Below are 461,373 nucleotides of genomic sequence, written 5' to 3'. Positions count from 1 at the left end.
AAAAATAGTTGATTCTGTTGCGAAGGAGTTTATCATAATAGCAGACGAATCTAAATTGGTTTCCGGACTAGGCGAATTTTTATTACCTGTTGAAGTAGTCCAGTTTGGATGGGAACTAACAGCACATCATATCTCTCAACTAAATAGTGTACCGCATTTACGAAAGAAAGCTAATAACGAAATATTTATTACGGATAATGGTAATTATATTTTAGATTGCGATTTTGAAAAAATTTCTCATCCATCCAGACTGCATGAAAAGCTAAAGCGGATGGTTGGTGTTGTGGAAACTGGTTTATTCGTGGATATGGCGGATCGTGTTATGTTGGGATATGATAATGGTGTTAAGGCTTATATGAGAGATCGTAAAAACAATAATACAACGTTGCAAAACTAAGGGAGAAGTCAATATTGTCTGGTTTTAATGAACAATTTTTGTATGCCGTCATAATTATAGCATTGGGTTATACTCTAAAACGATTTAATATAATAAAGGAAAAAGATGGGGAAGGTTTAGCAAGAATAATATTCAATCTGACTCTTCCGGCATTAATTATTGTATCTTTTAGTGACATTCAGATTGAATCTTCCTTATTTCTTTTAATAGGTATAGCCTTTTGTTATGGATTACTTTCGGCTTTTGTATCTATTATTGTATTTAGGAAGGAAAGCAGAGAAAATAAAGGTATGCTTGGAATGCTGATACCTGGCTTTAATATTGGCTTGTTTGCATATCCACTCGTTGAAGGAATCTGGGGAAGAGAAGGAATTAAATATTTTGGGATGTTTGATGTTGGTAATGCATTTATCGTGTTTGGTCTGCTGTATCTAGTTGGCAGCTACTATTCATCTGATAAGGCAGGGCTTAGTCCAGGTGTAATCATGAGGAAGTTAACAGGTTCAATCCCTTTAATGACCTATATTATTGTTTGTGGATTGAATATTATAAGTGTTCAGCTTCCGGCAATGGTAATCAATGTTTCTGAAATAGTATCCGTAGCAAATATGCCTTTATCATTTCTATTACTAGGCATCTATTTAAATTTTAAGTTTGATAAAAGCTACTATACACTCATTATAAAAGCTTTGACCATTAGATATGTACTTGGCTTAACTGTAGGTATATCACTCTTTTTTATTTTACCTTATGATGATATGTTTAAATATACTGTCCTTATTGGCCTGATGCTTCCGGTATCTGTATCTGTTTTGCCTTATTCTGTTGAATTTAACTATGACCAAAGATTTATCGGAACTGTATCCAATTTGACGATCCTGATTACCTTCTTCTTATTATGGGTTCTAATGAATATAATTGGTTAATTGCTAGATGCCATAAAACAACAATATTCTTGTTATTTCCCGGGAAATGACATATTGTCTGTTTTTTCGAGTTTTTAACATTTTTGATGTCGATACAAATTCATGTATAATTAAGAAAAGATTGCAACTATTCAAACAGGAGGGGTTTTTATGTCGAAAGTCCGTTGGGGAGTTTTAAGCACTGCAAACATCGCACAGAAAGCACTTATACCTGCTTTCCTGCGTTCAGAAAATGCTGAGGTGACTGCTATAGCTAGTGGAAGTGACATTAACAAGGCTGAAACGATAGCGAAAAAGTTCGACGTCCCGTACACATATGATGACTATGACAAACTATTGGATGATCCGAATATTGACGCTGTTTATATTCCGTTGCCAAACCATCTGCATAAACAGTGGGTAATGGAGGCTGCTAAAAAGGGGAAGCACATTTTATGTGAAAAGCCAGCAGCAATCACTGCGGCTGATGTTCTGCAAATGAAAAAGGCTTGTGAGGAGTACGGTGTTCTTTTCATGGAAGCGTTTATGTATCATTTCCATTCGCAGCACAATCGTGTGAAAGAGATAATTGATTCTGGTGAAATTGGTGAAGTGAAATTAATGCGTGCTGCGTTTTCGTTTTACCTTGCCGGGAAAGAAAATAATATCCGCATGAGTAGTCAAAAGGGAGGCGGCAGTATTTATGATATCGGGTGTTATGGTATTCATTCAATAAGGAATATACTTCGGGCTGAACCAAGTACAGTTCAAGTCCATGGTGAAGTTGACTCTGAGTATGGCGTGGAAACTGAGGCAGTTGGATATATGACATTTCCGAATGGAATACGAGCAATATTTGATTCCAGCTTTAATATGGCACACCGGAGTGAATATGAGGTGATTGGAACAAAAGGGCGGATTACAGTTCCAAGAGCATATCGTCCTGATAATAATGGTGGTGATGGGTTAGTGGTTGTTGAGAAGGCTGGTGTTCAACAAACTGAAACAGTAAACAGCGATCAATACCGGAGCCAAGTGGAGCATATATCACAGGCGATTATAGATGGAAATAACCAGTTGTATCATGATCTTGATAATACGATAAATAATATGCGTGTGATTGACGCTTGCTATGAATCAATCGAAAGCGGACGTCTAATTAAATTAGCATAAATTTATAACCCTAATTTGTCGGAGTTTTAACAAATTAGGGTTACATGTTTACCTTTATGCTTCTAGTGCTTTTTTCTCGAAATTTACATTTAAAAACTTCTCTGCAGTTATAGCAGCAACTCCAAGTGCAGTAGAGTGGATGTTCAATTCCGAAAAGTAAATATTTAAATCACTATGCTGATACCATAACGTATGGGTTTTCATTCTATTTTCCAGGGTTTTCTTAAGCCACTTTTCTGAGGTTGCTATCCGGTTACCGATAATGATCTGGTCTGGGTTAAAGATATTTATAATATTGTTCACACCGATTCCCAAATAATCCCCAATCTTTTCGAATAGCTTGATAGCATCCGGATTATTAATCTCAGCTAGTTCATTAATATCCTCGAGTGTTAGTTCATCATTTCCTTTTGGCTGTATACCCAATTGTTTAGCCTCATTCAATAAAGCTTGTTCAGATGCGTATAATTCCCAGCACCCCTCATTACCACAGCGGCATTTAAGTCCATTCGCTTGAATTGTCATGTGTCCTAATTCACCTGAAAAGCCTTTGCTGCCTTTAAATAGTTTTCCGTTAAGAATTAGGCCTACTCCAATTCCAATACCTGCACTAATATAAATGATGTTATCAGCGTTTTTCCCTACCCCAAATTTCTTTTCTCCGTAAGCACCAGCATTTGCTTCGTTTTCAATCGTTACAGGCACATCATATTTGTCTTCTATAATTGTTTTTAAGTCTACATTTTTCCAGCCTAAATTTGGTGCTAATAATACTTCACCGTTGGTACTTACTGTGCCTGGTACACCTATACCAATTCCAACAATTCCATATGGACTTTCAGGTGAACAAGCGGATAAATAATCAATTACTTCAAAGAGCCGTTTTTCTATTTCCTCATACGACAATTGGCTATAGTAGATTTTCTTTTCATAGCAAATGTTTCCCTGCAGATCGGTTAATGTTCCAAGTAAGTAATTAACACCTAAATCTATACCAATTGAGAAACCGGCAATTTGGTTGAAATGTAGCATGACTGGTCTTCTGCCACCACTTGATTGCCCTGGGCCTGACTCGGTAATCAACTGTTCTTGAAGCAGTTCATTTACCAAAGACGATACGGTTCCCTTATTAAGCCCAGTTGTATGAGCAACGTCTGCACGTGAACTTGGTGATTTAACCTTAATTGTATGCAGCACTAATGATTTGTTTCCTTTTTTAACGACGAATTGATTCCAAGTTTGATTTAACCCCATAATTACCGTGTTCTCCTTTTTCACATGATATTTTATTATATTACGCTTCATTTACTTAGAACGTTTTTTAATAGTATAACACCATTCAAACTAGTTATAAAAAACGTACCCTTTATATTAACTATTATCGACAGCTAATTATTATTATAAACTTTGTTTATTCAGTAGACAAACGATGATTTATTTGCTATTCTATACACATGGAATTTAGAAAGCGTTTACAAATACGAGGGGGTATAAATATGTTGAAGAAGAAATCAGTATTTTTATTTGCTTTACTGGCTTTAGTAATGTTGGTGCTTGCAGCTTGTTCTGGAGATGAAGGTGGAGACGGAGATAGTAGTGATGAAGCTGAAGGCGCTGAAAAGACGATTGAGTTTATGCATTTATGGCCAGAAGGCAGTTCAAAAGACCACTACGAAATTGTAAATAAAATTGTAAGTCAGTACGAAGAGGATAATCCTGGTGTCAAAGTAGAATTGGAGATTTTAGGTAATGAGCAATACAAGGAAAAACTGAAGGTACTTTCGGCTTCCGGAGAACTACCGGATGTAGGGATGACATGGGCGGCAGGGTTTTTAAAGCCTTATGTTGAAGGAGAAATGTTTGCCCCTTTAAATGATGTGTTAGACAGTGGATTACAGGAAAACTTTGTACCTGGAACAACCGAAGCATATGCAATTGAGGGAAACACGTATGGACTTCCATTGGAATTAAATATCGCACCTATTTTCTATAATAAGGCAATATTTGAAGAGAATGGCCTGGAAGTTCCGAAGACATATGAAGAATTCAAAAACGTTGTTGATACATTACGAAAAAATGATGTTGCACCTATTGCTTTAGGAAATAAAGATCGATGGACTGGTTCACTATGGTACATGTACCTCGCTGACCGTATTGGTGGTGCAGAAACTTTAACTAATGCAATTAACCGTTCCGGCTCTTTTGAAGATCCTGCTCTTGTAAAAGCAGCGAAAGAGATACAAAACCTAACAGATATGAATGCATTTAATGAAGGCTATAATGCTCTTGCTGACCAGGAGGCTAAAAGTTTGTTTATGAATGGGCAAGCTGCAATGTATTTAATCGGTTCATGGGATTTGCCTAACTACACAACAAACGAAGATGTACCACAAGAGTTTAGAGATTCAGTTGGTTTCTTTAACTTCCCAACTGTTAATGGGCAAGGAAGCTTAAACAGCTGGGTTGGTGGACCAGGAGTTGGATTATTTGTAGCAGAAAATTCAGAGGTTAAAACGGAATCTAAAGAATTTGCTTCTTACTTTGTTGAACAGTGGGGACAACAGGCTGTGACAAAGGCTGGGGTTATACCAGCAACTAAAGTAGATACGAGTTCTGTTGACCTTCCTGAAATGTATATTAATGTACTGGATGAATTAAGCGCGGCGGAAAATATTACACTATTCGCAGATGTTCAAATGGATCCCGATGTAGCGCAGGTTCACTTAGATGCTATTCAATCGTTGTTTGGCGGGGAAATAACACCAGAGAAGTTTACCGAACTACAAGAAGAAGCGCTTGCTGAAGGTGAATAGAATATAAGTAAAATGTCCACAGGCTGTCGATAGAAACTCGACAGCCTTATTTTTTTGGTGAAGAAATAGGATCATAGTAATCTGCTATAATAGCACTGCTAGCTTACAAGTTTATTGAATTAGAAAAAATTGATATAAAACTTTGTTTATCCACTAGACAAACAGCTCGTATTTTGATATTCTAAAATTGCACTTTAGTAAGGACATACTTATTAAAGTTTTTTAAAAGTTGAAAAAGAAAACGGTTACAATGAAGTTTGGCAAAATATATGAGGCTCATGGTTTTATTTTAGTTTTAGCGCCTTATATACAATCATTTGGGGGTGAAGGTTTTGAATAAAGTTATGTCTAACAAGCTAATGATTGCATTATATATCCTTCCTGCACTTCTGCTGATTGCTGTATTAATCTACATACCATTAATTCTAACAGGCTATTATGGCTTAATGGAGTGGGATGGAATCGGTGAGATGCAATTTATTGGTCTAGAAAACTATATTAATGCATTACAAGATGACAAGTTTTGGGATAGTGCAATGCACTCCTTCTTACTGGCTGCCTTTTCTACACTGAGTTTAGTAATTTACTTAGCAATATCTCTTATTTTGGCCTCGAAGATAAAAGGTGCTGGTCTTCTTAGGAAAATATATTTAATACCAATGCTTTTATCTTCTGTAGCAATTGCTCAACTATGGATAAAGATTTACAACCCAGCGAATGGCATTTTAAACAATATTTTAGGATCAATAGGTATAGATAATCCACCAGTTTGGCTGGGAAATCCTGATGTTGTACTGTATGCAATCTTTATTCCAATCTTATGGCAGTATGCAGGCTTCTATATATTGATTTATTATGCTGCTCTTAAAAATATCCCTGAATCACTAATTGAAGCAGCCAAAATTGATGGCGCTTCTCCTTTGCAGATAGCCTATAAAGTAAAATTGCCTCTTATAATGGGGGTTATAAAGGTAACTATTGTATTAGCTATTGTCGGGTCATTAAAATATTTTGACTTAATCTATGTTATGACTGGCGGAGGTCCAAGTGGAGCAAGTGAAGTTATGGCCTCTTATATGTACAAATTAGCCTTTTCAGTCTCTGACTTTGGCTACGGGAGTGCCATCGGCTTCTTATTACTAATCATTACACTTATTGTTACTGTATTCATCCGTAAGTTAACTGCTACCGATGATGAAGTACAGTACTAGAAGGAGGTTAATTACATGAATCGAATAGGATATTTAATTCTTTATTTTTGCCTAGGGGTAGTAGCGGTCTTTCAAATTTTCCCGTTGGTATGGCTTGTTCTGTTTTCTTTAAAGGATACTAGGGAAATTTTCGGCGGGTCTCCACTCACCCTCCCGCAGGATCCTAAATGGGAAAACTACATTAAGGTTTGGCAAAGTGATATTGGAATTTATTTTCTCAATAGTGTTTGGTATACGGTCGTGGCTATTTTTCTAACTGTTTTATTAGCAAGTATGGCTACTTTCGCTATCACACGGATGCGCTGGAAACTCAGTTCGTTAGTCTTGGGGTTATTTATGGTCGGTTTGATGATACCAATTCATTCAGCGCTGATACCACTTTTTAAAATGTTCCTGACCGTCAATTTAATTGATAACCCATTATCGATTATCATTACCTATACTGCTTATAATCTTCCGATAACGATGATGATATTATTAGGTTTTTATTACACCTTACCACGTGAAATTGAGGAGGCTGCGATCATAGATGGCTGCTCTATTAACCGGCTGTTTTTCCGTATTATCATACCGATGACAATTCCGGTAATGTCAACGACGGTTATCATAAACATGATCTACAATTGGAATGAATTTGTATTTGTTAACACCTTTATTAGTTCAGACAAATATAAGACGTTAACGGTAGGGATTCAAAACTTTGTTGGGCAATATATGACTGACTGGGGCGCGATTGGAGCTACACTCGTGATCAGTATTGTACCGATTTTAATCGCGTTTTTCTTCTTCAGTAACAAAATTGTCGAAGGGATTTCAGCGAGTGCAGTAAAAGGATAAATAATTTTAGAGAGGTAGAGGTGGATTTAAATGGCTATTATTCGAAATCCAATATTAACAGGATTTAATCCTGATCCAAGTATTTGTCGTGCCGGAGAAGATTACTATATTGCTGTTTCTACTTTTGAATGGTTCCCGGGAGTAGGAATTTATCACTCGAAGGATCTGAAGAATTGGCGATTAATTTCAAGACCGCTTAACCGGTTGAGTCAGCTTAATATGATGGGTAATCCTGATTCAGGAGGCATCTGGGCACCGGCGCTTTCCTACAGTGATGGAAAGTTCTGGCTTATTTATACAGATGTCAAAGTAACAGACGGGAATTGGAAAGACAGTCACAATTATCTTGTCACATGTGAGACGATTGATGGTGACTGGTCAGAGCCGGTTCACTTAAATAGTTCAGGGTTTGATCCATCTTTATTTCATGATGACGATGGCAAGAAATACCTAACGAATATGCTTTGGGATCATCGTTCAGGAAACCATAATTTCTATGGTATTGTGCTTCAGGAATATAATGCAACTGAGCAAAAACTTGTTGGAAAGGCAGAAGTTATTTTTAAAGGAACAGACATTAAATTAACAGAAGCGCCTCATTTATATAAAATAAACGATTATTACTACTTGTTAACAGCTGAAGGTGGTACAAAATATGATCATCAAGCTACAATTGCACGATCAAAGAATTTAAGAGGGCCGTATGAAGTTCACCCTGACAATCCATTGATTACGTCTTGGCCATATCCCAGAAATAAATTGCAGAAGTCAGGGCACGCTTCGATGGTTAAAACGCACACAGATGAATGGTTTTTAGTCCATTTAACAGGAAGACCTTTGCCAAGAGAAGAGCAGCCTTTGCTGGATCCGCGTGGATTCTGTCCGCTTGGCAGAGAAACGGCAATTCAACGAATGGAATGGGAAAATGACTGGCCATATGTCGTTGGCGGGAATCAGCCATCCCTTGAAATTGAAGGACCTTCTATAGAAGAAGTTAAATGGGAAAAAGATTATCCTGAAAAAGATGACTTTAATTCCGTTAAATTAAATCCTCATTTTCAGACATTACGTGTTCCATTTGGGGAGGAGACTGTCTCGCTAAAAGATAACCCTGGTCATTTACGTTTATATGGGAAAGAATCATTATCATCAAAATTCACACAAGCATATGTCGCAAGGCGGTGGCAGCACTTTGAATTTACTGCAGAGACAAAAGTTGCATTCGATCCAGATACTTTTCAGCAATCTGCAGGTCTTGTAAATTATTATAATACACAGAACTGGACATCATTGCAGGTTTCCTGGCACGAAGAGAAAGGTAGAATACTAGAACTTATGACCTGTTATAACTTTACATTTGATCATCCGCTTAATGACAACGAAGTAGTTATACCAAAGCATGTGGAATATATGTACCTCAGAGTTGATGTTCAGACAAATATTTACGAGCATTCTTATTCGTTTGACGGTGAAAATTGGACAGTTATCCCAATCCAGTTTCCTTCCTATAAATTGTCAGATGATTATATTCAAGGGGGAGGATTTTTTACAGGCGCATTTGTTGGCATGCAGTGCCAGGATACATCTGGCCGAAGCAAACATGCTGATTTTGATTACTTTATTTACAAGGAAAAATAAATTAAGGTAGAGAAAACTCCAGCTTAACTCTCGTAGGAGAGTCGCTGGATTCTCTTTTACCTACTTGTACGTTTTCCCTTTTTTTCAACCTTTGCAAAAGCATTTAGACAAAGCCACATCGTTATAAATGCATAAATGCTTGCACCAAATATAAAGGCCAATGCCGGCATTGCTTCCATAATGAAATAAGTGGATATGAGACTTATAATGATTAGTAAACTATGAAGCGGAGTAATCAACATTACCAGAAAAGCATTCTTGATTACTTTCGGTAATTTTAAATCGTAATGAACAAATGCCGGGAAAATATAAAAAAAGAATAATAGGAACAGGAACATAAATATATACAAGGGTAAATACGTTAACCTAAGTAAATCGTTTACATTTACCTCTATAAATAAAAAGTCAATTCCTATAAGTGTGACTAACCCGCTGATAAACAGGCCAAGCAAATTACTTTTCAAAAAGTCCTTTTTATAAAAATTCCAGAATGATTTAAATACAGGAATGTCTGCATCGCCATAGAGCCATTTTCTTATCACGGCGAACAAGGATACAGTAGCCGGGAAGATACCTAAAACTATACCACCAGTTAAGGTGAACACTATCCAGAGCAAATTTACGTAGGCAAACCTAGTAAACCATTCTAATACACTATAAATAAAGCCACTTGTACTATTCAATGGGGAATCCTCCTTTTGGGATGTTCCATGTTATCTATTATAAATTAATCATTTCTTCAGGGGAAGAAGGTTATCATATGTTTATTATAAACTTTGTTCATGTGATAGACAAACTAACTTTGGATTGGTATACTTTTATGTAAGCAGTTACATTAACGTAAAACATACATACATACTTACAGAATTCCAAATCGTACTGTTCGATGTATGCGATTTCAAAAATATTCATTTAAAACATTATAAATTATTGGGAGGTTATTAGAATGGCATTTTTTAAAGACATTAGGCAGATTAAATACGAAGGAGCGAATTCTACTAATCCATTCGCTTTTAAGTTTTATAATCCAGAAGAAAAAATAGGAGATAAAACTGTAGAGGAATACCTTCGTTTTGGGGTTGCCTATTGGCATACATTTACAATGGATGGTTCCGATCCATTCGGTGCAGGCACGATGGTTCGGCCATGGGATACCTATAAAGGGATGGATTTGGCAAAAGCTAGATTGGAAGCTGCCTTTGAATTCTTTGAAAAACTGGATGTACCATATTTTTGTTTCCATGATGTAGATATTGCTCCTGAGGGAAGCAATTTAAGGGAAACGAATAAGAATCTGGATACGATTGTTGACCTGATGAAGGATTACATGAAGGACAGTAAAACTAAATTGCTTTGGAATACAGCGAATAACTTTACACACCCACGTTTTATTCATGGAGCAGCTTCCTCTAATAATGCAGATGTCTTTGCCTATTCAGCTGCAAAAGTTAAAAAAGGATTGGAAATTGGTAAAGAACTGGGTGCAGAAAGTTATGTTTTCTGGGGTGGACGTGAAGGCTATGAAACGCTTCTTAACACAGATATGAAACTGGAAATGGATAACTTAGGAAGGTTTTTCCACATGGCTGTTGATTACGCTAAAGAGATAGGTTTTGATGCTCAATTTTTAATCGAGCCTAAGCCGAAAGAACCGACCACACATCAATATGATTTCGATGTAGCCAGTGGATTTGCTTTTTTACAAAATTACGATCTTCAGGACCATTTTAAATTTAATATCGAAGCAAATCATGCAACACTAGCTGGGCATACTTTTGAACACGAACTTAATTATGCACGTATTAATAATATGTTAGGATCAGTTGATGCGAACCAAGGGCATCCATTGTTAGGCTGGGATACAGATGAATTTCCAACAGATCTGCATGCTACAACATTAGCGATGTATGAAGTTATTAAAAATGGAGGTCTAGGCCGTGGCGGATTAAATTTTGATGCAAAAGTTAGAAGAGGTTCATTTGAGCCGGAAGATTTATTCCATGCTCACATCGCCGGGATGGATAGCTTCGCAGTCGGGTTAAAAGTAGCGCAAAAACTAATTGATGATAACGTACTTGACGATATTGTTGAAAACAGATATAGCAGCTACAAGGAAGGTATCGGTTTGGATGTTGTTCAAGGGAAAACTGATTTTCATAAACTCGAGGATCATGCTTTAGGATTATCCGAAATCAATAATCAATCCGGACGCCTGGAACAAATTAAAGCAACGTTAAATCAATACTTATTAAAAGCTTATGCTGGGGAGTAATGCTATGAAATATGTAATTGGTATCGACTTAGGAACCAGTGCGGTGAAAATTTTACTGGTTAACAAAAAAAGTGAAGTCGTATATGAGGTCTCAAAGGAATACCCTTTAATTCAGGAAAAAACAGGGTACAGTGAACAGGATCCTCAAGTATGGGTGGATCAGACGGTTGCAGGGCTATCCGAATTGTTGACGGATAGCAATATCAACCCTCAAGAAATTGAAGGTATTAGTTTTGCGGGACAAATGCACGGTTTAGTTTTGCTTGATGAAAATAATGAAGTATTACGCAACGCTATTCTCTGGAATGATACGCGTACGACTGAACAATGTCAGCAGATTTATAATACTGTTGGGGAAGATCGGTTGCTAGATATAGCGAAAAACCCTGCACTGGAAGGATTCACATTACCAAAGCTGTTATGGGTGAAAGAACATGAACCAGCATTGTTTAAGAAGGCGAAGAAATTTGTTTTACCAAAAGATTATCTGCGCTATAAATTGACAGGTCAACTGCATATGGAACTTTCTGATGCAGCAGGCACATTGTTATTGGATATAGGTAAGAAAGAATGGAGTACAGAAATTTGTAACTTAGTGGACATTGATCCAAAGCTGTGCGCTCCATTAGTTGAGTCACATGCTGAAACAGGTAAGCTAAGTGCTGAAGTTGCTGGGATTACTGGTCTATCGAAATCGACAAGCGTATTTGCCGGTGGCGCAGACAATGCCTGTGGTGCCATTGGATCAGGAATTCTGGAGGATGGAAAAACCCTTTGCAGTATTGGTACTTCTGGTGTTGTTCTTTCCTATGAAGATAGTGGTAACAAAGATTTTCAAGGTAAAGTTCATTACTTTAATCATGGAGCTCCTAATGCTTTTTATACAATGGGTGTTACCCTTTCAGCAGGGTATAGTCTCAGTTGGTTTAAAGATGTCTTTGCCAAGGATGAGTCGTTTGAGGATTTAGTAGCTGAAGTGGATTCTGTTCCTATTGGATCTAATGGCTTGTTGTTCACACCTTATTTGGCAGGAGAAAGAACTCCTCATGCAGATGCTGCGATTCGGGCAAGTTTTATCGGCATGGATGGCTCGCATCAGCGAAGGGATTTTGTTCGAGCTGTTCTCGAGGGAATCACTTTTTCCTTAAATGAATCGATCAACTTTTTCCGAAATAATGGAAAGATGATAGATTCTATTGTTTCAATTGGTGGTGGGGCGAAAAATGATGTCTGGTTACAAATGCAGGCTGATATTTTCGATGCCAGAATCATTAAGCTTTCAAGTGAGCAAGGCCCTGGAATGGGAGCGGCAATGTTAGCGGCATACGGATGTGGCTGGTTTGATTTATTAAGCGATTGTGCGGCTAATTTTTTACAAGTAGATAAAGAGTTTATTCCGGATGGGGATAAAGTTGAAATCTATAAGAAGTTATTCGGTATATATCAGGAAATATATGGACAGACGAAAAAAATAAATGAAGAACTTTTAGAATTTCGCAAATAAAATATACTCACTAAAAAAAGACTATCTTAGAAGTGTTCAACGCTATTTGAGGTGGTCTTTTTAATATGTAAAGGCTGTTTTCTGAAAGGTTGTTGTTTCTGAAAATGCGAATTAACTTAAAAAAATAGCTGAGTGCTATGCTATCGCTACGGAAATACATTACGCTTTCCGCGGGAGTTTATCCTGGGGATTAAGCAATGCTTATTGTGACGCTGCTTCTTTGTCATAGTGAACACTTTAGTCTCGAATCAAGAAATCTATACCATTGAAGGCAGAATACGTAGACTCCTATGGGAACACTTTGCAGCTAAGAAAATTAAATCCTTTCGTACTGATAAGTGCAACTAAGGCATTTGCCATTAAGGACTGCAAATATCAAGTTTTGAGGAGGCTGAGATTGCGCCCATGGAAAGCATAGTATTCTGCTGGAACAAATCTAAGCGCTCGCTCTACCATCTTTAGAACTAGAGAAAAGGTTAAATATTTTTCACTATGTAGCATTTTATATTGGCTTCGAGGGTTAAAGAGCATCAAACTTTAGCAAACAGATTCTAATAGCATCAATTTACTGAAGGGGGGATTCTATTACAGATAAGTGAAGATAAGTCGGGGATTGTCGAAAAAAATTACTGGAAAGGGGAATGTTTGATGTTAAAAGTTCTAGGAATAACAGTTGCTACAGGGTTAGCTTTGTCATTATTATTTCCTGCAGGGACAAGCGTAGTTAATGCAGAGGAGGAGTATGAATCAAAAAGTGCTTTAGAGGTAATGCCACTTGAAAAAAGGTATGAAGATTCCTTTCCTATTGGAGCTGCTGTTGAACCGTATCAGCTGGAAGGAATTCATGGAGATGTATTGAAGCACCATTATAACAGCATTGTTGCCGAGAATGTGATGAAGCCTATCAATATTCAGCCTGAAGAAGGAAATTTTAACTTTGAAGAAGCAGATAAGATTGTTCAGTTTGCCAAAGAAAATGACATGGATTTGCGCTTCCATACGCTTGTTTGGCATAGTCAGGTACCTGAATGGTTTTTCCTGGATGAGGAAGGAAATCCAATGGTAGATGAAACAGATCCTGAACAACGAGAACGAAATAAGAAGATTTTACTAGAACGTCTGGAAACGCATATCAAGACCATTGTAAAACGCTATAAGGATGAAGTGGATGCCTGGGATGTTGTCAATGAAACAATTGATCCTTATGCATCTAATGACAGAGGCTTACGTGAATCAAAATGGTATCAGATTACTGGAACAGACTATATTAAGAAAGCTTTTGAGACTACGAGAAAATATGCCGCAGAAGATGCCAAGTTATTTATTAATGATTATAATACCGAAGTAGAACCAAAAAGAGACTATCTGTATGATTTGATAAAAGGTTTACTGGACCAAGGGGTTCCGATTGATGGAGTAGGACATCAGGCACATATCCAAATCGGGTGGCCTTCAATTGAAGATACAAGAGAATCTATCAACATGTTTGCTAGTTTAGGGTTGGACAATCAAATTACAGAGTTAGATGTCAGCCTCTATGGATGGCCGCCAACACCTGCTTTTGCAGATTATAATGAGATTCTAGCGAGTGGACGTCTGCTTGATCAAGCAGAGCGGTATAATCAGTTATTTGAGCTTTATGAGGAATTAGATGATAAAATCAGCAACGTTACATTCTGGGGTATTGCTGATGACCATACATGGCTTGATGATCGTGCTGAAGATTACAATAATGGGGTTGGGAAAGACGCACCATTTGTATTTGAGCCAGATTTCAATGTAAAACCTTCCTATTGGGCAATGATGGATTATAGTTTAAATGAGATGCGGAATCTTATTGGTGATTTTGAACAAGAAGAAGAGTTTGAAAATTACGGTGCTGCTAGATCATTACAAGTACAATTAGATTCAGTGATTCATTTCGATGATCGGGATAATACTGAAAAAGCCATTTTCCATATGGAGAAATTCATGCAAAAGCTTGCAGATGAGAGGGAGAAAGGGTTAATATCTGAGACTGTATTCAGTATCCTCAACCAAAATAGTGCTTATTTAGTAAGAAAGTGGCAATAGACAACTTGGGTAATATAAAGAAAGGGAGTTCAGCTAACTATGGCTGAAATCCTTTTCTTTATCCTTATTATATAATATTCTTCGCCCAAAAATGAGAGATGACAGGCACCACTCCTACCCGAATTTAAATCTGGTTTTTGAATGATATCTTTCTTCAGGATGTAAAAGTATTGATGGAAAATCGCCATATATGAGGGATGCTGGGTGCCTTTGTGTCTCTAAGCAAAGTCCCAAATACCTTTCTGAAATTCCTTCGTTAAGCTCAAGGCCAGTGTCCAGGTTATTGGATGTATACATAACCATTCCTGGTTCATCTGTATAGACAATTAAGGTGCGTCCACTTTCTTCCTCTGTTACAGCGATATCTGATTTGGGATCTCCAAAAAGAAAGTAATGATCATATCCATTTCCGACTAAATTATTTTGCAAATGATTAGAGTGAATTCCGTGTTTAATTTTTCGGCCTGACGTAAAGTCAAATGGGGTGTTCTTAACATTAAGTTTTTTGCCTGTTGGGATGAGATATTCATCTAATTCTGCAAATTGGCTGCTTCCTATCGTTACATTGTGATTTTCTATTGTACCCTTCAAATCTCCACTTAAATTAAAATATGTATGGTTTGTGAGTGCCAGTGGTGTCGTTCTATCTGTTGTTGCATCATATGTGATCGTAAACTCATTCTGATTGTTTAATTCATAGATAACTTCAACATGGATATTCCCAGGATAACCATCATCCCCGTCTGGGCTTTTATGTGAAAGCTTCACACCAATCGTTGTTTCTGTTTCAAAAGGGGTAGCCTCCCAAACAGATTGATGAAATGCTGTTGCTCCACCATGCAAATGATTTTCACCATCATTAGCAGTTAACGAAAATGATTGGTTATCTACGTTAAATGTGGCATCTTTTATTCTTCCCGCGACACGACCGATAATGGCTCCAAAAAAGGTAGGATTAGCTATGTAATTCCGGTAATCCTTATAACCCAGAACTACATTCTCAACTTTCCCATTCCGGTCTGGAGTTCGTATTTCTGTTATTGCTCCTCCATAATTAAGAAAGCTTACTTCCATTTGATTATCGTTGGAAAGCGTGTAGAGCTGCCATGTTATATTTTCTTCAGGATTAATGTTTTTTGATGTAATATTCATTAAGTGCTCATTTCCTTTTATTTAAAGTTTGAATAAAGCGTTTTATAATCATTTGTGCTATAAATTACTATCCATTCAATGCCGAAATAAACCGTTTAAAGGCATCCTTTCCTGCTTCCGTTTGTTTAAAGACACCGGCATCTTCTAATACTCTTGTAAACTTCTTCCCAAGTTCCTTTTCTACCAAATCATCTACCTTATCGGAGTCAGTCATGGTACCATACTTATCCTGCAGCGAAGCGGCCCATTCCTGATGATGTGCTGCTACGTTAGTCGGTTCACCAAGTAGAAACTTCTTTAAATCACTAAGTTCTTCCTTTAATCTGGCAGGTAGTACAGCAAGACCCATCACTTCAATTAGTCCTATGTTTTCTTTCTTGATGTGGTGTACATCTTCATGTGGGTGGAATATCCCCATTGGATGTTCTTCTGTTGTACGATTGTTTCGTAATACCAGATCAATCTCAAATGAGCCATCACGCACTCTAGCTATTGGAGTGATCGTGTTATGTGGTGTTTCTCCTGTAAAATCAAGAATCTTTGCATCCTTGTCTGAGTAAGTTTTCCATATCTGTAAAATATAATCGGCTGCTTCTGTCAGTTTTTCTTGATCATTACTTTTTAGACGAATAACAGATAATGGCCATTTTAAAATAGATGCAGATACGTCAGTGAAACTTTTCAATTTAAAGTTATGGACATGTTCTGCATTGGTCATGGCAAATTGATACCGTCCTGCTTGATAATGATCATGACTTAAAATTGACCCGCCAACGATTGGTAAATCTGCATTTGAGCCAATAAAATAGTGTGGGAATTTTTCTATGAATGATAACAGTCGTGCAAAGGTATGCTTATCAATTTTCATATTACGGTGCTCTTCTGCAAGTAAAATACTGTGCTCATTATAATAGACATATGGCGAATATTGCAGATACCAATTCTCACCTAAAATAGGTACTTGAATCACCCGATGATTTGCTCGGGCTGGATGTCCCGTCCTTCCAGTATAGCCTTCGTTTTCCACACAAAGAAGGCATTTAGGGTAATGTACAGTTTGCTTCATTTTTCGTTCACGTTTAATTTGCTCAGGGTCCTTTTCCGGTTTGGATAAGTTGACTGTAATATCGAATACGCCATAATCGTTGTCTATTTTAAAATGGATGTTCTTCCGGATTCGATTCACCTGAATGTAATTACTGTATTTGCTTAGGTGATAGAAATAATCGGTCGCTGCAATTGGTGATTGCTCATATTTTGTATAAAAGTTGTGATTGATAACTGATGGTCTTGCTACAAAGCAATTCATTATATTCGCTGTTAAGATTTCCTTGTCATCAAAAACATCTTCAATTACATCTTGCTCTATCGCCCAGGAAATAATATCTTCAAGTAAGTCGGGAATGGAGTTATTAGTAGAGGCGTGCTTGTCTTCTGGAAAAGAAGGCAATCCCAGCTGGTGCATAACCTGATTACGGACATATATACGATCTACCTGTTCGATAAGTTCTGCTTCAATAGCCTTCTCAATCAGACTGGAAATTTGCTCATAGATCATTATGCTTTCACATCCGATTTATAGCCATCCGGATGAGTGGAATGCCATCTCCATGCATCCTCCATAATTTGCTGGATGAAGGTGCGTTTTGGTATCCAGCCAAGAATCTGTCTTGCCTTTTCCGAGCTTGCGATTAAGGTGCTTGGATCACCAGTACGACGCGGCCCAGTTAAAGCAGGAATCTTTTTGCCGGTTACTTTTCTTGCGGCATCGATCATTTCTTTGACAGAAAATCCCTGACTGCTTCCAATGTTGAAAATATCGCTCTTGCCACCATTTTCCAGATAGTCCAATGCGAGCAGGTGGGCGTTAATCAAATCATCAACATGAACATAGTCGCGAATGCATGTGCCATCAGGGGTGTCATAATCTTCTCCGAAAATAGTAATATGTTCACGCTGACCAAGGGCCGCTTGTAAAATAATTGGAACAAGATGTGTTTCCGGGCGATGATCTTCGCCGATTACTGCTGATTGTTTGGCACCTGCAACATTGAAGTAACGGAGGGAAGCATAGCTGATTCGGTGTGACTGTGACGTCCATTTCATCAGTTTTTCCATCGTTAGTTTCGTTTCACCATAAGCATTCGTTGGAATTGTTGGCATTGATTCAGTGATAGGCACAGTTTCCGGTTCGCCATAGGTTGCGGCGGTGGAAGAAAACACGATATGCTTCACATCGTGCTCCACCATAACCTTTAATAAAATCTGTGTACCATAAACATTATTATCAAAGTACTTCAATGGCTTATCCATAGATTCGCCAACAAGTGAATTTGCGGCAAAATGGATTACTGCATCTATGGATTCTTTTTTAAAAACTTCTCGTAAAAAGGTGATCTCGCGAATATCACCCTGATAGAAGGTAGCCTCTGGATGAATAGCCTCCTGATGACCGGTTTCAAGACTATCAACCACTACAACATCTCGACCCTTTTCCATCAGCTGATATACTGCATGGGACCCAATATAACCGGCTCCGCCCAATACTAAAACACTCATTCTATCACTCCTTTTTCCAATTGTTTAGCACCATCGGATATTGATGCTGTGTAAAATGTTGCATCATATCCGACGGCGTTTCGATATATATTATTTACATTTCCCTTAAAATCTCCTATTCTATCTTTTTCCACAATGGCAATGGCACACCCACCAAATCCAGCGCCGGTCATGCGGGCACCGAGAACGCCATCCTGCTCCCATATAGCATCAACAAGGGTATCAAGTTCACGTCCTGTTACTTCATAATCCTGCTGTAAAGAAAGATGGGATGCATTCATCAATTTACCGAACCGTTCCAGGTTTCCTTGCTGTAGCTGATCAAGTGCTTCTTTGGTTCGACTATTTTCAAATACTGCATGTTTGGCGCGCTTGAGGTTAATGTTATCGGTAATTAGATGCTGGTACCTTTGAAACTGTTCATTGGATAGTTCACCAAGACTGTTAATTGAAAGTTCTGTCTGCATATCGGCAAGTGCCTCTTCACATTGTCTGCGTCGTTCATTGTAGCTTGAGCCAGCTAATGTTCGCTGCTTATTGGTATTGATAATGATAATAGCATGATTATCAAGATGAATTGGGGCATAACGGTATTCCAATGTCTGACAGTTTAATAGAATGGCATGGTCTTTTTTCCCCATACCAATTGCAAACTGATCCATTATCCCACTGTTCACACCAATATAGTCATTTTCCACCTTTTGCCCAAGCTGAGCCATAGTAACACGATTAATATCAAGGTGGTAGTACTCCTCTAAAAGCGCTCCTGTCACCATTTCGATGGAAGCAGAGGAGGAGAGGCCAGCCCCATTAGGGATGTTTCCGTAAAATAAGATATCCATCCCAGTCATAATGGCATGCCCATGTTCCCGCAATATCTTAATCATGCCTTTCGGGTAGTTTGCCCAACTATGTATCTCTTGGTAGGAGAGATCTGTAAGTTCACATTCTATTATATTTATCTCAGGAAAATTCAGCGAATAAAACCGCAATTTTTGATCATCTCGTATTCTGGCAAGTGCATATGTGCCAAAGGAAATGGCTGCTGGAAAAACATGGCCACCGTTATAATCAGTATGCTCACCGATTAGGTTGATTCTGCCAGGGGCGAAGAAGATAAGCGGTATTTCAGTTGTATGGAAGATGGATTGGAATTGGTTGGTTAGTTCATTTGTGTTCATAAGTAACCTCCAAGTATTTTATGGATACTGAAACGGTATATGTTTATTGTTAGCAGATAAGAAACCAGCATGGCTGCCGAATGGGCAATCACCATCTATCATGAAAATTATTTTTCATATAGCAAATTTGAGTTTTCGCGGACATCAGAGACCTTATTTGGCAGAAATTCACGAAAATGGTGGTGTTTGCGGACACCAGGGACCTTATTTCACACAAATACAGTCAAATAACCATGATATATGTGAAATAAGGGCTTCTGTGTCCGGATAACATCGAAAAGATTACTTTTATATAGAAATAGCGTCTCCTGTGTCCGCTAAAATCAAGTTAGAGAGGTATTTTCATGAAAAAGTATATATCCTTTCTTACTGTATAAGTGCAACTAAGGATTGGAGATACGTCATGTTTTCTAAAAATGTTTACAAGTAAAAACCCAGCTGCTAACTTAATTAATTAATTTAACTAAGTTAATTATAAAAGATTTAGCTGGAATATTCAATAAAAACTAATTAAAGTAAATAATCTTTGATATTGGAGAGGGGGTGATTCTTATCTTTACATAAGTCAGTGTAGTTATTAATATAGATTTTTACGTTTAAGCTATTTAGATTACCAAAGGCTGATACATGATATAATAAGAAAAAATAACTATTGTACGGGGGATTTACGATGCAGCGAGGCTCATTTAGGTTGATGAAATCAGTGAATAAGTCAATTATATTAAATAAGATAAGAACGCACGAGCCGATTTCTCGTGCGCAAATCGCAAAAGACACTAAACTCACACCACCAACAGTAAGTAGTATTGTTAAAGAGTTAATTGGTCAAGGTATTGTAATTGAGACTGAAAGTGGACGATCTATGGGTGGCAGAAAGCCAACGATGCTTCACATTAATAGTAAAGCTTTCTACATTGTTGGAGTTGACGCCGGTCCTAAGAGAATTGAATGTATTCTTACGGATTTTGCAGGAAATATTGTGAATCGGTCTTCAGCCAAACTGTCCCTTCCAATATCGAATGATCAGTTTATTTCGATTTTAAAAAAGTCTATACGTGATGTTATTAATGAAATTACCATCGAAGACCCCGAAATTATGGGAATTGGGATAGCTATGCATGGAGTTGTAAATGTATCAAAAGGAACATCTCTCATAGCGCCGAATTTAAAGCTTACCAACATTCCTATTAAAGATGAATTAGAAACGGAATTTAATGTAATGATTAAAGTAGAAAACGATGCCCGGGCTATGGCGCAAGGAGAAGCATGGTTTGGAGGACATGGTGAGTTGGACAGTATGGTTGCAGTGAACTTGGGGCGTGGAGTTGGTGCCGGTATGGTTGTTAATGGAAAACTATTTCATGGCGCACAAGATATAGCTGGTGAAATTGGCCATATGACAATTGATATTAATGGGGAAGTGTGTGATTGCGGCAATCGCGGTTGCCTTCAAACCTTTGCGACTGGTTCGGCCATTGCTGAACGTGCACGCAAAAAGATAGAAGATATGGCCAACCCGATCACGCCAACAGCGGAAGTTGTATTTGAATTAGCCAAATCCGGTAACACAGCATATGTGGGTATATTACAGGAAACAGGAATGATTATCGGTATAGGTCTAACGAATCTTATTCATTTAGTTAATCCAAGGAAAATTGTGTTGGGCGGTGGAGTTATGAAAAGCCAAGCATATATTCTACCTGCCATTCATCAAACGATTGAAGAGCGAATACTTACTCCGGAGGCAAAGAAGACTGAGGTAGTGGTAACCAATTTAGGAGAAGATGCAACGCTGTTAGGAGCTGTATCGCTGCTTTTGGAGGAATTCTTCTATCCTGTTTCATGATAGTAACATGTTAAATAGTAATAATAAATTTCTTAACTATTGCTGGGAATCACATAAGAACTGCTTATTCAGGGGAATCAGAAAATTGAAATTGAATGAGAACTCGAAAACCTAACCAGAGAGTTAAAGGATTAGATTAATCCAGACGAAACAATTTCCATGGGTATTTAGTAATACTCCTAATTTTCCCAGTACAAAAGTACGAACTTTCAGAAATTTACTTGAAGGAACTGGATTAAAAATCTATAATAATGAGAAGTTACTTAATTAAATTAACTAATAAAGGAGGGAATAATGTAAGCGTTTAAATTTTGTGGGATTATTTAAGTTACCTTATTGAGAGGAGAAATTGGATGTTAAAAAAAATGCTAGGTATTGTGTCGTTAGTTGGTTTTTTCTCTTTAGGTTTTCTAATGATCACCCCTTCTGCAACAGCAGATGAAGGCTATCCAGAATGGAATAACAACCCAGAAATCTTTGAGGTGAACCGAGAGCCTGCACATGCTTCTATTATGCACTATAAAAATATCAAATCTGCAATAAAAGACAATGAAACCAAGTCTAAGTTTTATAAAACGCTGAATGGTAAATGGCGTTTTCACTTGTCTGATAACCCTGAAGAAAGACCAAAAGATTTCTATAAAGAAGATTATGATGTGACTGATTGGGACAAAATTAAGGTTCCATCCAGCTGGCAGCTTGAGGGATATGACTACCCAATCTATACAAATATCACATATCCGTGGACAGGCTATGAAAGCCCGGAACCGCCAAAAGCACCAACCATTTATAATCCTGTTGGCTCCTATAAAAAGAATTTTACAGTACCCGGGAACTGGAATGGGGATCCGGTTTATGTTTCATTTCAAGGAGTGGAGTCAGCCTTTTACGTATGGGTGAATGGTCAAAAAGTTGGCTACAGTGAAGACAGCTTTACACCTGCCGAATTCGATATTTCGGAATACATTAACCGAGAAGGGACAAATACTATTTCCGTTGAGGTATATCGCTGGTCAGATGGAAGCTGGATGGAAGACCAGGATATGGTTCGTTTAAGCGGAATATTTAGAGACGTTCACCTCTATTCTACCCCTAACGTTCACATGCGTGATCTTGCGGTACAAACCAATCTCGATAAGAATTATGAAGATGCTGAGTTAAATGTCGATGTTGAATTAACAAAACATGAAGAAAAAGAATCCAGTGATCAAACTGTAGAAATGTATTTGTACGATGAGGATAACAAAAAGGTATTAGAAGAGTCTTTAAAAACTGCAATTGATTTTAACGGAAAAACAAAAATATCTGTTAAAAAAGAGCAGTTAATTGAGAACCCAAAAAAATGGTCGGCTGAACGACCGAACCTTTATACACTTGTTTTAGCACTAAAAGATAAAAATGGCAACATCACAGAAACAACAAGTACAAGAGTGGGATTCCGGGAATTTAAGGTTAAAGATGGTCAAATGAAACTAAACGGTAAACCGATCACATTTAAAGGTGTTAACCGTCATGAAATGGATCCGGTAGATGGACGAACGGTTTCGAGAGAACGCATGATCCAAGACATTAAATTGATGAAGAAGCACAATATTAACGCAGTTCGTACGTCACACTATCCGAATCAAACAGAGTGGTATGATTTAGCTGATGAATACGGGCTCTATATTATAGACGAAGCAAACCTGGAGTCCCATGGAATCAGATGGCAACTACCTAAAAGTGATCCACAATGGCTTCCAGCATCACTTGATCGTATGGAAAGCATGGTTGAACGTGACAAGAACCACCCATCGGTATTGATCTGGTCATTAGGAAATGAAGCAGGAACTGGTACGACCTTCAAACATATGGCTGAGTTAGCACGTGAATTAGATCCAACCAGGATCATTCACTATGAAGGAGACGACCGCTGGGCCGACATGGAAAGTGTCATGTATCCCTCTGTTTCAAGTGTCGAAGCTTATGGGAAATCTGGAAATGAAAAACCTTTTATTTTGTGTGAATATGCTCATGGGATGGGGAACAGTGTCGGTAATCTCTATCAATATTGGGATGTCATCGATAAATATGATAATTTACAAGGTGGATTTATTTGGGACTGGGTTAATCAAACTCTACTTGAACCTATACCTGGCAAAAATAAGGGATTTTACCACGCATATGGAGGGGATTGGGGGGATAACCCAAATGACGATAACTTCATGGCAAATGGTCTGGTTTCCGCAGATCGGACAGTTCAACCGGAACTAAAAGAAGTTAAAAAAGTATATCAAGAAATCGAAGTTCATGCTGTAGATGTAAAGAATGGTGTCATCGAGTTGAAAAATGAATTCCTGTTTACAAACTTGAATGCATTTGATGCTCATTGGGAATTAAAACGAGACGGTAAAGTGATTCAGAAAGGAAAAATAGATGAATTAAATGTTAATCCATTATCAACAGAAGAAATAACAGTTCCAATGGAGGAGCCAACGTTGAAAGCAGGTGCAGAGTACTTTTTAGATATTAGTTTTACGTTGAAAGAAGACACAAAATGGGCCTCTAAAGGTCATGAGATTGCATACGAACAATTTGAAGTGCAGTACGATGTTCCACATGTACAACCAGAAGAGATATCAGGGTTGCCTGAAATTAATGTAGAGGATGGAGACTCTGTTATTTCCGTTGACGGAACAGACTTTAAGCTGAACTTTAATAAAGCTAAAGGTACCATCACATCCTTCACATACAAGAAAACAAAATTAATTAAGAGTGGACCGGTACCTGATTACTGGAGAGCTCCAATTGATAATGATAACGGATACGGCATGCCTCGAATTTCGGGTACATGGAGGGATGCTGGTGAAAACAGAACTGTGACAGATGTTGAGGTAACGAAATACGGAGAAAATGCTGTTCGAATAAATGTAACCGGCACCTTACCGACGACAAATGAATCTGAGTTCCAAATAGCATATATTGTATATGGAACAGGTGAAATAGTTGTGAAAAGTACATTAGAAGCTGGAGAAAGTTTACCAGAAATCCCGGCTATAGGAATGGAATTAACCATTCCAGAAGAGTTTGAACAAATGGATTGGTATGGGCGCGGGCCCGAAAGCAACTACTGGGACCGTAAAACCGGCTATCCTGTTGGTGTATACAGCAGTACAGTGGGCGACCAATTTTTCCCATATGTCGAACCACAGGAAACTGGAAACAAAACGGATGTACGCTGGGTAACCTTTACCAATAAGAAAGGAATTGGTATAATGGCTACCGGCTTACCGTTGATGGAAGTTAATGCACTTCATTATACGGAAGAGGATATAGAGTCATCCGCACATCCATACGAATTGGAAAAACAGGAAGACATATTTGTCAGCTTAAATTATCATCAAATGGGACTTGGTGGCGATAACAGCTGGGGGGCAAGACCACATCCGGAATTTACGTTAGATGCGGATAAGACATATGCCTACAGCTATCGTTTGCAGCCAATTTCAAAGAATGATTCTCCAATGGAATTGAGCAAACGTGTAGTAACGGATGACTTAGTTAAGAATATCAAAATTAATGGTGAATCCTTAGCAAACTTTAATACAGAAATAAACAAGTATTCTATTAGTTACCTGAAGGGTACGATTGACGAAGTACCACAGGTAGACGTGATTCCAACGGGCGATAACGTTACAGTTGATATAACACCAGCAGAAGGACTTCCAGGCAAAACGGTTGTGGAAGTCACTTCAAACAATGGGTTATTATCTGCAAAATATGAAATTAATTTTGAGATTGTAGATGAACTATATTTAAGTGATACGGAATGGAAGAGTGCGACGGTTGGCTGGAGATCGATTCAGATGGATAAATCGATTGAAGGAAATCCATTACGATTATGGGATGGTTCATCAGAAGTTACCTATGATAAAGGACTTGGAACACATGCTCACTCAGAAATCGTCTACGACTTGGAAGGAAAAGGCTATGCACGCTTTCAGTCCTTCGTAGGAGTTGACCAGGAGATAGGCGGTGGTTCAATTGCCTTTGAAGCATGGTTAGATGGAGAACTCGTATATGAGAGTGGCATTATGTATAATAACAGCCCAGCAAAGAAAGTTGACCTAGATATAACAGGGGAAAAGAAGCTGAAATTAGTAGTTACAGACGCAGGTGATGGTAACGCAGAAGACCATGGAAACTGGGCTGAAGCGAAATTCACAGTCGAATAACGAGCACTCAAAAAACTCCGATCCCTCGCAAGGATCGGAGTTTTTTTCGGCTTTTTAGCAATTAAGATAAAATCAATCTAATTTGCGTTACCCGTGTACATTTCTTTTATCTCTTCTGAACTTAGTGCTTCTTTGTAGATTCGAACTTCATCGACTAAACCTTTTGTTTGAAGTCCATCAGGTCCCCATGGTGCTCCACCAAGAATTAACGGGTTATCATTAGGTGCTATTGGATTCATTCCTGCTGCCACACTTGCTACTTCTTCTCCATTGATATAGCCAGTTACCTGCCCATTTTGTTTCCAGGTTAGCGCAAGATGAGTCCATTCATTAGGAGCAATCGAGCCATTATTAAAGCTAAACCTGCTTCCACTATCATCCCATATTTCAGGATAAAGGCCACCGTCTACACCTAAAACATAACCATTTCCAATAGTGGTTTTACCTATAATTTTCTGATCTTGGCCTGGGTCTTCAAGGTTAACCCATAGCCCAATTGTAAATTCATCATCACCATTCAACAACTTACTGGAAGGGATATCAACCCATCCACCATTTAGTTTAATGGCATTTCCAACCTTTCCTTCTACAAACGATACATCGCCATGTATCGCTCCATCATGTCCATAAGGTGATGCATCTTGCACAGTATCTTCAAAATCAAGTGACAGCACTGGTCCATCATGTAGAGCTTTTAATGCTCCGGTTAATTCATTAATTTTAAATTGGTGTATTCCTAATGCCACGTCACTTACGATAAACGTTACAGTCTTACTTTCGCCAGGCTCAAGGGTAATAGTTTTTGTTTCAACAGGATCTCCATCAAAAGAAAAGTCAATTTGTTTGTCACCAGCTAATAATCCGATATTTGTAACATTAACTGAAATCGTAGCATCTCCTCCTGGTTTAACAGTAGGAGCAGCAAGATTGGAAACTTCAAAGACCGGCACTTGTTCTACCTCATCTTTATATTTCCATTGTCCTTCACCTGGATTACCACCTGAATTTAATCGTGAAACAGAAGTGATTAGTGCATTTATATCTGCACTTAAAGCTTTTTTGGCTTCCTTAGTAATGTTTTTAGAATTCTCATTTACGAAGTTCAATAGATCATCCAGTTTCTTAGCTGCCTGTTTAAAATGCTCTTTTTCAAACTGATCTTCAGCCTGACTAAACTTGGCATCGAATTGCTTGCTCAGTGCCCCTTTAATATCCCCAGAATCACGATATCCTTCATAGCTTTCTCTCACTTGTTCAAATTTCTCACTCATGTTTCCGTAACCGAGAAATTCAATTTCTGCAAATGAGGTAGAGCCATTTTTTCCATTTTCAGTTACCTGTAATCGATAATAGGTATATTCACCGGGGTTTTGAATAATAAATGGTTTTGTAAATTCCCGCCATTTAAAATTAACGTCTGTTCTTTCATCAACTATAGTCCATTCTTTTGAATCTTTAGATCCTAACAACGTCCAGTTTTTCGGATCTGATTGGTCGTTGTTGCCTGAAGTAATGGTGTACATTAACGGTCTTTTTGCTTCATCCTCAAACTGAAATTGAACCCATGGATTGTCATTTTCCAATGTCACTTTTGTTTCAGAGTTGTTATCGAAAAGGCGATCCGCAACGCCCTTATCACTATGAACGGCGCTACCATTAGTATCATTTGTCAAATCTTTTAAAGGATCTGGAAGCAGGGAAGAACCGTTAGTTGCATTATCTGTAATAGATGCAGGTAATGCATCTTCACCTGTTCCCCAATCAGACGGCTCCGGCCCCATATCAAATTCAAGTGTTGCCCCTTCAGCCAACAAGTCATGGGATAGTGTCGTCTTATTATAGGATTTACCATTCACCTTCAAGCTTTGTACATATTTATTCTTTTTACTTACATTTGGAGCTTTAATTACAAGATCTTTGCCACTTTCCAAATGGATAGTCATTTTCTCAAAGAATGGAGCCCCAATTGCATAATCTGGTTTCCCCATCTGTAATGGATAGAATCCTGCTGCACTGAAAATATACCATGCAGACATTTCACCATTATCTTCATCTCCCGGGTATCCCTGGCCAATCTCACTTCCTAAATAAAGTCGTGATAATACCTCACTAACCTTTTCCTGTGTTTTCCAAGGTTGCCCTGCGAAATTATACATGTATGGGATATGATGGGAAGGCTGATTGCTATGTCCGTACATTCCCATTCGTACATCTCTGGCCTCACGCATTTCATGAATAATACCACCATAGTGACCTGGATGTAAGGCAGTTTCCGGGGTAGAGAAAAATTCATCCAGCTTATTTGCAAGCCCGTCCCTGCCACCATAAAGGTTGGCTAATCCCTGACCATCCTGTGGTACGTGAAAAGCCATATTCCATCCATTTGTTTCTGTGTAGTCTCCGCCCCATTCTCTTGGGTCATAGTTTTCCGGCGTAGATTTCCATTTACCTGAAGCTTTTTTGCCCATAAAGAAATCTGTTTCCGGGTTAAACATATTCACGTAGTTTTGAGCACGAGACAAGTAGTAGTTATAATCTGCTTGATACTGCTCGTATTTGGTATCGCTTTCATCTGTTTTTTCGAGTAGTTCTTTTGCCATGTTTGCAATTGCAAAGTCATTGATATAACCATCCATTGCCCAAGACATGCCTTCACCGGTTGAGTTGCTCGTATAACCGTCAAAGATGGATGTGGATAATCCTTTTCGACCAACACTTTGATCTTCACTTGCAACAGAGGCATTTTTTATCGCAGATTCATAATAGGCTTCAACATCAAAGTTTGTTACACCTTTTTGGTATGCATCTCCAAATGCCACATCTGAGCTGGTACCAACCATCAAATTCGCATATCCAGGAGAAGACCACCTTGAGATCCAACCTCCATCCTTATATTGTTGGACAAATCCGTCGATCATTTCACCTGCTTGTGTCGGCGTCAATAATGTATAAGCAGGCCAAGTTGTTCGGTACGTATCCCAAAAGCCATTGTTAACATAAGGCTCACCTTCTACAATATTAGCTCCCGTTTTCGTTGCAGTATTCTCGCCAACTTCTTCCGAAAATGGACTTGCGTATTTATAAACAGGATCAGCGTCTGTACCAGTATTTTCATATGCTTTGTTTGGGTATGTGAACAGACGGTACATGTTTGAGTAAAATGTTACAAGTTCATCATGTGATGCCCCTTCTATTTCAATAATACCCAGCTTCTCATTCCAAAGTTCTTTTGCCTTTTGTTTTAAGTCTTCAAAACTAGCATCAGACTTTATATCTTGTTCTAAATTCTTTTTCGCTTGTTCAACACTAATTAGAGATGTTGCCATTTTCATGCTGACCGTTTTATCAGCACCAGATGTATCAAATTGCAAATAACCTGTGACATTATCCCTTCCTTCACCGGTTAACTTACCACTATCTTTTACGGGCTTATCAACTTTAGCGTAAATAAACATTCTTGTTGCACCAGTTGATAGACCACTTTTAACATCTGAATACCCTTTAATTGTCTGTTTATCTGGACTTAAGGTTAAACCGCCTTTATCATTCACATTGTCAAAAATGAGATTTGACGTATCTCCAGTAAATGTAAAGGTAAACATTGCTGCTCGATTCGTGGGGGTCATTTCTGTTTGAATACCATTTTCAAATTCAACGCTGTAATAATGGGGTTTTGCTATTTCATTTTCATGTTTGAACGGAAGTGCTCGTTCTTTACGGTCAGCACTCGGATTATCTCCTTTAGCCGGCATAACCTGGAATGTCTGACGATCCCCCATCCAAGGGCTAGTTTCATGGCTAAGAGAGAATGCCTCTAGTTCTGGAAGATTGTTCTCGTTATTCGATTGCTGATAACTATAAAGCCAGCTTGTAGAACCAGCATCCGTTACGGGAGTCCAGAAATTAAAACCGTGTGGGACTGCTACTGCAGGAAAGTTATTCCCACGTGAAAATGAACCATTCGAATTTGTTCCTCTTAATATATTTACGTAATCAACAGGACTTGTGTAGTCTGCTTGTTCGGGGTTGCCTTCGATTTTAATATCGTCAATACTTCCCTTAAAGACACCAGGTCCTTTTGAATTCTTGTAAGTAACAAGTATTCTATCAATGGTTTTTCCTTCAGCAACCGAGCCAATGTCAGCTTGTTTATGGTTCCATTGATTTGGATAAAGTGTTTCCGATTCTCCTTGTTTTTGCGGGTTTAACACCACACCATGCTGGTCTTTTGCTCCAAGTTCACTCAAATAGGAACCATCGGTAAATGCTAGATCAATAGATACATAGGTACTAGAATAATCCAACTGTTCCTGATCCACGAACTGTGGATGGATATAATAAGATAGTTTTGCTTCTGGTGTAACTTCAATGTTCACATCAAATAGCTTATTATAGGCATAAGCTTCCCCGTCAACTTCATGTCTGCCTTCGTAAGTTAACGCTTTTGTACCCGTCCAGCCAACTCTAGTCTTAGCGGTATAACTACTTGTTGGACCATCACTGACGTACGTTTTCATGTCTGATGGTGGTGGCGGTGGGACATCAATTCCGTTAGATAATGCAACTTCTGCCAATTGAGTAAGTCGATCACCAGCGTTTTCCGTAATTTTTAGACGGTAATAAGTGTATTCCTCATTATTTTCAAATTCAAATACTTTCCTTTTATACCTGTCTTTGAAAGCCTGATCCGTTCTTGTATCTAACTTCACCCAGTTTTCCCTATCGTTAGAGCCAACTAATGTCCAATTTTTTGGATCCCTTCCTGGTGCGTCATTAGCTGATGTGAGTGCGTACTTAACCAGATTCTGTGGCTCAGCAAATGAAAATTCAATCCATGCACTAGATTCAAATGCTAACCATTTTGACTGTGCACTTCGATCTATTAAATTAGTTGCTACTTCATTTGGGGGATTGCTGTTACTTGCTGAGACTTCTTCTACTTTATTTGTTATATCCCCCTGGATTGAATTATAAGGAATTTCCCCAATCACACCTGAGGTCATTTTATTGCCTTCACTATCTATTTCTGAAGTGTTTTCCCACGTTAATTGTTGATCGCTGGCTTCAAATGATGAGGTGAAATCTTTTGTTGCAGCTTTAGACAGAGTTGATTTTACTGGTGAGATTGGTAGTGCCGAGACTACCATTAGAAAACAAAGCATAAATGATAATTTTGGTATAAATCTTTTTCTCACTTCTCATCCTCCAATTTCTAGTAGATTTTTTTGTAGTTAACTTGTTTGACAAAAAAAGGGTCATTTGTCAGTCCTGCAACAGCATTATTTCTGAAATCACTTCCTTTCCATTTTCAACCCTATTACTATTAGTAGAATTATACTTGAGTTATTGTAATCGCTTACAATAATTTGATGGATTTTCTTAATAATTTCTAGATTATTATAAGAAAAGAGCATCAACAAAAAATAGAACTTAACACCTATTCTGTTAGAGTTATAGAACTTTTTACCTAGTCGGGATCAGGGTTATCTATCAGTCACATAGGACAATTTTATTCAAAAAATAAGTATTGCATTATTTATTTAAATTAAGTTTGCAATAATCTGTAAATTAATTTTTCAATTTTTAGCAGCATCATGATAGAATGGATTCATAATGTTAATGGGATGAGATGCAATGAGCAATTCTAGATTACTAGTTTATACATTGAGTGGTGTTATCTTCTGCATATGTTTTATCGGTATGCTTATTTATGGTTATAAAACATTTATTATTCAAACGGAAAAAGTGGAGTCAGCAGATTACAATTATCATTTTGCATTAATAGCTGAAGAAACGGACAATGAATATTGGAGGCAAATTGAAAAAGGAGCTAAAAAGGCTGCAGCTGAACATGATATTTATTTGGAGTATCTTGCTCCATCCAGAGCAAACAATGATAAACTTTTAAAGTTATTGGACCGGATGATTTCTGCTAAGGTGGATGGGATTATTGTTCAAGGGGTACCAGGCGAACGCTTTGTTGATTTAGTACATAAAGGGGTTGAACGGGGAATTCCTATAATCACAGTGGATACAGATGTTCCAAGCAGTGAGCGTAAAGCCTATATCGGAACAGATAATTTCTACGCAGGAAAATTAGCCGGCAAGGCGGTAATTGAAAATACCACAGGTGAACAATACGTGGGGATTGTTACAGGAAGATATAACGCAATTAATCAACAAAGAAGACTGGAAGGTTTCAATCATGTAATAAAGCAGACTCCCCGTATACATATTGTTGACATAGAAGAGTCCAATATTACTGCAATTGGTGCTGCTCAGGCAACCTACTCGCTATTAAAACAACATCCATCTATTACTATGTTTGTTGGAACCAGTGCATTGGATGGGATCGGTATTGTTGATGGTATTCGGGAAATTGGTACATATAAAGAATTTCCCATTATTGCATTTGATTTGCTGCCTGAAACACAGGAATTAATTCGAGAAGGAAAAATTGATGCAACGATTGCACAATATCCTAAGAAAATGGGAATTAAATCGGTAAATGTAATGATTGAGTTGCAGAACAGTGATTTATTAAATAAAGAGATTTATACCGATACTAAGGTAATAGAAAAAAAGGATTTAAGTTCACTTAAGTATGGTGGGCTAAAATGAAGACAATTCGAGGTAAGCTAATCATTTATTTCTTTGTTTTTGTTATTCTATTTCAGGTAACAGCGGTTTCCATCTTTGTCAGTTCAAATGAATTAACTAAAACATATAATGACAGTTTCCAGCGCTTTCTTTTGCTTAATACTATATCACAACAGACATCAGAGCTATATTCAACAACAAAATCATATGTCAATGAACCGAATTCTGGAAGTGCTGAAGATTATTATAGGATAAAAACAGAACTGGAAGGAAACGTGGACCAGTTAACGGCCACGTTTTACTATATAGACAGAATTGAAATGAAGAATTATATAAATCTGATTGAGACATACATTCGTGAAACAGAGCTAACAGTTGGTTTTGTTTTAAGAGATGACAGTGAAAAGTATATGAATCACCTTGAGGAAGCAGGAAATGCATCGGATTACATAGCAGAATCCACACTGGAAATAATTAAGCTCGAACTAACAGCCTATCAATCATTTTACGATGATTTGCAGTTGCGTAATAAAAATTTTCTGCTGTTTATCGCTTTTTTATTTCTGACAACTATTATGCTGGCGGTATTTTTTGCTTTATGGTTTTCAAAAGGGATTACCCGTCCTTTAGGAAAACTGTCTGTTGCTGCTGAGGAAGTATCCAGAGGTGACTTGAAGGGGGATCCGATTAACGTACGTACTAATGACGAACTAAGATTGCTCGGTGATACGTTTAACCAAATGCGTTCAAACATTTATGAACTTTTTGAGGAAGTACAGGATCAGTCAGAGCTTGACCGATTAGTTAAGGAAATGGAACTGAAGCACTTGCAAAATCAGGTAAACCCGCATTTTTTGTTCAATACGTTAAACACGATTTCCAAAATGGCATATTTGGAAGATGCTAAATCAACTTCCGGCTTAATAGACTCTGCGGCGACACTGCTTAGGCACAGTCTTGGAGAAATTGAACATCGTGTTTCACTAAAAGATGAAGTAAAGGTTGTTGAAGACTATTTTCATATTCAAAAAGTCAGGTTTTCTGAACGGATAACATTTCACCTAGATATTGATGAGACCTGTCTTGGGCTCGAAGTTCCCCGATTAACACTACAGCCCTTAATTGAGAATGCTTTTATCCACGGAATTGAAGGGAAAGAAGAAGGGGGTGCGATTTCTCTTGTCATTTATCAGGATTTAAAGAATGTAATTGTGGAAATTAGCGATGATGGTGTAGGCATGGAACAAGAAAAAGTCAATCAAATACTTTCACTGACAAAACAGCAGGAAGAGCATGTAGGCCATTCGACCGGGATTGGTCTAACGAATGTAATCAGGCGATTACAGCTGTTCTTCCGTTTGACCCATATTGTTGAAATGAAATCGAAGCCCGGGCAGGGAACTGTAATAAAACTTATACTGCCACGAGATAAGGAGGAGCTGAAATGAGGATCCTTATTGCTGAAGATGAATTACTGGAGCGTAAAGCAATGCGTAAATTTCTTGAAAATAATTTTTCAGAGATAGAGATAATTGACGAAGCTGCGAACGGAAGAGAAGCAATTGAACTTGCACAGCTAAATGCTCCTGATATTATTTTTATGGATATTAAAATGCCGGGGATTAATGGACTTGAAGCAATTGAGGAAATACAGAGCTTAAGTGCTTCAAGCAAATTCATTTTGGTATCTGCATACGATTCTTTTGATTTTGCGAAGCGAGCAATGAATCACGGCGTAAAAGAATACATTTTAAAACCTGGCAAAAAAGAAGAAATAGTCAGATCGATTTTGCGTGTGAAAAAGGAAATTGAGTATGAGGTGCAACAGCAGACTGAAAAAAGAAACTTAATCGAAGAAAGTTTTATTACAAAATTAATGCATCAGCCTTTAGACAAAGAAGCTTATTCAATACTGAAAGAGTATTTCCCTTCGTTTAAAAGCGGTTATTTTCTGGTTATTCAACTTACGCAGCCTATTGAAAAAGAAATGATTCGGCAAATGCTTAAAAAACATCTGGAGCACCCATTTATAGTGGATAGTACAGATGGACGGATCGCCTGTTGTATATTAGCAAATTCAGAATTAAATAAGTCTGACATTTTAATGCAAGCCCGAAAGATGCAATTGGAATTCGGTGACGACTGTTATATTGGCATCGGTCATCCGTATTCAGCCCTGGATTATTTCCCAAAGTCATATCACGAAGCCCTCACAGCAGCTTATCAACTGACAAAGAATAATAGCAGAAAATACGGATTCCTAGAGGAAAGTGAAGACAAGGGTAATATTCCAGATGTCATTGTTCAGTTACTCGCTGAAGTCGAGAAAGGTAATGAACATGAGTCACTCCAGCTTTATAAAGATAAACGTGACTTCTTTTCTATAGATGATCATGAGGATATTTATTTTAATGTGAAGCGGATGATGGAAGAGCAAAATATTGCTTTCCCTGAGAACACCATTTCTGAACTGGATTCCGATGTAGAGTGGCAGCAATTTATAATCCTTTGCTGTTTGACATTCCAGGAACATTATCGTTCGAAGAAGCTCATGGAGAAAGTGAAGGAATATATTGATGAACATTACAGGCAGGGAATCACTCTGGAGGAGATGGCTGCACACGTCGGATTAAGTCCGAATTATTTTTCTAATGTATTTAAAAAGGAGTTCGGAAATACATTTGTAGAATTTATAACTGGACAAAGAATGAATGAAGCAAAGCTTTTGATAATGGAAAATCAGTATTCTCTAAAGGAGATCAGTTATATGGTCGGTTACAACGATCCCAATTATTTCAGTCGGGTGTTTAAAAGGTCTTATCAAATGTCACCGAAGAATTTTCAGCAGCAAATCTTTAAAAAGTGAAGGTAATCATAAAATAATACAGTAATCAAAAACCCAACTACTATTCTGAATATTTATAATGGTACTTGAAAGCGTTAACATAATGGAGGGGGAAAAATATGAAGAAATTATCTGGTATTATTTTATTGTTTGCATTAGCTCTTGTGCTTTCTGCATGTAGTGGTTCAGATGATGCAGAAGGTAGTTCAGACTCTGGGGGAGAAGAGAGTGCAAACAAAGTTGAAATTTTTAGTTGGTGGACTGGTGCTGGTGAAGAAGATGGCTTACTTGCAATAATTGACTTATTTGAGAAAGAGCATCCGGAAATCAAGGTCGAAAATGCAGCAGTTGCCGGTGGAGCTGGAACGAACGCAAAAGCAGTACTTGCTACACGTATGCAAGGTGACGATCCACCATCAACATTCCAGGTACACGGTGGTGACGAACTGAATGAAGGCTGGGTGGCAGCAGGAAAAATGGAGCCACTTAACGAACTTTATGAGAAAAATGGATGGAAGGAAAAATTTCCTGAGGAACTGATTGATTTGGTCAGTAAGGATGGAGATATTTACTCCGTACCAGTAAATATTCATAGAGGAAATGTAATGTTCTATAATAAAAAGGTATTTGAAGAAAACGGCATTGAAGAACCAGAGACATTCGATGAGTTCTTCGCAGCATCTGCGAAATTAAAAGAAGCAGGTGTTACACCGGTAGCACTAGGAGATAAAAATTCCTGGCCGGCAACACAAATCTTCGAAAACGTTTTGTTAGGTGTGCTTGGTCCGGACGATTACAAAAAATTATTCGCAGGCGAGATCCCGTTTGATGATGAACGGGTAGTCGAAGCAGCCGAAAAATTCAGTAAGGTTCTTGATAACATTAATGAAGACCACGCTGCACGAAATTGGCAGGATTCTGCACAGCTTGTTGCTAATGGAGAAGTGGCTATGATTAATATGGGTGACTGGGCAAAAGGTTACTTTGTAAATGATTTAGATATGGAAACAAATAAAGACTTCGGATTCTTTGAATTCCCTGGAACAAAAGGTGAATTTCAAGTTATCACTGATACATTTGGATTGCCTAAAGGGATTGAAAACCCGAAAGATGTTAAGGAATTCTTAACATTCCTTGGATCTACTGAGGCACAGGATGTATTTAATCCGTTAAAAGGATCTATCCCTGCACGTACTGACGCTGATGAGTCAAAATATGATGCATATGGAAAAGAAGCGATGCAGGATTTTAAAGACTCGAGGTTAGTTCCAAGTCTTGCGCACGGATCTGCAGCTGCCGCAGGTTTTCTGACAAAAGCTAATCAGGCTGTGAATATCTTTGTAACACAACGTGATGTTGATAACTTTATTCAAGCATTGAAATCTGCATCATCTGAACTTTAATAAGTAGAATCTTGAGGCTGCCTGAAAGCGGGGGCAGTCTCTTATTAATTTTTGGTAATCCAGAAAAAATAAACACATTGCTTACTGCTAAGTGCAACTAAAGCTTGCACTCCAAAGTATAAAGGGATCTATGAAAGCAAAATATGCTTTCATAAGGTTCCCATAACAATAATTCGAGTTTTCAAATAGTGAAAAGCCTCTAAGTAAGGAGGAAACAATTTGGAGGATACAGCAATTAAGAAAAAGCATAAGAGCAAATTTACCAAAGACCATTGGACAGCAGTGGCATTTCTCATTCCATCTATTATCCTGATTCTAGTTTTCGTTTACGGATTTATTGGATGGACAGGATTTGTATCAGTAAGTAATTGGAACACACTTACACCTGATTTTTCCTTTGCTGGACTTGAAAACTATATTTATTTATTCCAGGATTACCGTTTTCAGGCTGATTTACGGAATACAGTATTTTTTACCATCTTTTTCATAGGATCGGTCATTGTATCCGGGTTGGGGTTAGGTATTCTGATTGACCAAAAATTAAAAGGTGAATCCATTTTCCGTAATATCTTTTTATTCCCAATGGCGTTGTCATTTATTGTAACGGGTGTAGTATGGCAATGGTTGTTGAATCCATCAACAGGGTTTAATCAGTTTCTTAAGGTGTTTGGGATAACGCCGAAATGGTATACCGATACAAATATTATTGCTGGTTTTGAGTGGGGCAAGATAGAGTTCGGGTTGCCGGTGGCGATTATAGCAGTAGTTATTGCAGCGGTTTGGCAGATGACCGGATTTTCGTTAGCGATGTATTTGGCAGGTCTGCGTGGAATCCCTGATGAACTGCGTGAAGCAGCCAGAATGGACGGAGCAAGTGAATTCCAGATATATCGGAAGGTTGTTATTCCGATGTTAATGCCGATAACGGTAAGTGTTATTATCATTATGGCCCATATATCATTGAAAATATTTGATCTAATTTATGCCATGACAGGGTCAGGAGCAAACTATGTTACCGATGTTCCTGCGGTCTATATGTTCGAAACAACGTTTAAAGGACATTACTATGCAAATGGTGCTGCTATTGCAATTATCATGTTACTTTTGGTAGCGATATTCATTGTTCCGTATCTATGGAACAGTAGAAAGGGTGATAATTAATGGCGGCATTTCCGATTGGAAAAACAATAAAATATTTGATATTAGTCTTTTTAGCTATATTATTTTTAATGCCGATTTATGTAATCATTGTAACGAGTTTAAAACCATTGGATGAAGTTTCATTGGAACAAATGTGGGCGTTGCCAACTTCAATTGACTTCAGTTCCTATGCACAGGCGATCAAGGAACTTGCTCCAAACTTTATGAACAGTGTTTACTTAGTGATACCTGCAACTCTCTTATCTGCTCTGTTAGGGGCAATGAATGGATATGTTTTATCAAAATGGAAATTTAAAGGTTCGGAAACATTATTCATGATTATTTTATTTGGAATGTTTATCCCGTATCAAAGCATCCTGATACCACTGATACAATTCATACGCAGTATTGGATTGTACGACACTATTGCAGGGCTGGTTCTGGTACATGTTGTATATGGCTTGCCGATTACAACCTTAATGTTCCGCAACTTCTATGCAAGTATTCCAGATGAAATGATTGAAGCAGCTAAAATCGATGGGGCAAGTTTTCTTGGTGTTTTCAGACATGTTATGGTGCCGTTATCAATCACAGGATTTGTAGTAGTAGCAATCTGGCAGTTTACGAATATTTGGAATGAGTTTTTATTTGCAGTGACGATTACAACAAATGAAAACCAGCCAATTATGGTTGCATTGCAGAATCTTTCTGGGAGTCAGATTGTCGAGTGGAATGTTCAAATGGCCGGAGCACTAATTGCAGCATTACCGACGCTGCTTGTTTATATCATATTGGGAAAATACTTTGTTCGTGGACTTCTGGCCGGATCTGTGAAGGGATAGTGGATTTTGGTATCATGCATTGGTTACAAGTGGACTATGCTCACCAAGTTAGAGGAAAACATTCACTGGTAGCGAGATTCGGAGGACCGGAGAGAATACTCTGGTCCTTAAGTTTAGGCATTTGGCCTGCAGACTGATGCTTTCGATTCTAATATATTATGAAAAGTAGAGGAGAGATATCATGAACTACCGTCAACTTGGAAAGACAGATTTGAGGATTAGTGAATTAAGCTTTGGCACATGGGCTATTGGCGGTGCATGGGGTAAGTTAAATGATAAAGAGGCATTACGTGCTTTAGACCGCGCTATGGATGAAGGTGTCAATTTCTTTGATACCGCTGACGTTTATGGTGGTGGTCATAGTGAGGAACTATTGGCCAAGGCAACAAAAGGAAAACAAGAATCTATTCATATCGCGACTAAATTTTGCCGTGGCGGTGATATCCATGATCCTGAAACGTACTCGATAGAACGCGTAACGGAGTATTGTGAGGATAGCCTAAGACGCTTGAATCGTAACCAGCTTGACTTATATCAAATCCATTGTCCACCAATGGAAATACTGCAAGACGGCAGAGTCTTTGAGGCATTGGAAAAGTTAAAGGAACAAGGAAAAATACGGTACTATGGCGTAAGTGTCGAGACAGTTGAAGAAGGCTTATATTGCCTGGAACATACAAATGCAAGCTCGTTACAGGTTATTTTTAATATTTTCCGTCAGAAGCCTTTGGAGAAGCTGTTCCCCGAGGCATATAATAAAGGCGTAGGTATCCTTGCCCGTGTACCATTGGCAAGTGGACTACTTACTGGAAAGTTTAGCGAAAATGCTAAATTTGAAGCAGATGATCATCGTAACTTTAATCGGGATGGAGAAGCTTTTAATGTAGGTGAAACGTTTGCTGGACTTGAGTTTAACAAAGGGGTTGAGCTGAGTCGTAATCTGGATTGGATAGCTGATGACAGAGGGAGTATGACTCGCGCTGCGCTTAAGTGGATTCTGGAACACAAGGAAATCTCCAGTGTTATTCCTGGATTCAAAAATATGAAGCAGGTAGAAGATAATCTGCAGTCCTTAGATGTAAAAGGGTATTCATCCGAAGAATTAGATAGGCTGGCAACGTTTTATCGTAATGAGGTATATGAGTATATACGGGGAGCTTATTAAATTAAACTGGACGTATAGGAGTTTAGCCAGCACGGAAGGTTAAACTCCCATTTTTAATTTAATAAGGAAGAGACGGCATCTTGGCCCAAATATGATAATATGTAAAAGAGGGTGAATACATTATGAAGTACGCGATTGGTGTTGATATTGGTGGAACAAAGGTTGCGATAGCGATAGTTGATGAAACCGGAAAAATTAAAATGCATTCAGTTATTTCAACTGATATAACGATTTCTGCAATTAAAATGGTTCACAAGATTAATAGAGAAATAGAACGTGTTTTAAAAGAATCCGGGATCTCAATGAATCAGCTAATAGGAATAGGTGTCGGTGCACCTGGTCCGTTAGATAGTAAAAAAGGCGTTGTCACATCGCCACCGAATTTAAAAGGGTGGATTGATGTACCAGTATCAAGATTAGTTGAGCAACATTTTTCGATGCCGGTTTTATTGGAAAATGATGCAAACGCTGCAGCGCTAGCCGAAAAATTGACAGGTGCAGCACAAGAGAATGATGATTTTGTCTATATAACAGTGAGCACAGGCATTGGTGCTGGGATTGTGACGGAAGGAAAGCTACTACGAGGATTGAAAGGGAATGCCGGTGATATTGGACATACAGTGGTTGATCCATCGTTTGGAAGGTGTACGTGCGGACAATACGGCTGTTTGGAATGGATCGCATCAGGGACGGCAATTGCCAGGCAGGGTTCGGTAATTATGGACAAAGACATTACAAGTAAAGATGTATTCAATCTTTACTTAAGTGGAAATGTGGAAATTGTGCATTTAATAGAAAGGGTTTTCCGTGTGCTTGGTGTTGCGTGCGTCTCAGTTATTAATACTTTTGATACTGAAAAGATAGTGATTGGTGGAGGGGTTTCAAAAGTTGGTGCACCGCTTTTTCAATCGATTCAGACGTATGTAAATAATTTTGCGTTAAACGAAACCGGAAGAAAAACAGAAATAGTTCCGGCAAAATTAGAGCAAAAATCTGGAGTTATAGGAGCAGCAGCTTTGTGTTTTAATCGATAGGTATGGAGGAATAAAAATGTATAACGAACCAATTTTTCTAAAACCTGTATTTCAGGAGCGTATATGGGGCGGCGACAAATTACAAACACTTTTTGGATACGACATCCCCAACAACAAAACAGGTGAGGCATGGGTTATATCAGCCCATCCGAATGGCCCGTCTGAAATAGTAAATGGTCCGTTACAGGGAAAGGACTTAGTTGAAGCGTGGAAGGAACATCCGGAAATATTTGGGAAGACATCTACTGAAGAAGATTTTCCACTACTAGTTAAAATTTTGGATGCTAACAATGATTTATCTGTTCAGGTTCATCCTGATGATACATATGCGAGACAAGTTGAGGGTGAAAGTTACGGAAAAACAGAGTGCTGGTATGTGCTGGACTGCGAAGAAGGTGCGAAAATTGTTTTCGGACACCATGCACAATCAGCTGAAGAGTTTAGGCGAGTGGTTGATTCCGGGGACTGGGATAAGTTACTTAGACGTGTAAAGGTTCAAAAAGGTGATTTTATATACGTTCCAAGCGGTACAATACATGCAATTGGTAAAGGAATAGTCATCTTGGAAACGCAGCAAAGTTCGGATATTACCTATCGGGTTTACGATTATGACCGAACTGATGCAAAAGGGAATAAGCGTGAATTGCATATTGATTCCGCTATTGAGGTGACCAATTATCCGCATAAGGAAGTGGACTCTCAGCGTGTTGAAAAAGTGATTGACGATTTGGTTAGTACACAATTAATCGAGGAGAAGTATTTCAGTGTTTATCTTTGGAAGCTTAATGGTAAAGTTACACGTAAATTGCAGTCTTTCCTTTTAGTAAGTGTGATTAACGGAAATGGTAATGTTACGGTTGATGGGCGGGCCTTTCCTATTCAAGCTGGTGATCATTTTATTCTGCCATCTACTATAGAAGATTATAAGGTTGAGGGAGAAATGGAGCTTGTTGTTTCGATTCCTGGAATGTATTAAGGGTTAGCATTCAGGAAGAGGCATACCACTTCCTGAATTATGGCTATATTATCTATAATTGCTATTCCTTCAATTCCCAATAGCCTTTATCAAAAATACTCATCAACACGGCATCATGATACTCACCGTTTACGAAATAGTGTTCTTTTAACTCTCCTTCAACATGAAAACCGACTTTTTCATAAATATGCATTGCCTTTTCGTTTGCTTTGTCTACAACTAAATAAAGCTTGTGAAGGTTAAGCGTGGCAAAAGCATAATTCATCGCCAATTGAGTTGCTGTACTGGCATAACCATTACCCTGATGTGCGGTATCGATCATAATCGCAAATTCCGCGTATCGGTGTCTCTGATCAATACCATACAAGCCTACAAATCCCAGTTTTTCCTCTTTATAAGTTAATATAAATTGTCTCTCCCGTGTGCTGTCCTGGTTTTTTTCAAATTCATCCTTCAGCTTTTCCATAGACATATAGGGTTCTTCAAACCAATAATCCATCACATTTGGATCATTGTTCAGTTTGTGCAAAAACTCCAAATCCTCTTTTTCCAATGTGCGAAGTCGTACATCCTTTGACATGCTGTGTAATCCTCCAATCGTTTTTCCATTATCTATTTATACTATCATAAATGGAGGGGAACGGGGCAAGGTTCCTGTCCCTTATTGTCTTCGTTCACCCCAAAAGGTGTGGATTGTGTCGTGGTAAAAAATATTTAGCTTATATATAAACCGGAAATCTTCTGAAAAGTATCAAAAACCTTTTTGTTTTATTCAACCATTGAATATTTTCCCAAATTAAAAAAACAGCTATTGCGTAAAATAACAGCAAACGGAATGGAGGTTTTTTTATGAAGGAAAATAATCAACGTAATGGCAAATATACAGTTGCAGGAACAGATATTGATGCGGTCAAAGAGCAGAGTCGGCGTTCAGGTCTTTCTTATAATGAAGCAAAAGAATGGATTGCTAAGACAACCGGTGGTCGTGGTACCAATATTTATAGTGATACCAATGCTGAAGAGGTTAAACAGAAGAACCAGCATTCTAATGGTAACCAGCAGTAAGCGAATAGCTGTTTAATAAAGGCTGGGACAAAAGTGTTCTAGTCAAAGTGAAATCCGAACTATGATTCAAAATTCTTAAGATAGAATTCGAATTAGTTCGGATTTATTTTGCAGTTAGAAAAGATTTATTCTTTCTTAGCTGCTAAGCAAAGGGCGCTTATTCCGGGGTCTTTGGAACGTGCTGTTCCCATAGGAGTCTGCGTATTCTGCCTTCACTGATTGAGATTTCCTGATTAGACGCTTGAATGTTCCCTATAACTAAGAAGCAATGTCACAATAAGTATTAATTTAACGGTTAAATTGAACAAAAACCAGTGGAGGAAATACATGGAGACTCCTGCGAGAACCGGCTAAAACCGGTCACGTCCTGTGACCAACGCCGGCACTAGAGCGTCCTGCTCGTCGCCGCAACAGCTGAAGATCCCGCAGAAAGCGATTTTTGCTTCCGAGGAAGCTTAAGTGTTGCCCTAAGGTGCGTGGAATGTATTTCCGAAGCGGTGTCAAAGCACTCAGCTATTTTTTCATATTTTTAATCAACTAAGTATTAGACCCAACCATTGAAAATAAACGTTTGTTAGACATCCTATCAAGTTGTTTCACGTCTTTAAAGGAAAGTTTTTATATACCAGCCTCTAATTTTTTTTGCAAGAATTCCAGCTAGTTGACATATTTAGAAAATTCATTATACACTGTATTCAACAAAGGTGAATATAAGGAAACAATGATAAATATAATTTTGTAAGCGCATTCTTTTGCCTTAACAAAATCTTAGGAGGCTTCATAATGACATCATATATTTCGGGATTTTATAAGTTGTCGCCGGAACAAAGACTGGATAAAGTAACGGAGCATCTTGAACTTTCAGATGATGAAAAAAAGATTTTAAAAGGAGAACATGGTTTTACGACTGAAGATGCTGATCGAATGATCGAAAATGTGATTGGTTATTTACCTATTCCATTAGGAGTTGCGGCTAACTTTAAAGTGGATGGGGAGGATGTTTTTGTGCCAATGGCTACCGAAGAGCCATCTGTTGTGGCGGCCGCTAGCCATGCTGCGAAATTAGCATACAACACTGGAGGCTTTACGACTTCTTATTCCGGTTCAATTATGCGAGGACAGGTACAAATAACAAACTTGAAAGATCCTTATGGTGCATTAGCACGAATCTATGAAAATAAAGATGCGATTTTACGACTTTGTAATGAACAGGATCAAACGCTTGTGTTGTTTGGTGGTGGTGCTAAGGATTTGGATGTACACGTTATTCAAGGTGAAGATGAAAAAATGGTTGTTGTTCATTTACTGGTTGATACAAAAGATGCCATGGGTGCTAATGCTGTTAATACAATGGCTGAAGCTGTTTCCCCGTTAATCGAGAATATTACTGGTGGTCAGGTGGTCTTACGCATCTTGTCCAATCTGGCTGATCAGCGGATTGTGCGGGCGCGTGCTGTATTTGAGGATCCATTTGCGGGAGATCAGGAGGCAATCAATAAATTTATGAAGGCACATCAGTTAGCTATTGCTGACCCATATCGTGCTGCGACACATAATAAAGGAATCATGAATGGCATTTCTGCTGTTGTTCTTGCAACAGGTAATGATACAAGAGCGGTTGAGGCGGGGGCTCATGCATATGCTTCGATTACAGGAAGATATCGTTCGCTAACACAATGGGAGCTTGGTGAAGACAATTCGATCATCGGCACGATTGAACTGCCGCTAGCTGCTGGATTAATAGGTGGCGCAACGCAATCGCATCCTGTAGCTAGGCTTGCAACAAAAATTTTGCAGGTAAAAAAAGCTGAAAAGCTGGCAGGAATTATTGCAGCAACAGGATTGGCACAGAATTTTGCCGGACTAAAAGCCTTGGCGGGCGAAGGTATTCAAAAGGGCCATATGAAGCTGCATGCCAGAAACATGGCGTCAATGGCCGGGGCAAGAGATGATCAAATAGATCAAGTTGTTAGACTTGCAGCAGAACAGGAAAAGTTCAGTTTTGATGCTATTAAACAGATTGTGCAGAAATTAGAGAAGTAGTTTTTTTCAGCAGTTAAGAAAGTATAAATCCTTTCTTACTGCATAAGTGCAACTAAGGCTTTCGCCATTAAAGCTTGGCGATAAGCCAAGTTTTCTAAAGAGAAAGAGGAGGGGTAAACATGCAATGGCCAAAATATGTTCAATTGAAAGAAGTCGGACCTCGTGATGGTTTGCAGAACGAAAAGACTTGGCTTCCGACCGCAGATAAGGTGGCTTGGATCAATAAACTTACTGATTCAGGGATAAAAGAGATCGAGTATTCATCATTTGTTCACCCAAAATGGATTCCGGCCTTGTCAGATGCTCGTGAAGTCGGAAGGCAAATTAAGCGAAATCCAAATGTCTTTTATTCGGCACTTGTTCCAAATCTGAAGGGACTGCAGCATGCACTGGAGACTGGAATTGATGGTGCGTCAATATTCATGTCGGCAAGTGAAACACATAATCGAAAAAATATTAATAAATCTATTGCTGATACATTTCCGGTACTGGGAGAAGTAGTTCACGAGGCAAAACAAGCAAATAAGCGTGTTACAGGCTATATTTCAACTGTGTTTGACTGTCCTTTTGAAGGAAAAGTTACACCTGAACAGGTTGTCCGTGTTTGCGATAGATTATTTGAATATGGAGCAGACGAAATTTCTTTGGGTGACACGATTGGTTCAGCAGTCCCATCCCAAGTGGAACAGCTGCTCGAAGCCGTTTTTTCCCATTTTCCGGAAGATAAGATTATCATGCATTTTCATAATACGAGGGGGATGGCTATTGCCAACATTATGAGATCACTTCAATATGGCGTTTCCCGTTTTGATAGTTCTGTTGGAGGATTAGGAGGTTGTCCATATGCACCGGGGGCAGCAGGTAATGTGGCAACAAATGATGTGCTATATTTATTACATGGGCTAGGAATAGATACTGGAATTCAGGAAAACAAGATACAGGAAGCAGCACTTTTTATCCAGGACAAACTGCAAAAGGAACTGCCGAGTAAGTCACTTGCCTATGCTGTTAGTGGAAATGGATGTTAATGTAATTTGAAACAATTTCGTGTACCAGGGGGTGAGATTTTGAACGAAGAAGGGAAGAATTATGTGGATGTGTGGGGAGATAATGTGAAAATTAAAGATCTTGGTATCTCTATGGCGCTTTGTATTGCTTTTGCTCTTGGTGGATATATAATCGCTCCAGGTGAGGCGCCTCAACCGTTAATTACCGGTCTTGTTGGCGGTGTTATTGGCTTTATCGTAAGCAGTATTATTATTAAACCAAAACGGACGATTTCCAAAATGAGAGAGGATGATTAAACGTTGGACATGATGATTATTTTACAAATGGTACTTGCTAGTATAGGGGGTGCTGCTTTATATACGCTCATTGGTATTGCACCAGGAACAGACGAGACTGCTGTGCTAGCTCCGGTGACGATTGCACTTGTGCTTGTAGGGGTTTCACCTTATGTAATTCTATCATTTTTCATTGCCGCCATCGTGGCTAAAAAATTAACAGATTCAATTCCTGTTGCAATAGCAGGCATACCTGGTGGTGTCATGTCGGCACCAATGGTCGAGCATGCCATGGTATTGAAAAGGCATGGGCTGCCAGATCAAAGTATTAAAAAAATGTCTTCAGGGTCTGTGATAGGAACGCTGGTTTCCATACCCACAAGTTTCTTAATTGCAAATTTAATTATTCCCTACGCAGATAAAATCAGTGAGTATGCAGGTTTAATCTTTTTCTTAGGTGCTATATTTCTCGCATTAATGACCAAAAACAAAATTTTATCTTTAGCAATTATAATTCCTTTTGCCCTGCTTATACAGGGGCTGCGACATTTATACTGGGGACTTGAAATTGTACCCTCAGATGTTACTGTCTTTGTTTCTTTCTTTTTAGGAATTACGATTGGTCCCATTGTATTTAAACTATTTGAGCTATTAAATAATGATTATCGTAAAAATTTGCCTGGACTAGGGAATAAAGAAATTAGTCTTAAAAGCGCCAAGAAAGTAAAAGGATTTCCAAACCCTTTTAAAATCCTAACCAAAAAGGAAACAGCATCTTCTGCATTTGGTAGTTTTATAGGGGCTATTACATTTTTTCTTTCACCGGTTGGTATGACAGTATTTTTAGGAGAGTTTTTAACCAGACATATTAAAGATCCTGTTCAGCGGGCTTCAAGGGCAATATCTACAATGGATGGTTTAACAAACGCCGCTTATATTTCAGGAACATTGGTCCCGTTAATTGCGATTGGAATACCTTTGTCACCAATGGCTATCGGCCCTGCAGCTGGATTATTCAATGCACCCCCAGTTTTCACACCTGAGCACAATATTCATCATTTGCTTTCCATGGGTGAAATCATGACAGCAACAATCATTGGCGCTATAATTGCTATACTTATTACTTTTTATATAACGATCAAATATGCGAGCCAGATTTGCGCTTTTGTATTCAAGTATATTCCACATGAGGCACTAATTGGGCTTTTTGCAGGTCTGGTTGTAATGTTAGCGTTTATGGATGCTGGCTGGATCAACATCTTTGGTACTATGCTAATAGCACTTGTATCAGGCTTGCTGCACAAGAATGGCGTGAACTATGGTGTGCTTTTTATGATTCTATATGCTGCACCATGGCTTTTAGGTATATTGAGTTAATTCGATTACAGAACAAAAGGAGAGGTTTCTCATAAATCTTGATAGTTTAGGGCAAAAAATAAATCAAATTCGTTTGCGAAAAAAGAAAACACAACAACAAATAGCTGATGAATGCGGTATTTCAAAAAGCTTATTGTCAAAAATTGAAAACGGCCAAACCTCTTCTGCGATTGCTACGTTATCGAAAATTAGCGAAGCATTGGAGGTCCCTTTAGCTTGGGTGCTGGACGATCAGGCAGAACAGAATCTTGTATTGCTTCCAAAGACAAATAGGGAGTCTAATGTGACAGACGAGAATATGGGCTATTCATATGAATTACTTGCAAACAGATCCTCGTATTCTGGTATTGAACCAACGATTGTCAACGTTACACCAAAGGATTCAAATTTACGTCAAGATTCTTACACGCACTCACAAGATGAATTTATTTATATTTTAAAGGGTTCCATTTACCTTTATTATGACGGTAATAAACACTATATGGAAGCAGAGGATAGTGCATATTTTAATGGAGACAAACCGCACTTATTTATCCCGGTAGATAACGAAGGGGCCAAGGTACTGTCGGTATTTATCGATAATCAATTATAAAATCGTTAAGCCAGGGTTTCTAAATAAAGGTGGGATGAAATGGGAACAGATCAAAGCTCAGTACTATCCGCACAATCCATTCTAAACATGGGTGCTTTCTCTATTGCGAGGGCCATTAAAGATGGAGAAATAACCAGTTATGAAGCGGTAAACACCTATATCGAACATCTGGAGAAAGTGAATCCTGCCATTAATGCTGTTGTGGAGGAACGCTATGCAGAGGCTTTAAGAGAGGCTCAAGAAAAAGATAATCAGGATTCAAGCGTCACTAAAGGATCACTATTTGGGGTTCCGATATAGGTGGCTCCATTCGTTTTCCGAGTCACTTTAATGGGGTAGTTGGTTTTAAACCGGGGAAATTTCAAGTATCATCCAACGGCCATTTTCCCGCTGACACTATTCCTTTGCAAAAAAGGATGTCAGGAATGGGACCGATGGGAAAATCAGTGCGTGATATGGAATTAATTTACGATATTATTACAAATACTACTACTACGGAGCAATCACTAGATGATTTCGAGATTGATATTTTATCAGATGGCTTAAACATCCCATTATCACAAAAAACAAAGGATATGGTGGGTGGAATTGAAAGCTATTTACAAAAATCAGTTTCTGTAAATAGGTCCACCCCGCCTTACTTTGAAAATAGTGCTCAGCTATGGCAGGAAATTATGTCACTTGATGGTGGAAAAAGTATGGAAAAACTAGCCTTCAATACGGACCGTTCAAATGTACTGGCCGCATACGCTAAAGAAAAACTGACCAGGAAGACTAAGGTTCATCCGTATTTGTCATGGGCATTAATTGGAGCCAAACTATTCAAACCAACGGCAGGCAGAATAAAGGAAATTGAAGATATTATTGAGCAGGGGGATAAGGAGGTAGCCGATTATTTAATGAATCGATTATTAATTTTACCGGTTTATCATACTGGTGCACCTTTACATGGAAAGGTGTTTCAGGAAATCTTCTCCATTCGCAAAACATTTATGCAATATATGCCTTATATTGCATATGCTAATGTTTGGGGACTGCCGTCATTAACCATTCCAGCTGGCACTGATGAGAATAACATGCCAATCGCTATTCAGGTTGTAAGCATGAATGGTAATGAGGACGCGATATTCCGGTTAGGAAAGAAAGTAGAGTGGAAGTTTGGTGGATATAATCGTTGTAGTAGTTTGGATTAGTTTTGGTCTCACAGAATCTTCTTCTAGATTATTGAAGTGAGCATATAATAATAAATACGCAATTATTTTCAGTCAAAGGGGGAGTATAATGCCATATGGGAAGCACCAGGTGGATCTTGAGATTCCGATTGATTACATCTGGGATTTTGTCAGTGATATGAATAAGTGGGCACCATTAGTACCTGGGTATGTGACGCATGTAATACTTAACACCAACCAATCAACCTGGACATTTAAAGGTGATGTCGGTATTATACAAAAAACTGTCTGTCTGCAGGTGGACATTACGGAATGGAAAGAACCAACTATGGTTTCTTTTCAATTAACTGGAGTGAATGAGAACTTTGATGGAAATGGTTTTTTTGAAGCAAAGGAAATAAACGAATATGTGACAAGAATGACTGGCTCCCTTAATATAACCGCAAAAGGATTTACCGGACCGATGATAAATTCAGTGCTAAAGTCATTTGTACCAAAAACTACAAAAGAGCTAACTAAAGCAGTCGCGAATGAATTAGTGCCTGTCACTTCCCGGTCTTTGTAATAGTATAAGATACTGCTTATCTAGGACACTGTTCTCTAAATGGAGAGCGGTGTTTTGTTATTTTATAAGATCTATAGAATAAGCTCAAACAGCTATCGTGATAATCTCAGAGCGGTTTTAATTGTTGCATGCACAATAAGTCATAACCTGCGAAGTACTTTTTAAAAGTATGAGTGCTATTATGCCGCTCCGGAAATACACTTCGCTTTCCGTGGGCGGCTAATGAGCCTCCTTGCTCCTGCGTCGCTGCGAAGTCTCATCTAGGCCTCAGCTCCCACAGGAGTCTACGTGTATTTCCTCCGCTGTTGACTGGAGTTAAAATCGCCATAATAATAAATGTGTGACAGCACTACACTAGTCCGGGTGAGCGGAGGGCGGTGACTCCAGCGGGAATAGCACGTTCCGAAGACCCCGCAGAGTGGTCTTCTCGAGGAGGCTGAGGTCGTGCCCGCGGAAAGCATCCGCCCGTAGCGACCCCGGACGGCGGGCGAGAGTTTATAGAGATTATTCGCAGTTTATTTCAATTACGTACCGTTGATCAAAGTCAACTTAAGTAGTGAATGTTCAGCCTTTCTTATTCCCTCAAGGATTATGCGTTCATTTTACCCTGCGAAAGTTGAATTATAAAGTTCAGGAAAAAGGTGTGGAAAAACGGGAAGCAGTCTTATTGATTATTCGAAATTATCTAAAAAGTGACTTGACATTTAAAAAATGAATCAATAGAATATAATTAACAAGTAACATTTACATAGAGGAAGTGACTGTCTTTTGTCTTTACGTGAGGAGAAAACAGCAAAGAAAAAAGAAGAGATTTTGCAATCTGCTGTGAGTATTTTATCCGAAAAGGGTTATCATGGGACAACCATGGAGGAGATTGCAGCAAAGCTATTAATGACAAAAGGATCTGTTTATTATTATTTTAAGGATAAACAGAATTTGTTATTTGAAAGTCAAATCATGATTTTAAATCGAAGTATCCAAAACATGGAGTCTATTAACAACCAAAATGTAAGCGTTATCAAAAAAATAAGGAAGGCCATGATGGCCCATATTGAGTATGCAATCAGGGAAAGGTCCGGATTTGTGATGATGTTTAATCCGGAGCAAATTTTTTCACCTTCACAGTTGGAAGAGATTTTTCAATTAAGGGATGCGTACGGAAAAGGCTTTGATCGGTTGATAGAAGAAGGAATTGAAGCTGATGTTTTTAGGGCGATGGATGTAAAGATAGTCCGGAACATTATTTTAGGAGCAATAAACTGGGTTACACAGTGGTATTCTGACCAAGGGAAAAAAGATGAGACCGAAATGGCCGAATTGATTGCTGATTATGTGATGCAAATTTTAATTAAAGATAAAGGATGATCTTAAAGGAGGAACTCATAATGGAAGTTAATCATAGTGTTGCAGTTGTCACCGGTGGAGCTTCAGGATTAGGGGAAGCCACCGTTCGGAATATAGTTTCACAAGGCGGAAAAGCTGTAATCCTGGATTTACAGACAGAGAAAGGCAATGACCTTGCAGCAGAATTAGGAGAAAAGGCGATGTTCGCTAAAACTGATGTCACGGATGAATCCAGTGTGGTATCGGCATTAAACAATGCTGTTGAAACATTTGGACATGTTAATATTCTCGTTAATTGCGCTGGGATTGGTGAAGCGAAAAGAACGTTAAGTAAGAATAACGAAGCCCATGATTTAGATTCTTTTTCAAAAGTGATTGGCATCAATTTAATTGGTACATTTAATATGATTCGGTTAGCTTCTGAAAAGATGGCAGCCAATGGACCTGATCATACTGGAGAAAGAGGCGTAATTATTAATACGGCGTCTGTTGCTGCTTATGAAGGACAAATGGGGCAGGCAGCATATAGTGCATCAAAAGGCGGAATCGTGGGGATGACGCTGCCAATTGCAAGGGACCTTTCCAAGCTTGGAATCAGAGTAATGTCTATTGCCCCAGGCCTATTTGAAACACCATTATTTGCCGGACTACCTGATAAGGCACGTGAAGCTTTGGAAAAAATGACACCGTTTCCATCAAGGTTGGGCCGACCTGATGAGTATGCGCAATTAGTTCAAAGTATTATTACGAACCCGATGTTAAATGGTGAAACGATTCGCTTGGATGGCGCGATCAGGATGCAGCCACGGTAATTATTTTATATAGAAAAAGAGGTGCAATTCATGAGCAGAAGTTATTTAAAAGAAGAGCATGAAATTTTTCGTAGCTCTTTACGAAAATTTCTGGAGAAGGAAGCAGTACCGTTTATTGAACAATGGGAAAAAGAGAAACAAATACCTAGGTCATTCTGGAAAAAGGCGGGAGAACAGGGCTATCTTTGTCCCCAAGTTGATGAAGCATATGGGGGGTTAGGTGCTGACTTTGGTTATGCCGTTGTTATTTCTGAAGAGTTTGATCGGGTTATTGTTGGTATGGTTGGGTTCGGGCTTCACAATGATATCGTGATTCCATATATCGAATCATTTGGTACAGAAAAGCAGAAACAGCGCTGGCTGCCCGGTGCAATTAGAGGTGATTTAGTTTCTGCTATCGCCATGACAGAACCAGGAGCAGGGTCAGATCTTGCAGCTATTCAGACGACAGCCATAAAAGATGGTGATGACTACATTATCAATGGTGAAAAAACGTTTATCTCAAATGGACATTCTGCTGATATAGCAGTGGTGGTTTGTAAAACAGATCCAAAAGCAAATCCGCCGCATAAGGGGGTTAGCCTGTTTGTAGTAGAGAATGGTACACCAGGATTTTCGAAGGGTAAAAAACTTCAAAAAATTGGACAGCATGCAAATGATACAAGTGAATTAATTTTTGAGAATGTTCGTGTTCCAGGTGATAATCTGCTTGGGGAGGAAGGTAAAGGATTTTATTATTTAATGGAAAAGCTTCAACAGGAACGATTAATGGTTTCCATTCAGAGTATGGCTTCTGCAGAAACGATGCTCAATCAAACAATTAGCTATGTCAAACAGCGGAAAGCATTCGGGAAGAGTATCAGCCAGTTTCAAAACACGCAATTTAAACTTGCTGAAATTCAGACAGAGATTGAAATAGGCAGAACGTTTGTAGATAGATTGATAGATGACCATATGGAAGGAAAGGATATTGTAACAGAAGTATCGATGGCAAAATGGTGGACAACGGATTTATCAAAAAAAGTTGCAGCAGAATGCCTTCAACTACATGGTGGTTACGGATATATGGAAGAGTATGAGATTGCCAGAAGATATCGGGATGTTGCTGTATCGTCTATTTATGCTGGAACCAATGAGATTATGAAAATGATTATTGCGAAAAAAATGGAGTTATGAATACCCTTCTGATTAAAGAGGTGAAGTATATTGAAATTTGGGGACATATCGATTGGTGATGTTTATTCAACCAATCCTGTAACAGTTACGAAAGAAAGCATTCTGGAATTCGGACAGAAATATGATCCGCAATATTTTCATACAGATGAAGCAGCGGCTAAAGAAAGTCTATATGGGTCACTGATTGCATCAGGTTTCCAAACGTTAGCGGTAGTCTGGGCTGAATGGATAGAAATGGACATCCTGGGGCGTGACTGTGTAGGCGGTGCTGGTGCGGACATGCAGTTTAAGGCACCGGTAATCCCAAATGATCAACTCAAGGGCCAATTTAAGGTTGGGAATAAACGAATGCTTTCTGATGAAAAAAGAGGGATATTAACGATTGAAGTCATAATTTATAACCAAGAAGAAGAGGAAGTATTGTCTGCTCAAACAAATGTATTTGTATTAGTTTAGGATAAATGTAAGGGTTTTGATTATGTTTGAAGCAGCGAGGAGGAGTTCATATTGCCGTTGAAGTCTACAAGTGTACTTGATTTGACCCGGTTACTGCCTGGTCCGTACTGTACAATGTTATTAGCAGATTTTGGTGCGGAAGTTATAAAAGTAGAGGATCCGGATAGTGGTGATTATGCAAGAGCATTTTATCCGAAGATTGCTGGAAACAGTGCGATGTTCCATTCACTCAATCGGAATAAGAAGAGTGTCTGTCTAAATTTAAAATTACTAGAAGATAAACAGGTGTTTCTGGAAATGGTTAAAAATGCAGACGTTGTTGTTGAATCATTTCGTCCGGGGGTGATGGAACGCCTTGGTTTGAGCTATGAACAATTAAAAGCAGTCAATCCCGGACTTGTATATTGTGCCATTACAGGATATGGCCAGACAGGTCCATACGCAAACCGTCCTGGTCACGATCTGAATTATCTCAGCTATGCCGGTTTACTGGATTTGATGGGCGAAAAAGATGGAAATCCAATTATTCCTGCAACAACAATTGCCGATATTGGCGGTGGTGCCTACCCAGCTGTTACAGGTATTTTAATGGCTCTTTTGAATAAAGAAAAAACAGGAAAGGGACAATTTATTGATATTTCGATGCTGGATAACGTGATTTCATGGATGCAAACGTTGCTACCTGATTATTTGGCTACAAACAATAATCCAAAGAGAGGGGAGCAAATGCTGGATGGCGGGAAAGCTTGCTATGCAGTTTATGAAACAATCGATGGACGTTATATATCAGTAGGAGCACTGGAACCGAAATTTTGGACTGCGTTTTGCAAAGCAATTGGCAAGAGCGAATTTATTCCCCTGCAAGATGACCCATTAGATAAGCAGCTTCAGTTAAAACAAGAAATACAACGCATTATTCTAACAAAAACACTATCAGAATGGATGGAAGTTTTTTCAGAAATTGACGCATGTGTATCACCAGTTCTAACTTTTCAGGAGATGATTAAAGATCCGCAAATTATTTCACGTGGGATGATTCAACAGATAAATGATTCCGCATTGGGTCATGTGAGGCAGATTGGTGTTCCGATTAAATTATCTGAAACACCTGGTGCTATTCGTTCCTCTGCGCCAAAAATTGGGGAACATACGGATGAAGTTATGAAGGGAATGGGGGTGCTGCGATAAGGTGAAAGATAGTTTCAGCTGAAACGGTTGGCCTATTGTTAAAAACTAAATTCAGGAGGTTTTTGAATGGATATAGGTACTACATTAGTTAGAAATGCTAGAAGTACACCACATAAAACGGCGATACATTATGGGGAGAAGATTTATTCATATGTTGAATTTAATCGTGAAGTAAACAAACTTGCAAATGGGTTAATTTCCAGAGGTGTTAAAACAGGCGATAAAATAGCACTGATGATGAAAAACTCCGACACGTACATGGTAACGTTCTATGCAATTATGAAGGCTGGTGCAGTCGCTGTTCCTGTCAATTTTCGTTTGACAGCCAAAGAAGTAGGCTACATTTTAAATGATTCGGATTCTTCTATCGTCTTTTTCGATGGTGAATATGCTGAATTAGTTAATGAAGCTTCAACTGAAAAGGTAGCATTACAGGTCTCTGCAGGCCCTACAACAAACGGTCAAATCAGATTGGAAGAGGTAACGACAATTAACGAATCTGAACCGGAAATAACTGTGGAAGAATGGGATGATGCAGAAATCCTGTACACGTCAGGTACTACCGGAAATCCAAAAGGGGCTTTATTTGACCATCATCGCATCCTCCATGTCGCTTTCTCCACATCAATTATGATGAAAATTGGCACAGAAGACAATCTTTTCCATGTTGCACCACTTTTCCACTCTGCTCAGTTAAATCTATTTATGATTACTGCTACGTATCTTGGGAGCACCCAGGTAATCCATCAGAATTTTGATCCTGTTCAAGCATTAAAAGCAATTGACGAACATCAAATTAGTCTATTTTTTGGAATCCCTACCATGTATAACTTTTTTCTACAGGTTCCGGATAAAGAAAAATATAATTTGTCATCTGTAAAAAGATGTGGCTATGGTGCAGCACCTATGCCTGTCCCACTTTTAGAAAAATCTATGGAAATGTTCGGTCATGATCAATTTTTCAATATGTGTGGTTTAACAGAAGGCGGACCAGGTGGCGTTCTGCTTTGGCCTGAAGATCATAAAACGAAACTTGGCGCCGGCGGCCGGGCGATGCTGAACACGGAAGCAAGAGTCGTAACAGACTCAGGTGAAGATGTTCATCCAGGGCAAGTCGGTGAATTTATTATCCGTAGTGAAATGGTCATGAAAAGCTATTACAACAACCCTGAAGAAACACAAAAAGTCCTGCACGACGGGTGGCTTTATACAGGAGACTTGGCCACTATCGATGAAGAAGGCTATGTAACACTGGTAGATCGGAAAAAGGACATGATTATTTCCGGCGGCGAAAATGTGTATTCAACTGAGGTTGAACAAGTGCTGTATAAACACCCAAAAATACTGGAAGTAGCTGTTGTTGGATTACCTGATGAGACATGGGGTGAGCGGGTTGTTGCAATTGTCGTGGCGAAGCAGGGGGAAACGATTGATTATGTAGAATTAAAGGATTTCTGCAGGGAGCATCTTGCAGGTTATAAAATGCCTACTGACTTCTTTGAAGAGAATGAATTGCTGCGGAATGCCTCAGGAAAAGTGATGAAATATAAACTGCGTGAATCGTTAAAAACAGGATCCAGTAACCACTAAAGGGGGAGATTTAGAATGATGAATACGCCTTTAACACTCGTTTCGTTAATAGAGCGTGCTGAAAAGTATTTTCCGAAGAAAGAAATAATCTCGCGTACCCAAGGTGGGATTCACCGGCTCAACTATCAAGAAATCAGCAAACGTACCAGGGCTCTCTCAAGTGCCTTGGGAAAATTGGGTGTTCAAAAAGGTGATAGAGTCGGAACATTTGCATGGAATCACCACCGCCATTTGGAGGCTTATTTTGGCAGATAGGAAAGTATAAAACTTTCCTACTGCATAAGTGCAACTAAGGCATTCGCAATTAAAGGCTTGGCGAATGCCAAGTTTTCTAACGATACCATCCATGGGTGCAGTTTTACACACCATTAATATCCGATTGGCAGAGGAGCATCTTGTATACATTATTAATCATGCAGAGGATAAAGTACTTTTAATTGATGTAGACTTACTACCGTTAATTGAGAAAATAAAAGATAAATTACCAACTGTTGAAGCCTTTATTGTTATGTCGGATGAAGAAAAACCGCCAGAGAGTAAGATAGAACCGCTTTATTCATATGAAGCGCTGGTTTCAGAAGGTGATGAAGCATACCAATTTTCAATGGATATTGAGGAAGAAGATCCTGCAGGGATGTGTTATACGTCAGCTACAACCGGAAAGCCAAAGGGTGTCGTGTATTCACATCGGGGTATTGTTTTACACAGTATGGTGCTAAGTATGGCTGATACTGCAGCAATTTCAGAATCAGATGTCCTGATGCCGGTGGTCCCAATGTTCCATGCAAATGCCTGGGGAATGCCTTTTGTGGCAACTTGGCTTGGTTCGACACAAGTTCTTCCTGGGCCGATGATGACACCGAAGATACTTGCCGAGCTTATTGAGTCATATAAGGTAACGCTAACGGCAGGGGTTCCAACAATTTGGCTAGGTTTGCTTAACGAATTGGAAAAAGGAAACTATAATATGGAAAGTTTACGCGCTGTTCTATGCGGTGGGGCAGCTGCTCCTAAAGGGATGATTCGAGCGTTTGAATCAGAACATGGCATTCCGTTTATCCATGCATACGGTATGACAGAAACCACGCCGCTTGTAACCCTTGCCCGACTAAAAAGTTATCAGACAGAACTACCTGAAGAAGACAGACTGGAAATTCGATCAAAACAGGGAATGGTTGTTCCAGGGTTGGATGTGAAGGCGATCAATGAAAATGGAGAAATAAATTCAGATGGAAAAGAAATGGGTGAACTGCTTATTCGCGGGTCCTGGATTGCAGATGAATACTATAATGATGACCGAAGCAAGGATGTTTTTCGAGACGGCTGGCTATATACGGGTGATGTTGTTACGATTGATGAAGAAGGATCTATTAAAATAGTTGATCGAACCAAAGATCTTATTAAGAGTGGTGGTGAATGGATTTCTTCGGTTGATTTAGAAAATGCGATAATGGCCCATGAATCTGTTTTTGAAGCTGCGGTTGTATCGATTCCTCACCCAAAATGGCAGGAACGCCCATTAGCATGTGTTGTACTAAAAGAAGATGAACAGTTATCAAAACAGGATATAATTGAATTTTTAGAACCCCAATTTGCGAAATGGTGGTTACCGGATGATGTTATGTTCATTAAGGAAATTCCCAAAACTTCTGTCGGCAAATTCCTGAAAAGAGCATTACGTGAACAGGTGAACGAACAGTTGAATGTGTAAGTATTGTAAGGTGTGGAGCGTTCTAGTAGCGTTCCATTTCTTTTTTTATGGGAAAGCCTGCTATGCTTGAAAAAGCTCACTTGTAATTATCCTTGGTTTTACGTCATACTATACTTGAGATGTTCATTTATTATAGGGGAGGCACTTTTATGCAACGTTTAATGTGTAAAGGAAAGATACATAGAGCTACAGTCACAGAGGCTGAGCTTGATTATGTTGGAAGTATAACGATTGATTGCAAGTTAATGAAGGAAGCAAATATTAAGCCTTATGAAATGGTGCAGATTGCAAACATACGAAATGCGGCAAGATGGAAGACCTATGCCATTCCAGCTCCAGAGGGTTCAAACCGCATTTGCCTCAACGGTCCGCCTGCAAACTTGTTTTCTCCAGATGACCTGGTTATTATTTTGAGCCAAGGACTCATGACCGATGAGGAAATAGAAGATTTAAAGCCTAAAGTGGTATTTGTAGATGAAAATAACGAGATCACCAGTGTTGAGGAACATGATTTACATTTGCCTGAGGGTGTGGAATTATAAGTTAAGTTTACAATGAAGAGCCTGGAGGGTTTTCCGGGCTTTTTTTATATTGTGGGGGCATAGCGGAATTGAATAAAAAGAATAGTTCTCTACAATCTACTGATACAGTAAAACCTACTATTAGGCTGATATACAATCCACTGATTCCAAGTATAGCCCTTATTTCATTTTACACCCTTGAAAACAGTCAAAAAAATGCTATAATAAAGACTGTCCAACTGGGGCATTAGCTCAGCTGGGAGAGCGCTTCGCTGGCAGCGAAGAGGTCATCGGTTCGAGCCCGATATGCTCCATCGTAAACACAATCTACTACTGAGGTGGATTGTGTTTTTATTATGCAGTAAGAAAGTATAAATACTTTCTTACTGCATAAGTACAACTAAGGCTTATCTATATTAAAGCTTGGCGATAACGGAATAAGGATCCGATAAATTCCATGTAAGTAATTATGGCGGATCCTCGTTCCGCTAAATGCTAGAAAAACTGCTCAAAAGTGATTGAAGTGAATCCTCGTTCCGCTAATAGTCTTAAAAGAAAGGGAAATGATGGTGAAAAGGGCAAATAGCGGAATGAGGATCCGAAACCGGTGCCAAAAGTCGTTATTTGAGGCAAATAACGGAATGAGGATTCACTTAGCAACACCGACTAAGCCCTTAGTCAAATAATCCTCACATGCAGACCCACATTTTCAAAATATTTTTTCTTTCCTCTACGTATTCAACTTTCCGGATTTTTGAACGATATAGTTAGTATGAAACTTCTAATAAGATTACATTAAAAATTAAATAACCTACGAGAATGGCAAACTTATTGAAAGGTAAGGACGCAGAGCCACGGGTCTAAGGTCTTATGACTATGATTGCCGGGTTACCGAAAAAAGGATGAAAAGATTAGTAGTTAAACTAATTAAGTCTATCACTTTTGGTAGGCTATTTTTTATTATAGGAAAAGTAGGGAACATCAAGTTTCTCCCCTATCTTCAAGGAGGTACATATCGATGGATAAGACATCAATTATTGGTATTATTATCGGGTTTTTAGCTTTAGGGGTGGGCATGACACTAAAAGGTGTTAGTCCAGCAGCGTTAATTAATCCCGCCGCGTTTATTATTATATTTTTTGGAACAATTGCGTCTGTTTGTATTGCTTTTCCAATGGAAACGATTAAAAGAGTACCGAGCCTTTTTGTCATCCTTTTTAGGGAAGATAAACAGAATGATATAAAACAAACGGTTGATACATTTACTGAATGGGCAGAGCTTACCAGAAAAGAAGGAATACTGACACTTGAAGCTAAAATAGATCAACTGGATGATAGCTTTTTATCATCAGGCATCCAGTTGGCTGTTGATGGGCAATCAACTGAGTTTATTAGAGAGCTTATGTTAGAAAAAGTTGATGCTATGGAAGACAGACATCAAAAAGGAGTTTCAGTCTTTTCGCAAGCTGGGACATATGCTCCGACTCTTGGTGTGTTAGGAGCTGTTGTTGGTCTAATTGCTGCTTTAGGTGACCTGAATGACATGGAGGCTTTAGGACATGCTATTTCTTCAGCTTTTATAGCAACACTGTTTGGTATATTTTCTGGTTATGTATTGTGGCACCCTTTCGCAAACAAACTTAAAGAGAAATCAAAAAAAGAGGTACTAATGAAACAAATCATGATTGAAGGTGTATTATCCATCACAAATGGTGAATCTCCACAGCTGATTCGAGATAAACTAAGTTCCTATTTATCGCCAAGAGAATTGTCGAAATTAGCTCAGGAGGGATCAAATGCGCAGAAAGAAGAAGAATGATGAACTTCATATGAGTGAATCCTGGCTACTTCCTTATGCGGATTTATTAACTCTGCTTTTAGCCTTATTCATAGTGCTGTTTTCGATGAGTGAGTTAGATGCAAAAAAATATGAAGAGCTCTCGCGCGTGTTTAATAGTGAGTTTTCAGGTGGGGAAGGGATACTTGAAGAAAGTAATAGTACAATAGAGATGCCTCAAGATGTGGAAGAAGATGAAGAGGAGACTGAAAAACCTGAGGAAGAGGAAAAATTAAGTAATAGTGAACAAGAGTTAAAAAAATTGGAAATGCTCCAGCAAAGAATAAATAAATATATAAACGAAAATAATCTATCCGAAAAGTTAGGGACCAATCTAAATGGTGAAGGGTTATTAATAACGATCATCAATGATGTAACATTTGATTCAGGAAGCGCTGTGGTGAGAGGAGAAGGCAGGGAAATTGCAAGTGCTATATCAACCTTTCTATACACGGACCCACCACACCAAATAATAGTCAGTGGTCATACAGATGACAGGCCAATTCGCACTAGTGAGTTTTCATCGAATTGGGATTTAAGTGTCATGCGAGCAGTTAACTTTATGCGCCTGATTTTAGAGAATGAAAAGCTTGACCCCAAAACATTCAGTGCAAAAGGATTTGGTGAACATAAACCTATGTTACCTAATACTAATGATCAAAACCGGGCAAAAAATAGACGAGTAGAAGTACTGATATTGCCTAATTATGATATTGCCGGGGAATTGTAGTGTGGTGCTTGCCACTTCGGTTATTGATCAATAAACTAAAAGCCGAAATCCCACCTAAATGGATTTCGGCTTTTAAAAATTTATTTCTTCTTAAACTTACTCCCCTTGTTTTTGGCACGTAACTTAGCCATTAAATCAGATGATTTTTCAGCTTCCTTTTGCGTGGTTGCTTCATCAATCGAAACAATTTGGTACTCATCATTTATTTTTTCCATGTTGAAATACGTATTTTCACTGCTTCCTTCTGGTAATAGTTCAGCAGGAATGACTACTTCTTCCTTTGTTTCCTCCATGAGTATGACAGCTTTGTTAGTATCTTCAAATCGATCAAGTATCCCTTTCATATTTATCCTCCTGTACAGGCCAAGCCTTGGCTTTTGATATCGTTGATCCGCGATGGGCCGATTCCACTAACATCTGTTAAATCACTGACAGATTGAAATGGTCTCAAATTAATTAAGTCCTCTGAACGTGCTGGCCCGATATGGATAATTTCCTGTAATTCTTCAGACGATGCTTTGTTGATGTTGATACAATCACCAGTTGCTGGCGATTTTTCTGTGTTAGTTGATTGATCACTTGTATCATTATTGGATGAGTTATCTGAGGAACCACTGCTGCTTGGGCTGATTGTGCCGTCATCTTTTGTCTGAACGGTATAGTCGCTTCCGTCCGTTGTTACAACAATTGTCCCATGAACATCCGTGCCATATAACTTGATCTCATCATTTTGGATAAGTGAAACCACCTCAGCATGCGGGTGTCCGTATTGATTATCTGCGCCTGCGCTATAGATGGCTACTTCCGGACTTACCGCATCAATAAAGGCTGGGTCACTGGATGTATTAGATCCGTGATGTCCTAATTGTAAAAAGTCAGCATTCACACTATTTCCGCTGTCCATCATTTTCATCTCGCCATCACGATCAGCATCGCCAGTGAACAGGAAGCTCATGTCGCCATATGTGAATTTTGCGGAAATGGATTCTTCGTTTGTGTTACCGGAAATACTGCCTGGATGGAGAACGGTTATGTCCATCGAACCAATTTCAAATGTGTCTCCGGTTCTTGGCTCATCGTAATCCGCGTCACTTGCCAGAACAGCCTTCATACCTTGTTGAAATGTTTGTGATGAGCTTTCATTTCCAGACATCCAAACTTCACCAACATCAAATGTGTTCATGACTTCTGCCAATTGCCCGGAATGATCAGCATCAGCATGACTGACAATGAGTATATCGATAGAAGAGACACCTTGTGCTGACAGGTAATTAGGCACTTCATTTCCTTGCCAATCTCCTGTATCAAACAATATAGTGTATTGCTCACCATCACTTTTATATTGAAAAAGGGTAGCATCCGCTTGTCCTACATCTATGTAGTGAACTTTCAAATCGGATAAAGAATTGCTCTTTTTATTAGGTTCTTCATTTGACTTTGAGTCGGAAGTCCCATCGGTTTCGCTTTGATTTGAATCTTGCTCTTTCGGTTTCTCCTTATCTTGTAATGATTCTTTTACTGTTTCCGAATGGTTTGTGACCGTTTGTTGCTCAGTTGAACCTTGATCAGGATTTTGTCCGCAGGCTACCAGTATAGCGAAAATCATTATAAATAAATATTTTTTGGCCACTTCAGTTTTCCCCTCCATTTGCCTAATGTTACTTTTTCTTAAGCGTATCAGAGCTATTCGGGAAAATCTATATACAAAATGACCATAATTGAATTTTGAGATTAATTTTGTCCGGGAAATTTTGATTTTTATCTAGGGGAAAACTAAATTTTTGTATGAGTTGCGGCTTCGGTTTTTAAATTTTCGTTATGTGCAAAAAGTAATGTTTCTTGTCATAATAGAAAAAAGTGAAACAAGGAGTCACCTCATGAATATTGTCTGGAAGCATTATCTGGTGATGCTATTTTTACTGTCATTGTTTAACTCTGACCTTAATTCTAACGTCAATTTAGAACTGATTACAACCGGAGTATTGGATCGAATTGAAGATGACAATCAGGCCGTTATTTTACTGGAAGAACTGCAGCAAGAACTTGTTGTATCGATGTATACATTACCACCAGGGAGTACACCGAATACATGGCTCCGAATTAAAATGCGTGGCACCTGTAATTTTCCAGATTTACACGTATCTTGCCTGATCGGGATAACTAAATTAAACAAGTAATTCTATTAACAATACAATCGATTCTAAAACAAAAAAAGTGTCATCTTTCAGGTGAAAAATTTATTTTAATTTATGCGACTTCCTTGGCGTGAGGTTCGATTCTTATAGTAAGAAGCAGCACCTAAGGCACTGCCTCCTGCTAATTTATTACAATGCTTCTTCTGTTGTACCTAATTCTATTTTCTCGTCCTTATCTGGCATTAATAAACTAAACACAATACCGAAGATTAAAGCTATGAAAAAGGTGGAAAACTTGGATGTGATCATACCTTCGAGTGGTGTGCTGATCCAGATTAACGTAGAGATTAAGCCTGCCAGGATGGTGGCTATTACACCAGCACCTGAGTATCGTTTCCAGAAAAATGTCATTAAGATAGCTGGGGAAAGTGTACATCCTACCCCTGCCCAGGCCCAACTGACAACAAGATACAGCAACGATTCCGACACGAGCGCAATTGTCATTCCAACTAATCCGAAAAATACAACAGAAGCACGTGATATCCAGATTAATTGTTTTTCTGTCAGATCGATACCCATTGCTTTGTGAATAATATCCTCACTGACCGAACTTGTAACAACCATTAGCTGTGAATCGGCAGTAGTGATGATTGCAGCCAGAATTCCCGCAAGCAGGATACCAGCAATCCAAGGGGGCATTAAGTCCAGAATCATAGTCGGCAGAATGATTTCGACATCAGCAAAAGATCCCTGACTGTACATCGCAATTGCACAGATACCGATTAGGAATGCACCGCTATAAGCGAGAACTGTCCATATGATAGCAACTACACTGCCTTGATTAGCTTCTTTATCATTTTTGAGTGCCATGAAACGGGCGCTAAGCTGTGGCTGGCCGCCTAGAAATCCAAAGAACCATGAGAAGTTGTTGAAGAATAATACACCAACGGCAAAACCGGTTAGTCCGCCAAACCAATGGTTGTAGGAATTGCCTGCATCAGCAAGTGATTGACTAATTGATAAGTCGTTTGTGTTAATGTAAATAAGTGCGACAATAGGTAAAACGACTAATGTAATTAACATCATGATACTTTGAATCATGTCTGTCCAAACAACTGATATAAAACCGCCAGCAAATGCAATAATAATTATGATTATAGTAGCTAAAATAACGCCAGCTGTGGGAGGCATACCAAATGTCGTGAAAAGCATTTTACCAGCACCAGCCATTTGTGCACCTACATAAAACATTAGAAATCCGGCAATCAGGATACTTGTCAGCCAGCGAATAATATTGGCTTTATCGCCGAACCGAACAGCAAGGTAATCGGGAAGTGTTAAGACATTATACTTATTGGTCTCCCTCATAAATTTTTTGGCTAGGAATAACCAGGCAAATAAAATACCAATTGCGATACCGGCAGCTACCCAAACTCCTGACAATCCCGTCATAAATACGAAACCGGTATACCCTAATAGTAACCATGCTGATTCACCAGTTGCGCGTTCAGAAAAGGCGAGTGCCCATCCAGGTAACTTTTTTCCACCTAGTAAAAAATCAGAATGTGTCTTACTTTTCTTACTGAAATAGTAACCAATAGCCAATATGACTAAACAATACAAAATAAACTCGATTAAAATTATACTCATTCGTTAACCCTCCATTTATTGTAATCGCTTACATAAATCTTGTAGATTAGCTTAACTTCGAACCCTTAAATCATCCTCCTTCTTTAGTGATTATTGATTAGACTATTGCACCTTCAATAAGTAATTCATTTTCTGCAAAACGCTCAAATCTGAGTGGTGATAAATTAAGTGTGTGATAGTTTCCGGTACGGATTAATTCGGATAAACCTTTACCTACAGCTGGTGCCTGCTGCATACCATGCCCGCTGAACCCACATGCTAAATAGTAACCATTTACTTCTGGATGTTCACCGATAATCGCATTTTGGTCCTTTGTATTATGGCTGTACATTCCTGCCCAGCCACTGATGACCTTTGCGTATAGAAAATTATCAATCCGATGTCCGAGAATTGGCCATAACTGCTCTAGGAAAAGTTCGCGGGACCATCTAAAATCGATTCCTGGCTTAACTTTTTCTGAGAACCCAACAATTAAACTTTGACCTTCATGACGAAAGTAAACCCCGGTAGGATCAACCGTTAAAGGTATTTTGTTTGTTAAAGGTTCTGCGATGTCAAACTGGATAATCTGCCTTTTTAATGGAATAACAGGTACAGGACAATTTATTGTTTCACTTAATGCTGGTGCCCAAGGACCGGCACAATTTATAACGATTGGCGCGTGATAGGTATCGCCATTTTCTAATTGTACACCGGTAATGCCCTGATCATTTTTTAGAATCGTTTCCACTGGTTCATATACATAGGACGCCCCAAGCTGTTTTGCCTTTTTGGCATAGCCTTGCATAACCGAATAGGGATCAAGATATCCATCTTCTGCACAATACAACCCTCCTTGTAAATCATCTGTGTTTAATTCAGGGATAATGGTTACTAATTCTCCACGTGTTAAGAACTCAGATGGAACACCATATTCATGCTGTAAGTTCGCTTGCTTTTGCAATTGATCTATATTTTCATTTTTAGCTAAGAACAAATAGCCTCGTTGCTGAAAATCTATTTCAGCTTTCTCACCGTTTATTGCCATGTCTTCAGGAAATGTTTTGTATTGTTGTAAACTGTAGCGACTAATTTGAATGTTGATTGCTGTGGTGAATAACTGTCGGATGCCTCCAGCACTTCTAGGGGTTGAGGAAAATTCATATATAGGGTCTTTTTCAAAAATTGTAATATTGCCTGTGTAACCATCATTCAGCAGGTTATAAGCAACACTCGAACCGATTACACTCCCACCAATTATAATGATGTCAGATGTCTTTTTCATTAAATCACCTCAAATTAATAGTTAGATAATTCTTAACAATCTATTTGTAACGTATAATTCTCAGTAAAGTCTATGGGCACTTTACACAAAATACAGATGAAGAATAGGGTGTATTATTATTTTAAATATTGTGATAATATTAGTTTGTACAGGTTAAAAGTGGGAGGAAACTGAGATGGAAGGCTTTGTACAATTCGCACAAAATACAGTGGAAACGGTCTCAAAAATTTTACCATTTCCAATTAGTGTAAGTGACGAACAAGGTTATATCATCGGAGATACGAATCCTTCAAGAATCGGAAGCATACATACACCCTCAATTGAAGTTATCGAAGCTAATAAAGTTATTTTATTTACCGAAGAAAAAACAACCTACATGGAAAATGTGCTACCAGGAGTTGCTGTTCCCCTTAATTTTGAAAATAAGCCTGTTGGTGTTCTTGGTATTATTGGAAATCCAAAAGAGGTTGAATCCTATGCGTATTTGGTAAAAAAATATGTAGAGATGATGTGGCAGGAAACACTCCATGTTCAAGTTGAAAATTTGGAAGCTATGACATTGGAATCGTTTGTCCAGTATATTCTGTTAAATGAATCTATTAATCATGAACAGATTAGTCATTATTGTGAGTTGCTTCATATTGAACCAAATCAGAAGCGAACATGTATTGTAATAGATATCGGTGACTATCTATTGAAGAATATGCAAGATAAACAGAGGCATATCCCACCAGAGCGAATGAAAAAGACAATACTGGACTGTATTGTTCGTGCATTTAACGGGGGGAAGCATGATATATGTGCATTCTTGAACACGGAGAGAATTGTTTTTTTAAAGTGTACTACCAGTGAAGAAGACTTAGAAAAGTTTATGAATGAATTTAGGGATTATAGCATTTATTTATTGGAAATGTTTCGGGTATATAAACTTACTGACGTAATCATTGCATCGGGAAATATTTGCTCATCCTTGGATCGTGTAGCTCAATCTTATTGGGAAGCAGATTCGCTTATAAAATTCTCGTATGAATCCCTAATTACACCAAAAATCTATTCTTATTTTGATTGGGATATATTAATAGAGATGCTTCCACATCAGCTAGGTTTAAATATGCAAAGGATACTTGTTCAACGCTTGAAACCGCTTATAAACGATGATGCATTTTCGGAGCTGAAACACGATTTCATCACCTACTGCAATAAGAATATGAATATAAGTAAAGCAGCTGAGGAATTATTTATCCACCGAAACACATTAATCTATCGTCTGAAAAAAATAAATAATATAACAGGCCTTGACACAAGCCGTTTCGAACATTGTACACTACTGTTCTTTGTTCTGAAGTAGGCTGGGTGTTTATAATTATGTTAAGGTAATATACATAATATTGTGAAAAACGGAGGAGGATGCATGCTATGTTATCAAGTAAAGAAATTAATAAAGCAATATCGATGAGAGATGTAATAGACTCGATCGAAAACTATTATTTGCAGGATAAGTTTAGTAATGAGATAACCCCTGATCGGATGCATATTGATGATGAAGATAACACTGCGTTATTGATGCCGGCATTTTATGGGGATTACTATGCAACAAAATTAGTAGGTGTTGCACCCAATAATTCGAAATTAGAGAAGCCGACGATACATGGGTTAATGGTGCTCTATGATCGTAAAACCCTTGAACCGCTTATGACCTTTGATGCAATGCCAATTACTGCATTACGTACTGGGGCACTTGGTGGATTGGGGATGAAATACCTATCAGATCAGCACGCCACCTCTATTGGAATTATTGGCACGGGTACTCAAGGGTGGAGCCATTTGCAGTCAGCATGTGCTGTACGATCAATTGAAACAGTATATGTTTATAATCGCAGCAGTAAAAAGTTAAATGATTTTATTTCAAAAGCAGAAATAGAATTTCCTGATTTAACGGTACGGGAGGCAAAATTACCCGAACTAATCATAAATTCAGATATTGTTATCACAACAACAACATCACAAACACCGGTGTTACCTGATTTGGATTCAGCCGATTGGAAAGGAAAAATAGTTGTGGCAGTAGGATCCTTCAAGCCTACTATGCAGGAACTTCCTGATTCTTTCCTATCTGCGGTAGATGAATTCTATGTGGATGCATATAGTGCATTCCGCGAATCAGGGGATATGATTCGGGCGAAGCACTTTGGGGCTAATGAAAACAATACTTTGTCACTGGAAAATATGATTAAAGAACAGCACCAGCCGGACAATATTTCGGACAAAACGTTATTGTTTAAGTCAGTTGGAATAGGAATTTTTGATTTGATTACGGTGAAGGAAATCTATGAAAAATTAAAATAAGGCTCAATCACTTCTGAGTAGGAATCTACTCTATTCGTAAATTACATTCTAAAAAAATGTCTTTTCATTTTCAGCTGTTAGTGGTAGAATTTTATATTAAATTATTAGAATAGTTTTACAACAGAAAGGTAGGGCTGGTTATGGGGAAAGACTTACGGATAAAGAGTAATGTTTTCAGTGATAGCTTTTTGAGAGCACCGAACCGTGCGATGCTTCGTGCAGTTGGTGTTACAGATGATGATTTTAAAAAGCCAATGATTGGTGTTGCAAGTACATGGAGTGAAGTGACGCCCTGTAACATTCACCTGAATGATTTGGCGGTTAGTTCCAAAAAAGGAGCTAAAGAAGCTGGTGGCGTTCCACTTATGTTTAATACGATAACGGTTTCTGATGGTATTTCCATGGGCACGAGTGGTATGCGTTATTCACTCCCAAGCCGGGACCTTATTGCTGATTCAATCGAGACGGTTACTGGTGCGGAAAATTTGGATGGGCTTGTTGCAATCGGTGCCTGTGATAAAAATATTCCTGGTTGTTTGATTGGGATTGCTAATAGTGAGGTACCGTCTGTTTTTGTATATGGAGGAACAATTTCCCCTGGTTCCCATGGTGGAAAAGATATTGACATTGTGTCGGTATTTGAAGGAGTGGGTAAACATAACAACGGGGATATTGATGATCAGGAGTTAAAAGCGATTGAATGTAATGCATGTCCTGGTGCAGGTGCTTGTGGCGGAATGTATACTGCTAACACGATGGCATCAGCGGTGGAAGCAATGGGTATGAGCTTGCCTGGAAGTTCCTCGAATCCTGCTGAATCAAAGGAAAAAGCAGATGATTGCGCTGCTGCAGGTGAAGCTGTCTATCAATTACTGGAAAAAGGTATTTATCCAAAAGATATTATGACAAAAGAAGCATTTGAGAATGCAATAACAGTTGTTATGGCATTGGGCGGATCAACGAATGCTGTTCTTCATTTGCTGGCGATGGCCCATGCGATTGATGTTGATTTGAACATTGATGACTTTAACAGAATGCAGGAAAAAGTTCCGCATCTTGCTGATATGAAGCCGAGCGGCAGATATGTAATGCAAGACTTGCATAATGCTGGTGGTGTGCAGGCTGTTATGAAGCTTCTTCATGAGCAAGGCTATTTGCATGGGGATTGTCTGACAGTAACTGGAAAGACAGTTGCTGAAAATTTAGCTGAGGCACCTTCATTGCAGGATGATCAGAAAGTGATTATGCCATTTGATAACCCTAAGCGTGTGGATGGTCCATTGATTGTTCTAAAAGGTAATTTAGCCCCACGCGGTGCAGTTGCGAAAGTATCTGGTGTAAAAATCAGTCGTCATACCGGCCCGGCACGTGTGTTTAATACGGAAAACGAGGCTTCGGCAGCAATTAGTGATAATAAGATTGCTGAAGGTGATGTTGTAGTCATCCGCTATGTCGGTCCTAAAGGAGGACCTGGAATGCCTGAGATGCTGTCAATTTCAAGTTTGCTTGTTGGGAAGGGACTTGGTGAAAAAGTGGCATTGTTAACCGATGGCAGATTTTCCGGTGGTACACATGGTCTCGTGGTAGGTCATATTGCACCAGAAGCACAGGATGGTGGTCCAGTAGCACTTTTACAGGAAAATGACTTGGTTACGATAGATTCGGAGCAAAAGGAGATTTCATTTGAGATTTCTGAGGATGAGTTACAGCGTCGCAAGGATGAATGGACGGCTCCACCTATGTACAAAAAAGGTGTATTAGGTAAATATGCTCACACGGTTTCCTGTTCCTCAAAAGGAGCAGTAACTGATTTTAAATAGTTGTAAGATGCCCCGGGTAATACCGGGGTTATTTTTTTGGAGGTTAAGAGTCTATAGAATTTCGATTGGATACGTTTATCAACCGGAAACTGGATATATCAACCAGATGTGTGGTTTATCAACCGAAATGTGAGGATATCGACTTGAAATCTGGCTTATCAACCGGAAACTGGGTATATCAACCAGATGTGTGGCTTATCAACCTGAATGGAGGGATATCGACATGAAATTTGGTTTATCAACCAGAAACTGGATATATCAACCAGATGTGTGGTTTATCAACCTGAATGGAGGGATATCGACTTGGAATTTGGTTTATCAACCGGAAACTGAATATATCAACCAGATGTGTGGTTTATCAACCTAAATGGAGGGATATCGACCTGGAATTTGGTTTATCAACCGGAAATTGGATATATCAACCAGATGTGTGGTTTATCAACTGAAATGGGAGGATATCAACTTGAAAAAAAGGCTTATCAACCGGAAACTGAATATATCGACCTAAATGTGAACTTCAACCGAATACGGAGAACTTCAACTAGAAATCGAGAACTTCAACCAGATATCAGGAACTTCAACCAAATTTCGAGAACTTCAACCCAATATCAAAATTTTCACCCCCCATAGCAGACAACTCTCCCTTACGCTGTAATACAAATGTAATATATTCACCATTTTCTTGTCGCAATCATAATGTAAACGCATTCAAGTTATTTGACTTATCAAAAGTATCAAAAAAATTTAAAAAAGTGGTTGACCTTTACTGTGAAACGGTATAAGATTATCGACAATATCAAATTTTCAGATACGAATAATATCATCAACTCGATGATGGGAATAAAGGAACATGGTCCATGTTTTTACAGAGAGCCGGGGTTGCTGTAAGCCCGGAATTACATGTTGTTCTGACATCGTCCCTGAGTGCAGGATTGAAAGGGTGCCAATGGTGCTCCCCATTAGATTCTGTCAGGTATACGCGGGTATACCTGTTATCAAAACAGGCTGGTTGACAGCTTAGTGAGGCAGGATTCGTGAGGATGCTGTAAACTTGGGTGGTACCGTGAAAAGAGACTCTTTTCTCCCCATTCATTCTGCTTAAAGGCGGGTGTGTGGGGAAAGAAGGGTCTTTTTTTAGTTGTTAAGCAAGTGTTATTAAGGCTTTCGTCAAATAGGCTGGCGATAAGCTCAATAAAAAATAATTTAAGGAGGCATGCAATAGTGAAAGTGGAGGCGAAACCTGAAATGGTCAGTGCAACAGAAAAGATGACCGGGGCTGATGTGTTGATGAATGCTCTTGTAGAGGCTGGTGCTGATACAATTTTCGGCTATCCGGGTGGGGCGGTACTCCCTATTTATGATGCGTTGTACCGAAGTCAAGCACCTTTTCAGCATGTGCTGTCACGGCATGAACAGGGATCGGTTCATGCCGCTGAAGGGTATGCAAGAGTTACGGGTAAACCAGGCGTTGTAATGGCAACTTCAGGACCGGGAGCAACGAACCTGATAACAGGTATTACGGACGCGATGATGGATTCGTTGCCATTAGTCGTAATCACTGGACAGGTGGCAAGCAGTGTGATTGGAACGGATGCTTTTCAGGAGTCGGATGTACTGGGAATTACGACTCCCATTACCAAATACAATTATCAGGTAAAACATGTATCTGAGGTACCCAGGGTCGTAAAAGAAGCTTTTTATATTGCTGCTTCAGGAAGACCAGGACCTGTTGTAATTGATATTCCAAAAGATGTATCAGCGGCTGTAACGACGGAGACATTTTCCAGTGAGTTTCATTTACCTGGATATCAGCCAACCAAAAGACCTAATCCACTACAAATTGTTAAATTAGCTGACGCAGTAAGTCGTGCGGAAAAACCGGTTATCCTCGCTGGGGCGGGTGTTCAATTTGCAAATGCATCGGAGAACTTAAAACAGTTTGCAGAAAAACATCAACTTCCGGTAGTAACAACATTACTTGGTCTAGGGACTTACCCGGGATCAGAGAGGCTATCGCTGGGAATGGGTGGAATGCACGGAACGTACGCTGCGAATATGGCAATTTACGAAAGTGATTTATTAATTAACATTGGTGCAAGGTTTGATGACCGCTTAACTGGAAATTTGAAACATTTTGCACCGAATGCCAAGGTTGCTCATATTGATATTGACCCTGCTGAAATCGGCAAGAATATTAACACGGAAATTCCTGTCGTAGCTGATGCGAATGAAGCGTTGAAAATGTTACTGGAAAAGGCGGATTCATCCATGCATCACCATGAACCTTGGTTGGAAAAACTGCAGGAAAATAAATCGAATTATCCTTTGTGGTATGAACAGTCGGATCAAGAAATATCGCCACAATGGCTGATAGAACAGGTATATAAACAATCCTCAGGAAAAGCAATTGTTACAACTGACGTCGGACAGCATCAAATGTGGGCGGCACAGTTTTATACGATGGAAAAACCAAATCGTTGGGTGACATCAGGAGGTCTTGGAACAATGGGATTCGGATTTCCGGCTGCAATTGGTGCACAGCTCGGCGCACCGGAGGATCTCGTTGTTGCGTTAGTAGGTGACGGCGGCTTTCAGATGACTTTCCAGGAACTGTCAGTGATAAAAGAACAGGACCTGCCAGTTAAAGTGATCATTGTAAATAATGAGGCACTTGGAATGGTGAGGCAGTGGCAGGAAAGCTTTTATGAGGAACGCTACTCTGAATCAGTTTTTTCATCAAATCCTGATTTTGTAAAACTAGCTGAAAGTTACGGGATTCGCGGGATGAAGGTTGATAAGGAAGCTGATGTAACAGAAATATTGCAGGAAGTTTTTGCATATGAAGGTCCGGTTGTTGTTGATTGCCGGGTTGTTCAATTATCGAATGTGTATCCGATGATTGCCCCAGGTAAAGGGATTCATGAAATGGTAGGGGTGACAAAATGAGACGAATCATAAGTGCAACGGTTCAGAATCGTGGTGGCGTACTAAACCGGGTAACCGGGATGATGCATAAGCGGCAATTTAACATCGAAAGTATATCCGTTGGTGCATCCGAAACAGAAGGTATATCGAAAATGACCTTTGTTGTTGAGGTAGGCGATCATCAGAAACTGGAGCAACTGACCAAACAGCTCAACAAACAAATTGATGTTTTGAAAGTATCGGATATTACAGAAAAGGCGATTGTTGCAAGGGAACTAGCATTGATAAAGGTGAAAGGAAGCGGCCAATTGCGTGCAGAAATTCAAGGAGTAATTACACCGTTTCGGGCATCCATCATCGATGTTTCCCGGGAAAGCCTGACGATACAGGTGACCGGCAAGCCTGATAAGGTCGAAGCGTTAATTTCATTATTACGGCCATACGGGATTAAAGAGCTTTCTAAAACTGGTGTAACTGCATTCCTGAGAGGACAGCAGCCACAGCAGGTAACCGAAATTAATTCGTTTCCAGTTTAAAAATGGATAAATTAAAAAACTTTGAGGAGGATGTTTCAGATGGCAAAAGTATATTATGAAAAAGAAATCGATAAGCAGGTATTACAGGAAAAGAAAATCGCGGTGGTAGGTTACGGATCACAAGGGCATGCACATGCATTAAACCTTAGAGAGAGCGGGTATGATGTTGTGGTTGGACTTAGACCAGGGAAATCACAGCAAAAAGCAGAGGCTGACGGGTTTAAAGTTTATTCAGTCGCTGATGCGGTTAAGGCTGCAGACGTTGTAATGGTGCTGCTGCCGGATGAGCATCAGACAGAGGTCTACGAAGCAAGCATTAAACCGAACTTGCAGGCAGGAAATGCAATGGCATTCGCGCACGGATTTAATATTCATTTTAATCAAATTGTCCCACCGTCAGATGTTGATGTTTTCCTTGTTGCTCCAAAAGGCCCAGGACATCTGGTTCGCCGGACGTACGAGGGAGGCGCTGGAGTACCAGCATTGTATGGTGTTTTCCAGGATGTTACAGGCAATGCCAAGGGGCTTTCACTTGCCTATTCTCAAGGAATTGGTGCAGCAAGAGCAGGGGTTCTTGAAACGTCATTTCAGGAAGAGACAGAGACGGATTTGTTTGGGGAGCAGGCAGTACTTTGCGGCGGCCTTACAAATTTAATCAAAGCAGGATTTGAAACGTTGACGGAAGCAGGGTATCAGCCTGAAGTTGCCTATTTTGAATGTATGCATGAAGTGAAACTGATTGTGGATCTGCTGTATGAAGGTGGACTTGAAAACATGCGTTACTCAGTATCTGATACCGCGCAATGGGGTGATTTTGTTTCAGGGCCAAAAGTCATCAACGATGAAACAAAAGCCCGCATGAAAGAAGTGCTTTCCGAAGTTCAATCAGGTGAATTCGCTAAAGGATGGATTTTGGAAAATAAGGCAAACCGTCCTCAATTCTATGCAATCAATGCTTTGGAAAACCAGCATCCGATTGAAAAAGTTGGAAAGGAGCTCCGTGATTTAATGCCTTTTGTAAAACAGCCATTACAAGCAACAAAAGAAAAACAAAAGGATGTGAATGTGCATGTCACAAATTAAAATTTTTGATACGACATTGAGAGACGGCGAACAATCACCGGGAGTAAATTTGAATAAACTTGAAAAGCTGGAAATCGCCAGACAGCTTGAAAAATTGGGTGTTGACCGGATGGAGGCAGGTTTTCCTGCTTCTTCCCAGGGTGACTTTGAAGCTGTAAAAGCAATTGCTGAAACTATCAAAGGAACATCGGTTACGGGACTTGCAAGAGCAGTAAAGTCAGATGTCGACACAGCATGGGAAGCACTGAAATATGCAGAGGAACCGTGTCTTCATATCTTTTTGGCAACATCACCAATTCACATGACTTATAAGCTGAAACAAACACCTGAGCAAGTGATTGAAACTGCGGTGGATATCGTGAAATATGCAAGAGAGAAGTTTCCGCAAGTGGAGTGGTCAGCTGAAGATGCTTCGCGGTCAGACTGGAATTTTCTTGCACAGATTATTGAGCAAGTGATTGATGCTGGCGCTACAGTAATTAATTTACCGGATACTGTCGGGTACACGACACCAAAAGAATATGGGGAGCTCTTCCAATTTATTAAAGAAACAGTTCCAAATATCGATCAGGTTGATTTATCCTGTCACTGTCATAATGATTTGGGGATGGCGGTTGCCAATTCAATCGCTGCTGTGGAAAACGGTGCTACCCAGGTTGAAGGAACGATAAACGGTATTGGCGAACGCGCCGGAAATGCATCATTAGAGGAATTGGCTGTAGCATTCGAAATACGCTCAGATCATTATCCATATACAACTGGACTGAAACTGAACGAGATAAAGCGTACGAGTGATCTTATCGCGAAGTTATCAGGGATGTTCGTTCAGGCAAACAAAGCGGTTGTCGGCCGCAACGCATTTTCACATGAAGCAGGTATCCACCAGGACGGCGTTTTAAAAAATAAAGAAACATACGAAATTATTACACCGGAAATGGTCGGAGTGCAGTCAAATACACTATTCCTTGGAAAACATTCCGGACGTCACGCGTTCCAGGATAAAGTTAAGACACTAGGATTTGAGCTTGCTGAGGAGAACCTGAAAAAGGCATTCTACCAGTTTAAACAACTGACTGATCGCAAAAAAGAAGTTACCGACGATGATATTTTTACCATACTAATGGAAATACAAACAGATCAATCCGGTGCTGCTAAGTATCAAATGGAAATGTTCCAGGTGCAATATGGTACAGCGAATATTCCTACAGCAACAGTATCATTGACGACACCTGAAGGGAATAAGGTTCAGGAAGCTCGTACAGGTCAGGGAAGTGTTGAAGCACTGTATAACACATTGGATAGCTTAATTGAACAGGAATTACAATTAGTTGACTTTCAACTGAACTCAGTCGGACGCGGAAAAGACGCGCTTGCTGAATCACATGTGCAGCTTTTGGTAAATGGAGAATCAATGAATGGACGTGGAACTGCACAGGATGTTGTTGAGGCATCGGCAAATGCATTTTTAAATGCGGTGAACCGCTACATGATTCAATATCATATATCAAAGCCAAAAGAAGAGGCTGTAAAAGGAGGATATTAAATGAATAAACAGGTTGTTTTGCTGCCAGGAGATGGTATTGGCAAAGAAGTGATGGAGTCAGCGAAGTTAGTACTGAATACGGTTGCTACCGAATACGGCCACCGTTTTGCTTTTCATGAACATGCTATAGGTGGAGATGCGATTGACCGCTATGGCAACCCGCTGCCGGATGATACGATCAAGGCTTGCCAGCAGGCTGAAGCTGTATTGCTAGGGTCTGTTGGGGGAAAGAAGTGGGATGATCTCCCGGCAAATAAGCGGCCTGAAAAAGGATTACTTGGCATCAGGAAGCAATTGGGTTTGTTTGCAAATTTGCGGCCAATCAAAAGTTTTCCGGCATTAGAGCATGTTTCTCCACTGAAACAGGAAGTTATCAGTGGCAGTGACATTTTAATCATTCGTGAATTAACAGGTGGTCTGTATTTTGGGCAGCCAAGTGAACGGCGAGAAAATGGGCAGGCGGCTGTTGATACACTTTATTACCAGCGTTATGAAATTGAACGGATTGTTGATAAAGCATTCCAAAGTGCACAAAAGCGACGTAAGCATTTAACTTCTGTGGATAAAGCAAATGTACTGGAATCAAGCCGTCTTTGGCGGGAAGTTGTTGAGGAAAAGCGGCAGCAGTACCCGGATGTAACAGTGGATCATTTGCTTGTAGACGCAGCAGCAATGAAGCTTGTTACAAGTCCTGACCAGTTTGACGTCATGGTTACAGAGAATTTATTTGGCGATATTTTAAGTGATGAGGCATCTGTTTTAACTGGATCGCTTGGGATGCTGCCGTCCGCAAGTGTACGTTCAGATGGTGTCGGTCTATACGAGCCAGTTCATGGTTCTGCACCTGATATTGCAGGTCGCGGGATGGCCAATCCAATAGGAATGATTCTGTCAGCAGCTATGATGCTTCGCCATTCTTTTAACATGGAAGAGGAGGCTGCCGAGATTGAGTCAGCTGTAAATGATACGTTAAACGAAGGCTATCATACAGCTGATTTGAATAGAGAAGGCGGGAAGCTTATTGGTACCTCCGAGATGACTGAGGCAATTATTGAAAATATTACCACTAAAAGTGTTTCAGACAGTATTTGCAGTTCATATTTTTAAAGCGAGAGGAGGTATTCTGAATGGGAATGCCTGAAACGATTGTAGAAAAAATTTGGAATAAACATGTTGTGCATGATGAAGAAGGTAAACCAAGTCTTATGTATATTGATCTGCATCTTGTTCATGAAGTTACTTCGCCGCAAGCGTTTGAAGGATTACGGCTGGCAGATCGCAAAGTACGTCGTCCGGATCTGACTTATGCAACGATGGATCATAACGTACCAACGAAAAATCGTGATGTAATGAAGGATGAAATTTCAGTAAAACAGATGGAAACGTTAAAAAAGAACTGCATGGACTTTGGTATTACCCTTGCAGATATGTACCATCCTGATCAAGGGATTGTCCATGTGATTGGTCCGGAACTTGGGTTGACACAGCCGGGTAAAACGATTGTTTGTGGGGATAGCCATACCTCTACACATGGTGCTTTTGGTTCATTAGCCTTTGGGATTGGAACTAGTGAAGTCGAGCATGTTTTGGCAACACAAACAATATGGCAGGAAAAACCAAAGACGCTAAATGTCCATGTGGATGGTGATCTAGGTCCAGGTGTGACAGCGAAGGATTTAATTTTGGCGATTATCGGGAAATATGGTGTTCGGTTCGGCACAGGATACGTAATCGAGTATACCGGAGAGGCAATTCAAAACTTGTCTATGGAAGGTCGGATGACTGTTTGCAATATGTCGATTGAGGCAGGAGCAAGAGCTGGGTTGATCAGTCCGGATGAAAAAACTGTTGAATTCCTGCGCGGCAGGGCTCATGTACCTGAAGGAGAGGAATTTGAACAGCTTGCTGGTGAGTGGTTAGAGCTCGCTACTGATGAAGGCGCAGCCTATGATCAGGCCGTAACAATTAAGGCAGCTGAAGTTGAGCCGCAAGTAACCTGGGGAACAAATCCTGGTATGTGTGTGCCAGTAAATGGTTCCACTCCGTCAGCAGATGATGTAGATCATAAAGAGGACTTGGAGCGGGCATTGCAGTATATGGGATTGCAGGAAAATCAGCCAATCACTTCAATTGAAATTGATCATGTGTTTATCGGTTCCTGTACCAATTCACGATTGGGTGATTTGAAAAAAGCTGCATCCGTTATTCAAGGTAGAAAAGTGAATCCAAAAGTTAGAGCAATTGTTGTTCCAGGATCATTTAAAGTGAAATGGCAAGCAGAAGAAGAGGGACTTGATCTTATTTTCAAGGAAGCTGGATTTGAATGGCGAGAAGCTGGCTGCAGTATGTGTCTAGCTATGAATGATGATATTGTTCCTCCTGGTGGAAGGTGTGCATCAACGTCAAACCGCAACTTCGAGGGACGACAAGGAAATGGTGCCAGGACTCATCTAGTCAGTCCGGAAATGGCGACTGTTGCTGCGATTGAAGGACATTTCGTGGATGTACGTCAATATGCAGGGGCACTGAAATAGGAGGTGAGTGATTATGGAAGCAATTCAAAAGCATGCTGGAAAAGTATTTCCATTAAATCGTACAAATGTTGATACAGATCAGATTATCCCAAAACAGTTTTTGAAACGTGTCGAACGAACCGGATTTGGTCAATTTCTTTTTTATCATTGGCGATTCGATGATGATGGCAATCAACGATCGGATTTTATTTTGAATAAGAATGAATATGCGGATGCCTCTATCTTGCTGGGCGGTGAAAATTTCGGGTGCGGATCTTCACGTGAACATGCACCATGGGCGTTGTTGGATTATGGATTTCGGGTAATTATCGCCCCAAGTTTTGCCGATATTTTCTACAATAATGCCTTAAAGAATGGGATTATTCCAGTGCAAATGGATGAGGAACAGGTGAGTGAATGGATGAAACAGGCGGAAGAATCAGCACTTTACTTGCAAGTGGATTTGGAAAACCAGCAGATTGTAGATGATAAACGAACTGTTCCATTTTCGATTGATAATTACCACAAAGAAAAGCTGTTAAATGGCTGGGACGACATCGCCCTTACGTTGCATCATGAAGCTAAAATTACTGCATTTGAGGGCAGATGAGTGTAATCATATCCTAGGTTGTTTTCTGAAAGAATGTTGCTATTTAACAAAAATCTGTAGATTGTGACATAATATACTGCTTCGGAAATACACTTCGCGCACCTTAGGGCAACGCTTCAGATTCCTCGGAAGCAAAAACCGCTTACTGCGGGATCTTCAGCTGTTGCTTCGACGAACAGGACGTTCTAGTATCGGCGTTGGTCACAGGACGTGACCGGTTTTAGCCGGTGACACGCAGGAGTCTCCGTGTATTTCCTACGCTGGATTTTGCTTACTTTAGCCTTAAAATTAATATTTTAGAAACGTGCAGTTCTTTAAAATTCCAGCTGTGGCAAAATATTCGCTTTCACAATGACTGCATAGCCATAGGGGAAACTTCAGCTTCTAGTTATGACATCTTTATCAGTGGAGGCAGAATACGCAGACTCCTATGGGAACAGCACGTTCCGAATACCCCGGAAGAAGCAATTAAATGAAGGCCGACTAAGACCGTCCTTTGCGGACAACGTCGGCATACCCCTTGCCGGGGCAAGGAGGCTGAGGTCGTGCCCATGGAAAGCGAAGTATTCTGCCGGAACGAAGCTAAGCACTCAACCAGTATTTAGAAACTTGAGAAAGCAGCATAAGGGGAAAGCGAGTATATTTCCCTCGTGGCATTAAACAAAAAAACAGTTTTATAAAAAAAGGAGTGTAAACCTTGGGAATTTCTTAACTGGCGAAACGGTTTACAATGCATGGAAGCGGCTCGAGCCATTTGTCCATCGCACACCGTTACTAACCTCGTCTACCACCAATCAAATGGTCGGGAAAAACGTATATTTTAAAATGGAAAATCAGCAGAAAACAGGTGCGTTCAAATTTAGAGGAGCAACCTTTAAACTAATGCAGCTCCCAAAGGAACAGTTGCAAAATGGCGTGGTTACTGCATCGGCAGGAAATCATGCACAAGGTGTAGCCTATGCAGGAGCTAAATTGGGAGTGCATACGACAATATTTATGGCAGAAGGAACGCCACTTGCAAAAATCAATGCCACAAAGGCATATGGAGCAGAGGTTGTTCTTGTAGGAGAATCTTTCCAAGAGGCATTCGAAGCTTCATTAGAAAGAAAAGCAGAAACTGGAGCGGCGTATATACATCCATTTGATGATTATGACGTTATGGCAGGGCAAGGAACTATTGCGATGGAAATGCTGCGTCAGGAAGACAGAATTGACACGATTTTGGTGCCAATTGGCGGTGGCGGATTAATTAGCGGTATCGCGACAGCAGCAAAACATATTAATCGCAATATTAGAGTGATCGGTGTGCAGGCAAGTGGAGCAGCTGCCATGCATAAAAGTTTTCATCGTAATGAAACTGAAAAACTTACATCTGTTCAAACTATAGCAGAGGGTATTGCAGTGAAACAACCGGGGACACATACATTACCGGTTATTCGAAAATATGTCGATGACATTGTGACAGTGTGTGATGAAGAAATCGCCTCAGCAATTGTTTATATGCTGGAACGTAATAAAACCTTGATGGAAGGGGCAGGAGCTGCGTCACTGGCAGCACTGTTTAAATATCATGACAAAATTCGTTCTAGAAATTTAGGTGTAGTCGTCAGTGGTGGTAATTTGGATATTGGAATGCTTCCGATGATTCAAAAATTAGCGGGAGAACAAAGGATATTCGCATCATAAATTTATTGTGGGCTCCCTTTACAATCCCGGGAAACATCGTTACGATAAAACTTAAACTGGGATTGGGGGAGTGGTTCGTGTGAGGGAATTTGAACAATCAGATATGCTGAAGCGGTTGCCTGAGCAGTTTTTTGCGAAGCTGGTGAAAAAGACGCAATCCATCAAGGAACAGGGTCATGATGTTATTGTCATGGGACAGGGAAACCCGGACTTGCCAACGCCTGAACATATAGTGGCAGCATTGCAGGAGGCTGCAGAAAAACCGAGAAATCATAAATATACACCTTTTCAGGGATTCCAGTATTTAAAAGACTCTGTAGCAGAATTTTACCAGAGGGAGTATGGAGTAACGGTAGATCCTAAAACAGAAGTAGCTATTTTGTTTGGGGCAAAAGCAGGGCTTGTGGAATTGAGTCAGTGCCTGCTGAATCCGGGTGATTTGGCATTGCTGCCTGACCCGGGATATCCGGATTACATGTCTGGAACGGCAATGGCTGATGCTGATACAGCGTTCATGCCACTGCTTAGGGAAAATGGTTTTTTGCCTGATTACAGCGAGATTAGTCAGGTTGACCTTGAACGGGCGAAGCTGATGTTTCTAAACTATCCGAACAATCCAACTGCAGCAACCGCAACTAAAGAATTTTTTGATGAAACGATTGATCTTGCGAATGCGCATGATTTTTGTGTTGTGCATGATTTTGCCTATGCGACAATTGGATTTGAGGAGCAGAAGCCAGTTAGTTTTCTGCAATCAGCTGGTGCAAAAGATGTTGGGGTAGAGATCTATACGTTATCAAAAGCCTATAGTATGGCTGGATGGCGCATTGCTTTTGCTGTAGGGAATCCGTCTGTTATTGAGAGCATCAATCTTGTGCAGGATCACATGTATGTCAGTTTATTTGGAGCTGTACAGGAAGCTGCAGCAGAAGCTTTGAATGGTGATCAGACCGCAGCGCAATACTTGGTTGATACATATGCAAATCGTCAAGAGCGCTTCATTGCTGCATTGGATAGGATTGGCTGGGAAGCTGATGCGCCAAAAGGTACTTTCTTTGCCTGGCTGCCTGTCCCGGCTGGTTACTCCTCAGAGGAATTCGCTGATTTATTGCTGGAAAAAGCGCATGTAGTTGTTGCTCCCGGAAATGGTTTTGGGTCAAAGGGGGAAGGCTACGTACGTGTTGGCCTGCTGGATTCAGAGGCACGACTGGAGGAAGCGGTAGAGCGTATTGGTAGATTAGGGATATTTAATAAGTAATATAGAAAGCAGCCGCGATTATATGACGGCTGCTTTGTTTTAGTAGATATTTGTGTATTCGACAAAGTTTGACAAAAACCGGGAAGTGACAGGCGCCTCCTCGCCACCTATTCCCACGTTTCGCTCAGTACCCGGACCCAGTTTCCATTGGTGATTTTTTGTAATTCATTGTCGTTAAATCCATGCGCTTTTAGTCGTTCAACAAGTTTTGGTAAACCAGTAACATCTTTGAGTTCATCTGGTACGGTTGTGCCATCAAAGTCAGATCCGAGTGCTACATGGTCTATACCGAACTTTTCAGCTATATAGCTGACATGGCGAACAATCAAATCCAGCGAAATATCTGTGTCAGTTCCACCGTCTTCGCGAAGCATGTTCACCGCATAATTGATACCAACTACACCATTTGATTTTGCAACAGCTTCTAACTGCTTGTCTGTCAAATTACGTGATATTGGACAAAGTGCATGTACATTAGAATGTGTTGCTACGATAGGTGCGTCTGAAATTTGTGCAACATCCCAGAATCCCTTTTCATTCAAGTGTGTGGTGTCGACCATGATGCCAAGTTTATTACATTCACGAACAAGCTGCTTGCCGGCCTCAGTAAGTCCATCCCCGATGTCAGGGGAGGATGGGTAGCGAAAAGGAACACCTTCACCATAGTCATTTGGTCTGCTCCAAACGATTCCTAGTGAGCGCAGTCCAGCTTTATATAACACGTGCAGTGTATCAAAATTTGTGTCAATGGCTGCAGCGCCTTCTATATGAAGCACAGCCGCCATGATGTCGTTATTAAGGCAATGTGAAAGTTCAGTTGCGTTACGAACAACCTTAAACTTTCCGTCCGATTCGTTCTCGAGTCGAAACAAGCCAGCAGCAAACGTATTTGTGTTGGACAATGCTTTTTTATGTTTAATTGGTGGTGGAAGTGGTATATCATATCCATCTGATGTTACATGGTCTTCAGGATTAACTTCATAGCCGTCATTAGGCGTCCATACTGCAAAAAAACCACCACCGAAATTGCCCTTTTTAGCTCGGGGAAAATCGATATGTCCAATAGTGCTCTCTTTGAAGAATGATCGTTCTTTCGTTTCTTCAGGTAAATGAAGACTCAGAAGTGTATCGTTATGCCCATCGAAAATTGGGAAGTTGCTCATTATGTGGGAACCTCCTAGTGTGTATTTTTCTAAATTAGTATACCATCATCATTACATTAAAATATACCGAACCAGAAATAATGTGACTGAATAAATATAGTTGCCTGTCACTTCCCGGATTTTGTCAATATTTATCATTGGGTTTCTGTGCTGTCGACATTAGCAATGTAACAAGAATGTAATATTATACAGTTTTCCTTATACGACACAGGATGCAAGCGCATACCAATAGATTTTGCAGAAAAAGATATTAAAAATTTAGAAAAAGCTGTTGACCAACTGCGTAAAACGTTATATGATTATCGGCAATATCAAATATTCAATAAATGAAATGCACATCCTATAAAAGAATAAAATTAACTCATTGACGAGAACGAAGGAACATGTAAGTTGCATTAACAGAGATCCGGGGATTGCTGGAAACCCGGAAGTGCAATTTGTTCCGATACCATCTCCGAGTGCTAAGTTGAACGGGTTCACCTATTAGACTTGGTCAGGTGTATTCACATGCACCTGTTATCAAAGCGGGCTGTTAGGCAGCTTCACAAGGTAGTAGTCGCGAGATTGCTATAAACCTGGGTGGAACCGTGAAAAGTAGACTCTTTTCTCCCCATTAATTCTGAATTTATGCAGGATTATGGGAAGAGAAGGGTCTTTTTTAATTTTGTCCTGGGAGGCTCCAGTTCAATTGCGGAAAAGACAATTTTAAAAAAAGTACAGTAATTTAGGGAGGGTCGAGATGACAGTTTTAGTTCAGAAATTTGGAGGAACCTCATTACAGTCACAAGAGAGCATTTCTAAAGTGATTTCGCATATTAAAAATGCAGTTGAAAGACAGTATAAACTGGTGGTGGTTGTGTCAGCATTGGGGCGCAGTCCAGACCCTTATGCTACGGACACATTGCTTAGTCTTGTAGGTGGATCTGTACCTTCTCAAAACAAGCGTGAAATGGATTTGCTGATGTCGTGCGGGGAAACAATTGCTAGTATTGTTTTATCAAGTGAACTGCAAAAAAATCATATAAATTCTACTGCACTTACTGGCGGGCAGGCTGGCATCACGACAACAGCAGATTTTACACAAGCGGAGATTGAGAGTGTGGATACGACCCGCCTAGAAAAAGATCTAAATAACTTCGATGTTGTAGTCGTTGCAGGTTTTCAAGGGCAAACAACTGATGGAGAGATTACGACGATTGGCAGGGGTGGAAGTGACACGACTGCAGCAGCATTAGGGGTGGCTCTAAATGCAGAAGGTGTTGAAATTTTCACAGATGTTAATGGGATCATGACGGCAGATCCAAGAGTAGCTGATTCCGCAAGACCGTTAAAAAATGTAACGTATTCAGATTGCTGCAATTTAGCAAATCAAGGAGCAAAAGTAATTCATCCAAGAGCTGTAGAAATTGCTGAAGAGGCAAGTGTTCCATTACATGTACGTTCAACTTATGCAATAGAGAATGGAACGTTTATTACCAACTCAGGATCTGATCAATCAATTACCGGGATTGCGCATAAGGCAGGGTTAACCCATATTAAAATAGCGGTTGAAAGGGAAGAGCATCAAACTAAAGTTTTTAAGAAATTGTCAGAAGCAGGAATTTCTGTTGACTTTTCAGACACATCCCAAACTGAAATACTGTTTACCATTTTAAATGTGAATAAACAGGCGGTAATAGTTATCCTAAAGAATTTGGATTACGAGCCGCAAATAGTTGAAAATTGCGCGAAGGTAGCTGTGGTTGGAAATGGCCTTCCAAAAACGCCTGCTACTTCTGAAATAGCAAGAAAACTTGCTGAAATGGGTGTTCAAATCATCCAATCAGCAGCTAGTCATACAACGATTGGCATATTAATTCACGAAATGGATCTTACTAAAACAGTAAATTTGCTGCATGATACGTTTCAATTAAGTCAGCCGTTAGAATCCGTTGTAACAAAATAAAAATGAGGTGAGTGTATGGAAAATAATATAGCAGTAGGACTATTAGGATTAGGAACAGTTGGATCTGGTGTGGTCCAAATTATTGACGGGCATCAGGAAGAACTTGTTCACCAGCTGGGGCGCGGGGTTACTGTCAAAAGTATTTTGGTTTGTGACTTGGAAAAAGATCGTGATGTCCAGGTGAACCCCGGCAACCTAACGACAAATCCAGAAGCAGTGCTGGCTGACCCTGAGATTGACATCATCATTGAAGTGATGGGTGGTATTGATGAAGCACGTGAACATATTTTAAGAGCGTTTGAAGCTAAAAAGCACGTGGTAACTGCTAATAAAGATTTAATGGCATTACACGGTCCAGAGCTGCAACATGCGGCAAAACAAAATGGATGTGATTTGTTCTATGAAGCCAGTGTAGCAGGAGGAATCCCGATTATCGGTGGTATAGTCGATGGACTCGCATCAGACCGAATTGAAAAAGTGATGGGGATTGTTAACGGGACTACAAATTATATTTTAACGAAAATGGACGACGAGGGAGTAGCCTATGAAGATGCATTAAAAGAAGCCCAGGAGCTAGGCTTTGCTGAGGCTGATCCTACAGGGGATGTAGGTGGACTTGACGCCGCTAGAAAAATGGCTATCCTTGCCCGACTTGCCTTTTCAACATCAGTAGATCTTGCGGATGTAGAGGTTGATGGAATTGAGGGTCTGGCCCTAGAGGACCTCCAGTTTGGGAGGCAGCTTGGCCTTAAAATGAAGCTGATAGGCTTTGCGGATTTTCAGGATAAACAGGTTGAAGTAAGTGTACAGCCAACATTTTTGCCTGAAAGTCATCCGCTGGCAGCAGTGAAAAATGAGTACAATGCCGTTTATGTTAACGGAAAGGCTGTTGGCGAGACAATGTTTTACGGTCCAGGAGCAGGAAGTTTACCGACCGCTACAGCTGTAATGTCTGATGTAACTGCGGTCATTAAAAATATGCTGCTCGGTGTAACTGGACAACAGGTTGTGACACCTCGCTATGACAAGGTGCTTAAATCACCTGAACAGCGCTTTGGACAGTATTATTTTAGGATACATGTGCAGGATCGGAGCGGAACATTTACAGAAATCTCATCCTTGTTTAATGAATTGGATATAAGTTTCGAACGGATTTTGCAGGATCCAATCAAGAATGATAAGGAAAATGGTCTTGCTGAGGTTATCGTAGTTACACATCAAACAACGTTGAAAAAAATCAATCAAGCGCTGGAAAACTTAGCAAAGGTCGATGTTGTGGAGGAAGTGAAAAGCTATTTCCGTATTGAAGGGGGCTATGACCAATGAGCTGGCAAGGAATAATTGATCATTACCAAAGCTATTTACCTGTTACTAAAAATACACCTGCCTTGACACTTCATGAAGGCAATACACCATTAATTCATTTTCCACACTTGTCAGAATTATTGGGTGTGGAACTGTATGGCAAAGTGGAAGGAGCAAATCCTACTGGCTCTTTTAAAGATCGCGGCATGGTGATGGCTGTTGCAAAGGCAGTTGAAGAAGGAAGTAAATCCGTCATCTGTGCTTCAACCGGGAATACATCAGCCTCAGCAGCTGCTTATGCTGCAAGAGCAGGTATACGCGCAATTATTGTCATTCCTAAGGGAAAAGTAGCACTTGGAAAACTTGCACAGGCAAAAATGTATGGTGCTGAGATTGTAGAAATTGACGGCAACTTTGATGATGCGTTGAAAATGGTGCGTAAACTAAGTGAAAATGCCCCTGTTACACTTGTGAATTCGGTGAATCCTTATCGTCTTGAAGGACAAAAGACAGCTGCATTTGAGGTTTGTGAACAGCTTGGAGAGTCACCTGATATCCTTGCTATTCCTGTTGGGAACGCTGGGAATATTAGTGCTTACTGGAAAGGCTTTAAAGAATATAATGAAGAAAAGCAAACAGGCCTTCCGAGAATGTTTGGGTTTGAAGCTGAGGGAGCCGCAGCTATTGTAAAGAATAAAATCATTCCAAATCCAGAGACAGTTGCAACAGCAATTCGCATCGGCAATCCGGCAAGCTGGGACATGGCTATAGCTGCAAGAGATGAATCTGATGGAAAAATTGGCATGGTAACAGACGATGAAATAAAAAAAGCATTTCAACTTCTGGCAAAAAAGGAAGGTATTTTTGCGGAGCCTGGATCCTGTGCATCGATTGCGGGAGTGATTCAGCAGTGTAAGGAAGGGACTATTAAACAAGGCAGCAAGGTTGCGGCAGTGCTAACTGGAAACGGTCTGAAGGATCCACAGACAGCGATTGAACAGGTAACGGTTGATCCTGTGTCACTTCCAAATGATGAAGAAAAAGTTACGGCTTATATCACAGATATGGTGACAGACCTTGAAACAGTTTAAGGTCTCTATCCCAGCAAGCTCAGCAAATATAGGGCCAGGATTTGATTCAGCAGGCCTTGCATTAAACCGCTTTTTGACATTGGATGTAACAGTACAGGAGGAATGGGAGTTTGAGCACAAATCCCATTTTCTCCCTTCTTTCACAAACTATACGGATCATTTCATCTATCAAATTGCCAAGCAAACAGCAGACAGCCATCAAAAAGTATTGCCAGGATGTAACGTAACTGTAGCTAGTGAAATTCCGTTAGCACGGGGACTCGGCAGCAGTGCATCCGCGGTACTGGCTGGGATTGAATTAGCAAATCAGCTATGTGATCTGTCATTAACAGTTGAACAAAAGCTGCAATATGGGACCGATATCGAAGGACATCCGGACAATATTGCAGCTTCCTTATTTGGCGGGGTAGTCGTTACTGCTACAACAACGAATGATCAAGTTGAATATATCAGGTTACCTGCACTTGTTTTAGATGTTGTTGTCTGTATACCTGATAGTGAACTGAAGACTGAAACCGCGCGGAGTGTTCTTCCAACTAATTTTTCCAGGAAAAGTGCCACTACTGCAAGTGCCGTTAGCAACGTAATGATTGCCGCCCTATTATCTGGGGATTATCATGTTGCAGGTAGGATGATGGAAAATGATCTATTTCATGAGCCATATCGTGCAGAACTTATACCGAACTACGAAAATATAAGGCAGGAAGCAAAAGCCATGGGTGCGTACGGAACAGTGATAAGCGGAGCGGGACCAACTATGATTTCCTTTGTTCCTAAAGGAAAGGGAGCATACATTCGGGAACAAATGGAAGCAGGACTAGCAGGTTACACGATTGCCGCATTACAAATTGATCAAACAGGCTTACAGGTTAATTGAGTTTGACGGATATTGTTAAAGCCCTTAGAAACTAAGGGCTGAAGTATGTTCTGTGATTTCTTGATTTCCCCACCCTTTATAAGATGAGTAGCATGGCACCGCTTCGGAAATAGATTCCGCTTTCCGCGGGCAACGCTTCAGCTGTTGCTTTTCCCGCAGGAGTCTCCATGTATTTCCTACGCTGTGTTTTGCTCACTTTATCCTGTAAATTATTCAATGCTTGTTATGACATTACTTCATAGCCATAAGGTACACTTCATTCTCTATTCAGTAAATCTCTATCAGTGGAGGCAGAATACGTAGACTCCTATGTATTCATTTCTTTATTTCTTTTAAAAATTCATCGGCAAAACGCTGGCAATGCTCGATGTCGTCAGGATCGGGTTCAAGTTCAATTTTTAATTTTTCCTCAAAGACCGTTGCATTTTGTTTCTCTGCTTTCAAAGCCATAGTATCAAGTGCGGGACCATATATATCGTAATAGGAGTCACATGATCCAAATACACCAACAAGTTTTCCTGTTAAATCAACTTCATCCATATCATCATGAAATCCTTCTACTTCAAATGGAATATCGTCATCCCATGAATAAGAGCCAATCAATATTCCGTCAAAATTCTCCATTTCTTTTGCATCAATTGGATCAAAGTCAAACGTTTTGACGACAACATCATGATCATCTTTGATATGTTCCACAATTCCTTCTGCCATTATTTCTGTACTGCCAGTCAGGCTTGCATATATAACTAAAATTCTAGCCATTAGAGACCATCTCCTTTTTATCTAGTACTAACTGTATTATACGTCCTAATGAGAATTACTTTCAATTAATTCATCTGGTTTACCATTTAATTCCAGTGATTTATAATAATCAGTTATAAAACTATGTTTGATTTCTCCATTTTTCACCTCAAAAACTTCCTTACTTATCATTACTTTGTTCTCAAATGAAACGATAAAGTCTACTTCACCATTTTCATACAGATAGATCATACTTGCTGTCATAGGTAAATAGGATGGTTTATTTCCTCTAACTTTACTATATTTTAATTTCTCAATGTAATCGATAAATTCATCTATCTTGTCGTCATCAGTTGTATTGTTGTAGCTACTTTTGGATGGCGGGGATAATGAAATTTTGGTGACAGCGTCGGGATTGACATTTAACGCTTCCGACAGACGTTGTGTATTGCCGTCAAATTGCATAGCTAAAGCAGCCAATACAGTCATTGCAATTATGGTAATAAATGCAGTTACCTTCATACTGTCCACTTCCCACTTTTTATTTACTTTAATTAATTATATGGCAGTTTATACACCTATTAATTGTCACAGGTCAAATTTTATTAGAAAACTTGGCATTCGCTAAGCCTTTGGGCGAATTGCCTTAGATGCACTTATGCAGTAAGAAAGTAGTTATACTTATCTGCTAAAAAAATATAGCCGGGTTAGTATGCCCGGCTATATCCGATTTTGTTTTAAATTATTATTCACCTAGTGTAACCACGCGGCCCCATAAGTCTTTTGTTCCCCATGTACCACGGCGTAATGTTTCAAGCTGTACAATCTGGCTGTGATCAACGAAGACGTTAATTTCCGGGCCGTAGTTTTTAATATACCATTCAAATACATCCGGATCAGCTGCCTCAAACATTACTTTCTCAGTACCGAGTTCACGTGCGAACTGAGTTGCGACTTCGGTACGCCATGTGCGAACACTTTCTGTAATACCTTCTGATTCAATCATCAACATATAAGCTCCGGCGTCTAGGCATCTTTTGCCGACTTCGATTGCCTGTGCTGGATCTGTTATACCTTCAGCTTCATTTTGTTCAACTGTATTTGTACCGCCTGCACCAAATTGTACGCCGATTTCCGGTTTGGCGAGTAAGCCGGCATTTTGTACCTTTTCAACCAAACGGACAATATCATCCTTTGGCATGGTAATGAAGCCTGTGGAAATTTCGATAATGTCAAAGCCGACACGTTTACATTCACTTATATAGTGATCGATTGCTTCAGGACCTTGTGTTACAACTGTTTCCATAAATCCACCAGTCGATACTTTCACACCATAATCGTGTGCCAAATCGAGTAGTTCACGAAGTTTGTCCTCAGGGTATAATGTGAAAGCCCCGCCTGCAAACTTTAATGAATCAACATAACCTCCCATTGTTTCTAAAATATCCTGGAGATAATTTTTGCCCATAACGGAATAGTATGGTCCACGAATTTCAGTTATTCCACGTGTACGTGGCTTTTCCTGGCGACTGTTCATGCGAATTCCTTGAAATGCTCTTTGATTACTCATAATGATATATCCTCCTTGATTTTTATTTGACCAAGTAATGCAGTTAGTTCACTGATTTTTACGTTTTCAAGATTTCTTATTGTGTTGGCGATTTCAGCAGCCAAATTGCTGTTAATCTTTTGAGTCAATCCATCATATTTTTCCATTAGTACTTCCCAGCTGGCGGGCTGCGTCTTGAATCCTTGATAGTCACGTTTATCGATGTCAAAAATACGACCATCATTTGTTTCGATTTCAATCCTGCACGCCATTTCGTCTGGGAAACGTTCACTAAATTCTTCGCTTGGCTTAACATGCACTTTTTGAAGAAGTTGCTGGATATCATCCTGATTTATGCGATCCGCTTCATACTGTTCAGGCATGACGTTACCATCCAAATATGCTGCAGATAGCATATAAGGCAGCGAGTGATCAGCTTCTTCTTTATAACGGATTATTTTTTTGCCACCTTCTTCTCCGCCACCGATAATGTTGTAGGCAACATCAAAGGTGGTGAGACGAATTTCTTTTATATCACGGGCTTCGATTTTTTCACGGTCACGCAGTTCGAGAATTCCTTCAATGGATGACTGTGAATGTATTTCTGCATTGTAGCGCTTTATGATTGTTTCAGTGACGCGTTCAAGATCTTCCTTCGCCCAATCTATTTTAAATTGACCCGCAATTGAATCCATCAATCCTTTATTGCCTTCGAAAACTTCGCGTGGTCCTGTAATCCCATAGTTTGCAAGCAATGTTGCGTGAACTGCACCCATCGCAGTGTTTGGGTAGGCGAGACCTTTCCAGTTCGAAAGTTCGCCGGTTCTTGTTACGCGCAGTGAATTGTAGCCGGTACCTGCAATCGCAATGGCGTTTGCAATCTGTTTGCTGCTAAGCCCCATAGCTCGCGCGGCTCCGGCAGCTGCTCCGTACTCACCCTGAACGGTATGATCAAACCCGTGATTTCTTACTGGTGCGACATCTGACAGACGGCATTGAACCTGGTAGGCAATGGCAAGTGCTGTTAGAAAGTCACGTCCGTCGGCATCAGCATATTCTGCAGCTGCCAGGACTGGTGCTATATTATCTGATGGATGACCGGTTTCATCCTTAGCTAAATAAGAGTCGTTGAAATCCAGATAGCGAATTGTAGCCCCGTTATGGAATGTTGCATAATCAGGGGTCGTTTTTCCGCCACCGATTAATGTGACCAGTGGTTCTCCACCCAAATCTTCTGTCATTTTGCAAATCGCTTTAACAGGTTCACCCTCAAGCGATCCTATTGCACAGCCAATCGAGTCAAGCATGCGCCCTTTAAGAGTTGCAATTGCTTCTTCAGAAAGGTCGTTCCATTTAATGTCATGGGTCCAATCTGCAAGCTGTTCAACCATTGTACTTTCTTGCTTTGACATGTGAGTCACCTCCAAATATTTTGATGGAAATGAATACCCCTGTGGCCACAAAGGGGGTATCGTGAAGTCAGAGATGATTTTCCCTTCCTTCAATTACTATACTATGCTTATTGTTGATAATAATAAATTATTTAAACTTAGAAAAGTGATATAAAATACTTATACATATTGATAAGTTAAAGTTGTAGGGGAGAGTGCCTGTAGTTCGGGCTTTTATAAAGGACATTGCTGAATAGTAATGTGATTTTAGACAGCATCTCCGGATTTGCCACAGAGAAGATGATAAAATATAGGATGTACTTATATGGGGAAATAAAAAAAGGTCAGCATCTATCATAGAATGCTGACCTTTTTTATACTTATTTGGCTGATTCCACATTATTCACTGTAATTCGGGTAGCAACAGGCAACATCACTACCTGCCTTTATATCCTTTTCGGAATATTTCCTGGACGCCGTGTACGGTTACATATGCTTCTGGATCGATAGCCATAATTATTTTTCGGAAGGGGACGATTTCATATCTGTTAATGACAAGATACAATACTTCGCGATGTGATTTTGTATAGCCGCCTCTTCCTTCAAGTATCGTGATACCTCGATCCATCTTGTTAGTCACCGCATCCAGTACTTGATCCGGGTGGCTGGATATAATCATTACGGCCGTCCGTTCATTGGCACCTTCCACAACAACATCAATTACTTTTGCGCCGACATAAACAGAAATCAGTGTGTACATGGCTTTTTCCTGACCAATGATAAAGGAGGATACAACAATAACGGCAATATCGATTACAAGCATTCCCTTACCAATTGTCCAGCCTAATAGCTGATTTCCAAGCCTGGCGAGGATAGCTGATCCACCAGACGTACCACCCGATCGGAAAATAAGTCCAAGTCCGAGGCCAACCGATAAACCAGCGAATAAAGCGGCAAGCAATGTATCACCATTTATTTCGTCACCCCAGCCAACTGTGAAGTGTAAAAATAATGAAGAAAAAATAATTGCAATTATTGTATAAACGATTACACGTTTATCAAAGAATTTATAACCGACCGCCACGAGTGATGTGTTAAGGATGAAGTTAACAATCCCAGGGGACCAGTCGAAAAGATAAAACGTAACAATTGTAATACCGATTACGCCACCTTCTGATAGACGGTTTGGGATGGCGAAATAATTAACTCCGATTGCAAAAATGAATGAGCCAACGATTATCATGAGTATTTCTTTTACCGTTTTATTCATCTGATTCTCACCTCCACAGTTATTATACTATTTAAATTTGTCATGATAAAACATTCATGTCAAAAATCTTAGCTATCCTCATACATATTGGGTGTTTTACGTTATAGCAAAAGACAGTATGTTGATTTTATACAAAAAATATAAACTGCAAATAGACTAAGGGTAAAAATTAAGACTATCAAAAAAGAAGTTGACCACTAACTAAATATTTGGTAAATTAATAATAATCAAATATTATTAACTGCCAAATCTAATTGACTCTGCTGGATAAGTGGAGCAAGTACCTAGATCAGAACCAGTTATATAGATGGGAGTATATACCTTATTTTCTCCTGTCCATATTTCTGGTTTTTTATTTATAAGTAAAGATCAGAACAACATAGGGAGGGACCAGTGTGGAAAATTTAACTGAAATAGATAAGAGGCATTTTATCCATCCAACTTCGTCAATCCAGCAACAACAGCGGGATGGAGCGAAAGTCATTATGGAAAAGGGGGAGGGAATTTACTTAACGGACACAAATGGAAACGTATACATTGATGCCATGTCGTCTCTTTGGAATGTAAATATTGGACATGGAAGGGAAGAACTAGCCGAAGTGGCTGCACAGCAATTGAAGAAGTTAGGATATAGTTCTGCTTTTTCAACTTTTAGCCATGAACCTGCGATAAAACTAGCTGAGAAGATTGCATCTATTTCTCCCACAGGTTTGAATGCTGTATTTTTTACATCCGGCGGTTCGGAGTCAAATGATTCTGCTATTAAGCTCGTTCGCCATTACTGGAAAGTACAAGGGAAGCCGGACCGGAGAAAAATTATAGCTCTAAAGCGAGGCTATCATGGAGTGGCTGCTGCATCTACTAGTGTGACAGGAATACCGGAATTTTGGGGTATGGCCGGACATATGATGACTGATTTTACCCATGCGGAAACACCATATGGAGGCAATACGGAAAAGGCAATAGCTTCTCTTCGTCAAGTGATTGAAGAGGAAGGGGCAGAGAATATAGCGGCATTTTTGGCAGAACCTGTTCAAGGTGCTGGAGGTGTGCTGATTCCTCCATCAGATTATTTTAAAGAAGTTCGCAAATTATGTGATGAATACGAAATTTTGTTTATTGCTGATGAAATAATAACCGGGTTTGGCCGAACTGGAAAAATGTTTGGAATGGAAAAGTGGGGAGTTACACCTGATCTGATGACATTCGCAAAAGGAGTTACTAGTGGTTATATTCCGCTGGGTGGTGTTGTAGTTTCGGATCATATCCACAACGTGCTAAAGGAAAAGTCAAAAGGTACCTTATTCCATGGGTTTACATATAGTGGACACCCGACAGCGGCAGCAGTCGCATTGAAAAATATCGAGATTATTGAACAGGAAAGTCTGGTTGAAAATTCCCGGAAAATGGGAGAGGAACTACTGAAAGGATTCAAAAAAATGAAGGGAAACCTTGATATTGTGGGTGATGTACGAACTATTGGACTTCTTGGTGCAGTTGGACTTGTTCAGGATCCAGCAACAAATAAGCGATTCACATCAGATTTGAATGTTGCTCCAAGAGTAATTGAAGCTTTACATGATAGAGGAGTTATATGCCGTCCTGTCACTTTTGAAGGTACAGATATTATCTGCTTTGCACCACCAATTGTTATAGATAACAAGCAGATTAATACATTGGTGGAAAAACTACACGATTCTGTATTGTCCGTTCAAAAACAGCTTGGTGTCACATCCTGATAATGAAATATTTATTCCAGGAAAAACATATGAATGATACATGGACTTGCTAAAAAAGTACCAAAATCGATCGGAGGGAGCAAAATGGAAGAGAGAAAATTATTAAGAATCTTAGGTAATAAAGATGTTCTTGCACTGGCTTTTGGTGCGATGATTGGCTGGGGCTGGGTGGTAACAACAGGTTTATGGATAACCGAGGCTGGATCATTGGGGGCTATTCTTGCATTTGCAATTGGTGGATTACTTGTTGTGGTTGTTGGTCTGACATATGCGGAATTATCTTCAGCACTTCCTCTTGCTGGCGGTGAACATGTATATACTTACAAAGCCATGGGAAGAACAGCATCGTTTATAGCAACATGGGCAATAATTCTTGGCTATGTATCGGTTGTAGCGTTTGAGGCAGTTGCTCTTCCTACTGTTTTTGAATATTTAATTCCAGATTATAGCCAAGGTTATTTATACACGATAGCTGGTTGGGATGTCACGGCAACATGGGCAGGTGTTGGTATACTAGGATCCGTTCTTGTTGCGTGGATAAATTACCGTGGAATAAAACTTACCACTGCGATAACGTTTATTCTCACGTTGCTGATTCTGATAGCAGGACTAATGCTGATCACTGGTAGTACCGCTGGAGGAAATGCTCAGAATATGCAGCCATTCTTTGAAAAGGGAATTGCTGGCTTGCTTACGGTAATTATCATGACTCCTTTTATGTTTGTCGGATTTGATGTTATCCCACAGGCTGCTGAAGAGATAAATCTTCCACAAAAGAAAATCGGACAGTTATTAATTGGCTCGGTTATTCTTGCAGTTGTATGGTATGTTGCTGTAATTTTTGGTGTATCGCGTGTGCTGAGTCCGGCTGAAATAAGTGAGTCAAATCTGGTAACGGCTGATGCGATGGCAAAAGCATTTGGTGATAGCCAGATGATGGGTAATCTACTAGTCCTCGGGGGTATTGGGGGCATTTTGACAAGTTGGATTGGCTTCTACGTTGGTGGAAGTCGTGCAATCTATGCGCTTGCAAGAGCAGGTATGCTTCCAAAGTCTCTAGGTGAGCTGCATCCTAAATATAATACGCCACATCGGGCTATATTGCTGATTGGTGTTTTCTCTACTATTGCACCATTGTTAGGCCGTCCATCCCTTGTATGGTTAGTTGATGCTGGTGGACTCGGTTTGGTTGTAGCATGGTTAATGGTAGCTATATCGTTTATTATCTTGCGTAAAAAATCTCCAGAAATGAAGCGTCCATTTAGATTGCGTGGGGGCACAACAATTGGTTGGATTGCAGTAGTCATGTCAGGGGGGATAACAATACTTTATATGCCGGGAATGCCTTCTGCACTTATTTGGCCATATGAATGGGTGATTGTAGGGGCATGGGTAATTCTGGGTATTATACTGTATAAGTTTTCAATTGTTAAGTACGGAAAAGCGTATTCAGATGAACATATGAAAAAAGAGATTGACCGAGTTGCATAGGAAGAGATTTTTCTTACTGCATAAGTGGAACTAAGGCTATCGCCTTTAAGGCATGGCGATAAGCTAAGTTTTCTAAAAACGAGACTGGAACAAAAGTGTATAAGTAACATAAAATCCGGACTACCTTCATTCATAAGATAGTTTGGATTTTTATGTTGTATGTACTCGTATAAGGTATAAACTGTGAACTACTTTTTAAAAAGTATGAGTGCTATTACGCCGCTCTCACAGGAGTCTACGTGTATTTCCTCCGCTGTTGACTGGAGTGGTAATCGCTATAGAATAAATGTGTGACAGCGACGCTTTGACGGCGAATCGAGAGTTTATAGAGAGTCTTCCAGCAGTTAATTCGCTATCAACTTTAAACTAAAATCCAATTATAACATTATAAGCTTCCCCTGCTAATTGGTTTATCTCTGGAAAGCAAAGTTTTAGTTTTGACCCAATCTCATTTTTTAGGATGACTGGATAATGTTTCGCTAAAAATTGGGAAGTGACAGGCGCTGGTATCAACAGGAGCTAAAATGGGCGATAAAAATTTATTGACTTTTGGATTTGTACTGAATTATAATAGTATTAAGAAAATGTCGACAATCGACAAAATATAGACTTTGTCCGCAACCAAAATACTTTCTTACTGAATAAGTGCAATTAATGCAATCGCCATAAAGGCTAGGTCGTTTTCGAGTTTTCTAACATTTTCATACATTTATGCATTTAATGTATAAAGAATCTTATCAATAATACATACACTACTATACTTAGCTATACTTCTCAGCAATCTTTCCAGTAATGCTAAACATAAATACCACATTTAATCAGTAAAAAGTATGCGCTTACATCTATGGAGTAAATTTGAGCACGAGGGGAAGGGATGATTTGTGTTAACATTTCCTATATCTGAGTTTAAAGAAAGATTAACTAGTACGAAGAAAAGGATGGCTGATGCCGGGGTTGACATCCTGCTAGTAACGGATCCAGCCAATATGAATTATTTGACAGGGTATGACGCCTGGTCCTTTTACGTTCACCAATTACTTGTCGTAATGATTGATGAGGAACAGCCGATTTGGGTTGGACGGGGACAGGATGCTAGTGCTGCATTGCATACTACATGGCTTGATAAAGATCATATAACGCCGTATGCAGATCATTATGTACAATCCACTATTTTACATCCAATGGACTTTGTATGTGACGTATTAAAAGAAAAGAATAGGGCGAGGCAAACAATCGCAGTGGAACTTGATGCGTACTATTTTACAGCTAAGTGCTATATGCGATTAACACAAGGGATGCCAAATGCAACATTTAAAGATGGTACAAATATGGTCAATTGGGTACGTATCATAAAATCAGATCGAGAGATTTCCTATATGAAGCAAGCTGCCAGAATCTCCGAAAAGGCAATGCAAGTTGCTTTTGATACGATAAATGAAGGGGTTCGCGAATGTGATGTTGTAGCAGAAATATCTCACGCGCAGATAACCGGCACCGAAGATTTTGGTGGTGATTATCCTTCAATTGTTCCGTTATTACCGACCGGAGATAAGACATCAGCATGTCATTTGACTTGGACTGACGATAGATTTAAACATGGCGATCCGGTTATTATTGAGTTGGCTGGCTGTTATAAACGTTATCATGCACCGTTGGCAAGAACTGCAGTAATCGGGATGCCATCAGAAGATATGCAATACGTATCAGATGTTGTTCTCGAAGGAATTAATGAGGCACTAAATGCTGTTAAACCAGGTATAACTTGTGAAGAGCTTGAGATGGTTTGGCGCAGGGTAATAGAAAAAAGCGGGATCAAAAAAGAGTCGCGAATGGGGTATTCCATGGGACTAAACTACCCTCCGGATTGGGGTGAGCATACTGCAAGCCTTAGACCTGGGGACCGTACTGAATTAAAACCGAACATGACGTTTCATTTAATTCCAGGTATTTGGACCGACAATATGGGGGTCGAAATTAGTGAATCGTTCCGGGTGACAGAAACAGGATGCGAAATTTTGGCTAACTTCCCACGTGAATTGATGGTTAAACCAAATATACGGCTTGCTTGATTTAATGTTAAAATTTGAAAACTAAAAAATTTCAATAGTTTAGGGTACAAAATCGTATTGATTCTTGTACTCTATTTTTTGGTGTTAAGAAAGCATTATTGCGAAATCAACTAAGGCTTGCACACCGAAGTAAAAGGGATTCTGTGAAAACTACGAACGTTTTCTAAGAATCCCTTTCAGGATAACCAGGTTTTCTACAGTTATTATGATTCCTTCCAAACGCTTGCATCAATCAAATTAGGTGGCTTTTCACCTTTTAACCCTGCTTCGAGATTGCTGGCAGCAACTTCTGACATCCTCAGTTCAGTTTCATGTGTGGATGATCCGATATGAGGAGTTGTTACGACATTTTTCATTTGCAGTAACGGATTGCTCAGCTTAATTGGTTCTTTTTCAAAAACATCTAACCCAGCTGCAGCAATATTGCCATTTTGAAGTGCCTTAATTAAATCCTTCTCCACGACAGTTTTACCCCGAGACCCATTTATGAAAATAGCTGATTGTTTCATTAAATTTAATTCCCGACTTCCGATGAGACCTTCTGTTTCTGGTGTTAGTGGGGTAATGAGACAGACGAAATCAGAACTCTCTAGTAAACTATCAAGGTTACAGTATGAGGCATTAAAGTTCTCTTCAACATCTGGTTTCTTTGTACGGCTATGGTATAAAACTTCCATATCAAAACCATGGTGTGCTCGTTTCGCAATTGCCTGACCGATTCTGCCCATTCCGATAATCCCTAACGTTTTATGATGAACATTAACGCCAAAATATTCCGGTCCAATTGCCTCTGTTATCCATTCACCATTTTTCACAAATTGATCTAATTCTGGAATACGTCGGGCTGTGGCTAATAGGATGCCGAATACCGTATCAGCAACAGTATCTGTCAGCACATCCGGTGTATTGGTCGCCAAAATGTTTCGCTTGTTCAGTTCGCTGATATCCAGGTTACTGTACCCAACTGAGACATTGCTGACTATTTTCAGGTTGGGAGCCTGGTCCAGCAATTCACGATCAACAGGCATTTCCAAACCGATAATACCTTCTGTTTGACGAAGGAACTCTAAGAAATCAGGGTTAGTGATAGTATCAACATTGTTAAAAAAACGGACATCGTACTTATTCTGTAAATCTTCAAGCACTGGATTCTCCACCCGATTGTAGGCGATAATTTTTTTCTTCATTTTAATCCCTCACTTTCATTTATGTCGACAATGTATCTAACCTAAAAATATCCATTATATAGTGTAAAGTCAATGAAAAAATAAAAGATTTAAAATAATTAAGCGAGTCATAATTATCCACACCTGTGATGGGGATCCTCATTCCGCTATACGGACAAAAAACTGCTCTAACAGGGATGAAGTGGATCCTCGTTCCGTTAAATACCCAAAATCAATAGAATAGGAGGTGTGAAAAGACAAATAACGGAAGGAGGATCCTAAAACAAGCTCCAAATGAGGACTTTGCAGGGAATAGCGGAACGAGGATTCACCCGGAATTCAAATCAGGGCACGAGTTGAAGAATACTCTAAAAAACTCCTATGAAAAATAATTAAAATAGAGTTTGACAATTCAAAAAGTCTGAATTATGATGAAGATAAGTTATTGTCGACAATCGACATAAAACAATTTTTAGATAAAAGGCAGGAAGGATGTTCTGCATATGGAAGATGATAATTACGTCGTACAGAAACCATTAAGTCAGCTAATTGCGGATCAACTCAAGAGGAAAATCTGGAATGAAGAAATTCAGTTTGGTGAACGTTTACTTGAAACGGAGCTCGCGGAAAGCTTTGATGTGAGCCGAAGTACAATTCGCGAAGCACTGAAGATACTTGAAATTGAAGAGCTGGTGATAAGTCAGGCAAGGAAGGGGACTTATGTAGCTGATTTTACCGAACAGGATTTGGATGAAATTATTGAGTTACGCACATTGATTGAATCTCAAGCCTTCACACAGGCAATCAAAGGTCTTGAAAAAGAGCATATTGAAATCCTAGAGCAGATTATCGATCAAATGAAGGTAAAGGCCGACGAAAAGGATTGGAATGGATTATTCGATCTAGACATGCAATTTCATAGTTATGTGGTTAATTTATGTGGTAACTCGCGAATAATAAAAATCTACGACTCGCTGCAAGTCCAAATCAGAACGTTTCTTATGCATCTTGATCAATATTATTCCAGTTTCCAATCATTCTATGATGAGCATAAAGAACTGCTAAGAGCATTAGTATCAAGAGATGTGCATACAGTGAATGAGAGTGTTAAGAATCATATTGCATACGTGGAAGCACATCTACTTGGGGTGAAATAAAAATTTTAAGTTGGGGAGGCTTTACAAGATGAACACAAAGTTTGCGAACGTTAAAACTGAACTGCCAGGACCAAAGGCAAAGAAGCTGCTTGATCGAAGACATGATGTTGTACCTCAAGGGGTTGGCTATGGAGTTCCAACATTTGTCGAGAAAGCAAAAGGTGCATTACTGCAGGATGTTGACGGAAACCATTTTATTGATTTAGCTGGAGCAATTGGCTGCATTAATGTCGGGCATAGTCATGACACAGTTGTAAGCGCTTTACACGATCAGGTCGATCGCTACATTCATACCGGATTTAACGTGATGATGTATGATCCATATATCGAATTTGCTGAGAAAATAGCTGCTCTTGCACCAGGTTACTCCAAAAAGAAAGTAATGTTCCTGAATAGTGGGGCAGAAGCTGTGGAAAACGCCGTGAAAATTGCTCGCAAGTACACGAAGCGTCAGGCGGTTGTCTCATTTTCAGGCGGGTTTCATGGCCGTACGTTAATGACAATGTCACTAACCGGAAAAGTTAGACCATTCAAATATGAATATGGTCCGTTTGCGCCAGAAGTATATCATGCGCCATATCCTTATAACTATCGCCGGCCTGAATCAATGAATGAAGAAGAATACACTGATTATTTGTTGGAACAGGTGGAGAGCTTTTTCATTAGTGAGGTTGACCCAAGCCAAGTAGCAGCATTTATTATGGAGCCTGTTCAAGGGGAAAGCGGTTTTATTATTCCTAGTAAAAAATTCGTTCAGGGTATATATGAAATTTGTAAACAGCACGGCATACTGTTTATCGCAGACGAAATCCAAACAGGTTTTGGCCGCACCGGAAAGTACTTTGGAATGGAACATTTTGAAGTTGAACCTGATCTGATAGCTATCTCTAAATCAATGGCTGCTGGGTTACCGATTAGTGGTGTGATTGGCCGTGATGAGGTAATGGATAGTGCAAAACCTGGTGAACTGGGAGGTACGTATTGTGGTAGTCCGCTTGGCTGTCGGGCAGGTCTTGCCGTACTGGAAGTAATGGAGAAGGAAAATATAAACGAACGTGCTGATATGATTGGTGAAAAAGTAATGGAAAGATTTAAGAATATGTACGATCGTTTCGATATTATCGGCGAATATAGAGGTCTTGGGGCTATGTGCGCGCTTGAGCTTGTCAAAGGTCGTGATAGTAAAGAACCTGCTAAAGAACTGACAGGCCAGGTCTTAAAAGAAGCCCATAAGCGTGGCGTCATTGTATTAAAAGCCGGTGTACATGACAATGTTGTTCGCCTGCTTATGCCACTAGTCATTACCGATGAACAGCTTAATGAGGCTCTAAATATCCTGGAAGAATCGATTGAAGCTGTGCTTGTTGGGGTAAATGGATAATAGAATACTAGATTTCATGATTGGAGTGAAGCAAAAATGAATGAAGTAAAGACAAATAATTATTTAATGAACATTAACGGTGAATGGGTTGGTGATACTCTGGACACGTTAAACGTTGTGAACCCAGCAAACAGTGAAACTATCGGAACGGTGCCTAATGGTGGTGAGAAAGAAGCTTCACAAGCAATCAGTGCAGCACATGAAGCTTTTCAATCATGGTCAGGGCTTACTGCTTACGAACGGGCCGGTTATTTGAAGAAATTAAATCAGCTTATGTTGGATAATCTGGAAGAAGTAGCACAAGTAATGACACTTGAAATGGGTAAGCCAATTAACGAGTCAAGGGGAGAAGTGAAATATGCAGCTTCCTTTATTGAATGGTTTGCTGAGGAAGGTAAGCGTATTTACGGTGAAACAATTCCGTCACATGCAACGAATAAGCGCCTGCAAGTTTGGAAGAAACCAGTTGGTGTTGTTGCAGCAATAACACCTTGGAATTTTCCGGCTGCAATGTTAACCCGAAAGATGGGCCCGGCATTAGCTGCTGGCTGTACGGTGATTATGAAGCCATCTAGTGAAAGTCCGTTAACGGCTGTTAAATTAATGGAATTATGTGAGCAGGCAGGATTTCCAAAAGGTGTTATAAATCTAGTAACAGGTTCATCATCCAAAATAGCTAAAGAGATTATGGATAATGAGATGGTTCGAAAAATTACCTTTACTGGTTCCACAGAGGTTGGAAAAATATTGATTCGTCAAAGTGCTGATCAGGTGAAACGGTTGTCACTGGAACTCGGCGGTCATGCACCATTGATCATTTTAGATGATGCTAATGTTGATTTGGCAGTTAAAGGTGTGATGGCATCTAAATTCAGGAATGCTGGCCAAACATGTATTTGTGCTAATCGAATTTATGTGCAGGCGGGAATTTACGATGAATTTGTTGAGAAGTTTTCGAAAGAAGTTGAGAAGTTAAAGGTTGGAAACGGTGCTGATGATTCCGTTGATATTGGACCATTAATTAATCAGGCTGGTTTGGATAAGGTGAATTATCACATGGAAGATGCAGTTAAAAAAGGAGCTCATGTTGTGACTGGCGGTAAACCAATCACAGATGACGGTGGCGTGTTTTTCACACCTACAGTCGTTAAAGATGTAGACCAATCAATGATTTTAATGCAGGAGGAAACGTTTGGTCCTGTAGCTCCTATTCAAAAAATCGCGTCAGAGGAGGATGCTGTGAAATTAGCGAATGATACGCCATATGGATTAGCTGCTTATGTCTTTACGGACAATGTTGCAAAAGGTCACCGTGTTATTGAACAGCTTAATTTTGGGATCGTCGGCTGGAATGACGGCGCACCTTCAGCAGCACAGGTTCCCTTTGGTGGAATGAAAGAGAGCGGTATCGGCAGAGAAGGCGGTCATGAAGGAATCGACGCATTTGTCGAATCACAGTATGTTTCGATTGGAATGGAATAATGTGATGGAACAGTTACGTGAACAGGATGTGATTTCTTGAAACAGATGATACAGACGCTCAATGCGCCACAACCGAGTGGACCATATTCACAAGGTGTTCAATCTGGTGGTTTTATCTTCATTTCAGGGCAAGATGGTGTTCATCCAAATGGAGATTCTGCAGGAGATACAATTGCAGCTCAAGCTGCTGCAAGTTTGGAAAATATTAAAGGTATTCTAGCTGAAAAGAATGCTGATTTAGCTAACATAGTCCATATGACATGTCATTTAGCTGATTTGAATGAAGAGAATGTTCGCGAATTCAACAGCGTATATGCATCCTATTTTGAAGATGTAGAAATAAAGCCAGCAAGAATTACGATTGGCAGTCAATTGTTAGGGGTTAAAGTTGAAATCACAGCTATAGCATCCGTTAATTGATCCAAGTGGGGGGAGTTGCCTTAAGTTGACTCCCTTTTTTTACAAGGCTGTTTTCTAAAATATTGTTGTTGTTTGAGTAGAAACCTAAGCACTCACCAAACTTTTGTGGGGAATGTCATATAGATTATATCAAGTATGTTTATTTCCGCTTCGGGCAGTCGCGCACCTTAGGGCAACGCTTCAGCTTCCTCGGAAGCAAAAACCGCTTCCTGTGGGATCTTCAGCTGTTGCTGTTCCCGCAGGAGTCGACTGCCCTAAAACGCCATACTGGCAAAGGAAATACACGAAGACTCCTGCGGGAAAGCGAAGATGATGAGCCCCCACAGTGAGCGTTCTTTGCGAGCGAGGCAGACTAAGTACGCCACGTCCTATGCATCGGAGGCTCAGCGCAAGCCCTAAGGTGCGCGTAGTGTATTTCCAGAGCGGTATGTTATGACATAGTTTGTCTAGCCGCGAAGTTTAAAAGTCACAAGGCTTACAACAAGTGCCTTTTACAAGGGGGGATGTGAAGGTGTTAAAAAGAGCACAATACATGGCTGATCAGTTATCCAAGTGGCGTCGCAAGCTTCACTCTATTCCAGAATTAAGCTTTCAGGAAGTGGAAACGTCAAAATTTATCGCTTCGATATTGGAAAAAATACCAGGTATGCAGGTAGAAGTTGGAGTCGGGTATCCAACAGCAGTAGTTGGAACGCTTTCGTCAGGATCTGGCCCAACAATAGCGGTTCGAGCAGATATGGATGCATTGCCAATTCAGGAAGAAACGAATCATGATTTCAAGTCCCGTAATGAAGGTGTGATGCATGCTTGCGGACATGATGCACATATGGCAATTGGCTTAGGGGTTGCTAGTTTACTTGGAGAAAGTTTTCAAAAAGGTGAGGCAGAAGGGACTGTAAAGTTTTTATTTCAGCCTGCTGAAGAAATGGCAGATGTCCATGGCTCAACTGGTGCGCCATATATGATTAAAGCAGGAGCGCTTGATAATGTCGATCATGTTATATCACTTCACATGAGTCCTGAAAACCAGCTTGGAGAGGTTAAGGTACACGATGGTTATAGCATGGCTAACGTAGATGTGTTCGATGCTGTTGTTTTTGGCACTGGTGGACATGGTGCATATCCACATTTAGGGACTGATCCTGTCTGGATGCTTGGTCCTGTTCTGCAGGCTATGCATGGAATTGTGTCGCGCCGGATTTCTCCTCTTGATTCAGCAGTAATCAGTGTCGGCAGTATTCAAAGCGGAGCGGCCGGAAATGTTATCCCATCTGAAGTTCACATCAAAGGAACGATTCGGAGCTATGATCCTGATGTCAGAGAGTTATTACATGCTGAATTGGAAAAGTCCCTTTCTTTAGTAAGGGTTTTTGATGGTGATTATAAATTGACGATAACACCTGAAGATCCTTCACTAAAAAATCATCCAGCAGTTAATCAGCTCTTCCGTGAGGTTATCAGGGATATTTACCCGGAGTTCAAGGTGTTTGATACACCATTCGGCTTAGGAGGAGAAGACTTTGCACATATGACGCAGGTTGTACCGGGTGCGATGTTCTTTCTGGGATGTGCAGTTGGTGATGGAAAAACCCGAGAATTGCATACACCGAGTTTTGATATAAATGAAAGGGTTCTTCCTGCTGGCGTATCTATTATGGGGGAAACAGTGAAACGTTTTTTGGATAAGGAAATGTAGGATCTTGCTTGAAATCGGGGGCACTCGAAACCGGGAGCAAGTCGCTCGAAATCAAGAGATAGACGCGCGAAACCAGGGGACAGTCGCTCGAAACCGGGTGAACTCGCGCGAGACCGGGAAGAAGTCGCGCGAGACCGGGATGAAGTCGCTCGAAAACCAGGGATAGTCTCTCGAAATCGGGAAGAACTCGCGCGAAACCAGGGAACAGTTGCTCGAAATCTGTTAGTTTATGTGTACAATAGCCCGAAAAGGGGGGATAGAATGGCTGGAAGACCTATTGTGCTGCGTGATGTTTGGGAAGCTAAAAAGCGCATTTCTTCTATTGTAAATAAATCACCGCTGATTTATTCCCCTGCATTATCGGAATTTGCAGGGACATCTGTTCATTTAAAATTGGAGAATCTAAATGTAAGCGATTCATTTAAAATCAGGGGCGCAACAAATAAAATTTTGAGTCTAACGCCTGAGGAACTAGAACGTGGTGTCACAACGTTCTCGACAGGAAACTTTGGAATGAGTGTAGCATATGTTGCAAAAAAGTTGGGTATCAATGCTACGATTTGTATCTCGAAGCGAGTTCCAAAAGGGAAGGTTGATACACTAAAGCGTTCTGGGGCAGCGATAGAAATATATGGGGAGTCACAGGATGATGCAGAAAAGCGCAGTTACCAGCTGGAACGTGAACAAGGTCTCACTGTCATCCATCCATTTGATGACCCTTATATTATTGCTGGCCAAGGTACGATTGGTTTGGAATTATTAGAGGATTTACCTGAGGTAGATACAGTAATTGGAGGGCTATCTGGTGGTGGTCTGCACTCTGGATTGGGAGTGGCTTTGAAATCAACTGATACGGCTATTCAGTTGGTAGGAGCATCAACTGAGCGTGGTGCGACAATGTATGAGAGTATTCAAGCTGGAAAGCCTGTAATCGTGGAAGAAAAAGACACATTAGCAGATAGTTTATTAGGTGGAATTGGTCTTAATAATAGTTATACCTTTAATATGGTTCAGCAGTATGTCGATGATATTATTTTGCTGAAAGAAGATGAAATCGCTGAGGGAATGGGATTTATGCTGGATAAACACCGAATGATTATCGAGGGTGCAGCAGCTTCCGGGATTGGAGCAATTTTGAATAACAGAGTACAGCTTGGAAGCCATGTTGTGGTAGTTATTAGTGGCTGTAGTGTTGATACGTCCGTAATTGTGGATATAGCAAACAAATATAAATCGACAATTCCGGATTGAAAGTTAAAGGAGGTTTTTGTGTTGAATAAAATGCTATTTAATGACCGGATTATGGATAGGGAAAATGTAGTCGATATAGAGGATCGCGGCTATCAATTCGGCGATGGAATCTATGAAGTTATCGGTGTCTATGACGGTAAACCACTGATGCTAGATGAACATATGGAACGGCTGGAAAGAAGTGCTAAAGAAATTAAGTTAAACATGGGTTTAATTGATGACTTGAAAACAAAGCTCGAGGAATTAGTATCAGCGAATAATTTGGAGGAAGGCATAATTTATATGCAGGTCTCAAGAGGGGCTGCTGCCAGATGGCATGAATTTCCAAAGGCTGACACGCCAACAGTAACGGTGGCATACACCAGGGCTGAAAATCGAACAAATAATGTGGAAGACCAGGGTGCAACAGCAGTACTGACGGAAGACATTCGCTGGTTAAGGTGTGATATTAAGACACTTAATCTGCTTCCGAATGTGATGGCTAAACAAGAGGCTGTTGAACATGGTGCAATTGAAGCTATTCTTCATCGTGGTGAGATTGTTACGGAGGCGAGTGCTTCGAATGTGTTTATCGTAAAGGATGGAACATTGTATACACATCCAGCTGATAACTATATTTTAAATGGGATTACCAGGAGAAAAATAATTCAATTGTGTGAGGCGTTAAATTTAAAAGTAAATGAACAGACGTACACAGTCGATGAATTACTGGATGCGGATGAAGTATTTATTTCGGCTACCAAGTTGGATGTTGTGCCGATCCTGAAGGTTGATGATCACACAATAGGTAATGGTGAACCTGGGGAAATTACAAAACAAATAGTGCAGGAATTTCGTTCGCTTTACTAGAATATTTTAAGGGAGGGACTGAACTGTGTCGTATTCATTAACAATGACGTCTGGAAGTCCGACGATAGCGGAAGTGAATTTGGGAGCTTTCAACGAAAATGTAAGGACATTAAAAAAAGCAGTTGGAAACAGCATGCTTATGGCCGTGATAAAAACAAATGGATACGGGCATGGTTCTGTTCCAATCGGACGTGAGGCTGTTAAAGCAGGGGCAGACCGGCTTGGGGTCACAACTGTTGAAGAAGGTGCATTGCTCCGGGAAAGTGGCATATCTGTACCTATTCATCTGCTGGGTTCGATTATGCCAGAACAAGCCGCCGATGCTGTTTTTTATGGGTTAACAGCATCTGTTACTTCAATGAAACTGGCGCAGGCAATTAGTGATGAGGCAACAAGAGAAGGAAAGACAATACCAGTACATTTAAAAATAGATACTGGACTTCACAGGTTTGGAATTTCCCCTTGTGAAGCTAGCAATTTCTGCACGTCGTGTTATAACCTCCCAGGATTGCAGTGGGAAGGTGTATACACCCATTTCTCCAGTGCCGATGAAGGGGATTGGAAAACAACTGAGCAGCAGTTTGATTTATTTATCGACACGGTAGTGAATCTGCGTAACCAGGGCTTTGAATTTCCAATTCGGCATGTCGGTGCTTCAACAGTTGCCATCGAAAGAAAGGATATGCATCTGGATATGGTGAGGTCCGGGATTGCCTTATTCGGATATCCGCCTGAACTGCACCAACGTGATTTAATTTCACTAAAACCAGTCATGCAGTTGAAGTCCAAGATTTTGCATGTGAGGGAGTTGCCGCCGAATACTCCGATTGGCTATGGTGGCTGCTATGTCACTACCACTGCTGAAAAGATTGCTATCGTACCTGTTGGGCATGGCGATGGCTACCAGCGAGCATTATCTAATAATGGGGTAATGCTTGTGAGGGGACAGCGAGCTGGAATTGTTGGAACGATTTCATTGGATCAAACGGTCATAGACGTCACGAACATACCGAATGTAAGCGAAGGGGATGAGGTTGTTATGATGGGAAACCAGGGAGGTGAGGAAATTCTAGCGCGTGAAATAGCCGGATGGATGGATAGCATTGTCGATGAAGTACTGTCAAGTTTGATGGAAAGAATCCGGCGTGTGTATGTTAATGCTTAATTTCCTTATATAAGAATAGAGAGGGGAAAAATTTATGGACTTTTTATCTGTTGTCCCACCGATTGTAGCGGTGGTATTAGCAATTTTGACAAAGCGCGTGTTGTTTTCATTGTTTATTAGTATTTTGGTAGGTGGTTTAATTGCATCTGGAGGTAATCCGTTTGGTGCAGTAGGGGAAACCTTTACATGGATGAAGGATGTTATGATTGACCCTTGGAACGCACGATTTCTTGTTATGACGGCGTTACTTGGGACAGGCGCTGCCTTTATGTTTAAAACAGGTGGGTCTGATGGTCTGATACGTTTATTGGAAAAGAAACTAACTACTAGAAAAAGAGTTCAATTCTTACCTTACCTTTTAGGAATGCTCATCTTTTTTAACGATTACGTGAACTCTGTAATTGTCGGGAATGCCTCAAAAGATATTACTGCTAAACATAAGGTATCGAGGGAAAAGTTATCATACATACTAGACTCGACAGCTGCTCCGATAGCGACAATAGGTCCTGTTTCCGACTGGATTGGTTTTCAGGTGTCCTTGATTGCCGCAGCCTTTGCAAGCCTTAGCATTGTAGGTGCAGAACCTTACTTCGCATTTTTACAATCTATTCCGTGGAATTTTTATGCAATACTATGTCTGTTAGCCGTTCCGATGATCATTGCCGGTAAAGATTTTGGTCCAATGGCAAAAGCGGAACACCGCGCACAGACAACTGGAAAATTAATACCTGATGGATCAACACCGTTATCTTCTGTTGATCAGGATTTAGGTGAACCACATAAGAAAGAAGGCAGTGTCTGGAATTTCATTCTTCCACTTGTAACACTTATTTCAGTAAGTATTTGGGGATTATGGTATTCAGGTGGTGGTGCTACAGGGATATCGATTATGGATGCTCTAGCTGCTACTGATGTTTCCGTTGCCTTAACATGGGGCGCATTTGCCATGACGACGGTCGGTATTATTTTAGCTCTTATTCAAGGGATGGGTCTGAAAAAGTGCGAGGAAACATTGCTTGGCGGTATTCGAACAATGCTTCCTGCACTTGTTATTATTATATTGGCCTGGTCTATTGGAACAGTTACGTCAGTTCTTGGCACAGCAGAGTTCGTCGTTAGTGCAACAGAAGGGTGGATGACAGCAGCCCTAGTGCCATTTCTTGTATTTGCAATTGGTATGTTTATCTCATTTGCAACCGGTACATCATGGGGCACAATGTCAATACTGACGCCAATCGCAATTCCAATGGCGTATACCTTTGGTGGCATGGATTTAGTTCATATTGTAATTGGAGCAGTTTTTGCCGGAGCAATTTTTGGAGATCACGTTTCACCAATTTCAGATACCACTGTTATGGCATCAATATTTGCAGAATCAGATCACATTGCCCACGTTAACACGCAGATTCCATATGCTATGGTACCAGCGGGAATTGCGGGTGTGCTATATTTATCGTACACCTTGATCGGAAGCAGTATTGTGCTGTTGATTGTGGGTATCATTGCTCAATTTTTCCTGCTTCGTTATTTAGGTAATCGGAACGAGAGGAAGTTTATAGAAGAGGAGAAGAGAATTGGAGCGTAACTTTGGTTATAGAAAGGAGCAACTATGAAAAATTTCAATATTGCACTAATCCCAGGTGATGGTATTGGACCGGAAGTTGTGGCAGAAGGTGGAAAAGTTCTAAAAGCAATTGAGGGGATGGATTCTAACCTCTCCTTTTCCTTCACCGAGTTTCCGTGGGGCTGTGAACACTATCTGGAAACCGGAAAGATGATGGATGACGATGGCGCTGAGAAATTAAAACATTTTGATGCAATCTATTTAGGTGCTGTTGGGTACCCTGGAGTACCTGATCATATTTCATTATGGGATCTTCTTTTACGGATCCGAAAAGAATTTGATCAGTATGTTAATTTGCGACCAGTTACACTCTTAAATCAATCGTTGACACCGTTAAAAACTAAAACGGAAGCGGATATTGATTTTCTTGTTATCCGCGAAAATAGTGAGGGCGAGTATGCTGGCGCAGGGGACTGGCTGTTTAAAGGACAACCTGAAGAGGTAGTATTGCAAACTGGCGTGTTTTCCCGTAAAGGAACAGAGAGAATCATCCGTTATGCGTATGAGGAAGCTCGTACTTCAAACAGAACACTGACAAGCATAAGTAAAGGCAATGCACTCAATTATTCCATGGTATTCTGGGATGAAGTATTTGAAGAAGTGGGCAAAGAATATCCTGATGTTGAGACGTATTCTTATCTTGTTGATGCTGCCAGCCTGTATTTAGTATCAGAACCTGAACGATTTGAGGTTGTTGTAACATCCAATCTCTTCGGTGATATCATAACAGATCTAGGTGCTGGAATAACGGGAGGACTTGGTCTTGCAACAGGTGCCAATGTTAATCCTGAAAAGGAATATCCTTCTATGTTCGAGCCTGTACATGGCTCCGCTCCGGATATTGCTGGACAAGGAATAGCTAACCCAATTGCAGCTATTTGGTCTGTTAGTCAGATGTTGGATTTTTTTGGAGAAGAACGATGGGGTAAAGCTGTAATGACTACAATACAGGATATGGTTAAGGAAACAGCGATGTTGACTCCGGATTTAGGTGGAAATGCTTCTACAGGAGATGTAGGCGATTTATTCATTGAAAAATTGAAAATAGCTGCTGACACTACTAAAATTAAATAATTTTAATAGGGTTGCTAGCTTACTATTTTACTGGCGGATTATAGTTTTGGGAGAGAAAAATGCTAATAACATTGGAAATCACATAATAGTTAGTATACATTTCTCCACTGTCATTGAAGAACCTATTTTTAACGGAATGAGGATCCGGTTTACTGATTTGGCGGATCCTCATTCCGTTATTTGCTTCAAAACCCTCGTTTGAATCTTGGGTTCGGATCCTCATTCCGCTATTTGTCATTTCTTCCTCAAAATTGGCTGATTTTCAGCTATTAGCGGAACGAGGATCCGTCTCACCCTTCCGAGAGCACCTTTTCTGCCATTTAGCGGAATGAGAATTCACTTCGATTGGTTGGCCGGCCGAGTGGCAATATTTTATCCCCTTTTGTATAGTCCTGCTAATTTAAGTACATACCATAAGTTGAATTAGTCGTAATTCACTTTTTTTGTCTCAACAACAAAAAATAGAAAGTTCTAAAGGATAACCAAAAGATTTCGGCAAAATTCAACACTTATTACGGTATTCCGACACACAGAATACATATCTCCTACATTCCATAGAATAATAGCAAATACTCGTACACCCTCTACAATCTGCTATTATACAAGGTTTTTGTACTAATATATAATGAATATTAGTACAATTTTGGAGGTTAAACATGAGTTGGTATTTATTTTACTTTATTATTTATTTTGGATTTTTATTTGGAATGGGTTTTTGGTACTTTTTCCGTGTCAAAGGCTCGGATGATTACTTAATAGCAGGCTGGAATATGGGCTTTTGGTCAATCGTAGGAACTATTATTAGTACGTTTTGTGGTGCAGCGGTATTTATCGGCTGGGTAGGTATGGGATTCACGGTTGGTATGTCAGGATTTTTTAAATTTGCTTTGCCAGCGTACATATTTACACTACTATTAATTGTATTGTTTGCCAAGCCGCTTCGACGCCAGCGATTATATACTTTAGCAGATTTATTTAGTGAACGATTTGGCAGCAAGACTGGGATTTTTCCATCGATTTTATCTGCATTTATTTATTCAGTACCGACATTAGCACTGCAAATAGTTGGGATGTCAACGGTCTTTACGTTGGCATTTGATATGTCATTTAATGCAGGTGTTATCGTGTCATTTGCATTAATTTTAGGATTTACAATTTTGGGTGGCTTGCCAGCGACGATAATTACCGATGCGATTCAATCAGTTATTTTAGTGGTGGGTATTATCATGTTATTTATTGCAAGTGTCATGTATGGGGGAGGCTTGAAAGAGATTCTTGCCACAACTCCTGCAGATTATTTAACACCGTTTGGAAAAGAAGGACTTACTGCTGTTCTGATTTATGCGCTATCAGTTGGCCCATTCTATTTAATTTGGCAATCCACCTGGCAGCGAATTTTCGCTTCGAAATCAGAAGAGGTAGCGCGCAAAGCTGGGATAACAGCTGTTATCATAGGTGCACTGATTTCTATTCTGCCATATGGAATTGGAGTTATTGCCCGTGGATTTGTCCCTTCAGATATTAATCCTGATTTAATTTTCTCTTATGTAACGGTTGAATTGCTGCCGCCAGCTCTTGGTGGGATTATCCTGGTTGGTCTACTTTCAGCTTTAATGACAGGAGCGGATTCATTTATCCTGCAAGGAAGCTCGAATTTGACGAAGGATTTATACGCCAGATTGATTAAACCGGATGCAGATGAACGTCAAATGATGCGGGTATCACGCTGGAGTGTAGTAATTATTTCAGTGTTGGGCTTAATCGTCGCATATAACATTACAGATATTATTACGATTTATCAGTGGGCACTGCGCCTATCTGCCGTAACACTAGTTTTTCCATTTCTTGCAGTTATGTTCTGGAAACGGGTGACAGCTCTTGGTGGTTTATCATCCATGATTATGTCAGCAACAATCACAATCCTTTGGCCATTTTTAAATATGCCAATAGATGTAACGATTGTAGGGTTTACAGTTTCCTTACTAACATTAATAGTTGTTAGTCTTCTAACACATCATTCAAAAAGGGAAAAAGTTCACGCGGTTTATTTTGAGGATTTTATAAAATCAGATGAAGATGTTCACGAAAGGAGCTAAACTTGATTGAGTTACGATAAAGTCATATTCAATGGAAATATTCTTACATTAGAGGATGATCGGACTGCAAATGCACTGGGTGTTAACGATGGCAAAATCGATAAAATATGGTTTGGTCATCAAAAACCAGAAGTAGAAGCGAACCAGTGGATTGATTTAGACGGGCGCACGCTTATTCCAGGTTTCGTCGATACCCATAATCACTTATTTATGTATTCGCAGCAAAAGCAGCAATTGAATTGTTCGACTCCTCCGAGCAAAACAGTGAATGATATTTTGTCTCTTGTAAAAACCGATATCAAGGGGAAACAGGAAGGGAAATGGATTGTAGGGGCTGGGTATGATAACACGAAACTTGCAGAGAACCGTCATATAACCCGTACAGAATTAGACGAAGTTGCTCCAGATCATCCCGTATTTATTCGGCACATTTCCGGACATCTTGCTGTCGTAAATTCAAAGGCACTTGAGTACTGTGAAGTATCTGAAGCTATTGAGAATCCACCCGGAGGACATTTCGGACGTGATGCGGATGGTAAACTTGACGGTGTACTATACGAGTTGCCAGTGTTGGAACGTATCATGCATCGAATGCCTCAGGTAACTACAGATGAGTTGGTCAATCAATTGGAAGCAGCAGCTCATGATTATTTGAAGGTAGGGATAACTACTAGTACAGATGCAGCTGTAGGTCTTGATTTAGGATATGAAGAATACAAGGCACATATGGAAGCAGTACGTACTATGAAGAATCCATTGTATATGCGCTATATGATTATGCATCACTTATTTGATGATGGTGAGTTTTCGGGACTGGATGCAGAGGAAATGGCACAGCAAATTGAAAACGATACGAACGGTCGTGGCAAATTGGACAGTGTAAAGCTTTTTCAGGATGGGTCAATTCAGGGACAAACGGCTGCTTTGCGTGATGGCTATTATGGAGACGAGTATTTTAATGGTGAGCTAATACATTCTCAGGAAACGTTGAATGCATTATACCAGCGATTTCACAATGAAGGATTTCGGATTACAACGCATGGGAATGGTGACCTGGCTATTGCTTCCATTATTGAAGGATATTCGAAAGCATTGGACCTGCGACCTAAAGAAAATCACCTTCATCGAATTGAACATTTACAAACCGCAAGAGAACAGGATTTAGAAAGAATGGCCAAGTATGATATTGCAACATCTGTTTTCATTAATCATGTCTATTATTGGGGTGATGATCACCGCGATATTTTCCTTGGACCAGATAGGGGAGCAAAAATAGATCCACTTGCAAGTGTTTCCAATCATGGAATACTTTACACACTTCATTCTGATTGCCCGATTACACCGATTTCTCCGCTATTTTCTATTTGGGCCGCAGCAAACCGCCTTACACAGGATGGATATGTGCTCGGTGAGGATGAAAAGATCTCCGTGCTGGAAGGCTTGAAGTCAATGTCCATTTATGGTGCAAATCTCAATGGTACAGAAGATGTTAATGGTTCTATTAAAGAAGGGAAGCGTGCTGATTTTGCAATACTGGATCGAAACCCGCTTGAAGTAGACCCGATGGAAATCAAGGATGTTGTCATTGAGTCAACAATGATTGACGGAGAAGTAGTATTTCAACGTGAGCAGGAAAAAGAGTAATATAAAATAAAGCAACCCCCTAGCTAAGATAGCTAGGGGGTTAAATGTATCATTATTTAACCTTACTTACTGCTTTCACTTTCTCAACCCAACCAAATGGGTCTTCCTGTTTTCCATATTGAATACCTGTTAACGTATCATAGAGTTTTTTAGAAACTGAGCCTGTTTCTGCGTTGTTAATTACGATATGATCACCATTCCATGTTAACTGGCCAATCGGTGAAATAACTGCAGCTGTACCAGCCCCAAATGCTTCCTCAAGTGAACCATTCTCATGTGCCTCATATAATTCCTGCATGGAAATTCTTCGTTCAACAACAGGAATATTCCAGTGTTTCAATAATTCAATCACAGAGTCTCTCGTTACACCTTTTAAAATACTTCCGTTTAATGCTGGGGTTACGATTTCTCCATTTATTTTAAAGAACACATTCATACTGCCGACTTCTTCAATGTATTCTCTCTCAACTCCATCAAGCCATAATACCTGTGCATATCCGCTGTTTGCGACTAATTCCTGTGCTTTTAAACTGGCAGCATAGTTACCACCGGTTTTTGCCTCACCGGTTCCACCTGCTACTGTGCGTACATATTTGTTCTCTACAGCAATTTTGACAGGATTGATTCCCTCTTTATAATACGCACCAACTGGCGATAGGATAACAATAAATTTATAATGTTGAGATGGTGCAACACCAAGGTAAGCCTCAGTGGAAATAATAAAAGGTCGAATATAAAGAGATGTTCCATCGGCTTTTGGAATCCAATCCTTTTCAATACCGACTAGCTGTTTAATTGCTTGCAGCGCAAAATCCTCATCAATCGGAGGAATGCAAAGCCGGTCGTTCGATCGGTTTATCCGTTCAAGGTTTTTCTCCGGTCGGAACAGTTGAGCTTCTCCTTCTGGATTAATATATGCCTTCAACCCTTCAAAAACGGATTGACCGTAATGGAATACCATTGCAGAGGGGTCAATCGAAAGTGGCTGATACGGTATAATACGTGCATCATGCCACCCCAAAGAATCTGAATAATCCATGATAAGCATATGGTCGGTGAAAATTCTTCCAAATTCCAATTCATCCGACTTAGGTTTTACTTTTCCTGTTGAACAATAATCTACTTTAATTGAATGATTATTCATGTCGCTAGCCCCCTATGGTGTAAAAATTTGATATTAATGTTACGGCATATTTTATGTTTATGCAATACTAAATTGTGATAATTATTTAACTTTTTAGACGGGTGCGTACTTTTCCAGTTATTTATACAATTATAATACGTCAAGACTAATGGAACCAATGCTATCAAAGGATACCTGATATTTCCCTTTTTGCAGAGGTTTAGGCAAAATGAATGTACCAGAAGAGATGGTCATACCTTGTTGAATGGTGCGTCCGCTTTTAGCTAGCTCTTCGATAAGCCATTGAATGGCATGGACAGGATTATCAAGCACTTCTGTCGATGGACCTTGCGCAATAATTTCGCCGTTTAATGTAAGATCTGCATTTATATCTGCTAATTGATCATAAGATATTCCCTCGACTTTTTCTCCAACAATCACATTCCCGGCAACTGCACTATCTGCAATGACTTGACCTAAACTAAGCTTTGGAAACCAATCAGTGAATCGTGAATCGGGAATTTCCAGTCCTGGTGCAATGCTCGTTTTTTGTAAAATAGACTGCACGTCATCTGCTGCCGATAGATCTTCATGTGCAATAAACATTAGTTCTATTTCGATCAGAGGGGAGAGCATTTTATCCAATTCAATCGATCCGTCAGACAGATTTGATGTTGTCAATGCACCGTATAGAGGTGTTGTGGAATTGAACAATTGCTGTGTTTCTTCACTCGTTAAGCTTATTTTATAGCCTATCAGGTTATCATTGTTGTTCGCTAATTTCTGCTCAGTAAGCTGATGCTGGATATTGTATGCATCTTCGTTACTAATTTCTTTTGGAATCTCTTCCTTGGAAATAGCTTGTCCAAGGTTGTATGCATTATATAGCGTATTAACCAGATTAGTAGTATCGGTCATTGCTCTAGCCCCTTTTTTATATAGTTGATAAATATATTAACAGAAAATTACCTATTGTGTAATGTTTGAGGATTGTCATGTGTATATTTTCCAATTTTTAGTGAACGTTATTTAAATGAGAACTTACAAAGAAAGTGGTGATGTTATTGCGCAGGTTTATGATTATGACTGGTTTGGTTTTTCTGATTCTGATGCCCTTGAGTTTAGCAAATGCAGAGGATATAGAAGTTGAACAACAGCACAATTGGGAAGAATTAAGTACGAATCATGAAGTTATTCAAACAGAAACGCACAGTTATTATTACTGGAAAAATTTTATTAGGCAAACAGGTACTTGTGAAATTTCGCTTAAACTAAAAACAGTTGTGTATTACTGTGACTTGCATAATCATACAAAGACAAAGTCAAATTTAGAGGAAAGGCTGCACAGTGAAAAGCATTAATAAGGATGTTAGCTACTTCTTACTACTACTATCGATTCCAAAGGGGGAAAAGTGTCATTAACTAAAGAAAATTATTTTTTCTCTAATGCCACTTTTATCCTTCGAGATTCGCTTATACTAGTAGAGAAGATAGTTATGTCCTATAATGTGGTTAATCCCAGTTGACTGAAGGAATATTAGTAGTATCCAGCGAATATTACTATAGATGATTATAATAATGGAAGCGGAGGGGAATTATGGCCGAATCAATTGAACTTATGGAAAATGCCGAAGAATTTTATTTTCCGGGAAACAAAACAGGGGTGCTAGTTATCCATGGCTTTACTGGTACAACACAGAGTATGCGATTCTTGGGTGAAAAATTAGCAGAAGAAGGCTTTACTGTTTATGGACCAAGTCTCAAAGGGCATGGAACTAGTCCAAAGGATATGGAAACTACAGCATATCGTGATTGGATTCGATCAGTAGGGGATGCATTAGAAATATTAAATAAGACGTGTGATGAAATTTTCGTAACAGGTTTATCCATGGGTGGAACGTTAACGCTCTATGTAGCGGAGAATTCTTCCTCAATCAAAGGAATTATGCCCATTAATGCTGCAGTGCATATGCCTGATTTAATCAAAACATATGATTCACTTCGCGATACGGAAACGCGGTTTGTTGATGGTATTGGGTCAGATATAAAACAAGAAGGCGTGGAAGAACTCGCATATGCAAAAACGCCGGTAAAGTCAATGAAGGAACTAATCGCCCTGTCGATGATTGTCAGAGGAAATCTATCAAAGATAGAAACACCAGCAATGATATTTTCGTCAACGATTGATCATGTTGTACCACCGGAAAATTCACAGGAGATATACGATTCTATCTCATCAGATGACCGTGAATTGGTAAAGCTGGAGAATAGTTATCATGTTGCAACACTGGACAACGATAAAGAGCTAATTGTTGAAAAGTGTGTGGAATTTGTAAGGGGAATTACTAAGAATTAGCGTTATTGCGAAAGGAATTGCTCCATGGCAATTCCTTAATCTTTATTCCGTAATTCTTCATATGCCTTTAGATAGTTTTGGTAGACCTCGACATCAGTTCCGTTTTTTTCCTTACCAAATACTCGCTCCAGCGTTATTTTGCTTGATTCTTCAAGTGAACAGTCTTTAGTGTACATAATCAATTTCATATATGAATTGAAGTAGGCTTTGCTTAGCTTTCCTCCATGTTTAATGCGCATGTAACAACACTCCTGATTCTTATCTTAAATGGATGGGACTTTAATAGCAAATTTGCAAGAGCTGATATTTGTACGAAGCCTTGAAAATATTTACAATCCTTAATTGCTTGGATACAATTAGACTAGAGGTGATTTATAAATGGCAGTTGTAACGGTAGATTTTGATGGCACTCTATTTCAAGGAAATTCATTTAAAGTTATGTTTCAGGCGGCGCAAAAGGATTTTAATCTTAAACAGTGGACAGTCGTTGGTGCGGGAGTTATCAGAGCGGTTGTTAGTGGGATTTTAAAAGGAAAGAACGCATTTCGGATTAGCTTTTTTAAAGCGTTTGCCAAATCCTTTAAAGGTAAGTCTGAAGCAGAAATGGATGAATTTTTCCGTAATCTGGTAGATATTGGCAGGGAGGATATTCATCATGGACTCGTTCAAAAAATTCATGAGCACCAGGAGCAAGGAGATGAAATAATTGTCCTATCTGGTGCACTCCATCCCTTTTTAAAGGCGTTCACAAGGGAAGTGAACCTGCAAGTACATATTATTAGTACAGCATTACAATATGATCAAAACGGCATTTGCACTGGTGAAATTGGAACGGTAATAAATGGAGATGAAAAAGTAAAGGAAGTTAAAAATTGGGTGGCTGCTGAAAGTGATTTAGCTGAGAAAACTGAAGTATGGGCATATGCGGATAGTTTGAGCGATTATCCATTGTTTGAATTTGCCAATTATCCAATTGTCGTAAATCCGGATGATGCAATGAAAAAGTTAGCAGAAAAGCATGATTGGCCGATATTTAAATCTGCTTGAATTGCTTAAGTCAGATTGGAAAGACTTATTGACATTAGCTTATTCCAACTATATAATTAGTCGAGTAAAAATGGATGATTCTGCTCCGTTTAACAAAGCGGAAGAGGTTCTTAGCTTTTAACCCTCTATAAAAAACTAAGGACAGATGATGCGATTATAAAGCCATGTGCCCTAGAGGCCATGGTTTTTTTGTTAGGAAGGTTTAAATCCTTTCTTACTGCATAAGTGAAACTAAGGATTCCGCCATTAAAACTTGACGATAAGCCAAGTGTTCTAAAATTTAATTAAAGTGAGGAGGTTATCAAATGGCTGGCAGACGTGATGAGGAATTAACAGATTTATCTCTATTAGGGAGCCAAGGAACAACTTATAGCTTTGACTACACACCAGAAGTGTTAGAAGCGTTTGATAATAAACATCCCTACAGAGAATATTTTGTGAAATTTAATTGTCCTGAGTTTACGACACTGTGTCCAAAAACAGGACAGCCGGACTTTGGGACAGTGTATATTAGTTATATACCTGACGAAAAGATGGTGGAGAGTAAGTCGCTGAAGCTATATTTATTCAGTTTCAGAAATCATGGCGATTTTCATGAGGACAGTATGAACATTATTATGAACGATCTCATTGAACTAGTGGATCCTCGTTATATTGAAGTGTGGGGGAAATTTACGCCACGTGGAGGTATTTCCATTGATCCGTATTGCAATTATGGTAAGCCAGGAACTAAGTTTGAACAGATGGCTGATCATCGCCTGATGAACCATGATATGTATCCAGAAAAGATAGATAATCGCTAGTAATGTTTAAATTTTGAGGGTTAGCTTTGTTCCTTTTCTTAGATAGGATGGGGATTAGTATGTTTATTTATTTAAATGCATTATTTGTAGGACTCTTATTAATAGCTAATATTCTAGGAGTTAAATTATTCAGTATTGGGGAATTTGTGTTACCTGCTGCGGTTATTGTGTATGTAGCAACCTACTTGATAACTGATGTAATCAGTGAGGTCTATGGAAAAGGTGCAGCCAGAAAAACAATTCAAGCAGGGTTTGCGACCCAAGTAATTGCATTAATTTTTATATTTATTGCAATCCAATTACCTGCTGCACCAGTTTTCGGTTCCCAAGCCGAATTCGAGCAGATTTTAGGAGGAAGCTTTCGGGTGATATTGGCAAGCTTAGTTTCATATATTGCCAGCCAAAACCTTGATGTATCAATTTTTCATCGGCTAAAAGCAAAGCATGGGGAAAATAAATTGTGGTTGCGTAATAATGTATCTACCATGACAAGTCAATTAATCGATACCAGCCTATTTATTACTATAGCATTTTGGGGGACTGTGCCGACAAAGGTATTATTAGGCATGGTTCTGACTCAATATGTATTTAAATTGTGTGTGGCATTGGTCGATACACCAGTTGCATACTTGTTGGTGAGATTAGGTAGGAAATCTGAGGGCAAAGCTGCATAGATAAGAAAAACGTCATTCCGGATGGGATGACGTTTTTTTACATTTAGTCAAACATTGCTGTTCATGGGATTTGTTTGTGTTATTAATCAACGTTTTGAAAGAATTTTTTAAAAATATAAAATTTACCATTGTAAAACGCTTACATCTGTTATATAATTTCACTAAATCGATTTAGTAAACCGGTTTAGTAAGAGTAAGGAGATTTTCATGAGTAGGAAAATGACAATTGCAGATGTGGCTGAAAAAGCTGAAGTATCAAAAAGTACAGTGTCTCAATTTTTGAATGAGCGATTTGAATATATGGGTGAGGAAACTCGAACAAGAGTTCAAAATGCAATTTCGGAATTGGAGTACCAACCAAACGTGATTGCCAGAAGCTTGAAAAAGAAGAGTACATCGACGATTGGTGTTATCGTGGCTAATATTTTACATGCATATTCCACCCAAGTTATTAGAGCGATAGAAAATGTATGTAATGAGAAGGGTTTTTCTACGATAATTTGTAATGCTGACGATAATCCAGAAAAAGAACAGAAATATATTGAAACGCTTCTGGCTAAACAAGTGGATGGGTTAATAGTAGTACCAATTAGTGGAAACTTAGAAACATATGACAAATTGCTGAAGCAAGATTATCCGATAGTGTTTTTAGACCGTTTGGTTGATGGAATAAATACGGAAACAGTTCTTCTAGATAATGAAAGGGCTTCCGAACTTGCTGTTAATCATCTCTTGGAAAATGGTTATAAAGATATCGCGATTGTAACTACATCATTGATTGATAATGTTACGCCCAGGATCGAAAGAATTAATGGATATAAAAATACACTTGAGGCGAACGGTATAACAGTTCGACCGGACTTTATAAGGGGGATGGAGCTAGATTCGTTTAGCCAGGGTCTTGATGCTCTGTTTTCGCTGGACAAGAAACCTGATGCTATTATTTCTGGTAACGACTTGACTCTAATGGAAATTTTAAAATATACCTTTGAAAATGATATAAAAATCGGAAGGGATATAGGGTTAATAACTATTGATGAAGTATCATTTGGTCCGATTCATTCACCCCCTTTAACTACCATAGCGCAGCCGACATTTGAAATGGGTACAGAAGTGGCAACAATTTTATTGAAAAAGATAAAGGATAATAAAACAAAAAGAAATCAAGTAATACATCGACATGAACCATCGATAATCATTCGTAATTCAACTAAGAAAGAAGGTGTAGCTAATGAATGATGTCATAACAATTGGCGATGCCATGATTACTTTTGATCCTGATACAACTGGGCCAATGCGTTTCGTTAACTCATTCAAACGAAAAGTTGGCGGGGCGGAATTCAATGTCGCAATTGGATGTGCTCGACTTGGTTTAAAAACAGGATGGATAAGTCGGTTAGGCCAGGATGAATTTGGCAGATATATATATAATTTCGCTCGCGGAGAAGGTATTGATGTTAGCGAAGTTGAGCTCATGAATGGCTATCCGACGTCAATTAATTTTAAGGAAATAAATGGAGATGGGTCTTCTAATACATTTTACTATCGTCAAAAATCACCAACATTAACGCTAGACTCGAATTCTTTAAATGAGGAATTTTTTAAAGAAGCAAGACTATTGCATATTACAGGAGTTTTCCCAGCAGTTAACAGTCAAAACATTAATACTGTAGATAAGGCTATTAAACTAGCAAAAAAGCATAACTTGAAAATTTCAATGGATCCTAACATCCGGTTAAAGCTTTGGAATGAAGAAAAGGCTCGTACAACACTGCTGCAATGGATGGAAGATGTTGATTATTTATTGGCAGGAACGGAAGAATTGGAATTGTTGTTCGGTACTGATGATATAGACAAATGGGCTGGAGAAATAAAAGAATACTCCGTTTCACATTTATTCATTAAACAAGGTGAAAATGGTGCCATGCTATTGACTAATAATAAATTATATGAACAATCTTCAGAAGAAAATGTAAACGCTATAGATACTGTTGGTGCTGGTGATGGATTTGATGCAGGTGTTCTTTATGGGTTACTAAATAATTGGAGTCCAGAAAAGATATTAAAGTTTGCTAATATTCTAGGTTCAATGGTTGTTGAGGTCTTAGGTGATAACGAAGGGTTGCCATATCTGGAAGATGCCTTGAACAGATTAGAGAATAAAAAGGCTATTGAAAGGTAGGAATCTTGATGATACAAGTTGCTCTCGACCGGATGAGTAAGGAAGAATGCTTCAATATAGTTGCCCAAATAGACAGATATATTGATTACATTGAAATTGGAACCGGTGTTATAAAGCAATATGGGGTGTCAATTGTTCAGGAGATGAAAGAGTACTATCCTGAGAAAGAGATTTTGGCTGATATGAAAACATGTGATGCAGGTAAGTATGAGACACTCCAGGCATTCGTGGCTGGTGCGGATTATACAACTGTAATGGGCTTTTCTGCAGATAAAACAATAATAGACTCATTACAAGTTGCCGAAGAACACAAAAAACATATAGTTGTAGACTTACTTGGTATAACATCAAAGGATCGTATTTTAGAGTTGAAAGAAATTGGTGTAAAGGCAGTATCAATGCACGTCGGTAAAGACATGCAAGGCGAAACATCCTTGGACTTTCTGGAAATTTATCAAGACGTACTTGAAAGCTTTACCATTTTTGTGGCGGGAGGTATTGATCCAGAGTGCGTTCAGTACTTTTCGAAAATAAACCCTGACGTGTATATTGTCGGAAGCTATATTACGGACTCCCGGTATCCTGAACAAGCAGCTAAAAAAATGCAAGAGGTGATTGGAAAGTAATGAAGAAAACTCATTTAAAAATTCTTGAGGAACTAAAGCAAGTTGCCGAACAACTTGATGACAACCAAATTGAGTCATTTTCAAATAAACTTCATAAGGCAGACCGAATATTTGTTGCCGGTGAAGGACGCTCAGGTTTAATGGGAAAAGCATTCGCCATGCGGTTGATGCATGCAGGATACGATGTTTTTGTCAAAGGTGAAACAATAACACCCAGTATTCAAAAAAATGATGTTTTGGTGGAGATTAGTGGATCGGGTAATTCAACCTCGCTTTTATCGGCTGCACAGCAGGTGAAGAAATCAGGAGCAACTTTATTATTAGTTACAACTACAACTGACTCGGAACTTGGTCATCTAGCTGATGAAACTATTCGAGTCCCTGCTGCAACTAAGCTACGACGCCCTGAAGAACCTGCAACAATTCAACCGATGGGTAATCAGTTTGACCAAAGTGTTCATATTTTACTAGATGCAGTAGTGATTTCCTTAACCCAAAGTCGTGATGATATTAATGATTATATGAAGAATCAGCATGAGAACCTTGACTAGAAAGGTAGATATAGATGGCAGACGTAATTGTACTTGAGAAAGAATTAAAATTACTTGTTATAAACAAATTAACTGAAGCAAATGTAAGTGAAGAACATGCATCAGTAGTGGCAGATGTTTTGGTACATGCTGATTCTAGAGGAGTAAGTTCTCACGGAGTGTTGCGAACAGAACATTATGTGAAACGAATGAATGAAGGCGGAATGAATCCTAATCCTGAATTTAATGTTGAGGATAGAGGTAAAACAGGAGCTTTATTCGATGGTGATAATGGAATGGGTCATGTCATTACTAAAAAAGCGATGGATAAGGCAATTGATTTAGCGAAGAAAAACGGAATTGGCATGGTTGGAATTGTTAACAGCAGTCATTGTGGCGCCCTATCCTATTTTGCAGAACAAGCTGCAAAAGAAGAAGTTGTAAGCATGGTAATGACTCAAACAGACAGTGCAGTGGTTCCATTTGGTGGGTCGGAGCCGTATTTTGGTACAAACCCTATAGCATATGGATTTCCAACAAAAAATAACAAGCCAATTATACTTGATATGGCGACAAGTAATGTAGCATTAGGAAAAGTACTACACGCTAGAGAAACTGGTAAATCAATACCGGATAATTGGGGTGTAGATGCCAACGGGAATCCTGTTACAAATCCAAACTTAGTAAAAAACCTATTGCCTATCGGTGGTCCTAAGGGTTATGGACTAGCTCTAACTGTAGATGTACTTTCCGGAATTTTAACAGGATCTGCATTCGGAACAAATATCGCTTCTATGTATGGTGATTATAATAATTACCGTCGTTTGGGGCACGTGATTATAACAGTTGATCCAGGATTATTTATTGAAAAAGATCAATTCCTTGAAAACATTGACAATATGATCGACGAATTGCATCAGCTAGAACCTGCAGAAGGTTTTAAATCAGTTATGGTGCCAGGCGAGCCTGAGCAATTGAAAGAGGAAGAACGCCTGAATAGTGGTATACCTGTTCCTGAAAGCATTTATGAATATTTAACTTCATAATCTAGTTTTTATTACTTTAAAGGGGTGATTCAATTATTTAATATACTAAATTATCTTCAATGAAAACGGTACCTAAGAGAACAACAAATTATATTTCCAGGGAGGATTAATATTATGAAGAAAGTTATTGGCTTACTAATGGGACTATCACTGATTTTTGTTTTGGCAGCTTGTGGTGGAGATGATTCATCAGGTGAACAAAGTAGCGGTAGTGATGGAGAAACAATTACTTGGAAACTGGGTCATTTATCAAATGAAAATCACCAATGGCATAAAACTGCAGTAAAATTTTCAGAATTAGTTAGTGAAAAAACAGATGGTAAATTGCAAATCGAAGTTTATCCCAATGAGCAATTAGGTAGTGAAACAGAAGTACTAAATGGTATTGAAGCTGGAACCGTTGATATGACTATTTCTGGTGAAACAATGCAAAACTGGGCACCCGAAGCTGCATTAATGGCAGTGCCATACGCATTTAAAAACGAAGAACATGTTAAAAGTGTTGTTGAAGGAGAAATTGGTAAGGAAATTGAAAGCGCAATCAAGGAAAAGGTTGGCGTGACACCATTGTATTATCATTTGCGTGCTCCACGTAATCTAACTTCAAACGAACCGATTAAATCACCTTCTGATTTAGAAGGTTTTAAAATGAGAGTTCCTAACGTTCCATTATTCATGGATTCATGGAAAGAAGCAGGTGCCCGTCCACAAGTAATGGATTTCAGTGAAGTATTTACAGGGTTACAACAAGGTGTTATTGACGGTCAGGAAAATCCGGTTGACTTAATTCACAGTGCAAGCTTCTTTGAAGTACAGGACTACGTTAACAAAACAGAACACGTTCGCAGCTGGATTTATGTTGTTGTAGGAAACGAACAGTTAAATTCGTTGAGTGAAGACATGCAAACTGCAGTAAAAGAGGCTGCAAAAGAAGCACAGGCTTATGGTATGGATCTTTATAAGACTGAAACTGATGGATATGTACAGAAGCTAAAAGACAAGGGCATGGAATTTGTAGAAGTTGATCAAGAAGCTTTTGCTGAAGCAATGAAACCTGCAGTACAAAATAGCCTTTCAGAAGAACAATTAGCACTTTATGAAAAAATTCTAAACGCAGCAAAATAAAAAATTCCGGGAGCATCTCTTAGTAGGTGTTCCCCCCTTAATCTTTTTAAATGAGGTGAAACCATGAAAGCGGTAAATGTTTTCAGCAGGATACTTAAATTCTTAACAGTTCTAACGTTTTCTGCTTTGATTGTTGTTGTTCTTATTCAAATTACTGGTAGATATTCACCGTTAACTTTTGTATGGACGGAAGAGTTGTCAAGATACTTGTTTGTTTATTCTATTGCATTTGGAGCACCAGTAGCAATGGAAAAAAGAGAATATATTACAGTGGATTTGCTTGTTGGATTCCTGCCAGAAAAAATAAAGAAATTTTATAATGCATTTATTTATCTAGTATTAGGTGTTTTTTCAGCAATGCTAGTTACGTATGCGCATAATTTTGCAATGCTTGGAGAGGGACAAACTTCTGCAACTCTTGGAATAGATATGTTTTATATCTACATGAGTATGTTTATAACACTTCTGTTCTTAGCTTTGTACAGTTTCTTGAATGTATATTATATTCTTAAGGAAAATACCTATGAGAGGGAAGAGGGTGTTGAGCAATGATGGCACTTATTTTATTTTTGTCATTTGTCGTAATGATCTTTGTTGGTGTACCGATTGCTTTTAGTTTAGGTTTATCCTCGCTAGTTTATCTTCTCTTAGCTGATATATCCTTGTCAATTATCCCGCAAAAAATGTTTGAAGGGATTAATTCATTCACTTTGCTCTGTATACCTGGTTTTATTTTAGCTGGAAACTTGATGAATGCAGGTGGTATAACGAAAAGAATAATTGCATTTACAAATAATATTGTAGGTCATATTCGTGGAGGACTGGGTTTAGCTAATGTTGGTGCTTCAATGGGTTTTGCCGGAATATCCGGAACAGCGCTTGCGGATACAGCAAGTATCGGTTCGGTCATGATTCCTTCTATGAAGAAAGAGGGTTATGATGCTTCCTTTTCAGTAGCTGTTACATCATCATCCTCAACTATTGGCCCAATTATACCGCCATCCTTGCCAATGATTATATTAGGTACGTTGGCAACTGTTTCGATAGGTGACTTATTTATTGCCGGCGTAATTCCTGGGCTATTACTTGCTGCAGGATTAATGATTGTTACGTATGTTATCTCTGCTAAACGTAAATATCCTAGGGGAGAACGACAAAGCTTTCCTGTTATATTCAAGTCTTTTTGGGGTGCATTTTGGGCCTTAATGATGACTGTTGTTATATTATTTGGCATACTAAGTGGTTATTTCACACCAACTGAGGCGTCTATAGTTGCAGTGGTATACGCGACGGTAGTAGGGGTATTTATTTATAGAGACTTGAAAATCCGAAAAATGCCAAAAATTATTCTGGATTCTATGATTAGTGCCTCTGGAATAATGATTCTCGTTGGTTTTGCAAACTTATTTGGGTGGATTTTAGTGAGTGAGCGAATACCACAGTTAGTTGCCGATTTTATCTTATCAATTTCTGATAATCCAATTATAATAATTTTGTTAATAAATTTATTATTGTTATTTGTTGGCACATTTATGGAAACTATAGCGGCTATCGTTATTCTTTTCCCTGTACTACTGCCGATTGCAACACAAATTGGTATGGATCCAGTACATTTTGGTGTCATGATGGTATTAAACTTAATGATTGGTTTGTCAACACCACCAGTTGGGGTATGTTTATTTGTGGCTTCCAGTATTGGAAAAGTATCAATTGGACGGGCCTCTGTAGCACTGTTGCCGTTTCTTGCTGTAAGCTTAGTTGTATTATTATTAGTTGCGTTTATTCCAGAAATCACCCTATTTTTACCAAGTCTCTTTGATAATTAGATCGGAGGTATATATATGAAAGCAATACAAGTAACCGAGCCACATGATTTACGTGTGGTTGAAGTAGAAGAACCTAAATTAACGAAATCGGATGATGTGAAGATTCGTATGAAAGCAATGGGGATTTGTGGGTCTGATATGCATATTCTACATGGACAAAACCCTTTTGCTTCTTATCCTAGAGTTATTGGCCATGAAGTGTCAGGTGAAATAGAAGAAATAGGTGATTCTGTATCAGGCTTAAATGTTGGTGATAAAGTCGTAATTGAACCAATGACATCCTGTGGTGAATGCTATGCCTGTAAACAGGGACGTCCAAATGTATGTAAACACGTAGAAGTATATGGTGTGCATAGAGAAGGCGGTGGACGTGAAGTAACTGTAATGCCTGAAAATCTTGTGCATCGTGTGGATTCCTCACTCGACTGGTCCGTGATTGCTCTAATTGAACCATTTTCGATTGGTGCACAAGCAGTATATCGTGGTCAAATTCAAAATGAAGACATGGTCTATATTATAGGTGCTGGACCAATTGGTTTATGTTGTTTGAAAATGGCCTTAAATGCTGGAGCGAAAGTTGCTATTTCTGATTTTAATCAAGAAAGATTAGATTTCGCTCGAAAGTGGGGAGCAAATCTAACAATTAATCCGCAGGACGACGAAGTTAGTGAAGCACTTTCTAACTGGACGGGTGAAATGGGCGCAAATGTTGTAATTGATGCTGTTGGGACTCCAAAAACAGCTGAGCAAGCAATAGATGTAACATCAGTTGCAGCAAGAGTTGTTTTACTAGGGTTCCACGTAGAAGTTTCCCGAATAGCACAGGTTAATATCACAAAGAAAGAGTTAACTGTATGTGGGTCAAGACTACAGACGCATCGTTTCCCTAAGGTCGTTGAATTGTTTAATTCGAAAGACTTTGATGTGAAAGACTTGATAAGTCATGAGTTTGCTTTAGATAATGCTCAAGAAGCTTTTAAATTAATGGAAGAAATGCCTTCCGGAGTACGTAAAGTAATTATTAAACTGTAGTATGGCAAAAAATTTGGAGGTTTTTTTATGAATGATATGTTTAATTTGGAAAATAAAATTGCAGTTGTTATGGGTGGTACGAGTACGCTTGGTTCATCTATGGCAATAGGATTGGCGCAAAGTGGTGCTGATGTAGTATTAACTGGCCGAAATGAGGATAAAGCAAATTCCATTTTGAAAGAGATTAGACAGTATGATGTTAAAGCAGATTTTATAAAAACAGATGTGTTGCGTATGGAGTCTATTAAAGAAGCGGCTGAAGCGATTGATAAAAAATACGGCGGCTGGGACGTTTTGATTAATGCCGCAGGGGTTAATAGCTCAACACCTTTTTTTGATATAAAAGAAGACGAGTGGGATAATATAATGGATGTTAATTTGAAGTCTGTAATGTTTACTTGTCAGGAATTTGCCCGAAAGAACAAAGGAAGAGAACGGGGGGGAAGCATAATTAATATTTCTTCTGTTTCGTCCATTACGCCGCTGACAAAGGTGGTAACATATTCTGCTTCCAAAGCTGCAATTAATAGTATTACAGAATTTATGGCACAGGAGCTGGCACCGGATGACATTAGAGTAAATGCTATCATTCCAGGCTTTTTCCCTGCAGAACAAAATCGCAAAATTCTTACGGAGGATCGTGTGAAATCAATCATGGACCACACACCTATGAAACGATTTGGGAATCCTGAAGAATTACAAGGGGCTGTCATTTGGTTAGCTTCCGAAAAAGCGGCTGGTTTCGTTACTGGTTCAATGGTAACTGTAGACGGAGGATTTGGTGCAACCAAAATTTAGCAGGGGGTGAATGCAATGCAAATGATCGATACATTACAAAAATTAAAAGATTCAAAAATAGTAGCTGTAATTCGTGCGGAGTCAAGTCAAGAAGCAATTGAATCCTCGGAAGCATGTATTCGAGGTGGGATAACTAGCATTGAGTTAACCTATACAATCCCTCAAGTGGAAGAAGCGATTGAAAGGTTGTCCGAACGCTTTCCTAATATACTGGTTGGGGCCGGAACTGTGTTGGATGCAACTACAGCTAAGATGGCAATGCAATCTGGCGCAGAATACATTGTAAGTCCTGGTTTTGATAAAGAAACTGCATCGCTATGCAACCTTTATCAAATCCCTTATTTGCCAGGGTGCATGACAGTGTCTGAGATGATGACTGCTCTTTCAGCAGGCTGTTCGATGATTAAATTATTTCCTGGCGGTGTTTTTGGTCCTAAGGCTATAAAGCAATTCAAAGCCCCATTACCTCAACTTTCTATTATGCCAACAGGTGGAGTGGATTTATCTAATATTGACGATTGGTTTGAAAATGGAGCTGAAGTTGTAGGAATAGGGAGCTCACTGACAAAAGGAAGTTTAACGGATATTGAGAAAGCATCCAGAGAATTTGTTTTAAAAGTTTCAAGTTTGAAATAGGTTAGTGGGCGCTGTTAATGATGAATAGAGGTGTAACAATATATGAGAATGATAGTAAGGTGGTTTGGAAAAGGAAACGATACGATTGAGTTAGGCCATATCAAACAAATACCTGGTGTAGAAGGTGTGGCATGGGCTCTTCATGATGTGCCAGCGGGAGAAGTATGGCCTGAGGATAATATATTAGAGGTGAAAAAACAAGTAGAGAATAATGGCTTAAATATAGATGTTGTAGAAAGTGTTAACATTCATGAGGATATTAAGCTAGGACTACCATCACGTGAACAATATATCAATAACTATATCAAGACAATTGAGAATCTGGCGAAAGCGGGTGTAAAAGTTATCTGTTATAATTTTATGCCAGTTTTTGATTGGACAAGGACTGAATTGTTTAAGGGAATGGAGGATGGATCAACAGCCTTATTTTTTGAAAATGAAAAAATAAAGAAATCTGATCCAATGGAATTAGTGGAGATGATTTCCAATAATTCTTCGTTTACTATGCCTGGTTGGGAGCCAGAAAGACTTGAACATTTATCTAAGTTATTTGAGCAGTATAAACAGGTGACAGAGGAAGATTTATGGTCCAACCTTCAATACTTTCTTGAGAGAGTTATTCCAGTTGCTAAAGAAAACAATATAAAAATGGCGATTCATCCCGACGATCCACCTTGGTCAGTATTTGGTTTACCGCGAATTATAACCAATAGGGAAAATATCAAAAGGTTTTTAAATTTGGTTGATGACCCGTATAATGGTTTAACTTTATGTAGTGGATCGCTTGGTGCAAACCCTAATAATAATATTGCTAGTATGGTTCGTGAATTTTCAAGCCGGATTCACTTTGCTCATATTAGAAATGTGAAAACATATGAAAATGGGGATTTTATTGAAACTTCCCATCGTACAGATGATGGAAGTGTTGATATATATAATATAGTAAAGGGTTATCATGAATCACAATTTTCTGGATATGTTAGACCGGATCATGGAAGACATATTTGGGGAGAAAAAAGTAGACCAGGTTACGGACTTTATGATAGAGCGCTTGGAATTATGTATTTATGGGGTCTGTGGGATTCATTTGAAAGATTTAAAAAGAAAAGTCAGTAATAGCCGGGTGGTGTCTTTCACTATCCGGATTTATCTATTATGTTGGAAAAAGGAGAAAGTGGGATTCGAACCCACGCGACGGTCACCCGCCCTAATGCATTTCGAGTGCATCCCCTTCAGCCAGACTTGGGTATTTCTCCATGTAATGTGCAGTGCTTACAAATCGTCTGAGGGCGACTGTGCAAAGCCAGCAGATTAATTCCAATAAAAATAATACTCCATTTTTCCGTTTTCTTCAAGTATGCAATTCATCCCAAATTTTACTGATACATAGTACGCAGAACTTGAGTTGCAGCTTAAAAGTAAGCTAGAATTTAACTATAAATTTTATATGGAGGTATTGGTAATGATAAATAATCTTCAGGATACAGTAACATTAAATAATGGTGTTAAGATGCCTGGATTTGGCTTAGGGGTTTATAAAGTTGACGATGGAGAGGTTGCAACTAAAGCAGTGAAGACTGCTCTTACCCATGGCTACAGAAGTATTGATACTGCATCTTTTTATGATAATGAAACAGGAGTAGGAGAAGGAATTAGGCAATCTGGAATACCGAGAGAGGAAATCTTTGTTACGTCAAAGGTGTGGAATGACGAGCAGGGTTATGATAATACTTTGAAAGCTTTTGAATCAAGCCTTGAAAAACTTGGGTTGGATTATCTTGACCTTTACTTAATTCATTGGCCTGTCAGTGGAAAGTTTAAAGACACCTGGAAAGCATTGGAAAAATTGTATGCAGAGGGAAAAGTGAGGGCAATTGGTGTGAGTAATTTCCATGTACAGCACTTGGAAAGTCTTTTGGCTGATTGTGATGTTAAACCAGCGATAAATCAGGTGGAACATCATCCTCATCTTACACAGCCAGAGCTGAAATCATTTTGTGAAGATAGAAGTATCGAACTAGAAGCATGGTCTCCGCTTAAAAGAGGCGGTCTTCTGGATGAACCGACGATAGTGAAGATTGCCGAAAAATATAAGAAGTCTGCAGCACAAGTAATTTTACGGTGGGATATACAGACGAATGTTATTACGATTCCTAAATCGGTAAAGGAACACCGGATTATCGAGAATGCGAATATATTTGATTTTGAATTAAAGGACGAAGAAGTTGAAAAGATCAGCGGATTAAATATTAATGATCGCAGTGGTGGAAATCCTGATAACATGGATACTTAAATAATAGATATAAAAGTCCTATAATTGACGTATGAAGGCTATTCTATAATTTTTAGAATAGCCTTTTCTGCATCGACACTTCCCTGAAACCCCTAAGGGATTTATGCAGACAAATCAGTTGGTTGTGTGTGACTTGTTCGACTGAGTGGACAATGCGCGCGATAAAGCGGCAAACTCGCGCGACAGAATGGTTAACTCGCGCGACAAGGTGGCTAACTCGCGCGACAAGGTGGTTAACTCGCGCGACAGAGTGGACAACTCGAGCGACAGAGAGGTTAACTCGAGCGACAGAGCGGCTAACTCGCGCGACAAGGTGGTTAACTCGCGTGACAAAATGGTTAACTCGCGCGACAGAGTGGCTAACTCGCGCGACAGAGTGGCTAACTCGCGCGACAGAGAGGGAAACTCGCGCGACAGAGCGGACAACTCGAGCGACAGAGAGGTTAACTCGAGCGACAGAGAGGGCAACTCGAGCGACAGAGCGGCTAACTCGCGCGACAAAGCAATCACACGGAATTGCTCCCCAACCACTCCCAGAATCAGACTCGTTTTTGGCCGAAAACTGAATTATAGCGTGTTAAGACTCAATTGGGCTCTACGAAGACTGAATCCACAGCGGCAAAGACTGAATAAACGCCACTATTGTCCAATACAGACTGAATAATCCACGCGAAGACTGAATCACCCACCAGCGCACCGTCCGAACCCAACACCGGTGCATAAGGGGTTCTGACAAAAAGTCCGGTAAAGATCATACATCGAATTTCTTCATTGGCTTGTTTTTCCGCTTCTCAAAACTACTGCCTAGAACTTCTCGGTCCTTCTTATCCTTCTTTTTAAATATAAACTGTAGCAAAGTTTTCTAAACAAAATGGTACTTTATGCCGATATTAGTAGAACAGTTATATATAGAGACAGAGGGGAAGTCGGGAATGTTTAAAAACAAATTTAAGTTCAACTTTAAGAATGTATCGATTGGCAAGAAGTATGGTCTTATTTTAATTTTAATTTTTATTCTATTTGGAGCTTCAACTGGGACAGCAGCAATACTAATCTCAAATATTGGGGATAATGTGGATGCACTGGAACGAAGAGGGGACAGGTCCATCAATATTACTGAAATGGGCTCACTAACAAGATCAAAAGGTATTCGTATTGTTGAATACCGTGCTAGTCAGGATCAGGAGATTGTTGATGAATATACTGCTCGAAGTGAACGCTTTGATTCTTTGGAAGCTCAATTGAGTGACAAAATGGATACGAAAGAACAGCAAGAATTATTTGATGAAATTGTTGAGAATGACCGATTGATAAATAAATTGTTTGAACAACGAATTGTTGATGCAATTGAAAATGGCGATGAACGAACTGCGGATCATTATGTAACTCAAGCGAGCAAACTTAGGTCTAAAACAGTTGATTTATTGGAGAACCTGCGTACGATTGTAAACGAAGAGCGTGAAGCAGCAATAACACAGACAAAGGAAAGTCAGAATTTAACACTTATAATCCAGGTTGCATCAGTAATAGCAGCGATTTTGGTTGGCGGGATACTTGCTTACATAGTTAGTCGTAAAGTTTCCCGAAACCTAAATAGAGTAGTTGAAGTAAGTAATAAAATTGCTGATGGAGACCTGTCAGTCCAAACAATTGATTACAATGGAAAAGATGAAATTGGAAAACTTGCAACAGCGGTGAACACCATGAGTGCAAACCTGCGAAATGTAATACAACAGGTAGCGAATGTTTCGGAAACGGTAAACAGCCAAAGTGAGGAGCTTACCCAGTCGGCCAATGAGGTCAAGTCAGGATCTGAACAAATTGCCACAACTATGCAGGAGTTATCCTCTGGTTCAGAAACACAGGCTAACAGTGCAAGTGAACTATCCACGGTTATGGGGTCATTTTCCACCAAGGTTATGGAGGCTAATGACAATGGGGAGCGTATTCAACGAGCCTCAGGCGATGTACTTGGAATGACTGATAAAGGAAGTAAGCTGATGGAATCATCTACAGAACAAATGATTAGGATTGACCAAATTGTTAAAGATGCTGTTGAAAAAGTTGAAGGTCTTGATTCCAAATCCAAGGAAATATCCAAATTGGTTTCGGTAATTAAAGATATTGCCGAACAGACAAACCTTCTTGCGTTGAATGCTGCAATTGAAGCTGCCCGGGCTGGTGAGCATGGAAAAGGTTTTGCTGTAGTAGCTGATGAGGTACGGAAGCTTGCCGAACAGGTTTCGGTTTCAGTTAAGGATATTACAGAGATTGTGGCAAGTATCCAAAATGAATCAACTACAGTATCCGAATCGTTACAAGGTGGATATCGTGAGGTTGAACAAGGAACAGGGCAAATCAAAACAACAAGTGAAACATTTAAAGGAATAAACGCAGCCGTTAAAGAAATGGTTGAAAGCATAAACACGGTGTCTGAAAATTTATCCGAAATATCTGCTGGCAGTCAGGAAATGAATGGATCTATTGAGGAAATTGCATCTATTTCTGAAGAATCTGCTGCAGGTGTTGAGCAAACTTCTGCATCGGCACAGCAAACAAGCAGTTCAATGGAGGAAGTGGCAGCAAGCTCAGAGGACCTTGCCAAGCTGGCAGAAGAATTGAATAGCTTAGTAAGGCAATTTAAGCTATAAGTGGGTATTCAAAAAAGAGGATAAAATTCGATGTGTCATTTTCACCAAACTTTTTGAACACTCTCTATAGGGATAGATTGAAAAAGGATCGCTCGCTATTATTGCGGACGATCCTTTTACTGTTTTAGCTGTTTTGTTCAATTGCTTTATCCCCAAGCTGCATGATTGTCATATCATCCATAGGCGGGTTATGGATTCCTGCTCTTACGTCACGATAATGGCGCTGCAATGGGTTTTGTTTGGACAGGCTTCGTGCACCGGCGATCCGCATTGCCAGGTCAACAATTTCTACTGCCTGATTCACAACGGATAATTTTGCTGCACCAAGCTCTGGCTGCATTGATCCGCGTACCTCATCACTACTTTCATCCCATTTTTTAGCTACATCATACAGAAAACTGGAGCTTTGCATAACACGGAGTTCCATTTCTCCTATTTTTTGCTTTACGTTTGGCAGGTCTGATATCGTTCCTTTAATACTATTTGGCGAATAATCTGTTGCAAAATTAACAGCATATGCCTGGGCAGCTTTTGCTATCCCAAGGTAGCATGCTGGAATGTGGAGCAGCCATCCTGCTGGGCTTTTTTTGCCTGGTGTCAGGTATCCGACTAGATCATCATCCTTCACATATACATCTGTCAGAACCAGATCATGGCTGCCAGTTGCCTTCATTGCTATAGAATCCCAAGTCTCTTCAATCGTAACACCTTGGCGTTCACGTTTGACGAGAAAGTTCCCGACTTGATCTTTTCCCTCAATCGAGGCACTGACGAGAAAGTAGGAGAGAATTGGCGCCATGGTCGTGAATGTCTTTCTGCCAGTTATGACCCATTCACCTTCATCAGATTTTCTTGCAACAGTTTCTGGTTTACCGCCACGGGTTGGACTTCCTGTTGCTGGTTCAGTTGCAGCGCTATTTAGTAGAGCTCCAGTATTAATGACGTCTGTTGCAAATTCCTGGTATTTTTCATCTTTCCAGCTATTATTATCTCCGTTATGTTTGGTGATTCCCATATGCCAGCCGATAGAAAGTGCTGTTGCACCATCTGCTATAGCGATTGTTTCCTGGTGGCGCAGCATTTCATAGAGGGAAATTCCAAGCCCGCCATACTTTTGTGGGATGGTAATAGCTGGATAGCCAATTTCTTTTAATTCGTTAAAATTTTCAAAAGGGAATGTTCCGTTTTCGTCAAGCTCTTTGGACCTGTTTGTAAAAGGTCTTACTGTTTCTTCCACTAATTTTATGCGTTCTTCAATTGAATTAAGGTCTGCTAACTGCATATTCAACCTCCTTGAATTTCCGATAAATTTAGTCGGATTTATAAATTGTATTATTTCATTTTGATTATGAAAGTTCAAGCTTTTAGATTGGGTTATTTCATATTCTATAATATTTGTCCCATCTCCGAATAAAATGGTATTAACGGCATTTGCAAAGGAAGAATCTAATGGACAATTTAGGAGTGAACCTGCCAATTTCATCAAATTTACTTTTACGCATCTTTGAAAAAAGACTGGCCAGGCAAAATTCTGTACAGGACTTATCGATATCCATGCAAACTGATTTAATAAAGTTCAGCGGTGTTGCAAAAAAACTGTTTTTTAACATGTACTTTGAAATAGATTTAAGACCAATACATGCGGACAAGCGAGTGTTGTATTTGCATATTGATAGGATAACACCGTTAAATTTAGGGTGGCTAAAAAGTAAAATTTTCAACAGACCACCTTTTTTAAACTATAAAAAAGATACGATAATGATTGATTTGAATTGTATTAACAGGGTTAGAAATATACCGGTTGGTAATGTGAAAGAGTTTAATGTTAGCGGCGATAAGTTATGGGTTAAATTAGTACTGTAATGAACCAGTCGATTAGGAGGGATCCAATGAGGATAGTGCTGCTGTTAGTGGTTACCCTTGGTATCGGTTTTACCATTTATATACTCATTGATAAGTCTCCTGAAGATTATGCTGTTGAGGCTGTTGACATGTTTTATGCATACGAACAGGATGGTGCCTTTTCTGATTCCTGGGCAATGTTTCATCCATTAATGAAAGAGAAGTTTGATAAAGGGCACTATCTGCAGGACCGTGCGCATGTGTTTATGAATCACTTTGGTGTTACTACGTTTACTTATACCCTGGATGAGGCAGTGGAAATGAAGAACTGGAAACTTGAAGAAGGAGCAGAACCGATTGATCTTGTTTATAAGGTGACAGTCACACAAGAGTATAAAGGAAAATATGGACGGTTTCGTATTGTACAGGATGTTTACGTAACGTTGGTTGAAGAGGAGTGGAAAGTACTCTGGGACTATAATAAGTAACTTTTATTATATATACTATAATACCCCAAACTCGAGCGACGACGACCCAAACTCGAACAGCATTCCCCAAAGTCAAGCGACAACCTTATATAAGTAAATCTTCCACGGGGATTTGCTGTTTTCGAAACTTCGCTCAAATTTTAGCCCATTCTCTTCGTTATTCAAAATAGGTAGTGCTGACAATACATAGTCACCGCCTAACTTAGACAGTGCCTTACTATTTATGTTGAGGTTTTCCAATTCTTCGTTACTATTTTTGGTGAACATATAATGCTTGCCAAGTTCACTTACGTACATATACAGTCTGCCGCCCCAGGTATCGAAATAATTCTCAAGAGTGGCGTTCTTTTCAAGTTCGGGTGCAATGATTTTCCGGAATTTATGCTTATATTTCAATGGAAAACTGTTATTATACGTATCGAGCGTATAGAATCCGTTGTATTGAGCAATAGTTGGATGCATAGCAATACTGACAACACGGTATTCGGATTGTTCTTTGCCGATATAACCCTTAATGGAATCAAATAAATCCTCTGAGTAAAATTCTGCAAATGTTGGAGTGCCAATCCTACTGTATTTACTCTCTTCATTTAAATTAAACACCATAATACATTGGGTAATAATTAGCGCGACTACTAACACTTTTCCAAAACGTAAATACTTCCATAAAACCCACAATGCCAAGGCGAAGCAGATATACCAAATCATTGGGTCGAAAAAATGTATCCGGCTGAAGTTGAACGTATTCAGAATCATGATTTGATCCTTTAATACGCGCCATCCTTCCCAATACCAAAATGCATACCAGAGTGCAATCAGGGCGTTGAATATAAATAAGCCAAGTAATAATTTCGGTTTCAGATTACGATATGCTGCAACAAGGAAGGCAACACCAATAACAGGAATGATGATTTTAGTGTGGACTGCCATGTCATGCGTATGGCCGTTAATGAAGTTATGTGAAAATAACTCCAATGTCTCTGAGAAATCATTATGTCCAAGGTCATTTTCGGTACGATGAGATGTGAACCCTTCACTTAAAAACATGGAATAAATTAATAAATAATTTTTTGCCAAGTAAAGAACTGTCATAGATGTAATCGCGGTAAATAATGCCCAGTTGGACTCTTTAAACCGTATCCAATCAATTAACCAAAATACGCCCATCAGACCTAAGAAAAATACAAATGTTAGAATAAAATTTGAGAAAAACGGCAGTAAAACTAATACTAACCAATTATACTTATTGGTTTTCTTTCCATGTTCACGGATATTTAAAAATACATGCAAAGCAAGTGGCAGACCTGCAATTGATAAGAGACCGGATGGCCAAAATGGCAGCAGTGCAAAACCTAACGCTGCACCAACTGAAATAAATGGTGTTCCAATACGATTTCGAAGTAACAAATACATACCAAAAAAGGCTCCGAATCGCATGATTGTTTGCCCAATTGCGTAAGCTGTCATCGGTTCAAAAAGTACATAAAACCATACCATTACATCAAATGGGGTGGCAAGCGTGCTTCGTGGCAGTCCATTAATTACATTTGGGAGTGTTGAAGGTGAAAATAGCTGCCCACTCTCAACGAGCAGTTTATACCAAACAATGTTGGAATCCAAGTTGTCATGCACGCGGATGTGTGTATCTTCGCCAAGAATATAATATGGCAGCAGATAGGCGACGATCACCAGACATGCGGACATTATTAATTTAGGTGTTGAAAAATGCTTGTATATGGGTGACCACATCATCGACGGCCTCTTCTCCTATTCCAAAGTATAATGGAAGGCGAACAATTTTTTCACTTTCAGTTGTGGTAAACTTATCTTCGCCAATAAACTTTCCAAATTTCTTCCCTGCATGTGACGAATGTAGCGGCACGTAATGTGTTACGGCCATTATGTCATGTTTTTTCAGGTATTCAATCAACTCCTGTTGCTGATTGGTTTTTATATAAAACATATGGGCATTGTGGTGGCATTCTGATGGAACGTGTGGAACTTCAACTTCAGGGAAATCAAGTAATCCATAATAATATTGATTCCATGCACGTAATCGGCTCTTATTAATCAAGTCAGCATGCTTTAATTGAACAGATAGATATGCAGCATTTAGATCACTTAATAAATAGGAGGAACCAACATCGCGCCATGTGTATTTATCTACCATTCCTTTAAAGAATTGCTCTCGGTTTGTGCCTTTTTCCTGTAAAATTTCAGCACGCTCGACAGCTTCAGGACGATTTACGATTAAGGCACCACCTTCGCCGCAAGTAAAGTTTTTTGTTTCATGAAAGCTTATCGCGCCAAAGTGTCCAATGGTACCAAGGGGTCTTCCTTTGTACGAACTGAACAATGCCTGGGCTGCGTCTTCTATAACCCATAATCCATAACGACTCGCAATGTCCATTATCGTATCCATATCACAGGATATACCGGCATAGTGCACAATAACAATTGCCTTTGTCTTGTCAGTTATTGCAGCCTCGATTGCATTTGGCGATATATTCATCGTATTAGGCTCGATATCAACAAAACGAATCGCAGTTCCTCTGAGTGCAAATGCATTTGCCGTCGAAACAAATGTGTACGATGGCATGATGACCTCATCTTCTTCTCCAACTTCCGTTAATAATGTGGTCATTTCAAGTGCTGCTGTACATGATGGTGTCAGGATTACTTTCTCACATTGCAATCGTGCTTCAAGCCAGTCGGTGCATTTTTTTCCAAACGGACCATTGCCGGATAGCTTTGTATGTTCAATTGCTTCCTGCATTGCTGTTGCTTCTTCTCCTATTACACACGGCTTATTAAACGGAATCAAAACGATCACCTCACAATGATTGACTTGTAACGATAATACCTGCAACTATCAGGCTTAACCCAACTACTTTCTGTACCGTAACGGGATCACCGAAAATAATTACGGAAAGCAGAAATACCAGAACAAATGACAGGCTCATAAAAGGATAGGCATAGCTTATATTAAACTTTGTCATTGCAGCCATCCAAAAAAGGGATGCGAAAAATGCTGATAGAAATCCTGAAAGAATCCATGGATTAAGTAATAGTTGCAGGAGAAAATAGAGTTTATCTGTTAATGCTTCTGGGAGTTGGCCAGCTTTATCAATTTTCCACTTTAAAACAATTTGGCCATATACGGTAAAAAATATTGTGCCAAATATATAAAGATATCCCATGGCTACACACCTGGGCCGGTTACTTTATGGTAGACATCAACTGTATTCATGAGCCTGAATCCAAGGGAATAAAACAGATTTAATGAAGCTACATTAGCTGCGGAAATAGATGTCCGTAACTCGTTATATCCATTCTTAAATTGTTCTGCACAGCCCTGGCTCGTGAATGCTTTTGCCAAACCTCTGCTTCGGTATTCCTCTTTTATTCCAAGCAAAAGTACTTTGTCATTTTCATAGGCAAAAAATCCTGCTGTATCATCTTCATACATGAGGGCGAAAATTTGGTCCTCCTCCTGAAGATCCTTCACCCAATTCATATAGCGTGTGTCAGCCATCGAATTTGGGATATTGAAATCACGATGAAATCGACCGTGCTTGAATGATTCTTCAGCTATCTGATTAATTTCCGATGGGTCATAATCCTTTGAAATTGATGTAGCATCTTTATCGAAAAGATGTAAATTTTCTTTTTTGCATACGGGTTCAATTAATGTGTCCATATAATAAAAACCATATTTTAGAAGGAGCTCCGGATTTTCCAAGGGGCCAATCTTAAGGGTGTAGTGTCCATCATACTTATTTGTTTCCTGAAGCGCTTCTTCAAATGTTCCGATTACTTCAAATGTGTCCATATTAAAATTTCTCTTGTCCCAAGGGGTTTCCCGTAAATGTTTAATAGTATCAGCTCCGTTCGTCATTATCTTCTGTCGTCTCACGAATTAAATAAAGCGGTCGTGCCTTTGTTTCATTAAATACCTTGCCTAAATAAAGCCCCAGAACGCCAAAGTTGAAGAAAATCAATCCACCAATAAAGTAAATGGAAACCATAACACTGGTCCAGCCTTGAACCGGTTCGGCTAAAAAGAAGTATCTTGCAAATAGATACATCCCGTAAAGAAATGACCCTAATGATATTAAGAAGCCAAATTGAATTGATAGGCGTAGCGGCTTATTCGATTGAGATATGATGGCATCTGTAGCTAGTGTGACCAGCTTTTTAATGTTATAGGAAGTTTTTCCTGCCTTCCTTGAGTTATGCTCGACTTGAACGGCACTCGCTTTATACCCCATCCATTGAATGAAAAGCGGGAAGAAGCGGTTTTGCTCGCGCATTTGCTTAAACCCATCTACCACTTTTTTGGAACAGATACTAAAGTTGGCAGCGGTATGGTCTGATGTTCCGCCTGTAAAATAGTCATAGACTTTGTAAAAAAGCTGTGATGATTTTCGCTTAAACCAATTGTCCTGCCGTTGCACACGGTTTCCAAATACAATTTCATATCCTTCCTGTGCTTTATCGTATAATGTTTGAATTTCTTCTGGGCGGTCCTGCAAATCGCAATCCATTACTACAATCCAGTCACCAATAGTGTAGTCAAGGCCGGCTGTAATTGCATGGTGCTGCCCGAAATTTCTGGCAAGGTCAATTCCTCTTACACGATTGTCGGTCTCGCTTAGTTGTTTAATAGTGTTCCATGCATTATCAGGACTGGCATCGTTTACTAAAATAATTTCGAACTGGGCAGGAATTTTTTCGATGTTGGTTTTAATACGGTCATAAAGTTGGTTTAAACAAGGTTCGCACCCGTATACAGGAATGACTACAGAGATTGTTGGGTTGTTAGTTCCCATTGCTCCACATACCATTCAACAGTATTTTTTAGTCCCGTATCTAAATCCACAGTAGGTGCCCAGCCTAGTTTTTTTCTTAATTTTGTATCGTCAACTGCATATCGACTGTCATGCCCCGGGCGATCTTTCGTGAATGCGATTAATTCTTTACAGCTATGATTCTCGGGATTTAAATGGTCTAGAATATCACATATTTTCATCGCCAGTTCGATATTGGTAACTTCATTCCCACCACCTATGTTGTATGTTTCTGTTGGATTCGCTTGATGAAAAATAAGGTCTAATGCCCGGCAATGATCCTGAACATGAAGCCAATCACGTACGTTTTTTCCATCACCATAGACAGGGATGGGCTCCCCTTTCAGGGACTTTGAAATAATTGTTGGAATCAGTTTTTCCTCGTGCTGCATTGGCCCGTAATTGTTGGAACTGCTTGATATAACAATATTCATCCCATAGGTATTACCGAAGCTCTTTACAAGCATGTTGGCACTTGCTTTAGAAGCACTGTACGGGTTACGGGGATCATAGGGTGTCTCTTCATTAAATTTCCCATCTGTACCAAGGGACCCATATACTTCATCGGTTGAAATATGATGAAAGCGTCTTGTTGCAAGTTCGCCCTTCATTTCCCACGATTCGCGAGCAGCCTGGAGCAATGTGGTTGTTCCAAGTACATTTGATTCAATGAATGATGTGGCGTTTTCAATTGATCGGTCAACATGTGATTCAGCTGCGAAGTGGATAACACCAGAAATATCGTAAATTGAAAAGATGCTTTTCATGAGAGATTCATCAGCAATGTCTCCTTGAATGAAATGGTAGTTTTCAAAACTCTCCACTTCTCGAAGATTGGCTTTCGAACCTGCATAGGTTAATTTATCAACGTTTATTAACCGATAATCGGGATATTTTTTCAGGAAATAATGAATGAAATTTGAGCCAATAAAACCATTTCCGCCTGTTATGAGTAATGTTTTATTCATTTTCCACCAGTCCCAACATTGGATTGCGATCAATAGATTCCCAGTATTGTTCTGTGTGTTTACGGTCAGCAATTTCGAGTAAATACTTCCCGTAATCGGTCTTCTCCATTGCTTTTCCTTTTTTCTGCAGTGCGTTCTGGCTCATATAGCCCATGTAATAGGCGATTTCTTCCAGACATGCAATTTTAAATCCTTGCCGCTGCTGCGTAATTTTTACAAATTCAGATGCATCGAAAAGTGATTCATGTGTCCCGGCATCCATCCAAGCAAACCCTCTACCCAATAATTGCACGTCAAGCTGGCTACCTTTTAGGTATTCTTTATTCAAGTCGGTAATTTCCAGTTCACCCCGCGCTGAGTATGGCAGTTGTTTAGCAATTTGGACAGCACGGTAATCATAAATATACAGCCCTGTTACAGCGAAATCTGATTTTGGCTGTTCTGGTTTTTCCTCAAGGGAGATTACTTTCTGATTATGATCGAATTCTGCTACCCCAAACCGTTCGGCATCTTTTACACGGTATCCGAATATCGTTGCGTTTCGATGGTTTTCAAGTGCTTTTCTAAATAGGGTCGTAAAACCTTGGCCATAAAAGATGTTATCACCTAGGATTAGTGTCACATCATCTTTTCCGATGAAATCCTCCGCTAGAATAAATGCCTCCGGAATCCCATTCGGATCTGCTTGTTCCATGTAGTTAAGGCTGATGCCGAGTGATGAGCCGTCACCTAATAGGTCTTGAAAGCGGGGTTTATCTTCAGGTGTGCTAATAATCATGATGTCGGTAATTCCCCCCAGCATCAAGACTGATAATGGATAATAAATCATAGGCTTATCATAGACAGCGAGTAAATGTTTACTAATACTGTCAGTACTCGGGGAAAGTCTCGAACCGCTCCCCCCAGCAAGAATAATACCCTTCATAGAAATCACTCCTTTTTTGGTAGTGGTGGTCTGTCATTTTTCGGTTTTTGTCGGTTTATGTCAAATAATAGTTCGCTTACAAATAAGACTCTGTTAAAAGACATATAACCTTTTTAAAACGGTAATAATCTTACAATTTCGTTGCGTTTTGATTACAAATAAGAGATTGTTTTTATAGTGAAGATGGGATATATTGTTTGTAATTAAAGTCTGTCGTGTTTATTAGATTACTAGGTAATTACAGGAGGGGACGTATGACCCAAAAAATTGCTGTATTAATTTTGCATGGAGCAGGAACACCGGATAAGCAGTTTGCAGAAAAAATGGTTAAACGTATTTCGAATAGATTTGAGAAAAAATCGGGGGTTGAAAGTACAGAGTTGGAGTTTGAGCCTGTATTCTGGTCAGCTATTTTTGCAGGTGATCAGGAGGAACTTTGGAAAAAACTGCAATCAAATCAGGACCTGGATTATAATCGGATGCGACGTTTTGTAATTGATTTTTTATCTGATGCAGTTGCGTACCAGCCTACCAGTTCGGGAGGGCAAAACTATGATAAGGTTCATACGCTTGTTGCGAAGGCAATTCAAGGATTAAAGGAACGGGCTGGAAAAAATGCACCACTTTGTGTCATCAGCCATAGTCTTGGGACTGTAGTTGCTAGTAATTATTTTTACGATTTACAATACAGGCGAGAAAATATGGGTGCTGAAACGAAGCGGTGTACCAACCAGACACCCATTGAGCAATGTGAGACGTTAACCCTTTTTTATACGATGGGAAGCCCAATGGCATTATGGTCGATGCGATATATTGATTTTGGATCACCGATTACTGTTCCTGCAATTGGATTGGAGAGACTTTACCCAGGGTTAAAAGGAGAGTGGCTGAATTTTTATGATAAAGATGATATTTTAGCATACCCGCTGAAGGGGTTGAACGGTGAATATAATCAAGCAGTGACGAAGGATGTTAATGTAGATGCTGGTGGCTGGCTGACAAGCTGGAATCCGCTCTCGCATACAAAATATGATACGGATTCGGAAGTGGTTCAGGCTATTACTGATGGGCTGATCAGGACTTGGAAAGTTTTAAATGACTAGAGACCTTCCGTCGTTACATATTTAGTTTATTTGCAGGACTTTTGTCGTTATGTATCGAATAAATATATAGTAATAGTTAAGAACAAGGGGGCTATGTCATTGCAAACACAGGAAGTTATTCTGGAGCCACAAAAGAAAAAGAGAAATAAGAAAAAAATAATTCTTATCAGTCTCGGAGTATTGCTGGCAATAGGGCTTAGTTTATTCATTTTTGTAAACGGATACATAAATAAGTCACTAGCACAGACTGAAGGGACAATACAGTTACCATCATTGGAAAGTGAAGTAACAGTGATAACAGACGGGGATGGTGTCCCGCATATTAAGGCGGAAAATAATCATGATCTTTACATGGCCCAAGGATACATACAGGCACAAAACAGAATGTTCCAGATGGAAATGTCGCGCAGGCAGGCATCTGGGACGTTAAGTGAGATTGTTGGCGAAGCGGCAATTGATCATGATAAATACTTTCGTTCGCTTGGATTAAGGCGCGCAGCCAAGGAATCGTATGATATCTATTCGGATGAAAGCAAGCAGGTCTTACAGTGGTTTTCCGATGGTGTGAACGCATATATTAAACAAGCAAAAGAAGAAAATAGTTTGCCAGTCGAGTTTACACTTATGGGATCTGAGCCAGCCGAATGGAGGGCGATTGATTCATTGACAATTGGAAAATATATGGCATTTGACCTTGGTGGACATTGGGAGCGCCAAGCCTTTAACTATTTTGCACTGAACAACTTTGCTGAAGAAAAGGCGTATGAGTTATTTCCAACTTATCCTGAAAATAAGCCGACAATCATAGGTAAGGATGAAGTTGATGTCGCAGCAAGTTTTAAAAATGCAGTTATTCCACATGCTTTTAATGGGAGCAATAACTGGGTTGTAAGTGGCGAAAAGTCCAAGTCTGGCCAGCCGTTATTAGCTAATGATCCGCACTTAGGCCTTGCAACACCATCGATTTGGTATCAGATGCAATTGGAGTCACCTGACGTGAGTGTGAGCGGCGTTATTTTCGCTGGTGTTCCCGGGATTATATTAGGTCATAATGAGGAGATTGCCTGGGGCGTTACGAACACTGGTCCAGATGTCCAGCAGCTTTATCTGGAAAAAAGAAATCCTGACAACCCGAATGAATTTTTGTATGAGGATAATTGGGAAAAAGCTGAAGTAATTGATGAACCAATCAAAGTTAAAGATGGCGAAACGATAGATTACGAGGTTGTCGAGACACGTCATGGGCCGATTATTTCAGAACATGCCAATGAAAAAATGAAGGATACAGTTATGTCATTAAGGTGGACGGCTTTGGAAGCGACAACAGAGCTTGAGGCTATTCTGGAAATAAACCGTGCATCTGATTGGACAGAATTTGAGAAAGGGCTGGAAAAATTCCTGTCTCCGGCACAAAACTTTGTGTTTGCATCAAAGAATGGAACAATTGCTTATAAGGCAAATGGAAACATTCCTATTTATGAAAATGGCGATGATGCACAATTACCGCTGGAAGGATGGGAAAAAGAGAATAACTGGAAAGGATATATTCCATTTGATGAATTACCAACAGTTGTTAATCCTGAAAAAGGGTTCATTGCGACTGCAAACAATAAAATAATCGGTGATGAATATCCTTATCATATCAGTAATGTTTGGGCACAGCCGTATCGGTATGAACGGATTTCTGAAGTACTTGCAGAAGGTGATAATCTAACGGTTAAAGATATGCAGGCATTGCAGATGGATAAGATGAATTTACAGGCACGGGAGTTTGTACCAATGTTTGCAGAAACGTTAGATAGTGTGGAATTAACGGATGATGCGCAAAAGGCATTAGAACTGCTTTTGGAATGGGATTACAGGGATAATGTTGATGCAGCGCAGCCACTAATCTTCCATTATTGGCTGGATGAAATTGAAGCTATTTTATATGATGGTGAAATTCCTGAAGATGTCATGGAGTTATTTGGCAGCCGTGGGCAAACAACCGATGAACTTCTGCGTAAAGGGAATGATTCAGTATGGATTGAGGATAATGGCGGTATTATGGAAGTACTAAGCGTGTCACTTGAAAATACAATGGATAAACTTTCAGGAGAGCATGGAGACGAACCGTCAGAATGGAAATGGGGCGACTACCATAAGGTTCAGTTTTATCATCCTTTGTCAGATGTAAGTCCGGTACTGGAATTCTTTTTCAATAACGAGGATCCAATTTCTGTTGGGGGGAGCAGTGTTACGCCAATGGCTGCGAGCTATGATGCCGAAACAGGTATTGTTGATCATGGTGCATCATGGCGGTTTGTGATTGATACAAATGATATGGAAACAGGATATCATATCGTAGGTCCTGGGCAGGCTGGACACTTCAAAAGTGACTGGTACCACAACCAAATGAATGACTGGGTCGGTGGTGGATATCATGTGACTGAGATGAATGCAGAAAAAGGAATGGAATTGATATTGACACCTTAAAGGGATGTAAAGCAAATTTCGGATAAAAAATCTTATTAAAAAATTTAGCTGACAACAGGTATTTATTTGGTAAACATTCCTTTTGTAGAATCCTAGTTCTGAAGGATACTGTTCTGCAGAAGTAGCTTCTCCTTTTATGGAACATTAAATGTAGTTCATTGCATTTGTGTAAAATCCAATCAATAGCGGAATGAGGATTACATAACGTGTTTCAAACATACTACTTATAGGAAATAACGGCATGAGGAACCGCAAATTGCCAATTGATCCCGGTTCCGCTAAATAAACTAGGCAATGGAAGGATGAGATGATGAGATTTGGTACGATTGGTACAGGGTGGATTACGGATGCATTTATAGATGCGGCGAATAGTGCCGAAAACTTTATACATAGTGCTGTTTATTCCAGGACTTCGGATAAGGCTAATGCGTTTGCTGAAAAACATAATGTAAAGAACGTATTTACAGACATTGAACAAATGGCACAAAGCAGTGAATTTGATTGTGTTTATATAGCATCTCCAAATTCGATGCATGCTGAACATGCTATTACATTTTTGAAGAAACAAAAACATGTTATATGTGAGAAGCCGATATTCTCGAATGTGAAAGAGTTGAAAGAAGCACATCAAGTTGCAGAAGAAAATGGCGTGTATTTATTTGAGGCAATGCGCAATATTCATTCACCGAACTTTAAAAGTTTGAAGGATAATCTTGATAAAATCGGAAATGTTCGCAGTATGTCGTTGCATCTTATTCAGTACTCTTCACGTTATGATAAGTATTTACAAGGGGAAAATCCAAATATTTTTACGACGGAATTTTCCGGTGGAGCTCTTGTTGATTTGGGCGTTTATCCACTATCTGTGGCTATAGCGTTGTTTGGGGAGCCTGAAGATGTTTCATATTTTCCAATTAAATTAAGAAGTGGTGTCGATGGTAATGGTACATTAGTTTTAACATATACTAATTTCACTTGTACGATTCTGTGTTCAAAGATATCCAGTTCCTATAATGCTTGTGAGATTCAGGGCGAGCGGGGGACACTAATATTTGACGATGCTGGGGTGATAAATAACCCAAGGCTTTTTAAAACAACATCAAAAGAACCAGTAACCCTGGAATCTGTAAGCCAGGACAACAATATGGTGTTCGAGATTGATCAATTTAAGAGAATTATAGAAACTGAAAATAAACAGAAATATCAGGAGCTGAAAAATATAAGTTATAATGTACTTTCCATTACAGAGGAAGCCCGCAGACAAACAGGGATAGTCTTTGCTTCTGAAAGGTAAAACGATAGAATGAGGAACCATCTGAGGCAGGGATAAAAGTGATTTAGTCAAAGTCCAACTAGGCATTCACCAAAAAGCTTGGTGAATGAATGTCTGGTTTTTTAATGTTGCTTAGTTGATATGAACTGCGAACTACTTATTAAAAAGCTTGAGCGCCATTTTGCCGTTCCGGAAATACACTTCGCGCACCTAGGGCGGCTGATGAGCCTCCATGCTCCTACGTCGCTGCGTAGTCTCATCTAGGCCTTAGCTACCACAGGAGTCTACGTGTATTTCCTCCACTGTGACTGGAGTAGGAATCGCTATAGAATAAATGTGTGACAGCTACACTAGTCCGGGTGAGCAGAGGGCGGTGACTCCCTCCGGAAAGAATGGATTGTACACTGATTTCTTCTGCAACACGTCCAACTTCTGGTGAGTTACTCCCCGGACGCTGGGACGAGAGTTTTTAGAGATTATTCTAGCAGTTAATTCGCATTTTATATCAACTACTTATAGATCCTAATAGAAAATGAACGTACTCAACATCCTTTCCTGTTACTATTCGTCTTGAAAGTGGATATTTAAGTTATATTTTCGTTTTCTTTTTTCACTAACATTATTTATATTTGTTTGTCATATACTTAGAAGTTGTTCTTGGAATACTTATTATTACTCTTGCATATACTATTCTGTTGATATTTTGCGAGAGGATGAAGTGAATTGTGCGGGATTACTGGATTGGTGAATTGGAATAATAGCGCTTGGAATGAGCGGCCTGCATTGACTAAGATGACAGAAACATTGTCATTGCGTGGCCCGGACGATACACAGGTCTGGGTGGATAAGCATGTGGCGTTCGGTCATAAAAGGCTTTCTGTTATTGACATTGCAGGTGGTATACAGCCAATGCATAAGAAGAAAGATGGATCTACTTACACGCTTGTGTATAATGGTGAATTATATAATACAGAAGATTTACGAAAAGAATTACGAAACAGAGGCCATGATTTCAGTACAACATCAGATACAGAAGTGCTGCTAACGGCTTATATTGAATGGAAAGAAAATTGCGTTGATTACCTAAATGGAATCTATGCTTTTGGGGTGTGGGATGAGGAGAAGGAACAACTGTTTATGTCACGAGATCGACTGGGGGTTAAACCGTTATTTTTCCATGAAAATTCTGGACATTTTCTTTTTGGATCTGAGTTAAAGGCAATTTTGGCGCATCCAGATATGAAGGCGGAAGTCGGACGGAATGGGCTTGCTGAGGTATTTGGTTTAGGTCCATCGAGAACACCAGGGCATGGAATATTTAAAGGAATTGATGAACTGCGTGCGGGTCATTCGTTAGTTTATTCTAATGATGGACTAAAGGTTTGGCGGTACTGGAATTTAGAGAGCAAAGCCCATCATGATTCAATAGAAGAAACTGCTGAAACAGTACGTGAATTATTCGTTGATGCTGTTCAGCGGCAGTTGGTTTCGGATGTACCAGTTTCAACATTTCTATCAGGTGGCTTAGATTCAAGCGCAATTACTGCTATTGCATCTGACTATTTTAAAGAAAATGGCAGAGGGCAGCTATCTACTTTCTCGGTAGACTATGAAGGTAATGATCAATACTTTGAGTCTAGCAGGTTTCAGCCCTCAAGTGACCGGCCATGGATTGAAAAAATGGTTAATCACTTCTCAACTAATCATCATGATGAAGTGATGACAGGTAATGAACTGGCAAGTTTATTGAAGGAAGCGGTTGATTTACGTGACCAGCCGGGAATGGCTGATATTGATTCATCACTGTTATGGTTCAGCAGGCGAATAAAGCAGCATACAACGGTGAGCTTATCCGGAGAATGTGCAGACGAAATATTTGGAGGTTATCCTTGGTTTCATGAGCCAACTGCTTCTATGGACGATGGTTTTCCATGGATGAAATCGCTGGATTCCAGAATAGATTTGCTTCATCCGGAGTGGCAAACAAAACTAAATCTCAAAGACTATGTATATAATCGTTATAGAGAGACGATTGATGAGACGCCGATACTGGAATGGGAGAACGCAGAGGATGCACGGCGCAGGGAACTATTCTACTTAAATATGCACTGGTTTATGGCTCAATTACTGGATCGGAAGGATCGGATGAGTATGGGAGCCAGTCTGGAAGTGAGGGTGCCTTTTGCCGATCATAAATTAGTAGAATATGTATGGAACATCCCCTGGGAAATGAAGAATTTGGATGGCAGGGAGAAAGGTATTTTACGAAAGGCGATGGAAGGTATACTGCCGGCTGATATTTTGTATCGAAAGAAGAGTCCATATCCAAAGACATTTCAGCCCGAATACACCAGGCAAGTAATTAACTGGATGAATGAAATTTTAGTCGATTCCGATTCGCCGCTATTTGAATTTATAGATCGAACAAAAGTAAAATCTATCGTTGAGAGTAAAGGGAAAGAGTTTAAAGAGCCATGGTACGGCCAATTAATGAAAGGTCCGCAGCTGATTGCACATTTGTGTCAGATTAATTATTGGTTACGTAAATATAATGTAACAGTCCGAGACTAATCACTGAAATTATAAAGAGCTTGCCAAGTCAATTCGGCTTTTGGCAAGCTTTTTTGGCAGTTAAGAAAGTATAAATTCTTTCTTACTGTATAAGTGCAACTAAGGCATTCGCCATTAAGGCTTGGCGAATACCAAGTTTTCTAACAGTTAAGAAAATATAGATACTTTCTTTGCTGAATAAGTACAATTGACGTTTTCGAAGTTTTTCAATGTTTATATTGGATAATATTTGTCACTACTATACATCCTAACTTTATAATCACTTAATTAAAGGTGGAATTGCAGGATGAATTTAGCTAATGTCATGACAATTATTGGCTTTGTGGTTGTCTTTCTTATTTTAATTATAGTAGTAGTGACAGGTATTTATTTATATAACATTGATCAGAAGCAAAAGCAGCACCCGGTTCTCCGTAATTATCCTTTATTGGGGAGGGCGCGGTATTTTTTTGAGAGTATAGGGCCTGAATTACGGCAGTATTTTTTCAATAATGATAATGAAGGAAAGCCTTTTTCACGTAATGATTTTCAGCATATTGTGCGAAAAGCAAAGTATAAACGTGATGTTTTTGGCTTTGGGTCACAGCGCGACTTTGAAGCAGAAGGGTATTATATACGGAATTCGATGTTTCCAAAGCTCACGAAGGAATTAAAAATGGATCAAAAAACAAAAGTGACAACAAATCGTTATCTGCTTATCAGGGAACCCATGTTTGCACAAAGAGTGGAAAAATTAGAGAAGCATGAATCGTCCGTGTACCTGCTTGATGAAAAAGATACAATTGTTATAGGTGATCAATGTGAGTATCCATTTAAGCTAAGAGGGCAAATTGGTATGTCGGCAATGAGCTATGGTTCCTTAGGGGACAGGGCGATTACTGCACTTTCTGAAGGTCTGGGTATGGCAAAAGGCACCTGGATGAATACCGGGGAAGGGGGGCTTTCCGATTACCATCTAAAAGGGGGCGTTGATCTTATTATGCAGATTGGTCCCGGAATGTTTGGCGTAAGAGATCGTGACGGTAATTTTAATTGGGATGAGTTACTTGAAAAAAGCAAGATTCCGGAAGTAAAAGCTTTTGAAGTAAAACTGGCGCAAGGTGCAAAGACGCGTGGCGGACATGTTGATGCTGAGAAAGTTAATGAAGAGATTGCCAGAATCCGTATGGTTGAACCATTCAAGTCAATTGACAGTCCAAATCGCTTTCCGGAATTCAGTGATATGCCCTCGTTATTTGATTTCATTGAGCGGATAAGAGAACATACAGGGGTCCCTGTTGGAATGAAGGTTGTTATCGGGAGCCAGATTGAAGCAAACGAACTAGCAAAACAAATTAGTGATACAGGTAAAGGACCTGATTTTATAACGGTAGATGGTGGTGAGGGCGGAACTGGTGCGTCTTATCAGGAGTTAACAGATAGTGTGGGTTTACCGATAAGATCTGCACTGCCTCTTGTTGATAATGCGCTAAAGAAATATGGCGTTCGTAATACTGTTAAAATTATTGCTGCGGGAAAGTTAATCTCACCGGACAGGGTTGCAATGGCGCTTGCAATGGGGGCAGATCTTGTCAATATTGCACGGGGCTTTATGATAACAGTTGGCTGTATTCAAACGCTTCAATGTGCATCAAATATGTGCCCTGTTGGGGTGGCGACGACAGACCCTGATATGCAAAAAGCCCTGGTAATTAATGAAAAAAAACACCGTACAGCGAATTATGTAATTACAATGCGAAAGGGCTTATTCCGAGTTGCTGCTGCATCTGGGCTGGATTCACCAGTCCATTTCAAACGTGAACATGTTGTTTATAAAGATGAAAAAGGTAAAACATGGTCAATGGATGATATTTATCAAACAATGATCGAAGAGGGTGGAGAAGGTTCTGCGAATGCCTAATGTCATACACATCTGAATTTCTTCTAGAAAACTCATAAAGGATATTGCAGAACCAGAAAATGTTTCTGTAGATGCTGTGAGAAGCAGGACCGGCAAGAAGGAAGCCTCTTAAAGATCAATGTATATATTTTTGAATGATTTTGATAAACTATTCTAGGAGGAAGTTTTCAATAGGAAAGGACTAAATATATGACAATTGACGGCAGACATCGGAAGAATATCTATCCAGGATTAGCGGTAGAAGTTATTTTAAAGAAAGATCAGCGGAGTGGTGTGCGTACAGCTGGTGTTGTAAAGGGTCTCTTGACCAATTCAAGTTATCATCCACACGGAATTAAAGTACGACTGGAGGATGGACAGGTTGGGCGAGTTTGTCCATAAAAAATGGCAGGATTGGGCTTGGAGCCTAATCCTGCCATTTTGCTAAATAGTTAGACCTAATTTCTTTAGTCCATTAACTATTCCCTCATCTGAGACTGCCGTTGTTTTATTTTTGGCAAATTGGAAAAGTTCTTCAGGTGCATTTCCCATGGCAAATCCTTCCCCGACAGCTTGCAGCATTTCTTTATCGTTCATACCATCACCAAAAGCAATCGCTTGTTCACGTGGAATATCCAGCAGATTAAGCACTTTATCAACGGCAATTCCTTTGTTAACGTTTTTACGAATAATATCATAGCAATGTTCAGCGCCAGCTACATGAACTGGAGATAAATGAATATTAGCCCCTAATTCATATAGTGCAGGCTGTGATGGAGATAAGTTCATTAGTGTTGCTCCTAATATTTGATCGCTTTTTTCCCTTTTGAAAAGTTCATTTTTGTGCATCTGAAACGTATCAATGAAATTGGTGACAAGTGGTCTAGTTAGTGTTGTATAGTAACTTGTATCCCTTGTGTAAAGCACCAGTTCATGATCATTTTTTGCAGCTATATCCAGAAATTTTTCAACAGTGTTTTTGTCCATCGGTTCATTTACAACCGTCTTATCATGATGAACTGCAAATGCACCGTTGTATCCGATATAGGAATGAATATTTAGTTCTTTTGCTAATTTATCTATCTCATGCAATGGACGACCTGTTGCAAGGAATACCTCAATACCTTGTTCTTTTACTTTTGCTATAGCATTCCTTGTGGCTTCAGTGTACGTATGATCCGGCTTTAAAATAGTACCATCAATATCGAGAAATAATAGTTTGTATGTCATGTACATCTCCTTATAAGTTTTGACAGCTAAGAAAAGATAATTCCTTTACTGCTTAAATGCAATTAAGGCGCAGCCAAGTATTCTAATATATATCGCATTTTAGCATAGGATGACATCATTTTGTGTAAATATGTTTAACTTTCTTTCATAAGGGCTAGATTATTTGGGTATATGCTATATGACCTATTGTGCAATGCAGTATTAGAAGGAAAAACAGCAATAATTACCGGCGATGCTGGAGGTATTGGTAAAATACTTTTTAAACGAGGGTGCAAAGGTATCGCTAGTTGATATGAAGCAGGATGCACTTGATAATGTGAAGTCGGACCTTGAACAATATGGTGATGTTATGACAGTCAAGGCTGACGTAACGAATGAAGATGAAGTGAAGAATTATGTTACTAAAACAGTAGAGAATTTTGGCAGTATAGATGTGTTTTTCAATAATGCAGGTATAGAAGGAGAAGTTGCACCAATTGCAGAACAGAAGGTTGAAAACTTTAATAAAGTGCTGACTGTAAATGTACAGGGTATTTTTCTTGGCTTGAAGCATGTGATTCCAATTATGACAAAACAGGAGAGCGGCAGTATTATTAATACTTCTTCTGTTGCAGGCTTAATGGGATCACCTGGTGTTTCACCTTACGTTGCTTCCAAACATGCTGTTATCGGATTAACAAAATCAGCCGCATTGGAGGTTGCAGGTTCCAATGTGAGGGTTAATTCAATTCATCCTTCACCAGTCAATACACGAATGATGCGTTCATTGGAAAAAGGCTTTAATCCTGATGATGCCGAACAGGCAAAAGAAGAACAGGAAAATGCTATTCCAATGGGCCGCTATGGTGAATCCGGTGATATTGCAAACTTAGTACTGTTCCTAGCCTCTGATAAAGTAGCTTTATCAGTGGTTCTCAGTATCGCATTGATGGTGGAATGGCAGCACAATAAGAAATGTTAATAGAAAAATTTAACAAATATGATTAAGGAAGTCCATGATGTGGGGCTTCCTTTATTTAGCAGATAAGAAAGCTAAGGCTTTCACCATCTTGGCGATAAGCCAAGTTTTTCTAATGCAATTTTTAACATGGATAAAATTTAATAGGTTATCAAAAAATAACACTGAACAGGTTATCGACTGTTCAAAATCCCACGAGGAGTGATCAGTTATGGCAGGTAACAATAATCGTAATGATTTGTTAGTGCCGGGCGCGGATAATGCAATGGATCGTATGAAAGAGGAAATTGCAAGTGAGTTTGGTGTTCAGCCAGGAGCGGACACAACTGCACGCGAAAACGGATCAGTGGGTGGCGAGATGGTTAAACGAATGATCAAAATCGCCGAATCAAGCATGTCTGACAACAAATAAGTATTTTTTTAAATCAGTCATGCGAAGGTCACCCTAACTGGTAACGGTTGGGGTGGCTTTTTTCGGTAGTAAGAAAGTATAAAACAATTCCTATTGCCGGTTTTTTAGCAGATAAGAAAGTATAAATACTTTCTTACTGCATAAGTGCAACTAAGGCTTGGCGATAAGCCAAGTTTTCTAAAGAAAGAGGTGGGGGTCGATAGAACAAAAGTCACATTTGTATACTTGGGTATACTTTCACATTTTAATTTTTTTTTGTATTGTTGTTTTATATACTTTTAAAGTCGGCATGGGAATTTGTAAACAGAGCAACTTTTTGAATTTACATAAACATGATTATATGGGGGAAACGAAATGAATGATCAGTTTATGATTGCGCTTGATGAGGAATGGGTTGCATTAGTGCAGGATGCAAAGGAAGCGGGTTTAACCATTGAAGAGATTAGAGGATTTTTACAAGCTGAACATGAAGAAGGGTAATTTTTTTAGCTTTTTCGTTCTGTTTAAAGAACATAATTGTTTAGTTAAAGGGTTAATATTAGCGAGCCTTATTAATGGGTTCGCTTTTATTTTTTTGAAGGTGTTAAAAAAATCTGAATTTTTTAGGACTAATTTGCAGGACTTTTTTAGTATGATAAAGAAATATTATTGTATGAGCATTAATATGTTTTAATAGGTAGTACTTTATTCAAATTTGAAAGGAGATGAGAACATGGAGTTTGGAATACTTTCGCTATTGCCCCCGGTTATCGCAATTGTCCTGGCTTTGATCACCCGAAATGTAATACCTGCATTATTTGCTGGTGTCTGGCTTGGTGCGACGATGATGCATGACTGGAATCCATTAATGGGATTGTATGCAAGTTTTGGCGATTTTATCATTCCTAATGTAGGGAGTGAGTGGAGTGCAACTGTTTTAATTTATTGTGGACTGTTTGGAGTACTAATCGCTTTTTTGCAGAAAACAGGCGGTGCTCACGCTATTGCACATTCCATTTCCAAAAAGGTGAAAACGCCAAGAGGAGCACAAAGTTCAACGTTTCTATTTGGTATCATTATTTTCTTTGAGGACTATTTTAACGCTCTTACAGTAGGAAGTGTTATGCGATCGGTAACGGATAAAATGCGTGTATCAAGAGAAAAGCTTGCTTATATAGTTGATTCTACTTCTGCACCAATGTGTCTGTTAGCGCCTGTATCAACTTGGGTTGTTTTTGTTATGGGGCTTATCGGTGCGCAGTTTGTAGAGCTTGGTATGACAGGTTCAGAGTATATGACATATATTTTCACGATACCGTTCAACTTCTACTCAATATTAGCACTTGCCCTTGTGGCGATTATTGTCTTCATGAAATGGGATTATGGTCCAATGGCAAAAGCTGAATACCGTGCACGTACAACTGGCGAAGTGATTCGTAAGGGTGCTGAACCACCATCAGAGGATAAAATGGCTGATGATGTAAAATTGGTTGAAGGTCATACACCTAAGAAGCGAAACATGATTGTTCCAATTGTAGTGCTTATTGGATTGATTCCACCACTATTCTTATGGACAGGTGGATTTCCGGAAAAAGACTTTGTTGCGGCAGTAGGGGAAGCTGATGGCGGGAAATCAATATTAATTGCAGCTTTTTCTGCAGGAATTGTAGCACTTATTATGGGCATGCAGCAAAAACTTTTCTCTTTTAAAGAAGCTATGTCTATCTATGTAAGTGGCTTTAGAAGTATGATGCTTGTATATATTATACTGACGTTGGCATGGTCAATTGGAAGTGTAACTTCTGAACTGGGAACAGCAGCATATATTGTTGACTTTGCGGAACAAACAGCATCGCCAGCGATAATCCCGGTATTATTGTTTGTTATTGGTGCAATTGTTGCTTTCACAACAGGTACTTCATATGGAACATTTGCTATCATGGTTCCAATCGCAATGCCGATTGCTGATTCGATGGATCTTTCCATGTACTTAGCAATCGCAGCAGTTCTAAGTGGAGGGATATTTGGTGATCATTGTTCACCAATTTCTGATACTACTATCCTGTCTTCAGCTGGATCTGCAAGTGACCATATTGATCACGTAAATACGCAAATCCCTTATGCGATAACAGCTGGGATTTCCGGTATAGTCTCATTTTTGGTTGCCGGGATAACAGGTTCTGCAGTTCTCTCTATTATTGTAGGGCTTATCACGCTAGTTATACTTGCCTTTATTCTAAACAGGGTGTGGGGGCAGAAAATACCAAATGAATCGAGTGTAGCTGCTTAATAATGAAGGTTCTTTATGTAGGTTTTTATTGTTCGCAGCGAGCATTTACGAGTAGAATGAATCTATCTAGGGAGCTAATATTAACTGCAAGTAAAAAATGTTCGAGTGTGCTATTTAACCGCTTCGGAAATACACTTCGCTTTCGTGGGCGGCTTAAGTGTATAAATCCTTTATACTGAGTAAATACAACATTGACATTCACCACAAAAGATTGGTGAATGACAGGTTTTCTAAGCATATAGCCTTGATGAAAGCAAAAAGAGTAACTGCCTATTTTGACAGTTACTCTTTTTTCGCTAAAAACATCTACAGTACTGATTAGCGATTCTGCTTTTGTTTACAGTGATTTATCATCTACTGAATCCAGCCAATTTTCAATTGAGTCAACGATCGATTCAACGGCCCCTTCTTCAAAAGGTGAGCGGAGATTGGCGGCTTCGACAAGGCCGAGGAACGATTTTGTTCCACCTAATTTACATAAGTTTAGATAATCGCTCCAGGCATTATCGTTTTTATCAAGTGATCGTTTCCAGAATTGGAACGCGCACATTTGAGCTAACGTGTAATCGATATAATAAAATGGGACTTCATATATATGACCTTGACGCTGCCAAAAACTCCCTGCTTCCAAATAAGTATTTCCATCATAGTCACGATGGGGCAGGTAAATTTCTTCAAGTTCTTTCCATGCCTGCTTACGTTGATCTGGTGTCCAGTCTGGGTTCTCGTAAATCAGATGCTGGAATTCATCAACTGCAACTCCATATGGGAGGAATTGTAATCCTTCTGATAAGTGAGCGAACTTATACTTTTCCGTATCTTCTTTAAAAAACAACTCCATCCATGGCCATGTGAAGAATTCCATGCTCATTGAATGAATTTCTGCTGATTCATACGTTGGCATTAAGTACTCCGGTATTCCGATGTTACGGCTGGAATAGAACTGGAAAGCATGTCCCGCTTCATGTGTCAGAACATCGACATCACCTGAGGTACCGTTAAAGTTTGCGAAAATGAATGGTGATTGATAGTCTTCGATGAAAGTACAGTATCCACCAGCCTCTTTGCCCTTTTTTGCCTCAAGGTCCATAAGGTTTCGGTCAAGCATGTACTGAAAAAATTCCTTTGTTTCCTGAGACAGTTCTTCGTACATCTTTTTTCCATTTTCAATGATCCATTCTGGTGTGCCTTTTGGTGTTGCATTTCCTGTGTTGAATCTGAAGTTTTCATCATAAAACTTGAGTGAATTAATACCAATCCTCTCTGCTTGTTTCTCGTATAGTTTAGTAGCCAGAGGAACGATTGATTCACGAACTTGTTTGCGAAAGACATCAACCATTTCAGCGTCGTAATCGATACGCAGCATTCTTATATAACCAAGCTCTACGAAATTTTTATACCCTAATGTTGTTGCAATTTTATGCCGCGTTTTAACAAGTTGGTCGTATATGTCATCAAATTCCTTTGCATGCCCGGCAAAAAATCCCGCACTCGCTTCAACTGCTTCTTTTCGAACGAATCGGTCCTTACTTTCGGTGAATGGAGAAAGTTGTGCCAATGTGTATGTATCTCCCTGAAACTCAACTTCGGCCGAAGCGACTAGTTTTGAATACTGGGATGACAACCTGTTTTCCTTTTGAAGCAGTTTAATAATTTCAGGTGAAAAAGATTTTATTTGGTAATCAGCAATTTGAAACAACTGTTTGCCCCATTGTTTCTCCAGTTCATCACGAAAAGATGATTTTACTAGTTCTTTGTAAAATAACGTGTCGAGCTCTTGTATTTCCGGTTCGATTTCATCGAAAAAGTCCCGTTCATTCTGATAGTAATCATCATTTGTATCAATCGATGCTCGAATATAAACTAGGTTAGAAAGTGTGGACAACCTGTTACGGAATTCGTTTATTTTCGTGATAGCACCATTTTGCTGATCAATTGACTCTGCATTTACGAAGTTTTCTATTAGTGTGTTGAATGTCCTCTTTTCTTGCTGCATGTCAGGTCGTTCATATGTATAATTTTCAAAAGACTGCATGGTATTCCTCCTTATTATACTTATCGTATTCGACATTTTTCGGTGAATTCCTTTTTTGGCGGTTAATAAATTATAGTACTCTCTCAATGCATAAGTAAGTGTAACTATAGCAAACAATATCAGGTTTTCTAAAGAAGGTAAAAGTTAACAGTGAATATGTGATATACTATCTTTCTAAAATGATTCGGAGGTTTTTTACATGAAGCCGAAAATTGAACTGTCAAAAGAAAAGAAAGCAGGAATTGTAGAATCGATCAAAAGATACTTTTCGGAGGAGCGGGATGAAGAAATTGGAGACCTCGCTGCAATGTTAATCCTGGAATTTATTATTGAGGAGATTGCTCCAATATTTTATAATCTGGGTGTTGAAGACAGTCATGCATATGTAGGTGAAAAACTGGATGATCTTTTCGGGATAATGAAATGAATCTAATTCTGAAAAATATGATTACTTAATTGACTTTGTGATAGTTCATAGATAGACTGATTTATAATAGCAGAATAATATGTGAGGTGATATTATGTTTGTTACCACTGTGATTATTGCACTTGTACTAGTAGTTGCACTAATGATCTTAAACATTATCCTGAGCAAGATATCATCCCAAGACAGATATATCATATATATGCCAGGGGTTGTGTTGTTCGCAACAGGATTACTCCTATTTATGATGGCAGTTTTGGCTGGGAAAATTGAAATTACTGGATTAGGTCTTGGCGGATGGGGGATAGCATGCTTGTTTGCTGCAGCAATTCAGTTTACTGTTACATCAATCGTTGATACAAACACGCATTCCTGAGTACAGCATCAAAGTTAAAGTGGGGAGGCTCGGACATAACTTAAACTTCCCATTTTAAAGATGAATAGTAACAGGATAGAATGTTGAGAACGTTCATTTGAATGGCTGGATCTAATACGTAGTTGATATAAAATGCGACATAGTGAAGATATTTTTTATTCTAATGATAGTTGAGTGCTTAGATTCGTTCCGGCAGAATACTTCGCTTTCCATGGGCACGGCCTCAGCCTCCTTGCCCGGCAAGGGGTATGCCGACGTTGTCCGCAAAGGACGGTTTTAGTCGGCCTTCATTTAGTTGCTTCTTCCGGGGTCTTTGGAACGTCTGTTCCTATAGGATTCTCATCAGCTCCCCTAGGTGCTCGAAGTGTATTTCCGGAGTGGCATCATAGCACTCAAACTTTTTAAAAAGTCTTTCGCAATTTATATCTAAGTTATATTTTCTTACTGCAACATAAATCCGAACTAATTCGAATTCTATCTTAAGAATTCTAAATCATAGTTCGGATTTCACTTTGACTAAAAAAATTTTATCCCAGTCTCTTTTATTTATTGGCTAAGCGATACAGCGGAATCGACAATCTCTTTTGGAACCGTAATATTATCATGCTTGTTAAATTCACTTATAGTATAGTCGGCTTTATGATATGTTTCAACGTCTCCTATTTCTCCTGAGGTTGTTGATTCATATTCAAATGTGTAGCCCACCATATAAAGTGATTTTTTATCGATTGTTATTTCATAAGTTCCATTGACATTCATATTATCATAATGTTCCTTTAGATTACCTTCCTGTGCTGCAATCCCAGCCCCCAATACGGCTGACTTATATTCTTCATTTGTACCTGTGAATGCTAGCACAAATTGATCACCGTTGTCTTTTACTTTAAATGCATCACTATTGTTGACGTACTCATTTAACTGGTCCGCCTGCAATGTTGTAAAAAGTTTTCCATAGTCTGAATTGGCTGCCATCTTCATCCATTGATCTTGACCTGGTGAATTTATATACATACCATCTTTGACTTTATAAAGCTCAACAACCCCGCCGGCCCCCGCATTACTTGTTGTCGAAGTCTTCATATGCATGTTGGACTGATCCGTTAAACTTAGTTCCACAGTCATTTCGGTTGTGGCTTTTTCGTTTTGTCCGTTTATCGTACTGTCATCGGTATATTTGCCTTCTATCAGATAACTGGATATTCCTTTCATTGCTTCTGCTGACTTTAGTAAAATCTGTTCAGCATCAGACCCGACAATATCACTATTCTCGCTGGATTCCTCAGCTTCTTCAGGTTCTTCTTCTTTTGTGCTTTTAGTACTTGTGTCTGACGTTTGTTCATTTGTTTGTTCTTCTTCAGCGACAACATCTTTTTCCGTTTTATCCTGATTGGCATTATCACTGCTGCATGCTGCGAGAGCCATTAAACAAATTAGAAATAGTAAAGCTATTATTTTCCTCATAGGCCACCTCTTTTAGGGTTATTATCAAACATTAGCATATGAAACAAGCTATTGTAATGTATCCTCAAGTATATTAATTTAATTTACATGTTCAGCTGACTCTCGAACTTCTTGTGGTACAATAAGCTCAACGTAAGCATTAAAATTACTATAGGAAAACGCGCTTTTTTCATAGATATGACCTTTACCAGCTGTTCCAGAGGTGGTCGCTTCATATTCGAGCAAATAGTTTTTTAGATAAAATGTTTGCTTATCAATGGTCAATTCGTAGGTTCCAGTAATTTTCATATTATGATAGAAGTCTCTGAAAAAATCATTTAAGACTTTTTGATCAGCACCAAAAACGATTTCTTTAAATTCCTCATCAGTGCCAGAATAGCTTAGGATGTAATGCTCTTCTTCATCAGTTACTTGGAAAAGGGAACTGTAGTCGGAATAAAAGCTTAATTGCTCATCAAAAACAGTGTTGTATAGATTATTAACAGCATATTCCGGCTCCATTGAAATCCATTTGTCATTCTCTTTCAGATAATACATCTCTTCATTTAGGTACATCTCCATATTACTGTCCGACTTATCGTTTGCTTCAATTTTCACGGTTTGGTGGATCGTGTTTTGCTCTCCAATCATCATATCTGCATTAATATGGATCGTTTCAATGCGTTCGACATCATTGATAATTGCGTCTGACACAGTGGTGCCACCTATATATAAACTTTCAACATTCTGCATTGCTTCACTGGATTTACGGAGAATTGCTGCAGCACCTGTTAATTTAGCTGTTGCATCTTCATTTTGATTCGTTTCCTTCTTGTTTGTCTCATCGACATTTGTTTGCTGGTCTGATGGACTGCTATCATCATTGTTTTGCTGTTTTGTTTTTTCATTAGTTTCAACATCATCATCCGGCTGTTCTGCTTCAGCTTCGTTATCTTCCTCTGATGTTGCATCTGTCTCTTCTACAGTATTTTTGTTGGTTTTGTCATTCATTACTTCTTCACTGCATGCGGTCATTAATAACAGGGTGATCCCAATTAAAATATAACCTACTAACTTTTTCATATGTGCACCTCGTTTAGTCTTGGTGCTCAAACTTTACCACACTAAAAGAAGTGCTGTAATGTATCCTTAAGTATAAAAAAAAACAGCCATGATTAGGCTGCTTAGTTAGTCGCAAATTTCACGTGATACATACCGAAATAAATGGGGAAGTGACAAACGCAACCCAAATCTACTTCAGATATGTGTTTCCGTCGCGTTGTTCGATTCTTTGTTCCTTCATGAGTTTCCCTAGGGCGCGTTTAAAGGCTGCTTTGCTAATATTAAACGTTGCTTGAATATCTTCCGGGTCACTTTTGTCGCTGAATGGGATGACACCATCACTCTGTTCCAGGTGCGCTAGAATGTTATCGGCATCTTCACCCATGCTGTGTTGCTTAAGTGGTCTGAGAGAAACGTTTAGTGTCCCGTCTTCTTTTACCTCGATCACCCGTCCTTCGACCCATTCGCCAAGTCGGGGTTCTTCCTTTCGTTCCGTATGATGAATAAATCCGCGATAGCCATCTTCAGATATAATAGCGGATCCTTCCTTGCTTGTTCGATAGACACGTCCACTGATTGCCTGATTTAACAAGTCTTCTGGAGCTATGTCCCAGTGTCTTTCAACAACACCTTCAGATGCTGGAATTGCCAGCAATCGTCCTTTTTGGTCTTTTCCTAACGTCACGTATAGCATGTCACCGATTATTGGCCAAACGCTCTCGAACAATGGAAGATCATCGATGGAAACAAGCATTTCTTTTGCTATACCAATGTTTACAAACACGCCAAGACCTGGCATGACTTCTACAACTTCAGCCCAATCGTACTCATCCATTTGAACTGAGGGGAGTTTGGTTGTCGCGATGACCTGTCCTTTCTTATCGGTATAAGGAAAAACTTCAATTTCCTGTTCTGGATCAAGTTCAGTGTCCAACTCATTATTATGCAATAATACGTCGTCCTCTAATACGTAACCAGTATCAATTTTTCGAAGCACCTTAAGGGTTTGGATCATTCCTATTCTCATATTTTTTTATCCTACTTTCATTATATGTATTGGAAAAGGGGTACTCTTACTATAAGAGTACCCCTTTGATTTATAAAGTAACACATAAGTTTCAATTTTTATATTAATCCCGAATTGATTTATCGGGTGGGAAATCACTGTTTACAGGATTTCACTTTTACCGCGGTCATTGTTCCACTGGGGTTTTCTTCCTTAAGCAACGTCAGCCCTACCTGCTCTGACGTCCTTGCGACCCCTTAGTCGCGCCAGTGTGAATAAGATCTTCAAAAACTTACTAGCAGAATGCCAGAATTTCATACTTATTAGTTACTTCATTCATTAACTTATATATAATCTCACAAAACCTTGCGTATGTCAACATATTTTTTGGAGAAGCGATCGACAAAAATCGGGAAGTGAGGCACCAAAATCCAGGCTGTTAACACACATGTGATAAACTAAGTGGATATTAGGTTAATTGGAGAGTTGTATTTATGGGGTTGTTTTTTCAGGTTGTGCTGCCGATAATGGCAGTTTTTGGTTCTGGATTTATTTTGCAGCGGATTCGTATTCTTGATGTGAAGTCATTGGCAACGACTTCAATCTACATTTTCCTGCCTGCATTGGTTTTTACAACATTATATGAATCGAGTTTTAATCAGGGATACACCTATATTATTGTATTTGCATTCTTTCTATTATTTATGATGATCGTTATCAACAAAATTCTGGCACTGATTTTTAAATGGGAACAATCCGTTGAAAGTGGTTCGATTTTGACTACGGCATTTATGAATGGTGGTAATTATGGTGTTCCGGTTATTCTATACAGTATCGGTGAGGCTGCAATGCCATATGCGATATTTTTTATGGTACTCCAGTCGTTGGTTATGAATTTTTTTGGAGTATATTATGCATCACGTAGTACGAGTGGCTTTTCACGTGCATTTAACACTATTTTTAAGATGCCTGCGACGTATGCGGCGGTAATGGCGTTCCTTTTCCAGGCGATTCCCTGGGAGATCCCGGACTCGGTTTATTCCACGTTGACAATGGTGGCCGATGCGGCAATTCCGTTAATGATGGTGATGCTCGGAATGCAGCTTGCATCGATCACTTCATTAAAATTTAATTGGCAAGTTATTTTATCAGCAGTGGGTGTTCGTATGGTTGTCTCACCATTGCTTGCATTTTTATTTGTTTGGATATTACCGGTTGAACAAGTACTTGCATCAGTTATCATAATTGTTGCTGCAATGCCAAGCGCGGCAACAACAACGATGTATGCGATTGAGTTTGATTCAGAGCCTGATCTTGTTTCCAGTATTACGCTTGTAACAACGCTTATCAGTATTGTTACAGTGACGGTGCTGTTAAATGTAATTCCGTGATGATGTTTTCCCTTTTAATTAAATGGGTACTTTAATGATATGCATAAAGTTGAAAGGGTGAAATTATGATACGGACAATTTTAATGGTAATAGGTGCAATTGTAGTTATTGGCTGGATACTTTCAATGTTATAATAAAAGAACTAAAATGCAGAACCCGGATTCTTTTTAAGAAGAATTCCGGGTTCTTATGAACAATCTGCCGAAAGGGATGTGAAACCAGGATGGATCTTCAATTAAAAGGAAAATCAGTTCTTGTAACAGCTGCCAGCAAAGGCCTTGGAAAAGCAATTGCTACTGAGTTTGCACAGGAAGGAGCACATGTTTTAATAAGCAGCCGAAGTGAATCTACACTTGCCAGTACAGTCAGAGAGATTAGGCAGGAGACGGGTAATGAAAGTGTTAGTTATATTGTATGTGATATGAAAAATGCTGAGGATATCAGGCAGATGGCAGAGCATGCGGTATCTGTGAATGGGACTGTCGATGTTTTAATTAATAATGCAGGTGGGCCACCAGCCGGGAAGTTTGCTGATATGTCAGATGATGATTGGTACCATGCGTTTGAACTCAATCTGCTAAGTTTCATTCGAACAACCCGTGAGGTCATTCCATATATGAAAAAACAAGAGATTGGTCATATTGTAAATATTGCTTCTTCATCAATAAAACAAAGTCTGGATAATCTTATTTTGTCCAATACGATGCGCCCTGCAATTTTGGGTCTTGCTAAAAGTCTTGCGCGAGAATTCGCTGAAGATAATATTTTAATAAACACAGTTGGCCCAGGAACAATTGAAACAGACCGTGTACTGGAATTAAATCAGAAAAAGTCGGATGAACAAAATGTTTCAGTTGAAGAGGTGAAACAGGAAGCGGTTCAGCAAATACCAATGAAGCGATACGGAGAACCGGATGAATTTGCAAAAACCATTGTATTTCTAGCATCTTCTGCTAATACATATATTACCGGACAGTCACTTATTATTGACGGCGGTCAGGTAAAGGCACTGTAGATCACATCAAATTAGATATGCCTAGGATAATCAGCAAAAATGGAGGTAATAGTGCAAACCGTTGCATCCATTTTTTTGTTGCTAAAAAAATGCCTAAACGGACTCCACATAAAACAAAAATTCCGCTCATGAGGGCTATTGAAACAGCTGTTATCACCGGGGAATAACTTAGCATAGCGGCTCCAAGGCCTGCACCAAATGCGTCAATTGCCAGCGCGAATCCCAAAAGCAACGCCTCTTTTGCTGAAATACTTCCAGATTGGTCCAGATCTGCCTGAATGGGCTGTTTCATTACAGTTTTAAAATTATCCCACGCTTCATCATTTTCATCCATTTCTGAAACTGCTTCACTTTTTGAACGTGTAACATTGTATAAACAAAATAAACCAATTAACAACAGGATAACGCCGCCAATTATTTCAGCTAAATCAGGTGTAATAAACGACCTAAGCATGTTACCGATCGTCATTGATATAAAGACTATTAATCCAGAACAGAGCATAATGATACTTAAAGCAAGAAACGGAACACGAATACGCCGCATCCCATAGGTGATTCCAACTCCAAATCCATCGATACTTACTCCAATGATTAAAAGTATTAAACCAGCATGAAAGAGCATTATATCAATTTCCTTTCTGCAATTATCTAAATTATTGTATGGATATAAAAATGAGTTGTGACCGTCCACAAAGTTAGTTTAATTATGGTAAAGTAGCATGAGAGAGTTGTTTAATAAGAAAGGATTTTTTAAATGGGCAAAACACTAGTATTGGCTGAAAAGCCTTCTGTAGGCAGAGATATTGCCAGAGTGCTTAACTGCAATAAAAAAGGCAACGGCTACCTTGAGGGATCTAACTATATTGTGACATGGGCGCTTGGGCATTTAGTTACCCTGGCTGACCCGGAAGTATATGATGAAAAATTAAAAACATGGCGCTTAGACGATTTACCGATGCTCCCCTCACAATTGAAGCTGGTTGTAATCAAAAAGTCCGGCAAGCAATTCAGCGCGGTAAAAACACAAATGAACAGGAATGATGTGCAGGATATTGTCATTGGAACCGATGCGGGACGGGAAGGTGAACTTGTTGCCAGGTGGATTATTGAAAAGGCACATGTTAAAAAACCTGTGAAGAGGCTGTGGATTTCATCAGTTACAGACAAAGCAATTCGTGATGGCTTCAAGCAGCTAAAGCCAGGCGGAGAATATGAAAACTTATATGCTTCAGCAGTGGCTCGGTCTGAGGCAGACTGGTATGTCGGTTTGAATGCAACTCGTGCGTTGACAACCAAGTTCAATGCGCAGCTATCTACTGGTCGTGTGCAAACACCGACACTTGCAATGATCGCTGCCAGAGAAAGTGAAATTCGAGAATTCCAGCCACAGAAGTTTTATGGAATTGAGGCGAAAACTTCAAATGGTGTTACGCTGACATGGCAGGATGCAAAAAATAACAGTCGTATTTTTTCCAAAGAAAGGGCTGATACATTATACAATCAGCTGAAAACCAAACCTGCAAAAGTGGTTAACGTTGATAAATCCTATAAGAAAAAATATGCACCGCAATTATATGATCTAACGGAGCTGCAGCGTGATGCAAACCGCATCTTTGGATATTCTGGAAAGCAAACATTATCACTAATGCAGAAACTATATGAGCAGCATAAGGTACTCACCTATCCACGAACAGATTCAAGAGTTATCTCGACTGATATTGTTCCAACGTTAAAAGAGCGTGTTAAGGCATGTGGTGTTGATGAGTATGCACGAATTGCCAATAAGGTGATGAAGCGTGAATGGAAGCTGCCGAAATCCGTTGTTGATAATACAAAAGTTTCCGATCACCATGCAATTATCCCAACGGAGCAGCAGGTTATTTTAGCGGAATTGAATGATAAAGAACGTAAAATTTATGACCTTGTTGTTAAGCGATTTTTAGCGGTACTGGCTGATCCATATGAATACGAACAAACAACAATTGAAGCAAAAATTGACAGTGAACGCTTTATGACTAAAGGAAATATCGTTAAAAAATTAGGATGGAAAGAAATTTATCAGGAAAATAATAATTCAGAAGAGCAGTTGCCAGCTATCCAACAAGGAGATTCATTTCCCAATATAAAAATTACGCAGACGAATGGTGAGACAAAACCACCTGAGCGCTTCACAGAAGGTGGATTACTTCAGGCGATGGAAAACCCTGTTCGCTATATGAGTTCTGATGAGAAGCATTTAGCCAAGACAATTAACCAAGTTGGCGGTCTTGGAACAGTTGCGACACGGGCCGATATTATTGAAAAGCTATTTAATAATCAGTTAATGGAAATGCGTGGAAAGCACATTTTTATAACATCAAAAGGTCGGCAGTTGCTTGATCTTGTCCCTGAAGATCTGCAATCGCCAGCACTTACAGCTGAATGGGAAAATAAACTTGGCCAAATTGCTGAAGGAAAGCTTGATAAAGATCGTTTTATCAAAGAAATGAAGAGCTATGCGAAAGATGTTGTACAGCAAATTAAAAACAGTGATGAAACATTTAAGCACGATAATATGACAGGGACGAAATGTCCTGACTGCGAAAAATTAATGCTGGAAATTAAGAATAAGAATGGACGTATGCTTGTTTGTCAGGATCGCTCATGTGGACACAAAAAGAATATTGCTAAGCATACCAATGCCAGATGTCCAAATTGTCATAAGCGTTTAGAGCTTCGTGGTGAAGGTGAAGGAAAAATGTTCACCTGTAAATGCGGCCACCGGGAAAAATTATCAGCTTTCAATAAGCGAAAAGAGAAAGAGAAGAAGCATAAAGTATCAAAACAAGATGTAAATAAATACTTGAAAAAGCAGGATGACGATGGTTTTAAAAATAATGCACTGGCTGATGCGTTGTCCAAGTTGAAAGAATAAGTTTACTGTGAGAACCACTGTTGCAACAGTGGTTCTTTATATTACTAATCGTTTTTTAACTCGAATTGGTGGCATTATTTTTGAATTTAATTTTCGCAGCATAAAATGGATCAACCAACGGTACACATAAGATATAAAATGCGAATTACTTTTTAAAAAGTTTGAGCGCCATTATGCCACTCCGGAAATACACTATGCTTTCCGTTGGCCCTCCTTGCTCCTACGTCGCTGCGAAGTCTCATCTAGGCCTCAGCCCCCCACAGGAGTCTACGTGTATTTCCTCTGCTGTTGACTCGAGTAGGAATCGCTATAGAATAGTTGTGTGACAGCTACACTAGTCCGGGTGAGCGGAGGGCGATGACTCCTGCGAGAATAGCACGTTCCGAAGACCCCACAGAGTGGTTAAATGAAGGCCGACTAAAACCGTCCTTTGCGGACAACGTCGGCATACCCCTTGCCGGGGCAAGGAGGCTGAGGTCGTGCATCCGCCCGTAGCGACCCCGGACGGCGAGACGAGAGTTTATAGAGATTATTCCAGCATTAGTTCGCATTTTATATCTTATGTGTAAAAAACATTTATCAATGTTGTCAAGGCAACAATTAAAAACGCTCTGAGTTTATCAAGGATAGCTGTTTGAGGTTATTCTGCAGATGCGAAAGTTGAGTTATAAGTAATGACACTTGTTCCGGATACCTTACGATTTTAGGAGTAATCCCCCCTCATGTGAAAAATTTGAGTGAGATATATCTTTTATCTATTCATACTTTTCAAAACTTATGGTAGACTTGTATGCAAGCTTGGAAGTTCTATTTCTAAAGCATTTATTAAATAATTTTTTTGGGGGAAGAAATATGTCAGATAACGAAGAATTGGAAAAAGCAACGGGAGACAAGACGATACAGAAACTGGACTTTAGACTCGGGGCAGTTGGGGCAGCTATACCTTTAGTGTTTTTCGTAGTTTGGGCTATTTCGATTAGTGTACTAAAGCTATCGTCCGAAGTTGGGCTAGTTATGGGTGCTGTTATTGGTCTGACTCTTGGTTTACTTTTTTGTAAAAGTAAATGGGAAGATTATGCACAGGGGTTATTTGATGGGCTAGCACAGCCAGTTGGTGTTATTGCAATGGTAGCTTGGTTTTATGCTGGTATGTTCGCACAGGTGTTACAAGCTGGCGGACTAGTTGAAGGACTTGTATGGATTGGAGCTATAACTGGCCTTACTGGTGGTTTATTCGTTGCATTAACCTTCTTATTGGCAGCAACTTTTTCAACAGCTGTTGGTACTGGTTACGGAACTACAGTTGCATTCTGTACGTTGATGTATCCAGCCGGTGTTGCAGTAGGGGCAGACCCTGTTTTCATGTTTGCAGCAATTTTAGCTGGAGCGGTATTTGGTGATAACCTTGCACCAGTATCTGATACAACGATCGTATCGGCAACAACACAGGATGCTGATGTACCTGGGGTTGTGCGCAGTCGTTTTAAATATGCAGTTGTGGCGGCAGTGCCAACAGTTATTCTATTCGCAATTTTTGGTGGTGGCGGTCAAACACAGGCAGATCAGGGTGCACTTGATGCAATGATAGAATCGACGACCCCTGGTGGGCTTATCATGCTCGCTCCGTTTGCGCTCGTACTTATATTAGCTTTATCTGGTCATCATCTACTAACATCATTAACATGGGGAATTATTTCAGCTATCCCACTTATTGTTATAACAGGATTAGGAACATTTGGTGATATAATAAGTTTTAATCCTGATTCAAGTACTATTGTTGAGGGTGCGTTAGTAAGCGGGTTGACTGGCTATTTTAATATGGCGATCCTTATCCTGTTAATTGTTGCCGCGGCTCACTTGTTAAAATTAGGTGGAACAATGGAAGCTATAACGAAAGGCTTAATTAAGTGGATTAAAAATTCTGTCCGCAAAGCCGAGGTTGCTATTTGGGGTATTGTTGCATTATTAAATAGTGCTATCACAATTAATACTGCAGCAGAGATTGCAGCTGCACCATTCGTTAAAGAATTAGGGACAAAATATCAAATTCACCGTTACCGCATGGCTAATATGCTAGATGCTGTAACATCTGCATTAGGCTATATTTTTCCTTGGGGTGCACCAGTGCTATTAGGCTGGTCTACTATTAAAACAATGCAAGGTCAGTATGATTGGCTGCCTATTGTTGAGCCGACTGCTGTGTTTCCGTTTGTTTTCCAAGGCTGGTTCCTGGTAATCGTGATGCTTATTGCAGCATTAACCGGATGGGGACTTCGCTTTCAAGGGAAAAATGGAGAAGAACTAATGGAAAGACCTCGTGATTAATTATCATAATAGCTATTCTAAGAATGAAGGACTTAACAGTTCTTCATTCTTTTTTTGCAGATTCCGAGTAAATAAAACTAGCTCCTTGATCGTAACAACGTAGGTTAATTTGGTAATACTGTTTCACTAGAAAAAATCCAAAACAGAGCTACAATACGAAAGGATCAAGTAGTATGAAGGATATCACAAAATACATAAATTTAGACGTATCAAATGAAAAAAATTGCAGTTGAAGCTGAGATTTCCCATGGAAAGTTAGTGACCAAAAGCGAGAAAAGTCACTCATCGGAATTATGAGAGCACGAAAACTGACTAAATCGAATGAAAAGTGTCTTCATTTTCCAGATTGAGTATCATTTTGCAGTCCGTACAAAGATGAGTCACTTTAATAGAAAACAATACACGACATAAGAAGGGGTTTATTTTATTTTTGTTTAGGTATACGCTTTTTAGCAGATAAGCAAGTATAACTATTTTTTTACTGCATAAGTGCAACTAAGACAATTCGCCCAAAGGCTAGGCGAATGCCAAGTTTTACTAATTCTATTAAGGAGGGTGCAAAATGGCAGAACTACAAGATATTTTTATGGAGATTGATTCATCAGTAAAAAATGATCCGAGTCGTGGAGGAGGGTTGGAAGCAGTGTATCAGTTTAATCTAAACGGTGATGAATCTGGCACATACCATATCGTTTTCCGTGATGACAATAGTTACGCGGGAGAAGGTGAGATAGAAAAAGCTGATTGCACAATGAATATGTTTACAAATGATTTCAAGAAAATGGTTGATGGAAAATTGAATGGCACACAAGCGTTTATGACAGGGCGTTTGAAAATAAAGGGGAATATGGGGCTTGCGTTAAAATTACAGGAAATTTTAGCCTCAGCTAATAGGACTGCAAAGTAAAACTTGAAAACTGACGCAATGATAGGGGAATGATTGAATCAAGTAGTGGATATTAACCCACTACTTGTTGTTATATCTAAATCAGACCTTCGCGGATAGCTTTTGCGACCGACTCCGTACGATTTTTAGTATCCATTTTCTGTATAATGGCGGATATATAGTCACGAACGGTGTATTCACTTAAATTTAAAGTACTTGCGGCTTCAATGGTTGAAGCGCCCTGGGCCATTAGCTGCAGAACCTCGATTTCCCGTGGTGACAAGCGTAATTCTCCTGTATGCTGCTTGTCATCATGGTGATTATTTTGGTGTTTGGATAGAATTTCTCCAGCACTTTGGCCAAATTTTGTTAGTGCTGAGAAAGTCTCTTGCGCAACCTTAAAGTGTTTACCACGACCTTGATCAAGAATAGCTGCACCTAATAGCTTGCTGCTGGAAGATACGTAGATTGGTGCAACTACCACAGAACTTAGTTCAAATTGCCGGACATATTGATCAGGGAAACCGCGAGCAGCGTCCTCCATGTAAATCGGTTGTAAGTAGCTTACACTTTTCCCAAAAAGTTCTAATAACTGTAGGTTATTTTGGATTAATGGCAGATTACTAATGTTCTCTGTGATATTTTGAATTGCATTATTATCAAGACGGTGCCCAAATAAACCAAAGCCCATTTGATCATTAACAGAGTAGGAAAAAAGAGCACATCTTTCGAAAGGTAAATAATTGACGAATCCAGCTGTAATATTTTCCACAGCCTCATTATAGGTTCTGGAACGCATAATGGTTTCATTAAACATGATTACGGAATCTTTCCATTGTTGTTCTTGCTTATTTTCTTTAAAGGAATCCTTTCCATATTGATAGGTCTGCAGTGCATAGGTGATGAATGGCATAATTTGAGAAGTATCATGGTGTTCAACACATATTAATAGTATTAGGTCTTCATGTGGAATCGTCAAAACATTATATTTAGCTATATTATCCTTAGGCATTTGATTCAGTAATAATTCAGATAAGGAATAAACTGTATCTGCCTTCAATTCATCGCTTCCCAGCAATAAATCCTGACTCAAGTTATTAAACCATTTCTCAACAAAATGAAAATGGTCCTTTTTTATAGTGATAGCCGCCCATTCTATTGGTAATTGGTTAGAGGAGACAAGATTCTTTAAAAAGGATTCAATCGTAAAGTAGTGATGATATGGCTGCTTAAGAATGTCATCACTAATCGTTGAAAACAGATATTGAACTGCTTGATGGTCATGATAGGAATGATTCTCCTTTTGCTGAATAACTTTGTGTACAGCATTCTCCAGAAAAGTAATGATAAACTGATTTGTTTGAAATGGATCAGAATTTCGGGTCGCTACATTTACATGATCTTTATCTGTTTCATCAACTTCTTTAGTAAAAAGGTATTCAATAAAAAAGCTGATTGTATCTTCTACATTCTTAGTTGATTTTTCTCCCTCCTGCAAATGAGCAAGAACATGCTCCCATTCAAGCAGGATCTGGTTTTGATGTGACTTAACGATCTTAAGACCGCTATTAAATAACCTGATCATTTGACTATTTAAAGTTAGGGACATCATTCTTTCCCCTTTCAATTAACATTTTACGGTGTGATTTTTGGCCATCTATTGTATTAAATTCGACACGAATCGTATAAACCCTTTTTCTCAATATCTTTTAACGTTAGTAAATAAAACTTGATTTTCAATGAACGAAGATTTTTGTATCAACACTTTCTTGGCATTTTCCAGAATGGCTGCAGTCTAGATTAATGTTTATTCTCAGGAAATTGATATTATGAGAGATAAGCAGATTATACGTTGACGGTATAAAACTTTTTAGAGCCAACAAAAATAGGGTACTGTTATATCAATATAAAGGAATTACCTATAATTGTAGGGTTTTCAGTGAAGTCTTTGTATTTTATACTATTATTAAAAGAATTTTTGTTTAATTCAGTAAAATAAAAGAGGAGGAAAATGTAAAGGTTATTTGAGTCGAATTATTAGTCTTAAATGTAAGCGGTAACAATAAAATGAGTGCGTGTAGAAATGTATGATAATAAGAGCAAAGGGGTGTGAAGCTTGGGTCAGGATAGGAAAGAAACAGTAGGTAAAACGTGGAAAAAGAAGTTTTTTATTGCTTTATTCGCTGGTTTTTTGGGGCTAGGAGGACTTATGTCTGTTTTCGGGTTCACTGGAACAGCGTTTGCACTACCACTTGGTGGAATTGGTGATTTTTACGTTGAGTTTGATGAATTGAATGGTAAAGGATTCCAGTTATTACCACACATTGGTGAAACTGGCAACTCTGATGCTGAGCCAATGATCCGAAACAAGATAGAAGAAGTAGAGATTACAAATCTACACATCTATAAGGATATCCAAATGCCAACTGGCGGGTGGGTAAGAGTTCATATACGTGCGTCTGGTCCTACCAAAATTAGCGGTCTGATTCAAGATGCCCGTATGATTGACGCCGATTTAAGCTTTAAAGAATTGGCAATTAAAGAACAAAATACCGATGATTTCTCAACGAATTGGTCGCAAGATGCTAAAACGATTACGATTAAGGATGCTAAGTTAGTAACGGACTACCTGTTTCAAAGTGTGGTCAGTTTGGATGGAACGAAAATCTATGTTGAGAAAATTGATGAACCGGATATGACATACCAATAAATCCTATGGAGGTGATACTCATGAACAGAAACGAAGCAAAGGCGTTAAAAAAGGAAGAAAAGTTACAGGGAAAGCACCGTAAAGTAGCTAACGGCGGAAAATTCAGGAAGTGGCGAAACAAAAGACCTTTTTGGGGTGCAAGTTTAATTCTATTAGCAGGGCTAATGATTTTGTATATACCATTACACCTATATGCTATCGCTTTTGTACCTGGTAGTTTTGTCTTTGTTGGCTTTTTGTTTGGTGGATTAATTTTGATTTTGGGAGTTTTAGATTATATATACCCACAGTTTTCGACTGTGTTTGGGGTAGTCACTATATTTCTGTCTATCCTCTCAGTAATGGGAGCACTAGGAGGATTTGTGATAGGTACGATAATAGGCATTATTGGTGGAGCGATGTCTATTGCATGGGAGAAGCAAGAAGTTACCATTATCGAAGCTGTGCCAAATAAGAAACAACAAGACCAGGATGATGTAACGAATGAATTCATGGAAGAGAAAGAAGTGAAGACAGTTCAGGCTTAACGTTGGCGGCGTACGTTTAATTTGTTAACTAGGGGAATAAAAAATGAAAAATACTGCTTTAATCAGTTTCATTTTCATACTTGTATTTGGCTTTTCCTTAACACCCGCAGTTACAAATAGTGTTCTGGCTGAAGGTGAAGATAATGGAAACAGTGGCGGCTTTATTATCGAAACGAAAAAGGTGGAAGGCCAAATGGATCTGGTAGGTGCGCTGCAGGGTAAAGTCACGATTAAGGAGGGAATTATCCATGGATTAACCATTACAAAGGTACTTGAAATTGGAAAAGGTCAGGAACCAATGGTGATTCGAATCAAATCACCAGGTCCAATTCATGTACAGAACCTGTATGCCGAAACAATAGATGGTAATCCTCCAAATATCGGTGGTTTATGTCCACCTAGTAAAGTTGGATGGGTTTGTCTATCAGATGTTGTCATGAAGGTTTCCAAGCAAACAGTTTCGAAAATTTCCCTTCCAAATACAAAAATTGAAGCTTGTTACAAAAGCGAATGTGGGAATTTACCAGACTATAGTCCGACGACTAAAGAGAAAATAAAGGAAATTCTGGAAGAAAACGATAAGGAGCAAAGTAAACTGGATCAAATAAAGAAAGAACTGGAAAATGATAAACAAAAACTTGGTGCAGTAGGAGATCTAATAGATAAGGCAACGAAGACTTATGAAAAAGTAAAAAACGGTACACCATCGGATGAGTTAGTAAACCTGATTGAAGACACTAAAAATCTATTGAAAGAGGAAATAGAAGATGGAGTTACCGATAAACTGAGTAATTTGATCGCCTTGACGGAAAAAATGGAAAATGAATTAAATTCTTTTCAAAGTATTTCCGGAACATTTGCAAGCCTGGTCGACGAGTCATCTCGGTTAGTTAAAGATCTGGAAACAAGTATAAATGCTAAACAGGAAAAGCTTGCAAAGCTAACTGAAGAGCAATCATCTGTAAATGAAAGTGCACGGGAACAAGCAGAAGTGTTCTCGAAGTTATTAGAGAAGGCAGAACCTAATAATGATGAATCTGAATCTAAGTCTGAGGAAACTACTAAATCGAAGCTGGATATTAAAACTCTTCAGGAAAATATTGAAAAGGTAACGCAAGAAACAGAAGAAGTAAAAGAACAGGTAAATAACCTAAAAAAGAAAGAAGAATCTATCCAGAAAAAAACAAACACAATAACCAATAGCATTTCAAGCTTGAAGGACAGCATTACAGAGACGGCAAAGAAAGCAACGACTGACGAAAAAGAAAAAGCCTCTAGCAGTAAGGCTGATAAAACAACCGACAATAATAAGGAAAATGAGGCTGAATCAAATACTGAAACGGAAAAAGAAAAGAACCCTGATTCAGACGGGACGGAGGAAGAAGATAATCAGAAAAATAAAGAGGATACGTCAGATGACGAAGAAATAACAGATCTGGAGGATGTTGTCGATTCCATATTTGATCTGTTTCAGGTAAGTCTCATCATATCTTAATAGAACATATATTTAACAGCGGCTTGGTTCAAGATAATCAAGTCGCTGTTTTACTTGGCAGTAAGAAATCCTTTCTTACTGCATAAGTGCATCTAAGGTTTTCGCCATTAAAGCTTGGCGAATGCCAAGTTTTCTAACAATTGTTAAATAAAAGTATACCCAAGTATACATTACACCGTGTTAATCCTATGATAAGCTTTCTTTAATCATATGAAAATTCCCAATATTATCACGGAGGTAATGAGGAATGAATGAAAAGATAAAAACGGATAAAAGCGGCTATATTATTTTGCCCAGTCATGAGCGGTATGATGAGAAAAGAAAGGTATGGAATAATTTGATTGACAGGTATCCTGCAGCAATATTTGAGTGTTTATCAGATGCAGATGTGATATCGGCTGTTTCATTTGCAAAAAAGCAGAACATGGATATTTCTGTTCGTGGTGGGGGTCATCATCTTGCCGGAACAGCAGTTTGTGAAGAAGGTGTTATGTTGGATCTATCAAAAATGACCACCGTATCTGTTGATGAGAAACGACAAATAGCTATCGTGGATGCGGGAGCCACACTTGGTGACATCGATTCCAAAACACAGAAATTTGGTCTTGCTACACCAACAGGAACCGTATCGGAGACAGGTATTGGAGGTTTAGCACTAGGTGGCGGGTTTGGTTATTTGAGAGGGAAATATGGATTAACATGCGATAATATTTTATCAGTGAAAATGGTTACTGCTGATGGAAAGCTGCTTAAAGTTAGTAAAGATGAGCACTCGGATTTATTTTGGGCTATCCGTGGTGGAGGCGGAAATTTTGGAGTTGTGACAGAATTTGAACTTCAGCTCTATCCTGTTGGTCCTAATGTTTTAGCAATTGATACAATGTACGATTACAAAGATGCTAAAGAAATTTTTCAAAAGCTGGATAATTATATGAAGGATGCACCAGATGAGATATCTGTAAACACTGCGATAATGCAGTTGCCTCCAGCACCATTTCTCCATGAAAGTATGCATGGAAAACGTGTGATAGCAGTATCTGGCATGTATGCGGGTGAGTTAACTCTTGAAACTGAAAAGACGTTAATTGAGCCATTACAGGAACTGGCAACACCTTTAATGGATAACACAGGAATGATGCCATATACAGACCTGCAGAAGAAGCTCGATCCTATGGTTCCTAAAGGTGCTGAGGTGGTTGGAACCTCTCTGTTTTTCAAAGAATTAGATGAAGCCATGCTTGACATCATTTTTGACAGTATGGAAAGTTCACCGCTCCCGATGGCAATGGTGCAAATATGGATGCTTAATGGACAAATGAACAGTGTTTCAGCAGATGAAACCGCTTTCGCTGTAAGGGATGCACGCTATCTCGTTCTTTTCGATGGAGAAATAGTAAAGGGTGATCCTGTTGGTGGTCAGGAATGGATGGACTCTATCTATGAAAAATTAACACCCTTTTCCTATCAGAAGACTTCTTATTTAAATGGGGTAAAACTAGGTGAAGAGATCACGAAGAATACGTATGGAGATAATTATTCTAAGCTTGCAAAAATAAAGCGGGACTATGACCCGGAAAATTTGTTTTGTTACAACCATAATATCGTACCAGAATAAATTTTTGGGCATATAGTAATATAAATATTCTTAGCCTGAATAGTATTTTTAAGGAGGTGTTGACAATGGCTGAAGACGTCAAATCGGAAAACGTTAATGAGACAGTTGAGGAAGAGTCATCGGATGTGAAAGACAATAAAGGGATGGCAATTTTAGCGTATATTATCTTTTTCATTCCACTGATTACCTCGAAGGATTCAAAATTTGCGATGTACCATGCAAATCAAGGACTGGTTCTATTTCTCTTTGGAGTAAGTGTGAGTGTAATTGGTACAATTATACCATTAATAGGCTGGTTACTAATTTTACCTCTAGGTACACTATGCTGGTTTATATTTGTAGTACTGGGAATTATTAATGCGGCTAATGGTAAGCAAAAACAATTACCTTTAATCGGCAAAATAAATTTACTGAAATAAGAACAAAGCAGGCAGTTCCATACTGCCTGCCAAATACACTTATGAAATAATTTCCATCACACGTTTCACTAATTGTGACCTATTTTTTACTTCCATTTTTTTGAAAATCCGTGTGATATGTTTCTTAACAGTTATTTCCGCCACAAATAATTCTTTTGCAATGGCAGCATTTCCTTTCTCTTCCAGAATGAGCTTTACGATATCAACTTCTCTTTCTGTTAAAGAAAACGTCGTTGCAATAACCACCATCTCGTTTTGTACAGAATGTCCGGCTGTTAATCGCTTTAAATAGTTAGCTAATCTTTGGCCGCGGACATCCAAAATGTATGTAACAGACGGGTAGTTCTTCCCATAATCGTAATGTGTAGCTTCCGGTATCTTAAGAAACCCAAAATTCTCTAACAAATCCTGAAAAAATGGCAATGGCGTAGATACAATAATTCTTCCACCAGTTAATAATAACGGAAATAAGTTATATAACATAAAAGAGCGCGCTGCTGTATCAGTTGAATCCGAGTAATCAAGGAACCGGATAAACCATCCAGCATTTTCGTTTTCAGGGACGCTGTATTCTTTGCTGTCCTGCTCACTTAATCTGCTGAAGTACGCGCGAGAGACAGGTTCTTTGGCAAGCACTTCGAGCGTAGCTTCATTGATTGGCACAATGATAGATAGCCCTAGTGTTTCATTTTCCTTATTTTTTAATAAATGGGCATCCTTATAGTTTATCTTTTTGACGTATGTTTCATCTATTAAATCCATTTCTCTGCGGTTATGTTCGAGTGATGCATGGAAATGATAGGATTCGTTTGTTTCCCTGTTATAAAATTGAGCATCGCTTTCAGAGAAATCACTTTTTCGATGCTCAAAAAAGCGAGAGACTTCGTGAAAATTGTAGTCGGCGATTGGCTCAAGATACATCGAATTATCAATTTTTTCCTGAAAAAAAACACTTCGAATAAACTCATCTCCCAAATGGTAAAAAAAGGAGGCCATATCTGCAGGTGACCGATTTGTGATCGTTCTTTTGTAAAAAAAGGATGCACTTCGTTGGTTAAAACGTTCAAAGCGTTCAGGATGACGCAACTTAAGATTCATTTTAATAGCATCCCTTATTAAATCATGCATTCCCCATCCATTTTTAACTGGTTTAACAAATGATAAAGATGTAAGTGCATTAAATGTTTGTATGTCGACTTCCTGTTTCAGCACTGCTGTTAGACTTGATTGGTCAAAGCTATAAAATAAAGCAGCAGCTTCAATTAGTCGGTGTAATGATTCGTCCTTCACTTCGCGTAACCAACGTTGTGTAAGTTCCAGCAGGATTTGAGATGATTGTTCATGTAATGTGCCGATTGTAAACTCTTTGTCTGTCAGCGCTGCAAGTGTAAGTGTTAATGGATGCCCATCGGTAAAATTCCACAGGGCCTTAATCATATGGTTGTTTTCGACTCCATAATAATCGAGAAACGCACGTGTTTGAGCTAATGAGAAATCTTTTAGCTCGATTTCCTTCGTTAAACTGCGCCAGGCTGGTGATTCTACCCATTCACCAGATAGTGAATGGCGTCCAGCCATTATCACGAAGATAGTGAAGGGCAAGTTTTGTATGAATACCTGCCGAAACCACCGATCAAGGGCGTCCATATGTTCATAAGAGTCGATTGCTATAATAATACGTCTTTCTGATGCTAGCTCTGATAAGCTGTGTAGGAATTTTCGTAAGGAGTAGGTGTCGGAATATAGCTGTGTGTGGGTGTTTGTTTCGATTAAGGTAAGTATATGATCCGCAAATCCTTCGGGTGTCTGCGAAAAATCTCGGCTGTCCATTTTCAAAAAAAGTACACCTTCTTCATTGGAAATACGATTGTACTCGTTTAATAAGTATGTTTTTCCAACTCCGCCAGTTCCATGGATATACAGGACTTTTACATCATTGTTAGTAAAATTCAGATGGTTATAAAAGAATTCAAGTTCCTCGGTTCTACCAATAAAAAAATCCCGTTCGATTGATTGAATGAAATTATCCATATTTTTGTTGCTAATGATATTTTCATTTACTTCCAAACCAGGAACCCCCTTTCATTTTTTAGAATTATTTAACTATTATAAATATATAGGGGTTTAAGCTTTATGTCAACTCAACTTTAGGAATATATTACTATGTATAATATAACTAATAAATCCCAAAAGATAGCTTTTGGGATTTCTGTTAAAATCTTTCCTCATGTGTAATATTATGTTCTTTATCCAAAACAATAAGCTTACTTGGACTGTTTTCTTGTGCCATTTCCTCGGCTTTTGCAATGGCATCATCTTTTGCGTCGAATTCTTCGGCGGGCGCTATATCCTCCAATTTTACAATCCATGCTGATGCATCCTGATTAGGTGCTACGCTATAATTTTTCATCATTCAAGCACTCCTTTTAATTGATTATACATAACAGTTCCCGGGACATCATTGAATAAAACTAATATGATATACTATTTCCAGAGATAATCTGGGGGTATTCAAATGAAAGTAAATGGAGCAATTGATACTGAAACACGTTGCAGCCACTATTATAGTGATTATGATAGGATTGCTATAAATTTCTATTGTTGTAACGAATATTTTTCATGCTATCAATGTCACCAACAGTATGGATGCGGGGCTGCAAGCGTATGGCCGCGAGAGGATTTTAATCAAAAAGCTGTTTTATGTGGCAAGTGTAAAACAGAACTAACGATAAATGAGTATCTAAATAGCGGAAACAGCTGTCTGTCATGTGGTGCGACGTTTAATCCTGGTTGTTCAGTGCATTACCACCTATATTTTGAAAAACTGTAAATTGATCTGTTTACTTGTATGTCTTACTTCGTGTATCATTTAAATGTAGTTACTAACGAATTAGAGGAGGGTGCGATAGATGGCTTTTGTAATATTGGACCCATGCCGCCAGGAACAATCAGCCGAATGTTTGACTGTTTGCCCGGTTGATTGCATTGAAAAAGGACCGGAGCAATACTACATAGATCCAGACGTTTGTATTGATTGTGGTGCATGTAAATCGGTATGCCCAGTTGATGCGATTGTGGAAGAATATGATTTAACACCGGATCAGGAAACTTACTTGGAACAAGCAGAAGCGTTCTTTGCGAAGTAGCAATCTATATAGAATTATAAATGCCCCTTAACTTTGTTCAGCATGAACATTGTTAAGGGGCTTTTTGATTTCCACAGCAGTTGATTCAATACAATGATAGTAGTACTTTGGAATTAACGAATGATAAAATATAAGTCCGCAAAATCGCCCGGATAAACGATGAATATAAGTATTATGAAATTGAGGTTAAGAAATTCTAATTGCATAAGTAATTAAAGAGCTGATAAGCCAAGCAAATTAAGATAGATTCAGAAATCACTATCTAAATTAATAGTCCCGGTTTTTTGTTAAATTCAGGTATAGCAGGAACTAAATACCTCATTTTATCAATAATTCTGAGTCTTTGTTATTATTTATCACCTGATACTAGTAGTCGATATTAGTAGGAACAGCGTATAAATTAAAATGAGAACAGTAGGGGATATATTTAGCAGGATTGCTGGTATAAGATAGGATGTATCTTTTCTATACTTATGCTGTTACGGATAAATGTTCCTGACTGAAAAGGATAGGTGAGATAATGCGACAAAAAACTGCTTCAGGAATTCCAGGATTAGATAACGTTTTATTCGGAGGTTTCCCACAAGGTAGCACTACAATTGTAGAAGGCGGACCGGGAACTGGAAAGACAACGTTTGGTATTCAGTTTTTACTTGAAGGTATTAGAAAGCAAAATGAGCATGGAATTTTTATTACATTTGAAGAATTCCCTGAACAGATTTATGAAGATATGAAAATATTTAACTGGGATTTACGTAAACTTGAACAGGAAAACAAACTCCGTGTTATTGGTCTTTCGCCAGAAATTCTTATAGATCAAATGGTTAAACCGGACGGGTTGTTCGAGGAAATGATTAAGGAAATTGATTGTAAGCGGATTGTGATTGATAGTATAAGTCTGTTAAAGTACGTAAACGGTAATGAGCGGAAAGTACTTTACACATTGCGAAATGTGCTGCGTAAGCATGGTCTGACTTCTATCCTTATTCAGGAGCAATCTGCCTTTATGTCGGGAACTGTATCAGTTGAGCATTTTGTATTCGATGGTTATGTTCGGTTAGCAATGAAGAAGCGTTTCCGTACTTTACGTAAACGGACGATTGAGGTATTAAAAATGCGCGGTACACGGATTGCTGAGGGGGAGCATCATTATCGAATCCTGGATTATGGATTATATGTACAAAAAAGGAGCCTGATTTCCCGACTAATGCAATCGTTAGTTTAATAGTTTTTAAAGTAGGGTAAATATGTGCAAACAAAATAGCCTTACATAGTAAAATGATTGAAGGAGTAATTGGAAATTAAGAGGAGGAAATCCCATGGTAAAGGATGATCTATTGCCGTTGAGGGCGGAATGTACTATGCTATTCCAATCAAATCCTTATATGATTGAATCGATTGATGGCTTAGAGCAGCGGCTAGGAAGAAAAAGGGAAATTATTGTTCCAGTATTGGAACTATTGGTGAAGCAAGGGATATTGCAGTTATTGGACGATGAATCCTTACCATTATACCGGTATAAAGAACCTTTTATCATAACAGAGCTCGAAGGTAAAATTACACCTGAGGGTACATGAATCAAAATATAAATATAGAAGTATTGGAAGAAATTCTTGATATTTCTGGTGAGCGTTTCATGCTTTCCGTTATGATAACTGACGTACAAGGAGAACTTGTACTGCCGATAAAAGGGGAAAATCAACTTTGTATCACGTTGCTTCACCAGCAGCATGACAGTTTACTTACTGTGATGAAAAAGACATTGAACGAAGCGAAAAACATAAATAATCCGTTGGTTTATGAAATATGGCCCGGAATTCACACAATCATCGCCCCTGTGACATCAGGAGAGTCTACATACTTTTTATGGGCAGGCTTAATGATTGAGGAAGAAACCAAACACTTAGTTAAAAACCAATTGGAAAGTAACTATCCAAATGTAAATGGATGGGAACGAGTTCTTGATGAAACGCCAATACTTACGGTAGCGAACAAACGTGAATGGGTCAGTTGGGTTAATAAATTGATTAAACTCTCTGCTGCCTATTCTGAAAAGGAAAGCGAGTATAGATCCCACCAAATTTATAGTGAATTGCTCGCGGAGGCTTTTCAAAACAGTGAAATAGAAACTGGTAGTTTATTGAAGAAATTCCTTGATAAACGTAATGATTTGGATTTTATGGGACTAGCTGAAAGACGTGATGATGAAACCTACTCTATAACACATATTGCAGGGGAAACTGCACAGCAATTAATAAATGCCGAGTTCTCAGAGGGTGAAGGGTTTCTAGGCCGGGTTCTTATTACCGGTAATAATGAATACTGGGAAAATATTAAGAATGATCCAAGGTCCTATTTTTTTAATAAATATCAATTCCATCCCGCTTCCTTTTACTGTTTTCCAATTACAAAACATGACGGTTCATTAGCATTATTCTTTGGTGGGAATATGACACGTAACACATTTTCTGCCGAACTTGAATATGCCAAAACGTTAGCAATAATTTTAGAAAAAAGTCTGCTGACAGGTAATTTGACAGATGAAAATACACAGCAACACCAGAGGTTATCTTCACTTGTTGAAATATGTAAAATGATGGTCACTAGACCTGAATATAAACGGATTATTTATATACTGGTAGATATTAGTCTTAGCTTAGTGGAAGGTCCCTTTTCATGCATGGTCCTGAAAGATTCAGCAAGCGGAAAGATGAAACTGGTCTCCCGTGGGGCACACAATGAAAATATGGGGGGATATGCACAGGATGTTATTAACCGGTATTATAACAATGCACAGAAGGTTAGTACAAATGTTGAATTAAAAAATAGTTCAGACGAAACCAGTTGGGAACATCCAGTAATTGAGTGTCCATTATTTTATAAGGATGATCTGCTTGGTGTCTTATGCGTTGGGACTAATTCCATGGCGCAAACCCGTTTAAATGATGACATGAAGTTTTTACAGACATTGTCAATAATAGGTGGAGTTAGTTTACAGTTAGCACAAAATCAGGACAGTGGTAAAGAGAATAAGCAAATTCACTCCCTGTACCAGGCAACCGGGCAATTTGACATAGAAGCATTCGTCAAGGCAAAAAAAGCGTCTCAACTTGCAGGGGAATTTACCGCGAAATTGGGACTGTCATCGTGGAATGTAGATGAATTAATCAACAGCTGTCTACTTTATAATTATGATCCAGCTTTTATTAGAGAATTAATCCCCGATAACAGAGTCGCAAGCATTGTAGAGGATGCCAATGATCTTATGGAGGGAAAATCAGCAGACCAATGGGATGAAGTAAGCTTGGAAAGTCAATCTTTAGCACTTATTTTAACTTATTTGAAATATAATAATCTGGAAACAATAAAATCCCTTACAACTAAGCCCAGTGAAATTATTACTAAATTCATAGCATTTATTCATGATGGGCAGCTAATTGAGGAAGAAGTTCCATCTATTGCAAAACTGCAGAGTAAAGGGAAAATTGAATCCATTGAACAGACAATTAAGGAATTGAAGATTTCCCCTAGAGAACAGGAGGTACTTGATCTTGTGATCCAAGGTTTGAATAATAGGGAAATCGGAGAGAAGTTATATATTAGCGGTCATACTGTGAAGAATCATGTTACAAGGATTTTTCAAAAACTTGATGTATCGGATCGTGCCCATGCTATATCAAAGGTATATCGATTAAGGTATGAACAATCACATTCTAGTTAGACCTCCCATTTTGGGGGTCTATTTACGTTGGGTATTTAGACCCGCGGTGTATAAAGTGTCGGTTTTTGTAAGAATTTTGGTGTGATTTATGTATCTTTTAGCACGGTATTCCTAAGTCAAAAGTATCACTTATTGTCTGATTTCCCTGAATTATAGGAAGGCATTCTTAATATCCGGAAAAAATGCATAACGGGAATACTGAGGGATAACGGATTTATACAATTTTCGGCATAATAGGACATACAGATTGCAAAAGTAGCTGTACAACAGAATAAGTACAGAAGTGGGGGTGCTACCGATCAAATTGGTCAACAAAGATACTGGCCAACTAATCGCTAGTGATGTACAGACAGCCAATTCATTTTGGAAAAGACTAAAGGGGTTAATGTTTGTAAAAAGTTTACCAGATAATTTTGCAATGCATATCGCTCCATGTTCATCAATTCATACGTTCTTTATGAAATGCCGCATTGATATATTATATCTTAGCCAAGAGAACGAAATTGTTGGAATGGAGGAAAATCTTGCTCCAGGTAAAATTGGTAAACGATTTTCCAATGTACAATCAGTGCTTGAACTACCGGCTGGTAAGGTCAAAACTTCTGCTGTAAATGTTGGACAAGCTGTCTATTTTGTTAAAAGAGAGCACGAGGAAGTCATTTAAACAGGAATTAATATATTTTATATAAAAGGAGAGGTTTACATGTTAAACAAGCTAAAAGGATTGTTTATTGAAGAAGAAGGACAAGGTATGGTTGAGTATGGGTTAATTTTAGGGTTGATTGCGGTAGTGGTAATAGCGGCATTAACTCTAGTAGGTACAGATATAAAAACATTATTTAATGATATAGTATCAAAACTACCTGGTGGCTCTACTACAGGTGCCTAACAAAAATTAAGTGATAGAAGGACCCTTCCCCTTGGGTCCTTTTTAACTAAATCAATCAAACTACGAATGAAGGGATGGTCATGATGCTCGATATTTTTCTACTAGTGATTCTATTAATTTGTGTAATTACAGATCTGAAAAGCAGAAAAATCTATAACAAAGTTATTTATCCAGCATTGTTGGTTAGCTTTATCTATCACTTGATTACAAGTGGTTTAGAAGGATTATCCCATTCTTTCATTGGTTTTTTGATTGGACTTGGTTTGCTGCTTATTCCGTACCTTATGGGTGGGATGGGAGCAGGAGATGTCAAACTGCTCGCATTAATTGGTGCAATGAAAGGTGGAGCTTTTGTCTTTCAATCATTTATTTATATTGCCTTGCTAGGAGCATTGCTAGCGGTAGGAATTATCATATTCCGGAGTGGTGTTTTTAAATCAATTGCCTATTATGTTACTAGTCTAAAGAGTGGTGTCATCCTTAGAGGTGGAATATCAAGAGGCTCCTTAGCGGCAACATATCCGTATGGTGTAGCAATTGCTAGCGGGGCGGTTCTCTGCATGGTGATGCAAGGATGGCGTTTTTTATGATCAAAAATGAAGATGGTCAATCATTAGTGGAGTTTGCGCTAATCTTACCTATACTGCTTATGCTAGTGGTAGGTATTTTTGACTTTGGAAGAGTTTTGTATACCCATCTACAGCTTGAGTTAATTACCCAGGAGTCTGTAAGGATAGCTGGCTTAGGGCAAGGTGATGAGGCTGTTCGCACCTATGCGCAGAACAATTTTGATATCGGTGAAATAACCGATCTGGATGTCGCCATCTCTCCTGAAGAACCTCAACGTTCATCCGGTGAATATGTAACAGTAACGCTGACATATCCAGAGGAATTTCTCAATGTACTTGGGGATGCTGCTATTCCCTATACTGTCAAGACCAGTTCCACTATACGGGTTGAGTGATGAGAGGTGAGGAAGCGTGCTGAAAAGGTTAAAAAGGAATGAACAAGGTAATGCAATGATCCTAGTTGCCTTAGCACTGGGTGGTTTGCTGTTAATAGTAGGTTTAGTCATTGATGGCGGACACTTATTCATGACGAAGAGTCATTTGCAGAAAACTGCTAATGCAGCGGCATTGTCAGGTGCGCAGGAAATTCCTAATTCAGATGCAGATGTAAATAATGTTGTCGATAGAATTATAGAAGAACACGGAGAAACTGGCACTCAAAATCAGGTTAACCTTGATGTTGAACACCAATTGGAAGTCGAACTATCCAAAGATGTACCCTTATTCTTTTCGAAACTATTTGGGCTTGAAAGTGTACCTATTCATGTCAATGCAAAGGCAGCACTTAACCCGATGGCAAAAGCCAAAGGTGCAGTGCCACTAGGAATTGATGAATCAGTCGAACTGGTTTACGGAGACACCTATTCGCTGAAAGTGGACTCAGGTGATTCCGAGGCTGGAAACTTTGGAGTGCTAGCATTGGACGGCCCTGGTGCAAAATTATATAGCGAAAGTTTAACGACTGGCTTCGATGAGAACTTAGAAATTGGCGATATCATTAATACACAAACAGGTAATATTGCTGGTAAAACTCGTGACGCCATCAATTACAGAATAGATAATTGTCCCTATCCAGATGGTGAATACGAGCACAGAGATTGTCCTAGGGTAATGCTTGTTATAGTGTATGCGCCGCATGAAGTTGATTCAAATCAGATGAAAAGTATTGAGATTACCGGTTTTGCTTATTTTTATGTAACAGAGCCAATGAGCTCAACAGACGATTCGATAAACGGTATTTTTATAAAACGAACTGGCACAGGCTTTACTGGTGATAATGGACCATTGGACCGTGGCGCATATGCAGTCAAATTGATAGAGTAGGTGAACACATACATGAAAGCTAGACGAATAGTACTACTTGCACTTATTTCAGGGATTATTACAACAGGAATTTTTTATATGGTTATGAGCCAATCTTCACCAGCAAGTTCGACTTCTACTGAAAAAACAGAGATGGTGGAAGTTGTAACTGCAAATACTGATATCGCAGTCGATCAAAAAATAACGGATGAAAACCTGAAAACGGTAGAAGTTCCTAAAGATCAAGTACATACAGAGTCTGTGAAGGAGAAGGATAAGGTGATAGGAAAATTTGCCTCAGCTGATATTAAAGCCGGAGAAGTTATAATGAATCACCGAATCCGAACAAAAGAAGAAATAACTGATGTCGTTTCCAGGAAAATCACTGAGAATAAACGCGGGGTTTCCGTTAAAGTAGAATTTGATGAATCGGTCTCTAACCTGATAGTACCAGGAGATTATGTGGATGTGATGTCTAATGTTGTTTTAGATAAGTCTATTCCCCTCATCGAAACGGATTTAATTTTGGAGAAGGTACGCGTGCTGGCAGTTGGTGAACGAATGGTTGAAAAGAAAGATGGCGATGTTGAAAAAACATACATGACAGTGACACTGGAACTTTCAAAAGAAGGTTCAGTAGAACTTGTCCATGCCAGTGAATTAGGAAGTATTCATCTTGCTTTGTACAGTAAAGCTGATTCAGTTAATGTGGAAGAAGAGCAGGAATCAAAGGAAAAAAAGAATGAGAAAGAAAAGGAGAACGGGGGAAGTGAAGCGAAAATTGGTGATGAAACAGATACCCGTTTTGTTACAACCCCGGAACGGTCGATTATCCGTAAAGCACCCCAATTAACGGCACCGGTTCTAACAGTTGTCGATCAGGGGACTGCTTTACTTTTTTTGAATGAACAGGATACAGATGATGATGGACGTGTCTGGTTTAAAGTGAAAACAAATAACAAGAAAAGTGGATGGGTAAGCAGCCGTATTGTAAAGCATGAGGATGAATAAAGGGGGGATTAGCAGTGGCAATTGATACTACAAAAAAGAGACAAGTAGTTGCTGTCTGCAGCGCCACCGGTGGACAGGGCCGCACTATTATAACCGCTAACCTGGCAGCCTTCTTATCTGCAAGAGGGTCAAATGTTAGTGTTATAGACGGAGACCTGCAGTTTGGTGACCTCGCGATGGCACTTGACCTTGATCCTATTTTAACGATAAAGGAAATCGCAGAACGAGATGACAGCGAAAATAGTGTTAATTACTATTCCACCCATTCCTCTGGTATTGATTTAATAGCCGCCCCAAAACGTCCGGAGTATGCCGATATGATCGACAATGAACAGATTTCGGCAGTTATCGATGCATTACACGCTGTGTCAGAAATCCTATTTGTAGAAACCCAGACAGGGCTGACAGACCAAACTTTACAGGTTGTGGAAAAGGCAGATCAAATACTTGTAACGGCAACCCCGGGAATGGCCTCCTTAAAAAATGCCAGATTAATGATCGAAACTTTAGATGCGCTTGGATTAAAGGATAGAGTCAGGTTAATTGTTAACCAATCAACAGCTCCTTCGGTAATGAAAAGAGAGAGCATCCCGGAGCTTGCAAAAATAGCTGACGTATTTTATTTACCATATGATCTAAAACATGTTTCACATTCGTTGGATATAGGTGTTCCAATTGTTCAAAGTCAGCCAAAGCTTGAGTTTTCAAAAGGAATAGAGCGCCTCGCTAAAAAACTGTTTACAGTTGAGCGAAGTGTTTCTAAAAAGCTGCCAATACGCGGACTTATCCGCATCAGAAAAAGTAAACGATTGCGAGGGAAGACCGAATGAGTTTATTAGAAAAGCTACAGTCCAAAAGTGAGACAAAAGCGAATTCTGGAGAACCCATAAACGAGGATAAAATAAAAGCACAAATAGAACAGGAACAACCGAGAACCCTTAATGCAATTGAACCTTCTCCAAAGCCTAGACAAACTAAAAAAACTGCTGTGTCTCAAGAATATCGTGAAGTAAAAAGCCTTGTCTTTAAGTACATTATTCGCGAGCGAAAAGACGAAGATGTCAACGATATTGTATCTGACCTTGATACGATTATCTCTGAAATAATAAACGAAAATAATTATAAGCTTCGTCGTGCAGATGATCGGAATAATCTAAAAGAAGAAATCGAGAACGACCTTACTGGATATGGTCCGATCACGCCTTTGTTGAATGATGAGAGTGTTACGGAGGTAATGGTTAATGGACCCAATCAAGTATATGCTGAGCGGAAAGGACGTTTAGAGCTTACTGATATCACTTTCCGTGACAATGATCATGTTTCGGCAGTTTTGGAAAAGATTGTTGCTCCACTTGGCCGCCGAATAGATGAAAGCAGCCCAATGGTTGATGCCCGGCTTAAAGATGGGTCACGTGTGAATGCAATCATCCCACCACTTGCACTTGGCGGACCGACAATAACGATTCGTAAGTTTTCTAAAGATCCATTTACTATTCATGATCTAATACAATTTGGGACACTCAGTCAGGAGATGGCTGAATTTGTGCAGGCGTGTGTTGCCTCCAAATTAAATATCTTTGTAAGTGGTGGAACAGGTTCTGGAAAAACAACAACATTAAATGTACTATCGTCTTTTATTTCAAACACGGATCGTATTGTAACAATTGAGGATGCTGCGGAACTGCAGCTCGGGCAGGATCACGTCGTCTCGCTTGAAACGCGTCCACCGAATATTGAAGGGAAGGGTGCGATTTCAATCCGTGACCTTGTTCGAAATTCACTGCGGATGCGACCGGATCGAATTGTTATTGGTGAGGTTCGAAGTGGTGAGGCGTTAGATATGCTTCAGGCGATGAATACCGGTCATGATGGCTCATTGGCAACTGGACACTCGAATAGTCCGAGGGATATGGTTTCACGTTTGGAAACAATGGTCCTAATGGCTGGCATGGATCTGCCAATTAAAGCAATCCGTGAACAAATTGCCGGTGCGCTTGACGTTATTATCCAGCAATCCCGGTTGAAGGATGGCACCAGACGGATTACAAATATAACGGAAGTACAAGGTCTTGAAGGTGATGTGATTGTATTACAGGACATTTTTACGTTCAGACAGTTTGGTGTTGATGATGATGGGAAAATTTTAGGCAAGCTCGTACCTACTGGGATTCGGCCAAAATTCTATGAACAGATGGAGTATCAGGGCATTACGCTCCCGCCATCTATTTTTTCGGAAAAAATGGAGTGATATAAATGGAAGCACTTTTATTAATTTCAGTATTTATATCGGTTTTTCTTTTTCTGTTAGCAATCAGTAATTTGCGCGGGGCAAAAAAAGATGATGAAGCAATTGTGCAAAAATCACTATCCATTTCGGAGCTTCTAAAAAACGCAAACCAGCGACTCAAAATGCTATTGATTCGAAAGAAAAAACCAAGTAAGAGGCGTAATACGCTGGAAGATAGACTTAGTGTGGCCGGACTTCCAATAAAACCGGAAGAGTTTGTCGCGTTTCGCTGGTTGTTGGCTGTTATTATTGGAGGTATTCTTCAAATGAATGGCGGTATTCTATTGGGGATTATTGGAGTCGTTTTTGGTTATTTTGTTCCTGAAATTTGGCTGAAAAGGAAGCAACGAAAGCGAATTAAAGCGTTTAACGAAGGTTTACCTGGAATGATTACATCGATAATTGGCTCATTGCGGGCAGGTTTCAGTTTCGTGCAATCACTGCAAATGGTTTCACAGGAATCCTATTCACCAATTAGAGAAGAAGTGGAACATATTATCAAGTCGATGCAATATGGAACAAGTTTGGAAGATGCCTTATTAGAATGGCAAAAAAGGATGCCAAGTGATGATCTCGGATTGCTAGTTGATGCGATCTTAATACAACGGCAAGTAGGTGGGAATTTAGCCTATTTGCTGGACAAAATTGTTGAGACAACCCGTGAAAGAACAAAGATTGAAAATCAGATTAAAACATTGACTGCACAGGGCAGGTTATCCGGAATTGTAATTAGTTTATTACCAGTTGCCCTCGGTTTTATTATTTATCTGATGAATCCAGAGTACATCACAACGCTCTTTGTAAATCCGATTGGTCAATTAATGCTTGGTGCAGCATTGGTTGGTGGAATTGTTGGGTTTTTCTTAATTCGTAAAATAACTACTATTGAGGTGTAATGATGCTAGCAATGTATATCAGCTTTTTTCTAAGTATCAGCTTAATTTCATATGGAGTTGTGGCATATTGCTCAGGAAGACGGGGGAAAGTTCAAGGCCGTATTCAAACTTATTTTATAAACAATATACCTGAGACTGGCCAAAGCGATGCCGCTGATGAGGAATTACCTTCCTTTTATGAGCGTGTTGTTTTTCCAGTTTGGAAGAAGATCAAACGTAAATACAGTAATAAATTGGGTCAGGAAGAGGCTTCTAAGATCGAAGTGAAATTACTGCAAGCGGGACAACCATTTGGGTTAAGTCCAGTAGAGTTTAAAATGCTGCAGCTAATTATGGTTGTAACATTTTCGGCTATTGGTATAGGGTATGGTCTCTTATTAAGTGTTTCCGTTCCACTTCTGTTGCTATTAGCAATTATGGGGTTAGCAGTTGCTGTTGTTCTCCCGAAATACTATCTTAAGACGAAAATTGAGAGAAGAAGTAAATTGGCTGAAAAAAGTCTGCCTGATGTCCTGGATTTACTTACGATTAGTTTGGAGGCTGGACTGGGATTTGACGCAGCAGTCAGTCAGGTAGCTGCAAAGAAAAAAGGGGTATTAGCTGACGAATTTAAGGTTACATTGGAAGAAATGCGTTTAGGGAAAACAAGGAAAGAAGCATTAAATGCAATGAATGACAGGATCTTGTCAGATGATTTAAGGACGTTAATTTTCAACATTGTACAGGCAGAGAAGCTTGGTATCGGAATGGTTTCAGTGTTACGTGTTCAAACCGAGGACATACGTGAACGCAGGCGCCAACGGGCAGAGGAAGCTGCAATGAAGGCGCCTATTAAGATGATGTTTCCGCTAGTTCTATTCATCTTTCCAACGTTATTTATCATTCTATTAGGACCAGCTATCCTTCAGCTTTTAGAAGTTTTTTAAAACAGTCTTTCCTGTGATATGGTTGGCTGTTTTTTTATTCGTCAACTGGAGCAGCGATTTTACTGGCAATCCAACGTTTGGCAGTGGTTTCGTCAATTTCATAGACTTTACCTTCTCGCAGTAGGTCTCCGTGATAGGCTGTTTGGACATTCATTTTTATTTTCAGCATTTGGATTCTCCTTTATGAGGTGTTTAATTACATTCTACCATAGGAATCGAAGTGATTTATGCAATTTAGCTGAAGTTGTCACACATTCGGCTCAAGATCACAATATCCCCGCTGAAATTCACAATATCAACGGTGGGGCGCCAAAGAATAGTACATCAAACAGGGCAGGGTAGCGGCTGTTTAGATGTACTGTCTCACATTAAGTGAAATGCCGCTACGTAATTCGTAGCGGCATACTATTTATCCGGTAACCATTTTAAGAGCTTTCTCCACATCGGTCGTGGGTTGTTTACACGCGAAGTTTTCACATACGTAAATGGTAGGCTCATCACCTATTTTACGATAATCACTGGCAAAAGGTGCGACTTCAGCTAATTGTTCAGCATTTTTACTTGCAAGCAATGTTACATTCGGTAAGAATTCTTGCTGGAGCATCGCTAGAAAATTCTTGTCATTTCCTAAAACGACGACTTCCTTTGTAGGATTTTCTGTCAGCAACAGGCTTTGAACAAAATTTGTGCTTGCTGCTACACCTTGTTTAACTTCCTCGTAAAAGGCATAGTACATTTCTTCAAGCTTATCGAGATAGACTGTTTCACCAGTTGAATAGCCTAAACGTGCCAGCATAGCGGCTGCAACGCTATTACCTGATGGCAGGGCACCGTCATATATTTCTTTCTCCCTTGATAATAAATTTTCACTATCTTCTCCGCTAAAGAAAAATCCTCCTTGTTCGTTATCCCAAAATAAGTCAATCATATTGTCTGCAAGTCCTCTGGCTTTTTTTAGGTAAGTCAATGAAAAGGTTGCCTCATATAATTCCACGTTAGCCCACAGTAAAAAGGCATAGTCATCAAGATAGCCGTTAAATTTCACGTCACCATCACGATAGCGGGCCATAACCCGACCTTTTTTTACCAGATTTGTTTCGATGAAATCTATGGCAGTTTCGGCGGTTTTAATATATTGCTCTTCCTCGAATACTTTTCCAGCTTTAGCGAGGGCGGTGATCATCATAGCATTCCAGGATGTTAGAATCTTGTCATCAACATGTGGGTATACACGCTCTTCGCGTGTAGTTAATAACTTAACGCGTGCTTCTTCAAGGTGTTGATTCAGTTCATCGATTGTAAAGTTATGTTCATCTGCTATAGACTCCAGGTTTGCTTCGTTTAGGTTTGGTACATTTTTTCCTTCAAAATTACCTTCTGGAGTAATTCCATACACGGATGCATATAGGTCACCAAGGTCTTCGCCGAGGATAGTAAAAATTTCACCATAGTCCCACACATAATATTTGCCTTCTACACCTTCAGAATCAGCGTCAATTGCGGAGTAGAACGCCCCTTCAGAACTGCGCATTTCCCGCATGACAAACTTAATAATCTGTTCACTTATTTTTTGGTAAAGTGGATTTTTGGTGATTTGATAGCATTCTGTGTATGCAATTAATAATAACGCATTATCATAGAGCATTTTTTCAAAGTGAGGAACGAGCCATTTTTCATCAGTGGAATACCGCGCGAAACCGAATCCCACATGGTCATATATTCCCCCATTTGCCATGGCCTGCAATGTACTTTCAGCCATTTTGAGTGCAGCAGATTTGCCTGTAAAATGATAATAACGCAATAAATATAACAGATTTTGAGGCGTAGGAAATTTAGGTGCGGATCCAAACCCGCCATTTGCGAAATCGAATCGTTTCCCAAGTTGCTTATATACCTGATCGGTCATTTCTTGTGTTAATCTGTTTTCACTTTTAGTTGTGACTGTTTTGTCTAAGGCATCCGTTACACTCTTGGTAACTTCTTTAATGTGATCAGGGTCTTCTTTGTATTTTTGATATAATTGCGTGAATACTTCCATGATGCCGGGCATCCCGTATTTGCTTTCACGTGGAAAATAGGTGCCAGCATAAAACGGCACTTTTTCTGGTGTCATAAAAATAGATAGTGGCCAGCCACCCTGTCCAGTCATCATCTGACAAACTGTCATGTAGACAGAATCTATATCAGGACGTTCTTCCCGGTCGACTTTTATAGATACATAATGGTCATTTAAGTATGCAGCGACCTCATCATCCTCAAATGATTCATGGGCGAGAACATGACACCAATGGCAAGTTGAGTAGCCTATGGAAAGGAATATCGGCTTATCTTCCTGTCTTGCTTTTTCGAATGCCTCTTCACTCCATGGATACCAGTCAACAGGGTTCTCGGCATGCTGCAACAGATAAGGTGATTTTTCATTAGCCAATCTGTTTGTAAACTTCTCTTGAGACATAGAGGTACCACCTTTTTCCTTTTAGTATTTTGGTATAGTCTAACTCAATTAAGTATTTGTATACAATAGTGACCCTCTGACAAGGGTAGGTTATTTATGAGTGTAATTGGATTTTCCAGGTGTTAGTTGTATGATATCGTCGTACTTAAACTCTCAGGAATATATATAAAGGGGATGAAATTTAGCCACTAGGGATGAGGACCCAACAAACAATCGAAGTGAATCCTCATTCCGTTATTTAACAGAAAAGGTGCTCTCGGAAGCGTGAGACGGATCCTCGTTCCGTTAATAGCAGAAAATCAGCCAAATTTGAGGCCAAAATGACAAATAGCGGAATGAGAATCCGCCCCCAAGCCTAAAATGAGGTTTTTCAAGGAAATAACGGAATGAGGATCCGCCAAGTCGAAGCGGTTCCTCATTCCGTTAAAAATGGATTCTTCACCAACAAGGCGAAATGTATGCTAATTATTATGCAATTTCTAATTCCCTCAACTTAGCTTTTCGAAGCCCGTGTGTATCCTTTTATCGTATGGGTATGACCATCATTTTCAGTTGTCTTTATCTCGGCGTAATGGGTGTGATAACCATTACCTAATGGAATTGGCGGGCTTGTTTGGGCCTCATAATAATGAATATGTCCATAATCAAAGGTTGTGTTTCCGTAGATCTTGTGTACGTGACCGTCACTCGTTTCGATTGGTGTGCTGGTGACACCTGGATGTAAATGGGTATGTTTATCATTGCAGGTTGTTGCACCATAATGAGCATGTGTGTGACCGGCTTTTTGAGTTGGATTTGTATTATCTTTCTTAGATTTATTTCGTGGAAGTCCTTCTGGATGATTTAGATTATAAGGATGCTGCATACCATTTGGATTTCCTGGTGGATAAGCATACGCTACTGGGACCATCGTGTAATACATGTTTGCATTCCCCCTGGAGTTTTATCAGTAGTAGGGTATGTAATGGGCACTTATATGGTGCTGATAATGAATCAGTACGCTGATCCCAATTAGGAATCAGCGTCATAATATACGCAGGATGCATATGGTTTTAATTCCAGCTTTTGTCTTGAATCTTCATTATGTTCGTGATAATTTCCGATTAGTTTAGTAGCCTTTAGGAAGTCTTCTGGTATATCAAAATGGACGAATTTACTTGTGAAATTACTTACCACCAATAAGCTGCTTGTAGTGATGATAGATTGGGTCTGGATCAGCAACCGCCTTTGCAGCATTAATATCAACATAATTTGGGTTTACTTGGAGCCATGGTATTGTTTCTGTAAACGCGGCATTCGCACTGGAGTCCCACTGCATCGGTGTACGTGCATTATCCCGTGAGTTTGCAAGAATTGTTTCTAATAATGCATCTTCTTCGACACCCTCCATCTGGCAGGCGCTGGTTTTTCGAAATAAAGTTAATTACATCCATTCGAAAGCCGTCAACACCTTTATCAAGCCACCAAGTCATCATCGTATAAAGGTCATTTCGGACATCTGGGTTTTCTCAGTTTAAGTCAGGTTGTTTCTGTGAAAATAAGTGTAAATAATACTGATTTGTTACCTTATCATATTTCCAGGCGGACCCAATAAATGCAGAGTCCCAATTATTTGGCTTGTCACGCCAGATGTAATAATCACGGAAGGCATTGTCTGTTGATTTTCGTGATTCGACGAACCAGTTATGCTCGTCAGAAGTATGGTTGACTACCAGATCCATAATCAATTTCATGTTACGTTTGTGTATTTCTTGAAGCATCCTGTCCCAGTCTTCCATGGTACCGAAATCGCTCATTATCTTTCTATAATCGCTGATATCGTATCCGTTGTCATCGTTTGGTGATTCGTAAACAGGGGAGAGCCAGATGACATCAATCCCAAGTTGCTTTAAATAATCAAGTTTTTGGATAATCCCATTGATTATCACCGATACCATCATTATTACTATCGTTAAAACTCCGTGGATAGATTTGATAGACAACACTTTCTTCCCACCATTGTTGGGTCATAGGCTTACCTCCATCACACTTTCATGATTAAAAAGTCATTCGCTCCTGCATCTAGCTGCAGTAGATTATCAGCTGCTGAAACCTGCTTGCCGGTCCATAGATTAGTAGCCTTTTTCCCATTTATCGTTATTGATATAGGCTTACTTGAAGGGTTTATTACAAAATAGATCACTTCATTGTTAAATGATTTTGTGTATACAAGATGGTTTGTTTCAGAACTTGACTCCACAATACTAAACTCTCCTTTACTGCCAAACGCTGGCTCGGTTTTCCGCAGCTTAATTAATTTTTTGACAAAGGCTTTTAAATACAAATCCTGTTGTTTTTCATCCCATTTCATACATTTTCTGCACTCCGGGTCTTCTCCGCCTGACATGGCAATTTCGTCCCCATAATAAATACAAGGTGTTCCAGGAAACGACATTTGGAGTAAAAATAACAATCTTACCTTTTGTTTGTCCTCGCTGCACAAGGTAAGTACACGCTCAGTATCATGACTTCCCAGCAAGTTAAAGGCTGTTTCATTAACATTTTCCGGGTATGAACATAGGACATTTGAAACCTGGTTTGCAAACTCATCTGCATTTTTCGTGTCTTTTGCTAAATAATCAAGAGCTGCGAGTGTGAATGGATAATTCATTACCGCATCAAACTGATCACCTTGCAGCCAAGGCATCGAGTCATGCCATATCTCTCCTAATATATAAGCGTCGGGCTTTAAGGCCTTCACTTCTTGCCTGAACTCTCGCCAAAACTGATGGTCTACTTCATTCGCGACATCAAGGCGCCAGCCATCGATATCAAACTCCTCAATCCAGTAGGCAGCAACCTTTAACAGATATGCTTTGACTTCCGGGTTTTCGGTATTCAATTTCGGCATATGTGGAGTAAATGCAAATGATTCAAAATTAGGTTCAGGCTTTGTTTTAACAGGAAACCCTCTAATGTGGAACCAGTCTTTGTATAGTGACTTATCACCATTTTTCAGAACATCCTGAAACGGTGGGAAGTAGTAACCACTATGATTAAATACTGCATCAAGCATGATACGGATTCCTTTTTCATGACACATATTAACTAATCTCCTGAATGTTTCCTTGTCTCCAAATTGCGGATCAATTTCCATGTAGTCGATTGTATCGTACTTGTGATTAGAGTGCGCTTTAAAGATAGGTGTGAAATAGATTCCGTTTATACCTAAGTCAACCAGATAATCCAAATGATCAATTATTCCTTGAAAATCACCACCAAAAAAGTTTTCCTGTTGTGGTTGAGCGCTGTCCCATTCAAGTGTTCCTGCTGGGTCAAGTGAATGATCGCCATTTGCAAATCGTTCCGGGAAAATTTGATACCAAACAGTGTCTTTCACCCATTCTGGTGAGTTAAATACATCAACCTCATTCAAAAATGGAAAACAAAAGTAATACTGAATATCATCTAACGGCGGTTCATCTGAGAAGCCTCTTTCGGCATAAACGAGTTGTTCATCGCCGTTGTAAAGTGCGAATCCGTAACGTAATCGACGGTAAGGGGGGGTGATTTTGATAAGCCAATAATCAAATAACTCATCTGATGCCTGCAGGAACATATCTGTATACTGAAACTGCCAGCCTTCCTTAGCCCAATCATATGGGTCACCATGAATCAGTTTTACTGTTTCTACATCATTTTTCTTCGTACGTAAACGGATGTGTAATGTTCGTTCGTCATATGCGTATGCAAAACTATTCTTCGGCCGGTGATAAATTGCTTCTTTCATCATATTATTTTCTCCCTTCATAAATAGAACAACCCCGCTCTCCATGTGGAAAACGGGGTTGTTGTTCTTTAGCTTACAAAGCATTGCCCTCAAATTATTGATTCATTTAATTATAGAATACTGCGATTCTGAAAATTGTCAATAGAAATAAAAAAATTAAAACAAAATCAGTGAAAACGGTTGCATTAATTTAAGTATGCATTTAGAATAATAGTTAGAATTTGTGCAACCGATTTCACAAAAATGTAGTCGGTTCAAAAAATTAGAGGGGGAAGTTTACAAATGAAAAAATCTTCATTTCTATTAATTGCGGTACTTATGTTTGTCTTTCTAGTATTAGCAGCTTGTGCACCAGAGCGTACAGAAGATACAGAAGAAAGTGATGAAAATGGTTCTACTGAAACCGCTGAAAAACCTGAATCGCTTACAATTTGGGCGAACGATGAGGAAAAGCAACTAGAAGCTGTTGAGGATATTGCAGCAAACTATGAAGAAGAAACAGGAATTACAGTTAATGTTGAAGTAAAATCTATGCTTGATCAGATGGAAGAATTAGCACTGGCTGGACCCGAGGGAAATGGTCCGGATTTATTTTTCCAGCCACATGACAGAATTGGAAATATTGTAGCGCAGGGTCTTGCTGAACCTGTGAAAATACCGGAAGATGTTATGAACTCATATAGTGATGCTGCGGTTGATGCAGTAACTTACAAGTATGATGGTGAAACAAATCAATATGGCTTTCCAGCAGTAATTGAGACATATGGTATTTTTTATAATACGGATATTGTACAAGAAGAGCCAAAAACAGTTGATGATTTAATGGCATTATTGGAAAATAAAACAAATCCTGATAATGACGAATATGGATTTTTGATGAAGCCTAACGATTTATACTTCGCTATACCGTTTTTCAATAACTATGGCGGTTATATTTTCGGAGGGGATGCAGGTGAATATGATACAAAGGATATCGGATTAAATAATGAAGGATCAGTTGAAGGCGGGAAGTTATTCCAATCCTTTTTCGGACAAGGTAAAATTCCACCATCAACTACAACTGATGTAATTGACGGACTATTTAACGACGGTAAAGTGGGAGCAGTTATTAATGGCCCATGGAGTATTGTGGGTTATAAAGAATCACTTGGTGAGAAGCTAGCATTTGCACCGTTTCCTTCCATCAATGGGGAGCCGGCTCAAACATTTGTAGGGGTTAAGTCATGGATGGTTTCCTATTACTCAGAAAACAAAGAATGGGCTGCTGACTTAGCAGCATTTATGACCAATCCAGAAAGCTCACAGCATTATTATGAGGTAGCGGGTGAACTCGTTCCAAGTAAAGAAGCACTTGAATCCATAGAGGACCCAATTTACGCAGCGTTTGCAGAGCAAATTAAACATGGTGTGCCAATGCCAAGTACACCAGCTATGCAGCAGGTATGGGAGCCATTCAACAATGCATTGCAATTTATTGCGGAAGGTGAAGATGTAAAACCTGTACTTGATGAATCAGTCGAGCAAATAAAAACAAACATAGAAGCAAGCGGAGTAGAGTAAATACCAAGCAATGATTTTTGATGGGGGGAGTTAACTCTTCCCATCATCTATTTTGTTCATCAGGACCTAAAGGGGGTACCAAAATTGTCTTCTCCTGACAATAAGCAAATAACCGGCAAGAAGCACAGTCCAAAGGTTGCAACGATTTTATCGATTTTGTTTGCTGGCCTGGGACAATTGTACAACCGTCGCTATATAAAAGGGATATCATTAATTGTTGTTGAAATAGCGTTTCTGCTGACAGCCCTTCAATCGTTAAACTACGGTATCTGGGGTTTACGTACGCTGGGAACCATTGCAGGAACAGACCATTCGATACGCTTGCTCGTAATTGGTGTTCTTTCACTAATCACCATTATTATTGTTGCGGCATTATATGTATTTAATGTGTACGATGCACGAAAACAGGCAAAGAAAATACAAAATGGATGGAAACCACTAAAACTAAAAGACACGATACGTGTTGCATATGATAATACATTTCCATATTTGATGACATTTCCAGGGTTATTGCTTATGGTTTTCGTGGTTATTTTTCCGCTAATCTTTTCGGTGTTACTGGCATTTACAAATTACAATCTATTTAATTCACCGCCGCGGAATCTAGTAGATTGGGTCGGATTTGATAACTTTGTAGAGTTGGTAACTGTACCGATATGGCAGGATACGTTTATTAGCGTGTTTTCTTGGACTATTGTGTGGACAGTTGTTGCGACAACTTTACAAATTGCCCTTGGACTATTTTTGGCTGTACTTGTCAATGACCCAAGAGTTAAATTCAAAAGAATCATTCGTACCATTTTAATTCTTCCATGGGCAGTACCAGCATTTGTGACCATTCTGATTTTTGCAGCCATGTTTAATGATGAGTTTGGTGCAATTAACAGAGATATTATCATCCCGCTGATTGGTGGTGATGGTCTGCCATGGTTAAGTGACCCGCTTTATTCCCGGGTTGCAATTATCATGATTCAGACGTGGCTCGGCTTTCCGTTTGTGTTTGCCTTATTTACCGGAGTACTCCAAAGTATCTCGAAGGATTGGTATGAGGCTGCGGACGTTGATGGTGGATCACGCTGGCAAAAATTCCGTGAGATTACGTTTCCTCACGTGATGTTTGCGACTGCGCCATTACTAATTATGCAATATGCGCAGAACTTTAATAACTTTAATATTATCTATCTATTTAATGAAGGTGGACCTCCTGTTAGAGGACAGAACGCAGGCGGGACAGATATTCTAATATCCTGGGTATATAAACTGACATTTGATACGAATAATTATGCAATGGCTGCAGTAATATCCATTATTATGGGGTTACTTGTATCCGGATTTGCCTTTTATCAGTTTAGAAAAACCAGGTCATTTAAGGAAGAGGGTGAAATATAATGGATCAAAAGCTGAAATCAAAATTGGAAGTATATGCAATCTACATTATTATCGCGATTGTATCGATTATTATATTTTATCCTCTAATATGGACAGTTGGAATGTCACTTAACCAAGGAAGTAGTTTATATTCATCTTCTATTATTCCTGAAAATTTCTCATTAGAGCATTATAAATGGCTGTTCAGCGATGGCAGTGATTATTTAATCTGGTACAAGAATTCATTAATTGTATCGTCATTCGTTGCAGCAGGAAGTGTAATTTTAACGTCTCTTATAGCCTACGCTTTTTCCCGATATCAATTTGTTGGAAGGAAAAACGGCTTATATGTCTTTTTACTATTACAAATGTTTCCAGTTATGATGGCAATGGTAGCTCTATATATTTTCCTGAATATGATTGGCCTATTGGATACACTGTCTGGGTTAATCCTTATTTATTTGGGTGGACAGATACCATTTAATGCATGGTTAGTAAAAGGGTACTTTGATACAATACCACGTGAACTAGACCAGGCAGCGCGTATCGACGGTGCTGGCCATTTACGGGTTTTCTGGAGCATCATGCTTCCATTGGCAAAACCAATTCTTGCGGTTGTAGCTTTATTTAACTTCATGATGCCGATGTTTGACTTCCTGCTGCCATCAATTGTACTTACAAGTGAGAGTAACTATACATTAGCAGTAGGGTTGTTTAATTTTATTAATGATCAATTCTCTAATAACTTCACGCGATTTGCAGCAGGGTCCATTTTGGTTGCTATACCAATTGCAGGTATATATTTATTCCTGCAGCGTTATCTGATTTCCGGGTTAACGGCAGGAGGATCAAAAGGATAAGAAAAATAGTAATTTAGACAGGTAGGGGGTAATCTTAGGGATGCTTGAAGATACTAGCTTTGCAATACATCCAGGAAATGAGCAGCAATCCAAAGCAGTACTATATCGTGATATCGGCAGTATGAAATCCTATAAACGATTGGATACCGGCTATTTTTTTCACTGTGAAAATGGTCAGGTTGCGATACAATTTTTCACAAAATCAATTATCAGAGTTGTGATGAATCAAATAAATGAACCAAAATTGGACGGTTCATACGCAGTTATAGCCAGTCCGGAAAACGTGGACGTTATAGACAGCGATTCAGACGAGCAGGTTGTATTGAAAACAGATAAACTAAAAATTATTATCCTGAAATCTCCATTTCGAATTACGATATTGGATCATGATGGCAATGCTTTCCTTGAAGAAGGTGAGCGTGGTATGGCCTATCGGGAAAATGGTGAGGTTGCTGCATTTAAAGAAATGAGTGAAGATGATCATTTTTATGGATTCGGTGAAAAATCCGGACATCTTGATAAACGTGGCGAAACGTATGAAATGTGGAACACAGATGTGTATGCGCCACATAATCCTGAAACCGATCCATTGTATGAATCTATTCCCTATTTCATGACACTGCGTAATGGTCGTGCACATGGACTGTTCTTTGATAATACATTCCGAACAACGTTTAATATGAAAGCTGATAATAATGGTTATTCATTCAAAGCAGAAGGCGGGCAGCTTGACTATTTTGTTCTGGCTGGCCCCGAACCAAAGTCGGTATTGCAGCAATATACACATCTTACCGGTAAAATGCCATTGCCGCCAAAGTGGGCGCTAGGGTATCATCAGTCACGCTACAGTTATAAATCAGAAGAGGAAGTTAGAGAGCTTGCCAAGAATTTTGTAGAGAAGGATATTCCAATTGATGTTATTCATCTCGATATTCATTACATGAACGAATACCGTGTGTTTACGTTTAATAGAGAGAAATTTCCTGATCCTGCGAAGCTTATTGCTGATTTGCGCGAAATGGGGATCCGGATTGTACCGATAGTTGACCCTGGTGTAAAAAAAGATGCAGAATACACAATCTATCAGGAAGGAATTAATCAGGATCAATTTTGCAAATACATTGAAGGTGATGTGTATATTGGGGATGTTTGGCCAGGCGAAAGTGCATTCCCAGACCTAACTGATGAAAGTGTTCGCAACTGGTGGGCTGATAAACATGAATTTTATACGTCTATTGGGATTGAAGGTATTTGGAACGACATGAACGAACCAGCTGTTTTTAATGAGACGAAAACAATGGATGTAGATGTGATGCATCGTAATGATGGGACGCCGGCAACTCATCGGGAGCTGCATAATGTTTACGGTCTATTGATGAGCAAGGCAACGTACGAAGGTGTGAAAGAACAATTAAAAGGAAAGCGGCCTTTCTTACTTACTCGTTCAGGATTTGCAGGCGTACAGCGATACGCATCTGTCTGGACAGGTGACAACCGCAGTTTCTGGGAACACTTACAAATGTCTTTACCAATGGTGATGAACCTAGGTGTTTCTGGCGTACCATTTGCTGGACCAGATGTAGGTGGTTTTGCTCATGATACGAGTGCAGAATTACTGGTTCGCTGGACACAGGTAGGTGCTTTCACTCCATATTTCCGCAATCACTCAGCAATGGGTACAGTTTATCAGGAACCATGGCAATTCGGCGAAAAAAATGAAGCAATTATGAAGAAATACATTCAAATGCGTTACAAATGGATGCCGCAGTTATATTCATTATTTTACCAAGCAAGTGTAGCCGGCCTTCCCGTTATGCGTCCATTGTTCATGGAGTATCCAAAAGATAAGAAAACGTATAATATAAATGATCAATTTATGATTGGAGATAATGTTGTTATAGCGCCGATACTAAGCCCAGCTGTTACAGATCGTGCAGTTTATTTGCCTGCAGGTCAGTGGATTGATCATGAAACTGGTGTTCAGTATGAAGGGGAAAAAGCACACTTAATCCATGCAGAATTAGATAGGATGCCGATTTTTATAAAACAAGGAACTGCTATCATGCAAGGCGAATGGATAGCGAATCATGATAAAAGTCCGCATCATGTTTATATGGATGTCTATGCTGGGGCGAACGGTGAATCGTACTATTTTACGTACTATGATGATGACGGAGAAACGTATGACTTTGAAAACGGGTCATATATGAAACTATCTATCGAAGTGACATCAACAAGTAATGCTGTTAAAGTTACTGTTTTAGACCATAGTGGTCATTATAAACCAGCTTATGGTAAAATTCATGTAAATACCCATGGGTTACGTGAAAACCAAGATGTTATACTTAATAATAGTGACACTGCAACAGTATCATTAGTAAACTAACAAAAGTAGAGGGTGGATTTTATGGTAACAATTAAAGATGTAGCAAAAGCAACAGGTGTAGCGCCCTCTACTGTGTCTCGTGTAATTGCAAATAACCCAAGAATCAGTATTATGACAAAGGAAAAAGTACGAAAGGCGATGAAGGAATTAGGGTACCATCCTAATGTGAGTGCCAGAAATTTAGCCGTTAAGTCGACTAAAGCAATAGGTGTGGTATTACCATCATCTGCTGATAAAGCACTGCAAAATCCCTTTTTTCCTGAGATATTACGTGGAATCGGTTCAGTAACACATGGTATGGAATATTCGATGACATTGTCGAGTGGCATTACCGAAGAAGAAATTTTTAACGAAGTGCAGCGTATGGTATACGGAAGCTACGTTGACGGTATTATTCTATTATATTCCCGCCTAAACGACCGAGTTATGAACTTTTTACATGACAAAAACTTTCCCTATGTAATTGTTGGAAAGCCTTATGAGGATATCGATGAAGTTACACATATTGATAACGATAATTTCACAGCTGGTAAGGAAATTACGAATCACTTGATTGAAATGGGTCATGAAAGAATTGCATTTATCGGCGGGTCTAAAGAATTATTCGTGACGATAGATCGTGAAGCAGGCTATCAAGCTGCAATAAAAGAAGCAGGGTTGAAAGCTAGTGAGCAATATAAAATTCACACCGAATTCTTAAAGTCAGGTGGGCGTGAGGCAGTCGAAAAGCTGCTGTCGCTTGAAGTTCGCCCTACTGGATTGGTGATCAGTGATGACTTAATGAGTCTTGGTGTGCTGAGTGGACTGGAAGAAGCGGGGGTTTCTGTGCCACACGATATTTCACTAGTAAGTTTTAACAACGTTTATCTGTCAGAAATCATTCGACCTTCCCTGACAACCGTTGATATTCATATACACGAGTTAGGAGCAGAATCTGCCAAAGCACTGATAGAAAAGACAATTGATAAATCAGAACCCGCTAAGCGGATTACCGTTTCACATGAAATTGTATTCCGAAATTCAGTCAGCAAGAAGGGTGGCTTAGGCTTGTAAGGTAACAATAGGTGAAATCATATAATAATTTCATCTATTGTTCAAGAACCCATTTTTTAACGGAATGAGGATCCGCTTCGACTGTTGGGCGGATCCTCATTCCGTTATTTCCTTAAAAACCCTCGTTTTAAGCTTGGGTTCGGATCCTCATTCCGCTATTTGTCATTTCTGGTTCAGATTTGGCTGATTTTCTTCATTTAGCGGAATGAGGATCCGCCTCACCCTTCTGAGAGCACCTTTTCTGCTATTTAGCGGAACGAGGATTCACTTCGATTGTTTGGCGGACTCATTTAGAGTGGAAATACTTCATTCTTCTATTATAATCTTGCCAATCCAAGTCACAACCATACCATAACCCCATGAGTTCAGAGACAACTCATTAATGAGATATGAAATTACATACAATTAAGCACCGTAATTCCATGTAGTACTAAAAGTATATATAAAATACGTACCGTTGATCCATAGTCAACTCAAGTAGTGTATTTTCAGATTTTTCTTATTCCTTCGAGGTTTATGTGTTCATTTTACGCTGCAGAAGTTCAACTTCTAACTAGTGTATTTTTATCGTCATTCCCTCTAAAACGAAAGCCGTTACCTTTAAGTTTGCAATAAGCCTTGCCGAGGCCGTAGTTTCCTAAAATTAGGAAGCCAAAGCACATAAGGTACATGAAACCCAGCCATACCAGTGATTAACCCGGTATTTTTAAATTTCCACAAAATTGTCGATTCTTTGTTGCCACTTATTTGTCCTGAAAATCGAATGTTTTTACATAAAGTATTATTTTTGAAAAAAATAATACAAACTGCGTAAATGTTGTAAGACCATAAGCCAAAAGTGACATGCGATGATGCCCCCCCAAAAACAATATTTTTCCATATAGAGAAATCCATTAAGCATTCGCGAACATCAGTCAGAATGAAGGAAGGCTTGTAGTATTAGAGCAACAGCACACAATATGCTACACTAAACAAAAGTGAGGTGGCATAATGATTTATGAATTTGAAATAACATTAGACGATGTAGGTGTACCTGTTTGGCGAACTATTCAAATGGACAGTAGTTCATCCTTTCGTGACCTTCATAGGGTGATACAACTAGCATTTGATTGGCGCAATATGCATCTACACAGTTTCTTTGTGGACAAGACAAACGGAAACGAAACTAATAGGGTTGAAATTGGGCCTCAAAAAGCGGATGATGAATTTCCATCCCCACTTGATACATATAATGAGGCTGATGCGCTACTTTCTGATTGGTTTAAAGAAGTGAACGATCAAGTTGTTTATCTTTATGATTTTGGCGATAACTGGGATCATGATGTTGTTCTAATGAAAAAATTATCTTCGGAACAGACCGGTGCATATCCACGTTGCATAGGAGCGAAAAATAATGCCCCAGAAGAGGATAGTCGTGCAGACGTTATCATGGAGGAAGTAAATTTAATAAATAACAATTCCCAGAAAATGATTGATGCAATTAATCAGGATTTGTTGGATATCGACGAAAACTTAAATGATTTTGATGAATTGGATGATGACTTTTTTAATCCAGAATCTCAAGATGACCCTTGGGAGGACGTGTTGCTCAAAGCTAAAGAGTTTAACAAGCTTAAGCCATGGGAATTTATGGATGATAACCAAATTTTTGCAGTGGTTGATTCGGTATCAGGTGAACGGTTATTTTGCTCTGTTTTAGGTGGCGCTGGAGAAATGTTCGGCTTGGCAGTATACCCCGGTGAACAAGGATACTCTACTTTAATGGATACGCTTGAAAGTGATATATCTGATATGGATTTTATTTTAAAACAGCGTAGTTTACTCGTCAGCTTTGAAGATCGTTTGGATTTGGAAAAAGAAGATTATGACCTTGTTAAAGCGTATAACGTTTCATTCCGGGGGAAAAAATCATGGCCGGAATTCCGGAGCTTTAAGCCTGGATATTATCCATGGTTCATGGACGAAGACGAGGGTTGGATTATGCTGGAAGCACTTGAACAAGCAGTTGAGCTGTGTGAAGAGGTGAGAGATGGACTGGAGCTACCTGATTTTTATTCGGAGGGAAAAGTGCTGTCAATAATGCCTGAATCAGGTGGAAATGAAATTATATCACTTAAAGCTGACAATAAATCGAAAGAAGTAAAGCTTGAGGTATCAGAGCTTGATTTAAAACGTGCCAAAAAACTTACAAATCAAATTCCCGCTACGATAGAGTTTGCCGTAACACATTTGGACATTCCAGTACAAGAGGACCATGGAGGAAGACCGGCATTTCCGGTACTAGTCGCAGCAGCTGATCATGCACAAGGCATAGCTTTTTTTCAAGACTTATTATATGACAGTACGGATATTGGGCTCCAGCAGAGCCAATTAATTAAAATGCTGCAGCTAACAGAGGGAATTCCTGAGAAGATAATGATGGATAAGAAAACGGCATCGATTATGGAGCCACTTGTAAAAGAACTGCATGTAAATGTGGAAATAAATGAGGTTTTACCAAACATACAGGAAATTATTAAAGGAATTGAAGACAGCATCTAAGAATTAAAGTACGAGCGCCTGCTCAGCGCCGTGAGGGGTCGATTTGATCACAATTCTGTCACAAACCCAAAAAAAATTCGTTTAACACTGATAATTTAATTGAAATAGGTACTTGCTAACCATTAAAATAAAATGGAATACTTCGGTGAATCGGAGGAGATTTTATGGGTAAGGTACTTATGTTATATGCAAGCATGACTGGTAATACGGAATTGATGGCAGAGATTATTGCGGAAGTAGTTGAAAATAGAGGACATGAAGTCGTCACCAAAACTTTCGACCTTGATTCAATAGATGTTGAAGAACTTTTGGAATATGATGGAGTACTGGTTGGTACGTATTCCTGGGACGATGGTGAGCTTCCATATGAGGCTGAGGACTTTTATGAAGAACTCGATGATGTGGACATTACCGGGAAAATTGTCGGTGTCTTCGGATCCGGGGATTCCTTTTACGATTCATATGGTGGAGCATCTCAAATGATGGGGGAAAGGTTTAAAGAGAAGCAAGCGAATTTAGTTGCGGAGCGCTTAATAGTTGACCTTGAACCTGATAAAGAGGATGTAGTTAGGTGTCAGCAATTTGCTGAGACGTTTTGTGAGACGATAGAGGGGTAAGCAATACGTTTAAAGGGTGTACAGTACACCCTTTTTTTGTTGGGATTTTTACATAAATAATTATTAGAAAATTAATAAAGTTTATTGACATGCTATAATAATTGATCTAAAATGTAGCTTAACTACATAAAAAGTGTATTTTTAAGAAGCAAAACTTCTAAACGGATTAGCTGTTTTCTGTGTGGAAATGAAAAGGATGAGATGATGCCTATGTTTAACGGCATGGAACGTATCAAACAAGGAATATCTACTCTGAGGCCTTCTGAGCAAAAGGTAGCGAATTATATAATTAATAACACAAAGGCTATACTAGATATGCCAATAGCCCAGCTAGCGAAGAACACAAAAACCAGTGAAGCCACGATTATTCGTATGTGTCGTTCGTTACATATTAAAGGATTCAGAGAACTCAAATTGAGCATCTCTGCATCCGCTAATCAGGACGGAATTACTACTGACAGATATGAAGATATAGCTGCTGACGCAAGCTTATCACAGATTATTAAATTCATTTCACATAATAATTATCGTTCTATTGAAAGTACTCTAGCATTGATTGATGAAAACTGTATGGAGAAAGCTATTGGTTTATTGGATCATGCGCGAAAAATAGTAGTAATTGGTGTTGGAGCGTCAGCAATTGTTGCTTTTGATTTTGAGCAAAAATGTAAGCGTATTAACAAGTGGTGTGAGGCATTAACAGATAGTCATACACAACTAACATCAGCAGTTCATCTGGATGACAGGGACGTTGTACTCGCCATTTCTTATTCAGGAGAAACGATTGAGATAATCGATACAGTAAAAATAGCTAAAAGGAATAAAGCGAACATTATTTCGTTGACTGGTTACAGCAGTAATAAAGTACAAAGTCTTGCTAATGTAAATTTATATGCTTCACCACTGGAAAAGAGTATAAGAAGTGGAGCTACTGCTTCAAGAATTGCACAGTTGAATATTGTTGATATCTTATTCACAGGATTGGCGTCCTTAAACTTTGAACAATCTGTTGATTTTCTTGATAAAACCAGAGAGGTTATTCAAAACAGGTGATGGGTGGGTTAGTAATGAAGGAATACGAAAATATCGAACATATTTTTAGAAAGTACATGGATGATGATTACTTTTCTGGTGGTGCGTGTTACATATCGGTGAATGGGGAGAAGGCTTTTCATGAGGCATTTGGGCTATCAAACAAGGTTGAAGGAACACGGTGTAACCTTGATACTGTTTTTGATCTTGCAAGTGTTACTAAAATAGTGACCTCAACAATTATTTTAAAAATGATTCATGAAAACGCTTTATCCTTAACGACGAAACTTGAAAAATGCTTACCGGAATCAGCGAAAATCCCCGTGTTAGCATCTATTACAATTAAACAATTACTAACTCATTCAAGCGGTCTGAAAGCATGGTACTCCTTTTACGCAAGCGAAAGTGGTGATGATTTATTTTCGATATTGAATACTATTGATCTGACACATAAGGAAGATAGAAAAGTAGTTTACAGTGATTTGAATTTTATACTACTTGGTGAAGTAATTAAGCATTATTACCACACCAGTTTACAGCATGTTGTACAGAAACAGCTGGTAGAACCGTTGGATTTAAAAACACTTAAATACAATCCTAGCTATAAAAGCAATATTGCAGCAACAGAATTTGGTAATAGAATTGAGCAGAAAATGTGCATTGAGAGAGGTTTTGATTTTAAAAATTGGCGTAATCAGAATGTCCCTGTACTAGGGGAAGTAAATGATGGAAACACATATTATTATTTTGGTGGTGAATCAGGTCATGCAGGTTTATTTTCGAATGTTAAAGATCTAGCAACATTAGGAGAACTGTATTTGAGAGGGGGAGTAAACAGAGGGGAGAATGTAATTTCCAATGATTTGGTACAGGAATCACTGAGTAAACAGGTAGAAAACAGGGGGTTAGGCTGGGAGAGTTCAGACATTTATCCAGAAGGCTTTGGACATACGGGGTTCACAGGGACTGCCTTATGGATTGAACCGAAGAGAAATATCGCAGTTGGTTTATTAACTAATCGATTGCACGTAAGTAAGCCTAAGAATATTAACCCGTTCAGAAAAGAGATATTCCTAGAGATTTTGAAGAACATATCATAAATAAAAGGGGAATTATTATGTTTAAAAAAAGTTTTTTGTATTTTCTATTACTAATGATTGCAATTGTTGCAGCAGCATGCTCAGATGACAGTGAAACAACTGCTGATGGGAATGGAGAAGAAGAAAACGCAGAACAAGTACTTAAGATTGCAAATGATCAGGAACCTGCAGGCTTAGATCCGCATAAAACACCTGCACATTCATCAGTTAGAGTTTATTCAAAAGTATACGAAGGACTTGTTACATTTGATGAAAACATGGAAATAAAAGGTCAGTTGGCAAAAGACTGGGAGCAGCCAGATGATTCAACTTATATTTTTAATCTGGTAGAAGGTGTGAAATTCCATAACGGCCGGGAAATGACTGCAGAAGATGTTTTATATAGCTTTGAACGTATCATGGATGAAGAAACAGCATCACATATTAGCTCTTACTTTTCAGATGTAGAAAATATTGAAGTGATGGGCGATTATAAAATCAAGTTTGAATTAGCTGCACCAAATGCGACGTTCCTGTCAAACCTAACTAATTCAAGTGCAGCAATTGTTCCAAAAGAAGTTGTTGAAGAGAATGGTGATTTACAGCAAGTGGCAGTAGGTACTGGGCCTTTTGTATTTGAGGAGTGGGTACCTGACAGCAGTGTTACACTTTCAAAAAATGAGGATTACTATATTGAAGATGTGCCAAAGCTTGATCGAGTAGAATATTATACAATGAAAGAAGAAGCTGCCAGATTATCAGCAATACGTACCGGTGAGATTGATATGACAACGTTAACGGCAAAGTCAACAGAATTACTCGAAGGTGAAGATGAAGTTAACATTATGGGTTACCAATCACTAGAGTACAGTTATATTGGATTTAATGTAGCCAAAGAACCATTCAACAATAAAAAAGTAAGGCAGGCACTTAGTTTGGCAACTGACCGTCAGAATATTGCTGATATTGTTTGGGATGGTGAAGCAATTGTTTCTGGGCCAATAGCTCCTGCTATGGGGAACTGGTCAATTGATGTAGAACAGGAAGAGCTCTATCAACGCGATTTAGAAAAAGCTAAAGAATTACTTGCTGAAGCCGGCTATCCAGATGGCTTTTCAACAGAAATTACAACAGCATCAACTTATGCAGATATGGTTGATACAGCACAACTATTGCAGCAGCAATGGAAGGAAATTGGAGTAGATGCTGAGATTAAACAGATTGAGTGGGGCGAATATATTGATACATGGTCAAATACTTCTGCAGATATCTTAGTTGGCAGAAATGGCTCCGGTACAGACCCTGACCGTGCAATGAATTATTTCTTCCATACAGATGGTTCAGCAAATGTGTGGAACTTCTCAAATTCTGAGTATGACAAGATTGTAGAAGAAGGGAAACGTACCGTTAATCAGGAGAAGCGTAAAGAAATTTACGTTGAGGCACAGGAAAAATTACTGAATTTATCACCAAATTTATTCCTGGTTTCTCCTAAGAATTATGTGGCAGTTAGAGATAGTGTAAAAGGTTTCACACCATACGCTCATAATGCTGAAGATATTGAGCAAGTCTATAAAAAATAATAGCAGAAGTGCTGCTTTTACAGCAGCACTCTTCTATTCTCTTATTAAGGGTGAATAATAATGTATACATATATAATGAGAAGAATATTGATGCTATTCCCAGTACTATTTGGAGTATCTGTGTTTATATTTGTTGTCATGCGTGTAGTTCCAGGCGATGTTGCGCAGACGATATTAGGTACGGATGCAACACCAGCTGCATTGGAACAGCTGCGACAGGATTTTGGGTTGAATCAGCCTCTATATGAACAGTACCTGAATTGGATAGGTGGTGTTTTGACAGGTGACTTTGGGGAGTCAATGCGTACGGGACAGGAAGTGCTTCCTGATATTTTGAACCGTTTTAAAATAACGTTTGAGTTAACATTTCTATCTGCATTAATTTCGTGGATTATAGCTATTCCACTAGGTATCATAGCTGCTATGAAACGTAATAGTAATGTAGACTTTGGAGTTCGAATTATTTCGTTATTAGGTGTTTCAATACCTAACTTTGCTTTGGCAACAGTTCTGATTTTAATTCTGTCGCTAATGTTCTCTTATAGCACTCCAGTAGGTTATGTTGGTTTTTTTGAGGATCCAACAAGAAATTTGGAAATTATGATTATACCAGCGATTGTTTTAGGAACAGCAATGGCAGGAGCTGTAATGAGGATGACACGTTCATCAGTATTGGAGATACTTAGGCAGGATTTTATACGTACAATCCGTGCAAAAGGTGCAAAAGAAAGAGTAGTAATTTTTCAGCATGCACTCAGAAATGCTATGATCCCCATCTTAACTATTATTGGATTGCAAATTGGAACATTGTTAGGTGGAACAGTCATTATTGAACAAATATTCTCGCTGCCTGGGTTAGGTCAGCTGGTACTAACTGGGATAACACAACGTGACTTTATGGTCGTGCAGGGTGCAGTGCTCTTTATAGCATTTGTATTTGTGATGATTAATTTACTAGTAGATATTCTTTATTCTTATCTAGACCCAAGAATAAGTTACAAATAATTGTCGAATTAAAGAATATAGAAAGAGTGATCCAATGAAACAATTTCTGAAACGTTTAAGACAGGATAAAGTAGGGCTTATAGGAAGTGTCGGGGTTTTATTAGTTATTATTATCGGGTTTCTTGCACCTGTTATAGCACCGTACAGCCCTGAGCAAATGTTTACAGAACATACAATGGAAGGGCCAAGTGGTCGATTCATTTTTGGTACAGATGAGTTTGGCAGGGATATATTTTCAAGAATTGTTTATGGTACACAGGTGTCCTTAAAAGTAGGATTAATTGCAGTTGGTGTAGGAGCTACCGGTGGTTTGATTTTCGGGCTATTAGCAGGTTATTTTCAAGGTAAAGCTGACCAGATAATCATGCGGATAATGGATGTATTCTTTGCTTTCCCTGATATATTGTTAGCCTTGACAATAGTTGCGGTGCTTGGCCCTAGTGTGACAAATACAATGATCGCAATTGGAATTGTATTCACTCCAGTATTTACAAGGGTTGTGAGGGGAACTGTTATAAGTGTTAAAGAGAATGAATATATCACAAATGCTATAGCGATTGGTGTTTCCCCTATAAAAATTATTTCGAAACATATCACACCTAATATTATGGCACCATTTATTGTACAAATAACGCTTGGATTGTCCGGGGCTATTTTGACTGAAGCAGCATTAAGCTTCCTAGGTCTTGGTGTGCAGCCTCCAGATCCATCATGGGGTGTTATGCTTAATTCATCTCGCGCTTATATGGAGTTTGCCCCATGGACGATATTGTTCCCAGCAGGTGCAATCGTATTTACAATATTCTGCTTTAACCTATTAGGTGATAGTTTACGAGATATATTAGATCCGAAGTTGAAATAATAAACAAATGCGGAGGTGAAACATATGGGAAAAGCATTAGGCATCGGTATAATGTCAGGTACTTCATTGGATGGCATAGATGCAGTGCTCGTTGAAATAGAAGAAAGAGAGGACAATGTGGATGTCAACATTATAGAATCATATACACAACAATACGATCAGGATGTGCGCAATGTGTTAATGGATGTTTGCAGTCCGTCTACAGCAACTATACAAAAAATAAATTCAATTAATATGTTTCTCGGAAAAGAGTTTGGTAATGTTGTTAATAAATTGCTGAAACAGGCGAACGTGTCAAAAAATGATGTTCATTTTATCAGCTCGCATGGTCAGACAATCTATCATCAGCCTTTTAATGGAGAGTCTGACCTTGACGTTGCCGGTACCCTGCAGATAGGAGACTTATCCGTGTTATCAGAAACAACTGGTATTGCGGTTGTTGGTGATTTTCGAACTGCAGATATGGCTGCAAACGGACAAGGGGCTCCACTAGTTTCTTATGTTGATTACTTATTATTTAATCATCCGAACAAATCACGTGCTATCCAGAATATTGGTGGAATTGGCAACGTAACCTATGTGCCGGAAAATAGTAACAGTGATCAAATACAGTCATTTGACACTGGACCAGGGAATATGGTGATTGACGAGGTTGTCTATCGGCTGACAAATGGTGAAAATAATTTTGATAAAGATGGTGAAATGGCATCTAGAGGTACTATTAATCAACAGCTCTTAACTAAATTGATGAGTCACGATTACTTTAAGCAAGAACCACCTAAAACCACTGGTCGGGAGTTATTTGGCAATCAGTTTGTTGACGAAATTTTTAAAGGTTACGGACAAATGAATCCGGAAGATTTAGTTGCGACCGTCAGTGAGTGGACGGTATTAACTATAGCACAAAGTTATAATCAATTTTTTGTTGGTAAAGGACATAAAATTGATGAAGCTATTATTGGTGGTGGTGGCAGTTATAATCCACATTTAATCAAACGGTTGAATTATCACTTGCCTGAAATAAACATCTATACACATGAGCACTTTAACATTTCGAGTGACTTAAAAGAGGCAATGGCATTCGCAGTCTTAGGGTTTCATTGTATTCTTGGAAAATACAATCAGCTTCCTTCAGCGACAGGTGCAAAAAGGCAGGTTATTATGGGGAAAATAGCGTACACACAACCTGATGCCCTCAATCGGATTGATACTTTGAGGAGAGGATTTTAATGAGTTCAATATTGGATATAAATGATCTTTCGGTAGATGTAACGGTCAATAAGCAAAAACATAATGTTGTAAACCGATTAAACCTGTCTATAAAGAAAAAGCAAAAATATGGGATTGTTGGTGAGTCCGGAAGTGGTAAAAGTTTAACATCATTATCAATTCTTAACCTGTTACCAGATGTATTGGGGATTAGTAAAGGAAGCATTATTCTGAATGAATCTACTGATCTGACAAAACTGTCTAAAAAGGAAATGCTGAAAATACGTGGTAATGAAATATCGATAATTTTCCAAGAACCAATGACTGCATTAGACCCATTGTATACGGTTGAGCATCAGATCGCGGAAGTACTTCGGTTCCATGGGAAGTATACAAAGAAGCAAATGCAGGACATGATAATTGATATGCTTGAAAAAGTAGGGTTTGCGGAACCAAAGCAATTATTGAAACGGTACCCGCACCAGCTGTCAGGTGGAATGCGTCAACGAGTTATGATTGCAATGGCATTAATCTGTAAACCGAAACTGTTAATAGCAGATGAACCGACTACAGCGCTGGATGTTACCATTCAGGCACAAATTCTTGATTTAATGAATGACCTAACACAAGACTATGATACTTCTATTTTAATGATTACACATGATTTAGGGGTTATTGCTGAGACATGTGAACGGGTTGCAGTAATGTACGCTGGGACTTTAGTTGAAGAATCAACCGTGGAAGAGCTGTTTAATAACCCGACACACCCGTATTCAGTGGGTTTACTGGAATCTGTACAGTCACTAGGAGATAAGACGAAAAAATTATATTCAATTCCTGGTAATGTTCCTGCTCCAGCAGAATTGAAGGAATCTGGCTGCCGTTTTGCATCAAGATGTCCGCATGTCATGGATATTTGCAAGCAACAGGACCCGCCACTGTTTCAGATAGATGATGATCACACCAGCAGATGCTGGCTTTATCAAGAGGGAGGGGAAAAAGGTAATGAGTACAGATCAAGTAATGTTGAAGGTTAATAATCTCATAAAACACTTTCCTCAGAAGTCGGGAATTCTACAAAGAACCAAAAACGTCGTACGGGCAGTCGATGGAATTAGTTTTGAAATTAACAAAGAAGAAACATTTTCGCTAGTAGGAGAAAGTGGTTGCGGCAAATCAACGACTGGTCGATCCATATTACGATTACATGATCCTACCTCGGGAGAAATTCTATATAATGGAACGGATATCATGAATTATTCAAAGAAGGAATTTCGAAACCTGCGGAAGGATCTGCAAATGATATTTCAGGATCCATACAGTTCATTGAATCCAAGGATGACAGTTCGTAATCTCCTCCTTGAACCTTTGCTAACACATAATATTTGTTCCAAAAAGGAAGCTGAACAGAGGGTAATAGATATTGCAGATAAAGTGGGATTATCCAAAGAACAAATAAACCGACATCCTCATGAATTCAGTGGTGGGCAACGTCAGCGAATAAGTATTGCAAGAGCATTGATTTTAAATCCTAAGGTTGTCATTCTTGACGAAGCGGTGTCAGCTTTGGATGTCTCTATTCAAGCTCAAATTCTAAACTTGTTAATTGAGCTACAGCAGGAACTAAAATTAACGTACCTTTTTATATCACATGATTTAAATGTAGTTCGACATGTGAGTGATCGGGTTGGCGTGATGTATCTTGGCCAAATGATGGAAACGGCTAAAACTGATGAATTGTATCGTAATCCACTGCATCCGTATACGAGATCCCTGCTATCTGCTATACCTTCCAATCATCCTTCTGAAAAAAAGGAGCGTATTATTTTACAAGGGGATGTGCCAGACCCATCGAATCCACCATCCGGGTGCCCATTTAGACTAAGATGTCCGCAGGCGCATGAACGTTGTGCGGTCGAAAAACCTGTTTATCAGGAAGTAAAGGAGAACCATTGGGTTGCATGCCATCTTTATGATCAAAGTAACCTTGATATCACGAAGGAATCAGATTATAATTTTGGAGAAGAAACGAAAGTATTGAAATAATATATCAAGGGTGAAATGGATGGAATATGTAGCAGGAATTGACGGTGGTGGGACAAAAACTAAAGCCGTTATCGCAGACATGGATGGAATAATAATAGCTGAAACAACAGCTGGTCCCACTAATCCAAATGTTATGTCGCGTGAAAATTTAATTCGAACATTGGACATGATGTTCAAAGACATGAAAGAACAGGTTCCTGATGCATATGATAATATTTCCGGTTTATTTGCGGGGATATCTGGTGTCGGTAATGCTGCTGCAAAAACTGATTTAGAAGGTATTCTAGAACAAATTGTCCCCAAAGGAGTTCCAGTTTGTGTTGAAGCAGATACAGTTAATGCCTTATACTCCGGGACATATGGTGGACCCGGGATTGTTCAAATTTCAGGTACCGGTTCGATTACCTATGGAATTAATCATCAATTGGAACGTGACCGAGTAGGTGGCTGGGGCTATTTGTTTGGTGATGAAGGTAGTGGTTATGACATTGGTCGTCAGGGAATTATGGCAGCATTAAAAGCCAGTGACGGGCGTGGTAAAAATACCAACTTGCTTGAAATGATTTGTACATGTTTTTCTGTGACACATCCGTATGATCTCATACAGAGAATTTATGCTTCGCCAACACCAAAAAGTGAAATTTCTCCTGTATCCAAACTCGTATTTGAGGCATATAAACACAATGATTTGGTAGCAAGGGAGATTATTGCTAATACTATAAGTGATTTGAGCTTAAGCATCCGAACATTATATGGGAAACTATTCCAACCAAATGAGGAAGTAAAAGTGGTGTTATGTGGCGGCGTTTTTAGTGATGAAGAAGTATTGCCGCGACTGCTTGAAAACGACTTGCGGGATTTTAAGAATGTGAAGATTACAACTCCAGTAATGGCTCCTGTTGGTGGATCAATAATTGGGGCATATTTATTACGAAACATAAAACCCGCTTCAAGCGTATATCAAAATATTATTTCAACACTTTAATTTAAAAAGAAGGTGATCGATGTGTCGCATGTTAAAGGTGGACTTGTCATATTGAAAGAGATGGTTAATAGTTTACCGCCCTCAGAGAAAAAAATAGCAACGTATATTTTGAACAATCCTGAGGAATCTATTCTCTTAACGGCCTTAATGCTTGGGGAAAAGAGTCAGACTAGCAGTGCAGCTGTTATCCGTTTATGTAAATCGTTAGGGTTTAATGGGTTTCAAGAGTTGAAAATCCGTGTAGCTGGTGATCTGCAGGCTGGTTCAGTAAAAGGATACAGAGATATCGAACAAAATGAAGATTTTAAAAACATTATTGATAAGATGACGTCAAATACGATCCAAACACTAAAAGAAACCGTAGATATCATGAGTGAAGAGAATCTAAGGAAAGCTGTAACAGCTTTATCAAAGGCAAAGTCGATTGTGTTTATTGGATTCGGTGCTTCTTTCATAGCTGCTAAAGACGCGGAACAGAAGTTTATTCGAATTAATAAAAATGCGCAATCCTTTTCTGATGTACATATGGCTGCTACTGCAATTGCTAATAAGGGGCCGGAAGATGTGGTAGTCGGCATTTCATTTTCAGGAAGTACAAAAGAAGTAGGGAAATTACTGGATCTTGCTCAACAAAAGAGCTCGACGACGATTAGTATCACAAAGTATGGCAACTCACTAGTTTCAAAATTCTCCGATATTATATTGCATACTTCGGCAGCTAAAGAGGCGACATTCAGAAGTGGCGCTACATCCTCGAGAATTGCCCAATTGCATTTGATTGATATCTTATTAATGTGTTTGGCGTCTGAGGATTATGAAGAAACAATTCAGCATTTAGATGAAACAAGGGAAGCCGTCTCTTTTTTAAGGGAAGATGATTAAGAAGTGAATTTATTTAGAAGAATAGCTTATTTTCATGTTATGTGCAGCATAAAATAATATAGATTATACTTATTGAAATTTTATTACTAAATTTTAACGTTTTATTGACAAAATAATTCACTGAGACTATAATTATATCAAACAACTGAAAGCGCTTTTATATTATAGGTTTTTCAAACTACCAATATAGTATTTATAATGTGACGTTAGGAGAATTGCATGCCAATGGAATTATCAAAGTTAACTACTGAAATGCGAAATGAAAATAGTATGCAGCTTGATCAAATGTCAACTATGGAAATTTTAAAGATGATTAATGATGAAGATAGAAAAGTGGCAACGGCAGTAGAGGCCGTTTTACCTAAAGTTGATATGGCGATCGAACATATTTATAAAGCGCTGGCAGATGGCGGAAGACTGTTATATGTAGGAGCTGGTACGAGCGGACGACTTGGTGTTATAGATGCGTCTGAATGTCCTCCGACTTTCATGACACCGCCTGAGATGGTGCAAACCGTTATGGCCGGTGGAAATGGTGCATTTTTTAGTGCAGTAGAAGGATCTGAAGATGATGAAGCGCAAGGCGCAGCTGATGTTAAAGCGAAAAACCTTACTGATAAGGACGTTGTGATTGGGATTACTGCTAGTGGCCGAACACCATATCCGATTGGTGCACTAAAATATGCACGGGAAATTGGTGCTTATACGGTTTCACTATCATGTAATGAGAAATCACTGATAAGTCAATTTGCCGAATGTGATATAGAGGTAGTGGTTGGCCCAGAAGTTTTAACTGGATCAACTCGGATGAAGGCAGCAACAGCCCATAAAATGGTGCTAAATATGATTAGCACAACAACGATGGTTAAACTTGGTAAGGTTCATGAAAATCTGATGGTTGATGTCCATGCAAGTAACTATAAATTAATGGAACGAGCAAAGCGTACGATTATTGAAATTACAGATGTTTCTTATGAGGAAGCAGAAAGAACACTCAAACTCACTAAAAATGAGGTAAAACCTGCAATTGTAATGATTGAGGGAGGTGTTACATACCAAAAAGCCATGGATGCAATCGAGTACAGTAATGGCTATGTTCGGGATGCAATTGATTATGCTGTAAAGCACAATTCCTGAAACAACATTGATAGTTATATAAACTATTGATGGTTTCATATATTTAATAATACAAAGGGGGAAATTAGGTTGAAGAAGTTATTTAAAAGTCCTTTCGTATGGGTAGCCATCGTTATGCTGCTCTTGGCAGTAGGCTGTTCAGATGATGGTGGTGATTCATCAACTGATGGCAGCACTGACGAAGACGTGAAAAACGACGGAAAAGTAAATGGAACTATGGAAATTCAATACTTTGTCGGCGGTTATGGAGACTCTTGGTGGAAAGAAGTAATCGGTGATTTCAAAGAGAAATACCCTGACGTAGAAGTTGTTGAACATGCTGGTCCAAATATTAACGAAGAAATGAGATCACGTTGGGTTTCAGACGATCCACCTGATGTTGTATATATTGATGGTGCCGGATCAAGTGAAACTCAAATGGTTGAAGATGGACAGTTAATGAACTTGTCTGATTGGATTCAAGACATTGAACTGGAAGACGGTTCACCGCTTCTTGATAGCTTTATTGTAGAACCAGCTAAGTATGATGGTGATATTTACAGCTTGCCATTAGTATTTGACACCTGGGGCACATGGTATGACAAAGCCTGGTTTGAAGAAAAAGGCTGGGAAGTACCTAAAGACTTTGATAGTTTCATGAGCACAATGGGGAATATTCAGGATTCTGCTGACATTGCTCCATTTGTAACTACTGGTCAGCACCCTTATTATTTCTTAAGAGGTATGCTGTATCCTGCATTTGGTGCAGCTGGCGGTGATGAGTTATTAAATGATGTTATCACTGGTGCTGAAGGTGCTTGGACTAGTGAACCAGTATTAAATGTAATGAAAAAGGTAGAAAAAATGGCAGAAGAAGGATATATTGATCCTGGGTTTGGTGCTTTAAACCATACACAGTCTCAGATGAACTTCTTACTTCATGATAATGCGTTTATTCCGGTAGGTTTCTGGCTTCCGAATGAAATGTCTAAGGATACACCGGAAGACTTTGACTATGGATTCATTCCATCACCAATGCAAAATTCAGGTGAGCCAATGGCGATTGTTCCGGATTTACGTCCATTAGCAATTGCAGAACAGGCTGAAAATCCTGAGGCTGCTAAAGCTTTTGTAGAGTTTGTCTTTACAAAAAAATATGCAAAGTCATTCTCTGAGCATACTGGTGCAATTATGAACCTGCAGGGTGTAGATTTGGCTTCCAATGAAAATGTTCCTGGTTACTTAATTGATGCTAATAAAATGATTAACGACCCTGAACAAGTGCAAATCTATCATAAGCCACATCCAATGAGTTCAGATTTGGAAACACCAATCAGTAATTCACTTGTATCTCTGATGCTGGGTAACATTACAGCAGAAGAGTTTGTTGAAGAAGCAGAAGCAGCAGCTGCTGAATATCGTAATAACCAATAAGTAAGTAACATTTATAGTAACGATATGGAATGTAAAGCAGGCTGCTGAAGCTTTACATTCCATATATTTATTTTTCCAGAAAGAGTGATTGGATGGTACAGTCTAAAAAACAAAAATACCTATTTCTTGCCTTCTGCCTTATCCCTACTTTTATAATGTTTAGTATCTTTACCCTATATCCTTTGTTTAGCGGACTATACTATTCTTTCTTTGAATGGTCAGGTTCGTCACAGGCAAAAGAGTTTATTGGGTTTGATAACTATGTACAGTTATTTAAAGATGAGATAATCCCCGCTACAATCTGGCATGATTATTTCCTTGTTGCCACAAAAGTTGTCGGTATTATGATTATGGCTCTGTTTATCGCTGTAGCATTAACGCAACTAAAGATAAAAGAAGCACCATTTTACCGTATTATCTTTTTCTTCCCGAATATAATGTCTGTCGTGGTGATTGGTATTTTATGGACGTTCATTTACAATCCAAGTCTCGGCCTTGTTAACTCAGGACTTGAGTTTATTGGATTGGAGAGTTGGGCTAAGCCATGGCTTGGAAGTGAAGATTGGGCGTTACCCAGTTTAGTGCTACCGTCAATATGGGCCGGTATAGGATTATTCATGCTCTTACTGATGGGTGGTATCGCTAATATTTCAAAAAGCTTTTATGAGGCGGCTGAAATTGATGGCGCAAATGAATGGCAGCAATTCTGGAAGGTGACCTTACCACTTGTATGGCCACAAATTAAAATTTCCATCTTATATATCGTTATCACAACATTAAATGGCTCCTTTATAATTGTACAAATCATGACAGGAGGCGGACCAAATAATGCAACACATGTTATGGGGTCATACCTCTATCAGCAAGCATTTCAGCAATATAACTTTGGCTATGGAGCCACAATTGGGGTAATGATTTTAGTTCTTTCGCTTATAACTGTATTAATCTTACAGTTCTTTATGCGAAAAGAGAAAGTAGAATATTAGAAAACTAGGCTTATCGACAAGCCTTAATATAGATAAGCCTTAGTTGCACTTATGCAGTAAGAAAGGATTTATACTTTCTTAACTGCGTAGAAAACTAGGCTTATCGCCAAAGCCTTAATAGGATAAGCCTTAGTTGCATTTATGCAGTTTCTTAACTGCATTGAAAGGGGGATAACTGGTGAAGCGTAGTAGTATAGGTCAGTTTATTTCAAGAACGGGGATTAGAATCCCACTAATATTATGGTCAATTGCGGTCCTATATCCAATAATCTGGATGTTTATAGGTTCATTTAAATCAAATGCAGAGATTTATGCCAATCCATGGGGTTTTCCAGAGACATGGAATTTCCAGAACTTCTTAACAGCATGGTCAGAATATAATATAGATACTAGTGTTTTTAACAGTTTAATCGTAACAGTAGTGGGCGCTTTGCTCACGTTATTGCTGGCGATTCCAACAGCATATGCACTTGAGAGAATTAAGTTTAAGGGCAGTAACTTTTTGTTCACCCTTTACATTTCAGCGATGATGATTCCGATGGTACTCGGCTGGATTCCTTTATTCTTCCTGTTGGAACAGTTTAATCTGTTGGATAACATTTTTGGACTTGCTATTGTGTATGCGATAAGTCAGCTTCCATTTTCTATATTTGTGCTGACAAGCTTTATAAGTACGATTCCAAAATCGCTAGAAGAGTCTGCAGCCATAGATGGGATGTCTCCGTACGGTGTTTTATGGAAAATAATCACGCCGTTATCCATGTCTGGCATTATTACGGTTACGATTATGAATGCAATCCAATTTTGGAATGAGTACTTCATGGCGCTAATCTTTCTTCAGTCGGAAGGGAACTATACTTTGGCATTAGCGATTGATTTTATTAGTAGTGAAGCGCAGTATACGAATGCATGGGGTACTTTGTTTGCAAGTCTTGTAATTGCAATTCTTCCGGTTATTATACTTTATGCGATCTTCCAGCAGCGGATTGCGAAAGGTATGACGGAGGGTGCTATAAAAGGATAGATTTAAAGCGGTAGCCACTATTTTATGGTTACCGCTTTTTTATGTAATATACTCGTTTTCATAAATTAGTTACTGATCAGATTATGAGAACTCGAACTCTAGTCAAATAGCGTAAAATGGTCACTCATCGGTGTAATCAGAACCCATTAATATAAGAAGATTTTAGCAGGTAGGGGATCAACAAATTAAGGATAAATAAGTTCATAATTTAAAAGTCCGATTAAAAGGATAAAAAAAGTGGGTGCCCCAAATTCTATTGGGACACCCTTTATAGTTATGGGGGTAACTATCAACTCTTAATATAGTAAATACCCTTCTCGGATATTTTTAAACTCATTTAATTCATCTTTCCATTGTTCTTGCATATATTCTACTGATTTTCCTTCTTCAATAGCTTCGCGAATCCAGCCATTTCCGACAAGGTAGTCGAAGAATGAAACGCCAGCACTATTTTCAGCGCGGAATGCGAAGTCCTCCGGATACATATCGTGTAATGTTTTTACGATATGAAGACCAGTTTTTACTGGGTGAAATGATTGCTTGTGTGTAACGTGAATCTGTACGCCGTGACTTAATGTGCCACGATGCTTGGAAAATGCAGGTGTGAACGATGCTGCCCGGAAATCAACTCCTGGCAAATGCAGTTCATTTAATGCTGCTGCAAATTCAGTGCTGTTCACATATGGTGCACCGAGCAATTCAAATGGTTTCGTAGTTCCTCGTCCTTCAGATGCGTTTGTTCCTTCGATTAATGCTGCACCAGGGTAAACTGTTGCCGTATCAGTTGTTGGCATATTAGGTGATGGCATAACAAATTCTAATGGTGTCTCGTCATAATTCATATTACGTTTCCAGCCATTCATTCCAACAACTGTCAAGTCAGCACCAATATCGTATTCATTGTTAAATAACTTTGCAAGTTCACCAACAGTCATGCCATGGCGTAGTGGAATTGGATACTTACCTACGAATGAAGAATATGCTGGGTCAAGTACAGGTCCTTGTACTTTTGTGCCACCTTGTGGGTTCGGGCGATCCAGCACGACAAATGGAATATCGTTTTCCTGTGCTGCTTCCATTGCATAAGCCATTGTGTAGATATACGTGTAAAACCTTGTTCCTACATCCTGAATATCAAATACTAGTACATCAATATTTTCAAGCATTTCGGGTGTTGGCTTTCTTGTTTCGCCATATAAACTGTAAACTGGTAGTCCAGTCGTTTCATCAATATAATAATCGACGTATTCGCCAGCCTGTGCACTACCGCGTACACCATGCTCAGGTCCGTAAAGTTTTGTTAGATTAACATCCGGGTCGTTGTGTAAGACATCAACTACGCTGTTTAAATCCTTGTCGACTCCAGTAGGGTTGGTAATTAATCCTACTCGCTTGCCTTCGATTAAATCCTTTTGTTCGTCGAGTAAGACATCTACGCCTAGCTCGAACTTTTTATCTTTTCCTTTAGCTTTTCCGTTGTTATCTCCATTAGTTGCGTAGACTGCGGTTAAGGAACCGAGTACAAAAAGAAGTGCTGCTATGGTTACTAGATACTTTTTCATAAATCATACGCTCCTTTTCTATTTTAATAAGATAACCCGTGTCCAAATTCGTATAATGCGTTGCCATTTTTACCAGGAATCGTCACTGGCAAAAGACCAGTTGGATTATTCTCGCCGAATAATGATGCAGCAGTTGCTTCAAAACTTGCATCCCTGAATCCATATTGTGCCAGATACCCATCAATTTCCGGATAGGCCATGATGTCATATGGATTACGAATTCCTACTCCAATAACAGGGGAAGAAGCTTCTTCAATTAGTTGGTTAACCATTTGCATTTGTGAACTGTCTTCAGAACGGCCGCTTACGTTATACGTGTACGTACCAGCAATTACTGCGCTTGCGTCCTGTACCTGTGCTAGCTGTTCATCACTTAATGGTCCTGACGCCTGAATAACCTCTGTGTTTGGATGGTGCTTACTCACAGCATTATATAAACTGTCAACGAATGAATTACCTACTACAACTACTTTTTCTTCATTAGATAGGTCCAGTGGGAGTGCGTTGTCATTTTTAAGTAATGTAATAGATTTATTTGCTACTTCTGTTTCAACTTGCCTATGCTGTTCAGCTCCAACAACTTCTTCAGCATTTTCGACGATTTCGTCTACTGGTGTTGGTGATTCTGCTTTGATGATTTTACGCTTAATTTTTAAGGTTAGAATCCGTTCAACTGATGCTTCGATTCGGTCTTCTGAAATCTCACCAGTTTCCACTGCGTTTAGAAGTCCATCAGCAACTTCTTCAAGTCCAACAGGCATTAGAACGATGTCTGTTCCTGCTTTAACGGCACGAATCACTGCATCGACTGAACCAAAATGTTCTGTAATGGCATTCATATTTAATGCGTCCGTAATAATCAGGCCATCATAACCCATTTCTTCACGCATTAATCCAGTTAACACCTTATGGGAAAGTGTTGCCGGTAAAGAAATCTCGGTTCCGTCTTTTTTGGAAATAACTTTTGTATCATCTATTTTTGGAAAAGTAACATGTGCAGTCATGATTGCATCAATGTTCGCTTCCATTGCTTTTTGGAATGGGAAAAGTTCCACTTCCATTAAGCGTTCTTTATCATAAGGAACTTCCGGCAGTCCAAGATGTGAATCAACTGCTGTATCCCCGTGACCAGGGAAGTGCTTTGCAGTTGCTGCTACACCGGTGCTTTGTAATCCTTTCGTATAAGCGATGCCCATGTCGGCAACCAACTCAGGTGATCCACCAAAAGAACGTACACCGATAACCGGATTGTCCGGGTTATTGTTAACATCCATAACTGGTGCAAGGTTCATATTGATGCCAAGTGCATTAAGTTCTTCACCGATTGCTTTTCCAACATCATGGGAAAGGTCGGTTGAGCGTGTCGCACCAAGCGCCATATTACCAGGGAAGTCTGTTCCTGATTGCAGGCGTGTAACTATGCCGCCCTCTTGGTCAATTGTCATCAGCAAACCATATTTTTCAGATGCTTCCTGATATGCTGCCACCAATTCGGCTGTTTGTTCAGTTGTTACAACATTTTCTCTGAATAAAATAACGCCACCAAGGTTATATTCTTTAACTGTCTGCTCTATTTCAGGTAGCATTTCGGTAACATTTTCGCCATCCCAATTGCGGAAGTCCGGCATAAGCATTTGACCGATTTTTTCTTTCAATGACATGCCTTCTATTGCATGATCAATTACGTTGTAGCGGTCACTTTCCTGCTTGACGACTTTTCCTGAAAATGAGGGTTTTCCTTTGTTTGCTGTATTCTCTGGTTTATAGTCTACAGCAATCCTGTCTTCATAAGTGCCGTCTGTTACTGTTATAAATGAACGCCCTGGCTGTTCAGTAAATGTAACTTCACCATCTTGATTAACAGTAGCGACGTTTTCATTGGTTGATTCCCAGGTTAGATTTTCTGTGGTCGACTTAAAATGACCGTCACTGTAAATGTGTAATGCGCTTAAATCTACCTGATTGTTAGCAACTTGTGCTGTTGCTTGTGGTATATTTTGAAAAAGAATAAGGTCGTTAACCGATTCATCTTCTGCTGCCTTTACTGTGTTATTTGTAAAAGTCAATGGACTAACGGTCAGCATTATTATTGTTAGGATAATAAAGGATAATTTGAATTTTGCTTTCATCATTTTCCTCCTTTTAGAGGTTGTTCAAAAAGTCCGGTGAAAATGACGCATCGAATTTCGTCGTTAGCAAGACTCACCGTTCCTTGGAAAAGAAAAGCCCTTTTCCTGCGTGCGATGCAGGTTCGGGGTAGATTCCCTGGTGCTCATGTATTAAAACCATATATTCAGCTACTCAAAGCTACGCTGCCTCGAACTTTGACGCACAGGACGTGCTAGTGTCGGCGTTGCAACAGGACGTTGCGAACTTAGCCGACTCGGTCATTTTCATCCTCCTTTTTGAACACGCACTATCAGTAATTTCGTTTTACCCAGTCTTGACTTGTGAAATCAATTGATTGACCGTTACTTAGCTTAAGATTGGAGATATACCATCCTCTGCCATTGGTGTAGGTATCTGTCTGGTAGTTAAAGCGGATAAATTTTGTTCCTGCCGGAATTTCAACTTCTTGTGACTGCCAATTGATACTACTGCCAGTGAAGGATTCTCCTATACTTGTCCAGTTTTCGCCATCTTCTGAGATTTCCACAACTCCAAAGTCATATCCTTGTTCGATTCTGTACCAGGTGTCAAATGAAAGTGACGTATCATTTTTCACATTGACTTCAGCGGTTAATGTCTGGTCAGCGTTGTCACCATAACCAGCGAACCATGTATCTTTTTTTCCTGGTGTAGTAACAGGAATTGCGTCTGCAACTTTGCGGGCAAATTGACGTCTGGCTGGGTTAGTAGAAACTGTTTCACGTGTTGGATGTACACGGTTTGTTAGCAAAATAGCAATCGTGTCGTTGTTTTGATTTACTACAAATGATGTCCCTGTATATCCAGTATGTCCAATAGTTGATGATTCAGATAAGGCGTCCATGTACCAGCCTTGTGCAAGCTCAAATCCTAAACCATGTTCATCTCCTGGAAATTGTGGGATTTGATTTTCGACAAGCAGTTCGACCGTTTCAGGCTGAAGAATTTGTTTACTGCCATAACGTCCTTCATTGATCATCATATGGCCTAACTTTGCGAGATCATTTGCTGTTGAAAATACACCAGCATGCCCTGCAACTCCATCAAGGGACCACGCGTTTTCATCGTGCACCTCGCCCCAGACAAGACCTCTATCTGTCCATGGCTGATATTCAGTTGCAGCAATCTGATCTTTTAATTCTTCTGGTGGATTATACATGGTGTTAGTCATGTTGAGGGGTTCTGTGATGTTGTCTTTTACAAATTGATCCAAGCCTTTTCCGGATATCCGTTCGACAATAACAGCTAATGTAATCATGTTTAAATCACTATACGTGTATGTCGTTCCCGGTTGATTGTCCAATGGGTATTCGAAAACATATTGCAGGCGTTCCTGTTTATTTTCGCCAATCGTGTAAAGGGGAACCCACGGCTTGAATCCAGATGTGTGTGTCATTAGCTGACGGATTGTGACGTTTTCCTTACCATTCTGAGCAAACTCGGGAATGTAATCCGCAACAGGATCATCCAGGTTGAAATGCCCTTGTTCATGTAATTTCATTGCTGCAATGGTCGTGAATATTTTACTAAGGGAAGCAACGTCAAAAATAGTATCCTTGCTCATTGCAACAGGGTCTTCAAGCTGATTTCCGCTATCATCTTGATAAATCGCAGCATCACCATATGCTTCATGCTGAACAATGTGGCCACGGCGGGCAACAAATGTTACAGCACCAGGCATCACGTTATCAGCAATCATTGATTCCATTACCGAATCAATCTCGTTTAATGGTTCTGCAACCATACCAGCACCTTTTATTGAGCCTGGATGCAAAATAGGTGATGTTCGACCTGGAGTACCCCAGCCGAATTTGGGGTGAGCCTTTTCCTGGACATTCTTCTTGTCCTTCTTTTCAATGGTCGGATTAGGCGCCTTGTCAGCACTTACAGGCAATTCAGTTGTCGCAAAAAATGATGTCGAAACAATTACGGATAATGTAATATACGACAATTTTCTCCTCATCTCTCTCCTCCTTATGACAATTATTGTAAGGGCTTACATCAAGTTTAGAACTAAATAAGGATACCGTCCATGCAACGTAGGTATTAAAAAACTTGGGAAAGTTGTTAAACGTGTGAACATTGGAGTGGGTATAAAGTTTCATTAAGGCTAGTTGATTGCTAGACTTATGGGAAATTACTATACTGGTTCTATTAGAGGTTGTTTAAAAAGTCCGGTAAAAATGACACATCGAATTTCTTCGTTAGCTTGCTTTTCCGTTCCTTGGAAAAGAAAAGCCCTTTTCCTGCGTGCGATGTAGATTCGGGGTAGCTTTCCTTGTGCTCATGTATTAGATGCATACATTCCGCTACTCAAAGCTTCGCTGCCTCGAACTTTCGACGCACACGACGTGCTAGTGTCGGCGTTGCAACAGGACGTTGCGAACTTAGCCGACTGGTCCTTTTTATCCTCCTTTTTAAAACACTACAATTATGGTTTAAAAAGAGGTTTGTCGAATATGGGGAATTCTATACTAAGAAATAAATGGATTGTTTGGGCTTTGATTTTGCTCATTACAGTTATCTGGGGCTATGCATGGGTGTTTATGAAGGCATCACTTGACTTCATGGGGCCATTTACATTCTCGGCATTTCGTTTTGGAACAGGAGCGGTCACATTGCTTCTTGTCGTATGGCTGTGGAAAGCTGGTAGACCGCCACGAAATATGTGGAAACATCTGATTATTGTTGGGATCTTACAAACATCAGTTGTGTTTCTACTTGTGATGTATGGGATGCAGTTTGTTGATGCAGGAAAATCATCGGTACTATTGTATTCCATGCCACTTTGGAGCAGTATTTTTGCCGTAAAGATTTTGGGTGAAAAAATATCAGCCGGAAAAACAATCGGTTTAGGCATCGGGATGCTTGGACTGGTGACGATTCTGGGCTGGGATATCTTCATGGTGCAGGATCCTGAGGTAATTTTTGGTGAGATACTTATAATTGCTGCCGCGATAGCCTGGGCTTCATCTAATGTCTACTATCGGATAAATTTACAGGGTATGAATAAAATCCAGGTCACAGCGTATCAAATGTTGTTTGGGACAATTGGAATTATCATAGCAAGCTTATTTGCAGAATGGGGAGACCCTGTTCAGCTAACCGGAGAGAGCATATTTTACATATTGTTTACTGGTGTAATGGCATCAGCACTGTGCTTTTCCGTTTGGTTCCTACTGCTGAGTACGATTGATATGGTCACTGCAACCCTATCAACATTGCTAGTGCCGGTGTTCGGATTGTTCTTCGGCTGGTGGGTATTAGGTGAGACATTGACGACCGGAATTATTGTCGGGTCAATGCTTATATTAGTCGGGATTGTGGTTGCGCAACTTTCCCGAAAGTAGAATAGGAGAGGATGCCTCGCTTGGGGGCATGCTCTCTTTTTAGTAGTTAAGAAATCCCTTGATATTGCATAAGTGCACCTACGGGGATGGCGAAAATGGAAAGTTTTCTAATACATACAGACTCAACTTTCGCATCTATAGAATAAGCTCAAACAGCTGTCTTGATATCTCAGAACGTTTTTAATTGTTGCCTTGTCAACATTGATAGAAATTTTCTTGTACACATAAGATATAAAATGCGACGTACTGTGGAGTATAATCCCAATGAGGGACCGTTTCACACAATTTGAACAGCGTTTGTGTTCTCATAACCCTGATGAAGACACATTTCATGCAAATTGAACAGCGTAAGTGCTCTCATAACCTTGCTGAAGACACGTATCACACAATTCGAACAGCGTAAGTGCTCTCATAACCCCGATGAAGACACGTTTCATGCAAATTAAACAGTGTTTGTGTTCTCATAACCCTGATGAGTGAACCTATGGATAGTAAAAATGCGAAAGTGCTAGCTTGAGCAGATGTTGCATTGGTACCGAGTGGTGCTATAGAAGATCTTGACTACGTCGCATTTTATACCAAATACGTACCTTTGATCCAAAGTCAACTCAAGTAGTGTATCTTCAGCCTTTCTTATTCCTTAAGGATTATGCGTGCATTTTACGTTGTGAAAGTTGATATATAGAGTAATCTCTTCTTCTAATTTACTTACTATTATGATAAGTTAACGATAGGTTTACAATTAAGACATGGAGAGGTTGTACATAACATATGAAACGAGTCAGCTTGCAGACTAAAATCTTAGGCTTAATTATTATGCTGATATTATTCGTGACGATTTCGCTAGCTGGTATCATTTCATATATTGAGTCGGAGGAAACTTCTAAGAATATAGGGGAAAAAGCCTTGCATGTAGCAACCGCAGTATCTTTTATGCCTTCAGTGAAAAATGCATTTAAACTAGAGAATCCTGCTGAAGTAATTCAGCCAATAGCTGAAAGAATAAGGAAAAAAGTAGGTGCTGAGTTTATTGTTATTGGAAACTCCAACAGTATTCGATATGCCCACCCTGATGACTATAAATTAGGTAAACGAATGGTGGGTGGCGACAATGGTAAAGCATTAGTTCATGGTCAGTATTATACATCAAGAGCGGTTGGGAGTTTAGGACCATCATTACGCGGAAAGGCACCTATTTTCAATGATCAAGGGAAGATTATTGGCATTGTTTCAGTTGGATATATGGTAGAAGACATTAGATCTATTGTTTTTGATAAATTAGTAAAGATTATAAGTATATCATTACTGGTTTTGGTTATCGGGGTGATTGGGGGTATACTATTAGCACGAAATATCCGGAAAGATACTCATGGGCTAGAACCTCATGAAATAGCATCGTTGTACCGGGATCGAAATGCAATCTTGCAGTCAATCAAAGAAGGAATAATTGCAATTGATAAAGCGGGCTATATTTCGATGATGAATCCATCTGCCAGGAAAATTCTCGGGTTATCTGATGATGATAGTTTCAGGAAAATAGAAGAAGTAATCCCTAATACGAAAATGTATAACGTTTTAAAATCAAAAGAACAAAAAAGAGATGAAGAAATGTTTATTGGGGATAGAGAAATAATTGTGAACCGTACTCCTATTTTTGAAAATAATGAAGTTGTTGGTGTTGTAGCAAGTTTTCGTGATAAGACAGAGGTAAATGAGATGCTTAATGCTTTGTCAGAAGTTAGAAGGTATTCTGAAGATCTTCGTGCACATACCCATGAATATACCAACAAACTATACGTATTATCCGGTCTACTTCAGCTCGGACACTATAATGAAGCAATTGAACTTATTCAAACAGAATCAGCCGTTCATCTGCAACAGAATAACGTTGTATTTCAACAAATCAAAGATAAGGCGGTACAAGCTATATTATTAGGTAAGATTAGTAAAGCATCTGAGAAAAAGATCGATTTTCAGATTGATAGTAATAGTTCACTTGAGCATATACCAAGGCGAATTGATATTTCAAAATTAATAACAATATTAGGTAATTTAATTGATAATGCATTTGAAGCAGTTGCAGAGAGTGAATATAAAAAACAGGTAATATTTTTCGCAACAGATATTGGTAAGGATATAATATTTGATATCTCTGATAATGGTTGTGGGGTTAAAGAGGAACACCTCGATTATATATTTGATACAGGTTTTTCTACAAAGGAAAAATTTGATCGCGGATATGGCCTGGGTTCGGTGAAAGAAATCGTTGATGAGTTAAATGGGGTAATAGAGGTTCATAATCAGCAAAATGGTGGAGCTGTATTTTCTGTATTTATTCCTAAGGAACAGATGGGGGAGTGATTAAATGATTCATGTCATCATTGCAGAGGATGATTATCGAGTTGCTGGTATTCATGAGGAATTTATAAAGAAAATTAGAGGAGTTGAAGTTGTAGGCAAAGCGTTGAACGGCAAAGAAACATTAGAGTTAGTTGAAGAAACTTCTGCAGACCTAGTCTTATTAGATATTTTCATGCCAGATATTCTCGGCATTGAACTTATTAAGGAAATGCGTGACTTAAAACCTCAACTTGATATTATCATGATATCTGCAGCGACAAATAAAGAAATGATTGAAGAAGCAATCCGAAAAGGGTTGTTCGATTATATAATAAAACCTGTGAAAATGGATCGATTTGTTGAAACAATTGAGAAGTACAAGGATACAAAAAAGACACTCGATGAAAAAGAAGAAATTAATCAATCTTTTTTAGATGAATACTTTGGTCAGGCAAAACAAAGAAAATCTAATATAAAGGAAACACCAAAAGGAATTGATCCATTAACATTGGAAAAAATTGAACAAATCATGTTTGAGATGTCTGAAGGTATTACGGCAGAGGAAATGGGTGTGAAAATTGGGGCCTCAAGAACTACTGCCAGGAGGTATTTGGAACACTTGATTTCAGAAGGTACTTGTAAAGCAGAATTAGAATATGGAATTGTCGGCAGACCAGAAAGAAAATATCATATTAAAAGGAGAACATCTTGATAAAATTCAAGGTGTTTTTTTATTCATTTCATTATAAAGATTGAGAAAATACTGTGAACAAAATAAACAAAATACATTAAAAGTTGTTATTATTTAATATTTTGAAAACGGTTACATTTATTGAATATTAGACTACACTTAGTTGCAGATGCAATGAGTAGCGTATATTCATTGTAATAACAAAAGGGGGAAATTGTAGTGAAAAAATTATTATCACTTTTAGTATTAGTCCTATTAATGGTTATCGCTTCAGCATGTTCAGGTGGAAGTGAAGACGCAAGTGGTTCAGAAGGTGATACTTCTTCTGGAGATTGGTCTCCAGAACAACCAATCGAGATTGTATCTCCATCTGGAGCAGGTGGCGGTTGGGATACAACTGCTAGAATGGTAGGAAAAACGTTTAATGAAACTGGAATTATCGAACAGGATATTGGTGTTGTTAATAAACCTGGTGGCGGTGGCGCCGTTGGTTGGGCTTCAATAGCAGAGAAGGAAGGAAGCAATACTGATTTGTTTGTTTCATCTCCACCAATTTTATTAGTACCACTTAACGGGCAATCAGAGTATGGGCATGAAGATTTCACGCCGCTTTCAAATATGATTGCTGACTATGCAGCGTTCGCAGTAGCTGCCGATGCAAAATGGGATAACTTAAATGAGTTATTTGCTGATATGAAAGAGGATCCATCCAGCATTACTGTAGTTGGTGCCTCTTCACCAGGTAGTATGGACCATGTTCAATTCATGAAAATAGCTAAGGCTGCTGGTGTGGATGTTACGAAAGTGAAATATGTTTCCGACCAAGATGGTGGCGCTTTAACAGCATTACTAAATGGCAGTGTTGATGTGTTTTCAACGGGTGTTGCAGAAACTATCGAACAAGTTAAGGCAGGCAAAATCAAAGTATTAGCAGTTACATCAGAAGAACGTTTAGAAGGTGAGGTTTTATCTGAATTCCCTACTGCAAAAGAGCAGGGAATTGATGCTACATTTGTAAACTGGCGTGGATTCTTTGGACCGCCAAATATGGATGAGGCAGCTGTTAAATACTATGAAGAAAAATTCAAGAAGCTAAGTGAATCAGAGGAATTTGCTGATATCAGGAAAAATTATGGCTGGAGCGAAATGTATATGAACAGCGAAGAGTACCAGACATTTTTAGATGAACAAAAGAAAGAAATTAAAGGCTTGTTAGATGAATTAGGAATTGCAAAATAAGGTTAAATTTAGTGGAGCCAATGATCATGGTCATTGGCTTTACCTTTTATAGTTTAAAAGATGATTATTAGGTGGTGAAAAGATGCTAAAAACATTGAACCAAAAAGTAAGTATAGTTTTAATCCTTATAGGTATTGGATATCTATATATGACTTCAAACCTCCCTTCGTATCCATATTCTCCGGTTGATGCAGATGTTATTCCAACAGGGTTGGGATGGGTATTGCTAGGGTTGGCAGTTCTTCTATATTTTACAAAAGATTCCGAAACAGAAGAACAGAAAGCACGAAGAGATATTCCGAAAAAAGATATAGGAGCATTATTGGCTGTTTTTATATTTATCTTTTTATATATACTTTTGCTTGAAGTTCTCGGATTTATCGTATCAACAGCAATATTTGTCTTTTTCAGTTCGTGGTTTCTTGGGTATAAAAAATTTAAAACAAACGTTATTGTTTCAATTTTATTTCCTCTCTTTATTTACTTGACCTTTACCCAATTTCTGAAAATTAGTTTACCGGAAGGAATTTTACCGTTTTAGAGCAACACATTAAGGAGGTAGCATATGGGTTCACTAGATGGTCTTATGACAGGATTTGAAGTAGCTTTTAGTTTAACAGGAATTTTATTTGTATTAATTGGTGTATTCGTTGGAACATTTATTGGTATGTTGCCTGGACTTGGCCCGATAACTGCAATTGCCGTAATGATTCCTATTACATATGGAATGGAACCATCTACTGCCCTAGTAATGATGGCAGGTGTTTATTATGGTGCAGTATTTGGCGGGTCAACAGCATCGATATTATTAAATGCCCCTGGAATTTCAGGTACCGTCGCAACGGCATTTGACGGATATCCAATGGCCCAGCAAGGTAAAGCAGGAAAGGCACTGGCAATTGCAGCAGTTGCTTCGTTTACTGGAGGAACAGTAAGTGTTGTCTTACTAATGTTATTCGCACCAGCACTTGCAAGTGTGGCAGTAGCATTTAGTCCTGCAGCATATTTTGCTTTAATGTTTATGGGACTAACAGCCATATCCAGTTTATCGGAGGGCTCAACAGTTAAAGCATTGATTTCAGCAGTTGTTGGGTTTATGGTCGCAACAATTGGAATTGATGCGCAGACTGGTACACAGCGCTATACTTTTGGAAATGTTAATCTGCTGGAAGGACTTGACTTTCTAGTTATTGCATTGGGTCTATTTGCCCTAGCTGAAGTGTGTTCGTTAATTATAAATAGGAAGGATTTATCTGTTAACAACGCACATAACCTGGGTAGTTTAAGGCTGACCAAAGGCGATTTCAATGAGATGAAAGGTCCTGTGGCAAGACAGTCATTTCTTGGATTTGTTTTGGGGGTACTCCCTGGTGCAGGTGCAACCATCGCATCATTTATCGGATACATCACAGAAAAGCGGATCGCGAAAAATCCTGATGAATTCGGGAAAGGATCTGTCAAAGGACTTGCTGCTCCAGAGACTGCTAATAATGCTGCAACAAGTGGAGCGTTCGTACCGCTATTGAGTTTAGGTATCCCGGGCTCTGGTACTACAGCAGTAATGCTAGGTGCATTCATGGTATTAGGGGTACAACCTGGCCCATTATTAATGACGGACCATCCTGAAATTTTCTGGGGAATTATTGCAAGTATGTATTTAGGTAATGTTTTCCTTTTAGTATTAAACCTACCTTTAATCCCATATATTGCAAAAATACTAAAAATACCACGTCCGCTACTGATTTCACTTGTAATCATGTTCAGTATTATAGGTGTATACGCTATTAGTTTTAACACGTTTGATTTATATATGTTATTGCTATTTGGAGTTGTTGGGTTTTTAATGCGCCTTTTTGCATTTCCGGCACCACCATTAATTTTGGCATTTATTCTTGGGGGTATGATGGAACAGTCCTTTAGACAGGCATTAACCATTTCAAATGGCAGTATGATGGTGTTCATCAAGGATCCTATTTCACTTTCATTATTATTGGTGGCGCTATTATCATTTACATTCCCGCTTATTCGCCAAATCCGCAGTCGAAAAGGGTAATTACAGATGAGGGTTCTTAGGTTACAAAAGCATTTTATTATTCATTATTTAATGTTCTTTGCCTTAATTTTTATTTTTATAATTGGAAGGTCAACATTTCTATTGAATTTTACATTGGAACAGCAGCTTACATTAGGTTTATTGCTATTAGCTGTTTATCTGTGGGTAGCTGCACCAATTCCAACAGGCTCGACCAGTATTTTACTACTAGCTTGTATGCTTTTATTAAATCTGGTTGATAGTGTGGAAGAAGCTATGGTTGGTTTCTTATCACCAGCACTATACTTTATTTTGATGTTATCACTGATAAGTCATTCGTTAGTTAAGGTTGGGGTAGACAGAGTAATTGCTCGTTTCCTATTAAAAATTAGTAAGGGCGGTCCTAAAATAGTTATAGCTTCCTTACCAATTTTCATTTTGTTTTTACCAATTATTTTGCCTTCAGCTATTGCTAGATTTAAGATGCTGTTACCTTTAGTCGCAAAATTAAATCATTATTACGGCTATCCAGAAAAAAGTTTGTTTGAAAAGTATTGTCTATATGTAATTGGCATGCTTAATCAGAATGCAACAATGATTATTTTTACTGGTGGCGGGTTTCCGATTCTTGCATCACAGCTATTAAGGGATTATAACGTTGCGAATATCGGGTGGCTAGATTGGATTTTACAAATCGGTCCACCACTGTGGATAGGGTCTTTAATTGTTGTGTTGTTTGTCTGGCAGTTTTTGAAAAGGACTTTACCGGATGATGAATGGTTCAATGATCAAAAGCAATTACCCTTGGTACATGACCAAGAAAGGGAAAAAACAATGCCATTCCTATTTTGGATTGTGATTAGTAGTTTCTTAGTCATGATTGTAACGTGGATTGTAACGGATCAAAGATATATTCCGTTACTATTGCCTCCGATGATTTTAGTTGTTCTATACTCAATGCCAAAAATTAACTTGATTAATAATAGAGTTATTCGTGACTATGATTGGGAAAATTTTTTATTGCTGGGTTCTTCCTTTTCGTTAGGGATGTTGATGGCTGAGAATGGAACGGCAAGTGTCCTGGCAAAGGAATTAATTAGTGTTGTTTCACCTGATGTAAGTATTGTAGTAAAAATCATAGCAATTGCTGTATTTATCCTTTTATTACGATTTTTATTTGTTGTTCCATCTTCTGCGATGATTGTTATTTTCCCTATTGTTATGTCCTACTCTGAATTAATAGGTATACCACTTGAAAAACTCGCCTTTTTAGTAATTATGATAATTGGAGGGGTGATGGTATTGCCAATTCATTCCCCAACAGCTTTTTTAGCCTATGAAACTGGTATTTTAAATAAGAGGGAGCAATATACTATTGGGATTTTTTCCAGTTTGGTAATTATGATAACGGCAATTTTTGCAGCAATCTATTATTGGTAAATGGAGGTATAAAATGAAAAACACAGATACTGATCTTATTTTGGAGGAAATAGCTGAATATATTTTAAATGGTGAAATAGAAAGTCAGGAAGCAATTACAACAGCATCACATGTATTAATGGACACATTAGGTTGTGGATTTTTAGCATTACGTTATCCAGCATGTACCAAACATTCAGGTCCAATTGTCCCTGGCACGATGGTTCCGAATGGCAGTAGGGTGCCAGGTACGCAATATGAGTTAGATCCTGTACAAGCAGCTTTTAATATTGGAACAATCATTCGCTGGCTGGACTACAATGATACTTGGCTTGCAGCTGAATGGGGGCATCCCTCAGATAATTTAGGTGGTATATTAGCTGTTGCTGACTACTTGAGCAGAAAAAACGTTGCTGAAGGGAGAGCTCCTCTTACAATGGATGAGGTGTTAACCGCAATGGTTAAAGCACATGAAATTCAAGGTATTTTGGCGCTGGAAAACAGTTTAAATCGGCGGGGACTTGATCATGTATTATATGTGAAAGTAGCTACAACTGCTGTTGTTACGAAAATGCTTGGTGGAACAAAGGAAGAAATTATTAATGCGTTGTCTAATGCATGGATCGATAACTCAAGCTTACGTACATATCGCCATTTTCCAAATGCAGGTTCAAGAAAATCGTGGGCCGCTGGTGATGCAACTAGTCGCGGCGTACGGTTAGCTTTGATGGCTGTTAACGGGGAAATGGGCTACAAGACTGCTTTATCTGCCAATGGTTGGGGTTTTGAAGATGTTTTATTTGGCGGTGAGAAGCTAGTGTTAGGACGTGAGTTTGGATCTTATGTAATGGAAAACGTCCTATTTAAAATCTCATATCCCGCAGAATTTCATGCACAAACGGCCGCAGAGTGTGCAATTGAATTACATGATAGCTTACATGGACGTTTTGATGAAATAGAGAAGGTTGCTATTACAACACATGAATCTGCAATCCGAATTATAGATAAAACAGGTCCATTATATAATCCTGCTGATCGTGACCACTGTCTGCAATACATTACAGCAATCGGGCTTCTTTTTGGAAATATAACGGCTGATCATTATGAAGATGACGTTGCCCGAGATCCAAGAATCGATCAAATGCGGGGTAAGATGGAAATTATGGAAAATAAAAACTATACTATTGACTATTTAGATTCTGAGAAGCGTTCAATTGCAAATGCTGTACAGGTATTTTTTAACGATGGTACCTCCACTAAATTGGTAGAAAGGGAGTATCCATTGGGTCATCGTTTTCGCCGGGAAGAGGGTATTCCAAAATTAAAAGAGAAATTCAAGGGGAACCTTTCAACACGATTCCCTGAAAAAAAATCACAGGAAATTTACAATATGTGCAATGACTTAACTTCTTTGAGGAAAACAGCAGTCCACAACTTTATGGCTGAATTAATTATTTAATGGAAGGAGTGGTTTGCGTGAGTTGGTTAACTCAAAAGCAGTCATCACAACAGGAACTGGCAGCTACGTTTTTGAATCTGGTTAAAAGTGAATCAATCTTAAAAATCCCTGGTACACATGATGGAATGGCCGCATTGGTTGCAAAACGTGTTGGCTTTGAGGCGCTTTATTTATCTGGTGCAGCCTATACAGCTAGTAAAGGATTACCGGATTTAGGTATTGTGCATTCAGAGGAAATTGCGGTGCGCTCAAAAGAAATTGTTCGAGCAACAGACATGCCACTTTTAGTAGATATAGATACAGGCTATGGAGGCGTATTGAACGTCGTAAAAACGGCAAAGGAAATGCTTGAAGTAAACGTCGCAGCTGTACAGATGGAAGATCAGGATTTGCCAAAAAAATGTGGTCATTTAAATGGAAAAAAACTGGTCCCCAGTGAAGAAATGGTGCAAAAAATCAAAGCAATAAAGGAAGTTGCACCTTCATTAGTAATTGTAGCAAGAACTGATGCAGTTAGTGTTGAAGGGCTAGATAGTGCCATTGAACGTGCCAACCTGTATGTTGAAGCGGGTGCAGATATTATATTTTCGGAGGCCTTAACAAAGCAAGAACACTTTGAAAAATTCAAAAGGGAAGTTAATGCACCACTTTTAGCAAATATGACTGAATTTGGGAAAACCCCATATTATAGCGCAGGTGAATTTGAAAAGTTTGGTTATAGCATTGTCATTTATCCAGTTACCTCCCTTCGTATTGCAGCAAAAGCATATGAACGCGTTTTTGAGGAAATCAGTCAAACTGGTACCCAGAAAAACATGCTTGATGATATGCAAACAAGAGAGGAATTATATGAAACAATTGATTATTATGGATATGAGGATTTGGATAGCAAAATCGCAAAGACGAAATTATAACGGAATATAAAAAGGACCAGGTCTAGAAACCTGGTCCTTAAAGCTTAAACAATCTTTTCATATGTTTCATTATCACATATCACATACAATTCCGCGTCATCTGGTATTTTTTCATCTAGTCGTCTATTAATATCCAGGTCTTCGCGGTCAGCGATGAGTGTTGCGCCTTGCTTTAGTAAATCCTTGAAAGCATCATGATAGGTTGACCAATCGTCTTTTTTGGAAATCTTAAACAGATCCTCGCCATGCTGTCTGCTGATTAACTGTGAATATACTTTACTCACGCCCTTATACATTGCCGAACGGACTGCCAAGCTTGAAATGGTTTCCTGCGATAAAATAAATTCGTCTACTTTTACATGTGCAAAGTTGGCGGTGTGTTTCTCCGTCAGGATTTCGACAGTTGTATGAGCAGTTGGTGCTAATCGTTCCACGACAATCGCAACAGTTAACGTCTTTGCGTCACGCAAGGATGGTTCGTAGATTTTATCATCCGAAAATATAATGACAGCCTTTGCCTTTGTGATATTGGCTTTGTTATATGTTTCTTCTTCGGTTGTATCTCCTTGAATATAGTGAACTCTGTCTAGCGATACATCAAACGGTGATCTTGGCAATGTATCAATAATCACGACTTCAGCAGTTTCGTTTGAATTTAAAATTTCATCTACAGCAGACTCTGTTTTCTTTCCCCATCCGATGATAATGATGTGATTTTCCTGTGTATATTCCACTTTACCTTCCTCCCTTTTCTTCCTAAAGATTGAAAATACATCAACAACTTTTCCAATAACTACCCCTAACAGGCCAATTCCTACCATATACATAAGTACGGCGAACAATTTTCCAGCTGCGGTAATCGGCGAGTAATCACCATAACCAACTGTGGAAAAGGTTGTCATGACATAATAGAAAGTATTTAACAAACTCTCAAAGTTATCAGGCTCCAGGAAGTACATAACGAAGGTGCACAGAATTACAAAGATCACGGTGGAGAGCAACAACGTCAAGTTTCTCATCTTTATTAAGTTTAATCCGAGTTTTACAAAAAAATGCAATGACCTGTCCTCCTAGTTTTACTCAGTAAATATACTTACCATTTTATCACAAAAGATTTTAAACTTCCTTAATTTAATGTACTTGCCAGTGGAGTTTTAGTCTGTTATATAAGGTGTGTACGTTTTTTTAAAAATATTGAAATAATAGAGGGTGAATGTGTAATTTTTGACAAGGTATTAATGGATGGTTTGAGTGACATGGTATTTGTAATGAAGGTAGAAAATGGATCTGAATTTAAATATGATTTTGTGAATCGGGCCGCAATGGAAGGAACGGAAATCACTCAGGCTGCATTAGGTAAAACAATTCGGGAAGTATGCACGCGCGACCATTCAGACTTTTTATATGAGCAATATAAGGAAGCAGCTATAAGCAAAAAGAGTGTAACCTTTGAGGATTCATACATACCTCACCATTTAGGTGAAAAATATTATTCTAAAACTGTGTTAACTCCTTTATTTAATGAAATGAAGCAATGTGAACAGGTTGTAGGAGTGGTTAAAGATATCACCAAGGAAAAAGTAGCCGAGTCTGATAGAAAAGTAGCATGGGATAGGCTTCATGAAAATAAAGAAAGATATCATTCCTTATTCCATCATAATTCAGATGCGATTATTTCTCTGGATTTAAATGGTCATATTACAAATGGAAATATTGCTGTTGAGTCGATTTCTGGATATTCACCTTCAGAATATATTGATTCAACCTGGGACTCATTCGTGGTTGAAGAGGATAAACAATTAGCGGAAAAACTTTTCATCGGAGCTATAAGTGGAGCAACTGAAGATTCACACCTGACAATTCATAATAAAGCGGGGGATAGGATTTGCTTGTCGATAAAGATTACACCGATAATAATAAATGAACAGGTAATTGGTGTTTATTGCATTTTTAGGGATATAACGGAGCAATTAAAATCTCAAAAACTATTAGAAGAGAGTCAAAAGAGATTTCAAATTATAGCCGAACATGCGAATGATTTAATAACTTTAATGGATGAGAAAGGGAAAATAATATATGCTTCACCATCTTATAAAAAAATTTTAGGACATAATAGTCAAGAATATACCGGTAAGTATTTTTTACATAATGTGCATCATGATGACCGAAAGCGGCTGGAGGGGGTTTTTATCCAGTCTGTTAATAGTGGTGAGTCTTTCACAGTAGAAATAAGGCAATATAACCATCAGAACGAAATTGTTTGGTCGCAATCACGCGGCACCCCAGTTTATGATAATGGAAATAATCTTATTCATATGCTGGTATTGACCAGAGACATAAGTTTGCAAAAAGAGTATGAAATGAAGCTAGAGGATTTTGCTCATCATGATCCATTAACCGGACTGCCAAATCGTCGTCTGTTAAATTTACGGATAGACCAAATGCTAGAGGATTTTAAGGTTCATAATACTTTTCTTGCAGTAATCATGTTGGATATAGACCACTTTAAAGAATTTAATGATAACATGGGTCATGACGTTGGAGATAGCATTATTAAGGAGTTTGGAAATCGTTTGCGTAGATCGATTCGTGACGTGGATATAGTAGCAAGGTGGGGCGGGGATGAATTTGTTATTCTATTACCGGGAATTGGATCAGCAGAGAATGCTGTTGCCATTGCGGAAAATATTCAAAGAGCTATCAGAAAGCCATGGAAGGCGAACGATAAGACACTTGAGATAACCAGCAGTATGGGAATTGCAATGTCAGAGCAGGATATAACACCGTCTTCTATGTTAAAGAATGCTGATATAGCATTGTATGAGGCAAAAAAACAAGGCAGAAATACATGCAAGCTATTTAGATAGTAAAAAAGCTGTCATCCTGGTGGGATGACAGCTTTTTAATTAAAAGAATAATAGTCCGATAGATATCGGAATGAAGCTATACAATAGTATCATCACACAGAAGCCCATGATGTCGCGGACTTTCAAACCTGCAATTGCGAGGAGCGGCAATGCCCAGAACGGCTGGATCATATTTGTCCAAGCGTCACCCCATGCAACGGCCATCGCTGTTTTTGCTGTATCTGCACCAATTTCCAGGGCTGCCGGAATCATAATTGGCCCTTGCACAGCCCACTGACCGCCACCTGATGGGACGAAGAAATTCACAATCCCAGCACTGATAAAGGTGAATAATGGCAATGTATATTCAGTTGAAATACTCACAAACCACATGGACATTTCCTGTGACAGACCAGATGCAACCATCATGCCCATAATACCGGCATAAAATGGGAACTGAATGATAATTCCGCCAACATTTTTAACCGCCCCTGTTACACTGGTAAGGAAACGACGTGGCGTTTTATGGAAAATAACTCCTAAGAATAGGAAAATAAAGTTTACAATATTTATGTTCAGGTCAAAGCCGTTTTGCGTAAAGTGATAAACGATAAAGGCAAGACCCATAGCTCCAATTAATAAGGAGATGATCTGACTGTTTTCCAAACGTTCAGCTGGTGTCATGTCTCCCTTAGCTGGAGATTTCTCCTCTGGCTCAGGATCCTCCGATTTCCATGTCGAAGCATCTGTATTGTTTAGCGGGCCGCGTGAATTCATTAAGAACCTGTTCAAAAGTGGAAGTGTGATTAGCAATGTAACGACTATGAAAATATTAAATCCGCTAAAAAGCGTTTCAGTTACCGGAACTGTACCAATTGTATCCTGCAGGAAGTGATCCGGTGTTGCAATTAATAATGGAATAGAGCCGGAAAAACCACCATGCCATAACAGGAATCCACTATATGCACTCGCCATTAGTAGACGATAGTCTACTGATGGAACACGTTTTGCCACGTGGATCGCCAGTAATGCCCCAACAACCAGACCGAAGCCATAGTTAATCAGACATGCAATAGCAGCAACAAATGTTACAAGTATGATTGCCTGACCAGGTGAATTTGCAAGTGTACTGATCTTTGCTAGCAATCGTTTGATAAGCGGCGTGTTTGCAAGTATGTAGCCAGTTATTACGATAAGCGACATCTGCATGGCAAAGGCCAGTAAGTTCCAGAAACCTTCTCCCCAATATTGCGTCATTTCAATGGCTGTACTGCCCGTGACACCCATCCCTAAAATGAAAACGATAAACGTTAAAATAATTGCAAAAAGAAATGCATCAGGTAAATATCGTTGAACCATTCGGTCGAAAAATGATGTTAATGCTTTCAATTAGATTTCCTCCTTTGTTTTTGTAAGCGCTTTTTAATGCGCCTTTTAAAACTATCAAAAGATTCATTGTTACGTCAATTGGCTTGTTTTAATTGTATGAAATGGAGAATAGATTATGAATCGTTGAATGCAATATAGTAGACTTACTGGAAACAAATAATCGCTATTTTTATTGGGAAAATTTGTATATTGAGTGACGATTTGATGACAAATACAAGTCAGCAATGTATTTTTTTTGAAAATGATGTAGAAATTAACTTGATTTTTATATTTTCATAAATTAGTATGTTTTTAGCACTACTACAAAATACCTATATTTTAAAAGGAAAAGGCAAACTATCCGAAAGGGTAAGACGCAAAACCTAGGGTCTAAAGTTTTAATGGGTATAATTACTCCTATTTCACTACTATGATCGCCTGGTTACCAGAATTTTGATTTTTTTGTTATGAAAAAATCCTGGCTATTCTACGTAGAGTAGTCTTTTTTTATGTGAAAAAAAGGTATTAATAAATTTGGAGAGGTTTAAGTTTAGTGAGTAGAATAACAATTATAAAAGAATCAAATTTACTGCGAGAAGGAATTATAAACGTATTACAAGATAAAATGCCTGAGCACAAATTCCTGGCCTATGACTCCAGAAAGAACGATCTACCAGATTTACTTATTATAGATGTGGATACGGACATAAATTTGCTTGAAATAATCAATTTTCACTCCAGCCATAATGTAAAAATAGCGATTTGGACTTCGGATGCAGATAGTGATTTTATAGCTGAATTGTTCAAAATGGGATTACATGGATATTTTTATAATGGAATGGATACAAGCGAATTGATTTTCGCGATTAAAAGTATGTTAAATGGTAGGCAATATATTCATCCGTTCTTATCACATATTCTTTTGGATGATTATAAAAGGATAGCCGGAAGAGAAACAATACGACCAAGTGGAATCTTAACAGAACGTGAGTGGGATATTTTGGAGCTAATTGTAAAAGGTAACAAAAACTGCATTATAGCAGAGAGCCTTTATATATCTGAAAAAACAGTGAAGAATCATGTCGGTTCAGTTCTGAGAAAGCTACACGTATCAGATAGGACAAACGCTGCACTAATGGCAGTTAAGAAAAAATGGTTTGTTTTATAACATTGACTAATGTTGGTTTAAATGCAATATAGAAAAATAACGAAAAAGGCAAACTATCTGAAAAGGTAGGACGCAAAGCTAAGGTCTAAGGTTACATAACTATGATCGACTTAGCTACCAACAAAGGTTTTATAATATGATCTTTAAATGGCAGTTCTATCTATTGGACTGTCTTTTTATTTGGTCTTTTAAAGTAAAATAATATTTTTTAAATTGATTATTTTATTAGGAACAGCTGCCTCTGTTTGTATAGCGTTCCCAATGAACACGCTTAAAAAAGTACCTGCTCTGTTTAAGATAATTTTCACAGACGAAAATCACAATGACATAGCGATGACAATTGAAAAATTTACTAATTGGGCTGAACAAACTCGAAAAGAAGGGTTGTTAATACTTGAAAGTGAAATAGATCAGGTAAACGATTCTTTCTTATCTTCGGGACTGCAATTAGCGATTGATGGACAATCTCCTGATTTTATTAAAGAAATTTTGTTTGAGAAAGTGTATGCGATGGAGGAAAGACATCAAAAAGGCATATCAATCTTTACACAAGCAGGTACATATGCCCCCACCTGTAATTGGATTGATTGCAGCTCTTGGAGATATGAATGATATGGAAGCACTTGGCCATGCCATTTCAGCTGCATTTATAGCGACATTACTTGGTATATTTACAGGTTACGTTTTGTGGCATCCGTTTGCTAACAAATTGAAAGAGAAATCTAAGGATGAAGTGTTTTCAAAAGAAATAATTATCGAAGGTGTGTTATCCCTTACTACAGGAGATTCACCACAAGTAATAAAGGATAAATTAAGTTCCTATCTATCCCAAAAGGAGTTGGAAAAGTTAGAGCAGGGGGAGAATATGCGGAAAACGAAAAAGAATAACAAATCTCATGTTGACGAATCATGGCTGCTCCCATATGCCGATTTATTAACGTTATTGGTAGCCTTATTCATTGTTCTGTTTGCGATGAGTAAAATAGATACGAAAAAATACGACCAGATTTCACAAGTTTTTCGAGAGGAATTTACAGGGGGGAAAGGGATTTTAGAGCAAAACCAAAGTCCAGTTGATAAACCATTAGAATCAAACAACTAAGGAAATGAGAAAGAAAAAGAGAGTGAACAGACTAACGAATTGAATAAATTTGAGAAGTTACAGCGAGATATTAATACATACATCAAGAAGAACAATCTATCCGAACTACTGGGGATTAAACTTACAGAAGAAGGTCTATTAATTACTATTGTAAATGATATTTCTTTTGATTCAGGTAGTGCAAAAGTTAAAGAAAGGGGGGAGAAAATTGCGAAAGAAGTGTCTAAGTTCCTATACATAGACCCACCTCACCAAATAATAATCAGCGGACATACAGATAATAGACCTATACATACTAGGAAGTTTGAATCTAATTGGGATCTAAGCTTCATGCGAGCAGTCCACTTTATGCGGTTAATACTCAAAAATGACAACCTAGATCCAAGGAAATTCAGTGCCAAAGGATTTGGTGAACACAGCCCTGTAGCACCAAATAATAGTGTTGAAAACCGGGCGAGAAATAGACGAGTGGAAGTTCTGATACTACCAAATCACGAAATAAAGCCTAAAAGTTAAAAGTAATTTAATATAATATTAACAATTTTCAATAAAAAGATTGACTTTAATTTTATTCTGTATTAAGATATTTCAAGAGTTAATACTAATTACCTATATTCTAAGAAGATAAAGGCAAACTATTCGAAAGGACAGGACGCAAAGCCTAGGATCTAATGTGGTGGAAGGGTTTAAATACCCGCCTCGATGATCGCCTGGCTACCAATTAATTTTTTGGCTATTCTATCGTTGTTAGAATGGTCATTTTTAATTTTAACAAGTAAGGGAGATGTTTTTTATGTCGATATCAATTCAAGAAAGAAACAAATCGATAAAGAATGTTTTAAATGGGACGTACACAGCGATACAAACAGTTGTCCCTATTAAACATGAAATATCGAAGCCAGAAATACTAGAAAACTATTTGGAAATTCAGTATGGAGCACTGATTGGTATTACCGGTGATATTAAAGGGAAACTAATCTTGGCGGGAGCCCCCACTGTTTTTGCTTTAATTGGAGAAACGATGTTCGGAATGGCACTGGAAGGGGAAATGCTCACATCCTTTAGTGGTGAACTAGGGAATATGATAGCTGGTGGGTTATCTACCAATATTGTAAGTCAGGGCATAAATATGGATATTACTTCTCCGACTATTATACAAGGGAATACAAAACTATCAGGTTATGAAAAGGCCCTTCACGTATCGGTAGAATTTGAAAAGGCAGGGTTGATGGAGATTTACCTGTTAGTAGATTAGAGGAAACAGAGAGGAGGATCCATATGGATACCGATCAATACATAGAAGTGTTCCTAGATGAAAGCAGTGAACATTTACAGGCCATTAACGACCACATCTTAAATTTAGAAAAAAACCCGGAAGATCTTACTATTGTTAGTGAAATTTTTCGTTCAGCTCACACATTAAAAGGTATGTCAGCAACAATGGAATTTAAGGATATTGCTTCGTTGACACATAAAATGGAAAATGTCTTGGATAAAATTAGAAACAGTGAGCTGGAAGTAAATGAAGAAGTAATTGATATTTCATTTCTTGCACTTGAATCATTAGAAGAAATGGTTGGCTCTATTAGTGAAGGTGGGAATGGGAAGAAAGATGTTACAGATCTTGTAGCTCGATTAGAACAAATGGAAAATGGTACTACACATGTAGATTCGTTGAAGGATAAAGAAACTATTAATTCGAATACAAATATCAAACTCGATGAATATCAGACAACAGTTGTATCCCAAGCTAAAGAACAGGGATTCCATACGTATCACGTTACCGTTACGTTATCTGAGGATTGTATGTTGAAAGCGGCACGTGCCTACATGGTATTCGAAGCTTTGGAGGGTGTTGGAGAGGTTATTAAATCTGTCCCTACCGTAGAGGAGTTGGAAGCAGAAGAATTTGAACAGCAATTTTCTCTTATTCTAGTATCAGAAGAGTCTTCGGTGGAGATAAAAAATCGTATACAGAATGTCTCTGAGGTCCGGGAAGTGGATGTCTCTAACTTCACTGGTGAAGATAATAAGGTAAACTGTGGTGATGAAGACAAAAAGAATGTTGATCAACCTCAAGATGAATCGAAAAGTACGAGTGGGAAAACAGCTTCATCCAAAACGATACGTGTAAATAGTGAACGAATTGACTATTTAATGAACCTTTTTGAAGAGGTAGTCATCGATCGAGGCCGATTAGAAGATATTTCGAAAGAGACGGATAATCAAGAGCTGAAAGATACAGTAGAGCATATTGCAAGAGTTTCAGAAGATATGCAGAATTTAATATTAACAATGAGAATGGTTCCTGTTGAACAAGTTTTTAATCGTTTTCCTCGGATGGTTAGAGGTTTGGCAAAAGATTTAGACAAAAAGATTGATTTAGAAATCATTGGGGCTGAAACCGAACTTGATAGGACGGTTATTGATGAAATTGGAGATCCCCTGGTACATCTGATTAGAAACTCTGTTGACCATGGAATTGAATCACCAAATAAGCGCAAGGAAAGTGGAAAGCCAGAAGAAGGAAGGTTAACATTACGTGCTTATCACAGCGGAAATCATGTCTTCATTGAAATAGAAGACGATGGTGGTGGTATTAATCGCGATAAAGTGTTAAGTAAAGCAATCGATAATGAATTGACTACAGCTGAACGCTCTACCAATTTAAAGGATGAAGATATCTATCAATTTATTCTTTCTTCAGGTTTTAGTACTGCAGACAATGTATCGGATATATCAGGACGTGGGGTAGGGCTTGATGTAGTCAGAATGAAGATTGAATCCCTTGGTGGAAACATAACAATTGAATCTGAAGCTGGGCAAGGCAGTAAGTTTTCCATTCAGTTACCATTGACACTATCAATTCTATCAACATTATTGGTAAATGTTCAAAGTGAAACGTATGCTATTCCTCTATCTTCAATTATGGAAACTGTTTTATTACAAGAGGATAAAATCATGTACTCCCATAAGCAAAAAGTAATGGATTTTAGAGGGAAAATTATTCCACTCATTTCCTTACAAGAGGTATTTGATGTTCAAGACAAACAAGAATTGGATGACAAGTATTATTCGATTGTAATCGTAAAAAAGGGTGAAAAAATGACAGGTTTAATGGTCGATTCCTTCATTGGACAAAAGGAAGTGGTTCTAAAATCACTAGGCAATTATTTACAGAATGTTTATGCCATTTCAGGGGCAACCATTTTGGGTGATGGAAAGGTTTCGCTGATTATTGATCCGAACGCGTTGATTAAGTAAACAAGGAGGTAAAATAAATGGATGAATTCTTAAAAGTTATTGTATTTCAATTAGATGAACAGCAATATGGTGTTGATATTCAAGAAGTATTATCGATTGAAAAATTGCAGCACATAACAGAGGTACCCCAAACTTCTGATTTTATAAAGGGAGTTATTAATCTAAGAGGTGAGATTACTCCTGTTATTGATTTAAAGGAAAGGTTACGAATTGGTGAAACGAGACGTACGGGTGAAACGCGGGTGTTAATTGCATCTATGAATAATGTTCAGGTCGGGTTAATTGTCGATGCCGCATCGGATGTTGTTGATATTGACCCAAACGTTATTGAACAGGCTTCCCAAATTGTAAATGGTGTTAAAGAATCCTTTTTAAAGGGAGTGGCTAAATTAGAGAATCGCCTTTTAGTCTTGCTAGACTTAGAACATGTTTTTAACTTTGATGAAATAAATGAGGTCAAAGAAATAGCGGAGGATTAACACATAGGAGGAGAACAACAATGGCAAAAGTATTGATAACGGATGACGCAGCTTTTATGCGAATGCAATTAAAGGATAACCTTACAAAGTTAGGCCATGAGGTAGTAGGTGAAGCCGAGAACGGATTGGATGCGATTGAAAAATTTAATGAGTTAGCTCCTGACCTTATTACAATGGACATTACAATGCCCGAAATGAACGGGGTTGAAGCCGTTAAAGAAATAAGGAAAAATAATCTGGAGGTTAAGGTAATTATGTGCTCAGCTATGGGGCAACAAGGTATGGTTGTAGAATCTATTCAAGCGGGAGCTAATGATTTTATCGTAAAACCTTTCACCCCCGAAAGAATTAAGGAAGCTGTAGATAAAATACTATAAATTATAAAAATGAGGTGTAGAAATTGAAAAAAGGATTAAATTTTAAAAGGTTAAGGACAAAAATACTTCTTGGGTTTTCAATTATTATTGTATTAGTTCTCCTATTAGGTGTTTATAATATGTACACCACAACTAAAGCAAATAAAGAAATGAAAGAAATTACGGATCATCAATTAGCCTTATTAATTACTGATGAAAAATTAGCTGTTGATATGGTAGAAAGAACAAGTTTATTACGTGGGTATCTCTTGTATGACGACGTTAAGTACAAAAATGAATTTAAAGAAGGACTAGAGGAGAGTATAGCGCTTGAAGAAAAGGTGCTTGAATTAAGCAATTCTGAACAAGCTCAGGAGCTTGTGGATAAAAAATTTGAATGGGGAACTCTTACAGACAAAGTATTTGCAGAATATGATAGTGGCAATGAAGAAGTCGCAATGCAAATTATGGAGGAAGAAGTTCAACCACTTGCTGATGAACTAGCTGTTGGTTTTCAAAATATGGCTAGTAAAAGAGAAGCTATAATAGATGAAATGGGCCAAGAAGTTATATCGAACGGAGAAACTTCATTGTTCATAGGAATTGCAATAACGATTCTTGTCATGGTGTTAGGTATTTTAATTGCTATTTTGACTTCCCGAAGCATTACGAATCCAATTTCGACAGTTATGGAGAGAATGAAAGTTATAACAAACGGTGATTTAAGTCAAGAACCATTAGAAACAAGATCTATTGATGAAATTGGACAGCTTATTGTTGCAACGAATGAAATGAATACAAATATGCGCGAATTATTAAACCAAATAAATGAAGTGTCTGAAACAGTAAGTAGTCAAAGTGAAGAATTAACACAATCAGCAAGTGAAGTAAAGTCTGGCGCTGAGCAAATTGCTACAACAATGCAAGAATTAGCATCCGGTTCAGAGACGCAAGCAAACACTTCAAGCGAATTATCTTCTGTTATGGGGAATTTTGCTAATAAGGTTCAAGAAGCAAATGAAAATGGCGAACATATTCAGAAATCTTCAAATGAAGTGTTGGAAATGACGGACGAAGGAAGTGAATTAATGAACTCTTCCAACGAGCAAATGGCAAAAATAGATTCAATAGTACAGGATGCAGTACAAAAGGTTCAAGGGTTAGATACACAGTCACAGGAAATTTCCAAGTTAGTTTCTGTTATTAAAGATATTGCTGATCAAACAAATCTTTTGGCGTTAAATGCTGCAATTGAGGCTGCCAGAGCAGGAGAACATGGAAAAGGTTTTGCAGTAGTTGCTGATGAAGTGAGGAAACTTGCAGAACAAGTATCTATATCTGTAACAGATATAACAGATATTGTTACAAATATCCAGAATGAATCAAGTGTTGTTACAGATTCGTTGCAAGGTGGATATAAAGAGGTAGAACAAGGAACAGCACAAATTAGATCTACTGGAGAGAAATTTAGTGGGATAAGTAATGGTATTACGGAAGTGGTAAGCAGTATTAAAACTGTAACGGATAACTTATCTGAAATTGCAGCAAACAGTCAACAAATGAATGGTTCGATTCAAGAAATTGCGGCAGTATCCGAGGAATCATCTGCTGGTATAGAACAAACTTCTGCTTCATCTCAACAGACTAGTAGTTCTATGGAAGAAGTGGCAGGGAGTTCGGATGATTTAGCAAGGTTAGCCGAGAAATTAAATGGATTAGTTCGTAAATTTAAGCTTTAGATACTAGTTTTAATAATTAGAAGAAAAAAATATAATAGTTTGCTATATGAAACTATCATATTTTCCTATAATTTTACCTTAGATTACCAATATGGAGAGTAATAACTGGATTTGTTAATTAAAGAAACTGATAGTGATCATGTTATTCAACTTATTATGGATTTATTTAAAAATAAAACTTTTGACTACAAGGATTTGATTCGCTCACCAGATATTAAAGCCCAGATTACTATTAAGATTTGTAGAAGAGTAAAGTCAAGTACTCGATCTAGATATATTGTCTATATTAAGGGCCTGAAATTAAACATTTAAACAAAGCTATTGAGCTAGGAGTTCCGTTAGGATAAGGATTTTATTTAGGTAAACCTAAACAAATATAGTCTATATCAGATTATTAATAATAGGCTTTGGTAAATCCATAAATAACCGCTTTATAAAGGTTGAGTTTATGACAGTCATTTAGAATAAAAGGATAAGAAGCTGATGGAGATATTAAATCACTCGACAATTAAGGTTACTGTTTTTTTTCGATACGAGAAGGATGGGGCACCTAGAGAAAGTTTTGTGAAGTGATGTGTATAGTTGAGGTAAATATACATAAATTCTAAAAGATATGAGGGGATATTAATGACAACCAAGAAAAAAAATAAAGGCTATAGAAAAGGCTGGTTTTTTAATAAAGGTATACAAAACCAGATAATGATTCCATTTTTAATACTTATTATTTTGGCTGGTGGGATTGTTGCATTTGTTAGCTATAATTCAAGTGTGAAAATAACTACAAATGAGTTGACAAATAATGTGCAAAGTCAAATGGATGGTATGAACAACACATTTGAATTATTCTTTGACAATATTGATAATACCTTAACCCGCGTAACGTCAAATGAATTGTTAGAAGATTATCAGGTGGAAGAAACAGATGCTTTATTTCAATATTTCAAAGAAACCGGTGATTCAAATGAATCGATAAAAAATATTTATACCGGCATAGAGGAGTCTGGCGAAGTAATTATTTATCCTGATGCTGACCTAGGTGAAGATTTCAATCCGAAAGAACGGTCATGGTATAAGAAAGCTGTAGAGGCAGATGGATCCACAATATGGACGAAACCATACTTAGATGAAGCTTCTGGGGAAACAGTGGTTAGTGCGGCACAGGCATATTTCAATAATAATGAATTAATGGGTGTTGTAAGTGTAGATGTATCCGTTAATACATTACTTGCAATGATTAATAAGGTTGAAATTGGTGAATCAGGTTACTCTATTCTACTGGATCAATCAGGTAGCTATTTAGCTCACCCAAGCGAAAGCTATATTGGGCAAGACATATCTGAAAAAGACTATTACCAAAAAATTGTAGATTCAGGAGAACAAGGTATTGTAAATTATCAGACCGAGGGTGAAGACAAAATAATGGGTTTTACTAAAAACCCGACTACAGGATGGGTAATAGGTGGTACAATTAATCAGGCTGAATTTGAGAATAAGGCACAAGCTATTCTCGTCCCGATTGCTATTACATTAGGGGTTATATTTATTTTGGCAGTGGTTGTTTCGCTTACAATTACTCGTAAAATAACGAAGCCAATCAAAATTGTAATGGAAAGAATGAAATTAATTGCTAATGGTGATTTGACCCAGGAACCACTTGAAACTAAATCAAGGGATGAAGTAGGACAACTGGCTACTGCTACAAACGACATGAATAATAGTATGCGTGACTTGTTAAATCAAATAAATAAGGTATCCGAAACAGTAAGCGCCCAAAGTGAAGAATTAACTCAATCTGCAAATGAAGTGAAGGAAGGATCTGAGCAAGTTGCTACGACAATGCAGGAATTGGCTTCAGGTTCAGAAACACAAGCAAATACTTCGAGCGAGTTATCTTCTGTTATGGGTACATTTGCGGCCAGAGTTCAAGAGGCAAATTCAAATGGTGAAAGTATCCAAAACTCTTCAAGTGAAGTTTTAGGAATGACTGATGAAGGAAGCCGGTTAATGAATTCTTCAAATGAACAGATGGCAACAATTGACCAGATTGTTCAGGATGCTGTTAAAAAGGTACAAGGACTAGATACCCAGTCACAAGAAATTTCAAAACTCGTTTCTGTTATTAAAGATATCGCGGATCAAACTAACCTCCTCGCGTTAAATGCAGCTATCGAAGCTGCGAGAGCCGGTGAACATGGGAAAGGGTTTGCTGTAGTGGCAGATGAGGTAAGAAAGCTTGCGGAACAAGTAGCTGTCTCTGTAACGGATATAACTGATATTGTGTCTAACATCCAAAATGAATCAAGTGCAGTAACTGGATCATTACAAGAAGGATATCAAGAGGTAGAGAAAGGTACTAACCAAATAAAATTAACAGGTGAAAAGTTCAATGGGATTAGTGATGCTGTAACAGAAGTGGTTAGTAGTATTAAAACAGTATCTGAAAACCTATCTGAAATTGCAGCAAGCAGTGAACAGATGAATGGTTCTGTTCAAGAAATTGCAGCAGTATCTGAAGAATCAGCTGCTGGAATAGAGCAGACTTCAGCTTCGTCTCAACAAACAAGCAGTTCAATGGAAGAAGTTGCAGCTAGTTCAGACAGCCTTGCGAAGACAGCTGAAGAATTAAATGGATTAGTTCGTGAATTCAAGCTCTAGATACTAGTTTTTAAAAATTATAAGGAGTAAATATGATAGTTTACCATAGGAAGCTATCATATTTTTCTATAATTTTACCTAAGATAACGTATTCGATAGAGGGGTGTGTAGTGGATAAAAATGGAAAATAGTAAATTAGATTTGTTAATTAAAGAAACTGATTTTCATCATGTTATTCAACCTGTTATGGATTTATCGGAGAATAAAACTTTTGGCTATGAGGCTTTGATTCGTTCACCAGAATTTCAAAGTCCAGAATTACTATTCAGATATGTAGAAAAACAGAATCAATTATTCGATTTAGACATGTTATCTATATTAAAAGCTTTTAAAACCTATAGAAGAGAGTTCAGAAAATCTGACGGTTCATACTTGTTTATTAAAGTATTCCCTTCAACTCTGGTGGACCAAGCTTTTTATTACAGTTTGCAATGGATAATTGCACTTTCAAAAATAGACCCTAAATCTATTGTCTTTGTAATAAATGAACCAAGAGAAAGTATAGACTTATCCTCAATTAAAGAAATCGTGGCAGATCTGAAAAACCAAGGTTTCTTAATTGCCCTTGATAATATTATTAGTGGTACATTAACTCTAAAAGTAATTGCAGATATTGCTCCAAATTTAGTTAAATTAGATCAACATTTTGCTAAAAGTTTGAACATAACTGCTGAAAAACAAAGTTCCGTCGAAATGATGTTGCACCTTTTAGGTGAAGATATAACTTTGGTTTTGGGGGGGGTTGAAAATGAAGAAGATCTGAATAAAGCCATTGAATTAGGTGTTCCTTTAGGGCAGGGTTTTTTTCTGGGTAAACCTCAACAAATTTCAGATTATATATAAACTAAATGGTAGTCTTAATGATCAGTCATTATGAAAGGAAAATGGACATAGCATGGAAAAAGATTATCAATATTTTATAGAAAAAGTTAAAAATAAGACGGGAATCGACATTTTTTTATATAAAGAAAGACAGATGAAACGTCGCCTAACATCATTAAGTGATAAATATGGCTATTCTAACCTGCAGAGTTTCTATCATGGAATAGAAAAGGATAAGAAATTGATGGATATTTTCTTAAATCATTTGACGATTAATGTTACTGAATTTTTTCGGAATCGGAAAGAGTGGGACACGCTAGAGAATAAGCTTATACCCGATATAATTAAGGGACAAAGCAAGATAAAAGTATGGAGTGCAGCCTGTTCAACAGGGGAAGAACCCTATTCTTTAGGTATCCTTTTATCGAAGTACTTAGAGGAGTGCAAGGTCTCTATTTTAGCTACTGACTTAGACCAAACAATATTAAGTCAGGCTAAGGTTGGTTTATATTCGGAAAAATCCTTAAAAGGTTTGGCAAGGGATGAAATAAAAAACTTTATTAAAAGTAAAAATAATTATCAAATTGCGACTAATATTAAAAATATGGTTTCCTTTAAAAAACATGATTTGATAGCTGATCGTTATCAAAGTGGTTATGATATAATTGTCTGTCGTAATGTGCTTATATACTTAACGGAAGAGGCACAGGCAGGAATTATTCAAAAGTTTAGCCAATCATTAAAAATAGGTGGAATTTTATTTATAGGTTCTACTGAACGTATAAGCAACCCTGAACAATATGGGCTTGAATCTGTTAGTTCATTTTTCTTCAGGAAAATATAAACAATATTGACCAGTGAATAATAAAATAGGCGGTTCACGATAGAGTTCTTGAATAAAAAGCATAGTAAAATAGTATAAGTACTTTCTTACTGCACAAGTACAAACAAGTCTTTCGCCATTAAAGCCGTGCTCCAAGTATAATGGGTTCAAAAACTTTAATAAGAATAAGCTAGATCTTCTAATATCTTTTACAATCAGTACCAAAAGTTAATTTACCGTTGAATACCGAGAGTAATTGTATATAGTAGCTGGTCCATATTTGTCTGAGGACAGAGGGTTTTTCGGTATAATCATCTGTTTGAGAATGAGAATTATTCTCAGAAGCAACTGTACTAGTAAAGCTACATATTTAACCTACTTAAATTAAGATAATTTCAAACTAGCTTTAAACTGCTTTGGATACTAGGTACACTACTTGATTATATAAACGATAAAACTTTTTATGCTCTAGTGGTTGTAGATTTATATCATAAATAAATATAAACCTATTAATGAAGACCGGCGTTTGTGCGCTGGCCTTTTTTAAAATTCGGGTGGTGAATAGCACCGCTATTCGGGTTACCTCAATCTAACTATGTAAGATAACCGTAAAACCTTCGTCTCTTTCGTTACTTTCTCTTTCGTATAAAAAGCATAGTACCATTTTTCAAATTCCTTAGCAGGTATTGGATGACTATAAAAGTACCCTTGTCTATACACGTCCTGTCTCATCAATAATTCCATTTCCTTTGGTGTTTCTACACCTTCTATTACTACTTTCGACCCTATTTTTTCCCGAGTAATATAATAGATTCGAGTAATGAGCTAACTCTGTTATTTACTAATGAATCATTTAGGAAGGACTTATCAACCTTTAATTCTTCTATTTCGATATTCTTAATCATGTTAAGAGACGAATAACCGACACCGAAGTCGTCTTAGGAAATACCCACTCCGAGTTCATGCAGCTCAGAGATGGTATCCTTGGCATAGTCATAAAACAAAAAGGCAGACTCAGTAATTTCTAGTGTTAGTGATCCCGGAGCAATATTTTTCTTTAAAAGAATGCTTTTTAAACTGCCAATAAAGTCCGGATTCATTAGTTGCTTCGTTGATATATTGACTGAAACCGGAAAGGATGACAGGCCATTTTCTCTAAAACTTTTTATTTACCGACGCGCTTCTTCTAATACCCAATCGCCTATTCAAATTATTAATCCAGTATCTTCTGCAATTGGTATAAACTCATCTGGTCCGATTACTCCTAAATCACATTCCCAGCGTAAGAGGGCTTCTGCCCCGGCTAAGCGCCCGGTTTCCAAATCATTTGTGGCTGATAATAAACTTGTAGTTCCTCAAGTTCAATTGCCCTATGTAATCGAGTTTCCAGCATTAATCTTCTTTTCATTTTCTGCTGGAGTTCATTATCGTAAAATTGATAATTATTCTTATCGCGTTTTATAGCTAAGTACATTGCAAAATCAGCCATTTCAATTAGGCTTTCTAGGCTATTTCAAATTTGAGGAAATGAACTTATTCCGATGCTTAATGTGGAAAAAATTTCAGTTCCTTCTACTGTATATGGATGTTTCATCTCACGAATAATTCTTTCCCAATCCCTTTTACTTCGTTTATTTCGGTATTTTCCAATAGTACGAGAAATTCCTCTCCTCCCTGTCTAGAAACGACGTCTTCATTTCTTACACAATTTCTTAATCTATCGGCAATTTGTTGTAATAAAAAATCTCCCGCACGATGACCGAATGTGTCATTAACTCGCTTAAAGTTGTCAAAATCAACAAACATGACAGCGACCGATGTATTTATCTTTACAGATTCTAGCAAATAATTTTTGAAGCAATTCCGACTATGAAGACCAGTCAATTCATCTTCATAAGCTATCTTATTCAATTTTTCTCCAGCTTGCTTCTGGTTTGTTATATCGAAGATAACGCCATTTACCTTTGTGACTTTTCCTTTTTTGTCGAGGAATGGAGTGCCGCGATTCTCAAGCCAGCGAATTTCTCCATCGGATTGAATTATACGGTAGACTACTTTCGTTTTTTTACCGGACTTTTGTTTTGAATTGCATCTAACAATACCGCCGAATCATCAGGGTGAATAAAGTCCATCCATAGATCAGGATTCTTTTCAAAATCCTTCCTTGTCAAACCATAAATCTTCGCATTCCCTTCCGAGACAGTTGCTGTCCCTGTTTTTAGATATCTAGTCCAAAAAATAACATCATTATTGCTAAACAAATCTCGGATCTCTTTTTCATTATACTTAAGCTTTCCGGCCAAGTAACCAATGGATATTGAAGTAATAAATCCTACAGAATTGATGATAAGAGACTTTATAAGCTGGATACTAGATAGTGAGGAAAATGTTTGGAAGTCAAATCCAATATGAACTGCTAATATTAGTAGTAGAGCGGTGATACCACCAGTTAATCCTATATGATAGGAGAATAAAGAAACTGAAATAAGATTTAGAATCCAGAAGAATCCGGACGATACAACAGAAGTAAACAATTCGAAATAAAGGGATAATGCTAAAATAAATGTACTGCATAACTATACATAAATAGGGATCTTGTCGATGTTGTGTTTATTCACTGTGTTCACCTTTTTCTTATAATCTTTGGGTACTTGATAACTAACTATCTAATTATTGTCTGTATTCCGATGTCCTATGGCCATTTAGACCAAAAACCAGACTTGCCTTAACACCTTTTAAGTTTAGTCATTAATTATGTCTCTTCATTAAAAAGTTGTTCAATACCCCATTAGCTGTTGTCAAAGCGCAGTCCTATGACGATGTATTTTCACTATTTGAATAAAGGCGAACCGGAAGTAAAATAGGAGCTCCTTTAAGGGTGTTTCGAACGGTAGCTAGCGGCCATTGAAAAAATACGTAGTTCCTTGGGTATAAGATTACTATTATCGATTAAACGTATAGTTCTAATATACTGCTTTTGCCTACATTTTATATCTACTAAATACCAAATATATAAAGATTTTTGTTGGATTTCGGGCTCTGTCGAAAGTTAGCTAAAAAAGGCTTCAAACAACGATGGATAGACCTCATCCCATATATTCAACGATGTCAAAAAGGCTTGACTGTCTTATAAGGTGATAAGTCAACAATATTTTTAAGTTGTTTAAGTCAACTAACATTATGAGGAATTTCCTTTTACGTGTTTCACCCCCCTGTATCAAATAGGGTACAATTATGAAAATAAATTTTAAAAAAAGATTTAAACATTATCGAACCTTGCCGATATAAGTAATACATCATCATGATGAATGAATGTTATGGCCATAACATCAGAAGGACATGCGAGACATAAGGATGTGACTCGCAAAAAAATACACTTACATGGAGGTAAGAAAATATGATTATTAATCACAATATTGCGGCGTTAAATACGCACCGCCAATTATCAAACAACAACGAGGCTACACAGGGATCTCTAGAAAAACTTTCTTCAGGTCTTCGTATCAACAAAGCTGGAGATGATGCTGCAGGTCTAGCAATCTCTGAAAAAATGCGTGGACAAATTCGTGGTTTAGAGCAAGCTCAAAATAATGCTCAAGACGGTAGACTAGAAATGCCGCTCTAAGTAGTAATACTTAGATGAAAACTCCGTGAACTCGGTGGAACCCCAAACCAAACTTGCAGTGTGGATGGTGGGCAATACCGAGCCAAGCCTAATGAATTGGTGAAAGTAGTTAGGAAGGTGTAACGATCAGGTGGTGAGGATCCATACCGATAACCCACCCACGAGCGCGGGGCATCCTCAAGGGATGAAGATATGATCTGAACTTTATGGAAACATAAAGAAGCAGCGAATAAACAATCGCTGCGATAACAAATTGATTTCTCTAATCCAAACTGCTGAAGGTGCAATGAATGAATCACACTCAATCCTTCAACGTATGCGCGAATTGGCTGTACAAAGCGCCAACGATACAAATACTGATAGTGATCGTGCTGAAATGCAAAAGGAAGTAAATCAGTTAGCAAGCGCATTGACAGACATTTCTGAAGACACTGAGTTCAATACAAAATCACTTTTAGATGGTAATTTCGAAGGTAAGTTTCAGGTTGGAGCAAATGCAGACCAGAATGTTCAAGTTTCAATTGGAGATATGAGCGCTAGCGAACTAAACGCTACAAACAATACTGCAATCACTTCTGCAGATGGTGGTACTACTAATTTAAAAACTAGTGGAAATTCTGATCTTGGTAATCTGAAAACTGGCGAATACACTGCAGAAGTATCAAGTTCGGGTGTTGTTACCCTGAATAATTCTGAAGGTACTAAAATTGGTTCAGGCACACTTTCGAATTCTGGTACTAGTGCTACAATCAATGTAACAAATTCAGGATCGTTAATTGATACTACTAATGCAACAATTAGTGTAGGAATAAGTGATACTGATGATACTGCTGGAGTTGCAACAGATGCTGGAACAATTAGTATTGAAACTACAGCTGCTGGAGAAGGCGGAATTAATATTAGTACACAGGATAAGGCTAATTCGGCTATAACTACTCTTGACTCAGCTATTGAAAATGTATCAGCTGAACGTTCCAAACTCGGTGCAATACAAAACCGTTTAGATCACACTATTAATAACCTTGGAGCGTCTGCGGAAAACTTAACTGCTGCAGAATCACGTATCCGTGACGTTGATATGGCGAAAGAGATGATGAACTTTACGAAGAATAATATCCTTTCACAAGCGGCACAATCAATGTTAGCTCAAGCAAATCAGCAACCACAAGGAGTTTTACAACTTCTTCGTTAATAAATATTAATCTAAAGGGGCTCTGAACTGTCAGAGTCTCTTTTTTGTTCCTTTGAAGATTTATTTTAAAGATATTAAGTTAAACTAAATACTATTTTAGGGATAGGATTGGAAATAAAGATTCTCAAAAATTTAAAGGGTTAATATTATAGATAGATTTCCCTCTTGATAATTTGTCGAACCATGCCGATAATAAAAGAAACGATATATAATTTATAAAATTCATGGAGGGTACAATGAAATTACTATACAAGAGTGAACAATTCGATTTACATAATAACGTCGCTTCTATAACTACTATATTTGAAAAGATTAACGATTTTATTGTAGACAATGATATTGTCTTTAGTCACCTGATTGTGGATGATGTTGAGGTTTATGAAAACCACGAGGATTATTTAAAAGAGCGTATTGGTGAAATAATCAAGGTAGAGATAGTGACTAGGAGAACTAAAGAAATGATTTGGGAAACAATGACTTCTATTAATATCTATTTAGAAGGAGCGATTCCAGCTTTAAAGGTATTAGTAGATGAAAGTTATGAAAAATTCACTGGTAAAACGTGGGAAGGTATTAACCAATTAGCGGAAGGAATGCAGTGGATTTTGCAATTTACATCATTTACAAAAAATACATCTCAAAAACCATCGAATTGGACTTCTATCCAAAAAGATGTAAAAGAATGTGAAGAAAGTTTCTCTAAATTGTTCGAAGGTGTTGAAGTACAGGACACTGTATTGATTTCAGATATTTTATCCTATGAGCTAACACCTGCATACGAGGAGCTACAGAGGGATTTGGCTATATCACTTAGTGATGAGGAGTTTATGAAAAATGTTAATTGATAATACATTATTTCTCAGGGAGAAATATCCTGCAATTCGTAACTATTTTTTAGAGCGTGAGGATGATATCGAATTAAATGCTTTAGAAATATTGCAATCTAAATCAGGTTCCGAAACAATCCGTTATCAAGTAGGCGATAAACAACTCATGGTACATAGTATGTATGACCCAATGCGTGAAGCTGAACGCATTATTACTTCCCATCAAGATAAGATTAATAGTAACACGCATGTCTTTTTTTATGGGATAGGTATGGGGTATCATATAGAAAAATTTAAAGAGTTATATCCAAATAATACGTATTCTGTTTATGAGCCTGTTCCTGAGATTTTTTTAGCAATGAGCGAAAAAAGACTATTAAATCGTATCATTACAAAAGAAACAAAACATTTTTATATTGATTTACCTGAAAGTGAATCAGATGATTTTTTACAGGATTTCAGTTCAGGTAACAGAAATACCCAGATAATTTTTTTGCCTAGTTATGAGAATATAGTAAGAGATAAGGTTGAACAATTTAATCAAAAGGTTAAGAAAGTAGTTCGAAATCGTCATACGAACTTACGAACTGATACAAAGTTTCAAAAATTATGGGTAAAGAATAGTTTAATTAATTTTAGTGAGGTTTTAAATACACCAAACATGTTAAGAGATATTGACCAATCTCAATTTGATGGGAAACCAGCAATGATTGTCTCAGCCGGACCTTCACTGGCAGAGGATATTGAATACATAAGATATATCAAGGAAAATAATTTAGCATATTTATTTGCTGTAGGTTCGGCTATTAACAGTTTGATTGAATATGATGTACTGCCTGATGTTGTTTGTACATATGACCCAAAAGAAACAAATTATAAAATATTTAAAAAAATGTATGACAATAAAATGGATAATGTGCCAATGTTATTTGGTTCAAGTGTTGGGTATGAGACTTTAACAAAATATCAAGGTCCTAAGGTGCACTTCGTAACAACACAGGATAAGACATCAACATATTTTTTAGGTAAACAACTCGATTTAAAGCAAGACCTTATATCTGATTCCCCATCAATTGCCGTTATGACTTTTCAAGTTTTAAATAAACTTGGTGCTGATCCAATAATTTTTGCTGGGCAGAACTTAGGATATTTAAACAATCAACTGTATTCTAAGGGTATTGAATATGAACATAGGCGAACAACTGTTGATAAAAAACAACTAGAAAATGCTATAAAAACAAAAGATGTATATGGAAATGAAATTAAAACAAATTTAAGCTTCAATAATATGCGAGAAAATATAGAACAATATGCTGCGCTTTATAAAGATACAACATTAATTAATACTACAAAAGGTGGAGCAGCTATAAAAGGAGTTACTTTCAAACGAATTGAGGACATTCTTGAAACAACGCTAATTCTGCCAATTCAAAAAGATGAATGGTGGAATAAAAGTAATTCCTATGACATAGGCAAATTAACTGATCAACAAGAAGATTTAAACCAGAGTATTATTAAGTTTGATGACTTAATTTCTCGTTTTGAAGACTTATTAAAATCCATTCTAAAATATACAAAATTGAAAAACAAGTCAATGCTGGAAAGCTTATTTAGACAACTTGATAAGTTATATGTACAGTTAAATCAAAATATATATTATTCAAATTTTTTATCATTTTACATTCGAGCACATGTAGAATATCTTAAAAATGAGATGAGCCGATTAAAAAGTCTGAAGGATTCATTAACAAAGGGAACTGAAATTTATTATGCTTTTACTAGTTTTATAAATCAATGTAAGCAAGCTAATGCTGAATTAAAACAAATAATTAATAACAGTATACAAAGTTTTATTGACTAAATATCTATAGTTAGAATAAGTTCTTAAGAAACATTTCAGTCAAGCAGAACTAGGAAAGGGCGAAGTATACCATGAGTGTTTGGTTAGATTGGGAACAATTAAAAGGTTTGATTGAAAAAAAGAAGGTCGTGTTTTTTGGAGCTGGTGTAGAATTAGTGGAAAAGACAATACAAAAAATTAATCGATCCCCACTTTGTATTCTTGACAATAGTCAAAATATGCAAAACACAAAATTGTTTGACCAAATCAATATTACTGCACCCAAAGAGATTCATAATGAAAAAAGTGATTTTATTATTTTAATAACTACTACTGCAATTAATAGTGTAGCTTCACAGTTAACTGAAATGGGTTTTCAACCTGGAATTGACTATTTTTGTTCCCCAATATTGTTTAACCAGAAAGTTGAGCAGGACATCAAAAATATTGATCAGACATTGATCTTCACATGTTCTGATGGAGAAGACATAGACAGTTTTAAGCGCGGTGGCGGATTGTACACTTTTAATATTAAAACGGGCGATTTAACTAAACATTTTAGTGGAAGGTTAAGACAAATAACTGAATCTAAAAAATACTACTATATAGCTGACGCAATGCAAGGAATTTTGGTATTTGATAAAAAGTTGAACCACATTTCCACAATTACTACTCTTCCGGGTTCGATTACGCATGGCATTGCGTACAACGCAGATAAAGATATCCTGTATGTTGCAAATACTGGCCGTGATTCAATATCAGTAATTTGCGCAAAAAGTGGGGTACACCTTGATGAAATAAATATATCACAATTCAGTATTGATGGGCAGACTGATTGTCATCATATTAATGACTTATATTATTATGAAGGTAATTTATTCATATCAATGTTTTCGTTTAGCGGCTTATGGAGACAAGGATGTTATGATGGTGGCGTGGCTATTATGAATATAGAAATGAAGGAAACCGTTAGTTATCCTATAAAGGATTTATGGATGCCTCATTCTATTTGTTTTATCAAAGGGGATATAGTTATATTAGACAGTATGCGGGGAGATGTTTATAAAACGAGTAATAAAAAACTTGTTAACGTTAATGGATTTGCACGAGGAATAAACTTTGATGGAAACTATTACTATATCGGACAAAGTGAACAACGTCATTTTGATAGATTAAAGGATAGTGAACAAGGAATGATTCATTTAAATTGTGGTATTCATGTTTATGATGAAGTGACGAATATTGGTCGCTTTTATTCTTTTGAGAGCCTTTCCAATATCCACTCGATAGTAGTGATGGAGTAATCAGAACATTATGACTGCCTGGGACTGAGGAAAGGCATTTACTGTCTAGGCAAAACTTCCATTAACTCAATTGTAGCAATTAATACCCTATGGATTACAAATATAATAATTTCTAAATAGCTTTAATTAAAAAATGGGGAGTAATATTTAAATTACTACCCATTATTTTTGTAGTTATTATGCCGCCACTTAAATAATTCAACATCATATGGCTCATCAATATCCAAATCATATTTATCATCCATAATATACGCTGTTTCATTGTCATTTAAACTAGTATGCTGACTCAGACAAGCTATCTTATTTATGTAGATACCTCCGTTAACTTTATAGAAATTCGGATACTCCTGTCGTCTAACAGTACTGTTTATATCCAATAAGTTTTCTAATGTGTCATTATCATTAAGAGTTCTCATAAGAATTGGGTGCTCTCTGACTTTTGAAATACTAACTAGGCTGATTAGTTGAGAGTTTACAGTTTTCTCAATAGCCTCATCAATATGCCAACTTTTTCGTAATGGTTGGGTTGGTTGTAAAACCATTACATAATCGTTCTTATAACCAAGTTTTCCTTGCTCTTCAATAACGTGTAAAATGGTATCAATTGTCTTTGAGTGATCATCCGCTAGTTTAGGAGGTCTCAAATAAGGAACATCCGCTCCCAATCGTTTTGAAACTTCAGCAATTTCTTGATCGTCTGTAGACACAATTATGTCATCTAAATATTTTGATGATAGGGCTTCGTCAATTGTATATTGTATTAAGGGTTTATTATTTATTGGCACCAAATTTTTCTTTGGGATTCCTTTGCTTCCACCTCTTGCTGGAATTATTGCTAAAAAAGTTTTTCTGTTATACATAGCTACACCTACTTAGTGTATTTTATCAATAAATTTTTTCTGAATTGGTATACTCCAGAGGGTCTCATCTTCAAGTAACTTTATAAATTTTTTATCACTAGTCCCGTCGCCGAATTCAAGACTGCTTATTTCAGGATTTATTGAACTAATTGACTCTAGAACAGCTCCTTCGTTTTCCTCTATACTAATAATGTTACCTTGTTTAGTTGGGTCGTATCTTCCTTCTTGTCTATTTCCGATATTTATTGAAGAAACTCCATAAATATAAGATTCTCTAATTCCAGTACTAGAATTTCCAATTATAAATTGGGAATTTCTAAGTAAAGTTAGGAAATACTCGAAACGCATGGACGGAATTACTTTAAATTTCTCATTGTTGCTTAATCTATTGTACTCATCCAGTATGATTGAATTTCCTTCATCATTATTAGGATATATAACTATATAATTCTTTTGTGATTTAATCAGTGAATCTACTAAAATCTTTACCCTATTAGCTACTTCATTTAATTCTGTTGTTACTGGATGATACATTAATATAGCATATGTATCAAAATTGATATCATATCTATCCTTGACCTCATCTATAACAGGCAATTCATCCGACAGCATTATATCTATATCAGGGGAACCTATAATTTGTATGGAACTTTCTTTTTCTCCTAGTTGTAATACTCTTCTTTTTGCTTCTTCATTACTAACTAAATGAATATGTGAGAACTTTGTTATTGCATGTCTAATTGATTCGTCAATTGTTCCAGAGACTTCTCCCCCTTCGATATGCGTAACTTTAATATTATTAATACCTCCTACAATTGCACCAGCCAAAGCCTCTAGTCTATCACCGTGAATTACTATCATGTCTGGTTTAAACTCCTGTACATAATTGCTTAAACCTAAAATAGTGTTACTTAGAGTGATATCCATTTGAGACTGACTTTTTTGATTAATGTATTGATAAATGTTTTTAAATCCATCTTTCATAATTTCCTTCCACGTAGATCCATATTTCGCCAACATATGCATACCAGTTACGAAAACGTACAGTTCAAATTTATCGCTGTCCTCCACTTTTCTCATTAAAGATTTAATTTTTCCGTAATCAGCTCTAGTACCTGTTATAAATAGTATTTTTTTCATGATTGTTCTACCTTTCAAGAAGAAGATTCTATGTCATTCCATAATAAATGTTCATCTATTTGTATATCTCTATTAATTCTTTTTCCGATTAGACTTTTATAGTGCTCTGCCATAATTCCACCTGTTCCAGGTCGTTTAACCCAAATATTATCTTTTGTAAGGATATCACTAGCTTGTAGATTTTTGGTAGTTACTACAGTTGCGAATGCAAAATCAATTGTCACTTGTTCTTCTATTGCGGGTTCTTTTTTTCCTCCTCTCATTCTAAATATTTCCTTACTTCCATCGATCAGTTGTTTTAAATCTGATGGATCCATAGAACAAACAATATCAGGTCCTTTTCTGGATTTGTTATCTGTGAAATGTCTTTCTAATATTGATGCACCTAACGCGGTTGCAGCTAAACATGCATTATTATTTACTGTATGATCTGATAACCCGATAACAGCGCTTGGAAATTCTTGTTTTAATTGTTCCATTCCACCCAATCTAATTAGCTCAGGTGGTGTTGGGTATAGATTAGTGCAATGAAGTAAAGCATAATCTACATTATGTATTTCTAGTATTGATACGGTCTTTCTAATACTTTCGATATCATTCATTCCAGTTGATACAATCATAGGTTTACCAAAAGAAGCTATATGTTCAATGAGTGGATAATTGTTACACTCTCCGGAACCAATCTTATAAGCTTTTACATTCATGCTTTCTAAACGATCCGCTGCTGCTCTAGAAAATGGAGTACTTAAAAAAATCATCCCTTTTGATTCAACGTAATTTTTAAGTTCTCTTTCATCTTCTTCATTAAGGGCACTTTGTTCCATTACTTCATATATCGAAACATCCGTATTTCCTGGGATTACTTTTTTTGCGGCTTTACTCATTTCATCTTCAACCACATGTGTTTGGTGCTTAATAATCTCAGCACCAGTTCTATACGCTGCATCTACCATTTCTTTTGCTACAGCTAAACTACCTTCATGATTGATTCCGATTTCTGTAATGACTATCGGTTCATAGTCAAGTCCAATTTTTCGAGTGCCTATTCTTAGGTAACCGTTATTCATTGTTATTCCCCCAAATAAAGATTTCTGTTATTTTTTTCAACATTTTAGTATACAAGGTGCAATATTTATATCAAACTACAAATATAATATTATGATAGAATATAAGTATAAATTCAGTAGCCTTTAATTCTAAGCAAATATCTTGTGATTATATCAATTAATATATCGACATTAAGGTAACCAAAGTTAAACACAGAATGAGGAAAAATGAATAATAACCGGAAACATCGCCCTGATATTTGGTTTATCCCTCCGATAATTAAGTAGATAACTTGATTTTAGTATACATATCCAGTTAAGTGAAGCACATTCAAAAACTTCATTGAAGTAAAACTGGATGAGAATGGGGATGCGTATAAGATTTTAGGTTAAAATAAGGCTAAGATTAGAACCTGATATTTCGTAAATAATTATTTCTTTTTACTCCTGAATAATAAGAAATATTTGTAAAAAGAGGCTTATAAATTTAATGATGGTTCGGAGTTCGGAATTTATACCTGAATCTTTTGCAGCAAGGAGTTCAAAAATAATCTATTGGAAAAAGTGTAGTGATTAGACAAATAAAATGTTATTCATAGTAAGAGGAACTGAGATGGATATAAAAAGGTAATGTGCTAATTGGTTCAGGAGTGCATATATGCATAGGAAATTCGGTTAAAAACAGGAGAACTTTAAATTTAGAATGCTAGATAAGTGCTAACAAAATCATTGTTTACTAGAGTTAGCGTTAGAGAGGTTTTGTCCAATCAACATTTCCAGAATAAAATATAATTATTAAAGATATTGAAGAATACAAAGAGTAATCTTAATATGTGCACAATTGTTAGAAATAAGAAACTGATAAAACTATATAAAATATTATAAAAGGAATGATAAACAATTGGATACAGGTTTTATACATATAGGAATGATGAAGACTGCTTCTACATATATGCAAAATGTTTGGTTAAAAGATAAATCTTATTGCTTATCATGGAAAGGTAACATGAAATTTCTAAACTCAATAAGAGACTCTGTGATGAAAGATAATATAAATGAAGACATTGAACTTGAAATAAAAACCGATATAAATTATCAAGAGGACCAAAAGCTTGTTATAAGCAATGAGGGTTTTTCTACGGCTTATCTCAATAAAGTAGATAGTCAACACAAAATACCTGAGTTTATTAATCATGCAAGCCGTAATCTTGGTAGAATATCGGATTTAACACCTAACCTATTGATAACCGTAAGGGACCCAATTTCATGGTTGAAATCTATTTTTGTTCAATCTATTAAACAAGGATGGAGTGGTTCCGCCCAAGATTTCGTTGAAAAGCAGCATCTCTATCTTAGGCACTCATTTGACCTTGAGCATATTGTCAACTGTTATAAAAGGTATTTTAAGAATATTTTAATAGTTCCTCATGAGATATTAAAAACTGACGAGGATCTTTTCTGGAATGTTATATCTAATGCTTTTCAAGTACCTTATGCAGAAAAAAGAATTGAAGGCAAAATTAATTCATCTCTTGATCTAAGGAGAACTTTTTTACTCTCAAAACTAAATGAGAAATCTAGCATTTTATCAAATATTTTAATGGATTCAAAGGAATATAGTAATATTCAAGAGAAGAACCACATAGTAAATAATTATTTAGATAGTGGAAAGTGGGTCCACAGGAGATTTGTTGAATTTGCAGATGCTGAACAAATAAATCAACTATATGAATTGTTTGGAATATCAGAACCTCCAGAAGATTTTTTTGATTTTAGCATACCTGTTGAGTTAAGAAAAGTTATTGAATCAAAGTATATTGGGTTTTTAAGAAAGAACATAATACCAGAATTTGCTGATGAGTATGAACAAAAACTTCAAGATCATATTCAAAATAAGTAATTCGATTAAATTAGAGAAGGATTGGGATGGATTTAGTGAGAAGATAAACACTACTGCTTTAAACAATTAAAGTTTCTAATTGTGCAGTATCTTCAATTTCTTCTTCCCATTTAACACCTGGTACTAATTGTGCTACATTATAAGTAAGACATATTTAATCAATCGGAGGTACATAAATGAACACATTATTGAAAAATAAAAACATAGTTGTTATGGGAGTTGCGAACAACCGCAGTATTGCATGGGGTATTACAAAATCGCTTTACAATGCTGGGGCTAACTTGATTTTCACCAACCGCCAGGAACGTTCGAAACAAAAGCTGGAAAAACTCCTCGGGCAAAGTGATATTGATCCTACACTAATCGTGTCTTGTGATGTTGCGGATGATGAGAGCATCGTTAGTGCATTCCAGGAAATTGGTGAGAAAGTTGGCACCATTCATGGGCTTGTCCATTCGGTTGCTTTTGCGAACCGTGATGAGCTGAATGGTGAATATGCCGATACCTCTCGTGAGGGTTATCTTCTGGCACAAAATATTAGCTCGTATTCGCTCGTTGCTGTGACGCGAGAAGCGAAAAAGCTGATGACTGAGGGTGGCGGTATTGTCACGCAAACGTACCTTGGTGCTGAACGCGTTGTGCCTAATTATAATGTAATGGGTGTTGCCAAGGCAGCGCTTGAAGCGAGTGTGCGTTATTTGGCTGAAGACGTTGGTAAGTATGGTATTCGTGTGAATGCTGTTTCAGCTGGTCCAATCCGCACACTGTCAGCTAAAGGTGTTTCAGGCTTTAATGACAAAATGTCGGTTATTGAAGAAAAGGCGCCGCTCCGTCGTCAGATTGATCAGGACCAGGTTGGCGACGCAACTGTATTTTTATTGAGTGACATGGCACGTGGTGTTACTGGTGATGTATTGCATGTCGATTCCGGTTTTCATATTATCGCTGGATCTTAAAAGTAGGCGAGCATTCTGCTACAGGGTGCTCGTTTTTTATTTCACTCCTCAAATGTATTACGAACTCCCACACTCCCTTGCATATACTATAGTATACAAGCACACTATAGAGTTCCTTCTATTACTACTATTATCGAACCAGGTCGACAAAAAGTGGCATCACTCTTCAAAATATAATTCTAAGCACCTAGAGTCTAAAGGCTTAGCAAGAACTTGTACCAAGATTAAAAACCAAACATTTGTTCGTATTTTTACCGAATTTTATGCTATACTATCTAGTAGATAAAGTTCCTTATAGGGATGAATCAGCTACCCCAGCATTATAAAAGGGGGTGAGGCGATTGGGTGTTTTTGAAGTCTTTTTCTTGCTGATCGGTTTTGGAACGTTTATGACCGGTTTCCTGACGCTAATTGTGCACATGATTAATAAAAAATAGACCTCCCTGTAAAGCCGCAAAGCGTTAATGGGAGAGGCCTATTCGTGGATAGCTGATCCCCTAAGGGAACCGCTTATCATAAGGCCACAGCTGTAACTGTGGTCTTTTTAGTATATGCATATTTCTACCTACATTATACCACAAAGTTGGGGGATGAAAAGGAATATAATTGAGGTATTAATTACCATAAGAGGATGTATTGCTGGGAAGGAGCCTATACCGGCAAGCTACTGAAGAAGGCAATCATCAGAATATGACCCTTGAACCAGAATTAATAAGCCACAAGGCGACATGATTCGATAATTATTTCCTGGGTAATAATACTCTTGAAAAAGAGGGACAGTAATACCGTCCCTCTTCAAAATTAATTATTTTCGTCTATTTTAAATTTGTTCACCTGTTGTTGCATTTCTGTTGCGTATGTTTCCAGTTCTTCTGCCAGATGGTTTAATTGTTCCATTGATGCTGTTTGTTGTTCGATTGATGCTGAGGTTTCTTCTGTTCCCGCTGCAGTTTCCTCGCTTATTGATGCAATGCTTTGCGTATTGCTGGAAATAATCTGCTCCTGACTTATGATTGTTTCCATTATATCCATTACCTTGTTAATTAATTGATTATTGGTATGAATTGTTTGCTGTATACTTGTAAATGCTTGCTCTGTTTCACTAACTGATTGTGATTGTGTCTGGATGACTTCATTTGTTTTACCAATCAATGAAACGGAATGTTTTGTTTCAGTTTGCATTTCTCCGATTAACGTGGATATATCTCCAAGTGCACTTTCAGACTGTTCGGCTAGTTTTCTTACTTCATCGGCTACAACTGCAAATCCGCGTCCATTTTCTCCAGCACGGGCAGCTTCGATTGCTGCATTTAATGCCAGAAGATTTGTTTGACTGGCGATATCCGCGATTTTAGTGACAATCTCATTTATGTTTGTTGATTTGTCATCAAGTGATTGGATTGCTCTGACAACCTCACTGGTAATTTGTCCTGTTTCTTCGGATTGTTTACGGAGACCACTTACTGTTTCTGCTCCTTTTTCGGAGACTTCATCCATGACGCGTGCCTCATCATAAACCTTCTTATTATATTCTTCTATTTGTTTAATCAATGTTGACAGTTTTTCGGTAGCAGCAGCATTCTGTTCCATAATTTCTGATTGCTCGCCAGCGCCTGTTGCGATTTGTTCCATCGTTGTTGCGACTTCATTTGATGATGCGGTATTTTCTTCTGCACTTGCAACGAGTGTTTGTGATGCTTCGGACACGTTGAAGGAAACATCTTTAATTTTGATCATCATCATCCGCATTTGCTGGAGCATATTATCAAAACTTTCGGAAAGCTTGCCGATTTCATTATCTGTTTTGATAGTCGTTTTGGCTAAAAGATTTCCATTCTCGACTTCCTTCATTGTCCCTTGCAGATCCTTAATTGGTTTCGTGATTCTTCGTGTTGTAAAAAAGGAAATAACGATTGCCAACAGCAATATAATGAGTAATGTAGCGATAATCGGAATTAAAATACTGCTTGCTTGGTCACTAAAATCACTTTTAAATACTGTTTCGCCAAGAACCCATCCTGTTGTGCTGTTCGTTGTGAAGCCAAGGATTTTCCCCTCGCCGTTTTCGGTATATTCAATAACCCCGTTTTCACCATTGTTGCTAAGTTTACTATAGAACGCGGTCTCTTCAGCACTTTTTCCAACAAGTTCATCATTCGGATGAGCGATGAATGTTCCTTTTTGGTCAATAATCATCGCATATCCCGAATCACCTGTCTGGATGTTAGCTGTCATGGATATTAGTGTATCAACTAGAACATCTGCGCCAATCACACCAACGACTTGCCCATATTTACTGTAGGATTGGGCGGCGGTAACGATTGTTTTTCCAGATGCAGCATCTACATAAGGCTGTGTCCAAATCACTTTTCCATCTGCTTCAAGAGCGGCTTTATACCAGTCACGTTCACGTGGATCGAAATCATCTGGCAGGTCCGTTTCCGGATAAATGGTTGTTTCACTGGAAAGCTCGACACCTGTATAGATGTTTGCGATAGTGGGATTCGCTTCTACAGTTTCTCCCAAGTAACTGACAATTGCTTGCCGGTTGTTTTCATCATAGTTTACAAATAATTCGTTTTTAGTAAGGCGATTTAAGATGCTTGTCGTATTGTTAAAAAAAACATTAAATGTATCGTTAAGGTTACTCATTTGTGTTTCAACACTTTGTGCTTTTTCGTCAATTATCATGTTTTTACTTAACGTATAATTGGTAAAAGCTATAACTGCTCCGGCAATAATAATTAATGATAAAAACGGTATAAGTATTTGTCGCTGCAGTGATTTACTTAGGAAGCTTCCTTTTTTCTTGATTTGTTTCTTTTTCTTATTCTCCCCCATATATGTATCCCCTTCTGCTTTTGCTATGAATATTATTTATATCGGAAAATTTTGTCGGAAGTTGTAGTGAATTATGGTGTTTAACCATTTTTTATTAGCAGGCATATAGTGATAGCGAGAATTATTAAAAGGTGGCTATAAAATGTATTACTATGCATATCCGCAATATTACACTGGGCAGCAGTATTATCGTGCGAACGGTCAAAATGATGAAGTTTTGGAAGCGTTAATTAAAGGAATGGAAGGGGAGAGTGAAGCAATCGATTTCTACAGCCGGCTTGCTAAAATGGCTCCTAATAAAACGGCGAAGGAAACAGTTGAACATGCATTATCAGATGAGCGTACTCATTTAAAAATATTTATTAATCTTTATAAACAATTATCGGGGAGATCACCGAGTTACACTAAACCAAAAGCAAGATTCGATAATTTTGAAGAAGGTATTATGATGGCATTTTACGATGAACTGGAAGCATATGAGACCTATCGTGATGACTATTTGCTGACACAAAATCAAGTGATCAGGGATGTGTTTTTTCAGGCGATGAGTGATGAGATAGAACATGCAACAAGGTTTGGTTTTATTTATCAAACATTGTAGGAAGGAGAGGGTTTTCTGTTTCGGCGGGGAATCTTCTTTTTTAACTATCAATGCGTGTGTGCTATATTGTTAGGAAGAGCTTTTTGGAAGGGATTTGTACATATTATGACAACAGCAGATAATCAAAATAAAGTATATCAATTTATACTTATAGCAGGAATTGTTATCGTAGCGTTTAACTTGCGGCCGGCAATTACGTCTGTCGGTCCATTAATTGGGACCATTCGTGATGATGTAGGGCTTTCCAATTGGAGCGTTGGACTTTTGACCAGCCTGCCCCTTGTTGCATTTGCTGTTATGTCTCCGGTTGCGCCTAAACTTGGTAACCGTTTTTCGAATGAACGAACATTAATCGCAGGACTTATTCTTCTTTTATTTGGTATTACGGTTCGTTCGTTTCCATTTTCAGCATTACTGTTTATTGGAACGTTATTTGTCGGGTTTGGAATCGCAATTTGTAATGTGCTATTGCCTGGTGTCGTGAAAGAAAAGTTTCCGGCGAAGGTAGCATTAATGACCAGTGTCTATTCAACAGCTATGGGGATTTTTGCTGCGACAGCTTCCGGATTAAGTATTCCATTTGCACGTGGATTGGATATGGGATGGCAATTTACTCTAATCATTTGGACCGTACCTGCAATTATTGGGATTGTCATCTGGATTTATCTTTCCAAAAAGAATAAGGCAGACAATGACGTGGAAATGCAGTATGTTAATGTGAGTGACAATCGCATGTGGAAGTCGCCGCTCGCATGGCAGGTTGCCTGTTTTATGGGATTGCAGTCGTTTATGTTTTATGTAACGATCTCATGGCTTCCGGAAATTTTGCATGATTACGGTGTCAGTATGGCGACAGCTGGCTGGATGCTGTCGTTTACGCAATTTGTCGGGTTGCCGGCAAGTTTTTTCGTTCCGATGATTGCTGGACGGTTCAAGTCACAGCGTGGAATTGTGCTTGCGATGACTATCTGCGCGTTGGTTGGCTATGGGGGACTTTTAATTGGAAGTTCATATACTGTTATGGTTATTAGTACGATTTTAATTGGAATTACGTTGAGTGGCTCATTCGCATTAGCTCTTGCTTTTTTAGGTATGCGGGCTCGAAACTCACGACAATCTGCGGAATTGTCAGGTATGGCGCAATCGTTCGGTTACTCACTTGCTGCGGTTGGTCCTATATTTATTGGCTATTTATACGACGTAACACATGTCTGGACGGTTCCTTTACTTACATTAATCGGGGTATCGCTATTGGTCATGATTTTCGGAATGGGTGCTGGCCGCAATCGATATGTGTTGGATTAGGCGTGAATATGCTATCATGCTAGTAACAGAAATTCGGGGAGGCTATTCGTTATGCATTTTAGCTTGTACACGATGGGTGATTCGGCAGTTAAGGTGGATTTTGCTGGTAATGTTTCACCTGAGTTAAATAGGAAAATCCAGCTTTTTTGCAGGAAATTAGGTCATGCTGCAACTCCTGGTATCGTAGAATGGGTGCCAGCATTTGATTCGGTTACAATTTACTATCAACCACATAGGTTAAGTTACACGGAAGTTTGTGACAAAATTTATCAGATTAGTGGAATGGATAGTGATAGAGTTGAGCGTGCATCACGGCTGGTCTCCGTTCCAGTGATCTATGGAGGGAGGTATGGTCCAGATTTAAGTCGTGTTGCTGATGTGAACAAGCTTTCTAAGGATGAGGTTATACGTATTCATGGTAGGCAGGAATACCTCGTTTATATGTTGGGCTTCCTGCCAGGGTTTCCATACTTAGGTGGCCTTGATAAGCGAATTGCAACACCGCGACTGGAAGAACCTCGGGCGAAGACTGTTGCAGGCTCTGTAGGAATTGCCCACGAACAGACGGGAATTTATCCGATCGAATCACCAGGCGGCTGGAACATTATTGGAAAAACTCCTCTTACGCTATTTGATAGAGAAAGGGAAGATGCTTTTCTGTTTCGTGCAGGTGACCGTGTGAAATTTCACCAAGTGTCGGAAAGTGAATTTGAAAAACAGACAGCTAGCGGGGAGTTTGTGGTAGAGGAGGCTTACGATGGCAAAGCAGATTGATTTAAATTGTGATATGGGTGAAAGTTTTGGAGCTTACACAATTGGATCGGATGAAAAATTGCTGGAATTTGTTACATCAGCGAATATCGCATGTGGGGCGCATGCTGGTGATCCAACTGTAATGGACAGGACAGTTCGGCTGGCAAAAGAACATCATGTAGGTGTTGGCGCCCACCCAGGATTTCCGGATATAGCTGGATTCGGCCGTCGTATGATCGACTTTTCACCAGATGAAATATATCGAATGGTAGTTCATCAGATTGGTGGATTACAAGCTTTCTGCACGGTTCATGGTTTTCAAATGCAACATGTGAAGCCACACGGTGCGATGTACAATTTGGCAGCTCAAAATCGCGATGCAGCAGATGCTATCACTCGTGCTGTGTATGATGTTGACTCCAGTCTGATATTGTTTGGTTTAGCTGGGAGTGAACTGCTTGCGGCTGGACGTGAAGCGGGATTACGTGTCGCATCCGAGGTTTTCGCTGATCGGACATATCAAGCAGATGGCAGCTTGATTCCCCGGGGTAGAGCGGATGCAATGATTAGTAATGTAGATGCGGCAGTTCTGCAGGTAGAACGAATGGTGAATGAAGGTGTTGTTTGTGCTGCAACTGGTGAGATGGTGGATATCGAGGCAGATACGATATGTGTGCATGGCGATGGCGAACATGCTGTTACATTTGTCGAGAAATTACGTGCGATGTTAGAGCGTGCTGGGATTGTGGTTCGCGGGTTAGGTTAGTGCGCCGCGTGGCGGAGAGGGTTGAGCTCGCGCGACGGAGAGCGAAACTCGAGCGATAGAGGGTGGAACTCGCGCGACGTAGGGCCAAACTCGAGCGACAGGGATCCAAACTCGAGCGACAGGGAGCCAAACTCGAGCGACAGGGAGCCAAACTCGAGCGACAGGGAGCCAAACTCGAGCGACAGGGGCTCAAACTCGAGCGACAAGGGCTCAAACTCGAGCGACGGAGGGCCAAACTCGAGCGACAAGGGCTCAAACTCGAGCGACGGAGGGCCAAACTCGAGCGACAAAGAGCCAAACTCGAGCGACAGGGAGCCAAACTCGAGCGACAGGGAGCCAAACTCGAGCGACAGGGGCTCAAACTCGAGCGACTCCTCACCGCAATCGTCCATCAACACAGCTCCGAAGTTCCAAATACATAATTAAAGTGGTGAATAGGATGCAGAGTGAGAAGATATTCCATGTATTAAAGCCTGGTGTGCTTACAACATTTCAGGATCTTGGTCGGACTGGCTATCAGAAATTTGGTGTGCCTGTTTCTGGTGCGATGGATATGTTTGCGCTGCAGGTAGCTAACATTCTGGTTGGGAATCAGCGTTCTGCTGCATGTCTTGAGGTGACGCTGGTTGGACCTCAGCTTGAAATGACTGCACCTGATCCAATCACGGTTGCTCTTACAGGTGCTGGACTGGAGCCGAAACTTAATGATAATGCCATCAAAATGTGGAGAACATTCAGGATGGAGAAGGGCGATCGTTTAAGTTTTGGTAAGCATCAGTCGGGAGTGCGTACATACATCGCGATAGCCGGAGGATTTGATGCACCGGTGTTTTTTGGCAGTCAGTCTACTGATGTGAAGAGTCACCTTGGTCGCTCGCTAGTTAATGATGATGCTATTTATGGGTACCCGGCTAAAGCGAAGCGCGGTATCGGTATCACCAATTCGCCAATCTATCAAAAGTCGGTAGAGGTTGCTGTGATCGAAGGACCACATACGGATTTTTTTACAAAACAAGGGCGAGAGAATTTTTTCAACAGTCCTCATACTGTAAATGCGAATTCGAATAGAATGGGATATCGTCTGAAATCAGAGCCGATTACACATGAAAATAATACGGAAATATGGTCTGATGCTGTTCCTTTCGGTGGAATTCAGATTCCGAGCAATGGTTCGCCAATTATTCTTATGGCAGACAGGCAGACGACGGGAGGATATCCGCGGATAGGGACTGTCATTTCAACTGATTTACCAAAGATTGCTCAGCTTGTTCCTCAAGGAGAAATACGCTTTACTCCGATAACAATAGAAGAGGCACAACGGCGGGCAATTCTAATGGAAAAGTACTTATTTAAATTAGAAAAATTTAAGCTAAACTAGGGGGGAAGGGGGGAGAAATCTTGAAGCATCACCCAAAAATAGAAGTCCCAGCAACTAAATGGGAAGATTTTTTAAACATATTATCAGTTATCTTACTTATTTGTTCAATTGTATTTGTTGTACAGGCGTATAATAGTTTGCCGGAGCAAGTTCCTACTCATTTTAATGCAAAAGGTGAAGCCGATGCGTGGGGAAATAAGGGTACAGTTCTTTTGATGCCGGCAATTGCTTTTGTTTCATTTATTATCATGTATTTTGTAACGAAGGCGCCACACAGGTTCAATTACATGGTAAAAGTGACTGAAGAAAATGCACCACGATTATACACGTTGGCACGTACGTTTATGGCAGTAATCAATTTCGAAATGGTCGCAATTTTTTCCTATATTACCTGGGCTATGGTACAATCTGCAAGTAGTGGATCAGGGCTAGGGATAAACTTTATTTTTTTCGTAATACTACTCCCTATCGCAACAATTATATCTTTCATGATTAAAATGAATCGAGTAAAATGACTTTATACAACGATGGAGCATGGCGTGACAGAGTGGAGGAATGTATAAATGGATGAATTAAAATTAGTAGCATTAGATATGGATGGAACATTATTGAATAGTAAGGAAGAGGTTTCCGAATATACGAAAGAAGTGATTGCAAAAGCTTTGGTGAAAGATGTACATGTTATTTTGAGCACAGGTCGTTGGCTTGATTCCTGCTATCCTTATGCCGAACTACTTGAACTGCCTTCGTATCTGATAACGAGTAATGGCGGCGAAATCTGGACGGTAAATAAGGAGCTGAGAGATCAGCATTTACTTGACCCAGAGCGGGTTCAGATGATGTGGGAGCTAGGTGATAAGCTGAATGTACATAGCTGGATGGTAGCGACTGATGGAGTATGGCATGGCAATCGTCCGGATGATTTTTTTGCCCATGAATGGTTAAAATATGGCTGTGATTCACTTGATATGAAAAAGCTTGATAAGGTTGTTGAGGAGCTTTCCTATTATGATGAACTGGAGCTTACCAATTCACTGCCGACAAACGTTGAAGTAAATCCTAAAGGGGTTAATAAGGCAAGTGCCCTTAAAAAAGTTTGTGATGAAATTGGCATTACGATGAATAACGTAATGGCGGTTGGCGATAGTTTGAATGATATTAAAATGATTCAGCAAGCTGGACTTGGGGTTGCGATGGGAAATGCACAAGAGGCAATTAAGAATGTTGCGGATCATGTGACAGATACAAATAATAATGACGGTGTCGCTAAAGCAATAGAGAAATTCGTATTATAAAAAAGCTCCCTAACTGTAGGGAGCTTTCTTAGGCAGATAAGAAAGTATAGCTACTTTCTTACTGCATAAGTGCAACTAAGGCTTTCGCCATTATGGCTTGGCGATAAGCCAAGTTTTCTAAATTCCTGCAATCCAATACATGACAAATGAGAGTAATATGGAAGCAGTTACCATGGCAATTAGTGGTCGCATTGCTTTATTTTTTACATCTTTCAAGCTGACATTTAATCCTAATCCCACCATCGCGGCAGTTAAAATAAACGTCGTAATCTGACTGACAGCGTTCATCGTACCATCAGACACAGGAATTATATCCCCTAAAATATAGCTCCCGAAGAGACTCATTCCAATAAATCCAATCAGAAACCAGGGAAAGCTGACTTTTGTATTACTGTCATCATTCCGGTTCCGCATCCAAAAGATCAGGATGAAACAAAGCGGGATAAGCAGGAAAACGCGGCCGAGTTTTGCCAGTAAAGCAATTGCCAATGCATCCTCACCGGCTGGTTCTGCCGCAAGTGCGACATGGGCAAGTTCATGTAAGGAAATGCCTGACCAGATACCATACTGCAATTCCGTGATCGGGAGCAGCGGCTGTACAATGGTATAAATAATGGAAAAAATAGTTCCAACTAGAGCAATGATTCCTACTCCAATTGCAGTGTCCTCGTCTTTTGTCTTGATAATCGGGGATACAGCGGCAATCGCTGCAGCACCACAAACGCCTGTGCCGACGCCAAGCAATAAGGCTAGTTGTGTGTTAGCTTTTAATTTTTTTCCGATATAAACGGTAAGTAAGATGGCAAAGACAATTGCAACAGCACCTTTAGCCAGCAGTCCAAGACCATCCTGCAAAATAATATCAACATTAAGTTTTAAACCATATAAAATGATGGCAAACCGCAGTAAATATTTTGACGAAAAATGTATTCCTGAACGGAAAAATTCAGGATAGCCGAAAAATTGTCTATATATGATTGCGATAATGATTGCACTGGCTAGCTGACCGACACGGCTAAATCCTGGGGCCAGGGCAAGTATGTAACCAACAATTGCAATGAGGAAAGTGAACCCGATTCCGGCAATCATTTTTGTGAATGGGTGAGTCATTGATGTCATAGCTGTATCCCTTTCTACTATAGAAGTTTCAGAATAATTTCAAGTATAATCGTTATAGCTTACGGTTGTCCAATAGGTATATTTTAACTAATTTGTGGTTATAATGAATTAATGTTGCTTGTTCCCTTACTTTTTTTGCTATAAAGGAGTATAATGAAAGAAGTACCATGAAAGGGGTTGCTGTCATGTCATTTTCTCGCGGGCCAAAAGAGCCAGTGCCAGAAGTGGACACAAATGTATGGTCTTGTACTAGTGAGGACTGCTCAGGATGGATGAGAGAATCATACAGTTTTAATGAAGAACCAGAATGCCCACTCTGTAAATCTTCAATGAAACAGGAAGTACGTGTACTTCCGGAATTGAAGTAATTAATATGGTATTGAAGCTATAGTAAAAGCAATTTATATTTAATATTTCACTAGGATGTCATTGTAGGCATCTTTTATACTTTCTTAAAGTATAGGGAGAATGCAGGTTATAAGCCTGAATTTCCTGTTATTGGCGCTGGGAGACCAGCGTCTTTTGCTATATATGCTTCAATAAGCTTAAAACCAACTCACTTAATGGGTTGGTTTATTTTTTTCGAAAGACTGTTCTCTGATGCGGAAAATACTTGAGTGCTATGACATCTCAACAGAAATACATTTCGCTTTCCGCGGGCAACGCTTCAGCTTCCTCGGAAGCATAAACCGCTTCCTGCGGATCTTCAACTGTTGCTTTTCCCAAAGGAGTCTCCATGTTTTCCCTTCGTTGGGATTGTTTACTTTATCCTATAATTTAATTAATGCTTATTGTAACATTGCTTCTTAGACATAGGGAAAACTTCAGCCTTTGATTAAGAGCCTCGACCAGTGGAGGTTTTCTGATTAATGCGTAGTTATAGTCCATGAGTTCGTGGAGTTATACTAAGCTGCGGAAAAATGCGAGACTCCTATGGGTCATCGGCTAAAAACGGTCACGTCCTGTGACCAACGCCGATACTAGAAAGTCCTTTCGTCGAAGAAACAGTCTGATTCTCCGCGTACTGAGCGCTTTTACTCGTGAGGAGGATGAAGCGTTCCCTATGGAAAGCGAATATTTTTCCGCAGCGTTGGATTAGCACTCATTTTATAAAGAATGGAAAGAATTTACGATAAAGATGTTTCGCATTTCACATCAACTGCGATGCTTAAAAAAGCAGCAATATTTTACTAGAAGAGTCTTTTAAAGAGTCTAATAGTTGTCATAATTGTGAATTTATTGGTATAATCTGATATAGAGGATTCAACAGGGGTTCTTCATCAAATTATTTGTAAGCGGTTACAATATATAAGGGAGGAATGGTTGAATGAAGTATGCAAATCCAAACACAGAAGGGTCCAAGGTGACCTTTAAGGATCGTTATGACAATTTTATTGGAGGGGAGTATCGGGCACCTGCAAGTGGAAAATATTTTGAGAATGTGAGTCCTGTTACAGGTAAGGTGTTTTGTGAAATGTCCAGATCGACGAAAGAAGATGTGGAGGCAGCAGTTGATGCTGGAGAAGCAGCCAAGGACGCGTGGGGGAAAACAGCTGTAGCAGAACGCGCAAATATTCTAAATAAGATTGCAGATCGTATGGAGGAAAATCTGGAAATGCTTGCGGTCGCAGAAACATGGGACAACGGTAAGGCTGTTCGTGAAGGATTAAATGCTGATATACCACTGGCGATTGATCACTTCCGTTATTTTGCAGGAGCAATACGTGCGCAAGAAGGTGGATTAAGTCAGATTGATGATGATACTGTAGCATATCATTTCCATGAACCATTGGGTGTTGTTGGACAGATTATTCCGTGGAACTTCCCGCTATTAATGGCAACGTGGAAGCTAGCGCCGGCACTTGCGGCTGGTAACTGTGTTGTACTGAAACCAGCGGAGCAAACACCAGCATCAATCCATGTTTTCCTTGATTTGATTAAGGATTTATTACCAAATGGTGTATTGAACATTGTGAACGGTTTTGGCTTGGAAGCAGGGAAACCACTTGCATCCAACAGCCGTATTTCCAAGATTGCCTTTACAGGTGAAACTACGACAGGGCGTTTGATTATGCAATACGCTTCAGAAAATATTATTCCGGTTACACTTGAACTTGGGGGTAAATCTCCAAACATATTCTTCCCCGACGTAATGGATGAGGATGATGGGTTCTTGGATAAGGCAATTGAAGGGCTGGTTATGTTTGCTTTAAACCAAGGTGAAGTTTGTACATGTCCATCCAGAGCGTTAGTTCATGAATCCATATACGATGAATTTATGGAAAGGGCAATTGCGAGGGTAAATGAAATTAAAATCGGCCATCCGCTTGATACCGATACGATGATGGGTGCACAGGCATCTGAAGAACAAATGGAAAAAATCAAATCGTATTTGGATATCGGAAAACAGGAAGGTGCAAAAGTACTTGTTGGTGGCGAAGTTAACAAACTTGATGACGATATGACTGATGGTTACTATGTTCAGCCAACTATTTTCAAAGGAAACAATAAAATGCGTGTTTTCCAGGAAGAGATTTTTGGACCGGTACTTTCAGTAACAACGTTCAAAGATAAAGAGGAAGCAATGGAAATCGCTAATGATACATTATATGGATTAGGTGCTGGTGTCTGGACTCGGAATATTAATACCGCATACCGCTTTGGACGTGGGATTGAAGCTGGTCGAGTATGGACGAATTGTTACCATCAGTATCCTGCACATGCTGCTTTCGGAGGTTACAAGAAATCAGGTATCGGACGTGAAAATCACCTGATGATGCTTGATCATTATCAACAGACGAAGAATCTGCTGATTAGCTACAGTGAAGGTGCTGCCGGATTCTTTTAAACAAAATGAAAGCTTGGACTCCAAAGTTTAAGGGACTTTAAGAGAGCAAGAACATTCTAAGAATCCCTTTAGCTTTAGCCAATTTTGCTTTAACTAGTTATGCTTACAGGGGGTTTTGGGAAAAGGTGCGCGATGCTCCTTTTCCGCATATAATACTTGAGATAATAAATTTTAAAATAGAAGGGGTGTGAAAAATGGCTGATCGTGTAACAGCAACAGAAGAAGCGCTAAGTTTGATTAACACATTAGCTGACACACATGGGCCACTCATGTTTCATCAATCAGGTGGCTGTTGTGACGGAAGTTCGCCAATGTGCTATCCACGGGATGAGTTTCGCGTTGGTGATTCAGACTTGCTGCTAGGTGAAATTGGTGAAACACCTTTCTATATCTCTAAGGACCAATATGAATATTGGAAACATACCCAGCTGATCATAGATGCTGTTAAAGGTCGTGGTGGAATGTTTTCATTGGAAGGACCCGAGGGAAAGCGGTTCCTGACAAGATCCAGGGTGTTTACCGGGGAAGAACGGGCGGAATTATAGAAGATTAAAGTCATGTGGAGAACGAGACTCCGCATGGCTTTTTTTGATGAAATGAGCTGAACGTATGTTATATGCGATAACATCAACAGAAGAACAGAAGGTCGCGAACATCAACAGAAGAGCACAGCACATCGAATGAACATTAACTCAGCCCCTGGACTGAGGATGAAAACATCATTACGACTGATGTACTTTTCTGATAAATCGGTATAATGAAATTAACAAAGTTTGGAAGGGGTTTGGGAACATGGGGAGTATCGTTACAGTAGATGGAATTAAAAAGAGCTATAAAAAACGGAAGTCTAAGGAAGAGTTTGTTGCTGTTAAAGGTGTTTCCTTTGAAGTCGGGAAGGGGGAGATTGTTGGCTTGCTTGGGCCAAATGGTGCAGGTAAAACAACAACGATTAAAACAATTTGCGGACTGCTTGTTCCAGACGAAGGATCAGTTACGATAAATGGGTTCGATAGTGTGAAGGATCGCAACAAAGCGCTCGGCCATATAAGTGCAGTTCTTGAAGGGAATCGAAATTTATACTGGCGCTTGAACGTGCTGGAAAATATGGAGTATTTTGCAGGCAATCGGGGTGTCCCTAAGAAAAAAATTAAAACAAAGGTAGATGAATTATTAAACCTTTTTCAGCTTCAAGATAAAAAATATGAATTGGTAAATAACTTATCACGTGGCATGCAGCAAAAGCTGGCAATTTGTGTGGCAATGCTTGCAGACACAGATGTGATCCTTCTTGATGAACCAACACTTGGGCTTGATGTGGAAACAGGGTATGAAGTTCGTGAATTACTTCGAAAAATTGCCCGTGACCAAGGAAAGACAGTTATCATAAGTACGCATGACATGCCGGTTGTTCAGGACCTATGCCAACGGACAATCATTATTAATGATGGGAAAGTGATTGCAGATGAACGTGTAGACCAGTTGCTGCGACTCTTTGAAACAAGTGCATACCAGGTGAATCTTAAGGAAGATCTGACTGCAGAACAGCAGGAAATTCTTGAGCTGAAGTTCCCAATTCACAGGTGGGAAGGGTTAAAGCTTGAAGTCAGTTTTGAGCAGGAACAGGACATTTATGATTTAATGGAAATCTTCAAAAAGAACCAGACTCCAATTGATACAATAAATCGTACCGAAATTAATTTTGAACAGGTATTTCGGAAGCTTGTGAAAGAGGAGGTGGCATCATGACCTCTTTTTGGAATGTGTTGCGCGTTAATACGAAGATGGAATATCTCGAATTAGTACGGTATAAAGCTAATACGATAAGCCTTCTTTTGACATTTTACATTATTTTTATTGCGATGATGTTTGGGATTCAGGTTATTGGTGATCCGGCTCAGGCTGGCACAAATACGCAGTTTGTCATTGTGAACTATATTTTTTGGTATTTTGCCATGATGGTCCTACAGTCAATTGGGTGGACGATATCTGATGAAGCAATGAAAGGTACGCTGGAACAGCTTTTCATGTCGCCGGTAAGCCCGTGGAAAATATTCCTGTCCAGAATGTTTGGGATGATTTTTAATCATTTTATCCTGGTCATTTTTCTGTTATTCGTATCAATGGCGACGGCTGGCCAATGGCTAAACCTGAATCCGGTTGCCATCATTCCTATTCTTCTGTTGACGTTGGCCAGTATGATAGGTACCAGCTTTGTCATAGCAGGGATGGCGCTTATTTTTAAACAAGTCAGTGCATTTTTACAGATTCTTCAGTTCATCATCGCTGGACTGACATTTGTTCCACTATCTGTTGCACCATTCATGGTTGCTGCTCCATTTGTGAAAGGTGTGGACATGACAAGACAGGTGATGATTCATGGCTACACATTAGCTGATTTCACAATGGGTGATTACGCCTGGCTGATTGGGAATGCCATCGTTTATGGAATTATTGGAGTCGGTATTTACCTGGCGTGTGAAAAATATGCTATGAAAAAAGGTTTGCTGGGACATTATTAAGAAAAAAATCGTTATCCCTAGGGTGACGATTTTTTACGTGGTAAAATAGAAGCAGGAGGTGTTCTTTTGAAGAAAAAAATTGCAATGATTCAAATGGATATTGTATATGGTGAACCCCAGGAGAACTTTAATCGAGCTAAAACACAAATAGCCAATGCAGTAAAAACAGGTGCTGAAATTATTTTATTGCCTGAGCTGTGGACGACTGGTTATGACTTAAAAAGATTAGACGAAATAGCTGATAGGGATGCTCAGGAATCGATTGCGTTTTTAAGTGAATTGGCAATAGAATTCAATGTAACTTTAATTGGTGGATCTGTTGCAGACCAGTGGGATGATGGTGTACGTAATTCATTGCTGGTAATAGATCAGAAAGGAAAGCTGATCCACAAATACAGCAAGCTTCATCTATTTCAACTAATGGATGAACATCTGTACCTGGAAGCGGGACAGGACGAAGCAGATTTCACATTGGATGGAGAGCCCGCTGCGGGATATATTTGTTATGACATACGTTTTCCCGAGTGGATGCGCAAGTCAGCAGTTAACGGTGCCAAAGTAATGTACGTTGTAGCGGAATGGCCAAAGCCAAGGATCGATCATTGGCGCGCGCTTTTACAGGTACGTGCCATTGAGAATCAATGTTATGTTGTCGCTTGTAACCGGGTAGGTGCTGATCCAAAAAATGAATTCGGCGGTATGTCGCTTATAATTGATCCATGGGGAGAGTTTATTGCTGAAGGCGGCAACGGTGAAGAGATTGTCACTGCAACAATAGACTATGATCTAGTGGATGAAGTCAGAGGGCGAATACCAGTGTTCCGGGATCGGATTGTGGAGAAGTACTAGGGCTATAAACGAACCTAATCACCAAACCCCTACAGTAATCATAAAATGAATAGGCTATACTTATACTTTTAAAAAAAGGAAGTGTTCAATATTGCCTAATCTACATTATTACGTTACTGGTAACACTGCTTGCGGCTTGGCTAATTTTTTGGAAAGTAATTTAATTGGAATCGACCATGTTATTAAACTCCGGCATTCTTCAGCAGCACTTAAAACGAGAATAATACAGAATTTGCTTGAGTATTATCAGGATAATTCGATCGAAATTCTTCATAGTCCATTAGGGAGTCGGTTCCTGGATGGAATCATTATTCGTGAAAAATCACTGGCATTCTTAGATGAGACCATCGTAAAAAATAAATCGACTGCAATTAACCTGGAAGAAGCAGTTCCAACAAAGAAAAATCCAGATCTCACCGATTTTAACGTTCTAACCCAATCTGCGTATGACAGTTTTGCCAAAGGGTTAACGATTCATGATGATTTGGAGGAAGTCTATATTAATCAAATGGACTTTGATCGTGCGGATCGATTTACAGAAGAGTTTATCACTGCACTTTTAACAGGTGTTCCGAAAAAAGACCGCACAGCCCATACCTTTCACAGGCTTTTTGGGACCAATACGGTTGATGGCGTTGTCAATGTTGTTCCACATCTTAAAGAGAATATTGCAAAGGTATATTTTATTAAGGGGCGTGCCGGGACAGGTAAATCAACCTTTATGAAAAAAATTAGTAAAGTATGCGTAGAGCATGGTTTTGATGTTGAAATGTATCATTGCAGTTTTGATCCAGATAGCATTGATATGGTACTTGTACGTGATTTGGATGTATGTATTTTTGACAGCACGGATCCACATGAATTTTTCCCGGAACATGATGGGGAGGAAATTGTCGATTTGTATGAGGAACTTGTTGCACCAGGAACCGATGAACGTTTTGAAGCGGAAATTAATGAACTGAATAACAACTATAAGTCCTATATGAAGCAGGGTATCCAGTACCTACAACAGGCCGGAATTAAGTTTGACAGAAATGAACAGGATTTTTCGATTATCGATATTCAGAAGGCTGTTGATTATACGCTGAACAGCGTGTAAATTGCTCCGTAACAGGCAATCTATCTTTAATATGCAGCATTTTTGTGGGAAATTGTAACTTTCATTTTTCCAAAAATTTCACTTGTGTTTTTGTGCGTTATATAGTAAAATTAATTTACAGAAAATTTAGAGTATATTAAACTCTGGGAGGTGCAAGAGTGGTTACAGTGAAGATGTTGAAGCCTTATTATATCAAAGCAGATGATAATTATGTTCGAGTAATTTTGGCATATCAATATTTTGCGGTATTCATTAATAATAAGGTTTACCAATTTGTGCCGATTGAGTCAAAGGAAATCCGTATAAATCGCAGAACAAAAAAAGTCGAAAATCTTGGTGCTAGGTTTGCTTTTCAAAAAGGTAAAGACATCATTTACATGGCTATGAGCGAGCTTATATCACTTCCTGACTTCTTAGTTCAATTACACTCGATTGCTGATCCGTATTATTTAAATAAAGAGAAAAAAAATGAACCTGATTATGAAAGTGAAGCTATTATCGATGAATTAGAGCAATTAAACAGGAAACGATTAATTGATAAAGCATTGGATAATCGGGATTACGAAGCATTTCAAACTTTAGTCAAATTACTTTAAAACACTTCCTGTATTTTAGGGAGTGTTTTTTTGGCAGATAAGAAACAACAGAGGTTTGTTAGGTTCAATTAAGGCTTGCCATAATTAAATATTAGACCAATTATGAGGAAGGGAGTTGAATAGTTTGAACAGGAAATATTCTTGGAAAAATTCTCAGTGGAGTCTTAGTTTCTATGCTTTAATAGCATTTATTGGAGGAATTATTGGAAGTTTATTTGTAAACCCAAGTTTATTCTACATATTAGGAGCATTAAGTGGTTCATTATTATTAGTTATCATAAACCTCTTTTACGTGATTTATAAAAACAGAAAATTGAAATCAGAGAAGTAAATCAAATAGAGCGTGTGTTTCTATTCTCTTTTTTACATAGGTTATTTGCTTAAAATCAAAAGTGTGATATTATATTAAAGGCTATAATTACTTGGAATGCCAAGTTTTAATTTTAAAAAAAATGAATCGGTTCTCTCCTTGCTATAATTGTATAGTAAGGTTTTTCTATTTTTGTGGACATTTATCATTATATTGAAAATTATCATACACTTTTGAGAATTAAAACCGGCTCATTTTTTCAGCTAGAATTTACGTAAGGAAGGTGTTTATTTTGTCAAAGCAGGATCCAAATCCAGGATTTAAGCCGTACGTACCGGCATCACAAAACCCACCTGAGTTCACATGGGTTGCAATGGTTACTGGTGCAGTATTGGCAATCGTATTTGGTGCAGCAAATGCATATTTAGGACTTATCGTTGGGATGACTGTTTCTGCGTCAATTCCAGCAGCAGTAATTTCAATGGCAGTACTTCGTATTATTATGAAGCGAACGTCTATATTAGAAAATAATATTGTGCAGACGATTACATCAACTGGTGAGTCGCTTGCTGCAGGTGTTATTTTTACTTTACCTGCCTTATTCATTTGGCAGCTGGAGCCAAGTTTGACTACAATTGCCATTATTGCTTTAGCTGGTGGTATTTTAGGTGTCGTTCTAATGATACCGTTGCGCCGGGCATTAATAGTTAATGAACACAAAACACTACCTTATCCGGAAGGAACAGCATGTGCTGAAGTACTTCATGCCGGTGAAGAAGGTGGAAGAGGTGCTAAGCTAGTATTCAAGGGGCTTGGTATTGGCGCTGGTTTTAAATTGTTAACAGATGCCGTTAAAGCATTCCCGTCTTCAGTAGAGTGGGAGATTTATAAATTTAAAAATGCTGCAGTAGGTATGGATACATTACCAGCATTACTTGGTGTTGGTTACATTATCGGACCTCGCATCGCTGGAATTATGTTTGCTGGTGGTGTATTGGGCTGGTTAGGAATTATTCCACTAATCAGCTATATTGGCGGCTTTGCTACCACGCCAATTTACCCTGCTGAAGTTCCGATATCAGAAATGGATTTCCATGCTATCTGGGATAATTATTTACGTTATATTGGTGCTGGTGCAGTAGCATTCGGTGGTATTATAGGGCTTCTTAAAACATTGCCAACTATTGCATCATCCTTTAGTGGGGCAATTAAAGGATTTTCATCAGCAGGTGATGGTCAGGACCTGCGTACAGACAGAGATATGCCAATCACGTTAATTGCTGTCTTAACAGTAGTATTCATGGGTATTCTTATGTTCTATCCAACAATTGATTTAGGATTTGTAGGAGCAATTCTGCTCTTTATCTTTGGGTTCTTCTTCGTAACAGTATCATCTAGAATTGTTGGTATTGTCGGTAGTTCCTCAAACCCAGTATCTGGAATGACTATTGGAGCATTAATCTTCATTTCACTTGTATTATCTGCTGTTGGTCAAACTGGACAAGCAGGTATGGTTACAGCAATTATTATCGGTTCTGTAGTTTGTATTGCAGCTGCTATTGCCGGGGATACGTCACAGGATTTGAAAACCGGTTATATTGTTGGTGCAACACCAAAATGGCAGCAAATTGCACAGCTTTACGGGGTTCTAATTACAAGTGTTGTAATTGGGTTCATCCTAATTTTGCTTGATAATGCATATGGATTTGGGTCTGCTGAACTTCCTGCACCACAAGCGGTTCTTATGTCAATGGTTGTTGAGGGCATTATGAGTGGTGACCTTCCGTGGAACTTAATCTTCATTGGTGCCGCAGCTGCAGCAACTGTTGAGCTGTTTGGTATTGGATCATTGCCATTTGCAGTTGGACTGTATTTACCAATCCATTTGACGTCTCCAATAATGGTTGGTGGACTTATCAATGCGATTATTTCTCGCAGTACAAAAGATAAAGACAAGTTGAAGGAGAAGAATGAACGCGGAATTTTACTTGCTTCCGGTTATATTGCTGGTGAAGCATTAATGGGTGTTATTGTTGCATTAGCTGTAACTGCTGGTGTCGTATTCCCTAGCGAAGCATTCTTCGGTCCGCTTGTATCGATTATTGCGTTTGCACTTGTAGCATGGTACCTATTCCATACTGCAAACAAAAAATCGCTAAATAAATAATCCCACTATATAGAGCCAGTCCTTTTTAAGGGCTGGCTCTTATTAAATATAGGCTGTTATCTAAAAGATTGCTGCTTTTTCCAAGTAATGAATTTTGAACATAGTAGTTATAAACTGTGACATAGACTGAGGGTAAACCATTCGTAGTATTTAGTGTTGCTCTCTGACTACGCAACTGGAATATACTCGCGCACCTAGGGCTCACCACGAGCCCCCGACGCATAGGACGTGCTAGTGTAGACGTGGCGTACTTAGTCTGCCTCGCTCTCAAAGAACGCTCCCTGTGGGGTCTCTTAGGCTTTGCTGTCCCACAGGAGTCTCGCATATCCAACTGCTGGTTTAAAGGGGTTAAAATATAGTGAGCAAAATTCAGCTAAGGAAATATACGGAGACTCCAGCGGGTCACCGGCTAAAACCGGTCTCGTCCTGTGACCAACGCCGGTACTATAACGTCCTGTTCGTCGAAGCAACAGCTGAAGATCCCGCAGTAAGCGGTTTTTGCTTCCGAGGAAGCTCAACCGTTGCCCGCGGAAAGCGAAGTGTATTTCCGAAGCGGTGTCATAGCACCCAAGTACTTTTCCGCATCACGTCGCAGTTTATATTTAACACCCAAGATTAAAAAGCAATAAAACTTACGAATAGACTCTAAGTATAAATACGATAACCAAATTTTCTAATCTAAGGCATCATCTGTTATGATTGTTTCTATAAAGAATGGAAAACAGCTACATAAATTCAATCGAGGACAGGAGGTATTCCATTGCAGCAGTGGCATTTATTTATTGCTTTTTTTCGAGTGGGGATGCTGGGCTATGGTGGTGGCCCTGGATCGATACCATTAATACACAAAGAAGTCGTTGATAAATATGAGTGGATGAGTGATGAGGATTTTGGTGACCTGCTTGCACTAGCGAATACGCTCCCCGGACCAATTGCTACGAAACTGGCCGGCTATATTGGGCATCGTGTTACTGGGATAGTTGGTATGATAAATGCAGTTCTAGCTACAATTATCCCCACTATTATCCTGATGATTATCCTGCTGTCGTCATTATCGAGCATCAAGGATGTTGGTTGGGTCCAGGGTATGACAGCAGCCGTTATTCCTGTTGTAGCAATGATGCTGACGGTGCTAACATGGCAGTTCTTTGATAAAGCCAGAAAAGGTATGGGATGGACGCAAACACTTGTTATGTCAGCAGTCATATTTGTTTTGTTTCAATTTCTGAATGTGCATCCTGGAATTATCATTGGTGTACTAATTATTATAGCTCTTCTCAAAAAAGATAAACCATCTGCAGCTAAAGGTGGTGTTTCCCGATGAAGTATTGGCACATCTTTCTGGCTTTTTTTATACCAGGTATTCTTGGTTATGGTGGAGGACCTGCATCAATTCCGCTTGTTGAAAATGAAGTTGTAAGGCGATACGAGTGGATGTCTGTTCAGGAGTTCAGTGAAATGCTAGCACTTGCCAATTCGCTTCCCGGTCCGATTACGACTAAACTTGCTGGCTATATTGGCTATGTAGAAGGAGGGACTCTTGGTGCTGTCATCGGAGTGTTCGCAGCAGTGGCACCTTCACTTATTATCATGATATTACTGTTAGGTGTATTGTATAAATACAAAGATTCACCAAAAGTACAACGGCTAACATTATATGTACGTCCGGTTATTGCGATTTTGCTAGGTATCATGGCATGGCGATTCTTTCAGACATCGTTTGAAGGGATTGGGTTGTGGCAAGTTCTGCTCATTACCATATCAAGTTTTCTTTTAATTGAACGAATGCGTATCCATCCTGCAATCGTAATCGGAATCACATTAGTATACGGCGCATTTTTATTATAAAGAGGCATTCATTATTTGAGAATGCTTCTTTTTTTTGGCAGGTAAGAAAGTATAAATACTTTCTTACTGCATAAGCGCAACTAAGGCTTATCTATATTAAAGCCTGGCGATAAGCCAAGTTTTCTAAAAAAATTTGACTTGTATCAAGGAATTACTGACCGATTCATATGATAATAGAAATTAGGGAGGAATCGGGATGGAAATCAACGGAAATTACACAGACGTAGATCGAATGGTCAATGAAGGTTTAGCAGGAGGATATTTAGATGAGAGGTATGGCGATACACAACTTGAACTTCCAGAAAACGAAAAGGATAGCTGATAATTATTCACAATAGCCCAAGTTGTGCTAAGCGGAATAGTTATCTTTAAAATCCTCAAAGCGATAGATATGAATTACTGGCTTGTACTGGAAAAAACACACCAGACTCGCCCCGACCTAATAGTAGATGAGTCAAGGGGAAGCAGGTTTTCATTCTGGAGGACAAACTAGTTTTTGCTACCTTCTAATAGGTAGTATTTTTTGCAGTTAGCATTATACTTTCTTACTAATGCTTAGCTAAAAGCTGGTTTTTCTAGGGGGCGCTGTAACCAGTTGGGCAGTTAAGCAAAGATGTGAATCAGTACATTTTAATTGAATTGTGAACTTGAGCCGAATGAGTTACAGTCTAAGCCAATTTCACGATCATCTATATTCATGCATTTTCAAAAGAATATAACAATTTCAGACAATTATTTGGTATTATAGAGCTATATTACTTTTTACCTAAAGGGGGGGGTCAGTTGTATTGCAGTGAATGTGGAACAAAGAATAATACACATGCACTATATTGTGTGGAGGACGGCAATCCACTTCAGATACATGATGTAAGTGGAAATTTGCTCATTGATCAGACTTCATATTGCAGATCATGTGGTACAAGAAATAACCATATAGCGAGATATTGTACAGCATGCGGAAATTCATTTGATACTTATAAAACATCGCAATATCATAAAAGTCATACATACTTTGATGCAGATCTTGGTAAAAAAGTTCTGCCGGGATTTTTATTAGCTGTTGGTATCTTATTTTTACTGAATATTATTATTGATGCGTTTAAAGGTAGCAGTTTAATTAATCTTTTTATGAAAATAATTATACCTTTTAATGAGGAAGTATTGGATCAGCTCAGTGTTTTGGATTTTGCTTTACTTACTAACCTTACCAGTTTCATAGCTGGAGTAGGTGATGCAGAATTCTCTCAACAGCTTGCATTTTCATCCGCAGGGTTAGCTTACCTTGGCATAATTGCTGCAATTCCATTAATCGCTGGCGGGTTATTTCTGAAGTATCGGAATCCAGCCATTGACGAATGGAAGGCGGCGGTAATTTTTGCTATAGGATATGGTGGTTTGTTGGGTGTCATTTCACTTATCGCAGGTAATAAAACGATTGGTAGTGAATTTTATAACCTTAAAATTGATTTCCACTCTGTTAGTGCAGTAATAAATGGGTTGTTTATTGGGTTCTTCTTTAGCTATCTTGGAATGGTTATTGTCAAAGGGCCAATAAAGGAAAGGGTACACTATCTTGCGTATCATAGGGCTTTGCATTACAGTTCTTTAGCCTTTGTGGGTGTGATTGTTACAGTTGTCATTTTAAGTATATTTCAGTTCAATCAGTACACTTCAGTTATTTCTGATAACAGAATGTTTGAAGATGTTATGGGTGATTCGATATTCGCTGATATAACATTTGTTGGAAAGACTGCTATTAATTTGCTGAACCTTGCCATGTTTAACACATTTATTTTCCAAAGTGCACAAATGGAAGATGTGCAATACTCGTTTTACGCAGGAATTTCTAATTCGATGAGTGAAAATATGGGGGGATTAGCTGATCTAATTATTCCTAACAAGCTGTTTGAATCCTATGAGATTATATCAATCATAATTATAGCTCTATTCTTTATTACTGTTGGACGTTTGATAACAAAATCGCAGAAAAACTATATAAGCACGATTATCATGTACAGTATTTTCTTTGCTGTTATTGCTTCATTTTTCACATACCATGCGACGCTAAACTTTTCAATCCGACATGAAGAAATGGGCGAGTCACAGGGGTTCTTTGCTGGCTTCAAACTAATACAAACGTTTTTTATAAGTTTTCTATACACCGGATTGACAGGGTTTATCGGTGCATATTCAAGAAAGCTTTTCTAAAAGGAGGATCTTATGAATAATACAACAGTAGAGGATAAACGAACTGTTCAAGATCTGACGGATGCCAAAACCAAGGTTCTGGTTGAATTAGGGCAGGAAGTTTATTTAGCTTATCGGCGTGGTGACAAAATTGCGTCAGTCTTAGATGAAAAAGGTGAGCTATTAAAAGATCTAGATAAAAAAATTCACTCGGCTATAAATCAAAAGGAACCAGAACCGGGCGACATGAAGGAATGCTCGTGTGGTGCTTTACTTACAGAGGATGATTTATTTTGCCAGCAATGCGGTAAAAAGGCAGATGTTCCTGATATTGACCAGCAAAAAACTACTTTGTGCTACCGTTGTGATAATGAAGTGCCTGCTGAGGCCAATTATTGTAATGTGTGTGGCGTAAAAATGTAAAGTTAAAGCCTACTCTATTTATTGGAGTAGGCTTTAATTGAGCTATTTCACGGCCTTTAATATTTCGGTGACTTTTTCTACAGTATATCCACTGCCACCTTTATCTTCTGTGTTTTCAATCATCATGGAAATTAGAAGGTCCTGGTCTTTGGTTGGATAGCCAACAAACCAGCCGTTTTCGGCACCTGATTCCTCACCGGATTTTTTTAGTTCGGCTGTTCCGGTTTTCCCGGAGATGGCCAACTCGTCAATGTGAGCCTTTTTTGCTGTTCCGTTTGGTGCAGCAACCACATTACGAAGGGCATCCTGAATAAGTGTGGCTTGCTCACCGGTTATCAATTGTTCTTGCCAAACCTGACTTTTTTCTGCTTCGGCAAGGATTGTAGGCTTAAGCAGATTACCTTTATTTAAAAATGGGGTATAAGCCATAGCCAAATGGAGTGCGCTCATCTGGATTTCTCCTTGCCCGTAACTTGTATCGGCAAGTAAAACCTCATCTTTAAGCTTGCCATTGGATGAGATAGTGGATTTTTCAACCGGGTATTCGAATGGAAAATCTTTAGCGAATCCAAACTGTTTTAATCCATTTACATACTTGTCACTGCCCATTTCCACTGCTTTCATCGCAAAATAGATGTTATCCGAGCGAACCAGAGCATTGGTAACGTCTACCGGTCCGTTTGACTCTGATACACGGCGAACCTGGTAGTTTCCCCAACCTTCACCATTACTCCATGTTAAGCCATTAATTTCGACACCTTCACCAGGAACGATGGTCCCATTATGGAGGCCTATAGCTGCGGTTATCGGTTTAAATGTCGATCCAGGTGCATAGGTGGATGTGAAGCGGTTTAATAATGGTTGTTTCGGTTTACTTTGCAGTTCTTCCCGTCTTGATTGTGAAATTCCAAATCCCATTTCGTTCGAATTAAAGGAAGGGCTGCTTACCAGCGCTAATGTCTCACCGGTTTTTGGATGAATTGCAGCTGCTGTTCCGGATTCCCCATCATAGCTTTCATATATTCTTTTCTGTAAATCGGCATCTATTGTGGTTACCACATCTTCACCATGTTTAACTGGCTTCTCAGCTAAGACAGTTTCTTCTCCATTTTCTTTGGTAACAGTTATTTTTACACCTGCTTCACCACGGAGTTTTTCTTCATATAGCAGTTCAAGCCCTCGTTTACCAATTATGTCGTTTGCGCTGTAGGTACCTGAATCTATATCTTCTAACTCTTCAGCAGTTACTGGTCCTGTGAAGCCGACAAGGTGACCTAATGATTCCCCATGTGGATAAACACGACCAGTTACTTCACGCTCTGTTACACCATTTACTTCCCATAATTGATTTAGCTTTTTTTCCTCTGATTTCGGTACTTTCTTAAGCGGAACAAATAAATCTGGTTCGACCCATCCGGCGTCCAAGTGGTTATTGATCGACTCAACCGACATGCCCAATAAGTCAGAAATCTTCTGTTTTGCCTGTTCAGGCTTAGAACCTAATTTCCCCGGAACAATACCAACATTATGCACGGTGTCATTTAAAGCGATGGGCAAATTATTTCGATCGAGTATTTCGCCTCGTTCAGGATTTATCGTTGGCAGGCCAATTTCACCGCCATCTTTGATTGCTGGAAAAATAAAGCCTGGGTCCCATTTAACGAACCAATTGGCATCCTCTTCTTCACCTTCTTTAATAAGTGTTGCTTTATAATCAAATGTTATTGGACCTGCAATTGTTTTCATTTCGACTGAAAAAGGGAACTGAGCTGTTCCTTTTTCCATGGCAGTTTCCATTTTTTCCTCGGATAATTTTTCATAGGTAATGTTAAGATTATTAACGTTTATGTCTCCATAAATTTTTTTGTATCGTTCAACATAGTCTTCCTTTGCATATTTTTCTGTTGAAACAGTAGTACTCATACTGTACATCTCGTTAAATTCATGTTCATTCCAGTGCTTCACGTATTGATCGAAGCGTTCTTGTGGCGTTACTTCATCATTAGAACATGCAGTAACAATCAGAAGTAATAAAAAAGGAAGCAAAGCAATTATTTTTTTCATAATGACCCCCTCAATCTTTTAGAAAATTTAACTTAATTGTATCACCTTTCATAAGCAAAAACATGTATGTAAAAGCAAAAAGCCATCTTTAGATGACTATTTCGCTTTCATATGCTCTTTTATTTCGGTTTGTACTCGATTCATTTCTTCATCTGGTACAATATAGTACCAAATCCCGTCAATCATTTGGCCACTGCCGCTTATTTCCATTGTATCGATGTTGGTTCGTGTTTGACGATAATCTGAAAATAATGTTTGCATCTGATCCATTTTGAGATCGGTTTTTACGTTGCCGCCAAGAATACCCAGAATATCTGTAATTTTGGTAATGCTTGAGAAACTTGCGGCTTCACCAATAGCTGCTCTTATTACATTTCGCTGACGTTCATTACGTCCAATGTCTCCTCTTGGATCGCCTTTACGCATACGAATGTATTTTAATGCTTCTTCTCCATCCAGCTTAATTTCACCTATAGGAAAATCTGCTCCCCCTTGCGAAAATGCCCGATCATTTGTAACTGTTACGCCACCTAAAGCATCAATCCCTTGCTGGAAACCTTCCATATTCACTTTCACATAAAAGTGTACCGGAACATCAAAATTCTCCTCCACAGTCTGTACGGATAAACCAACACCTCCAAATGCATAGGCATGATTGATTTTATCCTTCCCTCGACCTGGAATATCTACGTACGTGTCACGCGGAATACTCAGCATTTTCATTGCATTTGTTTGTGGGTTTAGTGACATCAATATCATGGTATCTGAACGTCCCTTGTCATCTTCCCGTTCGTCAACTCCAAGCAAAAGAATATTAATGGTGTTATTTTCACTAAATATGGAGTCGAGTTCTTTTTGACGGTCTGGATTTTCATCCCGTGCTAGTGGTTCATGCATAACTTCAACGGTATCGCCGACTTTATCGTAAATATAGAATAGGTAAATGCCAATTATTAATACAAAACCAAGTATAATCCCTACCACCCAATAGGGCCATTTGCGTTTCTTTTTCTCATTTCGTTTTTCAATTCTCGAATCCACAATTTATTCTCCTCTGTCGTTCCAGAAATAATCAATTATAAGATAAATTATATCGAAACTAGTCATTTTAGTCTATTATTCTTTTAGAATTGGTAAAACTGTATTGATAGCATTAATCCCGGGATGGGCAAATCTGTACATGTTAAGATATGAGTAATTAGAAAAAAATCAGCCCAACATAGTAGTAGACGTATTTATGGGGTCAGATGTTTCATGATTTTGCTAAGATCTTGTCGTAAGTTTTGTTGCTCTTAATCGTCGCAGTTAAAATAAACTGCGACGTCACATGGAAAAATAGCTGAGTGCTATGACACCGCTTCGGAAATACACTACGCTTTCCGCGGGCAACGCTTCAGCTTCCTCGGAAGCAAAAAACGCTTCCTGCGGGATCTTCAGCTGTTGCTGTTCCCGCAGGATTCTTCGTGAATTTCCTCCGCTGGGTGTTGTTCACTTTATTCTGTAAACTAATCAATGCTTATTGTGACAGTGATTCTTAGCCATAGGGAACACTCCAGCCTATAATCAAGAAATCTCTATCAGTGTTAGGCTTCTGATTAAATGCGTAGTTATAGTCCATGAGTTCGTGGAGTTATTCTAAGCTGCGGAAAAATGCGAGACTCCTATGGAAACGGAACAGTCTGAAGACCCCGCAACGAGCGCTTTTTGCTCGTGAGGAGGCTGAAGCGTTCCCCATGGAAAGCGAGTATTTTTCCGCAGCGTTGGGTTAGCACTCATCTTATAAAGGATGGAAGGAAATCACGGTAAAGTTGTGTCACAATTTATATCAACTGCGTATAAATCTCATTGCTTGGAAATAGCAACAATCCTTAAGAATACAGCCTTGTGCAATTACGTAAGAGATGAGCCCTGTGGATTTTTCCCATAAAAAATACGTATATCGATTGTATGTCTTTATTAAAAAGGTTTTCAGTAGTAAAAATGAACCAAATGACCTATATCGTCAAAATATTTTTTGAAAATTACAAAACTAGTTTGATTCTGACAAAACAAGACACCCAATAACCCCCATAAATATAGTATAGTAGTCTTATAAAGCGACGATAGTTCCTCAGAAAATAGCAAACTTATTGAAAAATGGGGGCGCAAAGTCACGGGTCTAAAGCTTCATTGCTATGGCGGCCGGACTACCTGGGAATTTAAATGGGGGACGATAGGGATGATAAGTGTAAAAAAGAACAAAGGGATAGATTATGAATGGCTGGAACTGATGAAAGAGGCAAAAACTATCGGGTTAACTTTGGAAGAAGTCAGGTTGTTTTTGATAAACAATGAAGAATAAATCCTTTATAACTACATATACGTAACGAAGTCTTCCATCATTAAGGCTTGGTGAATACCATACCAGGTTTACTATGCAGGACTTAATTAAATATGAATAAATAATTAAAAAAGTCTTGTGCTTTATATAGAACTATACACCTTTTTATGTTATAATTTTTTTGAAAGAAGGTGTATTACTTGATCGGTGAAAAAATAAAGCAACTACGTCAAGAAAAAAAGATGTCGATTTCGGAACTCGCAGATAAAGCTGGTGTAGCCAAATCCTATTTAAGCTCTATTGAACGAAGCCTTCAAACTAATCCATCGATCCAGTTTATTGAAAAAATTAGTTCAGTACTGGGAGTCCCAGTAAATGAGTTGATATTAGAAGATAAATGGAAAGAGACAGAGGCACAATTAGATGGCGAGTGGTTGAAAATTGTTCAGGAAGCTATGGATTCGGGTGTCTCAAAAGACCAATTTAAAGAGTACCTTGAATTTACGAAGTGGCGAAAAGAACAGGATAAGTAAGTGCTGACCGTAAAGCTGATGGCTTGCGGTTTTTTATTTTGTAATAAACAATACATATCATATTTTTTAATGTAACAAATGGATTGTTTAATCGTTTAAATATATAGAAGGGGGTGGGAGTTGATTGAAAAAATCCATATTCACAGATTTATTTGAGGCGTATCAACTTCCACTGTACCGCTACTTATTGCAGATGAGCCGAGATAAACAGGCTTCTGAATAACTGTTGCAGGAGACATTCTATCGGGCGAAGATTTCGTTAGAGGTGAAAAATATGGCACAGGCAAAAGCATGGCTTTTTAAGGTAGCTCGTAACCTTTTCATCGATTGGACCAGAAAGTCGAAGTCAGAACAGCGAATGGTGGAACGAATTCAATTGGAACGTACCGTCACTAACAGTATCGGAAATCCTGAAGAGCAGTTAGAGAAGAAACAGGAACAGATTGAAGAAGTCCTTAGCCTATTGCCTGAACGAATGCGTACCATTCTTTACATACGTGAAATTCAAGGTTTTACATATCTGGAAGTGGCGACCGCTATGAATTTATCAGTTAGCCAGGTGAAAACAACGCTGTTTCGTGCAAGGAAAAAGTTCTGGTATTATGATCAGCTGCTGAAAGGAGAATATTCAGATGAAAGATGATAATGTCTTAGATGATTGGGAAGAGAAGGACCAAGCTAATTTAGATAAAAAGAGCGCGAGAAAAATGGTATGGCGTACTAGATTGTCAATCGGATTTACTGTAATCAGGACACTTTTGCTAATTTTTCTTATTTATATTGCTTATATGATTCCTGTGAGCATTTATTATGATATGTCAGGCAAACAAGGAGAATTTGACAGAATCGTAACAACACTTGTTGAAACAAGGTATCCCGGGGTGGAAGTGAATCACATGTTTAGTAATCATGCTGAAATTAATTCTTTCCTAACGCAGTCCACTAGATTAAAACTTTACCGAAACGTTGGGGAATGGGATGTGGTTATTGGTGAAGTTCAAGCGAAAAAGCATTTGTTTGGCAAGGTAAGTTACTCGTTAAATTTTGATGAAAAATATTTAAATGAGAACAAAGTCCGCAATTTTGCCATACCACCGAAGATACTAGGAAGGGAAAGCTCGGATGCAGAGTCAGGGAGTAAAGAACGTTTGAGAAAACAGCTAATAAAAATAGATGACGGTCATGTTGCCCAAGCGCAATTTTCTGTGAAAACGCCTATGAAATCCAAAGTATTATTAGAAAAGCTAAAAGCATATGACATCCAGGTATATCGTATGCCAGTTTTTGGTGGAGAGATAACAGAATTTGAAACATCTAGCTATAGAAGCGGTCAATTAACATTTGTTCAGTCCCTATTGCTAAGACCACAAATTACTTATGATGATAAGAACAGGCATTCATCCTCTGTTAGTACTCTGAATAAAGTAACTATAGAACAATCAATTGATCAATTTTACAAGGATATTAAGTGGCTTACGGAAAATGGGAATTACCGTGGTAAAGATATTGATCAAAAGCGATTGAACTATATTCGGGAAAATGGAGTTCAGGTCTATGGTGCTGTAGTGACCGGTCCAATACGTGAGATTGAAAAATTACTTGATCAGAAACAATTTCATCAGTTTTACTTAGGCGGAATTGAAGTGTGGAACTGGGATGAGTATTAGGGTGAATTTACTATGAAAAAATATATCTATTGGCTTCTGCCGGCTTGTTGGATGGGGATAATTTATTATTCTTCAGCACAGCCTTATGAAAATCAGGATGTTAAGCCACTTTTGACAAATATGGTTGATTTATCCTTTTTATTGCCTTTCGTTGATTGGATATCTTTTACCTATCATTATTCTGAGGTAAGTGCAGCAGAGTTGGGGGTTGCAGGTTTCGTTGAGTTCTTCCTGCGAAAAGGTGCACATGTTGGAGTATTCTTTGTGCTAATGTGTTTATTTTATATTGCTTTGAAAAAAACATGTAATATGAAGTTCCGTTCACATACGATAATATCGTTTTGCTTAACAGTTGCATATTCTGGATTAGATGAATTCCATCAAGGATTCACAGCTAATCGAACACCTTATATAGGTGATGTTGTTCTGGATGGAGTCGGTGCTGCAATAGCCGCCATATCTTTATTGTTGATGAAATGGAAAACAGTCACAAAATAGATTCTGATACGAATTATTTTAGAAAAAGTCAAGCAGCCGAGATTATTCGACAACATAACTGTTTAAAACATGGTATAATAGTCTTGCATTTTGACAAAAGGCGGTATAAAAATGGTAGAGCAGGAACGATATAAAAATATGCTGAAAAAGATGATTGACGAAACAGAGAACTCAAAATTTCAATCATCCGAGGAACTGATCCAGGCGCTAATCCAAGAATTAACAAATGGGAAATCGATTCATAAAAAAATTTCAAATTGACTTTATAAACTACATTGCTGTTTCGGCGAATGTAGTTTTTCTTTTTAGGGGGTAGGTTTCTAGACATGTGTGTTGCTGATATGCTACCTTAAGGATTAGCAAACACAAAGGGCTGATGAAGATATGAAACGTTCGTTATTTATAAAAAATGCCACTATATTTACCGAATCAGAAGGCATTGTTAAGGGTTCAATCGTTTTAGAGGATAGTACTATAAAAGAAATACATAATAACGTAAACACAAGCCCTCCAGAAAATGCGCAAATCATCGATGGACAAGGATTAAATCTTATACCCGGATTTATCGATGGGCATATTCATGGTGCTGCAGGTGCAGACGTGATGGATTCAACTGAGGAAGCATTGGATACAATGGCAGAGGTTTTACCAAAAGAAGGTACGACAAGTTTTTTAGCAACAACTATTACACAGTCACCTGAAAGTATTGAGAATGCTTTACGGAATGTGGCGGAATATAAATCTAAGTGTGGACAAGCGGAAGTTATGGGTGTTCATCTTGAAGGCCCCTTTATTGAAAAAAGTAAAAAAGGTGCCCAGCCACTGGAATATATAATGAAGCCAGATATTGGGCAGTTTAAGAAGTGGCAGCAGTTGTCAGGGAATAAAATTAAAACAATTACACTTGCCCCTGAACATGATGAAGATGGCACATTTATTAGGTCTTTATACGAGTCAGGTGTAAATGTTTCAGCCGGTCATACGGGGACAGGATTTGACGGGATGAAAACAGCGATAGCCCATGGGGTTCGGCAGGTAACACACATCTGTAATGCAATGAGAGGTATACATCACCGGGATATAGGTGTCGTAGGTGCTGCATTTCGACTGGAAGAATTACGTGCTGAGTTAATTGCTGATGGAATTCATGTATCACCCGAAATGCTTCAATTAATTTATTCAAATATGGGAAGCGAACGGTTAATTCTGATTACGGATGCGATGCGAGCTAAGTGCCTAAGTTCTGGTGCATACGAGTTAGGCGGACAACCTGTTAATGTAACAGAAGACCGTGCTGTTCTTGATGATGGGACACTTGCTGGAAGTATTCTGAAGATGTATCAAGGTGCACAGCAGATGCTTCAATTAAAAGATGTATCGATCAGGAATGTGATTGAAATGACTTCTTCCAATCCGGCGAAACAACTGGGTGTATTTGACAAAAAGGGAAGCATTAAAGTTGGAAAGGATGCAGACCTTTTACTCGTAGATGATGATCTGCACATTAAATATTCGATTTGCCGTGGAGTAATTGCGCACGAGGAGGATTAGGACTAAATGGAAATTGTTAAAGTAAAAAATTATGAAGAAATGAGCGAGAGAGCGTGTGATTTAATTATTGAAATAGTAAACAAACTGGATAATCCTGTATTGGGCCTTGCGACTGGTTCCACACCAGAAGGGATGTACCAGCAGATGATTGATTCATATAAAAGGAATGAGGTCTCTTTTACAAAAACGACAACTTTTAACTTAGATGAGTATGTTGGCCTTGTAGGAAACGACCCTAACAGTTACCGCTTTTATATGAATGATAAATTGTTTAAGCATATTGACTTGCTTGCCGATCGTGCTTATTTACCTAATGGTGATACCGATGATCTGCAAAAAGAATGTCGGGATTATGAAACATTAATGTATAAAGCTGAGTACATCGATGTGCAGGTTTTGGGGTTAGGCCTGAATGGGCATATTGGATTTAATGAGCCTGGCACAGCTTTTGACAGCCGTACACATATAGTCGATTTGGATGAGACAACCCGTAAGGCTAATGCACGATTTTTTGACTCATTGGATGATGTACCAAAAAAAGCCATCACAATGGGAATTGAAACAATTATGGAGAGTAAAAAAATACTTCTGCTTGTCGCCGGTGAAAAAAAAGCAGAAGCTGTGTACAGACTGATAAATGGCGAAACTTCTGAGGAATTCCCAGCATCCATACTCCAAAAGCATGAAAATGTCACGCTGATTGCAGATGAAGAGGCACTGTCGAAACTTTGAGACAGTGCCCTTTTTTCGACCTGAAATCGAATACTTCAACCGGAAATGTGAGAACTTAAACTGGATATGGAGAACTTCAACCAGATCCGGAGAACACCAACAGGATCAAACATCAATTTCCACATATGCAGTTCCTTTGGCTTCAAAAGTGACTTGATCACTTGTGATATCAGTAATCCGTTCGCGGAAATTCGCTTCTTCACCGTCTCTTACATAAACAATGAACTCCACTTGTTCCAGGTAATTTATCGAATCCAATACATGATCAGAGTTGCGTAATACATTTTCCAGTTTGCCTAGTAATGAGTAGCTGACAACAACAGATATCCCTTGCATCAGCTGACGTTCCACAACACCGGCAGCTGCGATTGTCTGTGAAGTCGTACTGCCATAAGCACGAATTAAGCCGCCAGCTCCTAGTTTTACGCCACCAAAGTATCTGGTCACTACGATCACGGTGTCCTTTAGATCCTGCTTTTTTAACACCTCCAGCATCGGTACACCTGCCGTACCACTTGGTTCACCATCATCATTAGCTTTCTGGATCTGATTATTTTCACCAATCATATATGCTGAGCAATTATGGTTGGCGTCATGGTGTTTTTTCTTAATCTCGCTAATAAAGGATTGAGCAGCTTCTTCTGTTTCCACCCGTTTTACGTAGCCAATAAATCGTGACTTTTGTATGATTAGTTGATTAATTCCTTCATTTTTTACCGTAAAATAGTTCGATAACATCTTGCTTTTAACCTCCTAACAATCCATTATTATAGATAGGGCTATATTTTGACCTATTATTAAAGGATAAACTTTCCTAAAAGTATGCTAAAAGACCCTATTAAAAAAATACTTTGTTTCGAATAATTATATCATAGGTTGGTGGGACAAGATGGTTCAAAAGATGGAAGAAAAAGCATTAGATTATGTGATCGATGATATGATTGACGTTGTCCAAAACAGTAAAGATGAAATTTTTAACATAAGTGAAGAAGCACGAGGCGAATATGAAAATTTACTTAGAGAATTAAAAGAAACGAAAGAAAAGGTCATCGAGCACATTAATGATGGAGATGCTTTAGAACAAAAGGTGAAGTATTCCAGACAACGACTTTCTGAGGTGAGTAAATATTTTGATCGTCATTCGGAGAGTGAAATACGTGAAGTTTATGAAAACACACACATGATGCAAACAAAACTGGCAATGCTGCGCCAGGAAGAGAAAGGTTTACGCGATCGCCGAGATGATCTTGAGCGACGATTGCTTACATTGGATCAGACCATCGAGCGTGCTGAAGGATTAGCTAGTAAAATATCAGTTATTCTCACTTATCTAAATGACGATTTCAAACATGTAAATGAAATGATTGAAGAGGCAAAAGAAAAGCAAGAGTTTGGTTTGAAAATTATTGAAGCTCAAGAGGACGAGCGACGAAAAATATCCAGGGAAATTCACGATGGTCCTGCCCAGATGCTGGCCAACATATTGCTCCGTTCAGAGCTGGTTGATCGTACATTTCGTGAAGGAACTGTTGACGATGCGTTAAAAGAAATAAAAAGTGTGCGAAAAATGATTCGTTCATCTTTATATGAAGTACGACGCATTATTTACGATCTGCGGCCAATGGCATTGGATGATTTAGGACTAATTCCAACGATTAAAAAATATGTTGCTACAATTGCTGATTACAATGATACAGAAATTGAGTTTTCAACGATGGGACTCGAAAAACGATTGAATCAAAAGTACGAAATTGCCTTTTTTCGACTAGTACAAGAATCTATTCAGAATGCTATTAAGCATGCAGAAGCAACTCTAATAAAGGTGAATCTGGACGTTGGACCAAAGGATTTAGTAATGGTTATTAATGATAATGGAAAGGGCTTTGATCCAGCGTTAAAACGGGATAAATCGTTTGGGTTAATTGGTATGAGAGAGCGTGTTGAAATGTTGAATGGTAAACTAACAATTAACTCAACAATTGGTGAAGGGACGGAGATTAGGATAAAAGTTCCATATGAACTATCGTGAAAAAAGTTACTACTTTTAGACTATTCAAGTATAATAGATTTAAACCGATAAAAAAATAAAGTACGAAATTGGCTACCAATGAAACGTAATAGGGTATATATAAATAGCTATTAATCTAGGAGGAACAAAATCGATGAATATGAAAAAAACAAAAATTGTATTAATTGATGACCACAAATTATTTCGTGAAGGTGTAAAGCGAATTCTTGAATTTGAACAATCATTTGAGGTTGTTGCAGAGGGTGATGATGGTCTTGTTGCTTCTTCATTAGTTAAGGAACACAATCCTGATGTTGTATTGATGGATATCAATATGCCAACAATGAATGGCGTGCAGGCAACTGCAGATCTCGTCAGACACTTTCCAAACACGAATGTTATTATTCTTTCAATCCATGATGATGAAAGCTATGTTACCCATGCTCTGAAAACGGGGGCACAGGGATATTTGCTTAAGGAAATGGATTCTGATTCGTTAATAGATGCCATTAAAGTGGTTAGTGAAGGTGGTTCCTATCTTCACCCGAAAGTAACCCATAACCTGGTTCAGGAATATCGTCGTCTCGCACAGGAAAATGTGTCGAACGTAGCGGAAAGCGCAATCGAGTATCACAAGCCGCTTCATTTACTGACAAGACGTGAATGTGAAGTATTACAGCTCCTTGCAGACGGAAAAAGTAATCGTGCTGTTGCAGAAACATTGTATATTAGTGAAAAAACAGTTAAAAACCACGTCAGCAATATCTTGCAGAAAATGAGCGTAAACGATCGCACACAAGCAGTCGTATCCGCAATTCGCAAAGGCTGGGTGGAAGTACAATATTAGTAATTTGTTCCTTGATAGATATCTATACTCTGTTGCTTTTGAGTGACAGAGTATTTTTTGTATAAATTTCTGATGCAAATTTATTTTTCTTCATGTAAAATAATACATTATAGTACACAGTTAGAAGAGGAGAAGGTACACGATGAAAGTTGCTATAATGACTGATAGTACAGCATATATTTCTGATTCGCTGATAAATCAGCATAATATTCATGTCGTCCCATTAAGTGTCGTGTTTGAAAATAAATCATATCGTGAATCACTTGATATTTCGACGAAGGAATTTTATCAGAAGGTCCAGGAATCAGATAGCCTGCCTAAAACTTCACAGCCCTCAATCGGAACTGTTGCAGACAAATTCCAGGAGCTTGCCAAGGATTATGATGCCGTTATAGCCATTCATTTGTCGAGTGGAATTAGTGGAACATATCAAACTGTAGTCAGTGCTGGAAAGATGGCGGAAGGAATTGATGTTTACCCGTTAGATTCGGAGCTCAGTGCCATGGCTCAAGGTTTTTATGTGCTGGAAGCGGCCGAAATGGCTGAATCTGGAAAAGAGCCTGAGGAAATTATTAAACGCCTAAACGAAATGAAACAAAGTATGCGTGCATATTTTATGGTGGATGATTTAAATAATTTGCAGCGCGGAGGTCGTTTGAATGGTGCTCAGGCAATTGTAGGAAGTGTACTTCAGGTTAAACCGGTACTGCATTTTGTTGATAAAAAAATTGTTCCTTTTGAAAAAATACGTACACGTAAAAAGGCACTAAATCGAATTATTGGTATGCTTGAAGAAGATGCCAAGCAAGGGAAAAACCTTAAGGTCGCTTTCATCCATGCTAACGATGAGCAGGCCGCAATTGAGTTGAAACACAGTGTGGATACCACGTATCCAAATGTTGACAGTACAATAAGCTACTTTGGACCAGTAATTGGAACACACCTTGGTGAAGGTGCTGTTGGTGTTAGCTGGTACAAGAAATAGTAATTAACTGCCAGTCACCCTGGCTGGTAGTCCTTTATTTTTCCTATATCTCCCGAAAAGGAGCGTGATTCCGTGTCCTTTAACCTCGACAGTGACTTAATTAACCGCTATTCAGGAAAGCTTTTATTACGTAGAGAAATCCTCATTGATGAAACCACTTTTAACCAATTTCTCAATAATTCTTACTTCACACCAAGACCCTCAATCAAAAAGAAATACTATAATAATCAATGTCAGCGATGTGGTAATCAAAAACGCTCGCTTTTCGGAAATATTCCCTGTAATAATTGTGGGAAATCTCATGTATATTGCCGGAAATGTATTGAAATGGGGCGTGTGATGGAATGTGAGCCATTATATGAATGGACTGGTCCAAAGGTTGAATGGCCAGCACATAGCAATGCATGTACTTGGAATGGAGAGCTAACGGATGTTCAGTCAAAGGCAGCCGACCGAATTACTGAGGCAATCCGCAATAAAGAAAATGAATTACTTGTATGGGCAGTTTGTGGTGCTGGTAAGACAGAAATGCTTTTTCCGGGAATTACCGAGTCATTAAAACATGGTAAACGGATTTGTATCGCTACACCACGAGCAGATGTCGTGCGTGAATTGCTGCCAAGGATACGTGATGCTTTTTCAGGTATTTATGTCCAAGGTCTTTACGGTGGAAGCCGTGAGACTGATGGAGCAGCTCAACTTGTTATTGCGACAACACATCAGCTGCTGCGATTCAAGAATGCATTTGATGTCATCATCATTGATGAGATTGATGCATTTCCATATCATGCCGATAAATCTCTTTCATTTGCTGCGATCCGTTCGAAAAAAGAAGAATCGAATACAACTATATATTTAACAGCTACCCCGCGACAGAACCACCAAATTCAAATTGCTCGCAAGAAACTCCAGCATATTTTCGTACCAAGTCGGTTTCATGGCCATCCATTACCGGTACCTGTTTTTCAAATGTGTTATTCCTTGCAAAAGGATATGAAAAGTTTCCAGCCCCCAAAATCTTTTTTTAAATGGCACGATCACAGGAAAAATCCTAATCGCCAGCTTTTGATATTTGTACCGACGATTATACTAGCAGAAAAATTGAGTAAGAACCTACCAATAATACTACAGGATGATCAAGTTGTTGCTGTTCATGCATCTGACAGTAATCGCGAAGAAAAAATTCAGCAATTTAGAGATAAACAGATAAGAACAATAGTTACAACGACTATTTTGGAACGTGGCGTGACGTTTCCAGCCGTTGACGTAGTCATATTTGATGCAGGACATTCAGTCTTTGATGAGGCAGCACTAGTTCAAATAGCAGGAAGGGCAGGCAGAAGTCCAAAGGATCCAACAGGGGAAGTGGTGTTTTTTCACGATGGTAAAACGGAAGCAATGGTACAAGCGGTCCTATCCATCAGGAAGATGAACAAACGGGGAGGATTTCGCTAGGATGAACTGTCTGTGGTGTGACGTTGAAGTTGTTCCTGAAATTAGCTGGGCAAACGTGTTTACTTTATCCAAACCAAAGTATTTATGTTCCGTTTGTACAGATGAGTTACCTGTATTGGAAGGAAAACGATGCAGAAAATGCAGTCGAAAAAGTGAAGAATTGTTATGTCAGGATTGCCAAAGATGGGATGTGCATGGTGACTATGATGATCCACTAACACGAAATTTTTCGGTATTTCATTATAACGAGATGATGCAGGATATGATCTCCAGGTGGAAATATCGGGGGGATTATAGTCTTGGTAATTCTTTTAAAATATTTTATACAAAAGCGTTTGAACAGGAATTTACTTCTTTGCCAAAAAATACAATTGCTGTTCCAATCCCTTTAAGCAATGAACGAATCAAGGAACGGGGTTTTAACCAGTCGTTGCAGTTAGCAGGTTTTTTACCAATGGAAACTTGTGAATTGCTTACCCGCGTTCATGGTGAAAAGCAGTCCAAGAAAACGAGAATAGAACGGATTTCAGCTTTAAATCCATTTAAAATAACGAAGACTATAAACAAACCAGTCATACTTACCGATGATATATATACAACGGGGTCTACGTTGCGTCATGCTGCATCGTTATTAAAGGAGCAGGGATGCCCAATCGTTTATGCCCTGACACTAGTTCGTGGATAGCGGATGGTGTTATTATATAATAGGGGGGGAGTTACAATGGCTGAATTAGCAAATTGCTCTCGCTGCGAGGCGGTTTTTGTGAAAACTATTCGGGATGTTTGCCAAACATGTTATAAAGAGGAAGAGAGAGCATTTGAAACAGTTTATCGTTTTTTAAGTATACGAAAGAATAGAGAAGCAACCATGATGGAGATTGTCAAGGCAACAGAAGTAGAAGAAAGTTTTATTATTAAATTCATTAAAGAAAAGCGTTTGCGGACATCACAGTTTCCAAAACTTGCCTATCCATGTGAACGATGTAGTGTTGATATAATTCATGGAAGATTATGTGGCGATTGCTCGGATGATATTAAAACAGGTCTGGAGTACTATGATAAAATGGAAAAGCGAGCAAGCGTAAAGGAAGAAAGAGCAAATACTTACTATACATATGATAATCGCAAGAAATAATCGTATATTGCTTTACTAAACCTAAAAGCTGCCGATATAAAAAGTAGAAAATAAATATATGTGAAATAAAAATATAATGAATGGTAATGGAAAAAGAGTGAGGTGATTTTCATGAAAATTAATGGTCCAAATCAAACAAATTTCAATCCCTATAAAAACCAACTGCAAAAACAAATGGACTACTCCAAAGATATCAATAAAAAGGATCAGCTCGAAATTTCAAATCAGGCTAAAGAAATGCTGCAAAATGAGAAACCAAGCGAGAAACGCGCAGCATATGTTCAACACATTAAAGATGCAGTAGACGCTGGTGAATATCAAGTCAATCATGAGAAAACAGCACAAAAAATGGTTGATTTCTGGTCGAAGCAATAGTAAAGGAGGACATCAATTTGTCCGTTCAACCGATAATACAATCATTGGAAAAACTGATTGGTTTACACGAATCACTGCTTGAAATATCAAAGCAGAAAACAGCTGTTGTTAAAGAGGGATCTGTCGAAAGTCTGCAGCCGCTTCTTTTAAAAGAACGCAAACATGTCCAAGCATTGGAACAAGCTGAGGTTAAGCGTCAAAAAGCAGTTCAGTTATGGGTTGCCGAGTATAGTCCTGGCCTGGAACGAGCAACAATCACAGGTATACTTGAAGTTTTAAATGATGAACAGTCAAAAAAAGAATTAGAAAATATAACAATCACTTTAACGGAAACAATTACGGAATTAAAACAGCAGGAACAACTGAATCAGTCGTTAATTCAACAATCGATGCAATTTGTCGAACTATCGCTCAACATGATGAAACCATCTATTCGCAATATGAATTACGGTGGAAAAAAATCATCCGATTCAACAGAGCGCTCCGTTTTCGACTCAAAAGCATAAACCACAGCGGGTAACAATCGGAGGGAATAAGTCAATGAGCACTTTTCATGGGTTAGAAATGGCTAAGCAAGCTTTATCTGCACAGCAATCAGCACTCTATACAACTGGACATAATATCTCCAATGCAAATACGGAAGGGTATTCCAGACAACGTGTTAATTTTGAAACGACCTCACCATTTCCAGCTGCTTCAAGAAATCGGCCAGAGATTCCCGGCCAAATGGGGACAGGTGTTGAAGCTGGATCGGTGCAAAGGGTTCGGAATCAATTTCTGGATTACCAATATCGTGCAGAAAATAGCAAATCGAATTATTGGAGCACAAAAGCAGACGCTCTTAGTAAGATGGAAGGGTTGCTTAATGAACCATCTGAGAATGGTTTGAATAAAACAATGGACCAATTCTGGCAATCGCTTCAGGATTTATCGGTTAACCCGGAAAATTCTGGTGCACGTTCGGTTGTCGCACAAAGAGGTCTTGCAGTAGCCGAAACGTTTAACTATCTGTCTGACTCATTAGGGTCGATGCGAACTGATTTGAGGGAGCAAATTGATGTTAAGGTTAAAGATGCAAACGCCATTACCAATCAAATCAGTTCAATTAATAAACAGATTAAAAATATAGAGACACACGGTTCCTTGGCAAATGACCTTTATGATGAGCGTGATCGTTTAATTGATGAACTATCCGGAATTGTTAATATCGAAGTATCCTATTCAAAGAGCAGTGATAGCGCACCGGATATTGCGGATGGCTTAGCAACTATTAAACTTGCAGATGAAAGTGGAAAATCATTGGGTTCAACGTTGGTTAATGGTGATTTATCGCAAGGTGAGTTGGATTTTAATAAAATAAGCGTTACGCCAGAAGCCGATAATGCCAATGCTGTCGATGCCATAGATTCAATTAATGTTGACGGTGACAGTTACTCAGCTACAGAGTTCACTTCAAACGGTTCGCTTAAAGGGTTTATTGAGTCGTATGGCTATACAGATGGTGTTGATAATGCTGGTAATCCTGTGATTAAAGGTGAATATCCTGGTATGGTGAATGATTTGGATAAAATGGCAAAAGAATTTGCTGAGGCATTTAATGATGTTCACAATGATGGTGCTAATTTAAATGGCGAACAGGGTACCGATTCATTTTTCCAAAACGTTAATGACCAAACGACAACAGGTATAACAGCGGGAAATATCACAGTGAGTGAATCAATATTAAATAATCCAGATGAAATAGCTGCTAGTAACGGTGGCGGATCTGGAGATGGTGGAAATGCTTCTGACTTAGCCGATGTATTTGATTCGAAAAATGATGATTTAGATAATGCATCTGTCAGGAGTTTCTATGAATCTGTTATTGGCGATATGGGAGTAAATGCCCAAAAAGCCAATAGCATGGTGGAGAACTCAGGGATTCTAAGATCACAAGTAGAAGATCAGCGAATGTCGGTTAGTTCTGTTTCATTGGATGAAGAAATGAGTAACATGATTAAGTTTCAGCATGCATATAGTGCAGCTGCCCGCAGTATGACAGCAGTAGATGAAATGATTGATCGTGTTATCAATAATATGGGATTAGTAGGAAGGTAGGTAAATATTAATGCGAATTACACAAGGCATGCTTTCGAATAATATGCTTAATAACTTGTCGAATAGTTACTCCAAAATGAATACGTATATGAACCAGCTATCTACAGGTAAAAAAATCAACCGGCCCTCTGATGATCCTGTAATTGCAATGAAAGGAATGAGCTACCGGACAGAGCTGAAGGAAGTTGAACAATATCAGCGGAACACGAATGAAGTCCATAATTGGATGGATAATTCAGATGCTGCATTGGATAAAACCACCCAAGCACTCCAAAAGTTACGGGAATTAGCTGTTCAGGCAAGTAATGATACATATGATGATGGGCAACGAGAAAACATTATGGAAGAGGCAGAACAGTTAAAAGAGCATCTTATTGATATAGCTAATACGAATGTTAATGGAAAATATATTTTTAATGGTACATCAACAGATACAAAGCCTGTTTCAACAAACGAAAATGGAGATATTACAAAAATTGCGATTAATTCAGACCCAGTAATGATTGAAGTTGCAAATGGGACCAAATTACAAGCTAATGTTGATGCTGGAAGTGTATTTGCGGGTGATCCAAATACTAATAATGCTGCTGGAGATCCTAATGATTTGTTTGGAGAAATTGACTCTTTTATCAAGGCGCTTGCTGATGGTAAAGATCAAGGTGAAATTGAAAGTAATATAAAAACGCTTGATGTAAACATCGACAACGTCGTAAATGCACGTGCAGATCTTGGTGCACGGATGAATAGGTTGGAATTAGTGGAAAATCGGTTAAGCGAACAAGAAGTAATTGCTACAAAAACAATGTCTGAAAACGAAGATATTGACTATGAAAAGGTAATTACAAAATTAACATCACAGGAAAGTATACATCGTGCAGCCTTATCAGCAGGATCCAGAATAATTCAACCTACACTAATGGATTTTTTACGCTAATTAATTAGCAAGCCCTCGCCTTATCTGGTGCAGGGCTTTATTAAAACAAATAAAGCCAGGGAATGATAGATATGCAACTACCACAAATACGAATGGAATCACAAATGGCACGTATACAAATCCAGCAAACAGCTGGGAAACAGGAAATCCAGCAACCAAGGGCTCAAATTTCAATCCAGCAGCCGGAAGCAGAGGTTTCCATGAAAACAACACGTTCTAAGTTAAGTATTGATCAGACGCAAGCATGGGAAGACATGGGTTTAATGCATGTTTCTAAGCGAATAGAGAAATTTGCAAATGACGGTCTCCAAGGCTTGCTCGAGGGTATTGCCCGTCGCGTTCAGCAAGGTGCAGAGCTTATGAAGATCGAGAATAATGGCAATCCAATTGTTAGGCAGGCAACAACCAATGCACATGACCAAATTAAGCAATTAGGCATTAAATTTATTCCATCACATTCTGCTGTTAAAATTGATTATCAGCCTTCAGAAGTACAAATTGATACAAAAATTAATCAACCTGTAATTGATAATAATCCACAACAACCTATGATTAATTACCAGCCTGGTGAAGTATCAACGAGTATGCAGCAATATCAGGATCTGCAAATAGATTTTATTAACCTTTTTTCCGAGTCAATTTAAGAAAGGATGTATAAAAATAACATGAAAATAGAGACCAAATATTTAGGCGACATGGAAATCGTGAATAGTAAAATCATTCAACTTCCATCAGGTTTACCAGGATTTATTAATGAAACAAAGTTTGTATTGTTGAACTTGCCAGATAACACAGCCTTTCAAATCCTGCAATCGGTTGATACACCTAGTATTGCGTTCATTGTTACAAACCCATACCATTTTTATCAGAACTATGTGATTGACTTGGACGACGGCATTATTGATAATCTGCAAATTGAAAATGATAAAGATGTGACTGTGTTGGTTATTGTAACGGTAAAAGATCCATTTAATACAAGTACAATAAATTTAAAGGCACCAATAATTATCAATTCACAAATTAAACGTGGGAAGCAATATATATTAAGTATGGATGACTATCCATCGAAGGCTGCTATTGCTCCAACAACATCCTCCGCTGAGAAAGGGGAATAGCAATGCTTGTACTTACCAGAAAACATAATGAGTCTATCCAGATTGGTGATGATATAGAGATTAAAGTGCTGGCAGTTGAAGGAGATCAAATAAAGCTGGGAATTGATGCGCCTAAATCCGTGGATATTCACCGTAAAGAAGTTTACTTGGATATCCAGAACCAGAATAACGAAGCAGCTAACGTTTCACTGGATGTTCTTCAACTGTTGGAGAATAAAAACAAAGATAAATAATAGCATAACAAATTCTCTCTCAAAACCTTAACATTACATAATTTTAGTCCGATATAATAGAAAATAGGATAATAACGAGGAGTTGCTTGGGCAATGAAGTTAGAAAACGCACTAACAGGTACTCACCCCTTGCAAAATGAAGAATTCAACAGGCAAATGGCAGCAGCAAAGGATAAAGTGGCTGAAAAGAAAACTGCTTTACATGATAAAGAAGTTATTAATACTGATAAAGTCAGGACAGTTGTGGAAAAATTGAATGAATTTACCGAGACACTACGAACTGATTTAAAATTCGAATATCATGAAAAATTAAATGAATACTATGTAACGGTTGTCAATCCTCTTACGGATGAGGTCATTAAGGAAATTCCACCTAAGAACATGCTTGATATGTATGCAGCGATGGCAGAGTTCATGGGGATTCTGGTAGATGAAAAGATTTAAAGGAGTTGAGTGTTATGCGTATTGGCGGTTTAGCTTCAGGCATGGATATTGATTCACTCGTTGGCAAGTTAATGAAAGCAGAACGGATGCCACTGAATCGAATGCAACAGGAGAGCACTACCCTAACATGGAAACGGGATGCATTTCGTGATGTTAACAAGGCGCTGTTTGAATTAGAAAACATGACCTTGGGAATGGAATATGGCTCCACTTATAATGCTAAATCGGTAAGTTCGTCAAATGAAAGTGCAGTAACTGCAACAGCATCATCTGACGCGTCAAATGGTTCATATAATATAAATGTTGAAAGACTAGCAAGTTCAGCAATAAATATAAGTCAGTCCGAGTTAAATATTGATCCAAACAAGACATTTAAGGAACAGAATATATCAAATACAGGCACATTTGAGTTCTTCACTTATGCCGAAGATGGTACAAAAAACCCAGCACATGAATTTACGGTGGACCCTGGGGATACTTTGAATGATGTTTTAAAAGATATTACCAAGAAAGATAACAACGTCCGAGCGTTTTATGACTCGCAATCAAAGAAAGTGGTGCTCGAGACAACTCGAACGGGTGACTATAATCAAACAGATAATTACCTTGGAGCTGAAATTGGCTTTAACGGTCAGTCGAATTCATCATTTTTTACGGATACCTTGGATATTAAAAATGGTGAGTATGTAGATGCAGACGAAAATGGTGCTACAGATGGTGTAAAAGAGTGGAAAAAGCTTGAAAATGGTGGAATAAATGCTAAATTCACCTACAACGGCGAATTAACAATAGAATCTAAAAATAACTCCTACACCTTAAATGATGTAAACTTTGATTTTAAAGGGAAAGGAACTGCTAGATTAAATGTTACAAATGACGTTGAAGCATCCTTTGATAAAATTATCAAATTTATCGACAAATATAATCAGACAGTTGAGAAGTTAAATGATACACAACAGGAAGAAATATATCGCGATTATAAACCACTAACCACTAAACAAAAAAAGGAAATGTCTGAGAGTGAAATTAAGCTTTGGGAAGAAAAAGCGAAAAGTGGAATTCTTCAAAATGAGTCGGCTATTTCTGGAGGGTTGTTTGATTTAAGGCGTAGCTGGTATGAAAATGTTGATACGGGTGTATCCGTTGAAATCGGAAATGATAATCCTGGTGAGTTAACTTCAATTACTCAGATTGGTATTACAACAACAAGAGATTTTACGGATGGCGGAAAGTTAATAGTCGAGCCCAAGAAATTAAAAGAAGCTTTACGTGAAGATCCAGATGGTGTTTATAAGTTATTTTCGAACGATGCGAAAGGTGATACTCGTGGGGTTATTAACCGACTGGAGGATTCACTTGAACAAACGATGGAAAAGATCGGGTCGCGTGCAGGTAGAGGGGAAGAAACCCTTGAATCCTACACAATTGGCAAACGAATGGGAGATTTAAACGACCGAATTGCAGAATTTGAAGATCGCTTAGTACGTGTGGAAAATCGGTACTGGAGCCAGTTTTCCCAGATGGAACAGGCAATACAACGAATGAACCAGCAATCCGCACAATTAATGTCCCAATTTGGTGGAGGCGCTTAAACTTTTAGAGGAGTGTTACTACATGACAGTAAACAAGCATTACCAAGCATATCAGAATAATTCAGTGAACACTGCGTCTGGTGGAGAACTGACGTTAATGTTATATAATGGCTGTATCAAGTTTATTAAACGATCAATGAAAGATATACAAAATGAAAGTTTTGAAGCAAAAAATATAAATATCCAAAAGGCGCAGAATATCATCCAAGAATTAATGGTAACGTTGAATCCAGAAGTTGAAATTTCAAACCAAATTATGCCTTTATATGAGTATATTAAGTTTCAATTAAAAGAAGGCAATGTAAAGAATGATGTTGCTCTTTTGGAAGAAGCCTTGGGTTATGTTATTGAGTTTCGAGATACTTGGAAGCAGGTTTTAAAACAGTCGCGAAAAACACAATATGCACAGGGTGCTCAAGTATAATGAACCAACTTCAGGAAACATACGATGTAACGAAGCAGCTTGAAGAAGTGCTGAATGAGAAGATAGATGCTAAAGATCGTGATGCTGTAATTGCACAGGTGAATCGTTTGGTTGAACAGAGGGGTGATTTGCTAAGTGAAATAACCCCTCCGTATTCGGAAGCTGAGAAGCAACTTGGTAAAGAACTAGTCAAACTAAATGAACAGATCCAAGAGAAAATGAACAGCTTATTCGATGATTTGAAAGTAGAAATGAAGCAAGTGAAAAAACAGAAGAAGTCAAATCGTACATATGTGAATCCCTATGAAAATGTGAAAACAAATGATGGTATGTATATGGATAGTAAAAAATAGTTAAAAACTCCTGGTAAATCCAGGAGTTTTTAACTATTTTTTTAATGAAGAAGTGCTTGTGATTCAGTGTGCATAGGGCATTCCGAAGTCATTCGACAAAAAGCTACAGAATTTGACACAATTATTTGCTAGTTTAGGCAGGAAAAATACGGGGTAACGTAGTATAATAAATACATAAGGATGAAAGGAGGACACTTTAAATGAAGTATAACATTCGTGGTGAAAATATCGAGGTGACGGGTGCAATATGGGAATACGTAGAAAAGAAGATTAGTAAACTTGAAAGGTATTTTGATACACCGCCAACATCCGATGTACACGTAAACTTAAGTGTCTATAACGATGAACAGCAGATTGAAGTTACGATTCCAATGACTAACTTACTACTGCGTGCTGAGGAGCAGCATATTGATATGTATGCAGCAATTGATTTAGTAGTAGATAAGTTAGAAAGACAAATTCGTAAGTACAAGACTAAAGTTAATCGTAAGTTTAGACAGGAAGGTTCTCCGAAACACATTTTTGCTGAATTGGAAAAAGAGGCAATTGAAGAACAACAGGATTCAGATGAAATTGATATTGTTCGAACAAAGCGATTTAACTTAAAACCAATGGATTCTGAGGAAGCAGTATTACAAATGGACATGTTAGGTCATGCATTTTACGTGTTTACCAATGCACTATCTGGTGACACAAATGTAGTTTACCGCCGTAAAGACGGGAGATACGGTTTGATCGAGCCTAACAGCTAAAAATTAATAGATAATCACAGGGCGGTCCCATATGGGGATCGTCCTTCTTAGTTTTAACGAACAGTAATGATATGTTGTTTTCTGCAAAAAGCAGAAAACTGTATTTCTATGACAACAATTGCTTCCCAACAAAAAAAAGTGGCATGCAAAATTAATTTTTTGTGAATATATTTGGGGAATCCTTTGATATCAATGATTGACAAGATCTCTTTGATATTTTGTCGAAATTTGTCGTACAGTATACTAAAATTAAATTTTGGAACTTAATTATGTCCCTTTTTTCGGAAAAGATTGTTTATAATTGCTCAATTTCTTATTTTTATTGGAATTTCTTGTCGAATTGATCCCTAAAATTGAAAAATGGCAATTGGCATCTTTAAATTGTTTCGTGGTATAACTGAGTTACACAAAAATGGAAGGGGGACTTGATGTGGGTGAAGTAAAGTATGATGAACTGCTAAGAAGAGTGCAGCAGCATGAAGAAACCATTACGCAACTAGTGGAAATCATAGCTGTCACAAATCGACGCCTTTCGGAATTGGACAGGAAGCAAAATGAACAATCGCATACATATTCGCTCACATAACTTGTCCTCTAATCAACAAGAGAATTACAGTTTCCACTAATATGCCACATACTTACCTCATTTTAAAGAACAGTTCACCCCCGGACTGTTCTTTTCTCTATTATTTTTTAAAAGATTAAGCTCTTTTAAATCAGTTGTCATACTAATTTAGATGCGTTATTATTAATGGTGGATTATCATATTTGAAAGTAGTATATCTTAACTAATTTTTATTGGTACAGTTTAAGACTAACGATGGCCAACCTGTTACTAGAAGGCTAAGTTTTTCTTATAAATACGAGGAGCGTTTTAAATGGCTGGTATATTGACAAAAATTTTTGGTGATGGAAATAAAAAACATCTTACACGGTTAGAGAAAAATGTTTATCAGATAGAGGCATTGGAATTGGCAATGGAAGCTTTATCTGATGAAGATTTAAGGTATAAGACGGATGAGTTTAAACAACGTTATGCTGATGGTGAATCATTAGAGGATATGATGGTCGAGGCATATGCCGTTGTACGTGAAGGAGCAAAACGGGTGTTAGGTATGCGTCCGTTCCCGGTACAGCTCATGGGTGCGATTGCATTACATGAGGGTAATATAGCTGAGATGAAAACCGGGGAAGGTAAAACCTTAGCATCAACTATGCCTGCTTATTTAAATGCGATCGCTGGGAAGGGCGTTCACATTATTACGGTAAACGAATATCTTGCTGATCGTGATGCGAAGGATATGGGAGTGTTATATGGATTTCTTGGCTTAACGGTCGGATTGAACGGTAATGGATTGACCAAAGAGGAAAAAAGAGAAGCCTACTACAGTGATATAACTTATGGTACAAACAATGAATTTGGTTTTGATTATTTAAGGGATAACATGGTTCTTTATAAAGAGCAGATGGTACAGCGTCCGTTGAATTTTGCCATCATTGATGAAGTTGACTCTATTCTTATCGATGAAGCTAGAACCCCTTTAATAATCTCAGGCTCGGCACAGAAATCGGCACAGATGTATCAGCAAGCTAATTCATTTGTACGAACACTTAAACATGAAACAGATTATACCTATGATGAAAAAACAAAGGGCGTTCAGTTAACGGAAGAAGGAATAAATAAGGCTGAGAGCTATTATAATATTGAGAACTTATTTGATTTAGATCATGTATCATTGACACATCACATTAACCAAGCGCTAAAAGCACATGCATCAATGCATGCTGATACAGATTATGTAGTTCAGGAAGGCGAAGTAATTATAGTGGATCAGTTCACTGGACGTCTAATGAAAGGACGTCGTTATAGCGATGGGCTTCATCAGGCAATTGAGGCAAAAGAGGGATTGCAGATTCAGAACGAAAGCATGACACTCGCATCTATTACGTTCCAGAATTTCTTCCGTATGTATAATAAACTTTCCGGTATGACTGGTACAGCCAAGACAGAGGAAGAAGAATTCCGTAATATCTATAATATGGATGTTATTGCAATTCCAACCAATCAGCCAATTATAAGAGATGATAAGGCAGATATGATTTATAAATCGATGGAAGGCAAATTCCGTGCGGTTGTAGATGATATTAAAGAACGATATGAGAAAGGTCAGCCAGTATTAGTTGGAACCGTTGCAGTTGAGACTTCAGAACTAATTGCAAATATGCTGCAAAAATCTGGTGTTAAACACAATGTATTAAACGCAAAGAACCACTATCGAGAGGCTGAAATCATAGAGAATGCAGGTCAAAAAGGTGCTGTTACAATCGCAACAAACATGGCTGGTCGTGGTACCGACATTAAACTTGGTGACGGTGTTATAGATGTTGGTGGTCTTGCTGTGATTGGTACAGAAAGACATGAATCTCGACGCATTGATAATCAGTTGCGTGGACGTTCCGGACGTCAGGGTGATCCTGGTTTGACACAATTTTATTTATCAATGGAAGATGAATTGATGCGTCGTTTTGGTTCGGATAACCTTCGTTCCATGATGGAGCGACTTGGTATGGATGATGATCAGCCAATCGAAAGTAAAATGGTTTCACGAGCTGTAGAATCTGCCCAGAAACGTGTTGAGGGTAACAACTTTGATGCACGTAAAACCGTATTATCATATGATGATGTCTTACGTCAGCAACGTGAAATTATCTACAAACAGCGTTTTGATGTTATTGATGCTAACGAAAACCTGCGTGACATCATTGAAGCAATGATTATATCAACACTTGAACGCGTAGTCGGTGCAAATACTCAAGATGAGCTCGATGAAAATTGGGAACTTAATTCCATTGTAGAGTATGTCCACGGAAACTTATTGGACTATGACGATATATCTGTAGACGACATCCAGGGTAAAGAACCTGAAGAAATTACAGAATTCATCATGGAAAAAGTGAGAAAACGCTATGATGAAAAAGAAGAAGAGCTTACTACGGAGCAGATGCGTGAGTTTGAAAAAGTTATTTTACTCCGTACAGTTGATACAAAATGGATGGACCATATTGACCAAATGGACCAGCTTCGCCAAGGGATCCACCTGCGTGCATATGGACAAAATGATCCATTACAGGAGTACCAGGCAGAAGGCTTCCATATGTTTGAACAAATGGTTGTTGCAATAGAAGAAGAAGTTGCTAAATACGTGATGAAAGCACAAATACGTGATAATCTGCAACGTCAGGAAGTTGCCAAAAACACGCAAGCAGTTTCAGGCGGACAGGATGACAAGAAAAAAAGTCGTAAACCATATGTGAAGTCGGAAAATACTGGACGCAATGATCCGTGTCCATGTGGCAGCGGTAAAAAGTACAAAAATTGTCATGGAAAGTAGTAATGAAAACACTCCCTATGTATGGGAGTGTTTTCATTACACGATAATATTAACGAGGTGAATGATATGGAACTAGCGGAAATTGGAAATAAAATTGAATTAATGACAAAAAGAATTGAAGATTTCAGGGGGTCTCTTTGACTTAGATGATAAAAGAGAACGCATAGAAGAACTTGAACAAATGATGACAGTACCAGATTTTTGGGATGACCAGAATGCTGCACAAAAAGTGATAGCTGAGACGAATGGTCTGAAGAGCTATGTCGACAACTTTGACGAATTAGAAGAGAAACTGGATAATCTGAAAGTATCGTTTGAATTGGTGAAGGAAGAGAATGATAACGAGCTTTTTACTGAGCTTAAACAGGAAATAAACACATTACTCGAAGAAATAAATAACTTTGAACTGCAGATGCTATTAAGTGAACCATATGATGCAAATAATGCCATCTTGGAATTACATCCTGGTGCTGGTGGTACAGAGTCACAGGATTGGGCCAGTATGTTGCTGCGGATGTATCAGCGGTGGGCTGATAGCCGGGATTTCTCTGTGGAGACGCTTGATTACTTGCCTGGTGACGAAGCAGGTGTTAAGAGTGTTACGTTATTAATCAAAGGGCACAATGCTTATGGCTATCTAAAAGCAGAAAAAGGTGTGCATCGGCTTGTCAGAATTTCACCATTTGATTCTTCTGGCCGCAGACATACTTCTTTTTCATCTTGTGATGTAATTCCTGAAACGTCAGATGATGTGGATATCGAGGTTAAAAACGAGGATTTGAAGATTGATACGTATCGTGCAAGTGGTGCTGGCGGACAGCATGTTAACACAACAGATTCTGCTGTTCGGATAACTCACCAACCAACAAAAATCGTCGTCACATGTCAAGCAGAGCGTTCACAAATAAAAAACAGAGAACAAGCAATGAAAATGCTGAAATCCAAGTTATATCAAAAAGAAATAGAACGTCAGCAACAGGAAGTCGCTGCATTGCGTGGTGAACAGAAAGAAATAGGATGGGGCAGTCAGATTCGTTCCTATGTCTTTCACCCCTATACTATGGTAAAAGACCATCGAACAAACATGGAGGTCGGTAATGCGCAGGGTGTGATTGACGGTGGTCTCAATCCATTTATAGATGCTTATTTACGCGCTCATATCAATTAAGAAATAACCGAATGATATAAATTATTAAATTTCATGAAATTGACACAATTTGGCAAAATAACTATCCCCCATGGAGTTGGAATGTCTATCGTATAAAAATGGCATTATACAGTGGTTTTAAATCTTTGTAATTGGGTTATACTAAATCTGATGACCTTTATATTAAATTATGTTAGGGGGATTTATGCATGAAAAAATGGTTATTTACAGTACTATTTGGTTCTGCGCTAGTGCTCGGTGCTTGCGGCGGTGGTGGAGATGACGGTGGTAATGAAGAGCCAGCAGATAATGGTGAAACAGACACCGAAGAGTCTACAGGAGATGACGCTGGTGGCTCAGTAGATACTGCTGCTGCTGAAAAGTTATATCAGAATAACTGTGCATCCTGCCATGGTGGTGACCTTTCTGGTGGAGCTGGTCCTGAGTTGTCAGCAATCGGTTCAACCTATTCTGCTGATGAAATTGCTGGAATCATTACTAATGGTAAAGATGGCGGTATGCCGGCATTTGAAGGTCAGCTATCTGAAGGAGATATTACAACACTTTCTTCATGGCTGGCAGAAAAGAAATAATGTGATTACTTAGCTACTACTAGCTTGTTTCTTATTCCAAGGGACAAGCTTTTTTTGCGTTTGTTTAAAAGAATAAGAAAAAATCCCCTTTCTAATGCATTAGTTTCGCCAAGCAAAGCCTATTGTTACGTAAATTTAAAGTTAATTACGGAATTGAAATAAAAATGTAATAATTTTTTCCCAAATTTTTTGCTGAAAAATGTTATAATATATATAATTATATGTTTAAACAAAGAAAAAGGGTGTGTAACCTATATTATTAACATGAAAAATCGACATCAAGAGCTACTAAATAAAGGTTAAAGGTGATACATAGATGATAAAAATGGAAAATATATACAAGACATATGCTAACGGTGTGACTGCACTTAATGGAATTAGTACAGAAATTGAACAAGGAGAATTTGTTTATATTGTCGGACCAAGTGGTGCTGGCAAGTCTACTTTTGTAAAACTTATGTATCGTGAAGTTAAACCTTCAGAAGGTACCATGATCATAAACGAAATAGATGTTAACAACATTAAAGAAAAAAATGTGCCGTATTTACGTAGGGATATAGGAGTAATTTATCAAGACTTTAAGCTGTTGCCAAGACTATCAGTCTATGAAAATATTGCATTTGCGCTCGAGGTTATTGAAGAATCACCCCGAAATATCAGGAAACGTGTAATGGATGTACTTGAACTCGTTGGGTTAAAGAACAAAGCACGTTTTATTCCTGATGAATTATCAGGCGGAGAGCAACAGCGAGTATCAATTGCTCGAGCTATTGTTAATCATCCCAAAATCGTTATTGCGGACGAGCCTACCGGAAATTTGGATCCGGAAACATCATGGGGAATTATGCGGACTTTTGAAGAGATAAATGCCAAGGGTACAACGGTTATCATGGCCACACATAGTAAAGAAATTGTTAACACGATAAAAAAACGCGTTATTGCTGTAGAAGATGGGCTGATCGTGCGTGACGAACAACGGGGTGAATACGGCTATGAAATTTAGAACAATGAAAAGGCATTTTAGAGAAGGCCTGAAAAACATATTCCGTAATGGCTGGATGACAGTAGCTTCGGTTGGTGCGGTAACTATAACATTATTACTTGTTGGAACTTTCCTTGCCTTGATGCTCAATCTTAATTATATGGCTGAGGGACTTGAAGAAGACGTTCAAATTGATGCATTAATCGAACGTACTGCAGATGAAGAACAAATTCAAAATCTCAGGGGTTCCATTAAAGAAATGGAAGAAGTTAAAAGTATTGAATTTTCCTCAAAAGACGAACAACTTGAACAATTAATATCAGGTATGGGAGAAGAAGGAAAATCATGGGAATTATACAAACAGGAAAATCCTTTAAGTCACGCATATATCGTTAAAGCTGAAGACCCGACTAATACAGCGACTTTAGCGCAAAAGATTAAGAATCTGGATAACATTCAGGAAGTTAATTACGGAAAAGATACTGTCCATCGTTTATTCCAGTTTAATGAATACGCACGTAATATAGGCTTAGCATTAATTGCAGGGTTACTATTTACTGCTATATTTCTCATTTCCAATACGATTAAACTTACAATAATGGCACGCAGTAAAGAAATCGGGATAATGAAGCTTGTCGGTGCTACGAATGGATTTATTCGCTGGCCTTTCTTTATCGAAGGAATGCTGCTTGGGGCGTTAGGTGCTATCATCCCAGTAGCCGCAGTTCTTACTGGATATTACTATCTTGTAAATAATTTAGGTGAAAAAATAACTTATAGTTTTGTAGATTTATTGTCATTTAATCCATTTGCATGGCAACTCTCACTCATCATTCTAGCTATTGGCGTTTTTATCGGTATGTGGGGAAGCGTCATGAGTGTTCGTAAGTTCCTTAAAGTTTAAAAAATAATATAATGTGTACATTTTCGAAGGGGGAAGAGGAAACAAGATGAAAAAAATAGTATTATCGATGTTAGTGATTATTTTATTTGCAGGTTCAGGTTTAGTTGATTGGCAGAAGGTATCCGCGGAATCAATTGAGGATCTAGAGAAAAAAGAGGAAAAAATAGAAGAAAAGAAAAATAATTTAAACAATAAAAAAGAAAATACAGAAGAAAAGATTGAAGAAAATCTCAATAAACAGGAATCTGTTGGTAACGATATCGATTCAATTAATCAACAACTTAGTGAAACAAGAAACAAAATTAAAACTAAAGAAAATAAAATCGCAGCAACAAACAATGAAATAGAAGATCTAAAACAACAAGTTAAAGAAATAAACCAAAAAATTGATAAGCTTAAAGAAGAGATTAAAGCAATGAAAAAACGGATAAAAGAACGTGAAAAAATGCTTAAAGATCGACTTCGTGCTATTCAATCAAATGGTGGAAACATGAAGTATGTGGAAGTGATTCTAGGTTCACGAAACTTTGGAGATTTTATCAGCAGAGCTTCAGCTGTAAATACGATAATGGATCAAGACAAGAACATTATGGAAAGACACATGGCTGAAAAGAAATTGATGGAAGAAAAGAAAGTAGAAGTTGAACAAAAAAAGGAAGAAATAGAACAAAAGAAAGCAGAAGTTGAAGAAAAGAAGGCTTCACTTGTAAGTCAAAAGGACGATCTTGAGTCATTAAAGTCCCAGCTAGACGACCAGATGGCAGAGAAAGAGAAGCTAATGGGCGAACTTGAAGAACAGCATAATCACTTGGAAGAGTATAAAATGAGTCTTGCTGAGCAAAAGCAAGTTTTAAATGACCAAGCAGCTGTTATAGCAAAAGCTAAGAAGTCAGCTTTAGCACAATTGGCAAAAGAGAAAAACTCTTCGTCTAACGGATCCGGTGGAAAACTTAGTGCTGGTGGAAGTGGAATTTTAAGTTGGCCAACTTCTGGAAGGGTTTCTTCTTATTTCGGTTCTAGAAGCCTTGGATATCATTATGGGCTCGATATTGCTGCATCAACAGGTACTACCATAACAACTGCTGCACCTGGTGTTGTAACAAGATCTGCTTATTCATCCAGTTATGGAAATGTTGTGTATGTTTACCATCCACAATATAATAAGTCAACTGTTTACGCACATATGTCCAGCCGATCAGTTGGACTTGGTCAAAATGTATCTTCAGGACAAAAATTAGGAGCAGTTGGCAATACTGGCCATTCATACGGGGCGCACTTACATTTTGAGGTACATAACGGACAATGGAGTTACCATGGTGGTTTAAACCCAATGTCGTATCTTAAGTAAAAGTAAATTCTTATGAATGTATTTGCATTTTGATTGCATAAACTATAATATTAAAGGCATCGCACATTACGGTGTGATGCCTTTTTAGATATTAAAGGTAAAAGCTAACAGTTGAAAGAACTAAATTGGCAGGGACATGCTATGAATGTAAGTCAGTTATGGTAGTCTTATATTTTAACTGCATAAGTGCAACTAAGAGACATGCCATTAAACAACGGCTAATGCCAAGTTTTCTAAAAAGTAGTACGACCCATCATCAAATACTTACAAGTTGGGGTGAAAGAATGAATCTTCGTAAGCAACATATTATAATCATATTATTTGCGGCCTTACTTTTGGGGTTTGCAGGTGCATATTTTGGTTTTAAATTAGCACAGCCTGATACGATTCCAGAACAGTCACAACAAACCAAAGTAGAAATACCAGGAACATCTCAGGAAACAAGTGCACCACCAGAGAACATTGAAAAGGTATCACAGGCATTTAATTTAATAAAAGAAAACTACCTGAATGACGTAAAAGATAAACAGTTAATTGAAGGTGCTATCCAAGGCATGCTGACAACGTTGGAAGATCCATACAGTTCCTACATGGATGTGGAAACTATGGAAAGGTTTAACGAAACAATTGAGTCTTCGTTTGAAGGCATTGGTGCTGAAGTTAGTTCAGTTAATGGGAAGGTAACAATTGTTGCTCCTATTAAGGATTCTCCGGCAGAAGAAGCTGGATTGAGGCCAAATGATCAGATCCTAAGTGTGGATGGTGAAAGTGTCGTTGGGATGGATTTGTATGAGGCTGTTGAAAAAATACGTGGAGAAAAGGGTTCAGAAGTTGTACTTGAAGTTCAACGGGCTGGTGTATCGGAACCATTTGATGTAAAAATTGTTCGCGATGATATTCCGTTGGAGACAGTGTATCCAGAAGTGAAAACTGTTGATGGGAAAAAGACGGGAATAATTGAGATAACAACTTTCTCTGAAAAAACAGCTGAAGACTTCTCAAAAGCGCTAAAAAATATGGAAGACAAGAATATAGAAGGTTTAGTAATTGATGTTCGAGGCAATCCAGGCGGGTTATTGACAGCAGTTGAGGATATACTCAAGAATTTTATTCCTAAGGATATGCCTTATGTACAAATTGAAAATCAAAAAGGTGAAAAATCCAAATCATTTTCGAAGCTTGAAGAGAAAAAACCATATCCAATTAGCATACTAATTAATGAAGGAAGTGCTTCAGCATCTGAAATTCTTGCGGTTGCAATGAAAGAAGCAGGCTATGATGTTATTGGTACTAAAAGTTATGGAAAAGGAACTGTCCAGCAAGCTGTTCCAATGGGTGACGGAAGTACAATTAAGCTGACCTTCTTCAAGTGGCTCTCACCAAAAGGTACCTGGATCCATGAAAAGGGTGTAAAACCAACTGTTAAAGTAGAACAGCCAGCATATTACTTTACAAATCCTGTTCAGGTTGATGAATCTATCGCCTACAATCATACAGGTGATAAGGTCGAGAATGTCCAGGTAATGCTGAAAGGATTGGACTATACACCCGGTAGAACGGATGGCTATTTCAGTAAGGAAACTGAAGAAGCAGTGCAAGCGTTTCAGGCTGATAATGACCTGGAAGTTACTGGTGAAATAAATAAAGATACTGCAGGTAAAATACAAGCAAAAATTGTTGAGAAAGTTCGTAATGGCAAAGATGACCGACAAAAGGATAAAGCATTAAATGTTTTATATGAATAAATATGGTGTCCGCGGGTAAATACCCGCGGATTTCCTTTTCCATAAAGATTGTAATTTTAGCAGGTATTTAATCGACAAATATCGAATATAGCTAGAGAAGACTATGTACTGCATTCGTGCTGGAAGGTGATTATATTGGCAGAAGATTGGTTTATTGAATTGGCAAAAGGTATAGGAAGAATTTTTTTGAATCCATTATTGTACTGGACAATCGTATTAATTTTACTAGCTGGATATATACGAATTCACAGGGAGCGAATAAATTTTGGGTTTAAATTATTTGATGTTTTTTCGGAATGTAAAAACACATGGGTCCTGTCCATATTATCAGGATTGTTCATTTCCATCGTATTTGTCGGCGCTGGAATGATTTTTTCTTATGAAACTATTCTGCTATTGGGTATAGTGACGATTGCACTAAGTATAACTGCGCGATTCACAATGCTTTCAGCAAGTTATACCATTGGTATTACATATTTAATTCTTTTATTGTTACCATTTCTTCTTGAAAATCAGAATGCTGTAAATAAAGAGTTGTTTTCGAATACAAACTTTATCGGATTAAGTTTTTTATTGGCTATTTTTCTAACGGTTGAATCTCTTTTATTAAAACGAAATACTCGCAATACAACCTTTCCAGATTTGGAACGTGGTCGTCGGGGAGTATGGACAGGTGTTCATCATGTTAAAAAGTTAAGTGTAATTCCATTTTTTGTGGTAATACCATCTGGACTTATTACACCAATTGTACCGTTTTGGCCGTATTTTGGGATGAATGGTGAGACATATAGTTTGTTGCTTGTGCCATTTTTACTTGGTTTCGATCATATTGTAAAAGGTAGTATTCCAGAAAAGGCTGCACTACAAATAGGCAGGTCTATTCTTATTCTGAGTTTGTTTGTACTCTTACTTGCAGTTGGAAGTATATATGTGGGCTGGCTATCGTTAGTTGCAGTTGTTTTAGCGATACTGGGCAGGGAATATATCAGCTATAAACATCGTCAATCAGATAAAGAAAAGCCAAATTATTTTAATAAGAATGAACGCGGATTAAAAGTGCTGGCAATTATCCCTGGAACCCCTGCAGATCGACTGGGAATCCTTGCTGGTGAGACAATTGTTAAAGTGAACCGAAAAAAAATAAATACGATGGATGAGTTTTATTATGGGTTACAGGAAAGTGGTGCATATTTCAAGCTGGAGATTATTGGTGATAATGGAGAAATCCGATATGTACAGAGTGCATTATATGAAGAGGATCATCATGAATTAGGAATTATCACCACAGGTAACCGCTACCGGGAGAATCATTCAAAAGCAAATTGATTATTAGATTAAATCACTTACACAGGTAATAAAGTGCTTTCAGGCACTTTATTACCTGTTTTTTATTCAGATAAAGAAGAAAAACACTATTATAACAGTAAAAACTAATAAAACTTATTTTTCACAAAATAAGTGAAAATCAGTGATTTGATTCACTAGTAAAGGGTTGTAATTTTCGTATGATAAACCCAATCGTTAATACTATCGACCTAGTTATTAATGATTATGTAACGTATATGGGAGGTTGTTTAATTTGGTACAAACAGTTGCTTGGATAGTCAGTTTATTCTTCATGCTTTTTGTTGTAGCAGTATTTAGTTTTGTCGCGTGGAAGTCAAAAGAAAAGAGAGAGTATGAGCCTATAAAGAAGAAATGGTATAAGGCACGTACATTCTATGGTATCACTTTAGTTTCTCTGATGTTGATTATTACTATTTATACGTTAAGAGAATTGCCTCATAATCAACCTGTTTACGGGGCAGAAGGAGATCCAACGATTGTCGATGTAGAAGCAATTCAATTTGGCTGGAATATGAGTGAAACAGAATTCTCAGTTGGTGAGCCCATCGAATTTCATGTAACAAGTAAAGATGTTAACCATGGTTTTGGAATTTATGACAAAGATATGAACATGATTGCCCAGACACAGGCTATGCCGGACTATACCAACAAAGTGTATATTACATTTGATGAACCGGGAACGTATGAAATTCTATGTCTGGAATACTGTGGTACAGCACATCATTTAATGAAAACAAAAATTGAAGTTAAAAAGTTGGAGGTGCAAATAGATGGAAACAACAATGAAATCTCGTAATAATCTGGTTGTGAGTTATATAACTGTTGGTGGAATTGTAATAATAGTCATGATGATTTTTGGTATTTTAATGTTATTAGCTCAAGGTGGAGTAATGGATTTACCTGCTGCTACATTTTATCAGTTTCTTACAATTCATGGAACCGGTATGATTGGCGCTTCAGCATTGGCGGCAGCTGGTGTCATGTGGTATTTTCTAAGCCATTATGTGGATTTATCAAAGAAGGTTATGGCAATAAATCTAGTGCTATTCCTTATTGGGGTAGTCATGGTTATCATTGGGGTATTTTCGTTTAAGTATGCTAGTTCATGGACATTTTTATACCCATTGCCAGCACTTTCTGCAAGTGCATGGGGAACTATTGGAGCATTGCTTTACCTATTCGGTATGCTTATTTTAGGAATGGGTTTCTTATTATTTTATTTGGATTCCGGGAGAGCTATTATAAAAAAATGCGGCAGTCTCGCGAAAGGTTTGGGATGGGATGTTATCTCTGGTGAAAAGTCAGAGAAAGATGCGCCATCCGGTGCTGTTGTTGCAAGTCGTCGACGCTACTATTGTTGTTAATCATGTTATGCATAATACAAAATGGGTTCCGGGTCACTTTCATATGTATATGGCACTCGGAGCATGCGCAATGATTTTTGGGTTCATGTATTTCCTTGCAAAAGAAGATAGTGCTATTAAAACAAATATTATGGATAAAATTGCATTTATCGCCTTTTCCCTATCCATTGTCGGATTAGGTGGATCATTCCTTGTGTCTGGAGCATTAAGTACGCCGAGAAGGTGGGCAACGCACATCCCTGAATGGATGGGGCCTGCTGTATTTGGCGCGTTTGCTGGTGTGTTTGCTATTTTATCTGTAACCGTGTTTGTTATTCACTTTATTCGCTATATTAATAAGCGAAACAAGGTGGGTTCAAGCAGAGATTTGAAAGACAAGAAACTGGCGTAACTTTAAAAGGGGGGTGATCTGATGCTACAGGCAAAATATGGATTACTTTTGTTCGTATTATTGATCATTCCACCTATACGAAATGTTATGGAGTCCGTAATGGTTGTCCATATGCTTGTGCAAATTCCATTACTGATTGTATCAGGGTGGTTGTTAGCCGGTTATTTTCAAAATAAGTTTCCTGGAATTTTTTTGAAATGGAATCATAACGGTGTTCCCGGAATTATATTGGTTGTGTTTCTTGTAATCTACTGGATGATTCCTCGCACTTTGGACGAAGCACTGAATATGTGGAATATTGAGCTATTCAAATTCATCAGCTTGCCATTTTTAGTTGGGATTGCGCTTAAGGATAGCTGGAAGAAACTTGCTTCTATTGGTAAAATTTTTATTATTTTTAATTTCATCCCCATGTTTGGTTTAATGGCATGGTTATATATAGACGTGCCCGTGCGCTTATGTAACAACTATTTGGAGGTTGAGCAAAAATTCCTGGGGTGGGGCTTTTTAATTATTACAGTAAGCATTGTTTTGTATTTGCTCCAAAATGTTTTTACCGATCATTCGGAAGGGACATAACTAGAAAAGTATCTCGGCAGGTCTGTTATTTGAGTCCTGCCGGGATATTTTTTTATTTAGTCTCTCTGTAAATTACGACACAGTAATTTTAGGATGTGCAAGGCTTAATTGCTAGGTTAGTTCAAATGACATTTTGTAATACTAGATAAAATATTACAACACGAAAAGAGGAACCGCAGAATAATCGAAGCGGATCCACATTCCGCTAAATAGCAGAAAAGGTGCTCTCGGAAGGGTGAGACGGATCCTCGTTCCGCTAATAGCAAAATATCCGCCAAATTTGAGGCGAAAATGACAAATAGCGGAATGAGGATCCAACCTAAGCTTAAATCGAGGGTTTTCAAGTTAAATAACGGATTGAGGAACCGCCAAATCAGTTCTTCACCAACAGGACCGAGGTATATGCTAATTATTACTTGATCCTAATGTTAATAGTATTTTCCTCTCAGAAAACTCACCCCTTTACTTTTTCCCGGAATGTTCATTTACACACAAACTAAGCTTATAATATTATTTAGAAATACACTTACATAAAGAATTTACACTATATTTACTATTGACATAGATTGTTCATAAATTCACAAAGATTAGTGATTTGAATCACATGTAGGGATATCGGCCTATCGTAAACTTAGGTTGTAAGGGAGAGACAGTACACATGAGTAATAAGTGGATAGTCGCTCCCAATATTAATACTAATAAAATATTAAAGAGGGGTGTTTTGAATGTTTTTAAAAAAGTTAGGAGCAATTGTTATTGTACTGGTTTTATCTCTATTAATTACTGCATGCGGGTCAGATCAAGTGAAAAAGGATAATTCAGATGCGGAACAACAAGAGGACATAACGGTTCATGCTCAAGCTAAACAAAAGACAGAAACACCAGAAACTGAAAACATTGGACCACACGAAGGTATCAACCAAGACCCAATACCAATTAACGTAGAGCGTGTAGGTGAACATGAAGTTAATATTGAAATGACATCTCAGATTACTGATGTTGAACTTGATAAAGGCAAGATGTACAAAGCATGGACATTTAATGGAACAGTTCCTGGCCCAGTCATTCGAGTTCAGGAAGGAGATAAACTGACATTTACGCTCAAGAATATGGATCCTAAAGTAGATCACTCTATTGATTTTCACTCTGTATATGCTGCTCCAAACAAAGATTTTACAGACGTAAAGCCAAATGAGTCAGGAACATTTAGTTATGAAGTAGGTTCTCCTGGAGTTTACATGTACCATTGTGCAACAGAACCTGTTTTACAGCATATTGCAAATGGAATGTATGGAACAATGATTGTTGAGCCAGAGGGTGGATATCCAACAGATAATGAAATTGATAAAGAAATTACAGTTGTTCAAAGTGAGTTTTATAAAGATGGTGATTACAGTGAAATGTTAAATGGTGAGCCTGAATATGTTTTATTTAACGGAAGCAGCCAAGCTGTAAAAGGAGAAATGATTCAAGCAAAAGTTGGCGATAAAATACGAATTAATTTCCTTGATGCTGGACCAAATGAAGTTTCTAGCTTCCATGTAATTGGTTCTCAGCTTGAAACCGTTTATGTTGATGGTGACCCTAGAAATGTACTCGAAGGCCTACAAACAGCAATGGTTCCGGTTTCTGGCTCTATTGTTGTTGAATTCACAGTTAAGGAAGCAGGTATTTATCCTTTCGTAACACATGCATTTGATCATGTTACAAAAGGAGCACTAGGACAGATTGAAGTTACGGAATAGGGTTAAAACAGTTACAGGCTATAATAAAGGCTCCTGCTCGTATTCGAGCAGGAGCCTTTAACATTGGATTAAAATTCCTTCTATAATATTGCTTTTAATTAAGCAAACTAGATAAAAAAGAAGGGGAAATAAGATGAAGAGCTATATATTGGGTGTTTGGAATGCAATTGATCCTATTTATTATAATGTTTCAAGGCTTCATTACGTACCTGACAATGATAAGCGCAACACATTATTTCGGGTCAGACTTACAAGATACAAGGGAACAAAAGTAATACTTAAAGATGGAACAGCAATTCAAAAAAATGACCTGCTACTGAAGATACACTTGCATAATGTACGGATGTTAAGTGACCTTAGGCCAATCAGCAGTGACATTAAGCGAGCGGTTCTTTTTTATCACATGATTAAAGAGGCACTTCCCATCTTATCCCGATATGTTCTATCGCATGACAAGAATAAAGAAATTAAAGGAATAATAGGAATTACTACATTATATCGTGGTGCCAATCGACTTGGTTTTGAAACAGTTCCTATTAAAAACCCCTATTACCGACTTTATAAGAAAGTGACATTTCTGCCAATAAATCATATAGCAAATGCATCATACCAGGCAATTCCAGCATATTTGTTTATGTCGAAAGAGACTTTGTATGAGAAATATAGTGTGCATTAACCTGCTTGTGACCCAATAGCAACATCATGAAAAGTTATTTCAGGTCTGCTGCCAACACGGATATTCAGACCTGTCTGACCAAGACCCTCACTAATATAAAAGGGCGTGCTGTTATGCATATGCAATCCTTTAATAACGTTACTGCGTGCAAGTTTTCCCATTTTTGCAAGGTGGTATGCCTTCGGGTAACAAATTTGTCCGCCATGGAAATGACCAGCCATTAAATAGTCAAACACAAATTCTCGCATTTCCAGTACAACAGTAGGATCATGTGTCAGCACAATATTTTTACCTTGCTCAACCTGTTTATAGGCAAGGGGAATGTTGCTCCGATTTGTACTATAGTCGTCAATTCCAATAACATTTATTGCTTCACCATTTACTGAGATAGTCTCACTTTCATTCTGCAATACATGGACATTATTATCCTTAAGCAACGATTTAAGCTCATTCAAGTCACCACTTTTCAGCACATAATCATGATTTCCGAATACCGCATATGTGCCATATGCAGGTTGGAGGCGATTTAGCACATGCAAATATGGAAGTAATTTTGGTATAGAGCGTTTACGGTCCAGGAAATCGCCGGTTAAAGCGATCATATCAACAGTTTCATTCTCAAGTTTGTGTGCCAGTTGCATTGGGGTTAACGAGATGTTTTCAAGGTGTAGGTCGGATAGGTGAAGAATTGATAATGTTGAATTGTCCTTTGTGGCTGACTCAGATGCTATATTGATTTTATTTATTTTAATATCCTGGGTATTTTTATATGCTTTAAAAATCAGAAGGCTAATTAAAAAGATAACGATTGTAATTAATAGATAAGTCATCGTAATTCTCCTTTCTCTAACGAATAAAAGTATAACATGCTGACGGTGACTCTATCATTGGTAATTGAAGCCAAATGGAGGCAATGAAATGGATCAGAAGAAGGCTTTGTTTTTACCCTTTATGCAAATCCCTACTGGACATCATCATGTTGCTGATGCATTGATGAATGAGATTCAAACATCCCATAAGGATATCGTGTGTGACAAAGTAGACATCCTGTCGTATAGCTATGGAGGAATGGAAAAAGTCGTTTCGTCAACATATCTAGCATGGATTAGAAAGTTTCCGGATGTTTATGACTGGCTGTATAAACAGGCAGCATATAAAAAAACAACACCACATAACCGTCAATATCTATATGAAACAATGTTCACTTATTTTTTTAAAAGGCTAACCAATCAGCAAAACCCCAGTGTTCTATTTTGTACCCATGCACTTCCATCGAATATTGCAAGTATTTTAAAAAAGAAGAATAAGTTACAATCCATTACGGTAAACGTATATACGGATTTTTTTATAAATCGAGTATGGGGAATCGATGGAATTGATTTTCATATGGTTCCAACGATTGCTGTGAAAGAATACTTGTTAAAGAGAGGAGTCCCTTCAAGTCGGATCTTTGTAACAGGTATACCAATTCATCCGGCATTTCACCCGAAAAAAAGTCAACAATCAGCAAAAGGAAGGATAGCAGTATTATTAACTGGTGGAAGTCTTGGGGTCGGTGCTATCAGTAAATTGCTTAATTACTCTCAATCGGACAGGATTCATTATTACGTTTTATGCGGAAAGAACAAACTACTGTATGAACAGTTACTAAAAGAAGACAAGCCAACTGTAACGCCGCTGCCATATATTACAAGCAAAGGTGAAATGAATAAATTATATGATAATGTGGATGCAGTATTAACAAAGCCCGGTGGAGTTACAATCAGTGAATGTTTAATGAAGCGGAAGCCAATATTTGTTTATGATCCATTACCAGGACAGGAGAAAATTAATGTTGATCAGCTGAAACGAATAGGTGTGGTATCTACGGTTAATTTTGAGGATAAGTTACTGGAACCGCAAATTTTGGAGTTTTTCAGTGACGAAAAAAGACAGTGTATCTACAGACAGAAGGTTGATGCATATCATCGGAATTTAGACGAAAGGCCACTGTCAATGTTGATTGAGGAAATACTACAAAAAAAACATTAGCTGTAGCAGCAAATGTTTTCTGGTCGGCGGTTATAAGTGTGACTTTTCATTTACCAATAAGGGTTTGCGAGTGCCTGCTTTATTTTACTTCTGCAGAAAACTCTTTATGGCCATGGATTTCCTCTTTTTTAACATGAACATTAACAATATGTGTTCCGCTATTTTTAAAGGTTGTTGTAGTTTCATACGTGCCAGGAGATGTTTCACTCATGTCAATCCATTCATGATTCTCCTTATTTTTTTGCCAATTCTCCAACGTTATGGAAGCATTCTTCAACACTTCCTCTTCCTGTAATACTTCAACCTCAAATGTAGCTTCTTTTCCAGCCGTTATTTTCTCGGGCTGCTGCAGGTTTATTGATAAATGTGAATGACTCTTGTCTGCCTCTTGCTTATTTTTATCTTCTTTGGTAGTTGTTTTTACATCACCAATAGAAATCTCCGCTTTTGGCATTGTATGCATAGTACGTGCACTAACGTGTGACTGGACATGGTATACACCAGCTTCATCAAATGATTTTTGTACAGTATATTCCCCGTCACCAGTGTGTTCTGCTGCAATCATTTCACTTTTATCTTTTAATCCATCTTTCCATATTTCAAACTCCACTTCACTAGCATCTTCAACAGGTTTGTTATCCTGTGTTACCGTCACAGAAAAGGTTATATCCTGATCTTTGTCAGCTTTTTCAGGAACATCAAGTTTAGCATCAATTGCCTTCACAACATCACCAGATGCGCCTGTATCAGTATCTTCACTTTGACCACATGCTGCAAGAACGATTATGATGAATAGTAATGTCATCATTTTTTTCATATATAAAATCCTCTCTAAAACCTATGTTACCCTGATTATAAGTTATCTCACCTGGCGAAACAATATATTACGTGTGAAACCTTTGTGAATGATTTTTCATAGATTAAAACGGGTATAATGTAGTAGTAGACAGGTAAGCAAAAATATCGAATATTTGTTCGCTAATATGTTAAAATTAGATAATAAATATGGTAAACTAGTAAGCAGAGTGATGAACGGAGGTTTGCTTTGTGGAAAATCAATTTGATCTTGTTGCACAATATGAACCAAGTGGTGATCAGCCACATGCTATAAAAGAAATAGTAGAAAAGGTAAAATCAGGGCAGCGCCATCAGACGTTACTGGGAGCAACCGGTACCGGGAAAACATTTACGGTATCGAATGTTGTTGAGGAAATTAATCGTCCAACGCTTGTGATAGCACATAACAAAACGTTGGCAGGTCAATTATATAGTGAATTTAAGGAATACTTTCCAAATAATGCAGTTGAATATTTTGTCAGCTATTATGATTATTATCAGCCAGAAGCATATGTACCATCAACAGATACGTTTATTGAAAAAGACGCAAGTATTAACGATGAAATTGATAAACTGCGCCACTCAGCGACATCATCTTTGTTTGAACGAAGAGATGTTTTAGTTGTTTCAAGTGTATCCTGTATTTATGGTCTAGGTTCACCGGAAGACTATGAAAGTCAGGTACTCTCATTAAGAATGGGGATGGAAAAAGACCGGGATCAGCTCTTACGTGACTTAGTTGATATTCAGTACGCACGAAATGATATTAATTTTCAACGTGGGACTTTCCGCGTTCGTGGTGATTCTGTTGAGGTAATCCCTGCTTCTAAAGAAGAACATTGTATTCGGATTGAATTTTTCGGTGATGAGATTGACCGGATCCGTGAAGTAGATGCGTTAACTGGTGAAATTGTAGGTGACCGTGAACATGTAGCAATTTTCCCAGCTTCCCACTTCGTTACACGTGAGGAGAAACTTAAAAAGGCAATTGTTAATATCGAAGCAGAACTTGAAGAACGCTTAAAGCTGCTCCGTGCGGAAAACAAGTTACTGGAGGCGCAACGGTTGGAACAACGCACAAATTATGATGTGGAAATGATGCATGAAATGGGCTTCTGTTCAGGGATTGAAAACTACTCACGGCATTTAACTTTTCGTGAAGAAGGTGCAACACCCTACACATTACTTGATTTCTTTCCGGATGATTTTTTAGCTGTAGTTGATGAATCACATGCTACACTTCCTCAGGTCCGTGGAATGTACAAAGGTGATAGAGCACGTAAACAGGTGTTAGTTGATCATGGATTTCGCCTGCCGTCAGCGCTTGATAACCGTCCATTAATGTTTGATGAATTTGAGAAGGCGACAAATCAGCTTATTTATGTATCGGCAACGCCAGGACCATATGAGATCGAGCATTCACCTGGGGTAACCGAACAAATTATACGTCCGACCGGTTTGTTGGATCCGGAAATTGACGTCCGGCCAATTGAGGGTCAGATTGATAACCTGATTGAGGAGATTAATAAGCGTTCAGAGCGAAATGAACGTGTTTTGGTGACGACACTGACGAAAAAAATGTCAGAAGATTTAACGGACTATTTAAAGGAAATTGGAATCAAGGTAGCTTATTTACATTCGGAAATAAAGACGTTAGAGCGAATTGAAGTTATCCGTGACTTACGTGTCGGTAAGTATGATGTTCTTGTTGGTATTAATTTGTTACGTGAAGGACTCGATATACCTGAGGTTTCATTGGTTACTATTTTGGATGCAGATAAAGAAGGATTCCTGCGTTCTGAACGGTCGCTAATCCAAACAATGGGGCGTGCAGCGCGAAATGAAAATGGCCAAGTTGTGATGTATGCTGATCGTATTACAAATTCGATGCAGTTAGCTATTGATGAGACAAACCGACGTCGTGAGAAGCAAAAAGCATATAACGAAAAATACAACATTACGCCAACAACCATTCGAAAAGACGTACGTGATGTTATTAAGGCAACTGTAGCATCTGAGGAACAGGAAAGTTATTCAGAGAAAACCAAGAGTATTGCGAAATTATCTAAAACAGAGAAATCTAAAGTTATCGAGAATATGGATAAAGAAATGAAGGATGCAGCAAAAGCACTTGATTTTGAGAAAGCTGCGGAGCTTCGTGATATAATACTTGAACTTAAAGCGGAAGGATGACCTGTACATGCCAAGTAAATCAATAAAAGTACAAGGTGCTCGTGCACATAATTTAAAAAATGTAGATATTACCATTCCTAAAAATAAACTTGTGGTCTTAACAGGTTTATCTGGTTCAGGCAAATCCTCGCTTGCCTTTGATACAATTTACGCGGAGGGACAGCGACGTTATGTGGAATCACTCTCTGCTTATGCACGTCAATTTTTAGGGCAGATGGATAAACCGGATGTTGACTCGATTGAAGGGCTATCACCGGCGATATCAATTGATCAGAAGACAACGAGTAAAAATCCTAGGTCAACAGTCGGTACTGTTACAGAAATTTATGACTATCTGCGTTTGCTCTATGCACGTGTGGGGCGGCCAACATGTCCGAAACATGGTATTGAAATTAGCTCACAGACTGTTCAGCAAATGGTTGACCGCATTTTGGAATACCCGGAACGTACAAAAATGCAAATCTTGGCCCCTGTTGTTTCCGGACGCAAGGGGGAACATGTCAAAGTAATTGAAAATCTTAAGCAAGAAGGGTATGTTCGGATACGCGTTGACAACGAGATGCGTGAAGTCACAGATGATATCCAACTGGAGAAAAATAAGAAGCATTCAATTGAAGTAGTAATCGACCGAATTGTTGTGAAGGATGGTGTTGCTGGAAGGTTAAGTGATTCCATTGAGACAGCTCTTGGTTTAGGTGAAGGGAAAATTATTGTCGATGTCACTGGTGAAGAAGAATTGTTGTTCAACGAAAATCATGCATGTCCAATTTGTGGGTTTTCCATTGGCGAGTTGGAGCCTCGATTATTCTCGTTTAATAGTCCATTTGGCGCCTGCCCAACATGCGACGGATTAGGGACGAATCTGGAGGTTGACTTGGAATTGGTTATTCCGGACTGGGACAAGACATTAAACCAACATGCGATTGCAGCATGGGAACCAATCAGTTCTCAATATTATCCGCAACTGCTGAAAAGTGTCTGCAAACACTATGGTATTAATATGGATACGCCGGTGAAAAAGATTCCATCTGATCAAATGAATAAAATTCTTTATGGAAGCGGCAAAGAGAAAATCCATTTTTATTATGAGAATGACTTTGGCAATATACGTGATAATAATATTTTATTTGAAGGTGTGATGAAAAATATAGCACGCCGGTATCGGGAAACATCATCTGATTTTATCCGTGAAACATTGGAAAAGTATATGGCTCAGACGAACTGCCCAACATGTGATGGATATCGCTTAAAAGAGGGTGCGCTTGCTGTAATGGTTAATAACAGGCATATCAGCCAGGTCACCGACTACTCCATCATGGAGGCTAAGGACTTTTTCCAAAATCTTGACCTGACTGAGAAGGAAGAAAAAATTGCTCGCATGATATTGAAAGAAATATGTGATCGATTGGACTTTTTAAATAATGTTGGTCTGGATTATTTAACGATGTCTCGTTCAGCTGGGTCATTGTCTGGGGGCGAGGCACAGCGGATTCGACTAGCAACTCAAATTGGGTCTGCACTTACAGGTGTTCTTTATGTTCTGGATGAACCTTCAATTGGCCTTCATCAACGTGATAATGATCGCTTAATTAGTACCTTAAAACAAATGCGTGATTTAGATAATACGTTGATTGTGGTTGAGCATGATGAAGATACGATGCTTGCTGCTGATCATCTTATTGATATTGGGCCTGGGGCTGGAGAACACGGTGGTGAGATAGTTGCAAGCGGTACACCAGATAAAGTAATGAAAAATAAAAAGTCCCTTACCGGAAAATATTTAGCTGGTGAAAAGTATGTTCCATTGCCATCAAAGCGTCGCAAGCGGTCAAAACGCAATATCGAAATAGTAGGTGCTGAAGAGAATAACCTGAAAAATGTTACAGCTAAATTTCCAATTGGACTGCTTACTGTTGTTACAGGTGTATCCGGATCTGGTAAAAGTACACTGGTAAATGATATTTTATACAAATCATTAGCTAAACAGCTAAACCGTGCAAAACTTAAACCTGGAAACCATAAAAAAATAAATGGCATTAAACATGTTGAAAAGATTATCGATATTAACCAAGCCCCAATTGGACGGACACCACGTTCGAATCCGGCAACATATACAGGTGTGTTTGATAATGTCCGTGATGTCTTTGCACAAACAAATGAGGCTAAGGTTCGTGGCTATAAAAAAGGACGTTTTAGTTTTAATGTAAAAGGTGGTCGCTGTGAAGCATGCCGAGGCGACGGCATTATTAAAATTGAAATGCATTTTCTGCCTGATGTGTATGTACCGTGTGAAGTATGTCATGGGAAACGGTATAATCGGGAAACATTAGAAGTGAAATATAAAGGGAAAAATATTTCTGAAGTACTTGAAATGACAATTGAAGAAGCATTGGACTTTTTCGCAAACATCCCGAAAATAAAACGGAAACTGCAAACAATTTATGATGTAGGACTCGGCTATATTAAGCTTGGACAGCCTGCAACAACGTTATCCGGTGGTGAAGCACAACGGGTTAAATTGGCGAGTGAACTTCATAAACGTTCAGAAGGCAAGTCATTTTACATTCTGGATGAACCGACAACTGGGTTGCATGTTGATGATATCAAGCGGTTGCTGAGTGTACTGCAACGGCTGGTTGATAATGGTGATTCCGTGTTGATCATCGAACATAACATGGATGTGGTAAAGACAGCTGATCATATAATCGATCTCGGACCAGAGGGTGGCGACCGCGGCGGTGAAATTATTGCAACGGGAACACCTGAGGAAATAGCAGATGCTGAGCATTCCTATACAGGACATTACTTGAAGCCTGTATTGGATCGCGACCGAAAACGAATGGAAGCAGACCTCGAGAAGCGGGAGAAAGTTGCTTCAAAATAGAACATAGGGTAGTGAGTCGCGTCAAGGCTTGCTATCCTTTTTTGATGATAGAGCGGAAGGGATCGAATATTGGAAGGGGAATAGGAATATCATCTGAGGAGAGAAGAAACATCAACTATAAGATAAAAGTTCATGCTACGGTAATTATGAAAAATCAACTTCCAGCAAATAACTCTGTGGTCAAAATTTTTGACGCGTTTACAACGTTTAGGTAAGGTTGAATAAGAAGGTGCTAGGGAGGAACATGTTGATGAAACCAATTGAGATTAAAAAAATGCAAAAGCTATTAGAAGGTTTTTCGAATAAAGATGTTTATGTTCATTTAGAAACAACAAATGGTGCTTATGCTAGCCATTTTGATGATAAGGCATATAATGTAGGAGCATATATCCGTAATGCAAAAGTAAATTTTTCCCAAGCTAAAATCGTAGGAAACGGAAAGACATATCGGGTGGGGTTAAAAATGGAAATAGGCTGGATTTATGCGGAAGGTTTGACAGACTGGACAATCCATGGTGATAACCAACTTTTGCTTGCTGGTCATGACCGTGAAGGTCGGTTAATGGTATCACTGCAAATCAGCGAAACCCCATTTCGCTACTAATTTAAGGGCTAGGTGAATTTAAATGGAAAAACATGTAGTTGTAATTTATCCGCATCCAGATGATGAGTCATTTGGTGCTGCTGGGACAATCACGAAATACCGTGAACAGGGTACTCCGGTGACATATTTTTGTGGAACGTTAGGTGAAATGGGAAGAAATATGGGATCCCCTACTTTTGCCAACCGGGAGACACTACCGGAAATTCGCAAAGAAGAGTTAATTAATGCGTGTAAACGACTTGATATTGATTTACGAATGCTAGGTTACCGTGATAAAACACTTGAGTTTGAAGACAGACGTGAGGTTGCCGAGCACCTAAAAGGACTTCTTGAAGAAGTCAATCCCAGTTTAGTAATAACGCATTACCCAGAACGTGCTGTACATCCAGATCATGATGCACTTGGGGCTGCAGCTATTGAAGCTGTCAGGCTGATGGCTCCTGAGGAACGTCCAACAGTATGGGCACAGCCTATTACAAATAATTATGTCGAGGAACTGGGTGAGCCGGATGTTAAGAACGATGTAACACCGTTTTTTGACCAGAAGATGGATGCTATTCTTGCCCATGAGTCTCAGGCAAGTGGGATACTAAACAAATTTAAGGAAAACCCTGAACTGGATGATGATCTCAAAGAGGAAGCGAAAAAACGTTTAGGAAAAGAGCATTTTTATATTTGGAAATTTGACTGAGGACTATTAAGGAGGATCCAAAATGAGCAGAAAATTATTCCGTTCAAAATCTGATGCTATGATTGGAGGAATCTGTGGTGGACTTGGCGAATACTTTGGTATTGATTCGACAATTGTCCGTCTATTATTCGTAGCGGGAATATTTTTAGGTGGAGGCGCCATATTTATTTACCTAATAGCTATGATCATTATTCCGAAAGAAGGGGAGGTGCGTTAATGCTGCTACGCTGGTTTCTATCGATCTTTTTGAATGCAGTTGCGTTAATTGCAGTAGCACAGTTATTTGAAGGCTTTCAGCTGGAAGGCTTCGGCACAGCTATTTTAGCAAGTGTTATATTGGCCATTTTAAATATGATTGTTAAACCAATTTTAGTTGTATTGACTCTACCGATTACTTTCTTAACACTTGGTTTATTCCTGTTCGTCATTAATGCAATAACGCTAATGATTACTCAATCTATAATGGATGCTTCGTTTGTTATCGCTGGATTTGGAACGGCTGTTATTGCTGCGGTGATTATCTCAATCTTAAACTTACTATTAAACAGGTTAGTGAAGGATACAATGAAATAAACCTTAAAATCGCAGGATAGCTACCTGCGATTTTTTCGTTCAATTTATATCAAGTTTCTTTTAGTAAGGCTAATTCCGTAAATTTTATTGCTCCTTAAACCCAAAAACTGGTAATTATTGTTGAAAATTACTGAAGTGCTATGACACCGCTGCGGAAATACACTACGCGCACCTAGGGCAACGCTTCAGCGTCCTCGGAAGCAATAACCGCTTCCTGCGGGATCTTCAGCTATTGCTACGACGAATAGGACGTTCTAGTACCGGCGTTGGTCACAGGACGTGACCGGTTTTAGCCGGTTCCCGCAGGAGTCTCCATGTATTTCCTCCGCTGGGTTTTGTTCACTTTATCCTGTAAATTAGTAATGCTTATTGTGACATTACTTCTTAGCCATAGGGAACACTTCAGCCCTCTAATCAAGAAATCTCAACCAGTGGTGGCTTTCTGATTAATGCGTAGTGATAGTCCATGAGTCCGCAGCGTTGGATTAGCACTCATCTTATAAAGAATGGAAGGAAATCACGATAAAGCTACGTCACAGTTTATACCTTTTGTATCAACAGCAAAAAACTTTTAGAAAATTGCCTGTATCAAACTTTCCCGATACTTCAACAACTAAAAATATGCTACAATGAAAATCAGTAATTGTACATATCATTGGAGGTTTCTATAGATGGTTAAAGTCCGTACGAAAGATTTACTGGAGAATTTTAATCTGACCTTGGTTGCTGGGGAAGATGGGATACATAGAGAAATTACTACGAGCGATATTTCCCGTCCAGGAATTGAGATGACAGGATATTTTAAGTATTATCCTAAGGAACGGTTACAGCTGGTAGGAAAGACAGAAATGGCATATTTCCTTGATCTGACAGACGAAAATAAAAGAAGTCGCGCGGAACAATTGTGCACGGATATAACCCCGGGAATAGTCGTGTCACGCGGAATGGATATTCCAGAGGTTTTGCTTGAGGCTGCGAATGCATCCGGGGTACCAATTTTACACTCTCCACGTAAAACAACCCGAGTCATAAGCAGACTTACGAACTATCTGGAAGCAAAGTTTGCCCCGTTCACTGCAATTCATGGTGTATTAGTTGATATTAATGGTGTAGGTGTGCTGATAACGGGACAAAGCGGGGTTGGTAAGAGTGAGACGGCACTTGAGTTAGTTAAGCGAGGGCATCGTCTCATTGCTGATGATAGTGTGGAAATTCGCCAAGAGGACTATGATAGTTTAATCGGTAATCCACCACCACTAATTGAGCATCTATTGGAAATACGTGGGCTTGGTATTATCAATGTTATGACTCTTTTCGGTGCGGGTTCAGTAAGGAGCTTTAAAAAAATATCATTGATTATAAACTTGGAACTATGGGATGAGCAAAAACAGTATGACCGTTTAGGTTTAGACGAAGAAACAATGAAAATAATGGATGTCAATCTTCCAAAAGCAACGATTCCGGTTCGTCCTGGACGAAATCTTGCTGTAATTATTGAAGTTGCAGCGATGAATTTCAGGTTGAAACGAATGGGTGTAAATGCTGCTGAAGAATTCTCTGACAGGCTTACAACGATGATTGATCAGGAAAAAGATGAATCAACAGATGAATAGGAGTGATTGGATTGAGTTGTAGTGCACCAGCGTTGGATCGTATCTTTTTGGATATTGGTCCATTAACGATTTATTGGTATGGAGTAATTATTGCAGCGGGAGCATTTATAGGATTGTATTTAGCCACTAAGGAATCGGATCGACTAGGTCTTCAAAAAGATTTGATGGTCGATATGATTGTATTTGCTATTCCTATTTCAATTATTTTCGCCCGTATTTACTATGTAATATTTGAATGGGACCGTTATACTGGTGGTTCTTGGTGGGACGTTTTTGCAATCTGGGAAGGCGGAATAGCAATTCACGGCGCCCTGATTGGAGCAGTGCTGACAGCAATTGTATATGCACGCGTGAAGAAAGTTTCATTCTGGCAGTTGGCTGATATTGCAGCACCAAGTTTAATACTTGGACAAGCTATAGGTCGCTGGGGAAACTTTATGAACCAGGAAGCACATGGAGGACCACTCTCTGAAACTACATATAATAGTTTTCATCAGTATTTACCTGATTTCATTATGAATCAAATGTGTATTGATGGTGTGATGTACCACCCGACTTTCTTATATGAATCATTTTGGAATATAGTTGTACTCATTTTCTTACTCGTGTTGCGACGCAAGAATCCATTGCGTGGTGAAGTATTCATAAGCTACCTGATGGCATATTCAGTTGGGCGTTTCTTTATTGAAGGAATGCGGACTGACAGTCTTTATTTTGGACCTTTCCGTGTAGCACAGCTTATCTCGGTTGCTATTATTCTAATCGGAATAGTGGTAATTGTTTATCGTCGTAGAACAGGGAAGGCTAATAGACATTATGATGGCAAAAAAATAAAGAAGAAGAAGTAACTGAAAAGAGGGATGAATGATTGGCTGGGATTTTTAACCGTGGCTTGCAGCAAGGTCTTCGAGTTACATGGACATTAGGAAAAGTTATTTTTCCAGTTACATTAATTGTGACCATTTTACAACATACACCGATACTGCCATGGATTATTGACCAGATTAGCCCTATTATGGGTTTGCTTGGGCTAAGTGGAGAGGCAGCAGTGCCATTGGTATTGGGAAATTCACTAAATTTATACGCTGGAATTGCTGCGATTGTATCGTTTGATTTCACGATAAAAGAAGTCTTCATATTAGCTGTAATGCTGTCTTTTTCGCATAACCTGTTTATCGAATCGACCGTGGCTGCAAAAGTAGGTGTAAGCTGGTGGCTTATTTCGGGAATTAGGGTATCATTGGCACTTATTTCAGCAGTTACGATTAACCTACTTTGGAATGGTGGAGCTGAGCAAGCACAATATGGTCTTATTTCTGCACCAGGTGTCGAACTTAATGGCTGGAATGAAATTTTGCTACAGGGCTTTCAAACCGCTGTTGTAGCAGTCGTACAGCTGGCACTAATCGTAATTCCGCTCATGGTATTCATGCAGTATTTGCGTGAAAAAGGCTGGCTGACTATTTTTTCAACTAAATTTGCCCCATTTACCAGAATGCTTGGTATGGAAAAGAATACATCAATGACACTTGTAGCTGGACTGACAATTGGCCTTGCATATGGTGCAGGCCTCATGATTCAGGCAGTAGAAGAAGACGGAGTATCGCGGCGTGATATGTATCTTGCGTTAATATTTCTTGTTTCCTGTCACGCGGTAGTGGAGGATACGTTAATATTTATTCCGCTTGGTATTCCTGTATTGCCATTACTGTTAATTCGCTTGGTAACGGCAATACTATTAACAGCAAGTGTAGCGTTTGTTTGGCGGCGCATCGATAATCGAAAAAGAAAGGACACATCTCATGAACATTCATACAATACTCTTTGATCTTGACGGTACTCTAATCGATACGAATGAACTGATTATTGCATCGTTCATGCATACATTTGAACACTATGGAAGAGAACTTTCCCGTAAAGAAGCAATTGAGTTTATCGGACCACCTTTAAAAGACACATTCCATCAGATCGATCCCAATCAGGTGGAGAAAATGGTTGAAACATACCGGGAGCATAATTTATACCATCATGATAATTATGTAACAGCTTTCCCAAACGTTGTCGAAACGATTGATCAGCTTAAAGAGAAAGATTATAAGCTCGGAATCGTTACGACTAAAATGAATCGAACAGTTGAAATGGGGCTGAAAGTTACTGGTTTGTCTAAGTACTTTGAAACCATTATTACTTTAGATGATGTCACTCATGCGAAGCCACATCCTGAACCGGTTTTAAAAGCCATGCAGGAATTAGATGCATCTGCCAACGAAACACTTATGGTCGGGGATAATCATCATGACATTGATACGGGCAAAAATGCTGGCGTGCAAACGGCTGGCGTTGCCTGGTCATTGAAGGGTAAGGAGAAGTTATCCGAGTATAAGCCAACATATATGCTAGATGATATGCAGGATCTGCTCAAAATATTGGGAGTGTAAGTTATGCGTAAAACCAATCGATACCTAGTTACCCATGCCAACTCGCTATGGCAAATATATAAAACAGTGTCATTCTGGAAGGTGGCAAAAAACTTTATCATAATTCAGCTTGGTCGGTACACCCCTTTTTTAAGTATGAAAAATTGGCTATATCGCACGTTTTTACGAATGAAGGTAGGGAAACAAACAGCATTTGCACTAATGGTAATGCCAGACGTAATGTTTCCGGAAAAAATAACAGTCGGGGCAAATAGTATAATCGGATACAATACAACTATCCTAGCGCATGAATACTTGATAAAAGAGTACCGGATTGGTGAAGTTATCATAGGTGATGAAGTGCTAATAGGGGCGAACGCTACAATTCTTCCAGGCATATCAATCGGTGATGGAGCAGTGGTATCAGCAGGAACGCTCGTGAATAAGGATGTCCCACCGGGGGTGTTTGTCGGTGGCAATCCGATGCAGCTTATTTATACGAAAGAAGAGATGGAGAAGCAGATGGAAAAAGAATAATGTCGATGGAGGGTATAAAATGGAAATTCCTACAGGTGTCTTACCAGCGATTCGAAATATGAAGGACTTTGATAAGGCGTTGGAATCAAGCCATAATTTTATTGTATTATTGGAAACTCGACTATCCCAATTAAAGAGCTTAGTGGATTACACGAAGCGCTCAAATAAAAAGGTGTTAGTACACTTTGATTTAATTCAAGGCTTAAAAGCAGATGAATATGGAATGGAATATTTGTTACGCGAGGTAAAGCCAGATGGAATATTGTCAACTAGAGGAAACATTATTAAACTTGCAAAAAAACATAAGTTACTAGCTATTCAGCGTATGTTTTTACTAGATAGTATGGCACTAGATCATAATCTTAAGTTAGTTGATCGTTTCAAGCCTGATTGCATTGAGGTACTGCCAGGCCTTATGACAAGTATCGTTAAAAAGATAAGTCAGGAAAGTAATATCCCCGTCATTGCAGGTGGTCTAATAAATGAAGAGGAAGAAGTATCTGGAGTAATGGAGGCAGGGGCTATTGCAGTATCCACTTCGAATTCTCGATTATGGGAATTTCAATAACTATAAAAGTTATTGAAATTTTCAGTTATGTGCAGTATAATTCGGGATAGAATGATAGCGCTTACAAAAATGACACCATTAAACTATTTAGGAGTGGTTTTGTATGGCTAGTAACAGAGCGGTAGTGTATGTCAAGCCAGGAGAGGTGGAGGTACAAGATACGAGTTATCCGGATTTAATCTTGCGGGATGGTCCTGGGGTGAACCCACTGAATGTCGGCAGAAAATGTAATCACGGGGTAATTATTAAGGTTGTTACAACAAACATCTGTGGTAGTGATCAACATATGGTAAGAGGACGAACGACTGCACCGAGTGGTTTAGTGTTAGGTCATGAGATTACAGGTGAGGTTGTGGAGACAGGAAGCGATGTTGAATTTATTAAGAAAGGTGATTTAGTATCAGTTCCGTTTAATATTGCGTGTGGGCGTTGTACGAGCTGCAGAAGACAAGACACACATATTTGTGAAAATGTAAATCCCGATCGACCTGGTTCAGCATATGGTTATGTAGATATGGGTGGCTGGGTTGGTGGTCAGTCCGAATATGTTATGGTACCATATGCGGATTTTCAACTATTAAAATTTCCTGATAAAGACCAGGCAATGGATAAAATTCTTGATTTAACGATGCTTTCTGATATTTTCCCAACCGGATATCATGGAGCGGTAAGTGCAGGAGTTAAAACTGGGTCAACTGTTTATGTTGCAGGGGCAGGACCTGTAGGATTAGCGGCTGCACATTCGGCTCAATTATTAGGAGCGTCAGTCGTTATTGTTGGAGATTTAATTGAAGAACGTTTGGCACAAGCAAGAAGCTTTGGTTGTGAAACGGTAAATTTACGTGAGCATGATGATCTTGGTGAACAGCTTGAGGAAATTCTGGGAGTACCAGAAGTTGACTGTGCTGTTGATGCGGTTGGATTTGAGGCAAGCGGTCATGGGGAAGATGCAGGAGAAGCGCCAGCCACCGTGCTGAACTCTATTATGGGAGCAACAAGGGCAGGAGGACGTCTAGGAATTCCAGGACTATATGTAACAGGTGATCCTGGTTCCAAGGATTCGGATGCTAAAGAGGGAACATTAAAAATTCGCTTTGGTTTAGGTTTTGCAAAAGCACATACGTTTGTAACGGGGCAAACGCCTGTGATGAAATACCATAGGGATCTAATGAAGGCAATTCTAAGTGGTAACGCCCAAATTGCGAAGGCTGTAAACGCTACATTAATCTCACTTGACCAAGCTTCAGACGGTTATAAGCAGTTTGATGGAGGGGCATCAAAAAAATTTGTTATTGATCCACATGGGATGGTTAGAGCGTAATCAAAGCAAGCTAAAAGTTAATTGTAAAAAAACATTGACAGCGGTTACATGTTGAGGTAAGATTATATTTAACAAGTTAAGAACGTGGTGGAGACATGGAGACCCACACTGCAACAGTACTTTGAAAGAAGTACGCTTATTGCAGTGTGGGTCTTTTTCGTGCTATCTATTAATCTACTCAATTCTACTCCGCGTTTTCTAGCTTAATAATTTAATAAAGGGGAGTGTTTTAAATTGCCGGAATTTTTAGCTGAAGTAATTGGTACGATGATTCTGATAATCCTGGGGGGAGGAGTAGTTGGTGGAGTTGTATTAAAGAAATCGAAAGCAGAAGACGCAGGTTGGGTAGTTATTACAATTGGCTGGGGTCTTGGTGTAACAATGGGGGTATATGCTGTTGGTAGTTTTACTGGAGCACACATAAACCCTGCGGTTACACTTGGATTTGCGGCTGCAGGAGAGTTTCCTTGGTCTAAGGTTCCAATGTATATATCAGCTCAAATGGTTGGAGCGTTCATTGGTGCAGTTGTTGTCTTTTTAAATTATCTACCACATTGGAAAGAAACAAAGGATCAAGGCGCAAAATTAGCAGTATTCTCAACTGACCCTGCTGTACGAAGTCCTTTTTCCAATTTAGTTAGTGAGATAATTGGAACTTTTATTCTACTAATGGGACTAATGTTTATTGGTGCTAACGAATTTACGGAAGGTTTGAACCCATTAATTGTTGGATTATTGATTGTTGCAATTGGTATGTCACTAGGTGGAGCTACTGGGTATGCCATTAATCCAGCACGTGACCTGGGTCCAAGAATTGCCCATGCACTACTTCCTATACCAGGAAAAGGCGGATCTGATTGGAAATATAGCTGGGTTCCAATAGTAGGACCGATTCTTGGTGGTGTTTATGGTGCAGTATTCTATAGAGCAATATTTTTAGGCGAATACTCAGTATTATTTTGGATTTTAAGTGCAGTTATTGCTGTAATTTTATTCGGAGCTACTAGCGCAGAACTGAAAAAAGGAAATACAGTTGCAGACAATGTAGAGAAGAAAATTAGCTAAGGAGGAATTTCATAATGAAAAAAGAGTATATTTTATCGTTAGACCAAGGTACGACAAGTTCAAGAGCAATTCTGTTTGATCATGATGGTGCAATTGTGGAAACAGCTCAGAAAGAGTTTGAACAGTTCTTTCCAAAACCAGGGTGGGTAGAGCATGATGCAAATGAAATATGGACTTCAGTTCTTGCTTGTATTGCAGAAGTACTACGAAAGTCAGAAGTTGATCCTAATCAAATTGCTGGTATTGGTATAACAAACCAACGAGAAACAACGGTTGTTTGGGACAAAAATACTGGAAAGCCAATCTATAAAGCTATCGTTTGGCAATCTCGGCAGACAGAGGATATATGTAAAGAATTACGTGCAAAGGATTACAATGACTTGTTCAGAGAAAAAACTGGCCTGCTGTTAGATCCATATTTCTCTGGTACAAAGGTAAAATGGATTTTGGATAATGTGGAAGGTGCAAGGGAGAAGGCGGAAAATGGTGATCTGTTGTTTGGCACAATGGATACATGGATTGTGCATAAACTTTCTGGTGGTAAAGCACATATTACCGATTACTCGAATGCATCCAGGACTTTAATGTTCAACATTTATGATCTTAAATGGGATGATGAATTACTCGAGATTTTAAATATACCTAAAAGTATGCTGCCAGAAGTCAAACAATCTTCTGAAGTCTATGCCAACACAATTGACTATCATTTCTTTGGACATGAAGTTCCGATTGCTGGGATTGCAGGTGATCAGCAAGCGGCATTATTTGGGCAAGCCTGTTTTGATAAAGGGATGGCGAAAAACACATATGGTACAGGCTGTTTCATGTTAATGAACACTGGCGAAGAAGGTGTGAAATCTGACAATGGTTTGCTAACAACATTAGCCTGGGGCGTTGACGGTAAAGTGGAATATGCGTTAGAAGGCAGTATCTTTGTAGCGGGTTCAGCAGTACAATGGCTGCGTGATGGACTGAAGGTTATTGAAAACGCACCCCAGACAGAAGAGTTAGCAAAACAAGTAGATTCAACAGATGGGGTTTACATGGTACCAGCTTTTGTTGGACTAGGTACTCCATATTGGGATAGTGATGCAAGAGGTGCTGTTTTTGGTCTAACACGTGGAACTACAAAGGAACATTTTGTTCGTGCAACACTTGAATCACTTGCATATCAAACAAAAGATGTATTGGATGCAATGATTGCAGATTCTGGGATCAATTTAAAAACACTTCGAGTAGACGGAGGAGCGGTTAAGAATAATTTCCTAATGCAGTTCCAAAGTGATGTTTTAGGTGTACCAGTTGAACGTCCTGTAGTTCAGGAGACTACAGCCCTAGGAGCAGCATATCTCGCTGGCTTGGCAGTGGGTTACTGGAAAGACAAAGAGGAAATTGCGTCACAGTGGAAGACAGATCAAATGTTCAATAATGATATGGAAAAAGAAGAACGTGATATGTTATATGGTGGTTGGCAAAAAGCTGTAGAAGCAACAAGAAAATTTAAGTAATTTGTAGAAGGAGAGAAGTCATGATATCCAAATGGGGCTATGTGAATTTCTCTCTTTTTTATCAAAATAGTGGAGGGTGTACATTATGAAAAAAATTATCAATAACCCAGACTTGGCTTTGCAGGAGATGGTTGAAGGATTCGTTGCAGCATATCCTAGCGATGTTAAGCAGTTACCTGAAACAACAGTAATTGTCAGAAAAGATGCACCTGTATCTAATAAAGTTGGGATTGTTAGTGGTGGAGGAAGTGGTCATGAGCCCGCGCATGCTGGCTATATAGGAAAAGGGATGCTTGATGCTGCAGTATCAGGTGAAGTATTTACCTCTCCAACCCCTGACCAAGTTCTTGAGGCAATTAAAGCAGTTGATGGTGGAAAGGGTGTGTTTTTAGTCATTAAGAATTACACCGGTGATGTGATAAATTTTGAAATGGCTGCAGAACTGGCAGAGGCAGAGGGAATTGAAGTTGAAAAAGTAGTTGTCAATGATGATGTTGCAGTTGAAGATAGTTCATTTACTACTGGAAGAAGAGGGATTGCGGGAACTGTATTTGTTCATAAAATTGCAGGCGCGATAGCTGAACAAGGAGGGTCAATACAAGAAGTAAAAGCTGTTGCCAAAAAAGTGGTTGAAAATGTTCGTTCTATGGGTATGGCTCTTACATCATGTGTTGTGCCTGCTGCAGGGAGACCTAGTTTTTACTTGGAAGATAATGAAATGGAGATAGGGATTGGTATCCATGGAGAGCCTGGTATTGAACGGAAGGAAATGGCTACTGCACATGAAATTGCGAAAGAACTTACCGAGAAAGTTCTAAATGATAGGGATTTCTCGGACAGTGATGTTGCAGTTATGGTAAATGGCTTAGGTGCGACACCTGAAATGGAACTGTATATCGTGAATAAAAGCGTCCAAAAAATCTTGAAGGAAAAAGGAATTAAGGTTTACAAAACGTTTGTAGGTGAGTATATGACATCATTAGAGATGGCAGGCTGTTCAGTATCATTATTAAAGCTAGATGACGAAATAAAGTCATTACTTAATGCAGAGTCGTCAGCACCTGCTTTTCGTATCTAAAGGAGTGTATGACATGGGATTACAAGTAACCGAAGCAGTTGAATGGATGGAAAAAATTAATGAAAAAATCCATACAAAAAAAGAATATCTAACATCCCTTGATCAACCAATTGGTGATGGTGATCATGGTATCAACATGGCACGCGGATTCAAGGAAGTAAGCAATAAAATCACGAAGCAGGAATATGAAACTGTTACAGATTTATTAAAAGATGTAGCTATGACATTAATGTCTAAAGTCGGTGGTGCTTCCGGGCCACTATTTGGGACGGCATTTCTAAAAATGTCCTTGGCAGCAAATGGGAGTGATACGATCGATCACGATAACATTACCAGGATGTTGGAAGAAGCGGTTAATGGTGTCAAGCAGCGAGGAAAGGCTACAGAAGGCGAGAAGACACTTATTGATGTTTGGTCGCCTATGGCTGAGTATTTCAAGAAAGTCGATCGTTTTAAAGCAAGTGAAATAGCAGGTGAAGCAAAGAAGGCCATGGAAAATACAAAAGATATTATGGCAACTAAGGGAAGAGCAGCTTATTTCAAGGAAAAATCAATTGGGCACATCGATCCAGGAGCGGCTACATCCTTTTATATTTTTGAGGCATTATCAGAAGTGATTGAAGATGGTGAAGAGTAATGTCTTACGTTGGTATTGTATTAATTTCGCATAGTAATAAAGTGGTTGAGGGAATAAAAGATATTATTCGCCAAGTGATTAAGGAAGTACCTATTGAAGTTGCTGGTGGTACGGAAGAAAATGATATTGGAACAAGCATTGGTAAGATACAGCTAGCTATAGACCGTGCAAATAACGGAAATGGTGTATTACTGTTTTATGATATTGGAAGTGCAAAGATGAATGCTGAAGTAGCTCTTGAAATAACGGGAATAGATAATATTAAAATAGTAGAAGCGCCATTACTTGAAGGAGCATATGTGGCAGCTGTGGAATCCGGCATGGGCAAGGATCTTGAAAATGTATATTCCGCTATAATGAAGGAGTTTGGGCAACATAATACTGGAGAAGTGAAAGATTAAATTGCTTTACCTACTTTGAAGAATTGTGCTACAATATAATTAAGTTAATAGATGTGTCGGAGAAACGGAGAAACCACAAATTGCTGATGATTAGTAGAGTTCATTAGTTTATTTTTGTGGTTTCTTTTTTTTTCTAGTATATATGTAAATGGCCTTTATAATGATAGTAATGAGGAGAGTGAAGTATTATGACAACTTTTTCAAGTTACCAAAGAGGTGAAGTTTTTCAACAGATTGAAGCAAAAGAACTTGATGTGCTAGTTATTGGTGGGGGCATTACTGGAGCAGGAATTGCATTAGACGCTACTACACGCGGGTTAAACACTGCTGTTGTGGAGATGCAGGATTTTGCTGCTGGTACTTCAAGCCGCTCGACCAAACTTGTTCATGGTGGTTTGCGATATCTAAAGCAGTATGAAGTTAAAATGGTTGCTGAGGTTGGAAAGGAACGGGAGATTGTCTATGAAAACGGCCCACACGTTACGACACCAGAATGGATGATGCTTCCTTTCTATCAAGGTGGTAACTTTGGACCATTTACTACAAGTATTGGGTTACGTGTTTATGATTTTTTAGCAGGAGTAAAGAAAGACGAGCGCAGGAAAATGTTAAAGCCTGGCGAAGCACTGGAAAAAGAACCCCTTGTTAACCAAAATAATCTTAAAGGTGCAGGCTACTACGTTGAATATAAAACAGATGATGCACGGCTCACGATTGAAGTTATCAAAAAGGCAGTCGAAAAAGGTGCACATGCAATTAATTATACGAAGGTCGTTGATTTTATTTATAGGTCCGGAAAAATTGAAGGTGCAGTAGTTGAGGATCAGATCAGTGGCGAAACACATAATATGTATGCTAAAAAAATAATCAATGCTGGTGGACCGTGGGTGGATGACCTGCGTGAAATTGATGGATCGAAACAGGGGAAATCACTGCAGTTAACAAAAGGAGTACACTTAGTGTTTTCAAAGGATAGGTTCCCTTTGCAGCAAGCTATCTATTTTGATGCACCTGATGGTCGAATGATTTTTGCCATACCTCGAAATAAAGTTACTTACGTCGGAACTACCGACACAAGTTTTGAAGGGGAAATATCACATCCAACTATGACTGTTGATGACCGCGACTACTTACTTGATACTATCAACTTTATGTTTCCTTCATTGGATATGACGAAAGATGACGTTGACTCGAGTTATGCAGGTGTACGGCCATTAATTGCTGAGGACGGAAAGGATCCGGGTGAAATTTCCCGGAAAGATGAAATCTTCATTGCTGATTCTGGTCTTATTTCAATGGCTGGTGGAAAATTAACAGGTTACCGTAAAATGGCGGAAGAGGCTGTTAATACCATTGTTGAACAGCTGAAAAAGGAGAATGGGATTTTATATTCTGAGTCCGATACAGAAGAATTGCCGATATCTGGAGGTGAAGTTGGCGGCTCTAAAGGGTTCCAACGCTTCAAGAATCGTAAAGTTGCCGAAGCAATTGCATTAGGGATTGATGAAGAAATAGCACTATTTTTAATTCAAAAATATGGCGCAAATATTGATAAAGTATTCGAACTTTATCAAGGAGAAAAGCCAACTGCGGATGAAGCTGGGATTGATCATGTAGTTTTTGCTGAACTAACATATGCGCTTGAGCATGAAATGGTTTTTAAACCAGTTGACTTTTTTGTACGGCGAACTGGAGCATTATTTTTCGATATTGATTTTGTAAGAACATATAAGGATAATGTTATTGATTATATGGCAGAAGCATTGCATTGGAGTGCAGACCAAAAAGAAGACTATACGGGCGAATTAGAACAGTTATTATATGAATCAGTAAATCCGGTTGAGTAAATTATCAGCCGGATTTTTATATTGGGCTGGGAGGTCGGGTAAGATGCCATGGTAAATAAAATGGCATTTTTTTTATTATTTAATTACGCACTATAAAATTTAAATGCTGTGGATAACTGGAAGTCCGAGCAAGCCACGTCCAGTTCAGGACGTACTAGTGTCGGTGACGCAATAGGATGTGGTATTTTCAAAGGCTAGCCGCCTAGCGGACTTCCACCCTGTGTCTACGATAAGAAAAAAAGGATGTTCGACTAAGATTATCACATCTGGTGGTAACGTCGAAGTCTAGGATTTGAGGTCCATCTTCTCTTTTTAATAGATGCCGAAAGAAGGTGCTTTCCCTGAGATTAGATAAATTTAATCACCGCCAACGGTGTCGTAGCTTCTATTATTTTTCCACATACGCTGAAGTAATATCTAATAGCAAACAACCTTTATTTTTACATATATTATTCTCCTAATAACTATGATATACTTTGTTCGGTAAGTTTCGACAAATAGGGGGGTCAACATGCAATATATAAAAAACAAATCAGATGGGCAACAGCACAATGTTATCCCTTTTATACCAGACGGCGAATTTTATTTTACAAAAGGTGTAGAGGCATTTCAAAAACGGAAGTTCGATTCCTCTATAAAATGGCTTCTTAAAGCAGTAGAAATGACTCCAGATGATAATTTGTATAAATGTCAGCTGTCAATAATATATACGGAAGTTGGTTCTTATCATGCAGCAAACCAGCTGTTAACTAAGGTGCTGCAATCATCAGATGGCCAGTATACAGATTGTTATTACTTATTGGCTAACAATTACGCTCATTTAGGACTACTAAATGATGCGAAAAAGTACGCGAATTCATATCTTGATAAAGAACCGGATGGCGACTTTTGTGATGAAGCAAAACAACTGCTGGAATTAATGGACTTCGATGAAGATGAAAATAATGACTGGGAGCTTGAGGAAGAGGATGAGCTGCTCGTTTATCAGGAAACAATATTTTACCATATGGACAATATGGAATGGGAAAAGGCACTTCCATTACTTGAAGAAATGATGACATTATTTCCGGAACATAAGTTAACCGAGCATGACTACACATATGCATTATTCTTTTCAGGGTATCAGGTTGATGCACTTGAAATGGAATTGGATATATTAAAGGAGAAATCGGATTCGCTGCATAGTCATGTTAATTTAGCAGTTTTCTATTATGAATTGGGTCGGCAGGAGGAATATGAACATCATATTAAGGGATTACTAAATGTATACCCAATACATGAACAACAAAAATTGCGTGTAGCGGTTACGCTTGCAAGAACAGGTGTATATGATGAAGCAAATGCACGTTTCCGAAAACTTTCAAAGCGTATGGTTATAAACCACTTATCTTATTATAAATGGTATAGCGTAACGGCTTATAAACTTGGTGAACCTTCAAAGTCACTTTCATTATGGGAAGAAGGCTGTAAAAGACATCCAAACCTATCTCAAGAGGAAGGTCCCTGGAATGTTTAGTCTGAGCAGAAAGATAGACTAATCCGCTTACTTTTTATACGATTGATGTGGCTTAAACATAATAGTAAAGAAAGGGCTGATTCTAATGTCCGAAGAGCGTATGTACGATGTAATTATTGCGGGTGCTGGACCTGCTGGCATGACAGCAGCAGTTTATGCTTCACGTGCGAATCTGGACACGTTAATGATTGAAAGAGGAATTCCGGGTGGCCAAATGGCAAATACTGAAGATGTTGAAAACTTTCCAGGTTTTGAACATGTATTAGGACCGGATTTATCAAGTAAAATGTTTGAACATGCCAAGAAGTTTGGCGCTGAATATGCTTATGGTGATATTAAAGACGTTGAAGATCATGGTGATTATAAAACCGTAATCGCCGGAAAAAAAGAATATAATACAAGGGCTCTGATTATAACGACAGGGGCTCAATTTAAGAAGTTGGGCATTCCTGGGGAAGATGAATTGGGTGGCCGAGGTGTTTCTTATTGTGCAGTATGTGACGGTGCCTTTTTCAAGCAGAAAAATCTTGTCGTAATCGGTGGTGGCGACTCTGCGGTTGAAGAGGGGATCTACCTTACACGGTTTGCTGACAAAGTAACAGTTGTACACCGTCGTGATGAGCTCCGTGCTCAGAAGATTATTCAGCAACGTGCATTTGATAACGAAAAGATTGACTTTATCTGGGATACTGAAGCTAAACAAATTAATGGCCCTGATGGAAAAGTTAGCAGTGTTTCCTTAGTTAATAATAAGACTGGTGAGGAATACGATTATCCAATTGACGGTGTCTTTATTTATATCGGCATGGTACCGTTAAGTGAACCATTTAAATCAATAGGTATCACAAGCGAAGAAGGGTATGTCCCAACAAACGAGCATATGGAAACTTCAATTCCAGGCGTTTTTGCTGCAGGTGATATCCGTGAGAAAACACTTCGACAAATTGTGACGGCTACTGGTGACGGAAGTATTGCAGCTGAATCAGCCCAAAAATATATTGAAGAATTAATGGAAGAATTAAAAGCAGCAAAATCCTGACATGGCAATTGTAAAAAGTAACTTTTCAGAAAGTAATTACTTCTTAACGCTGTTGTAACACGCACGAAATATTTATCAGTTACAATGTAGTTAACTAATTGACCCCCTTTTAATAGATAAATTAGTTTATTGCGCAGGTGAACTTTCACCTGCGCCTTTTTTTGTCCATTGAGGGAAAGTAATTAACGACAAGCCAAAATTTTCTGTTGAGAATGGATTTTTGCAACTACTTGTCCAATCCTGTCGAATAGAATTCATTTCCTTGTTGGTTTTTATTTTTTCATTGTATAATAGGAATGGTGTAGACGAATTCCTCTTAATGAATGGGGTGAATTAGGAATGCAACGTGTAACAAATTGCATATTATTAGATAAAGAGAAAGTTTTATTATTAAAGAAACCACGTAGAGGTTGGTACGCAATACCCGGTGGTAAAATGGAACAAGGTGAATCCATTAAGGAATCAGTAGTTCGGGAATACTTTGAGGAAACTGAACTTCAATTGATTAAGCCATCATTAGCAGGTGCGTTCACATTCTCTGTTTTTAACGATGAAACGGCTGTTCATGAGTGGATGATGTTTACATTTATTTGTAAACATTTCTCCGGTGAATTAACGGAACATTGTAATGAAGGAGAATTGGAATGGGTTGCAATAGATAATATTAAAAATTTACCAATGGCTGAAGGGGATAGGAAGATTTTTGAGCATGTATTATCCTCTGAAGCAATGTTATATGGATCTTTTTCATATACTGAAAATTATGAGCTGATTAAATTACGCCTTGATCCAACCAGACCTTGAGGGGAGAAATACGTAATGTCGAATAATGAACAAGAAACAAAGCTAGTTGTTATAACAGGAATGTCAGGGGCGGGAAAAACAGTTGCCGTTCACAGTTTTGAAGATTTGGGGTATTACTGTGTCGATAACTTGCCGCCTGCATTGCTTCCAAAATTCTTAGAGCTCATGAAAGATTCAACCAACAATATTCATAAAGTGGCACTCGTAATGGACTTGCGTGGCCGGGAATTTTTTGATTCATTATTTGAAGCTCTGGATATTTTAGGTAAAGAAGACTGGGTTGACGAACATATTTTATTTCTCGATGCTCAGGATGAATCATTGGTAACAAGATATAAAGAAACGAGGCGTTCACATCCATTAGCTGTAGGAGGATTACCGCTTAATGGGATTCAGCAGGAACGAAAAATATTAGATGAGTTAAGAGGAAGAGCGCAACGTATTATTGATACAAGTAATTTGAAGCCGAAAGCATTGCGTGACAAAATACTCAAGGCATATACAGAAGATAAGCAGGAAATTTTCTCGGTCCATATGGTCTCATTTGGATTTAAATATGGTGTTCCAATTGATGCGGATTTGGTATTTGATGTGCGCTTTTTACCGAATCCCCATTATGTGTCACATATGCAGCCGCTAACAGGGCTGAACCCGGAAGTTTCATCCTATGTCTTCAAGTGGGGCGATACAAAGAAGTTTAATGAGAAAGTACTCGACTTACTGGAGTTCATGCTTCCTCAATATAAGAAGGAAGGTAAATCTCAGCTTGTTGTAGCGATTGGCTGTACAGGTGGACAGCATCGGTCCGTCGCGATAGCTGAATACTTTGCCAAACAGCTTTCTTCCAATTACATTACCCATATTAGTCACCGAGATATCGATAAAAGAAAGGGACATTAATATGAGCGATAGTCAACATCCAAGAGTCGTCGTAATCGGTGGTGGTACGGGTATGCCAGTTCTTTTAAGGGGATTGAAAAATTTACCTATACATCTAACAGCGCTTGTGACAGTAGCTGATGATGGCGGAAGTACTGGAAGATTGCGTAACGAGATGTCAATTCCTGCACCCGGAGACATACGGAATGTAATCGCGGCATTGTCTGATGCTGAACCGATGCTGTTGGAATTGTTTCAACATCGATTTACGATGGGTAATGGCTTGTCAGGCCATTCGATGGGCAATTTACTCCTGGCAGCGATGACCTCCATTACTGGAAATTTTTATACTGGTATCAAAGAGATATCACGTGTTTTAAATGTGAAGGGGAAGATTTACCCAATTTCAAATGAAAGTATGTCATTGCACGCAAAAATGACTGACGGACTGGTTGTTTCAGGTGAGTCCAATATTCCTCTGGCCAATAAGAAGATAGATCGTGTGTTTTTGAGCCCACAGCCGGTTCAGCCACTGCCGAATGCAGTACGGGCATTGGAAAAAGCAGATTTAATCGTAATTGCACCTGGTAGCTTGTATACCAGCATTTTACCAAACATGATTATTCCACAAATTGATGTCGCGATACAACAATCAAAAGGTAAAGTTGTATACGTCTGCAATGTGATGACCCAGGAAGGAGAAACAACTGGCTACAGTGCAGCAGATCATGTGCAGGCAATTCATGAACATGTTGGTCATTGTATTGATTCAATTGTTGTGCATAATGAGCCAATTAACAAGAATGTCCGAGATGTATATGCAGAAGAAAATGCAGCACCTGTTATTTATGATACAGATCGATTATTGGAAATGGGATTACAGATTATTGAAAGTGATATAATTAATCCATCCAGAACTGCCTTACGTCATGATACACACAAAATCGCTGAATTACTTTATACAATAATCAATAAATCATAGGTCTAACGAGGAGGTGTGGAGTTGTCATTTGCATCGGAAATCAAAAAAGAACTAACAGGAATCGAGTTGGATACATGCTGTAAGTATTCAGAACTTGCAGCTTTGGCGCGCATGAATGGTGCTATATCTATGTCAAGGCAAAGTTACACACTTGATGTACAAACAGAAAATGCTGCTATTGCCCGTCGTATTTATACACTGATTAAATCATTATATTCTATTCCAGTAGAATTATTAGTACGTAAGAAAATGAAACTGAAAAAAAATAATGTTTATATCGTACGAATGAAAAAAGATGTACAGGACCTGCTGTACGACTTAGGAATTTTAGAAGGAGCCCATACGTTTGTACGGTCGATTCCAGCTAAATATTTAAAAAAAGATTGCTGTAAGAGGTCCTACTTGCGTGGTGCTTTCTTGGCAGGAGGTTCCATTAATAACCCGGAAACATCTTCCTATCACTTAGAGATTTTCAATTCATATCAGGAGCATAATGTTGCACTATGTGATTTGTTAAATGATTTCAATCTTCGTGCCAGAGAACTTGAACGTAAAAAAGGCTATATTACTTATCTAAAGGAAGCAGAAAAAATTACAGAGTTCTTAAGTATTATTGGAGCTCACAATGCACTGTTTAAATTTGAGGATGTCCGGATTGTCCGGGATATGCGAAATTCCGTTAACAGACTCGTCAATTGTGAAACTGCCAACTTAAACAAAACAATCGGAGCAGCATTTCGTCAAATTGAAAATATAAAGTTAATTGAAAGAGAAGTCGGGCTTGATGCCCTTCCGGAGAAATTACGAGAAATCGCGATACTGCGTGTACAACATCAGGATATTTCCCTAAAAGAACTAGGCGAGCAGGTTTCAAGTGGGAAAATATCGAAATCTGGTGTGAATCACCGATTAAAGAAAATTGATGAATTCGCTGAAAAAATTCAACACGATGGAACGTTTGCGGAATGAGTGAATAAGTTACAGAATTATTCGCAGTATGATATACTATCCATTACTATAATACTCAAAAAACTATTTTGAAGATATTAGCAGCTAGGTAAAGAAATATTATCATGCTGCTTCTTTTTACAACACTTTGAAAACGATTTCAGTTGAGGAGGATGAGGATTTTGGTTGAGAAATCGGTAAAAGTTGAGCTTGATGCAGGTCTGCAAGCAAGACCGGCTGCTCAATTCGTACAGGAGGCAAACCGCTATTCAGCACATTTATTTCTTGAAAAGAACGGCAAGCGGGTTAACGCAAAAAGTATTATGGGATTAATGAGTTTAGCTATTACGTCTGGTGAAACTATTAAGTTACTTGCAGAGGGTGCAGATGAAGAGAGTGCATTAACTCATTTAACTGCTTTTGTATCAAAAACATAGAGTAAGAGGAATTCTAATAATTATTGCATCAACTTTCGCATCTATAGAACAAGCTCAAAATAGCTATCATGGTAATCTCAAAACGTTTTTAGTTTTTGCCTTGACAACCTTGATAAAAGTTTTTTGTACACTAAGATATAGCGAAAAAATTTTTTAGCCTTTTTTCTAGTTCTAAAGATGGTAGAGTGCTTCGATTCGTTCCGGCAGAATACTTCGCTTTCCATGGGCACGACCTCAGCCTCCTTGCCCCGGCAAGGGGTATGCCGACGTTGTCCGCAAAGGACGGTTTTAGTCGGCCTTGATTTAGTTGCTTCTTCTGGGGTATTCGGAACGTGCTGTTCCCATAGGACAAGGAAAGCTTCGGCAGCATTACATCGCACGAAGAAAATTGGTTTTTATTTTCGAGGAGTCTACGTATTCTGCCTACACTGATAGAGATTACCTGATTAGAGAATGAAGTGTTCCCTATGGATAAGAAGCACTGTCACAATAAGTATTGATGAATTTACAGGGATAAAGTGAGCAACACCTAGCGTAGGAAATACATGGAAACTCCCGCGGGAACCGCAACAGCTGAAGATCCCGCAGGAAGCGATTTTTGCTTCCGAGGAAGCTGAAAGGTGCGCGGAATGTATTTCCGAAGCGGTGCCATAGCACTCAGCTATTTACCATGGTACGTCGCGCTTTAGATCAACTATTACCGTTGATCCAAAGTCAACTCAAGTAGTGTATCTTCAGTCTTTCTTATTCCTTCAAGGTTTCTGCTTTCATTTTACCTGCCAAAGTTGAATCATTGCTTATAAAAAGAGGTTATTCCATTTCTCGGAATAACCTCTTTATCGTTTCACAATTTATTTCTTATCTGAGTTTCTTTCCAAAATTTTATCAATCAAACCGTATTCTACAGATTTCTCAGCTGACATGAAATTATCACGATCTGTATCACGCTCTACAACTTCAATTGACTGACCTGTACGTTCAGCAAGAATTTGATTCATTTTTCGCTTCATTTCAACAATACGTTTTGCGTGAATTTCAATATCTGTTGCTTGACCTTGTGTTCCACCTAAAGGCTGGTGAATCATTACTTCACTGTTTGGAAGTGCATAACGCTTGCCCTTTTCTCCAGCTGCTAGCAGGAATGCTCCCATTGAAGCGGCCATACCAGTGCAAATTGTTGATACGTTAGGTTTGATGAACTGCATTGTATCATAAATTGCCATTCCGGCAGTAATAGATCCGCCTGGTGAATTAATGTATAATGAGATATCCTTATCCGGATCGTCTGCTTCTAAGAAAAGTAATTGTGCAACGATTGAGTTTGCAACATTGTCATCAATCCCACTGCCAAGCATAATAATACGGTCTTTTAATAGACGTGAATAAATATCATATGCGCGTTCTCCACGGTTTGTCTGTTCAATAACTGTAGGTATTAAATTCATGTGAAAATCCTCCTTATTTCATCTCGTATTCATCCATAAATACTGGATATTTTTATCATAACTAATAGGTCAAAAAAGGTCAAACAAAAACGTCCGCAAGATATGTAATAAAATCTCTTTCCCCATCTTTCCCTTTACCACAGAATATAAACGTTCCAACTAAACAAGTTTATACTTATTTGTGGGGCGCCCTTGTTTACCGTATTGTGAAATAGTTTCAACTTCGCCTTTACTTTCCAAATAGTTTAAATAGCGGTGAACCGTTTGGTATGCAATCGGTAATGATTGCTGAATTTCATTAATGGATGAAGGCGCTTCTTGCTGGATCAGAAAACTTTTGATTGAATTTAATGTAGATTGGCTAATTCCTTTTTCCACAAATACGTTTTCCTTATCACCAATTAATTTACCAACCTTTAGATTGATTCGAATTCTGGATATCAGATCAGGAGCCTTAATGGGTTTTAGAGCATAGTCAGTTGCTTCAGCTTGTAAAAAGGTATTTGCTATTTCCTGCCGTTCATCAACAGTTAAGATAATTATTGGAATTCTGGTACTATGCTTTCGTAATTCTTTTGTTGTCTTAATACCATCCCAATCAGGCATATGATAATCAAGTAATACAAGGTCAGGTTCTATCGTTGTAAATAGTTCAACAGCCTGCTTTCCTGTAGATGCTTCTACTACGCCCCATCCAGCATACGCACATATTTCTTTTAATGTAAAGCGGATATCCTCATTATCATCAACTATTAATATGGTAATGCTCATTGATTTCGTCACCTACTTTTAGTGTTGGCAGAATGATGTTCATTTGAGTATGGCTGCCTGGTATACTTTTGACGGTCACGGTACCATGATGATTTTCGACAACTCGTTTTACAAAGGAGAGACCAATACCTGAAGAATTTTTCGTGCTGAAGCCGTCAAGCCATATATTGTTTAGATGTTCATCTTTAATCCCTGGCCCATCATCTTGTATTCGAAATAAAATACCACTATCTATACTTTTGACATCAATATGGATAAATCCTTTTTTTCCTTCAAATGAACTTATAGCATTTTCCAAAATATTTGATATTGCACGGGAAAAACGAATTTTATTTACTTGAATGGAAGGAAGGTTGTTTTCAATTTCAATCTCCATTTGTACAAGCTGTTCATCAAGACTGAGATGACTTGTTACGTATTCAAGCAATTCCTTTACAGAAAGTTCTTGTTTAATATTTTCATAAAGAATTTCTGTAATCATGTCTTTCATTTTTTCAACTGAATGGTCCATTCGGATAAAATAATTATTCAAAGCTGACCCATTTGCCGGCTGCATTTTCATGGTAATAAGTGAAATTAGTCCCTCTACAGTCACTAGTGGTGTTTTAAGGTCATGTACCAGCATATTAATTTCTTCATACACCTTTGATTCTACTAAAGCTGTCCGTGTTTCTTTCAATTCTTCCTCTTGAACCTGATATTTTTTAAGTGTATAAGTTTGTTTGTTTACAAGATGGATTAAAAAAGTAAAGATTATGGCAATAGTGAGAAAGACGATAAAGAAAATTGTGGCAATCGTATTAAAAAGGCTATTACTGGTTAAGAAATTATCAGCTATTTTAATACTGGCAGCCATGTCATTAGCTCCAAAACCGAACTCAGTTAATGCTGGAAGGAGATGTAACCACTGTACTGCAAGTAATACTAGAAATAGGATGATCGAAAATATAAAGTGAAAATACTTGTGTTTTGGTATATATATTTGGAGAAGAACAATGATTCCGATTGAGAAAATATGTCCAAGGTACGAAAAATGCTCCAGGTAAAATTGACTGTATAAGGCCAATGCTAAAAAATTAGTCCCAATAAATGTTATCGAAAAGGATATAGATTCCAGATTTTTTGTTAGTGCATGTGCGATTAGCATGGAGCCAAAATAAATGAGAAAGAAAACCAGAAGATATCTGGCAATATAAACAAAAGATGTAATTAAAAGCAATCCACTGTCATTCTGTATTATGCCTCGATTAATACTATCGACAATGAATAATGACCAGTCATCAAGAAATGGGGGAAGAATTTCACCATATGTTACTAACAACAAGCCTAGACATCCAATAAACAGGTAGCTTTTTCTGTTAGTCATCTAATCTTCAGCCTTTCTGCCAGTAAGTTAACGGAATACGGAATTAAACGGGGTTTGTAAATCGTCTAATTCAGTCACCAGTGTCACTGGTACTGAGTTTTCCCGCAGGATCTTTATGGAGTTGTCCGCATTTTTCATATTTTTTAATCCGATAAAATAATCAGCAAACGGAGCAGTTTGTTCAAATAATTTCCATGACTGACTATTATCGCGAAATAGACCTGATATATTTACAAGTATTATAGGTAAGTTAGCTAACTTCGCCTCCTTAACCAGTTGCTTTGTTCGGGTTAGTTCCTCCTGAAATGATCTGTTAGTATGGGAGAGTCCGTTCGCACTAAACCCAAGCATTATGACAACGCTTTTATAATCATATAAATCTGTATCCAGGGCTCTGGGGCGGTAATCTGCTTCCAAATTAAGGTTATCTGCAATACTTAGCATGATACTGCTCTCGGTTGCTTGTCCGGCTGACGTAATTAGAATCTTTTCTTCAGCAATCGGTGCTGGGAGATTTGGATATGTATTGATGTGCTTCGACTGTGAGTTACTTATTGAACTAAATGTAAAGAGAAGAACAATGGAAAAACAGACAAAAACGGGAATATATTTTTTTAACACTCGAATTGTCCTCCCCTCGGATATTAAAAAGGTGAAGCAATTGCTCGCTCCACCTTATCATACTACAAATTGCTGCTATTGTAATTATTGCTTTAATCTTGGGTCTAAAGCATCACGTAATCCGTCGCCAAATAAGTTGAATCCAAGTACAACCAGAAAAATCGCCATGCCCGGAAAAGCAACTACCCATGGTGCGTTTTGCAATGCGGCACGGCCATCACTTAACATGGCACCCCATTCTGGTTTAGGTGGCTGTGCTCCTAATCCCAGAAAACTTAGTCCAGCTGCATCCAAAATCGCTGTACCAACACTAAGTGTTGCTTGAACAATTATCGGTGCAAGACAGTTAGGCAGAACATGCTGCATTAATGTTCTTCCGTGTTTAGCTCCAATTGCTCGAGCCGCTTCGATGTATTCTGTTTCTTTAACAGATAAAACAGCCGACCGGACAATTCTGGCAAACTGAGGGATACCGACAATTCCCACGGCAATCATGGCATTTCTAAGGTTAGGACCTAATACAGCTACAAGTGCAATAGCTAATAGAATACTAGGAAAAGCCATCATTATGTCGATAATGCGCATGATAAACTGGTCAATCCATTTCCCAAAGTATCCGGCTATTCCACCCAAAAGTACACCAATAATCATGGAAATTCCAACTGCTATTACCCCAATTTGAATGGAGATTCTGGATCCAAAAACAATCCTGCTAAAAATATCACGACCAAGTTCATCAGTTCCTAATATATGCTCGGACGATGGTGATTGGTATCGGTCTGTTAAAGATTCATAGTCGGTAGGACTGTGTGTTGCAATCAATGGTGCAAATATGGCAGTGATAATTAAAATAAGAATAATACATAAGCCAATTAATGATGTTTTACTTTTCACAATACGGGAGAAAGCATCACCCCATAAGCTACTTGACTTTTGCTGATTAGTTCCTTGTGCTTCTGCTGATTCAGGATCTGATAATGGGTTTGGCTGCAATGACATTGGATGCACATCCTTTCACTAGAAATCTATTATTCATATTTAATCCTTGGATCGAAGTATTTATAAAGTAAGTCAGTCAGCAGATTAACCATGACAAAGATTATTGCTATGATTAAAATAGTACTTTGTACAACAGGATAATCTCGTCCAAGTACAGCCAAGTACACATATCTACCCACACCAGGCCATGAAAAGATTGTTTCAGTTAATACTGCACCACCAAGTAATAATCCAAACTGTAGACCTATTACAGTCAGAACAGGTAAAAAGGCATTTTTTAAAGCATGTTGAAATATAACGAGGTGCTTTTTTAGCCCCTTGGCATCAGCAGTCCGAATGTAATCTTGCTTCATTACCTCTAGCATGCTTGACCGGGTCATACGGGCAATAATCGCCATTGGAATCGTCCCTAAAGCAATTCCGGGCATTAATAAGTGGAAAAATACATCTTTAAACGCCGTCCAATTCCAGGTTAGGATACTGTCCAGTAAAAAGAAGTTTGTGATGGTATTTAATTCAATACTGGATGACATTCTCCCTGATGGAGGCAGAAGTTGAAGCTGGACTGAGAATACTAAGATCATCATTAGCCCAAGCCAGAAAATGGGCATGGAAACCCCAAATAATGCTCCTGTCATACTAATGTTATCAAACCAGGAATATTGTTTTACTGCTGCTATAACCCCAGCAACAATACCTACAACGACGGCTAAAATCATGGCAAAGATGGTAAGTTCAATGGTCGCTGGCAATTTATGTATCAGTTGGAGAGCTATATCTTCCTTAGATTGAATTGACGTACCTAGGTCACCTTGTACAATATCTCCTAAAAATCTTCCATATTGGACAATATATGGATCATTTAAGCCTAATTCTTCCTGCAAAGATTCCAATTGTGCTTCAGTCGCTTTGTCACCGAGCATGCTTCTTGCAGGATCGCCGGGGATCAAATGAATTAGAGAAAAGGTGAGGATAGAGACGCCAATTAATACGGGGATAAGCATGAATAGTCGTCGGACAATGTATTTCAGCATCGTTGTACCTCCCGTTAAAAAATATGTATTGCTATATTCCTGAAGTTACATCCAGAGACTGTTTTAACAAACCAGCCTCCAGAATAAACTTCTAATTACACATGAATGAATCTAAAGTTAGTAGTCTATTATTTAATATCCAATAAGTTAAAAGGTTCACTGCCTGTTGGATGTGGAACATAATCCGTTACATTCTGACTTGCCGCAAGTGGCGGTGTCGTATGTGCAATCGGGAACCATGGTGCATCTTCATGAATTAATTCCTGTGCTTCCATATATAGGTCTGTACGCACTTCCTGATCCATTTCAGTTTGTGCTTCTTTCAACAGGTCATGGACTTCATCATTTTTATAGAATGCAATGTTTCCTGCAGAACCTACTTTTGCATTGTCTTTATCCAAAAGAACATACATGAAGTTATCAGGGTCACCATTATCACCAGTCCAGCCAAGGAATGCCATATCATGCTCAGCATTTTCGGTTGCCGTCAAGTGTGTATCCCAGTCACTTTCCGTAATTTTCACGTTTACATTTATGTCTTTTAGCATTTGCTGAATAGCTTGTGCCGTAACTTTTGGCTGTGGCATATATGGTCTTGGATTTGCCATTGTATAAAGTGATACTTCAAAGCCGTCTGCATAACCTGCTTCTGCCAGTAATGCTTTTGCTTTTTCAACATCGTAGCCATAGTCTTCAACTTCGTCGTTATATCCCCATAGAGAAGGTGGGATAGGATTCTTAGCTGGCTTTCCAATACCTTCATACAAAGTTAAAAGCTCTTCTTTATCAATTGCCAGATTAATAGCCTGACGAACCAGCTTTTCAGACATTGGACCTTCCTTACTGGTGTTCATTGCCATATAGCTAATATTCATAGAAGGTCTGCGGATGATTTGCAGATTTGAGTCATCTTCAGCTGTTCCGATATCCTGTGGATTTAATCCTGTCATTAAATCAATGGAACCTGCCTGTAATTCCAGAAAACGTGCTCCATTATCTGGTATTGTACGGAAAATTACTTTATCTACGTTAGCAGTTTCCCCAAAGTATTCTTCATTTTTAGTTACAGTAATACTGTCATCTGGAACCCATTCCTCAAATACGAAAGGTCCAGTACCAACAGGGTTTTTAAAATAGTTTTCTCCATGCTCTTCAACTGCAGCAGGGCTTGCGATTCCAAATGGAGGCATTGCCAGTGTCTGAAGAAATGGTGCATTTGGTTCTGATAATGTGAATTTCACTTCGTAATCGCCAGTTGCTTCAACACTTTCAATAATTCCCCCAAGATCGTCTTCTGATGCTCCAAACATGTAGCCATAGTAAATAAATTCACCAGATGTCGCCCAGCGTTCGAAATTAAATACAACATCCTCTGCTGTAAAGTCGTTGCCATCATGGAACTTTACGCCTTCACGGAGCTGAAATGTCCATTCTGTTCCATCATCGCTAACACTCCATTCTTCTGCCAGTGCAGGTTTCACTTCGGTACTTTCTTCTTTATACCGAACCAGCGTGTCATAAATTTGATTGGTCACGTAAATGGATTCCCCATCAGTTACTTTTGACGGATCCAATTGAATTGAGTCAGCACCACGTCCGAATACGAGTGTTTTTTCACCAGTGTCCTCGGCAGCCTGATCATCTGATGAATCACTTGAATCTGAAGAATCCGACGAGTCATCCGACTTAGAGTCATCAGTAGACCCGGTGCCAGCATCTTCTGTACAAGCTCCTAAAAAGAATACTACTGCAAAAAGTAAAGTAAACATTAAAAATAAATTACGCTTCTTCAACATAAGTTCCCCCTTTGATTAATTTTGATAAAAGGTATGGTTCTAGTGGTTTTTTAATCCTTTAGAGATATGAAATTAAAGTTCTAAAGAATAAAACAATTACCGAAGCAGCCACGTCCAGCTTCATCGCCCAGCAACTAGTGAACTTCCTTCTCCTCCTTACAATAAGTCAACATCGATTCACATCCGTTCATCGTGTTTCCTTTATCTCATACGGATCAGTCCAGTTCATACGTTGCAAAACGGGCGCTTCCGCTTTAGGTTTCAACCACCTCCTTAACGAAGTGACAGGATGCCATTTGTCCGTCTGCAGAGACTTTTTTAAGTTTGGGTTCCTCGGTGCGGCATATTTCTTCTGCATAGGGACATCGTGTATGAAATTTACAGCCTTGTGGCGGGTTTGCAGGTGAGGGTAAATCACCTGATAAAATAATCCGCTGCTTCTCCTGATTTGGGTTAACCTCCGGAACGGCTGAAAGTAATGCCTGTGTATAAGGATGCTTCGGGTTTTGATAAACCTCTGCGACATCACCGATTTCTACGAGTTCCCCTAAATACATGACCGCTACCCGATTGCTAATATGGTGTACAACACTCAAATCATGTGCAATAAAAATATATGTAAGGTTAAATTCATCCTGCAAATCTTCCATTAAGTTAATCACTTGTGCTTGAATGGAAACATCAAGTGCTGAAACGGGCTCATCACAAATGACTAACTCAGGCTCTAGCGCCAGTGATCTTGCAATTCCAATTCGCTGCCGCTGACCGCCACTGAATTCGTGTGGATAGCGGGACTTGTGATAAGAACTTAACCCAACAACATCCAGCAGCCGTTTTAACTTTTTCTGTCTTTCGTTCTTAGGTATATTAAATATCTTCATTGGTTCCGTAATCGTTTGTTCAATTGTTTTACGAGGGTTCAATGACGCATATGGATCCTGAAAAATAATCTGCATGTCCTTTCGCAGTTTTCGGAGTTCTTCTCCACGAAAAGATGTAATATTTTCTCCTTTGAAAAATATCTCACCCTCAGTTGGTTCCAAAAGTTTAAGCATAACCCTGCCTGCAGTGGACTTACCACAACCGCTTTCACCAACCAATCCAAGGGTCTCGCCCGCTTCGATTGAAAAAGAAATACCATCAACCGCTTTTAACACAGGCTTTTCCCTGGAAAAAAAGTTTTCGTTTTTTATTGGGAAATGTTTTTTTATATTATTTACTTCTAATAATGTACTCATGTTGTAACCGCCTTTTTGGATTCCTCGTATAGTAAGCAACGAACGAAATGATCATCATCAACTTCTCTTAAGTTAGGATCATTTGTAAGACAGCTGTCCATTACATGTTTGCATCTTGGTGCAAAACTGCAGCCCTTTGGCAGAGCTCTCAAATCAGGTGGTACACCATCAATTGCTTCAAGCTTTTGTTTATCTGGTGTTATTTTGGGAATTGAATTCATGAGTCCAAGTGTATATGGGTGTTTACCCTTTTCGAATAAATGCTTCGTCTCTGAGAATTCAGCAGGTTTGCCTGCATACATTACCATGACACGGTCGCAAACTTCAGAAACAACGCCTAAGTCATGTGTAATCATGACAATCGCCATATTAAGTTCTTTTTGCATTCGTTTAAATAACTCCAGTATTTGAGCTTGAATTGTTACATCCAGTGCTGTCGTTGGTTCATCAGCAATAAGGAGGGAAGGGTTGCACGATAATGCAATCGCAATCATAACTCGCTGGCGCATTCCACCACTAAACTCATGTGGATAGTTTTTTAGTCGTTTCTCAGGATCAGGAATACCTACAAGGTTCATCAATTCCAATGCACGCTCTTTGGCCTGCTTTTTCGACATATTCTCATGTGCCAGGATGGTTTCAATCATTTGCTTCTCAACTGTAAAAACAGGATTCAGTGATGTCATCGGGTCCTGGAACACCATGGCAATCTCTTTTCCACGAATTTTTCGCATCTGCTTTTGTGATTTGTTAAGCAAATTTTCACCATTAAAATTTATTTCACCTTCAACAATTTTGCCAGGTGGAGAAGGAATTAATCCAAGTATCGACATTGCTGTAATACTTTTACCTGAGCCTGATTCACCAACAATACCGAGTGTTTCACCAGGGCTGACTTTAAAATCAATCCCATCAACCGCCTTTACAACCCCTGCTTTAGTAAAAAAATGCGTATGCAGATTTTTTACCTCCAGGAGCGGAGCATCGTGATTCATATGTAGCCTCCTTTGTTGCGCTATATTTTGTAATAGTTTGACTGTTTTGAATTAACTTTTAGTATACAACCTAAAAAGATAATTTGGAGTTTTTCTCTTTTTTCTCAAAAATAATAATATTTAGAATAAATATTCGAAAAGAAAAGATTATATGAAAAGACTTGTTTCTATGGGAATGTGGCGTTATAATATCGTATGTGTCAAAATTACTTTATATAATACGCGCCCATAGCTCAGTAGGATAGAGCTTTGGTTTCCGGTACCAAGTGTCGGGGGTTCGAATCCCTCTGGGCGCACTTAAATGAAACATAAAAGGGCAAGGGCTACAGTTAATGTAGCCCTTGCCTTTTTTTAGTTATTTTTCTACTGCCTAGGTGTAACTAACCTTAAAAATGGTCGAAAACTGAATTAAAGTGGATGAGTACTGAATAATGTGCAACGGAGACTGATAAAACAGTGTTGGAAACTGAATAACCACGTAATTGTTGAAGGAAGACTGAATAATTGGCCGAGAAGACTGAATAATTCCGGTCGTAGACTTATGACCTAAGCTAACTTCTAATATTGTTATACTTTTTGGATAATCTAAGTAATGGGTGATACATATGAAGGCAAATGAAAAAGATTACAAAAAATACAGCGATGCCATCGATCAGATACAGCAGGGTAACGATGCTATGATTGATTTATTTAATGAAATGGAAGACGATACTGAACTGATAGGTTTTGATCAAAAGGTCGTGGAACAGATTGAAAAAGCAAAGGCTAAATTCGGTGATGATGCAGTCAATGAGAAAATCAATTCGGTTGTACGTGAGATGCTCTCTTGGCTAGATCTTGAAGGAGTTAATAAAAAAGGAGAAGATAGCGACGGTTCCTCGTAAACTACATCTAAATAACATATTTCCTTTCTGTATAGCACCATGAAATTCAGAGATACTAACACTAGAAATGCAGAAAGAGGGGATAAAAATGAAACAGGTAACTATCGTTTTTTGGATTACATTGGCCATAACATTAGGTATGTCTTTTTTGGGAGTTTTGGCCCCCACAGGTTTTGAAAATATCTCAAAAACAATTATGAACTATATATCTGTTAATTTTGGCTGGTATTATTTACTGATTGTAACGTTGTTTGTACTGTTTTGTTTATATTTAATTATTAGCCCATATGGTAAGATCAAGCTTGGGAAGCCGGGCGAAAAGCCGGAATTCAGCTACCCTACGTGGCTTGCTATGCTTTTTAGTGCTGGTATGGGGATAGGTCTAGTATTCTATGGTGTAGCATCGCCTGTATCACATTATATTAATACCGCTCCAACAGCAGAACCTGGTACAAGAGAAGCGCTTGAGGATTCGCTGCGTGTCACATTCTTCCACTATGGTATACATGCATGGGCGATATATGCAGTGATTGCTTTAGTTCTAGCCTATTTTACATTTCGTCACGGAAAGCCTGGTTTAATAAGTGCTACTCTTGAGCCTATTTTTGGGGACAAAATGGAAGGTGGCTGGGGAAAGTTAATTGATGTTATTGCCGTATTTGCCACAATAGTTGGTGTAGCTACAACCCTTGGTTTTGGCGCGACGCAGATTAATGGAGGACTAACTTATCTCCTTGATATCGAGAGTTCGTTTTGGGTTCAGCTTGTTATAATTCTTATTGTAACTGTGTTGTTTATGTTATCTACGTATACTGGTCTTAGCAAAGGTATCAAGTACTTAAGCAATGCTAATATGACTTTAGCGGGGATATTATTGGTTGGTACATTAATATTGGGCCCAACATTGTACATTTTTAATTCATTTACAGATACAATAGGCGCATATCTTCAACAACTTCCTACAGAGAGTTTTCGCATCGCTCCTCATAATGATGAGGAGCGGAAGTGGGTATTGGACTGGACTGTATTCTTTTGGGCTTGGTGGATAGCGTGGGCACCGTTTGTAGGAATTTTTATTGCCCGCGTATCAAAAGGACGCTCAATTCGGGAATTCCTGACAGGTGTCCTCCTTGTACCTTCCGTTGTCAGCTTCCTTTGGTTTTCAACATTTGGCATCACAGGTATTGATGAACAGAATAAAGGAGCCGATATTGCCGGGCTCCCAGATGAGCAAGCTTTATTTGGAATGTTTGGCGAAATTCCATTAGGTATAGTCTTATCGATAATTGCCTTAATGCTAATTGGAACTTTTTTCATTACATCAGCGGATTCAGCTACATTTGTATTAGGTATGCAAACAACAAATGGCTCTTTATCCCCGCCGACAACCGTTAAGTTTGTTTGGGGATTTGCGCAATCAACCATAGCAGCTGTACTCTTGTATACGGGAGGACTGCAAGCATTGCAAAATGCTCTGATATCAGCAGCTTTTCCATTTTCGATAATTATGCTGCTAATGGTTTTTTCCTTCTATAAAGCATTGCAGAAAGATAAAAAGAGTGGTCCGGATAAAGTGAAATAGAGGTTGCAGACAAGGGATATAAAGTCCCTTGTTATTCTTTTGGTGATTTGTTAAATTTCGCGCGACAACGTGGCGAACTCGTACGGCAACACGGCAAACTCCGCTCGACACCGCGGCAACTCGCGCGACAATGTGGCGAACTCGCGCGACACCGCGGCAACTCGCGCGACAACACGGCAAACTCGCGCGACAACACGGCAAACTCGCGCGCTAACACGGCGAACTCGCGCGACAACACGGCAAACTCGCGCGACAACACGGCAAACTCGCGCGCTAACACGGCGAACTCGCGCGACAGCACAGTAACTCGTGCGCCTTCTCATGCTGCGCACAGAACTGTCTCGCCGGTGCCTTTCCGCCGGTGGATTGCAATTGCTTTATCCTCAATGTGAATATTATGATATAGAAAAATAAGATTTTAACTATTTAAACCAGCTGCGTGTCGTAGATTCACACTCATAATACGAATTAACTAACCTTAGACTTTGTAAGAAAACTTAATTAATTAAAAAACCAATCCAAACCCCACATGAAAATAGCAGTCCGAATGCCCAATGATGCCATGCTGCCCATTTCATTCCTTTAATTTCTACAGATCGTTTAGCATTACTGCGCAAAGCCCAGCGTAAGCGAAAAGCAAGCGGTAAGGCTAATAAAACTGCTAGCGACTGCCAAGCGATTACGTTGTATAAAACAAGTCCAAGTACTGTTATATAAGCAATCGAAAGCAGTGTAACAAGTATGTTCATTGCTCTGGTACGCCCTAAAATTGCTGGAAGTGTTTTTCGAAAGTTGCTGTCTTTTTTCAAATCCCGAATGTTATTTGTTAAAATCATCGAGGCGATAAGCATCGCAAAAGGCAGCGAGATTGCAGCAATCTGAATATCCACTGTATGTCCTTGAACACTGTATCCAAGCACTGTTATAACGGGGCCGAGAAAAATAAATGCGACTGTTTCACCTAATCCGATTGAACATAATGGGTGTGGCCCCGCTGAATAGAAATAGCCAAAAGTGATTCCTAAAATCCCCGCAAGTATAACCCATAAACTGCTCGTTAAAGCAAGCCATGCTCCACTTATGATGGCAATACCGAGCATTGAACCTGCTGCATAAGGAACTACTGTATGTGATGGGCCATGTGCATCAGATGGATTAAGAGTCCATTTATCTTTGTCCTGCCCATTCCGGAAGTCATAATAATCATTGAATAGATTTGTTGCTGCCTGTATTAGCAGTGCTGCGAATAAAAGGGCAAAAAACACATCAAATTGAACCGGTCCTTTTGATGCAGCTATTCCTGTGCCGCCTAATACCGGAGTTAGTGTACCTGTAAGAGTCATTGGTTTAATGAGTTGAAACCAGGAAGAACGGTAATAATATTTATCAAATCTAAGATCCATTGTAATTTGTGTCATGATCGCCACTCCTTCTTATAGTAATACCATACAAATAATTAGAGCAATAAAGCTGCTAATCTCCACCGATTCTAAAAGTATAGTTATCCGTAAGGCTTTTGAAAGAGGTTTTTTATCACCAGAATCAGCATTTTCCCATAGCGCAACATCTGAAAATACCTTTATGGATTGCCTATACCCAACAAAAACCCCCCCATAGTAAAGTGAATAGTGCGATTAGTAGTGCAGTTAACCAAATGTTTCCGTATGATGTATGCCATATGTCATCAAAATTTTTAATCGGGCCGCCGATCGTCCCAAGTAATATTCCTGTCAAAATAACACCAGCACCTGCTGCTGTTAGGAATCTGTGTGACCATTGAATAAGTGCGAGGAAGAACTTTCTATGTTGAGTAAATATCATATTTCTGACTGATGGAAAAACACCCCAGCCAATGAACATAACCCCACCAATCCAATTTACAGCTAGAAATATATGGATTCCTAATATAATTTGACGGACTTCCCATGGCATAACAATCACCAACTCTGCTTTATTTTCTTATTTCTTGGTTATAGTTTAATCCTCTAGTCCGTGTAATAATGTGATATATGTCACCAAATTGAATGAAATGGTGAATACTTTTAAAACATTTCACTAAAAAACGTCTATAATGGAAAAATAATAAAAACTTTTTCAGGTTTCAGCAGTCTAATACATAGACAAAGAATCAGGCAGGGGGTAGAAGGTTGGAAGAGGACGGCGGATTAGTAAAAAAAGCCATAAAAGGCAGTGATGAGGCTTTTATAAAACTAATGAGAATTTATAAAATTGATTTGTATAAGACAGCACTATCCTATTTTAAAAATGAAAACGAAGCATTAGAAGCAGTGCAGGAGGTTACCTTTCGCGTATATAAAAAAATACATACAATCAGGAAACCTTCTTATTTCAAAACCTGGCTTATCCGGGTGATGATCAATTATTGTAATGACCAGCTTAGAAGGAACAAGCGCATCATTTTTGATAATGAAAAAATACAGGAACAAGGAGTCACAGACAACCATACTAGGATAGAACTAAAGGATGCGATGCAAAGTTTGGATGAACAGTCACATGAAATTCTCATGCTTAAATATTTTCATGATTTAAAAATAAAGGATATTGCCGCAGCTATGGAATGCCCAGAAGGAACAGTCAAAACATGGCTTAACAAAGCATTGAAATCGTTACGGGAATTGCTTGATGAGAAGGAGGGGAATCTTCATGTACGAAAAAGAAGAGGATAAATTGAATGATTATAAAAAAGCATATGACGATATCCCAATCCCTCTTGATGCATTAGATAATGCCATATCATCAGGTTATCAACAGGCTAAATCAACAAAACAAAGACCGCGAAAAAAGAAATGGATAATGAGCGTTGCAATGGTGGCTATCATAATAATTACATTTGTAACATCAATCCGGGTTTCTCCAGTCTTTGCACAATACGTAACAGAAATTCCTGGTATGGAAAAGATAGTGGAATTAATCCGGGATGATAAAGGAATGATGTCAGCATTCAAAAACGATTACTACCAGGAAATTGCTGTTTCAAAGGAAAAGAATGGTCTGGAGGTTGTCATAGATGGGGCAATTGCAGACGAAAACGGGATAGTCTTGTTTTACACATTAAATACAGATGAAAAACAGAAAGACATTTCAGTTGAGGATACCCACTTGGAGAGTTCCGGTGGCGAAATATTAGACCTTTCCAGTGTATCCTTTGGAATGCCACATAACTCTGAAGAAGGAAAAAAAACGTACAGTGGGACAATCGAATACTTTTTTGAAAAGCCATTTAAGTCAAGAGAATTTGAAATCAACCTAAAAGTTACTGGTGATTCAGTTAACGAGGAGCTTAGCATTCCATTTAAACTTAAGGAAGATATTCGCGAAAAGAAAACATATGAACTTAACAAGGATGTTACCGTTGAAAGACAAAAAATGACGATATTGGATGCTACGGTTTATCCGCTAAGAGTTGCTGTTCATGTCAAAATGGATCCCAACAATACAAAAGAAATCCTAGCATTTGAAGATATGCGCCTAGTTGATGAGCGTGGAGAAACATGGGGGAAAATAAATGGGGTTGTTGGAAGCGAGATTGCTGAAAATGAGCAAATTATATACTTGCAAAGTAACTATTTTCACGACCCTGAGAGGTTATATTTAGTTTTTAGTAGAATGCAAGCCATTGATAAAGACAAAAACAAGCTTGTAATAGATACTGAGGAAGACGTCATCTTGCAACAGCCGAACGGAAATAAATTAAGAGATATGGAAGTTAATGGAAATAGGGTTAGTCTTAAATTGTATACCGAAAAGCAATTTTCCTACTTTATATTTGGAAAAATGAGAGATAATACAGGATATGAGGCGACAATAAAACGGTCATTTTCCAATGGATATAGGCCTGATAAGGGTATGGCGGAAATTGGCTTTAATATGGAAAGTTCTGATCAATTGAAATCACCTATTTCAATAGAACTGGAGTTTTTTCCAAACTGGATTACGGGGGATGAAAAGGTGAGGATTAAATAAGCGAAAGAACAGGGCTGTTAAACTTCGCCTTGTTCTTTTCACCTTATGCAGTTTTTATTGGCAGCTAGGAAAGTAAAAAACTTTCCTACTGCATAAGTGCAACTAAGGCATTCGCAATTAAAGGCTTGGCGAATGCCAAGTTTTCTTATAAAATAGAAGGTAGACTGGAGGGGATTATGGTGCAGCAAAAACTCAAGCAAGAACAGACATTACAGTTAAAAATGAACCAATCCCTGCTGCAATCGATCCATTTATTGCAGTTTACCGGTATTGAAATAATTGAATATATTAAGGAAATTTCCAAAGAGAATCCTTTGATAGAAGAAGTGAACTATGATTACGAAATAACGAGTTATAAAAATTCGAATACGGAGCAGCCCTCGATTGGAGAGATAAATCAGGCAACATTATCAATGTACGAACAGTTAAAGAGCCAGCTGTACACATTGAATGTGCCGAGTGATTTGGAGCCAGTTGTATCGTTTGGGATTGATTCGCTGAATGATGATGGTTACTTGGATATTGACGTGAATATATGGGCCGAAAATTGCAATACAACAATAGAAAGGGCTGAACAGGCTTTAGCATTAATACAGTCACTTGATCCCGCTGGAATTGGAGCTAGAACTTTGCAGGAATGTATCCAGTTACAGATGGGTGAATCATATCCATATATCGAAGAGTTGTTGCAGGAACATTTGGATTGGGTAGCTGAAGAAAACATTTCTGCCATAACCGATCAATATCAGTTAACTAAGGATAAAGCCAAAGTTATGTTAGAAGATATTAAATCCTGTCACCCAAAGCCTGGTAAACTTCTATCACGAACCAGTACAGAATATATAATTCCGGAAGCAAATATTTATGAAGAAGATGGCAAATGGAAGATTTCTTTTTATAAATGGAATTCACCGGCGATTGAAATCAATGAATCCTATGCTAACCTTATGGCAAACGAGAAAGAAGCAGAGGATTATCTAAAAGATAAATTAAAGCAAGTGGACTGGCTCAAGCATGCAATTTCATTTAGGTCAAATACATTGGAGAAAGTCATCCGAAATATTGTGGACAAGCAGCAGATGTATTTTGAACATGGTTCTTTTATGCTGCAGCCGTTAACCTTAAAGGATATTGCCACAGAATTAAGGCTGCATATTTCAACTGTTAGCCGTGCGATATCCAATAAATATGTTCAGACAAAGAATGGTGTCATCCCGCTTAAATTTTTCCTGCAGTCAGGCGTTAAACAAGCAGACGGGCAGCAGACGTCGTCATTTGTCATTAAGCAATTAATTTTTGAACTGCTTAAACATGAAAATAAGCAGAAGCCGTTGTCCGATCAGATGATTAAAAACCGGCTGGATGACGAATTTGGAATATCGATAGCACGAAGAACAGTGGTGAAATATCGTGAACAGCTAGGAATAGCTGCTTCAACGAAAAGAAAATAATGGGGGATAAACTTTGCAAAACGTTATTTTTTATACAAAAGAAAATTGTTTACTATGTGATGATGCACGATCTTTACTTGATCTGTTAAAACACGATTACCTTTTTCAATTGGAAGAACGGGATATTTATTCAAAAGATGAATGGCTCGAGAAATATCAATTGATGATACCAGTTGTCAAAATAAATGATACAACCCTTGATTGTGAGCAAATCAGTTACGATGCATTGGAAAAAGCATTAAAAGAAGCAAATTGATTGAATAATAATATGTGTATGGTAAAATAATAAGTGGAGTAAAAATCATCCACATATTTTTTTGCCTGAGGTGGGACGTAATATTGCCGGACGGGATCAATTCTGTCCACGGAGGAGTATTTTCATGCGAGATTTAATTGACATACAGAAAAAATTATACCCTGATCTCCTGGAAATCATGCAGCAGCGTTATGTTGTTTTGCAGAATATTGAACTCCTGCAGCCGATTGGGAGACGTGGATTAGCAGAAAACACAAACCTTACCGAACGTAATGTGCGTGGTGAGATTGATTTTCTACATGAGCAAAGTCTAATCGATATCACATCAAAAGGAATGCAAATTACAAAAGAGGGAAAATTAGTAATCAAGCAATTGTCCGATTTCATGCAGGAAGCAATGGGTTTAAGTGTTTTGGAAAGGCAATTGAAGGATAAATTACAAGTAAGTAATATTGTGGTTGTTCCTGGTAATAGCGATGACTATGATTGGGTAAAACAAGAGATGGGTAAAGCTTGTGCTTCCTTTTTAAAGGAAAGCGTGAGATCTCCACAAACAATTGCAGTAACTGGTGGAACAACAATGGCTGCAGTTGCCAGCATGATGGTCCCTTTTGATAATGCAGCAAGCAGCTTATTTGTCCCGGCAAGAGGTGGTATTGGTGAGAAAGAAGAAAATCAGGCCAATACGATTGTTGCCAAGATGGCAAGGGAAGCGAAAGGTGATTATCGGTTACTTTATGTTCCTGATCCATTAAGTGAAACATCGTATCAGAATATCATCAAGGAACCATCTATTAATGAAACGCTACAGCTGATTAAAAGTTCAAGTGTTGTGTTACACGGAATAGGCGACGCGTTAACAATGGCTGAACGAAGGAAAACACCAAAAGAAGTTACGGAGCAATTAAAGGAGAAGAAAGCAGTAAGTGAAGCATTTGGTTATTATTTTGATAAGTTCGGTGATGTTGTTCATAAGGTAAGGACTATTGGCATACAGCTCGATGACTTATCGACAGTTAACCAAGTAATAACAATAGCTGGAGGACATTCGAAGGCTAATGCAATTGCTTCTTATTTTAAAAAAGGTAAAAGTGATCTGCTTATAACAGATGAAGTAGCTGCTGAACAGATTTTAAGAGATGAATCTCTTTAAATAGAATAAATTTTTATAAAATCTTAGGAGGAATTATACATGACAGTAAAAATGGGAATTAACGGATTTGGACGGATTGGACGTAATGTTTTTCGTCAGGCACTTAAAAATGACGAAGTTGAGGTTGTTGCAGTAAATGACCTAACAGATGCGGATATGCTTGCACATCTATTGAAGTATGATTCAGTGCACGGCAAATTGGAACAGGAAGTATCAGTAAACGGATCCAATATCGTTGTTGGCGGAAAGGAAATTAAAGTGCTATCTGAAAGAGATCCAGCTGACTTAGGCTGGGGAGATATTGGCGTAGATATAGTGATTGAATCTACTGGCCGTTTTACACAACGTGATGATGCGAAGAAACATCTTGACGCTGGCGCGAAGAAAGTAATCATTTCAGCTCCGGCAAAACAGGAAGATTTAACAATGGTTATGGGTGTTAATGAACAGGACTATAATCCAAGTGAGCATCACATTGTTTCCAATGCATCTTGTACAACCAACTGTATTGCACCATTAGCAAAAGTGTTACAGGATAAATTCGGTTTGAAACGTGGTTTGATGACTACAGTTCACTCATACACAAACGACCAGCAAATTCTTGACTTGCCGCATAAAGATTATCGTCGTGCACGTGCTGCAGCACAAAATATCATTCCAACATCAACTGGTGCAGCAAAAGTTGTTGGAAAAGTATTGCCTGAATTAGATGGCAAGTTGAATGGTATGGCAGTCCGTGTTCCTACTCCAGATGGTTCATTAGTTGATTTGGTTGCAGAATTGGATCAGAATGTGACAGAAGAAGAAGTAAATAAAGCATTCCAGGAAGCAGCGGCTGAAGGCGACTTGAAAGATGTATTGGAATACAGTGATGAAGCACTTGTTTCATCTGATATTGTTGGTAATCCGCATTCATCTATCTTTGATAGCCTATCAACCATGACACTTGAAGATAACATGGTAAAAGTCGTTTCATGGTATGACAATGAAATGGGTTACTCTGCACGTTGTGTAGACATGGCAGTATATATCCAAAACCAAGGATTGTAAAATATATTAAATGGGGGAGAGGGGCAATCCTCTTCCTTTTCTTGTATAATGTGATTAGTGTGAGCAATTCCGGGGAATTTAAGAAGATACATAAGTTTAAAAGCAGGAGGTATAGGCATGAACAAAAAAACACTTTACGATCTTGATGTAGAAGGAAAACGAGTGTTTTGCCGCGTAGACTTCAACGTGCCAATGAAAAATGGCGAAGTTACCGATGATACACGAATCAAGGCCGCACTGCCAACAATTAAATATTTATCCGAGAATGGCGCAATTGTTATTTTGGCGAGTCACCTCGGCCGTCCTAAAGGAGAGGTTAAAGAAGAATTGCGTTTGGATCCAATAGCGGAGCGTCTAAGTGATCTTATTGATAAAGATGTTGTGAAAACGGACTCTGTTTACGGGAAAGAAGTTCATGAAGCCATCTCACAAATTAGTGATGGAGATATTTTACTAATTGAAAATGTCCGTTTTGAAGCTGGTGAGGAAAAGAATGATCAGGAGTTAGCAGAAGCTTTCGCGGAGATGGCTGATTTGTATGTAAATGACGCATTTGGAGCGGCACATCGCGCACATGCCACAACGACAGGTGTTGCTGAAAAGCTGCCGGCTGCAGCAGGCTTCCTGATGGAAAAAGAGATTGCAGTACTAGGCAAAGCCCTTGAAAATCCAGAACGACCGTTCACAGCAATCATCGGTGGTGCCAAAGTAAAAGATAAAATCAATGTAATCGATCATTTATTGGATAAAGTAGATAACCTTATTATTGGTGGCGGACTTGCGTATACTTTCATTAAAGCACAGGGTCATGAAATTGGTAAGTCGTTGCTTGAGGAAGACAAAATTGATTTGGCAAAAGAATTCATTCAAAAAGCAAAGGATAAAGGTGTGAACTTTATTTTGCCAAAGGATGCAGTCGTAGCTGATGATTTTTCAGAAACAGCTAATACGAAAATTGTTGATATTAATGAAATTCCTGCAGATTGGGAAGCACTAGATATTGGACCAAAAACACGTGAAATTTATGAAAAAATTGTTGCTGACTCAAAACTGGTAATTTGGAATGGACCAATGGGTGTTTTTGAATATAATGCATTTGCTGGTGGAACAAAAGCAGTGGCTGAGGCATTAGCAAACACAGAAGGTTATACTGTTATTGGTGGTGGAGATTCTGCTGCAGCTGTTGAAAAGTTTGGTTTTGCTGAAGATATGGACCATGTATCAACAGGTGGAGGAGCTTCCCTTGAGTTTATGGAAGGCAAAGTGTTGCCAGGTGTACAAGCATTAGATGACAAATAACAAAATCTGAAATTAGAGGTGAGAGGATGCGCAATAAAGTAATCGCTGGAAATTGGAAAATGAATAAAGTTTTAGCAGAAGCAAATCAGTTTACTGATGATGTGGTAGAAAAGGTACCAAGTAATGATAATGTGGAATCTATTATCTGTGCACCATTCCCCTTTTTAACATCTTTGATTGAAAAAACAAAAGGAACAAAAGTAAAAATCGGTGCGCAGAACATGCATTACGAAGAGAAGGGTGCATTTACCGGCGAAGTAAGCCCGGTTATGCTGAAAGACCTTGGTGTGACTCATGTTGTTATTGGTCACTCTGAGCGTCGGGAACATTTTGCTGAAACGGATGAAACGGTCAATAAGAAAGCCCATGCAGCATTTAAACATGATCTTACACCGATTGTTTGTGTTGGTGAGACACTTGATCAACGCGAAGCAAACGACACGATGAACCACATTGAAAAACAGGTTCGTAAAGGGCTTGAGGGATTATCAGATGAACAGGTAGCATCAACAATTGTTGCCTATGAACCTATTTGGGCAATTGGTACAGGTAAAACTGCCTCAAGTGAGGAAGCGAATGAAGTTTGCACGCACATTCGTAATGTAATCAAGGATGCTGCGTCAGAAGATATTGCTGAAAAAGTTGTTATTCAATATGGTGGCAGTGTCAAACCTGCCAATATTGATGAATTGTTAACACAATCTGACATTGATGGTGCACTAGTTGGAGGAGCCAGCCTTGAAGCAGAATCATTTCTAGCACTTGTGGAGGCCGGTACAAAATGAATCAGGGAAATTTAGCTGCAATTATTATCTTGGACGGATTTGGTATCCGTGATGAAATGATGGGGAATGCAGTCAGACAGGCGAACACACCAAATTTTGACCGCTATTGGGAAAAGTTTGCCCACAATCAGTTACAAGCAAGTGGCGAAGCTGTGGGACTTCCTGAGGGTCAAATGGGCAACTCCGAAGTGGGTCACCTCAATATTGGTGCTGGTCGCATTGTTTATCAGAGTTTAACCCGTGTAAACTTGTCGATTAAAGAAGGCGACTTTTTTGAAAAAGAAGCATTTCTTAAATCGATGCAGCATGCGAAGGATAAGGGTAAATCACTGCACATTTTTGGTCTGTTATCAGACGGTGGTGTGCACAGCCATATTAACCATCTTTTCGCAATGTTGAAACTGGCTAAGGATAATGGGCTGGAAGATGTCTATGTTCATGCATTTCTGGATGGTCGTGATGTTGGACCACAAACAGCTAAAACGTACATTGAACAGACAGAAGAAAAAATGCAAGAATACGGTATCGGAAAGATTGCTACAATTTCCGGCCGTTATTATTCCATGGATCGCGATAAACGGTGGGAACGCGTTAAAAAAGCGTATGATGCCATGGTTTATGGTGAAGGACCTAAATATAAAAGCCCATATAAAGTAATTGACGATTCCTACGAAAATGGAATACATGATGAGTTTGTTATTCCATCTGTTATTACTGATGATAATGATGAACCTGTTGGAAAGGTTCAGGATGAGGATTCGATTATCTTTTACAATTTCCGTCCCGATCGGGCTATTCAAATTTCCCGTACATTTGCAAATGAAGATTTTCGAGACTTTGACCGTGGAGAAAACGTTCCCAAAAATTTGGACTTCGTGATGCTGACGAACTTCAGTGAATCAGTTGATGGTTATGTTGCATATAAGCCTGTCAATTTAGATAATACTGTTGGTGAAGTACTGGCACAGAATGATATGAAGCAGCTTCGAATCGCCGAAACGGAAAAATACCCGCATGTCACCTTTTTTATGAGTGGCGGACGTGAAAATGAATTCCCGGGTGAAAAACGTGTCCTTATCGATTCTCCAAAAGTTGCGACGTATGATCTGAAGCCTGAAATGAGTGTTTATGAGGTCACTGAAAAATTGCTGGAGGAACTTGATTCCAAACAGCATAATGCAGTTTTATTAAACTTTGCTAACCCCGACATGGTTGGGCATTCTGGTATGCTGGAGCCGACAATTAAAGCAATTGAAGCGGTTGATGAATGTTTAGGTAAAGTAGTTGATAAAATTGTCGAGCTTGGTGGTAATGCGATCATTACAGCGGATCATGGTAATTCTGATGAAGTTACAACATTGGAAGGTGATCCAATGACTGCTCACACGACTAACCCTGTTCCTGTTATTGTAACGGGGAACGAGCTTGAACTTCGTGATGGTGGTATTTTAGCCGACTTATCACCTACATTACTGGATTTGTTAAATGTTAAACAACCAAAAGAAATGACTGGCGAATCACTAATTAAAAGGTAAGCGTATTTTTCTAACCATTAATTAAAATTATAAAAACAAAAGGAGCGATTTTTATGCCATATATTACAGATGTTTATGGACGAGAAGTGTTAGATTCCCGCGGCAACCCTACTGTTGAGGTGGAAGTTTTTACAGAATCAGGTGCATTTGGTGCTGCATTAGTACCAAGTGGTGCATCTACTGGTGAATATGAAGCGGTGGAGCTCCGTGACGGTGACAGTGAACGTTATCTAGGAAAAGGTGTTCAAAAGGCTGTTCAGAACGTTAATGATATCATTGGTCCTGAATTAATTGGTGTTGATGTAACTCGTCAAAATATCATTGACCAAATTATGTTGGAGCTTGATGGTACAGAAAACAAGGGCAATCTTGGTGCCAACGCCATCTTGGGTGTATCGATGGCAGTTGCACATGCTGCATCAAGCTACCTGGAAATCCCACTTTACAATTACTTAGGTGGATTTAATGCAAAAACACTTCCAACACCAATGATGAACATTCTAAACGGTGGAGAGCATGCTGATAATAATGTAGACATTCAGGAATTTATGATTATGCCTGTAGCTGCAGCAACATTTCAGGAAGCACTTCGAACCGGTGCAGAAATTTTCCATTCTTTGAAAAAAGTATTAAAATCAAAAGGCTACAACACTGGAGTTGGCGATGAAGGTGGTTTCGCACCAAATCTCAAGTCCAACGAAGAAGCATTGCAAACCATTGTGGAAGCGATTGAAGCTGCGGGTTATAAATCAGGAGAAGAAGTTCAATTGGCAATGGACGTAGCTGCCTCTGAGATTTACAGTGATGGAAAATACAATCTGAAAGGTGAAGGCGTCGTTCGGACATCAGCAGAAATGGTTGACTGGTATGAAGATATGGTAAATAAATACCCAATTATCTCAATTGAAGATGGCTTGGACGAGAATGACTGGGAAGGCCATAAATTATTAACTGATCGAATTGGAGATCGCGTACAGCTTGTTGGTGATGATTTATTCGTTACAAATACAAGTAAGCTTTCCCAAGGTATCGAACAGGGTGTTGGTAACTCCATCCTAGTTAAGGTTAACCAAATCGGCACATTGACCGAAACCTTTGAAGCAATCGAAATGGCCAAACGTGCTGGATATACAGCTATCATTTCACACCGTTCTGGTGAAACAGAAGATGCGACAATTGCCGATATAGCTGTTGCATCCAACGCTGGACAAATTAAAACAGGCGCACCGTCACGTACAGACCGTGTTGCAAAATACAACCAGTTATTACGTATCGAAGACGAATTAGCTGGCATGGGTGAATATGCCGGGCTGAGTGCGTTTTATAACTTAAATAAATAATACTGATACTATGAAAGAGGCGGAGTGAATCCGTCTCTTTTTTTTGTTAAGTGACTTATAGGACGGGTGGGCTTGGCTTATTATGGCGAACTCTTAACCAGATATCGAGAACTTCAACCAGATACGGAGAACTTCAACTAAATTTTAAAAGATGCCACTTTTTCACTTCTACAATCGATTGTAAGAGTGAAAAGGTGGCATCTATTTAAGAGAAAAGTTCTGAACATAGGACAAAGCCCTAATGGAATAAGGTGTAATAGGTGTAATTAACAGATATTTACAAAGGGGGGATACTGTTGGTGCAAAAAGTATTAGTCTTTGGAGATATTGGCATTGATGATACGGTTGGGCTTATTTATTCCTATTTTAATGATGAGATTGATGTGGTTGGGGTTGTTGCTGACTATGGAAATATTGCTAGGGAGAAGGCTTTAGCAAATGTGCACTACATCAGAGATCTTTATAATGTCGCTGAAGGGGTGGAGGTATTTGGTGGAGCTGAAATACCAATGACAGGCGAGACGCCGGAATTTTTTCCGGAGATTCATGGAGAATACGGACTTGGTCCTATTATTCCTCCAAAGGTTGAAGATGGGGAAGTCATTGAAAACTTTTTTGGGATTATCGACCTTATTGAGAAACATCAGGATGAATTGATTATTGTTAACATTGGGAGATTAACTTCCCTTGCAACGATGTTTATTTTGTATCAGGAACGTATGCTTAATGTTAAAGGTTTTTATATAATGGGTGGGGCATTTTGGGTTCCTGGAAATGTCACCGCTGTATCTGAGGCAAATTTTTATGGGGACCCTATTGCAGCCCAGATTGTGTTAAAATATGCTCATAATGTTACGATTATACCATTGAATGTAACGTCACAGGCGATTGCAACTCCCCGTATGGTTGATTACATTGACATGGCCGACGAAACGAAGATAATTAAAACGTTATTGGATTATTATTATGATTTTTATAAAGAACGCAATCCAAATATTCAAGGGAGCCCGTTGCATGACGTACTTACTCTAATGGCGGTCATCAATGAGGATATGTTAGGCTATCAAACATTGCCAGTACAAATCGTAGAAAAAAATGGAATAGTTAGAGGACAAAGTATTGCGGACATTCGTCCATATGCCGTTACAGAAGAAACAGAGAAGAAGAAACTGCATCGTATTGCATTCGAACTAGATTATAAGAAATTTTATACAAACTTTATGACGGTGATGACAGGGCAGCAATTTGAATAAACAGGTGAGGTGAAACACATCGATATTTTACAGGCAATCAAACAACGACGGTCTATTCATAATTTTAAACAAGAAGAGGTAAAAGAAGTTATTTTAAAAGAAATTTTCACTTATGGGTCGTACGCACCTACACACTATATGAAAGAACCCTGGAATATAAAGCTTTTTCAAAAGGAAGGTAAACAAGCTTTTGTAGATGCAATTATTGCAAGTTATCAACGAATTGGGATGCTTAAGGAAGATGATGATCCAAAAACTCAGAAAATGATTGCATCTATGCGGGACTTTCTGCTGGCGGTTCCACAGCATGCGTTGATTTACTTCGAAAAAGAAGAAGATCCTGTACGCTATGAAGAAGAATATGCAGCGGTGTGTGCGTTTATTCAGAACACACAGCTAGCTGCGTGGGAGTATGGTGTTGGCATGCTTTGGACGGTCACTCCATACATGCATGATGAAGGATTTGTAGAGGATATTGGATTGGATAGTAAAAGAATGAAGGTTGCTGCTGTTATGCAGATTGGATATCCAGAGCGCGTTCCCAGGGATAGAGGACGCAATCGGATTGAAGATAAGCTGGAGATAATTTCGGAATAAAATAAGTTATTGGTGGTTGGACATGGTTAACTTCACGTGATATCAACCGGAAAAATGATTATATCGACTGGATAGACGTGATATCAACCGGAAAGTGAATATATCGACTGAAATAATGTGATATCAACTCAAAAATGAATATATCGACGGAAATAACGTCATATCGACCCAAATCTGGATATATCAACCAGAACTAGGCAGCAAACTATGTTTACAAAAAAATTGCTCGGACCAAACACATGGTCCGAGCAATCAGCTAGATTTATTCCGTTTTCTCCTTAACAAATTCCACAACTTCTTCAGCTGTTCCCATCGACAAGATCTTGTCCTTGTACGAAGCTAGTTTTTCTATCGATAGGTCGTGAATTTGTGTACGTGCTTGCAGGATTGATGTTGCACTCATGCTGAATTCATCTAAACCGAGTCCTAACAGAACCGGAATGGCAATTGGATCGCCGGCCATTTCACCGCACATGCCAACCCATTTGTTTTCATTATGTGCGGCATCAATTACATTGCTTACCAGATTTAGAATTGCTGGATGATATGGCTGATATAAATAGGATACATGTTCATTCATCCGGTCTGCTGCCATTGTGTACTGTATTAAATCATTTGTACCAATGCTGAAGAAGTCTACTTCTTTGGCAAACTGTTTTGCAATTACAGCAGTGGATGGAATTTCAACCATAATTCCTACTTCAATTTGATCCGATACGCTAGTGCCTTCTTTTTTCAGGTTTTCTTTTTCATCTACAAGAATTGCCTTAGCTTGGCGGAATTCTTCGAGTGTTGCAATCATAGGGAACATAATCTTTAAATTACCGTGTACGCTTGCACGCAATAAGGCACGTAATTGTGTGCGGAAAACATCTTCATTTTCTAAACAGAAGCGAATCGCACGAAAGCCTAAGAATGGGTTTAATTCTTTTGGCAGGTCGAGATAACTTAGCTCTTTATCGCCACCGATATCCAATGTTCGAACAACTACTGGTTTGTCGTCCATTTGTTTGAGCACAGACTTATATGCATCATATTGTTCCTCCTCGGTAGGAAGCTGGTTTTTACCCATGTATAAGAATTCTGTGCGATAAAGGCCGATTCCTTCTCCGCCATTGTCAAGGACGCTTGATACATCCTTAGGTGTTCCGATATTTGCAGCAAGTTCAACCTGCTCGCCGTCTGAGGTTTTTGTAGGCTCATTCTTCATTTTAGCCCATTCTTCTTTTTGTCTTGCAAAGGTTTCCTGCTTTTCCTTGTAAGTTGCGAGCTCTTCATCTGAAGGGTTGATAATTACGTTTCCTTCAATTCCATCAACGATCACCATGTCATTTTGCTTAACGGAACTGGTGATTTCCTTTGTTCCAACTACAGCTGGAATCTCAAGAGAACGTGCCATAATTGCTGAATGGGATGTACGCCCGCCAACATCGGTAACGAAACCTTTCACGAAATCTCGGTTCAATTGTGCAGTGTCAGAAGGCGTCAGGTCATTTGCGATTACAATGACTTTTTCATCGATTAATGCAGGGTCGGGAAAAGTTACTTCAAGTAAATGCGCTTTAACCCGCTTTGTAACATCCTGAATATCGGCTGCACGTTCACGCATGTATTCGTTATCCATATTTTTAAACATGTCGATAAACATATTGGCTGTTTCGTCTAAAGCAACTTCAGCCATTACGTTATCCGAATTGATTTTATCCTTAATAGGTTTAATAAGCTCTGGATCACTTAAAACAAGCAAATGAGCGGAGAATATTTCGGCATGCTCATCACCCATTTCCTTTTTAGTATGTGCCTTAATTTTTTCTAATTCCTGTTTGGATATTTCCAATGCCTTTTCCAACCGTTCAACTTCTTTATTCGGATCGTCAATCGGTTTTGCTTCATATGTTAAATCTGGTGTGACTAGCTGATATGCTTTAGCAATTGCTATGCCATTTGATGCTGCTATCCCTTGAATCATAATTTAATAAACCAACCCTTCAGTTAAAAATTCATTTATCCATTCTATATTTTATACCCTTTAATACTATGAATTCAAGCATTGTCAGTCGGCGACACAAAGGTTTCATAATGAAAACGCTTAACGTTGTATTTGTTGCTGAATCCATTGATAAATAGTCTGATATACCTCATCACGATTGATTTCATTTAATAATTCATGTCTTCCATTCTCATACAGCATTGTCATAACATTTTCAAGCCCCGCTTCATCGTAGAGGTGAGCAGTTTTCCAGACTCCATTACCATAATCACCGACAGGGTCCTCCATTCCGCTTAACAGAAGCATTGGCAGGTCAAATCGAATTGATTTATTTAATTTTTTATTGTGAATTGTTAGAATGCCATCCATTAAATCATAGAAAAACCTTGCTGTTGGTATATGTCCGCAAAGTGGATCTTCCATATATGTTTGAACAATTTTTTCATCAGCTGTAAGCCAATCGAAATTGGTTTTTCGACTTTTAAAATGCTTGTTGTACGAATGAAATGATAGAGAATTCATTAATTTTGACTTTTCTTTTGGCGGAAGTGTGGAAGCTATATATTTTGCCAAGTGACTCGTTGATTTTGGATAATGACCTGTCCCAGATAAAATAACCCCATTAATTAGTGCGCTGTTTTCCTGAATATAATTTCTGGCTAAAAATGAGCCCATACTGTGTCCGACTAAAATTAATGGTGTATCCGGGTATTCCTGTTTTATTACTGATGTAATTTGTAATAGATCATTTTTTGTTTTCTCAAATCCATCTTCATCAGCTAGATAACCAAATAATCCCTGTTTCTCTCCTGTTTTACCGTGGCCACGGTGATCATTTCCATACACAAAGATGTCATTTTCAACTAAAAAATCAGCAAATTCAGTATAACGACTGATATGTTCCACCATGCCGTGTGCGAGTTGTACGATGGCTTTTGGCTTTCTTAAATCATTGAACCATTTCTTAACATAAACATCAACATGATCCGGCATTTGTAACCAAAATGATTTTTCCACTTGTATCCACCCAATCCTAAACTTATTATTAATTATATGATAGAATGAAAATCACTAAACGTCCAAAGTTTTGCAAAAAATCACTTGCTATCTCAACGAATATTATGCTAAAGTACATATAGGTAATTGTGCGTTACAGGAGGTGCCGTTGAATAATGGTAGAGTTCGTAAATATAGTATTAGTTATTGATGCAGTTATTATGATTGTACTTGTTTTATTACAGTCAGGTAAAAGTGAAGGGCTGTCTGGAGCAATTTCAGGTGGTGCAGAACAGCTTTTCGGTAAGCAAAAAGCACGTGGTGCAGATTTAATCCTGCATCGTGGAACAGTAATTACTGGAACGTTATTTTTTATTCTAGCTTTCCTAAGTGCATATGTCCTTCAATAAATGATAACCCTTATCGCAAATAATGTGATAAGGGTTTATTTATTTTCAGATGTTTAATAATAGGGTATGGTAAGTAAAGTGGTATTAATTAGCAAAACAACACACGAACAAACAGAAATAGAATAAGGAGTTGTTCCATAATGAAAGTTAAACTTCCAAAACCTTTTACGTTTGAAGCAGGCCCACGTGCGGTATTGTTATTACATGGGTTTACAGGACATTCAGCTGACGTACGGATGATGGGGCGTTTTTTGGAAAAGAAAGGATACACCAGCCATGCTCCGATATACCGTGGACATGGACAAGAACCGGAAGAATTAGTGAAAGCGAGCGCTGATGAATGGTGGGAGGATGTTCAAAATGCCTTCAATCATCTGAAGGAGCTAGGTTATAAGGAAATAGCTGTTGCTGGATTATCACTTGGTGGAGTTTTAGGATTAAAACTGGCATACTCTGAACAGGTTAAAGGGATAATACCAATGTGTGCACCAATGTTTTTCGACAATGAGGAAGAACTTACAAAAGGATACAAATTTAAAGCAAAAGAATTTAAGCAACTAGAAGGCAAGGATGCGGATACAATTCAGCAGGAAGTAGCGGAACTAATTGAGAATTCACAAGTTATGTTTAAAGATCTTGGAGAGCTCATTACACAAGTCCAAAACAATATTGATACTATTTACACACCGACCTTTGTCGTACAAGCACAGCAGGATGAAATGATCAATAAGGAAAGCGCTACATACATCTATGAGAACGTTGAAGCAGATCAAAAAGATATTAAATGGTACGAAGAATCAGGCCACGTGATTACAATGGACAAGGAAAAAGAACAGCTGCATGAGGATGTATTTCAATTTTTAGAATCACTTGATTGGAACGAATGATTATAATTTGGTTAAAAAGTTAACAATACTAAAGAAAGAAGGTGAGCATATGAACGAAACGATAAAAGAGCGTTTGCGAGATTTTTTTAATGAACATAGGGAGAAGCCTTTAGCTGTTGAGGAATTAGAAGACTCATTGGACCTAAAAGGATCAGATGAATTTAAGGAACTAGTGAAAGCATTAAATGAACTTGAGGAAACTGGTGAACTCGTTCGAACACGTAAAAACCGGTTTGGACTGCCGGAAAAAATGAATCTGGTCCGCGGAAGAATTCAGATGCATGCAAAGGGATTTGCGTTTCTAATACCTGATGATGAGGGACAAACAGACGTTTACATCCACCACTCTGATTTAGCGTCAGCAATGAATAATGACAAAGTGCTCGTTAGATTGGAAAAGAAAAATGATGATGGTAACAGGCCGGAAGGGACGGTTATTCGTGTTCTGGAACGTGCAACACATGCGATAGTTGGTACGTTTGAAGACAATAAATCATTTGGTTTTGTGATTGCTGATGATAAGCGGATTCCGAATGATATTTTCATCCCGAAAAGCATGACAAACGGTGCTGTCACAGGGCATAAAGTGATTGCACATATTACGAAGTATCCGGAAGGCAGGAAGAGTGCTGAGGGTGAAATCATTCAAATCCTTGGTCATAAAAGCGATCCTGGAATTGATATTATATCCATCATTCATAAGCATGGAATTAAAATTGACTTTCCAGAGGAAGTGCTGGATCAAGCTGCAAACACACCAGAAGAAATAGATGAAACAGAACTGGAAAACCGGCGTGACCTTCGTGATGAAGTTATTGTCACAATTGATGGGGCAGATGCCAAGGATTTGGATGATGCTGTGACAGTCAAGAAGTTGGGAAATGGCAACTATAAGCTTGGTGTATATATTGCAGATGTAAGCTATTACGTTGGACAGAACTCGCCAATTGATAAAGAAGCGTTTGAGCGTGGAACAAGTGTTTACCTGGTTGATCGTGTAATCCCAATGATTCCGCACCGGTTATCGAATGGAATTTGTTCGTTAAATCCGCAAGTGGATAGACTTACACTTGGCTGCGAGATGGAAATAACGGATGCTGGTGAAATCGTAAATCATGAAATTTTCCAAAGTGTAATTAAAACAAATGCACGTATGACGTACAGTGATGTTAACAAAATTTTAGTCGATCAGGATGAGGAAGTTCGAGTGAAATACAGTGCACTCGTACCAATGTTTGAACAGATGGAGCAACTTGCTTCAATTCTGCGTGGTAAACGATTCAATCGTGGAGCTATTGATTTTGATTTCAAAGAGGCTCAAGTACTAGTAGATGATAGTGGAAAGCCAAGTGATGTCGTTTTACGTGAGCGTTCAGTAGCGGAACGATTGATTGAAGAGTTTATGCTAGCAGCAAACGAGACAATTGCTGAACATTTCCACTGGATGGATGTGCCGTTTATTCACCGGATTCATGAAGATCCTAATGAAGGGAAACTCCAGCACTTTTTCGAATTTATTGCTGGACTAGGTTATGTTGTAAAAGGAACAGCAAATGAAATTCATCCACAAGCACTGCAAAAAGTAATTGAGGAAGTGAAAGATAAGCCAGAGGAAATGATTGTATCAAAACTTATGCTGCGATCCATGCAGCAAGCAAAATACGATCCGCAAAGTATTGGACATTTTGGGTTAGCGACTGATTTTTATACGCATTTCACATCACCAATTCGACGGTACCCGGATCTGATTGTACATCGGTTAATTCGCACATACTTGATCGAAAAGAAACTCGATGCGAAAACAACTAAACACTGGAAAGATTCCATGCCGGAAATCGCCCGCCACACATCAGGAAGAGAAAGAGCCGCAGTCGATGCCGAGCGGGAAACGGATGATCTTAAGAAAGCAGAATTTATGCAGGACAAAGTTGGCGAGGAATATACTGGCGTCATAAGTTCAGTTACAAATTTCGGCTTGTTTGTTGAACTGGAAAATACCATTGAAGGACTTGTGCACGTTAGCAATCTAACCGATGATTATTACCATTATGATGACCGAAATTATGCCATGATTGGTGAACGAACAGGAAACATCTATAAGATAGGTGAAGAAGTCGAAGTTCGTGTTGTAAAAGTTAATCTGGACGAACGGATCATCGACTTTGAACTAGCAACAAGCCAACCACAGCAACCTCAGAAGAAAAACAAGAAAACAATTAAAGCTAAAAAGGCGAAAAAGTAAGGGGATATCTTAGAATAATGACTGATATGGGGCAGAATGTTGCACCGTATCAGTCTTTTTCTTTGGCAGTAAGGTAGCATAATTACTACTGCATAAGTGCAACTGTGACCTTCACCATAAAGCATTGTCGAAAGCCGTGGTTACTAGTCGAACAATTCTGGTTGCATTTTGTTCCCCAATAGAATAAAATGTAACTGTTACTATAAATGTTTCCTTAGGTAAACATTTATTAATTCGGACAACAAAGAGGGAGAAAAGCTGAATGTCACATGATCTAATATTAGCATTTCTATTCACGCTTTTTGCGGGTCTGGCAACAGGTATAGGAAGTTTGTTGGCATTCTTTGCAAAAACGACGAACACAAAATTTTTATCCTTTGCCTTGGGCTTTTCAGCAGGCGTGATGATTTATGTATCGTTTGTTGATATTTTTGTCAAAGCAAAAGAATCATTAGTAGGAGAACTTGGTGAACAGGGTGGAAGCTGGCTTACAGTAGGATCTTTTTTTGCGGGAATTGCGCTAATTGCAATAATTGACCGTTTCATTCCAAAACAGTCAAATCCGCATGAGTTAAAGAAAATTGAAGATATGCGAAGAAATGGCAGTGCTGTAAATGACCCAGCGTTGCTTAAAATGGGGGTGTTCACTGCTCTGGCGATCGGAATTCATAACTTTCCAGAGGGGATAGCTACATTTGTATCTACCTTACAGGACCCAGGATTAGGTTTGGCTATTGCAATCGCGGTCGCTATTCATAACATCCCAGAAGGAATTGCCGTATCAGTCCCAATTTATTATGCAACGAATGATAAGAAAAAGGCATTTCGGTTATCGTTCCTGTCAGGGTTGGCTGAGCCAATTGGAGCTGTTGTTGCATTCTTAGTTCTTATGCCATTCTTAAGTGAAATAACATTTGGTGTAATTTTTGCTGGCGTAGCAGGAATTATGGTATTTATCTCACTTGATGAACTGCTGCCGGCGGCAAAGAAGTACGATGAAGCACATGTTTCAATCTATGGATTAATTAGTGGAATGGCAGTAATGGCAGTTAGTTTATTATTGATATTATAGTTTTGGGGGCTGTGCCGATTGGGTGACAGCCCTGAATTTTTCTCGTCTCTTTAAACAATTGGAATAATTACAGATAGTTTGATAAAATAAGGTTCACGCAAGGAGTAGGAGGAAGTTCGGTATGCCTAAAGGAAAAGGAAACGAAATCGCTAAAAACAGAAGAGCGTCACACGATTATTTTATAGAAGAAACGTATGAAGCAGGAATTGTTTTACAAGGAACTGAAATCAAGTCAATTCGTGCCGGTCGAATAAATATTAAGGACTCACACGCAAGAATTGACCGTGGTGAGGTAAAACTGATTAATTTGCATATCGCAACGTATGAACAGGGGAACCGGTATAATCATGATCCAACACGAACTCGTAAATTGCTTTTACATCGCAAGGAAATTGATAAATTAATTGGGTTAACACAACAACAGGGATATGCACTTGTTCCATTAAAAGTCTATATCAAAAACGGTGTTGCGAAAGTATTAATCGGACTTGGAAAAGGGAAAAAGAAATATGACAAACGTGAAGACCTGAAACGCAAACAGATGAAACGTGATGTTGATCGTGCTATCAAGGACAACATGAGGTAAAACCTTCCAGGGCTTGATTTTAGCATTGTTTATGGTATAATAAGAATTGTCGTTAGAAGATAAACGACATCAAATTAGATAATTGCTCGTTCTATTCCAAGCGATTCTCCTTTAAATGGGGACGTTACGGATTCGACAGGGATAGATTGAGCTCAGGTCGCGCGTCGAGGTTACGGCTCGTAAAACGTTAATTGCCTAAATATAACTGGCGAAGAAAACAATTCACCAGCTCTAGCAGCTGCCTAAGCACTGCTAAAGCGATCCTTCCTGCTATCGCCCGTGTGGCAGATTGAAGGGTCTCAAATGAAGCGGGCTACACTGTCATTCACCGTCTGCGGATGATAGTTGAAACTAATCAGACTAGCTACACGGAAGCCTGTTGGTAGGTTGACGTGCTAGTGAATGAGAATATACCAACTACACTCGTAGAAGCCTGAGTGGCGATATCTCTGGACGTGGGTTCGATTAGTAATAGTCGCCTTTTGTGGCAACACAAAAGTGAAAATCCGGCTTTATCGGTGAAACCTAAGTTGCTATTAAATATAAGATTTAAAATATCGACAAATTAGAAGCAAGCAGATCGAGGCGGAGTAGTTTTAAGGACCGGAATGTACCAAAGTACATGAGGGCCGGAAAAACAAGCCAACGAAGAGATGCGCAGCTTATCATTTGGTGATATTTTAATCATCTCCTAAGCAATACGGCAATACCGAGCGGTGTGTGGAGTAATCCAACAGCCGTGTATCGACTTATAGGCTGCCATTTTTTATGGTAGTACTAGGATGTGGAATATACCTGATAAGGGTAAAAATACATTTCACATAAGACGCCGGAGAGCCTAATAAGAATTAGGTTCAAGATATAGTCAGTGCCATGTCGAAAGCATGGAAGAGCACGTCCCACCGTCTCCACCAATACATATTTGGTGGTTTTTTTATGTAACAAGAGTTTTTAGTAACTTTCTTTAGTATTTTATTTGTTATTATATGGGCGGCATGATGTAATAACCGCTCCAACCCTTGGTATATAAGTGATTAGGATGATGTTGCTAACAAAATGCTAACATTATGATATGAAAAGAGGCTTCTCATTAGTTGAAACAAACTTTTGAGGAGCCTTTTTTGTATTTATTAATCTCCATCATTCTCTAGCTACAAAACGTTTGAGTGTGGGCATTCTCCTTCAACTTGTAACGAAACGGTGTTTCTATTGTAAATAGGATGCGCTAGAACCGTCTCCGTGCTTCCCCATTCATTTGAAAGGGGAAAATCGTTGCTCAAATAATAGAGTGAAATATGTTGTTGTCAGCTCCTTCTATCCATTCCTATTAAAAAAAGAATTTAGAAGCATATGTCAGGGAGTGTGAACAACTAAAATAAAGTGACTTCTAAATCCGATTTGAGGTATTAAAAAGTGACTTTTACTTGATTACAATGACTCAGCTATTTTCATGGAAATATATGATATAATTCTCTTATTGTTCCATGCATAGAACATTCAAACTATTTAATATATATAAAGGGTTAGGTGAGTCAATATGGCCGATACTGATGTGCGTCATAGTATAGCTGGTTATTATTATCAGATGTTGTTAGCGACCCGTGAATTATTTCATTTATTATCAAACTCTACAAATACTAATGACTATGTAGCAGTTGAGAAAGGCGCTGACATAAGAGTACATACAAAGAATGACAAATATGTTGAAGCGAAGTTCTACAAGGATGAATATTTCACTAGAAATTCTACAGCGATTAGGCATACGATTTATAATTTTTATAATGATTTCAAAGAAAACCAAATAGATAGAGTTAATGGGGATGAGTATATATTCACTACAAACTTACCTATTTCTAGAAATGACAAAAAATTTTTTTTGGACTGGAACCAAAGAGTAATAAAGGATTGGGATCCGTATCTTCGGTACATTAAACAATGTTTAATGTATGAGCATATTAAGCACGACAAGATTATGAAGGCAAGGTTTGAGAATTTTAAAGAAGCTCTTCCTTGTAATAAAAAAGAGGAACAGAGTAACAAGTTCTATTACAAAAATCTAGAAGAACATCTCCACTCTAACCCGAGTAAATACTACTATTATGTAGATCCCGAAATATTAGATGATTCTATGCTAAGAGATTTCATTTCCAAAATATCATTTAATTTTCCTGAAGAAAAAAAAGAAAAAAGCTTTTCTATTCATAAGCTTAAGACTGAAATAATAGAAATAATGAAAGATGACAATTACAATTACAATCTTAAGGATCATCAAATGGTTAGGATATATAACCTGATATTGGAGGAGTTTTTTCGGACCACTTATTCTAAGGATAATCAAGGAATAACTATGAACAAGGCTAAGGAAATAATTGATGAATTTGAAGAATTAGACTTGAAGTATCTTAACCAACAGATTGAATCCCAGAAAATGGAACAATACATTGAAGCGATATATGATTATATTAGTACGTACGAATATGAGCTTTCTGCAGATAATCCCGACCTTAAAGAGGAAATACTTTCATATTTAATAGAATGTAAAGAACAATTGTTCGAAGAGTTAGAAACTCATGGAGTAGAAAGTGTGTCTAAGCGATACTTAGTGGGGAGTTATGTAAGTGATCCTTACAGAATAATAGAAATGTTAAAAGTGATGTGTGAAGCTTCTGTTAGTAAAGTAAGTAATCTTGGTGAAATTAATTTGAGGGGCTTAGACGGCTTAAATAATTTCTCATATCTTGGCCTTGAGTCTTATTGCATTAAAGGTGGAGGGATTAGCCTAAAACCTCAAAGTCTGCTCGTGAAGTTTGCTGAAGAAGTAAAACAAAGGTATCAATATTCGGAATTATCCAAAACCAACACAGTAATATTCGATTCGCCTGCATATAAGTGTAAGTTTGATATGGAAGTTTTGGACAATACAGTACCTGATATAAGCGATACTTCGGATGAAAACTACAAACTAAAAGCAATGCTTAAATCAGTAAATTACAGATGTAATTATTGTTTAAGATTAGATCGTAGCTGTGAAGGATGTAGTTTTAAGAGTGACTTAAAAGGAGGATTAAAATGAAGGAATTGCTAGATATAATAGGAGTGAAAAATGCTTTCCCATTATCAGACTTGATAGAATTCAAAGAATGTTATTTATGTACTGACAATACGGATAAAGTAGTGATAGCTTTCAAAATGGATACAGTAGATGAAATGGAAGAAATAACCCTCTCAATACCTGTAATCAAAAACTACATAGAAATGATGCTAGACAATGCGGGTTCGGATAATTCTGGTAATTCTGAGTTACCTAGGTTTTTATGGGATATGTATGTTGTTGGCTTTTATGATACTAACCATAATACTTCTCTTGAACCAGAAGTGCTCGCTAAAGTACATAGAAATAAGTTCATTGCAAGGAAGTTGATTATTCAGTATGAGGACTTTGAGGACTTAAAAAGTCAGTATATGAGAGCCATCGAACCTCATAGATATTTGAATACACTAATAAATGATAATAATACAGAGGATCCTGAAGAAAAATCTTTAAAAGAAATAAAGAGCCGGTTTAATTACATCAAAGGTCTAGTTGAGTAAAAGAAGGAGGTCTTAAATTGTATCTGGAAACTGTTAAAATCAAGAATTTTAGAGGGTATGGTTGTAATCAGAATAGAGAAGACGGCTTTTTTGTGTTCGATGATTTGCATAACGATTTAGTGATCTTTAATGGATTTAATGGTTTTGGAAAATCATCTTTCTTTGAAGCTATTGAATGGGGTCTTACGGACAGCGTGTCTAGATTGAAAAATTTTGAGGATATTTACAATAAGAATGATTTGAAAAAATCCTATCATTTAAAATTCTTCCACCCTAGTAAGAGGGATAGTGATGAACGAGAGATCTGTGTGATATTACAATTCACAAATGGACTGAAACTTACTCGTAAATCCAAAAGTATATCTATTGGATTCGGTAATTCCGATAATTATGAGTCTACATTTTATGCAGAAAAAGACGGCTATTCTGTAGAGGATTCCTTCATGGATTCACTGGTGAAAGATGGTAAGATTGATTCCGATAAATTTATTAAATCTCATTTGTTAGGTCAAGAAAGTATCAATCATTTTATAAGATCGAACCGGCCAGAAGAGCGAAGAGCTATCTTCATGGATATGCTAAACCTTAATCCTTTGTACACTTTATACTCAGAGATAAAAGAGTACAAAAGAAGTGGTGCCATTACATCTGAAATTAATAAACTTGAAAGTGAAGAAACCTCCTCTCAAAATAATATCGAGCAAGTAGATACATTTTTAGAAGGCCGAGATTTTGGGTCTGTGAGTGACTATCTCAATCGCATCGATCAAAAACGGGAAGAACTTAAGGAATTAGTTAATAGATATAGTGATTCATCTGAAGAAAAAATTCAAGACTCCAAGGTAACAAGTCAAAAAATTAATTCGCAAGGATTGGCTGACTTTAATAAATTTATCGATAAAGAATCACTGAGATTAAATAAATTACATACCTCTCAAACCGACAAATTAAATGCTTACAAAAGAATTAAAGAGACTATATCACGTATAAACGAATTAAAAATAATAGAAGCAAATTATAGAAAGACAGCTGCCTATAAGTTTTTATTAGAGAACAGCTATACTGGAATATATTCCGAAATCACCGAAAATGTTGGAGATTATTGGAGTTCTAAAAAGATTATTGCAAATCAAGCTTCAAAAGAGAAAGAATTAATTAAGCTTAAAACAAAATTAGAAACAGCAATACAATTTAATGAAGATGAGAATATAAGTAGTCACTTTATAAATAATCTTGAGCAAATAATTAGAGATATATCTTTGTTAAAAGATTTTCTTGTTGAAAACACAGAGTTGTCTAACGAGGTTAAGAACGTCAATAGAGTAGTAAGCTTCCTTGAGGATACAGACTGGAGTAACTTAGAGAAACAGAGAAAAAACTTAAATGAACAACTGAACGAAAGTTATAGAGATATTGAGCTGATCGATCATAAGATAAAAAGTGCCTCTACGTTAAATGACACGTATCAATCGTTATTATTAGAAATGAGGAACTATATTGATAGCAAAGGAGAGGCATTGGATGAATGTCCAGTATGTTTGAGTCAATATCTTGATGATGCACCTTTGTCATTTACAGAAGATGAGCCATTTTATCACAAACTCTTAAAAATAATTGACTTTACTACTCAGCAAGGTAATGAACAAGTGAAAGAACTTGTAGAGACTAAGAAAAGCATGAAAGTTGTTGAAGGAATAACATTAGATAACTTAGATAAGATTAATGAACAATTTAATGAAAAAGCACTTCAAATTAAACAACTTATTACAAGCGTTCTTGATAAATCAATAACATATTTTAGTAATCTGAAAGTTGAAGGTAAAGAACTAAAGAAAAGTGCAGTAGATAGCTTCAAGAAAAACAGACAAAAGTTACGGGATTTAAAAAAGACTATAGTTGAACTTTTGGGTGAACAAGTTAAAGTAGACAACGTGGATAGAAGTAATATAAGAGAGAAAATTAAGGAGTTAAACGAAGAAAGAAGTGAATGGTTGGAGAAGAAGAAAAGTAATTTTAATTTTATTGAGGACCCTAGTATTTCCGATATATTATTTGAAACTAAAGAGCTTTTGAACAAAGACGGAGTTGGTGAATTTTATCCTGAAAAAACTGAGCTATTAAATAAGAAGATCACAAGAAGTAGTAAAGATTTAAAAGTTATAGAGGTTTTGATTGAAAAAATTGATGAAATTTTGAAAATCAAGATGCCAGATGATTACCTAAAAATGGTTATTGAATACGGTAAGTTGGAAGATAAGACAAATTCTATTCGTGATAAAATTTCTTTACTTCGTCAGCAGCAGACACAAATGAACTCAGATCTTCAATCGCTCTCAGCTCTGCAAGAAGAAGCGATAGAATCTAGATTGAAAAACCACCCTTTAATTCAATGGGTGTATAAAGCTATTAACCCACATCCTTTCTATAAAAATCTAATTATTAGTAGTGAGAAAAGCGGTACTAACTTCAAAGATGAGGAAGAGAATATAGTGTTGGATCAAATTTTTAGTTCTGCTCAATTGAATGTATTGGCACTAAGTGTATTCCTAGGGTTAGGACTTAACAATTCTACTAGTAAGCTTAACCATTTCTTTCTTGATGACCCAATACAAAGCATGGACGATATAAATGTACTTGCTTTTATAGATGTCTTAAGAGGGGTGCTTGATTCAAAGATGAATAAAAAAATGATTGTGTCTACACATGATGATAATTTTGCGAAATTATTGAGTATTAAAATGAGAAACAAGAATACAACTCATTTCAAGTTTGAAAACTATACTTCAGAAGGGCCTCTGTACGGAAAGGTTTAAAGCAATATTATTAAATTGTAATTCTCTTTATGAAGCACGGAGAAGGTTCTTGTGCTTCCTCTAAATTTCTAACAATATAAGTGATAGAAGTGGGTTCTCAATAGTTGAATTAACTCTTTGAGAATCCTTTTTTTGTTTTTTTGGCCCCTATATAACAACGTTGGCATGTGGGGCGCTTCCATCATCTTGTCACGAAGCGGGGCTTTTGAAATAGGAAGCGCCAGAACCGTCCGAGGCCACTGAAAAACATCTCCTAAAAAATGTAAATTGAGAGTGGAAAAAGAAAAAAGTATAAGAAAAACCCCCGGAATTTGGTATAATAGAATTGTCTAGAAACTATTACCACACGGGGGTTTTGTCATGCTTAAAGACAAAGATATGCAATTAAGCATCTATTCATTATTATACTTTAAAATTCCGGAAAATCATATGCTTAAACGAATAAAAGAGGCAGTTGATTTTAGTTTTATTAACACACTTCTTGAAGACACTTACTGTAAGCATTATGGTAGACCTGCCAAAGAACCTGAATTAATGATTAAGCTTTTAACGTTGCAGTATTTCTATGATCTATCGGATGTACGCGTGATTGAAGATGCTTCTTTAAACCTAGCGTACATGTATTTTCTTGATATCAACCCAGAGGATTACCAGATCCAAGCCTTTTAGCCAAATTCAGAGTGAAGAAATTACATGATAATGACCTAACGGTAGACGAGCTTAATACCGAGGTTGTAAGGCAATGTGTAGAAAAGGGAATTATTGAAGATCCTGGGGTAAGTGTTGACACTACGCATTCAGAAGCAAATACATTTAAAGCAGCACCTGAAAGGGTTATGAAGCGCTTGGCAAAAAAGCTATTTAAAACACTGGATGAAGAAGTTGGAGAAGTGCCTAGTACCGTAAATCAGGAAATTCCAGATTATAAGGAAATTGAAGACCCCAAAGAAGCTAAGTCTGCCATGAAAACGTATTTAGAAGAAGTGATGAACCAGGTCGAAGGAAGTGTAGAAACAGAGAATACCACTAAAACAATACAGGTAATGGGGAATGCAAAGAAAATACTAGAAGACCCTAAATTTATTGAACAAAAAGGGGTTCGTTCCATTGTAGACCAAGACGCTAGAATAGGACACAAAAGTAAAACTTCTCATTTTTTTGGTTATAAAACGGAGTACGCCATCACCACAAAAGACAGAATTATAACTGCGGTTCGAGTAAATAATGGAGCCTACGTGGATGGGACACAGTTCAATGAATTAATGGATTTAACAATGAAAACCGGACTGAATATAAAAGAAGTATATGGAGATAAAGCCTACTTCAAAAAGCCAATATTGGATAGAGTTAAAGAAATGGGAGCAGCACCATACATTCCAGTTAATGCGATGGCTTATAGGATAGATGAGGACTTATTTAGTTATAACAAAGATTCAGATGAATGGTTTTGTGTACAAGGTAATAAAACAGAAAGAAAAAAATACGCAAAAAATAAACGTGGTAGAGAATCGTACAGGTATTACTATGAAAAGGAAAAATGTAGAGATTGCCCATTAAGGGAAAGTTGCGCTGGCACAGCAGTACGTAGAATTTTGGTAGTAGGGATTAATGCTCCCGAATTTTATACGTACAGTCAACAACAAAAGACAGAAGAATTTAAAGAAAAATACATGAAAAGAGTTTGCCAAGAATGGAAAAATGGTGAGATGAAGAATTTCCACGGATTAGATCGTGCCAGGGGGTACGGTCTAAAAAGCATGATCTTACAGGCGAAATTCACAGCATTCGCGGTATATTTAAAGAGGATAGCAGGGATACTATCCTCTAAAAAGGGGTCTGATTTTAATAGTTTTATCATTTTCTGGAAATTAACGGGCAAAAAATGTGAAATACAAAAAATTTGCGCCTAAACTATAAAAAATGAATTAAAAAAGGGTACTTTTTCAGTTGCCTCGAACCGTCCCCGCGCTTCCAAATATTGATGTAAAAAGTTAGCAATTATGTTATTTAACACTTTTTTAATAAAACCAACTTAATTTATGGTAAAATATTCTAATATGGTACATTTATTTTCTGGAAAATGGAAGTATTGAAAATTTACCAAAAGGGGTTGTAGTAAATGCAGGGGGATTATATCTATATTACTCTTTTCCTCATTGGACTAATGGTAGTAGTATTTTTTACTGTAAAAATTTTCACAATAGTTAACAGCTATAAGATAAAATCGAAGCAAGATAAATTAGAGAAAACAATTATGGTAGAGAGTATTAATGAAAGTCATGAGGAAGTAAATATACTCACCGATGTTCATACAGAACTACCTTGGGAAGTAAAGACTGTAGATAGTTTTAATATAAATGAATATGAATACCCACAATTAGTACCTCTTAATAGGAATTTGAAGGATAATATTAATAATCTAGTAAAACTAGCTCCGACAGCTACGGATATTTTAAAAACAGATAAAAAGGTCATTATAAAGTTTAGTAAAGAAATTCTTGATAAAGTGAATTCTGGAGAATTAACATTGATGAAAACAAAGGGAGCGGCAAATGAATTTAGAACAATGGTAGTTGATTCAAAAAGTAAAATTCGAGGTCATGGTGCAATAGAGATAAAGAATGCAAAAAGACTAAACCCTGCTCAATTAGCTAATGTTGCGCTTGGAGTTATGACTATTGTTTCGGCACAAGAACATTTAGAAAATATCAACCAAAGATTAAATATTATTGATAATAAGGTTAATACACTATTGAGATACAATAGAAATGATAAACTTGGTAGAATTCAAGGTGCAATTCGATATTTGAAATCTATATTACCTGATTTGCAAAAGGGTGACATAACTAGTAACCATGCATACTTTACTAAAATCGAGGATATCTATCTAGACTGTTATCAAGAGTTACAATCTATATTTATAGAACAGCCGAATATCATTAATAGCATTAAAAACGTAAAGGAAGTAATTAAATATGATTTAGATAGTGTTGTAACAGAGGTTGAAACTATAGCTACCACATTTGAAAAAGATCTATCCCTATGCTTTGGGAACTTAGAGTTAATGGTCATTTGTTTGAATATGAGAACCTATATTGAAGGTACTGATGAGGTAAGTCTTTTAAGGCTTACTGATATTGAAAATGATTATAAGAAAACGATTAATCATTTAGACAATTTTAATAGAATAACCAAAGAAAAACAAATAAAGTTAGATGGGAAATTTAGATTTGAAAGTGCTGTTAATGAACGTAAAAAAACATTGGAAGAAAAGATCACCTACCTTAACAAAGCAATCACCAAGAATATCAAAGACATGGAAGAACAACTAACCCAACTCAAACAAGGAAAAAATTCTGATTTAAATGAACCAATTGACCTTCAAGTAGAGTATGATGAAGCGGGTGAAATTACAGCTTTGTATAAGTTGAAGAAGGCCAATTAGTGATTTAAATAATACAAACAACAACAACAAAACAATGCTAACATTTTGCTAACGCAGTCCTGTGAAAAACGTTAAACCCCTCGTTAAAGATGTTACAGTAAGATTACGTTTATATGCCGCACTCTACGCACATAACATTAAAAATATTATAGAGGTGTAATGAAATAGGAGGCAATTAGATGAGGATATTAGATATAGATATGGACTTTTTCTTAGATGGGATAGCTCATTGGCAGAATGGTGAAGAACGATTAAATGATGAAGATTTTAAACCATGGAATGAAGAGGAGTTTAAACGATTTTTAGAAGACAAGTGTTTATTAAGTAAAGATAACCCTATTAAAGGACGTATTATCAAAGAACATAATGAAGCGTTTTTCTTTTGGGATGAATTAATTAAAGAACATGGTTTAATGACACCATTTCATGTTACGCATATAGATGCGCACTCAGATACTGGACTTGGAGATAGTGGTTATATATACATTATGGGAGAATTAATGTTACAACCAATCGAAAAGAGAAGGGAATTACTAAAATTAGACAAAGTATGGATGGGGAATTACTTATCTTACGCTATGGCTTGCGGTTGGATTAGTGATATTAATTTTGTTGTGCCAGAGTTTTGGGAGAATGAAATGTTTAGTGGTCATTTGAAAAATTTTTCTGATGATTGCATGGCGTTTCAATTTAAAGGTTTCAAAGATATAGATATTGGTATGAGCTATGAAAGGATTGTAGGGCGTATGATTTCCCCTACTACTATAGATGATGAGATACCATTTAAAATTATTAGAAATAAAGAGTATCAAGCAGAAGAGAAATATGACCGTATTGTATTTTGTCAGTCTCCAAGTTATACACCGCAGAAAGCTGATTATATGCTTGAAGTAATTAAACCCTATATTATAGAAGAATAAAAAAATGGAAGTGTTAGGATGTATTGTTCAAAAACTCTTAATATTGTCATTAGAAAAATGCTAACATTTTGCTAACGCAATCCAGTGAAAAAGGGTTAATTCTTGTTAAAGATGTTACAGTAAGAATTTAACAGAACCATGATATACCGCACTCTCACCTAAGGGGCGGCATGATGTGATACTCCTGAAACCCTTGTTATGACTGGGTTTGTTGTTAGGGTTAGAGTGAAGTGCTAACATTTTGTTAACATAAAAGATTTTAATCGAGACTTCACATGAGTTAAGTGAACTTTTGGGAAGCTTCTTTTTTTAATTCTGTCGTAACATGGAGATACACATTTCTAGTTATTTGATCACTCGAATGGTCAAGTCGATCCACAATTTGTTCGTAAGCGTCAAACAGCCCACACCGAAAATCTAGGTGTGGGCTGTCCAAAATACATTTTTTCTACAAATGGTAAGAAGCACAATCACCCTAATGATGAAACAATAGCAAGAATTATCAATAGGAAATTACCCTTTGGGTTTAACAATAGGCATCTAATTTTTAATTATCCATCTATAAGTAAAATTTTCTGCAAAAAAGAACTTCAACAAAAATATAAATACTTTATTACCTTGCCTGATGATGAATTTATTACAATGCTAGAAGTATAGAGGTGGAATAAAATGAAAACTGAATCTCATAAAATTGTTGAAAAAGCAGTTTGTAGATTGACTTGTGGTGAAGGTGATGATTGTGATAAAGCCACAGCGTTTCTCATATCTCCAGATCTGGCTGTGACTGCTACACATGCAATTGAAGAGTATTACTTAGAAAAGAAGCGCTAGAACCGTCCCCGTGCTTACTACATTTCGGTTCATTTTTTGGGCGATTTTCCTTTGTGAAAGGCCCACTTTTAAATAAGCAGACAGTTCGCCTCTTTCCATTTCGTTTAAGTGTGAAAAAGACCATTTAGGTGTGTTAGAATAGGCATGAGTCATCGTGAATTTTTTCCTCCGTGTGTTAAATTGTTTTGGTCGACATTAATATAACACGGTTTCACGATGACTTTCTATATTAATTTTGGTGTTGCATTTGGTTTTACAATGAACCAAAACATGTCCTTTATGGAAGAGGTTATTAAAAGTGTTGATAAATAAATTTTCAGTAAATACGCGTGATATGACGGATAATCAACTGTAATCATTAAAAGACAAGGAGAGAGATTGATAAAAAAACTTTTTACTAAGTTCGATGGTATTTAACAAAATTGGGGGGACAGGAATGCCTAATCTGTTTAATCAAAACTTGATTCAAAGTTTTAGCCAAAGGCATTATATTGAAAATCAAACTGAAAAGCAAAAAGTAGTTCAAAGTTGGAAAAAGAACTTGGAAACAATTAAGGGGGTTAACGAAAAGTCTCTTCAAGGTGCTTTTCTACAAGGAATATTCCTAAAGGTTTTGGGATATAAAGGTATTGCTGAATCGGAAGGAGAATGGAATTTTAACGCAGAAGTTTCCACTGAAGTGGATGCGTCTATACCAGATGGAATACTAGGTTTCTACTCATCCGAAACTGCAAGTACTCAAGCTATAATAGAACTAAAATCCCCTAAGATAAGTTTAGATGAAAAGCAAAAAAGAGCCGGAAAGGACTATGGTACACCTGTAGAACAAGCTTTTAGCTACACTAGTAAATATGATGGTTGTAACTGGGTGATCGTATCCAACATGATTGAAATTAGGCTATATAAGGTAGGACGTAGTCAAGCGTATTATGAGTCATTTTATATAGATGAGTTAGACAATGAGGCTAACTTTCAAAAGTTTAATTTTTTATTATCTAAAGAAAACTTAATAAAAGAAGATGGACAAAGTCCAACCGAAATTTTGAGCGTGAGAACCAAAGAGCATGAGCGAGACATCTCTATTAGTTTTTATAACCTCTTTAAGGGTGTAAGAATACAGCTTTTTGAAGAATTAAAAAAAAATAACCAAGGTTATCCAGAGGAATTACTGTTAGAGAAAGCTCAAAAATTTCTAGATAGGATAATCTTTATATGCTTTTGTGAAGATTTAGGGCTTTTACCTAATGACTTATTACATAAAGCTATAGAGCGGGGAAAAGATTCATTCAGTAACAGTGATACTGTTATATGGGAAGAAATAAAAGGGGTTTTTAGAGCTGTTGATGAAGGAAATGAGAAAAAGCTTATTCCTGCATATAACGGAGGACTCTTTAAATATGATGAAAAACTAGATGAGCTCATAATCAAAAACGACTTTTTTGATGAAATTTATAATATCTCGTCTTATGATTTCAAGAGTGATGTTAATGTCAATATATTAGGTCATATCTTTGAACAGTCTATTGCGGATTTAGAGGAATTAAAATCAAATATTAGAAATAATGATTATGACATACAAAGTTCTCGTAGAAAAAAGGATGGCATTTATTATACCCCCGAGTATGTTACGAATTATATTGTAGAAAATTCTATTGGTAGGCTTCTCGATACTATTAAAAAAAATATGGGAGAAGATGAATTGCCGGATTTAGAATCAGCTACCACACCCCAAGTTGAAGGCAGATATAGAAAACAATTACTAAAGTTTTATCAAGATTATGAAACAAAGTTGATGAACATAAAGGTGCTTGATCCGTCTTGCGGGTCTGGAGCTTTTCTTAATAAAGCTTTTGACTTTTTATTAAAGGAATACAAATGGATCCATAACAAGATTTCCGCTATAAAAGGTGGTCAGACGTCAATATTTGATCTTGTAGCATATCAGAAAGGCGTTCTACAAAATAATTTATATGGCGTAGATCTTAATGAAGAATCAGTTGAAATATCTAAGTTATCTCTTTGGCTTAAAACTGCAAATAAGAATGAACCTTTAGCATATTTAGATGACAACATTAAATGTGGAAATTCATTAATAGCTGACTCTCATATATCAAAGGATAAGGCTTTTGATTGGGAAGAAGAATTTAAAGATATAATAGAAGATGGCGGTTTTGATGTCATTATTGGTAACCCGCCATGGGGAGCATATTTTACTGATGAGGAGCGGCAATACCTAAGAAATAAGTACCCTCGAGTTATAGTTAGGACTGTTGACTCTTATATCTATTTTATAGAACAATCTATAAGGATAACGAAAATAGGAAATCCAATTGGCTTTATAATCCCAAGTACAATTCTTAATCAAACTGATACTAAGGCTGTACGTAATGTGCTCTTGGATCGTGGATTGTCTTCTTTAATAAGCATGGGAGAAAGAATTTTCGGTAATGATGTATTAAACACGTCAACAATTTTTATTAGCGAAGCCCAAGGTTCAGAGGATGAAATGGTAGTAAATGAGCTGAAGGATTTAACACTTTCTCAAAGGGGGGAAGTTTTAGATAACCCTAAATTAGCTAATATATTCCAATGGGAAAATTGGAAGAAAATTGTTGAGGATGACCCTGACCTTACTTTTTTCCTTAACAATATTGAGGAAATTAAAATTCTGAATCGAATGAGAGGATTACATCCACCCCTCATTGAAGCATTGGATGGGAAAATACAACGTGGTGTTAGTCCAGACATGGTAAAGCAACATGTAGTCACAAAAGATGAAATTGCAAAATACAAACTAGAGGAAGAGTTACTTTATGGAAGTGTAAGTGGTTCTCAAATTAAACGTTATAAAGGCTGGAAAGTAGATCAATATATAATTTATACTTCTAACCAAACTAATATTGATTTATATCCCAATACTTTCTCATTTATGTCACAATTTAAAGAGCAAAATAAATGTAAGGAAGTCCAAAAAGAAAAACATCATTGGTGGGCTTTACATAGAGCTAGAGATCCACTTATTTTTAAAGCTCCTAAGATTATTGGGATAACTACTTCAAAAGTTATTGAACTTATTTACGATCATTCAGATAACCTCGTTGTGACGGATGCCATGTATGTCTTTAATCTCCCACGGCAAAGTGATCCATGGGCTAATATAGCAATGCTACAATCCAAATTATTCTTGTTCCTTTATCGAGTGGCAAACCAGGGTGAATCTCGAGTAATTCCACAAATAAAGGCAAGCAAGTTACAAAACATCCCTTTTCCAAAGTCTATTTCGGATGAAAGTTACTGGATAATGTTAGGGGATAAAGCTAAAAAAATGTACATGCTTCATAGTGAGTTGGATAAAAAAGCATCAGGGGGTAGAGGAGGTAGTAGCTTAGATTTCCAAAAACTCTTAGATAAGTATGCCTCCAACAATGGTTTAACTCTAGGAACAATTTCAGAGTTAGGAGGTTTTTGTAATAAAATATATACTGGCCACTCCAAAAAAGTCAAAGAGATTAGTGTCTCAATAAATGATACAATACTAACTATTTCTACCAGTAAATCTGGTGGGGGTAAAATGGATATAATCAAATTCGAAGTTAAAGATAAGTTGAAACAAAAATATCTAAAAGTTTATTTAGAAAATTTAAATGAAAATCAACTTGAAAAGATTAATCAAGCTAAAGGAAATATTTCAACTAAGATCTTAGCTATTAATATTCCTGATTTCGAGAAAGACCATGTTATAAAAACAATTATAAGAGAGTGGGGGGAAATCACTCAAGAAAAGAAAACGCTTTTAAGTAATATAAGAAAAACAGAAAATGAAATAAACAGTTTAGTTAATAGGATGTATGATCTGGATCAAGAAGAAGTAACAATAGTTGAAAAAAACATCAATTAGTTAGCTGTTTTAGGCTTAGTAAGCAAAAAGAAAAAAGATCTTAATTAAACATTTTCATATCAGTTAAGATATATAACCTTAAAAAAGAAAACCATTTAAATATGGTATATCAATTTTTGTTATAGGATATGACAGCATCCCGAATTTTTATATCACCAAATATATCCATCAGATACCTTCAACAAAATTTACATTGATATGAAGAAAAGGCAGGTCATGATATTAAGGTCATGACCTGCCATCTTTTAATAAGAGATTTCTACTTTGTTTTGACAGGTTCCTTTTTAATCCAAGATGTCTTCAATTCAATTCCCGCTCTTTTAATAAATTAAAAACGGGGCATCTATCTACTTCAGCTTGTAACTCTGATAGTCGTTGATAACTTTCGTCAGTTTCAAAGTGGGGAGAAACACCTTTCACCAACATATAAAGTGTGAGTTTTTCAGAGGGCTAGTTGTTAGCTCCCCCCAATTAACGATACAATGTAAGAAGTATATTAATAGTTAAGGAAGGAGCAATTATTTTGACTACATATCCAAACGTAAACGAAACAAAAGAGCTTATTAAACAACTGGTTTCTATTCCGAGTCCATCAGGTAACACGGAGAAAGTGATTCAATATGTGGAGGATTTTTTACATGATCTGCAGGTGGAAACAAAGCACAACCGTAAGGGTGGTTTAATTGCGACATTACCTGGGGCAAATGACAAGGAACACAGAATGTTAACCGCACATGTTGATACACTAGGTGCTATGGTTAAAGAAGTGAAAAGTAACGGGCGCCTGCGTCTTGACCTTATCGGCGGTTTCAAATATAACGCTATTGAGGGTGAGTACTGTGAAATCCAAACCACCAGTGGCAAAGTTTACACAGGAACAATCCTAATGCATCAAACATCCGTCCATGTCTATAAGGATGCAGGAAAAGCTGAGCGTAATCAGGAGAATATGGAAGTCCGTATTGATGCAAAGGTTGAAAATGCTGATGATATTCGAGAACTTGGTATTGATGTAGGTGATTTTGTTTCCTTCGATCCACGTGTTCAGATAACAGATAACGGTTTTATCAAATCACGCCATTTAGATGACAAAGCAAGTGTCGCCGGCCTCATGCAACTTATAAAAAGAGTAAAAGAAGAAAATATCACATTACCTCATACGACACATTTTCTAATTTCAAACAATGAAGAAATTGGCTATGGCGGTAACTCCAATATAAATCCTGAAACAGTCGAATACCTGGCTGTCGATATGGGGGCAATGGGTGATGGCCAAACCACTGATGAATACACCGTTTCGATCTGTGTGAAGGATGCCAGCGGACCATATCATTATGGATTGCGTAAGCATCTTGTAGAGCTTGCTGAATCAAATAATATCGTGCATAAATTGGATATTTATCCGTACTATGGTTCCGATGCATCAGCTGCAATCAGGGCTGGGCATGATATTATCCACGGACTTATCGGACCAGGAATTGATTCATCCCACGCATATGAACGCACACACGAGACGTCATTAGATTATACGGAACAACTTCTTTATCAATATGTACTTTCTGAAATTGTATCCTACTAATGAAGCAATGGCCCGGCATACGCTGGGTCATTTTTTTAAGTAAAAAAATACTTTGTATACAAAATATATTTACACAAATAATATTTTCGTATATACTAATAAAAGTATGCTTGAAAGGGGTATTCCTTGTGTCAATGGATAAAGCAATTGGTTCAGCATCGGTTCGGCTTAGCAAAAAAATTACACGCATTATAAACTACTATTTAAAATCATTTAACATTACAACAGAGCAATGGAGTGTTCTCCGTACATTAAACGAATCTGGTCAGGTTACACAAAAGGTATTGTCTGAACGTGCGGATAAAGATCAGGCAACATTAACAAAAATCCTTGATCTGTTGGAAAAGCATGAGTATGTGTATCGTGTTCGAAATCCGGAAGACAGACGTTCTTTTTTGATTAACATTACAGATAGGGGGTCACAACTGGCTGAAGAAGTTGGACCTTATCTCGAGGAAATTTATCTCAAAATAATCAATGACATTGATAAAGATCAACTAGCAATTTTCCAAGAAGTCTTGTATTCACTGGAGAGCAACATCGATTCACAACTAGACGAAGCAAACAAATAGAAAGAAGGAATTTATTTTTATGGGTAGAAATACATCAAGATTATGGACGTCCCAATTTATAGTCATTGTCGTGATGGCTTTTTTATTTTTTCTATGTTTACAGTTACTGACTGCAGGTTTTCCAGCTTATATTATGGAGATTAAAAAGAACCCGACACAGGCTGGTCTGATGACAACGGTCTTTATGGGGGCAGCGATTTTAACGCGTCCGCTAATTGGCTATTTGATTCATAAGGTCGACGTTAAAGTAATGAGTATTATTACGCTGATCTTGTTGGCACTAACGATTGGCCTGAGTTACGGACAGACTTCCGTAAGTCTCCTGTTGTGTCTGCGGGCATTGCATGGGGTTGCATTTGGTATTATTACTACCATACTCTCTACTTTGGCGACAAACATTATTCCGGTTAAACGGCTTGGGGAAGGCATTGGCTATTACGGATTAGCTACGAGTGTTGGTACAAGTGTGGCCCCAATGTTTGCCATTTCAATGCTGCAGCTATACTCGTACAATCTTCTAATTATATTGTCCATTGTAATGACAGTAGCTGCATTGGTGCTTGGATTTTTTGTAAAAACTCCTAAGATTAGTGCCTCTGCCGACACAGACAAGCAAATTTCATTTAAGGAATATGCATTTGATAAGAAGGCATTACTTCCGTGTATTTTAGCAATGTTCTTTACAACGACTTTAGGAGGAGTAATCAGTTTTATGAGTGGTCTTGGCGCGGAAGCTAATATTGGAGCATCTGTGTCATTATTTTTCCTTGTGATGACAGTTATGATGGTTGTTGTTCGTCCATTCTCCGGGCGATTGTATGATAATCTGGGACATAAAATCATCATTTATCCTGCTGCAACCGCTGGTATTATCGGATTATTTCTATTATCTATTACCCAGAATACGATGACATTGCTTATAGCTGGGGTAATGTACGGTTTTTCTTATGGAATAATGACACCAACTTTACAGGCAATTGCTGTTGGTTTCGTGGAAAAAGAAAAGCAGGGAACTGCCAACGCCATGTTCTTTTCATCGATGGATTTGGGAATTGCAGTTGGATCAACAGGGCTTGGTGTGCTTGCGTCCCTTACAAGCTATCATTTCATTTATGGTTTTTCGATTATTAGTTTGCTAGTATTGTTGCTGTTATATACGTTTGTATTTGTCAGGGATGAAAATGCGAAGGAAACGGCATTATAAGAAAAAGGAAGCCACCAACGCTGGATTGGTGGCCTTTGCTTTAATTTACAGTACATATTGATATATACAGAAAAAGTGAAATAGACTTCCGAACAGGATGAAAATATGAAAAATCTCGTGGAATCCCATATGTTTAAATGATAGAAACTTCGGCTTGAGCCAGTAGATAAGTGCCCCCATCGTGTAAAAAAGACCTCCAAGGATTAGCAGAGTCATTCCGTTCATACCTATGATTGGCGCAAGTGCAGGACTATAAAATACAACAATCCACCCCATCACAATGTATAATGCTGTCGACAGCCATCTGGGTGAGTGAAACCAAACTAATTTAAATGTTACTCCGGCTATTGCGATACTGTTGATCACTGCAAATAAAATCCAGCCGGTTACCCCCTGTAAACTTATTAAACATAGTGGCGTATAGGTGCCAGCGATTAATACAAATATCATGGAGTGGTCAATTCGCCTTAAAAAGGCAATGACATGATTTTTTGCAACAACCATGTGATATGTTGCTGACGCTGCATATAATAAAATCATGCTAACTCCAAAAATTATCACGGCCACGATTGCTAACATAGAATCTGTCGTTGCTGCTGCTTTTATGACCAAGGCAAGTAATCCCACAAACGATAAAATAGCGCCAAACAAATGTGTCAGACTATTAATCGGCTCACGTATATAATTCCCCATATTATGAAACACCTTCTTAACTAGTAGTTTTAGAAACTATATAACGATGATATATCTGTGTTAATATGTAGTCAATGATTAGTGGTAGTGGCATTTAAAAGGATAGTTATTTTACTAGGCAGATAAGAAAGTATAAATCCTTTCTTACTGCATAAGTGCAACTAAGGCTTTCGCCATAAAGGCTTGGCGATAAGCCAAGTTTTCTAAACGAATTTCAACTGAAAGAAGGTACTGCAAAATGCGGTTAAGCATTCTCGACCAAGCTCCGATATCAAATGATAAAACAGCAAATGAAGCATTAGCAGCATCGATAAAACTAGCCCAGACTGGTGATGATTTAGGTTATACACGTTATTGGATTGCCGAACATCATGATCTGCCAGGATTAGCTTGTCCTGCACCAGACCTTATGCTTGGGATTATTGGAGCGAAAACCAATTGTATCAGAATCGGTGCTGGTGCTGTACTGTTACCTCACTATAAGCCTTTTAATGTTGCAGAAAGATATAATATGCTTGCCACTCTATTTTCGGATCGTATCGACCTTGGGATTGGACGAGCTCCCGGTGGTTCAGCAGAGGCGAGCATTGCGTTATCAGGTGACTTTTTAAAACAGGTAAACCAGTTTTCTGATTCAATTGATGAAGTCCTGCAGTTTTTACATAAAAGTTTTCCAAAAGATCACATGTATTCGAAAATAAAGCCGTCTCCTGTCCCAACGTATTCACCAGAGCCGTGGTTACTTGGCACAAGTGAAAAAAGTGCAATATTGGCTGCTGAAAAAGGTCTTCCATATGCGTATGGGCATTTTATCAGTGATGCAGATGGTCCTTCAATCGTTAAGCAATATACAAAAAAACATTCAGAAACGATTGTAACAGTTTCAGCCGTTTGTGCAGAAACAACAGAAAAGGCTAATGAATTGGCATTAAGCAGTCAACTTTGGAGTGTATTACGTGCAAAAGGTGAGGGGAGCGGACGTATCCCATCTGTTGAAGAGGCTAAGGCGTACTCTTTTTCGGATGAAGAAAAAGAAACAATTAGGAAAATGGAACGCAAAATGATTATAGGTGATCCAAAAGAAGTGAAACAGCAGCTTGAACAACTGCAACTGCTTTATCAGGTAGATGAATTTATGCTTGTTACTATTACACACAGTTATGAGGCAAGACAGAAATCTTACGAGTTAATTGCAAAAGAAATGTTAGCAGATAACTAATATGGAGGGGATACGATGATTGACTTACGAAGTGACACAGTGACTAAACCAACACCAGAAATGCGGCAAGCTGCCTTCGATGCAGTAGTTGGCGACGATGTATACCAGGAGGATCCGACAATAATAGAATTGGAGGAATTATCTGCTCAAAAGCTGGGCAAAGAGGCTGCAATGTTTGTCCCAAGTGGAACACAGGGGAATCAGATTGCCGTATTGACGCACTGTCAGCCAGGGCAGGAAATTATATTAGAAGCAGATTCCCATATTTTTAAATATGAGGGTGCATCCATTTCAGCACTTGCAGGTGTCCAGCCAAGAACTATATATGGAAAGAACGGTGCCATGAATCCTGGTGAAGTTCAAGCAGCGGTTCGCGGAGACGATATACATTTACCGGAGACAGGGCTGATTTGCCTTGAAAACACACATAATCGTGCGGGTGGAGCAGTTGTTTCACTTGATAATATGCGAACAATTTTTGAAATGGCCCAGCAACAAAATATACCTGTTCATCTTGACGGGGCACGTATGTTTAATGCGGCAGTTGCTACAGGAATTGATGTAAAGGAATTTGCGGCGTATACTGAGACGGTACAGTTTTGCCTATCGAAAGGGTTGGGTGCACCTGTTGGCTCGATAATTGCAGGATCGTCCGCATTTATCAAAAAAGCAAGGAAGTGGCGTAAACGCTTAGGAGGCGGATTAAGACAAGCTGGCATTATTGCTGCACCAGGTTTAGTCGCGCTACGCACAATGGTTGACCGACTAGCAGAAGATCATGAAAATGCGCAATTATTGGCAGACGGATTGAAAGAAGTAAGCGGGTTAACAATCGAAAATAACGTCGATACCAATATTGTGCTTGTAAATACTGAAGATGCTGGATTACGTGCAGAACAGTTCTTAGAGATGCTCAAGGAATCTGGTATTCTAGCAGTACCATTTGGTCCAAATACAGTCCGCTTTGTCACGCATTTTGATGTTTCAAAAGAGGAAATCCGGAGTGTGATTGATCGAATTGGTGCTTTGGTGGGTGCGAATCGATAAAGATTGAAGCGGAAACGATAAACATCGATTAAACATCGACAACAAAACGATAAGGAATCAGGGTGTGCTGTTCCCCTCTAGGGATAGCACACCCTGTTTTTTATACCAGTATACGCCTTGAGACCTAGTCCGAAATATGGCTGTGGATCATTACAAGGACGCTGTTTAATCGGTATGATTGATTTATGAAAGGAGGCGGGATACATGAAAAAATTTATGTTGTTCGTCGGAGGATTGGTTGCATTTTTTATTTTGCTGGCTAATCTTGGTCCGATGATTTTACTAGGAGTTAGTGTATGGCTGCTGTATATCATCTTTAAAAAGTTCATCAAAAGTGATTCTGCAGCAGGAAAAATTGGCTGGGTAATCGCTGGTTTATTTGTATTAGGTATTGGACTGTCAAACTTCTATGCAGTAATCGGCATTGCAGCAGCATATGTCTTGTACTTAATTTACACAAGCTGGAAAGATGATGATGATCAATCAGTTGATCAAGTAGTAGAAGATAATGACCCATTTACAAACTTTGAACGCCAATGGGCAGAAATCAATAATTAATAGATGAAAAGGAGCGATTTTCGATGACAAATATATTTACACGGATAAAAGATTCAGTTTCGTCAGATCTTCATAATATAATGGATCAAAAGGAACAGAAAAATCCAATTGCAGCTTTAAATCAATATTTACGCCAAAGTGAGCAGGAAAAGGAAAAAGTACGCAAGCTTGTTGAGCGTCAATATAAATTGAAAGATGAATTTACCAAAGAATATCATAAGGCACAGGATCTTGCCGATAAACGACTGAAACAAGCAGGTATCGCAGAAAAAGCAGAAGAAGCGCAAATGCATGAATTCGCTGTAAGAGAGCATGAAGAGTATCAGGTACGTGCAGATCGTATGAAAGCTTCACGTGAAGAAGCAGTTGAGCAGTTGGAAACATTAGAACAGAAATATGAAGAGATGAAGCACAAACTGAAAGATATGCATTTGCGCAGAATGGAATTAATGGGTCGTGAAAATGTCGCACATGCGAACCATCAAATAAATAAGGTAGTGGAAGAAACATCAGAAAAACCTTTTTCACGCTTTGCTGAAATGGAGCAGTACATTGAAGGTCTGGAAAACAAAGTAAATACTTCCTATTACAGAAGTACATTTGACAGTAAAATTGACAAACTCGAAAAAGAAATGCAGGAAAAGGCAAATTAACAGCATTATGTATCAACATAAGAAAAAATGATATACTGAACAGGCGCAGTCCTTCTGCGTCTATTCGGCTAGCGTCGGTGCTTAGTGGCTAGTGTACTTCCCTCCCTGTGCTTACGATAAGTCAAGCTAGAAAGAAAATCACTTTCTGCTTTCCTTTATCTCGCACAGGTCAGTCCAGTCCATACGCCACTATACAAGCACCTATGCTTTTGCTACTACATAAATTGAGAGGGGGTCACTTCATGTTTCAACGTTTGTCGACAGATACATTTAACTGGATATTGATAATTGGAGTGATTCTTTTTGTTATAGAAGTCGCCTTTTTTCATGGTGGGATGATTTTTTCAGCTTTATTTTCGGGCTTTTTTATCTATATCGGCTGGAAAAAGTTCTATCGGTTGTGGGGAAAAATCTTTTTCTGGTTTGGGGTAGTTGGTTTAGTATTTGCTGTCTTAAATATGCTGGCAGTCCGTTTCCTAATTCTGGCAGCCATCGTTTTATTCATTATAAACTATTCCAAGTCAAAGCAGGAATCGGAACAAATAAATCCAAGATTAACTGGAACCGAAGAGGTAAAAAATGAAACAGTTACACAATTGAAGCCATTGTTTAACCATAAAGTTTTCGGTGATCAACGTACGGAGGATACAGCATATCAATGGCGGGATATTAATATTCATGCGGCTTTTGGTGATAGGGTGATTGATTTAAGCAATACCGTTCTTCCTAATGATACTGTAGTGATTTCACTACGTCATATCGTTGGTAACGTTGAAATACATGTTCCTTACGAAGTAGAAGTAAGCGTACATCATAGTGCCGTTTTTGGGCGTGCTCATATTCTTGGAAAGCATCATTGGAAGTTGATGAATCAATCGCTTCTCTACCAAACAGAAGACTATGACACAACTTTTCCACGCGTGAAAATTGTAACGTCAGTACTCTCCGGAGATATTGAGGTGAAGCGGATATGAGTCCTATTTTACGTCACGTCTTTACCGCAATTTTATTTGCCTTGCTCATCACGCTGCTGATGATTGGGATTACAATGGCAGCTTTTCCACTTGATAACTGGTCGTTAATAATCGATCGAACGATTTATGATGTACCATTTTTAGTTTTTGCGCTTGGAATACCAGTCGTTGCAGGTGCAATTATTGGTGTAACAACGGGATGGTACTGGCGACAACGGCTACAGCGTGTGTCGAAGCATTTAGATGAAATTGCCAAAGGTCAAAAGCTATCAACCGATGATGAAGTCTATAAAGAGCTTGATAAAATTCAACAATCCATGGAAGAAATTCAGGAAAAAATACGTATTCAAACTGAAAATGCACAACGTTTGGTTACAGAAAGGGCAACTGAACGAGAGAAAAGTTTACAGGAAGTTGTTGTCCAGGAGAGGAATCGATTAGCAAGGGAACTGCATGATTCGGTCAGTCAGCAGCTGTTTGCGGCGTCAATGATGATGTCGGCCATTAACGAATCGAACCCGCCTGATGACGCATCAATCAAACAGCAGCTGCAAATGGTCGAGAAGATGATTCATCAGTCGCAGCTTGAGATGCGTGCACTACTCCTTCATTTGCGACCTGTTGCACTAAAAGGGAAATCCATACAAGAAGGTGTAGAAGAGCTATTGGTTGAACTCACACAAAAGGTACCAATGGTGATTGACTGGAAAGTAGAAGCACTCACCATTGATAAAGGTGTGGAAGACCAGTTATTTCGAATTCTGCAGGAATCTGTTTCAAACACCCTTCGTCATGCAAAGGCATCTTCATTTCACGTCATGTTAATAGAGCGTGATCAAACTGTAATTATGCGTGTAGTTGATGATGGAATAGGATTTGATATGGAGAAGGTTAAAACCAGTTCATATGGACTTCAAAATATGCGCGAACGTGCTTTTGAAGTGGGTGGAACGTTTAAAATAATTAGTTTGCCTAATGAAGGAACAAGGTTGGAAGTAAAAGTCCCAAGCTTTAGAAAAGAAGGTGAAAGTAATGATTAACGTACTGTTTGCTGACGATCATGAGATGGTTAGAATTGGCGTCGCAGCCTACTTGTCAGCCCAGCAAGATATTGATGTTATCGCTGAAGCTGGTGATGGTGGAGAGGCAGTTGAATTGGCCCTGGATTTAAGGCCCGACATCATCTTAATGGATCTGGTAATGAAAGAAATGGACGGAATTGAAGCAACAACGAAAATTATCGAGCAATGGCCTGAGGCAAAGATTATTATTGTGACAAGCTTTCTTGACGATGAAAAGGTATACCCGGCACTTGAAGCGGGTGCAACTAGCTATATGCTGAAGACTTCCAAAGCAAATGAAATTGCCAAAGCAATCCGTGCAACTTATGATGGCCAATCTATTTTGGAGCCTGAAGTAACAGGGAAAATAATGAACCGAATGCGCGAAAAGCCTGTCGCTAGTCCACATAGTCAATTGACTGACCGTGAAATGGAAATATTAATGCTTGTTGCACAGGGGAAAACAAATCAGGAAATTGCTGATCAGTTATTTATTGCCTTAAAAACAGTGAAAGTTCATGTTAGTAATGTTCTGGGAAAATTGGAAGTACAAGATCGAACACAAGCAGTTATTTACGCCTTTAAAAATGATTTAGTTTAGACTCCTTTTGTATGTATTACTTCTTTTTAAACGCAGCAATTTGAAAAAGCCACAATCATTGTGGCTTTTTGTAATATCTTTCGACCAAGTTATAAATGGAAACGAGTTCATATAATATAATTAATTCGGGAGGAAAGGTAGTTGGATGAACATCACTATTTTTGGTTATTTCCTCATTGTCATCCCAGAAAATTTCCGTTAATTGCTTGAGCTGCTTATGGTGTTTTGCAGACGTATAGTTGGTTTTATTTTGCAATGAATAAGATAGCTCTGATACAGCTTTTAATATATCCGTTCGTTCTTCTCTTGACCATGAAATTGTTTTCAGCGGTGTATTAATTAGGTTATCAATATGATAGTGAATGAGTCTTAACCGAAATAGATGATTCTGTGCAGATTGGAATTGAGCCTTTTCCGTTCCAACTAAAGGGTGATATTTAGTTTCTTCTCTTTGGAAACGGATTAATGTTTCTGTTTGATGAATTGTTTTATCCAGCTGGTCGACCTGCTTCTGATCAGTAGTCTCTATTTCATTATCTTTCTCCTCCAAAATATCCCGGAATACTTCTTCTATGACAACCCCTGTTCTTTTTCGGATCTCTTGTATCTTTTGAATAATATCTTTGGTATAATCTGGCGGCAAAACAAACATATTAACGGCAGTTGAGACGACTAACCCTGTCGTTGTAGTACCTAATCGGATAAAAAATGATATTAAATAATTGCTATGAATAACTTCAACCATTGCAACAGCGGTAAGTGTTGCAACAAGCAGACCTGCATGCAATTTAAATTTGAAACATGTAGCAATTGTAAACACAGCTGCAAGTGAATAGGTAAGTGGTGAATTACCAAAAATCGATATAAATAGCACCGCATATGCCGACCCGATTGCAGATGCAGGAAAACGAATAAGTCCTTTTCTGATTGAGTCTGAAACAGTTGGTTCAATTGTAACAATAGCTGTTATAACGGCAAAAACGGGTGGCCATTCTAATAGGACACAAATCCATGCAGTTATAAAAATTGCCACACCAGTTTTGACAACCCTGCTGCCAGGGAAATTAAAATGCTTCATATTCTGATTCACTCCAAATTATGATTCATATCATATTCTTCCATAGTTTAGCCAATTTGCAAATCTTTTTTTTACTTTACTCTTGGTTCAATTACATAATTCAAAGATAAACCAGTATCTGGAAATGTGCTAGGATTGTTGACTTGCCACTGCAACGGACGCTTTTTACGGGCATCTCAAGGCTAAAATCATTAGGAAAAATGATAGTCATATGAGATTGACTCACTTTACTTTTAAGAAATATAACTTTTTATGTCTAAAGAATAAGTAGACAAAGGTATTCTCCGTTAGCTTTCAAAAGAAAATCAAATTTTTCAAAAAAAGGGTTGCATTTTTTTAAAAAAACACATAGACTGTATTATAACAATTAAATAATAAACTAACTGTTATATATAAGGGAGGAGGAAATACATTGAATACCCCAATATGCCCGGAGTGTGGAAAGCAAATTGATGACCGAAGCTACACATTAGAATGTGATTATTGCCTATCAAAAAGGGAAGAGTAAATTTTTTTTGGATATATTGTTATATAACAATGTGTCAATTAAATTATTGTATTATAACAAGGAAGGTGTGAATTGATGCTGACGAAAAATGAAAAAGTACGAATAAATAATCATTTGGGTGATAAATTTGATGAAGTCTTAACAGATGATGCTTTGAACTTTATCGCTAAACTTCATATTCATTTTGAAGAAAGAAGAAAGAGGTTGTTAGAACTTCGAAACGAGTTACAAAATGGTCAACAGGAATTGGATTTTCTGCCGGAAACAAAAGATATACGAGAAAGCGAATGGACAATTGACCAATTGCCAACCGATCTGCAGGACCGGCGAGTTGAAATCACTGGTCCGGTCGATCGGAAAATGGTTATTAATGCACTGAATTCAGGTGCTAAAACTTTTATGGCGGACTTTGAAGATGCAACATCTCCGACATGGGAAAATGTAGTAAATGGCCAAATTAATTTAAAAGATGCCATTCGTAAAAAGATCGATTTTCAGGGAGATAACGGCAAAGAATACAAGTTAAATGATAGTACAGCTGTGTTAATGGTACGTCCACGTGGATGGCACCTTGAAGAACAGAATCTTACAATCAATGGCAATCCGGTTTCTGCTAGTTTTGTAGATTTTGGACTCTACTTTTTTCACAATGCAAAAGAGTTGTTAAGGCGTGGATCAGGCCCCTATTTTTATTTGCCGAAACTTGAAAATCACCTGGAGGCACGTCTTTGGAACGATGTATTTGTCTTTGCACAGAATGAACTTGTTATACCACAAGGTTCAATAAAAGCTACTGTACTAATTGAAACGATTAATGCAGCTTTTGAAATGGATGAAATCTTATATGAATTACGTGAGCATTCTGCAGGGCTCAATTGCGGCAGATGGGATTATATTTTCAGCTTTATTAAGAAGTTTCAAAGTAATCCGGACGTCCTCTTTCCAGATCGTTCTACTGTAACAATGGATGTTCCGTTTATGCATGCATACTCTTTACTTGCGATTAAGACTTGTCATCAGCGAAATGCACCGGCAATAGGAGGAATGGCTGCACAAATTCCAGTGAAAAATGATCCAAAAGCAAATGAAGCTTCATTTCAGAAAGTACGTGCAGATAAGGAACGTGAAGTAACGGACGGACATGACGGAACATGGGTTGCACATCCAGGGATGGTACAGTTTGTAAAAGATATATTTGACAAAAGAATGCCAGAGTCCAATCAAATTTCAAGGAAACGGGAGGATGTAGTTGTTTCACGAGAAGATTTGCTGGAAGTACCTCAAGGAAAAATAACGGAACAGGGAGTACGAACAAACATAACGGTAGGTATTCAATATATAGCAGCTTGGCTTCAGGGACGTGGCGCTGTTCCAATTAATCATTTAATGGAGGATGCTGCCACAGCAGAAATTTCACGTGCCCAGTTATGGCAATGGATTCGTCATCCGAATGGAGTCCTTGAAGATCAGCGGAAAGTTACATTGAAAATAATTGACAAAATAGTACAAGAAGAATTCGAAGACGAAAAGTATAAAGAAGCTTCCAGTTTATTCAGGGACCTTATCGTGCGAGATGATTTCGCTGAATTCTTAACAATCCCAGCATATAAACAATTAATGAAAGGGGAGATTAATAATGGAAAGTAACCGGGTAGAACAAATTAAAAGTGAGTGGGACCAGAATATACGGTGGGTGAATGTTGAACGGCCATATAAGGCAGAGGATGTTATTCGGCTACGTGGATCGATAGATATTGAACATACGCTAGCAAAAAAAGGTTCAGAGAAATTATGGAATTTGGTTAATAGTGATAATGATTATGTGAATGCATTAGGTGCACTGACTGGAAATCAAGCGGTGCAGCAGGTTAAAGCAGGCTTGAAAGCTATATACTTGAGCGGCTGGCAGGTAGCGGCAGATGCCAATATGTCCGGTCAGATGTATCCGGACCAGAGTTTATATCCAGTTAACAGTGTTCCGAATGTTGTGCAACGAATTAACCAGGCATTACAACGTGCAGATCAAATCCATCATGCTGAAGGTGATGATTCAATTGATTGGTTTGCACCAATTGTCGCAGATGCGGAAGCCGGTTTCGGGGGGCAGTTGAATGTTTTTGAATTAATGAAATCCATGATTGAAGCAGGTGCGTCAGCTGTACATTTTGAAGACCAGCTTTCATCGGAAAAGAAGTGTGGTCATTTAGGTGGAAAGGTATTGTTACCAACTCAGACAGCAGTTCGAAATCTAATTTCTGCACGCTTAGCAGCAGATGTAATGGGAACACCAACATTAATCATTGCCCGGACAGATGCAAATGCGGCAGATTTAATTACAAGTGATGTAGACCCTTATGACGCAGCGTTTTTGACTGGTGAACGAACGTCGGAGGGATTTTTCAAAACAGAAGCAGGAATTGATCAGGCGATTGCCCGTGGGATTGCTTATGCACCATATGCAGATCTAATCTGGTGTGAAACATCGGAACCTAACCTGCAGGAGGCACAAAAATTTGCCGATGCTATTCATGAAAAATATCCTGGCAAACTGTTAGCCTATAACTGTTCACCATCCTTTAACTGGAAGCGCAAACTTTCGGAGCAGGAAATGGCCAGTTTCCAAGATGAACTTGCTCAGATGGGCTACAAATTTCAATTTGTAACGTTGGCAGGATTTCATGCGTTAAACCATAGTATGTTCGAGCTTGCCAGGAAATACAAAAATAATGGAATGGCAGCATACTCTGAATTGCAGCAAGCTGAATTTTCCAGCGAAGATTTTGGGTACAGTGCAACACGTCACCAGAGGGAAGTCGGAACAGGATATTTTGATGAAGTAGCTCAGGTGATATCTGGTGGAGAATCATCAACTGGAGCGTTAAAGGGATCAACAGAAGAAGAGCAGTTTACTAAATAAGAATGGTAAGGACACTTTCTTCGGGAGAGTGTCTTTTTTTGTGTAGAAATATTTAAATAGGGCAAAAGAAGTATAGATAAGAAACGAGAGAGGAATTCCAAATGATAAGCATACTTGCCCAAAAAATAGATAAGGAAATTATAGAAAGTGTGACGATGGAAGAGCTTGATTTGTCCGAATATTTATGGGTTTGGGTTGATTTTGAAAGACCATCAGATAGTGAAATGAGCTTACTGGAATCATATTTTCACTTTCATCCATTAGCTATTGAGGATTGCATGCATGATATGCAACGACCAAAATTGGACTATTATGAGAAACATTCTTTTTTTGTCATTCATTCGATTGATCGACACAGCCTGTCAAAATTGGAAATAAACATATTTATAGCGGAAAAGCTTATTGTTACATTTCATAAGCATGAATCACACGCTATTCACGAAATAACGAGTCGATTACCAAGGATGAAAAATAAGGACATCGTAAGTGAATATTTTATTTTCCACCAGATATTGGACAATGTAGTTGATAATTATTTTCCAATCGTACATGAAATTGAGGACCATATTAATGAAATTGAAGATAATACGAAGAAATTATCAATGGAGAATCTGCTTGAACAATTATTTGACAGGCGTGGAGAATTACTTAAGCTAAGACAAACCGTTCATCCGATGCGTGATTTGCTATACCATATTTTAAACACACATCATTTGGAAGGGGGCGATGTAAGAAGGGAATATTTTGTCGATATCCATGATCATCTAATAAAGGTTGCTGACATGATTGCGTCAAATCGTGAAATTACACAGGATATTAGGGATAGTTATGTTTCACTAAACGCACAGCAAACTAATAGAACAATGCAAATACTAACAATAATATCAGTTATTTTTATGCCATTGACGTTTATTGTAGGTGTTTATGGGATGAACTTCACCTATATGCCAGAATTAGATTTAAAATATGGGTATTTGGTAGTGTGGTTAATCATGATTGGATTGGCGTCAGGAATGTATTTTTGGTTTAGGAAAAAGGGTTGGTTTTACTAGTGGTTGACCGTTCTTTCTAAAGTGGAGATACTTTCGCCATTAAAGCTTGGAGTTCAAAGCATAAGGGGGAAACGGAAGAAGAGCAGTTTACCAAATAGAAACAGCATGGATACTTCGGAGAGTGTCTTTTTTTAACATTAAAAAAGCAGAAACACTTTCTGACTGCATAAGTGAGACAAACCATTGCTAATAAGGCGAAAGGACGAGCAATTTTAATGAAATTTAAAAGGGTGGATTTAATCTTAATATGGAATTAGATGAAAAATATGGGTACTTTGCAGTAGTTTAGTAATGTTGTGCTTGGAAGTAGTAAGGTATTTTTAGTTTAAGGAACGGGTTAGTTTGACTGGTGTTGTGCGATTCGCCTCTTTATTACAGAACGCTTAAAAAAATGAAATACAATTGTAATATTTCTATTACATTCATGTCATTTTTAGATGATATAATACGAATTACCTAAAAAGATAGATACATAATCTATAGTTTTTTATCAAATTATTGCAATTTACCCACAAAAACGAGAAAAACTTTACATAAAGATACAGGGAAGCGGGGGAATAGAAAGATGAAAAAAACGATAAGTATAATAGCCACAGCAGGTGTGGTTATTTTAGGGAGTACATTCTTAGCTGATTCTGTTTACGCTACACCGGATAATTCACAGTCTGAACGTTCAACAATAAATGCCAATCTATCAAAAGCTGAAGAGAAGATAGCCGATGTAATGATAGAGTTGGAGGATTTAAACGAAAAAATAGACAGTGTTAACAATGCTCTGGAACAAAATAAGGATAAAATGAATGAAACCGCTGGTAATATTAAAAATACAAAAAAAGAAATCAAAACGATTGAAAATGAAGTTAACGATTTGGAAGAAGATATAGAGGTACGTAATGAGATTTTGAAAGATCGTATGGTATCCTACCAAAAAAACGGTGGGGACGTGAACTATCTTGAGGTGATTTTTGGCTCAAAAAGTTTCAGCGACTTTATTGGTCGGGTTTCTGCAGTTACTAAAATAGCTGAATCGGACAATAAGCTTATGAAACAACAAAAAGAAGATATGGCAGCTCTTGAAGAAAAACAAGAATCTGCTGAGAAAAAGCTTGATGAATTAAAGGACATGAAAACAGAATTGGAAGGTATGAAAGACACCATCCTTGCACAAAAGGAACAAAATGAAGCTGATAAGAAGAAGTTAAAAGAAAAGGAACAGAACCTTAGAGCACTGAAATCTAACTTGCAGGATGAGAAAAGAAGTCTTGTAACAATCAATCGGGAAGTAGATCAGCGTTCAGGTAGTGTACATAGCAGTTCAGAGTCATCTTCAAGCTCTGACGGAGGTAATCTGACAACTCTAAGTAAAAAAGAAGAGAGAGCTCCAAGCGGGAGTCTAAGTGAAGTGATGAATGCCGGAATGCCATATCTTGGAACTCCTTATGTTTGGGGTGGAGGCTCACCAAGCGGTTTTGATTGCTCCGGATTTATATCATGGGCATTCTCGCAGGCTGGAATTTCAGTACCTTCCAGTACTGCTCAATTACAATATACTGGTAGTAAAGTTTCCTATAGTAATATCCAGCCAGGTGACCTCGTATTCTTTAATACTTATAAAACTAATGGCCATATCGGTATATATTTAGGAAATGATAAATTCATAGGTTCACAGAATAGTACTGGGCTGGCAATCGCAAGTATGAATAACAGCTATTGGAAAAGTCACTTTGCCGGACATGTACGCCGTATAAAATGATTTTAAATTAAAGATCTATCCTTCGAGGGTAGATCTTTTTTTAGTGTCTAATAAACTATAATTTTTTGTATTATGGATAACTGGGTGTCCGAACAGCCATGCCGAACTCCGACGGATAGGACGTAACTTTTTCACCGGCCAGCGCCCATTGTTTAAATAAGAAAGTATTAATTCTTTTCTTATTGTATAAGTGCATCTAAGATTAGCAAACAGCCAAGTTCTTAATGTGAGCATATTAGTTACAAAAAGTAAGCGCAGATTATATAATGGTTTTCGGAACTATTACATTAACAACAGATATAAAACAGAGGAGGCATACATACCAATGTATGAATTAAAAGAGTTTCGGGAAGCATCCCACGATATAGATCCTATTTTTATTAAGAGATGGTCACCAAGGTCATTTTTAAATAAGGAAGTTTCTGATGATGTACTGCACACAGTATTTGAGGCAGCACGATGGGCACCATCAGCAGCTAATGTTCAACCATGGAGGTTTGTGGTAGCACGAACAGAAGCAGATCGTGAAAAATTTCATTCGTTTATCTTTGATGGTAATGTAGCATGGTGTGAAAAAGCACCGGTATTGATAGCTGTCATTTCCAAAAATGATGCAGAACTTTTGGGAGGGGATAATCCTTCACATGCATTTGATACAGGTGCTGCGTGGGGCTATTTAGCCCTGGAGGCAGCTCGTAAAGGTTTGGCAACACATGCTATGGGTGGATTTGACAAAGCTAAAGCTAAAGAAGTATTAAATATACCTGAAAATTATTCGGTTCATGCTATTGTTGCAATTGGGTATCAGGGTGAAAGGGAAGACCTGGAGCCACAATTACAGGAACGAGAAAAACCTTCCGACCGTAACGAGGTTGAAAAATTCATTTCTGAAGGAACTTTTGCAGAAAAGTTATAACAAGCAAACAATGGTCTCCCATAAATGTGGAGGCCATTTTTTCGTATGAACAGATAATAAGGAGGGAGCAGGAAATTTTGTTATAAAGGAAGTATTTCTACGCTGTACCCAAGAAATGTATCCTAGTCGTGGTTGATATAAACTGCGAACTAACATGCTGAGTGCTTAACACCGCTTCGGAAATACACTTCGCGCACCTAGGGCGGCTGATGAGTCTCCTTGATCCTACATTGATGCCTAGTCTCATCTAGTCCTCAGCTCCCACAGGAGTCTACGTGTATTTCCTCCGCTGGGTTTTGCTCGCTTTATCCTGTAAATTAATCAATGCTTATTGAGACATTGCTTCATAGCCATAGGTAACACTCTAGCCTCTATTCAGGATAGCCTTTTCCAGTGGCTTTCAGATTTATGCGTAGTTATAGTCTATGAGTTCGTTGAGTTATTCTAAGCTGCGGAAAAATGCGAGACTCCTATGGGAATGGAACAGTCTGAAGACCCCGCAACGAGCGCTTTTTGCTCGTGAGGAGGCTGAAGCGTTCCCCATGGAAAGCGAGTTTTTTTCCGCAGCGTTGGATTAGCACCCATCTTATAAGGAATAGAAGGAATTTACATAAAGTTAATTCGCATTTTATATCTACTACGAAGATTAAAACCAGCAAAACAATAAGAAAAGAGACTAAAAGATTCAAATTAAGACTTTTATATATTTCCGTTAACCTTGTAAAAAATGTTATTATCCTAAAAGGAGTTTATGTAATTAAAAAAAGGCGTTTAGAGTTGTCCTTTTCGGGTTAAATTACATATGATATCTCTTAATTTCTTCCCTTGTTTATTATAATCCTATATTACCAAAATACTATCACAAGAAAGGAACAATTATGGAAAAACATACTTATAAAAATCCCGTATTTTTCGTATCAGCAATCTTTGTATCATTATTAGTAATTATCGGAGCTGTCATGCCGAAAAAGTTTGGAGATGTGGCAGGCGACCTTTTTTTATTTACGACCATTAATTTTGGCTGGTTTTATTCTTTGGCAGTATTTATCTTTGTTATATTTTTAGTTGGAATTTCGTTTAGTAAATATGGAAAAGTTCGCCTTGGAGATCATGATTCTCGTCCAGAATATCCATTTTTCACTTGGATTGGCATGCTGTTTTCAGCAGGGTTTGGTGCAGGCCTAGTATTTTGGGGTGTTGCCGAACCAATGAGTCATTTCTTTGAAACACCATTTCCGGAGATTGGCGCCCAAACAGAAGAAGCAGCTAGAATTGCAATGGGCTATGCCTTTTTCCACTGGGGTGTTAGTCAGTGGTCAGTTTTTGCAATAGTAGGTTTGGTAATTGCATTCCTGCAGTTTAAAAAGGAAAAGAAAGGTTTGATTTCCACCGCTATCCAACCGGTTGTGGGTAAGAACAAAGGGTTAAGCGGAACTATCGACTCGTTAGCAGTTATTGCGACTGTTATGGGTGTGGCAACGTCGCTTGGACTTGGCATAATGCAAATGAATGGTGGTCTGAAGAGTGTATTTGATGTCCCAAATTCGATTTGGGTACAAATGGCAATTGCAGGAGTCATGCTTGTTACCTATTTAATTTCATCAAGTACGGGGTTGAATAAGGGGATTAAATGGCTGAGTAATTTAAATTTGGCTTTATGTTTAGTATTACTTGCTTTTGTTTTTGCTGTAGGTCCTACTGTTTTTATCCTGAATACGTTTGTATTAGGTTTGGGAGATTACATAACCAATTTTGTTCAGTATAGTCTGCGCTTAACACCATATTCAGGAGAAACATGGATTCGGGAATGGACAGTATTCTATTGGGCATGGTCAACAGCATGGTCACCATTTGTAGGTGCATTTGTCGCCCGGGTGTCAAAAGGCAGAACAATTCGCGAATTTGTGTTTGGGGTATTAGTGGTTCCTCCATTAATTGCCTGCTTATGGATAGCGGCTCTTGGTGGCACAGCAATTCATAGTGATTTGTTTAATGGAACCAAAATTGCTGAAGCTGTAAACGCGGATATGACTGTTGCGTTATTTGAAGCATTTGGTGACTTACCGTTCGCAACTATATTGTCGTTGCTGTCGATATTCCTAATCTTTACATTCCTAGTTACCTCTGCAGATTCTGCAACATATATTCTAGGTAGTATGACGTCAAAAGGCAGCTTGAACCCAGCACTGACTGTGAAAATAATTTGGGGAGTACTAATTACTGCTATAGCTGTTGTACTATTACTTGCAGGTGGTGGTGGATTGGATGCGCTGCAAACAGCATCACTAGTATCAGCACTGCCATTCACGATCATTCTGCTCATAATTGTTGTATCGTTTATTAAGATGATCAAAAAGGAACCCGTTCCTAAGGATAACGATAAATAGAAATCGTAGCAGCTAAAAGAAGAGTCTTTTAGCTGCTTATTATTAACTAGCATAATACGTTGTAATCGTAAATGTTGTTAGTCCAATCATGATAACCATTAAGCTTGAAAAAATAATAGTTGTTTCCTGAATGATAGTCCAGCCGAACAATATAACAATACAATCAATAATAAAGATAATAATCCCTACATTAAGTGAGGTTGATTTTGCAATCATTAATGCTAAAAGATCAACTCCGCCTGTACTGGTTTTGGTTAATAGCATTATCCCGATACCGGTTCCAATTAGAAAACCTCCGGTGATTGCGCTTATTAATATTGGGGCTGTATGCCATGATGATAGTGGGTGAAAATAGTCGATAAGAAGCGATGTCACCAATAAACCGTGTAATCCATTATAAAAGTAGGTTCGAAAATGAAACCACGCATAAATATATAACGGCAGACTCAATACAATAATTGTTAAGCCCGGTTTTAAACCAAGTGTATATTTGGCAATAAGACCCAACCCAATAATTCCGCCGTCTACTAAGTGGTGTGGAATAGCAAAATAATTAATACCAATTGCAATTAAAACACCGCCGAATAAAATAGATATTATTTTTTTAAACATATACGAATCTCACCACATATCTTGTCCATATTTATCCTTATGAATAGATATGTATTAATCGAGTAATTTATCCGTAAAACGTGAGGGGATTTTATGACATTCATTAATTTACTGTTAGTGGCTATTTTAATTTTGCTGACGGCGTTTTTTGTATCAACTGAATTCGCTATTGTAAAAGTGCGTACAACGCGTATTGATCACTTAATTGAACAAGGAAATAAGAAAGCAATGCATGCAAGGAAACTGATCAATAATTTGGATGCTTATTTATCTGCATGTCAATTAGGGATAACAGTTACAGCACTGGGGATTGGCTGGCTTGGTGAACCTGCTGTAGCTAGTCTATTGCAGCCGATTTTAGATGAATTAGAAATAAATACGGCGGTTTCTCATGGTATATCAATTGCAATTGCATTTTTCATTATTACTTTTTTACATGTGGTTGTAGGAGAATTAGCACCAAAGACTATTGCGATACAGAAGGCGGAGGATGTGACATTACTTTTAGCAAAACCGCTTATTTTCTTTTATAAAATTATGTTCCCATTTATTTGGTTATTAAATGGATCTGCTCGGATTCTCACACGATTAATTGGTTTTAAATCGATGAATGAACAAGAGGTTGCTCATTCTGAGGAAGAATTACGATTGATTTTGTCTGAAAGCTACAAAAGTGGTGAAATTAATCAATCGGAAATGAGGTATGTGAACAATATCTTTGAGTTTGATGAACGTCTGGCCAAAGAAATTATGATACCTCGTACCGAAATGATCTGTTTTTTTAAAGAAGACAGCTTCGATGAAAATATTGAGGTGATACATGAGGGACAATACACCAGGTATCCGGTTGCAGATGGAGATAAGGACCACATTGTTGGGTTGGTAAACTTGAAGGAGATTTTCACTGGACACATTAATCAGAAACATGACTCTATTGAGAAGTTCATTCGGCCGGTAATTCATGTATCTGAAGTCACACCGATTAAGCAAGTATTGGTTAAAATGCAAAAAGAACGTATTCATATGGCGATTGTGATTGACGAGTATGGTGGGACGGCAGGACTTGTCACAGTGGAGGATATACTTGAAGAAATTGTTGGAGAAATACGTGATGAATTTGATGTCAACGAAAAGCCAATGATTGAGAAAGTAAATGAAAATACGTCGATTGTTGCAGGAAAAGTCCTGCTGGATGAAATTAATACGTATTTTGGGACAGAGCTGGAGGACGATGAGGTTGACACAATCGGCGGCTGGATCATAACACATGACGTAGATGCCGAAAAGGGGACAGTTGTTGAAGGTGGGGGATATCAATTTATTGTTGAGGAGATTGATGGTTACCAGATAAAAAAGGTAAAAATAACGAAGGATTAGCTAAACGGGGGCATATTTGAGAGAGAAAAAACACTAGAAAGGATGGAGCCCACGGATTTGGCGGATCCTCGTTCCGCTATTTACCCTTTTCAACCATATTTTTCATGGCTATTGGGTAAATAACGGAACCAGGAACCGTTTCACCTTTCTAGGACGACTTTTTCACATATTTAGCGGAACCACAATCCACTTCATTGGATTGTGTGATTCACATTGAGCTCCTTTGAACCCCGCATCCTTGTATCATGCAAAATTAAATCAAACGAAGCTCTAATCACCTCACCTTTTACGTTTTGCTTCTAGCTTGTTATAATGTGAATAATTGTATAAAAAGTTTTCTAGGGTTCCGCAATAAAGATTGGTCTGGTCCGAGAGAAAACGCACGACGAACGTGTACACGGAGGGACAAAATCCCGGGAGGATATCTTATCAATGGATATTTTCCCGGGATTTTTTAATTGGAGGTGTTGGGTGAGATGAAACGAAGCTGGAATATTGTATTATTGGCCGGACTCTTTGAAATAGGATGGGTGATTGGCTTAAAGTACGCGTCGAACGTGGGAACATGGGTGTTGACTTCCTTTGCTATTTATTTGAGTATGCATTTATTAATTATTGCTTCGAGAAAGCTTTCAGTCGGTACGGCATATGCGGTTTTTACTGGAATGGGTACTGCTGGGACAGTTATCTTGGAAATTGTGCTGTTTGGTGAGCCGTTTAATTTGGTTAAAATTTTATTGATTATACTATTGCTTTCTGGTGTTATCGGACTAAAAACTATTACCACTGAGCAAGAAGGGGAGCGTGTATAATGGGCTGGATTTTTTTACTAATTGCCGGAGTTGGCGAAGTGGCAGGAGTAATGGGCATTAATAAGGTGAATAAAAAGAAGAGCGTTTCTTCATTTGGATGGTTGTTTGGCGGATTCGTGATAAGCTTTATCTTTTTGACGATTGCAATGGATTCTATTCCAATGAGTACTGCATATGCAATTTGGACCGGAATTGGGACGGCTGGAAGTTCTTTAATCGGAATGATTGTATATGGCGAATCAAAAGATTGGCGCCGGCTTTTATTTATAAGCATGGTTCTTTCGGCAGCGGTTGGGCTGAAGCTGAGTTCGTAGTATGTTTAACTTTGCCTTATATCGGATACACGTAAATTAAGGAATTGAAAGGAGTGCCGATCTAATGAAGCTTAACGAGCAAATTAAACAACTGGAGAATGTTAGAAAAGACGGTGCGAACAAAGTGTTTTCGATGTATCTTAATACAGACCCTTCTGATCCGGAACAACAGGCTGGAGAGTGGAAAATCCATCTCAAAAACGGGTTACGGAATTTTGAAAGCTATCTGGAAGAAGATGATAACAAAGAGGAACTTAAGAATTTTCAGCTGATTAAACAAAAGGTTGAAAAATATGTCCATGCTAATGAACAGCATTTCAGAAGAGGTATTGTTTTATTTGCAACTGCTGATGAAGATGTGTGGTATGCAGCACGTGTTCAAATGCGGTTAAAGACAGAGTTTTTCTGGGAGGAAACACCAAAAATTGATCAGCTTAAAGTGCTGAGGGATAACTTTCCGAAGTCTGGAATTATTCTAGTACAGCAAAATCAAGTGAAAGTAATGGAAACACAACTTAATGAGATAGAAGATACGATTTATTATGAACTTGATATTGATACAGATGATTGGCGTCAGTTTTCAGGTCCACATAAAGCAGATGCATCCATGGGATCCGGTGGTAAAAGTCTGCAGCAGGAAAATTTCAGGGATCGATATGAGGCAAACAAACAACGGTGGTATAAACGTATTGCACCAAAGTTAGACAAGAAAGCCAAAGACCATAAATGGGAGAAAATTTATGTTGTAGGTGAATCTGACGCATCACATGAGCTAGAAGACCAGATGAACAAGTCAGCTGATCAGGTTATTCATAAAAATATGCTTGATCATGATGAAGAAAAGGTTCTGGAAGAAGTATTTGGCTAAGTGAAGTAGATTAAAAACTACCTGTGAGTGCGGGTGGAATTATCAATAGAACAGCGCGAACATCAACAGATAATACGAAATAAGTCGTATCCATATACTTTTTCATTAATCACGGTGAGTTAAATCGGTGATTATATATAAAAGCTGTATCACATATTTAAATGTGGTACAGCTTTTTCAATAGTTTCCTAATTCACTATGTGGTGCTTGGATGATCACTGGGCTTTTATCGGGATCCAGCCATTTTAATATCGAAACCATGTTATGTTGAGATACCCCTGTACATCCTAATGTATGTCCGTTTGCTACATGGAAGAATATTGCGCTTCCTGCTCCAGGTGTTCTTTGGGTGTTATAGTTTATTACAAACCCATAGGTATATGCTGGTATATCCATGTTTTCAGCGCTATTCCATTGACCTTGAGTTTCTTTTTTGGATTGCCAAGTATTATAAAGGCTTGATTTTGGATCATCTACCCACACATCGTCCGGGGTTATAGGTTTAAAAGGTAGCTTTGTTCCCGGGTTACCATTGCGCCCAAAGGCATGTCCTATTGAATACTTTCCTCGTGGACTTTTTCCATCTCCTTCTGTCTTTGCTGAAGCAAAACCATTTTTACCGATGAAACCAGGAATTGATAAGACTCTTTTCCATGAACCATCAGTCTTCCGTTCAAATGTCTGAATATGTACTGAGCTAGTCCCATACCCTTTAGAGGTAACTAAAATCAGCTGGTTGTTTGCATCAATTGTGTTCAGTTTGTCCGCATCATTTTTTGATGGGGGTGGAGTTTGAGTTTTTCCGGTTCCTTTCTTTTTCTTGTTAGATTTGGAACTTTTTTGATCCTCTGAAGGACTTTCACCTGATGTCTTTGATGATGAGGAAACTGGAGTAACTTTTTTGTCTGATAAGTATTTGCCATTGACGTAGCCAGAAAGGTTGTCGCTGGAAACCTTGACCCACTTATTTGATGTTCCTTTTTTGGTCTTTAAGGGATCATTTATTGCTACCATGCCAACAACGTTATGTTGAGTGCCAGGACCTGATCTGACATTTAACTCAGACACTGCTACATAATTTGTGGTATATGAAGCAGTCTTCGTTTTAGTCTTTTTAGATTGCGTAACTTCTTTTTCTTGGTTTATTGATGTATCTTTTACCTTTTCAGGAAATTCAACAAACGATTTTTCTTTTTGAATTTCTGTTATTTTGTGTGCAGTTGCTTTAACTTGTACTGTGTTCGATTTGCTCTCATTAACAGTTATGAATAAAATGAATGCAGTTAGTGATAGTAGAAGTACTCCTAAGGTAAAATGTTTCTTTTTCAACACGGAAATCCCCCTCCAAATTTATTGTAGTATATCAATAGTATACAAAAATAAATGTTAGATAGGAAGAATTTGGAGACAAAATCTAAATTTATATAAACAAATAAACAAGAACTATTGATACTGTGACAGAGCTAACTACATAACCTGCTGCAAGCCAAAACCTTTTCCCTATAATAAGCTGAAGTGTTTCGTTTCCAAACGTAGAAAATGTGGTGTACGAACCACAGAAGCCAATTCCTAAGAACACCCATAACCATTCTGAAATGCTGTTGTCTAAATAAAATCGAAGAAGTAATGCCAATAGAATGGAACCGGTTATGTTAGCAGTCCATGTTCCTATTAGTCGTTTATTTGTTTTTAATGAAATAAAATAACGGGTTATACTGCCAAGAAATCCACCGATTGCAACCAGTAGTATATTCATACTGTCACCCGCTTTTTAAGTGCCAGCTTGAACCCAAGATAGCAAAACAGAAGCCCACCCAATATACTTAATACTATATAACTGGCAGCTAGGAGAATGCTTACATCAGATAGTTCCACAGTTTCAACTGCGAAAGTTGAAAATGTCGTAAATGCACCAATCATACCTGTCCCAAGTGCTACAAACACTTCTGGGCTCAGGTTACGTTTGATTGAATCATGATGAAGTATGAAACTGAGCAAAAAACATCCAAGCAGATTAGCAATTAAAGTAGCATAGGGAAATCCTGAGTTTGTCCAAAATAGAATAGATATCCCATATCTCGCAGAGGCCCCCACCATTCCACCGATGCCAACTGCTATATAAATTTTCATGAATTATGCATCCTGACAAACCGGACATAATCCGTATATTTCAAATTTATGTCCTTCAATTGCATAGTTTCCAAGTGAATTCTGCACTTCATTCATTGGACATACATCGATTTCTTTTGTCTTGCCGCAATCTTTACAAATAAAGTGGTGATGGTGATGATGGGTACATGAAATTCTGAAATGTTTTTCACCGTTAAGTTCAGTTGTTTCAAGAATGCCAACTTCATCAAATAAATGTAAGTTACGGTAAAGGGTGTCAAAGCTTATTCCTTTATAAGTGGGTTCCATATGCTGAAGCAGGTCTTTTGCAGTGCGGTAGCCATCTGCCTCATCAAAATAGGCCAAGATGTCTTTACGTTTAACAGTAGTTTTATAGCCTTGGCTTTTAAGTTTTTCCAGTGATTCCTCTAACTTCATTCGATTTCCCTCACTTTTTTTGGAGTATACGTAAAACGTTTCAACCCAATTGAAAGCAGTAAAATAATAATCGCTACAACTACAATTGTACCACCGGGCGGAATGCTGAAATAATAGCCGGATATTAGGCCTATGATAACAGCTAGTTCACCGAAAATAATGGAAAATATAATCATTTGCTTAAAACCACGAGCAATTCGCATGCTTGCTGCAACGGGTAAAGTCATTAACGCTGATACGAGTAAGACACCAACAATCCGTATTGATGCGGCAATTACCAATGCAGTCAGAACAATAAACAGTAAATGAATTCGTTTGGAATGAATCCCTGAAACGATTGCATGCTCTTCATCAAATGATAGGGTGACAAGTTCTTTATAAAATAACCTGATCACTAGAATGATAACAATAGAAATAGCCAGGATGGAGTAAAAATCATTCTGACTTACTGCAGATACTGATCCAAATAAATAATTAAAAAGTTCCGTATTAAAGCCATCTGCAAGTGAAATGAAAATAACACTTAGACCGACCCCGCCAGATAAAATAATTGGAATAGCCAATTCCTGATAGGCCTGATAAACACCACGCAGTTTTTCAATTAAGACTGATCCAACTACAGAAAATGCCATCCCACTATACAATGGAGTAATAAGTCCTGCTGCGAACTTTTTTTCTAGTAACAGCCCAAACGCAATTCCGGCTAAAGTTACATGTGATAAAGCATCAGCTATTAGGGAGAGTCGCCGGACAACTATGAAAGTACCAAGGAGTGGTGCAATGATTCCAATTAATAGTCCGGTTAAAAATGTGTTTCGCAAAAAATCGTATTGTATAAAATCAGCTAGCATATTCTTTCCCCCAACGTTAATGATCGTGTGTAACTATATTTACTGGATGACCGTAGAACTGTGATAAATCTTTCTCTGATAATGATAAATATTCTTTAGGATTTCCATGAAAATGCAACGTTTTGTTCAAGCAAACAATATCTGTAGCATGCTCAGTCATTGTTCCGGTGTCATGTGTAACCAGAAGTAAGGTTATGTTCCGGTCATTATTCAACTGATGTAACAGATAGTAAAACCGCTGGACATTTTCATAGTCGACACCAACAGTAGGCTCGTCCAGAATCAGTAACTCCGGGTCACTAACTAATGATCTGGCAATAAATACGCGCTGCTGCTGACCGCCTGAAAGGTTTCCAATATTTTCGTAAGCATAATCTCCCATACCAACTTGATCAATTGTATGCAGGATTTTCTTTTTATGTTTCGTAGTAAAAAACTTGAAATAACCGACTTTTGCAGTCAATCCCATTGAAACGACTTCAAAAACAGTTGCCGGAAATCCCTTATTGAATGAATTGGATTTTTGAGATACAAAGCCAATTTTATCCCATGCTTTAAACTTGTCAATTGGCTTGCCGAAAAGGTCAATGGAACCATTGTCGGGTTTCAGGAGTCCAAGGATGAGTTTGACCAGTGTTGTCTTACCTCCGCCATTTGGTCCAACCAGTCCCATGAATGCCCCTTGTGGAATTTCAAAATTTATCCTGTTCAGGACGCTTTTGTTTTCATATGCATAGTTAAGATCTCTCATCGATACGACTGGTCCGTTCATCGGTGACACCTCCTATTCAGTGGCCTTATCAAGTACTTGAAGGTTTTTGTTCATGATAGATAAATAATCTGCTTCATTTTCAATATCCGTTTCGTTTAATACGGAAAGGTTATGAATGTATAATGCCTCTGCACCTATTTGATCTTGAATAATTTTGGAAACATCATCAGAACCATTTTGTTCAAAAATAACATAATTCAACTTTTTCTCTTCTGCCAGGTCGATAATTTCGGTTAACTCCTTTTGTGAAGGTTCGTCACTTGAAGACAAACCACTTATAGCAATTTGCTCGATGCCATAACGCTCTTCCCAATACCCATATGCTGCATGCGAAACAAGAATTTCCTTATTATTCTTTGGTTGTAGTGTTTCTTTAAATCGGTTATCTAATGCTACTAGATCCTTTTTCAGCGCATTAAAATTTTGCGTATACACCTGTTTATTTTCTGGATTTATTTCGGTAAGCTTATCTTTAATATAACCGGACATTTCAATCATGCGCTGCGGATCCAGCCAAATGTGCGGGTTAACGTCACCATGATTATGACTTGCGTGCCCATTTTCCTCCTGTTCCTCCTGATGAAATAATTCCTCATGTTTTCCAAGTTCAATCAAGTTAACATCTTGTGAATCAAGTGCAGCTGCAGCAGTTTCAGCAAATCCTTCCATCCCTGCACCAAGGTATATGAAGGCATCTCCATCCGCGATAGCAGTCATCTCCTTGGATGTAGGTTCATATGTGTGTGCATCAACTCCAGGCGGGTAAATGGACTTAGCACTAACTGCTTCTCCTCCGATTTGTTCAACAGCATACTGAATCGAGTATACAGAAGTGAATATGGTTATATCATCGTTATTTGCAGAATCAGAGGATGAAGGTGAACATCCTGTTGCAATGATTCCTATAATTGTAAGTATAATGACGGTATGATGTATTTTCATGAAATTTAAATCCCTTCGTTATTAATTGTTACTATATATTATCGTAATGATTACGATTTGTAAATAAGAATGATTACGATTAATAGGAAATATCCAATAGACAGTGAATCATATTGCCAAGTAATTGAAAGAATAAAGGTTAAAAGTTATTATAGTAGTATAGGACAATTATCCTATACTAAATTTTTTAATTGATACTTCTTCTAATTTGCTCAATTACATGGAGGTTATTAACCTGCAGACCACTTTATATGTAAGAGGAATAGCATGTGGACACTGAGGAAGTTCAGCAACTATCAAGGCTTGCTTCCAAAATAGAAGGGCATTTGGGAAAGCAAATTGCGCTATCTATAAACACCTTTAACGAGAAAGCGTTTCAATCTATATGCTTATATTCTCGCGGAAACCGGATTTACTATCCATAATAGCGAGAAGAATCGACATAAATCGTTTATTTTAGCCAAATAAGGCTGAAATTACTCATAAAAGGTAAAAAATAATACTCTTTTTAATAAATCCGTGGTATGATATTAACTATGCAACGAAAAAGTAATATAGAAAATTTTTTTAGTTGGGGGTAATCAGCGTGGAACAACTTATGCGTAACTTCTTCTTATTTTTATCAAAAAATAAAACGCTTACAAAATTGGCGAAAAAATACGGGTTTAAATTTGGTGCATCCCGTTTTGTTGCAGGTGTTGATATAGACCATGCAGCCAGAAAAATCAAGGAAATAAATGATGATGGGTTTGTTGTTACGATTGATCATCTTGGTGAGTTTGTCGATAATGAACAAGAGGCGCAAGAATCTGCTGATGAATGTATAAATGCAATTAAAAAGATTGCAGATAGGGGTCTGGATTCTGAGTTGTCTCTGAAACTGACTTCGTTGGGACTTGATTTATCAGAAGAATTAGTAATGGGTAATTTGCGAAAAATTCTTGAAGCAGGTAAACAACATAATGTGACCGTGACAATTGATATGGAAGATTATGAACGTTGCGGCAAGACATTGGATATTTTCAAAGAATTGCGAAGTGACTATGAAAATGTTGGTACAGTTCTACAGGCGTATTTATATCGCACAGAAGAAGATTTACAGAATCTCAACGAATATGATCCGTATCTTCGTCTTGTAAAAGGAGCATATAAGGAATCTCCTGAGGTTGCCTTTCCTGATAAGAAGGACGTTGATGAAAATTATAAAAAGCTAATTAAATTGAACTTATTAAATGGTAACTATACTGCTGTTGGAACACATGATGATGCAATTATAGATTATGTAAAAGAGCTGGAAAAAGAACATAATATTTCCCGTGATCAATTTGAGTTTCAAATGCTATTCGGTATTCGGATTGAATTACAGAACAGGCTGCGAAAAGAAGGATATAAAATGCGTGTTTATGTACCATATGGTAAAGACTGGTACGGTTACAACATGCGCCGCCTGGCAGAACGTCCGGCTAACGTAATGTTTGTCTTAAAGGGAATCTTTAAAAAATAATAGTAACATTTCATCCCCTGTATCTGTTTGGATACGGGGGATTTGTATTGCCATCATTAAAACTTCTGCCCATAATATTTATCCAGTGAGAATCCTCGTCCCAGTACTTCTGATGCATTAAGGAATATAACAAAGGATGTAGGCTCTTCTTTTTGCAATGTTTTCTTCAGTTGAACTGCTTCCTGTTGTTCCGTAACACAAAGAATCATTGTTTTATCTTCATTTGAATAGCCGCCTATAGTTCGGACCTTTGTTAACCCACGATCTATCCGTTCTCCTATAAGATTTTGGATTTTATCTTCATTTTCAGTGATAATCAGAATTAACTTGGATGCTGATGTACGCAATTGAACAATATCAATTGTTTTACTTGTTACATAAATACACATTAGGGCAAACAGTGTAAGTTCCAAATTAAACACGATAATAGAAGAAACAACTACAAAACCATCGACGATTAACTGAGAGTAACCACTTGATAATCCAGTGAATTTCTTTACAACCTGTGCGATTGCAGCAGTACCGCCAGTCGATCCATTTCCTTTATAAACAGTACCAAGACCGGCACCCAAAACAATACCACCGTAGATTGCACCTAATAGCGGGTTGTTAATCGTGTAAGGAAAGTCAGCACTTAGAAAAATAACAAAAGGCACCCAAAATGTTCCTAATAATGTTTTCCAGCTAAAATCTTTTCCCATCGCAAGCCAGCCGATTATAAAAATAGGGAGATTAATTAAAAACTGTGTGTATGCAGGACTTAATTCATAAAGTTCGAAAAGAATTGTACTTATTCCGGAAATACCGCCGGCTGCAAGTTTTGAAGGTAACAGGAATATATTATATGAAAGCGCGACAAGTGAAGCACCGACAATAATTTGTAAGTATTCGGTTACAAGTTTTTTGTTCATAACTGTCAAGTCCTTTCTGTATATGAGACCTATAATAGTTTAACGCAGTTTTACAAGTCATTAAAGCCAAAATAGTAAAAAATATACTCATTTTTTATTGCGAAATATCAGAATATAATTTATACTAATAAATAGAAGGATAGGTAACTATCTTTTATTTTTACAGTTAAAAATGAATGAGTATTCATTCAAATGAAGGTAGGGGGACAAAACATGAAGCAAATAATCAGGCGTGCTGCAGTGTTAGGCTCGGGTGTTATGGGGTCTGGGATTGCTGCCCACTTGGCTAACGTAGGAATACCAACAATAATGCTCGATATTGCACCAAAAGAGTTAACTAAAGATGAAGAAAAGAAGGGCTTAACATTAGAAGATCGAACTGTACGAAATCGTATTGCTGCACAGAGCAAAAAGGCACTGCGTAAGCAAAATCCATCACCAATTACCTCAACAAAAAGTCTTGACTTAATTGAAGTTGGTAATATGGATGATGATATGGAAAAACTGGGAGATGTTGATTGGGTTATTGAAGTTGTTGTAGAGAACCTGGATATTAAAAAGAAAGTTTTTGCAAATGTTGATAAATATCGTAAAGAGGGAAGCATTATTACTTCCAATACTTCAGGGATTTCGGTAGAGGATATGGCTGCGGATTGCTCAGAGGACTTTCAAAAGCATTTCCTTGGGACACACTTTTTCAATCCGCCACGATATTTGAAATTGCTTGAAGTTATTCCGACAAAACACACAGATCCAGAAGTACTGGAATTCATGAAAACGTTTGGCGAAAATGTGCTGGGCAAAGGTGTAGTTGAAGCAAAAGACACACCAAACTTCATTGCCAATCGTATCGGTACATATGGATTGCTTGTGACGGTACAGGAAATGTTAAAAGGCGGGTACAGTGTTGGTGAAGTAGATTCTGTTACCGGGCCAATGATTGGACGTCCAAAAAGTGCTACATTCCGTACATTGGACGTTGTTGGTTTAGACACATTTATTCACGTTGCTAAAAATGTTTACGACCAGGTTGAAGGCGCAGAAAAAGAAGTATTCGATGTTCCAGATTTTATTTTGAAAATGCAGGATAACGGCTGGCTTGGTGCCAAGAGTGGCCAAGGGTTTTTCCTTAAGAAAAAAGGAAAAGACGGAAGCACAATCTATGAATTAAATCCGGAAACACTAGAATATGAGGATCGTAAAAAGTTAAAAACTGCTGCTACGGAAACGGCGAAGCAGGAAAAAGGATCCCGTCGTAAATTGAAAGCGCTTGTATCGGCTAAAGGTGACAGGGCAAGTGACTTGGTATGGTCAATAATGAAGCCAGTGTTAATATATTCTGCAGAACTTACAGGAAAAATCGCTGATGATATCGTATCCATTGACCAGGCAATGAAATGGGGATTCGGCTGGGAAATTGGTCCATTTGAAACATGGGATGCAATTGGCCTTCGTAAATCTGTTGAGCGGATGCAGGAAGAGGGCGAAACAGTACCTGAATGGGTGCTTAAGCTACTAGAAAATGGAAATGAGTCTTTCTATAAAACCGAAAATGGTAAGGTATATTACTATGATAGCGGCGAATACAAGCAACAGAGCTTTAATGAAAAAGAGATTAATTTAAAGCGTTTAAAAGATGTTAATGGGGTCATTAAAAAGAATACGGGTGCAAGTTTAATAGATTTAGGTGATGGTGTTGCGGGACTTGAATTCCATTCTCAAAGTAATGCAATCGGTCTTGATATCATCCAAATGGTAAACTTTGCAATTGAAGAAGTAGGAAGGAGTTATAAAGGTCTTGTAATCGGTAACCAGGGTAAGAACTTCTGTGTTGGTGCAAACCTTGGCATGATGCTGATGGAAGCTCAGGATGATAATTTCTTTGAATTGGATATGGTTGTTCGTCAATTCCAAAAAATGGCGATGAATATTAAGTATTCAGAGAAGCCAGTTGTAACAGCACCATTCAATATGGCACTTGGTGGAGGTGCTGAAGTTTCATTACCGGCAGCCTCTATCCAGGCATCTCCTGAAACCTACATGGGTCTTGTTGAGTTCGGTGTCGGATTAATCCCAGGTGGTGGCGGAACGAAAGAACTTTATCTGAAAGAACTCCGTAATTTGCCAAAGGGCGTAGATTTTGACCTGACAAAAGTGGCGAATGATGTTTTTGAAAAAATAGCCATGGCTAAAGTATCAACTTCAGCAGCTGAAGCTCGAGAAAATGGATTCCTGAATAGTAATGATGCTATTAGTGTAAACCCGGATCACCTGTTAAATGATGCAAAAGAAAAAGTATTGGCGCTAGCTAGTGCTGGCTATCAAGCACCGAAACGCGAAAAGATCCCTGTAGTAGGTGAAGCTGGATATGCAGCAATGCTGTTAGGAGCAAAAACATTGCGGTTTGGCGGATATGCATCAGATCATGATGTGAAAATTGCTGAAAAACTTGCCTACGTTTTATCAGGTGGACGTATTAAAGAAGGTACGCTAATTGACGAGCAGGTAATGCTTGATTTAGAGCGCGAAGCTTTCTTAAGCTTAATTGCTGAACCAAAAACGCAACAGCGAATGCAACACATGTTATTAAAAGGAAAACCACTACGTAACTAATAGAAGAGGGGGAAGAAATGTGAAGGAAGCAGTAATTGTTGCAGGTGCAAGAACCCCTGTAGGAAGAGCAAATAAAGGATCACTAGCAAATTCAAGGCCAGATGATTTAGCGGCATTAACAATAAAAGAAACATTAAAGCGTGCAGGAAACTATGACGGCAATATTGATGATGTGATTATTGGGTGTGCGATGCCTGAAGCAGAACAGGGAATGAATATGGCACGTAACATCGCCGGTTTGGCTGGACTGAGGAATGATGTTCCGGGGATTACAATTAACCGTTATTGTTCGTCAGGCTTACAGAGTATCGCATATGCAGCGGAACGTATTATGGTTGGTGCAAGTGATTCCATCATTGCAGGTGGCGCAGAGTCAATGAGTCTTATTCCAATGGGTGGTCACGTAATCAAGCCGAATACAAAGCTTGTCCAGGATGCACCAGGATATTACATGGGAATGGGGCACACAGCAGAAGAAGTAGCAAATCGCTTTGGTATTTCCCGTGAGGACCAGGATGCATTTGCTGTTCAAAGTCATGAGCGTGCTGGAAAAGCAATTCAAGAAGGCAAGTTCAAGGATGAAATTGTTCCTGTTGAAGTCACGAATCGGGTCGTTGGTGAAAAGAACAAAATTGAAGAAAAGAAAACGATGTTTGAAATGGATGAAGGAGTACGTCCTGGAACAACGAAGGAAGTATTGGGTAAACTTCGCCCAGCATTCAATGTGACAGGTTCTGTTACAGCTGGTAACTCCTCACAAATGAGCGATGGTGCTGGTTCCGTACTTTTAATGGACCGTGATAAAGCAGATTCAGAGGGGTTAAAGCCGCTAGCTAAGTTCCGTTCATTCGCGGTAGCCGGAGTAGAACCGGAAATTATGGGTGTTGGTCCTGTTGAAGCAGTACCAAAAGCATTGAAAATAGCTGGACTTAATCTATCTGACATCGGTTTATTTGAGTTAAACGAAGCATTCGCATCACAATCTGTTCGTGTGATCCAGGCACTTGATCTAGATCCGAACATTGTTAATGTAAATGGTGGCGCTATTGCACTTGGTCACCCGCTTGGCATGACTGGTACAAAATTGACGTTAAGCCTAATTCATGAAATGAAACGCCGCAACGTACAATATGGCGTTGTCACTATGTGTATTGGTGGTGGCATGGGTGCTGCAGGAGTGTTTGAACTCTTATAGAGCTTCGTGCAGAATACCAAAGTTCATCAACTGAAGAAAGCAATAAGCGCGCCAAAATTATGGCGCCCATCCAATAATGGAAAGGAACGATTTAAATGAGCGAAACAAAAGAGAAAATTTTTAAAGGTGGAGCATTTCTAACGGAAGATTTAACTGGGGAAGATGTCATCACACCAGAGGATTTTACTGAAGAACATAAAATGATTGCAAAGACAACAGAAGACTTTGTATTAGGTGAAGTCGTACCGAAAATCGATAATCTGGAAAACCATGAATTTGAACATTCAGTAGACTTATTGAAGAAAGCTGGAGAACTAGGATTGCTTGGTTCTGATGTTCCAGAAGAATATGGCGGTCTTGCACTCGATAAAATCAGTTCATCATTAATTACAGAGAAGTTCTCACGTGCCGGTGGGTTCTCGGTAACACATGGAGCCCATGTTGGTATCGGTTCATTGCCAATTGTTTTCTTCGGTAATGATGAACAAAAAGAAAAATACTTGCCAAAACTTGCTACAGGTGAATTATTAGCTGCATATGCATTAACCGAGCCAAGCTCAGGTTCAGACGCAATGGGAGCAAAAACAACCGCAAAATTAAATGACGCAGGTACACACTATATTTTAAATGGTGAAAAACAGTGGATTACTAACTCAGCATTTGCGGATGTATTCATTGTTTATGCAAAAATTGATGGCGAACACTTCTCAGCATTTATTGTGGAACGTGAATTCCCTGGTGTCTCAACAGGACCGGAAGAAAAGAAAATGGGTATTAAGAGTTCATCAACTCGTACATTGATTCTGGAAGATGCAGAAGTACCAGTTGAAAATTTATTAGGTGAAAAAGGCCGCGGCCATGTTATTGCATTTAACATCCTTAACGTTGGCCGTTATAAGTTGGCAATTGGTGGTGTTGGTGGATCAAAACGTGGAATTGAAGTGGCAACAAAATATGTTAATGAACGTAAGCAGTTCAATACACTAATCTCAAGTTTCAGCCTAACACAGGAAAAACTAGCAACAATGGCAACAAGAACCTATGCCAACGAAAGTGCTGTATACCGTACAGTAGGATTGTTTGAACAACGTATGGGGGCTTTGTCTGATGAGGAATTAAAAGATGGCCGTGAAGTGGCGAAAGCAATAGCAGAATACCAAATCGAGTGTTCCATGAATAAATACACTGCAACCGAATGTCTGGATTATGTAACAGATGAAGCTGTTCAACTACACGGTGGGTATGGCTTTATGGAAGAATATGAAGTTGCGCGTGCATACCGTGACTCACGTATCAACCGTATTTTTGAAGGAACAAATGAAATTAACCGGTTAATCGTTCCTGGAACATTGCTTAAAAAAGCAATGAAAGGTGAACTGCCATTACTTCAACAAGCTCAGAGTCTTCAGGAAGAGCTCATGATGATGATGCCTGAAGAAGTTGGCGATGAAACGTTAGAACAGGAAAAATATTTATTGAAAAATGCAAAGAAAATGGTATTGCTTGGTGCTGGTCTTGCTGCTCAGAAATATGGCAAGAAGCTCGAAAATGAACAGGAAATACTAGTTAATCTTGCTGATATGACAGCGGAAGTATACAACATGGAATCAGCAATTCTTCGTACAGAAAAAGCTATTACTAAGTCTGGAGAAGAAAAGAATAAACAGAAGCTTCTTTATACACAAGTATATGTGCAGGAAGCATTTAATCGCATTGAGGCAGATGCAAAAGAAACTTTAATTGCAGTTGAATCAGGTGATACGCTCCGAATGATGCTTTCATCATTACGTAAACTTACTCGTCACACCCCAACAGATGTGATTGGGAAAAAACGTGAGATAGCTGTTAAGATAATTGAGGAAGAAAAATATCTAGTCTAAACAAATAGTGGCTGGGATAAAAGTGTTTAATTAAAAGTGAAATCCGAACTATGATTCAAATTCTTGAGACAGAATTCGAAGTAGTTCGGATTTTTTGCTGTTAAGAAAAAACATGGCTGGTGAATACGCAGCATCATCTATCATGAAAATTATTTTCCGTACAGCAAATTTGAGATTGTGCGTACACTAAGGACCTTATTTTACACAAATACAGTTAAATAACCATGATATATGAAAATAAGGGATTCTGTGTCCGGATAACTTCAAGAAAGTTACTTTTATATAAGAATAGCGTCTCCTGTGTCCGCTAAAAGCAAGTTAGAGATGTGTATTCATAAAAAGTACTTTCTAATGCTTAAGTGCAACTATGGCATTCACCAAAAGGCTTGGAGAATGCCCAGTTTTCTAATGTTGCAGATTAGATATGTGCTACATGCTAAAATAATCTCTAAAAAGGATTATACAATAAGAGAATGATGTATTGACACTCGGAATGAAGACCTGCCAAACAATCGAAGTGGATCCTCATTCCGCTAAATAGCCAAAAAGGTGCTCTCGGAAGGGTGAGACGGATCCACGTTCCGCTGATATGAACAAAACTGTCAAGTCCCAAGCTGTTTTTCCCTTTTTTGGGCATACTTAATACAAGAAGCCGTTTTTACTTCTTTTTATGGGTTAACCGTTTTGGTTAGACTATTTCCTTC

General features: G+C 38.5%; 406 protein-coding genes, 3 tRNA genes, 1 other RNA gene, 8 pseudogenes and 7 riboswitches (1 of these 425 only partly in view). Of the genes and pseudogenes, 325 read left to right on the top strand and 93 right to left on the bottom strand.

Translation table 11 applies throughout. The annotated features are described in order from the left end of the window. From rpiA to ACTWQM_RS02080, 3 genes are all read left to right on the top strand, one after another. A protein-coding gene (gene rpiA, locus ACTWQM_RS02090) for a ribose 5-phosphate isomerase A (protein WP_443256506.1) crosses the window boundary here: on the top strand, positions 1 to 397 show its 3' portion. 320 nt of this gene lie to the left of the window's left edge; 397 of the gene's 717 nt are visible here — the last part of the coding sequence; its start codon lies off the left edge, out of view; it ends in the stop codon at positions 395 to 397. Between the two features lie 14 nt (positions 398 to 411). Further along, positions 412 to 1,323, top strand: coding sequence for an AEC family transporter (locus ACTWQM_RS02085; RefSeq protein ID WP_443256505.1), 912 nt, complete (start codon positions 412 to 414; stop codon positions 1,321 to 1,323). A gap of 150 nt (positions 1,324 to 1,473) precedes the next feature. Beyond that, positions 1,474 to 2,475, top strand: coding sequence for a Gfo/Idh/MocA family protein (locus tag ACTWQM_RS02080; protein WP_443256504.1), 1,002 nt, complete (start codon positions 1,474 to 1,476; stop codon positions 2,473 to 2,475). 54 nt (positions 2,476 to 2,529) lie between these two features. On the opposite strand, the gene ACTWQM_RS02075 is transcribed toward ACTWQM_RS02080, so the two are convergent. Beyond that, the gene (locus tag ACTWQM_RS02075; protein ID WP_443256503.1) at positions 2,530 to 3,729 is read right to left on the bottom strand and encodes an ROK family protein; all 1,200 of its coding nucleotides are present in this window, start codon (positions 3,727 to 3,729) and stop codon (positions 2,530 to 2,532) included. 242 nt (positions 3,730 to 3,971) lie between these two features. Here ACTWQM_RS02075 and ACTWQM_RS02070 point away from each other — a divergent pair, with 242 nt between their 5' ends. The 4 genes from ACTWQM_RS02070 to ACTWQM_RS02055 all read left to right on the top strand — a co-directional run bounded on the left by ACTWQM_RS02070 (position 3,972) and on the right by ACTWQM_RS02055 (position 8,974). Continuing rightward, positions 3,972 to 5,288, top strand: a complete 1,317-nt coding sequence (locus ACTWQM_RS02070; protein WP_443256502.1) for an extracellular solute-binding protein — start codon at positions 3,972 to 3,974, stop codon at positions 5,286 to 5,288. 332 nt (positions 5,289 to 5,620) lie between these two features. After that, positions 5,621 to 6,499 carry a carbohydrate ABC transporter permease gene (locus ACTWQM_RS02065; RefSeq protein WP_443256501.1) on the top strand — a complete coding sequence of 293 codons (879 nt, stop codon included), beginning with the start codon at positions 5,621 to 5,623 and terminating at the stop codon, positions 6,497 to 6,499. Positions 6,500 to 6,514: 15 nt separating this feature from the next. Further along, positions 6,515 to 7,336, top strand: a complete 822-nt coding sequence (locus ACTWQM_RS02060) for a carbohydrate ABC transporter permease (RefSeq protein ID WP_443256500.1) — start codon at positions 6,515 to 6,517, stop codon at positions 7,334 to 7,336. 30 nt (positions 7,337 to 7,366) lie between these two features. After that, positions 7,367 to 8,974 (top strand): glycoside hydrolase family 43 protein, encoded by a 1,608-nt coding sequence (locus ACTWQM_RS02055; protein ID WP_443256499.1) that lies wholly within the window; start codon positions 7,367 to 7,369, stop codon positions 8,972 to 8,974. A gap of 56 nt (positions 8,975 to 9,030) precedes the next feature. On the opposite strand, the gene ACTWQM_RS02050 is transcribed toward ACTWQM_RS02055, so the two are convergent. Next, positions 9,031 to 9,657, bottom strand: coding sequence for a YesL family protein (locus tag ACTWQM_RS02050; protein WP_443256498.1), 627 nt, complete (start codon positions 9,655 to 9,657; stop codon positions 9,031 to 9,033). Positions 9,658 to 9,920: 263 nt separating this feature from the next. Here ACTWQM_RS02050 and xylA point away from each other — a divergent pair, with 263 nt between their 5' ends. The 3 genes from xylA to ACTWQM_RS02035 all read left to right on the top strand — a co-directional run bounded on the left by xylA (position 9,921) and on the right by ACTWQM_RS02035 (position 14,823). After that, on the top strand, positions 9,921 to 11,246 hold the full coding sequence (xylA, locus tag ACTWQM_RS02045) for a xylose isomerase (protein WP_443256497.1): 1,326 nt from the start codon (positions 9,921 to 9,923) through the stop codon (positions 11,244 to 11,246). A gap of 4 nt (positions 11,247 to 11,250) precedes the next feature. Next, positions 11,251 to 12,750 carry a xylulokinase gene (xylB, locus tag ACTWQM_RS02040; RefSeq protein WP_443256496.1) on the top strand — a complete coding sequence of 500 codons (1,500 nt, stop codon included), beginning with the start codon at positions 11,251 to 11,253 and terminating at the stop codon, positions 12,748 to 12,750. Between the two features lie 648 nt (positions 12,751 to 13,398). Then, entirely contained in the window at positions 13,399 to 14,823 is a 1,425-nt protein-coding gene (locus tag ACTWQM_RS02035) for an endo-1,4-beta-xylanase (RefSeq protein WP_443256495.1), read from the top strand. A gap of 114 nt (positions 14,824 to 14,937) precedes the next feature. Here ACTWQM_RS02035 and ACTWQM_RS02030 read toward each other — a convergent pair whose 3' ends face one another. From ACTWQM_RS02030 to ACTWQM_RS02015, 4 genes are all read right to left on the bottom strand, one after another. Then, entirely contained in the window at positions 14,938 to 15,975 is a 1,038-nt protein-coding gene (locus ACTWQM_RS02030; RefSeq protein WP_443256494.1) for an aldose epimerase family protein, read from the bottom strand. A gap of 67 nt (positions 15,976 to 16,042) precedes the next feature. Further along, complete coding sequence (gene galT / locus ACTWQM_RS02025; RefSeq protein ID WP_443256493.1) at positions 16,043 to 17,533, bottom strand: UDP-glucose--hexose-1-phosphate uridylyltransferase; 1,491 nt, start codon at positions 17,531 to 17,533, stop codon at positions 16,043 to 16,045. After that, positions 17,533 to 18,534: a UDP-glucose 4-epimerase GalE gene (galE, locus tag ACTWQM_RS02020; protein WP_443256492.1), complete on the bottom strand. Its 1,002-nt coding sequence runs from the start codon at positions 18,532 to 18,534 to the stop codon at positions 17,533 to 17,535. The genes galT and galE overlap by 1 nt, the downstream gene beginning before the upstream one ends. Further along, a complete protein-coding gene (locus ACTWQM_RS02015; protein ID WP_443256491.1) occupies positions 18,531 to 19,715 on the bottom strand; it encodes a galactokinase in 1,185 nt (394 codons plus the stop codon). The genes galE and ACTWQM_RS02015 overlap by 4 nt, the downstream gene beginning before the upstream one ends. A 46-nt stretch (positions 19,716 to 19,761) precedes the next feature. On the opposite strand from ACTWQM_RS02015, the gene ACTWQM_RS02010 reads away from it, so the two are divergent. The 3 genes from ACTWQM_RS02010 to ACTWQM_RS02000 all read left to right on the top strand — a co-directional run bounded on the left by ACTWQM_RS02010 (position 19,762) and on the right by ACTWQM_RS02000 (position 25,775). Next, a complete protein-coding gene (locus tag ACTWQM_RS02010) occupies positions 19,762 to 19,986 on the top strand; it encodes a hypothetical protein (RefSeq protein WP_443256490.1) in 225 nt (74 codons plus the stop codon). A gap of 399 nt (positions 19,987 to 20,385) precedes the next feature. Beyond that, positions 20,386 to 21,561, top strand: a complete 1,176-nt coding sequence (locus tag ACTWQM_RS02005; RefSeq protein WP_443256489.1) for an ROK family protein — start codon at positions 20,386 to 20,388, stop codon at positions 21,559 to 21,561. 353 nt (positions 21,562 to 21,914) lie between these two features. Next, positions 21,915 to 25,775 (top strand): glycoside hydrolase family 2 TIM barrel-domain containing protein, encoded by a 3,861-nt coding sequence (locus ACTWQM_RS02000; RefSeq protein WP_443256488.1) that lies wholly within the window; start codon positions 21,915 to 21,917, stop codon positions 25,773 to 25,775. 116 nt (positions 25,776 to 25,891) lie between these two features. Here the strand turns inward: ACTWQM_RS02000 and ACTWQM_RS01995 are convergent. Continuing rightward, positions 25,892 to 30,778: pseudogene (locus ACTWQM_RS01995) on the bottom strand (GH92 family glycosyl hydrolase); the annotation flags it as partial. Between the two features lie 631 nt (positions 30,779 to 31,409). Here ACTWQM_RS01995 and ACTWQM_RS01990 point away from each other — a divergent pair. The 9 genes from ACTWQM_RS01990 (at position 31,410) to manA (ending at position 41,780) form a co-directional block, all read left to right on the top strand. Next, the gene (locus ACTWQM_RS01990; RefSeq protein WP_443256487.1) at positions 31,410 to 32,396 is read left to right on the top strand and encodes a sugar-binding protein; all 987 of its coding nucleotides are present in this window, start codon (positions 31,410 to 31,412) and stop codon (positions 32,394 to 32,396) included. Further along, complete coding sequence (locus tag ACTWQM_RS01985; RefSeq protein WP_443256486.1) at positions 32,393 to 33,823, top strand: sensor histidine kinase; 1,431 nt, start codon at positions 32,393 to 32,395, stop codon at positions 33,821 to 33,823. Before ACTWQM_RS01990 ends, ACTWQM_RS01985 begins: the two co-directional genes overlap by 4 nt. Further along, on the top strand, positions 33,820 to 35,241 hold the full coding sequence (locus ACTWQM_RS01980) for a response regulator (RefSeq protein WP_443256485.1): 1,422 nt from the start codon (positions 33,820 to 33,822) through the stop codon (positions 35,239 to 35,241). The genes ACTWQM_RS01985 and ACTWQM_RS01980 overlap by 4 nt, the downstream gene beginning before the upstream one ends. 98 nt (positions 35,242 to 35,339) lie before the next feature. Continuing rightward, a complete protein-coding gene (locus tag ACTWQM_RS01975) occupies positions 35,340 to 36,623 on the top strand; it encodes an ABC transporter substrate-binding protein (protein ID WP_443256484.1) in 1,284 nt (427 codons plus the stop codon). A 219-nt stretch (positions 36,624 to 36,842) separates the two neighbouring features. Further along, complete coding sequence (locus ACTWQM_RS01970; RefSeq protein WP_443256483.1) at positions 36,843 to 37,784, top strand: carbohydrate ABC transporter permease; 942 nt, start codon at positions 36,843 to 36,845, stop codon at positions 37,782 to 37,784. Further along, positions 37,784 to 38,605, top strand: a complete 822-nt coding sequence (locus ACTWQM_RS01965; RefSeq protein ID WP_443256482.1) for a carbohydrate ABC transporter permease — start codon at positions 37,784 to 37,786, stop codon at positions 38,603 to 38,605. Before ACTWQM_RS01970 ends, ACTWQM_RS01965 begins: the two co-directional genes overlap by 1 nt. Before the next feature lie 181 nt (positions 38,606 to 38,786). Next, on the top strand, positions 38,787 to 39,770 hold the full coding sequence (locus ACTWQM_RS01960) for an aldo/keto reductase (protein ID WP_443256481.1): 984 nt from the start codon (positions 38,787 to 38,789) through the stop codon (positions 39,768 to 39,770). A 122-nt stretch (positions 39,771 to 39,892) separates the two neighbouring features. Next, positions 39,893 to 40,804, top strand: coding sequence for an ROK family protein (locus tag ACTWQM_RS01955; protein WP_443256480.1), 912 nt, complete (start codon positions 39,893 to 39,895; stop codon positions 40,802 to 40,804). 16 nt (positions 40,805 to 40,820) lie between these two features. Next, complete coding sequence (gene manA / locus ACTWQM_RS01950; protein ID WP_443256479.1) at positions 40,821 to 41,780, top strand: mannose-6-phosphate isomerase, class I; 960 nt, start codon at positions 40,821 to 40,823, stop codon at positions 41,778 to 41,780. Between the two features lie 61 nt (positions 41,781 to 41,841). Here manA and ACTWQM_RS01945 read toward each other — a convergent pair whose 3' ends face one another. Beyond that, positions 41,842 to 42,360 (bottom strand): GNAT family N-acetyltransferase, encoded by a 519-nt coding sequence (locus ACTWQM_RS01945; RefSeq protein ID WP_443256478.1) that lies wholly within the window; start codon positions 42,358 to 42,360, stop codon positions 41,842 to 41,844. 269 nt (positions 42,361 to 42,629) lie between these two features. Between ACTWQM_RS01945 and ACTWQM_RS01940 the strand changes: the two genes are divergently transcribed. From ACTWQM_RS01940 to motB, 20 genes and pseudogenes are all read left to right on the top strand, one after another. Continuing rightward, positions 42,630 to 42,845 carry a hypothetical protein gene (locus ACTWQM_RS01940; RefSeq protein ID WP_443256477.1) on the top strand — a complete coding sequence of 72 codons (216 nt, stop codon included), beginning with the start codon at positions 42,630 to 42,632 and terminating at the stop codon, positions 42,843 to 42,845. A 783-nt stretch (positions 42,846 to 43,628) separates the two neighbouring features. Continuing rightward, positions 43,629 to 44,888: a hydroxymethylglutaryl-CoA reductase, degradative gene (locus ACTWQM_RS01935; RefSeq protein WP_443256476.1), complete on the top strand. Its 1,260-nt coding sequence runs from the start codon at positions 43,629 to 43,631 to the stop codon at positions 44,886 to 44,888. A 119-nt stretch (positions 44,889 to 45,007) separates the two neighbouring features. Beyond that, positions 45,008 to 45,916 (top strand): hydroxymethylglutaryl-CoA lyase, encoded by a 909-nt coding sequence (locus tag ACTWQM_RS01930; protein ID WP_443256475.1) that lies wholly within the window; start codon positions 45,008 to 45,010, stop codon positions 45,914 to 45,916. Between the two features lie 39 nt (positions 45,917 to 45,955). After that, complete coding sequence (locus ACTWQM_RS01925; RefSeq protein WP_443256474.1) at positions 45,956 to 46,192, top strand: hypothetical protein; 237 nt, start codon at positions 45,956 to 45,958, stop codon at positions 46,190 to 46,192. Positions 46,193 to 46,195: 3 nt separating this feature from the next. Next, complete coding sequence (locus ACTWQM_RS01920) at positions 46,196 to 47,548, top strand: tripartite tricarboxylate transporter permease (RefSeq protein ID WP_443256473.1); 1,353 nt, start codon at positions 46,196 to 46,198, stop codon at positions 47,546 to 47,548. Between the two features lie 4 nt (positions 47,549 to 47,552). Then, positions 47,553 to 48,140, top strand: a complete 588-nt coding sequence (locus ACTWQM_RS01915; protein ID WP_443257074.1) for a helix-turn-helix domain-containing protein — start codon at positions 47,553 to 47,555, stop codon at positions 48,138 to 48,140. A 39-nt stretch (positions 48,141 to 48,179) separates the two neighbouring features. Continuing rightward, entirely contained in the window at positions 48,180 to 48,440 is a 261-nt protein-coding gene (locus ACTWQM_RS01910) for an amidase family protein (protein WP_443256472.1), read from the top strand. Then, entirely contained in the window at positions 48,416 to 49,333 is a 918-nt protein-coding gene (locus ACTWQM_RS01905; protein ID WP_443257073.1) for an amidase family protein, read from the top strand. Before ACTWQM_RS01910 ends, ACTWQM_RS01905 begins: the two co-directional genes overlap by 25 nt. A gap of 88 nt (positions 49,334 to 49,421) precedes the next feature. Then, complete coding sequence (locus tag ACTWQM_RS01900; protein ID WP_443256471.1) at positions 49,422 to 49,877, top strand: CoxG family protein; 456 nt, start codon at positions 49,422 to 49,424, stop codon at positions 49,875 to 49,877. A 768-nt stretch (positions 49,878 to 50,645) separates the two neighbouring features. Beyond that, on the top strand, positions 50,646 to 51,242 hold the full coding sequence (locus ACTWQM_RS01895; RefSeq protein WP_443256470.1) for a TetR/AcrR family transcriptional regulator: 597 nt from the start codon (positions 50,646 to 50,648) through the stop codon (positions 51,240 to 51,242). A 20-nt stretch (positions 51,243 to 51,262) separates the two neighbouring features. After that, positions 51,263 to 52,033: a 3-hydroxyacyl-CoA dehydrogenase gene (locus tag ACTWQM_RS01890; protein WP_443256469.1), complete on the top strand. Its 771-nt coding sequence runs from the start codon at positions 51,263 to 51,265 to the stop codon at positions 52,031 to 52,033. Between the two features lie 30 nt (positions 52,034 to 52,063). Beyond that, positions 52,064 to 53,209: an acyl-CoA dehydrogenase family protein gene (locus ACTWQM_RS01885; protein ID WP_443256468.1), complete on the top strand. Its 1,146-nt coding sequence runs from the start codon at positions 52,064 to 52,066 to the stop codon at positions 53,207 to 53,209. 30 nt (positions 53,210 to 53,239) lie between these two features. Further along, positions 53,240 to 53,665 carry a MaoC/PaaZ C-terminal domain-containing protein gene (locus tag ACTWQM_RS01880; protein WP_443256467.1) on the top strand — a complete coding sequence of 142 codons (426 nt, stop codon included), beginning with the start codon at positions 53,240 to 53,242 and terminating at the stop codon, positions 53,663 to 53,665. A 51-nt stretch (positions 53,666 to 53,716) separates the two neighbouring features. Beyond that, entirely contained in the window at positions 53,717 to 54,853 is a 1,137-nt protein-coding gene (locus ACTWQM_RS01875) for a CaiB/BaiF CoA transferase family protein (RefSeq protein ID WP_443256466.1), read from the top strand. Positions 54,854 to 54,919: 66 nt separating this feature from the next. Further along, positions 54,920 to 56,443: a class I adenylate-forming enzyme family protein gene (locus tag ACTWQM_RS01870; RefSeq protein ID WP_443256465.1), complete on the top strand. Its 1,524-nt coding sequence runs from the start codon at positions 54,920 to 54,922 to the stop codon at positions 56,441 to 56,443. Between the two features lie 15 nt (positions 56,444 to 56,458). Continuing rightward, positions 56,459 to 58,154, top strand: a pseudogene (locus ACTWQM_RS01865) (long-chain fatty acid--CoA ligase). A gap of 149 nt (positions 58,155 to 58,303) precedes the next feature. Beyond that, complete coding sequence (gene panD / locus ACTWQM_RS01860; RefSeq protein WP_443256464.1) at positions 58,304 to 58,696, top strand: aspartate 1-decarboxylase; 393 nt, start codon at positions 58,304 to 58,306, stop codon at positions 58,694 to 58,696. Positions 58,697 to 58,916: 220 nt separating this feature from the next. Further along, positions 58,917 to 58,989 (top strand) — tRNA-Ala (locus ACTWQM_RS01855). A gap of 497 nt (positions 58,990 to 59,486) precedes the next feature. Further along, positions 59,487 to 59,571, top strand: a riboswitch (cyclic di-GMP riboswitch). 122 nt (positions 59,572 to 59,693) lie between these two features. Beyond that, complete coding sequence (gene motA / locus ACTWQM_RS01850) at positions 59,694 to 60,494, top strand: flagellar motor stator protein MotA (protein WP_443256463.1); 801 nt, start codon at positions 59,694 to 59,696, stop codon at positions 60,492 to 60,494. After that, positions 60,472 to 61,242 carry a flagellar motor protein MotB gene (gene motB / locus ACTWQM_RS01845; RefSeq protein ID WP_443256462.1) on the top strand — a complete coding sequence of 257 codons (771 nt, stop codon included), beginning with the start codon at positions 60,472 to 60,474 and terminating at the stop codon, positions 61,240 to 61,242. The genes motA and motB overlap by 23 nt, the downstream gene beginning before the upstream one ends. An 80-nt stretch (positions 61,243 to 61,322) precedes the next feature. Here the strand turns inward: motB and ACTWQM_RS01840 are convergent, their stop codons facing one another. Together ACTWQM_RS01840 and ACTWQM_RS01835 are read right to left on the bottom strand one after the other, a co-directional pair. Further along, positions 61,323 to 61,586 (bottom strand): DUF3006 domain-containing protein, encoded by a 264-nt coding sequence (locus ACTWQM_RS01840; RefSeq protein ID WP_443256461.1) that lies wholly within the window; start codon positions 61,584 to 61,586, stop codon positions 61,323 to 61,325. A 2-nt stretch (positions 61,587 to 61,588) separates the two neighbouring features. Further along, positions 61,589 to 62,890: an MBL fold metallo-hydrolase gene (locus ACTWQM_RS01835; protein WP_443256460.1), complete on the bottom strand. Its 1,302-nt coding sequence runs from the start codon at positions 62,888 to 62,890 to the stop codon at positions 61,589 to 61,591. Positions 62,891 to 63,119: 229 nt separating this feature from the next. Here ACTWQM_RS01835 and ACTWQM_RS01830 point away from each other — a divergent pair, with 229 nt between their 5' ends. Further along, a complete protein-coding gene (locus tag ACTWQM_RS01830) occupies positions 63,120 to 63,419 on the top strand; it encodes a hypothetical protein (protein WP_443256459.1) in 300 nt (99 codons plus the stop codon). Between the two features lie 147 nt (positions 63,420 to 63,566). Here ACTWQM_RS01830 and ACTWQM_RS01825 read toward each other — a convergent pair whose 3' ends face one another. Together ACTWQM_RS01825 and ACTWQM_RS01820 are read right to left on the bottom strand one after the other, a co-directional pair. Continuing rightward, complete coding sequence (locus ACTWQM_RS01825) at positions 63,567 to 65,027, bottom strand: sodium/proline symporter (protein WP_443256458.1); 1,461 nt, start codon at positions 65,025 to 65,027, stop codon at positions 63,567 to 63,569. 97 nt (positions 65,028 to 65,124) lie between these two features. Further along, on the bottom strand, positions 65,125 to 66,291 hold the full coding sequence (locus tag ACTWQM_RS01820; RefSeq protein ID WP_443256457.1) for an NAD(P)/FAD-dependent oxidoreductase: 1,167 nt from the start codon (positions 66,289 to 66,291) through the stop codon (positions 65,125 to 65,127). Between the two features lie 175 nt (positions 66,292 to 66,466). Between ACTWQM_RS01820 and ACTWQM_RS01815 the strand changes: the two genes are divergently transcribed. The 12 genes and pseudogenes from ACTWQM_RS01815 (at position 66,467) to ACTWQM_RS01760 (ending at position 82,611) form a co-directional block, all read left to right on the top strand. Further along, positions 66,467 to 67,639: a CdaR family transcriptional regulator gene (locus tag ACTWQM_RS01815; RefSeq protein WP_443256456.1), complete on the top strand. Its 1,173-nt coding sequence runs from the start codon at positions 66,467 to 66,469 to the stop codon at positions 67,637 to 67,639. Positions 67,640 to 67,707: 68 nt separating this feature from the next. After that, positions 67,708 to 68,637 carry an ornithine cyclodeaminase family protein gene (locus ACTWQM_RS01810; protein ID WP_443256455.1) on the top strand — a complete coding sequence of 310 codons (930 nt, stop codon included), beginning with the start codon at positions 67,708 to 67,710 and terminating at the stop codon, positions 68,635 to 68,637. Positions 68,638 to 68,777: 140 nt separating this feature from the next. Further along, complete coding sequence (ilvD, locus tag ACTWQM_RS01805) at positions 68,778 to 70,457, top strand: dihydroxy-acid dehydratase (protein ID WP_443256454.1); 1,680 nt, start codon at positions 68,778 to 68,780, stop codon at positions 70,455 to 70,457. Between the two features lie 1,221 nt (positions 70,458 to 71,678). Beyond that, positions 71,679 to 73,403: a biosynthetic-type acetolactate synthase large subunit gene (gene ilvB, locus ACTWQM_RS01800; protein WP_443256453.1), complete on the top strand. Its 1,725-nt coding sequence runs from the start codon at positions 71,679 to 71,681 to the stop codon at positions 73,401 to 73,403. Beyond that, positions 73,400 to 73,918, top strand: coding sequence for an acetolactate synthase small subunit (ilvN, locus tag ACTWQM_RS01795; protein ID WP_092491749.1), 519 nt, complete (start codon positions 73,400 to 73,402; stop codon positions 73,916 to 73,918). The genes ilvB and ilvN overlap by 4 nt, the downstream gene beginning before the upstream one ends. 39 nt (positions 73,919 to 73,957) lie before the next feature. Continuing rightward, on the top strand, positions 73,958 to 75,001 hold the full coding sequence (gene ilvC / locus ACTWQM_RS01790) for a ketol-acid reductoisomerase (protein ID WP_443256452.1): 1,044 nt from the start codon (positions 73,958 to 73,960) through the stop codon (positions 74,999 to 75,001). Continuing rightward, positions 74,988 to 76,544 (top strand): 2-isopropylmalate synthase, encoded by a 1,557-nt coding sequence (locus ACTWQM_RS01785; protein ID WP_443256451.1) that lies wholly within the window; start codon positions 74,988 to 74,990, stop codon positions 76,542 to 76,544. The genes ilvC and ACTWQM_RS01785 overlap by 14 nt, the downstream gene beginning before the upstream one ends. Beyond that, positions 76,545 to 77,651, top strand: coding sequence for a 3-isopropylmalate dehydrogenase (gene leuB / locus ACTWQM_RS01780; protein ID WP_443256450.1), 1,107 nt, complete (start codon positions 76,545 to 76,547; stop codon positions 77,649 to 77,651). It abuts the gene before it with no gap. A 20-nt stretch (positions 77,652 to 77,671) separates the two neighbouring features. Further along, entirely contained in the window at positions 77,672 to 79,078 is a 1,407-nt protein-coding gene (leuC, locus tag ACTWQM_RS01775) for a 3-isopropylmalate dehydratase large subunit (RefSeq protein WP_443256449.1), read from the top strand. Between the two features lie 13 nt (positions 79,079 to 79,091). Next, positions 79,092 to 79,667: a 3-isopropylmalate dehydratase small subunit gene (gene leuD, locus ACTWQM_RS01770; protein ID WP_443256448.1), complete on the top strand. Its 576-nt coding sequence runs from the start codon at positions 79,092 to 79,094 to the stop codon at positions 79,665 to 79,667. Positions 79,668 to 80,423: 756 nt separating this feature from the next. Further along, a pseudogene (gene ilvA / locus ACTWQM_RS01765) lies at positions 80,424 to 81,353 on the top strand (threonine ammonia-lyase); the annotation flags it as partial. A gap of 79 nt (positions 81,354 to 81,432) precedes the next feature. Continuing rightward, positions 81,433 to 82,611: a pyridoxal phosphate-dependent aminotransferase gene (locus tag ACTWQM_RS01760; RefSeq protein ID WP_443256447.1), complete on the top strand. Its 1,179-nt coding sequence runs from the start codon at positions 81,433 to 81,435 to the stop codon at positions 82,609 to 82,611. A 107-nt stretch (positions 82,612 to 82,718) separates the two neighbouring features. Here the strand turns inward: ACTWQM_RS01760 and ACTWQM_RS01755 are convergent, their stop codons facing one another. Beyond that, positions 82,719 to 83,774: a dipeptidase gene (locus ACTWQM_RS01755; protein WP_443256446.1), complete on the bottom strand. Its 1,056-nt coding sequence runs from the start codon at positions 83,772 to 83,774 to the stop codon at positions 82,719 to 82,721. Positions 83,775 to 84,513: 739 nt separating this feature from the next. Between ACTWQM_RS01755 and dapG the strand changes: the two genes are divergently transcribed. From dapG to thrB, 4 genes are read left to right on the top strand one after another with little or no spacing between them, the layout of a single operon-like run. Further along, positions 84,514 to 85,719 (top strand): aspartate kinase, encoded by a 1,206-nt coding sequence (dapG, locus tag ACTWQM_RS01750; RefSeq protein ID WP_443256445.1) that lies wholly within the window; start codon positions 84,514 to 84,516, stop codon positions 85,717 to 85,719. 15 nt (positions 85,720 to 85,734) lie between these two features. Next, entirely contained in the window at positions 85,735 to 87,045 is a 1,311-nt protein-coding gene (locus ACTWQM_RS01745; RefSeq protein ID WP_443256444.1) for a homoserine dehydrogenase, read from the top strand. Further along, entirely contained in the window at positions 87,042 to 88,115 is a 1,074-nt protein-coding gene (gene thrC / locus ACTWQM_RS01740) for a threonine synthase (RefSeq protein ID WP_443256443.1), read from the top strand. Before ACTWQM_RS01745 ends, thrC begins: the two co-directional genes overlap by 4 nt. Further along, the gene (gene thrB / locus ACTWQM_RS01735) at positions 88,102 to 88,992 is read left to right on the top strand and encodes a homoserine kinase (RefSeq protein ID WP_443256442.1); all 891 of its coding nucleotides are present in this window, start codon (positions 88,102 to 88,104) and stop codon (positions 88,990 to 88,992) included. The genes thrC and thrB overlap by 14 nt, the downstream gene beginning before the upstream one ends. Positions 88,993 to 89,307: 315 nt before the next feature. On the opposite strand, the gene ACTWQM_RS01730 is transcribed toward thrB, so the two are convergent. The 5 genes from ACTWQM_RS01730 to ACTWQM_RS01710 form a co-directional block, all read right to left on the bottom strand. Continuing rightward, positions 89,308 to 89,754, bottom strand: a complete 447-nt coding sequence (locus ACTWQM_RS01730) for a flavodoxin domain-containing protein (protein ID WP_443256441.1) — start codon at positions 89,752 to 89,754, stop codon at positions 89,308 to 89,310. A 45-nt stretch (positions 89,755 to 89,799) separates the two neighbouring features. Then, on the bottom strand, positions 89,800 to 90,255 hold the full coding sequence (locus ACTWQM_RS01725; protein ID WP_443256440.1) for a hypothetical protein: 456 nt from the start codon (positions 90,253 to 90,255) through the stop codon (positions 89,800 to 89,802). 223 nt (positions 90,256 to 90,478) lie between these two features. Further along, positions 90,479 to 91,303 carry a phosphosulfolactate synthase gene (locus tag ACTWQM_RS01720; RefSeq protein ID WP_443256439.1) on the bottom strand — a complete coding sequence of 275 codons (825 nt, stop codon included), beginning with the start codon at positions 91,301 to 91,303 and terminating at the stop codon, positions 90,479 to 90,481. Then, positions 91,300 to 92,694 carry an MmgE/PrpD family protein gene (locus ACTWQM_RS01715; RefSeq protein WP_443256438.1) on the bottom strand — a complete coding sequence of 465 codons (1,395 nt, stop codon included), beginning with the start codon at positions 92,692 to 92,694 and terminating at the stop codon, positions 91,300 to 91,302. The genes ACTWQM_RS01720 and ACTWQM_RS01715 overlap by 4 nt, the downstream gene beginning before the upstream one ends. Before the next feature lie 415 nt (positions 92,695 to 93,109). Beyond that, positions 93,110 to 93,943 (bottom strand): YitT family protein, encoded by an 834-nt coding sequence (locus ACTWQM_RS01710; protein WP_443256437.1) that lies wholly within the window; start codon positions 93,941 to 93,943, stop codon positions 93,110 to 93,112. 395 nt (positions 93,944 to 94,338) lie between these two features. Here ACTWQM_RS01710 and ACTWQM_RS01705 point away from each other — a divergent pair, with 395 nt between their 5' ends. The 3 genes from ACTWQM_RS01705 to ACTWQM_RS01695 all read left to right on the top strand — a co-directional run bounded on the left by ACTWQM_RS01705 (position 94,339) and on the right by ACTWQM_RS01695 (position 99,242). Beyond that, positions 94,339 to 95,682, top strand: a complete 1,344-nt coding sequence (locus ACTWQM_RS01705; RefSeq protein WP_443256436.1) for an aminotransferase family protein — start codon at positions 94,339 to 94,341, stop codon at positions 95,680 to 95,682. Between the two features lie 84 nt (positions 95,683 to 95,766). Further along, positions 95,767 to 97,173: an APC family permease gene (locus tag ACTWQM_RS01700; RefSeq protein ID WP_443256435.1), complete on the top strand. Its 1,407-nt coding sequence runs from the start codon at positions 95,767 to 95,769 to the stop codon at positions 97,171 to 97,173. 881 nt (positions 97,174 to 98,054) lie between these two features. Next, positions 98,055 to 99,242, top strand: a complete 1,188-nt coding sequence (locus ACTWQM_RS01695; RefSeq protein WP_443256434.1) for a M24 family metallopeptidase — start codon at positions 98,055 to 98,057, stop codon at positions 99,240 to 99,242. Positions 99,243 to 99,445: 203 nt separating this feature from the next. Here the strand turns inward: ACTWQM_RS01695 and ACTWQM_RS01690 are convergent, their stop codons facing one another. Further along, positions 99,446 to 100,429, bottom strand: coding sequence for a 2-hydroxyacid dehydrogenase (locus ACTWQM_RS01690; protein WP_443256433.1), 984 nt, complete (start codon positions 100,427 to 100,429; stop codon positions 99,446 to 99,448). A gap of 482 nt (positions 100,430 to 100,911) precedes the next feature. Between ACTWQM_RS01690 and ACTWQM_RS01685 the strand changes: the two genes are divergently transcribed. From ACTWQM_RS01685 to ACTWQM_RS01630, 12 genes are all read left to right on the top strand, one after another. After that, entirely contained in the window at positions 100,912 to 101,565 is a 654-nt protein-coding gene (locus ACTWQM_RS01685; protein ID WP_443256432.1) for a GntR family transcriptional regulator, read from the top strand. A 28-nt stretch (positions 101,566 to 101,593) separates the two neighbouring features. Beyond that, positions 101,594 to 102,946 carry a 4-aminobutyrate--2-oxoglutarate transaminase gene (gene gabT, locus ACTWQM_RS01680; protein ID WP_443256431.1) on the top strand — a complete coding sequence of 451 codons (1,353 nt, stop codon included), beginning with the start codon at positions 101,594 to 101,596 and terminating at the stop codon, positions 102,944 to 102,946. A 36-nt stretch (positions 102,947 to 102,982) separates the two neighbouring features. Further along, a complete protein-coding gene (locus tag ACTWQM_RS01675; RefSeq protein ID WP_443256430.1) occupies positions 102,983 to 104,428 on the top strand; it encodes an NAD-dependent succinate-semialdehyde dehydrogenase in 1,446 nt (481 codons plus the stop codon). Between the two features lie 45 nt (positions 104,429 to 104,473). Further along, positions 104,474 to 104,848, top strand: a complete 375-nt coding sequence (locus tag ACTWQM_RS01670) for a RidA family protein (RefSeq protein WP_443257072.1) — start codon at positions 104,474 to 104,476, stop codon at positions 104,846 to 104,848. A gap of 532 nt (positions 104,849 to 105,380) precedes the next feature. Then, entirely contained in the window at positions 105,381 to 106,544 is a 1,164-nt protein-coding gene (locus tag ACTWQM_RS01665) for a M20 metallopeptidase family protein (protein WP_443257071.1), read from the top strand. A gap of 261 nt (positions 106,545 to 106,805) precedes the next feature. Continuing rightward, entirely contained in the window at positions 106,806 to 107,795 is a 990-nt protein-coding gene (locus ACTWQM_RS01660) for a pyridoxal-phosphate dependent enzyme (RefSeq protein WP_443256429.1), read from the top strand. 30 nt (positions 107,796 to 107,825) lie between these two features. Further along, positions 107,826 to 108,644 (top strand): D-amino-acid transaminase, encoded by an 819-nt coding sequence (gene dat / locus ACTWQM_RS01655; RefSeq protein ID WP_443257070.1) that lies wholly within the window; start codon positions 107,826 to 107,828, stop codon positions 108,642 to 108,644. Positions 108,645 to 108,669: 25 nt separating this feature from the next. Continuing rightward, entirely contained in the window at positions 108,670 to 109,809 is a 1,140-nt protein-coding gene (gene alr / locus ACTWQM_RS01650) for an alanine racemase (protein ID WP_443256428.1), read from the top strand. Positions 109,810 to 109,843: 34 nt separating this feature from the next. Beyond that, complete coding sequence (locus ACTWQM_RS01645) at positions 109,844 to 111,394, top strand: Na+/H+ antiporter NhaC family protein (protein WP_443256427.1); 1,551 nt, start codon at positions 109,844 to 109,846, stop codon at positions 111,392 to 111,394. 24 nt (positions 111,395 to 111,418) lie between these two features. Then, positions 111,419 to 112,507 (top strand): tartrate dehydrogenase, encoded by a 1,089-nt coding sequence (locus tag ACTWQM_RS01640; protein ID WP_443256426.1) that lies wholly within the window; start codon positions 111,419 to 111,421, stop codon positions 112,505 to 112,507. A 656-nt stretch (positions 112,508 to 113,163) separates the two neighbouring features. Continuing rightward, the gene (locus tag ACTWQM_RS01635; RefSeq protein ID WP_443256425.1) at positions 113,164 to 114,603 is read left to right on the top strand and encodes a sodium:solute symporter family protein; all 1,440 of its coding nucleotides are present in this window, start codon (positions 113,164 to 113,166) and stop codon (positions 114,601 to 114,603) included. A gap of 6 nt (positions 114,604 to 114,609) precedes the next feature. After that, positions 114,610 to 116,247: an amidohydrolase gene (locus ACTWQM_RS01630; RefSeq protein WP_443256424.1), complete on the top strand. Its 1,638-nt coding sequence runs from the start codon at positions 114,610 to 114,612 to the stop codon at positions 116,245 to 116,247. A gap of 52 nt (positions 116,248 to 116,299) precedes the next feature. Here ACTWQM_RS01630 and ACTWQM_RS01625 read toward each other — a convergent pair whose 3' ends face one another. Beyond that, positions 116,300 to 117,391: a branched-chain amino acid aminotransferase gene (locus tag ACTWQM_RS01625; RefSeq protein ID WP_443256423.1), complete on the bottom strand. Its 1,092-nt coding sequence runs from the start codon at positions 117,389 to 117,391 to the stop codon at positions 116,300 to 116,302. A 129-nt stretch (positions 117,392 to 117,520) separates the two neighbouring features. Then, positions 117,521 to 118,288, bottom strand: a complete 768-nt coding sequence (locus ACTWQM_RS01620; RefSeq protein ID WP_443256422.1) for a 2-keto-4-pentenoate hydratase — start codon at positions 118,286 to 118,288, stop codon at positions 117,521 to 117,523. A gap of 164 nt (positions 118,289 to 118,452) precedes the next feature. Here ACTWQM_RS01620 and ACTWQM_RS01615 point away from each other — a divergent pair, with 164 nt between their 5' ends. Both ACTWQM_RS01615 and ACTWQM_RS01610 read left to right on the top strand, forming a co-directional pair. Further along, entirely contained in the window at positions 118,453 to 118,731 is a 279-nt protein-coding gene (locus tag ACTWQM_RS01615) for a hypothetical protein (protein ID WP_443256421.1), read from the top strand. Positions 118,732 to 118,967: 236 nt separating this feature from the next. Further along, positions 118,968 to 119,726 (top strand): alpha/beta hydrolase, encoded by a 759-nt coding sequence (locus ACTWQM_RS01610; RefSeq protein WP_443256420.1) that lies wholly within the window; start codon positions 118,968 to 118,970, stop codon positions 119,724 to 119,726. A gap of 35 nt (positions 119,727 to 119,761) precedes the next feature. Here the strand turns inward: ACTWQM_RS01610 and ACTWQM_RS01605 are convergent, their stop codons facing one another. Then, entirely contained in the window at positions 119,762 to 119,965 is a 204-nt protein-coding gene (locus tag ACTWQM_RS01605; protein WP_443256419.1) for a hypothetical protein, read from the bottom strand. 139 nt (positions 119,966 to 120,104) lie between these two features. On the opposite strand from ACTWQM_RS01605, the gene ACTWQM_RS01600 reads away from it, so the two are divergent. From ACTWQM_RS01600 to uxuA, 15 genes are all read left to right on the top strand, one after another. Continuing rightward, positions 120,105 to 120,773: an HAD family hydrolase gene (locus ACTWQM_RS01600; RefSeq protein ID WP_443256418.1), complete on the top strand. Its 669-nt coding sequence runs from the start codon at positions 120,105 to 120,107 to the stop codon at positions 120,771 to 120,773. A gap of 97 nt (positions 120,774 to 120,870) precedes the next feature. Next, a riboswitch (PreQ1 riboswitch) is annotated at positions 120,871 to 120,918 on the top strand. A 160-nt stretch (positions 120,919 to 121,078) separates the two neighbouring features. Next, positions 121,079 to 121,576 carry a preQ(1) synthase gene (gene queF, locus ACTWQM_RS01595; protein WP_443256417.1) on the top strand — a complete coding sequence of 166 codons (498 nt, stop codon included), beginning with the start codon at positions 121,079 to 121,081 and terminating at the stop codon, positions 121,574 to 121,576. A 59-nt stretch (positions 121,577 to 121,635) separates the two neighbouring features. Further along, positions 121,636 to 122,250: a queuosine precursor transporter gene (locus ACTWQM_RS01590; protein WP_443256416.1), complete on the top strand. Its 615-nt coding sequence runs from the start codon at positions 121,636 to 121,638 to the stop codon at positions 122,248 to 122,250. A 207-nt stretch (positions 122,251 to 122,457) separates the two neighbouring features. Continuing rightward, positions 122,458 to 123,489, top strand: a complete 1,032-nt coding sequence (locus ACTWQM_RS01585; RefSeq protein ID WP_443256415.1) for a LacI family DNA-binding transcriptional regulator — start codon at positions 122,458 to 122,460, stop codon at positions 123,487 to 123,489. Further along, entirely contained in the window at positions 123,482 to 124,432 is a 951-nt protein-coding gene (locus tag ACTWQM_RS01580) for a sugar kinase (RefSeq protein WP_443256414.1), read from the top strand. Before ACTWQM_RS01585 ends, ACTWQM_RS01580 begins: the two co-directional genes overlap by 8 nt. 8 nt (positions 124,433 to 124,440) lie before the next feature. Then, positions 124,441 to 125,058 carry a 3-hexulose-6-phosphate synthase gene (hxlA, locus tag ACTWQM_RS01575; protein WP_443256413.1) on the top strand — a complete coding sequence of 206 codons (618 nt, stop codon included), beginning with the start codon at positions 124,441 to 124,443 and terminating at the stop codon, positions 125,056 to 125,058. Then, positions 125,058 to 125,609, top strand: coding sequence for a 6-phospho-3-hexuloisomerase (gene hxlB / locus ACTWQM_RS01570; RefSeq protein WP_443256412.1), 552 nt, complete (start codon positions 125,058 to 125,060; stop codon positions 125,607 to 125,609). The genes hxlA and hxlB overlap by 1 nt, the downstream gene beginning before the upstream one ends. A gap of 14 nt (positions 125,610 to 125,623) precedes the next feature. Next, positions 125,624 to 126,634 carry an ureidoglycolate dehydrogenase gene (allD, locus tag ACTWQM_RS01565; RefSeq protein WP_443256411.1) on the top strand — a complete coding sequence of 337 codons (1,011 nt, stop codon included), beginning with the start codon at positions 125,624 to 125,626 and terminating at the stop codon, positions 126,632 to 126,634. Between the two features lie 114 nt (positions 126,635 to 126,748). Continuing rightward, entirely contained in the window at positions 126,749 to 127,759 is a 1,011-nt protein-coding gene (locus tag ACTWQM_RS01560; RefSeq protein ID WP_443256410.1) for a DctP family TRAP transporter solute-binding subunit, read from the top strand. A gap of 63 nt (positions 127,760 to 127,822) precedes the next feature. Next, entirely contained in the window at positions 127,823 to 128,311 is a 489-nt protein-coding gene (locus tag ACTWQM_RS01555; RefSeq protein WP_443256409.1) for a TRAP transporter small permease, read from the top strand. Then, on the top strand, positions 128,308 to 129,585 hold the full coding sequence (locus tag ACTWQM_RS01550; RefSeq protein WP_443256408.1) for a TRAP transporter large permease: 1,278 nt from the start codon (positions 128,308 to 128,310) through the stop codon (positions 129,583 to 129,585). The genes ACTWQM_RS01555 and ACTWQM_RS01550 overlap by 4 nt, the downstream gene beginning before the upstream one ends. Before the next feature lie 15 nt (positions 129,586 to 129,600). Further along, positions 129,601 to 130,617, top strand: coding sequence for a zinc-binding alcohol dehydrogenase family protein (locus ACTWQM_RS01545; protein WP_443256407.1), 1,017 nt, complete (start codon positions 129,601 to 129,603; stop codon positions 130,615 to 130,617). A 27-nt stretch (positions 130,618 to 130,644) separates the two neighbouring features. Continuing rightward, positions 130,645 to 131,415: a glucose 1-dehydrogenase gene (locus ACTWQM_RS01540; protein ID WP_443256406.1), complete on the top strand. Its 771-nt coding sequence runs from the start codon at positions 130,645 to 130,647 to the stop codon at positions 131,413 to 131,415. Positions 131,416 to 131,430: 15 nt separating this feature from the next. Continuing rightward, positions 131,431 to 132,051, top strand: a complete 621-nt coding sequence (locus tag ACTWQM_RS01535; protein ID WP_443256405.1) for a bifunctional 2-keto-4-hydroxyglutarate aldolase/2-keto-3-deoxy-6-phosphogluconate aldolase — start codon at positions 131,431 to 131,433, stop codon at positions 132,049 to 132,051. A gap of 42 nt (positions 132,052 to 132,093) precedes the next feature. Continuing rightward, positions 132,094 to 133,167 carry a mannonate dehydratase gene (gene uxuA, locus ACTWQM_RS01530; RefSeq protein ID WP_443256404.1) on the top strand — a complete coding sequence of 358 codons (1,074 nt, stop codon included), beginning with the start codon at positions 132,094 to 132,096 and terminating at the stop codon, positions 133,165 to 133,167. A gap of 50 nt (positions 133,168 to 133,217) precedes the next feature. Here uxuA and ACTWQM_RS01525 read toward each other — a convergent pair. Continuing rightward, positions 133,218 to 133,307 (bottom strand) — tRNA-Ser (locus ACTWQM_RS01525). 206 nt (positions 133,308 to 133,513) lie between these two features. On the opposite strand from ACTWQM_RS01525, the gene ACTWQM_RS01520 reads away from it, so the two are divergent. Continuing rightward, on the top strand, positions 133,514 to 134,344 hold the full coding sequence (locus tag ACTWQM_RS01520; RefSeq protein WP_443256403.1) for an aldo/keto reductase: 831 nt from the start codon (positions 133,514 to 133,516) through the stop codon (positions 134,342 to 134,344). 114 nt (positions 134,345 to 134,458) lie between these two features. Here the strand turns inward: ACTWQM_RS01520 and ACTWQM_RS01515 are convergent, their stop codons facing one another. After that, positions 134,459 to 134,854, bottom strand: a complete 396-nt coding sequence (locus tag ACTWQM_RS01515) for a hypothetical protein (protein WP_443256402.1) — start codon at positions 134,852 to 134,854, stop codon at positions 134,459 to 134,461. Between the two features lie 422 nt (positions 134,855 to 135,276). Between ACTWQM_RS01515 and ACTWQM_RS01510 the strand changes: the two genes are divergently transcribed. Beyond that, a complete protein-coding gene (locus tag ACTWQM_RS01510; RefSeq protein ID WP_443256401.1) occupies positions 135,277 to 136,995 on the top strand; it encodes a methyl-accepting chemotaxis protein in 1,719 nt (572 codons plus the stop codon). 124 nt (positions 136,996 to 137,119) lie between these two features. Here ACTWQM_RS01510 and ACTWQM_RS01505 read toward each other — a convergent pair whose 3' ends face one another. Next, the gene (locus ACTWQM_RS01505; RefSeq protein WP_443256400.1) at positions 137,120 to 138,277 is read right to left on the bottom strand and encodes an acyl-CoA dehydrogenase family protein; all 1,158 of its coding nucleotides are present in this window, start codon (positions 138,275 to 138,277) and stop codon (positions 137,120 to 137,122) included. A gap of 167 nt (positions 138,278 to 138,444) precedes the next feature. On the opposite strand from ACTWQM_RS01505, the gene ACTWQM_RS01500 reads away from it, so the two are divergent. Further along, positions 138,445 to 138,858 (top strand): hypothetical protein, encoded by a 414-nt coding sequence (locus ACTWQM_RS01500; protein ID WP_443256399.1) that lies wholly within the window; start codon positions 138,445 to 138,447, stop codon positions 138,856 to 138,858. Positions 138,859 to 138,884: 26 nt separating this feature from the next. Further along, on the top strand, positions 138,885 to 139,325 hold the full coding sequence (locus tag ACTWQM_RS01495) for a hypothetical protein (RefSeq protein ID WP_443256398.1): 441 nt from the start codon (positions 138,885 to 138,887) through the stop codon (positions 139,323 to 139,325). A gap of 72 nt (positions 139,326 to 139,397) precedes the next feature. Here the strand turns inward: ACTWQM_RS01495 and ACTWQM_RS01490 are convergent, their stop codons facing one another. Genes ACTWQM_RS01490 through rfbA form a run of 7 tightly spaced genes read right to left on the bottom strand, consistent with a single transcriptional unit; the run spans position 139,398 to position 146,068 of the window. Continuing rightward, positions 139,398 to 141,074 (bottom strand): DUF6044 family protein, encoded by a 1,677-nt coding sequence (locus tag ACTWQM_RS01490; protein WP_443257069.1) that lies wholly within the window; start codon positions 141,072 to 141,074, stop codon positions 139,398 to 139,400. Beyond that, positions 141,037 to 142,158: a dTDP-4-amino-4,6-dideoxygalactose transaminase gene (gene rffA, locus ACTWQM_RS01485; RefSeq protein ID WP_443256397.1), complete on the bottom strand. Its 1,122-nt coding sequence runs from the start codon at positions 142,156 to 142,158 to the stop codon at positions 141,037 to 141,039. Before rffA ends, ACTWQM_RS01490 begins: the two co-directional genes overlap by 38 nt. A 1-nt stretch (position 142,159) precedes the next feature. Then, positions 142,160 to 142,525: an EamA family transporter gene (locus ACTWQM_RS01480; protein ID WP_443256396.1), complete on the bottom strand. Its 366-nt coding sequence runs from the start codon at positions 142,523 to 142,525 to the stop codon at positions 142,160 to 142,162. A gap of 2 nt (positions 142,526 to 142,527) precedes the next feature. After that, a complete protein-coding gene (locus tag ACTWQM_RS01475) occupies positions 142,528 to 143,157 on the bottom strand; it encodes a GNAT family N-acetyltransferase (RefSeq protein WP_443256395.1) in 630 nt (209 codons plus the stop codon). 49 nt (positions 143,158 to 143,206) lie between these two features. Then, complete coding sequence (locus tag ACTWQM_RS01470; protein WP_443256394.1) at positions 143,207 to 144,157, bottom strand: glycosyltransferase family 2 protein; 951 nt, start codon at positions 144,155 to 144,157, stop codon at positions 143,207 to 143,209. Next, positions 144,127 to 145,143 carry a dTDP-glucose 4,6-dehydratase gene (gene rfbB / locus ACTWQM_RS01465; protein WP_443256393.1) on the bottom strand — a complete coding sequence of 339 codons (1,017 nt, stop codon included), beginning with the start codon at positions 145,141 to 145,143 and terminating at the stop codon, positions 144,127 to 144,129. Before rfbB ends, ACTWQM_RS01470 begins: the two co-directional genes overlap by 31 nt. After that, complete coding sequence (gene rfbA, locus ACTWQM_RS01460; RefSeq protein ID WP_443256392.1) at positions 145,136 to 146,068, bottom strand: glucose-1-phosphate thymidylyltransferase RfbA; 933 nt, start codon at positions 146,066 to 146,068, stop codon at positions 145,136 to 145,138. The genes rfbB and rfbA overlap by 8 nt, the downstream gene beginning before the upstream one ends. A gap of 254 nt (positions 146,069 to 146,322) precedes the next feature. On the opposite strand from rfbA, the gene ACTWQM_RS01455 reads away from it, so the two are divergent. The 6 genes from ACTWQM_RS01455 to ACTWQM_RS01430 all read left to right on the top strand — a co-directional run bounded on the left by ACTWQM_RS01455 (position 146,323) and on the right by ACTWQM_RS01430 (position 155,771). Beyond that, complete coding sequence (locus tag ACTWQM_RS01455; protein WP_443256391.1) at positions 146,323 to 147,171, top strand: chemotaxis protein; 849 nt, start codon at positions 146,323 to 146,325, stop codon at positions 147,169 to 147,171. Between the two features lie 93 nt (positions 147,172 to 147,264). Further along, a complete protein-coding gene (locus ACTWQM_RS01450; RefSeq protein ID WP_443256390.1) occupies positions 147,265 to 149,646 on the top strand; it encodes a penicillin acylase family protein in 2,382 nt (793 codons plus the stop codon). A gap of 307 nt (positions 149,647 to 149,953) precedes the next feature. Next, positions 149,954 to 150,940, top strand: a complete 987-nt coding sequence (locus ACTWQM_RS01445; protein ID WP_443256389.1) for a Gfo/Idh/MocA family protein — start codon at positions 149,954 to 149,956, stop codon at positions 150,938 to 150,940. Between the two features lie 702 nt (positions 150,941 to 151,642). Continuing rightward, the gene (asnB, locus tag ACTWQM_RS01440; RefSeq protein ID WP_443256388.1) at positions 151,643 to 153,490 is read left to right on the top strand and encodes an asparagine synthase (glutamine-hydrolyzing); all 1,848 of its coding nucleotides are present in this window, start codon (positions 151,643 to 151,645) and stop codon (positions 153,488 to 153,490) included. Between the two features lie 286 nt (positions 153,491 to 153,776). Further along, complete coding sequence (locus ACTWQM_RS01435) at positions 153,777 to 155,390, top strand: FMN-binding glutamate synthase family protein (protein ID WP_443256387.1); 1,614 nt, start codon at positions 153,777 to 153,779, stop codon at positions 155,388 to 155,390. 189 nt (positions 155,391 to 155,579) lie between these two features. Further along, entirely contained in the window at positions 155,580 to 155,771 is a 192-nt protein-coding gene (locus ACTWQM_RS01430; RefSeq protein ID WP_443256386.1) for a YwbE family protein, read from the top strand. A gap of 42 nt (positions 155,772 to 155,813) precedes the next feature. Here the strand turns inward: ACTWQM_RS01430 and ACTWQM_RS01425 are convergent, their stop codons facing one another. After that, positions 155,814 to 156,599: an HAD family hydrolase gene (locus ACTWQM_RS01425; RefSeq protein WP_443256385.1), complete on the bottom strand. Its 786-nt coding sequence runs from the start codon at positions 156,597 to 156,599 to the stop codon at positions 155,814 to 155,816. Positions 156,600 to 156,831: 232 nt separating this feature from the next. Between ACTWQM_RS01425 and ACTWQM_RS01420 the strand changes: the two genes are divergently transcribed. The 4 genes from ACTWQM_RS01420 (at position 156,832) to ACTWQM_RS01405 (ending at position 160,238) form a co-directional block, all read left to right on the top strand. Continuing rightward, a complete protein-coding gene (locus ACTWQM_RS01420; protein ID WP_443256384.1) occupies positions 156,832 to 157,560 on the top strand; it encodes an SDR family NAD(P)-dependent oxidoreductase in 729 nt (242 codons plus the stop codon). 208 nt (positions 157,561 to 157,768) lie between these two features. Then, entirely contained in the window at positions 157,769 to 157,969 is a 201-nt protein-coding gene (locus ACTWQM_RS01415) for a small, acid-soluble spore protein, alpha/beta type (protein ID WP_443256383.1), read from the top strand. A 354-nt stretch (positions 157,970 to 158,323) separates the two neighbouring features. Next, positions 158,324 to 158,449 (top strand): anti-repressor SinI family protein, encoded by a 126-nt coding sequence (locus tag ACTWQM_RS01410; protein WP_443256382.1) that lies wholly within the window; start codon positions 158,324 to 158,326, stop codon positions 158,447 to 158,449. Positions 158,450 to 158,681: 232 nt separating this feature from the next. Continuing rightward, positions 158,682 to 160,238 (top strand): Na+/H+ antiporter NhaC family protein, encoded by a 1,557-nt coding sequence (locus ACTWQM_RS01405; RefSeq protein ID WP_443256381.1) that lies wholly within the window; start codon positions 158,682 to 158,684, stop codon positions 160,236 to 160,238. A gap of 337 nt (positions 160,239 to 160,575) precedes the next feature. On the opposite strand, the gene ACTWQM_RS01400 is transcribed toward ACTWQM_RS01405, so the two are convergent. After that, entirely contained in the window at positions 160,576 to 162,273 is a 1,698-nt protein-coding gene (locus tag ACTWQM_RS01400; protein ID WP_443256380.1) for a M3 family oligoendopeptidase, read from the bottom strand. 199 nt (positions 162,274 to 162,472) lie between these two features. On the opposite strand from ACTWQM_RS01400, the gene ACTWQM_RS01395 reads away from it, so the two are divergent. Together ACTWQM_RS01395 and ACTWQM_RS01390 are read left to right on the top strand one after the other, a co-directional pair. Further along, on the top strand, positions 162,473 to 162,700 hold the full coding sequence (locus ACTWQM_RS01395; protein WP_443256379.1) for a DUF2164 domain-containing protein: 228 nt from the start codon (positions 162,473 to 162,475) through the stop codon (positions 162,698 to 162,700). 94 nt (positions 162,701 to 162,794) lie between these two features. Further along, positions 162,795 to 163,073, top strand: a complete 279-nt coding sequence (locus ACTWQM_RS01390) for a hypothetical protein (RefSeq protein ID WP_443256378.1) — start codon at positions 162,795 to 162,797, stop codon at positions 163,071 to 163,073. A gap of 546 nt (positions 163,074 to 163,619) precedes the next feature. On the opposite strand, the gene ACTWQM_RS01385 is transcribed toward ACTWQM_RS01390, so the two are convergent. The 3 genes from ACTWQM_RS01385 to ACTWQM_RS01375 all read right to left on the bottom strand — a co-directional run bounded on the left by ACTWQM_RS01385 (position 163,620) and on the right by ACTWQM_RS01375 (position 166,602). Then, positions 163,620 to 164,534 carry a DUF6612 family protein gene (locus ACTWQM_RS01385; RefSeq protein ID WP_443256377.1) on the bottom strand — a complete coding sequence of 305 codons (915 nt, stop codon included), beginning with the start codon at positions 164,532 to 164,534 and terminating at the stop codon, positions 163,620 to 163,622. A gap of 78 nt (positions 164,535 to 164,612) precedes the next feature. Further along, positions 164,613 to 165,596, bottom strand: coding sequence for a DUF6612 family protein (locus ACTWQM_RS01380; RefSeq protein WP_443256376.1), 984 nt, complete (start codon positions 165,594 to 165,596; stop codon positions 164,613 to 164,615). A gap of 169 nt (positions 165,597 to 165,765) precedes the next feature. After that, entirely contained in the window at positions 165,766 to 166,602 is an 837-nt protein-coding gene (locus ACTWQM_RS01375; protein WP_443256375.1) for a CvfB family protein, read from the bottom strand. Positions 166,603 to 167,075: 473 nt separating this feature from the next. Here ACTWQM_RS01375 and ACTWQM_RS01370 point away from each other — a divergent pair, with 473 nt between their 5' ends. Both ACTWQM_RS01370 and ACTWQM_RS01365 read left to right on the top strand, forming a co-directional pair. Next, on the top strand, positions 167,076 to 167,972 hold the full coding sequence (locus ACTWQM_RS01370; protein WP_443256374.1) for an AEC family transporter: 897 nt from the start codon (positions 167,076 to 167,078) through the stop codon (positions 167,970 to 167,972). 223 nt (positions 167,973 to 168,195) lie between these two features. Further along, positions 168,196 to 168,987, top strand: a complete 792-nt coding sequence (locus ACTWQM_RS01365) for an SDR family oxidoreductase (RefSeq protein ID WP_443256373.1) — start codon at positions 168,196 to 168,198, stop codon at positions 168,985 to 168,987. Position 168,988: 1 nt separating this feature from the next. On the opposite strand, the gene ytaF is transcribed toward ACTWQM_RS01365, so the two are convergent. After that, entirely contained in the window at positions 168,989 to 169,609 is a 621-nt protein-coding gene (gene ytaF, locus ACTWQM_RS01360) for a sporulation membrane protein YtaF (protein WP_443256372.1), read from the bottom strand. 132 nt (positions 169,610 to 169,741) lie between these two features. Between ytaF and ACTWQM_RS01355 the strand changes: the two genes are divergently transcribed. The 3 genes from ACTWQM_RS01355 to ACTWQM_RS01345 all read left to right on the top strand — a co-directional run bounded on the left by ACTWQM_RS01355 (position 169,742) and on the right by ACTWQM_RS01345 (position 175,133). Then, positions 169,742 to 171,901 (top strand): DNA topoisomerase III, encoded by a 2,160-nt coding sequence (locus tag ACTWQM_RS01355; protein WP_443256371.1) that lies wholly within the window; start codon positions 169,742 to 169,744, stop codon positions 171,899 to 171,901. A gap of 852 nt (positions 171,902 to 172,753) precedes the next feature. Then, positions 172,754 to 174,226, top strand: a complete 1,473-nt coding sequence (locus ACTWQM_RS01350; protein WP_443256370.1) for a Na+/H+ antiporter NhaC family protein — start codon at positions 172,754 to 172,756, stop codon at positions 174,224 to 174,226. A 562-nt stretch (positions 174,227 to 174,788) separates the two neighbouring features. Then, on the top strand, positions 174,789 to 175,133 hold the full coding sequence (locus ACTWQM_RS01345) for an SCP2 sterol-binding domain-containing protein (protein ID WP_443256369.1): 345 nt from the start codon (positions 174,789 to 174,791) through the stop codon (positions 175,131 to 175,133). Positions 175,134 to 175,209: 76 nt separating this feature from the next. On the opposite strand, the gene ACTWQM_RS01340 is transcribed toward ACTWQM_RS01345, so the two are convergent. Continuing rightward, complete coding sequence (locus tag ACTWQM_RS01340; protein ID WP_443256368.1) at positions 175,210 to 176,721, bottom strand: response regulator transcription factor; 1,512 nt, start codon at positions 176,719 to 176,721, stop codon at positions 175,210 to 175,212. A gap of 507 nt (positions 176,722 to 177,228) precedes the next feature. On the opposite strand from ACTWQM_RS01340, the gene ACTWQM_RS01335 reads away from it, so the two are divergent. The 5 genes from ACTWQM_RS01335 to ACTWQM_RS01315 all read left to right on the top strand — a co-directional run bounded on the left by ACTWQM_RS01335 (position 177,229) and on the right by ACTWQM_RS01315 (position 181,878). Continuing rightward, positions 177,229 to 177,822: a DUF6230 family protein gene (locus tag ACTWQM_RS01335; RefSeq protein WP_443256367.1), complete on the top strand. Its 594-nt coding sequence runs from the start codon at positions 177,229 to 177,231 to the stop codon at positions 177,820 to 177,822. Between the two features lie 20 nt (positions 177,823 to 177,842). Next, positions 177,843 to 178,349, top strand: a complete 507-nt coding sequence (locus ACTWQM_RS01330) for a DUF6114 domain-containing protein (protein ID WP_443256366.1) — start codon at positions 177,843 to 177,845, stop codon at positions 178,347 to 178,349. 43 nt (positions 178,350 to 178,392) lie between these two features. Then, positions 178,393 to 179,844, top strand: a complete 1,452-nt coding sequence (locus ACTWQM_RS01325) for a hypothetical protein (RefSeq protein WP_443256365.1) — start codon at positions 178,393 to 178,395, stop codon at positions 179,842 to 179,844. A 247-nt stretch (positions 179,845 to 180,091) separates the two neighbouring features. Beyond that, entirely contained in the window at positions 180,092 to 181,459 is a 1,368-nt protein-coding gene (locus ACTWQM_RS01320; protein ID WP_443256364.1) for an FAD-binding protein, read from the top strand. A gap of 65 nt (positions 181,460 to 181,524) precedes the next feature. Then, on the top strand, positions 181,525 to 181,878 hold the full coding sequence (locus ACTWQM_RS01315; protein WP_443256363.1) for a DUF4870 domain-containing protein: 354 nt from the start codon (positions 181,525 to 181,527) through the stop codon (positions 181,876 to 181,878). A 39-nt stretch (positions 181,879 to 181,917) separates the two neighbouring features. Here ACTWQM_RS01315 and ACTWQM_RS01310 read toward each other — a convergent pair whose 3' ends face one another. Both ACTWQM_RS01310 and ACTWQM_RS01305 read right to left on the bottom strand, forming a co-directional pair. Next, positions 181,918 to 183,945 (bottom strand): LuxR C-terminal-related transcriptional regulator, encoded by a 2,028-nt coding sequence (locus ACTWQM_RS01310; protein WP_443256362.1) that lies wholly within the window; start codon positions 183,943 to 183,945, stop codon positions 181,918 to 181,920. A gap of 145 nt (positions 183,946 to 184,090) precedes the next feature. Further along, positions 184,091 to 184,291, bottom strand: a complete 201-nt coding sequence (locus ACTWQM_RS01305) for a DUF2188 domain-containing protein (RefSeq protein WP_443256361.1) — start codon at positions 184,289 to 184,291, stop codon at positions 184,091 to 184,093. Positions 184,292 to 184,393: 102 nt separating this feature from the next. Between ACTWQM_RS01305 and ACTWQM_RS01300 the strand changes: the two genes are divergently transcribed. The 15 genes from ACTWQM_RS01300 to ACTWQM_RS01230 all read left to right on the top strand — a co-directional run bounded on the left by ACTWQM_RS01300 (position 184,394) and on the right by ACTWQM_RS01230 (position 196,625). After that, positions 184,394 to 184,708, top strand: a complete 315-nt coding sequence (locus ACTWQM_RS01300) for a CHY zinc finger protein (protein ID WP_443256360.1) — start codon at positions 184,394 to 184,396, stop codon at positions 184,706 to 184,708. Positions 184,709 to 184,787: 79 nt separating this feature from the next. Beyond that, positions 184,788 to 185,024, top strand: a complete 237-nt coding sequence (locus ACTWQM_RS01295) for an indolepyruvate ferredoxin oxidoreductase subunit alpha (RefSeq protein ID WP_443256359.1) — start codon at positions 184,788 to 184,790, stop codon at positions 185,022 to 185,024. Between the two features lie 520 nt (positions 185,025 to 185,544). Beyond that, positions 185,545 to 186,249, top strand: a complete 705-nt coding sequence (locus ACTWQM_RS01290) for an ATPase domain-containing protein (protein WP_443256358.1) — start codon at positions 185,545 to 185,547, stop codon at positions 186,247 to 186,249. A 94-nt stretch (positions 186,250 to 186,343) separates the two neighbouring features. Continuing rightward, positions 186,344 to 186,601 carry a hypothetical protein gene (locus ACTWQM_RS01285; protein WP_443256357.1) on the top strand — a complete coding sequence of 86 codons (258 nt, stop codon included), beginning with the start codon at positions 186,344 to 186,346 and terminating at the stop codon, positions 186,599 to 186,601. Further along, on the top strand, positions 186,598 to 188,745 hold the full coding sequence (locus tag ACTWQM_RS01280) for a LuxR C-terminal-related transcriptional regulator (RefSeq protein ID WP_443256356.1): 2,148 nt from the start codon (positions 186,598 to 186,600) through the stop codon (positions 188,743 to 188,745). Before ACTWQM_RS01285 ends, ACTWQM_RS01280 begins: the two co-directional genes overlap by 4 nt. 289 nt (positions 188,746 to 189,034) lie before the next feature. Beyond that, complete coding sequence (locus ACTWQM_RS01275; RefSeq protein WP_443256355.1) at positions 189,035 to 189,409, top strand: DUF192 domain-containing protein; 375 nt, start codon at positions 189,035 to 189,037, stop codon at positions 189,407 to 189,409. A 39-nt stretch (positions 189,410 to 189,448) separates the two neighbouring features. After that, positions 189,449 to 189,634, top strand: coding sequence for a Flp family type IVb pilin (locus tag ACTWQM_RS01270; protein ID WP_443256354.1), 186 nt, complete (start codon positions 189,449 to 189,451; stop codon positions 189,632 to 189,634). A gap of 80 nt (positions 189,635 to 189,714) precedes the next feature. Continuing rightward, on the top strand, positions 189,715 to 190,224 hold the full coding sequence (locus ACTWQM_RS01265) for an A24 family peptidase (protein ID WP_443256353.1): 510 nt from the start codon (positions 189,715 to 189,717) through the stop codon (positions 190,222 to 190,224). Further along, complete coding sequence (locus ACTWQM_RS01260; RefSeq protein WP_443256352.1) at positions 190,221 to 190,598, top strand: TadE/TadG family type IV pilus assembly protein; 378 nt, start codon at positions 190,221 to 190,223, stop codon at positions 190,596 to 190,598. The genes ACTWQM_RS01265 and ACTWQM_RS01260 overlap by 4 nt, the downstream gene beginning before the upstream one ends. A 16-nt stretch (positions 190,599 to 190,614) precedes the next feature. Next, the gene (locus ACTWQM_RS01255; RefSeq protein ID WP_443256351.1) at positions 190,615 to 191,526 is read left to right on the top strand and encodes a pilus assembly protein TadG-related protein; all 912 of its coding nucleotides are present in this window, start codon (positions 190,615 to 190,617) and stop codon (positions 191,524 to 191,526) included. A 12-nt stretch (positions 191,527 to 191,538) separates the two neighbouring features. Beyond that, positions 191,539 to 192,516: a Flp pilus assembly protein CpaB gene (gene cpaB / locus ACTWQM_RS01250; RefSeq protein WP_443256350.1), complete on the top strand. Its 978-nt coding sequence runs from the start codon at positions 191,539 to 191,541 to the stop codon at positions 192,514 to 192,516. A 14-nt stretch (positions 192,517 to 192,530) separates the two neighbouring features. Then, complete coding sequence (locus ACTWQM_RS01245; protein ID WP_443256349.1) at positions 192,531 to 193,346, top strand: AAA family ATPase; 816 nt, start codon at positions 192,531 to 192,533, stop codon at positions 193,344 to 193,346. Then, a complete protein-coding gene (locus tag ACTWQM_RS01240) occupies positions 193,343 to 194,764 on the top strand; it encodes a CpaF family protein (protein WP_443256348.1) in 1,422 nt (473 codons plus the stop codon). The genes ACTWQM_RS01245 and ACTWQM_RS01240 overlap by 4 nt, the downstream gene beginning before the upstream one ends. A gap of 5 nt (positions 194,765 to 194,769) precedes the next feature. Then, on the top strand, positions 194,770 to 195,699 hold the full coding sequence (locus ACTWQM_RS01235; RefSeq protein ID WP_443256347.1) for a type II secretion system F family protein: 930 nt from the start codon (positions 194,770 to 194,772) through the stop codon (positions 195,697 to 195,699). Positions 195,700 to 195,701: 2 nt separating this feature from the next. Next, a complete protein-coding gene (locus ACTWQM_RS01230) occupies positions 195,702 to 196,625 on the top strand; it encodes a type II secretion system F family protein (protein ID WP_443256346.1) in 924 nt (307 codons plus the stop codon). 34 nt (positions 196,626 to 196,659) lie between these two features. On the opposite strand, the gene ACTWQM_RS01225 is transcribed toward ACTWQM_RS01230, so the two are convergent. The 7 genes and pseudogenes from ACTWQM_RS01225 to ACTWQM_RS01195 all read right to left on the bottom strand — a co-directional run bounded on the left by ACTWQM_RS01225 (position 196,660) and on the right by ACTWQM_RS01195 (position 202,852). After that, complete coding sequence (locus tag ACTWQM_RS01225) at positions 196,660 to 196,794, bottom strand: hypothetical protein (RefSeq protein WP_443256345.1); 135 nt, start codon at positions 196,792 to 196,794, stop codon at positions 196,660 to 196,662. Positions 196,795 to 197,034: 240 nt separating this feature from the next. Next, positions 197,035 to 199,080 carry a thioredoxin domain-containing protein gene (locus ACTWQM_RS01220; RefSeq protein WP_443256344.1) on the bottom strand — a complete coding sequence of 682 codons (2,046 nt, stop codon included), beginning with the start codon at positions 199,078 to 199,080 and terminating at the stop codon, positions 197,035 to 197,037. Positions 199,081 to 199,573: 493 nt separating this feature from the next. Further along, a complete protein-coding gene (locus ACTWQM_RS01215) occupies positions 199,574 to 200,002 on the bottom strand; it encodes a YmaF family protein (RefSeq protein ID WP_443256343.1) in 429 nt (142 codons plus the stop codon). Between the two features lie 89 nt (positions 200,003 to 200,091). After that, positions 200,092 to 200,316 carry a hypothetical protein gene (locus tag ACTWQM_RS01210; protein WP_443257068.1) on the bottom strand — a complete coding sequence of 75 codons (225 nt, stop codon included), beginning with the start codon at positions 200,314 to 200,316 and terminating at the stop codon, positions 200,092 to 200,094. Next, a complete protein-coding gene (locus ACTWQM_RS01205; RefSeq protein WP_443256342.1) occupies positions 200,246 to 200,470 on the bottom strand; it encodes an alpha-amylase family glycosyl hydrolase in 225 nt (74 codons plus the stop codon). Before ACTWQM_RS01205 ends, ACTWQM_RS01210 begins: the two co-directional genes overlap by 71 nt. A 1-nt stretch (position 200,471) precedes the next feature. Continuing rightward, positions 200,472 to 201,090, bottom strand: a pseudogene (locus ACTWQM_RS01200) (alpha-amylase family glycosyl hydrolase); the annotation flags it as partial. 13 nt (positions 201,091 to 201,103) lie between these two features. Beyond that, the gene (locus ACTWQM_RS01195; RefSeq protein ID WP_443256341.1) at positions 201,104 to 202,852 is read right to left on the bottom strand and encodes an alpha-glycosidase; all 1,749 of its coding nucleotides are present in this window, start codon (positions 202,850 to 202,852) and stop codon (positions 201,104 to 201,106) included. A gap of 279 nt (positions 202,853 to 203,131) precedes the next feature. Between ACTWQM_RS01195 and ACTWQM_RS01190 the strand changes: the two genes are divergently transcribed. From ACTWQM_RS01190 to ACTWQM_RS01090, 21 genes are all read left to right on the top strand, one after another. After that, positions 203,132 to 204,409, top strand: a complete 1,278-nt coding sequence (locus ACTWQM_RS01190) for a sugar ABC transporter substrate-binding protein (protein ID WP_443256340.1) — start codon at positions 203,132 to 203,134, stop codon at positions 204,407 to 204,409. A gap of 84 nt (positions 204,410 to 204,493) precedes the next feature. Continuing rightward, positions 204,494 to 205,798, top strand: a complete 1,305-nt coding sequence (locus tag ACTWQM_RS01185) for an ABC transporter permease subunit (RefSeq protein WP_443256339.1) — start codon at positions 204,494 to 204,496, stop codon at positions 205,796 to 205,798. Further along, positions 205,798 to 206,637, top strand: a complete 840-nt coding sequence (locus tag ACTWQM_RS01180) for a sugar ABC transporter permease (protein ID WP_443256338.1) — start codon at positions 205,798 to 205,800, stop codon at positions 206,635 to 206,637. Before ACTWQM_RS01185 ends, ACTWQM_RS01180 begins: the two co-directional genes overlap by 1 nt. 40 nt (positions 206,638 to 206,677) lie before the next feature. Further along, the gene (locus ACTWQM_RS01175; RefSeq protein ID WP_443256337.1) at positions 206,678 to 209,023 is read left to right on the top strand and encodes a glycoside hydrolase family 31 protein; all 2,346 of its coding nucleotides are present in this window, start codon (positions 206,678 to 206,680) and stop codon (positions 209,021 to 209,023) included. A gap of 21 nt (positions 209,024 to 209,044) precedes the next feature. Next, on the top strand, positions 209,045 to 210,076 hold the full coding sequence (locus ACTWQM_RS01170; RefSeq protein ID WP_443256336.1) for a LacI family DNA-binding transcriptional regulator: 1,032 nt from the start codon (positions 209,045 to 209,047) through the stop codon (positions 210,074 to 210,076). Positions 210,077 to 211,066: 990 nt separating this feature from the next. After that, positions 211,067 to 212,617 (top strand): plasmid pRiA4b ORF-3 family protein, encoded by a 1,551-nt coding sequence (locus ACTWQM_RS01165; RefSeq protein ID WP_443256335.1) that lies wholly within the window; start codon positions 211,067 to 211,069, stop codon positions 212,615 to 212,617. 164 nt (positions 212,618 to 212,781) lie between these two features. Further along, positions 212,782 to 213,234, top strand: a complete 453-nt coding sequence (locus tag ACTWQM_RS01160) for a flavodoxin (protein ID WP_443256334.1) — start codon at positions 212,782 to 212,784, stop codon at positions 213,232 to 213,234. 222 nt (positions 213,235 to 213,456) lie between these two features. After that, positions 213,457 to 214,287, top strand: coding sequence for a MurR/RpiR family transcriptional regulator (locus tag ACTWQM_RS01155; RefSeq protein WP_443256333.1), 831 nt, complete (start codon positions 213,457 to 213,459; stop codon positions 214,285 to 214,287). A gap of 14 nt (positions 214,288 to 214,301) precedes the next feature. Continuing rightward, positions 214,302 to 215,366 (top strand): serine hydrolase domain-containing protein, encoded by a 1,065-nt coding sequence (locus ACTWQM_RS01150; RefSeq protein ID WP_443256332.1) that lies wholly within the window; start codon positions 214,302 to 214,304, stop codon positions 215,364 to 215,366. A gap of 17 nt (positions 215,367 to 215,383) precedes the next feature. After that, a complete protein-coding gene (locus ACTWQM_RS01145; RefSeq protein WP_443256331.1) occupies positions 215,384 to 216,928 on the top strand; it encodes an ABC transporter substrate-binding protein in 1,545 nt (514 codons plus the stop codon). A gap of 60 nt (positions 216,929 to 216,988) precedes the next feature. Further along, the gene (locus ACTWQM_RS01140; RefSeq protein WP_443256330.1) at positions 216,989 to 217,933 is read left to right on the top strand and encodes an ABC transporter permease; all 945 of its coding nucleotides are present in this window, start codon (positions 216,989 to 216,991) and stop codon (positions 217,931 to 217,933) included. A 34-nt stretch (positions 217,934 to 217,967) separates the two neighbouring features. Next, a complete protein-coding gene (locus tag ACTWQM_RS01135) occupies positions 217,968 to 218,795 on the top strand; it encodes an ABC transporter permease (RefSeq protein ID WP_443256329.1) in 828 nt (275 codons plus the stop codon). A gap of 24 nt (positions 218,796 to 218,819) precedes the next feature. Then, a complete protein-coding gene (locus ACTWQM_RS01130; protein ID WP_443256328.1) occupies positions 218,820 to 220,025 on the top strand; it encodes an anhydro-N-acetylmuramic acid kinase in 1,206 nt (401 codons plus the stop codon). Further along, entirely contained in the window at positions 220,025 to 221,041 is a 1,017-nt protein-coding gene (locus tag ACTWQM_RS01125; RefSeq protein ID WP_443256327.1) for an ABC transporter ATP-binding protein, read from the top strand. The genes ACTWQM_RS01130 and ACTWQM_RS01125 overlap by 1 nt, the downstream gene beginning before the upstream one ends. Beyond that, complete coding sequence (locus tag ACTWQM_RS01120) at positions 221,010 to 222,050, top strand: ABC transporter ATP-binding protein (RefSeq protein WP_443256326.1); 1,041 nt, start codon at positions 221,010 to 221,012, stop codon at positions 222,048 to 222,050. The genes ACTWQM_RS01125 and ACTWQM_RS01120 overlap by 32 nt, the downstream gene beginning before the upstream one ends. Positions 222,051 to 222,069: 19 nt before the next feature. After that, complete coding sequence (locus ACTWQM_RS01115) at positions 222,070 to 223,035, top strand: N-acetylglucosamine kinase (protein ID WP_443257067.1); 966 nt, start codon at positions 222,070 to 222,072, stop codon at positions 223,033 to 223,035. Between the two features lie 21 nt (positions 223,036 to 223,056). Next, positions 223,057 to 223,917: a MurR/RpiR family transcriptional regulator gene (locus ACTWQM_RS01110; protein ID WP_443256325.1), complete on the top strand. Its 861-nt coding sequence runs from the start codon at positions 223,057 to 223,059 to the stop codon at positions 223,915 to 223,917. 225 nt (positions 223,918 to 224,142) lie between these two features. Then, positions 224,143 to 225,054: an N-acetylmuramic acid 6-phosphate etherase gene (gene murQ, locus ACTWQM_RS01105; protein ID WP_443256324.1), complete on the top strand. Its 912-nt coding sequence runs from the start codon at positions 224,143 to 224,145 to the stop codon at positions 225,052 to 225,054. A 114-nt stretch (positions 225,055 to 225,168) separates the two neighbouring features. After that, positions 225,169 to 226,467 (top strand): extracellular solute-binding protein, encoded by a 1,299-nt coding sequence (locus tag ACTWQM_RS01100; protein WP_443257066.1) that lies wholly within the window; start codon positions 225,169 to 225,171, stop codon positions 226,465 to 226,467. Positions 226,468 to 226,559: 92 nt separating this feature from the next. After that, complete coding sequence (locus ACTWQM_RS01095; RefSeq protein ID WP_443256323.1) at positions 226,560 to 227,453, top strand: carbohydrate ABC transporter permease; 894 nt, start codon at positions 226,560 to 226,562, stop codon at positions 227,451 to 227,453. Between the two features lie 178 nt (positions 227,454 to 227,631). Then, positions 227,632 to 228,477: a carbohydrate ABC transporter permease gene (locus ACTWQM_RS01090; RefSeq protein WP_443256322.1), complete on the top strand. Its 846-nt coding sequence runs from the start codon at positions 227,632 to 227,634 to the stop codon at positions 228,475 to 228,477. A gap of 296 nt (positions 228,478 to 228,773) precedes the next feature. Here the strand turns inward: ACTWQM_RS01090 and ACTWQM_RS01085 are convergent, their stop codons facing one another. The 3 genes from ACTWQM_RS01085 to ACTWQM_RS01075 all read right to left on the bottom strand — a co-directional run bounded on the left by ACTWQM_RS01085 (position 228,774) and on the right by ACTWQM_RS01075 (position 234,150). After that, positions 228,774 to 230,039 carry an exo-beta-N-acetylmuramidase NamZ family protein gene (locus ACTWQM_RS01085; protein WP_443256321.1) on the bottom strand — a complete coding sequence of 422 codons (1,266 nt, stop codon included), beginning with the start codon at positions 230,037 to 230,039 and terminating at the stop codon, positions 228,774 to 228,776. A gap of 23 nt (positions 230,040 to 230,062) precedes the next feature. After that, positions 230,063 to 232,171, bottom strand: coding sequence for a glycoside hydrolase family 3 N-terminal domain-containing protein (locus ACTWQM_RS01080; protein ID WP_443256320.1), 2,109 nt, complete (start codon positions 232,169 to 232,171; stop codon positions 230,063 to 230,065). 287 nt (positions 232,172 to 232,458) lie between these two features. Next, the gene (locus ACTWQM_RS01075) at positions 232,459 to 234,150 is read right to left on the bottom strand and encodes a serine hydrolase (protein ID WP_443256319.1); all 1,692 of its coding nucleotides are present in this window, start codon (positions 234,148 to 234,150) and stop codon (positions 232,459 to 232,461) included. A 496-nt stretch (positions 234,151 to 234,646) separates the two neighbouring features. Here ACTWQM_RS01075 and ACTWQM_RS01070 point away from each other — a divergent pair, with 496 nt between their 5' ends. The 9 genes from ACTWQM_RS01070 (at position 234,647) to prpB (ending at position 245,631) form a co-directional block, all read left to right on the top strand. Then, on the top strand, positions 234,647 to 235,537 hold the full coding sequence (locus ACTWQM_RS01070) for a DMT family transporter (protein ID WP_443256318.1): 891 nt from the start codon (positions 234,647 to 234,649) through the stop codon (positions 235,535 to 235,537). Between the two features lie 771 nt (positions 235,538 to 236,308). Then, positions 236,309 to 237,898 carry an ATP-binding protein gene (locus ACTWQM_RS01065; RefSeq protein ID WP_443256317.1) on the top strand — a complete coding sequence of 530 codons (1,590 nt, stop codon included), beginning with the start codon at positions 236,309 to 236,311 and terminating at the stop codon, positions 237,896 to 237,898. Positions 237,899 to 237,902: 4 nt separating this feature from the next. After that, entirely contained in the window at positions 237,903 to 238,589 is a 687-nt protein-coding gene (locus tag ACTWQM_RS01060) for a response regulator (protein ID WP_443256316.1), read from the top strand. Between the two features lie 237 nt (positions 238,590 to 238,826). After that, positions 238,827 to 239,807: a tripartite tricarboxylate transporter substrate binding protein gene (locus tag ACTWQM_RS01055; protein ID WP_443257065.1), complete on the top strand. Its 981-nt coding sequence runs from the start codon at positions 238,827 to 238,829 to the stop codon at positions 239,805 to 239,807. 82 nt (positions 239,808 to 239,889) lie between these two features. Continuing rightward, on the top strand, positions 239,890 to 240,348 hold the full coding sequence (locus ACTWQM_RS01050; RefSeq protein ID WP_443256315.1) for a tripartite tricarboxylate transporter TctB family protein: 459 nt from the start codon (positions 239,890 to 239,892) through the stop codon (positions 240,346 to 240,348). A 24-nt stretch (positions 240,349 to 240,372) separates the two neighbouring features. Continuing rightward, positions 240,373 to 241,860, top strand: a complete 1,488-nt coding sequence (locus tag ACTWQM_RS01045; protein WP_443256314.1) for a tripartite tricarboxylate transporter permease — start codon at positions 240,373 to 240,375, stop codon at positions 241,858 to 241,860. A gap of 6 nt (positions 241,861 to 241,866) precedes the next feature. Next, positions 241,867 to 243,279, top strand: a complete 1,413-nt coding sequence (locus ACTWQM_RS01040; RefSeq protein WP_443256313.1) for an SLC13 family permease — start codon at positions 241,867 to 241,869, stop codon at positions 243,277 to 243,279. A 13-nt stretch (positions 243,280 to 243,292) separates the two neighbouring features. Then, on the top strand, positions 243,293 to 244,717 hold the full coding sequence (locus ACTWQM_RS01035; RefSeq protein WP_443256312.1) for a bifunctional 2-methylcitrate dehydratase/aconitate hydratase: 1,425 nt from the start codon (positions 243,293 to 243,295) through the stop codon (positions 244,715 to 244,717). Continuing rightward, positions 244,717 to 245,631, top strand: coding sequence for a methylisocitrate lyase (gene prpB / locus ACTWQM_RS01030; RefSeq protein ID WP_443256311.1), 915 nt, complete (start codon positions 244,717 to 244,719; stop codon positions 245,629 to 245,631). Before ACTWQM_RS01035 ends, prpB begins: the two co-directional genes overlap by 1 nt. Positions 245,632 to 245,675: 44 nt before the next feature. On the opposite strand, the gene ACTWQM_RS01025 is transcribed toward prpB, so the two are convergent. Further along, complete coding sequence (locus ACTWQM_RS01025) at positions 245,676 to 246,689, bottom strand: potassium channel family protein (protein WP_443256310.1); 1,014 nt, start codon at positions 246,687 to 246,689, stop codon at positions 245,676 to 245,678. Between the two features lie 180 nt (positions 246,690 to 246,869). On the opposite strand from ACTWQM_RS01025, the gene ACTWQM_RS01020 reads away from it, so the two are divergent. Beyond that, positions 246,870 to 248,498, top strand: a complete 1,629-nt coding sequence (locus tag ACTWQM_RS01020) for a diguanylate cyclase domain-containing protein (protein ID WP_443256309.1) — start codon at positions 246,870 to 246,872, stop codon at positions 248,496 to 248,498. Between the two features lie 39 nt (positions 248,499 to 248,537). Here the strand turns inward: ACTWQM_RS01020 and ACTWQM_RS01015 are convergent, their stop codons facing one another. Beyond that, complete coding sequence (locus ACTWQM_RS01015) at positions 248,538 to 249,866, bottom strand: short-chain fatty acid transporter (protein ID WP_443256308.1); 1,329 nt, start codon at positions 249,864 to 249,866, stop codon at positions 248,538 to 248,540. A gap of 320 nt (positions 249,867 to 250,186) precedes the next feature. Further along, positions 250,187 to 250,295, top strand: a riboswitch (cyclic di-GMP riboswitch). A 103-nt stretch (positions 250,296 to 250,398) separates the two neighbouring features. Between ACTWQM_RS01015 and ACTWQM_RS01010 the strand changes: the two genes are divergently transcribed. The 12 genes and pseudogenes from ACTWQM_RS01010 to ACTWQM_RS00955 all read left to right on the top strand — a co-directional run bounded on the left by ACTWQM_RS01010 (position 250,399) and on the right by ACTWQM_RS00955 (position 262,274). Then, on the top strand, positions 250,399 to 251,013 hold the full coding sequence (locus ACTWQM_RS01010; protein ID WP_443256307.1) for a LuxR C-terminal-related transcriptional regulator: 615 nt from the start codon (positions 250,399 to 250,401) through the stop codon (positions 251,011 to 251,013). A 37-nt stretch (positions 251,014 to 251,050) separates the two neighbouring features. After that, positions 251,051 to 251,135, top strand: a riboswitch (cyclic di-GMP riboswitch). Between the two features lie 91 nt (positions 251,136 to 251,226). Beyond that, positions 251,227 to 251,908: pseudogene (locus ACTWQM_RS01005) on the top strand (MotA/TolQ/ExbB proton channel family protein); the annotation flags it as partial. A gap of 18 nt (positions 251,909 to 251,926) precedes the next feature. Further along, the gene (locus ACTWQM_RS01000; protein ID WP_443257064.1) at positions 251,927 to 252,115 is read left to right on the top strand and encodes a flagellar motor protein MotB; all 189 of its coding nucleotides are present in this window, start codon (positions 251,927 to 251,929) and stop codon (positions 252,113 to 252,115) included. A gap of 39 nt (positions 252,116 to 252,154) precedes the next feature. Further along, on the top strand, positions 252,155 to 252,631 hold the full coding sequence (locus tag ACTWQM_RS00995; protein WP_443256306.1) for an OmpA family protein: 477 nt from the start codon (positions 252,155 to 252,157) through the stop codon (positions 252,629 to 252,631). A 103-nt stretch (positions 252,632 to 252,734) separates the two neighbouring features. Then, positions 252,735 to 252,837: riboswitch (cyclic di-GMP riboswitch) on the top strand. Positions 252,838 to 252,908: 71 nt separating this feature from the next. After that, positions 252,909 to 253,370, top strand: coding sequence for a chemotaxis protein CheX (locus tag ACTWQM_RS00990; protein WP_443256305.1), 462 nt, complete (start codon positions 252,909 to 252,911; stop codon positions 253,368 to 253,370). Between the two features lie 23 nt (positions 253,371 to 253,393). After that, complete coding sequence (locus ACTWQM_RS00985) at positions 253,394 to 255,379, top strand: chemotaxis protein CheW (protein WP_443256304.1); 1,986 nt, start codon at positions 253,394 to 253,396, stop codon at positions 255,377 to 255,379. 17 nt (positions 255,380 to 255,396) lie between these two features. Continuing rightward, positions 255,397 to 255,858: a chemotaxis protein CheW gene (locus ACTWQM_RS00980; protein WP_443256303.1), complete on the top strand. Its 462-nt coding sequence runs from the start codon at positions 255,397 to 255,399 to the stop codon at positions 255,856 to 255,858. A gap of 20 nt (positions 255,859 to 255,878) precedes the next feature. Then, complete coding sequence (locus ACTWQM_RS00975) at positions 255,879 to 256,235, top strand: response regulator (RefSeq protein WP_443256302.1); 357 nt, start codon at positions 255,879 to 255,881, stop codon at positions 256,233 to 256,235. Between the two features lie 23 nt (positions 256,236 to 256,258). After that, positions 256,259 to 257,953 (top strand): methyl-accepting chemotaxis protein, encoded by a 1,695-nt coding sequence (locus ACTWQM_RS00970; RefSeq protein WP_443256301.1) that lies wholly within the window; start codon positions 256,259 to 256,261, stop codon positions 257,951 to 257,953. Between the two features lie 627 nt (positions 257,954 to 258,580). Then, entirely contained in the window at positions 258,581 to 260,608 is a 2,028-nt protein-coding gene (locus ACTWQM_RS00965) for a methyl-accepting chemotaxis protein (RefSeq protein ID WP_443256300.1), read from the top strand. A gap of 120 nt (positions 260,609 to 260,728) precedes the next feature. After that, positions 260,729 to 261,451, top strand: coding sequence for an EAL domain-containing protein (locus tag ACTWQM_RS00960; protein WP_443256299.1), 723 nt, complete (start codon positions 260,729 to 260,731; stop codon positions 261,449 to 261,451). 52 nt (positions 261,452 to 261,503) lie between these two features. After that, entirely contained in the window at positions 261,504 to 262,274 is a 771-nt protein-coding gene (locus ACTWQM_RS00955) for a CheR family methyltransferase (RefSeq protein WP_443256298.1), read from the top strand. A gap of 764 nt (positions 262,275 to 263,038) precedes the next feature. Here ACTWQM_RS00955 and ACTWQM_RS00950 read toward each other — a convergent pair. The 5 genes and pseudogenes from ACTWQM_RS00950 to ACTWQM_RS00930 form a co-directional block, all read right to left on the bottom strand. Next, a pseudogene (locus ACTWQM_RS00950) lies at positions 263,039 to 263,371 on the bottom strand (EAL domain-containing protein). Positions 263,372 to 263,556: 185 nt separating this feature from the next. Beyond that, the gene (locus tag ACTWQM_RS00945) at positions 263,557 to 263,742 is read right to left on the bottom strand and encodes a hypothetical protein (RefSeq protein WP_443256297.1); all 186 of its coding nucleotides are present in this window, start codon (positions 263,740 to 263,742) and stop codon (positions 263,557 to 263,559) included. A 101-nt stretch (positions 263,743 to 263,843) separates the two neighbouring features. Then, entirely contained in the window at positions 263,844 to 264,164 is a 321-nt protein-coding gene (locus tag ACTWQM_RS00940) for a GGDEF domain-containing protein (RefSeq protein WP_443256296.1), read from the bottom strand. A 57-nt stretch (positions 264,165 to 264,221) separates the two neighbouring features. Further along, positions 264,222 to 264,275: pseudogene (locus ACTWQM_RS00935) on the bottom strand (hypothetical protein); the annotation flags it as partial. 29 nt (positions 264,276 to 264,304) lie between these two features. Beyond that, complete coding sequence (locus ACTWQM_RS00930; protein ID WP_443256295.1) at positions 264,305 to 264,787, bottom strand: PAS domain-containing protein; 483 nt, start codon at positions 264,785 to 264,787, stop codon at positions 264,305 to 264,307. Between the two features lie 863 nt (positions 264,788 to 265,650). On the opposite strand from ACTWQM_RS00930, the gene ACTWQM_RS00925 reads away from it, so the two are divergent. The 5 genes from ACTWQM_RS00925 to ACTWQM_RS00905 all read left to right on the top strand — a co-directional run bounded on the left by ACTWQM_RS00925 (position 265,651) and on the right by ACTWQM_RS00905 (position 271,041). Then, positions 265,651 to 265,878 carry a flagellin N-terminal helical domain-containing protein gene (locus ACTWQM_RS00925; protein WP_443256294.1) on the top strand — a complete coding sequence of 76 codons (228 nt, stop codon included), beginning with the start codon at positions 265,651 to 265,653 and terminating at the stop codon, positions 265,876 to 265,878. A 253-nt stretch (positions 265,879 to 266,131) separates the two neighbouring features. Continuing rightward, entirely contained in the window at positions 266,132 to 267,070 is a 939-nt protein-coding gene (locus ACTWQM_RS00920) for a flagellin (protein WP_443256293.1), read from the top strand. A 236-nt stretch (positions 267,071 to 267,306) separates the two neighbouring features. Further along, positions 267,307 to 267,915 (top strand): hypothetical protein, encoded by a 609-nt coding sequence (locus ACTWQM_RS00915; protein ID WP_443256292.1) that lies wholly within the window; start codon positions 267,307 to 267,309, stop codon positions 267,913 to 267,915. Beyond that, the gene (locus ACTWQM_RS00910) at positions 267,905 to 269,758 is read left to right on the top strand and encodes a motility associated factor glycosyltransferase family protein (RefSeq protein WP_443256291.1); all 1,854 of its coding nucleotides are present in this window, start codon (positions 267,905 to 267,907) and stop codon (positions 269,756 to 269,758) included. Before ACTWQM_RS00915 ends, ACTWQM_RS00910 begins: the two co-directional genes overlap by 11 nt. Before the next feature lie 71 nt (positions 269,759 to 269,829). Continuing rightward, on the top strand, positions 269,830 to 271,041 hold the full coding sequence (locus ACTWQM_RS00905) for a DUF4915 domain-containing protein (RefSeq protein WP_443256290.1): 1,212 nt from the start codon (positions 269,830 to 269,832) through the stop codon (positions 271,039 to 271,041). A 155-nt stretch (positions 271,042 to 271,196) separates the two neighbouring features. On the opposite strand, the gene ACTWQM_RS00900 is transcribed toward ACTWQM_RS00905, so the two are convergent. Genes ACTWQM_RS00900 through ACTWQM_RS00890 form a run of 3 tightly spaced genes read right to left on the bottom strand, consistent with a single transcriptional unit; the run spans position 271,197 to position 274,108 of the window. Beyond that, complete coding sequence (locus ACTWQM_RS00900) at positions 271,197 to 271,901, bottom strand: acylneuraminate cytidylyltransferase family protein (RefSeq protein ID WP_443256289.1); 705 nt, start codon at positions 271,899 to 271,901, stop codon at positions 271,197 to 271,199. A gap of 12 nt (positions 271,902 to 271,913) precedes the next feature. Further along, the gene (gene neuC, locus ACTWQM_RS00895) at positions 271,914 to 273,041 is read right to left on the bottom strand and encodes a UDP-N-acetylglucosamine 2-epimerase (RefSeq protein ID WP_443256288.1); all 1,128 of its coding nucleotides are present in this window, start codon (positions 273,039 to 273,041) and stop codon (positions 271,914 to 271,916) included. A 14-nt stretch (positions 273,042 to 273,055) separates the two neighbouring features. Continuing rightward, positions 273,056 to 274,108 carry an N-acetylneuraminate synthase family protein gene (locus ACTWQM_RS00890; RefSeq protein WP_443256287.1) on the bottom strand — a complete coding sequence of 351 codons (1,053 nt, stop codon included), beginning with the start codon at positions 274,106 to 274,108 and terminating at the stop codon, positions 273,056 to 273,058. 880 nt (positions 274,109 to 274,988) lie between these two features. On the opposite strand from ACTWQM_RS00890, the gene ACTWQM_RS00885 reads away from it, so the two are divergent. From ACTWQM_RS00885 to ACTWQM_RS00875, 3 genes are all read left to right on the top strand, one after another. Further along, positions 274,989 to 275,987 carry a hypothetical protein gene (locus ACTWQM_RS00885; RefSeq protein WP_443256286.1) on the top strand — a complete coding sequence of 333 codons (999 nt, stop codon included), beginning with the start codon at positions 274,989 to 274,991 and terminating at the stop codon, positions 275,985 to 275,987. A 176-nt stretch (positions 275,988 to 276,163) separates the two neighbouring features. Then, complete coding sequence (gene fabI / locus ACTWQM_RS00880) at positions 276,164 to 276,943, top strand: enoyl-ACP reductase FabI (protein ID WP_443256285.1); 780 nt, start codon at positions 276,164 to 276,166, stop codon at positions 276,941 to 276,943. A 332-nt stretch (positions 276,944 to 277,275) separates the two neighbouring features. Then, positions 277,276 to 277,380: a putative holin-like toxin gene (locus ACTWQM_RS00875; protein ID WP_443256284.1), complete on the top strand. Its 105-nt coding sequence runs from the start codon at positions 277,276 to 277,278 to the stop codon at positions 277,378 to 277,380. Between the two features lie 364 nt (positions 277,381 to 277,744). Here ACTWQM_RS00875 and ACTWQM_RS00870 read toward each other — a convergent pair whose 3' ends face one another. Then, positions 277,745 to 279,784, bottom strand: a complete 2,040-nt coding sequence (locus tag ACTWQM_RS00870; RefSeq protein WP_443256283.1) for a methyl-accepting chemotaxis protein — start codon at positions 279,782 to 279,784, stop codon at positions 277,745 to 277,747. 142 nt (positions 279,785 to 279,926) lie between these two features. Between ACTWQM_RS00870 and ACTWQM_RS00865 the strand changes: the two genes are divergently transcribed. From ACTWQM_RS00865 to ACTWQM_RS00850, 4 genes are all read left to right on the top strand, one after another. Next, positions 279,927 to 280,385, top strand: coding sequence for a ferritin family protein (locus ACTWQM_RS00865; RefSeq protein ID WP_443256282.1), 459 nt, complete (start codon positions 279,927 to 279,929; stop codon positions 280,383 to 280,385). Positions 280,386 to 280,490: 105 nt separating this feature from the next. Continuing rightward, entirely contained in the window at positions 280,491 to 281,690 is a 1,200-nt protein-coding gene (locus ACTWQM_RS00860) for a CynX/NimT family MFS transporter (protein ID WP_443256281.1), read from the top strand. A 51-nt stretch (positions 281,691 to 281,741) separates the two neighbouring features. Beyond that, positions 281,742 to 282,464, top strand: a complete 723-nt coding sequence (gene pxpB, locus ACTWQM_RS00855; protein WP_443256280.1) for a 5-oxoprolinase subunit PxpB — start codon at positions 281,742 to 281,744, stop codon at positions 282,462 to 282,464. After that, a complete protein-coding gene (locus ACTWQM_RS00850; RefSeq protein ID WP_443256279.1) occupies positions 282,448 to 283,209 on the top strand; it encodes a LamB/YcsF family protein in 762 nt (253 codons plus the stop codon). Before pxpB ends, ACTWQM_RS00850 begins: the two co-directional genes overlap by 17 nt. Here ACTWQM_RS00850 and ACTWQM_RS00845 read toward each other — a convergent pair. After that, positions 283,206 to 283,601: a hypothetical protein gene (locus ACTWQM_RS00845; RefSeq protein ID WP_443256278.1), complete on the bottom strand. Its 396-nt coding sequence runs from the start codon at positions 283,599 to 283,601 to the stop codon at positions 283,206 to 283,208. The two genes, ACTWQM_RS00850 and ACTWQM_RS00845, sit on opposite strands and share 4 nt — an antisense overlap. Before the next feature lie 47 nt (positions 283,602 to 283,648). On the opposite strand from ACTWQM_RS00845, the gene ACTWQM_RS00840 reads away from it, so the two are divergent. The 3 genes from ACTWQM_RS00840 to ACTWQM_RS00830 are packed head-to-tail and all read left to right on the top strand — an operon-like array spanning position 283,649 to position 285,882. Then, positions 283,649 to 284,587 carry a biotin-dependent carboxyltransferase family protein gene (locus ACTWQM_RS00840; protein WP_443256277.1) on the top strand — a complete coding sequence of 313 codons (939 nt, stop codon included), beginning with the start codon at positions 283,649 to 283,651 and terminating at the stop codon, positions 284,585 to 284,587. A 20-nt stretch (positions 284,588 to 284,607) separates the two neighbouring features. Beyond that, complete coding sequence (locus ACTWQM_RS00835; RefSeq protein WP_443256276.1) at positions 284,608 to 285,102, top strand: DUF1648 domain-containing protein; 495 nt, start codon at positions 284,608 to 284,610, stop codon at positions 285,100 to 285,102. A gap of 48 nt (positions 285,103 to 285,150) precedes the next feature. After that, positions 285,151 to 285,882: a Cof-type HAD-IIB family hydrolase gene (locus ACTWQM_RS00830; protein ID WP_443256275.1), complete on the top strand. Its 732-nt coding sequence runs from the start codon at positions 285,151 to 285,153 to the stop codon at positions 285,880 to 285,882. Between the two features lie 117 nt (positions 285,883 to 285,999). Here the strand turns inward: ACTWQM_RS00830 and ACTWQM_RS00825 are convergent, their stop codons facing one another. Next, positions 286,000 to 287,001: a YeiH family protein gene (locus ACTWQM_RS00825; protein WP_443256274.1), complete on the bottom strand. Its 1,002-nt coding sequence runs from the start codon at positions 286,999 to 287,001 to the stop codon at positions 286,000 to 286,002. Positions 287,002 to 287,186: 185 nt separating this feature from the next. Here ACTWQM_RS00825 and ACTWQM_RS00820 point away from each other — a divergent pair, with 185 nt between their 5' ends. The 14 genes from ACTWQM_RS00820 to ACTWQM_RS00755 all read left to right on the top strand — a co-directional run bounded on the left by ACTWQM_RS00820 (position 287,187) and on the right by ACTWQM_RS00755 (position 301,847). Beyond that, positions 287,187 to 287,369: a cold-shock protein gene (locus tag ACTWQM_RS00820; RefSeq protein ID WP_375051735.1), complete on the top strand. Its 183-nt coding sequence runs from the start codon at positions 287,187 to 287,189 to the stop codon at positions 287,367 to 287,369. A 959-nt stretch (positions 287,370 to 288,328) separates the two neighbouring features. After that, the gene (gene adh / locus ACTWQM_RS00815) at positions 288,329 to 289,849 is read left to right on the top strand and encodes an aldehyde dehydrogenase (RefSeq protein WP_443256273.1); all 1,521 of its coding nucleotides are present in this window, start codon (positions 288,329 to 288,331) and stop codon (positions 289,847 to 289,849) included. Between the two features lie 194 nt (positions 289,850 to 290,043). Next, positions 290,044 to 290,394, top strand: a complete 351-nt coding sequence (locus tag ACTWQM_RS00810; protein WP_443256272.1) for a DUF779 domain-containing protein — start codon at positions 290,044 to 290,046, stop codon at positions 290,392 to 290,394. 247 nt (positions 290,395 to 290,641) lie between these two features. Beyond that, the gene (locus tag ACTWQM_RS00805) at positions 290,642 to 291,595 is read left to right on the top strand and encodes an ABC transporter ATP-binding protein (RefSeq protein WP_443256271.1); all 954 of its coding nucleotides are present in this window, start codon (positions 290,642 to 290,644) and stop codon (positions 291,593 to 291,595) included. Next, positions 291,592 to 292,368 (top strand): ABC transporter permease, encoded by a 777-nt coding sequence (locus ACTWQM_RS00800; RefSeq protein ID WP_443256270.1) that lies wholly within the window; start codon positions 291,592 to 291,594, stop codon positions 292,366 to 292,368. Before ACTWQM_RS00805 ends, ACTWQM_RS00800 begins: the two co-directional genes overlap by 4 nt. Before the next feature lie 66 nt (positions 292,369 to 292,434). Further along, on the top strand, positions 292,435 to 293,217 hold the full coding sequence (locus ACTWQM_RS00795; RefSeq protein ID WP_443256269.1) for a carbon-nitrogen family hydrolase: 783 nt from the start codon (positions 292,435 to 292,437) through the stop codon (positions 293,215 to 293,217). Between the two features lie 91 nt (positions 293,218 to 293,308). Further along, the gene (locus ACTWQM_RS00790; protein WP_443256268.1) at positions 293,309 to 294,316 is read left to right on the top strand and encodes a hypothetical protein; all 1,008 of its coding nucleotides are present in this window, start codon (positions 293,309 to 293,311) and stop codon (positions 294,314 to 294,316) included. 158 nt (positions 294,317 to 294,474) lie between these two features. Continuing rightward, positions 294,475 to 294,912, top strand: coding sequence for an IDEAL domain-containing protein (locus ACTWQM_RS00785; RefSeq protein WP_443256267.1), 438 nt, complete (start codon positions 294,475 to 294,477; stop codon positions 294,910 to 294,912). Between the two features lie 602 nt (positions 294,913 to 295,514). Next, positions 295,515 to 297,389, top strand: coding sequence for an OPT family oligopeptide transporter (locus ACTWQM_RS00780; RefSeq protein ID WP_443256266.1), 1,875 nt, complete (start codon positions 295,515 to 295,517; stop codon positions 297,387 to 297,389). A gap of 760 nt (positions 297,390 to 298,149) precedes the next feature. Continuing rightward, positions 298,150 to 298,713, top strand: coding sequence for a chromate transporter (locus tag ACTWQM_RS00775; protein WP_443256265.1), 564 nt, complete (start codon positions 298,150 to 298,152; stop codon positions 298,711 to 298,713). Next, on the top strand, positions 298,710 to 299,237 hold the full coding sequence (locus ACTWQM_RS00770) for a chromate transporter (RefSeq protein ID WP_443256264.1): 528 nt from the start codon (positions 298,710 to 298,712) through the stop codon (positions 299,235 to 299,237). The genes ACTWQM_RS00775 and ACTWQM_RS00770 overlap by 4 nt, the downstream gene beginning before the upstream one ends. A 196-nt stretch (positions 299,238 to 299,433) precedes the next feature. Continuing rightward, entirely contained in the window at positions 299,434 to 299,559 is a 126-nt protein-coding gene (locus ACTWQM_RS00765; protein ID WP_443256263.1) for a hypothetical protein, read from the top strand. Positions 299,560 to 300,020: 461 nt separating this feature from the next. Then, positions 300,021 to 301,445 (top strand): hypothetical protein, encoded by a 1,425-nt coding sequence (locus ACTWQM_RS00760; RefSeq protein ID WP_443256262.1) that lies wholly within the window; start codon positions 300,021 to 300,023, stop codon positions 301,443 to 301,445. A gap of 12 nt (positions 301,446 to 301,457) precedes the next feature. Further along, positions 301,458 to 301,847 (top strand): zinc ribbon domain-containing protein, encoded by a 390-nt coding sequence (locus ACTWQM_RS00755; protein WP_443256261.1) that lies wholly within the window; start codon positions 301,458 to 301,460, stop codon positions 301,845 to 301,847. A 42-nt stretch (positions 301,848 to 301,889) separates the two neighbouring features. Here ACTWQM_RS00755 and ACTWQM_RS00750 read toward each other — a convergent pair whose 3' ends face one another. Then, positions 301,890 to 303,911, bottom strand: coding sequence for a penicillin-binding transpeptidase domain-containing protein (locus tag ACTWQM_RS00750; RefSeq protein WP_443256260.1), 2,022 nt, complete (start codon positions 303,909 to 303,911; stop codon positions 301,890 to 301,892). A gap of 96 nt (positions 303,912 to 304,007) precedes the next feature. After that, positions 304,008 to 304,952: an LCP family glycopolymer transferase gene (locus ACTWQM_RS00745; protein ID WP_443256259.1), complete on the bottom strand. Its 945-nt coding sequence runs from the start codon at positions 304,950 to 304,952 to the stop codon at positions 304,008 to 304,010. 1,068 nt (positions 304,953 to 306,020) lie between these two features. Further along, a riboswitch (cyclic di-GMP riboswitch) is annotated at positions 306,021 to 306,105 on the top strand. A gap of 24 nt (positions 306,106 to 306,129) precedes the next feature. Here ACTWQM_RS00745 and sinI point away from each other — a divergent pair. The 8 genes from sinI to nagB all read left to right on the top strand — a co-directional run bounded on the left by sinI (position 306,130) and on the right by nagB (position 311,212). After that, the gene (sinI, locus tag ACTWQM_RS00740; RefSeq protein ID WP_443256258.1) at positions 306,130 to 306,252 is read left to right on the top strand and encodes a DNA-binding anti-repressor SinI; all 123 of its coding nucleotides are present in this window, start codon (positions 306,130 to 306,132) and stop codon (positions 306,250 to 306,252) included. 179 nt (positions 306,253 to 306,431) lie between these two features. Continuing rightward, positions 306,432 to 306,764, top strand: coding sequence for a helix-turn-helix domain-containing protein (locus ACTWQM_RS00735; RefSeq protein WP_443256257.1), 333 nt, complete (start codon positions 306,432 to 306,434; stop codon positions 306,762 to 306,764). Between the two features lie 226 nt (positions 306,765 to 306,990). Beyond that, on the top strand, positions 306,991 to 307,407 hold the full coding sequence (locus ACTWQM_RS00730; RefSeq protein WP_443256256.1) for a sigma-70 family RNA polymerase sigma factor: 417 nt from the start codon (positions 306,991 to 306,993) through the stop codon (positions 307,405 to 307,407). Beyond that, positions 307,397 to 308,431, top strand: a complete 1,035-nt coding sequence (locus tag ACTWQM_RS00725; protein ID WP_443256255.1) for an anti sigma factor C-terminal domain-containing protein — start codon at positions 307,397 to 307,399, stop codon at positions 308,429 to 308,431. Before ACTWQM_RS00730 ends, ACTWQM_RS00725 begins: the two co-directional genes overlap by 11 nt. 12 nt (positions 308,432 to 308,443) lie before the next feature. Beyond that, entirely contained in the window at positions 308,444 to 308,929 is a 486-nt protein-coding gene (locus tag ACTWQM_RS00720; protein ID WP_443256254.1) for a VanZ family protein, read from the top strand. 111 nt (positions 308,930 to 309,040) lie between these two features. Beyond that, positions 309,041 to 309,190 carry a hypothetical protein gene (locus ACTWQM_RS00715; RefSeq protein ID WP_443256253.1) on the top strand — a complete coding sequence of 50 codons (150 nt, stop codon included), beginning with the start codon at positions 309,041 to 309,043 and terminating at the stop codon, positions 309,188 to 309,190. A gap of 123 nt (positions 309,191 to 309,313) precedes the next feature. Then, complete coding sequence (gene nagA, locus ACTWQM_RS00710) at positions 309,314 to 310,480, top strand: N-acetylglucosamine-6-phosphate deacetylase (protein WP_443256252.1); 1,167 nt, start codon at positions 309,314 to 309,316, stop codon at positions 310,478 to 310,480. 6 nt (positions 310,481 to 310,486) lie between these two features. Further along, positions 310,487 to 311,212, top strand: coding sequence for a glucosamine-6-phosphate deaminase (gene nagB / locus ACTWQM_RS00705; protein ID WP_443256251.1), 726 nt, complete (start codon positions 310,487 to 310,489; stop codon positions 311,210 to 311,212). 105 nt (positions 311,213 to 311,317) lie between these two features. Here the strand turns inward: nagB and ACTWQM_RS00700 are convergent, their stop codons facing one another. Further along, positions 311,318 to 311,950 (bottom strand): YigZ family protein, encoded by a 633-nt coding sequence (locus tag ACTWQM_RS00700; RefSeq protein ID WP_443256250.1) that lies wholly within the window; start codon positions 311,948 to 311,950, stop codon positions 311,318 to 311,320. Between the two features lie 151 nt (positions 311,951 to 312,101). On the opposite strand from ACTWQM_RS00700, the gene ACTWQM_RS00695 reads away from it, so the two are divergent. The 33 genes from ACTWQM_RS00695 (at position 312,102) to ACTWQM_RS00535 (ending at position 342,174) form a co-directional block, all read left to right on the top strand. Then, on the top strand, positions 312,102 to 313,241 hold the full coding sequence (locus ACTWQM_RS00695) for a sensor histidine kinase (RefSeq protein WP_443256249.1): 1,140 nt from the start codon (positions 312,102 to 312,104) through the stop codon (positions 313,239 to 313,241). 133 nt (positions 313,242 to 313,374) lie between these two features. Continuing rightward, positions 313,375 to 314,067, top strand: a complete 693-nt coding sequence (locus ACTWQM_RS00690; RefSeq protein WP_443256248.1) for a response regulator — start codon at positions 313,375 to 313,377, stop codon at positions 314,065 to 314,067. A gap of 142 nt (positions 314,068 to 314,209) precedes the next feature. After that, the gene (locus tag ACTWQM_RS00685; RefSeq protein WP_443256247.1) at positions 314,210 to 315,052 is read left to right on the top strand and encodes a DegV family protein; all 843 of its coding nucleotides are present in this window, start codon (positions 314,210 to 314,212) and stop codon (positions 315,050 to 315,052) included. 327 nt (positions 315,053 to 315,379) lie between these two features. Beyond that, entirely contained in the window at positions 315,380 to 316,507 is a 1,128-nt protein-coding gene (locus ACTWQM_RS00680) for a DEAD/DEAH box helicase (RefSeq protein ID WP_443256246.1), read from the top strand. Between the two features lies 1 nt (position 316,508). Then, entirely contained in the window at positions 316,509 to 317,192 is a 684-nt protein-coding gene (locus ACTWQM_RS00675; RefSeq protein ID WP_443256245.1) for a ComF family protein, read from the top strand. A gap of 36 nt (positions 317,193 to 317,228) precedes the next feature. Continuing rightward, on the top strand, positions 317,229 to 317,642 hold the full coding sequence (locus tag ACTWQM_RS00670; protein WP_443256244.1) for a TIGR03826 family flagellar region protein: 414 nt from the start codon (positions 317,229 to 317,231) through the stop codon (positions 317,640 to 317,642). A gap of 111 nt (positions 317,643 to 317,753) precedes the next feature. Next, positions 317,754 to 318,017 carry a flagellar biosynthesis anti-sigma factor FlgM gene (flgM, locus tag ACTWQM_RS00665; protein ID WP_443256243.1) on the top strand — a complete coding sequence of 88 codons (264 nt, stop codon included), beginning with the start codon at positions 317,754 to 317,756 and terminating at the stop codon, positions 318,015 to 318,017. A 17-nt stretch (positions 318,018 to 318,034) separates the two neighbouring features. Continuing rightward, the gene (locus tag ACTWQM_RS00660; RefSeq protein WP_443256242.1) at positions 318,035 to 318,523 is read left to right on the top strand and encodes a flagellar protein FlgN; all 489 of its coding nucleotides are present in this window, start codon (positions 318,035 to 318,037) and stop codon (positions 318,521 to 318,523) included. A 34-nt stretch (positions 318,524 to 318,557) separates the two neighbouring features. Next, positions 318,558 to 320,114, top strand: coding sequence for a flagellar hook-associated protein FlgK (gene flgK, locus ACTWQM_RS00655; protein WP_443256241.1), 1,557 nt, complete (start codon positions 318,558 to 318,560; stop codon positions 320,112 to 320,114). A gap of 10 nt (positions 320,115 to 320,124) precedes the next feature. After that, a complete protein-coding gene (gene flgL / locus ACTWQM_RS00650) occupies positions 320,125 to 321,048 on the top strand; it encodes a flagellar hook-associated protein FlgL (protein ID WP_443256240.1) in 924 nt (307 codons plus the stop codon). A gap of 92 nt (positions 321,049 to 321,140) precedes the next feature. After that, positions 321,141 to 321,692, top strand: coding sequence for a DUF6470 family protein (locus tag ACTWQM_RS00645; protein WP_443256239.1), 552 nt, complete (start codon positions 321,141 to 321,143; stop codon positions 321,690 to 321,692). A gap of 21 nt (positions 321,693 to 321,713) precedes the next feature. After that, positions 321,714 to 322,163 (top strand): flagellar assembly protein FliW, encoded by a 450-nt coding sequence (gene fliW / locus ACTWQM_RS00640; protein WP_443256238.1) that lies wholly within the window; start codon positions 321,714 to 321,716, stop codon positions 322,161 to 322,163. 2 nt (positions 322,164 to 322,165) lie between these two features. Further along, entirely contained in the window at positions 322,166 to 322,396 is a 231-nt protein-coding gene (gene csrA, locus ACTWQM_RS00635) for a carbon storage regulator CsrA (protein ID WP_443256237.1), read from the top strand. Positions 322,397 to 322,489: 93 nt separating this feature from the next. Continuing rightward, positions 322,490 to 322,840, top strand: a complete 351-nt coding sequence (flaG, locus tag ACTWQM_RS00630) for a flagellar protein FlaG (RefSeq protein WP_443256236.1) — start codon at positions 322,490 to 322,492, stop codon at positions 322,838 to 322,840. 14 nt (positions 322,841 to 322,854) lie between these two features. After that, on the top strand, positions 322,855 to 324,432 hold the full coding sequence (locus ACTWQM_RS00625) for a flagellar hook-associated protein 2 (RefSeq protein ID WP_443256235.1): 1,578 nt from the start codon (positions 322,855 to 322,857) through the stop codon (positions 324,430 to 324,432). Between the two features lie 22 nt (positions 324,433 to 324,454). Next, a complete protein-coding gene (fliS, locus tag ACTWQM_RS00620) occupies positions 324,455 to 324,856 on the top strand; it encodes a flagellar export chaperone FliS (protein ID WP_443256234.1) in 402 nt (133 codons plus the stop codon). Then, a complete protein-coding gene (locus ACTWQM_RS00615; protein ID WP_443256233.1) occupies positions 324,856 to 325,209 on the top strand; it encodes a flagellar protein FliT in 354 nt (117 codons plus the stop codon). The genes fliS and ACTWQM_RS00615 overlap by 1 nt, the downstream gene beginning before the upstream one ends. Before the next feature lie 200 nt (positions 325,210 to 325,409). Next, positions 325,410 to 325,961: a ribosome hibernation-promoting factor, HPF/YfiA family gene (gene hpf / locus ACTWQM_RS00610; RefSeq protein WP_443256232.1), complete on the top strand. Its 552-nt coding sequence runs from the start codon at positions 325,410 to 325,412 to the stop codon at positions 325,959 to 325,961. 430 nt (positions 325,962 to 326,391) lie between these two features. Continuing rightward, the gene (locus ACTWQM_RS00605; protein ID WP_443256231.1) at positions 326,392 to 326,547 is read left to right on the top strand and encodes a hypothetical protein; all 156 of its coding nucleotides are present in this window, start codon (positions 326,392 to 326,394) and stop codon (positions 326,545 to 326,547) included. Positions 326,548 to 326,839: 292 nt separating this feature from the next. Next, positions 326,840 to 329,353 carry a preprotein translocase subunit SecA gene (gene secA, locus ACTWQM_RS00600; protein WP_443256230.1) on the top strand — a complete coding sequence of 838 codons (2,514 nt, stop codon included), beginning with the start codon at positions 326,840 to 326,842 and terminating at the stop codon, positions 329,351 to 329,353. Positions 329,354 to 329,419: 66 nt separating this feature from the next. Then, positions 329,420 to 330,521, top strand: a protein-coding gene (gene prfB / locus ACTWQM_RS00595; protein WP_443257063.1) for a peptide chain release factor 2 whose coding sequence is annotated in 2 segments (ribosomal slippage) — positions 329,420 to 329,491 and positions 329,493 to 330,521 — 1,101 coding nt in all. Because the reading frame shifts where the segments join, the coding sequence is not laid out codon by codon here. Between the two features lie 188 nt (positions 330,522 to 330,709). Then, positions 330,710 to 331,093, top strand: coding sequence for a cytochrome c551 (gene cccB / locus ACTWQM_RS00590; RefSeq protein WP_443256229.1), 384 nt, complete (start codon positions 330,710 to 330,712; stop codon positions 331,091 to 331,093). Between the two features lie 316 nt (positions 331,094 to 331,409). Beyond that, positions 331,410 to 332,096, top strand: a complete 687-nt coding sequence (gene ftsE, locus ACTWQM_RS00585) for a cell division ATP-binding protein FtsE (protein WP_443256228.1) — start codon at positions 331,410 to 331,412, stop codon at positions 332,094 to 332,096. Then, positions 332,086 to 332,979 carry a permease-like cell division protein FtsX gene (gene ftsX / locus ACTWQM_RS00580; RefSeq protein ID WP_443256227.1) on the top strand — a complete coding sequence of 298 codons (894 nt, stop codon included), beginning with the start codon at positions 332,086 to 332,088 and terminating at the stop codon, positions 332,977 to 332,979. The genes ftsE and ftsX overlap by 11 nt, the downstream gene beginning before the upstream one ends. Positions 332,980 to 333,025: 46 nt before the next feature. Further along, complete coding sequence (locus ACTWQM_RS00575) at positions 333,026 to 334,327, top strand: murein hydrolase activator EnvC family protein (RefSeq protein WP_443256226.1); 1,302 nt, start codon at positions 333,026 to 333,028, stop codon at positions 334,325 to 334,327. A gap of 284 nt (positions 334,328 to 334,611) precedes the next feature. After that, a complete protein-coding gene (locus ACTWQM_RS00570; protein WP_443256225.1) occupies positions 334,612 to 336,072 on the top strand; it encodes a S41 family peptidase in 1,461 nt (486 codons plus the stop codon). Positions 336,073 to 336,207: 135 nt separating this feature from the next. Continuing rightward, the gene (locus ACTWQM_RS00565; protein WP_443256224.1) at positions 336,208 to 337,398 is read left to right on the top strand and encodes a PDZ domain-containing protein; all 1,191 of its coding nucleotides are present in this window, start codon (positions 336,208 to 336,210) and stop codon (positions 337,396 to 337,398) included. A 253-nt stretch (positions 337,399 to 337,651) separates the two neighbouring features. Continuing rightward, positions 337,652 to 338,215: a cytochrome C oxidase subunit II gene (locus ACTWQM_RS00560; RefSeq protein ID WP_443256223.1), complete on the top strand. Its 564-nt coding sequence runs from the start codon at positions 337,652 to 337,654 to the stop codon at positions 338,213 to 338,215. Beyond that, positions 338,190 to 338,783 (top strand): cbb3-type cytochrome c oxidase subunit I, encoded by a 594-nt coding sequence (locus ACTWQM_RS00555; protein WP_443256222.1) that lies wholly within the window; start codon positions 338,190 to 338,192, stop codon positions 338,781 to 338,783. The genes ACTWQM_RS00560 and ACTWQM_RS00555 overlap by 26 nt, the downstream gene beginning before the upstream one ends. Next, complete coding sequence (locus ACTWQM_RS00550; RefSeq protein WP_443256221.1) at positions 338,713 to 339,174, top strand: cbb3-type cytochrome c oxidase subunit I; 462 nt, start codon at positions 338,713 to 338,715, stop codon at positions 339,172 to 339,174. The genes ACTWQM_RS00555 and ACTWQM_RS00550 overlap by 71 nt, the downstream gene beginning before the upstream one ends. A gap of 21 nt (positions 339,175 to 339,195) precedes the next feature. Then, positions 339,196 to 339,753, top strand: coding sequence for a hypothetical protein (locus ACTWQM_RS00545; protein ID WP_443256220.1), 558 nt, complete (start codon positions 339,196 to 339,198; stop codon positions 339,751 to 339,753). 725 nt (positions 339,754 to 340,478) lie between these two features. Beyond that, positions 340,479 to 341,498: a multicopper oxidase domain-containing protein gene (locus ACTWQM_RS00540; protein ID WP_443256219.1), complete on the top strand. Its 1,020-nt coding sequence runs from the start codon at positions 340,479 to 340,481 to the stop codon at positions 341,496 to 341,498. A gap of 133 nt (positions 341,499 to 341,631) precedes the next feature. Further along, the gene (locus ACTWQM_RS00535; RefSeq protein WP_443256218.1) at positions 341,632 to 342,174 is read left to right on the top strand and encodes a YkoP family protein; all 543 of its coding nucleotides are present in this window, start codon (positions 341,632 to 341,634) and stop codon (positions 342,172 to 342,174) included. On the opposite strand, the gene ACTWQM_RS00530 is transcribed toward ACTWQM_RS00535, so the two are convergent. Beyond that, the gene (locus ACTWQM_RS00530) at positions 342,171 to 343,004 is read right to left on the bottom strand and encodes a metallophosphoesterase (RefSeq protein WP_443256217.1); all 834 of its coding nucleotides are present in this window, start codon (positions 343,002 to 343,004) and stop codon (positions 342,171 to 342,173) included. The genes ACTWQM_RS00535 and ACTWQM_RS00530 overlap by 4 nt on opposite strands. 88 nt (positions 343,005 to 343,092) lie before the next feature. Here ACTWQM_RS00530 and ACTWQM_RS00525 point away from each other — a divergent pair, with 88 nt between their 5' ends. Next, entirely contained in the window at positions 343,093 to 344,205 is a 1,113-nt protein-coding gene (locus ACTWQM_RS00525; protein WP_443256216.1) for an MGDG synthase family glycosyltransferase, read from the top strand. A gap of 79 nt (positions 344,206 to 344,284) precedes the next feature. Here ACTWQM_RS00525 and ACTWQM_RS00520 read toward each other — a convergent pair whose 3' ends face one another. Further along, the gene (locus ACTWQM_RS00520) at positions 344,285 to 345,022 is read right to left on the bottom strand and encodes a FixH family protein (RefSeq protein ID WP_443256215.1); all 738 of its coding nucleotides are present in this window, start codon (positions 345,020 to 345,022) and stop codon (positions 344,285 to 344,287) included. 230 nt (positions 345,023 to 345,252) lie between these two features. Between ACTWQM_RS00520 and uvrB the strand changes: the two genes are divergently transcribed. From uvrB to ACTWQM_RS00390, 26 genes are all read left to right on the top strand, one after another. Continuing rightward, positions 345,253 to 347,235: an excinuclease ABC subunit UvrB gene (gene uvrB / locus ACTWQM_RS00515; protein ID WP_443256214.1), complete on the top strand. Its 1,983-nt coding sequence runs from the start codon at positions 345,253 to 345,255 to the stop codon at positions 347,233 to 347,235. Between the two features lie 7 nt (positions 347,236 to 347,242). Further along, a complete protein-coding gene (gene uvrA, locus ACTWQM_RS00510; protein WP_443256213.1) occupies positions 347,243 to 350,119 on the top strand; it encodes an excinuclease ABC subunit UvrA in 2,877 nt (958 codons plus the stop codon). Between the two features lie 250 nt (positions 350,120 to 350,369). Beyond that, complete coding sequence (locus ACTWQM_RS00505) at positions 350,370 to 350,723, top strand: YojF family protein (RefSeq protein ID WP_443256212.1); 354 nt, start codon at positions 350,370 to 350,372, stop codon at positions 350,721 to 350,723. Positions 350,724 to 350,745: 22 nt separating this feature from the next. Then, on the top strand, positions 350,746 to 351,414 hold the full coding sequence (gene bshB2, locus ACTWQM_RS00500) for a bacillithiol biosynthesis deacetylase BshB2 (protein WP_443256211.1): 669 nt from the start codon (positions 350,746 to 350,748) through the stop codon (positions 351,412 to 351,414). A gap of 22 nt (positions 351,415 to 351,436) precedes the next feature. After that, positions 351,437 to 351,631, top strand: a complete 195-nt coding sequence (locus ACTWQM_RS00495) for a PspC domain-containing protein (RefSeq protein ID WP_443256210.1) — start codon at positions 351,437 to 351,439, stop codon at positions 351,629 to 351,631. Further along, positions 351,631 to 351,987, top strand: a complete 357-nt coding sequence (locus tag ACTWQM_RS00490) for a phage holin family protein (RefSeq protein ID WP_443256209.1) — start codon at positions 351,631 to 351,633, stop codon at positions 351,985 to 351,987. Before ACTWQM_RS00495 ends, ACTWQM_RS00490 begins: the two co-directional genes overlap by 1 nt. Positions 351,988 to 352,658: 671 nt before the next feature. Then, positions 352,659 to 353,600 carry an HPr(Ser) kinase/phosphatase gene (gene hprK / locus ACTWQM_RS00485; protein ID WP_443256208.1) on the top strand — a complete coding sequence of 314 codons (942 nt, stop codon included), beginning with the start codon at positions 352,659 to 352,661 and terminating at the stop codon, positions 353,598 to 353,600. An 11-nt stretch (positions 353,601 to 353,611) separates the two neighbouring features. After that, entirely contained in the window at positions 353,612 to 354,448 is an 837-nt protein-coding gene (lgt, locus tag ACTWQM_RS00480) for a prolipoprotein diacylglyceryl transferase (RefSeq protein WP_443256207.1), read from the top strand. 20 nt (positions 354,449 to 354,468) lie between these two features. Next, positions 354,469 to 355,428, top strand: a complete 960-nt coding sequence (locus ACTWQM_RS00475; protein ID WP_443256206.1) for a nucleoside recognition domain-containing protein — start codon at positions 354,469 to 354,471, stop codon at positions 355,426 to 355,428. Continuing rightward, on the top strand, positions 355,403 to 356,038 hold the full coding sequence (gene ppaX, locus ACTWQM_RS00470; protein ID WP_443256205.1) for a pyrophosphatase PpaX: 636 nt from the start codon (positions 355,403 to 355,405) through the stop codon (positions 356,036 to 356,038). The genes ACTWQM_RS00475 and ppaX overlap by 26 nt, the downstream gene beginning before the upstream one ends. Positions 356,039 to 356,041: 3 nt before the next feature. Next, positions 356,042 to 356,554, top strand: coding sequence for an acyltransferase (locus ACTWQM_RS00465; RefSeq protein WP_443256204.1), 513 nt, complete (start codon positions 356,042 to 356,044; stop codon positions 356,552 to 356,554). Between the two features lie 19 nt (positions 356,555 to 356,573). Then, complete coding sequence (locus tag ACTWQM_RS00460; protein WP_443256203.1) at positions 356,574 to 357,122, top strand: glycerol-3-phosphate responsive antiterminator; 549 nt, start codon at positions 356,574 to 356,576, stop codon at positions 357,120 to 357,122. Positions 357,123 to 357,225: 103 nt separating this feature from the next. Then, positions 357,226 to 358,443: a formaldehyde dehydrogenase, glutathione-independent gene (gene fdhA, locus ACTWQM_RS00455; RefSeq protein WP_443256202.1), complete on the top strand. Its 1,218-nt coding sequence runs from the start codon at positions 357,226 to 357,228 to the stop codon at positions 358,441 to 358,443. 234 nt (positions 358,444 to 358,677) lie between these two features. After that, complete coding sequence (locus ACTWQM_RS00450; protein WP_443256201.1) at positions 358,678 to 359,508, top strand: MIP/aquaporin family protein; 831 nt, start codon at positions 358,678 to 358,680, stop codon at positions 359,506 to 359,508. Between the two features lie 14 nt (positions 359,509 to 359,522). Beyond that, complete coding sequence (glpK, locus tag ACTWQM_RS00445; RefSeq protein ID WP_443256200.1) at positions 359,523 to 361,016, top strand: glycerol kinase GlpK; 1,494 nt, start codon at positions 359,523 to 359,525, stop codon at positions 361,014 to 361,016. Positions 361,017 to 361,101: 85 nt separating this feature from the next. Beyond that, entirely contained in the window at positions 361,102 to 362,094 is a 993-nt protein-coding gene (gene dhaK, locus ACTWQM_RS00440) for a dihydroxyacetone kinase subunit DhaK (RefSeq protein WP_443256199.1), read from the top strand. 13 nt (positions 362,095 to 362,107) lie between these two features. Continuing rightward, positions 362,108 to 362,731 (top strand): dihydroxyacetone kinase subunit DhaL, encoded by a 624-nt coding sequence (dhaL, locus tag ACTWQM_RS00435; RefSeq protein WP_443256198.1) that lies wholly within the window; start codon positions 362,108 to 362,110, stop codon positions 362,729 to 362,731. Continuing rightward, positions 362,731 to 363,132 carry a dihydroxyacetone kinase phosphoryl donor subunit DhaM gene (gene dhaM / locus ACTWQM_RS00430; protein WP_443256197.1) on the top strand — a complete coding sequence of 134 codons (402 nt, stop codon included), beginning with the start codon at positions 362,731 to 362,733 and terminating at the stop codon, positions 363,130 to 363,132. Before dhaL ends, dhaM begins: the two co-directional genes overlap by 1 nt. A gap of 188 nt (positions 363,133 to 363,320) precedes the next feature. Beyond that, complete coding sequence (locus ACTWQM_RS00425) at positions 363,321 to 364,979, top strand: glycerol-3-phosphate dehydrogenase/oxidase (RefSeq protein ID WP_443256196.1); 1,659 nt, start codon at positions 363,321 to 363,323, stop codon at positions 364,977 to 364,979. Positions 364,980 to 365,490: 511 nt separating this feature from the next. Next, positions 365,491 to 366,495 (top strand): tetratricopeptide repeat protein, encoded by a 1,005-nt coding sequence (locus tag ACTWQM_RS00420; RefSeq protein ID WP_443256195.1) that lies wholly within the window; start codon positions 365,491 to 365,493, stop codon positions 366,493 to 366,495. 85 nt (positions 366,496 to 366,580) lie between these two features. Beyond that, positions 366,581 to 367,534, top strand: coding sequence for a thioredoxin-disulfide reductase (gene trxB / locus ACTWQM_RS00415; RefSeq protein WP_443256194.1), 954 nt, complete (start codon positions 366,581 to 366,583; stop codon positions 367,532 to 367,534). Between the two features lie 339 nt (positions 367,535 to 367,873). Next, positions 367,874 to 368,338, top strand: a complete 465-nt coding sequence (locus tag ACTWQM_RS00410) for an 8-oxo-dGTP diphosphatase (RefSeq protein WP_443256193.1) — start codon at positions 367,874 to 367,876, stop codon at positions 368,336 to 368,338. Positions 368,339 to 368,353: 15 nt separating this feature from the next. Further along, positions 368,354 to 369,238 (top strand): RNase adapter RapZ, encoded by an 885-nt coding sequence (rapZ, locus tag ACTWQM_RS00405; RefSeq protein WP_443256192.1) that lies wholly within the window; start codon positions 368,354 to 368,356, stop codon positions 369,236 to 369,238. A 1-nt stretch (position 369,239) separates the two neighbouring features. After that, positions 369,240 to 370,199: a gluconeogenesis factor YvcK family protein gene (locus ACTWQM_RS00400; protein WP_443256191.1), complete on the top strand. Its 960-nt coding sequence runs from the start codon at positions 369,240 to 369,242 to the stop codon at positions 370,197 to 370,199. 21 nt (positions 370,200 to 370,220) lie between these two features. After that, positions 370,221 to 371,168 carry a DNA-binding protein WhiA gene (gene whiA / locus ACTWQM_RS00395; protein ID WP_443256190.1) on the top strand — a complete coding sequence of 316 codons (948 nt, stop codon included), beginning with the start codon at positions 370,221 to 370,223 and terminating at the stop codon, positions 371,166 to 371,168. Between the two features lie 161 nt (positions 371,169 to 371,329). Beyond that, positions 371,330 to 371,584: an HPr family phosphocarrier protein gene (locus ACTWQM_RS00390; protein WP_443256189.1), complete on the top strand. Its 255-nt coding sequence runs from the start codon at positions 371,330 to 371,332 to the stop codon at positions 371,582 to 371,584. An 851-nt stretch (positions 371,585 to 372,435) separates the two neighbouring features. Here the strand turns inward: ACTWQM_RS00390 and clpP are convergent. From clpP to ACTWQM_RS00345, 9 genes are all read right to left on the bottom strand, one after another. Further along, complete coding sequence (gene clpP / locus ACTWQM_RS00385) at positions 372,436 to 373,029, bottom strand: ATP-dependent Clp endopeptidase proteolytic subunit ClpP (protein ID WP_443256188.1); 594 nt, start codon at positions 373,027 to 373,029, stop codon at positions 372,436 to 372,438. Positions 373,030 to 373,188: 159 nt separating this feature from the next. Beyond that, the gene (locus ACTWQM_RS00380; RefSeq protein ID WP_443256187.1) at positions 373,189 to 373,800 is read right to left on the bottom strand and encodes a response regulator; all 612 of its coding nucleotides are present in this window, start codon (positions 373,798 to 373,800) and stop codon (positions 373,189 to 373,191) included. Then, positions 373,775 to 375,166: a sensor histidine kinase gene (locus ACTWQM_RS00375; RefSeq protein ID WP_443256186.1), complete on the bottom strand. Its 1,392-nt coding sequence runs from the start codon at positions 375,164 to 375,166 to the stop codon at positions 373,775 to 373,777. The genes ACTWQM_RS00380 and ACTWQM_RS00375 overlap by 26 nt, the downstream gene beginning before the upstream one ends. 27 nt (positions 375,167 to 375,193) lie before the next feature. Next, complete coding sequence (locus tag ACTWQM_RS00370; RefSeq protein ID WP_443256185.1) at positions 375,194 to 375,787, bottom strand: DUF6305 family protein; 594 nt, start codon at positions 375,785 to 375,787, stop codon at positions 375,194 to 375,196. 84 nt (positions 375,788 to 375,871) lie between these two features. Further along, positions 375,872 to 376,786 carry a nickel transporter permease gene (gene nikC / locus ACTWQM_RS00365; protein WP_443256184.1) on the bottom strand — a complete coding sequence of 305 codons (915 nt, stop codon included), beginning with the start codon at positions 376,784 to 376,786 and terminating at the stop codon, positions 375,872 to 375,874. 29 nt (positions 376,787 to 376,815) lie between these two features. Then, positions 376,816 to 377,820, bottom strand: coding sequence for an ABC transporter permease (locus tag ACTWQM_RS00360; RefSeq protein ID WP_443256183.1), 1,005 nt, complete (start codon positions 377,818 to 377,820; stop codon positions 376,816 to 376,818). Positions 377,821 to 377,948: 128 nt separating this feature from the next. Next, entirely contained in the window at positions 377,949 to 379,616 is a 1,668-nt protein-coding gene (locus ACTWQM_RS00355; protein ID WP_443256182.1) for an ABC transporter substrate-binding protein, read from the bottom strand. Positions 379,617 to 379,870: 254 nt separating this feature from the next. Beyond that, positions 379,871 to 380,854 (bottom strand): ABC transporter ATP-binding protein, encoded by a 984-nt coding sequence (locus tag ACTWQM_RS00350; RefSeq protein ID WP_443256181.1) that lies wholly within the window; start codon positions 380,852 to 380,854, stop codon positions 379,871 to 379,873. Then, the gene (locus ACTWQM_RS00345; protein WP_443256180.1) at positions 380,851 to 381,849 is read right to left on the bottom strand and encodes an ABC transporter ATP-binding protein; all 999 of its coding nucleotides are present in this window, start codon (positions 381,847 to 381,849) and stop codon (positions 380,851 to 380,853) included. The genes ACTWQM_RS00350 and ACTWQM_RS00345 overlap by 4 nt, the downstream gene beginning before the upstream one ends. Before the next feature lie 222 nt (positions 381,850 to 382,071). Between ACTWQM_RS00345 and ACTWQM_RS00340 the strand changes: the two genes are divergently transcribed. The 3 genes from ACTWQM_RS00340 to ACTWQM_RS00330 all read left to right on the top strand — a co-directional run bounded on the left by ACTWQM_RS00340 (position 382,072) and on the right by ACTWQM_RS00330 (position 384,315). Next, positions 382,072 to 382,145 (top strand) — tRNA-Arg (locus ACTWQM_RS00340). 309 nt (positions 382,146 to 382,454) lie between these two features. Then, positions 382,455 to 382,733, top strand: a complete 279-nt coding sequence (locus ACTWQM_RS00335; RefSeq protein ID WP_443256179.1) for an atypical membrane-integrating protein (Mistic protein) — start codon at positions 382,455 to 382,457, stop codon at positions 382,731 to 382,733. Between the two features lie 88 nt (positions 382,734 to 382,821). Then, positions 382,822 to 384,315, top strand: a complete 1,494-nt coding sequence (locus tag ACTWQM_RS00330; protein ID WP_443256178.1) for a BCCT family transporter — start codon at positions 382,822 to 382,824, stop codon at positions 384,313 to 384,315. 497 nt (positions 384,316 to 384,812) lie between these two features. Here the strand turns inward: ACTWQM_RS00330 and ACTWQM_RS00325 are convergent, their stop codons facing one another. Together ACTWQM_RS00325 and ACTWQM_RS00320 are read right to left on the bottom strand one after the other, a co-directional pair. Then, positions 384,813 to 385,733, bottom strand: a complete 921-nt coding sequence (locus tag ACTWQM_RS00325) for a prenyltransferase (RefSeq protein WP_443256177.1) — start codon at positions 385,731 to 385,733, stop codon at positions 384,813 to 384,815. A gap of 172 nt (positions 385,734 to 385,905) precedes the next feature. After that, a complete protein-coding gene (locus ACTWQM_RS00320; protein WP_443256176.1) occupies positions 385,906 to 386,247 on the bottom strand; it encodes a hypothetical protein in 342 nt (113 codons plus the stop codon). Positions 386,248 to 386,462: 215 nt separating this feature from the next. Here ACTWQM_RS00320 and ACTWQM_RS00315 point away from each other — a divergent pair, with 215 nt between their 5' ends. The 12 genes from ACTWQM_RS00315 (at position 386,463) to ACTWQM_RS00260 (ending at position 399,018) form a co-directional block, all read left to right on the top strand. Continuing rightward, positions 386,463 to 387,002 carry a sigma-70 family RNA polymerase sigma factor gene (locus ACTWQM_RS00315; RefSeq protein WP_443256175.1) on the top strand — a complete coding sequence of 180 codons (540 nt, stop codon included), beginning with the start codon at positions 386,463 to 386,465 and terminating at the stop codon, positions 387,000 to 387,002. Next, entirely contained in the window at positions 386,980 to 388,299 is a 1,320-nt protein-coding gene (locus ACTWQM_RS00310) for a DUF4179 domain-containing protein (RefSeq protein WP_443256174.1), read from the top strand. The genes ACTWQM_RS00315 and ACTWQM_RS00310 overlap by 23 nt, the downstream gene beginning before the upstream one ends. Positions 388,300 to 388,475: 176 nt before the next feature. Then, a complete protein-coding gene (gene rpoN, locus ACTWQM_RS00305) occupies positions 388,476 to 389,750 on the top strand; it encodes an RNA polymerase factor sigma-54 (protein ID WP_443256173.1) in 1,275 nt (424 codons plus the stop codon). A gap of 13 nt (positions 389,751 to 389,763) precedes the next feature. Continuing rightward, positions 389,764 to 390,006 carry a glutaredoxin family protein gene (locus tag ACTWQM_RS00300; protein WP_443256172.1) on the top strand — a complete coding sequence of 81 codons (243 nt, stop codon included), beginning with the start codon at positions 389,764 to 389,766 and terminating at the stop codon, positions 390,004 to 390,006. A 124-nt stretch (positions 390,007 to 390,130) separates the two neighbouring features. Next, positions 390,131 to 391,159, top strand: coding sequence for a sugar-binding transcriptional regulator (locus ACTWQM_RS00295; RefSeq protein ID WP_443256171.1), 1,029 nt, complete (start codon positions 390,131 to 390,133; stop codon positions 391,157 to 391,159). Between the two features lie 39 nt (positions 391,160 to 391,198). Next, complete coding sequence (gene gap / locus ACTWQM_RS00290) at positions 391,199 to 392,209, top strand: type I glyceraldehyde-3-phosphate dehydrogenase (RefSeq protein ID WP_443256170.1); 1,011 nt, start codon at positions 391,199 to 391,201, stop codon at positions 392,207 to 392,209. Between the two features lie 117 nt (positions 392,210 to 392,326). Further along, on the top strand, positions 392,327 to 393,508 hold the full coding sequence (locus ACTWQM_RS00285; protein ID WP_443256169.1) for a phosphoglycerate kinase: 1,182 nt from the start codon (positions 392,327 to 392,329) through the stop codon (positions 393,506 to 393,508). Positions 393,509 to 393,534: 26 nt separating this feature from the next. Further along, entirely contained in the window at positions 393,535 to 394,293 is a 759-nt protein-coding gene (gene tpiA / locus ACTWQM_RS00280) for a triose-phosphate isomerase (RefSeq protein ID WP_443256168.1), read from the top strand. After that, positions 394,290 to 395,828, top strand: coding sequence for a 2,3-bisphosphoglycerate-independent phosphoglycerate mutase (gene gpmI / locus ACTWQM_RS00275; protein ID WP_443256167.1), 1,539 nt, complete (start codon positions 394,290 to 394,292; stop codon positions 395,826 to 395,828). The genes tpiA and gpmI overlap by 4 nt, the downstream gene beginning before the upstream one ends. A gap of 53 nt (positions 395,829 to 395,881) precedes the next feature. Further along, positions 395,882 to 397,168, top strand: coding sequence for a phosphopyruvate hydratase (eno, locus tag ACTWQM_RS00270; RefSeq protein ID WP_443256166.1), 1,287 nt, complete (start codon positions 395,882 to 395,884; stop codon positions 397,166 to 397,168). Between the two features lie 296 nt (positions 397,169 to 397,464). Continuing rightward, the gene (locus ACTWQM_RS00265) at positions 397,465 to 398,421 is read left to right on the top strand and encodes a nucleoside hydrolase (RefSeq protein ID WP_443256165.1); all 957 of its coding nucleotides are present in this window, start codon (positions 397,465 to 397,467) and stop codon (positions 398,419 to 398,421) included. Between the two features lie 9 nt (positions 398,422 to 398,430). Beyond that, positions 398,431 to 399,018, top strand: coding sequence for a nitroreductase family protein (locus tag ACTWQM_RS00260; RefSeq protein WP_443256164.1), 588 nt, complete (start codon positions 398,431 to 398,433; stop codon positions 399,016 to 399,018). Positions 399,019 to 399,280: 262 nt separating this feature from the next. Here ACTWQM_RS00260 and ptsP read toward each other — a convergent pair whose 3' ends face one another. Together ptsP and ACTWQM_RS00250 are read right to left on the bottom strand one after the other, a co-directional pair. Beyond that, positions 399,281 to 400,987 (bottom strand): phosphoenolpyruvate--protein phosphotransferase, encoded by a 1,707-nt coding sequence (gene ptsP, locus ACTWQM_RS00255; protein ID WP_443256163.1) that lies wholly within the window; start codon positions 400,985 to 400,987, stop codon positions 399,281 to 399,283. 120 nt (positions 400,988 to 401,107) lie between these two features. Further along, on the bottom strand, positions 401,108 to 402,025 hold the full coding sequence (locus ACTWQM_RS00250; protein WP_443256162.1) for a lysophospholipase: 918 nt from the start codon (positions 402,023 to 402,025) through the stop codon (positions 401,108 to 401,110). 155 nt (positions 402,026 to 402,180) lie between these two features. Between ACTWQM_RS00250 and secG the strand changes: the two genes are divergently transcribed. The 17 genes and pseudogenes from secG (at position 402,181) to ACTWQM_RS00165 (ending at position 426,054) form a co-directional block, all read left to right on the top strand. Further along, positions 402,181 to 402,414, top strand: coding sequence for a preprotein translocase subunit SecG (secG, locus tag ACTWQM_RS00245; RefSeq protein ID WP_375053873.1), 234 nt, complete (start codon positions 402,181 to 402,183; stop codon positions 402,412 to 402,414). Between the two features lie 140 nt (positions 402,415 to 402,554). Continuing rightward, a complete protein-coding gene (locus tag ACTWQM_RS00240) occupies positions 402,555 to 403,301 on the top strand; it encodes an alpha/beta hydrolase (RefSeq protein ID WP_443256161.1) in 747 nt (248 codons plus the stop codon). Positions 403,302 to 403,350: 49 nt separating this feature from the next. Next, positions 403,351 to 405,543: a ribonuclease R gene (gene rnr, locus ACTWQM_RS00235; RefSeq protein WP_443257062.1), complete on the top strand. Its 2,193-nt coding sequence runs from the start codon at positions 403,351 to 403,353 to the stop codon at positions 405,541 to 405,543. Between the two features lie 262 nt (positions 405,544 to 405,805). Continuing rightward, positions 405,806 to 406,615 (top strand): zinc transporter ZupT, encoded by an 810-nt coding sequence (zupT, locus tag ACTWQM_RS00230; protein ID WP_443256160.1) that lies wholly within the window; start codon positions 405,806 to 405,808, stop codon positions 406,613 to 406,615. A gap of 121 nt (positions 406,616 to 406,736) precedes the next feature. Then, positions 406,737 to 407,201 (top strand): SsrA-binding protein SmpB, encoded by a 465-nt coding sequence (smpB, locus tag ACTWQM_RS00225; protein WP_443256159.1) that lies wholly within the window; start codon positions 406,737 to 406,739, stop codon positions 407,199 to 407,201. Positions 407,202 to 407,326: 125 nt separating this feature from the next. After that, positions 407,327 to 407,669: a transfer-messenger RNA gene (gene ssrA, locus ACTWQM_RS00220) on the top strand. 1,069 nt (positions 407,670 to 408,738) lie between these two features. Continuing rightward, positions 408,739 to 410,274, top strand: coding sequence for a hypothetical protein (locus tag ACTWQM_RS00215; RefSeq protein WP_443256158.1), 1,536 nt, complete (start codon positions 408,739 to 408,741; stop codon positions 410,272 to 410,274). Then, positions 410,271 to 410,792, top strand: coding sequence for a hypothetical protein (locus ACTWQM_RS00210; RefSeq protein WP_443256157.1), 522 nt, complete (start codon positions 410,271 to 410,273; stop codon positions 410,790 to 410,792). The genes ACTWQM_RS00215 and ACTWQM_RS00210 overlap by 4 nt, the downstream gene beginning before the upstream one ends. A gap of 17 nt (positions 410,793 to 410,809) precedes the next feature. Beyond that, entirely contained in the window at positions 410,810 to 413,605 is a 2,796-nt protein-coding gene (locus tag ACTWQM_RS00205) for a hypothetical protein (RefSeq protein ID WP_443256156.1), read from the top strand. Between the two features lie 360 nt (positions 413,606 to 413,965). Further along, positions 413,966 to 415,515, top strand: a pseudogene (locus ACTWQM_RS00200) (IS1182 family transposase). 209 nt (positions 415,516 to 415,724) lie between these two features. After that, positions 415,725 to 417,050 (top strand): hypothetical protein, encoded by a 1,326-nt coding sequence (locus tag ACTWQM_RS00195; protein WP_443256155.1) that lies wholly within the window; start codon positions 415,725 to 415,727, stop codon positions 417,048 to 417,050. 179 nt (positions 417,051 to 417,229) lie between these two features. Then, positions 417,230 to 417,970: a hypothetical protein gene (locus ACTWQM_RS00190; RefSeq protein ID WP_443256154.1), complete on the top strand. Its 741-nt coding sequence runs from the start codon at positions 417,230 to 417,232 to the stop codon at positions 417,968 to 417,970. Positions 417,971 to 418,639: 669 nt separating this feature from the next. Then, positions 418,640 to 418,801 carry a hypothetical protein gene (locus ACTWQM_RS00185; protein ID WP_443256153.1) on the top strand — a complete coding sequence of 54 codons (162 nt, stop codon included), beginning with the start codon at positions 418,640 to 418,642 and terminating at the stop codon, positions 418,799 to 418,801. 436 nt (positions 418,802 to 419,237) lie between these two features. Continuing rightward, positions 419,238 to 422,699 carry an Eco57I restriction-modification methylase domain-containing protein gene (locus tag ACTWQM_RS00180; RefSeq protein ID WP_443256152.1) on the top strand — a complete coding sequence of 1,154 codons (3,462 nt, stop codon included), beginning with the start codon at positions 419,238 to 419,240 and terminating at the stop codon, positions 422,697 to 422,699. Positions 422,700 to 423,222: 523 nt separating this feature from the next. Further along, positions 423,223 to 424,278, top strand: a complete 1,056-nt coding sequence (locus ACTWQM_RS00175) for a M42 family metallopeptidase (protein ID WP_443256151.1) — start codon at positions 423,223 to 423,225, stop codon at positions 424,276 to 424,278. Between the two features lie 134 nt (positions 424,279 to 424,412). Beyond that, the gene (locus tag ACTWQM_RS00170) at positions 424,413 to 424,850 is read left to right on the top strand and encodes a MarR family winged helix-turn-helix transcriptional regulator (RefSeq protein ID WP_443257061.1); all 438 of its coding nucleotides are present in this window, start codon (positions 424,413 to 424,415) and stop codon (positions 424,848 to 424,850) included. A 19-nt stretch (positions 424,851 to 424,869) separates the two neighbouring features. Then, positions 424,870 to 426,054 (top strand): MFS transporter, encoded by a 1,185-nt coding sequence (locus tag ACTWQM_RS00165; protein WP_443256150.1) that lies wholly within the window; start codon positions 424,870 to 424,872, stop codon positions 426,052 to 426,054. 45 nt (positions 426,055 to 426,099) lie between these two features. Here ACTWQM_RS00165 and trhA read toward each other — a convergent pair whose 3' ends face one another. Next, a complete protein-coding gene (gene trhA / locus ACTWQM_RS00160) occupies positions 426,100 to 426,747 on the bottom strand; it encodes a PAQR family membrane homeostasis protein TrhA (RefSeq protein WP_443256149.1) in 648 nt (215 codons plus the stop codon). 238 nt (positions 426,748 to 426,985) lie between these two features. On the opposite strand from trhA, the gene ACTWQM_RS00155 reads away from it, so the two are divergent. The 7 genes from ACTWQM_RS00155 (at position 426,986) to ACTWQM_RS00125 (ending at position 432,860) form a co-directional block, all read left to right on the top strand. After that, positions 426,986 to 427,966 carry an LLM class flavin-dependent oxidoreductase gene (locus ACTWQM_RS00155; protein ID WP_443256148.1) on the top strand — a complete coding sequence of 327 codons (981 nt, stop codon included), beginning with the start codon at positions 426,986 to 426,988 and terminating at the stop codon, positions 427,964 to 427,966. Positions 427,967 to 427,981: 15 nt separating this feature from the next. After that, on the top strand, positions 427,982 to 429,013 hold the full coding sequence (gene ltaE / locus ACTWQM_RS00150; protein WP_443256147.1) for a low-specificity L-threonine aldolase: 1,032 nt from the start codon (positions 427,982 to 427,984) through the stop codon (positions 429,011 to 429,013). Between the two features lie 204 nt (positions 429,014 to 429,217). Next, positions 429,218 to 429,571, top strand: a complete 354-nt coding sequence (locus tag ACTWQM_RS00145) for a lmo0954 family membrane protein (protein WP_443256146.1) — start codon at positions 429,218 to 429,220, stop codon at positions 429,569 to 429,571. A 23-nt stretch (positions 429,572 to 429,594) separates the two neighbouring features. Further along, positions 429,595 to 430,224, top strand: a complete 630-nt coding sequence (locus ACTWQM_RS00140; RefSeq protein WP_443256145.1) for a PspA/IM30 family protein — start codon at positions 429,595 to 429,597, stop codon at positions 430,222 to 430,224. Between the two features lie 242 nt (positions 430,225 to 430,466). Next, a complete protein-coding gene (gene liaF / locus ACTWQM_RS00135; protein ID WP_443256144.1) occupies positions 430,467 to 431,198 on the top strand; it encodes a cell wall-active antibiotics response protein LiaF in 732 nt (243 codons plus the stop codon). Beyond that, a complete protein-coding gene (locus tag ACTWQM_RS00130; protein ID WP_443256143.1) occupies positions 431,195 to 432,238 on the top strand; it encodes a sensor histidine kinase in 1,044 nt (347 codons plus the stop codon). Before liaF ends, ACTWQM_RS00130 begins: the two co-directional genes overlap by 4 nt. Further along, positions 432,231 to 432,860, top strand: a complete 630-nt coding sequence (locus ACTWQM_RS00125) for a response regulator (RefSeq protein WP_443256142.1) — start codon at positions 432,231 to 432,233, stop codon at positions 432,858 to 432,860. The genes ACTWQM_RS00130 and ACTWQM_RS00125 overlap by 8 nt, the downstream gene beginning before the upstream one ends. Positions 432,861 to 432,915: 55 nt before the next feature. Here the strand turns inward: ACTWQM_RS00125 and ACTWQM_RS00120 are convergent, their stop codons facing one another. Next, positions 432,916 to 433,938: an FUSC family protein gene (locus ACTWQM_RS00120; RefSeq protein WP_443256141.1), complete on the bottom strand. Its 1,023-nt coding sequence runs from the start codon at positions 433,936 to 433,938 to the stop codon at positions 432,916 to 432,918. Positions 433,939 to 434,521: 583 nt separating this feature from the next. Between ACTWQM_RS00120 and aceB the strand changes: the two genes are divergently transcribed. The 6 genes from aceB to ACTWQM_RS00090 all read left to right on the top strand — a co-directional run bounded on the left by aceB (position 434,522) and on the right by ACTWQM_RS00090 (position 443,471). Continuing rightward, the gene (gene aceB / locus ACTWQM_RS00115) at positions 434,522 to 436,093 is read left to right on the top strand and encodes a malate synthase A (protein ID WP_443257060.1); all 1,572 of its coding nucleotides are present in this window, start codon (positions 434,522 to 434,524) and stop codon (positions 436,091 to 436,093) included. Next, on the top strand, positions 436,083 to 437,363 hold the full coding sequence (gene aceA, locus ACTWQM_RS00110; protein WP_443256140.1) for an isocitrate lyase: 1,281 nt from the start codon (positions 436,083 to 436,085) through the stop codon (positions 437,361 to 437,363). Before aceB ends, aceA begins: the two co-directional genes overlap by 11 nt. 101 nt (positions 437,364 to 437,464) lie before the next feature. After that, a complete protein-coding gene (gene corA / locus ACTWQM_RS00105; protein WP_443256139.1) occupies positions 437,465 to 438,415 on the top strand; it encodes a magnesium/cobalt transporter CorA in 951 nt (316 codons plus the stop codon). Positions 438,416 to 438,980: 565 nt separating this feature from the next. Next, complete coding sequence (locus tag ACTWQM_RS00100; RefSeq protein WP_443256138.1) at positions 438,981 to 440,168, top strand: coiled-coil domain-containing protein; 1,188 nt, start codon at positions 438,981 to 438,983, stop codon at positions 440,166 to 440,168. Between the two features lie 325 nt (positions 440,169 to 440,493). Then, positions 440,494 to 441,084, top strand: a complete 591-nt coding sequence (locus ACTWQM_RS00095) for a nitroreductase family protein (RefSeq protein ID WP_443256137.1) — start codon at positions 440,494 to 440,496, stop codon at positions 441,082 to 441,084. Between the two features lie 878 nt (positions 441,085 to 441,962). After that, entirely contained in the window at positions 441,963 to 443,471 is a 1,509-nt protein-coding gene (locus tag ACTWQM_RS00090; protein ID WP_443256136.1) for a BCCT family transporter, read from the top strand. 42 nt (positions 443,472 to 443,513) lie between these two features. Here ACTWQM_RS00090 and ACTWQM_RS00085 read toward each other — a convergent pair whose 3' ends face one another. Then, a complete protein-coding gene (locus tag ACTWQM_RS00085; RefSeq protein ID WP_443256135.1) occupies positions 443,514 to 444,083 on the bottom strand; it encodes a YitT family protein in 570 nt (189 codons plus the stop codon). A 93-nt stretch (positions 444,084 to 444,176) separates the two neighbouring features. On the opposite strand from ACTWQM_RS00085, the gene ACTWQM_RS00080 reads away from it, so the two are divergent. From ACTWQM_RS00080 to ACTWQM_RS00065, 4 genes are all read left to right on the top strand, one after another. After that, entirely contained in the window at positions 444,177 to 445,460 is a 1,284-nt protein-coding gene (locus ACTWQM_RS00080; RefSeq protein ID WP_443256134.1) for a hemolysin family protein, read from the top strand. A 327-nt stretch (positions 445,461 to 445,787) separates the two neighbouring features. Continuing rightward, positions 445,788 to 445,882: riboswitch (guanidine-I (ykkC/yxkD leader) on the top strand. 54 nt (positions 445,883 to 445,936) lie between these two features. Beyond that, complete coding sequence (locus tag ACTWQM_RS00075) at positions 445,937 to 446,272, top strand: DMT family transporter (RefSeq protein ID WP_443256133.1); 336 nt, start codon at positions 445,937 to 445,939, stop codon at positions 446,270 to 446,272. Beyond that, on the top strand, positions 446,272 to 446,586 hold the full coding sequence (locus ACTWQM_RS00070) for a DMT family transporter (protein ID WP_443256132.1): 315 nt from the start codon (positions 446,272 to 446,274) through the stop codon (positions 446,584 to 446,586). The genes ACTWQM_RS00075 and ACTWQM_RS00070 overlap by 1 nt, the downstream gene beginning before the upstream one ends. A gap of 64 nt (positions 446,587 to 446,650) precedes the next feature. After that, entirely contained in the window at positions 446,651 to 447,454 is an 804-nt protein-coding gene (locus ACTWQM_RS00065) for a VLRF1 family aeRF1-type release factor (RefSeq protein ID WP_443256131.1), read from the top strand. A 177-nt stretch (positions 447,455 to 447,631) separates the two neighbouring features. Here ACTWQM_RS00065 and ACTWQM_RS00060 read toward each other — a convergent pair whose 3' ends face one another. The 7 genes from ACTWQM_RS00060 to ACTWQM_RS00030 form a co-directional block, all read right to left on the bottom strand. Beyond that, entirely contained in the window at positions 447,632 to 448,786 is a 1,155-nt protein-coding gene (locus ACTWQM_RS00060; protein WP_443256130.1) for an SH3 domain-containing protein, read from the bottom strand. Between the two features lie 88 nt (positions 448,787 to 448,874). Next, entirely contained in the window at positions 448,875 to 449,210 is a 336-nt protein-coding gene (locus ACTWQM_RS00055; protein ID WP_443256129.1) for a fluoride efflux transporter FluC, read from the bottom strand. After that, positions 449,207 to 449,584 carry a fluoride efflux transporter CrcB gene (gene crcB, locus ACTWQM_RS00050; protein WP_443256128.1) on the bottom strand — a complete coding sequence of 126 codons (378 nt, stop codon included), beginning with the start codon at positions 449,582 to 449,584 and terminating at the stop codon, positions 449,207 to 449,209. The genes ACTWQM_RS00055 and crcB overlap by 4 nt, the downstream gene beginning before the upstream one ends. A 3-nt stretch (positions 449,585 to 449,587) precedes the next feature. Beyond that, on the bottom strand, positions 449,588 to 450,001 hold the full coding sequence (locus ACTWQM_RS00045; RefSeq protein WP_443256127.1) for a Fur family transcriptional regulator: 414 nt from the start codon (positions 449,999 to 450,001) through the stop codon (positions 449,588 to 449,590). Beyond that, positions 449,998 to 450,852, bottom strand: coding sequence for a metal ABC transporter permease (locus tag ACTWQM_RS00040; RefSeq protein ID WP_443256126.1), 855 nt, complete (start codon positions 450,850 to 450,852; stop codon positions 449,998 to 450,000). The genes ACTWQM_RS00045 and ACTWQM_RS00040 overlap by 4 nt, the downstream gene beginning before the upstream one ends. 16 nt (positions 450,853 to 450,868) lie before the next feature. Further along, on the bottom strand, positions 450,869 to 451,624 hold the full coding sequence (locus ACTWQM_RS00035; protein ID WP_443256125.1) for a metal ABC transporter ATP-binding protein: 756 nt from the start codon (positions 451,622 to 451,624) through the stop codon (positions 450,869 to 450,871). Between the two features lie 12 nt (positions 451,625 to 451,636). Beyond that, positions 451,637 to 452,566 (bottom strand): metal ABC transporter solute-binding protein, Zn/Mn family, encoded by a 930-nt coding sequence (locus ACTWQM_RS00030; protein WP_443256124.1) that lies wholly within the window; start codon positions 452,564 to 452,566, stop codon positions 451,637 to 451,639. A 586-nt stretch (positions 452,567 to 453,152) separates the two neighbouring features. Here ACTWQM_RS00030 and ACTWQM_RS00025 point away from each other — a divergent pair. Further along, positions 453,153 to 454,070, top strand: a complete 918-nt coding sequence (locus ACTWQM_RS00025) for a proline dehydrogenase family protein (protein WP_443256123.1) — start codon at positions 453,153 to 453,155, stop codon at positions 454,068 to 454,070. A 56-nt stretch (positions 454,071 to 454,126) separates the two neighbouring features. Here ACTWQM_RS00025 and ACTWQM_RS00020 read toward each other — a convergent pair whose 3' ends face one another. Then, entirely contained in the window at positions 454,127 to 454,981 is an 855-nt protein-coding gene (locus tag ACTWQM_RS00020) for a YitT family protein (RefSeq protein ID WP_443256122.1), read from the bottom strand. A 213-nt stretch (positions 454,982 to 455,194) separates the two neighbouring features. On the opposite strand from ACTWQM_RS00020, the gene ACTWQM_RS00015 reads away from it, so the two are divergent. The 3 genes from ACTWQM_RS00015 (at position 455,195) to ACTWQM_RS00005 (ending at position 460,669) form a co-directional block, all read left to right on the top strand. Continuing rightward, positions 455,195 to 457,594 (top strand): 3-hydroxyacyl-CoA dehydrogenase NAD-binding domain-containing protein, encoded by a 2,400-nt coding sequence (locus ACTWQM_RS00015; protein ID WP_443256121.1) that lies wholly within the window; start codon positions 455,195 to 455,197, stop codon positions 457,592 to 457,594. Positions 457,595 to 457,613: 19 nt separating this feature from the next. Then, on the top strand, positions 457,614 to 458,789 hold the full coding sequence (locus ACTWQM_RS00010) for an acetyl-CoA C-acetyltransferase (protein WP_443256120.1): 1,176 nt from the start codon (positions 457,614 to 457,616) through the stop codon (positions 458,787 to 458,789). A gap of 95 nt (positions 458,790 to 458,884) precedes the next feature. Beyond that, positions 458,885 to 460,669 (top strand): acyl-CoA dehydrogenase family protein, encoded by a 1,785-nt coding sequence (locus tag ACTWQM_RS00005; protein WP_443256119.1) that lies wholly within the window; start codon positions 458,885 to 458,887, stop codon positions 460,667 to 460,669. The last annotated feature ends 704 nt before the right edge of the window (positions 460,670 to 461,373 follow it).

It is taken from the genome of Virgibacillus sp. L01, from assembly GCF_052246775.1.
In the GTDB taxonomy this organism is placed as follows: Bacteria; Bacillota; Bacilli; order Bacillales; family Amphibacillaceae; genus Lentibacillus.
This window is presented reverse-complemented; position numbering and strand designations above follow the sequence as displayed.

What these genes read in the sequence shown, in the direction of transcription:
- ACTWQM_RS02080 (WP_443256504.1), top strand. Translation starts at nt 1,474, where the DNA reads ATGTCGAAAGTCCGTTGGGGAGTTTTAAGCACTGCAAACATCGCACAG.
- ACTWQM_RS02075 (WP_443256503.1), bottom strand. Translation starts at nt 3,729, where the DNA reads ATGGGGTTAAATCAAACTTGGAATCAATTCGTCGTTAAAAAAGGAAAC.
- ACTWQM_RS02070 (WP_443256502.1), top strand. Translation starts at nt 3,972, where the DNA reads ATGTTGAAGAAGAAATCAGTATTTTTATTTGCTTTACTGGCTTTAGTA.
- ACTWQM_RS02060 (WP_443256500.1), top strand. Translation starts at nt 6,515, where the DNA reads ATGAATCGAATAGGATATTTAATTCTTTATTTTTGCCTAGGGGTAGTA.
- ACTWQM_RS02055 (WP_443256499.1), top strand. Translation starts at nt 7,367, where the DNA reads ATGGCTATTATTCGAAATCCAATATTAACAGGATTTAATCCTGATCCA.
- xylA (WP_443256497.1), top strand. Translation starts at nt 9,921, where the DNA reads ATGGCATTTTTTAAAGACATTAGGCAGATTAAATACGAAGGAGCGAAT.
- xylB (WP_443256496.1), top strand. Translation starts at nt 11,251, where the DNA reads ATGAAATATGTAATTGGTATCGACTTAGGAACCAGTGCGGTGAAAATT.
- ACTWQM_RS02035 (WP_443256495.1), top strand. Translation starts at nt 13,399, where the DNA reads ATGTTAAAAGTTCTAGGAATAACAGTTGCTACAGGGTTAGCTTTGTCA.
- ACTWQM_RS02030 (WP_443256494.1), bottom strand. Translation starts at nt 15,975, where the DNA reads ATGAATATTACATCAAAAAACATTAATCCTGAAGAAAATATAACATGG.
- galT (WP_443256493.1), bottom strand. Translation starts at nt 17,533, where the DNA reads ATGATCTATGAGCAAATTTCCAGTCTGATTGAGAAGGCTATTGAAGCA.
- galE (WP_443256492.1), bottom strand. Translation starts at nt 18,534, where the DNA reads ATGAGTGTTTTAGTATTGGGCGGAGCCGGTTATATTGGGTCCCATGCA.
- ACTWQM_RS02015 (WP_443256491.1), bottom strand. Translation starts at nt 19,715, where the DNA reads ATGAACACAAATGAACTAACCAACCAATTCCAATCCATCTTCCATACA.
- ACTWQM_RS02005 (WP_443256489.1), top strand. Translation starts at nt 20,386, where the DNA reads ATGCAGCGAGGCTCATTTAGGTTGATGAAATCAGTGAATAAGTCAATT.
- ACTWQM_RS02000 (WP_443256488.1), top strand. Translation starts at nt 21,915, where the DNA reads ATGTTAAAAAAAATGCTAGGTATTGTGTCGTTAGTTGGTTTTTTCTCT.
- ACTWQM_RS01990 (WP_443256487.1), top strand. Translation starts at nt 31,410, where the DNA reads ATGAGCAATTCTAGATTACTAGTTTATACATTGAGTGGTGTTATCTTC.
- ACTWQM_RS01985 (WP_443256486.1), top strand. Translation starts at nt 32,393, where the DNA reads ATGAAGACAATTCGAGGTAAGCTAATCATTTATTTCTTTGTTTTTGTT.
- ACTWQM_RS01980 (WP_443256485.1), top strand. Translation starts at nt 33,820, where the DNA reads ATGAGGATCCTTATTGCTGAAGATGAATTACTGGAGCGTAAAGCAATG.
- ACTWQM_RS01975 (WP_443256484.1), top strand. Translation starts at nt 35,340, where the DNA reads ATGAAGAAATTATCTGGTATTATTTTATTGTTTGCATTAGCTCTTGTG.
- ACTWQM_RS01965 (WP_443256482.1), top strand. Translation starts at nt 37,784, where the DNA reads ATGGCGGCATTTCCGATTGGAAAAACAATAAAATATTTGATATTAGTC.
- ACTWQM_RS01960 (WP_443256481.1), top strand. Translation starts at nt 38,787, where the DNA reads ATGAACTACCGTCAACTTGGAAAGACAGATTTGAGGATTAGTGAATTA.
- ACTWQM_RS01955 (WP_443256480.1), top strand. Translation starts at nt 39,893, where the DNA reads ATGAAGTACGCGATTGGTGTTGATATTGGTGGAACAAAGGTTGCGATA.
- manA (WP_443256479.1), top strand. Translation starts at nt 40,821, where the DNA reads ATGTATAACGAACCAATTTTTCTAAAACCTGTATTTCAGGAGCGTATA.
- ACTWQM_RS01945 (WP_443256478.1), bottom strand. Translation starts at nt 42,360, where the DNA reads ATGTCAAAGGATGTACGACTTCGCACATTGGAAAAAGAGGATTTGGAG.
- ACTWQM_RS01940 (WP_443256477.1), top strand. Translation starts at nt 42,630, where the DNA reads ATGAAGGAAAATAATCAACGTAATGGCAAATATACAGTTGCAGGAACA.
- ACTWQM_RS01935 (WP_443256476.1), top strand. Translation starts at nt 43,629, where the DNA reads ATGACATCATATATTTCGGGATTTTATAAGTTGTCGCCGGAACAAAGA.
- ACTWQM_RS01930 (WP_443256475.1), top strand. Translation starts at nt 45,008, where the DNA reads ATGCAATGGCCAAAATATGTTCAATTGAAAGAAGTCGGACCTCGTGAT.
- ACTWQM_RS01910 (WP_443256472.1), top strand. Translation starts at nt 48,180, where the DNA reads ATGGGAACAGATCAAAGCTCAGTACTATCCGCACAATCCATTCTAAAC.
- ACTWQM_RS01900 (WP_443256471.1), top strand. Translation starts at nt 49,422, where the DNA reads ATGCCATATGGGAAGCACCAGGTGGATCTTGAGATTCCGATTGATTAC.
- ACTWQM_RS01890 (WP_443256469.1), top strand. Translation starts at nt 51,263, where the DNA reads ATGGAAGTTAATCATAGTGTTGCAGTTGTCACCGGTGGAGCTTCAGGA.
- ACTWQM_RS01885 (WP_443256468.1), top strand. Translation starts at nt 52,064, where the DNA reads ATGAGCAGAAGTTATTTAAAAGAAGAGCATGAAATTTTTCGTAGCTCT.
- ACTWQM_RS01870 (WP_443256465.1), top strand. Translation starts at nt 54,920, where the DNA reads ATGGATATAGGTACTACATTAGTTAGAAATGCTAGAAGTACACCACAT.
- panD (WP_443256464.1), top strand. Translation starts at nt 58,304, where the DNA reads ATGCAACGTTTAATGTGTAAAGGAAAGATACATAGAGCTACAGTCACA.
- motA (WP_443256463.1), top strand. Translation starts at nt 59,694, where the DNA reads ATGGATAAGACATCAATTATTGGTATTATTATCGGGTTTTTAGCTTTA.
- motB (WP_443256462.1), top strand. Translation starts at nt 60,472, where the DNA reads ATGCGCAGAAAGAAGAAGAATGATGAACTTCATATGAGTGAATCCTGG.
- ACTWQM_RS01840 (WP_443256461.1), bottom strand. Translation starts at nt 61,586, where the DNA reads ATGAAAGGGATACTTGATCGATTTGAAGATACTAACAAAGCTGTCATA.
- ACTWQM_RS01835 (WP_443256460.1), bottom strand. Translation starts at nt 62,890, where the DNA reads ATGGAGGGGAAAACTGAAGTGGCCAAAAAATATTTATTTATAATGATT.
- ACTWQM_RS01830 (WP_443256459.1), top strand. Translation starts at nt 63,120, where the DNA reads ATGAATATTGTCTGGAAGCATTATCTGGTGATGCTATTTTTACTGTCA.
- ACTWQM_RS01825 (WP_443256458.1), bottom strand. Translation starts at nt 65,027, where the DNA reads ATGAGTATAATTTTAATCGAGTTTATTTTGTATTGTTTAGTCATATTG.
- ACTWQM_RS01820 (WP_443256457.1), bottom strand. Translation starts at nt 66,291, where the DNA reads ATGAAAAAGACATCTGACATCATTATAATTGGTGGGAGTGTAATCGGT.
- ACTWQM_RS01815 (WP_443256456.1), top strand. Translation starts at nt 66,467, where the DNA reads ATGGAAGGCTTTGTACAATTCGCACAAAATACAGTGGAAACGGTCTCA.
- ACTWQM_RS01810 (WP_443256455.1), top strand. Translation starts at nt 67,708, where the DNA reads ATGTTATCAAGTAAAGAAATTAATAAAGCAATATCGATGAGAGATGTA.
- ilvD (WP_443256454.1), top strand. Translation starts at nt 68,778, where the DNA reads ATGGGGAAAGACTTACGGATAAAGAGTAATGTTTTCAGTGATAGCTTT.
- ilvN (WP_092491749.1), top strand. Translation starts at nt 73,400, where the DNA reads ATGAGACGAATCATAAGTGCAACGGTTCAGAATCGTGGTGGCGTACTA.
- ilvC (WP_443256452.1), top strand. Translation starts at nt 73,958, where the DNA reads ATGGCAAAAGTATATTATGAAAAAGAAATCGATAAGCAGGTATTACAG.
- ACTWQM_RS01785 (WP_443256451.1), top strand. Translation starts at nt 74,988, where the DNA reads ATGTCACAAATTAAAATTTTTGATACGACATTGAGAGACGGCGAACAA.
- leuB (WP_443256450.1), top strand. Translation starts at nt 76,545, where the DNA reads ATGAATAAACAGGTTGTTTTGCTGCCAGGAGATGGTATTGGCAAAGAA.
- leuC (WP_443256449.1), top strand. Translation starts at nt 77,672, where the DNA reads ATGGGAATGCCTGAAACGATTGTAGAAAAAATTTGGAATAAACATGTT.
- leuD (WP_443256448.1), top strand. Translation starts at nt 79,092, where the DNA reads ATGGAAGCAATTCAAAAGCATGCTGGAAAAGTATTTCCATTAAATCGT.
- ACTWQM_RS01755 (WP_443256446.1), bottom strand. Translation starts at nt 83,774, where the DNA reads ATGAGCAACTTCCCAATTTTCGATGGGCATAACGATACACTTCTGAGT.
- dapG (WP_443256445.1), top strand. Translation starts at nt 84,514, where the DNA reads ATGACAGTTTTAGTTCAGAAATTTGGAGGAACCTCATTACAGTCACAA.
- ACTWQM_RS01745 (WP_443256444.1), top strand. Translation starts at nt 85,735, where the DNA reads ATGGAAAATAATATAGCAGTAGGACTATTAGGATTAGGAACAGTTGGA.
- thrC (WP_443256443.1), top strand. Translation starts at nt 87,042, where the DNA reads ATGAGCTGGCAAGGAATAATTGATCATTACCAAAGCTATTTACCTGTT.
- ACTWQM_RS01730 (WP_443256441.1), bottom strand. Translation starts at nt 89,754, where the DNA reads ATGGCTAGAATTTTAGTTATATATGCAAGCCTGACTGGCAGTACAGAA.
- ACTWQM_RS01725 (WP_443256440.1), bottom strand. Translation starts at nt 90,255, where the DNA reads ATGAAGGTAACTGCATTTATTACCATAATTGCAATGACTGTATTGGCT.
- ACTWQM_RS01720 (WP_443256439.1), bottom strand. Translation starts at nt 91,303, where the DNA reads ATGAGTAATCAAAGAGCATTTCAAGGAATTCGCATGAACAGTCGCCAG.
- ACTWQM_RS01715 (WP_443256438.1), bottom strand. Translation starts at nt 92,694, where the DNA reads ATGTCAAAGCAAGAAAGTACAATGGTTGAACAGCTTGCAGATTGGACC.
- ACTWQM_RS01710 (WP_443256437.1), bottom strand. Translation starts at nt 93,943, where the DNA reads ATGAATAAAACGGTAAAAGAAATACTCATGATAATCGTTGGCTCATTC.
- ACTWQM_RS01700 (WP_443256435.1), top strand. Translation starts at nt 95,767, where the DNA reads ATGGAAGAGAGAAAATTATTAAGAATCTTAGGTAATAAAGATGTTCTT.
- ACTWQM_RS01690 (WP_443256433.1), bottom strand. Translation starts at nt 100,429, where the DNA reads ATGAAGAAAAAAATTATCGCCTACAATCGGGTGGAGAATCCAGTGCTT.
- ACTWQM_RS01685 (WP_443256432.1), top strand. Translation starts at nt 100,912, where the DNA reads ATGGAAGATGATAATTACGTCGTACAGAAACCATTAAGTCAGCTAATT.
- gabT (WP_443256431.1), top strand. Translation starts at nt 101,594, where the DNA reads ATGAACACAAAGTTTGCGAACGTTAAAACTGAACTGCCAGGACCAAAG.
- ACTWQM_RS01675 (WP_443256430.1), top strand. Translation starts at nt 102,983, where the DNA reads ATGAATGAAGTAAAGACAAATAATTATTTAATGAACATTAACGGTGAA.
- ACTWQM_RS01670 (WP_443257072.1), top strand. Translation starts at nt 104,474, where the DNA reads ATGATACAGACGCTCAATGCGCCACAACCGAGTGGACCATATTCACAA.
- ACTWQM_RS01665 (WP_443257071.1), top strand. Translation starts at nt 105,381, where the DNA reads ATGGCTGATCAGTTATCCAAGTGGCGTCGCAAGCTTCACTCTATTCCA.
- ACTWQM_RS01660 (WP_443256429.1), top strand. Translation starts at nt 106,806, where the DNA reads ATGGCTGGAAGACCTATTGTGCTGCGTGATGTTTGGGAAGCTAAAAAG.
- dat (WP_443257070.1), top strand. Translation starts at nt 107,826, where the DNA reads ATGCTATTTAATGACCGGATTATGGATAGGGAAAATGTAGTCGATATA.
- ACTWQM_RS01645 (WP_443256427.1), top strand. Translation starts at nt 109,844, where the DNA reads ATGGACTTTTTATCTGTTGTCCCACCGATTGTAGCGGTGGTATTAGCA.
- ACTWQM_RS01640 (WP_443256426.1), top strand. Translation starts at nt 111,419, where the DNA reads ATGAAAAATTTCAATATTGCACTAATCCCAGGTGATGGTATTGGACCG.
- ACTWQM_RS01635 (WP_443256425.1), top strand. Translation starts at nt 113,164, where the DNA reads ATGAGTTGGTATTTATTTTACTTTATTATTTATTTTGGATTTTTATTT.
- ACTWQM_RS01625 (WP_443256423.1), bottom strand. Translation starts at nt 117,391, where the DNA reads ATGAATAATCATTCAATTAAAGTAGATTATTGTTCAACAGGAAAAGTA.
- ACTWQM_RS01620 (WP_443256422.1), bottom strand. Translation starts at nt 118,288, where the DNA reads ATGACCGATACTACTAATCTGGTTAATACGCTATATAATGCATACAAC.
- ACTWQM_RS01615 (WP_443256421.1), top strand. Translation starts at nt 118,453, where the DNA reads ATGACTGGTTTGGTTTTTCTGATTCTGATGCCCTTGAGTTTAGCAAAT.
- ACTWQM_RS01610 (WP_443256420.1), top strand. Translation starts at nt 118,968, where the DNA reads ATGGCCGAATCAATTGAACTTATGGAAAATGCCGAAGAATTTTATTTT.
- ACTWQM_RS01605 (WP_443256419.1), bottom strand. Translation starts at nt 119,965, where the DNA reads ATGCGCATTAAACATGGAGGAAAGCTAAGCAAAGCCTACTTCAATTCA.
- ACTWQM_RS01600 (WP_443256418.1), top strand. Translation starts at nt 120,105, where the DNA reads ATGGCAGTTGTAACGGTAGATTTTGATGGCACTCTATTTCAAGGAAAT.
- queF (WP_443256417.1), top strand. Translation starts at nt 121,079, where the DNA reads ATGGCTGGCAGACGTGATGAGGAATTAACAGATTTATCTCTATTAGGG.
- ACTWQM_RS01590 (WP_443256416.1), top strand. Translation starts at nt 121,636, where the DNA reads ATGTTTATTTATTTAAATGCATTATTTGTAGGACTCTTATTAATAGCT.
- ACTWQM_RS01585 (WP_443256415.1), top strand. Translation starts at nt 122,458, where the DNA reads ATGAGTAGGAAAATGACAATTGCAGATGTGGCTGAAAAAGCTGAAGTA.
- ACTWQM_RS01580 (WP_443256414.1), top strand. Translation starts at nt 123,482, where the DNA reads ATGAATGATGTCATAACAATTGGCGATGCCATGATTACTTTTGATCCT.
- hxlA (WP_443256413.1), top strand. Translation starts at nt 124,441, where the DNA reads ATGATACAAGTTGCTCTCGACCGGATGAGTAAGGAAGAATGCTTCAAT.
- hxlB (WP_443256412.1), top strand. Translation starts at nt 125,058, where the DNA reads ATGAAGAAAACTCATTTAAAAATTCTTGAGGAACTAAAGCAAGTTGCC.
- allD (WP_443256411.1), top strand. Translation starts at nt 125,624, where the DNA reads ATGGCAGACGTAATTGTACTTGAGAAAGAATTAAAATTACTTGTTATA.
- ACTWQM_RS01560 (WP_443256410.1), top strand. Translation starts at nt 126,749, where the DNA reads ATGAAGAAAGTTATTGGCTTACTAATGGGACTATCACTGATTTTTGTT.
- ACTWQM_RS01555 (WP_443256409.1), top strand. Translation starts at nt 127,823, where the DNA reads ATGAAAGCGGTAAATGTTTTCAGCAGGATACTTAAATTCTTAACAGTT.
- ACTWQM_RS01550 (WP_443256408.1), top strand. Translation starts at nt 128,308, where the DNA reads ATGATGGCACTTATTTTATTTTTGTCATTTGTCGTAATGATCTTTGTT.
- ACTWQM_RS01545 (WP_443256407.1), top strand. Translation starts at nt 129,601, where the DNA reads ATGAAAGCAATACAAGTAACCGAGCCACATGATTTACGTGTGGTTGAA.
- ACTWQM_RS01540 (WP_443256406.1), top strand. Translation starts at nt 130,645, where the DNA reads ATGAATGATATGTTTAATTTGGAAAATAAAATTGCAGTTGTTATGGGT.
- ACTWQM_RS01535 (WP_443256405.1), top strand. Translation starts at nt 131,431, where the DNA reads ATGCAAATGATCGATACATTACAAAAATTAAAAGATTCAAAAATAGTA.
- uxuA (WP_443256404.1), top strand. Translation starts at nt 132,094, where the DNA reads ATGAGAATGATAGTAAGGTGGTTTGGAAAAGGAAACGATACGATTGAG.
- ACTWQM_RS01520 (WP_443256403.1), top strand. Translation starts at nt 133,514, where the DNA reads ATGATAAATAATCTTCAGGATACAGTAACATTAAATAATGGTGTTAAG.
- ACTWQM_RS01510 (WP_443256401.1), top strand. Translation starts at nt 135,277, where the DNA reads ATGTTTAAAAACAAATTTAAGTTCAACTTTAAGAATGTATCGATTGGC.
- ACTWQM_RS01505 (WP_443256400.1), bottom strand. Translation starts at nt 138,277, where the DNA reads ATGCAGTTAGCAGACCTTAATTCAATTGAAGAACGCATAAAATTAGTG.
- ACTWQM_RS01500 (WP_443256399.1), top strand. Translation starts at nt 138,445, where the DNA reads ATGGACAATTTAGGAGTGAACCTGCCAATTTCATCAAATTTACTTTTA.
- ACTWQM_RS01495 (WP_443256398.1), top strand. Translation starts at nt 138,885, where the DNA reads ATGAGGATAGTGCTGCTGTTAGTGGTTACCCTTGGTATCGGTTTTACC.
- ACTWQM_RS01490 (WP_443257069.1), bottom strand. Translation starts at nt 141,074, where the DNA reads ATGTGGTCACCCATATACAAGCATTTTTCAACACCTAAATTAATAATG.
- ACTWQM_RS01480 (WP_443256396.1), bottom strand. Translation starts at nt 142,525, where the DNA reads ATGGGATATCTTTATATATTTGGCACAATATTTTTTACCGTATATGGC.
- ACTWQM_RS01475 (WP_443256395.1), bottom strand. Translation starts at nt 143,157, where the DNA reads ATGGACACATTTGAAGTAATCGGAACATTTGAAGAAGCGCTTCAGGAA.
- ACTWQM_RS01470 (WP_443256394.1), bottom strand. Translation starts at nt 144,157, where the DNA reads ATGGGAACTAACAACCCAACAATCTCTGTAGTCATTCCTGTATACGGG.
- rfbB (WP_443256393.1), bottom strand. Translation starts at nt 145,143, where the DNA reads ATGAATAAAACATTACTCATAACAGGCGGAAATGGTTTTATTGGCTCA.
- rfbA (WP_443256392.1), bottom strand. Translation starts at nt 146,068, where the DNA reads ATGAAGGGTATTATTCTTGCTGGGGGGAGCGGTTCGAGACTTTCCCCG.
- ACTWQM_RS01455 (WP_443256391.1), top strand. Translation starts at nt 146,323, where the DNA reads ATGACCCAAAAAATTGCTGTATTAATTTTGCATGGAGCAGGAACACCG.
- ACTWQM_RS01450 (WP_443256390.1), top strand. Translation starts at nt 147,265, where the DNA reads ATGTCATTGCAAACACAGGAAGTTATTCTGGAGCCACAAAAGAAAAAG.
- ACTWQM_RS01445 (WP_443256389.1), top strand. Translation starts at nt 149,954, where the DNA reads ATGATGAGATTTGGTACGATTGGTACAGGGTGGATTACGGATGCATTT.
- ACTWQM_RS01435 (WP_443256387.1), top strand. Translation starts at nt 153,777, where the DNA reads ATGAATTTAGCTAATGTCATGACAATTATTGGCTTTGTGGTTGTCTTT.
- ACTWQM_RS01430 (WP_443256386.1), top strand. Translation starts at nt 155,580, where the DNA reads ATGACAATTGACGGCAGACATCGGAAGAATATCTATCCAGGATTAGCG.
- ACTWQM_RS01425 (WP_443256385.1), bottom strand. Translation starts at nt 156,599, where the DNA reads ATGACATACAAACTATTATTTCTCGATATTGATGGTACTATTTTAAAG.
- ACTWQM_RS01420 (WP_443256384.1), top strand. Translation starts at nt 156,832, where the DNA reads ATGCTGGAGGTATTGGTAAAATACTTTTTAAACGAGGGTGCAAAGGTA.
- ACTWQM_RS01415 (WP_443256383.1), top strand. Translation starts at nt 157,769, where the DNA reads ATGGCAGGTAACAATAATCGTAATGATTTGTTAGTGCCGGGCGCGGAT.
- ACTWQM_RS01410 (WP_443256382.1), top strand. Translation starts at nt 158,324, where the DNA reads ATGAATGATCAGTTTATGATTGCGCTTGATGAGGAATGGGTTGCATTA.
- ACTWQM_RS01405 (WP_443256381.1), top strand. Translation starts at nt 158,682, where the DNA reads ATGGAGTTTGGAATACTTTCGCTATTGCCCCCGGTTATCGCAATTGTC.
- ACTWQM_RS01400 (WP_443256380.1), bottom strand. Translation starts at nt 162,273, where the DNA reads ATGCAGTCTTTTGAAAATTATACATATGAACGACCTGACATGCAGCAA.
- ACTWQM_RS01395 (WP_443256379.1), top strand. Translation starts at nt 162,473, where the DNA reads ATGAAGCCGAAAATTGAACTGTCAAAAGAAAAGAAAGCAGGAATTGTA.
- ACTWQM_RS01390 (WP_443256378.1), top strand. Translation starts at nt 162,795, where the DNA reads ATGTTTGTTACCACTGTGATTATTGCACTTGTACTAGTAGTTGCACTA.
- ACTWQM_RS01385 (WP_443256377.1), bottom strand. Translation starts at nt 164,534, where the DNA reads ATGAGGAAAATAATAGCTTTACTATTTCTAATTTGTTTAATGGCTCTC.
- ACTWQM_RS01380 (WP_443256376.1), bottom strand. Translation starts at nt 165,596, where the DNA reads ATGAAAAAGTTAGTAGGTTATATTTTAATTGGGATCACCCTGTTATTA.
- ACTWQM_RS01375 (WP_443256375.1), bottom strand. Translation starts at nt 166,602, where the DNA reads ATGAGAATAGGAATGATCCAAACCCTTAAGGTGCTTCGAAAAATTGAT.
- ACTWQM_RS01370 (WP_443256374.1), top strand. Translation starts at nt 167,076, where the DNA reads ATGGGGTTGTTTTTTCAGGTTGTGCTGCCGATAATGGCAGTTTTTGGT.
- ACTWQM_RS01365 (WP_443256373.1), top strand. Translation starts at nt 168,196, where the DNA reads ATGGATCTTCAATTAAAAGGAAAATCAGTTCTTGTAACAGCTGCCAGC.
- ytaF (WP_443256372.1), bottom strand. Translation starts at nt 169,609, where the DNA reads ATGCTCTTTCATGCTGGTTTAATACTTTTAATCATTGGAGTAAGTATC.
- ACTWQM_RS01355 (WP_443256371.1), top strand. Translation starts at nt 169,742, where the DNA reads ATGGGCAAAACACTAGTATTGGCTGAAAAGCCTTCTGTAGGCAGAGAT.
- ACTWQM_RS01350 (WP_443256370.1), top strand. Translation starts at nt 172,754, where the DNA reads ATGTCAGATAACGAAGAATTGGAAAAAGCAACGGGAGACAAGACGATA.
- ACTWQM_RS01345 (WP_443256369.1), top strand. Translation starts at nt 174,789, where the DNA reads ATGGCAGAACTACAAGATATTTTTATGGAGATTGATTCATCAGTAAAA.
- ACTWQM_RS01340 (WP_443256368.1), bottom strand. Translation starts at nt 176,721, where the DNA reads ATGTCCCTAACTTTAAATAGTCAAATGATCAGGTTATTTAATAGCGGT.
- ACTWQM_RS01330 (WP_443256366.1), top strand. Translation starts at nt 177,843, where the DNA reads ATGAACAGAAACGAAGCAAAGGCGTTAAAAAAGGAAGAAAAGTTACAG.
- ACTWQM_RS01325 (WP_443256365.1), top strand. Translation starts at nt 178,393, where the DNA reads ATGAAAAATACTGCTTTAATCAGTTTCATTTTCATACTTGTATTTGGC.
- ACTWQM_RS01320 (WP_443256364.1), top strand. Translation starts at nt 180,092, where the DNA reads ATGAATGAAAAGATAAAAACGGATAAAAGCGGCTATATTATTTTGCCC.
- ACTWQM_RS01315 (WP_443256363.1), top strand. Translation starts at nt 181,525, where the DNA reads ATGGCTGAAGACGTCAAATCGGAAAACGTTAATGAGACAGTTGAGGAA.
- ACTWQM_RS01305 (WP_443256361.1), bottom strand. Translation starts at nt 184,291, where the DNA reads ATGATGAAAAATTATAGCGTAGCACCTAATCAGGATGCATCAGCATGG.
- ACTWQM_RS01300 (WP_443256360.1), top strand. Translation starts at nt 184,394, where the DNA reads ATGAAAGTAAATGGAGCAATTGATACTGAAACACGTTGCAGCCACTAT.
- ACTWQM_RS01295 (WP_443256359.1), top strand. Translation starts at nt 184,788, where the DNA reads ATGGCTTTTGTAATATTGGACCCATGCCGCCAGGAACAATCAGCCGAA.
- ACTWQM_RS01290 (WP_443256358.1), top strand. Translation starts at nt 185,545, where the DNA reads ATGCGACAAAAAACTGCTTCAGGAATTCCAGGATTAGATAACGTTTTA.
- ACTWQM_RS01285 (WP_443256357.1), top strand. Translation starts at nt 186,344, where the DNA reads ATGGTAAAGGATGATCTATTGCCGTTGAGGGCGGAATGTACTATGCTA.
- ACTWQM_RS01280 (WP_443256356.1), top strand. Translation starts at nt 186,598, where the DNA reads ATGAATCAAAATATAAATATAGAAGTATTGGAAGAAATTCTTGATATT.
- ACTWQM_RS01270 (WP_443256354.1), top strand. Translation starts at nt 189,449, where the DNA reads ATGTTAAACAAGCTAAAAGGATTGTTTATTGAAGAAGAAGGACAAGGT.
- ACTWQM_RS01265 (WP_443256353.1), top strand. Translation starts at nt 189,715, where the DNA reads ATGATGCTCGATATTTTTCTACTAGTGATTCTATTAATTTGTGTAATT.
- ACTWQM_RS01260 (WP_443256352.1), top strand. Translation starts at nt 190,221, where the DNA reads ATGATCAAAAATGAAGATGGTCAATCATTAGTGGAGTTTGCGCTAATC.
- cpaB (WP_443256350.1), top strand. Translation starts at nt 191,539, where the DNA reads ATGAAAGCTAGACGAATAGTACTACTTGCACTTATTTCAGGGATTATT.
- ACTWQM_RS01240 (WP_443256348.1), top strand. Translation starts at nt 193,343, where the DNA reads ATGAGTTTATTAGAAAAGCTACAGTCCAAAAGTGAGACAAAAGCGAAT.
- ACTWQM_RS01235 (WP_443256347.1), top strand. Translation starts at nt 194,770, where the DNA reads ATGGAAGCACTTTTATTAATTTCAGTATTTATATCGGTTTTTCTTTTT.
- ACTWQM_RS01230 (WP_443256346.1), top strand. Translation starts at nt 195,702, where the DNA reads ATGCTAGCAATGTATATCAGCTTTTTTCTAAGTATCAGCTTAATTTCA.
- ACTWQM_RS01225 (WP_443256345.1), bottom strand. Translation starts at nt 196,794, where the DNA reads ATGCTGAAAATAAAAATGAATGTCCAAACAGCCTATCACGGAGACCTA.
- ACTWQM_RS01220 (WP_443256344.1), bottom strand. Translation starts at nt 199,080, where the DNA reads ATGTCTCAAGAGAAGTTTACAAACAGATTGGCTAATGAAAAATCACCT.
- ACTWQM_RS01215 (WP_443256343.1), bottom strand. Translation starts at nt 200,002, where the DNA reads ATGTATTACACGATGGTCCCAGTAGCGTATGCTTATCCACCAGGAAAT.
- ACTWQM_RS01210 (WP_443257068.1), bottom strand. Translation starts at nt 200,316, where the DNA reads ATGCTGCAAAGGCGGTTGCTGATCCAGACCCAATCTATCATCACTACA.
- ACTWQM_RS01205 (WP_443256342.1), bottom strand. Translation starts at nt 200,470, where the DNA reads ATGGAGGGTGTCGAAGAAGATGCATTATTAGAAACAATTCTTGCAAAC.
- ACTWQM_RS01195 (WP_443256341.1), bottom strand. Translation starts at nt 202,852, where the DNA reads ATGATGAAAGAAGCAATTTATCACCGGCCGAAGAATAGTTTTGCATAC.
- ACTWQM_RS01190 (WP_443256340.1), top strand. Translation starts at nt 203,132, where the DNA reads ATGAAAAAATCTTCATTTCTATTAATTGCGGTACTTATGTTTGTCTTT.
- ACTWQM_RS01180 (WP_443256338.1), top strand. Translation starts at nt 205,798, where the DNA reads ATGGATCAAAAGCTGAAATCAAAATTGGAAGTATATGCAATCTACATT.
- ACTWQM_RS01175 (WP_443256337.1), top strand. Translation starts at nt 206,678, where the DNA reads ATGCTTGAAGATACTAGCTTTGCAATACATCCAGGAAATGAGCAGCAA.
- ACTWQM_RS01170 (WP_443256336.1), top strand. Translation starts at nt 209,045, where the DNA reads ATGGTAACAATTAAAGATGTAGCAAAAGCAACAGGTGTAGCGCCCTCT.
- ACTWQM_RS01165 (WP_443256335.1), top strand. Translation starts at nt 211,067, where the DNA reads ATGATTTATGAATTTGAAATAACATTAGACGATGTAGGTGTACCTGTT.
- ACTWQM_RS01160 (WP_443256334.1), top strand. Translation starts at nt 212,782, where the DNA reads ATGGGTAAGGTACTTATGTTATATGCAAGCATGACTGGTAATACGGAA.
- ACTWQM_RS01155 (WP_443256333.1), top strand. Translation starts at nt 213,457, where the DNA reads ATGGAACGTATCAAACAAGGAATATCTACTCTGAGGCCTTCTGAGCAA.
- ACTWQM_RS01150 (WP_443256332.1), top strand. Translation starts at nt 214,302, where the DNA reads ATGAAGGAATACGAAAATATCGAACATATTTTTAGAAAGTACATGGAT.
- ACTWQM_RS01145 (WP_443256331.1), top strand. Translation starts at nt 215,384, where the DNA reads ATGTTTAAAAAAAGTTTTTTGTATTTTCTATTACTAATGATTGCAATT.
- ACTWQM_RS01140 (WP_443256330.1), top strand. Translation starts at nt 216,989, where the DNA reads ATGTATACATATATAATGAGAAGAATATTGATGCTATTCCCAGTACTA.
- ACTWQM_RS01135 (WP_443256329.1), top strand. Translation starts at nt 217,968, where the DNA reads ATGAAACAATTTCTGAAACGTTTAAGACAGGATAAAGTAGGGCTTATA.
- ACTWQM_RS01130 (WP_443256328.1), top strand. Translation starts at nt 218,820, where the DNA reads ATGGGAAAAGCATTAGGCATCGGTATAATGTCAGGTACTTCATTGGAT.
- ACTWQM_RS01125 (WP_443256327.1), top strand. Translation starts at nt 220,025, where the DNA reads ATGAGTTCAATATTGGATATAAATGATCTTTCGGTAGATGTAACGGTC.
- ACTWQM_RS01120 (WP_443256326.1), top strand. Translation starts at nt 221,010, where the DNA reads ATGAGTACAGATCAAGTAATGTTGAAGGTTAATAATCTCATAAAACAC.
- ACTWQM_RS01115 (WP_443257067.1), top strand. Translation starts at nt 222,070, where the DNA reads ATGGAATATGTAGCAGGAATTGACGGTGGTGGGACAAAAACTAAAGCC.
- murQ (WP_443256324.1), top strand. Translation starts at nt 224,143, where the DNA reads ATGGAATTATCAAAGTTAACTACTGAAATGCGAAATGAAAATAGTATG.
- ACTWQM_RS01100 (WP_443257066.1), top strand. Translation starts at nt 225,169, where the DNA reads ATGCTGCTCTTGGCAGTAGGCTGTTCAGATGATGGTGGTGATTCATCA.
- ACTWQM_RS01095 (WP_443256323.1), top strand. Translation starts at nt 226,560, where the DNA reads ATGGTACAGTCTAAAAAACAAAAATACCTATTTCTTGCCTTCTGCCTT.
- ACTWQM_RS01085 (WP_443256321.1), bottom strand. Translation starts at nt 230,039, where the DNA reads ATGAAAAAGTATCTAGTAACCATAGCAGCACTTCTTTTTGTACTCGGT.
- ACTWQM_RS01080 (WP_443256320.1), bottom strand. Translation starts at nt 232,171, where the DNA reads ATGATGAAAGCAAAATTCAAATTATCCTTTATTATCCTAACAATAATA.
- ACTWQM_RS01075 (WP_443256319.1), bottom strand. Translation starts at nt 234,150, where the DNA reads ATGAGGAGAAAATTGTCGTATATTACATTATCCGTAATTGTTTCGACA.
- ACTWQM_RS01070 (WP_443256318.1), top strand. Translation starts at nt 234,647, where the DNA reads ATGGGGAATTCTATACTAAGAAATAAATGGATTGTTTGGGCTTTGATT.
- ACTWQM_RS01065 (WP_443256317.1), top strand. Translation starts at nt 236,309, where the DNA reads ATGAAACGAGTCAGCTTGCAGACTAAAATCTTAGGCTTAATTATTATG.
- ACTWQM_RS01060 (WP_443256316.1), top strand. Translation starts at nt 237,903, where the DNA reads ATGATTCATGTCATCATTGCAGAGGATGATTATCGAGTTGCTGGTATT.
- ACTWQM_RS01055 (WP_443257065.1), top strand. Translation starts at nt 238,827, where the DNA reads ATGGTTATCGCTTCAGCATGTTCAGGTGGAAGTGAAGACGCAAGTGGT.
- ACTWQM_RS01050 (WP_443256315.1), top strand. Translation starts at nt 239,890, where the DNA reads ATGCTAAAAACATTGAACCAAAAAGTAAGTATAGTTTTAATCCTTATA.
- ACTWQM_RS01045 (WP_443256314.1), top strand. Translation starts at nt 240,373, where the DNA reads ATGGGTTCACTAGATGGTCTTATGACAGGATTTGAAGTAGCTTTTAGT.
- ACTWQM_RS01040 (WP_443256313.1), top strand. Translation starts at nt 241,867, where the DNA reads ATGAGGGTTCTTAGGTTACAAAAGCATTTTATTATTCATTATTTAATG.
- ACTWQM_RS01035 (WP_443256312.1), top strand. Translation starts at nt 243,293, where the DNA reads ATGAAAAACACAGATACTGATCTTATTTTGGAGGAAATAGCTGAATAT.
- prpB (WP_443256311.1), top strand. Translation starts at nt 244,717, where the DNA reads ATGGAAGGAGTGGTTTGCGTGAGTTGGTTAACTCAAAAGCAGTCATCA.
- ACTWQM_RS01020 (WP_443256309.1), top strand. Translation starts at nt 246,870, where the DNA reads ATGGATGGTTTGAGTGACATGGTATTTGTAATGAAGGTAGAAAATGGA.
- ACTWQM_RS00990 (WP_443256305.1), top strand. Translation starts at nt 252,909, where the DNA reads ATGTCGATATCAATTCAAGAAAGAAACAAATCGATAAAGAATGTTTTA.
- ACTWQM_RS00985 (WP_443256304.1), top strand. Translation starts at nt 253,394, where the DNA reads ATGGATACCGATCAATACATAGAAGTGTTCCTAGATGAAAGCAGTGAA.
- ACTWQM_RS00980 (WP_443256303.1), top strand. Translation starts at nt 255,397, where the DNA reads ATGGATGAATTCTTAAAAGTTATTGTATTTCAATTAGATGAACAGCAA.
- ACTWQM_RS00975 (WP_443256302.1), top strand. Translation starts at nt 255,879, where the DNA reads ATGGCAAAAGTATTGATAACGGATGACGCAGCTTTTATGCGAATGCAA.
- ACTWQM_RS00965 (WP_443256300.1), top strand. Translation starts at nt 258,581, where the DNA reads ATGACAACCAAGAAAAAAAATAAAGGCTATAGAAAAGGCTGGTTTTTT.
- ACTWQM_RS00960 (WP_443256299.1), top strand. Translation starts at nt 260,729, where the DNA reads ATGGAAAATAGTAAATTAGATTTGTTAATTAAAGAAACTGATTTTCAT.
- ACTWQM_RS00955 (WP_443256298.1), top strand. Translation starts at nt 261,504, where the DNA reads ATGGAAAAAGATTATCAATATTTTATAGAAAAAGTTAAAAATAAGACG.
- ACTWQM_RS00945 (WP_443256297.1), bottom strand. Translation starts at nt 263,742, where the DNA reads ATGGCTGATTTTGCAATGTACTTAGCTATAAAACGCGATAAGAATAAT.
- ACTWQM_RS00925 (WP_443256294.1), top strand. Translation starts at nt 265,651, where the DNA reads ATGATTATTAATCACAATATTGCGGCGTTAAATACGCACCGCCAATTA.
- ACTWQM_RS00915 (WP_443256292.1), top strand. Translation starts at nt 267,307, where the DNA reads ATGAAATTACTATACAAGAGTGAACAATTCGATTTACATAATAACGTC.
- ACTWQM_RS00910 (WP_443256291.1), top strand. Translation starts at nt 267,905, where the DNA reads ATGTTAATTGATAATACATTATTTCTCAGGGAGAAATATCCTGCAATT.
- ACTWQM_RS00905 (WP_443256290.1), top strand. Translation starts at nt 269,830, where the DNA reads ATGAGTGTTTGGTTAGATTGGGAACAATTAAAAGGTTTGATTGAAAAA.
- ACTWQM_RS00900 (WP_443256289.1), bottom strand. Translation starts at nt 271,901, where the DNA reads ATGTATAACAGAAAAACTTTTTTAGCAATAATTCCAGCAAGAGGTGGA.
- neuC (WP_443256288.1), bottom strand. Translation starts at nt 273,041, where the DNA reads ATGAAAAAAATACTATTTATAACAGGTACTAGAGCTGATTACGGAAAA.
- ACTWQM_RS00890 (WP_443256287.1), bottom strand. Translation starts at nt 274,108, where the DNA reads ATGAATAACGGTTACCTAAGAATAGGCACTCGAAAAATTGGACTTGAC.
- fabI (WP_443256285.1), top strand. Translation starts at nt 276,164, where the DNA reads ATGAACACATTATTGAAAAATAAAAACATAGTTGTTATGGGAGTTGCG.
- ACTWQM_RS00870 (WP_443256283.1), bottom strand. Translation starts at nt 279,784, where the DNA reads ATGGGGGAGAATAAGAAAAAGAAACAAATCAAGAAAAAAGGAAGCTTC.
- ACTWQM_RS00865 (WP_443256282.1), top strand. Translation starts at nt 279,927, where the DNA reads ATGTATTACTATGCATATCCGCAATATTACACTGGGCAGCAGTATTAT.
- ACTWQM_RS00860 (WP_443256281.1), top strand. Translation starts at nt 280,491, where the DNA reads ATGACAACAGCAGATAATCAAAATAAAGTATATCAATTTATACTTATA.
- pxpB (WP_443256280.1), top strand. Translation starts at nt 281,742, where the DNA reads ATGCATTTTAGCTTGTACACGATGGGTGATTCGGCAGTTAAGGTGGAT.
- ACTWQM_RS00850 (WP_443256279.1), top strand. Translation starts at nt 282,448, where the DNA reads ATGGCAAAGCAGATTGATTTAAATTGTGATATGGGTGAAAGTTTTGGA.
- ACTWQM_RS00845 (WP_443256278.1), bottom strand. Translation starts at nt 283,601, where the DNA reads ATGGACGATTGCGGTGAGGAGTCGCTCGAGTTTGAGCCCCTGTCGCTC.
- ACTWQM_RS00840 (WP_443256277.1), top strand. Translation starts at nt 283,649, where the DNA reads ATGCAGAGTGAGAAGATATTCCATGTATTAAAGCCTGGTGTGCTTACA.
- ACTWQM_RS00830 (WP_443256275.1), top strand. Translation starts at nt 285,151, where the DNA reads ATGGATGAATTAAAATTAGTAGCATTAGATATGGATGGAACATTATTG.
- ACTWQM_RS00825 (WP_443256274.1), bottom strand. Translation starts at nt 287,001, where the DNA reads ATGACATCAATGACTCACCCATTCACAAAAATGATTGCCGGAATCGGG.
- ACTWQM_RS00820 (WP_375051735.1), top strand. Translation starts at nt 287,187, where the DNA reads ATGTCATTTTCTCGCGGGCCAAAAGAGCCAGTGCCAGAAGTGGACACA.
- adh (WP_443256273.1), top strand. Translation starts at nt 288,329, where the DNA reads ATGAAGTATGCAAATCCAAACACAGAAGGGTCCAAGGTGACCTTTAAG.
- ACTWQM_RS00810 (WP_443256272.1), top strand. Translation starts at nt 290,044, where the DNA reads ATGGCTGATCGTGTAACAGCAACAGAAGAAGCGCTAAGTTTGATTAAC.
- ACTWQM_RS00805 (WP_443256271.1), top strand. Translation starts at nt 290,642, where the DNA reads ATGGGGAGTATCGTTACAGTAGATGGAATTAAAAAGAGCTATAAAAAA.
- ACTWQM_RS00800 (WP_443256270.1), top strand. Translation starts at nt 291,592, where the DNA reads ATGACCTCTTTTTGGAATGTGTTGCGCGTTAATACGAAGATGGAATAT.
- ACTWQM_RS00770 (WP_443256264.1), top strand. Translation starts at nt 298,710, where the DNA reads ATGAAGTATTGGCACATCTTTCTGGCTTTTTTTATACCAGGTATTCTT.
- ACTWQM_RS00765 (WP_443256263.1), top strand. Translation starts at nt 299,434, where the DNA reads ATGGAAATCAACGGAAATTACACAGACGTAGATCGAATGGTCAATGAA.
- ACTWQM_RS00755 (WP_443256261.1), top strand. Translation starts at nt 301,458, where the DNA reads ATGAATAATACAACAGTAGAGGATAAACGAACTGTTCAAGATCTGACG.
- ACTWQM_RS00750 (WP_443256260.1), bottom strand. Translation starts at nt 303,911, where the DNA reads ATGAAAAAAATAATTGCTTTGCTTCCTTTTTTATTACTTCTGATTGTT.
- sinI (WP_443256258.1), top strand. Translation starts at nt 306,130, where the DNA reads ATGATAAGTGTAAAAAAGAACAAAGGGATAGATTATGAATGGCTGGAA.
- ACTWQM_RS00725 (WP_443256255.1), top strand. Translation starts at nt 307,397, where the DNA reads ATGAAAGATGATAATGTCTTAGATGATTGGGAAGAGAAGGACCAAGCT.
- ACTWQM_RS00720 (WP_443256254.1), top strand. Translation starts at nt 308,444, where the DNA reads ATGAAAAAATATATCTATTGGCTTCTGCCGGCTTGTTGGATGGGGATA.
- ACTWQM_RS00715 (WP_443256253.1), top strand. Translation starts at nt 309,041, where the DNA reads ATGGTAGAGCAGGAACGATATAAAAATATGCTGAAAAAGATGATTGAC.
- nagA (WP_443256252.1), top strand. Translation starts at nt 309,314, where the DNA reads ATGAAACGTTCGTTATTTATAAAAAATGCCACTATATTTACCGAATCA.
- nagB (WP_443256251.1), top strand. Translation starts at nt 310,487, where the DNA reads ATGGAAATTGTTAAAGTAAAAAATTATGAAGAAATGAGCGAGAGAGCG.
- ACTWQM_RS00700 (WP_443256250.1), bottom strand. Translation starts at nt 311,950, where the DNA reads ATGTTATCGAACTATTTTACGGTAAAAAATGAAGGAATTAATCAACTA.
- ACTWQM_RS00695 (WP_443256249.1), top strand. Translation starts at nt 312,102, where the DNA reads ATGGTTCAAAAGATGGAAGAAAAAGCATTAGATTATGTGATCGATGAT.
- ACTWQM_RS00690 (WP_443256248.1), top strand. Translation starts at nt 313,375, where the DNA reads ATGAATATGAAAAAAACAAAAATTGTATTAATTGATGACCACAAATTA.
- ACTWQM_RS00685 (WP_443256247.1), top strand. Translation starts at nt 314,210, where the DNA reads ATGAAAGTTGCTATAATGACTGATAGTACAGCATATATTTCTGATTCG.
- ACTWQM_RS00680 (WP_443256246.1), top strand. Translation starts at nt 315,380, where the DNA reads ATGGGGCGTGTGATGGAATGTGAGCCATTATATGAATGGACTGGTCCA.
- ACTWQM_RS00675 (WP_443256245.1), top strand. Translation starts at nt 316,509, where the DNA reads ATGAACTGTCTGTGGTGTGACGTTGAAGTTGTTCCTGAAATTAGCTGG.
- ACTWQM_RS00670 (WP_443256244.1), top strand. Translation starts at nt 317,229, where the DNA reads ATGGCTGAATTAGCAAATTGCTCTCGCTGCGAGGCGGTTTTTGTGAAA.
- flgM (WP_443256243.1), top strand. Translation starts at nt 317,754, where the DNA reads ATGAAAATTAATGGTCCAAATCAAACAAATTTCAATCCCTATAAAAAC.
- flgK (WP_443256241.1), top strand. Translation starts at nt 318,558, where the DNA reads ATGAGCACTTTTCATGGGTTAGAAATGGCTAAGCAAGCTTTATCTGCA.
- flgL (WP_443256240.1), top strand. Translation starts at nt 320,125, where the DNA reads ATGCGAATTACACAAGGCATGCTTTCGAATAATATGCTTAATAACTTG.
- ACTWQM_RS00645 (WP_443256239.1), top strand. Translation starts at nt 321,141, where the DNA reads ATGGAATCACAAATGGCACGTATACAAATCCAGCAAACAGCTGGGAAA.
- fliW (WP_443256238.1), top strand. Translation starts at nt 321,714, where the DNA reads ATGAAAATAGAGACCAAATATTTAGGCGACATGGAAATCGTGAATAGT.
- csrA (WP_443256237.1), top strand. Translation starts at nt 322,166, where the DNA reads ATGCTTGTACTTACCAGAAAACATAATGAGTCTATCCAGATTGGTGAT.
- flaG (WP_443256236.1), top strand. Translation starts at nt 322,490, where the DNA reads ATGAAGTTAGAAAACGCACTAACAGGTACTCACCCCTTGCAAAATGAA.
- ACTWQM_RS00625 (WP_443256235.1), top strand. Translation starts at nt 322,855, where the DNA reads ATGCGTATTGGCGGTTTAGCTTCAGGCATGGATATTGATTCACTCGTT.
- fliS (WP_443256234.1), top strand. Translation starts at nt 324,455, where the DNA reads ATGACAGTAAACAAGCATTACCAAGCATATCAGAATAATTCAGTGAAC.
- ACTWQM_RS00615 (WP_443256233.1), top strand. Translation starts at nt 324,856, where the DNA reads ATGAACCAACTTCAGGAAACATACGATGTAACGAAGCAGCTTGAAGAA.
- hpf (WP_443256232.1), top strand. Translation starts at nt 325,410, where the DNA reads ATGAAGTATAACATTCGTGGTGAAAATATCGAGGTGACGGGTGCAATA.
- secA (WP_443256230.1), top strand. Translation starts at nt 326,840, where the DNA reads ATGGCTGGTATATTGACAAAAATTTTTGGTGATGGAAATAAAAAACAT.
- cccB (WP_443256229.1), top strand. Translation starts at nt 330,710, where the DNA reads ATGAAAAAATGGTTATTTACAGTACTATTTGGTTCTGCGCTAGTGCTC.
- ftsE (WP_443256228.1), top strand. Translation starts at nt 331,410, where the DNA reads ATGATAAAAATGGAAAATATATACAAGACATATGCTAACGGTGTGACT.
- ftsX (WP_443256227.1), top strand. Translation starts at nt 332,086, where the DNA reads ATGAAATTTAGAACAATGAAAAGGCATTTTAGAGAAGGCCTGAAAAAC.
- ACTWQM_RS00575 (WP_443256226.1), top strand. Translation starts at nt 333,026, where the DNA reads ATGAAAAAAATAGTATTATCGATGTTAGTGATTATTTTATTTGCAGGT.
- ACTWQM_RS00570 (WP_443256225.1), top strand. Translation starts at nt 334,612, where the DNA reads ATGAATCTTCGTAAGCAACATATTATAATCATATTATTTGCGGCCTTA.
- ACTWQM_RS00555 (WP_443256222.1), top strand. Translation starts at nt 338,190, where the DNA reads ATGGAAACAACAATGAAATCTCGTAATAATCTGGTTGTGAGTTATATA.
- ACTWQM_RS00545 (WP_443256220.1), top strand. Translation starts at nt 339,196, where the DNA reads ATGCTACAGGCAAAATATGGATTACTTTTGTTCGTATTATTGATCATT.
- ACTWQM_RS00540 (WP_443256219.1), top strand. Translation starts at nt 340,479, where the DNA reads ATGTTTTTAAAAAAGTTAGGAGCAATTGTTATTGTACTGGTTTTATCT.
- ACTWQM_RS00535 (WP_443256218.1), top strand. Translation starts at nt 341,632, where the DNA reads ATGAAGAGCTATATATTGGGTGTTTGGAATGCAATTGATCCTATTTAT.
- ACTWQM_RS00530 (WP_443256217.1), bottom strand. Translation starts at nt 343,004, where the DNA reads ATGACTTATCTATTAATTACAATCGTTATCTTTTTAATTAGCCTTCTG.
- ACTWQM_RS00525 (WP_443256216.1), top strand. Translation starts at nt 343,093, where the DNA reads ATGGATCAGAAGAAGGCTTTGTTTTTACCCTTTATGCAAATCCCTACT.
- ACTWQM_RS00520 (WP_443256215.1), bottom strand. Translation starts at nt 345,022, where the DNA reads ATGAAAAAAATGATGACATTACTATTCATCATAATCGTTCTTGCAGCA.
- uvrA (WP_443256213.1), top strand. Translation starts at nt 347,243, where the DNA reads ATGCCAAGTAAATCAATAAAAGTACAAGGTGCTCGTGCACATAATTTA.
- ACTWQM_RS00505 (WP_443256212.1), top strand. Translation starts at nt 350,370, where the DNA reads ATGAAACCAATTGAGATTAAAAAAATGCAAAAGCTATTAGAAGGTTTT.
- bshB2 (WP_443256211.1), top strand. Translation starts at nt 350,746, where the DNA reads ATGGAAAAACATGTAGTTGTAATTTATCCGCATCCAGATGATGAGTCA.
- ACTWQM_RS00495 (WP_443256210.1), top strand. Translation starts at nt 351,437, where the DNA reads ATGAGCAGAAAATTATTCCGTTCAAAATCTGATGCTATGATTGGAGGA.
- ACTWQM_RS00490 (WP_443256209.1), top strand. Translation starts at nt 351,631, where the DNA reads ATGCTGCTACGCTGGTTTCTATCGATCTTTTTGAATGCAGTTGCGTTA.
- hprK (WP_443256208.1), top strand. Translation starts at nt 352,659, where the DNA reads ATGGTTAAAGTCCGTACGAAAGATTTACTGGAGAATTTTAATCTGACC.
- ppaX (WP_443256205.1), top strand. Translation starts at nt 355,403, where the DNA reads ATGAACATTCATACAATACTCTTTGATCTTGACGGTACTCTAATCGAT.
- ACTWQM_RS00465 (WP_443256204.1), top strand. Translation starts at nt 356,042, where the DNA reads ATGCGTAAAACCAATCGATACCTAGTTACCCATGCCAACTCGCTATGG.
- ACTWQM_RS00460 (WP_443256203.1), top strand. Translation starts at nt 356,574, where the DNA reads ATGGAAATTCCTACAGGTGTCTTACCAGCGATTCGAAATATGAAGGAC.
- fdhA (WP_443256202.1), top strand. Translation starts at nt 357,226, where the DNA reads ATGGCTAGTAACAGAGCGGTAGTGTATGTCAAGCCAGGAGAGGTGGAG.
- glpK (WP_443256200.1), top strand. Translation starts at nt 359,523, where the DNA reads ATGAAAAAAGAGTATATTTTATCGTTAGACCAAGGTACGACAAGTTCA.
- dhaK (WP_443256199.1), top strand. Translation starts at nt 361,102, where the DNA reads ATGAAAAAAATTATCAATAACCCAGACTTGGCTTTGCAGGAGATGGTT.
- dhaL (WP_443256198.1), top strand. Translation starts at nt 362,108, where the DNA reads ATGGGATTACAAGTAACCGAAGCAGTTGAATGGATGGAAAAAATTAAT.
- dhaM (WP_443256197.1), top strand. Translation starts at nt 362,731, where the DNA reads ATGTCTTACGTTGGTATTGTATTAATTTCGCATAGTAATAAAGTGGTT.
- ACTWQM_RS00425 (WP_443256196.1), top strand. Translation starts at nt 363,321, where the DNA reads ATGACAACTTTTTCAAGTTACCAAAGAGGTGAAGTTTTTCAACAGATT.
- ACTWQM_RS00420 (WP_443256195.1), top strand. Translation starts at nt 365,491, where the DNA reads ATGCAATATATAAAAAACAAATCAGATGGGCAACAGCACAATGTTATC.
- trxB (WP_443256194.1), top strand. Translation starts at nt 366,581, where the DNA reads ATGTCCGAAGAGCGTATGTACGATGTAATTATTGCGGGTGCTGGACCT.
- ACTWQM_RS00410 (WP_443256193.1), top strand. Translation starts at nt 367,874, where the DNA reads ATGCAACGTGTAACAAATTGCATATTATTAGATAAAGAGAAAGTTTTA.
- rapZ (WP_443256192.1), top strand. Translation starts at nt 368,354, where the DNA reads ATGTCGAATAATGAACAAGAAACAAAGCTAGTTGTTATAACAGGAATG.
- ACTWQM_RS00400 (WP_443256191.1), top strand. Translation starts at nt 369,240, where the DNA reads ATGAGCGATAGTCAACATCCAAGAGTCGTCGTAATCGGTGGTGGTACG.
- clpP (WP_443256188.1), bottom strand. Translation starts at nt 373,029, where the DNA reads ATGAATTTAATACCTACAGTTATTGAACAGACAAACCGTGGAGAACGC.
- ACTWQM_RS00380 (WP_443256187.1), bottom strand. Translation starts at nt 373,800, where the DNA reads ATGAGCATTACCATATTAATAGTTGATGATAATGAGGATATCCGCTTT.
- ACTWQM_RS00375 (WP_443256186.1), bottom strand. Translation starts at nt 375,166, where the DNA reads ATGACTAACAGAAAAAGCTACCTGTTTATTGGATGTCTAGGCTTGTTG.
- nikC (WP_443256184.1), bottom strand. Translation starts at nt 376,786, where the DNA reads ATGTCATTGCAGCCAAACCCATTATCAGATCCTGAATCAGCAGAAGCA.
- ACTWQM_RS00360 (WP_443256183.1), bottom strand. Translation starts at nt 377,820, where the DNA reads ATGCTGAAATACATTGTCCGACGACTATTCATGCTTATCCCCGTATTA.
- ACTWQM_RS00355 (WP_443256182.1), bottom strand. Translation starts at nt 379,616, where the DNA reads ATGTTGAAGAAGCGTAATTTATTTTTAATGTTTACTTTACTTTTTGCA.
- ACTWQM_RS00350 (WP_443256181.1), bottom strand. Translation starts at nt 380,854, where the DNA reads ATGAGTACATTATTAGAAGTAAATAATATAAAAAAACATTTCCCAATA.
- ACTWQM_RS00345 (WP_443256180.1), bottom strand. Translation starts at nt 381,849, where the DNA reads ATGAATCACGATGCTCCGCTCCTGGAGGTAAAAAATCTGCATACGCAT.
- ACTWQM_RS00335 (WP_443256179.1), top strand. Translation starts at nt 382,455, where the DNA reads ATGAAGGCAAATGAAAAAGATTACAAAAAATACAGCGATGCCATCGAT.
- ACTWQM_RS00330 (WP_443256178.1), top strand. Translation starts at nt 382,822, where the DNA reads ATGAAACAGGTAACTATCGTTTTTTGGATTACATTGGCCATAACATTA.
- ACTWQM_RS00325 (WP_443256177.1), bottom strand. Translation starts at nt 385,733, where the DNA reads ATGACACAAATTACAATGGATCTTAGATTTGATAAATATTATTACCGT.
- ACTWQM_RS00320 (WP_443256176.1), bottom strand. Translation starts at nt 386,247, where the DNA reads ATGCCATGGGAAGTCCGTCAAATTATATTAGGAATCCATATATTTCTA.
- ACTWQM_RS00310 (WP_443256174.1), top strand. Translation starts at nt 386,980, where the DNA reads ATGTACGAAAAAGAAGAGGATAAATTGAATGATTATAAAAAAGCATAT.
- rpoN (WP_443256173.1), top strand. Translation starts at nt 388,476, where the DNA reads ATGGTGCAGCAAAAACTCAAGCAAGAACAGACATTACAGTTAAAAATG.
- ACTWQM_RS00295 (WP_443256171.1), top strand. Translation starts at nt 390,131, where the DNA reads ATGCGAGATTTAATTGACATACAGAAAAAATTATACCCTGATCTCCTG.
- gap (WP_443256170.1), top strand. Translation starts at nt 391,199, where the DNA reads ATGACAGTAAAAATGGGAATTAACGGATTTGGACGGATTGGACGTAAT.
- ACTWQM_RS00285 (WP_443256169.1), top strand. Translation starts at nt 392,327, where the DNA reads ATGAACAAAAAAACACTTTACGATCTTGATGTAGAAGGAAAACGAGTG.
- tpiA (WP_443256168.1), top strand. Translation starts at nt 393,535, where the DNA reads ATGCGCAATAAAGTAATCGCTGGAAATTGGAAAATGAATAAAGTTTTA.
- gpmI (WP_443256167.1), top strand. Translation starts at nt 394,290, where the DNA reads ATGAATCAGGGAAATTTAGCTGCAATTATTATCTTGGACGGATTTGGT.
- eno (WP_443256166.1), top strand. Translation starts at nt 395,882, where the DNA reads ATGCCATATATTACAGATGTTTATGGACGAGAAGTGTTAGATTCCCGC.
- ptsP (WP_443256163.1), bottom strand. Translation starts at nt 400,987, where the DNA reads ATGATTCAAGGGATAGCAGCATCAAATGGCATAGCAATTGCTAAAGCA.
- secG (WP_375053873.1), top strand. Translation starts at nt 402,181, where the DNA reads ATGGTAGAGTTCGTAAATATAGTATTAGTTATTGATGCAGTTATTATG.
- ACTWQM_RS00240 (WP_443256161.1), top strand. Translation starts at nt 402,555, where the DNA reads ATGAAAGTTAAACTTCCAAAACCTTTTACGTTTGAAGCAGGCCCACGT.
- rnr (WP_443257062.1), top strand. Translation starts at nt 403,351, where the DNA reads ATGAACGAAACGATAAAAGAGCGTTTGCGAGATTTTTTTAATGAACAT.
- zupT (WP_443256160.1), top strand. Translation starts at nt 405,806, where the DNA reads ATGTCACATGATCTAATATTAGCATTTCTATTCACGCTTTTTGCGGGT.
- smpB (WP_443256159.1), top strand. Translation starts at nt 406,737, where the DNA reads ATGCCTAAAGGAAAAGGAAACGAAATCGCTAAAAACAGAAGAGCGTCA.
- ACTWQM_RS00215 (WP_443256158.1), top strand. Translation starts at nt 408,739, where the DNA reads ATGGCCGATACTGATGTGCGTCATAGTATAGCTGGTTATTATTATCAG.
- ACTWQM_RS00210 (WP_443256157.1), top strand. Translation starts at nt 410,271, where the DNA reads ATGAAGGAATTGCTAGATATAATAGGAGTGAAAAATGCTTTCCCATTA.
- ACTWQM_RS00195 (WP_443256155.1), top strand. Translation starts at nt 415,725, where the DNA reads ATGCAGGGGGATTATATCTATATTACTCTTTTCCTCATTGGACTAATG.
- ACTWQM_RS00190 (WP_443256154.1), top strand. Translation starts at nt 417,230, where the DNA reads ATGAGGATATTAGATATAGATATGGACTTTTTCTTAGATGGGATAGCT.
- ACTWQM_RS00185 (WP_443256153.1), top strand. Translation starts at nt 418,640, where the DNA reads ATGAAAACTGAATCTCATAAAATTGTTGAAAAAGCAGTTTGTAGATTG.
- ACTWQM_RS00180 (WP_443256152.1), top strand. Translation starts at nt 419,238, where the DNA reads ATGCCTAATCTGTTTAATCAAAACTTGATTCAAAGTTTTAGCCAAAGG.
- ACTWQM_RS00170 (WP_443257061.1), top strand. Translation starts at nt 424,413, where the DNA reads ATGGATAAAGCAATTGGTTCAGCATCGGTTCGGCTTAGCAAAAAAATT.
- ACTWQM_RS00165 (WP_443256150.1), top strand. Translation starts at nt 424,870, where the DNA reads ATGGGTAGAAATACATCAAGATTATGGACGTCCCAATTTATAGTCATT.
- trhA (WP_443256149.1), bottom strand. Translation starts at nt 426,747, where the DNA reads ATGGGGAATTATATACGTGAGCCGATTAATAGTCTGACACATTTGTTT.
- ACTWQM_RS00155 (WP_443256148.1), top strand. Translation starts at nt 426,986, where the DNA reads ATGCGGTTAAGCATTCTCGACCAAGCTCCGATATCAAATGATAAAACA.
- ltaE (WP_443256147.1), top strand. Translation starts at nt 427,982, where the DNA reads ATGATTGACTTACGAAGTGACACAGTGACTAAACCAACACCAGAAATG.
- ACTWQM_RS00145 (WP_443256146.1), top strand. Translation starts at nt 429,218, where the DNA reads ATGAAAAAATTTATGTTGTTCGTCGGAGGATTGGTTGCATTTTTTATT.
- ACTWQM_RS00140 (WP_443256145.1), top strand. Translation starts at nt 429,595, where the DNA reads ATGACAAATATATTTACACGGATAAAAGATTCAGTTTCGTCAGATCTT.
- liaF (WP_443256144.1), top strand. Translation starts at nt 430,467, where the DNA reads ATGTTTCAACGTTTGTCGACAGATACATTTAACTGGATATTGATAATT.
- ACTWQM_RS00130 (WP_443256143.1), top strand. Translation starts at nt 431,195, where the DNA reads ATGAGTCCTATTTTACGTCACGTCTTTACCGCAATTTTATTTGCCTTG.
- ACTWQM_RS00125 (WP_443256142.1), top strand. Translation starts at nt 432,231, where the DNA reads ATGATTAACGTACTGTTTGCTGACGATCATGAGATGGTTAGAATTGGC.
- ACTWQM_RS00120 (WP_443256141.1), bottom strand. Translation starts at nt 433,938, where the DNA reads ATGAAGCATTTTAATTTCCCTGGCAGCAGGGTTGTCAAAACTGGTGTG.
- aceB (WP_443257060.1), top strand. Translation starts at nt 434,522, where the DNA reads ATGCTGACGAAAAATGAAAAAGTACGAATAAATAATCATTTGGGTGAT.
- aceA (WP_443256140.1), top strand. Translation starts at nt 436,083, where the DNA reads ATGGAAAGTAACCGGGTAGAACAAATTAAAAGTGAGTGGGACCAGAAT.
- corA (WP_443256139.1), top strand. Translation starts at nt 437,465, where the DNA reads ATGATAAGCATACTTGCCCAAAAAATAGATAAGGAAATTATAGAAAGT.
- ACTWQM_RS00100 (WP_443256138.1), top strand. Translation starts at nt 438,981, where the DNA reads ATGAAAAAAACGATAAGTATAATAGCCACAGCAGGTGTGGTTATTTTA.
- ACTWQM_RS00095 (WP_443256137.1), top strand. Translation starts at nt 440,494, where the DNA reads ATGTATGAATTAAAAGAGTTTCGGGAAGCATCCCACGATATAGATCCT.
- ACTWQM_RS00090 (WP_443256136.1), top strand. Translation starts at nt 441,963, where the DNA reads ATGGAAAAACATACTTATAAAAATCCCGTATTTTTCGTATCAGCAATC.
- ACTWQM_RS00085 (WP_443256135.1), bottom strand. Translation starts at nt 444,083, where the DNA reads ATGTTTAAAAAAATAATATCTATTTTATTCGGCGGTGTTTTAATTGCA.
- ACTWQM_RS00080 (WP_443256134.1), top strand. Translation starts at nt 444,177, where the DNA reads ATGACATTCATTAATTTACTGTTAGTGGCTATTTTAATTTTGCTGACG.
- ACTWQM_RS00075 (WP_443256133.1), top strand. Translation starts at nt 445,937, where the DNA reads ATGAAACGAAGCTGGAATATTGTATTATTGGCCGGACTCTTTGAAATA.
- ACTWQM_RS00070 (WP_443256132.1), top strand. Translation starts at nt 446,272, where the DNA reads ATGGGCTGGATTTTTTTACTAATTGCCGGAGTTGGCGAAGTGGCAGGA.
- ACTWQM_RS00065 (WP_443256131.1), top strand. Translation starts at nt 446,651, where the DNA reads ATGAAGCTTAACGAGCAAATTAAACAACTGGAGAATGTTAGAAAAGAC.
- ACTWQM_RS00055 (WP_443256129.1), bottom strand. Translation starts at nt 449,210, where the DNA reads ATGAATATACTACTGGTTGCAATCGGTGGATTTCTTGGCAGTATAACC.
- crcB (WP_443256128.1), bottom strand. Translation starts at nt 449,584, where the DNA reads ATGAAAATTTATATAGCAGTTGGCATCGGTGGAATGGTGGGGGCCTCT.
- ACTWQM_RS00045 (WP_443256127.1), bottom strand. Translation starts at nt 450,001, where the DNA reads ATGAAGTTAGAGGAATCACTGGAAAAACTTAAAAGCCAAGGCTATAAA.
- ACTWQM_RS00040 (WP_443256126.1), bottom strand. Translation starts at nt 450,852, where the DNA reads ATGCTAGCTGATTTTATACAATACGATTTTTTGCGAAACACATTTTTA.
- ACTWQM_RS00035 (WP_443256125.1), bottom strand. Translation starts at nt 451,624, where the DNA reads ATGAACGGACCAGTCGTATCGATGAGAGATCTTAACTATGCATATGAA.
- ACTWQM_RS00030 (WP_443256124.1), bottom strand. Translation starts at nt 452,566, where the DNA reads ATGAAAATACATCATACCGTCATTATACTTACAATTATAGGAATCATT.
- ACTWQM_RS00020 (WP_443256122.1), bottom strand. Translation starts at nt 454,981, where the DNA reads ATGAACAAAAAACTTGTAACCGAATACTTACAAATTATTGTCGGTGCT.
- ACTWQM_RS00015 (WP_443256121.1), top strand. Translation starts at nt 455,195, where the DNA reads ATGAAGCAAATAATCAGGCGTGCTGCAGTGTTAGGCTCGGGTGTTATG.
- ACTWQM_RS00005 (WP_443256119.1), top strand. Translation starts at nt 458,885, where the DNA reads ATGAGCGAAACAAAAGAGAAAATTTTTAAAGGTGGAGCATTTCTAACG.